This window comes from Streptomyces sp. FXJ1.172 (assembly GCF_001636945.3).
GTDB lineage: Bacteria > Actinomycetota > Actinomycetes > Streptomycetales > Streptomycetaceae > Streptomyces.
On sequence record NZ_CP119133.2, the window covers coordinates 4,409,198 to 4,865,838 of the forward strand.

General features: G+C 71.1%; 392 protein-coding genes, 6 tRNA genes, 3 rRNA genes and 10 pseudogenes (1 of these 411 cut by a window edge). 162 read left to right on the plus strand and 249 right to left on the minus strand.

The annotated features are described in order from the left end of the window. Positions 1 to 3 precede the first annotated feature (3 nt). Positions 4 to 996: a porphobilinogen synthase gene (gene hemB / locus A6P39_RS19595; protein ID WP_067049269.1), complete on the minus strand. Its 993-nt coding sequence runs from the start codon at positions 994 to 996 to the stop codon at positions 4 to 6. A 242-nt stretch (positions 997 to 1,238) separates the two neighbouring features. On the opposite strand from hemB, the gene A6P39_RS19600 reads away from it, so the two are divergent. Beyond that, on the plus strand, positions 1,239 to 2,231 hold the full coding sequence (locus A6P39_RS19600; protein WP_067049266.1) for a phospholipase D-like domain-containing protein: 993 nt from the start codon (positions 1,239 to 1,241) through the stop codon (positions 2,229 to 2,231). Positions 2,232 to 2,426: 195 nt separating this feature from the next. Here A6P39_RS19600 and A6P39_RS19605 read toward each other — a convergent pair whose 3' ends face one another. From A6P39_RS19605 to A6P39_RS19625, 5 genes are all read right to left on the minus strand, one after another. Beyond that, entirely contained in the window at positions 2,427 to 4,136 is a 1,710-nt protein-coding gene (locus tag A6P39_RS19605) for a uroporphyrinogen-III synthase (RefSeq protein ID WP_067049263.1), read from the minus strand. Next, positions 4,133 to 5,104: a hydroxymethylbilane synthase gene (hemC, locus tag A6P39_RS19610; RefSeq protein ID WP_067049260.1), complete on the minus strand. Its 972-nt coding sequence runs from the start codon at positions 5,102 to 5,104 to the stop codon at positions 4,133 to 4,135. Before hemC ends, A6P39_RS19605 begins: the two co-directional genes overlap by 4 nt. Further along, entirely contained in the window at positions 5,101 to 6,780 is a 1,680-nt protein-coding gene (locus A6P39_RS19615; RefSeq protein WP_067049257.1) for a glutamyl-tRNA reductase, read from the minus strand. The genes hemC and A6P39_RS19615 overlap by 4 nt, the downstream gene beginning before the upstream one ends. Next, positions 6,777 to 7,556, minus strand: a complete 780-nt coding sequence (locus A6P39_RS19620) for a redox-sensing transcriptional repressor Rex (protein WP_067049254.1) — start codon at positions 7,554 to 7,556, stop codon at positions 6,777 to 6,779. The genes A6P39_RS19615 and A6P39_RS19620 overlap by 4 nt, the downstream gene beginning before the upstream one ends. Positions 7,557 to 7,836: 280 nt before the next feature. Further along, positions 7,837 to 8,118 (minus strand): glutaredoxin family protein, encoded by a 282-nt coding sequence (locus tag A6P39_RS19625; RefSeq protein WP_107304406.1) that lies wholly within the window; start codon positions 8,116 to 8,118, stop codon positions 7,837 to 7,839. A 95-nt stretch (positions 8,119 to 8,213) separates the two neighbouring features. On the opposite strand from A6P39_RS19625, the gene A6P39_RS19630 reads away from it, so the two are divergent. The 3 genes from A6P39_RS19630 to A6P39_RS19640 all read left to right on the plus strand — a co-directional run bounded on the left by A6P39_RS19630 (position 8,214) and on the right by A6P39_RS19640 (position 11,704). Then, positions 8,214 to 9,143, plus strand: coding sequence for an HAD family hydrolase (locus A6P39_RS19630; RefSeq protein WP_079133523.1), 930 nt, complete (start codon positions 8,214 to 8,216; stop codon positions 9,141 to 9,143). A gap of 314 nt (positions 9,144 to 9,457) precedes the next feature. Continuing rightward, positions 9,458 to 10,237, plus strand: a complete 780-nt coding sequence (locus tag A6P39_RS19635) for an ECF subfamily RNA polymerase sigma factor, BldN family (protein ID WP_067049243.1) — start codon at positions 9,458 to 9,460, stop codon at positions 10,235 to 10,237. 237 nt (positions 10,238 to 10,474) lie between these two features. After that, entirely contained in the window at positions 10,475 to 11,704 is a 1,230-nt protein-coding gene (locus A6P39_RS19640) for a DUF5667 domain-containing protein (RefSeq protein WP_067049240.1), read from the plus strand. Between the two features lie 85 nt (positions 11,705 to 11,789). Here A6P39_RS19640 and A6P39_RS19645 read toward each other — a convergent pair whose 3' ends face one another. The 18 genes from A6P39_RS19645 to A6P39_RS19730 form a co-directional block, all read right to left on the minus strand. Continuing rightward, entirely contained in the window at positions 11,790 to 12,875 is a 1,086-nt protein-coding gene (locus tag A6P39_RS19645; protein WP_067049238.1) for a lysophospholipid acyltransferase family protein, read from the minus strand. Positions 12,876 to 12,889: 14 nt separating this feature from the next. Beyond that, complete coding sequence (locus tag A6P39_RS19650; protein WP_067049236.1) at positions 12,890 to 13,951, minus strand: NAD-dependent epimerase/dehydratase family protein; 1,062 nt, start codon at positions 13,949 to 13,951, stop codon at positions 12,890 to 12,892. A 219-nt stretch (positions 13,952 to 14,170) separates the two neighbouring features. Further along, positions 14,171 to 14,269 (minus strand): 30S ribosomal protein bS22, encoded by a 99-nt coding sequence (locus tag A6P39_RS19655; RefSeq protein ID WP_003948845.1) that lies wholly within the window; start codon positions 14,267 to 14,269, stop codon positions 14,171 to 14,173. 133 nt (positions 14,270 to 14,402) lie between these two features. Beyond that, positions 14,403 to 14,615, minus strand: coding sequence for a helix-turn-helix domain-containing protein (locus tag A6P39_RS19660; RefSeq protein ID WP_121791081.1), 213 nt, complete (start codon positions 14,613 to 14,615; stop codon positions 14,403 to 14,405). 129 nt (positions 14,616 to 14,744) lie between these two features. Further along, complete coding sequence (locus A6P39_RS19665; RefSeq protein ID WP_199840865.1) at positions 14,745 to 15,578, minus strand: phosphatase; 834 nt, start codon at positions 15,576 to 15,578, stop codon at positions 14,745 to 14,747. An 80-nt stretch (positions 15,579 to 15,658) separates the two neighbouring features. Next, complete coding sequence (locus tag A6P39_RS19670) at positions 15,659 to 16,831, minus strand: acetoin utilization protein AcuC (RefSeq protein ID WP_067049349.1); 1,173 nt, start codon at positions 16,829 to 16,831, stop codon at positions 15,659 to 15,661. Then, positions 16,782 to 17,993: an MFS transporter gene (locus tag A6P39_RS19675; RefSeq protein ID WP_067049234.1), complete on the minus strand. Its 1,212-nt coding sequence runs from the start codon at positions 17,991 to 17,993 to the stop codon at positions 16,782 to 16,784. Before A6P39_RS19675 ends, A6P39_RS19670 begins: the two co-directional genes overlap by 50 nt. An 87-nt stretch (positions 17,994 to 18,080) precedes the next feature. Then, the gene (locus tag A6P39_RS19680; RefSeq protein ID WP_067049214.1) at positions 18,081 to 18,782 is read right to left on the minus strand and encodes a VC0807 family protein; all 702 of its coding nucleotides are present in this window, start codon (positions 18,780 to 18,782) and stop codon (positions 18,081 to 18,083) included. A 93-nt stretch (positions 18,783 to 18,875) separates the two neighbouring features. Next, positions 18,876 to 19,520 carry an HAD family hydrolase gene (locus A6P39_RS19685; RefSeq protein ID WP_067049212.1) on the minus strand — a complete coding sequence of 215 codons (645 nt, stop codon included), beginning with the start codon at positions 19,518 to 19,520 and terminating at the stop codon, positions 18,876 to 18,878. Positions 19,521 to 19,580: 60 nt separating this feature from the next. Continuing rightward, positions 19,581 to 19,697, minus strand: a 5S ribosomal RNA gene (gene rrf / locus A6P39_RS19690). Positions 19,698 to 19,782: 85 nt separating this feature from the next. Then, positions 19,783 to 22,901, minus strand: a 23S ribosomal RNA gene (locus tag A6P39_RS19695). A 303-nt stretch (positions 22,902 to 23,204) separates the two neighbouring features. Next, positions 23,205 to 24,726 (minus strand): 16S ribosomal RNA (locus tag A6P39_RS19700). Together the 16S, 23S and 5S rRNA genes form the textbook arrangement of a ribosomal RNA operon. A gap of 635 nt (positions 24,727 to 25,361) precedes the next feature. After that, on the minus strand, positions 25,362 to 26,174 hold the full coding sequence (gene proC / locus A6P39_RS19705) for a pyrroline-5-carboxylate reductase (RefSeq protein ID WP_067038967.1): 813 nt from the start codon (positions 26,172 to 26,174) through the stop codon (positions 25,362 to 25,364). 178 nt (positions 26,175 to 26,352) lie between these two features. Continuing rightward, positions 26,353 to 27,153, minus strand: a complete 801-nt coding sequence (locus tag A6P39_RS19710) for an ABC transporter permease (protein ID WP_067038968.1) — start codon at positions 27,151 to 27,153, stop codon at positions 26,353 to 26,355. Beyond that, positions 27,150 to 27,914, minus strand: coding sequence for an ABC transporter ATP-binding protein (locus A6P39_RS19715; protein ID WP_067038969.1), 765 nt, complete (start codon positions 27,912 to 27,914; stop codon positions 27,150 to 27,152). Before A6P39_RS19715 ends, A6P39_RS19710 begins: the two co-directional genes overlap by 4 nt. A gap of 48 nt (positions 27,915 to 27,962) precedes the next feature. Further along, a complete protein-coding gene (locus A6P39_RS19720) occupies positions 27,963 to 28,763 on the minus strand; it encodes a class I SAM-dependent methyltransferase (protein ID WP_067038970.1) in 801 nt (266 codons plus the stop codon). Positions 28,764 to 28,938: 175 nt separating this feature from the next. Further along, entirely contained in the window at positions 28,939 to 29,466 is a 528-nt protein-coding gene (locus A6P39_RS19725) for a hypothetical protein (protein ID WP_067038971.1), read from the minus strand. 42 nt (positions 29,467 to 29,508) lie between these two features. Further along, a complete protein-coding gene (locus tag A6P39_RS19730) occupies positions 29,509 to 29,823 on the minus strand; it encodes an SH3 domain-containing protein (RefSeq protein ID WP_067038972.1) in 315 nt (104 codons plus the stop codon). Between the two features lie 214 nt (positions 29,824 to 30,037). Between A6P39_RS19730 and A6P39_RS19735 the strand changes: the two genes are divergently transcribed. Beyond that, positions 30,038 to 32,155, plus strand: a complete 2,118-nt coding sequence (locus A6P39_RS19735) for a protein kinase domain-containing protein (protein WP_067038973.1) — start codon at positions 30,038 to 30,040, stop codon at positions 32,153 to 32,155. Between the two features lie 51 nt (positions 32,156 to 32,206). Here the strand turns inward: A6P39_RS19735 and ilvD are convergent, their stop codons facing one another. The 4 genes from ilvD to A6P39_RS19755 all read right to left on the minus strand — a co-directional run bounded on the left by ilvD (position 32,207) and on the right by A6P39_RS19755 (position 36,777). Then, positions 32,207 to 34,060: a dihydroxy-acid dehydratase gene (ilvD, locus tag A6P39_RS19740; RefSeq protein WP_067038974.1), complete on the minus strand. Its 1,854-nt coding sequence runs from the start codon at positions 34,058 to 34,060 to the stop codon at positions 32,207 to 32,209. 144 nt (positions 34,061 to 34,204) lie between these two features. Then, entirely contained in the window at positions 34,205 to 34,912 is a 708-nt protein-coding gene (locus A6P39_RS19745; RefSeq protein ID WP_079133063.1) for a TetR/AcrR family transcriptional regulator, read from the minus strand. Beyond that, positions 34,909 to 35,721 (minus strand): sugar phosphate isomerase/epimerase family protein, encoded by an 813-nt coding sequence (locus A6P39_RS19750; RefSeq protein WP_067038975.1) that lies wholly within the window; start codon positions 35,719 to 35,721, stop codon positions 34,909 to 34,911. Before A6P39_RS19750 ends, A6P39_RS19745 begins: the two co-directional genes overlap by 4 nt. 123 nt (positions 35,722 to 35,844) lie before the next feature. Continuing rightward, a complete protein-coding gene (locus A6P39_RS19755; protein WP_275883878.1) occupies positions 35,845 to 36,777 on the minus strand; it encodes a Ppx/GppA phosphatase family protein in 933 nt (310 codons plus the stop codon). Between the two features lie 71 nt (positions 36,778 to 36,848). Between A6P39_RS19755 and A6P39_RS19760 the strand changes: the two genes are divergently transcribed. Next, positions 36,849 to 37,709, plus strand: a complete 861-nt coding sequence (locus tag A6P39_RS19760) for a hypothetical protein (protein WP_199840948.1) — start codon at positions 36,849 to 36,851, stop codon at positions 37,707 to 37,709. 51 nt (positions 37,710 to 37,760) lie between these two features. Here the strand turns inward: A6P39_RS19760 and A6P39_RS19765 are convergent, their stop codons facing one another. Then, entirely contained in the window at positions 37,761 to 39,473 is a 1,713-nt protein-coding gene (locus A6P39_RS19765; RefSeq protein ID WP_067052710.1) for a BACON domain-containing protein, read from the minus strand. Between the two features lie 218 nt (positions 39,474 to 39,691). On the opposite strand from A6P39_RS19765, the gene radA reads away from it, so the two are divergent. Then, complete coding sequence (gene radA / locus A6P39_RS19770; protein WP_067052712.1) at positions 39,692 to 41,101, plus strand: DNA repair protein RadA; 1,410 nt, start codon at positions 39,692 to 39,694, stop codon at positions 41,099 to 41,101. A gap of 80 nt (positions 41,102 to 41,181) precedes the next feature. After that, the gene (gene disA, locus A6P39_RS19775) at positions 41,182 to 42,306 is read left to right on the plus strand and encodes a DNA integrity scanning diadenylate cyclase DisA (RefSeq protein WP_067052714.1); all 1,125 of its coding nucleotides are present in this window, start codon (positions 41,182 to 41,184) and stop codon (positions 42,304 to 42,306) included. Positions 42,307 to 42,362: 56 nt separating this feature from the next. On the opposite strand, the gene A6P39_RS19780 is transcribed toward disA, so the two are convergent. After that, the gene (locus A6P39_RS19780; protein ID WP_199840949.1) at positions 42,363 to 43,184 is read right to left on the minus strand and encodes a hypothetical protein; all 822 of its coding nucleotides are present in this window, start codon (positions 43,182 to 43,184) and stop codon (positions 42,363 to 42,365) included. Positions 43,185 to 43,363: 179 nt separating this feature from the next. On the opposite strand from A6P39_RS19780, the gene A6P39_RS19785 reads away from it, so the two are divergent. From A6P39_RS19785 to cseC, 5 genes are all read left to right on the plus strand, one after another. Next, on the plus strand, positions 43,364 to 44,239 hold the full coding sequence (locus A6P39_RS19785) for an A/G-specific adenine glycosylase (RefSeq protein ID WP_067052717.1): 876 nt from the start codon (positions 43,364 to 43,366) through the stop codon (positions 44,237 to 44,239). Positions 44,240 to 44,520: 281 nt separating this feature from the next. Further along, positions 44,521 to 45,060: a SigE family RNA polymerase sigma factor gene (locus A6P39_RS19790; RefSeq protein ID WP_067052719.1), complete on the plus strand. Its 540-nt coding sequence runs from the start codon at positions 44,521 to 44,523 to the stop codon at positions 45,058 to 45,060. Further along, on the plus strand, positions 45,048 to 45,692 hold the full coding sequence (locus A6P39_RS19795) for a hypothetical protein (protein ID WP_443052894.1): 645 nt from the start codon (positions 45,048 to 45,050) through the stop codon (positions 45,690 to 45,692). Before A6P39_RS19790 ends, A6P39_RS19795 begins: the two co-directional genes overlap by 13 nt. Before the next feature lie 88 nt (positions 45,693 to 45,780). Next, positions 45,781 to 46,485: a two-component system response regulator CseB gene (gene cseB, locus A6P39_RS19800; protein ID WP_067051464.1), complete on the plus strand. Its 705-nt coding sequence runs from the start codon at positions 45,781 to 45,783 to the stop codon at positions 46,483 to 46,485. A gap of 11 nt (positions 46,486 to 46,496) precedes the next feature. Beyond that, positions 46,497 to 47,855, plus strand: a complete 1,359-nt coding sequence (gene cseC / locus A6P39_RS19805) for a two-component system sensor histidine kinase CseC (protein ID WP_067051466.1) — start codon at positions 46,497 to 46,499, stop codon at positions 47,853 to 47,855. Positions 47,856 to 47,906: 51 nt separating this feature from the next. Here the strand turns inward: cseC and A6P39_RS19810 are convergent, their stop codons facing one another. The 3 genes from A6P39_RS19810 to A6P39_RS19820 form a co-directional block, all read right to left on the minus strand. Next, on the minus strand, positions 47,907 to 48,350 hold the full coding sequence (locus A6P39_RS19810) for a VOC family protein (protein ID WP_067051468.1): 444 nt from the start codon (positions 48,348 to 48,350) through the stop codon (positions 47,907 to 47,909). Further along, positions 48,347 to 48,838, minus strand: coding sequence for a helix-turn-helix domain-containing protein (locus A6P39_RS19815; RefSeq protein ID WP_067051470.1), 492 nt, complete (start codon positions 48,836 to 48,838; stop codon positions 48,347 to 48,349). Before A6P39_RS19815 ends, A6P39_RS19810 begins: the two co-directional genes overlap by 4 nt. A gap of 137 nt (positions 48,839 to 48,975) precedes the next feature. Beyond that, complete coding sequence (locus A6P39_RS19820) at positions 48,976 to 50,550, minus strand: MDR family MFS transporter (protein ID WP_067051472.1); 1,575 nt, start codon at positions 50,548 to 50,550, stop codon at positions 48,976 to 48,978. 125 nt (positions 50,551 to 50,675) lie between these two features. On the opposite strand from A6P39_RS19820, the gene A6P39_RS19825 reads away from it, so the two are divergent. Continuing rightward, positions 50,676 to 51,287, plus strand: coding sequence for a TetR/AcrR family transcriptional regulator (locus A6P39_RS19825; RefSeq protein ID WP_067051474.1), 612 nt, complete (start codon positions 50,676 to 50,678; stop codon positions 51,285 to 51,287). A 164-nt stretch (positions 51,288 to 51,451) separates the two neighbouring features. Beyond that, positions 51,452 to 52,075 (plus strand): HAD family acid phosphatase, encoded by a 624-nt coding sequence (locus tag A6P39_RS19830; protein WP_067051477.1) that lies wholly within the window; start codon positions 51,452 to 51,454, stop codon positions 52,073 to 52,075. A gap of 73 nt (positions 52,076 to 52,148) precedes the next feature. On the opposite strand, the gene A6P39_RS19835 is transcribed toward A6P39_RS19830, so the two are convergent. Further along, positions 52,149 to 54,674, minus strand: coding sequence for an ATP-dependent Clp protease ATP-binding subunit (locus A6P39_RS19835; protein ID WP_067051479.1), 2,526 nt, complete (start codon positions 54,672 to 54,674; stop codon positions 52,149 to 52,151). Positions 54,675 to 55,158: 484 nt separating this feature from the next. Between A6P39_RS19835 and A6P39_RS19840 the strand changes: the two genes are divergently transcribed. Further along, positions 55,159 to 55,836 (plus strand): SCO3374 family protein, encoded by a 678-nt coding sequence (locus A6P39_RS19840; RefSeq protein ID WP_199840912.1) that lies wholly within the window; start codon positions 55,159 to 55,161, stop codon positions 55,834 to 55,836. On the opposite strand, the gene A6P39_RS19845 is transcribed toward A6P39_RS19840, so the two are convergent. The 10 genes from A6P39_RS19845 to A6P39_RS19890 all read right to left on the minus strand — a co-directional run bounded on the left by A6P39_RS19845 (position 55,815) and on the right by A6P39_RS19890 (position 64,110). Further along, positions 55,815 to 56,150: a histone-like nucleoid-structuring protein Lsr2 gene (locus A6P39_RS19845; RefSeq protein WP_067051481.1), complete on the minus strand. Its 336-nt coding sequence runs from the start codon at positions 56,148 to 56,150 to the stop codon at positions 55,815 to 55,817. The two genes, A6P39_RS19840 and A6P39_RS19845, sit on opposite strands and share 22 nt — an antisense overlap. A 204-nt stretch (positions 56,151 to 56,354) precedes the next feature. Further along, on the minus strand, positions 56,355 to 56,888 hold the full coding sequence (locus A6P39_RS19850) for an amino-acid N-acetyltransferase (RefSeq protein ID WP_067051482.1): 534 nt from the start codon (positions 56,886 to 56,888) through the stop codon (positions 56,355 to 56,357). 9 nt (positions 56,889 to 56,897) lie between these two features. Further along, positions 56,898 to 57,332 carry a BlaI/MecI/CopY family transcriptional regulator gene (locus tag A6P39_RS19855; RefSeq protein ID WP_067051484.1) on the minus strand — a complete coding sequence of 145 codons (435 nt, stop codon included), beginning with the start codon at positions 57,330 to 57,332 and terminating at the stop codon, positions 56,898 to 56,900. Positions 57,333 to 57,536: 204 nt separating this feature from the next. Continuing rightward, positions 57,537 to 57,716, minus strand: coding sequence for a hypothetical protein (locus A6P39_RS19860; RefSeq protein WP_067051486.1), 180 nt, complete (start codon positions 57,714 to 57,716; stop codon positions 57,537 to 57,539). Between the two features lie 120 nt (positions 57,717 to 57,836). Further along, positions 57,837 to 58,484 (minus strand): hypothetical protein, encoded by a 648-nt coding sequence (locus A6P39_RS19865; protein WP_067046537.1) that lies wholly within the window; start codon positions 58,482 to 58,484, stop codon positions 57,837 to 57,839. A 167-nt stretch (positions 58,485 to 58,651) separates the two neighbouring features. After that, positions 58,652 to 59,449: a type III pantothenate kinase gene (locus A6P39_RS19870; RefSeq protein WP_067046540.1), complete on the minus strand. Its 798-nt coding sequence runs from the start codon at positions 59,447 to 59,449 to the stop codon at positions 58,652 to 58,654. A 5-nt stretch (positions 59,450 to 59,454) separates the two neighbouring features. Next, entirely contained in the window at positions 59,455 to 60,432 is a 978-nt protein-coding gene (gene nadC / locus A6P39_RS19875; RefSeq protein ID WP_067046542.1) for a carboxylating nicotinate-nucleotide diphosphorylase, read from the minus strand. Positions 60,433 to 60,437: 5 nt separating this feature from the next. Beyond that, a complete protein-coding gene (locus A6P39_RS19880) occupies positions 60,438 to 62,159 on the minus strand; it encodes an L-aspartate oxidase (protein ID WP_067046544.1) in 1,722 nt (573 codons plus the stop codon). After that, on the minus strand, positions 62,156 to 63,157 hold the full coding sequence (gene panC / locus A6P39_RS19885) for a pantoate--beta-alanine ligase (RefSeq protein WP_067046546.1): 1,002 nt from the start codon (positions 63,155 to 63,157) through the stop codon (positions 62,156 to 62,158). Before panC ends, A6P39_RS19880 begins: the two co-directional genes overlap by 4 nt. Beyond that, entirely contained in the window at positions 63,157 to 64,110 is a 954-nt protein-coding gene (locus A6P39_RS19890; RefSeq protein ID WP_067046548.1) for a Rossmann-like and DUF2520 domain-containing protein, read from the minus strand. The genes panC and A6P39_RS19890 overlap by 1 nt, the downstream gene beginning before the upstream one ends. A gap of 196 nt (positions 64,111 to 64,306) precedes the next feature. On the opposite strand from A6P39_RS19890, the gene A6P39_RS19895 reads away from it, so the two are divergent. After that, positions 64,307 to 65,461, plus strand: coding sequence for a threonine aldolase family protein (locus tag A6P39_RS19895; protein ID WP_079133421.1), 1,155 nt, complete (start codon positions 64,307 to 64,309; stop codon positions 65,459 to 65,461). Here A6P39_RS19895 and A6P39_RS19900 read toward each other — a convergent pair whose 3' ends face one another. After that, positions 65,462 to 65,668: a hypothetical protein gene (locus tag A6P39_RS19900; RefSeq protein ID WP_067046553.1), complete on the minus strand. Its 207-nt coding sequence runs from the start codon at positions 65,666 to 65,668 to the stop codon at positions 65,462 to 65,464. Positions 65,669 to 65,830: 162 nt separating this feature from the next. Here A6P39_RS19900 and A6P39_RS19905 point away from each other — a divergent pair, with 162 nt between their 5' ends. Next, positions 65,831 to 66,934: a DUF5937 family protein gene (locus A6P39_RS19905; protein WP_067046554.1), complete on the plus strand. Its 1,104-nt coding sequence runs from the start codon at positions 65,831 to 65,833 to the stop codon at positions 66,932 to 66,934. A 45-nt stretch (positions 66,935 to 66,979) separates the two neighbouring features. Here A6P39_RS19905 and A6P39_RS19910 read toward each other — a convergent pair whose 3' ends face one another. Then, positions 66,980 to 67,651, minus strand: coding sequence for a response regulator (locus A6P39_RS19910; RefSeq protein ID WP_067046555.1), 672 nt, complete (start codon positions 67,649 to 67,651; stop codon positions 66,980 to 66,982). Positions 67,652 to 67,729: 78 nt separating this feature from the next. After that, positions 67,730 to 68,935: a sensor histidine kinase gene (locus tag A6P39_RS19915; RefSeq protein WP_067046556.1), complete on the minus strand. Its 1,206-nt coding sequence runs from the start codon at positions 68,933 to 68,935 to the stop codon at positions 67,730 to 67,732. Between the two features lie 118 nt (positions 68,936 to 69,053). Between A6P39_RS19915 and A6P39_RS19920 the strand changes: the two genes are divergently transcribed. Next, positions 69,054 to 70,343 carry an SAM-dependent methyltransferase gene (locus A6P39_RS19920; protein WP_443052895.1) on the plus strand — a complete coding sequence of 430 codons (1,290 nt, stop codon included), beginning with the start codon at positions 69,054 to 69,056 and terminating at the stop codon, positions 70,341 to 70,343. A gap of 81 nt (positions 70,344 to 70,424) precedes the next feature. On the opposite strand, the gene A6P39_RS19925 is transcribed toward A6P39_RS19920, so the two are convergent. Continuing rightward, complete coding sequence (locus A6P39_RS19925) at positions 70,425 to 71,576, minus strand: NADH-quinone oxidoreductase subunit D (RefSeq protein ID WP_067046563.1); 1,152 nt, start codon at positions 71,574 to 71,576, stop codon at positions 70,425 to 70,427. Between the two features lie 31 nt (positions 71,577 to 71,607). Between A6P39_RS19925 and A6P39_RS19930 the strand changes: the two genes are divergently transcribed. Both A6P39_RS19930 and A6P39_RS19935 read left to right on the plus strand, forming a co-directional pair. Further along, positions 71,608 to 72,129 carry a PH domain-containing protein gene (locus tag A6P39_RS19930; protein ID WP_067046566.1) on the plus strand — a complete coding sequence of 174 codons (522 nt, stop codon included), beginning with the start codon at positions 71,608 to 71,610 and terminating at the stop codon, positions 72,127 to 72,129. Positions 72,130 to 72,236: 107 nt separating this feature from the next. Continuing rightward, complete coding sequence (locus tag A6P39_RS19935) at positions 72,237 to 73,544, plus strand: PH domain-containing protein (protein ID WP_067046568.1); 1,308 nt, start codon at positions 72,237 to 72,239, stop codon at positions 73,542 to 73,544. Positions 73,545 to 73,616: 72 nt separating this feature from the next. On the opposite strand, the gene A6P39_RS19940 is transcribed toward A6P39_RS19935, so the two are convergent. Further along, the gene (locus A6P39_RS19940; RefSeq protein ID WP_199840816.1) at positions 73,617 to 75,041 is read right to left on the minus strand and encodes a hypothetical protein; all 1,425 of its coding nucleotides are present in this window, start codon (positions 75,039 to 75,041) and stop codon (positions 73,617 to 73,619) included. Between the two features lie 96 nt (positions 75,042 to 75,137). Continuing rightward, positions 75,138 to 76,262, minus strand: coding sequence for an alpha/beta hydrolase (locus tag A6P39_RS19945; protein ID WP_067046571.1), 1,125 nt, complete (start codon positions 76,260 to 76,262; stop codon positions 75,138 to 75,140). Positions 76,263 to 76,489: 227 nt separating this feature from the next. On the opposite strand from A6P39_RS19945, the gene A6P39_RS19950 reads away from it, so the two are divergent. From A6P39_RS19950 to A6P39_RS19975, 6 genes are all read left to right on the plus strand, one after another. Beyond that, on the plus strand, positions 76,490 to 78,304 hold the full coding sequence (locus A6P39_RS19950) for a phosphatidylglycerol lysyltransferase domain-containing protein (protein WP_067046574.1): 1,815 nt from the start codon (positions 76,490 to 76,492) through the stop codon (positions 78,302 to 78,304). A 134-nt stretch (positions 78,305 to 78,438) separates the two neighbouring features. Beyond that, positions 78,439 to 79,443 (plus strand): dihydropteroate synthase, encoded by a 1,005-nt coding sequence (gene folP / locus A6P39_RS19955; RefSeq protein WP_234378934.1) that lies wholly within the window; start codon positions 78,439 to 78,441, stop codon positions 79,441 to 79,443. After that, a complete protein-coding gene (locus A6P39_RS19960; protein WP_067046576.1) occupies positions 79,440 to 79,976 on the plus strand; it encodes a nuclear transport factor 2 family protein in 537 nt (178 codons plus the stop codon). The genes folP and A6P39_RS19960 overlap by 4 nt, the downstream gene beginning before the upstream one ends. A 249-nt stretch (positions 79,977 to 80,225) precedes the next feature. Further along, the gene (gene folB, locus A6P39_RS19965) at positions 80,226 to 80,585 is read left to right on the plus strand and encodes a dihydroneopterin aldolase (protein WP_067046581.1); all 360 of its coding nucleotides are present in this window, start codon (positions 80,226 to 80,228) and stop codon (positions 80,583 to 80,585) included. Continuing rightward, positions 80,582 to 81,193, plus strand: a complete 612-nt coding sequence (gene folK / locus A6P39_RS19970; RefSeq protein WP_067046584.1) for a 2-amino-4-hydroxy-6-hydroxymethyldihydropteridine diphosphokinase — start codon at positions 80,582 to 80,584, stop codon at positions 81,191 to 81,193. The genes folB and folK overlap by 4 nt, the downstream gene beginning before the upstream one ends. Positions 81,194 to 81,264: 71 nt before the next feature. After that, positions 81,265 to 81,753, plus strand: coding sequence for a DUF3180 domain-containing protein (locus A6P39_RS19975; protein ID WP_067046586.1), 489 nt, complete (start codon positions 81,265 to 81,267; stop codon positions 81,751 to 81,753). A 22-nt stretch (positions 81,754 to 81,775) separates the two neighbouring features. Here the strand turns inward: A6P39_RS19975 and folE are convergent, their stop codons facing one another. The 6 genes from folE to dacB form a co-directional block, all read right to left on the minus strand. Continuing rightward, entirely contained in the window at positions 81,776 to 82,381 is a 606-nt protein-coding gene (gene folE / locus A6P39_RS19980; protein WP_067046588.1) for a GTP cyclohydrolase I FolE, read from the minus strand. A 131-nt stretch (positions 82,382 to 82,512) separates the two neighbouring features. After that, on the minus strand, positions 82,513 to 84,552 hold the full coding sequence (gene ftsH / locus A6P39_RS19985) for an ATP-dependent zinc metalloprotease FtsH (protein WP_067046589.1): 2,040 nt from the start codon (positions 84,550 to 84,552) through the stop codon (positions 82,513 to 82,515). 218 nt (positions 84,553 to 84,770) lie between these two features. Next, the gene (hpt, locus tag A6P39_RS19990) at positions 84,771 to 85,331 is read right to left on the minus strand and encodes a hypoxanthine phosphoribosyltransferase (RefSeq protein ID WP_037753105.1); all 561 of its coding nucleotides are present in this window, start codon (positions 85,329 to 85,331) and stop codon (positions 84,771 to 84,773) included. 74 nt (positions 85,332 to 85,405) lie between these two features. Continuing rightward, the gene (tilS, locus tag A6P39_RS19995) at positions 85,406 to 86,458 is read right to left on the minus strand and encodes a tRNA lysidine(34) synthetase TilS (RefSeq protein WP_067046590.1); all 1,053 of its coding nucleotides are present in this window, start codon (positions 86,456 to 86,458) and stop codon (positions 85,406 to 85,408) included. A 191-nt stretch (positions 86,459 to 86,649) separates the two neighbouring features. Beyond that, a complete protein-coding gene (locus A6P39_RS20000; RefSeq protein ID WP_079133422.1) occupies positions 86,650 to 87,783 on the minus strand; it encodes a zinc-dependent metalloprotease in 1,134 nt (377 codons plus the stop codon). A 113-nt stretch (positions 87,784 to 87,896) separates the two neighbouring features. Beyond that, positions 87,897 to 89,498, minus strand: a complete 1,602-nt coding sequence (gene dacB / locus A6P39_RS20005) for a D-alanyl-D-alanine carboxypeptidase/D-alanyl-D-alanine endopeptidase (protein ID WP_234378935.1) — start codon at positions 89,496 to 89,498, stop codon at positions 87,897 to 87,899. 79 nt (positions 89,499 to 89,577) lie between these two features. Between dacB and A6P39_RS20010 the strand changes: the two genes are divergently transcribed. Both A6P39_RS20010 and A6P39_RS20015 read left to right on the plus strand, forming a co-directional pair. Continuing rightward, the gene (locus A6P39_RS20010; RefSeq protein ID WP_055708033.1) at positions 89,578 to 90,069 is read left to right on the plus strand and encodes an inorganic diphosphatase; all 492 of its coding nucleotides are present in this window, start codon (positions 89,578 to 89,580) and stop codon (positions 90,067 to 90,069) included. 117 nt (positions 90,070 to 90,186) lie between these two features. Then, complete coding sequence (locus A6P39_RS20015; RefSeq protein ID WP_067046796.1) at positions 90,187 to 91,842, plus strand: threonine/serine ThrE exporter family protein; 1,656 nt, start codon at positions 90,187 to 90,189, stop codon at positions 91,840 to 91,842. Between the two features lie 29 nt (positions 91,843 to 91,871). Here the strand turns inward: A6P39_RS20015 and A6P39_RS20020 are convergent, their stop codons facing one another. After that, positions 91,872 to 92,831, minus strand: coding sequence for a DedA family protein (locus A6P39_RS20020; RefSeq protein WP_443053065.1), 960 nt, complete (start codon positions 92,829 to 92,831; stop codon positions 91,872 to 91,874). Positions 92,832 to 92,990: 159 nt separating this feature from the next. Between A6P39_RS20020 and A6P39_RS20025 the strand changes: the two genes are divergently transcribed. Then, positions 92,991 to 93,356: a YbjQ family protein gene (locus A6P39_RS20025; RefSeq protein ID WP_067046599.1), complete on the plus strand. Its 366-nt coding sequence runs from the start codon at positions 92,991 to 92,993 to the stop codon at positions 93,354 to 93,356. Between the two features lie 79 nt (positions 93,357 to 93,435). Here A6P39_RS20025 and A6P39_RS20030 read toward each other — a convergent pair whose 3' ends face one another. Next, positions 93,436 to 94,197 (minus strand): MerR family transcriptional regulator, encoded by a 762-nt coding sequence (locus A6P39_RS20030; RefSeq protein ID WP_067046601.1) that lies wholly within the window; start codon positions 94,195 to 94,197, stop codon positions 93,436 to 93,438. Between the two features lie 134 nt (positions 94,198 to 94,331). Here A6P39_RS20030 and A6P39_RS20035 point away from each other — a divergent pair. Together A6P39_RS20035 and A6P39_RS20040 are read left to right on the plus strand one after the other, a co-directional pair. Continuing rightward, positions 94,332 to 95,539, plus strand: a pseudogene (locus A6P39_RS20035) (ion channel protein). 26 nt (positions 95,540 to 95,565) lie between these two features. Beyond that, positions 95,566 to 96,972, plus strand: a complete 1,407-nt coding sequence (locus A6P39_RS20040; protein WP_067046605.1) for a glutamate decarboxylase — start codon at positions 95,566 to 95,568, stop codon at positions 96,970 to 96,972. On the opposite strand, the gene A6P39_RS20045 is transcribed toward A6P39_RS20040, so the two are convergent. Beyond that, complete coding sequence (locus A6P39_RS20045; protein WP_067046607.1) at positions 96,969 to 97,193, minus strand: DUF397 domain-containing protein; 225 nt, start codon at positions 97,191 to 97,193, stop codon at positions 96,969 to 96,971. The two genes, A6P39_RS20040 and A6P39_RS20045, sit on opposite strands and share 4 nt — an antisense overlap. Then, entirely contained in the window at positions 97,144 to 97,980 is an 837-nt protein-coding gene (locus A6P39_RS20050; RefSeq protein WP_067046610.1) for a helix-turn-helix domain-containing protein, read from the minus strand. Before A6P39_RS20050 ends, A6P39_RS20045 begins: the two co-directional genes overlap by 50 nt. Before the next feature lie 108 nt (positions 97,981 to 98,088). Here A6P39_RS20050 and A6P39_RS20055 point away from each other — a divergent pair, with 108 nt between their 5' ends. Then, positions 98,089 to 98,403 (plus strand): hypothetical protein, encoded by a 315-nt coding sequence (locus tag A6P39_RS20055; protein WP_067046613.1) that lies wholly within the window; start codon positions 98,089 to 98,091, stop codon positions 98,401 to 98,403. A gap of 9 nt (positions 98,404 to 98,412) precedes the next feature. Here A6P39_RS20055 and A6P39_RS20060 read toward each other — a convergent pair whose 3' ends face one another. The 4 genes from A6P39_RS20060 to A6P39_RS20075 form a co-directional block, all read right to left on the minus strand. Next, positions 98,413 to 99,054, minus strand: a complete 642-nt coding sequence (locus tag A6P39_RS20060) for a PadR family transcriptional regulator (protein ID WP_067046616.1) — start codon at positions 99,052 to 99,054, stop codon at positions 98,413 to 98,415. Positions 99,055 to 99,078: 24 nt separating this feature from the next. After that, the gene (locus A6P39_RS20065) at positions 99,079 to 99,618 is read right to left on the minus strand and encodes a DinB family protein (protein ID WP_067046619.1); all 540 of its coding nucleotides are present in this window, start codon (positions 99,616 to 99,618) and stop codon (positions 99,079 to 99,081) included. 116 nt (positions 99,619 to 99,734) lie between these two features. Beyond that, positions 99,735 to 101,198 carry an aldehyde dehydrogenase family protein gene (locus A6P39_RS20070; protein ID WP_067046622.1) on the minus strand — a complete coding sequence of 488 codons (1,464 nt, stop codon included), beginning with the start codon at positions 101,196 to 101,198 and terminating at the stop codon, positions 99,735 to 99,737. Between the two features lie 109 nt (positions 101,199 to 101,307). After that, positions 101,308 to 102,132 (minus strand): helix-turn-helix domain-containing protein, encoded by an 825-nt coding sequence (locus A6P39_RS20075; RefSeq protein WP_067046799.1) that lies wholly within the window; start codon positions 102,130 to 102,132, stop codon positions 101,308 to 101,310. 367 nt (positions 102,133 to 102,499) lie between these two features. Here A6P39_RS20075 and A6P39_RS20080 point away from each other — a divergent pair, with 367 nt between their 5' ends. Further along, a complete protein-coding gene (locus tag A6P39_RS20080) occupies positions 102,500 to 102,973 on the plus strand; it encodes an ATP-binding protein (RefSeq protein ID WP_067046624.1) in 474 nt (157 codons plus the stop codon). Positions 102,974 to 103,078: 105 nt separating this feature from the next. Here the strand turns inward: A6P39_RS20080 and A6P39_RS20085 are convergent, their stop codons facing one another. From A6P39_RS20085 to A6P39_RS20100, 4 genes are all read right to left on the minus strand, one after another. Further along, entirely contained in the window at positions 103,079 to 103,348 is a 270-nt protein-coding gene (locus tag A6P39_RS20085) for a DUF397 domain-containing protein (protein WP_079133423.1), read from the minus strand. 169 nt (positions 103,349 to 103,517) lie between these two features. Continuing rightward, a complete protein-coding gene (locus A6P39_RS20090; protein ID WP_067046626.1) occupies positions 103,518 to 103,982 on the minus strand; it encodes an SRPBCC family protein in 465 nt (154 codons plus the stop codon). Further along, a complete protein-coding gene (locus A6P39_RS20095; protein ID WP_067046628.1) occupies positions 103,979 to 104,326 on the minus strand; it encodes an ArsR/SmtB family transcription factor in 348 nt (115 codons plus the stop codon). Before A6P39_RS20095 ends, A6P39_RS20090 begins: the two co-directional genes overlap by 4 nt. A 7-nt stretch (positions 104,327 to 104,333) precedes the next feature. Continuing rightward, positions 104,334 to 104,708 (minus strand): VOC family protein, encoded by a 375-nt coding sequence (locus tag A6P39_RS20100; RefSeq protein ID WP_067046630.1) that lies wholly within the window; start codon positions 104,706 to 104,708, stop codon positions 104,334 to 104,336. 63 nt (positions 104,709 to 104,771) lie between these two features. Between A6P39_RS20100 and A6P39_RS20105 the strand changes: the two are divergent. From A6P39_RS20105 to A6P39_RS20115, 3 genes and pseudogenes are all read left to right on the plus strand, one after another. Continuing rightward, positions 104,772 to 104,950: pseudogene (locus A6P39_RS20105) on the plus strand (30S ribosomal protein S14); the annotation flags it as partial. 118 nt (positions 104,951 to 105,068) lie between these two features. Beyond that, a complete protein-coding gene (locus A6P39_RS20110) occupies positions 105,069 to 105,545 on the plus strand; it encodes a hypothetical protein (RefSeq protein WP_067046632.1) in 477 nt (158 codons plus the stop codon). A gap of 119 nt (positions 105,546 to 105,664) precedes the next feature. Next, entirely contained in the window at positions 105,665 to 106,183 is a 519-nt protein-coding gene (locus tag A6P39_RS20115; protein WP_067046634.1) for a DUF4232 domain-containing protein, read from the plus strand. Positions 106,184 to 106,199: 16 nt separating this feature from the next. On the opposite strand, the gene A6P39_RS20120 is transcribed toward A6P39_RS20115, so the two are convergent. After that, positions 106,200 to 107,309, minus strand: a complete 1,110-nt coding sequence (locus A6P39_RS20120; protein WP_199840818.1) for a DUF2786 domain-containing protein — start codon at positions 107,307 to 107,309, stop codon at positions 106,200 to 106,202. A 268-nt stretch (positions 107,310 to 107,577) separates the two neighbouring features. Between A6P39_RS20120 and A6P39_RS20125 the strand changes: the two genes are divergently transcribed. Continuing rightward, positions 107,578 to 108,357: a Clp protease N-terminal domain-containing protein gene (locus A6P39_RS20125; protein WP_067046636.1), complete on the plus strand. Its 780-nt coding sequence runs from the start codon at positions 107,578 to 107,580 to the stop codon at positions 108,355 to 108,357. A gap of 91 nt (positions 108,358 to 108,448) precedes the next feature. Then, positions 108,449 to 110,149 carry a bifunctional 3'-5' exonuclease/DNA polymerase gene (locus A6P39_RS20130; RefSeq protein WP_067046639.1) on the plus strand — a complete coding sequence of 567 codons (1,701 nt, stop codon included), beginning with the start codon at positions 108,449 to 108,451 and terminating at the stop codon, positions 110,147 to 110,149. A gap of 7 nt (positions 110,150 to 110,156) precedes the next feature. Here A6P39_RS20130 and A6P39_RS20135 read toward each other — a convergent pair whose 3' ends face one another. Together A6P39_RS20135 and A6P39_RS20140 are read right to left on the minus strand one after the other, a co-directional pair. After that, on the minus strand, positions 110,157 to 113,483 hold the full coding sequence (locus A6P39_RS20135; protein WP_067046640.1) for an AfsR/SARP family transcriptional regulator: 3,327 nt from the start codon (positions 113,481 to 113,483) through the stop codon (positions 110,157 to 110,159). A gap of 433 nt (positions 113,484 to 113,916) precedes the next feature. Beyond that, the gene (locus tag A6P39_RS20140) at positions 113,917 to 114,810 is read right to left on the minus strand and encodes a glycosyltransferase family 2 protein (protein WP_067046642.1); all 894 of its coding nucleotides are present in this window, start codon (positions 114,808 to 114,810) and stop codon (positions 113,917 to 113,919) included. A gap of 265 nt (positions 114,811 to 115,075) precedes the next feature. Between A6P39_RS20140 and A6P39_RS20145 the strand changes: the two genes are divergently transcribed. Continuing rightward, positions 115,076 to 116,089, plus strand: coding sequence for an ATP-binding cassette domain-containing protein (locus A6P39_RS20145; protein WP_067046644.1), 1,014 nt, complete (start codon positions 115,076 to 115,078; stop codon positions 116,087 to 116,089). Continuing rightward, positions 116,086 to 116,901 (plus strand): ABC transporter permease, encoded by an 816-nt coding sequence (locus A6P39_RS20150; protein WP_067046646.1) that lies wholly within the window; start codon positions 116,086 to 116,088, stop codon positions 116,899 to 116,901. The genes A6P39_RS20145 and A6P39_RS20150 overlap by 4 nt, the downstream gene beginning before the upstream one ends. Here the strand turns inward: A6P39_RS20150 and A6P39_RS20155 are convergent. From A6P39_RS20155 to A6P39_RS20175, 5 genes are all read right to left on the minus strand, one after another. Beyond that, on the minus strand, positions 116,879 to 120,022 hold the full coding sequence (locus A6P39_RS20155; RefSeq protein WP_067046647.1) for an ATP-binding protein: 3,144 nt from the start codon (positions 120,020 to 120,022) through the stop codon (positions 116,879 to 116,881). The genes A6P39_RS20150 and A6P39_RS20155 overlap by 23 nt on opposite strands. Before the next feature lie 104 nt (positions 120,023 to 120,126). Continuing rightward, a complete protein-coding gene (locus tag A6P39_RS20160) occupies positions 120,127 to 120,336 on the minus strand; it encodes a hypothetical protein (RefSeq protein ID WP_067046649.1) in 210 nt (69 codons plus the stop codon). A gap of 760 nt (positions 120,337 to 121,096) precedes the next feature. Next, a complete protein-coding gene (locus tag A6P39_RS20165; RefSeq protein WP_067046650.1) occupies positions 121,097 to 121,519 on the minus strand; it encodes an arsenate reductase ArsC in 423 nt (140 codons plus the stop codon). 30 nt (positions 121,520 to 121,549) lie between these two features. Then, positions 121,550 to 122,284, minus strand: a complete 735-nt coding sequence (locus A6P39_RS20170; RefSeq protein ID WP_067046651.1) for an aquaporin — start codon at positions 122,282 to 122,284, stop codon at positions 121,550 to 121,552. Continuing rightward, complete coding sequence (locus tag A6P39_RS20175; RefSeq protein ID WP_079133425.1) at positions 122,281 to 122,652, minus strand: ArsR/SmtB family transcription factor; 372 nt, start codon at positions 122,650 to 122,652, stop codon at positions 122,281 to 122,283. The genes A6P39_RS20170 and A6P39_RS20175 overlap by 4 nt, the downstream gene beginning before the upstream one ends. Before the next feature lie 104 nt (positions 122,653 to 122,756). On the opposite strand from A6P39_RS20175, the gene arsM reads away from it, so the two are divergent. Further along, positions 122,757 to 123,650, plus strand: coding sequence for an arsenite methyltransferase (gene arsM / locus A6P39_RS20180; RefSeq protein WP_067046654.1), 894 nt, complete (start codon positions 122,757 to 122,759; stop codon positions 123,648 to 123,650). Between the two features lie 72 nt (positions 123,651 to 123,722). Here arsM and A6P39_RS20185 read toward each other — a convergent pair whose 3' ends face one another. After that, positions 123,723 to 124,223: an NUDIX domain-containing protein gene (locus tag A6P39_RS20185; protein ID WP_067046656.1), complete on the minus strand. Its 501-nt coding sequence runs from the start codon at positions 124,221 to 124,223 to the stop codon at positions 123,723 to 123,725. Between the two features lie 36 nt (positions 124,224 to 124,259). After that, positions 124,260 to 125,048 (minus strand): annotated as a pseudogene (locus A6P39_RS20190) (tetratricopeptide repeat protein); the annotation flags it as partial. Positions 125,049 to 125,146: 98 nt separating this feature from the next. On the opposite strand from A6P39_RS20190, the gene A6P39_RS20195 reads away from it, so the two are divergent. Beyond that, the gene (locus A6P39_RS20195; protein WP_067046658.1) at positions 125,147 to 126,736 is read left to right on the plus strand and encodes a tyrosine-type recombinase/integrase; all 1,590 of its coding nucleotides are present in this window, start codon (positions 125,147 to 125,149) and stop codon (positions 126,734 to 126,736) included. Between the two features lie 125 nt (positions 126,737 to 126,861). On the opposite strand, the gene A6P39_RS20200 is transcribed toward A6P39_RS20195, so the two are convergent. From A6P39_RS20200 to A6P39_RS20250, 11 genes are all read right to left on the minus strand, one after another. Continuing rightward, positions 126,862 to 126,938, minus strand: a tRNA-Thr gene (locus tag A6P39_RS20200). A 108-nt stretch (positions 126,939 to 127,046) separates the two neighbouring features. After that, a complete protein-coding gene (locus A6P39_RS20205) occupies positions 127,047 to 128,651 on the minus strand; it encodes an alpha/beta hydrolase (RefSeq protein WP_067046808.1) in 1,605 nt (534 codons plus the stop codon). Between the two features lie 248 nt (positions 128,652 to 128,899). Next, positions 128,900 to 130,105, minus strand: coding sequence for a DNA polymerase III subunit delta' (locus A6P39_RS20210; protein ID WP_067046661.1), 1,206 nt, complete (start codon positions 130,103 to 130,105; stop codon positions 128,900 to 128,902). 210 nt (positions 130,106 to 130,315) lie between these two features. Continuing rightward, positions 130,316 to 133,720 carry a dTMP kinase gene (gene tmk / locus A6P39_RS20215; protein WP_067046664.1) on the minus strand — a complete coding sequence of 1,135 codons (3,405 nt, stop codon included), beginning with the start codon at positions 133,718 to 133,720 and terminating at the stop codon, positions 130,316 to 130,318. Between the two features lie 194 nt (positions 133,721 to 133,914). Continuing rightward, positions 133,915 to 136,773: a type I DNA topoisomerase gene (gene topA, locus A6P39_RS20220; RefSeq protein WP_067046667.1), complete on the minus strand. Its 2,859-nt coding sequence runs from the start codon at positions 136,771 to 136,773 to the stop codon at positions 133,915 to 133,917. Between the two features lie 268 nt (positions 136,774 to 137,041). Next, the gene (locus A6P39_RS20225) at positions 137,042 to 137,239 is read right to left on the minus strand and encodes a hypothetical protein (protein WP_067046670.1); all 198 of its coding nucleotides are present in this window, start codon (positions 137,237 to 137,239) and stop codon (positions 137,042 to 137,044) included. A 596-nt stretch (positions 137,240 to 137,835) separates the two neighbouring features. Then, positions 137,836 to 139,365, minus strand: coding sequence for a N5-glutamine methyltransferase family protein (locus tag A6P39_RS20230; RefSeq protein WP_199840819.1), 1,530 nt, complete (start codon positions 139,363 to 139,365; stop codon positions 137,836 to 137,838). A 203-nt stretch (positions 139,366 to 139,568) separates the two neighbouring features. Beyond that, positions 139,569 to 140,186: a small secreted protein gene (locus tag A6P39_RS20235; protein WP_067046673.1), complete on the minus strand. Its 618-nt coding sequence runs from the start codon at positions 140,184 to 140,186 to the stop codon at positions 139,569 to 139,571. Positions 140,187 to 140,423: 237 nt separating this feature from the next. Continuing rightward, a complete protein-coding gene (locus A6P39_RS20240; protein ID WP_067046677.1) occupies positions 140,424 to 142,826 on the minus strand; it encodes a sodium-translocating pyrophosphatase in 2,403 nt (800 codons plus the stop codon). Between the two features lie 359 nt (positions 142,827 to 143,185). After that, positions 143,186 to 143,614 (minus strand): ATP-binding protein, encoded by a 429-nt coding sequence (locus A6P39_RS20245; RefSeq protein ID WP_067046679.1) that lies wholly within the window; start codon positions 143,612 to 143,614, stop codon positions 143,186 to 143,188. A 157-nt stretch (positions 143,615 to 143,771) separates the two neighbouring features. Next, positions 143,772 to 144,113 carry an STAS domain-containing protein gene (locus A6P39_RS20250; RefSeq protein WP_067046682.1) on the minus strand — a complete coding sequence of 114 codons (342 nt, stop codon included), beginning with the start codon at positions 144,111 to 144,113 and terminating at the stop codon, positions 143,772 to 143,774. Positions 144,114 to 144,194: 81 nt separating this feature from the next. Here A6P39_RS20250 and A6P39_RS20255 point away from each other — a divergent pair, with 81 nt between their 5' ends. Continuing rightward, positions 144,195 to 146,777 carry a DEAD/DEAH box helicase gene (locus A6P39_RS20255; protein WP_079133426.1) on the plus strand — a complete coding sequence of 861 codons (2,583 nt, stop codon included), beginning with the start codon at positions 144,195 to 144,197 and terminating at the stop codon, positions 146,775 to 146,777. 40 nt (positions 146,778 to 146,817) lie between these two features. Here the strand turns inward: A6P39_RS20255 and A6P39_RS45525 are convergent. The 7 genes and pseudogenes from A6P39_RS45525 to ssd all read right to left on the minus strand — a co-directional run. Beyond that, a pseudogene (locus A6P39_RS45525) lies at positions 146,818 to 147,201 on the minus strand (Rv3654c family TadE-like protein); the annotation flags it as partial. Beyond that, entirely contained in the window at positions 147,198 to 147,572 is a 375-nt protein-coding gene (locus A6P39_RS20265) for a TadE family type IV pilus minor pilin (RefSeq protein ID WP_331454138.1), read from the minus strand. The gene A6P39_RS20265 and the pseudogene A6P39_RS45525, both read right to left, overlap by 4 nt. Then, entirely contained in the window at positions 147,559 to 147,759 is a 201-nt protein-coding gene (locus A6P39_RS20270; RefSeq protein ID WP_079133434.1) for a DUF4244 domain-containing protein, read from the minus strand. Before A6P39_RS20270 ends, A6P39_RS20265 begins: the two co-directional genes overlap by 14 nt. 80 nt (positions 147,760 to 147,839) lie before the next feature. Further along, entirely contained in the window at positions 147,840 to 148,619 is a 780-nt protein-coding gene (locus tag A6P39_RS20275) for a type II secretion system F family protein (protein WP_199840820.1), read from the minus strand. A gap of 160 nt (positions 148,620 to 148,779) precedes the next feature. Then, complete coding sequence (locus A6P39_RS20280; protein WP_199840822.1) at positions 148,780 to 149,625, minus strand: type II secretion system F family protein; 846 nt, start codon at positions 149,623 to 149,625, stop codon at positions 148,780 to 148,782. A gap of 23 nt (positions 149,626 to 149,648) precedes the next feature. Further along, on the minus strand, positions 149,649 to 150,848 hold the full coding sequence (locus tag A6P39_RS20285) for a TadA family conjugal transfer-associated ATPase (RefSeq protein ID WP_067046695.1): 1,200 nt from the start codon (positions 150,846 to 150,848) through the stop codon (positions 149,649 to 149,651). Further along, on the minus strand, positions 150,845 to 151,951 hold the full coding sequence (gene ssd, locus A6P39_RS20290) for a septum site-determining protein Ssd (RefSeq protein ID WP_067046698.1): 1,107 nt from the start codon (positions 151,949 to 151,951) through the stop codon (positions 150,845 to 150,847). The genes A6P39_RS20285 and ssd overlap by 4 nt, the downstream gene beginning before the upstream one ends. A 591-nt stretch (positions 151,952 to 152,542) precedes the next feature. Here ssd and A6P39_RS20295 point away from each other — a divergent pair. Continuing rightward, complete coding sequence (locus A6P39_RS20295) at positions 152,543 to 153,373, plus strand: HAD family hydrolase (RefSeq protein WP_067046700.1); 831 nt, start codon at positions 152,543 to 152,545, stop codon at positions 153,371 to 153,373. A 359-nt stretch (positions 153,374 to 153,732) separates the two neighbouring features. Here the strand turns inward: A6P39_RS20295 and A6P39_RS20300 are convergent, their stop codons facing one another. Next, complete coding sequence (locus A6P39_RS20300; protein ID WP_067046703.1) at positions 153,733 to 154,557, minus strand: Fic family protein; 825 nt, start codon at positions 154,555 to 154,557, stop codon at positions 153,733 to 153,735. A gap of 101 nt (positions 154,558 to 154,658) precedes the next feature. On the opposite strand from A6P39_RS20300, the gene A6P39_RS20305 reads away from it, so the two are divergent. Next, positions 154,659 to 155,651, plus strand: coding sequence for an ATP-binding protein (locus A6P39_RS20305; protein ID WP_199840821.1), 993 nt, complete (start codon positions 154,659 to 154,661; stop codon positions 155,649 to 155,651). A gap of 73 nt (positions 155,652 to 155,724) precedes the next feature. Here the strand turns inward: A6P39_RS20305 and A6P39_RS20310 are convergent, their stop codons facing one another. Further along, the gene (locus tag A6P39_RS20310) at positions 155,725 to 156,990 is read right to left on the minus strand and encodes a hypothetical protein (protein WP_067046708.1); all 1,266 of its coding nucleotides are present in this window, start codon (positions 156,988 to 156,990) and stop codon (positions 155,725 to 155,727) included. A 461-nt stretch (positions 156,991 to 157,451) separates the two neighbouring features. Between A6P39_RS20310 and acs the strand changes: the two genes are divergently transcribed. The 4 genes from acs (at position 157,452) to A6P39_RS20330 (ending at position 162,595) form a co-directional block, all read left to right on the plus strand. Beyond that, positions 157,452 to 159,407: an acetate--CoA ligase gene (gene acs / locus A6P39_RS20315; protein ID WP_067046711.1), complete on the plus strand. Its 1,956-nt coding sequence runs from the start codon at positions 157,452 to 157,454 to the stop codon at positions 159,405 to 159,407. 213 nt (positions 159,408 to 159,620) lie between these two features. Next, a complete protein-coding gene (gene nhaA, locus A6P39_RS20320; protein ID WP_067046715.1) occupies positions 159,621 to 161,063 on the plus strand; it encodes a Na+/H+ antiporter NhaA in 1,443 nt (480 codons plus the stop codon). A 126-nt stretch (positions 161,064 to 161,189) separates the two neighbouring features. After that, positions 161,190 to 161,678, plus strand: coding sequence for a phage holin family protein (locus tag A6P39_RS20325; protein ID WP_067046718.1), 489 nt, complete (start codon positions 161,190 to 161,192; stop codon positions 161,676 to 161,678). Beyond that, positions 161,675 to 162,595 carry an alpha/beta fold hydrolase gene (locus A6P39_RS20330; RefSeq protein WP_067046721.1) on the plus strand — a complete coding sequence of 307 codons (921 nt, stop codon included), beginning with the start codon at positions 161,675 to 161,677 and terminating at the stop codon, positions 162,593 to 162,595. The genes A6P39_RS20325 and A6P39_RS20330 overlap by 4 nt, the downstream gene beginning before the upstream one ends. Before the next feature lie 386 nt (positions 162,596 to 162,981). Here the strand turns inward: A6P39_RS20330 and A6P39_RS20335 are convergent, their stop codons facing one another. The 3 genes from A6P39_RS20335 to nth form a co-directional block, all read right to left on the minus strand. Next, entirely contained in the window at positions 162,982 to 164,181 is a 1,200-nt protein-coding gene (locus A6P39_RS20335; RefSeq protein WP_067046725.1) for a MarP family serine protease, read from the minus strand. Between the two features lie 121 nt (positions 164,182 to 164,302). Next, complete coding sequence (locus A6P39_RS20340) at positions 164,303 to 164,998, minus strand: NUDIX hydrolase (protein WP_067046728.1); 696 nt, start codon at positions 164,996 to 164,998, stop codon at positions 164,303 to 164,305. 55 nt (positions 164,999 to 165,053) lie between these two features. After that, positions 165,054 to 165,935, minus strand: coding sequence for an endonuclease III (nth, locus tag A6P39_RS20345; protein ID WP_067046731.1), 882 nt, complete (start codon positions 165,933 to 165,935; stop codon positions 165,054 to 165,056). 275 nt (positions 165,936 to 166,210) lie between these two features. Between nth and A6P39_RS20350 the strand changes: the two genes are divergently transcribed. Then, positions 166,211 to 166,885, plus strand: coding sequence for a Crp/Fnr family transcriptional regulator (locus A6P39_RS20350; protein WP_018547939.1), 675 nt, complete (start codon positions 166,211 to 166,213; stop codon positions 166,883 to 166,885). A gap of 160 nt (positions 166,886 to 167,045) precedes the next feature. Further along, complete coding sequence (locus A6P39_RS20355) at positions 167,046 to 167,900, plus strand: nucleotidyltransferase domain-containing protein (RefSeq protein ID WP_067046735.1); 855 nt, start codon at positions 167,046 to 167,048, stop codon at positions 167,898 to 167,900. On the opposite strand, the gene A6P39_RS20360 is transcribed toward A6P39_RS20355, so the two are convergent. From A6P39_RS20360 to A6P39_RS20375, 4 genes are read right to left on the minus strand one after another with little or no spacing between them, the layout of a single operon-like run. After that, positions 167,893 to 168,723, minus strand: coding sequence for an MBL fold metallo-hydrolase (locus tag A6P39_RS20360; protein ID WP_067046738.1), 831 nt, complete (start codon positions 168,721 to 168,723; stop codon positions 167,893 to 167,895). The two genes, A6P39_RS20355 and A6P39_RS20360, sit on opposite strands and share 8 nt — an antisense overlap. After that, positions 168,720 to 169,604, minus strand: coding sequence for an NUDIX hydrolase (locus tag A6P39_RS20365; RefSeq protein WP_067046741.1), 885 nt, complete (start codon positions 169,602 to 169,604; stop codon positions 168,720 to 168,722). The genes A6P39_RS20360 and A6P39_RS20365 overlap by 4 nt, the downstream gene beginning before the upstream one ends. A gap of 58 nt (positions 169,605 to 169,662) precedes the next feature. Beyond that, a complete protein-coding gene (locus A6P39_RS20370) occupies positions 169,663 to 170,127 on the minus strand; it encodes a RidA family protein (RefSeq protein WP_067046744.1) in 465 nt (154 codons plus the stop codon). After that, a complete protein-coding gene (locus A6P39_RS20375; RefSeq protein WP_003975360.1) occupies positions 170,124 to 170,285 on the minus strand; it encodes a DUF4177 domain-containing protein in 162 nt (53 codons plus the stop codon). The genes A6P39_RS20370 and A6P39_RS20375 overlap by 4 nt, the downstream gene beginning before the upstream one ends. A gap of 164 nt (positions 170,286 to 170,449) precedes the next feature. Here A6P39_RS20375 and A6P39_RS20380 point away from each other — a divergent pair, with 164 nt between their 5' ends. Beyond that, positions 170,450 to 171,427 carry an ArsA family ATPase gene (locus A6P39_RS20380; RefSeq protein WP_067046747.1) on the plus strand — a complete coding sequence of 326 codons (978 nt, stop codon included), beginning with the start codon at positions 170,450 to 170,452 and terminating at the stop codon, positions 171,425 to 171,427. Next, on the plus strand, positions 171,424 to 172,815 hold the full coding sequence (locus tag A6P39_RS20385; RefSeq protein ID WP_067046751.1) for an ArsA family ATPase: 1,392 nt from the start codon (positions 171,424 to 171,426) through the stop codon (positions 172,813 to 172,815). The genes A6P39_RS20380 and A6P39_RS20385 overlap by 4 nt, the downstream gene beginning before the upstream one ends. Positions 172,816 to 173,252: 437 nt before the next feature. On the opposite strand, the gene wblA is transcribed toward A6P39_RS20385, so the two are convergent. Further along, complete coding sequence (gene wblA / locus A6P39_RS20390) at positions 173,253 to 173,591, minus strand: transcriptional regulator WblA (protein WP_067046754.1); 339 nt, start codon at positions 173,589 to 173,591, stop codon at positions 173,253 to 173,255. 494 nt (positions 173,592 to 174,085) lie between these two features. Here wblA and A6P39_RS20395 point away from each other — a divergent pair, with 494 nt between their 5' ends. Continuing rightward, a complete protein-coding gene (locus A6P39_RS20395) occupies positions 174,086 to 176,404 on the plus strand; it encodes a transglycosylase domain-containing protein (RefSeq protein WP_067046757.1) in 2,319 nt (772 codons plus the stop codon). 174 nt (positions 176,405 to 176,578) lie between these two features. On the opposite strand, the gene A6P39_RS20400 is transcribed toward A6P39_RS20395, so the two are convergent. Further along, entirely contained in the window at positions 176,579 to 177,046 is a 468-nt protein-coding gene (locus A6P39_RS20400; protein ID WP_067046760.1) for a GatB/YqeY domain-containing protein, read from the minus strand. A 140-nt stretch (positions 177,047 to 177,186) separates the two neighbouring features. Here A6P39_RS20400 and A6P39_RS20405 point away from each other — a divergent pair, with 140 nt between their 5' ends. The 3 genes from A6P39_RS20405 (at position 177,187) to A6P39_RS20415 (ending at position 179,157) form a co-directional block, all read left to right on the plus strand. Beyond that, on the plus strand, positions 177,187 to 178,110 hold the full coding sequence (locus A6P39_RS20405) for a metallophosphoesterase (protein ID WP_067046763.1): 924 nt from the start codon (positions 177,187 to 177,189) through the stop codon (positions 178,108 to 178,110). 148 nt (positions 178,111 to 178,258) lie between these two features. After that, positions 178,259 to 179,017, plus strand: coding sequence for a Pr6Pr family membrane protein (locus A6P39_RS20410; RefSeq protein WP_067046766.1), 759 nt, complete (start codon positions 178,259 to 178,261; stop codon positions 179,015 to 179,017). A 66-nt stretch (positions 179,018 to 179,083) separates the two neighbouring features. Further along, positions 179,084 to 179,157 (plus strand) — tRNA-Pro (locus A6P39_RS20415). A 97-nt stretch (positions 179,158 to 179,254) separates the two neighbouring features. Here A6P39_RS20415 and A6P39_RS20420 read toward each other — a convergent pair. From A6P39_RS20420 to A6P39_RS20430, 3 genes are read right to left on the minus strand one after another with little or no spacing between them, the layout of a single operon-like run. Then, positions 179,255 to 180,424, minus strand: coding sequence for a site-specific integrase (locus tag A6P39_RS20420; protein WP_067046769.1), 1,170 nt, complete (start codon positions 180,422 to 180,424; stop codon positions 179,255 to 179,257). Next, positions 180,424 to 180,606 (minus strand): helix-turn-helix domain-containing protein, encoded by a 183-nt coding sequence (locus A6P39_RS20425; RefSeq protein WP_067046772.1) that lies wholly within the window; start codon positions 180,604 to 180,606, stop codon positions 180,424 to 180,426. Before A6P39_RS20425 ends, A6P39_RS20420 begins: the two co-directional genes overlap by 1 nt. Beyond that, the gene (locus tag A6P39_RS20430; protein WP_067046775.1) at positions 180,599 to 181,903 is read right to left on the minus strand and encodes a replication initiator; all 1,305 of its coding nucleotides are present in this window, start codon (positions 181,901 to 181,903) and stop codon (positions 180,599 to 180,601) included. Before A6P39_RS20430 ends, A6P39_RS20425 begins: the two co-directional genes overlap by 8 nt. A 179-nt stretch (positions 181,904 to 182,082) precedes the next feature. On the opposite strand from A6P39_RS20430, the gene A6P39_RS20435 reads away from it, so the two are divergent. Both A6P39_RS20435 and A6P39_RS20440 read left to right on the plus strand, forming a co-directional pair. Then, positions 182,083 to 183,168, plus strand: coding sequence for an N-6 DNA methylase (locus tag A6P39_RS20435; RefSeq protein WP_079133429.1), 1,086 nt, complete (start codon positions 182,083 to 182,085; stop codon positions 183,166 to 183,168). Continuing rightward, positions 183,165 to 184,511, plus strand: coding sequence for a restriction endonuclease subunit S (locus tag A6P39_RS20440; RefSeq protein ID WP_159396067.1), 1,347 nt, complete (start codon positions 183,165 to 183,167; stop codon positions 184,509 to 184,511). Before A6P39_RS20435 ends, A6P39_RS20440 begins: the two co-directional genes overlap by 4 nt. A 349-nt stretch (positions 184,512 to 184,860) precedes the next feature. On the opposite strand, the gene A6P39_RS20445 is transcribed toward A6P39_RS20440, so the two are convergent. Then, positions 184,861 to 185,301 carry a hypothetical protein gene (locus A6P39_RS20445; protein WP_067046780.1) on the minus strand — a complete coding sequence of 147 codons (441 nt, stop codon included), beginning with the start codon at positions 185,299 to 185,301 and terminating at the stop codon, positions 184,861 to 184,863. A gap of 116 nt (positions 185,302 to 185,417) precedes the next feature. Beyond that, complete coding sequence (locus A6P39_RS20450; protein ID WP_067046784.1) at positions 185,418 to 186,326, minus strand: hypothetical protein; 909 nt, start codon at positions 186,324 to 186,326, stop codon at positions 185,418 to 185,420. 849 nt (positions 186,327 to 187,175) lie between these two features. Here A6P39_RS20450 and A6P39_RS20455 point away from each other — a divergent pair. Further along, positions 187,176 to 188,420: a PDZ domain-containing protein gene (locus A6P39_RS20455; protein WP_159396068.1), complete on the plus strand. Its 1,245-nt coding sequence runs from the start codon at positions 187,176 to 187,178 to the stop codon at positions 188,418 to 188,420. A 1,583-nt stretch (positions 188,421 to 190,003) separates the two neighbouring features. Beyond that, positions 190,004 to 190,803, plus strand: a protein-coding gene (locus A6P39_RS20460) for an IS5 family transposase (RefSeq protein ID WP_275883977.1) whose coding sequence is annotated in 2 segments (ribosomal slippage) — positions 190,004 to 190,339 and positions 190,342 to 190,803 — 798 coding nt in all. Because the reading frame shifts where the segments join, the coding sequence is not laid out codon by codon here. Positions 190,804 to 191,594: 791 nt separating this feature from the next. Here the strand turns inward: A6P39_RS20460 and A6P39_RS20465 are convergent. Further along, positions 191,595 to 191,978 (minus strand): annotated as a pseudogene (locus A6P39_RS20465) (FAD-dependent oxidoreductase); the annotation flags it as partial. A gap of 302 nt (positions 191,979 to 192,280) precedes the next feature. Between A6P39_RS20465 and A6P39_RS20470 the strand changes: the two are divergent. Next, a complete protein-coding gene (locus A6P39_RS20470) occupies positions 192,281 to 193,138 on the plus strand; it encodes a hypothetical protein (protein ID WP_067051668.1) in 858 nt (285 codons plus the stop codon). Here A6P39_RS20470 and A6P39_RS20475 read toward each other — a convergent pair. From A6P39_RS20475 to A6P39_RS20495, 5 genes are all read right to left on the minus strand, one after another. Next, a complete protein-coding gene (locus A6P39_RS20475) occupies positions 193,126 to 193,983 on the minus strand; it encodes an aldo/keto reductase (protein WP_067051666.1) in 858 nt (285 codons plus the stop codon). The genes A6P39_RS20470 and A6P39_RS20475 overlap by 13 nt on opposite strands. Further along, entirely contained in the window at positions 193,917 to 195,113 is a 1,197-nt protein-coding gene (locus A6P39_RS20480) for a JmjC domain-containing protein (RefSeq protein WP_067051664.1), read from the minus strand. Before A6P39_RS20480 ends, A6P39_RS20475 begins: the two co-directional genes overlap by 67 nt. 93 nt (positions 195,114 to 195,206) lie before the next feature. After that, complete coding sequence (locus A6P39_RS20485; protein ID WP_182790285.1) at positions 195,207 to 195,374, minus strand: hypothetical protein; 168 nt, start codon at positions 195,372 to 195,374, stop codon at positions 195,207 to 195,209. A 132-nt stretch (positions 195,375 to 195,506) separates the two neighbouring features. Next, positions 195,507 to 195,839 carry a hypothetical protein gene (locus tag A6P39_RS20490; protein ID WP_067051662.1) on the minus strand — a complete coding sequence of 111 codons (333 nt, stop codon included), beginning with the start codon at positions 195,837 to 195,839 and terminating at the stop codon, positions 195,507 to 195,509. Further along, positions 195,839 to 196,333 (minus strand): ATP-binding protein, encoded by a 495-nt coding sequence (locus A6P39_RS20495; RefSeq protein ID WP_067051660.1) that lies wholly within the window; start codon positions 196,331 to 196,333, stop codon positions 195,839 to 195,841. Before A6P39_RS20495 ends, A6P39_RS20490 begins: the two co-directional genes overlap by 1 nt. Here A6P39_RS20495 and A6P39_RS20500 point away from each other — a divergent pair. From A6P39_RS20500 to A6P39_RS20515, 4 genes are all read left to right on the plus strand, one after another. After that, entirely contained in the window at positions 196,332 to 196,454 is a 123-nt protein-coding gene (locus tag A6P39_RS20500) for a hypothetical protein (protein WP_275883879.1), read from the plus strand. The genes A6P39_RS20495 and A6P39_RS20500 overlap by 2 nt on opposite strands. 132 nt (positions 196,455 to 196,586) lie before the next feature. Then, entirely contained in the window at positions 196,587 to 197,930 is a 1,344-nt protein-coding gene (locus tag A6P39_RS20505; RefSeq protein WP_067051658.1) for a transcriptional regulator, read from the plus strand. Between the two features lie 72 nt (positions 197,931 to 198,002). Next, a complete protein-coding gene (locus A6P39_RS20510) occupies positions 198,003 to 199,175 on the plus strand; it encodes a serine hydrolase domain-containing protein (protein WP_067051672.1) in 1,173 nt (390 codons plus the stop codon). A gap of 615 nt (positions 199,176 to 199,790) precedes the next feature. Next, a complete protein-coding gene (locus tag A6P39_RS20515) occupies positions 199,791 to 200,396 on the plus strand; it encodes a hypothetical protein (RefSeq protein ID WP_331454140.1) in 606 nt (201 codons plus the stop codon). 191 nt (positions 200,397 to 200,587) lie between these two features. Here the strand turns inward: A6P39_RS20515 and A6P39_RS20520 are convergent, their stop codons facing one another. Together A6P39_RS20520 and A6P39_RS20525 are read right to left on the minus strand one after the other, a co-directional pair. Further along, positions 200,588 to 201,127, minus strand: coding sequence for a hypothetical protein (locus A6P39_RS20520; protein WP_067051655.1), 540 nt, complete (start codon positions 201,125 to 201,127; stop codon positions 200,588 to 200,590). A gap of 10 nt (positions 201,128 to 201,137) precedes the next feature. Beyond that, positions 201,138 to 201,542, minus strand: a pseudogene (locus tag A6P39_RS20525) (IS5 family transposase); the annotation flags it as partial. Between the two features lie 211 nt (positions 201,543 to 201,753). Between A6P39_RS20525 and A6P39_RS20530 the strand changes: the two are divergent. Continuing rightward, positions 201,754 to 202,074, plus strand: coding sequence for a cupin domain-containing protein (locus A6P39_RS20530; RefSeq protein ID WP_107304445.1), 321 nt, complete (start codon positions 201,754 to 201,756; stop codon positions 202,072 to 202,074). Between the two features lie 190 nt (positions 202,075 to 202,264). Here A6P39_RS20530 and A6P39_RS20535 read toward each other — a convergent pair whose 3' ends face one another. The 4 genes from A6P39_RS20535 to A6P39_RS20550 all read right to left on the minus strand — a co-directional run bounded on the left by A6P39_RS20535 (position 202,265) and on the right by A6P39_RS20550 (position 204,971). After that, positions 202,265 to 202,813, minus strand: coding sequence for a DUF4142 domain-containing protein (locus tag A6P39_RS20535; RefSeq protein WP_067051648.1), 549 nt, complete (start codon positions 202,811 to 202,813; stop codon positions 202,265 to 202,267). Between the two features lie 168 nt (positions 202,814 to 202,981). After that, positions 202,982 to 204,310 carry a diaminopimelate decarboxylase gene (lysA, locus tag A6P39_RS20540; RefSeq protein WP_067051646.1) on the minus strand — a complete coding sequence of 443 codons (1,329 nt, stop codon included), beginning with the start codon at positions 204,308 to 204,310 and terminating at the stop codon, positions 202,982 to 202,984. Positions 204,311 to 204,324: 14 nt separating this feature from the next. Then, positions 204,325 to 204,618: an SAV_915 family protein gene (locus A6P39_RS20545; RefSeq protein WP_275883880.1), complete on the minus strand. Its 294-nt coding sequence runs from the start codon at positions 204,616 to 204,618 to the stop codon at positions 204,325 to 204,327. Positions 204,619 to 204,632: 14 nt separating this feature from the next. Continuing rightward, positions 204,633 to 204,971: an SAV_915 family protein gene (locus tag A6P39_RS20550; RefSeq protein WP_067051644.1), complete on the minus strand. Its 339-nt coding sequence runs from the start codon at positions 204,969 to 204,971 to the stop codon at positions 204,633 to 204,635. 280 nt (positions 204,972 to 205,251) lie between these two features. Between A6P39_RS20550 and A6P39_RS20555 the strand changes: the two genes are divergently transcribed. Beyond that, a complete protein-coding gene (locus tag A6P39_RS20555) occupies positions 205,252 to 205,827 on the plus strand; it encodes a universal stress protein (RefSeq protein ID WP_067051642.1) in 576 nt (191 codons plus the stop codon). Between the two features lie 44 nt (positions 205,828 to 205,871). Here the strand turns inward: A6P39_RS20555 and A6P39_RS20560 are convergent, their stop codons facing one another. The 5 genes and pseudogenes from A6P39_RS20560 to A6P39_RS45530 all read right to left on the minus strand — a co-directional run. After that, the gene (locus A6P39_RS20560) at positions 205,872 to 208,418 is read right to left on the minus strand and encodes a sensor histidine kinase (RefSeq protein WP_275883881.1); all 2,547 of its coding nucleotides are present in this window, start codon (positions 208,416 to 208,418) and stop codon (positions 205,872 to 205,874) included. 1 nt (position 208,419) lies between these two features. Then, a pseudogene (locus A6P39_RS20565) lies at positions 208,420 to 209,102 on the minus strand (response regulator). A 91-nt stretch (positions 209,103 to 209,193) separates the two neighbouring features. Then, positions 209,194 to 209,609, minus strand: a pseudogene (locus A6P39_RS20570) (potassium-transporting ATPase subunit C); the annotation flags it as partial. Between the two features lie 21 nt (positions 209,610 to 209,630). Next, positions 209,631 to 211,472 (minus strand): APC family permease, encoded by a 1,842-nt coding sequence (locus A6P39_RS20575; RefSeq protein WP_067051640.1) that lies wholly within the window; start codon positions 211,470 to 211,472, stop codon positions 209,631 to 209,633. 688 nt (positions 211,473 to 212,160) lie between these two features. Then, positions 212,161 to 213,273, minus strand: a pseudogene (locus A6P39_RS45530) (universal stress protein); the annotation flags it as partial. A gap of 263 nt (positions 213,274 to 213,536) precedes the next feature. Here A6P39_RS45530 and A6P39_RS20585 point away from each other — a divergent pair. The 3 genes from A6P39_RS20585 (at position 213,537) to A6P39_RS20595 (ending at position 217,963) form a co-directional block, all read left to right on the plus strand. Then, entirely contained in the window at positions 213,537 to 215,114 is a 1,578-nt protein-coding gene (locus A6P39_RS20585) for a Na+/H+ antiporter (protein WP_067051638.1), read from the plus strand. Between the two features lie 203 nt (positions 215,115 to 215,317). Then, a complete protein-coding gene (locus A6P39_RS20590; RefSeq protein ID WP_067051636.1) occupies positions 215,318 to 215,836 on the plus strand; it encodes a hypothetical protein in 519 nt (172 codons plus the stop codon). Positions 215,837 to 215,911: 75 nt separating this feature from the next. After that, on the plus strand, positions 215,912 to 217,963 hold the full coding sequence (locus A6P39_RS20595) for an NAD(+) synthase (RefSeq protein WP_067051634.1): 2,052 nt from the start codon (positions 215,912 to 215,914) through the stop codon (positions 217,961 to 217,963). 93 nt (positions 217,964 to 218,056) lie between these two features. Here A6P39_RS20595 and A6P39_RS20600 read toward each other — a convergent pair whose 3' ends face one another. Further along, positions 218,057 to 218,851, minus strand: coding sequence for a TIGR03943 family putative permease subunit (locus A6P39_RS20600; protein ID WP_067051632.1), 795 nt, complete (start codon positions 218,849 to 218,851; stop codon positions 218,057 to 218,059). Next, entirely contained in the window at positions 218,848 to 219,858 is a 1,011-nt protein-coding gene (locus A6P39_RS20605) for a permease (protein WP_067051630.1), read from the minus strand. The genes A6P39_RS20600 and A6P39_RS20605 overlap by 4 nt, the downstream gene beginning before the upstream one ends. A 168-nt stretch (positions 219,859 to 220,026) precedes the next feature. Here A6P39_RS20605 and A6P39_RS20610 point away from each other — a divergent pair, with 168 nt between their 5' ends. Further along, positions 220,027 to 221,844 carry an NAD-binding protein gene (locus tag A6P39_RS20610; RefSeq protein WP_067051629.1) on the plus strand — a complete coding sequence of 606 codons (1,818 nt, stop codon included), beginning with the start codon at positions 220,027 to 220,029 and terminating at the stop codon, positions 221,842 to 221,844. Between the two features lie 29 nt (positions 221,845 to 221,873). Here the strand turns inward: A6P39_RS20610 and A6P39_RS20615 are convergent, their stop codons facing one another. Further along, positions 221,874 to 223,673, minus strand: coding sequence for a S9 family peptidase (locus A6P39_RS20615; RefSeq protein ID WP_199840917.1), 1,800 nt, complete (start codon positions 223,671 to 223,673; stop codon positions 221,874 to 221,876). A gap of 83 nt (positions 223,674 to 223,756) precedes the next feature. Between A6P39_RS20615 and A6P39_RS20620 the strand changes: the two genes are divergently transcribed. Both A6P39_RS20620 and A6P39_RS20625 read left to right on the plus strand, forming a co-directional pair. Continuing rightward, a complete protein-coding gene (locus A6P39_RS20620; protein WP_234379092.1) occupies positions 223,757 to 224,608 on the plus strand; it encodes a class I SAM-dependent methyltransferase in 852 nt (283 codons plus the stop codon). Between the two features lie 101 nt (positions 224,609 to 224,709). Beyond that, the gene (locus tag A6P39_RS20625) at positions 224,710 to 225,522 is read left to right on the plus strand and encodes an SURF1 family protein (RefSeq protein ID WP_199840916.1); all 813 of its coding nucleotides are present in this window, start codon (positions 224,710 to 224,712) and stop codon (positions 225,520 to 225,522) included. Positions 225,523 to 225,532: 10 nt separating this feature from the next. Here the strand turns inward: A6P39_RS20625 and A6P39_RS20630 are convergent, their stop codons facing one another. The 4 genes from A6P39_RS20630 to A6P39_RS20645 form a co-directional block, all read right to left on the minus strand. Next, a complete protein-coding gene (locus A6P39_RS20630; RefSeq protein WP_067051623.1) occupies positions 225,533 to 226,606 on the minus strand; it encodes a hypothetical protein in 1,074 nt (357 codons plus the stop codon). 148 nt (positions 226,607 to 226,754) lie between these two features. Beyond that, a complete protein-coding gene (locus tag A6P39_RS20635) occupies positions 226,755 to 227,435 on the minus strand; it encodes a SigE family RNA polymerase sigma factor (protein WP_275883882.1) in 681 nt (226 codons plus the stop codon). A 362-nt stretch (positions 227,436 to 227,797) separates the two neighbouring features. Continuing rightward, positions 227,798 to 228,850 (minus strand): aspartate-semialdehyde dehydrogenase, encoded by a 1,053-nt coding sequence (locus A6P39_RS20640; protein WP_067055366.1) that lies wholly within the window; start codon positions 228,848 to 228,850, stop codon positions 227,798 to 227,800. A gap of 31 nt (positions 228,851 to 228,881) precedes the next feature. Then, positions 228,882 to 230,153, minus strand: a complete 1,272-nt coding sequence (locus tag A6P39_RS20645) for an aspartate kinase (RefSeq protein WP_067055363.1) — start codon at positions 230,151 to 230,153, stop codon at positions 228,882 to 228,884. A gap of 213 nt (positions 230,154 to 230,366) precedes the next feature. Here A6P39_RS20645 and A6P39_RS20650 point away from each other — a divergent pair, with 213 nt between their 5' ends. Genes A6P39_RS20650 through A6P39_RS20660 form a run of 3 tightly spaced genes read left to right on the plus strand, consistent with a single transcriptional unit; the run spans position 230,367 to position 235,442 of the window. Next, the gene (locus A6P39_RS20650) at positions 230,367 to 231,095 is read left to right on the plus strand and encodes a sulfite exporter TauE/SafE family protein (protein ID WP_107304530.1); all 729 of its coding nucleotides are present in this window, start codon (positions 230,367 to 230,369) and stop codon (positions 231,093 to 231,095) included. Between the two features lie 10 nt (positions 231,096 to 231,105). Next, positions 231,106 to 231,240: a hypothetical protein gene (locus A6P39_RS20655; RefSeq protein ID WP_267893395.1), complete on the plus strand. Its 135-nt coding sequence runs from the start codon at positions 231,106 to 231,108 to the stop codon at positions 231,238 to 231,240. Further along, the gene (locus A6P39_RS20660) at positions 231,237 to 235,442 is read left to right on the plus strand and encodes a wHTH domain-containing protein (protein ID WP_067055360.1); all 4,206 of its coding nucleotides are present in this window, start codon (positions 231,237 to 231,239) and stop codon (positions 235,440 to 235,442) included. The genes A6P39_RS20655 and A6P39_RS20660 overlap by 4 nt, the downstream gene beginning before the upstream one ends. A gap of 10 nt (positions 235,443 to 235,452) precedes the next feature. On the opposite strand, the gene A6P39_RS20665 is transcribed toward A6P39_RS20660, so the two are convergent. Genes A6P39_RS20665 through A6P39_RS20675 form a run of 3 tightly spaced genes read right to left on the minus strand, consistent with a single transcriptional unit; the run spans position 235,453 to position 237,103 of the window. Continuing rightward, positions 235,453 to 236,115 carry a DUF5063 domain-containing protein gene (locus A6P39_RS20665; protein ID WP_067055357.1) on the minus strand — a complete coding sequence of 221 codons (663 nt, stop codon included), beginning with the start codon at positions 236,113 to 236,115 and terminating at the stop codon, positions 235,453 to 235,455. Then, positions 236,108 to 236,707, minus strand: a complete 600-nt coding sequence (gene recR / locus A6P39_RS20670; protein WP_031164801.1) for a recombination mediator RecR — start codon at positions 236,705 to 236,707, stop codon at positions 236,108 to 236,110. Before recR ends, A6P39_RS20665 begins: the two co-directional genes overlap by 8 nt. A 51-nt stretch (positions 236,708 to 236,758) precedes the next feature. Continuing rightward, a complete protein-coding gene (locus A6P39_RS20675) occupies positions 236,759 to 237,103 on the minus strand; it encodes a YbaB/EbfC family nucleoid-associated protein (RefSeq protein WP_067055354.1) in 345 nt (114 codons plus the stop codon). A 286-nt stretch (positions 237,104 to 237,389) separates the two neighbouring features. Between A6P39_RS20675 and A6P39_RS20680 the strand changes: the two genes are divergently transcribed. Next, positions 237,390 to 238,139, plus strand: coding sequence for an SLATT domain-containing protein (locus A6P39_RS20680; RefSeq protein ID WP_067055351.1), 750 nt, complete (start codon positions 237,390 to 237,392; stop codon positions 238,137 to 238,139). A 77-nt stretch (positions 238,140 to 238,216) separates the two neighbouring features. Here A6P39_RS20680 and A6P39_RS20685 read toward each other — a convergent pair whose 3' ends face one another. Then, positions 238,217 to 240,163, minus strand: a complete 1,947-nt coding sequence (locus A6P39_RS20685) for a serine/threonine-protein kinase (protein ID WP_067055348.1) — start codon at positions 240,161 to 240,163, stop codon at positions 238,217 to 238,219. A 204-nt stretch (positions 240,164 to 240,367) separates the two neighbouring features. On the opposite strand from A6P39_RS20685, the gene A6P39_RS20690 reads away from it, so the two are divergent. The 4 genes from A6P39_RS20690 to A6P39_RS20705 all read left to right on the plus strand — a co-directional run bounded on the left by A6P39_RS20690 (position 240,368) and on the right by A6P39_RS20705 (position 243,678). Next, positions 240,368 to 241,723, plus strand: a complete 1,356-nt coding sequence (locus A6P39_RS20690) for an aspartate aminotransferase family protein (protein ID WP_067055346.1) — start codon at positions 240,368 to 240,370, stop codon at positions 241,721 to 241,723. 106 nt (positions 241,724 to 241,829) lie between these two features. Further along, on the plus strand, positions 241,830 to 242,525 hold the full coding sequence (locus A6P39_RS20695) for a GntR family transcriptional regulator (protein WP_067055343.1): 696 nt from the start codon (positions 241,830 to 241,832) through the stop codon (positions 242,523 to 242,525). 101 nt (positions 242,526 to 242,626) lie between these two features. Further along, positions 242,627 to 243,277 (plus strand): hypothetical protein, encoded by a 651-nt coding sequence (locus A6P39_RS20700; RefSeq protein ID WP_067055340.1) that lies wholly within the window; start codon positions 242,627 to 242,629, stop codon positions 243,275 to 243,277. A 107-nt stretch (positions 243,278 to 243,384) separates the two neighbouring features. Further along, complete coding sequence (locus tag A6P39_RS20705) at positions 243,385 to 243,678, plus strand: hypothetical protein (RefSeq protein ID WP_159396193.1); 294 nt, start codon at positions 243,385 to 243,387, stop codon at positions 243,676 to 243,678. Between the two features lie 67 nt (positions 243,679 to 243,745). Here the strand turns inward: A6P39_RS20705 and A6P39_RS20710 are convergent, their stop codons facing one another. Then, positions 243,746 to 245,563 (minus strand): bifunctional metallophosphatase/5'-nucleotidase, encoded by a 1,818-nt coding sequence (locus A6P39_RS20710; RefSeq protein WP_067055337.1) that lies wholly within the window; start codon positions 245,561 to 245,563, stop codon positions 243,746 to 243,748. Positions 245,564 to 245,730: 167 nt separating this feature from the next. Next, positions 245,731 to 247,014 carry an adenylosuccinate synthase gene (locus tag A6P39_RS20715; RefSeq protein ID WP_275883883.1) on the minus strand — a complete coding sequence of 428 codons (1,284 nt, stop codon included), beginning with the start codon at positions 247,012 to 247,014 and terminating at the stop codon, positions 245,731 to 245,733. Positions 247,015 to 247,211: 197 nt separating this feature from the next. Between A6P39_RS20715 and A6P39_RS20720 the strand changes: the two genes are divergently transcribed. Both A6P39_RS20720 and A6P39_RS20725 read left to right on the plus strand, forming a co-directional pair. After that, positions 247,212 to 248,033: a diacylglycerol kinase gene (locus A6P39_RS20720; protein WP_067042040.1), complete on the plus strand. Its 822-nt coding sequence runs from the start codon at positions 247,212 to 247,214 to the stop codon at positions 248,031 to 248,033. Positions 248,034 to 248,185: 152 nt separating this feature from the next. Next, positions 248,186 to 249,697, plus strand: coding sequence for an APC family permease (locus A6P39_RS20725; RefSeq protein WP_067042041.1), 1,512 nt, complete (start codon positions 248,186 to 248,188; stop codon positions 249,695 to 249,697). 6 nt (positions 249,698 to 249,703) lie between these two features. Here the strand turns inward: A6P39_RS20725 and A6P39_RS20730 are convergent, their stop codons facing one another. Beyond that, positions 249,704 to 250,195 carry a GbsR/MarR family transcriptional regulator gene (locus A6P39_RS20730; RefSeq protein ID WP_067042043.1) on the minus strand — a complete coding sequence of 164 codons (492 nt, stop codon included), beginning with the start codon at positions 250,193 to 250,195 and terminating at the stop codon, positions 249,704 to 249,706. A gap of 74 nt (positions 250,196 to 250,269) precedes the next feature. On the opposite strand from A6P39_RS20730, the gene A6P39_RS20735 reads away from it, so the two are divergent. Together A6P39_RS20735 and A6P39_RS20740 are read left to right on the plus strand one after the other, a co-directional pair. Beyond that, positions 250,270 to 251,163, plus strand: coding sequence for an ABC transporter ATP-binding protein (locus A6P39_RS20735; RefSeq protein WP_067042045.1), 894 nt, complete (start codon positions 250,270 to 250,272; stop codon positions 251,161 to 251,163). Then, the gene (locus tag A6P39_RS20740) at positions 251,160 to 252,734 is read left to right on the plus strand and encodes an ABC transporter permease (protein WP_067042048.1); all 1,575 of its coding nucleotides are present in this window, start codon (positions 251,160 to 251,162) and stop codon (positions 252,732 to 252,734) included. Before A6P39_RS20735 ends, A6P39_RS20740 begins: the two co-directional genes overlap by 4 nt. Here A6P39_RS20740 and A6P39_RS20745 read toward each other — a convergent pair whose 3' ends face one another. The 11 genes from A6P39_RS20745 to A6P39_RS20795 form a co-directional block, all read right to left on the minus strand. Further along, complete coding sequence (locus A6P39_RS20745; RefSeq protein ID WP_067042049.1) at positions 252,735 to 253,958, minus strand: cytochrome P450; 1,224 nt, start codon at positions 253,956 to 253,958, stop codon at positions 252,735 to 252,737. A 19-nt stretch (positions 253,959 to 253,977) separates the two neighbouring features. Beyond that, positions 253,978 to 254,643 carry a response regulator gene (locus tag A6P39_RS20750; protein ID WP_067042051.1) on the minus strand — a complete coding sequence of 222 codons (666 nt, stop codon included), beginning with the start codon at positions 254,641 to 254,643 and terminating at the stop codon, positions 253,978 to 253,980. Next, positions 254,640 to 255,986 carry a sensor histidine kinase gene (locus A6P39_RS20755; protein WP_067042054.1) on the minus strand — a complete coding sequence of 449 codons (1,347 nt, stop codon included), beginning with the start codon at positions 255,984 to 255,986 and terminating at the stop codon, positions 254,640 to 254,642. Before A6P39_RS20755 ends, A6P39_RS20750 begins: the two co-directional genes overlap by 4 nt. 178 nt (positions 255,987 to 256,164) lie before the next feature. Beyond that, positions 256,165 to 256,851: a response regulator gene (locus A6P39_RS20760; protein WP_067042055.1), complete on the minus strand. Its 687-nt coding sequence runs from the start codon at positions 256,849 to 256,851 to the stop codon at positions 256,165 to 256,167. Next, positions 256,848 to 258,308 carry a sensor histidine kinase gene (locus tag A6P39_RS20765; protein ID WP_067042145.1) on the minus strand — a complete coding sequence of 487 codons (1,461 nt, stop codon included), beginning with the start codon at positions 258,306 to 258,308 and terminating at the stop codon, positions 256,848 to 256,850. The genes A6P39_RS20760 and A6P39_RS20765 overlap by 4 nt, the downstream gene beginning before the upstream one ends. Before the next feature lie 178 nt (positions 258,309 to 258,486). Continuing rightward, positions 258,487 to 259,683: an acyltransferase family protein gene (locus A6P39_RS20770; protein ID WP_067042147.1), complete on the minus strand. Its 1,197-nt coding sequence runs from the start codon at positions 259,681 to 259,683 to the stop codon at positions 258,487 to 258,489. An 82-nt stretch (positions 259,684 to 259,765) separates the two neighbouring features. After that, positions 259,766 to 260,758: an alpha/beta hydrolase gene (locus tag A6P39_RS20775; protein ID WP_067042058.1), complete on the minus strand. Its 993-nt coding sequence runs from the start codon at positions 260,756 to 260,758 to the stop codon at positions 259,766 to 259,768. A gap of 455 nt (positions 260,759 to 261,213) precedes the next feature. After that, positions 261,214 to 262,107 carry an alpha/beta hydrolase gene (locus A6P39_RS20780; protein WP_067042060.1) on the minus strand — a complete coding sequence of 298 codons (894 nt, stop codon included), beginning with the start codon at positions 262,105 to 262,107 and terminating at the stop codon, positions 261,214 to 261,216. A 208-nt stretch (positions 262,108 to 262,315) separates the two neighbouring features. Beyond that, a complete protein-coding gene (gene kynU / locus A6P39_RS20785; RefSeq protein WP_067042062.1) occupies positions 262,316 to 263,527 on the minus strand; it encodes a kynureninase in 1,212 nt (403 codons plus the stop codon). After that, entirely contained in the window at positions 263,520 to 264,368 is an 849-nt protein-coding gene (locus tag A6P39_RS20790) for a tryptophan 2,3-dioxygenase family protein (protein ID WP_067042065.1), read from the minus strand. Before A6P39_RS20790 ends, kynU begins: the two co-directional genes overlap by 8 nt. 169 nt (positions 264,369 to 264,537) lie before the next feature. Then, entirely contained in the window at positions 264,538 to 264,756 is a 219-nt protein-coding gene (locus tag A6P39_RS20795) for a 4-oxalocrotonate tautomerase family protein (RefSeq protein ID WP_067042067.1), read from the minus strand. 148 nt (positions 264,757 to 264,904) lie between these two features. Here A6P39_RS20795 and A6P39_RS20800 point away from each other — a divergent pair, with 148 nt between their 5' ends. Together A6P39_RS20800 and A6P39_RS20805 are read left to right on the plus strand one after the other, a co-directional pair. Continuing rightward, positions 264,905 to 265,744, plus strand: a complete 840-nt coding sequence (locus tag A6P39_RS20800) for a helix-turn-helix transcriptional regulator (protein ID WP_067042070.1) — start codon at positions 264,905 to 264,907, stop codon at positions 265,742 to 265,744. Positions 265,745 to 265,836: 92 nt separating this feature from the next. Beyond that, positions 265,837 to 266,256 (plus strand): DUF3151 domain-containing protein, encoded by a 420-nt coding sequence (locus A6P39_RS20805; protein ID WP_067042073.1) that lies wholly within the window; start codon positions 265,837 to 265,839, stop codon positions 266,254 to 266,256. A 221-nt stretch (positions 266,257 to 266,477) separates the two neighbouring features. On the opposite strand, the gene A6P39_RS20810 is transcribed toward A6P39_RS20805, so the two are convergent. From A6P39_RS20810 to A6P39_RS20845, 8 genes are all read right to left on the minus strand, one after another. Continuing rightward, positions 266,478 to 267,935, minus strand: coding sequence for an MFS transporter (locus tag A6P39_RS20810; RefSeq protein WP_067042075.1), 1,458 nt, complete (start codon positions 267,933 to 267,935; stop codon positions 266,478 to 266,480). Positions 267,936 to 268,018: 83 nt separating this feature from the next. After that, a complete protein-coding gene (fbaA, locus tag A6P39_RS20815; protein WP_067042077.1) occupies positions 268,019 to 269,041 on the minus strand; it encodes a class II fructose-bisphosphate aldolase in 1,023 nt (340 codons plus the stop codon). A 143-nt stretch (positions 269,042 to 269,184) separates the two neighbouring features. Further along, complete coding sequence (gene pyrE / locus A6P39_RS20820) at positions 269,185 to 269,733, minus strand: orotate phosphoribosyltransferase (protein WP_067042079.1); 549 nt, start codon at positions 269,731 to 269,733, stop codon at positions 269,185 to 269,187. A gap of 10 nt (positions 269,734 to 269,743) precedes the next feature. Beyond that, positions 269,744 to 270,532 (minus strand): aldose epimerase family protein, encoded by a 789-nt coding sequence (locus A6P39_RS20825; protein WP_067042082.1) that lies wholly within the window; start codon positions 270,530 to 270,532, stop codon positions 269,744 to 269,746. A gap of 40 nt (positions 270,533 to 270,572) precedes the next feature. After that, on the minus strand, positions 270,573 to 271,388 hold the full coding sequence (locus tag A6P39_RS20830; RefSeq protein ID WP_067042085.1) for an SRPBCC domain-containing protein: 816 nt from the start codon (positions 271,386 to 271,388) through the stop codon (positions 270,573 to 270,575). A gap of 54 nt (positions 271,389 to 271,442) precedes the next feature. After that, positions 271,443 to 273,080, minus strand: a complete 1,638-nt coding sequence (locus A6P39_RS20835; protein WP_067042088.1) for a polyamine aminopropyltransferase — start codon at positions 273,078 to 273,080, stop codon at positions 271,443 to 271,445. Positions 273,081 to 273,170: 90 nt separating this feature from the next. Further along, on the minus strand, positions 273,171 to 273,692 hold the full coding sequence (locus A6P39_RS20840; protein ID WP_067042091.1) for a DUF2617 family protein: 522 nt from the start codon (positions 273,690 to 273,692) through the stop codon (positions 273,171 to 273,173). A 326-nt stretch (positions 273,693 to 274,018) separates the two neighbouring features. Further along, positions 274,019 to 274,381, minus strand: a complete 363-nt coding sequence (locus tag A6P39_RS20845; RefSeq protein WP_067042094.1) for a hypothetical protein — start codon at positions 274,379 to 274,381, stop codon at positions 274,019 to 274,021. 119 nt (positions 274,382 to 274,500) lie between these two features. Between A6P39_RS20845 and A6P39_RS20850 the strand changes: the two genes are divergently transcribed. Then, positions 274,501 to 275,685 carry a pyridoxal phosphate-dependent aminotransferase gene (locus A6P39_RS20850; RefSeq protein WP_067042097.1) on the plus strand — a complete coding sequence of 395 codons (1,185 nt, stop codon included), beginning with the start codon at positions 274,501 to 274,503 and terminating at the stop codon, positions 275,683 to 275,685. Between the two features lie 126 nt (positions 275,686 to 275,811). Beyond that, a complete protein-coding gene (locus tag A6P39_RS20855; RefSeq protein WP_067042100.1) occupies positions 275,812 to 276,990 on the plus strand; it encodes a hypothetical protein in 1,179 nt (392 codons plus the stop codon). Positions 276,991 to 277,043: 53 nt separating this feature from the next. Here A6P39_RS20855 and A6P39_RS20860 read toward each other — a convergent pair whose 3' ends face one another. Continuing rightward, positions 277,044 to 277,583: a YbjN domain-containing protein gene (locus A6P39_RS20860; protein WP_067042103.1), complete on the minus strand. Its 540-nt coding sequence runs from the start codon at positions 277,581 to 277,583 to the stop codon at positions 277,044 to 277,046. Positions 277,584 to 277,708: 125 nt separating this feature from the next. Then, positions 277,709 to 280,306, minus strand: a complete 2,598-nt coding sequence (gene clpB, locus A6P39_RS20865) for an ATP-dependent chaperone ClpB (protein WP_067042105.1) — start codon at positions 280,304 to 280,306, stop codon at positions 277,709 to 277,711. A 116-nt stretch (positions 280,307 to 280,422) separates the two neighbouring features. Between clpB and A6P39_RS20870 the strand changes: the two genes are divergently transcribed. Further along, positions 280,423 to 280,839 carry a pyridoxamine 5'-phosphate oxidase family protein gene (locus A6P39_RS20870; RefSeq protein ID WP_067042107.1) on the plus strand — a complete coding sequence of 139 codons (417 nt, stop codon included), beginning with the start codon at positions 280,423 to 280,425 and terminating at the stop codon, positions 280,837 to 280,839. 171 nt (positions 280,840 to 281,010) lie between these two features. Here the strand turns inward: A6P39_RS20870 and A6P39_RS20875 are convergent, their stop codons facing one another. After that, positions 281,011 to 281,346, minus strand: a complete 336-nt coding sequence (locus A6P39_RS20875) for a hypothetical protein (RefSeq protein WP_067042109.1) — start codon at positions 281,344 to 281,346, stop codon at positions 281,011 to 281,013. Between the two features lie 3 nt (positions 281,347 to 281,349). Next, the gene (locus tag A6P39_RS20880; protein ID WP_275883884.1) at positions 281,350 to 281,532 is read right to left on the minus strand and encodes a hypothetical protein; all 183 of its coding nucleotides are present in this window, start codon (positions 281,530 to 281,532) and stop codon (positions 281,350 to 281,352) included. Between the two features lie 194 nt (positions 281,533 to 281,726). On the opposite strand from A6P39_RS20880, the gene A6P39_RS20885 reads away from it, so the two are divergent. Both A6P39_RS20885 and A6P39_RS20890 read left to right on the plus strand, forming a co-directional pair. Beyond that, the gene (locus A6P39_RS20885; RefSeq protein ID WP_234378792.1) at positions 281,727 to 282,671 is read left to right on the plus strand and encodes a helix-turn-helix transcriptional regulator; all 945 of its coding nucleotides are present in this window, start codon (positions 281,727 to 281,729) and stop codon (positions 282,669 to 282,671) included. Beyond that, positions 282,668 to 283,663 (plus strand): helix-turn-helix transcriptional regulator, encoded by a 996-nt coding sequence (locus tag A6P39_RS20890; RefSeq protein ID WP_067042117.1) that lies wholly within the window; start codon positions 282,668 to 282,670, stop codon positions 283,661 to 283,663. Before A6P39_RS20885 ends, A6P39_RS20890 begins: the two co-directional genes overlap by 4 nt. Here the strand turns inward: A6P39_RS20890 and A6P39_RS20895 are convergent. From A6P39_RS20895 to A6P39_RS20925, 7 genes are all read right to left on the minus strand, one after another. After that, a complete protein-coding gene (locus tag A6P39_RS20895; RefSeq protein WP_067042123.1) occupies positions 283,626 to 284,669 on the minus strand; it encodes a helix-turn-helix transcriptional regulator in 1,044 nt (347 codons plus the stop codon). The two genes, A6P39_RS20890 and A6P39_RS20895, sit on opposite strands and share 38 nt — an antisense overlap. Positions 284,670 to 284,829: 160 nt before the next feature. Next, complete coding sequence (locus A6P39_RS20900; RefSeq protein ID WP_067042125.1) at positions 284,830 to 285,936, minus strand: sugar ABC transporter substrate-binding protein; 1,107 nt, start codon at positions 285,934 to 285,936, stop codon at positions 284,830 to 284,832. A gap of 277 nt (positions 285,937 to 286,213) precedes the next feature. Further along, positions 286,214 to 286,663 carry a heat shock protein transcriptional repressor HspR gene (locus A6P39_RS20905; protein ID WP_067042128.1) on the minus strand — a complete coding sequence of 150 codons (450 nt, stop codon included), beginning with the start codon at positions 286,661 to 286,663 and terminating at the stop codon, positions 286,214 to 286,216. A gap of 5 nt (positions 286,664 to 286,668) precedes the next feature. Further along, positions 286,669 to 287,841, minus strand: a complete 1,173-nt coding sequence (gene dnaJ / locus A6P39_RS20910; protein ID WP_067042131.1) for a molecular chaperone DnaJ — start codon at positions 287,839 to 287,841, stop codon at positions 286,669 to 286,671. Positions 287,842 to 287,877: 36 nt separating this feature from the next. Beyond that, positions 287,878 to 288,549 carry a nucleotide exchange factor GrpE gene (gene grpE, locus A6P39_RS20915; protein ID WP_067042134.1) on the minus strand — a complete coding sequence of 224 codons (672 nt, stop codon included), beginning with the start codon at positions 288,547 to 288,549 and terminating at the stop codon, positions 287,878 to 287,880. Then, positions 288,546 to 290,396, minus strand: coding sequence for a molecular chaperone DnaK (dnaK, locus tag A6P39_RS20920; protein WP_067042137.1), 1,851 nt, complete (start codon positions 290,394 to 290,396; stop codon positions 288,546 to 288,548). Before dnaK ends, grpE begins: the two co-directional genes overlap by 4 nt. A gap of 94 nt (positions 290,397 to 290,490) precedes the next feature. After that, a complete protein-coding gene (locus tag A6P39_RS20925; RefSeq protein ID WP_067042140.1) occupies positions 290,491 to 291,510 on the minus strand; it encodes an MraY family glycosyltransferase in 1,020 nt (339 codons plus the stop codon). 183 nt (positions 291,511 to 291,693) lie between these two features. On the opposite strand from A6P39_RS20925, the gene A6P39_RS20930 reads away from it, so the two are divergent. Continuing rightward, positions 291,694 to 293,961: a (Fe-S)-binding protein gene (locus tag A6P39_RS20930; protein WP_275883885.1), complete on the plus strand. Its 2,268-nt coding sequence runs from the start codon at positions 291,694 to 291,696 to the stop codon at positions 293,959 to 293,961. Between the two features lie 74 nt (positions 293,962 to 294,035). Here the strand turns inward: A6P39_RS20930 and A6P39_RS20935 are convergent, their stop codons facing one another. Next, positions 294,036 to 294,359, minus strand: a complete 324-nt coding sequence (locus A6P39_RS20935; protein ID WP_067041642.1) for an antibiotic biosynthesis monooxygenase family protein — start codon at positions 294,357 to 294,359, stop codon at positions 294,036 to 294,038. Positions 294,360 to 294,513: 154 nt separating this feature from the next. Between A6P39_RS20935 and A6P39_RS20940 the strand changes: the two genes are divergently transcribed. Continuing rightward, positions 294,514 to 295,584 (plus strand): Yip1 family protein, encoded by a 1,071-nt coding sequence (locus A6P39_RS20940; protein ID WP_199840719.1) that lies wholly within the window; start codon positions 294,514 to 294,516, stop codon positions 295,582 to 295,584. A gap of 87 nt (positions 295,585 to 295,671) precedes the next feature. Here the strand turns inward: A6P39_RS20940 and A6P39_RS20945 are convergent, their stop codons facing one another. The 3 genes from A6P39_RS20945 to A6P39_RS20955 all read right to left on the minus strand — a co-directional run bounded on the left by A6P39_RS20945 (position 295,672) and on the right by A6P39_RS20955 (position 297,023). Then, positions 295,672 to 296,178 carry a phosphoribosyltransferase gene (locus A6P39_RS20945; RefSeq protein ID WP_067041648.1) on the minus strand — a complete coding sequence of 169 codons (507 nt, stop codon included), beginning with the start codon at positions 296,176 to 296,178 and terminating at the stop codon, positions 295,672 to 295,674. 13 nt (positions 296,179 to 296,191) lie between these two features. Next, positions 296,192 to 296,767 (minus strand): dCTP deaminase, encoded by a 576-nt coding sequence (gene dcd / locus A6P39_RS20950; RefSeq protein ID WP_067041651.1) that lies wholly within the window; start codon positions 296,765 to 296,767, stop codon positions 296,192 to 296,194. 97 nt (positions 296,768 to 296,864) lie between these two features. Continuing rightward, positions 296,865 to 297,023, minus strand: a complete 159-nt coding sequence (locus A6P39_RS20955) for a hypothetical protein (RefSeq protein ID WP_199840720.1) — start codon at positions 297,021 to 297,023, stop codon at positions 296,865 to 296,867. Between the two features lie 280 nt (positions 297,024 to 297,303). Between A6P39_RS20955 and A6P39_RS20960 the strand changes: the two genes are divergently transcribed. Next, a tRNA-Gly gene (locus A6P39_RS20960) sits at positions 297,304 to 297,377 on the plus strand. Positions 297,378 to 298,242: 865 nt separating this feature from the next. After that, a complete protein-coding gene (locus A6P39_RS20965) occupies positions 298,243 to 299,892 on the plus strand; it encodes an RICIN domain-containing protein (protein WP_443052902.1) in 1,650 nt (549 codons plus the stop codon). Between the two features lie 148 nt (positions 299,893 to 300,040). Here A6P39_RS20965 and A6P39_RS20970 read toward each other — a convergent pair whose 3' ends face one another. The 4 genes from A6P39_RS20970 to A6P39_RS20985 all read right to left on the minus strand — a co-directional run bounded on the left by A6P39_RS20970 (position 300,041) and on the right by A6P39_RS20985 (position 305,066). Next, positions 300,041 to 302,476, minus strand: a complete 2,436-nt coding sequence (locus A6P39_RS20970; RefSeq protein WP_275883886.1) for a non-reducing end alpha-L-arabinofuranosidase family hydrolase — start codon at positions 302,474 to 302,476, stop codon at positions 300,041 to 300,043. Between the two features lie 165 nt (positions 302,477 to 302,641). Further along, positions 302,642 to 303,427, minus strand: a complete 786-nt coding sequence (locus tag A6P39_RS20975) for a hypothetical protein (protein ID WP_067057199.1) — start codon at positions 303,425 to 303,427, stop codon at positions 302,642 to 302,644. Next, a complete protein-coding gene (locus tag A6P39_RS20980) occupies positions 303,424 to 303,954 on the minus strand; it encodes a SigE family RNA polymerase sigma factor (RefSeq protein WP_067057196.1) in 531 nt (176 codons plus the stop codon). Before A6P39_RS20980 ends, A6P39_RS20975 begins: the two co-directional genes overlap by 4 nt. Before the next feature lie 143 nt (positions 303,955 to 304,097). Further along, entirely contained in the window at positions 304,098 to 305,066 is a 969-nt protein-coding gene (locus A6P39_RS20985) for an expansin EXLX1 family cellulose-binding protein (RefSeq protein ID WP_067057193.1), read from the minus strand. A 529-nt stretch (positions 305,067 to 305,595) separates the two neighbouring features. Between A6P39_RS20985 and A6P39_RS20990 the strand changes: the two genes are divergently transcribed. From A6P39_RS20990 to A6P39_RS21005, 4 genes are all read left to right on the plus strand, one after another. Next, entirely contained in the window at positions 305,596 to 306,318 is a 723-nt protein-coding gene (locus tag A6P39_RS20990; protein WP_067057190.1) for a glycoside hydrolase family 16 protein, read from the plus strand. 574 nt (positions 306,319 to 306,892) lie between these two features. Beyond that, positions 306,893 to 307,306 carry a hypothetical protein gene (locus tag A6P39_RS20995; protein ID WP_067057187.1) on the plus strand — a complete coding sequence of 138 codons (414 nt, stop codon included), beginning with the start codon at positions 306,893 to 306,895 and terminating at the stop codon, positions 307,304 to 307,306. Beyond that, complete coding sequence (locus A6P39_RS21000; RefSeq protein WP_159396222.1) at positions 307,296 to 309,341, plus strand: hypothetical protein; 2,046 nt, start codon at positions 307,296 to 307,298, stop codon at positions 309,339 to 309,341. Before A6P39_RS20995 ends, A6P39_RS21000 begins: the two co-directional genes overlap by 11 nt. Before the next feature lie 104 nt (positions 309,342 to 309,445). Further along, positions 309,446 to 310,273 (plus strand): ZIP family metal transporter, encoded by an 828-nt coding sequence (locus tag A6P39_RS21005; protein WP_067057181.1) that lies wholly within the window; start codon positions 309,446 to 309,448, stop codon positions 310,271 to 310,273. 628 nt (positions 310,274 to 310,901) lie between these two features. On the opposite strand, the gene A6P39_RS21010 is transcribed toward A6P39_RS21005, so the two are convergent. After that, entirely contained in the window at positions 310,902 to 311,399 is a 498-nt protein-coding gene (locus A6P39_RS21010) for a DUF1877 family protein (protein WP_067057178.1), read from the minus strand. 278 nt (positions 311,400 to 311,677) lie between these two features. Between A6P39_RS21010 and A6P39_RS21015 the strand changes: the two genes are divergently transcribed. The 5 genes from A6P39_RS21015 to A6P39_RS21035 all read left to right on the plus strand — a co-directional run bounded on the left by A6P39_RS21015 (position 311,678) and on the right by A6P39_RS21035 (position 318,090). Then, complete coding sequence (locus tag A6P39_RS21015; RefSeq protein WP_067057175.1) at positions 311,678 to 312,310, plus strand: RNA polymerase sigma factor; 633 nt, start codon at positions 311,678 to 311,680, stop codon at positions 312,308 to 312,310. 84 nt (positions 312,311 to 312,394) lie between these two features. Then, on the plus strand, positions 312,395 to 313,213 hold the full coding sequence (locus A6P39_RS21020; RefSeq protein ID WP_067057172.1) for a hypothetical protein: 819 nt from the start codon (positions 312,395 to 312,397) through the stop codon (positions 313,211 to 313,213). Between the two features lie 57 nt (positions 313,214 to 313,270). Further along, positions 313,271 to 316,072 (plus strand): SpoIIE family protein phosphatase/ATP-binding protein, encoded by a 2,802-nt coding sequence (locus A6P39_RS21025; RefSeq protein WP_067057169.1) that lies wholly within the window; start codon positions 313,271 to 313,273, stop codon positions 316,070 to 316,072. Positions 316,073 to 316,175: 103 nt separating this feature from the next. Next, positions 316,176 to 317,507 carry a hypothetical protein gene (locus tag A6P39_RS21030; protein WP_067057166.1) on the plus strand — a complete coding sequence of 444 codons (1,332 nt, stop codon included), beginning with the start codon at positions 316,176 to 316,178 and terminating at the stop codon, positions 317,505 to 317,507. A 139-nt stretch (positions 317,508 to 317,646) separates the two neighbouring features. Then, a complete protein-coding gene (locus A6P39_RS21035) occupies positions 317,647 to 318,090 on the plus strand; it encodes a DUF7144 family membrane protein (protein WP_067057163.1) in 444 nt (147 codons plus the stop codon). A 99-nt stretch (positions 318,091 to 318,189) separates the two neighbouring features. On the opposite strand, the gene A6P39_RS21040 is transcribed toward A6P39_RS21035, so the two are convergent. Continuing rightward, complete coding sequence (locus A6P39_RS21040) at positions 318,190 to 318,504, minus strand: hypothetical protein (RefSeq protein WP_331454142.1); 315 nt, start codon at positions 318,502 to 318,504, stop codon at positions 318,190 to 318,192. Between A6P39_RS21040 and A6P39_RS21045 the strand changes: the two genes are divergently transcribed. Together A6P39_RS21045 and A6P39_RS21050 are read left to right on the plus strand one after the other, a co-directional pair. After that, entirely contained in the window at positions 318,491 to 319,285 is a 795-nt protein-coding gene (locus A6P39_RS21045; RefSeq protein WP_331454143.1) for a L,D-transpeptidase, read from the plus strand. The genes A6P39_RS21040 and A6P39_RS21045 overlap by 14 nt on opposite strands. Before the next feature lie 142 nt (positions 319,286 to 319,427). Then, positions 319,428 to 321,734 carry an FdhF/YdeP family oxidoreductase gene (locus A6P39_RS21050; RefSeq protein ID WP_067057157.1) on the plus strand — a complete coding sequence of 769 codons (2,307 nt, stop codon included), beginning with the start codon at positions 319,428 to 319,430 and terminating at the stop codon, positions 321,732 to 321,734. A 12-nt stretch (positions 321,735 to 321,746) separates the two neighbouring features. On the opposite strand, the gene A6P39_RS21055 is transcribed toward A6P39_RS21050, so the two are convergent. Continuing rightward, the gene (locus A6P39_RS21055; protein ID WP_067057154.1) at positions 321,747 to 322,568 is read right to left on the minus strand and encodes a TrmB family transcriptional regulator; all 822 of its coding nucleotides are present in this window, start codon (positions 322,566 to 322,568) and stop codon (positions 321,747 to 321,749) included. Positions 322,569 to 322,839: 271 nt separating this feature from the next. On the opposite strand from A6P39_RS21055, the gene A6P39_RS21060 reads away from it, so the two are divergent. Beyond that, positions 322,840 to 324,111 (plus strand): S53 family peptidase, encoded by a 1,272-nt coding sequence (locus A6P39_RS21060; RefSeq protein WP_067057150.1) that lies wholly within the window; start codon positions 322,840 to 322,842, stop codon positions 324,109 to 324,111. An 87-nt stretch (positions 324,112 to 324,198) separates the two neighbouring features. On the opposite strand, the gene A6P39_RS21065 is transcribed toward A6P39_RS21060, so the two are convergent. After that, entirely contained in the window at positions 324,199 to 324,972 is a 774-nt protein-coding gene (locus A6P39_RS21065) for a VOC family protein (RefSeq protein ID WP_067057147.1), read from the minus strand. Between the two features lie 256 nt (positions 324,973 to 325,228). Here A6P39_RS21065 and A6P39_RS21070 point away from each other — a divergent pair, with 256 nt between their 5' ends. The 3 genes from A6P39_RS21070 (at position 325,229) to A6P39_RS21080 (ending at position 327,641) form a co-directional block, all read left to right on the plus strand. Next, positions 325,229 to 326,149: an SCO2400 family protein gene (locus tag A6P39_RS21070; protein WP_067057144.1), complete on the plus strand. Its 921-nt coding sequence runs from the start codon at positions 325,229 to 325,231 to the stop codon at positions 326,147 to 326,149. Positions 326,150 to 326,248: 99 nt separating this feature from the next. Further along, the gene (locus A6P39_RS21075) at positions 326,249 to 327,121 is read left to right on the plus strand and encodes an NmrA family NAD(P)-binding protein (protein WP_067057141.1); all 873 of its coding nucleotides are present in this window, start codon (positions 326,249 to 326,251) and stop codon (positions 327,119 to 327,121) included. Positions 327,122 to 327,272: 151 nt separating this feature from the next. After that, the gene (locus A6P39_RS21080; protein WP_159396221.1) at positions 327,273 to 327,641 is read left to right on the plus strand and encodes a hypothetical protein; all 369 of its coding nucleotides are present in this window, start codon (positions 327,273 to 327,275) and stop codon (positions 327,639 to 327,641) included. 24 nt (positions 327,642 to 327,665) lie between these two features. Here the strand turns inward: A6P39_RS21080 and A6P39_RS21085 are convergent, their stop codons facing one another. Both A6P39_RS21085 and A6P39_RS21090 read right to left on the minus strand, forming a co-directional pair. Further along, positions 327,666 to 332,498 carry a DNA repair ATPase gene (locus A6P39_RS21085; protein ID WP_067057134.1) on the minus strand — a complete coding sequence of 1,611 codons (4,833 nt, stop codon included), beginning with the start codon at positions 332,496 to 332,498 and terminating at the stop codon, positions 327,666 to 327,668. 144 nt (positions 332,499 to 332,642) lie between these two features. Beyond that, positions 332,643 to 334,919, minus strand: coding sequence for a hypothetical protein (locus A6P39_RS21090; RefSeq protein WP_067057131.1), 2,277 nt, complete (start codon positions 334,917 to 334,919; stop codon positions 332,643 to 332,645). Positions 334,920 to 335,169: 250 nt separating this feature from the next. Between A6P39_RS21090 and A6P39_RS21095 the strand changes: the two genes are divergently transcribed. Next, a complete protein-coding gene (locus tag A6P39_RS21095) occupies positions 335,170 to 336,240 on the plus strand; it encodes a PucR family transcriptional regulator (RefSeq protein ID WP_067057129.1) in 1,071 nt (356 codons plus the stop codon). 31 nt (positions 336,241 to 336,271) lie between these two features. Here the strand turns inward: A6P39_RS21095 and A6P39_RS21100 are convergent, their stop codons facing one another. Together A6P39_RS21100 and A6P39_RS21105 are read right to left on the minus strand one after the other, a co-directional pair. Beyond that, positions 336,272 to 337,219 (minus strand): MIP/aquaporin family protein, encoded by a 948-nt coding sequence (locus A6P39_RS21100; RefSeq protein ID WP_067057126.1) that lies wholly within the window; start codon positions 337,217 to 337,219, stop codon positions 336,272 to 336,274. 83 nt (positions 337,220 to 337,302) lie between these two features. After that, positions 337,303 to 337,968, minus strand: a complete 666-nt coding sequence (locus tag A6P39_RS21105; RefSeq protein ID WP_199841061.1) for an SDR family NAD(P)-dependent oxidoreductase — start codon at positions 337,966 to 337,968, stop codon at positions 337,303 to 337,305. 257 nt (positions 337,969 to 338,225) lie between these two features. Here A6P39_RS21105 and ctaD point away from each other — a divergent pair, with 257 nt between their 5' ends. Continuing rightward, complete coding sequence (ctaD, locus tag A6P39_RS21110) at positions 338,226 to 339,938, plus strand: aa3-type cytochrome oxidase subunit I (protein WP_067057119.1); 1,713 nt, start codon at positions 338,226 to 338,228, stop codon at positions 339,936 to 339,938. Beyond that, positions 339,935 to 340,279: a cytochrome C oxidase subunit I gene (locus tag A6P39_RS21115; RefSeq protein WP_067057116.1), complete on the plus strand. Its 345-nt coding sequence runs from the start codon at positions 339,935 to 339,937 to the stop codon at positions 340,277 to 340,279. Before ctaD ends, A6P39_RS21115 begins: the two co-directional genes overlap by 4 nt. Before the next feature lie 25 nt (positions 340,280 to 340,304). On the opposite strand, the gene A6P39_RS21120 is transcribed toward A6P39_RS21115, so the two are convergent. Further along, positions 340,305 to 340,991, minus strand: coding sequence for a DUF6445 family protein (locus tag A6P39_RS21120; RefSeq protein WP_067057113.1), 687 nt, complete (start codon positions 340,989 to 340,991; stop codon positions 340,305 to 340,307). A 199-nt stretch (positions 340,992 to 341,190) separates the two neighbouring features. Between A6P39_RS21120 and A6P39_RS21125 the strand changes: the two genes are divergently transcribed. Continuing rightward, on the plus strand, positions 341,191 to 341,928 hold the full coding sequence (locus tag A6P39_RS21125; RefSeq protein ID WP_443053067.1) for a DUF4142 domain-containing protein: 738 nt from the start codon (positions 341,191 to 341,193) through the stop codon (positions 341,926 to 341,928). A 19-nt stretch (positions 341,929 to 341,947) separates the two neighbouring features. Here the strand turns inward: A6P39_RS21125 and A6P39_RS21130 are convergent, their stop codons facing one another. Together A6P39_RS21130 and thrS are read right to left on the minus strand one after the other, a co-directional pair. Beyond that, positions 341,948 to 342,916 carry a nucleoside hydrolase gene (locus A6P39_RS21130; RefSeq protein WP_067057106.1) on the minus strand — a complete coding sequence of 323 codons (969 nt, stop codon included), beginning with the start codon at positions 342,914 to 342,916 and terminating at the stop codon, positions 341,948 to 341,950. A gap of 40 nt (positions 342,917 to 342,956) precedes the next feature. Then, entirely contained in the window at positions 342,957 to 344,192 is a 1,236-nt protein-coding gene (gene thrS / locus A6P39_RS21135) for a threonine--tRNA ligase (protein ID WP_067057104.1), read from the minus strand. 365 nt (positions 344,193 to 344,557) lie between these two features. On the opposite strand from thrS, the gene A6P39_RS21140 reads away from it, so the two are divergent. Continuing rightward, complete coding sequence (locus tag A6P39_RS21140; protein ID WP_067057101.1) at positions 344,558 to 345,349, plus strand: hypothetical protein; 792 nt, start codon at positions 344,558 to 344,560, stop codon at positions 345,347 to 345,349. Here A6P39_RS21140 and A6P39_RS21145 read toward each other — a convergent pair whose 3' ends face one another. Continuing rightward, positions 345,350 to 346,693, minus strand: coding sequence for a helix-turn-helix domain-containing protein (locus A6P39_RS21145; RefSeq protein ID WP_067057097.1), 1,344 nt, complete (start codon positions 346,691 to 346,693; stop codon positions 345,350 to 345,352). 129 nt (positions 346,694 to 346,822) lie between these two features. Between A6P39_RS21145 and A6P39_RS21150 the strand changes: the two genes are divergently transcribed. Next, positions 346,823 to 347,041, plus strand: coding sequence for a hypothetical protein (locus A6P39_RS21150; RefSeq protein ID WP_067057094.1), 219 nt, complete (start codon positions 346,823 to 346,825; stop codon positions 347,039 to 347,041). A 139-nt stretch (positions 347,042 to 347,180) separates the two neighbouring features. Then, complete coding sequence (locus A6P39_RS21155; RefSeq protein WP_067057090.1) at positions 347,181 to 348,425, plus strand: amidohydrolase; 1,245 nt, start codon at positions 347,181 to 347,183, stop codon at positions 348,423 to 348,425. Between the two features lie 39 nt (positions 348,426 to 348,464). Here the strand turns inward: A6P39_RS21155 and A6P39_RS21160 are convergent, their stop codons facing one another. Continuing rightward, on the minus strand, positions 348,465 to 349,757 hold the full coding sequence (locus A6P39_RS21160) for a hypothetical protein (RefSeq protein WP_067057087.1): 1,293 nt from the start codon (positions 349,755 to 349,757) through the stop codon (positions 348,465 to 348,467). Between the two features lie 342 nt (positions 349,758 to 350,099). Here A6P39_RS21160 and A6P39_RS21165 point away from each other — a divergent pair, with 342 nt between their 5' ends. The 5 genes from A6P39_RS21165 (at position 350,100) to metG (ending at position 357,224) form a co-directional block, all read left to right on the plus strand. Continuing rightward, the gene (locus A6P39_RS21165; RefSeq protein ID WP_067057084.1) at positions 350,100 to 350,582 is read left to right on the plus strand and encodes a hypothetical protein; all 483 of its coding nucleotides are present in this window, start codon (positions 350,100 to 350,102) and stop codon (positions 350,580 to 350,582) included. Positions 350,583 to 350,853: 271 nt separating this feature from the next. Beyond that, complete coding sequence (locus tag A6P39_RS21170) at positions 350,854 to 351,777, plus strand: hypothetical protein (RefSeq protein ID WP_067057081.1); 924 nt, start codon at positions 350,854 to 350,856, stop codon at positions 351,775 to 351,777. Between the two features lie 89 nt (positions 351,778 to 351,866). Further along, the gene (locus A6P39_RS21175) at positions 351,867 to 353,810 is read left to right on the plus strand and encodes an FUSC family protein (protein WP_067057079.1); all 1,944 of its coding nucleotides are present in this window, start codon (positions 351,867 to 351,869) and stop codon (positions 353,808 to 353,810) included. Between the two features lie 73 nt (positions 353,811 to 353,883). After that, positions 353,884 to 355,515 carry a VWA domain-containing protein gene (locus A6P39_RS21180; protein WP_079133861.1) on the plus strand — a complete coding sequence of 544 codons (1,632 nt, stop codon included), beginning with the start codon at positions 353,884 to 353,886 and terminating at the stop codon, positions 355,513 to 355,515. A 92-nt stretch (positions 355,516 to 355,607) separates the two neighbouring features. Then, positions 355,608 to 357,224, plus strand: coding sequence for a methionine--tRNA ligase (metG, locus tag A6P39_RS21185; protein ID WP_067057076.1), 1,617 nt, complete (start codon positions 355,608 to 355,610; stop codon positions 357,222 to 357,224). 88 nt (positions 357,225 to 357,312) lie between these two features. Here metG and A6P39_RS21190 read toward each other — a convergent pair whose 3' ends face one another. Next, on the minus strand, positions 357,313 to 358,656 hold the full coding sequence (locus A6P39_RS21190; RefSeq protein ID WP_067057074.1) for a pectate lyase family protein: 1,344 nt from the start codon (positions 358,654 to 358,656) through the stop codon (positions 357,313 to 357,315). A 108-nt stretch (positions 358,657 to 358,764) separates the two neighbouring features. Here A6P39_RS21190 and A6P39_RS21195 point away from each other — a divergent pair, with 108 nt between their 5' ends. After that, entirely contained in the window at positions 358,765 to 359,454 is a 690-nt protein-coding gene (locus tag A6P39_RS21195) for a hypothetical protein (protein ID WP_067057071.1), read from the plus strand. 78 nt (positions 359,455 to 359,532) lie between these two features. Here A6P39_RS21195 and aspS read toward each other — a convergent pair whose 3' ends face one another. Further along, the gene (aspS, locus tag A6P39_RS21200; protein ID WP_067057068.1) at positions 359,533 to 361,296 is read right to left on the minus strand and encodes an aspartate--tRNA ligase; all 1,764 of its coding nucleotides are present in this window, start codon (positions 361,294 to 361,296) and stop codon (positions 359,533 to 359,535) included. Between the two features lie 221 nt (positions 361,297 to 361,517). Between aspS and A6P39_RS21205 the strand changes: the two genes are divergently transcribed. Next, positions 361,518 to 363,695: a SpoIIE family protein phosphatase gene (locus A6P39_RS21205; protein ID WP_067057065.1), complete on the plus strand. Its 2,178-nt coding sequence runs from the start codon at positions 361,518 to 361,520 to the stop codon at positions 363,693 to 363,695. On the opposite strand, the gene A6P39_RS21210 is transcribed toward A6P39_RS21205, so the two are convergent. The 3 genes from A6P39_RS21210 to A6P39_RS21220 all read right to left on the minus strand — a co-directional run bounded on the left by A6P39_RS21210 (position 363,611) and on the right by A6P39_RS21220 (position 366,439). Beyond that, positions 363,611 to 364,711, minus strand: coding sequence for an AI-2E family transporter (locus tag A6P39_RS21210; RefSeq protein ID WP_067057062.1), 1,101 nt, complete (start codon positions 364,709 to 364,711; stop codon positions 363,611 to 363,613). The genes A6P39_RS21205 and A6P39_RS21210 overlap by 85 nt on opposite strands. A 163-nt stretch (positions 364,712 to 364,874) precedes the next feature. Then, positions 364,875 to 365,852 carry a pirin family protein gene (locus A6P39_RS21215; RefSeq protein ID WP_067057059.1) on the minus strand — a complete coding sequence of 326 codons (978 nt, stop codon included), beginning with the start codon at positions 365,850 to 365,852 and terminating at the stop codon, positions 364,875 to 364,877. Positions 365,853 to 365,974: 122 nt separating this feature from the next. Beyond that, a complete protein-coding gene (locus tag A6P39_RS21220) occupies positions 365,975 to 366,439 on the minus strand; it encodes an SseB family protein (RefSeq protein WP_067057057.1) in 465 nt (154 codons plus the stop codon). A 236-nt stretch (positions 366,440 to 366,675) separates the two neighbouring features. On the opposite strand from A6P39_RS21220, the gene A6P39_RS21225 reads away from it, so the two are divergent. The 3 genes from A6P39_RS21225 (at position 366,676) to A6P39_RS21235 (ending at position 370,212) form a co-directional block, all read left to right on the plus strand. Next, positions 366,676 to 368,502, plus strand: coding sequence for an acyl-CoA dehydrogenase (locus A6P39_RS21225; RefSeq protein ID WP_067057055.1), 1,827 nt, complete (start codon positions 366,676 to 366,678; stop codon positions 368,500 to 368,502). Between the two features lie 73 nt (positions 368,503 to 368,575). Further along, positions 368,576 to 369,874 (plus strand): M18 family aminopeptidase, encoded by a 1,299-nt coding sequence (locus A6P39_RS21230; protein WP_067057051.1) that lies wholly within the window; start codon positions 368,576 to 368,578, stop codon positions 369,872 to 369,874. 86 nt (positions 369,875 to 369,960) lie between these two features. After that, complete coding sequence (locus A6P39_RS21235; RefSeq protein ID WP_067057048.1) at positions 369,961 to 370,212, plus strand: DUF6458 family protein; 252 nt, start codon at positions 369,961 to 369,963, stop codon at positions 370,210 to 370,212. 19 nt (positions 370,213 to 370,231) lie between these two features. On the opposite strand, the gene A6P39_RS21240 is transcribed toward A6P39_RS21235, so the two are convergent. Together A6P39_RS21240 and A6P39_RS21245 are read right to left on the minus strand one after the other, a co-directional pair. Then, complete coding sequence (locus A6P39_RS21240; RefSeq protein ID WP_067057045.1) at positions 370,232 to 372,055, minus strand: NHL domain-containing thioredoxin family protein; 1,824 nt, start codon at positions 372,053 to 372,055, stop codon at positions 370,232 to 370,234. Positions 372,056 to 372,188: 133 nt separating this feature from the next. Beyond that, positions 372,189 to 372,575, minus strand: a complete 387-nt coding sequence (locus A6P39_RS21245) for a cupin domain-containing protein (RefSeq protein ID WP_067057042.1) — start codon at positions 372,573 to 372,575, stop codon at positions 372,189 to 372,191. A gap of 52 nt (positions 372,576 to 372,627) precedes the next feature. On the opposite strand from A6P39_RS21245, the gene A6P39_RS21250 reads away from it, so the two are divergent. After that, on the plus strand, positions 372,628 to 373,596 hold the full coding sequence (locus A6P39_RS21250) for a helix-turn-helix domain-containing protein (protein ID WP_067057039.1): 969 nt from the start codon (positions 372,628 to 372,630) through the stop codon (positions 373,594 to 373,596). Positions 373,597 to 373,627: 31 nt separating this feature from the next. Beyond that, positions 373,628 to 374,122 carry an LURP-one-related/scramblase family protein gene (locus A6P39_RS21255; protein WP_067057035.1) on the plus strand — a complete coding sequence of 165 codons (495 nt, stop codon included), beginning with the start codon at positions 373,628 to 373,630 and terminating at the stop codon, positions 374,120 to 374,122. A gap of 32 nt (positions 374,123 to 374,154) precedes the next feature. On the opposite strand, the gene A6P39_RS21260 is transcribed toward A6P39_RS21255, so the two are convergent. Beyond that, positions 374,155 to 374,955, minus strand: a complete 801-nt coding sequence (locus A6P39_RS21260) for a carbon-nitrogen family hydrolase (protein WP_067057032.1) — start codon at positions 374,953 to 374,955, stop codon at positions 374,155 to 374,157. A 182-nt stretch (positions 374,956 to 375,137) separates the two neighbouring features. Here A6P39_RS21260 and A6P39_RS21265 point away from each other — a divergent pair, with 182 nt between their 5' ends. Continuing rightward, positions 375,138 to 375,962: a maleylpyruvate isomerase family mycothiol-dependent enzyme gene (locus A6P39_RS21265; RefSeq protein WP_067057029.1), complete on the plus strand. Its 825-nt coding sequence runs from the start codon at positions 375,138 to 375,140 to the stop codon at positions 375,960 to 375,962. 314 nt (positions 375,963 to 376,276) lie between these two features. On the opposite strand, the gene A6P39_RS21270 is transcribed toward A6P39_RS21265, so the two are convergent. Next, a complete protein-coding gene (locus A6P39_RS21270) occupies positions 376,277 to 377,587 on the minus strand; it encodes an MFS transporter (protein WP_067057026.1) in 1,311 nt (436 codons plus the stop codon). Next, positions 377,584 to 378,222: a GntR family transcriptional regulator gene (locus tag A6P39_RS21275; protein WP_107304557.1), complete on the minus strand. Its 639-nt coding sequence runs from the start codon at positions 378,220 to 378,222 to the stop codon at positions 377,584 to 377,586. Before A6P39_RS21275 ends, A6P39_RS21270 begins: the two co-directional genes overlap by 4 nt. Before the next feature lie 258 nt (positions 378,223 to 378,480). Between A6P39_RS21275 and A6P39_RS21280 the strand changes: the two genes are divergently transcribed. The 3 genes from A6P39_RS21280 to A6P39_RS21290 all read left to right on the plus strand — a co-directional run bounded on the left by A6P39_RS21280 (position 378,481) and on the right by A6P39_RS21290 (position 380,900). After that, entirely contained in the window at positions 378,481 to 379,392 is a 912-nt protein-coding gene (locus tag A6P39_RS21280) for a D-alanyl-D-alanine carboxypeptidase family protein (protein WP_067057020.1), read from the plus strand. Positions 379,393 to 379,569: 177 nt separating this feature from the next. Next, positions 379,570 to 379,920, plus strand: a complete 351-nt coding sequence (locus A6P39_RS21285) for a GntR family transcriptional regulator (RefSeq protein WP_067057017.1) — start codon at positions 379,570 to 379,572, stop codon at positions 379,918 to 379,920. After that, positions 379,917 to 380,900 (plus strand): DUF1648 domain-containing protein, encoded by a 984-nt coding sequence (locus A6P39_RS21290; protein WP_067057014.1) that lies wholly within the window; start codon positions 379,917 to 379,919, stop codon positions 380,898 to 380,900. The genes A6P39_RS21285 and A6P39_RS21290 overlap by 4 nt, the downstream gene beginning before the upstream one ends. An 8-nt stretch (positions 380,901 to 380,908) precedes the next feature. Here A6P39_RS21290 and A6P39_RS21295 read toward each other — a convergent pair whose 3' ends face one another. The 4 genes from A6P39_RS21295 to A6P39_RS21310 form a co-directional block, all read right to left on the minus strand. Beyond that, positions 380,909 to 381,682: a hypothetical protein gene (locus A6P39_RS21295; RefSeq protein WP_275883887.1), complete on the minus strand. Its 774-nt coding sequence runs from the start codon at positions 381,680 to 381,682 to the stop codon at positions 380,909 to 380,911. Positions 381,683 to 381,828: 146 nt separating this feature from the next. Then, complete coding sequence (murJ, locus tag A6P39_RS21300; protein WP_067057008.1) at positions 381,829 to 383,475, minus strand: murein biosynthesis integral membrane protein MurJ; 1,647 nt, start codon at positions 383,473 to 383,475, stop codon at positions 381,829 to 381,831. 9 nt (positions 383,476 to 383,484) lie between these two features. Then, entirely contained in the window at positions 383,485 to 383,679 is a 195-nt protein-coding gene (locus A6P39_RS21305) for a DUF397 domain-containing protein (RefSeq protein ID WP_067057005.1), read from the minus strand. A 43-nt stretch (positions 383,680 to 383,722) separates the two neighbouring features. Then, positions 383,723 to 384,028, minus strand: coding sequence for a Scr1 family TA system antitoxin-like transcriptional regulator (locus A6P39_RS21310; protein ID WP_067057002.1), 306 nt, complete (start codon positions 384,026 to 384,028; stop codon positions 383,723 to 383,725). Positions 384,029 to 384,054: 26 nt separating this feature from the next. Between A6P39_RS21310 and A6P39_RS21315 the strand changes: the two are divergent. Continuing rightward, positions 384,055 to 384,192 (plus strand): annotated as a pseudogene (locus A6P39_RS21315) (RNase A-like domain-containing protein); the annotation flags it as partial. A gap of 123 nt (positions 384,193 to 384,315) precedes the next feature. On the opposite strand, the gene A6P39_RS21320 reads toward A6P39_RS21315, so the two are convergent. From A6P39_RS21320 to pdhA (A6P39_RS21330), 3 genes are read right to left on the minus strand one after another with little or no spacing between them, the layout of a single operon-like run. After that, complete coding sequence (locus A6P39_RS21320; protein ID WP_067056999.1) at positions 384,316 to 385,701, minus strand: dihydrolipoamide acetyltransferase family protein; 1,386 nt, start codon at positions 385,699 to 385,701, stop codon at positions 384,316 to 384,318. A gap of 10 nt (positions 385,702 to 385,711) precedes the next feature. Then, on the minus strand, positions 385,712 to 386,689 hold the full coding sequence (locus tag A6P39_RS21325; RefSeq protein ID WP_067056996.1) for an alpha-ketoacid dehydrogenase subunit beta: 978 nt from the start codon (positions 386,687 to 386,689) through the stop codon (positions 385,712 to 385,714). Between the two features lies 1 nt (position 386,690). Beyond that, positions 386,691 to 387,929: a pyruvate dehydrogenase (acetyl-transferring) E1 component subunit alpha gene (pdhA, locus tag A6P39_RS21330; protein ID WP_067056993.1), complete on the minus strand. Its 1,239-nt coding sequence runs from the start codon at positions 387,927 to 387,929 to the stop codon at positions 386,691 to 386,693. A gap of 343 nt (positions 387,930 to 388,272) precedes the next feature. On the opposite strand from pdhA (A6P39_RS21330), the gene A6P39_RS21335 reads away from it, so the two are divergent. After that, positions 388,273 to 388,587: a hypothetical protein gene (locus A6P39_RS21335; protein ID WP_067056990.1), complete on the plus strand. Its 315-nt coding sequence runs from the start codon at positions 388,273 to 388,275 to the stop codon at positions 388,585 to 388,587. Positions 388,588 to 388,730: 143 nt separating this feature from the next. Next, positions 388,731 to 389,747 carry a phosphotransferase gene (locus tag A6P39_RS21340; protein WP_079133860.1) on the plus strand — a complete coding sequence of 339 codons (1,017 nt, stop codon included), beginning with the start codon at positions 388,731 to 388,733 and terminating at the stop codon, positions 389,745 to 389,747. Between the two features lie 84 nt (positions 389,748 to 389,831). Here the strand turns inward: A6P39_RS21340 and A6P39_RS21345 are convergent, their stop codons facing one another. After that, entirely contained in the window at positions 389,832 to 391,511 is a 1,680-nt protein-coding gene (locus A6P39_RS21345) for a protein kinase domain-containing protein (RefSeq protein WP_199841060.1), read from the minus strand. Positions 391,512 to 391,855: 344 nt separating this feature from the next. Here A6P39_RS21345 and A6P39_RS21350 point away from each other — a divergent pair, with 344 nt between their 5' ends. Beyond that, positions 391,856 to 393,484, plus strand: a complete 1,629-nt coding sequence (locus A6P39_RS21350; protein WP_067056984.1) for a protein kinase domain-containing protein — start codon at positions 391,856 to 391,858, stop codon at positions 393,482 to 393,484. Between the two features lie 110 nt (positions 393,485 to 393,594). Here A6P39_RS21350 and A6P39_RS21355 read toward each other — a convergent pair whose 3' ends face one another. Next, positions 393,595 to 394,137, minus strand: coding sequence for a bacterial proteasome activator family protein (locus tag A6P39_RS21355; protein ID WP_067056981.1), 543 nt, complete (start codon positions 394,135 to 394,137; stop codon positions 393,595 to 393,597). Between the two features lie 609 nt (positions 394,138 to 394,746). On the opposite strand from A6P39_RS21355, the gene A6P39_RS21360 reads away from it, so the two are divergent. Continuing rightward, complete coding sequence (locus A6P39_RS21360; protein ID WP_079133859.1) at positions 394,747 to 395,139, plus strand: hypothetical protein; 393 nt, start codon at positions 394,747 to 394,749, stop codon at positions 395,137 to 395,139. Positions 395,140 to 395,217: 78 nt separating this feature from the next. On the opposite strand, the gene A6P39_RS21365 is transcribed toward A6P39_RS21360, so the two are convergent. The 6 genes from A6P39_RS21365 to pdhA (A6P39_RS21390) form a co-directional block, all read right to left on the minus strand. Then, positions 395,218 to 396,198 (minus strand): NAD(P)H-quinone oxidoreductase, encoded by a 981-nt coding sequence (locus A6P39_RS21365; protein ID WP_067056976.1) that lies wholly within the window; start codon positions 396,196 to 396,198, stop codon positions 395,218 to 395,220. A gap of 247 nt (positions 396,199 to 396,445) precedes the next feature. After that, positions 396,446 to 397,804: a molybdopterin molybdotransferase MoeA gene (locus A6P39_RS21370; protein ID WP_067056973.1), complete on the minus strand. Its 1,359-nt coding sequence runs from the start codon at positions 397,802 to 397,804 to the stop codon at positions 396,446 to 396,448. After that, entirely contained in the window at positions 397,801 to 398,709 is a 909-nt protein-coding gene (locus A6P39_RS21375) for an NTP transferase domain-containing protein (RefSeq protein ID WP_067056970.1), read from the minus strand. The genes A6P39_RS21370 and A6P39_RS21375 overlap by 4 nt, the downstream gene beginning before the upstream one ends. A gap of 88 nt (positions 398,710 to 398,797) precedes the next feature. Next, positions 398,798 to 400,246, minus strand: coding sequence for a dihydrolipoamide acetyltransferase family protein (locus A6P39_RS21380; protein WP_067056968.1), 1,449 nt, complete (start codon positions 400,244 to 400,246; stop codon positions 398,798 to 398,800). Next, positions 400,246 to 401,250, minus strand: coding sequence for an alpha-ketoacid dehydrogenase subunit beta (locus A6P39_RS21385; RefSeq protein WP_067056964.1), 1,005 nt, complete (start codon positions 401,248 to 401,250; stop codon positions 400,246 to 400,248). The genes A6P39_RS21380 and A6P39_RS21385 overlap by 1 nt, the downstream gene beginning before the upstream one ends. Beyond that, the gene (gene pdhA / locus A6P39_RS21390; protein WP_067056961.1) at positions 401,247 to 402,401 is read right to left on the minus strand and encodes a pyruvate dehydrogenase (acetyl-transferring) E1 component subunit alpha; all 1,155 of its coding nucleotides are present in this window, start codon (positions 402,399 to 402,401) and stop codon (positions 401,247 to 401,249) included. The genes A6P39_RS21385 and pdhA (A6P39_RS21390) overlap by 4 nt, the downstream gene beginning before the upstream one ends. A gap of 189 nt (positions 402,402 to 402,590) precedes the next feature. Here pdhA (A6P39_RS21390) and A6P39_RS21395 point away from each other — a divergent pair, with 189 nt between their 5' ends. Then, entirely contained in the window at positions 402,591 to 403,076 is a 486-nt protein-coding gene (locus A6P39_RS21395) for an Lrp/AsnC family transcriptional regulator (RefSeq protein WP_067056958.1), read from the plus strand. A gap of 72 nt (positions 403,077 to 403,148) precedes the next feature. On the opposite strand, the gene A6P39_RS21400 is transcribed toward A6P39_RS21395, so the two are convergent. Together A6P39_RS21400 and A6P39_RS21405 are read right to left on the minus strand one after the other, a co-directional pair. Then, a complete protein-coding gene (locus A6P39_RS21400) occupies positions 403,149 to 403,736 on the minus strand; it encodes a TetR/AcrR family transcriptional regulator (RefSeq protein ID WP_067056955.1) in 588 nt (195 codons plus the stop codon). Then, positions 403,733 to 405,247, minus strand: a complete 1,515-nt coding sequence (locus A6P39_RS21405) for a 3-hydroxyacyl-CoA dehydrogenase (protein ID WP_067056952.1) — start codon at positions 405,245 to 405,247, stop codon at positions 403,733 to 403,735. The genes A6P39_RS21400 and A6P39_RS21405 overlap by 4 nt, the downstream gene beginning before the upstream one ends. 159 nt (positions 405,248 to 405,406) lie before the next feature. Between A6P39_RS21405 and paaN the strand changes: the two genes are divergently transcribed. Next, complete coding sequence (gene paaN, locus A6P39_RS21410) at positions 405,407 to 407,098, plus strand: phenylacetic acid degradation protein PaaN (RefSeq protein WP_067056949.1); 1,692 nt, start codon at positions 405,407 to 405,409, stop codon at positions 407,096 to 407,098. Here the strand turns inward: paaN and A6P39_RS21415 are convergent. From A6P39_RS21415 to A6P39_RS21425, 3 genes are read right to left on the minus strand one after another with little or no spacing between them, the layout of a single operon-like run. After that, positions 407,095 to 407,862: a TrmH family RNA methyltransferase gene (locus tag A6P39_RS21415; RefSeq protein ID WP_067056945.1), complete on the minus strand. Its 768-nt coding sequence runs from the start codon at positions 407,860 to 407,862 to the stop codon at positions 407,095 to 407,097. The two genes, paaN and A6P39_RS21415, sit on opposite strands and share 4 nt — an antisense overlap. 10 nt (positions 407,863 to 407,872) lie before the next feature. Continuing rightward, complete coding sequence (locus A6P39_RS21420; RefSeq protein WP_067056943.1) at positions 407,873 to 409,090, minus strand: HTTM domain-containing protein; 1,218 nt, start codon at positions 409,088 to 409,090, stop codon at positions 407,873 to 407,875. Next, positions 409,087 to 410,094, minus strand: coding sequence for a DUF5819 family protein (locus A6P39_RS21425; RefSeq protein WP_067056940.1), 1,008 nt, complete (start codon positions 410,092 to 410,094; stop codon positions 409,087 to 409,089). Before A6P39_RS21425 ends, A6P39_RS21420 begins: the two co-directional genes overlap by 4 nt. A 378-nt stretch (positions 410,095 to 410,472) precedes the next feature. Between A6P39_RS21425 and paaA the strand changes: the two genes are divergently transcribed. The 6 genes from paaA (at position 410,473) to A6P39_RS21455 (ending at position 415,516) form a co-directional block, all read left to right on the plus strand. Beyond that, positions 410,473 to 411,519 carry a 1,2-phenylacetyl-CoA epoxidase subunit PaaA gene (gene paaA / locus A6P39_RS21430; protein WP_067056937.1) on the plus strand — a complete coding sequence of 349 codons (1,047 nt, stop codon included), beginning with the start codon at positions 410,473 to 410,475 and terminating at the stop codon, positions 411,517 to 411,519. Continuing rightward, the gene (gene paaB, locus A6P39_RS21435; RefSeq protein WP_030640248.1) at positions 411,516 to 411,803 is read left to right on the plus strand and encodes a 1,2-phenylacetyl-CoA epoxidase subunit PaaB; all 288 of its coding nucleotides are present in this window, start codon (positions 411,516 to 411,518) and stop codon (positions 411,801 to 411,803) included. Before paaA ends, paaB begins: the two co-directional genes overlap by 4 nt. Beyond that, positions 411,800 to 412,531 carry a 1,2-phenylacetyl-CoA epoxidase subunit PaaC gene (gene paaC, locus A6P39_RS21440; protein ID WP_067056934.1) on the plus strand — a complete coding sequence of 244 codons (732 nt, stop codon included), beginning with the start codon at positions 411,800 to 411,802 and terminating at the stop codon, positions 412,529 to 412,531. Before paaB ends, paaC begins: the two co-directional genes overlap by 4 nt. After that, entirely contained in the window at positions 412,525 to 413,064 is a 540-nt protein-coding gene (gene paaD, locus A6P39_RS21445; protein ID WP_067056932.1) for a 1,2-phenylacetyl-CoA epoxidase subunit PaaD, read from the plus strand. Before paaC ends, paaD begins: the two co-directional genes overlap by 7 nt. Next, the gene (locus A6P39_RS21450) at positions 413,064 to 414,128 is read left to right on the plus strand and encodes a 2Fe-2S iron-sulfur cluster-binding protein (RefSeq protein ID WP_067056929.1); all 1,065 of its coding nucleotides are present in this window, start codon (positions 413,064 to 413,066) and stop codon (positions 414,126 to 414,128) included. Before paaD ends, A6P39_RS21450 begins: the two co-directional genes overlap by 1 nt. Positions 414,129 to 414,373: 245 nt before the next feature. Further along, on the plus strand, positions 414,374 to 415,516 hold the full coding sequence (locus tag A6P39_RS21455) for an acyl-CoA dehydrogenase family protein (RefSeq protein WP_067056926.1): 1,143 nt from the start codon (positions 414,374 to 414,376) through the stop codon (positions 415,514 to 415,516). A 36-nt stretch (positions 415,517 to 415,552) separates the two neighbouring features. Here A6P39_RS21455 and A6P39_RS21460 read toward each other — a convergent pair whose 3' ends face one another. The 4 genes from A6P39_RS21460 to A6P39_RS21475 all read right to left on the minus strand — a co-directional run bounded on the left by A6P39_RS21460 (position 415,553) and on the right by A6P39_RS21475 (position 419,095). Continuing rightward, a complete protein-coding gene (locus A6P39_RS21460) occupies positions 415,553 to 415,882 on the minus strand; it encodes a rhodanese-like domain-containing protein (protein ID WP_067056923.1) in 330 nt (109 codons plus the stop codon). Between the two features lie 71 nt (positions 415,883 to 415,953). Continuing rightward, positions 415,954 to 416,766 carry a hypothetical protein gene (locus A6P39_RS21465; protein ID WP_067056921.1) on the minus strand — a complete coding sequence of 271 codons (813 nt, stop codon included), beginning with the start codon at positions 416,764 to 416,766 and terminating at the stop codon, positions 415,954 to 415,956. Positions 416,767 to 417,159: 393 nt separating this feature from the next. Continuing rightward, positions 417,160 to 418,569: a DUF2252 domain-containing protein gene (locus A6P39_RS21470; RefSeq protein ID WP_067057235.1), complete on the minus strand. Its 1,410-nt coding sequence runs from the start codon at positions 418,567 to 418,569 to the stop codon at positions 417,160 to 417,162. Positions 418,570 to 419,011: 442 nt separating this feature from the next. Next, positions 419,012 to 419,095 (minus strand) — tRNA-Leu (locus A6P39_RS21475). 396 nt (positions 419,096 to 419,491) lie between these two features. On the opposite strand from A6P39_RS21475, the gene A6P39_RS21480 reads away from it, so the two are divergent. The 6 genes from A6P39_RS21480 (at position 419,492) to pknB (ending at position 427,705) form a co-directional block, all read left to right on the plus strand. After that, complete coding sequence (locus A6P39_RS21480; protein WP_067056918.1) at positions 419,492 to 420,328, plus strand: FhaA domain-containing protein; 837 nt, start codon at positions 419,492 to 419,494, stop codon at positions 420,326 to 420,328. A 9-nt stretch (positions 420,329 to 420,337) separates the two neighbouring features. Continuing rightward, positions 420,338 to 420,871 (plus strand): FHA domain-containing protein FhaB/FipA, encoded by a 534-nt coding sequence (locus tag A6P39_RS21485; protein ID WP_067056915.1) that lies wholly within the window; start codon positions 420,338 to 420,340, stop codon positions 420,869 to 420,871. 140 nt (positions 420,872 to 421,011) lie between these two features. Further along, the gene (locus tag A6P39_RS21490; protein ID WP_199841066.1) at positions 421,012 to 422,562 is read left to right on the plus strand and encodes a Stp1/IreP family PP2C-type Ser/Thr phosphatase; all 1,551 of its coding nucleotides are present in this window, start codon (positions 421,012 to 421,014) and stop codon (positions 422,560 to 422,562) included. Positions 422,563 to 422,589: 27 nt separating this feature from the next. Further along, complete coding sequence (locus tag A6P39_RS21495; protein ID WP_067056912.1) at positions 422,590 to 424,029, plus strand: FtsW/RodA/SpoVE family cell cycle protein; 1,440 nt, start codon at positions 422,590 to 422,592, stop codon at positions 424,027 to 424,029. Then, on the plus strand, positions 424,026 to 425,504 hold the full coding sequence (locus A6P39_RS21500) for a peptidoglycan D,D-transpeptidase FtsI family protein (RefSeq protein ID WP_067056909.1): 1,479 nt from the start codon (positions 424,026 to 424,028) through the stop codon (positions 425,502 to 425,504). Before A6P39_RS21495 ends, A6P39_RS21500 begins: the two co-directional genes overlap by 4 nt. A 194-nt stretch (positions 425,505 to 425,698) precedes the next feature. Continuing rightward, positions 425,699 to 427,705, plus strand: coding sequence for a Stk1 family PASTA domain-containing Ser/Thr kinase (gene pknB, locus A6P39_RS21505; protein WP_067056907.1), 2,007 nt, complete (start codon positions 425,699 to 425,701; stop codon positions 427,703 to 427,705). Positions 427,706 to 427,784: 79 nt separating this feature from the next. Here the strand turns inward: pknB and A6P39_RS21510 are convergent, their stop codons facing one another. Genes A6P39_RS21510 through A6P39_RS21535 form a run of 6 tightly spaced genes read right to left on the minus strand, consistent with a single transcriptional unit; the run spans position 427,785 to position 432,040 of the window. After that, positions 427,785 to 428,540, minus strand: a complete 756-nt coding sequence (locus A6P39_RS21510; RefSeq protein WP_067056904.1) for a class E sortase — start codon at positions 428,538 to 428,540, stop codon at positions 427,785 to 427,787. Positions 428,541 to 428,597: 57 nt separating this feature from the next. Then, a complete protein-coding gene (locus A6P39_RS21515) occupies positions 428,598 to 429,698 on the minus strand; it encodes a class E sortase (protein WP_067056901.1) in 1,101 nt (366 codons plus the stop codon). Continuing rightward, positions 429,695 to 430,333 (minus strand): aminodeoxychorismate/anthranilate synthase component II, encoded by a 639-nt coding sequence (locus A6P39_RS21520; protein WP_067056898.1) that lies wholly within the window; start codon positions 430,331 to 430,333, stop codon positions 429,695 to 429,697. The genes A6P39_RS21515 and A6P39_RS21520 overlap by 4 nt, the downstream gene beginning before the upstream one ends. Next, positions 430,330 to 430,491, minus strand: a complete 162-nt coding sequence (locus tag A6P39_RS21525; RefSeq protein ID WP_199841059.1) for a hypothetical protein — start codon at positions 430,489 to 430,491, stop codon at positions 430,330 to 430,332. The genes A6P39_RS21520 and A6P39_RS21525 overlap by 4 nt, the downstream gene beginning before the upstream one ends. A gap of 52 nt (positions 430,492 to 430,543) precedes the next feature. After that, positions 430,544 to 431,236 (minus strand): class E sortase, encoded by a 693-nt coding sequence (locus A6P39_RS21530; RefSeq protein WP_067056895.1) that lies wholly within the window; start codon positions 431,234 to 431,236, stop codon positions 430,544 to 430,546. Between the two features lie 21 nt (positions 431,237 to 431,257). Beyond that, positions 431,258 to 432,040, minus strand: coding sequence for a DUF881 domain-containing protein (locus A6P39_RS21535; protein WP_067056892.1), 783 nt, complete (start codon positions 432,038 to 432,040; stop codon positions 431,258 to 431,260). 154 nt (positions 432,041 to 432,194) lie between these two features. On the opposite strand from A6P39_RS21535, the gene crgA reads away from it, so the two are divergent. Next, positions 432,195 to 432,449 carry a cell division protein CrgA gene (gene crgA, locus A6P39_RS21540; protein WP_067056889.1) on the plus strand — a complete coding sequence of 85 codons (255 nt, stop codon included), beginning with the start codon at positions 432,195 to 432,197 and terminating at the stop codon, positions 432,447 to 432,449. Between the two features lie 247 nt (positions 432,450 to 432,696). Here crgA and A6P39_RS21545 read toward each other — a convergent pair whose 3' ends face one another. Then, positions 432,697 to 433,590 carry a rhomboid family intramembrane serine protease gene (locus A6P39_RS21545; RefSeq protein WP_067056886.1) on the minus strand — a complete coding sequence of 298 codons (894 nt, stop codon included), beginning with the start codon at positions 433,588 to 433,590 and terminating at the stop codon, positions 432,697 to 432,699. Positions 433,591 to 433,715: 125 nt separating this feature from the next. After that, a complete protein-coding gene (locus tag A6P39_RS21550; RefSeq protein WP_067056883.1) occupies positions 433,716 to 434,246 on the minus strand; it encodes a peptidylprolyl isomerase in 531 nt (176 codons plus the stop codon). Positions 434,247 to 434,536: 290 nt separating this feature from the next. On the opposite strand from A6P39_RS21550, the gene A6P39_RS21555 reads away from it, so the two are divergent. Further along, on the plus strand, positions 434,537 to 435,235 hold the full coding sequence (locus A6P39_RS21555) for a DUF5324 family protein (RefSeq protein ID WP_067056879.1): 699 nt from the start codon (positions 434,537 to 434,539) through the stop codon (positions 435,233 to 435,235). A 244-nt stretch (positions 435,236 to 435,479) separates the two neighbouring features. On the opposite strand, the gene A6P39_RS21560 is transcribed toward A6P39_RS21555, so the two are convergent. Then, positions 435,480 to 435,552: transfer RNA gene (locus tag A6P39_RS21560), tRNA-Ala, on the minus strand. A gap of 182 nt (positions 435,553 to 435,734) precedes the next feature. On the opposite strand from A6P39_RS21560, the gene A6P39_RS21565 reads away from it, so the two are divergent. Both A6P39_RS21565 and A6P39_RS21570 read left to right on the plus strand, forming a co-directional pair. Then, complete coding sequence (locus A6P39_RS21565) at positions 435,735 to 436,283, plus strand: helix-turn-helix domain-containing protein (RefSeq protein WP_067056876.1); 549 nt, start codon at positions 435,735 to 435,737, stop codon at positions 436,281 to 436,283. 99 nt (positions 436,284 to 436,382) lie between these two features. Continuing rightward, a complete protein-coding gene (locus A6P39_RS21570) occupies positions 436,383 to 437,960 on the plus strand; it encodes a serine/threonine-protein kinase (protein WP_067056873.1) in 1,578 nt (525 codons plus the stop codon). Here A6P39_RS21570 and A6P39_RS21575 read toward each other — a convergent pair. Continuing rightward, a complete protein-coding gene (locus A6P39_RS21575; protein ID WP_234379309.1) occupies positions 437,921 to 439,261 on the minus strand; it encodes a hypothetical protein in 1,341 nt (446 codons plus the stop codon). The two genes, A6P39_RS21570 and A6P39_RS21575, sit on opposite strands and share 40 nt — an antisense overlap. Positions 439,262 to 439,528: 267 nt before the next feature. Then, positions 439,529 to 439,657, minus strand: a complete 129-nt coding sequence (locus tag A6P39_RS21580) for a DLW-39 family protein (protein ID WP_003999697.1) — start codon at positions 439,655 to 439,657, stop codon at positions 439,529 to 439,531. A gap of 350 nt (positions 439,658 to 440,007) precedes the next feature. On the opposite strand from A6P39_RS21580, the gene A6P39_RS21585 reads away from it, so the two are divergent. Beyond that, positions 440,008 to 440,361, plus strand: a complete 354-nt coding sequence (locus A6P39_RS21585; protein ID WP_067056871.1) for a DUF6344 domain-containing protein — start codon at positions 440,008 to 440,010, stop codon at positions 440,359 to 440,361. A gap of 281 nt (positions 440,362 to 440,642) precedes the next feature. Here A6P39_RS21585 and A6P39_RS21590 read toward each other — a convergent pair whose 3' ends face one another. Together A6P39_RS21590 and A6P39_RS21595 are read right to left on the minus strand one after the other, a co-directional pair. Further along, positions 440,643 to 440,840, minus strand: a complete 198-nt coding sequence (locus A6P39_RS21590; RefSeq protein WP_067056868.1) for a ferredoxin — start codon at positions 440,838 to 440,840, stop codon at positions 440,643 to 440,645. 80 nt (positions 440,841 to 440,920) lie between these two features. Then, positions 440,921 to 441,391 (minus strand): hypothetical protein, encoded by a 471-nt coding sequence (locus tag A6P39_RS21595; protein WP_067056865.1) that lies wholly within the window; start codon positions 441,389 to 441,391, stop codon positions 440,921 to 440,923. A gap of 151 nt (positions 441,392 to 441,542) precedes the next feature. Here A6P39_RS21595 and A6P39_RS21600 point away from each other — a divergent pair, with 151 nt between their 5' ends. Both A6P39_RS21600 and A6P39_RS21605 read left to right on the plus strand, forming a co-directional pair. Beyond that, entirely contained in the window at positions 441,543 to 442,064 is a 522-nt protein-coding gene (locus A6P39_RS21600; RefSeq protein WP_159396220.1) for a hypothetical protein, read from the plus strand. 470 nt (positions 442,065 to 442,534) lie between these two features. Next, positions 442,535 to 446,704 (plus strand): WD40 repeat domain-containing protein, encoded by a 4,170-nt coding sequence (locus A6P39_RS21605; RefSeq protein WP_067056858.1) that lies wholly within the window; start codon positions 442,535 to 442,537, stop codon positions 446,702 to 446,704. Between the two features lie 275 nt (positions 446,705 to 446,979). Here A6P39_RS21605 and A6P39_RS21610 read toward each other — a convergent pair. The 8 genes from A6P39_RS21610 to dnaN form a co-directional block, all read right to left on the minus strand. Continuing rightward, a tRNA-Ile gene (locus A6P39_RS21610) sits at positions 446,980 to 447,056 on the minus strand. A 112-nt stretch (positions 447,057 to 447,168) separates the two neighbouring features. Beyond that, positions 447,169 to 447,900 (minus strand): DUF3566 domain-containing protein, encoded by a 732-nt coding sequence (locus tag A6P39_RS21615; RefSeq protein ID WP_067056856.1) that lies wholly within the window; start codon positions 447,898 to 447,900, stop codon positions 447,169 to 447,171. Between the two features lie 18 nt (positions 447,901 to 447,918). After that, positions 447,919 to 450,513: a DNA gyrase subunit A gene (gene gyrA, locus A6P39_RS21620; protein WP_067056853.1), complete on the minus strand. Its 2,595-nt coding sequence runs from the start codon at positions 450,511 to 450,513 to the stop codon at positions 447,919 to 447,921. Positions 450,514 to 450,555: 42 nt separating this feature from the next. Continuing rightward, positions 450,556 to 452,664: a DNA topoisomerase (ATP-hydrolyzing) subunit B gene (gyrB, locus tag A6P39_RS21625; protein WP_067056850.1), complete on the minus strand. Its 2,109-nt coding sequence runs from the start codon at positions 452,662 to 452,664 to the stop codon at positions 450,556 to 450,558. 374 nt (positions 452,665 to 453,038) lie between these two features. After that, on the minus strand, positions 453,039 to 453,587 hold the full coding sequence (locus A6P39_RS21630) for a DUF721 domain-containing protein (protein ID WP_067056847.1): 549 nt from the start codon (positions 453,585 to 453,587) through the stop codon (positions 453,039 to 453,041). After that, positions 453,584 to 454,705 (minus strand): DNA replication/repair protein RecF, encoded by a 1,122-nt coding sequence (gene recF / locus A6P39_RS21635; protein ID WP_067056844.1) that lies wholly within the window; start codon positions 454,703 to 454,705, stop codon positions 453,584 to 453,586. The genes A6P39_RS21630 and recF overlap by 4 nt, the downstream gene beginning before the upstream one ends. A 52-nt stretch (positions 454,706 to 454,757) precedes the next feature. Beyond that, positions 454,758 to 455,633: a phosphogluconate dehydrogenase (NAD(+)-dependent, decarboxylating) gene (gnd, locus tag A6P39_RS21640; RefSeq protein ID WP_067056841.1), complete on the minus strand. Its 876-nt coding sequence runs from the start codon at positions 455,631 to 455,633 to the stop codon at positions 454,758 to 454,760. A 190-nt stretch (positions 455,634 to 455,823) separates the two neighbouring features. Then, positions 455,824 to 456,641 carry the 3' portion of a DNA polymerase III subunit beta gene (gene dnaN, locus A6P39_RS21645; protein ID WP_067056838.1) on the minus strand. Its footprint extends 313 nt past the window's final position, so 818 of the gene's 1,131 nt are visible here — the last part of the coding sequence; its start codon lies beyond the right edge, outside the window; it ends in the stop codon at positions 455,824 to 455,826.

The following is a 456,641-nucleotide window of genomic DNA, read 5'->3' on the forward strand; positions in this document are numbered from 1 at the left end:
AGGTCAGCGCAGCTTCTGCGCCACCTCGGTCGCCCAGTAGGTGAGGATGTTGGTGGCGCCGGCCCGCTTGATGCCGGTCAGGGTCTCGAGGATCGCCCGGTCCCGGTCGATCCAGCCCTTCTCGGCGGCGGCCTCGACCATCGAGTACTCGCCGGAGATCTGGTAGGCGGCGACCGGCACGTTCGCGCTGTCGGCGACCCGGGCGAGGATGTCGAGGTACGGCCCGGCCGGCTTGACCATGACCATGTCCGCGCCCTCCTCCAGGTCCAGGGCCAACTCCCGCAGGGCCTCACGCCAGTTGGCGGGGTCCTGCTGGTAGGTCTTGCGGTCGCCCTGGAGGGACGAGGCGACGGCCTCACGGAAGGGGCCGTAGAACGCGGAGGAGTACTTGACGGTGTAGGCGAGGATCGCCACGTCCTCGCGCCCGATCTGGTCGAGCGCGTCGCGGACGACGCCGATCTGGCCGTCCATCATCCCGCTCGGGCCCACGACATGGGCTCCGGCGTCGGCCTGCACCTGGGCCATCTCCGCGTACCGCTCCAGGGTCGCGTCGTTGTCGACCCGGCCCTCGGCGTCCAGCACCCCGCAGTGCCCGTGGTCGGTGGTCTCGTCCAGGCACAGGTCGGACATGACGAGCAGGTCGTCGCCGACCTCGGCCCGTACGTCCCGCAGCGCGACCTGGAGGATGCCGTCCGGGTCGGTGCCCGGGGTGCCGAGGGCGTCCTTCTTGTCGTCCTCCGGCACGCCGAACAGCATGATCCCGGAGATTCCGGCCTCGACCGCCTCGGCGGCGGCCTTCTTCAGGCTGTCGCGGGTGTGCTGGACGACACCGGGCATGGCGGCGACCGGCACGGGCTCGCTCACGCCCTCCCGGACGAACGCCGGGAGGATGAAGTCGGCCGGGTGCAGGCGCGTTTCGGCGACCATCCGGCGCATGACGGGCGAGGTCCGCAGCCGCCGGGGACGCGTACCGGGAAAGGATCCGTACTTCGTCATGCCCTCTACGCTACGCCCGCCCGGGCCGCGCCGTTGCCGACTCCCTGTCGGACCCCCCGCCGGCCCGGATTACGGCTCATAAGGAGCCCACAGAGCGCCCATTCACGGACATAGCGGCGCCCGCATACGAAGTCTTTGCGCTCCCCTGGCCATCCCCGGGGGCGCGCGCCTCCCCAGCGTTCTACGCGCGTGGTGTCATGCACGCGCCACCCCCTCCCCGCCCGTGAGCCAAGGAGTCACGCATGCTGCGGAAGGTCCTCACCCGCGCGGCCGTCGCCCTGACCGCCGGTACCGCCGTCGTCGCCATGGCCGTCCCCGCGAACGCCGCGAGCTACTCGGCGTTCGCCTTCTCCCAGACCGGCAGCCAGCCCACGATCTACGACTTCATCAACTCGGCCAACAGCACGCTCGACATGACGATGTACGAGCTGGAGGACACCACGGCCGTCAACGACCTCATAGCCCTGAAGAACAAGGGCGTCACGGTCCGCGTCATACTCGACCGCCAGCACCAGAGCGCCGACAGCTCGGCGTACACGGCCCTGAAGAACGCGGGCATAGGCGTGGTCTGGTCGTCCTCGGCCTTCGTCTACACCCACCAGAAGACGATCACCGTCGACGGCGTCAAGTCCCTGGTCATGACCGGCAATCTGACGTCGCAGTACTACACGACCAGCCGCGACTACGGCGTCTTCACCGACGACACGCGCGATGTCGCCGCCATCGAGAAGGTCTTCAACGCCGACTACACGGCGACCTCGGTCACCCCCACCGACGGCGACCACCTGCTGTGGTCCCCCACCGACTCCCGCAACCGCCTGGTGTCCTTCGTCAACTCCGCGACCAAGACCCTCGACGTGGAGGAGCTGGAGTTCAGCGACAGCACGGTGGTCAACGCGATCGTGGCCCGCGCGAAGGCGGGCGTGAAGGTCCGCGTGGTCCTGGAGAATCCTTCCAGCTACTCCAGCGAGGTCTCCGCCGTCAAGGCCGCCGGCGGCACGGTCGTCGGCTACTCCGACCCCAACGGCTTCTACATCCACGCCAAGGCGATGGTCGCCGACTACGGCCTGACCACCCAGGAGGTCGAGGCCGGCTCCATGAACATCAGCAGCAACTCCCTCAGCAACAACCGGGAGCTGGGCATCATCCTCACCGGCACGGGCGTGGCCCAGCCGGTGACCCAGACGATCGAGACGACGTTCAACAGCGACTACGCGGGGGGTACGGCGGCCTGACCGGGCGTGCGGCAGGCGGGCGCAGGCGGCAAGGCGCAGTCCCGCGTCCTGGGAGCCGGGCAACGCACCAGGAACCCCCAACAGCCCCCGCCGCGCCCTCGCCCCCGCGGCGTGGGCCCGCTTCCTGCCGTACGCCTCGCAGCGCTGACAGCACGAGAAGGCGGAGTGCCCCGGTAAGGAGCACTCCGCCGTACCTCACGTCGTGGACCGGCGCCTGCGCGCCCCCGGTCGCCGCTCGCTCGGTCGCGTCACCGGATCCCCGGCCTCCAGCGCGGCGGCGCGCCGCTTCATGCCGAACTCGGCCAGCGCCTCCGCCAGCTTGTGCACGGACGGCTCCGGAGCCATGACGTCGACCCGCAGCCCGTGCTCCTCGGCGGTCTTGGCGGTCGCCGGGCCGATACAGGCGATCACCGTCACGTTGTGCGGCTTGCCCGCGATGCCCACCAGGTTCCGCACGGTGGACGAGGACGTGAAGAGAACGGCGTCGAAGCCACCGCCCTTGATCGCCTCCCGCGTCTCCGCCGGCGGCGGCGAGGCCCGCACGGTGCGGTAGGCCGTGACGTCGTCGACCTCCCAGCCCAGCTCGATCAGACCGGCGACCAGGGTCTCGGTCGCGATGTCGGCCCGCGGCAGGAAGACACGGTCGATCGGGTCGAAGACCGGGTCGTACGGCGGCCAGTCCTCCAGCAGACCGGCGGCCGACTGCTCACCGCTCGGCACCAGGTCCGGCTTCACGCCGAAGGCGACCAGCGCCTTGGCGGTCTGCTCGCCCACCGCGGCCACCTTGATGCCCGCGAAGGCGCGCGCGTCGAGGCCGTACTCCTCGAACTTCTCCCGGACCGCCTTCACCGCGTTGACCGACGTGAACGCGATCCACTCGTAGCGGCCCGTCACCAGGCCCTTGACCGCCCGCTCCATCTGCTGCGGGGTGCGCGGGGGCTCCACCGCGATCGTCGGGACCTCGTGCGGTACGGCGCCGTAGGACCGCAGTTGGTCGGAGAGCGATTCCGCCTGCTCCTTCGTGCGCGGCACGAGCACCTTCCAGCCGAACAGCGGCTTGGACTCGAACCACGACAACTGGTCGCGCTGGGCGGCGGCGGAGCGCTCACCGACCACGGCTATCACCGGGCGGCCGCCGTCCGGCGACGGCAGCACCTTCGCCTGCTTCAGCGTCTGCGCGATCGTGCCGAGGGTGGCCGTCCACGTGCGCTGGCGGGTCGTCGTACCGGCGACGGTGACCGTCAGCGGGGTGTCCGGCTTGCGCCCCGCGGAGACCAGTTCACCGGCCGCTGCGGCCACCGAGTCGAGGGTCGTGGAGACGACCACCGTGCCGTCGGAGGCACCCACCTCCGTCCAGCAGCGGTCGGAGGCGGTCCGGGCGTCCACGAACCGGACGTCCGCGCCCTGCGCGTCCCGCAGCGGCACACCGGCGTACGCCGGCACACCGACCGCGGCCGCCACACCCGGTACGACCTCGAAGGGCACACCGGCGGCGGCGCAGGCGAGCATTTCCTCGGCCGCGTACGTATCAAGTCCCGGGTCCCCGGACACCGCACGGACGACCCGCCTGCCGGACCGCGCGGCCTCCATGGCAAGATGAGCGGCATCCCGGGCAGGAGACGGGGCAGCGGCGGTTGTTGACGTGCCGTCAACGACCGTGAGCTGCGGCGTGCCCGTGCCCGGCGGCGACACCGAGGAGGGGCTGGCGTCCGTCCGCACGACGGCGACGCCCTGCCGTGCGTGCGTCCGGATCACGTCGAGCACCTCGTGCTCGGCGATCAGGACGTCCGCGTGCGACAGTGCCTCCACGGCGCGCAGAGTCAGCAGCCCCGGATCCCCGGGTCCGGCACCGAGGAAGGTGACGTGCCCGTGTTCAAGGCCGGCGGGAAGGGTGGTGGGGCTCAATGTGCTCGCTCCCCCATCAGACCGGCCGCGCCCTGGGCGAGCATCTCGGTGGCGAGTTCGCGACCGAATACCAACGCCTGGGTCTCCGTCTGGGGCACGGGACCGGTGGTGGACAGCTGCACCGTGCGGGTGCCGTCGGCCGTGCCGACGACGCCGCGCAGGCGCATTTCCTTGACAGTCTGCCCGTCGGCCAGAAGGTCGGCCAGCGCCCCCACAGGTGCGCTGCAACCGGCCTCCAGGGCGGCGAGCAGTGACCGCTCGGCGGTGACGGCGGCCCGCGTGAACGGGTCGTCCAGTGCGCCGAGCGCGGCGATCAGTGCGGTGTCTTCGGCGGTGTTCCCCGCCCTGCACTCGATCGCCAGGGCCCCCTGGCCGGGGGCGGGCAAAACCGTGTCGACCGACAGGAAGTCGGTCACCTCGTCGATCCGGCCGATCCGGTTCAGTCCGGCGGCGGCCAGGATCACGGCGTCCAGTTCGCCGTCGCGGACGTACCGGATCCGGGTGTCGACGTTCCCGCGTATCGGGACCGTCTCTATGTCCAGACCGTGGGCGCGGGCGTACGCGTTCAGCTGCGCCATGCGGCGCGGCGCGCCGGTGCCGATGCGCGCCCCGCGCGGCAGGTCTGTGAACTTCAGCGCGTCCCGGGCGACGATCACGTCCCGCGGGTCCTCGCGCTTCGGCACGGCGGCCAGGACGAGTCCGGCGGGCTGCGCGGTCGGGAGGTCCTTGAGCGAATGAACCGCGAAGTCGACCTCGCCCTTGAGCAGCGCGTCGCGCAGCGCCGTGACGAACACGCCGGTGCCGCCGATCTGCGCGAGGTGCTCGCGGGAGGTGTCGCCGTAGGTGGTGATCTCGACCAGCTCCACGGGCCGCCCGGTCACCTGGCGGACGGCCTCCGCCACCTGTCCGGACTGGGCCATGGCGAGCTTGCTGCGCCTGGTCCCCAGCCTCAGTGCCTTCTCAGTCATGCCGGTCGGTCCTTCTTGTCTGTGCTGTCCCCGGCCCGGGAGACGGAGGCGACCGTCTCGGGGTCGAGGTCGAACAGGGTGCGCAGCGCGTCCGCGTACCCGGCGCCGCCGGGCTCGGCCGCGAGCTGCTTGACCCGTACGGTCGGCGCGTGCAGCAGCTTGTCCACGACCCGGTGCACGGCCTGGCGGATCTCGCCGCGCTCGCGGTCGTCCAGGTCGGGCAGCCGCCCGTCGAGCCGCGCGATCTCACTCGCCATGACGTCGGCGGCCATGGTGCGCAGCGCGACCACGGTCGGCGTGATGTGCGCCGCCCGCTGTGCCGCGCCGAAGGCCGCGACCTCGTCGGAGACGATACGCCTGACCTGGTCCACATCGGCCGCCATCGGAGCGTCGGCCGAGGCTTCCGCGAGCGACTCGATGTCCACCAGGCGCACCCCGGCCAGCCGGTGCACGGCCGCGTCGATGTCGCGGGGCATGGCCAGGTCGAGGAGGAAGAAGAAGGGCTCGGGGCGCTCGGCCGGCGGCTCCGGCCTGCGCCGCTCGGGGATCCGGCCGACCGTGGCGACGGCCGCGGCGAGCGCGGTGATCAGCTCGGCGTCCGCCTCGGGCGTACGGCGCTCCCGGCGGTCGACGGTGCCTCCCGCGACCCAGGCCGCGTGCTGCTCGAGGGTGGCCGCGTCCATGCCGGCCACGGCGGCCTCGCCCATGACGGAGAAGCCGGTCTGCACGGCGGCGAGGTCCAGCGGGCAGTTCTCGTCGTTGCCGACGCCGGCGGGCGCCGCCGGGGCCGCTGCGGCCGCGGGAGCGGCGGGGACGGCGACGGCGGGCTGTCCGGTGCGGCCCTCGACCGCCCGCGTGACCGCCTCGGCCGTGAGCACCAGGCCCGTCGCCCCGGTACAGGAGACGACGACGTCGGCACGTGTCAGCTCGCCGGGCACGGCGGTCATCTCGACCGCGCGCGCGGTCACCGCGTTGTCGTCGGCGTCGGTCAGGATCTGCGCGAGGCGCTCGGCGCGCTCGAAGGTGCGGTTGGCGACGACGACCTCGCGCACCCCGGCCCGCGCGAGCGTGGCGGCGGCCAGCGAGGACATCGATCCGGCGCCGATGACGAGGGCCTTCTTGCCGGCCGCCCAGGCGTCCACGTCCCCGCCTGCGGCCAGCTGCTGCAGGCCGAAGGTGACCAGGGACTGCCCGGCCCGGTCGATCCCGGTCTCGGAGTGCGCCCGCTTGCCGACCCTCAGGGACTGCTGGAACAGGTCGTTCAGCAGCCGGCCGGCGGTGTGCAGCTCCTGCGCCTTGGCCAGGGAGTCCTTGATCTGGCCGAGGATCTGCCCCTCGCCGACGACCATCGAGTCCAGCCCGCAGGCCACCGAGAACAGGTGGTGGACGGCCCGGTCCTCGTAGTGCACGTAGAGGTAGGGGGTCAGTTCCTCCAGGCCGACGCCGCTGTGCTGGGCGAGCAGCGTGGACAGCTCGGCGACACCCGCGTGGAACTTGTCCACGTCGGCGTACAGCTCGATGCGGTTGCAGGTGGCGAGCACCGCGGCCTCGGTGGCGGGCTCGGCGGCGACCGTGTCCTGGAGCAGCTTGATCTGGGCGTCCGCGCTCAGCGCGGCCCGCTCCAGCACGCTCACCGGCGCGCTGCGGTGGCTCAGTCCGACGACGAGGAGACTCATGCCGGCATCACGGCGGGTACGTCCCCGTCGGGCCCCTGGTCGGCGGAATCACCGGCGGTCTCGACACGCGGAGCGGCGGCGGGGAGGGAGCCTATGTCACCGGCCGCGGTCTCCTCGCCGGCCTTGCGCTGCTCGTGGAAGGCGAGGATCTGCAGTTCGATCGAGAGGTCGACCTTGCGCACGTCGACGCCGTCGGGGACGGACAGCACGGTCGGCGCGAAGTTCAGGATGGAGGTGACCCCGGCGGCCACGAGCCGGTCGCAGACCTGCTGGGCGACGCCGGCGGGGGTGGCGATGACGCCGATGGACACCCCGTTGTCCTTGATGATCTTCTCGAGGTGGTCCGTGTGCTGCACGGGGATACCGGCGACGGGCTTCCCGGCCATCGCGGGGTCGGCGTCGATCAGCGCGGCGACCCGGAAGCCACGGGAGGCGAACCCGCCGTAGCCGGCGAGGGCGGCGCCGAGGTTACCGATACCGACGATGACGACGGGCCAGTCCTGGGTCAGGCCGAGTTCACGGGAGATCTGGTAGACGAGATACTCCACGTCGTAGCCGACACCGCGCGTTCCGTAGGAGCCCAGGTAGGAGAAGTCCTTGCGCAGCTTGGCGGAGTTGACCCCCGCCGCGGCCGCCAGCTCCTCGGAGGAGACCGTGGGTACCGAGCGCTCCGACAGCGCGGTCAGGGCTCGGAGGTACAGCGGAAGCCGGGCGACGGTGGCCTCGGGAATCCCTCGGCTGCGGGTCGCCGGTCGGTGTGTTCGGCCAGTTGCCACGGTGCTCCTGCGGGTAGAGCGGGGCTGCAGGCGGTCATACGTCCCCAGACCGCCCCGTCGACAGCAGGCTATGTCTTTGTGAACGCGTGCACAAAGATGGTGTCCGATTTGCCCGGCAGAAGTGACGGGGGTCACGCAACGGCGGCGCCTTTGACGGGAACCGGCGCACGCCCGCGCGCGTTCCTTCGTTACTAGGGCCAAAACCGCACACTCTCCTCACAAATCCCGCCACCGAGACCAAATCGCCGTCGATCCTAAGCGACTTTCGGTCCGGTTTGGACTAGTCGGTCAGTGCTCGGCGCAGCCGCTCCTCGTTCACGCGCCAGAAGGTGTGCTGTTCGCCGTCGACCAGCACGACCGGAATCTGCTCCCAGTACTGATCGTGCAGCGCCCGGTCCTGGGTGATGTCCTTCAGCTCGAAGGGCACCCCCAGATCGCCGCACACCTTCTCGATCACCAGCTGCGCGTCGTCGCACAGGTGGCAGCCGGGCTTGCGGACGAGGGTGACCAGCCGCTCGGTGGGGGCGGCCTTGCGTCGGAAGAGAGGGCTCATGCCGGCCATTCTCCCGCCTCCTTAACGGCCCGGTAGCGGAGTGTTCACACCCTTCCAACCTCTCGACTTCCGGAAGCACCGAACAAACTGGCTATGCTCACGACATGGCCGCTCTCGGATGGCTCACCCCCCGTAGGCGCTCCGCCACGGCGCGGAGCGTGTTGGCAGGCGAGGCCTCGGCCGAGGCCGCCCGCAAGTCCTCGCAGGAGGCACAGGAGGCCGCGCCCCCCGCGCGGGAGGAACCGGAGTTCCCGGTCATCGGCGACACCAGGGCAGCCGCCTTCTTCGATCTCGACAACACCGTGATGCAGGGCGCCGCGCTGTTCCACTTCGGCCGCGGCCTGTACAAGCGGAAGTTCTTCGAGACCCGCGACCTCGCCCGGTTCGCCTGGCAGCAGGCGTGGTTCCGGCTGGCCGGCGTCGAGGACCCGGAACACATGCAGGACGCCCGCGACTCGGCACTGTCGATCGTCAAGGGCCACCGGGTCGCCGAGCTGGAGTCGATCGGCGAGGAGATCTACGACGAGTACATGGCCGACCGCATCTGGCCCGGCACCCGCGCGCTGGCCCAGGCCCACCTGGACGCGGGCCAGAAGGTCTGGCTGGTCACGGCGGCGCCGGTGGAGATCGCCCAGGTCATCGCCCGCCGCCTGGGCCTGACCGGCGCCCTCGGCACGGTCGCGGAGTCGGTCGACGGCGTCTACACCGGCAAGCTGGTCGGCGAGCCGCTGCACGGCCCGGCGAAGGCCGAGGCGGTCCGCGCCCTGGCCGCCGCGGAGGGCCTGGCCCTCTCCCGCTGCGCGGCCTACAGCGACAGCCACAACGACATCCCGATGCTCTCCCTGGTCGGCCACCCCTACGCCATCAACCCGGACGCCAAACTGCGCAAACACGCCCGGGAGAAGGACTGGCGCCTGCGCGACTACCGCACGGGCCGCAAGGCGGCGAAGGTCGGCATCCCCGCGGCGGCGGGCGTGGGAGCCGTCGCCGGCGGCACCGCGGCCGCGATCGCTCTGAGCCGACGGCGCCGATAGGCGCCCGGCCGCACCCCGGACCTCCACCGGCCCACCCTCGGCCGCGCGCGCCCGAATTATGCCGCGGCCATTTCAACACGCCCTGCACCTCGCCGAAACAGGCCTGTTTTCGATCAACAACCGATCAAGATAGGGCACTTGATGGGGCGCCAATCGGTAACAGAAGCGACGCAATCGATGATTTGAGCAACTCGGTGTAGCAGTGCCTGCACGAAGCGTTATTCTCCTCAGACGCAAACCGGTACCCCTCCGTCGCTACGGCGGGTGAAAGGTCCCGCACTGCACGTGATGGAAGCTCTGCCTCTGGGAGTCCCGTGTACCCACACGTCGGGGTTGACGCCTCGGGCCTGGCTACGCTGCGCGCAACACTCGCAACGGTCAAAGAGACGCTGCGCGGCCTCGTCCCCACCGCGTACGCCGTCCCCGCCTTCGCCGCCGCCGCGCCGGCAGGCCCGTGCTACGCACTGGCCGACGGCAGCGCCACGGTGGGCAGACGAGGCCGCGCCACCGGCGCCGCCACCGCCCGCCGCCCGGCCGCCGACAGCGACAGCGCCCGGATGATGGATCTGGTCGAACGCGCCCAGGCCGGCGAGGCCGAGGCCTTCGGCCGGCTGTACGACCAGTACAGCGACACGGTGTACCGCTACATCTACTACCGGGTCGGCGGCCGGGCGACGGCCGAGGACCTCACGAGTGAGACCTTTCTGCGGGCGCTGCGCCGGATCGGCACCTTCACCTGGCAGGGCCGCGACTTCGGCGCCTGGCTGGTGACGATCGCCCGCAACCTCGTCGCCGACCACTTCAAGTCCAGCCGCTTCCGCCTCGAGGTCACCACCGGCGAGATGCTCGACGCCAACGAGGTCGAGCGCTCCCCGGAGGACTCCGTCCTGGAGTCGCTGTCGAACGCCGCGCTGCTCGACGCCGTCCGCCGGCTCAACCCGCAGCAGCAGGAGTGCGTGACCCTCCGTTTCCTCCAGGGCCTCTCGGTCGCCGAGACCGCCCGCGTCATGGGCAAGAACGAGGGCGCCATCAAGACGCTCCAGTACCGCGCCGTGCGCACCCTCGCCCGGCTCCTGCCGGACGACGCGCGCTGAACCGGCCACCACACAGGGCGACCTCCAACTCACGTTCCGTGAAAGCCGGTTGCCTTCCCGACCCGATGCTCCGCCGTCCGTAACCCAAGTGCCGCGCCAGTCGTTGTGCGGGATACAGGCTCCCTGTGGTCACGTCCTGGCCGACCCCGATCACTCGATCGTGTGGATCGGTCACGGGCGTGCAACCCTCAGGACCCCCTGGGGAGTCGACCGTGATGACGAGAGGAGGTGCCGCCAGTGATCGCGAACGTATCGGCGCACCGGCGGGCGAACGCCTTCGCCCAGGCCCTGGACGAGCAGTCCGACCGGGACACGGCGGCCGAGCGGTCAGCACCGGCGGAATCACCGCCGGCCACCGAGGAACAGTCCGGGCAGGGCGAGCTGCTGGCCCTCGCGGAGGGTCTCGGTGCGCTGCCCAAGCCGCAGCTCGACCCTGAGGTCAAGGTCGTCCAGCGCGCCCAGCTGGTGGCTGCGATGGAGGCCATGCTCCAGGAGGGCACCGCAGCGGCGGATGCGTCGGTACCGGAACAGCGCTCTGCCCGGCCGAGAGGCGCACACCGGGCGAGCCCGTTGAGCAAGCTGCGCCCGCGGACGCGGCTCACCAAGGGGCTCGCGGCGGGCGGGCTCAGCGTGGGCGTGGCCGCGGGGGCCTTCGGCGGAGTCGCCGCCGCCAGCTCGGACGCCCTGCCCGGTGACTCGCTCTACGGCCTCAAACGCGGCATCGAGGACTTCAAGCTCAACTACCTGACCGACGGCGACGACGCACGCGGCCAGACCTACCTCGACCAGGCCTCCACCCGGCTCAGCGAGGCCCGCCGGCTGCTGGAGCGCGGCCGCGGCGGCCATCTCGACCACGAGTCCATCGGCGAGATCCGCCGCACGCTCTCCGGCATGCAGCGCGATGTCACCGAGGGCCACCGCCTGCTCCACGAGGCGTACGAGGCCGACCCCGGCTCGCTGGGCCCCATCCAGGCCCTGTCGGCCTTCGCCCGGTCCCACCGCGAGGCCTGGAGCGCACTCAGCCACAAGCTGCCCGTGCAGCTCGGGGACGTCAAAAAGCAGGTGTCGTCGGTCTTCGACGCCATAGACCAGGAGGTCGCCCCGCTGCAGTCCCTGCTCCCGCAGTCGCCGTCGCGCACCGGCGACGGCAAACGGCAGGGCTCCGGCTCGGCATCCACCGGCGCCTCGGGCAGCCACCGCTCGAGCACGCCCAGCTCCTCCGGCAGCTCCCCGTCCACGGGCCGGCACGCCCGCCCGGGCAATCCGAGCGGGTCGGCCACCGGCGACACCGGCGAGGGCCTCCTCGGCGGCAGCACGGGCGGTCTGCTCGACCCGCCGAAGACGGGCACGGGCGGCAGCACCGCACCCGCCACCAAGCCCCCGAGCACCACCCCGGACGTCACCCTCCCGCCGCTCCTCCCGGGCCTCCTGCCCGGGCTGGGCATCGAGGGCGAGGACACGAACTAGAGCAGTACGGCGCGACGACGACGGGGGCGCCCCACCCGAGCGGGACGCCCCCGTCGTCGTACCGGAGGCCAGGACAACACCGGCCTCAGAAGAACACCGACCGCCGCTGCACCAGCAACTTGTACAGCGTGTGCTGGATCTGCTCCCGCACCTGGTCGGTCAGGTTGAACATCAGCATCGGGTCCTCGGCGGCCTCCGGCGGATAGCCGTCCGTCGGGATCGGCTCGCCGAACTGGATCGTCCACTTCGTCGGCAGCGGAATCGCACCGAGCGGCCCCAGCCAGGGAAACGTCGGCGTCAGCGGGAAGTACGGAAAGCCCAGCAGCCGCGCCAGCGTCTTCGCGTTGCCGATCATCGGGTAGATCTCCTCCGCCCCGACGATCGAGCACGGAATGATCGGCGCGCCCTGCCGCAGCGCCGTGGAGACGAAACCACCCCGGCCGAACCGCTGCAGCTTGTACCGCTCGCCGAAAGGCTTCCCGATCCCCTTGAAGCCCTCCGGCATCACCCCGACCAGCTCGCCCTGGGCCAGCAGCCGTTCGGCGTCCTCCGCGCACGCCAGCGTGTGCCCGAGCTTGCGCGCCAGCTCGTTCACCACCGGCAGCACGAAGACCAGGTCGGCCGCGAGCAGCCGCAGATGACGGTCGGCCGGATGATGATCGTGTACGGCGACCTGCATCATCAGCCCGTCCAGCGGCAGCGTCCCGGAGTGGTTGGCGACGATCAGCGCCCCGCCCTCGGCCGGGATGTTCTCGATGCCCTTCACCTCGACCCGGAAGTACTTCTCGTACACCGGCCGCAGCATCGACATCAGGACCTGGTCGGTCAGCTCCTCGTCGAAACCGAAGTCGTCGACGTCGTAGTCCCCGGTCAGCCGGCGCCGCAGGAAGGCCAGCCCGGCCGCCACACGCCGCTCCAGACCGCCGCCCTGCCCGTCGGCACCCGGCTGCCGCACCTCCGGCCTCTCAGCCACCTCCGGCTCCTCCGCGCGGCTCACAGGCCCATCCTCCCGCGCCCTGGCCCGGCCCGGCAGCGGCTGGACCTCGCCCAGCTCACCCCCCTCGCCGAGGGCACCGCGTCGGCTGCCCGCACTCCTGCGCCGCGCCGGGCGCTGCACCGCGCCCCCGCGGGACCGGTCGTCGTCGAACGGAATGACCTTGGCGTCCGCCATCGTTGCCGCTCTCCTCAGTTGGCGCTGTGCGTCGTGGGCCGGCCGCCGCCCTTGGCGGCCAGCGCGGCGATGCGGTCGACGGCCCCCGCGAGGGCCTGTGGCGGCAGCAGCCCGGGGCTCTGGCCGCGCACGAAGTCCGCGAACGTCTCCGCTGTCGTGTACCGGGGCGTGAAGCCGAGCGTCTCGCGCATCTGGACGGTGTCCACCACCCGCCCGTGTGTGAGCAGCCGGATCTGCTCCGGTGAGAAGTCCGTCATACCGAGCGTACGCACCAGGGAGCCGGCCCAGGTGACCGCGGGCAGCAGCAGCGGCACGGTGGGCCGCCCGAGCCGCCGCGAGCACTGCGAGAGCAGCAGCGCCCCGTCCCCGGCGATGTTGAAGGTGCCGCTGTTCAGGGTGCCCCGGCGCGGCTCGTGCGAGGCGATCCTGAGCACCTCGACGACGTCGTCCTCGTGCACGAACTGCAGCCGCGGGTCGTAGCCGAACACGGTCGGCAGGACGGGCAGCGCGAAGTACGAGGCGAGCGGGGTCTCCGCGGCCGGGCCCAGGATGTTGGCGAACCGCAGCACGCACACAGCGACGTCCGGCCGCCGCCGGGCGAACCCGCGCACATACCCCTCGACCTCGACGGTGTCCTTCGCGAAGCCGCCGCTCGGCAGCGACTTCGCCGGGGTCGTCTCGGTGAACACGGCCGGATCGCGCGGTGCGGAGCCGTAGACGTTGGTGCTGGACTTCACCACGAGCCGCTTGACGGCCGGCGACTTCTGGCAGGCGCCGAGCAGCTGCATCGTGCCGATGACGTTGGTCTCCTTGACGGTGGCCCGGTTGCCGCCGCCCAGTGCCGTGCCCGTCACGTCCAGGTGGACGACCGTGTCCGCGCCCGTCTCGGCGAGCACCCTGGCTATCGTCGGCAGCCGGATGTCGGCCTGGATGAAGTCCGCTCCGCCCAGATGGTGCGCCGGTGGCACCGCGTCCACGGCGATCACCCGGTCGACCTCCGGATCCCGCTGGATCCGCCGCACGAACCGGCCGCCCAGCTGCCGGGCCACTCCGGTGACGAGCACGACCTTCCCCAAGATCAGCGCCTTCCCTCGTACGTTGTGCGTGCGGCCAACTTAGCGGGTCGATGTTGCGCTGTGATGACCCCCCGATGCACGAAGTGACGGAATTTCACTGATCGCAACGGCCGGAATGCGCGCGGGCCATGAATGCCCGGGACATGCCCGGGACATGTCTGTGGCCTCCCACCACTGATGGTGGGAGGCCACAGGAACACGCTTCGCGCGCGCCGTCGCTTACTTCTTGTTGCGACGCTGAACGCGCGTGCGCTTGAGCAGCTTGCGGTGCTTCTTCTTGGCCATCCGCTTGCGCCGCTTCTTGATAACAGAGCCCACGACTACCCTCGCTCACTTCTCATCACTCGGTTGTTTGGGCGCCATGGGCCCACACGACCTACGAGGGGCTAGCCTACCCAACCGAGCGCCGAGGTCGTAATCGAGGGTCCTCCGGGTCTTCCCGGAAGCGTTGTCAGGCCGTTTCCACCCCCACATAGCTGTCGCGAAGGTACTCGTGTACCGCTTGCTCCGGGACGCGGAAGGACCGCCCCACACGGATCGCGGGCAGATGACCGCTGTGCACCAGCCGGTACACGGTCATCTTCGACACTCGCATCACCGAGGCGACCTCCGCCACGGTAAGGAACTGAACCTCGTTCAGAGGCCTCTCGCCAGCTGCAGCCATGACACACCTGAACCTTCCGCACTCGACGGCCACCGGCTTCCCCTTCCGGTGACTCTTCGTCGCTGCGTGCTCACTCCCCAATGTAGGGGCGGGTGATGCGAGTGGGGAAGAGGTGCACCCATCGCAGGCCTACTGTGACAGACTCGCTCGATTGAGTACGTAGCGGGTAAGCGGGCGGTAGTACGCGGACCGCACCCCGTCATCAACCGGAACGACGACGGACACGCGCCCCTCAGCCTCCCCCACGAACAGCGCCGGATCATCCGTGTCGGCCAGCCCGATCGTCTCGAACCCCAGCTGACCTGCACCGCAGACCCAGCCGTGGTCCCCGACGACCAGCTCGGGCAGCGGCCCGCCCCGCTCCGCGGCAGCCTCCAGCACGACCCGAACCGGCAGCGGCGAATGACTGTGCAGACCCGGCTCACAACCGGGGCGCCCGTCGGCGGTTTCCCGCACCAACCCGACCCCTCGTACGTAGCCGAGGTGATGGGTGCGTAGACCGAACCGGGTCAATATGTCGACACGGCGACCCTGCGCGGGGGTGAGCACCTCACACCCCGCCGCCGAGAGCGCGTCCGCCAAGCCGGCGTAGAACCCGAGCAGCCGCCCCGGATGTCCGGTCCCGAACAGCACGGGCGCGCCCCGCCGGGCCGCCGTCCGGATCCGCTCGGCGAAGGCATCCAGCGCGGCCAGCGTCAGCTCCGGATCGATCACATCAGGACCGGAAGTGTGCCGAGGATCGTCCGAAACCCCACACTTCTGTGCCATCAGAGCCAGCAACTCCGGCTGCTTCCAGGCCCCTTCGGGATCGATCCCGATCAGCACCCGGGGGTCCCGCGCCGCGAACAACCGGTAGCTGCGCAGGCTGTCCTCCCGGGAGGTGGCCACCTCCCCGGCCAGCCGGGCAGCCAGCAGATGCGCACGCAGAGCACGGGCGTTCACCACCCAGCGATGCTCGCGCATCGGGGGCGGGGGCGGGGCGGGAACGGGATGAATTGCGCACATTTGGCGTAATCGGCGAGCCCGCGGCCGGTGCTCCCCGCCTACGGCAACAGCCCCCGCAGCGGGAACACCGCCCGCCGGGTCGCCAGCACGGCCTGGTCCAGGCGATCGGCGGGGTCGTAACCGGCCTCCCACGACGCCCAACGCACCGGCCACCGCCCATCGGTCATCCGCTGCGGCCCCAGCTGCCTGGTCCGCGCGAACACCTCCTGCCGCCAGCCCTCGGGAATCACCGTCTCCGGAGCCACCGGCTGGCCCGCGGCCACCGCCACCAGATGCGTCCACGAGCGCGGCACGACCTCCACCACCGCGTACCCGCCCCCGCCCAGCGCGACCCACTTCCCCCCGGCGTACTCGTGCGCCAGCTCATGACACGCCACCTGCACGGCCCGCTGCGCATCCAGCGAAACGGCCAGATGGGCCAGCGGATCCTCGAAGTGCGTGTCGGCCCCGTGCTGCGAGACGATGACCTGCGGCCGGAACTCGGCGAGCAGTTCCGGCACCACCGCGTGGAACGCCCGCACCCACCCCGCGTCCCCGGTCCCCGCCGGCAGCGCCACGTTCACGGCGGACCCCTCGCCCGCCCCCGCACCGGTCTCCTGCGGCCACCCGGTCTGCGGGAACAACGTACGGGGATGCTCGTGCAGCGAGATCGTCAGCACCCGCGGATCCTCCCAGAACGCGGCCTGCACCCCGTCCCCGTGATGCACGTCCACATCCACATAGGCGACCCGCTCGGCCCCCAGCTCCAGCAGCCGGGCAACGGCCAGCGCGGCGTCGTTGTAGATGCAGAACCCCGAGGCCCCGCCCGGCATCGCATGATGCAGCCCGCCCGCGAAGTTCACGGCATGCTCGGCATCCCCGTGCCACACCGCCTCCGCGGCCCCCACCGACTGCCCGGCGATCAGCGCGGACACCTCGTGCATCCCGGCGAAGGCGGGATCGTCGAGCGTACCCAGCCCGTACGCCCCGTCCGCCCCCGCCGGATCGGCGGACGCGGCCTTCACCGCATCGATGTAGTCCTCGCGGTGGACCAGCCGCAGCGTCGACTCCCCGGCCGGCTTCGCCGCGACGACCTCCATCTCCCGGTCGAGCCCGAAGGCACCCACCAGTTTCCGGGTCAGTGCCAGCCGGACCGGATCCATCGGATGGTCCGGGCCGAAGTCATAGCCCGTTACTGCCTCGTCCCACATCAGCTGTGCGCGGCCGCTCATGCCCGTCACCGTATCGGTCCGGTTGAGCGGCGAACGACCTGGCGTACACCAACGTCACCAGCACCAACACCATCGGCACAAGCATCGCCCCGCGATAGCTCCACGCATCGCCCAGGGCCCCCACCAACGGAGAACCGACCAGAAAACCGACGTAATTGAAAATGTTCAGGCGCGCCACGGCCGCATCCGAAGCCGAGGGGAACAACCGTCCCGCCGCCGCGAACGTCTGCGGCACCAGCACACACAGCCCCAGCCCCAGCAGCGTGAACCCGAGCATCCCCACCCACGCACCGGGCGCCGAGGCCACCACCGCGAACCCGCCGGCCGCCACCAGCGCCCCGAGGCGTACGACCGCCGCCGCCCCGAACCGCCGCACCCCGAAGTCCCCGATGGCCCGCCCCACCAGCGTGGTCACCATGTACACGTTGTACGGCACGGTCGCCAGCTGCTCGCTGCTGCCCAGCACGTCCTTCAGGTACTTCGCGCTCCAGTTGGAGACGGTCGAGTCCCCGATGTAGGCGAAGGTCATCACCAGGCACAGCGGCAGCAGCAGCTTGAAGACGACACCCGAGCCCTGGCCCTGTTCCTCCCCCGGGGATGCCGGATCCCCGTCGACGTACCACCGGCTCCCCGCGAACGTCGCCGGCAGCAGCACGGCCACCACCGGCAGATACGACACCCACAGCGCGAGATGCCAGTGCGCCCCGGCCCAGGCCAGCGAGGCCCCGAGAATCCCGCCCAGGCTGTACGCGGCATGGAAACTGAGCATGATGCTGCGCCCGTACGACCGCTGCAGACTCACCCCGAGCATGTTCATCGAGGCGTCCAGCGCCCCCACGGCCAGCCCGAACACCCCGAGCGCCACCGCCAGTTCGGTGATCCGCCCGCCCGCCCCCGCGCCGAGCAGGGCCAGCAGCACCACCGGCTGGGAGCACCGCAGCAGCCGACTGGGCCGTATCCGCTTCACCAGCTGCTCGGTGGTCACGCTGCCGACCCCGGCCAGGATCGGCACGGCGGCCAGGAACGCCGGCAGCAGCGCGTCGGAGACGCCGTACCGGTCCTGGATGGCCGGGATGCGCGTCACCAGCAGCGCGAAGGTGGCACCCTGAGCGAAGAAGCTGAACGCCAGCGAGGCCCTACCGCGCCGCAGCACATCAGTCATGGCGGCGAGCGTAGGGCCCCGGGCTACCTGTGGGTAGATCCAGCCAAAGATGAATTTCCTTCAGCTCTCTTCCTGGGTTCCGCCGGATCAGGCGGCGACGACCGCCTCCGGCTGTTGCGCGGCCTCGGCGGCGGCCACCTCGGCGGCGAGCATCCCCTCCATCGGCCCGGCGGCCAGCCCACCGCCGACCACGAATCCGATCACCATCGCGCCGACGAGGAAGACACTGCCGAGCCACACCATGGTGTCGACGGGGATGGTGTACGCACCCACGACCCGGGCGGCACACTCGGCCAGCAGCACCAGCCCCCAGACGACCGAGAACGCCTTCTCCTTGCTCCGGAACGCCGCGGACCGCTCCGACGCCCCGGAAAGGAGCCGCTCCCAGGCGGCCTCCCTGGCCGTGTCGCCCTTCACCAGGAAGGGCTTCATGCCGGCGGTCATCATCGGCTTGCCGAGCCAGACGGAGACGAGGATCCCGAAGGCGATGACGCTACTGACCCCGCTGTCCTTGGCGAGCATCAGCCGAGGGTCGCCGGAGACGAAGCTCAGCAGCAGGGAAACGACGTTGACGACCAGGATGAGTCCGGCCAGGGCGTTGGTCCTGCGCTCCTTCACCACGCCCCACACCGTGCGCAGGGCCGGCACCACACTGCTCCAGGCGAGCGCGGCGAAGGTGCTCATCCCGAAGGCGTCCTTGAAGAGGTAGTACGACCCGAGAGGCACCGCCACGTCCAGGAGCAGCGGCCGGAAGTTGTCGATTGCCGTGTTCCCCGTGTTCTTCGTCATGCCCTCAGCTTCGCCCCATCAAGGGGTCCCCCAGTAGAAACGATCGTCCGGACGTCCGCATGACATTCGTCAGGCCCCGGCCGATGGCTGAGGTCATATCAGCAGGTCAAGCAACTCGCCCATGTCAGCGAAGAGTTGACCGGCCCCGGCCAGCTTCTCGGCCGGCGTCATCGCGGTGAACCCGTAGACGTCCATCCCGGCCGCCACGGCCGCCTGCACGCCCAGCGGAGAGTCCTCCACGACGACGCACCGCTGCGGCGCCACCCCCATCCGCGCGGCCGCGTGGAGGAAGAGATCGGGAGCCGGCTTGCCGCGGCCCACGTCCTCGGAGCTGAAGATCCGCTCCTGAGCGAACCACCGGTCGAGCCCGGTGGTCCGGTGTCCTACCCGGATCCGCGCATGACTCCCGGAGGAGGCCACGCAGTAGGGCACCCCGTCCGCGGCCAGCTTCTCCAGGACACCCGCCACCCCGGCCACGGGCTGCAACTCCCGCTCGAAGGCGGCGAACACGCGCGCGTGGAAGACATCGTCGAAGTCGTCCGGCAGCCGCTGCCCCGTGCGCTCCAGCACCAGCTCGTGGATCCGGTGCATCGCCGAGCCCATGTAGTCCCGGATGGAGTCCTCGTACGAGGTCGGGTGCCCCAACTCGGTCAGATAGGCGGCGAGATACCGATTGGAGATGGGCTCGCTGTCGACGAGTACCCCGTCGTTGTCGAAGATGACCAGGTCATAGCGCATACCTGTGATCCTAAACGCAGAAAGGCCCACGCCAGATGGCGTGGGCCTTTCTCAAAATTTGTTCGGCGGCGTCCTACTCTCCCACAGGGTCCCCCCTGCAGTACCATCGGCGCTGTGAGGCTTAGCTTCCGGGTTCGGAATGTAACCGGGCGTTTCCCTCACGCTATGACCACCGAAACACTATGAAACTGTCCAGCCGCACCATGTGTGGCACATGGGGCTGTTCGTGGTTTCAGAACCAACACAGTGGACGCGAGCAACTGAGGACAAGCCCTCGGCCTATTAGTACCGGTCACCTCCACCAGTTACCTGGCTTCCAGATCCGGCCTATCAACCCAGTCGTCTACTGGGAGCCTTACCCCATCAAGTGGGTGGGAGTCCTCATCTCGAAGCAGGCTTCCCGCTTAGATGCTTTCAGCGGTTATCCCTCCCGAACGTAGCCAACCAGCCATGCCCTTGGCAGAACAACTGGCACACCAGAGGTTCGTCCGTCCCGGTCCTCTCGTACTAGGGACAGCCCTTCTCAAGACTCCTACGCGCACAGCGGATAGGGACCGAACTGTCTCACGACGTTCTAAACCCAGCTCGCGTACCGCTTTAATGGGCGAACAGCCCAACCCTTGGGACCGACTCCAGCCCCAGGATGCGACGAGCCGACATCGAGGTGCCAAACCATCCCGTCGATATGGACTCTTGGGAAGATCAGCCTGTTATCCCCGGGGTACCTTTTATCCGTTGAGCGACGGCGCTTCCACAAGCCACCGCCGGATCACTAGTCCCGACTTTCGTCCCTGCTCGACCCGTCGGTCTCACAGTCAAGCTCCCTTGTGCACTTACACTCAACACCTGATTGCCAACCAGGCTGAGGGAACCTTTGGGCGCCTCCGTTACCCTTTAGGAGGCAACCGCCCCAGTTAAACTACCCATCAGACACTGTCCCTGATCCGGATCACGGACCCAGGTTAGACATCCAGCACGACCAGACTGGTATTTCAACGACGACTCCACAAACACTGGCGTGCCTGCTTCAAAGTCTCCCAGCTATCCTACACAAGCCGAACCGAACACCAATATCAAACTGTAGTAAAGGTCCCGGGGTCTTTCCGTCCTGCTGCGCGAAACGAGCATCTTTACTCGTAGTGCAATTTCACCGGGCCTATGGTTGAGACAGTCGAGAAGTCGTTACGCCATTCGTGCAGGTCGGAACTTACCCGACAAGGAATTTCGCTACCTTAGGATGGTTATAGTTACCACCGCCGTTTACTGGCGCTTAAGTTCTCAGCTTCGCCCCACCGAAATGGAGCTAACCGGTCCCCTTAACGTTCCAGCACCGGGCAGGCGTCAGTCCGTATACATCGCCTTACGGCTTCGCACGGACCTGTGTTTTTAGTAAACAGTCGCTTCTCGCTGGTCTCTGCGGCCACCCCCAGCTCGAGGAGCAAGCCCTCTCACCAGGAATGGCCCCCCTTCTCCCGAAGTTACGGGGGCATTTTGCCGAGTTCCTTAACCATAGTTCACCCGAACGCCTCGGTATTCTCTACCTGACCACCTGAGTCGGTTTAGGGTACGGGCCGCCATGAAACTCGCTAGAGGCTTTTCTCGACAGCATAGGATCATCCACTTCACCACAATCGGCTCGGCATCAGGTCTCACCCTGCATGAGTGGCGGATTTGCCTACCACTCGGGCTACACCCTTACCCCGGGACAACCACCGCCCGGGATGGACTACCTTCCTGCGTCACCCCATCACTCACCTACTAACCGCTTGGTCCGGCGGCTCCACCACTTTCCTTTCCCCGAAGGGTCCGGAACGGCTTCACGGCCTTAGCATCACGATGCTCGATGTTTGACGCTTCACAGCGGGTACCGGAATATCAACCGGTTATCCATCGACTACGCCTGTCGGCCTCGCCTTAGGTCCCGACTTACCCTGGGCAGATCAGCTTGACCCAGGAACCCTTAGTCAATCGGCGCACACGTTTCTCACGTGTGAATCGCTACTCATGCCTGCATTCTCACTCGTCAACCGTCCACGACTACCTTCCAGTGCCGCTTCACCCGGCAGACGACGCTCCCCTACCCATCCATACACCCGTTGGGGCTATATATATGAATGACACGACTTCGGCGGTACGCTTGAGCCCCGCTACATTGTCGGCGCGGAATCACTAGACCAGTGAGCTATTACGCACTCTTTCAAGGGTGGCTGCTTCTAAGCCAACCTCCTGGTTGTCTGTGCGACTCCACATCCTTTCCCACTTAGCGTACGCTTAGGGGCCTTAGTCGATGCTCTGGGCTGTTTCCCTCTCGACCATGGAGCTTATCCCCCACAGTCTCACTGCCGCGCTCTCACTTACCGGCATTCGGAGTTTGGCTAAGGTCAGTAACCCGGTAGGGCCCATCGCCTATCCAGTGCTCTACCTCCGGCAAGAAACACACGACGCTGCACCTAAATGCATTTCGGGGAGAACCAGCTATCACGGAGTTTGATTGGCCTTTCACCCCTAACCACAGGTCATCCCCCAGGTTTTCAACCCTGGTGGGTTCGGTCCTCCACGAAGTCTTACCTCCGCTTCAACCTGCCCATGGCTAGATCACTCCGCTTCGGGTCTTGAGCGTGCTACTAAAACGCCCTGTTCGGACTCGCTTTCGCTACGGCTTCCCCACCCGGGTTAACCTCGCAACACACCGCAAACTCGCAGGCTCATTCTTCAAAAGGCACGCAGTCACGAGATACAGCAAGCTGCATCCGACGCTCCCACGGCTTGTAGGCACACGGTTTCAGGTACTATTTCACTCCCCTCCCGGGGTACTTTTCACCATTCCCTCACGGTACTATCCGCTATCGGTCACCAGGGAATATTTAGGCTTAGCGGGTGGTCCCGCCAGATTCACACGGGATTTCTCGGGCCCCGTGCTACTTGGGTATCTCTCAAACGAGCCGCTGACGTTTCGACTACGGGGGTCTTACCCTCTACGCCGGACCTTTCGCATGTCCTTCGCCTACATCAACGGTTTCTGACTCGTCCTGTCGCCGGCAGACGACAGAAGAAAGAACCCACAACCCCGCATGCGCAACCCCTGCCGGGTCTCACACGCATACGGTTTGGCCTCATCCAGTTTCGCTCGCCACTACTCCCGGAATCACGGTTGTTTTCTCTTCCTGAGGGTACTGAGATGTTTCACTTCCCCTCGTTCCCTCCACACTGCCTATGTGTTCAGCAGCGGGTGACAGCCCATGACGACTGCCGGGTTTCCCCATTCGGAAACCCCCGGATCAAAGCCTGGTTGACGACTCCCCGGGGACTATCGCGGCCTCCCACGTCCTTCATCGGTTCCTGGTGCCAAGGCATCCACCGTGCGCCCTTAAAAACTTGGCCACAGATGCTCGCGTCCACTGTGCAGTTCTCAAACAACGACCAGCCACCCATCACCCCGAGCCAACAGACTCGAGTGCACTGGGGCCGGCAACTGAAGGAAGATCATTCCCTCAGACACCCAACAGCGTGCCCGGCCAGGTCCCGTCCGGCGATCATGCGTTCCACGCTCTTACGAGCAGTACTAGCAGCCACCGACCCGAGGTCCAGACCGAATAGTCAACGTTCCACCCATGAGCTGACCACCGTCGATCATTCGCCGACGTAGTGGCTCTGGCTGTCTTGCGACAGCTAGATGCTCCTTAGAAAGGAGGTGATCCAGCCGCACCTTCCGGTACGGCTACCTTGTTACGACTTCGTCCCAATCGCCAGTCCCACCTTCGACAGCTCCCTCCCACAAGGGGTTGGGCCACCGGCTTCGGGTGTTACCGACTTTCGTGACGTGACGGGCGGTGTGTACAAGGCCCGGGAACGTATTCACCGCAGCAATGCTGATCTGCGATTACTAGCGACTCCGACTTCATGGGGTCGAGTTGCAGACCCCAATCCGAACTGAGACCGGCTTTTTGAGATTCGCTCCACCTCACGGTATCGCAGCTCTTTGTACCGGCCATTGTAGCACGTGTGCAGCCCAAGACATAAGGGGCATGATGACTTGACGTCGTCCCCACCTTCCTCCGAGTTGACCCCGGCGGTCTCCCGTGAGTCCCCAGCACCACAAGGGCCTGCTGGCAACACGGGACAAGGGTTGCGCTCGTTGCGGGACTTAACCCAACATCTCACGACACGAGCTGACGACAGCCATGCACCACCTGTACACCGACCACAAGGGGGACCCTGTCTCCAGGGTTTTCCGGTGTATGTCAAGCCTTGGTAAGGTTCTTCGCGTTGCGTCGAATTAAGCCACATGCTCCGCCGCTTGTGCGGGCCCCCGTCAATTCCTTTGAGTTTTAGCCTTGCGGCCGTACTCCCCAGGCGGGGCACTTAATGCGTTAGCTGCGGCACGGACAACGTGGAATGTTGCCCACACCTAGTGCCCACCGTTTACGGCGTGGACTACCAGGGTATCTAATCCTGTTCGCTCCCCACGCTTTCGCTCCTCAGCGTCAGTATCGGCCCAGAGATCCGCCTTCGCCACCGGTGTTCCTCCTGATATCTGCGCATTTCACCGCTACACCAGGAATTCCGATCTCCCCTACCGAACTCTAGCCTGCCCGTATCGACTGCAGACCCGGGTTAAGCCCGGGCTTTCTAACCGACGCGACAAGCCGCCTACGAGCTCTTTACGCCCAATAATTCCGGACAACGCTTGCGCCCTACGTATTACCGCGGCTGCTGGCACGTAGTTAGCCTGCGCTTCTTCTGCAGGTACCGTCACTCTCGCTTCTTCCCTGCTGAAAGAGGTTTACAACCCGAAGGCCGTCATCCCTCACGCGGCGTCGCTGCATCAGGCTTTCGCCCATTGTGCAATATTCCCCACTGCTGCCTCCCGTAGGAGTCTGGGCCGTGTCTCAGTCCCAGTGTGGCCGGTCGCCCTCTCAGGCCTGCTACCCGTCGTCGCCTTGGTGAGCCGTTACCTCACCAACAAGCTGATAGGCCGCGGGCTCATCCTGCACCGCCGGAGCTTTACAACCAGAACCATGCGGTCCCGGCTCATATCCGGTATTAGACCCCGTTTCCAGGGCTTGTCCCAGAGTGCAGGGCAGATTGCCCACGTGTTACTCACCCGTTCGCCACTAATCCACCCCGAAGGGCTTCATCGTTCGACTTGCATGTGTTAAGCACGCCGCCAGCGTTCGTCCTGAGCCAGGATCAAACTCTCCGTGAATGTTTTCCCGTGATCGGGATGAACACCACGAGAGCGGAACCAAGAGGAGGAATAGTCCCCTCGGTTCACAGCGTCCTCGCTGTGTTTTTTCAAAGGAACCTCGACCATCGGACAGAGTCCGACGGACGGGGTATCAACATATCTGGCGTTGACTTTTGGCACGCTGTTGAGTTCTCAAGGAACGGTCGCTTCCTTTGTACTCACCCTCTCGGGCTTTCCTCCGGGCTTCCCTTCGGTGTTTCCGACTCTATCAGATCTTTTCTCGATCCGATTTCCTCGGTGCTTTCCAGGTTCCCGCTCTCGCGTTTCCCTTTCCGGCGGTTCCGACTCTATCAGATCCTTTCGGCGTCTGACTCCCAGTCAGGGGGGCTTGTCTTCCCGGCCGTTGGGCCGTTCCGACGAGTGAGACTTTAGCGGATTCCGTGCTCCCGAGCTAATCGGGGGCGGCGCCCTTTCGAACGCGGATTCCTCATTTCGCAAATACGCACACCAAAGCAACCGACACCGAAGTGACGATGAGTGGCTGGGACTTGCGAAATGGCTGTCCGGGGACCGACCTAGATCGGCGCTCACGTCGGACAACTCGGAGAACAGTACGGATCGGGGTGGGGTGTGTCAACTCGCCGCAGTGAGGTTCAGTCCTTCTTGCCGGAGGCCAGTTCGCGGCTGCGGTCGCGGGCGGCCTCGAGGGCGGCGATGAGGGCGGCGCGGACGCCGTGGTTCTCCAGCTCGCGGATCGCGTTGATCGTCGTTCCGGCCGGAGAGGTGACGTTCTCGCGGAGCTTGACAGGGTGTTCCCCGCTGTCGCGGAGCATCACGGCGGCGCCGATCGCGGACTGGACGATGAGGTCGTGGGCCTTGTCGCGGGGCAGGCCGAGCAGGATGCCGGCGTCGGTCATGGCCTCGACCAGGTAGAAGAAGTACGCCGGGCCGGAGCCGGACAGGGCGGTGCACGCGTCCTGCTGGGACTCGGGGACGCGGAGCGTCTTGCCGACGGCTCCGAAGATCTCCTCGGCGTGCGCGACATGCGCCTCCGTGGCGTGGGTGCCGGCGGAGATGACCGACATGGCCTCGTCGACGAGGGCCGGGGTGTTGGTCATGACGCGGACGACCGGGGTGCCCGCGGCCAGGCGCTCCTCGAAGAACGAGGTGGGGATGCCGGCGGCGCCGCTGATGATGAGTCGGTCGGCGGGGACGTGCGGGGCCAGTTCGTCCAGGAGGGTGCCCATGTCCTGCGGTTTGACCGTGAGGATCAAGGTGTCGGCGGTCTTGGCGGCCTCGGTGTTGGTGACCGGGGTGACTCCGTAGCGGGCGCGGAGTTCTTCGGCGCGTTCGGGGCGGCGGGCCGTGACCAGGAGGTCGGCGGGGGCCCAGCCGGCGCGGATCACTCCGCTGAGCAGGGCTTCGCCGATCTTGCCGGTGCCGAGGACTGCGACTTTCTGGCTCATGGGAGCCAGTCTGGCACCGGGGTGGGTCGGGCGGACCGGTTGTCCGGTGAGCGGAACGAGGCTTGGCGGATCTGGTCGGGCGGATCTGGTCGGGCGGATCTGGTCGGGCGGATCCGGTCGGGCGGGTCGGCTCGGCGGGCGCATCGGGTCGGGCCGCGGGCGGGGCGGGGCGGCCGGCTCAGACGGTGCGTCGCCGTAGCGTCGCCGCCCCAAGTCCCAGGACCAGTACCGCGCAGCCCGCCACGATCAGCACGTCCCGTACGAAGGTGGCGGTCATGTCGGTGTGGTGCAGGACCTGGTTCATGCCGTCGACGGCGTACGACATGGGGAGGACGTCGGAGATGGCCGTCAGGGCGGGGTGCATGTCGGAGCGGGGCGTGAACAGGCCGCAGAGCAGGAGCTGAGGGAAGATCACCGCCGGCATGAACTGGACCGCCTGGAATTCCGAGGCGGCGAAGGCCGAGACGAACAGGCCGAGTGCCGTGCCGAGCAGGGCGTCGAGGAGGGCGACGAGCAGGAGCAGCCAGGGGGAGCCCGTCACGTCCAGGCCCAGGAACCAGACCGACAGGCCCGTGGCCAGGGCCGACTGGACGATGGCGAGGGCGCCGAAGGCGAGGGCGTATCCGGCGATGAGGTCGGCCTTGCCGAGGGGCATGGCGAGGAGGCGTTCGAGCGTGCCGGAGGTGCGTTCGCGCAGGGTGGCGATGGAGGTGACCAGGAACATCGTGATCAGCGGGAAGATGCCGAGCAGGGAGGCACCGATGGTGTCGAAGGTGCGGGGGCTCGCGTCGAAGACGTAGCGCAGCAGGACCAGCATCAGGCAGGGGACGAGGATCATCAGCGCGATCGTGCGCGGGTCGTGGCGGAGTTGGCGCAGGACCCGGGCCGCGGTGGCGGCGGTGCGGGACGCGTTGAGCGCGCCGATCGGTGTGGTCGGCTTGGCGGGGGTGGTGGGGGTGGTGGAGGTCGTCGTACTCATCGGGTCGGCTCCTGGGTGCGGTGTGCGGCGGCTTCGTCCACGAGGCGGAGGAAGGCGGCTTCGACGGTGTCGGTGCCGGTGCGTGCGCGCAGCGCGTCGGGGGCGCCGTCGGCGAGGATCTCGCCCTCCCGCATGAGCAGGAGGCGGTGGCAGCGCTCGGCCTCGTCCATGACGTGGGAGGAGACGAGGAGGGTGGTGCCGCGGGTGGCGGCGAGGTCGTGGAAGAGGTTCCACAGGTCGCGGCGCAGGACGGGGTCGAGGCCGACCGTCGGTTCGTCGAGGACCAGCAGGTCGGGGGCGCCGAGCAGGGCGACGGCCAGGGAGACCCGGCCGCGCTGGCCGCCGGAGAGGGTCCCGGCGAGGGCGTCGGCGTGGCTGGTGAGGTCGACGTCGGCGATGGCCCGGGTCACGTGTGCATGGCGGCGTTCGGCGGCCGCGCGGCCGGGGTCGAGGATCGCCGCGAAGTACTCGAGGTTCTGCCGGACCGTCAGGTCGTCGTAGACGGAGGGCGCCTGGGTGACGTAGCCGATGCGGCTGCGCAGGGTGGGGTGGCCGGCGGGGTGGCCGAGGACGTCCAGGGTGCCCGTGACCTTGGCCTGGGTACCGACGATGGCGCGCATGAGGGTGGATTTGCCGCAGCCGGAGGGGCCGAGGAGGCCCGTGATCCGGCCGGGCGGGACGGTGAAGCCGAGGTGGTGCAGGACGGTGCGCCGGCCGCGGACGACAGTGAGGTCGTCGGCCCGGACCGCGTTATTCATCATGTGATGAATAATTGGCCCGGGCGGGCCGTGGAGTCAAGGGGCGTGGAGTCAGGAGGTGGGGGTGGGGTTGGGGGTGGGAGCGAGGGCGATGAGGAGGAGGACGTCGTACGTCTCCTCGACGATCCCGTCCGGGAAGGCCTCCAGCAGATGGGCGCGCTCCTCCTCCAGGAAGGCGGCCCTGCGGTCCTCGGGCATCACCAGGAAGTCCGAGTGGCTGCCGACGTTGGCGACGTGCGTGTCGATCGGGACGCGGCGGCTCCAGCGGACCTCTTCGCGGACGAAGTGGAGGCGCCCGCTGGGGTCGGCCAGGTCGGTGCTTCCCTGGGCGCGGCGTTTCTTGGCGGCGAAGTCCACGCCGAGCAGGCGGCCCTTGCGGTCGGCGGCCTCGCCGATCCAGTCGACGTCCAGGGCCTCGGTGTTCCACCACAGCGCCAGCGCGCCACCCGGCCGCAGCACCCGCAGGGCCTCCGGGACCGAGCGGGCGGTGTCGGTCCAGTGCCAGGCCTGGGCGTAGGTGATGAAGTCGGCGTGGGCGTCGGCCACGGGGAGGGCGTTGCCGCTGCCGCGGACGATCGGGATGTGCGGCAGGCCGCGGCGGAACTCGGCGGCCATGCCCTCGCCGGGTTCGACGGCGAGGACGTCGGCGCCGCGGGCGTGCAGGAGCGAGGTGGAGATACCGGTGCCGGCGCCCACGTCCACGACCTTGGCGCCGGACAACGACCGGCCGGCCAGCTCCTCGACGGCGTCGAAGAGGGCCGGCGGATAGGAGGGGCGGTGGGCCGCGTACTGGGCGGCGGCGGCGTTGAAGGAGTGGGCGCGGAGCGAAGGCGACGGTGGGGGCGTGGTCATACGGTGGTGGTCGTCTGCGGTCATACAGCCATGGTGGTCGACCGTGGTGGCCGGCGGGAGAGCAGGCCTCAGGCCACAGTGGGCAGCCGGAGCGGACCGCGGCGATCACGCGCCGGTGCCGATGCCGGTGTCGACGCCGATGCTCGTGCCGGTTCAGGCATCGGCATCGATTACCTCACTTGCGCCGCTTCTTCTTCGACGGGTTGCCGGTGCGGCGGGAGGTGCGGCGTTCGTACGCCTCGAGGGCCTGGGCGTACTCCTCGCGCTGGAGCTTCTCGCCCGGGGCCTCGGTGAGGGAGCGGAAGAAGTAGGCGAGGAGGGAGCCGACGAAGCCGATCGCGAGCAGGCCGCGCAGGGAGGCCTGGCGCTGTGGGTCCTGGCGCGTGCCGAAGCCCTCCCAGGTGTTGCGGAAGGCGAGCGCGCTGCAGATCGCGAACATGGCGATGATCAGCACGGTCACGAAGGAGCCGGTGTCGGCGATCTGGATGCCTTCGTAGGCGAAGCGGAGCACCAGGCAGGAGACGACGGCCGCGGCGAGGGAGCCGGCGGCGACACCGGCACGGCGGGCCGCGTAGCCGTTGTCGTGCTCCACCCAAGAGGTGCCGAAGAAGCGCAGGGGCTCGGGGCGGGGGCCGCCGCCCTGGGCAGCCGCGCCGTCTGAGGAGCCCGCCGGGGTGTCCGGGGTGCCGGTTTCGTCGCTCACGGAACGATTATGGCGCCGGGCGGGGGCGGGCTCCGGGCCGGGTCAGGCGCAGCGCGAGGCCACGTAGCCGTCGGTGCCGGTCTGGACGTACGCGTCCGACACGTATTCGCCGTTGTTGATGTTGTCCCAGATGTTCGTCGTGCCGTACGGGCCCGAGACCGTCGTGCCCGGCGTCTGGCAGAAGATCGGGACGCGGGTGTCCTCGGGCAGGACCCGGGTGATGTTGTAGTTGGTGCCGGGGCCGCTGCGCACGTTCAGGCGGACGCCCGGGGCGACCGCGTAGGTGCGTACGGCCGACTCCGCCGTCAGAGCCTCGTTCTCGCCGCCGCTCGCGGCTTCCGCATGGTCGACAGACATGGCAGTCCTCCCCCGCTCCGCCCCACGACCGTGGTGGGGTCCGGTGATTGCCCCGAACCGATTCTCGGATCGAGTGGTGATGTGCGTCGCGCATCGAGTCGCGGAACACGCGTGCGCGACTCGCACGCGGAGGCTAGCAAGCCGCCTCGGTCTCGTACGAGTCATCGACTAGGCTCCGTGCGTCGCGCGCGGACTGACAGCACGGGGGTGGTCCATGACGCCACAGCGCAGGCCCGGAGCGGGCACGGAAGCGGAACTTCCCGAGTACGCCGGCCAGTACCGCCTGGAGTCATGTCTGGGGTCGGGCGGCATGGGCGTGGTGCATCTGGCCCGGAGCACCTCCGGGCTGAAGCTCGCGGTGAAGGTCGTGCACGCCGAGTTCGCCCGGGATCCCGAGTTCAGGGGCCGTTTCCGGCAGGAGGTGGCCGCCGCCCGGCGGGTGAGCGGTGCCTTCACCGCGCCTGTCGTGGACGCCGATCCGGAGGCCGAACGGCCGTGGATGGCCACGCTGTTCATTCCCGGTCCGACCCTGTCCCAATATGTGAAGCGGAACGGGCCGATGCCGGCGGCGCAGGTGCGCCGGCTCATGGCGGGCCTGGCCGAGGCGTTGCGGGACATCCACCGGGTCGGCGTCGTGCACCGGGATCTGAAGCCGAGCAATGTGCTGCTGGCCGAGGACGGGCCGAAGGTCATCGACTTCGGTATCTCGCGGCCGAAGGACAGTGAACTGCGCACCGAGACCGGCAAGTTGATCGGTACGCCGCCGTTCATGGCGCCCGAGCAGTTCCGGCGGCCGCGCGAGGTGGGACCGGCGGCGGACATCTTCGCGCTCGGGTCGGTGCTGGTGCACGCGGCGACCGGGCGCGGGCCGTTCGACTCCGACAGTCCGTACGTCGTCGCCTATCAGGTGGTGCACGACGAGCCCGATCTGACCGGGGTGCCGGAGACGCTCGCGCCGCTGGTGCTGCGCTGTCTGGCCAAGGAGCCCGAGGACCGGCCGACGCCCGACGAGCTGATGCGGGAGCTGCGGTCGGTGGCGGCCTCGTACGACACGCAGGCGTTCATACCGGCGCAGCGGACCGGGGACGACGCGTCGGCGCGGGAATCCGCCGGCGCCGATCCGGTGGTGGAGCCGGCGTCCCGCAGGCGCTTCGGCAAGCGGGCGGTGCGGGCGGCCCTGGCCGGCGGGGCGCTCGCCCTCGCCCTGGGTGGTGTGCTCACCGGGCTGCTGTGGCCGGGCGGCGACGGTGGTCCCGCGGTGCACCGCGGCAGCGCCCCCGCTGCCGCTGCCCGGTTCTCCGCATGGCGCGCGAAGCCGGCCGGGACGGGCTCCGGGATGCCCCAGTGCGTCTACGGCGCCGGTGCGGTGCTCTGCTTCCGCTCCGGTCTGGCGTACGCCCTCGATCCGGCGAACGGCAGGCTCCGGTGGCGCCGCTCGGTCGCCGGGGAACGGACGAGCGACGCCCCGGCCTTCTCGGGCGGCCTGCTGGTGCTGCCGACGGACGGCGGCCGGCGGGTGGTGGCCCTCGACCCGGCCTCCGGCACACCGCGCTGGCAGCGGGACATGCCCGCGCACACGCGGGGGATGCGGTTCACCCCGGACATGCTGCTGGTCACCGGCGCTGACGGGACGGTCACGGGGGTGTCCGGGGCGTCGGGGCGCACGGCGTGGCATCGGCGGGTGGCCGGGCCGGGCGTCCCCGAGCTGGCCTCCTACGACGGCGACCCGCTGGTGTACGCGGTCGGCACCGACGCGGACGGGACGCACACCCTGATCAACGCCGTGGCCGCGGGCACCGGCGCCGCCCGCTGGAAGGCGCGGCTGGCGGGCATGCTGCAGCCCATCGGCAGCCAGGGCGGTTCGCTGTTCCTGCTGTCCGTCGACCCCGGCTCGGGGGACGCCGACGGTGTCGTCCGGTACACGCCGGCCACGAAGGCCGTACGCCGGATCGCGTTGTCCGTGCCGCTCACGGCGCCCCAGGCCGCCGTGCGGGGCGATGTCGTGCACCTGCTGGCGACCGGCGGTTCACTGGACGCCCTCGACCTCGGCACCGGCAAGCGGCTGTGGCACACCGAGACGTCCGTGAGCCGTGGTTCGGCGCCGGTCGCCTCCGCCGGCGAGGTGTACTTCACCGCACCCGACGGGCGCCTGCTCGCCGTCGACGCGCGCGACGGAAGCCTGGTAGGCCAGACACCGCCGCGCCTCGGCGCGAACGCGGGCGAGGTCGCCGCCGTCCTGCCGGCCCCGCTGCTCGTCGGCAGCCGCGTCTACGCCACCTCGCCCGACGGATCCGTCTTCGCCCTGGACGGATCCGACCCGAAGTCCTGGTGACGTACCAAGGGGCCGCCCCACCGGGGGCGGACCCTTGCGCGATACGCGGGCTCAGCCCAGCTTGGAGACGTCGCGCACCGCGCCCTTGTCCGCGCTGGTCGCCATCGCCGCGTAGGCGCGCAGGGCGGCGGAGACCTTGCGGTCGCGGTTCCTGGGGGCGTGGACGCCGTTCAGGGACTGCTCGCGGCGGGCCAGTTCGGCCTCGTCCACCAGCAGCTCGATCGTGCGGTTCGGGATGTCGATGCGGATGCGGTCGCCGTCCTGGACCAGGGCGATGGTGCCGCCGGAGGCCGCCTCGGGGGAGGCGTGGCCGATGGACAGGCCCGAGGTGCCGCCGGAGAAGCGGCCGTCGGTGATCAGGGCGCAGGTCTTGCCCAGGCCGCGGCCCTTCAGGTACGAGGTCGGGTACAGCATCTCCTGCATGCCGGGGCCGCCCTTGGGGCCCTCGTAGCGGATGACGACGACGTCGCCGTCCTTGACCTCCTGGGTGAGGATGCGCTGGACGGCCTCCTCCTGGGACTCGCAGACGACCGCGGGGCCCTCGAAGGTCCAGATCGACTCGTCCACGCCGGCCGTCTTCACCACACAGCCGTCGACCGCGAGGTTGCCCTTGAGGACCGCGAGGCCGCCGTCCTTGGAGTACGCGTGCTCGACGGAGCGGATGCAGCCGCCCTCGGCGTCCTCGTCCAGGGCCTGCCAGCGCTCGGACTGGGAGAAGGCCTCGGCGGAGCGGACACAGCCGGGGGCCGCGTGCCACAGCTCGACCGCCTCGGGCGAGGGCGAGCCGCCGCGGACGTCCCAGGTCTTCAGCCAGTCGGACAGCGACGGGCTGTGGACCGCGTGCACGTCCTCGTTGAGCAGGCCCGCGCGGTGCAGCTCGCCGAGCAGGGCCGGGATGCCGCCGGCGCGGTGCACGTCCTCCATGTAGTACGTGCGGTTCTTCGCGACGTTCGGGGCCACCTTCGCCAGGCACGGCACCCGGCGCGAGACGGCGTCGATCTGCTCCAGGCCGAAGGGGACGCCCGCCTCCTGGGCGGCGGCCAGCAGGTGCAGGATCGTGTTGGTGGAGCCGCCCATCGCGATGTCCAGGGCCATGGCGTTCTCGAAGGCCTGGAAGGTGGCGATGTTGAGGGGGAGGACCGACTCGTCGTCCTGCTCGTAGTAGCGGCGGGTGAGGTCCATGACCGTGCGGGCCGCGTCGACGTAGAGCTGCCTGCGCGCGGTGTGGGTGGCGAGGACCGAGCCGTTGCCGGGCAGGGACAGGCCGATCGCCTCGGTCAGGCAGTTCATCGAGTTGGCGGTGAACATGCCGGAACAGCTGCCGCAGGTCGGGCAGGCGTTCTCCTCGATCCGGAGGATGTCCTCGTCGGAGATCTTGTCGTTGACGGCGTCGGAGATCGCGTCGACCAGGTCGAGCGTACGGACCGTGCCGTCGACCAGCGTGGCCCGGCCGGACTCCATCGGGCCGCCGGAGACGAAGACCGTCGGGATGTTCAGGCGCAGGGCCGCAAGGAGCATGCCCGGGGTGATCTTGTCGCAGTTGGAGATGCAGACCAGGGCGTCGGCGCAGTGCGCCTCGACCATGTACTCCACGCTGTCCGCGATCAGGTCGCGGGAAGGCAGGGAGTAGAGCATGCCGCCGTGGCCCATGGCGATGCCGTCGTCCACGGCGATCGTGTTGAACTCGCGCGGGATGCCGCCCGCCTCCGTGATCGCCTCGCTGACGATGCGGCCGACCGGCTGGAGGTGGGTGTGGCCCGGCACGAACTCGGTGAAGGAGTTCGCGACCGCGATGATCGGCTTCCGGCCGATGTCCGCACCGGGTACACCGGAGGCGCGCATCAGGGCGCGGGCGCCCGCCATGTTGCGGCCGTGGGTGACTGTGCGGGACCTCAGCTCGGGCATCGTCGCTCGCTCCTTCAATGACCTTCTGGAATGACTTTCTGGAATGACCTTCTGGCTGTGCGTCCAGAGAGTTCCGGGTGTCTACGAGACTACGCCGCCCCTCCAAGGGCTGGACACGGATGTCCGGAATGCGGGACGCGTGTTTCACCTGTCCGTGAGGTGGCGCTGTACGACGGGGGCGACGCGCGCGATGATCTGCTCCAGGTCCGCCGACGCCAGCGGCTCCAGCTTGATCACGTAGCGCACCATCGCCACGCCCACCAGCTGGGCGGCGGCCAGCTCGGCACGCAGCTCCGGGTCCGGCAGGTCCACCTGGACGGCGATCCGGCGCAGCAGCTGGGAGGCGATCAGCCGGCGGAACACGGCGGCCGCGGTGTCGTTGTTGACGGCCGAGCGGACGATGGCCAGCAGCGGGGTACGGGTCGTGGGGTTCTCCCACACGCCGAAGAAGAAGCGGGTCAGCCGCTCGCCCACCCCGTCCAGCCGGCCGTCGGCGATCGCCACCGGCGCGTCGAGCGCGGGCGCGACGGCCACGGCGACGGCCGCCTCGAAGACCTGTTCCTTGGTGCCGAAGTAGTGGTGGACGAGGGCGGAGTCGACGCCGGCCGCCTTGGCGATGCCGCGGACGGACGTCTTCTCGTAGCCGCGCTCGGAGAACTCCTCGCGGGCCGCGGTGAGGATGCGGTCGCGGGTGCCGGCGGACTCCGTGCGCGGGGGTCTGCCCCTTCTGCGGGCGGCCTTCCCGGAGGGAGACGGCGTCTCGCCGGAGGGAGGCGGGGCCTCGCCGGACGGAGGCAGGGCCTCGCCGGACGGAGGCCGGGTCGCGTCGGGGAGCGGCGGGGTCTCGTTCATGGCCGTGGCACCCGTACCGCCGAGGCCAGGTGTTTACGGGTGAAGGCCAGGGCCTCGGCGAGGTCCGCCTCGCGCTCGGCGCTGGACATCGCGCGCCGGGTGTTGACCTCGATGACGACATGGCCGTCGAAGCCGGAGAGGGTCAGGTGTTCCAGCAGCTCGGCGCAGGGCTGGGTGCCGCGGCCGGGCACCAGGTGCTCGTCCTTGGCGGAGCCCTTGCCGTCGGCGAGGTGGACGTGGCCGAGCCGGTCGCCCATGCGGTCGATCATCTCCAGGGCGTCGGTGCGGGCCGTCGCCGTATGGCTGAGGTCGATCGTGAAGTGCCGGTAGTCGTGCTGGGTGACGTCCCAGTCGGGGGCGTACGCGAGCATCTCGCGGTCGCGGTAGCGCCAGGGGTACATGTTCTCGACGGCGAACCGTACGTCCGTCTCGTCCGCCATCCGCCAGATCCCGTCGACGAAGTCGCGCGCGTACTGCCGCTGCCAGCGGAAGGGCGGGTGGACGACGACGGTGGAGGCACCCAGCTTCTCGGCGGCCGCCCGGGCCCGCTGCAGCTTGACCCAGGGGTCGGTCGACCAGACCCGCTGGGTGATCAGCAGACAGGGGGCGTGGACGGCCAGGACCGGGATGCCGTGGTAGTCCGACAGGCGGCGCAGCGCCTCGATGTCCTGGCTGACCGGGTCGGTCCAGACCATGACCTCGACACCGTCGTACCCGAGGCGCGCGGCGATCTCGAAGGCCGTCGCCGTGGACTCCGGGTAGACGGAGGCTGTCGACAGCGCGACGGGCACGTCCCTTGGTTCAGCCACGTCCGTCACCTTACGGGGTGCAGTGGCCCGGGTGTCGGGTGCCTGTTCGCCGTTGTGAGCTTTGCCATTCGGGCGGGCGCGAGCCTCCTTCGCGATTGCTCGCGCCCCTAGGACCTAGGGGAGTCACGCCGAACCCATGTGATCGAGCCGCCGGAGGATCACGCCCTCGCGCAGGGCCCACGGGCACACCTCCAGGCTCTCCACGCCGAAGAGGTCCATCGCGGCCTCCGCCACCAGGGCGCCGGCGAGGAGCTGGCCCGCCCTGCCCTCCGAGACTCCCGGCAGTTCGCCGCGCTGCTCCGCCGTCATGCCGGCCAGGCGGGGAACCCAGGCCTCCAGGGACTCGCGTTTGAGTTCGCGCTGGACGTAGAGGCCCTCGGCGCTGCGCGCGGCGCCGGCGATGCGGGCCAGCTGCTTGAAGGTCTTGGAGGTGGCGACCACGTGGTCGGGGGCGCCTCTGCGGCTGAATTCGCCGACCGTGCGGGCGATCTCCGTGCGCACATGGCGGCGCAGCGCCCGGACGTCCTCGGGGGCGGGCGGGTCGCCGGGCAGCCAGCCCGCGGTGAGCCGGCCGGCGCCGAGCGGCAGGGAGACGGCGGCGTCCGGCTCCTCGTCTATGCCGTACGCGATCTCCAGGGAGCCGCCGCCGATGTCCAGGACCAGCAGCTTTCCGGCGGACCAGCCGAACCAGCGGCGGACGGCGAGGAAGGTCAGACGCGCCTCCTCCGCGCCGGCGAGGACCTGGAGCCGTACGCCGGTCTCGGCCTCCACGCGCGCGAGGACGTCGTCGGCGTTGACCGCCTCGCGGACGGCGGAGGTCGCGAACGGCAGCAGGTCCTCGACGCCCTTGTCCTCGGCGGCCTGGAGCGCGTCCTGTACGACGGCGACCAGCTTGTGGATGCCGTCGTCGCCGATGGCACCGCTGTCGTCGAGGAGTTGGGCGAGCCGAAGATCGGCCTTGTGCGAATGCGCGGGCAGCGGGCGCGCGCCGGGGTGGGCGTCCACCACCAGCAGATGCACCGTGTTCGAACCCACGTCCAGGACACCGAGTCTCATATACGGAACGCTACTGCCAGATCGCCCGTCCACGGTCCCCGGAGCGGGCCCGGGCCACTTACCCTGGACGGGTGCCAAAGACGAAAAAGGCGAAGGGCCACAAATCCTCCAAGGGATTGAAGGATTCTGCGCAGGCGAAGGCGTCGTCCATGTCGAAGAAGTCCCAGCAGGCCGCGAACGCGAGCGACGAGAAGGGGCTCGACTTCGCGCGCGCCTGGGTGGAGTTTCCGGATCCGGCGGACGACGAGCAGGTCTTCCGCTGTGACCTGACATGGCTGACCTCTCGCTGGAACTGCATCTTCGGCAGCGGCTGCCAGGGCATCCAGGCGGGCCGCGCGGACGACGGGTGCTGCTCGCTGGGCGCGCACTTCTCCGACGAGGACGACGAGAAGCGGGTCGCCGAGCATGTGGCGCGGCTCACGCCGGAGATCTGGCAGCACCATGACGAGGGCACGCGGGGCGGCTGGGTGTCGAAGGACGAGGAGGGGTCCCGGCAGACGCGGCCCTTCCAGGGATCCTGCATCTTCCAGAACCGGCCCGGTTTCGCGGGCGGCGCGGGCTGCTCGCTGCACATCCTCGCCCTGAAGGAGGGCCGGGAGCCGCTGGAGACCAAACCGGACGTGTGCTGGCAGCTGCCGATCCGGCGGACGTACGACTGGATCGACCGGCCCGACGACACGCGTGTCCTCCAGGTGTCGATCGGGGAGTACGACCGCCGGGGCTGGGGTCCGGGCGGTCATGATCTGCACTGGTGGTGCACCTCGGCGACCTCGGCGCACGGTGCGGGCGAGCCGGTGTACGTCTCCTACCGGGCCGAACTGACCGAGCTGATGGGCAAGGCCGGCTACGACCGCCTGGCCGAGCTGTGCGAGGCGCGGCTGGCGTCGCAGTTGCCGCTGGTCGCACCCCACCCCGCCGACCCGGCGACGTAGCCGCGCTTCCAGGCCGGGCGGGAAGAGCGGGAGTGCCGATACCCACGTCCCTCAGCTCCCCGAGGGGCTCGGTGTCCCGCTGCCCGGCGGCGGAGTGGGTGTCGGGGATGCGGGCGGTGACGGGGCCGTGGGTGTCGGGCTCGGGTCGGCTGACGACGGGGGCGGGCTCGAAGGGGGGCCTGTGGGGGGAGTGCTGGAGGGCGTCGGGTCCGGGCCGGCGGAGGACTGCGGGGGTGTGGGGTGCGTCGGGCGGGCCGGGGCCGTGCCGTAGCCGTCGATCGTGACCACCGTGCCGGCCGGGGAGATCGCCACCTGCGCGTGCCAGTGGCCGGAGGGCTCACGGAGGTGGTCGACGTACATCTTGATCGTCAACGTTTCGCCGGGCGCGAGGGTTCCCGAGGACTGGCTGAGGTAGAGCCAGCCCGCCGCCGTGGACGCGGACCAGCGGACCGGGGCGGTGCCCGAGGCGGCGAGGGTGATCAGCGTGGTGTCGCCGTCGTTCACGGCACCGACGTCGAGCCGCCCCGCGCCCTTCGCGCCGGCTCCGCCGACGCTGACGACCTGCACGGAGACGTCCGCCTTGCCGTTGTCGCCGGCCCGCGCGCCCGGCTTCGGGCTGGCGTTGCCCGCGTTCTCGTAGCCACCGCCCTGATCGCCGGCGAGGGCGTCGGGGCCCTGTGCCTCGCGCGCGGTGGGTGAGGGGCCGTCCCCGTCCGCCGTGGGAGCGCCCCGGTAGGCGGCCCACAGGGCCAGGACCGGCGCGGCCACCACGGTGGCGACGACCGTCGTCGTCACCGCACGCGCGCGCAGGCGGTCACGGCGGGCCGCGCGGTCCTTGGGGTCCATCGGGAAGCCGCGCCGGTCGAAGCGGGGTACGGCCGCGCCACGCGCGCGCGGGTGGTGGGCCAGGGCGACGTGCAGTGCCGCGCGGGGTGCCTCGAGGACGGGCAGCTCGGCGGGGGTGACCGTGGCGCCGGGCCAGCGGCCGGGGTCGGCGCGCTCGGCGGTGCGGCGGCAGCGCGGGCAGTTGTCCACGTGCCGGACCAGCTCGCGGCGCAGGGCCGCGCTGAGGACCAGCCCGCTGTCACCCGTGAGGTGGGCCACGCCCGGACAGCCGCCGGTCTCGACGACGGCGAGGGCGGCACGCGTGCGCTCGACCTCGCAGGCGGCGGAGGCGAGCAGGTCGCGCGCGGTGCCGGGCGCCATCCCGAGGACGGCGGCGACCTCGTGCGCGGTGAGGTGGTGGCGGACGGCCAGCTCCAGCGCCTCACGCTGCTCGGGGGTCGTGCCGGCCGCCTCCGGCCAGGCCAGCAGGCCGAGTTCGCGGCGCCGCCGCTCCTGGACCTCCGGGGCGAGGGACGGCTCGGGGACCCGGCTCGCGGCTCCGGACCGGCCGGCCGCGTGGTTGGCCTGACGTTTCTGCTTGGCCTCGGCCAGCCCGCGCAGGCACGCCCAGCGGGCCAGCGCGTACAGCCAGGCCCTGCGGTCGGCGGCGGCCTCCGGGACGCGGTGCGCGCGCCGCTCGGCCAGCGCGAGGACGTCGCCGAGGGCGGCGGTGGCCGCGTCGTGGTCGCACAGCACCGACAGGCAGTAGGTGAACAGTCCGTCCAGGTACGGCTCGTAGCGTGCCGGCGGCCGGTGGGCGAGGGTGCGCGCGGCGGCGCGGTCGCGCGCCTCCCGCGCCTCTCGTGCTTCACGCGCCTCGCCGTGCGCTCTGTGCGCGCCGGTGGTGCGGGTCGTGGTCTCCGGACTGCTGCTCATCACCTGTGCGACCGTAGGCGGCGGCAGAGTGTCCCTTCTTGCACCTTGAGCACTTTTAATCCGTACGGGTGAAACGATCCCTCATAAGGGGACAGGAACCCTTTGCTCCTTGGCGCGAACCCGAGGGGTGGTGGCCGATACCGGTTCACCCACAGGCGACCTGGGGGTACCCGTCCCCGGTCCGGGGACCGGTTGTCAGTGCCGGGGGCTACGGTTTCCGCATGGCTGCCCGTACGAAGACCACCAAGGACCGCCCGTCCTACCGCTGCACGGAGTGCGGCTGGCAGACGGCCAAGTGGCTCGGCCGCTGCCCGGAGTGCCAGGCCTGGGGCACGGTCGAGGAGTACGGCACGCCCGCGGTCCGCACGACGGCACCGGGCCGTGTCACCACCTCGGCGCTGCCCATCGGCCAGGTCGACGGCCGGCAGGCCACCGCCCGCACGACCGGCGTGCCCGAGCTGGACCGGGTGCTCGGCGGCGGTCTCGTGCCCGGAGCGGTCGTCCTGCTCGCGGGCGAGCCCGGCGTCGGCAAGTCCACCTTGCTGCTGGACGTGGCCGCCAAGTCCGCGAGCGCCGAGCACCGCACGCTCTATGTCACCGGCGAGGAGTCGGCGAGCCAGGTGCGGCTGCGCGCGGACCGCATCGGCGCGCTGGACGACCATCTGTACCTGGCCGCCGAGACCGACCTGTCCGCCGTGCTCGGCCACTTGGACGAGGTCAAGCCGTCCCTGCTGATCCTGGACTCGGTGCAGACGGTCGCCTCCCCCCAGATCGAGGGCGCGCCCGGCGGCATGGCCCAGGTGCGGGAGGTCGCCGGGGCGCTCATCCGGGCGTCCAAGGACCGGGGCATGTCCACACTGCTGGTGGGCCATGTCACCAAGGACGGCGCGATCGCGGGCCCCCGCCTCCTGGAGCACCTGGTGGACGTCGTCCTGCACTTCGAGGGCGACCGGCACGCGCGCCTGCGCCTGGTGCGCGGCGTGAAGAACCGCTACGGCGCCACGGACGAGGTCGGCTGCTTCGAGCTGCACGACGAGGGCATCACCGGCCTCGCCGACCCCAGCGGCCTGTTCCTGACCCGGCGGGACGAGCCGGTGCCGGGCACCTGCCTGACCGTCACCCTGGAGGGCCGCCGCCCGCTGGTGGCCGAGGTGCAGGCGCTGACCGTCGACTCGCAGATTCCCTCCCCGCGCCGTACGACGTCGGGCCTGGAGACCTCCCGGGTGTCGATGATGCTCGCGGTGCTGGAGCAGCGTGGCCGCATCAGCGCGCTCGGCAAGCGGGACATCTACTCCGCGACGGTGGGCGGGGTGAAGCTGTCCGAGCCGGCCGCCGACCTCGCCGTGGCGCTGGCGCTCGCCTCCGCCGCCAGCGACACCCCGCTGCCGAAGAACCTGGTGGCCATCGGCGAGGTGGGCCTCGCGGGCGAGGTCAGACGGGTCACGGGTGTGCAGCGCCGGCTCGCCGAGGCGCACCGGCTGGGCTTCACGCACGCGCTCGTGCCGACCGATCCGGGCAAGGTGCCGCCCGGTATGAAGGTCCTGGAAGTCGCGGACATGGGGGACGCGCTGCGGGTCCTGCCGCGCTCCCGTCGCCGAGAGGCCCCACGGGAGGCGGAGGACCGCCGGTAGACTTTGCCCAGGTCTCGCCCGTCCGTACGAACCGCGTGCGGGAGCGGGGGCGCGTCAGAACCTGCGACCGGAGGAGTGCAGTGGCAGCCAACGACCGGGCAGCAGCTCCCGGAAAGTCCGGTGGGAGTGCCGGTTCCGATGGCCTGATGCGCGCCTCGCTGAGCGCCGTGGCTCCCGGTACGGCCCTGCGTGACGGCCTCGAGCGCGTGCTGCGCGGCAACACCGGCGGGCTGATCGTCCTCGGCTCGGACAAGACGGTCGAGGCGATGTGCACGGGCGGTTTCGTGCTGGACGTGGAGTTCACCGCGACCCGGCTGCGGGAGCTGTGCAAGCTGGACGGCGGCATCGTCCTGTCGTCGGACCTGTCGAAGATCCTGCGCGCGGGCGTGCAGCTGGTGCCGGACCCGACGATCCCGACGGAGGAGACGGGCACCCGGCACCGTACGGCGGACCGGGTGAGCAAGCAGGTCGGTTTCCCCGTCGTCTCGGTCTCCCAGTCGATGCGCCTGATCGCCCTGTACGTGGACGGTCAGCGCCGCGTCCTGGAGGACTCGGCGGCGATCCTGTCCCGCGCGAACCAGGCACTGGCCACCCTGGAGCGGTACAAGCTCCGGCTGGACGAGGTGGCGGGCACGCTGTCGGCGCTGGAGATCGAGGACCTGGTGACGGTCCGGGACGTCTCCGCCGTCGCCCAGCGGCTGGAGATGGTCCGGCGCATCGCCACCGAAATCGCCGAATACGTGGTCGAACTGGGCACGGACGGCCGCCTTCTGGCCCTCCAGCTGGAGGAGCTGATCGCGGGCGTCGAGCCGGACCGCGAGCTGGTCGTACGGGACTACGTCCCCGAGCCGACGGCGAAGCGCTCCCGCACGGTCGAGGAGGCGCTGTCCGAGCTGGACGCGCTGACCCACGCGGAGCTGCTGGAACTCGGCACGGTGGCGCGTGCGCTCGGCTACACCGGATCTCCTGAGACGCTGGACTCCGCGGTGTCCCCGCGGGGCTTCCGGCTGCTGGCGAAGGTTCCGCGGCTGCCGGGCGCGATCATCGACCGGCTGGTGGAGCATTTCGGCGGCCTGCAGAAGCTGCTCGCCGCGAGCGTCGATGACCTGCAGACCGTGGACGGTGTGGGCGAGGCCCGGGCGCGCAGCGTGCGGGAGGGACTGTCGCGGCTGGCGGAGTCCTCGATTCTCGAGCGGTACGTCTAGCACGCCCGTCGAAGGGGCGCGGGGCACGACGGATCCCCCCCGGGCTGTCGGGCGCCTCAGTCCGCCGACAGCACGAACGAAGCCTGGAGCTTGCCGAAGCCCGGCGTCCTGGCCTCCAGCAGATACGTGTCCGCCTTCGCCGAGCCCGCCGCAGGCGTCGCGCACTGAGCGGCGCTCGGCTTGCGGTCCCACTTCACCGTGTACGTGATGCTCTGGCCGGCCGGCACCCGGAAGACGAGGTGCGCGGCTCCCCGGGGGCAGTCGGACGACGTCCAGTACGCGTCATGGCCGTCCGTCGGCGTGATGGTCAACACCGCGTTCTTCGGGCCGAGATCGATCTTGCAGTCGGTCGAGGCGCCGTTCTTCGCGGTGAGCTGGAAGGCCGGGGTCTGGTCCGGCGAGTAGGAGTTCTGCAGGCTCTTCAGGCTCAACGCCACTGTGGAGGAGGTGCAGTTGGGCAGCGAGGACGACGCCGGGAGCGCATCCCCCGCGACGACACTGCCGCCACCGGCGCCGCCCGAGGACGAGCCGTCACCGGACCCCGAGGAACCGGAGGAGGATCCGGAGGAAGAGGACCCGGAAGAACCGGAACCGCCGTCGTCGCCCGAGGAGGAGCCGCTCCCCCCGCCGCCCGACTCGTCGCGTCCGCCAGGGTGTTGGCTGATCGCGGGCCCGGACGAGGACGGGCCGGGGGTGATCGTGTGCGCGGGATTCTTGCCGCTGGACGTGTCGTTGCGCTTCTTGCCGCCCCCGCCGCCGGCGGTGACGACCCAGGTGATCAGCAGCGCCGACACGACGACCACGGACAGCAGTACGGCCCTCCTTCGCCAGTAGATGGAGGAGGGAAGCGGCCCGACCGGATTGCGCAGAGATCCCACGCGGAAACTGTACGAGAGATCGGCGCGCTTGCTTGCGTCACCCGCCGCGCGTGCGCCAACTTTTCCCGATCATCATCCCGGCAACTGCCGTGACGCCCAAGGTTCTTCGCTCTCCGCCACGCTCGGTGACCGTGCCGTCACCCACCCCGCCCGCCGAGGCGTGGCAGGATCGGAAGGCCATGACTGAGAAGCTTCACACCCCCGTGATCGCCTGGTTCGACACCCATGCCCGCGACCTGCCCTGGCGCCGCCCGGAGGCGGGCCCGTGGGGTGTGATGGTCAGCGAGTTCATGCTCCAGCAGACCCCGGTCAACCGGGTGCTGCCGGTGTACGAGGAGTGGCTGGCCCGCTGGCCGCGCCCCGCCGACCTCGCCAAGGAGGCGCCGGGCGAGGCGGTGCGCGCCTGGGGCAGGCTCGGCTATCCGCGCCGGGCGCTCAGGCTGCACGGCGCCGCGGTCGCCATAACGGAACGGCACGGCGGGGACGTACCGACGGACCACGCACAGCTGCTGGCGCTGCCCGGGATCGGCGAGTACACGGCCGCCGCGGTGGCCTCGTTCGCGTACGGGCAGCGGCATGCGGTGCTGGACACCAATGTGCGCCGGGTCTTCGCGCGGGCGGTGGTGGGGGTGCAGTACCCGCCGAACGCGACCACGGCCGCCGAGCGCAGGCTCGCCCGTGAACTGCTGCCCGAGGACGAGAAGACGGCTGCGCGCTGGGCCGCCGCCTCCATGGAGCTGGGCGCACTGGTGTGCACGGCGAAGAACGAGGGGTGCGCGCAGTGCCCCATCGCCTCGCAGTGCGCCTGGCGGCTGGCCGGCAAGCCGGAGCACGTGGGGCCACCGCGCCGCGGGCAGACGTACGCAGGCACGGACCGCCAGGTGCGCGGCAAGCTGCTGGCCGTGTTGCGGGAGGCGCACGCGCCGGTGCCGCAGGCCGTGCTGGACCGGGTGTGGCACGAGCCGGTGCAGCGCGCCCGCGCGCTCGACGGGCTTGTCACCGACGGTCTGGTGGAGCCACTGCCCGGTGGTCTGTATCGGCTGCCGCTGAGCTGACGCACAGCCAAGTCACAGGGGCGGCGCCTTCGTTACGAAGCATCAAACCCGACAAAGCACTATATAAAGGGACATAACAACCGCCTCCCGTACCCCGGACCCTCTTCCGTTACACAACCGACGGATAGCCGATTGCTAGCCGAAGGCTGGCCCGCACAGCGCCGTGACAACGACTGCCTAACTTCTTTTCCGTGCCCGGCAGACCACCGGACACGGGGAACGCAGGAACGCAGGACTTCAGGCAACGGGCCGGAGTGAACGGGGAACGGAGGCGGTTGATCATGGCGCAGGGCGAGGTGCTCGAATTCGAGGAGTACGTCCGCTCCAGGCAGGACGCGCTGCTGCGCAGCGCCCGCCGGCTGGTCCCGGACCCGGTCGACGCCCAGGACCTGCTGCAGACCGCGCTGGTGCGGACGTACGGCCGCTGGGAGGGCATCGCCGACAAGCGGCTGGCCGACGCCTACCTGCGCCGCGTCATGATCAACACGCGGACCGAGTGGTGGCGGGCCCGCAAGCTGGAGGAGGTCCCGACCGAGCAGCTGCCGGACGCCTCCGTGGACGACTCCACCGAACAGCATGCCGACCGGGCTCTGCTGATGGACATCATGAAGGTACTCGCGCCGAAACAGCGCAGTGTTGTAGTACTGCGACACTGGGAGCAGATGTCCACGGAGGAGACGGCCGCCGCCCTCGGCATGTCGGCCGGTACGGTCAAGAGCACGCTGCACCGGGCGCTCGCCCGGCTCCGCGAGGAGCTGGAGGCCCGCGATCTGGACGCACGCGCGCTGGAGCGTGAGGAGCGGGAGCGTTGCGCGGCCTGACAGGGGCCGGGCCCGACGGGGCCCCAGGCGGTACACAGGCGGTGATCACGGTGGGGGCCGTGCTCGCCGCCCTCGCCCTTTTGGTCGCCGCGTGCGGCACGGGCGGCACGGGCGCCCGGGACGAGGGCCCGGCGCATGCCTCGGCGGTGGCGGGTGCCGTCGCCACGCCCTCGCCGAGCCCCTCCAGGTACAAGCGGGTGGACGCGATCGCGCTGGTCCGGCAGGACCCGTCGGTGTCCGCGGCGGTGAAGCGGGAGCTGAAGCCGTGCAGCGGCGAGTATCCGGTGGACGTCTCCTACGGCGAGCTGACCGGCGGCTCCGTCAACGACGTCGTGGTCAATGTGCTGACCTGCGGCGACTTGGTGGGCGTCGGCTCGTATGTGTACCGGAACGTCGGGGGCACGTACAAGAATGTGTTCAAGGCGGAGGAGTCGCCGGTCTACGCGGAGATCGACGGCGCCGACCTGACCGTGACCAAGCAGGTGTACGACACGGACGACCCGGTGTCGAACCCGTCCCGGGAGACCGTGATCACGTACCGCTGGAAGGCGGGCCGGTTCGCTCAGACGAGCAGCCACGAGACCGACTACAGCAAGGCGGGCGGCGACACGACGATCGCCCCCGACAACTGACCGACCGCTGACCGACCACTGAACGACCGCTGACCGACCACCGACCGACCACGACAAGCGACTGATCACGAGGACTGAGAGCACCGGGATGGCAGAGCAGACCCACGTCCTGTTCGTCGAGGACGACGACGTCATCCGTGAGGCCACCCAGCTCGCCCTGGAGCGGGACGGCTTCGCGGTCACCGCCATGCCCGACGGCCTGTCCGGCCTGGAGGCGTTCCGGGCCGACCGCCCCGACATCGCGCTGCTGGACGTCATGGTCCCCGGCCTGGACGGCGTCAGCCTGTGCCGGCGGATCCGGGACGAGTCGACCGTGCCGGTGATCATGCTGTCGGCGCGCGCCGACTCCATCGACGTCGTCCTCGGCCTGGAGGCGGGCGCCGACGACTATGTGACCAAGCCGTTCGACGGCGCCGTGCTGGTCGCCCGGATCCGGGCGGTGCTGCGCCGCTTCGGGCACGCGGGCGGCGGCGCGCAGGGCGAGCAGGCCGCGGACGAGGTGTCCGGCGGCGTGCTCACCTTCGGCGACCTGGAGATCGACACCGAGGGCATGGAGGTGCGCCGGGCCGAGCGGCCGGTGGCGCTCACTCCCACCGAGATGCGTCTGCTGCTGGAGTTCTCCTCCGCGCCGGGCACCGTGCTCTCCCGCGACAAGCTGCTGGAGCGCGTGTGGGACTACGGCTGGGGCGGGGACACCCGGGTCGTCGACGTCCATGTGCAGCGGCTGCGCCAGAAGATCGGCCAGGACCGGATCGAGACGGTCCGCGGCTTCGGCTACAAGCTGAAGGCCTGAGCGGGGCGCACATGTGGGGGTTCCTTCGGCGGCCGAAGCGCCGCGTGGAGCGCATGGATCTGCGCACCGGGCTCAGATGGAAGCTCAGCGCCGCGATCGCGCTGGTGGCCGGTCTCGTGGCGATCGTGCTGAGCCTGGTCGTGCACAACGCGGCCCGGGTCTCGATGCTGGACAACGCGCGCGAGCTGGCCAACGACCGCGTCCAGATCGCCCAGCGCAACTACGAGCTGAACCGCCACCCCAACTTCCCCAACATCAAGCTCGACGACCCCGAACTGCCTGCCGCGCTGCGCGAGACGCTCGAGCAGGGCCGGATGGTCAGCGACGTCTCCGACCACGGCGGGAGGGCGGACATCTGGGCGGCCGTGCCGGTCAAGGACGGGCACGTACTGTCGTACCACAGCCATCTGCCGGGTCCTTCGGCCAACATGATGAAGGATCTCGACCAGGCACTGGTCATCGGTTCGGTCGCGGTCGTGCTGGGCGGCAGCGCGCTCGGCGTGCTGATCGGCGGGCAGTTGTCCCGTCGGCTGCGCAAGGCGGCCGCGGCCGCGAACCAGGTCGCCAAGGGCGAGACCGACGTGCGGGTACGGGAGGCCATCGGCGGGGTCGTACGGGACGAGACCGACGATCTCGCGCGCGCGGTGGACGCCATGGCGGACGCTCTGCGGCAGCGCCTGGAGGCCGAGCGCCGGGTCACCGCCGACATCGCGCACGAACTGCGCACCCCGGTGACGGGCCTGCTCACGGCGGCCGAACTCCTGCCCCCCGGCCGCCCCACGGAACTGGTCCTGGACCGGGCGAAGGCGATGCGCACGCTGGTGGAGGACGTCCTGGAGGTGGCCCGGCTGGACGGCGCCTCGGAGCGGGCCGAGTTGCAGGACATCATGCTCGGCGAGTTCGTCGCCCGGCGCGTGGCGGCCAAGGACCCGGACGTCGTTGTACGGGTGGTGCACGAGTCGGAGGTCACGACCGACCCGCGCCGCCTGGAGCGGGTGCTGTTCAACCTGCTGGCGAACGCCGCCCGGCACGGCCGGCCCCCGATCGAGGTGACCGTCGAAGGCCGGGTCATCCGGATAAGGGACCACGGCCCCGGCTTTCCCGAGGAACTCCTCGCCGACGGCCCGAGCCGCTTCCGCACCGGCAGCATGGACCGCGCCGGGCAGGGCCACGGCCTCGGCCTGACCATCGCGGCCGGCCAGGCCCGCGTCCTCGGCGCCCGCCTGACCTTCCGCAACGTCCGGCCCGTGGGAGCCCCGCCCCACATCCCCTCGGAGGGCGCGGTGGCGGTGCTGTGGCTCCCGGAACACGCTCCCACCGCGACAGGGAGTTATCCGACGCTGCCGATGTCGGGGGGCAGCGTCTCGTAGCATCAGCTCGGCCGGATGGGCGTCCCGAGGACATCGCCCGCGTCTTCGGGCTTAGGCCCAGTCCCGCTCCAGGTCCAGCCCGCCCTCGCGCCGCTGGGTGAAGGAGAACCAGTTGCCGGAGTCGTCCCGGAAGAGGGCCTCGGTGCCGTAGGGGCGCTCCTGGGGTTCCTGGAGGAACTCGACCCCGCGGTCCTTGAGCTTCTTGTAGTCGCCGTGGATGTCGTCGGTCGCGAGCACGCCGGCGCCGAGGGCTCCCTTGCTGATGAGCTTGCGCATCATCTCGGCGGAGTCGGGGTCCATCGCGGGCGGTCCGGGCACCATGAGCGTCAGCTCGACGTCGGGCTGGCCGGGCGCGCCCACGGTGAGCCAGCGCATGCCGCCCTCCCCCATGGTCATGTCCGTACGGACCTCCAGACCGAGCTTGTGGGTGTAGAACTCCTTGGCCCGGTCCTGGTCGAGGACCCAGACGGTGGTGATGGCCAGTCCCTTGATCATGGTTCTGCTCTCCTGTCGGCGGTGCCGGTGACGTTGTCGGCGCATTCCCCTTCGTCACCGTAGGCAGGGCCAGGCGCGGACCGCTTCTCCGATCTTGCGGTGCTGAAATTGCCGGCCCAGAGCATGACGTAGCAGCCGGGTATCAGGGAGGCTCCGCGGCCCACGTGCCGTGCGCGGTACGCGCTCGGGGTGAGTCCCGTACGAGCCTTGAAGCGGGCGGAGAACGTGCCGAGGCTGCTGAAGCCGACCAGCGTGCAGATCTCGGTCACCGTGAGATCGGCGCAGCGCAGCATCTCCTCGGCCCGCTCGATCCGCCGGTGGGTCAGATACTGGCCCGGCGTCTGGCCGTAGGCCTCCTTGAAGGCGCGCAGGAAGTGATACCGCGAGTACCCGGCGCGGGCGGCGACCGCGTCCAGATCGAGACCGGGGTCGGCCCAGTCCCGGTCCATGGCGTCCTTGGCCAGACGCATGCGGCGCAGCTTGTCCATGAAGCCGATGGTGGCAGAAGGGTCTGACACCGCCTTCCCGGCCGAGCGAGCCGGACGGGCGAGTGACGGCGGGTGAGGGGCAAAAAGAAGAAGACCCCGGGGCGGACACCGACCGGGGTCTTCAGCTCAGGGTGAGGTCAGACGGCCTCGACCATCGGCATCGCGGGAGCGGCGTCCTCGCTCTCGGCCGAGGGCTTGGCACCGGCGCCCCGCAGCGGCACCTCCTTCACGAACAGCGCCGCGATCAGCACGATCACCGCGATGCCCGCGCCCAGCAGGAACGCCGAGTGCGTACCGGCGGAGACGGCGTGCTGGTACGCCTCCCGGATCATCGGCGGCAGCTTCTTCAGGCTCTTGGCGTCCAGCGCCGCGCTCTTCTCGGTCATGTGCTTGCCGGCCGCTCCGGCCCGCTCGGCCATGACGTGCTTGACCCGGTCGTTGAACAGCGCGCCCATGATGGCCACGCCGAAGGAGGAGCCGAGCGTACGGAAGAGCGTCGCGGACGAGGAGGCCACGCCCATGTCCTTCATCTCCACGCTGTTCTGCGCCACCAGCATGGTGATCTGCATCAGGCAGCCCATGCCCAGGCCCAGTACGGCCATGTAGATGCCGGAGGTCAGCCGGGTCGTACCGGTGCCCATGAGGGACAGCAGATACAGTCCGGCGATCATCAGCGCACCGCCGGCGATCGGGAAGATCTTGTAGCGGCCGCTGTTGGTGGTGACCCGGCCCGCGACCATCGAGGTCACGAGCATCGCGCCGAGCATCGGCAGGAGCAGCAGACCGGAGTTGGTCGCGGAGGCGCCCTGCACCGACTGCTGGTACAGCGGCAGGTAGAGCGTGGCGCCGAACATCACGAAGCCGGTGATGAAGCCGATGACCGACATCAGGGTGAAGTTGCGGCTCTTGAACATGTGCAGCGGCAGCACCGGCTCGGCGGCCCTGGTCTGCCACCACACGAACCCGATCAGCGAGACGACGCCGATGGCGATCAGTTCCATGATCCGCGCGGAGGTCCAGGCGTACTCGGTGCCGCCCCAGGTGGTGACCAGCACGATCGAGGTGATGCCCACGGTCAGCAGGGCGACACCCAGGAAGTCGATGCGCGCCCGCGCCCGCTTCTTCGGCAGGTGCAGCACGGCGCTGACCAGCGCCAGGGCCACGGCGCCCAGCGGGAGGTTGATGTAGAACGACCAGCGCCAGCCCCAGTTGTCGGTGATGGTGCCGCCGACCAGCGGACCGCCGATCATCGCCAGCGCCATGACGCCGGCCATCATGCCGGTGTACTTGCCGCGCTCCCGCGGCGGGATCAGATCGCCGATGATCGCCATGACGCCGACCATCAGACCGCCGGCGCCAAGACCCTGCACGGCGCGGAAGCCGATCAGCTGCCCCATGTTCTGGGCCATGCCGCTCAGGGCGGAGCCGATCAGGAAGAGGACGATCGAGCTGAGGAAGGCGCCCTTGCGCCCGTACATGTCACCGACCTTGCCCCAGATCGGGGTCGAGGCCGCGGTGGCCAGGGTGTAGCCGGTGACCACCCAGGACAGGTGCTCGAGGCCGCCCAGATCGCCCACGATCGTCGGCATCGCCGTACCCACGATCATGTTGTCGAGCATCGCGAGCATCATCGCGATCATGAGCGCGAGCAGGACCACCCGCACACTTCTGGGCTGTTTGCCCTCCGGGACGCTTATGACTGTGTCCGCCATCTCTTTCCACTCCCCCTACCGCGGCTACTTACTTGCCGCCCGGCTAGTTCACTACACTGGGGAAGGTAGCCCTTTTACTAGCCGGGCGTCAAGTAAGTTTCCGTGGGAGTGCGAGGAGTACGAGGATGGGCGTCACCATGGACGGCACGAAGCAGCAGCGCCGCGGCAACACCCGCCAGCGCATTCAGGATGTGGCGCTCGAACTCTTCGCGGAGCAGGGCTACGAGAAGACCTCCCTGCGCGAGATCGCCGAGCGTCTCGAGGTCACGAAGGCGGCTCTGTACTACCACTTCAAGACCAAGGAAGAGATCATCGTCAGTCTCTTCGACGATCTGACGAAGCCGATCGAGGACCTGATCGAGTGGGGCCGCAGCCAGCCGCACACCCTTGAGACCAAGCAGGACATCGTCCGGCGCTACAGCGCGGCGCTCGCCGGCGCGGAGCCACTGTTCCGCTTCATGCAGGAGAACCAGGCGACGGTACGGGAACTGCGCATCGGCGACACCTTCAAGGACCGGATGCGCGGCCTCAGGGACATCCTCATCGACCCGGAGGCCGAACTCGTCGACCAGGTGCGCTCCGTCAGCGCGATGTTCACGCTGCACGCCGGGATGTTCGTGATGCAGGACCTCGAGGGCGACCCCGAGAAGAAGCGCGAGGCCGTCCTCGAAGTCGCCCTGGACCTGATCACGCAGGCGCACGAACACGCCCGTGCGCAGGACCGGTTGAGAGAGTGACACCCTTGCCGGCGGCAGTCCGGCACAGGTGCGCGTACGGCAATGTGACGCACACCTCTAGGCACCTACTGTCCAGTAACCCTGCGGTTCCCCTCACGCCACCCTCACCTCAGATCATGCCCCTGACATTCAGGCCGCCCATCCGCGTGAGAGGACCCCCACCGATGACCAGAGGCCCCAGGGCTCGCCGCATCTCCGCCACCGCCGTCTCCGTGGCCGCCCTGGCCGCGCTGGCCGCCCCGGCCCAGGCCGCGACCACGAGCAGCACCATCGCCACCACCGCCACCACCACCAAGGTGGACTACGCAACCTGGCAGAAGGACTGCCAGACGGTGATGGACCAGGCCCTGCCGTACCTGAAGGCACGCATCGCCGCCGCCGAGCCGGGCGAGAAGCAGGCGATCGTCTTCGACATCGACAACACCACGCTGGAGACGGACTTCGGCTTCAGCTACCCCCAGCCGGCCAACAAGCCGGTCCTGAACGTCGCGAAGTACGCCCAGGAGCACGGCGTCTCGCTGTTCTTCGTCACAGCCCGCCCGGGCATCATCTACCTGCCCACCGAGTACAACCTCGAGCACGACGGCTACGACGTCTCCGGCCTCTATGTGCGCGGCCTGTTCGACCTGTTCAAGGATGTCGCCGCCTACAAGACCGCCCAGCGCGTCGACATCGAGAACAAGGGCTACACGATCATCGCGAACATCGGCAACAGCGCCACCGACCTCTCGGGCGGTCACGCCGAGAAGACGTTCAAACTGCCCGACTACAACGGCCAGTTGTCGTAAGGCTGAGCTTTCCCGGGCATGCGAAAGGGGCCGGTGCCCGAAAGCACCGGCCCCTTTCACCCGGATGTGACGCTTACGCGTCCTTGCTCAGGTTCGGCCCGGCACCGCCGGCCGCCTGCTCGATCGGCGGGACGTCGGGCAGCGCCGCCTTCTCCTCACCCCGGAAGGTGAAGGTCTGGGCGTCGCCCTCGCCCTCGGTGTCCACGACCACGATGTGACCGGGGCGCAGCTCGCCGAAGAGGATCTTCTCCGAGAGCGTGTCCTCGACCTCGCGCTGGATCGTGCGACGCAGCGGACGCGCGCCCAGCACCGGGTCGTAACCCTTCTTGGACAGCAGCTCCTTGGCGGACTGGGACAGCTCGATGCCCATGTCCCGGTCCTTGAGGCGCTCGTCCACCTTGCTGATCATCAGGTCGACGATCCTGAGGATGTCCTCCTGCGTCAGCTGCGGGAAGACGACCACGTCGTCGACGCGGTTGAGGAACTCGGGCCGGAAGTGCTGCTTCAGCTCGTCCTGGACCTTGTTCTTCATGCGCTCGTAGTTGGTCTTCGTGTCACCCGAGGCCGCGAAGCCCAGGTTGAAGCCCTTGGAGATGTCCCGGGTGCCGAGGTTGGTCGTCATGATGATGACCGTGTTCTTGAAGTCCACGACCCGGCCCTGGGAGTCGGTCAGGCGACCGTCCTCCAGGATCTGCAGCAGCGAGTTGAAGATGTCCGGGTGGGCCTTCTCGACCTCGTCGAACAGGACGACGGAGAACGGCTTGCGGCGCACCTTCTCGGTCAGCTGGCCGCCCTCTTCGTAGCCCACGTAGCCGGGGGGCGAACCGAAGAGACGCGAGACCGTGTGCTTCTCGCTGAACTCCGACATGTCGAGGGAGATCAGCGCGTCCTCGTCACCGAAGAGGAACTCGGCGAGCGCCTTGGACAGTTCGGTCTTACCGACACCGGACGGGCCGGCGAAGATGAACGAACCACCGGGACGCTTCGGATCCTTCAGGCCCGCGCGCGTACGGCGGATCGCCTTCGACAGCGCCTTGACGGCGTCGTTCTGGCCGATGACCCGCTTGTGCAGTTCCTCTTCCATGCGGAGCAGGCGGGAGGACTCCTCCTCGGTCAGCTTGAAGACCGGGATGCCCGTGGCCGTGGCGAGGACCTCGGCGATCAGCTCGCCGTCGACCTCGGCGACGACGTCCATGTCGCCGGCCTTCCACTCCTTCTCCCGCTTGGCCTTGGCGGCGAGGAGCTGCTTCTCCTTGTCGCGCAGGGAGGCGGCCTTCTCGAAGTCCTGCGAGTCGATCGCGGACTCCTTGTCCCGGCGGACGGCGGCGATCTTCTCGTCGAACTCGCGCAGGTCCGGCGGAGCGGTCATCCGGCGGATGCGCATCCTAGATCCGGCCTCGTCGATCAGGTCGATCGCCTTGTCCGGCAGGAAGCGGTCCGAGATGTAGCGGTCGGCCAGGGTGGCGGCCTGGACCAGGGCCTCGTCCGTGATGGAGACGCGGTGGTGGGCCTCGTAGCGGTCGCGCAGGCCCTTGAGGATCTCGATCGTGTGCGGCAGGGACGGCTCGGCGACCTGGATGGGCTGGAAACGGCGCTCCAGGGCCGCGTCCTTCTCCAGGTGCTTGCGGTACTCGTCCAGGGTGGTCGCACCGATGGTCTGCAGCTCACCGCGGGCCAGCATCGGCTTCAGGATGGAAGCCGCGTCGATGGCGCCCTCGGCGGCACCCGCACCGACCAGCGTGTGCAGCTCGTCGATGAACAGGATGATGTCGCCGCGGGTGCGGATCTCCTTGAGCACCTTCTTCAGGCGCTCCTCGAAGTCACCGCGGTAGCGGGAGCCGGCGACCAGGGCGCCGAGGTCCAGCGTGTAGAGGTGCTTGTCCTTGAGCGTCTCGGGCACCTCGCCCTTGACGATGGCCTGGGCGAGGCCCTCGACGACGGCGGTCTTGCCGACGCCGGGCTCACCGATCAGCACCGGGTTGTTCTTGGTACGGCGGGACAGCACCTGCATGACCCGCTCGATCTCCTTCTCGCGCCCGATGACCGGGTCGAGCTTGGACTCACGAGCGGCCTGGGTGAGGTTCCGGCCGAACTGGTCGAGGACGAGGGAGGTCGAGGGGGTGCCCTCGGCCGGGCCGCCGGCGGCGGCGGTCTCCTTGCCCTGGTAACCGGAGAGCAGCTGGATGACCTGCTGCCGCACCCGGTTGAGGTCTGCACCCAGCTTGACCAGGACCTGGGCGGCGACGCCCTCGCCCTCACGGATCAGGCCGAGCAGGATGTGCTCCGTGCCGATGTAGTTGTGGCCCAGCTGAAGGGCCTCGCGGAGCGACAGCTCCAGGACCTTCTTGGCACGGGGGGTGAAGGGGATGTGACCGGACGGGGCCTGCTGGCCCTGGCCGATGATCTCCTCCACCTGCTGGCGGACCGCCTCAAGCGAAATGCCGAGGCTCTCCAGGGCCTTAGCGGCGACACCTTCGCCCTCGTGGATGAGACCCAGGAGGATGTGCTCGGTGCCGATGTAGTTGTGGTTGAGCATCCGGGCTTCTTCCTGAGCCAGGACGACAACCCGCCGCGCGCGGTCGGTGAACCTCTCGAACATCGTTAATCGCTCCTCAGAGCGGTCAGGCAGTGGGGGGAACTTCCCCTCCCTGTCCTTCCGCAGCTTAGTCCCGCAAGCGGGGACCGCTCATTCCAACTGCCGACACCGTCCTTGGCCTCCTGACCCCGAACGCCGACATCTGCTCCAACCTGATGGTGCGAGACGATGTTCCCGCAGGCCAGGCAGTTACCCCACTCGCCAGTACGCCGATGGCGAACGTGAGACGGCCCGTCCTGCGTGTCGCCCCCTCCCACTAGGCATGTCTTACCCGTCGGCACGGACACTCCATGCCGCGTGCCCCCGTTCCCTCCGCTATGGGCGAACAACCTCACGCCTCCCCGGACCCCCATGCGCCCCCTTTTTCGAAACCATGCGCATTTGAGGCGGCACCCAGCGTAACCTCGCGGCCGTTTCGGCGGTTGCGCCTGGCATGGCTGGCCCGGTCCCCACACACCACACGACTGCCACGGCTCACCTGCCCCCGGTGAGCGGCGATCCCACGGTCCACACCGTCCCCCTTCCCCGCCGGCCCCTCGGTCCGGGCCCGGCGCCCTGCGGTCCGTCGGCCGGCCCTCAGGAGCGGGCCCGCCACTGGTACGAGAACGATCTGGGCTGGGCGACAGTGCCCGGACGGCCGCTGCGGTTGCTCACCGGAGTGCGGTTCGACGTCCTGGACGTGCCGGCCGAGGCGGGCGCGCAGGCGCTCCGGCATCTCGCGCCGGGCTCTCCGGTGGCCCTGCGGGGCGGCCGGATGGAGCTGCTGGTGGCCGCGGGCAGCGCGGAGGAGCTGCCGGGGCTGCTGGACTGGCTGGAGTGGAGCGCCGTTGCCCTCGACCTGCGGGTCCTGGGTGCGGGCGAGTCACTGGAGGCACCGCCGCCGCCCGCGCGGAGGGCCGGTGCGGTGCAGGAGGCCGGCTCAGGGAAGGCAGCCGGTTCCGTACGGGGGGCCGCCGCATGGCTGCGGCCCCCCGGGCCGGGCCGCGGGGTCGAAGCCTCGCTGCCGGCGCTGTCGGCCGTGGGACGCGAGGGGAGCGCCCACGATCTCGTGCGACTGGTGGACACGGTGGCAGCGTGGTGTCACCGAATCCGGCTGCGGCACGCGTGCGCGTGCACCGAGTCGTCCCCCGCCTTGCGGCGAGATCAGCCGTTGGCCTTCTCGTAAGCCTCGCGAATGGACGCGGGAACACGGCCGCGGTCGTTGACCTCGTAACCGTTCTCCTTCGCCCAGGCGCGGATCGCCGCGGTGTCCTGGCTGCCACCGGAAGCGGCACGCGCCTTTCCACGTCCGCCAGAGGCACGGCCTCCGGTACGACGACCGCCCTTCACATAGGGATCGAGAAGGCCACGCAGCTTGTCCGCATTGCCGGTCGTGAGATCGATCTCGTACGTCTTGCCGTCCAGCGCGAACGTCACGGTCTCGTCCGCCTCGCCGCCGTCGAGGTCGTCGACAAGAAGGACCTGAACCTTCTGTGCCACCGGATTTCCTTTCATCGATAACGTTGAGGGCCAGGGGTGTGCGGCGTCCCGCCGTTTCGCCGCCCCTGTTATATGCAGTACTGCAGTACGTCGGAAAGCAAACCGCTTTTGCCGGAAAAACACAAACCCCTGGGAGAGGACCGGCGGACCGCCCCCGTCCGGAAACATGCGCGTTTCGGACATAGGGCACCGGGGCAATGACGATCACAGATGCAGAAGCATCCGGCTGTTGCCCAAGGTGTTCGGTTTCACTCGTTCGAGACCGAGGAACTCCGCGACGCCCTCGTCATAGGAACGCAACAGCTCCGCGTAGACATCGGTGTCGACGGGCGTCTCGCCGATCTCCACGAAGCCGTGCTTCCCGAAGAAGTCGACTTCGAAGGTCAGGCAGAAAACGCGGCGAACGCCGAGCCAGCGTGCCGTCTCGACCAACTTCTCCAGCAACTGATGGCCGACGCCGGCGCCCTTGAGGCCGGGCTTCACCGCCAGAGTGCGGACTTCCGCGAGGTCCTCCCACATGACGTGCAGCGCACCGCAGCCGACCACCTCGGCGTTGTCGTCGCGTTCCGCGACCCAGAACTCCTGGATGTCCTCGTAAAGCGTGACCGTGGCTTTGTCGAGCAGGATGCGGTCACGCACGTAGGCGTCGAGGAGGTGGCGTACGGCCGGGACATCGCTGGTCCGCGCCCGCCGGACGGTGATGGCTTTTGCGGAGACTTCGGGGTGCTCTGCTGACATGAGCGGACGCTATCGCCCGGCCGTGCCCTCTGCCGAGCCGGGGTTCTCCCCTTGCCGGGGTTCGGCGGCTTCCTGTTGCGCGGGTTCCTGTTGCCGGGCTTCGGGGGGTTCCAGGGTTTCCGGGCCCTGGACGATGCGTACCGCGTCCCGGAGTGCCTGACGCTGTTCGTCGCTCATCATCCCGAAGAAGGCGACGAGAGCGGCCGCCGGGTTGTCGCTCTGCGACCATGCGTCGTTCATCAGGGCGGCGGCGTACGCGGCTCGCGTCGAGACGGCCTCATATCGATAGGCCCGCCCTTCCGCCTCACGGCGCACCCAGCCCTTCTGATGGAGATTGTCCAAAACGGTCATCACGGTGGTGTACGCGATCGAGCGTTCCTGCTGGAGGTCTTCAAGGACTTCTCGAACGGTCACCGGGCGGTTCCACTTCCACACCCGCGTCATGACCGCGTCTTCGAGTTCTCCCAATGGGCGAGGCACAGCTCAGAACAATAGTGGGAGAACCCGGCAATGGCGTGCCGGACGTGCACCAACCCTGCGAATACGAACAAAAAGGGCGTACGACTCGAAGTCGCACCGGGATGCGAGAGTCGTACGCCGGGGAAGGCGGAGCCGGGCGAACCGCGCGGGCGCCGGGCGGGGATCAGCTCAGGCGTCGCCGCCGGCGGGGGCCTGCCGTGCACTCTCCGCGCGCGCGAGGGCGGCGTCGACGGCCGCGTCCTCCTTGGCCTTGGCGGCCCCGCCCTGGGTCTTCACGATCACCCTGACCACACCGATGAAGAACACGGCCATCACGACCGGAGGCACGAGCGCGGAGACGTAGTCCATGCCTCCAGAGTAGCCAGGCCGGAACGGGCGAAAGGGGCGGGGTGCGCGAACCGCCCGGCCGGCCTCCCCACCTGCGCAGAGACGCACGCGCGCGGGGCGGGGAGCGGGGGCCGGCGGGGGTCAGCCCGCGGCCAGCTGGCGGGACTCGGCCGAGTCGGCCGGGGGTGCCGGTTTGCGGCGCGGGAAGACCTCGCCCGGCGTCGGGATGGGCCGCTTCGGTGCCGCCGGTTCGGGCGCGGGGCGCTCCGCAGGGGCCGGTCCGGGCTTCTGGGCGGGCTTCTCCGCGGGTTTCGACGGTTCCTCGCCCTCCCCGGCCCCGGACTCGCGCGCGCCCCCGGGGAGGGCCGTCAGGCGCGTCCGCGAGGGCGGCACGGTGGGCGCCGGCACGGCCCTCGCGCCCTGTGCGAACCGGGCCCGCACGTCCTGCTCGGCCAGCGCCTGGCAGCGGTCCAGCAGCGCGGCCGCCGCGGGGTTGCCGCGCAGTGCCCGCAGCGCGGCGAGGTCGTCCGCCGTCGGCCGGTGCCCGGCGGCCAGCACCTCCTCCAGGAGGGTGAGATATCCGGCGGCGGTGCCAGGGAGGGCGGCCCGGTACCGGGCGAGGTCGGCCACCAGGAACGCGCGCAGTCTCGCCCCCTCGCACATCGCCTCGTCGAGCGACTCGGCGAGCCGGAAACAGTCCTGGACGTCTCCGGCGGAGGCGGGACCGGAGTGAAGGGCGAGGGCGAGGGCGCGGCGGAGCACACGCAGCTCCTCCACGCCGAACGCCATGCCGCCGCGGGATCCGTATGGCGTGGGCATGCGGCGACGCTACCGCTAATCGGACAAAAGTGACGGAACGGAACGATGTGTCGCCGCGTGTCGCTCCCGGTTTCCCTCGACCGGGGCCGCCGGCCCGCACGCGCGCGTGAACCGGGAGGACCGGCCGGCCGGTCACCTCACAGACGCGACACGTTCCGCTCGTACACCAGGCGCAGCCCGATCAGCGTCAGCCACGGCTGGTGCTCGTCGATCGCCGAGGACTCCCCCAGCACCATCGGCGCGAGCCCGCCGGTGGCGATCACCGTCACGTCGTCCGGGTCGTCGGCCAGTTCCCGGGCCATCCGCTCCACCACGCCGTCGACCTGCCCGGCGAAGCCGTACACGATGCCCGCCTGCATGGCCTCGACGGTGTTCTTGCCGATCACGCTGCGCGGCCGGGCGACCTCGATCTTGCGCAGCTGTGCGCCCTTGACACCGAGTGCCTCGACCGAGATCTCGATGCCGGGCGCGATGACCCCGCCGACGTACTCCCCGCGCGCGGAGACCGCGTCGAACGTGGTCGCCGTGCCGAAGTCGACGACGATCGCCGGGCCGCCGTAAAGCTCCACGGCCGCGACCGCGTTGATGATCCGGTCCGCACCGACCTCCTTGGGGTTGTCGGTGAGGATCGGCACGCCCGTCTTCACGCCCGGCTCGACCAGCACCGCGGGCACGTCGCCGTAGTACCTGCGGGTGACCTCGCGCAGTTCGTGCAGCACCGAGGGGACGGTCGCGCAGATCGCGATGCCGTCGATGCCGTCGCCCAGCTCGTCGCCGAGCAACGGGTGCATGCCCATCAGGCCCTGGAGCAGCACCGCCAGCTCGTCCGCGGTGCGGCGCGCGTCCGTGGAGATGCGCCAGTGCTCGACGATGTCCTCGCCGTCGAACAGGCCGAGGACGGTGTGCGTGTTGCCGACGTCGATCGTGAGCAGCATGGCCGTTACTCCGCCTCGCGCAGGTCGAGGCCGATGTCCAGGATCGGCGCGGAGTGGGTGAGCGCGCCGACGGCCAGGAAGTCCACGCCCGTGTCGGCGTACATCCGCGCGGTGTCGAGCGTCAGCCGCCCGGAGGCCTCCAGCAGCGCCCGCCCGCGGACGATCCCGACGGCCTCCGCGCACTCGTCGGGCGTGAAGTTGTCCAGCAGGATCAGGTCCGCGCCCGCCTCGACGACCTCGCGCAGCTGGTGCAGCGTGTCGACCTCGACCTCGATCGGCACCTCCGGGAAGGCCTCCCGTACGGCCTTGAAGGCCTGCGCGACGCCGCCGGCGGCGACCACGTGGTTGTCCTTCACCAGGGCCGCGTCGGACAGCGACATGCGGTGGTTGACGCCCCCGCCGCAGCGGACGGCGAACTTCTCCAGCGAGCGCAGCCCGGGCGTCGTCTTGCGGGTGTCGCGCACCTTGGTCCTGGTGCCCTCCAGCGCGTCCGTCCACGCGCGCGTGGCGGTCGCGACGCCCGACAGGCGGCACAGGATGTTCAGCGCGCTGCGCTCGGCGGTGAGCAGGTCACGCGTGCGCGTGGTGACCGACAGCAGCTTCTGCCCGGCCTCGACCCGGTCGCCGTCCTCGACGTGCCGCTCGACCTCGAACTCGTCGGTGCAGACCACGGACAGGACGGCCTCGGCGACCCTGAGGCCCGCCACGACGCCCGCCTCGCGCGCGGTGAAGTCGCCGGTGGCGGTGGCGTCCTCGGCAATGGTCGAGACGGTCGTCACGTCCACGCCGCCGTCCAGGTCCTCCTGGATGGCGACGTTGGCGATGTCCTCGACCTCGATCGGGTCGAGCCCTGCGGCGGCCAGCAGCTCGGCGAGCGCGGGGTCGAGCCCGCACTCCAGGTATTCCTGGTCGCCCTCGGCGCCGCAGGCGCAATCGTCGCCGCAGCCGCCGGCGGAGGCGAGGGGAAGGTCGTCGGTGCTCACGTCTGTCACTGCTCCTGGGGGCGCTGGTCGTTCCGGGTCGTGGGGAAGTCTGCGGTGTCGGTGGTGCGTACGGCCAGCGACCGGTCCGGGCCCAGCCGTACGACGATGTGGCGGCGCCAGGCGGTGTCGTCGCGCTCGGCGCGGTCCTCGCGCCAGTGGCAGCCGCGGGTCTCCTCGCGCAGCCGGGCGGCGGCGACCAGGACGCGGGCGACGCACAGCAGGTTGGTGGCCTCCCAGGTGTCGACCCCGGGCTCGGCGGTCTTGCCGTTCTCCTCGAGGGCACCGCGGGCCTGCGCGTGCAGTCGCTGCAGCTGCTCGGCGGCCTGCGCGAGGGATTCCTCGGAGCGCAGCACGCCGGCGCCCTCGGTCATGATCCGCTGGATGGTGAAGCGGGTCTCGGGGGCGAGCAGCGGGTGCGCGGGCTTGTCGGGGTACGGGACCGGTGCGGGCACGCGCGCGTGGAGGCCGTTCTCCGCGTGGACGGCGGCGATGTCGGCGGCGATGCGCTCCGCGTAGACGAGGCCTTCGAGCAGGGAGTTGGAGGCGAGCCGGTTCGCGCCGTGCACACCGGTGCAGGCGACCTCGCCGCACGCGTACAGGCCGGGCACGGTCGTGCGCCCCTGGGCGTCGGTGCGCACGCCGCCGGAGGCGTAGTGGGCGGCCGGGGCGATCGGGATGGGCTCGGTGAGCGGGTCGATCCCGTTGGCCCGGCACGCGGCCAGGATGGTCGGGAAACGGTGCTCCCACATCTCGGCGCCGAAGTGCCGGGCGTCGAGGTACATGTGCTCGGCGCCCTGCTCCAGCATCCGCCGCAGGATGCCCTTGGCGACGATGTCCCGGGGCGCCAGCTCGGCCAGTTCGTGCTGGCCCACCATGAAGCGCACGCCGTCGGCGTCGACCAGGTGGGCGCCCTCGCCGCGCACCGCCTCGGAGACGAGCGGCTGCTGCCCCTCGGCGTCCGGGCCGAGGAACAGCACGGTCGGGTGGAACTGCACGAACTCCAGGTCGGAGACCTCCGCACCCGCGCGCAGCGCCAGCGCCACGCCGTCGCCGGTGGACACGGACGGGTTGGTGGTCGCCGAGAACACCTGGCCCATGCCGCCGGTCGCGAGGACCACCGCGGGGGCGTGCACGGCGCCCACACCGTCGTGCTGGCCCTCGCCCATCACGTGCAGCGTCACACCGGCCGTACGGCCCTCGGCGTCCGTCAGCAGGTCCAGCACGAGCGCGTTCTCGATCGCGCGCAGCCCGCGCGCGTGCACGGCCTCCACGAGCGCCCGGGACACCTCCGCGCCGGTGGCGTCGCCGCCCGCGTGCGCGATCCGGCGCCGGTGGTGGCCGCCCTCGCGGGTGAGGTGGATGTCGCCCTCGTCGTCGGTGTCGAAGTGCGCGCCGGTGGAGATCAGCCGCCGTACCGCGTCGGGGCCCTCGGTGACGAGGATCCGTACGGCCTCCTCGTCGCACAGGCCCGCGCCGGCCACCAGGGTGTCGTCGAGGTGCTGCTCGGGGGTGTCTCCCTCGCCGAGGGCGGCGGCGATGCCGCCCTGCGCCCAGCGCGTGGAGCCGTCGTCCAGGCGGGCCTTGGTGACGACGACCGTGGTGAGGCCGGCCGCCTCGCAGCGCAGGGCCGCGGTCAGGCCGGCCACCCCCGAGCCGACGACGACCACGTCCGCGGAGATGCTCCACCCGGGTGCGGGCGCGTGCAGTCGTATGCCTGTGCTGGTCACGAGGCGGCTCCGAGGGTTCCGAAGGTGAGGGGCAGGTTGTCGATCAGCCGGGTCGTACCGACCCGGGCGGCGACGGCGAGGACGGCCTCGCCGGTGAAGTCGTCGCCGATCTCGGTGAAGTCGGCGGGGTCGACCAGGGCGAGGTAGTCCAGCCGGAGCGGCGGGACGAAGCGGGCGGCCTCGTCCAGGACCTGGCGGGCCGTCGCGCGGACCGCGGCCGGACCACCGGGCGCGGCGGTGGCGACGGCGTGCGCGTCGGCCGCCGCGCGGGACTCCCCTATGGCGCTCAGTGCCTCGGCACGCGCGTGCGTGGAGGGCACTTCGCGGGCACGCGCGCGCAGCGCCTCCTGGGCGGCGTGCCGGTCACGGCCCGCGAACAGCGCCCGGGACAGCGCGAGCGCGGTGGCGCGCTCCTCGGGCGAGAGGTAGCGGTTGCGGCTGGACAGGGCGAGCCCGTCCGCCTCGCGCACAGTCGGTACGGCGACGATCTCGACACCGAAGTTCAGGTCCCGCACCATGCGCCGGATCAGGGCCAGCTGCTGGGCGTCCTTCTGCCCGAACAGGGCCGCGTCGGGGCGGGTGAGGTGCAGCAGCTTGGCGACGACCGTCAGCATGCCGTCGAAGTGGCCGGGCCGCGAGGCGCCCTCCAGGCGTTCGCCCATGGGGCCGGCGGTGATGCGCACCTGGGGTTCGCCGCCCGGGTAGACCTCGTCCGCGCTGGGCGCGAAGACCGCGTCCGCGCCGCACTGCTCGGCGAGCTTCAGGTCGGCCTCGAGGGTGCGCGGGTAGCGGTCGAGATCCTCACCCGCGCCGAACTGCAGCGGGTTGACGAAGACGGTGACGACCACCTCGCCGTCCGGTCCGGCCAGCTCCCGCGCGGTGCGGATCAAGGTGGCGTGGCCCTCGTGCAGGGCGCCCATGGTCATCACGACGGCACGGCGGCCGCGGCGCACGCGCGCGTGCAGCTCTTCGGCGGTGCTCAGCAGGGCGGTGGTCATCAGGCGTTCCCCTCGGTGCCGTTGGTCCCGGTGGTGCCGGTGGTGCCGGTGGATCCGTCGGCCAGCACGCCGAGCAGGTCCTCGGCGAGTTCCGGCTTCAGCAGGCCGTGGGCGAGGGCCCGGTCGGCGGTGGCGCGGGCCATGGCGAGGTAGCCCGCGACGGTCTGCGGGGCGTGCTTGCGCAGCTCGGTGACGTGCGCGGCGACCGTGCCGGCATCGCCGCGCGCGACGGGCCCGGTGAGCGCCATGTCGCCGGAGCGCAGCGCGTTGTCCAGGGCGGCGCCGAGCAGCGGGCCGAGCATCCGGTCGGGCGCCGCGACGCCGGCCGTGCGCAGCAGCTCCATGGACTGGGCTACCAGCGTCACCAGGTGGTTGGCGCCGAGCGCGAGGGCCGCGTGGTAGAGCGGGCGGTTCTCCTCGCTGATCCACTCCGGCTCGCCGCCCATCTCGATGACCAGGGCCTCGGCGGCCAGCCGCAGCTCCTCGGGCGCGGTGACGCCGAAGGAGCAGCCGGCCAGGCGCTGGACGTCCACCGGGGTGCCGGTGAACGTCATCGCCGGGTGCAGGGCCAGCGGCAGCCCGCCCGCGCGCAGGGCGGGGGCGAGGACACCCACGCCGTACCGGCCGGAGGTGTGCGCGAGCAGCTGTCCCGGCCGTACGGCGCCGGTCTCGGCGAGGCCGGCGACAAGGCCGGGCAGAGCGTCGTCGGGGACGGTGAGCAGCACCAGGTCGGCACGCTCGAGGACCTCCGCGGGCGGCACCAGCGGCACGTCCGGGAGCATGGTCTCGGCGCGCCTGCGGGAGGCGTCGGAGACACCGGACACGGCCACCGGGCGGTGTCCGGCGAGCTGGAGGGACGCGGCCAGCGCCGGGCCCACGCGGCCGGCGCCGACGACGCCGACGGTGAGCCGCGCGGGGCGGTCCTTGAGGTCTGGCTGGTGGACTGTACTCACGCGACGGCGGCCTTCCCGTTCCAGTCCGCTCTGGGTACCGGACGATGTACCGAACGATTTCTCGTCATGTTAACGCTATCCGGTCCGGGGGCGGCCGGTTGTCCACAGGCTGTGGGTTTCGCCACGCCGGCGCGGCGGCCTTGCGGCACGGGGATCCCGGTGCCCGGTGTCCTCGGGGCGCGGCATGATCCCCGGCATGAGCGATACGGCTGAGCAGCAGAGGCGGGCGCGGTACGAACGGCGGGTGGCCGCCGCCAGACAGGCGCGGCGCGTGCTGCGGCGCACCGGCTTCGACGGCACGATCCGGGAACGCCTGGACTGGCTGGCGCGGACGGCACCTGAGGTCTACGACCTCGACGAACGGGCCGACATGTACGGCGACCGGATCGTGGCCGCCCTGGAGGAGCGGGTCGCCGGTCTGCTCGGCGCGGAGGCCGCCGCCTTCTTCCCGACCGGCACGATGGCACAGCAGGTGGCCCTGCGGTGCTGGGCCGCCCGCACCGGCGACCCCACGGTCGCCCTGCACGGCCTCGCCCATCCCGAGGTGCATGAACGCAACGCGTTCAGCCAGGTCAGCGGATTGCGGCCGGTGCGGGTGACCAGCGAACCCCGGCTGCCCACGGCCGCCGAGATACGCGACTTCGAAGAGCCCTTCGGCGCGCTGATGCTGGAACTGCCCCTCAGGGACGCCGGTTACGTGCTGCCCACCTGGGAGGAGCTGAGCGACGTCGTCGAGGCCGCGCGGGAGCGCGACGCCGTGGTGCACTTCGACGGCGCGCGCCTGTGGGAGTCCACCGTGCACTTCGGCCGCCCCCTGGACGAGATCGCCGGACTCGCCGACACCGTCTACGTGTCGTTCTACAAGTCGCTCGGCGGCTTCGGCGGCGCCGCGCTGACCGGCCCGAAGACGCTGATCGAGGAGGCGAAGACCTGGCGGCACCGGTACGGCGGAATGGTCTTCCAGCAGTTCCCGACCGTCCTTGCGGCGCTCGCGGGACTCGGGGCGGAGCTGCCCCGGCTGCCCGGCTATGTGCGGCACGCGCGCGTGGTGGCCGCCGCGCTGCGCGAGGGGTTCGCCGAAGCCGGGGTGCCGTGGGCCCGCGTGCACCCCGGGCAGCCGCACACCCACGAGTTCCAGGTCTGGCTGCCGTACGCCCCCGACGTGGTGGCCGAGGCAGCGGTGCGGCAGGCGGAGGAGACCTCGGTCCTGCTGTTCGCGCAGGCCTGGGACCGCGGCGGACCGGACCTGGCGTTCACGGAGGTCACGGTCGCCGCGGCAGGCCTGGAGTGGACGGCGGACGACGTACGGGCCGCCGTGGCCGACTTCGTGACCCGCCTGCCCGCGCCGTGATCACAGCATGCGCGGGCGCAGCCACCGGCGCAGAGCGTGCTGTACACGCCCCCGCGCCGGGCGCTCGGCGATGACCGCGCTGAAGCGCCGGTACTCGCGCAGCTCGCGCGCCACCTGGAGGTCGTGACGGCCCGGCGCGGGCGGCTCGGGCTCGCCGAGCGCCAGCGCGCGGTGGCTGTCGAGGAGGTACTGCTGGGTGATGCTCATGGCGGATCGCCTTCTCGGGACGTGGCTGATCTGTGGCTGATCGGGCTCCGCGGCTGCCCCGGTGCCCTCAGCCTGGTCGAGTCCGGTGCGGATGTCCCGTGGATTGACGGCAGCCGTCAATCCACGGGGTCACTGTCAGTGGCCGGGTGCACGATGGAGGGCATGAGCGTGACCATCGACATCACCGGACTGCCACTGGAGCGGGTCTGCGTCGTGCCCTCTCCGCTGGCGGAGCTGGGGATGGCCCTGCACGCCCTCAGCGACCCCGGCCACCACCCCGGCCTCCAGGGCTGGGTGACCGCCGTCTCGGCCCGTCTGGACCCCTGCCTGGCCGACCGGCTGTGCGAGGCGGACTTCCTGTGGCGTACGACGTTCTCGGACGTCTTCGCCCCGTTCGCGGGCCTCCCCGGCGGCCGCGCGCTCCCCGGCGCCACGCTCGCCGAGGACCTGGACCAGCTGGACAAGCTGACGGACGAACAGTTCGTCGACGCCGCGCTGGAGTTCACCTGTCAGCTGCGCTACGAGGTCCAGGAGTCCTCCCTGCTGGACGACCCGGAGCTGCGCCGCCGCTCGCTGGAGCTGGCCGCCGCCCGCGGCGCCGTGCAGGAGCGCTTCACACGCCGGCTGCTGGAGGACCCGCCGGTCGTCCGCGCGTGGTTCCGGCAGCTGATGCTCGACTGCGACGAGGCCTTCTTCGCCGACACCTGGGCCCGCATCCAGCCCCAGCTCGCCGCCGACGCCCGGCACAAGACCGACCTGCTGCGCCGCAAGGGCCTCGGGGAAGCACTCGCGGCCCTTTCCGGGGCGATCTCGCTGGACGAGGAGGCCGCGCTCATCACGATCGACAAGCTGACGGTGGGCCGCGCCGCCACGGGCGACGGCGGGCTGGTCCTGGTGCCGACCAGCCTCGGCTGGCCGCACGTCCAGGTCCTGCGCCGGTACGGCTGGCAGCCCTCGATCACCTACCCGGCGAGCGGCTCCCGCCCGCAGGCACCCTCGGTCGAGCAGCTCACGCGCCGCCTGGAGGCGCTGGCCCACCCGGTGCGGATGCGGCTGTGCCGGTATCTCGCGCGGGCCCCGCACACCACAGGCGAACTGGCCGACGCGCACGGCATGTCGGCCCCCGAGATATCCAGGCACCTCGCGGTGCTGAAGAAGGCGGACCTGATCACCGACTGCCGCCGCGGCCGGTACGTCCAGCACCGGCTGGACCTGTCGGCGGTGGCCCGGCTGGGCAGCGACTTCATCGAGGGTGTCCTGCGCTGAACCGGCGATCGTACGGCGCTCGCCACGGCGCCCGTACGGCCCCCGTCAGCCGTGCCCGCCCGCGCGCACCAGGCCGGTCTCGTAGGCCAGCACCACGACCTGCACCCGGTCGCGCAGGCCGAGCTTGGTCAGGATGCGGCCCACGTGGGTCTTCACCGTCGCCTCGCTCAGCACCAGGCGGGCCGCGATCTCGCCGTTGGACATGCCCTGCGCGACCAGGACCATCACCTCCCGCTCCCGGTCGGTGAGCCGCTCCAGCTCCTTGTGCCGCGGCTCCTTGCCGCTGGCGGGCAGCATCGGCGCGAAGCGGTCCAGCAGCCGCCGGGTGGTGGAGGGCGCCACAACGGCGTCACCGCTGTGCACGGACCGGATCGCGGCCAGCAGCTCACCGGGCGGCACGTCCTTGAGCATGAACCCGGAGGCGCCCGCCTTCAGCCCGGAGAAGGCGTACTCGTCCAGGTCGAACGTGGTCAGGATCAGGACCTTCGGCGCGCCCGGCTCCGCGCAGATCCGCCGGGTGGTCTCCACCCCGTCCAGCTTCGGCATGCGGACGTCCATCAGGACGACGTCGACAGGGGTGGTGCGCAGCACCTGCAGGGCCTCGACGCCGTCACCCGCCTCCGCGACGACGTCCATGTCCGGCTGGGCGGCGAGCACCATCCGGAACCCGGTGCGCAGCAGCACCTGGTCGTCGACGAGCATCACGCGGATCGTCATCGGGTCTCTTTCCTTCGGGGCCGGCGGGACGGACGGGCCGGGGGGGCTTACAGGTGTCAATCGGGGCGCGTGAAGTCGTCAGTGCGCCGGTTTGAGCGGGAGCAGGACGCTGATGCGGAATCCTCCGCCCGGGCGCGGACCCGCGTCCAGGGTGCCGCCGACCATGCCGACCCGCTCGCGCATGCCGATGAGTCCGTGCCCCTGGCCGTCGGCGCCGCCCTCCTCGTACAGCTCGTGCGGGGCGCCCTTGCCGTCGTCCTCGACCAGCAGGCCGAGCCCGTCGTCGAAGTACACCAGCCGCACACTCGCGCCCGCGTCGGGCCCGCCGTGCTTACGGGTGTTGGTCAGCGCCTCCTGCACGATGCGGTAGGCGGTCAGCTCCACGCCGCTGGGCAGCGGGCGCGGGGTGCCCTCGACCTTGAAGTCGACCGGGAGCCCGGAGCTGCGGCACTGCTCGATCAGGTCGTCGATCTGCTCGACGTCGGGCTGCGGGACGTACTCCCCGCCCTCCTGGTGCTCCCCGGTGCGCAGGACACCCAGCAGGCGGCGCATCTCGGCGAGGGCCTGCCGGCCGGTGGAGGAGATCGTCTCCAGGGCCTTCTTGGCCTGGTCGGGAGCGGCGTCGAGGACGTAGGCGGCACCGTCGGCCTGCACCACCATCACCGACACGTTGTGCGCGACGACGTCGTGCAGCTCGCGCGCGATACGGGCGCGCTCGGCGGCGACCGCGACCTTCGCCTGCGCCTCGCGCTCCTTCTCCAGGCGGGCCGCGCGCTCCTCCAGCTGGGCGAAGTAGGCGCGCCGCGTGCGCATGGAGTCACCGAGCACCCAGGCGAGCGCGAAGGGCACCGTCTGGAAGATCGCGACGGCGACCTGCCCGATGAAGCTGGAGTGCCCGGCCGGCCAGCGGATCTGCGCGAGGGCCGCCGCGACGAGGCTCACGCTGAGCGCGAGCCGGGAGGCCCAGCGGGCGCCGAGGGCCGCGACCGTGTACGTGATCACCAGCATCGCGAAGTCCGCGACGGTGGTCTCGACGTTTAGGACCAGCTGGGCCAGTCCGGTCGCGCACGCGACCAGCAGCATCGGCTCCGGGAAACGGCGACGCAGCGCGACGACCGCGCACAGGACCGCGGACACGGCCATCCCCGCGGCGACCGACCCGTGGTGCCCCGACGCCCCGCTCAGATTGACCACGCTCACGCTCGACAGCCCGAACAGGACGACGGCCCAGAAGCTGTCGACCCAGGTCGGGTGCCGGCGGAGGAAGTCATAGAGGCGCTGCACGTAACCCAGAGTAGGGAAACGAGATGCGTGCAGGAGTCAACCGGAGGGCCGATCCGGGCCCGGCGCGCATACTCCGCAAGGTGGAGGAAGTGATCATCTGTGCGCCTAGTCTGTTGCGGTGACGGATGAGACGGCGCGGGAAGCGGAACCGGCCCCCGGCGACGGAGACGGCGGCGGCCCTGGCCGCCGGGACCGCCGGCGCGACCGGCACGGCTGGCGTGCGGCGACCGAGGAGGCGCTGTACGGGCCCGGCGGCTTCTACCGGCGCCCGGAAGGCCCGGCCGGCCATTTCCGTACGTCCGTGCACGCCTCCCCGCTGTTCGCGCGGGCCGTGGCCCGGCTGCTGTGCCGGGTGGACGAGGCACTGGGGCGCCCCGCGGTGCTGGACTTCGTCGACATGGGAGCGGGGCGGGGCGAGCTGGTCGCCGGGGTGCTCGCCGCCCTGCCCGCCGAGGTGGCGGCACGCACGCGTGGGTACGCCGTCGAACTGGCCGAGCGCCCGGCCGGCCTGGACGCGCGCATCACCTGGCTGGCCGCGCCCCCGGCCGCCGTCACCGGGCTGCTGTTCGCCAACGAGTGGCTGGACAACGTGCCCGTGGACGTCGCCGAGGTCGACTCCGCGGGCGTCGCCCGGCTGGTGCTCGTCGAGCGGGACGGCACCGAGCGGCTCGGGGAACCCGTGACCGGCGCGGAGGCGGACTGGCTCACCCGCTGGTGGCCGCTGCCCGCCGAGGAGGGACTGCGCGCGGAGATCGGGCTGCCCCGGGATCTGGCCTGGGCCTCCGCGGTGGACCGGGTGGTGCGCGGGCTCGCGGTGGCCGTGGACTACGCGCACACCATCGGCACACGCCCCCCGTTCGGGACACTCACCGGCTTCCGGGAGGGGCGTGAGACGGCGCCCGTGCCGGACGGATCGTGCGACATCACGGCGCACGTCGCGCTGGACGCGTGCGCGGCAGCGGGCACCTCGCACCCGCCCGGCGCCACGGCGCGCACATCCCGGAACACGCCGTGCGAGCCCCCCAGAACGGCGCGCACGCCCACCACAGCGGCGCACGCAGCCCAAAGCACCACACCCACGCCCCCCGACGTACCTTCCGCACCCTCCGCACCCCACACGCTCCCGCTCACGGCGCGTACACCCCATGGAACGGCGCAGGAGCCCTCCAACACGGCGCGTGCGCTACCCACCGCGCGCCTCTTCACGCAGCGAGCCGCCCTACGCGCCCTCGAGATCACCGGCGCACGCCCCCCGCTCGCGCTGGCCTCCACGGACCCCTCCGCCTACGTGCGCGCCCTCGCGAACGCGGGAGAGGCCGGCGAACTCACCGCCCCGGGCGGCCTCGGCGACTTCGGCTGGCTGGTCCAGCCGGTCGGCATCCCGGACCCGCTGGAACCGACCCCTTGAGCCCGCCGCTCGGGCTTCCTGCCGAGCCGCGCGGGCCGCTTGGGTCATGCAGGCCGCTTGGGTCACGCAGGCCGCCCGTCGCTACTTGTCGATGTCGCCGACCACGAAGAACATCGACCCGAGGATCGCCACCATGTCCGCCACCAGCGTGCCCGGCAGCAGCTCGGTCAGCGCCTGGATGTTGTTGTAGGACGCCGAGCGCAGCTTCAGCCGGTACGGCGTCTTCTCGCCCTTGCTGACCAGGTAGTAGCCGTTGATGCCGAGAGGGTTCTCGGTCCACGCGTACGTGTGCCCCTCGGGCGCCTTCAGCACCTTCGGCAGCCGCTGGTTGATCGGCCCGGGCGGCAGTTCGGCGAGCCGGTCCAGACAGGCGTCGGCGAGGTCGAGCGCGTTGTGGGTCTGCTCCAGGAGCACCTCGAAGCGGGCGAGGCAGTCGCCCTCGCTGCGGGTGGCGACCTTCAGCGTGTCCTGCAGATCGCCGTACGCCAGGTACGGCTCGTCGCGGCGCAGGTCGAAGTCGACGCCCGAGGCGCGCGCGATGGGCCCGCTCACTCCATAGGCGTGCACGGTCTCCGGCGTCATCGCGCCCACCGCGCGCGTGCGGCCGCGGAAGATCTCGTTGCCGAGCACCAGGTCGTCGAAGACGTCCATGCGCGAGCGCACGGCGGCGACGGCGGCACGCGCGCGCGTGGCCCAGCCGGCCGGCAGGTCCTCCTTGAGGCCGCCGACGCGGTTGAACATGTAGTGCATGCGCCCGCCGGAGACCTCCTCCATCACGTTCTGGAGCACCTCGCGCTCGCGGAACGCGTAGAACACCGGCGTGATGCCGCCCAGCTCCAGCGGGTAGGAGCCGAGGAACATCAGATGGTTCAGCACCCGGTTCAGCTCGGCGAGCAGCGTGCGCGTCCACACCGCGCGCGCGGGCACCTCCATGCCGAGCATCCGCTCCACGGCGAGGACCACACCCAGCTCGTTCGAGAACGCCGACAGCCAGTCGTGGCGGTTGGCGAGCACGATGATCTGGCGGTAGTCGCGCGCCTCGAAGAGCTTCTCGGCACCGCGGTGCATATAGCCGATCACCGGCTCCGCGTGCACGATGCGCTCCCCGTCCAGCACGAGCCTGAGCCGCAGCACGCCGTGCGTGGACGGGTGCTGGGGGCCGATGTTGAGCACCATGTCGGTGCTCTCCGCGGCGCCGCCGATCCCGACCGTGGTCTGGGTCGTAGGAGTCATGGCCCCAGTTTCCCCTACGTACGCTGGCTCCATGGAAACGGGGAGCCCGCGCGATGCGGGAACGGCGGGGACGGCGGGGATACCAGGGGACGAGCCCGTGTGGCGTGCGCTGCCGCCGGGGCTGCTGCGGATGCGCCGGCTACTGCTCGTGCTGTGGACGGCGGTGCTCGCACTCGCCGCGGGCCTGCTGCCCGGCCTGCTCGCGGGGCCCGCGTGGGCCGCCTTCGCGCTGCTGCCCCTGGCGGCCGCCGCGTGGTGCTGGTGGCTGCTGGGGCGCAACTGGCGCTCGTGGCGGTACGCGGAGCGCGCCGACGACCTGCTGATCAGCCGCGGTGTTCTGTGGCGCGAGGAAACGGTGGTGCCCTACGGGCGGATGCAGCTGGTGGAGGTCACCTCCGGTCCGGTGGAGCGGCGCTTCGGGCTGGCCACCGTGCAGTTGCACACGGCGGCCGCCGCCACCGACGCGACCATCCCCGGCCTCGACCCGGCCGAGGCGGAACGGCTGCGCGACCGGCTCACCGAGCTGGGCGAGGCGCGATCGGCGGGCCTGTGACGACCCCGGACCACGGCGACGGCATAGCGGCCACGAACGCCGCAGACGCCGCCCGCGCCGCAGCAGACGCCACAGAGCCCACAGACCCCGCAGACGCCGATGGGGTCATGGGTGCCGAGGGGCGCGTCCCCGTGACCGAGCGCCGGCTGCACCCGGTCACGCCCTTCCGCCGGGCGTGGGCGCCGGTGGCCGTACTCGTCGGCTGGGCGGCGCACGACCCGAACGGCGCGCAGGAGCAACTGGCGCGGCTGACCGACACCATGCTCCTGCTGGGGCTCGCGGTCCTGGTGCCGACGGCAGGCCTGTACGGCTTCCTGTCCTGGTGGTGCACGCACTTCGCGGTCACCGACTCCGAACTGCGCATCCGTACCGGCCTGTTGTTCCGGCGCACCGCGCACATCCGGCTGGAGCGCATCCAGGCCGTGGACGTCTCCCGTCCCCTCCTCGCGCGCGTGGCGGGCGTCGCCAAGCTGCGGATCGACGTCGTCGGCGCCGACAAGAAGGACGAACTGGCCTTCCTCGGCGAACAGGAGGCGCGCGCCCTGCGCGCGGAGCTGCTCGCGCGCGCGGCGGGCTTCGCACCCGAGACAGCGCATGAAGTCGGCGAGGCACCGGCGCTCGAGCTACTGCGCGTACCCCCTCGCGCGCTCGCGCTGTCCCTGGCGCTGACGGCCGCCCCCTGGGGCTCGCTGTGTGCCGCACTCGTCGTACCGGGCGTGCTGTGGCTCACCACCCACAACCTGTGGACCGTCCTCGCGACCGCCCTGCCGCTGCTGGGCGGGGCCGGCGCGAGCAGCGTGCGCCGGTTCGTCGCCGAGTTCGACTGGAAGGTGGGCGAGTCCCCGGACGGGCTGCGCATCGACCACGGGCTGCTCGACCGTACGCACGAGACGGTGCCGCCCGGCCGGGTGCAGACCGTGCGGATCGTGGAGCCGCTGCTGTGGCGGCGGCTCGGCTGGGTGCGGGTGGAACTGCAGGTGGCCGGGTCCGCCAACTCGGTGCTGATACCCGTCGCCCCGCGCGCGGTCGCCGAGTCGGTCGTCGCGCGCGTGCTGCCGGGTGTGACGGTGCCTCAGGAGTTGTCGCGGGCGCCTCGGCGGGCCCGGTGGTGCGTACCGGTGTGGTGGCGCGGCCACCACCTCGCGGTCACCGGCACGGTGTTCGCCGCCCGGCACGGTCTGCTGCGCCGCAGTCTCTCGCTGGTGCCGCACGCCAAGGTGCAGAGCGTACGGCTCACCCAGGGGCCCTGGCAGCGCCTCTGGCGGCTCGCCGACGTCCATGTGGACAACGGGGCCGGAAAGTCCGTGACGGCCCGCCTGCGGGACGCCGAGGACGCCGTACGGCTCCTGCACGACCAGGCCGAGAGGTCCCGCACCGGCCGCCGGGACGCCCGCCCGGACCGCTGGATGACGTAGAGCCCGGCTGGATGACGCAGGGCCCGGCTCCCCTCGGGGAAACCGGGCCCGCCGTGTTGCGGCAGCAGAGCGTCAGGAAGCCGCGGTGCGCAGCCCCTGGACGTCGATCTGCTCGGTCTCGTCGTGCGCGGTGAGGTCGATGACCTGGCCGCCCCGGGGCGACTGCGCGTCGGCGCGCTTGAACTCGGCCTCGGCCTCGGCCTTGTGCACGGCGAGGGCCTCGGGGCCGACGACATCGGCGAGGTCCTCGTTCTGCACGGAGTCCAGCCCGGCCCTGGTCGCCGCCTTCTGGGTGCCGAAGAAGTCGAAGCTGCCCTCGACCGTCGGGCGCCGCGCGGGCGCGGCGGGTACGACGGCCACCGCGGTCGGCACCGTGAAGTGCCCGGCGCGCGGCTGCACCACCGGCTGGGCGGGCTCGGCGGGTGCGGCCGGGGCGACGGCCTCGCTCCGGGCGGCCCCGGCGTCCTCGGCCGCAGCGGCCGCCGCTTCGCCGGGCACGCCGGCCGTCACACCGTCGGCCACGCCTTCCCCGGCGCCCACTGCGGCCCCGGCGTCGACGGATTGCCCGGCGTGTTCTCCTTTGGCAACAGAACCGGCCTCGCCCTCGACGGCCGTACGGGCATCGGTCTCGTCCTCGACGGCGGAGTCCTCGTCGGAGCCGTCCGCGCCGGTCCGGCCCCGCTCCTCGGCCGCGGAAGCCTCAGCCTCGGCACCCGTGGCCGCCAAAGCCGCCTCGGCCTCCGGAGCCACGTCCCCGGCGGCCTCCACAGCAGACGTCACCGGCTCGGACTCGGACTCGGACTCGGCCGGAGTTTCCTGGACGAACCGGGCCAGAGCCGTCAGAGCGCGCCGGTACAGCCAAGCGCCCTCGGACGAGAACACCGCGTGCGCCGACGGCTCGTCCCCGTCGGCAGCCCCGGCCTCGACCGCTCCGACCGCGCCGACGGCCCCGGCCGCCTCGCCCGCTTCCCCGGCCTCGGCCCGCTCCCGCTCCGGCTCGGCGCTCCGCGCGGGCGGCAGCGCGGGTGCGGAGGAGGGTTCGGCCGCCTCGATCTCCAGCAGCCGGCGGCCCTCCAGAGCGCTGGCGCGCTCGGTCTCCGCCGTGGCGTACCGGCGCAGCAGCGCCGCGTGTTCGTTGCGCAGGCCCGCCAGCTCGGCGCGCTTGGCCCGCAGCCGCTGCTCCAGCTTCGCGCGCAGCTCGCGCGACTCCTCGAGGTCGGTCTCCAGTTCGGCGACCCGCTCCTCGTTGCGCCACTCGTCGCTGGCACGCGCGCGTGTGAGTTCGGCGACCTGCTTGCCCGCCTGGATGTCCCAGCGGCGCATCACCACCGCGCCGACGACTGCCGTCGCCGCCGCGGCCGCGGCCAGGGCGCGCAACACCGTGGCCCCGGAGAACGCCCAGGGACCCAGCGCGCAGGCGATGGACACGCCGGCGATCGCCGAGGGAGGCAACAGCCGGTGCAAGGGTGGGGAATGGCGGTGGCGTCCACGTGGCATGGCCAGAAACTTACCGCGCGTAGGCGAATCGTGGGCCCTCGCCCCGTAAAAACACGGCCACACCGTGGGCTTCACAAGGCATCAGGCACACAGGCCTCAGTGCGAGACGAGCCGTGAGCTGAGCCACTGGAGCGCGCTCGGGATCTCCCGCTTCCACGTGTTGAAGTTGTGTCCGCCGCTCGGCAGGATTATCGAGGAGACCCTGGTCACGTTCGTGTCCTGCACGGCCTGGATGAACTTGAGCGTGTCCTTGTAGTTGTGCTCGCCGACCTTGCTGCTCGTGACCAGCAGCGAGGTCTCCGGCGCCGGCAGGTGCTGGATCGCCCAGAAGAGGTTGGCACGATTCTGCAGGTTCTTGTTGCCGTGGAAGAGGTCGCCGGTGGTGGGGTCGATCGGCGCCTTGTAGTACGGCGACAGGCCGGCGGCGGCCGCGTACGAACCCGGGTGGTGCATGGCGATCTTCAGCGCGCAGTAGCCGCCGGTCGAATCGCCCATGATGCCCCAGCTGGCGGGCGTCTTGTCGACCCGGTAGTGGGCCATCACCGAGTCGCGCAGGTCCTTGCCGAAGAACGTCTCCGTCTGCGGTCCGCCGGGCACGTCCACGCACTCGGTGTCCCGCGGGGGCGCCACGGACGGCCGCAGCATCACCAGGATCATCGGCTGCATCTTGCCGTCCTTGGCCAGCCGCTGCGCCGTGCTCGGGTAGTTCAGCTTGTCCACCAGTGCCTGCGCCGTGCCGGGGTAGCCCGTCAGGACGACGCCCACCGGGAACTTGCGCGTACGGTTCTGCGGCTGGAAGTACTCCGGCGGCAGGTACACGAACGCCGGCGCGGCGATGTGCGTCGTACGGCCGACTATGTCCACCTTCTGGATCTGCCCCGCCACCTGCGGCAGCCCGCTGCTCACGCCCACGACCCGGGACGTGGAGACCACCTGGATCGGGCTGTTGGCGCCCGACGCCGTGTGATCGACCACGACTCCCTGCCCGGTCTCCGTACCGAACAGGTCCGACCAGCTCGCGTAGAAACCGAAAGCCTGGTTGGCGGCGAGGCCGAAGGAGGCGAAGATCGCCAGCTGGGTGGCCAGCAGAATGCCGACACGGCCGCTGACGGCCCGCCAGCTCTGCCGTGCCAGCCGTGGCCAAAGCCACACCGTGGCGCCGAAGAGCACGACGGCGAAGAGAACCGCCAGCACCAGCACTTTATTGCTCGTGAGACCCATGGGCTGTTTCCTGCCTGCGCTTTCCGCCCGATTCCACCCACGCTTCGTTGCGAAGGCTTGCCCGGGGCTTTCCTTTGCCTTTGACCCGACTTTCCGGTGGCGAGTGAACCTCACTCCCCAGGACACCGTCCTAGAGGGCGCAATGTCGCCGGATGCCCTGATCGGGCCCGGGTTCAAGGTCTCTCGCAGAACTACGGGATGCGATGTCTGTCAGGATAGATGGGGAAATGTCGGGCGAGGTTCCGAGCCGATCAAGCCGGGCGCGGCGCATACTGCGCGGTCCGCGCCCCGAGGCCGTTCCCACCCTGGTCAGCAGGGCGGCCGCGATCGTGGGCGCCCTGGACATTGCCGCGGGCGTGTTCCCGCGCTTCCGTCACAGCCGTATGCACGCGATCGCCGAGGTGCTGCCCGGCTCGTTCGGGCCCTTCGCGGCGGCGCTCTCGCTCAGCGTAGGCGTACTGCTGCTACTTCTCGCACACGGGCTCAGGCGGCGCAAGCGCCGGGCGTGGCGGGCCGCGGTCGCGCTGCTGCCGGCGGGTGCCGTGGCGCAGTTCGCCTACCGTCATTCGATCGCCGGCGTACTGATCGCGGTCGCCCTGCTCGTACCGCTGCTGCGGCACAGGAACGAGTTCGCGGCGCTGCCGGACCCGCGCAGCAGGTGGCGAGCTCTTACCAACTTCGTACTCATGAGCGCGGGCTCCCTGGCCCTCGGACTCGTGATCGTCAGCGTTCACCCGCACCGGACGATCGGCGACCCGAGCCTGGCCGACCGGCTGACGCACGTCGTCTACGGCCTGTTCGGCTTCGAGGGCCCCGTCGACTACTCGGGCAACACTTCCTGGACCGTCGCCTTCTCCCTCGGCGCGCTCGGCTGGATCACCGCGGTCACCACGATCTACCTGGCCTTCCGCCCGGAACACCCGGCCGCACGCCTCACCGAGGCCGACGAGGCCCAGCTGCGGGCCCTGCTGGAGAAGCACGGCCGGCGCGACTCCCTCGGCCACTTCGCGCTGCGCCGTGACAAGGCGGTCGTCTTCTCGCCCAGCGGCAAGGCGGCGGTCACTTACCGCGTCGTCTCCGGCGTGATGCTCGCCAGCGGCGACCCCATCGGTGACGTCGAGGCCTGGCCCGGCGCCATCGAGCGCTTCATGGACGAGGCCAAGGCCCACTCGTGGACCCCGGCCGTGGTGGGCTGCTCGGAGACGGGCGGCGAGGTGTGGACCCGCGAGACCGGCCTGGACGCCCTGGAGCTGGGCGACGAGGCGGTGGTGGACGTCGCGGATTTCTCGCTCGCCGGACGCGCGATGCGCAACGTGCGACAAATGGTCAAGCGCATCGAGCGGGCCGGCTACGAAACCCGGGTACGGCGTATCCGTGACCTCAGCGACGGAGAACTGGAACGCATCCGGCGGGCGGCCGACGACTGGCGCGGCACCGACACCGAGCGCGGGTTCTCCATGGCGCTCGGCCGGGTCGGCGACCCGGCCGACGGCGACTGCCTGATCGCCACCGCCCACAAGCAGGACGACACCCCTGGCGAGTACGGCGACCTGAAGGCGATCCTGCACTTCGTGCCCTGGGGCGAGGACGGTGCCTCCCTGGACCTGATGCGCCGCGACCGCTCCGCGGACCCGGGCATGAACGAGCTGCTGATCGTCGCCGCCCTGCAGGCCGCGCCGAAGTTCGGCATCAGCCGGGTCTCGCTGAACTTCGCGATGTTCCGCTCCGCCCTCGCGCGCGGGGAGAAGATCGGCGCCGGTCCGGTGCTGCGCGCCTGGCGCGGGCTGCTGGTGTTCCTCTCGCGCTGGTTCCAGATCGAGTCGCTGTACAAGTTCAACGCCAAGTTCCAGCCGCGCTGGGAACCGCGGTTCATGGTCTACCGCGCCTCCAGCGACCTGCCCCGCATCGGCTTCGCCGTCATGCAGGCGGAGGGGTTCGTCACCCTCGCCCTGCCGCTCCCGCGCTTCCTGCGCCGGCGCAGGGCCACCGCCGAGCGCCCCTGCGCGCACGCGGTGGCGGAACGGGACGTGCGCGCGGCCTGAGCACCGCGTGACGCCACGGGACCGGGCGGCGTGACCCAGGACCGGCCCGGGCGGAAGCCTCACCCCCTCCAGCACGGGTGCTTCCGCCCGGGCCGCCGCGCGTTCGGGCGCCTTCCTGGGCCTACGCTGAACGTATGAACAACCTCAGCGGGCGCGGCCTGGTGGCGGGCCTTCCGGCATGGGACCGGTGCGCGGTCATGGGCGTCGTCAATGTGACCCCCGACTCCTTCTCCGACGGCGGCCGCTGGTTCGACACGACGGTCGCCGTCAAACACGGCCTGGATCTCGTCTCCGAGGGTGCGGACCTGGTCGACGTCGGCGGCGAGTCCACCCGGCCGGGCGCCACGCGCGTGGACGAGGCCGAGGAACTCAGGCGCGTCATCCCGGTCGTGCGCGGTCTCGCCTCCGAAGGCGTCGTCGTCTCCGTCGACACGATGCGTGCCTCCGTCGCCGAACAGTCCCTCGCGGCCGGTGCCGCCCTGGTCAACGACGTCAGCGGCGGCCTCGCCGACCCCGCGATGATCCCGGTGGTCGCCGCCGCGGGCGCCCCGTTCGTCGTCATGCACTGGCGCGGCTTCCTCGAGGGCGGCAACGTCAAGGGCGTCTACGCGGACGTCGTCGCCGAAGTCGTGGACGAGCTGCACGCGCGCGTGGAGGCCGTTCTGGCGGGCGGCGTCGCCCCCGACCGCATCGTCGTCGACCCCGGTCTCGGCTTCTCCAAGGAGGCCGAGCACGACCTCACCCTCCTCGCGCATCTCGACCGTCTGCACGCCCTCGGCCACCCTCTGCTCGTGGCCGCCTCCCGCAAGCGGTTCCTCGGCCGGGTGCTGGCCGGTCCGCAGGGCGCGCCCCCGCCGGCCAGGGAGCGCGACGCCGCCACGGCCGCCGTCTCCGCGATCGCGGCGCACTCCGGCGCGTGGGCGGTGCGCGTGCACGAGGTCCGTGCCACCGCGGACGCGGTGCGGGTCGCACGGGCCGTCGAGGAGGCGCGCGAGGCGGGATCAGGGCCGGGCGCGGGCGGCGAGCGAGGGGCGCAGGGGGCGGGATGCACGCGTGGCGTTGAGGGTGACCGCGGGGCGCGCGATCCCGGGCGTGCGCTCGGTGCCGACGGTGAGCGCGGGGCGGAAGGAGACCGGTGAGCGCCCCCCATACCGACGTCGAGCAGGTGGAGGCCGCCAACACCGCCTTCTACGAGGCGATGGAGCGCGGCGACTTCGAGGAGCTGTCCTCGCTCTGGCTCACCCCGGCCGACCTGGGCGTGGACGAGGAGTACCACGATCCGGCGGACACCGGCGTGGTCTCCTGTGTGCACCCCGGCTGGCCGGTGCTCACCGGCCGCGGCGAGGTCCTCAGGTCGTACGCCCTGATCATGGCCAACACCGACTACATCCAGTTCTTCCTCACCGACGTGCACGTCTCCGTCACCGGCGACACCGCGCTCGTGACCTGCACCGAGAACATCCTCAGCGGCGGCCCGGCGCCGGCGGACGGCGCGGAGCTGGGTCCGCTGGTCGGCCAGCTCGTCGTCGCCACGAACGTGTTCCGGCGCACGCCCTCCGGCTGGAAACTGTGGTCGCACCATGCCTCCCCCGTCATGGCGGAGAGCGAGGACGAGGAGGACGACGAGCCCGGTGCAAACGGCGTGAATCCGGACGACGGTCCCCTCACCTGAATGGGTACTCGCCCCACAAGGACGAAGAAGTGGTTGGAATCACCTACCCCGGGGTATGAGCCGCTTCCACCCCATGGCGCGGCCGGGTTTCCCGGGGGAAACACAAGATGAACCCTCGTGGTAACCGCCGGGGCCCGCGGCCCCGTGACCCGGCTGTGTCGGTGCCCGCAGGTAGATTCGTCTGAAGCCGGTGTGCCGCCCGCACGTGGTACGGGCCGGTCATTCCCGACGATTGCAGGAGTGATTCGCGTGGATCGTGTCGCGCTGCGCGGCCTCAAGGCCCGCGGGCACCACGGTGTCTTCCCCAAGGAGCGCGAGGAGGGCCAGACCTTCATCGTGGACCTCGTCCTCGGGCTGGACACCCGGGCGGCCGCGGCTGACGACGACCTGACGAAGACCGCGCACTACGGCATCGTGGCCGAGGAGGTCGTGGCCGTGGTGGAGGGCGAGCCGGTGAACCTCATCGAGACGCTCGCCGAGCGGATCGCGCAGACCTGCCTGAAGCACGAAGGGGTCCAGCAGGTCGAGGTGTGCGTCCACAAGCCGGACGCGCCGATCACCGTCCCCTTCGACGACGTGACCGTCACCATCACCCGGAGCCGAGTATGACCCGACCTTTCCTTCAGGGTCACAGCGACCCGACCGTCCAGCCGGTGCCCGCCTCGGTCGTCGAGCAGGTCGACGCCGCCGACACGACCCTGCAGAACCCCAAATGGGCCGTGATCTCCATCGGCGCGAACCTGGGCAATCGCCTGGAGACCCTCCAGGGCGCCGTCGACGCGCTGGAGGACACGCCGGGAGTGCGCGTGAAAGCGGTCTCCCCCGTCTACGAGACCGAGCCGTGGGGCGTCGAGCCCGGCAGCCAGCCGGCGTACTTCAACGCCGTCGTGGCCCTGAAGACCACGCTGCCCCCCGACTCCCTGCTGGAGCGCGCGCACGCCATCGAGGAGGCCTTCAACCGGGTCCGCGACGAGCGCTGGGGCCCGCGCACCCTGGACGTCGACATCGTCGCGTACGCCGACGTCACCTCCGACGACCCGCATCTCACACTGCCCCACCCGCGCGCCCACGAGCGTGCCTTCGTGCTCGCGCCCTGGCACGACGTCGATCCGCAGGCCCAGCTGCCCGGCCGCGGCACGGTGGCCGATCTGCTGTCGGCGCTCACCCGTGCGGGCGTGGAACCCCGCAAGGACCTGGAACTCCGACTGCCCGAGTAGTCGTTAAGGTCTAGACGGCAAGGTCGGAACGACCACGGTCCGGGCCGGTCCGGGGGAGCTGAAGGGACACCGTGAGAGAGCTGCGCATCAGGGTGCTGGCCGGCGTGTTCGTCGTGGCCGGAGTCCTGTCCTGGGCGGGTGCCCGCCTCTGGAACTCGATCGGGACCCTGCCCAGCGTCCCCCTGGCCGCCCCCGTCGTGCTGGCCCTGATCGCCGGGGTCCTGCTCTCGACGGCGCTCTCGCTGCGCGCCCGGCTGAAGGCCCAGCGCGAGCGCCGCCCGGGCGCCAAGGGCGTCGACCCGCTGATGGCCGCGCGCGCGGTCGTCTTCGGGCAGGCCAGCGCCCTGGTCGCCGCCCTCGTCGCCGGTATGTACGGCGGCACGGGTGTCTTCCTGCTGGAGCTTCTCGACATCCCGGCCCGCCGCGACCAGGCCCTCTACGCCGGCTTCTCGGTCGTGGCGGGCGTCGCGGTGATAGCGGCCGCCCTGTTCCTGGAGCGCGTGTGCAAGCTCCCGGAGGACGAGGACCAGAACCACCCGGGAGCGGAACCGGCGGGATGAGCGCGGTGCCGCTCCGCCCGGCTCAGCGCGCCATGATCAGGCTCATGGCCTCGTTCCGGGTGGCGACGTCCCGCAGCTGACCGCGGACGGCCGACGTTATGGTCTTCGCCCCCGGCTTGCGGATACCGCGCATGGACATGCACATGTGCTCGCACTCCACGACCACGATCACGCCCCTGGGCTCCAGGATCTCCATCAGGGAGTCCGCGATCTGCGTCGTGAGACGTTCCTGCACCTGCGGTCGGCGGGCGTAGACGTCCACGAGCCGGGCCAGCTTGGACAGTCCCGTGATCTTTCCGGAGGTCGACGGGATGTAGCCGACGTGCGCGACGCCCCGGAACGGCACCAGGTGGTGCTCGCAGGTCGAGTACACCTCGATGTCCTTCACGAGCACCATCTCGTCGTGCCCGATGTCGAACGTCGTCGTCAGGACGTCCTCCGGCTGCTGCCACAGGCCCGCGAAGATCTCCTTGTACGCCCGGGCCACCCGGGCCGGCGTCTCACGCAGGCCCTCGCGGTCCGGGTCCTCACCGACCGCGATCAGCAGTTCCCGTACGGCGTTCTCGGCGCGCTTCTCGTCGAACTCGCCGATGCGCCCCTCACCGTCCAGCGTCACGGGGTCGGTCATATGGTTCCTCGTTCCTGTGCCTTGGCGCATGACGGCGGCCACACGCCCTTCCGCGGACATACGAACGCCGCGCCCCCAGGCTAAACCTGGCGGACGCGGCGTTCATTCCGGCCCTGGTGGCCGAAACGCGGTCAGCTCTCGGGGCGGTCCTCCGGGGCCTGGTCGGTCACCGGGGCGGACTCCGCCGCCGTGGACTTGGCCGTGCTGATCGAGGCCGTGGCGCCGTTCGCACCGTTGGTCAGTGCCAGCTCCTTCGGGGAGAGCACCGGCGGGCGGGTGGACGGGGTGCGGCGCGAGGAGCCGGTCCAGGCGGGCCGCGGCGGACGCTTGACGATCGGGGCGAAGATCTCGGCGATCTCCTCCTTGCCCAGGGTCTCCTTCTCCAGCAGGTGAAGGACGAGCTGGTCGAGCACGTCGCGGTTCTCGACCAGGATCTCCCAGGCCTCGTTGTGCGCGTTCTCGATGAGCTTCTTGACCTCTTCGTCGACCAGCGCGGCGACCTCTTCCGAGTAGTCGCGCTGGTGAGCCATCTCACGTCCGAGGAACGGCTCGCTGTTGTCGCCGCCGAACTTGATGGCGCCGAGCCGCTCGGTCATGCCGTACTGCGTGACCATCGCGCGGGCCAGGTTGGTGGCCTTCTCGATGTCGTTCGCGGCACCGGTGGTCGGGTCGTGGAAGACCAGCTCCTCGGCCGCGCGGCCGCCCAGCATGTAGCCGAGCTGGTCGAGCATCTCGTTGCGCGTGGTCGAGTACTTGTCCTCGTCGGGCAGGACCATCGTGTAACCGAGGGCGCGGCCGCGGGACAGGATCGTGATCTTGTGGACCGGGTCGGAGTTCGGCGAGGCCGCCGCGACCAGGGCGTGACCGCCCTCGTGGTACGCGGTGATCTTCTTCTCCTTGTCCGACATGATCCGGGTCCGCTTCTGCGGGCCCGCGACCACGCGGTCGATCGCCTCGTCCAGCGCCTTGTTGTCGATCAGCTTCTGGTCGCCGCGGGCCGTGAGCAGCGCGGCCTCGTTCAGTACGTTGGCGAGGTCGGCACCGGTCATGCCCGGGGTGCGGCGGGCGACGGCGGACAGGTCGACGTCGGGCGCGACCGGCTTGCCCTTCTGGTGAACCTTGAGGATCTCCAGACGGCCCTGCAGGTCCGGCGGGTCGACCGCGATCTGGCGGTCGAAGCGGCCGGGGCGCAGCAGCGCCGGGTCGAGGATGTCGGGCCGGTTCGTGGCGGCGATGAGGATGACCCCGCCCTTGACGTCGAAGCCGTCCATCTCGACGAGCAGCTGGTTCAGGGTCTGCTCGCGCTCGTCGTGACCACCGCCGAGGCCGGCGCCACGGTGGCGGCCGACCGCGTCGATCTCGTCGACGAAGACGATCGCCGGGGCGTTCGCCTTGGCCTGCTCGAAGAGGTCACGGACACGGGAGGCACCGACACCGACGAACATCTCGACGAAGTCGGAACCGGAGATCGAGTAGAACGGCACGCCCGCCTCACCGGCGACCGCACGCGCGAGCAGCGTCTTGCCCGTACCCGGGCGGCCGTAGAGCAGCACGCCCTTGGGGATCTTGGCGCCGACGGCCTGGAACTTGGCCGGCTCCTGCAGGAACTCCTTGATCTCTTGGAGTTCCTCGACGGCCTCGTCGCAGCCGGCGACGTCGGAGAAGGTCGTCTTCGGGGTGTCCTTGGTGATGAGCTTGGCCTTGGACTTGCCGAAGTTCATGACCCGGGAGCCGCCGCCCTGCATCTGGTTCATCAGGAACAGGAAGACGACCACGATCAGGACGAAGGGCAGCAGGGAGAGCAGGACGCCGACGAACGGGTTCTGCTTGGACGGCGACACCGTGTAGCCGTCCGGGATCTGCTTGCTCTGGTACCTGGTCTGCAGGTTGGTGGCCAGCTGGGAGCCCTGGTCGCCGATGTAGCTCGCCTGGATCTTCGAGCTGCCGTCGACCTTCTGGCCGTCCTTCAGCGTGACCTTGATGCTCTGCTCGTCACCGGTGGTGAGCTTGGCCGACTGGACCTTGTTGCTGTTGATCGCCGCAACGACCTGGCCGGTGTCCACCGTCTTGTAGCCGCCGGACGAGCCGACGACCTGCATCAACACGACCACGGCAAGGACGGCCAGCACGATCCACATGACCGGCCCACGGAAGTATCGCTTCACGTCCATCCATACGGAGCGGTGCCGCCCCGTCCCTCCTGCCATAGTGAGTTTGATAAGACAGTTCTTCTGACGGTACCCCAGCGTGGCAATGTCCGAAGCCGCACGAAGCGTTTCGAACGGCCGGGGTGCCCGTCTCTGCATGCTTCAACGGCGCGGAACCCGCCGGGGTTCCCGATCGTCCTACAAGGACTGAGCCGACTGGCTCACACCTCGTCCCGTGCGGCTCAGCCGCCGTAGACGTGGGGCGCGAGCGTACCGACGAACGGCAGGTTGCGGTACTTCTCGGCGTAGTCGAGGCCGTAGCCGACGACGAACTCGTTCGGGATGTCGAAGCCGACCCACTCGACGTCGATGGCGACCTTCGCGGCGTCCGGCTTGCGCAGCAGCGTGCACACCTTCAGCGAGGCGGGCTCGCGGGAGCCGAGGTTGTTGATCAGCCAGGACAGGGTCAGGCCGGAGTCGATGATGTCCTCGACGATCAGGACGTGCCGGCCCTTGATGTCGGTGTCCAGGTCCTTGAGGATCCGCACGACACCGGAGGACTGGGTGCCCGCGCCGTAGGAGGACACGGCCATCCAGTCCATGGTGACGGGGGTGGACAGCGCCCGGGCGAGGTCCGCCATGACCATCACCGCGCCCTTGAGGACGCCGACGATGAGCAGGTCCTTGCCCGCGTACTCCGCGTCGATCTTCGCGGCCAGCTCGGCCAGCTTCGCGTCGATCTCTTCCTTGGTGATGAGCACCTTCTCGAGGTCGGCACCCATGTCTTTCGCGTCCACCCGCATCACTTTCGGTCGTCCCGCACTTACGGCCCGGCGGCCGCCCGGCCCGGCGGAGCCTTGCTCCGGACGGTCGGGATTCAGCCCTGCCGAATCACCAGTCTGCCACCCTGGCGCTGGGCGACGACTTTGCCCGGGAGATTGATGGCCCCCTGGCCGCGCCAGCCGGTGATCAGGCGGTCGACTTCCTCGATGTGACGGGCGAACAGCGCACCGGCAGGGGCGCCGGCCTCGATGGCGGCGGCGCGCAGGATGCGGCGGCGCACGGCCGGCGGGAGGGCGTACAGCTTGGCGCACTCCAGCAGGCCCGCGCCGTCCCGTACGGAGGCCCCGGCCTGGCGGGCCCAGGTGTCGAGGGCGTCGGCGTCGTCGCGGGAGAGCTGGGCGGTGCGGGCGAGCGCCTCCACGACGCCCTTGCCGAGGGCCTTCTCGAGGGCGGGCAGACCCTCGTGCCGCAGCCGGGAACGGGTGTAGGCGGGGTCGGCATTGTGAGGATCGTCCCAAACGGGGAGGGACTGGACCATGCAGGCCTTGCGGGCGGTCTGCCGGTCGAGCTGGAGGAAGGGGCGCCGGTAACGGCCGCCGGCCCCCGAGACCGCGGCCATGCCGGACAGGGACCGGATGCCCGAGCCGCGGGCGAGGCCGAGCAGGACGGTTTCGGCCTGGTCGTCGCGGGTGTGGCCGAGCAGGATCGCGGCGGCCCGGTGGCGTTCGCCCACGGCGTCCAGGGCGGCGTAACGGGCGTCGCGGGCGGCGGCCTCGGGTCCGCCCTCGCGGCCGACGGTCACGGCGACCGACTCGACCGGGTCGAGGCCGAGTTCACGCAGGCGCAGGACGACCTCGTCGGCGCGGAGGCCGGAGCCGGGCTGGAGGCCGTGGTCGATGGTGACGCCGCCGGCGCGGATGCCCAGTCGGGGCGCTTCGAAGGCGAGGGCGGAGGCGAGGGCCATGGAGTCGGCGCCGCCGGAGCACGCGACGAGAACGAGCGGGGAGGGGGACCGCTCGGCCGTCCGCTGCGGGTACCGGCCGGCTGCCTTGCGGCCCGGCTTGCCCGAGGTGTCGTCATTGAGGATGTCGTGGAGGACGCGGCGGACCGCCAGGCGTATCGCCGCGACCGCAGGATGGGGACCCATGTCCGGTTCCCTTCATGAAGTTGTCGGGGGTGGATCCGAGTTCGGTCACTCAGAGTGTGTAGATGGTGACAGAACCGGGAGGTTCCCCGAGCATTGCACGCCTACGGATGGCCCACGGTCCCTCGGACGGGTGATTGGAGGAGCGTTCGCCTGCCGCAGGCCGGATTCCGTTCACGACTCGTCCGTGCCGTTCACGCCTCGCCCCTGCGGTGCACCCGCGCGACCCAGTCCGCCGGTTTGGCGATCTCGGCCTTGGTGGGAAGGGTGTTGGGCGAGGTCCACACGCGGTTGAAGCCGTCGGTGCCGACCTCGCCGACGACGGCCCGTACGAAGCGTTCGCCGTCCCGGTACTGCCTCAGTTTGGCATCCAGACCCAGCAGCTTGCGCAGGGCGAGGTCGAGCCGGGAGGCACCCTTGGCGCGGCGCTGCTGGAACTTCTCGCGGATCTCGGCGACGGACGGTACGACGCTGGGGCCGACGCCGTCCATGACGAAGTCGGCGTGGCCCTCCAGCAGGGACATCACGGCGGTGAGACGGCCGAGGATCTCGCGCTGGGCGGGGGTCTGCACCAGCTCCACGAAGGAGCGCCCGCCGTCGTCCTCCTCGCCCTCGGGGCGGCCCCCGGCGAGGGACTGGGCGGCTTCCCGGATGCGCTCCAGGAAGGTCATCGGGTCGACGTCGGTCTCGGCCAGGAACGACTGGATTTCGCCCTCGAGGTGGTCGCGCAGCCAGGGCACGGCGGTGAACTGCGTGCGGTGGGTCTCCTCGTGCAGGCACACCCACAGGCGGAAGTCGTGCGGTTCCACGTCGAGTTCGCGCTCGACGTGGACGATGTTGGGCGCGACGAGGAGCAGCCGGCCGGCGCCGTCGGTGCCGGCCGGCAGGTCGCGGGCGGCAGGGGCGAAGGTCTCGTACTGGCCGAGGACGCGGGAGGACAGGAACGACAGCAGCATGCCCAGTTCGACGCCGGTGACCTTGCCGCCGACCGCGCCGAGGACCGCGCTTCCGGGGCTGCCGGCGCGCCGTTCCTGCATCTTCTCCAGGAGCGGTTTGAGGATCTCGCGGAAGCCGGCGACGTTGGCGCGGACCCAGCCGGGGCGGTCGACGACGAGGACGGGGGTGTCGTGGGTCTCGTCGGTGCCCATACGAGTGAAGCCCCGGACGTGCTCCTCCGAGGCTTTCGCGTGCCGGCGCAGCTCCGCGACGACGGCCCGTGCCTCGTCGCGGCTGACGTCGGGGCCCGGCCGTACGAGCCGCGTCGCGGTCGCGACCGCGAGGTTCCAGTCGACCATCCCGGGAGATGTGGTGCCACCGAAGCCAGTCATGCTGTCAACCGTACGGGACCGTTACCCCTTGGGGCAGGGTGTGCGGGTCGCGTGGGCACGGTGGTTCGGCGGGGTCTGTCCTTGACCCGGCCGACCGGGCCGGCCGGGCCGGCCTAGCCGCATCCGCACCCCGCCAGCGCCGAGGCCGCTTTGTCCAGGGCCGCCTGGGCCGCCTGGGGATCGGCGGTGCCGGAGGCCATGAAGGCGAAGGCCAGGAGGCGGCCGTCGGCGTCGACGACCGTGCCGGCCAGGGTGTTGACGCCGGTCAGGGTGCCCGTCTTGGCGCGTACGACGCCTGCCGCGCCGTCGGCGTAGCGGCTGGTCAGGGTGCCGGTGAAGCCGGCCACGGGCAGACCGGTGAGGACGGGGCGCAGGCCGGGGCGGATCGGGTCGCCGGCCGTGGCCAGGAGGCCGGTGAGCAGGTCGGGCGTCAGCCGGTCGTCGCGGTTGAGGCCGCTGCCGTCGTGGAAGGAGGCGCCGGTCATCGGCAGGCCCAGCTTGGTCAGCCGCGCGGAGATCGCCTCGGCGCCGCCGTCGAAGCTGCCCGGCCGGCCGCTGGCGAGCGCCGTCTGCCGGGCCAGGGTCTCGGCGATGTCGTTGTCGCTGTTGGTCAGCATCCGCTCGACGATGTCGGACAGCGGGGGTGAGGAGACCGTGGCGAGGCCCTGCGCGCGCGTGGAGGCCTTCGAGGGGCCGGGGGATGTCGTCGTGATGCCGGCGTCCTTGAGGAAGCCCGCGAACTTGGTGGCCGCGTCCTGCGCCGGGTCGCTCACGCGGGGCGCCGGGCCGCTGGTGGAGTCGTCGGTACGGCCCTCGTCGGCGGTCAGGGCGCTGACCGGGGCGAGGTTGTCGTTGACGCCGATGGGGTGCAGGGCGGGACCGGTGAACAAGGTGGTGTCGTAGGAGAGCGTGATCTTGTGGATGCCGCGCCTCTTCAGGGCCTCGGCGGTGCCGGACGCCAGCTGGCGCAGGCCGGCCCAGCCCCCGGCGTCCTTGCGGGCGGTCAGGGTGGGGTCGCCGCCGCCGACCAGGACGAGTTCGCCGGTGTCGGGCTCGAGGGCGGTGCGGGTGGTGAAGCGGTGGTCGGGGCCGAGGGCGGACAGCGCGGCGACCGCGGTGGCGATCTTGGTGGTGGAGGCCGGGGTGAGGGCCTCCCCGGAGTCCGTGCCGTACAGGCGCTTGCCGGTGGTCATGTCGACGACGGCCGCCGCGTGGCCGTCGCCCAGCGCGGGGGCGTCCAGGAGGGGCCCCAGGACGTCCGGGAGGGGCTTTCCGCCCGGGGCGGCCTTCTTGGTGCCGACGGCGGCCGTCGCGCCGTCCAGGCCCACCAGGACGGGCGCGGCGCTCGGCGCGGGCCGGGGCGCCCCCGCGGTCGTGCCGGCACCGCCGTGATCTGCGCCACCTGAGCGCTCCAGAGCGATCGCGCGGTCCCGCTCGGCCGTACGCTGACCGTTGGCGTCCCAGGGGCCGGCCACGGTCACCACGCCGGCGGCGAGCGCGAGGCCGGCGGTGACGGCGCCCGCGGTGTACTGCCAGGTCCCGACGGCTCGCGGACGGGGGAGGTGCGAGGACCGGGAGGCAAGGGCCCGCCTCAACCGCGCGGCCCGCGGCTTCACGGCCGTCACGGTCCGCGCCAGACGCGGTCGTACGGCGTTCGCGATCCGCTCCACCTGCGGTCTCGCGGCCCGCCAAGGCCTCAGCTCTGGCACGACCACCAGCCCCTTTCGCGATCACACACCTGCGTGAGGGACACTTAACCACCAGAACTATGTGCTGATCATGGAGGAGCCACCGGTGGAGTTCGACGTCACGATCGAGATCCCGAAGGGTTCGCGCAACAAGTACGAGGTGGACCACGAGACCGGTCGGATCCGCCTGGACCGTCGCCTCTTCACCTCGACCGCCTACCCGACCGACTACGGCTTCGTCGAGAACACCCTCGGCGAGGACGGCGACCCGCTGGACGCGCTGGTCATCCTGGACGAGCCGACCTTCCCGGGCTGCCTGATCAAGTGCCGCGCGATCGGCATGTTCCGCATGACGGACGAGGCGGGCGGCGACGACAAGCTGCTGTGCGTTCCGGCCACCGACCCGCGTGTGGAGCACCTGCGCGACATCCACCACGTGTCGGAGTTCGACCGCCTGGAGATCCAGCACTTCTTCGAGGTGTACAAGGACCTCGAGCCCGGCAAGTCGGTCGAGGGTGCCAACTGGGTGGGCCGCACGGACGCCGAGGCGGAGATCGAGCGGTCGTACAAGCGCTTCGAGGAGCAGGGCGGCCACTGAGCCCTGTCCCGCAGAAACGGGCCGCACGCGCGCGCGTGCGGCCCGTTTGTGTGTCCGCCGGGTGCGCATGCGCATACTGAGGCCTACGGAAGGGTGTCGTTCAGGGAGCAGGTCGAGGTGACGCAGGCGGAGGACCGCAAGCCCCAGTCGGACGAGGCGCGGTACGACCCGGAGATCACGTCCGAGTTCGCCATTCCCGAGGGCATCGAGGTCACCGAGGGCGGGGGTGAGCCGGAGAGCACGTCCGAGTTCGCCGTGCCGGACGGCCTGGCGGTGCCGCAGCCGCCGAGTCCGGAGCCGGAGGGGTCGGCCTTCAGCCTGCCGAGCACCTACAGCGCCAAGGGCGCGCCGTCCGCGTTCACCCCGGCGACGGGGATACCGGCGGTCAGCCTGATCAAGGACGCGCCCTGGCAGGACCGGATGCGCACGATGCTGCGGATGCCGGTGGCCGAGCGCCCGGCTCCGGAGCATGTGCAGCGGGCCGAGGAGGAGGGCCCGGCGGTTCCGCGCGTGCTCGACCTGACGCTGCGTATCGGGGAGCTGCTGCTGGCGGGCGGCGAGGGCGCGGAGGACGTGGAGGCCGCGATGTTCGCGGTGTGCCGGTCCTACGGCCTGGACCGCTGCGAGCCGAACGTCACCTTCACCCTGCTGTCGATCTCCCACCAGCCGTCGCTGGTGGAGGACCCGGTGACGGCGTCGCGGACGGTACGGCGCCGGGGCACCGACTACACGCGTCTCGCGGCCGTGTTCCGGCTGGTGGACGACCTGACCGACCCGGAGACGCATGTCTCGCTGGAGGAGGCCTACCGGCGGCTGGTGGAGATCCGCCGCAACCGGCACCCCTACCCCGGCTGGGTGCTGACCCTGGCCGGCGGGCTGCTCGCCGGCGCCGCCTCCATCCTGGTCGGCGGTGACCTGATCGTGTTCGTCGCGGCGGCCGTCGGCGCGATGCTCGGCGACCGGCTGGCCTGGTTGTGCGCGGGGCGCGGGCTGCCGGAGTTCTACCAGTTCACGGTCGCCGCGATGCCGCCCGCCGCGATCGGGGTGGCGTTCGCGCTGGCGCACATCGATGTCAAGGCCTCCGCCGTGGTCACCGGTGGGCTGTTCGCGCTGCTGCCCGGGCGGGCCCTGGTGGCGGGCGTGCAGGACGGCCTGACGGGCTTCTACATCACGGCCTCCGCGCGCCTGCTGGAGGTCATGTACTTCTTCGTCGGCATCGTCGCCGGCGTGCTGGTCGTCCTGTACTTCGGCGTGAAGGTCGGCGGCAAGCTGAACCCGGACGCGTCGCTGATCATCAACGAACGGCCGCTGATCCAGATCGCGGCGTCCATGGTGCTGTCGCTGACCTTCGCGGTGCTGCTCCAGCAGGAACGCTCGACCGTGCTCTGGGTGACGCTCAACGGGGGCGTCGCGTGGTCGGTGTACGGCGCGATGCACTACGTCGGGAACATCTCGCCGGTGGCCTCCACGGCGGTGGCGGCGGGGCTGGTGGGCCTGTTCGGGCAGCTGCTGGCGCGCTACCGGTTCGCCTCGGCCCTGCCGTACACGACGGCGGCGATCGGGCCGCTGCTGCCCGGCTCCGCCACGTATTTCGGGCTGCTCAGCATGGCCCAGAACCAGGTGGACAAGGGGCTGGTGTCGCTGGCCAAGGCGGCGTCACTCGCCATGGCCATCGCCATCGGGGTCAACCTGGGGTCGGAGATCTCGCGGCTGTTCCTGCGGATCGGCTCCGCCGGCAAGCGCCGGGCCGCGAAGCGGACCCGGGGCTTCTAGGACGACAGGGCCCAGGCGCCCCCGGTCGGCTACTCCCGGCCGTAGTCGTAGGGGTACCCGTTCTCGTCGTACTGCTGCTGCGGGTACTGCTGCTGCACGTACTGCTGCTGGTCGTAGTACTGCTGGTTCCAGTCCTGCTGCTGGTACTGCTGCTGCGGCTGCTGCTGATACTGCTGCGGCTGCGGCTGGTACTGCTGCGGCTGCGGCTGGTACTGCTGCTGGGGCTGGTAGCCGTACGGCTCCGGCTCGGCCGGCTCGGCCGGCTCGACGCGGCGCAGGCGCGTCGTCGCGTCGTCCATCGCCGGCCGGTGCTGGTACGCGGGCTGCTGCTGGGGGACGGGCTGCGGGGCGGGCTGGGCGGCCGGGGCCTTCTTCTCCTTGCTGCGGGCCCGGAGCAGCTCGATCGCGACGGGGATCACGGAGACGAGGACGATCAGGATGAGGATCGCCTCGATGTTGTTCTTGACGAAGTCGATCTGGCCGAGCCAGGAGCCGAGCAGGGTGACGCCCGCGCCCCACAGGACGCCGCCGATGACGTTGAAGACCAGGAACGAGCGGTACTTCATGCCGCTGACGCCCGCGATGATCGGCGTGAACGTCCGCACGATGGGCACGAAGCGGGCCAGGACCAGTGACTTCGGGCCGTGCTTCTCGAAAAACTCGTGCGCCTTGGTGACGTTCTCCTGTTTGAACAGGCGGGAGTCGGGGCGGTTGAAGAGCGAGGGGCCGACCTTCCTGCCGAACATGTAGCCGGCCTGGTCGCCGAGTATCGCGGCGAGGCAGATCAGGGCGATGGCGCCCCACAGGGGGAAGTCCATCTGGTGCGAGGTGATCAGCAGGCCGCAGGTGAACAGCAGCGAGTCACCCGGCAGGAAGAAGCCGATGAGCAGGCCGGACTCGGCGAAGACGACGAGCAGCAGACCCCAGATGCCGAAACTGTCGAGCAGCTTGTTGGGATCCAGCCAGCTCGGGCCGAGGGCAAGTGTCATCACGGGTCCGGGCTCCTGAGGGGTGAAGGGCGGTGGCGGCGGCTGAACGGCGTACTTCCCTGTGCGTGCCGCCAAAGCTATCAACGTGAAGTGACCGCCCCAGGTTCCACCGGCGCCTCCAGGATGCGCTGTGGGACCACGGAGAGAAAGCTGTGACTCATGGGACTCGAAGACTACGGCGGCGGGCAGGGACCCCAGCCGGACGTACTGGTCGTGACGACGAACGACGTGCCCGGACACCGGGTGGAGCAGGTGATCGGCGAGGTCTTCGGGCTCACCGTGCGTTCGCGGCACCTCGGCAGCCAGATCGGTGCCGGGCTGAAGTCGATGATCGGCGGCGAGCTGAAGGGTCTCACCAAGACGCTCGTGCAGACCCGCAACCAGGCCATGGAACGGCTGGTGGAGCAGGCACGCGCGCGTGGAGCCAATGCCGTGCTGGCGTTCCGGTTCGATGTGACGGAGGCCGCCGACGTGGGCACCGAGGTCTGCGCGTACGGCACCGCCGTGGTCCTCGCCCGGGAATGACCGCCGTGGTCCTCGCCCGGCAGTGACCACCGCGGTCCCGGCCCGGGAGCGAACCGGTGCGCACCCGGGCCGGGACCGGTCAGGAGGTGTGCCGGTCGGCGTTGGCGAGGATCGCGTCGCGCAGGTGCTCGGCGAGGCCCGGCCCCATGGCGTCGTAGTACGCCTTGAAGCGCTCGTCGGAGACGTACATCCCGGCGAAGCACCGGTGCAGTTCGTACGGCACCTCGAAGTACCACCGGGTCATGTGCTGCCGGTGCTCCTCGGCCAGGTCCATCGCGGCCTCACCGGCCGCGGGCTCGCCGGCGGCCACCAGGGCGGCGTACCGCTCCTGCCAGTCGTCGACCTCGGCCTTGATCCGCTGCCAGTCCTCCTTGGTGTAGGTGGCGGCGCGGCGCTGCGACTCGGCGTACGCCTCCGTGTTGCCCCAGCGCTGCTCCGCCTCGTCGCGGTACTGCTCGGGGTCCTTGTCCCCGAAGACCTCGAACCGTTCCTCGGGCGTGAGTTGGATACCCATCGTGCGTGCCTCCATGGCGTGCTCCACGGCCGCGGCCATCTTCTGGAGCTGCTCGATCCGGGCGGTCAGCAGATCGCGCTGGCGGCGCAGGTGATCGCGCGGGTCCACCGCGGGATCGTCGAGCAGGACCGCGACCTCGTCGAGCGGAAAGCCCAGCTCCCGGTAGAACAGGATCTGCTGGAGCCGGTCGAGGTCGGCGTCGGTGTAACGCCGGTGCCCGGCGTGCGTGCGCTCACCGGGCACGAGCAGGCCGATCTCGTCGTAGTGGTGCAGGGTGCGCACCGTGACCCCGGCGAACCCCGCGACCTGTCCCACGGAGTAGCTCACTTTTCCGCTCCTTCGGTCGGTACGTCCTCCACGCTGAGGCCTCACGTCGCGTGAGGTGCAAGCCGGATTCCGTCCGGACGCCACAACGCACCGTTCGGGATGTTGTGCACGATGTGTCCGCTTATGGTGAGCCCGTGGCCCAGGACACCGCGCGGCAGCCGCCCCCGACCGCTCCCACGGCCCCGGCGCGGGCTCTGCTGCCGTTCATCCTGCCCGCCGCCGCCGTCGGCGTGGGCGCGGCCCTGGTCTTCGTCGGGGTGAGTGCGGCGGCGGAGCAGCTCCTGCACGTGCTGTGGGGGCCGCTGCCGGACGCGCTCGGGGTGGGCCGCTACTCGGTGCTGTGGATGTTCGTCATGCTCGTGGCGACCGGTGTCGCGGTCGGGCTGGTGGTCTGGAAGGCGCCGGGCCACGCCGGCCCCGACCCGGCGACGCTCGGCCTGGACGCCCCGGCCCTGCCGCCCGTGGCGCTGCCGGGACTGGTGCTGGCGGCCGCGCTGATGCTGGCCGGCGGTCCGAGCCTCGGCCCGGACGCCGGCGTGCTGGCCTGGGCACCTGTGGCCCTGGCCGACGTCGGCGAGTGACGATCGCGGCGCTGGTGATCTCCGAGGCGCTGGCCGGGCGGCCGATGCGGGGGCGGCTGTGGGACAACCTCTTCGCGCCACTGACGGCGGGCGCGTGCGGGGCCATGACGACCGCGCTGGTGGCCCGCCCGACCTTCGACCTGGGGCTGCCGCCGATGGGCCACCCGGACGGCAAGGACGTACTGGCCGCCCTGGTGACCGCCTCGGTGGCCGCGCTGCTCGGCATGTGTGCCGTGTACGCCTTCCCTTACGTCCACGGGGGCTTTCAGCGGCTGCGGCACCCGATGCTGATGCTGCCCGCGGGCGGGGCCGTGCTGGGCGCGCTGGGGGCGCTGGGCGGTCACCTGACGCTGTTCAAGGGGCTGTCGGAGGTCGGGGAACTGGCCCGGAACCCGGAGGGCTGGTCGGCGGGGCAGTTCGCCGTGATGACGGTGGTGAAGCTGGCGGCGCTGCTGGTCGCCGCGTCCTGCGGTTTCCGGGGCGGCCGTATCTTCCCCGGGGTCTTCATCGGTACGTCGCTGGGGCTGTGCGCGCATGCGCTCGTTCCGGCCGTGCATCCCTCGCTGGGCGTGGCGTCGGGTGTCCTGGGCATGCTCCTCGCTGTCACGCGGCAGGGCTGGGTGAGCCTGTTCACCGCCGCCGTCCTGGTGGCCTCGCCCGCCATCCTCGCCCTGTTGTGCATCGCCTCGCTGCCCGCCTGGCTGCTGGTGACGGGGCGTCCGCAGATGCAGTTGCGGCCGGACGGTACCCCGGTCCGCTGAACACACCTTCCTGGAGGCACGTTTTCATGGCCCTGCACAAAGGTCCCGAGAGGCACGAGAAGCGGACGGTCTCTGTCAACCCGTTCTTCGGTGAGGCCAATCCGGTCGCCGGCATGACGGAGGCCCCGCCCACGCACCGGCTCCCGGACGGCCCGCTGCCCCCGAACACGGCGTACCAGCTGGTGCACGACGAGCTGATGCTGGACGGCAACTCCCGGCTGAATCTGGCCACCTTCGTCACCACCTGGATGGAGCCGCAGGCCGGGGTGCTGATGAATGAGTGCCGGGACAAGAACATGATCGACAAGGACGAGTACCCGCGCACGGCCGAGCTGGAGCGGCGCTGTGTGGCGATGCTCGCCGACCTGTGGAACGCGCCCGACCCGTCGGCGGCGGTGGGCTGTTCGACCACCGGCTCGAGCGAGGCGTGCATGCTCGCCGGGATGGCCCTGAAGCGGCGGTGGGCCCGGCGCAACGCCGACCGGTATCCGGGCGCACGGCCCAATCTGGTCATGGGCATCAACGTCCAGGTGTGCTGGGAGAAGTTCTGCAACTTCTGGGAGGTGGAGGCCCGGCTGGTCCCGATGGAGGGCGACCGCTTCCATCTGGACCCGCAGGCGGCGGCCGAGCTGTGCGACGAGAACACCATCGGGGTCGTCGGCATCCTCGGCTCGACGTTCGACGGGTCCTACGAGCCGGTCAAGGAGCTGTGCGCGGCCCTGGACGCCCTGCAGGAACGCACCGGCCTCGACGTCCCGGTGCACGTGGACGGGGCGTCCGGCGGGATGGTGGCACCGTTCCTGGACGAGGACCTGGAGTGGGACTTCCGCCTCCCCCGCGTGGCGTCGATCAACACCTCCGGGCACAAGTACGGGCTCGTGTACCCCGGAGTCGGCTGGGCGCTGTGGCGGGACACGGAGGCGCTGCCGGAGGAGCTGGTGTTCCGGGTGAACTACCTGGGCGGCGACATGCCGACCTTCGCACTGAACTTCTCCCGGCCCGGCGCGCAGGTGGTCGCGCAGTACTACACCTTCCTGCGCCTCGGCCGCGACGGCTACCGCGCGGTGCAGCAGTCGACCCGGGACGTGGCGACCTCGCTGGCCCGGCGCATCGGCGAGCTGAGCGACTTCCGGCTGCTCACACAGGGGGACCAGCTGCCGGTGTTCGCGCTGACCACCGCCGACGACATCACGGCGTACGACGTCTTCGACGTCTCACGGCGGCTGCGCGAGAACGGCTGGCTGGTGCCCGCGTACACCTTCCCGGCCAACCGCGAGGACCTGTCCGTCCTGCGGATCGTGTGCCGCAACGGCTTCTCGCACGACCTGGCCGACCTGTTCCTGGACGACCTGTCCCGCCTGCTGCCCCAACTGCGCCGGCAGCCACATCCGTTGACCCGGGACAAGGAGGCGGCGACCGGGTTCCACCACTAGGCGGTGCGCAGGGCTCCGCCCTTGACCGCCGTGACGAACGACGCCCACACGGGCCCCGCGACGACGAGTGCGGGGCCCTCCGGGCGCTTGGAGTCGCGGACGGGGACGCCGGAGGGGTGGTGGTCGAGGACTTCGAGGCAGCTACCGGCCTGGTCGTTACTGTAGGAGGACTTACGCCAGCCCTTCAACGCGGCGGCGTTCGGGAGCGTTCGTACGGTCATGGCGCTCGTAGTCCCTTGCTGTCGTCCTGAGCAGAGCCAGTGAATCCTTGAGCGGCAGTGCGTTGCCCAGCGCAAAATCGTATCGGTGCTGGAGTTCCTGAACCACGGGTGGGGCGTCGTGGATCTTCCCCATGAACAGGCCCTCGCCATAAGCCATGGGCGGCTGGTCCTCGAACCACATGAGCGTGAGCATGTTGCTCAGCAGCGGGTGTACGCCCAGTGCGAACGGCAGCACGTGCACCTGGATACGGCCGGTCTCCGCGAGACGCACGAGGTGGTCGAGTTGCCCGGCCATGACATCCGGTCCGCCGATCTGGCGCCGCAGCACGGCCTCGTCCAGCAGCGCCCAGAATACGGGGGTCTCCGGATCGTCCAGGAGTTTCGCGCGCTCAAGGCGTGTGACGAGGCGCCTGTCACGTTCCTCCTCGCTCACCCGGGGGAACGACGTGATCAGTACCGCACGTGCGTACGCCTTGGTCTGGAGGACGCCGGGAACGAACGACAGGGCGAACTCTCGGATCATCACCGCCTGTTGTTCAAGCACCCGCACAGCCTCGAAGTAGCCGGCGACCGCTACCTCCTCCCGCGGCAGAAAGCTGCTCAGCACATTCCCCGTGTTCAGCGCCGCGTCCAGTCGTCGCGCGTCCTCCTTCGACGGCACCCGGCGGCCCGCCTCGATGTGGGCGATGTGCGAACGCGTCATGATCGCCAGGTCGGCCAGCTGCTGCTGCGTCAGCCCCGCCGCCTCGCGCTGTTCCCGCAGCCAGTCGCCGTAGTTGCTGCCCACCGGTCAACTCCCTTGTGACAAAAGCTCTGTCACCTGCTCCTCTCTGGCGAGGCTAGCCCGCGCGGCAGCACAGTGTGATCAGTTCGCCACAGAAAGCGAGTTCGCGACATGAGTGAGATCCGGCTGCTGCCCTGGACGGGCCATGAGGGGAAGCCCTGTTATCTCGTCACCGACGGATCGGGACAGATGTCCCGGATCGCCGACACCGTCGAGCGCGTGCAGCTCGGCATGGCCCACGACCTGCTCGGGCACGCGAGCGACCTGCTCGACGACGACCGGTCGACACCCGCCCAACTCTGCTTCCTGCTCGCCCGGATGAGCGAGGCGCTGACCGCCGTACTCCGGATCGCGCAGAGCCGTGGTGCCCCTGTGCCGGCGCCGGTGCACGACGACGCCGCTGCCGCCGAGAGCGACGGGCTCTGACCCGCCTGCTCAGCGGTCGTCCCCCGGATGCTGCTCCCCCGTCGCGTACGGGTTCTCCTGGTCCTCGGCGAGGATGCCGACGAACGGTTCTCCCTCGCCCGCGAAGGTGTACGCGCCGTTCTCCAGGCGCTCGACGAGGCCATGGGTCCACGCGGCCTCGGAATCGGCCGTGTGGACCCACATGTGCATGATCTCGCCGATGTGACCGAGCTGCCCCGGCCCCTCCTCGGGCACATAGCGCTCGGTCACCGAGGCCCGCCACGCCTCGATCCGGCGCGTGCGCTCCTTCAGCAGCGCCACCGCCTCGGCCCGGGGCAGGTCGACCATGAAGCCGATGGCCGCCGTCTTGACGTCGCCGCGCTGGTCGTAGGTGACCAGCGCGGCGCGCAGCAGGGCGAAGTACTCCTCGGTGCCCCGCTCGGTCAGCTCGTACTCGGTGCGCGGCGGGCCGCCCGCCGTGGACGGCGCGATCTCGTGCGCGTGCAGCAGCCCTTGCCTGGCCATCTGCTTCAGGGCGTGGTAGATCGAGCCCGGTTTGGCGTGGGACCACTCGTGCGCGCCCCAGTACTCCAGGTCGCCCCGCACCTGGTAGCCGTGGGCCCGCCCGTGCTGGCGGACCGCGCCCAGCACGAGAAGACGGATCGCTGACATGCGGTCCAGGTTATTGCCGTACGGCTACCCCGCCTGTTCCTGGGCCACCAGCTCGAAGGCGGTCCTGCCGTCCAGGGACTCCCGGATGATGTCGGCATGGCCGGCGTGCCGGGCGGTCTCGCGGATCAGGTGCAGGCACACCCAGCGAAGCGAGACCCGGCCCTCCGGCGGGAACCACGGGTCCGGGGGCAGCGGGAAGGTGTCGTCCAGGCTCGGCGCGGAGCGGACGAACTTCTCCGTCTCGGCCGCCACCTGCTCCCAGTACGCCAGTTGCCCCGCAACCGTCTCGTCGCCCGTCAGCTGGAAGCACTCGTGCCAGTTCGACTGGTCGCGGTGCACCGCCGGCGGCTCCTGCTTCGCCCGCGCGATCCAGCTCTGCTCGACCTCGGCGACGTGCTTGAGCAGTCCGCCGAGCGACAGCTCGCTCGCGCTGGGGCGGGTGCGGGCCTGCTCCTCGGTCAGCCCGAGCAGGGCCCGGCGGATGCCGCCGCGCTGCTCCTCGATGAACGCGAGCAGCGCCCCGCGCTCGTCGCCCTGTGCCTCCGCCGGTACGTGCTTGACCATGGCCGGCCGCCTTCCCTGGTGCCGCCGGGGCGCTTCGCCCCCTGACAAGACCGAAGCTACGGGCCATTGAGGTCAGATCCTGACCTCAATGGCCCCGCCGCGTCGAGAAAGGTGCCTCAGAACGGGAAGCCGCTGCGCCCGTGCTGGACCGAGATCCACTTGACGGTCGTGAAGGCCTCCAGCGTCGTCTCGCCGTTCAGGCGGCCGATGCCGGAGTGCTTCTCGCCGCCGAACGGCACGAGCGGCTCGTCGTGGACCGTGCCGTCGTTCACATGGAACATGCCGGTGTCGATCTGCTTGGCGAAGGAGACGCCCCGCTCGATGTCACCGGTGTGGACGGCACCGCTGAGGCCGTACGGCGTGTCGTTGACGATGCGGACGGCCTCCTCCTCGCCGGTGAACGGGATGAGGAAGACGACCGGGCCGAAGATCTCCTGCTGGAGCAGCGCGGAGTCGGCGGGGACGTCGGTGAGCACGCTGGGCGCGACCAGGTTGCCCTCCGTGGTGCCCCGCACCAGGGCCGTGGCGCCCTCGGCGACCGCCTGCTCGACGGCGCCGGAAATGGCGTTCGCCTGCTGGGAGTTGATCACCGGGCCGATCACGGTCTGCGGGTCGCGCGGGTCGCCGGTCTTCAGGGTGCGGACCTTGGCGACGAACTTCTCGGTGAACTCCTCGGCGACGGAGGTGTCCACGAGGACCCGGTTGGCCGCCATGCAGACCTGGCCCTGGTGCACGAACCGGCTGAAGACCGCCGCGTCCACCGCGTAGTCGATGTCGGCGTCGTCCAGCACCACCAGCGCGCTGTTGCCGCCCAGCTCGAGCACCGAGCGCTTGAAGTTCTTGGCGCACACGGTCGCGACGTGCCGGCCGACCTTGTCCGAGCCGGTGAAGGAGATGACCTTCGGGACGGGGTGCTCGATGAAGGCGTCACCGATCTCGGCGATGTCGGTGACGACGACGTTGAGCAGGCCGCCGGGCAGCCCGGCCTCCTCGAAGATCTTCGCGATCAGGGTGCCGCCGGCGATCGGGGTGTTCTGGTGCGGCTTGAGGACCACGCCGTTGCCGAGCGCGAGGGCCGGGGCGACCGACTTCAGCGACAGCAGGAAGGGGAAGTTGAACGGGCTGATCACACCCACGACCCCGACCGGCACCCGGTAGACGCGGTTCTCCTTGCCGTCGGCCGGAGAAGGCAGGATCTTGCCCTCGGGACGCAGCGCGAGGTGGACCGACTCGCGCAGGAACTCCTTGGCCAGGTGCAGCTCGAAACCGGCCTTCACGCGCGTGCCGCCCAGTTCCGCGATGATCAGGTCGGCTATCTCCTGCTCGCGGTCCTCGATCAGCCTCAGCGCCCGCTCGAAGACCGCGCGCCGGGTGTAGGGGTTGGTCTCGGCCCATGCCTTCTGGGCGCGGGCGGCGGCCCGGTAGGCCTGGTCCACCTCGTCGACGGTGGCCACCGTGATCGAGGCCAGCTTCTCGTCGTCGTACGGGTTGAAGTCGATGACGTCCCAGGAGCCCGTGCCCGGACGCCACTCGCCGCCGATGTACTGCTGGGCCAGGTCGCTGAAGTAGGACGACGCCATGTGATCCCTCAATCGCTAGCGGACACCAGATCTACGCCAGGTCTGATCACACGTCATCGTACTTGTGTCTCAAGCGAGTTGAAGGTGACCCGGCAAGACCGGAAACCGCTTACGACAGCTGCAGCAGCCCGCGCAGCAGATCCCGGCTCTCGTCCGGGCCCGGGCTGTCCTGCTGGAGTTCCTTGAGCGCCTGCTCGTACTGGGCGACGTCCTCACGCTTGTCCAGGTAGAGGGCGCTGGTCAGCTGCTCGAGGTAGACGACGTCGGACAGGTCGGCGTCGGGGAAGCTGAGCACGGTGAAGGCGCCGCTCTCGCCGGAGTGCCCGCCGAAGCTGAACGGCATCACCTGCAGGCGTACGTTGGGCCGCTGGGAGACGTCGATGAGGTGCTGGAGCTGGCCGCGCATCACCGCACGGTCGCCGTAGGGGCGGCGCAGCGCGGCCTCGTCGAGGACGATGTGGAACTCGGGGGCGCCCTGGGCGAACAGGTGCTTCTGCCGCTCCAGACGCAGGGCGACGCGGCGCTCGATGTCGTCCGGGCTCGCGCCCTTCATGCCGCGCCGGACCACCGCGCGCGCGTACTCCTCGGTCTGCAGCAGGCCGTGGACGAACTGCACCTCGTAGACACGGATCAGCGAGGCGGCGCCCTCCAGGCCCACGTAGGTGGGAAACCAGCTGGGCAGGACGTCGGTGTAACTGTGCCACCAGCCCGCCACGTTGGCCTCGCGGGCGAGGGAGAGCAGCGACTCGCGCTCCGCCTCGCCGGTGATGCCGTACAGCGTCAGCAGGTCTTCCACGTCTCTGGTCTTGAAGCTCACCCGGCCCAGCTCCATCCGGCTGATCTTCGACTCGGAGGCGCGGATCGAGTAACCCGCCGCCTCGCGCGTGATCCCCCGTGCTTCACGCAGCCGCCTGAGTTGCGAGCCGAGCAGCATCCGCCGCACCACCGATCCGGGCTCTCCCGCGCTCACGTTCGCCAGCCTCCCCAACCGTCTTCAGGGCCCGCAGTCTGCCACTAAAACACTTCGAGCAGTACTCGTCCGGTTACGGAAACGGAAAGAGCCGGGCCGTTTCTGCCTGCACCTGGCCGGGAAGAGGTCAGGACCACTGGCGACAACAGCGGTGAAGATGGCAGAAAAAATGGCCTAGAAGCGGTACGGGCAGTGCCATTTCGGTCGCGTGCACGTGCATCTGCCCTTGCATCTGCTCTGCGCATCCGAAACCATGGTGCCGCGCCACCGCTGCATCGCAACGACCGCGAACTCCCCGGGAGTGCCTCGCATGGGAACGAATGGATCGACCATGCTCAAGCCGTTACGGCAGGGCCTTCCGCCGCTGGATCCCGCTGCCGTGTCCGATGCCGCCTCCTGCGCCCTGCCCGCCCGCTACGAAACGGTGCGCGAGGCGCGGCGCTTCACCCGCGCCACCCTCGGTCAGTGGGACGTCGGCGACCGCTTCGACGACATATGCCTGGTCGTCTCCGAACTCGTCACCAACGCGCTGCGCCACGGCCTGACCGCCGACACGGGATGCTCCGAGCACGCCCCCGCCGTGCGGCTGCACCTGATGCGCTGGACCGAGCGGCTGGTGTGCGCGGTGCGCGACCCGAGCCACGAGACCCCGGCCCCGCGCGACTCGGACGACTTCTCGGCCGAGTCCGGGCGCGGGCTGTTCCTGGTCGACTCCTTCGCCGACAGCTGGGGCTGGCATCCGCTCGCGGGCACCCTCGACGGCAAGGTCGTCTGGGCGCTGTTCCGGCTCCGGCCGGCCGTCTGACGCACCGCGGCACCGAGTGACGCCCTGTTTCTACGCGCGTCACCCCGGCGCCTGGCCTCCCGCCCCGACATCATTGCCACCCGGGGCCCCGCGGGCACGGCCGTGTCAGCCGACGATCAGGTGGTCGAACTCTCCGTCCTTGATGCCGAGGAGCATGGCCTCGATCTCCGCGCGTGTGTAGACGAGCGCCGGCCCGTCCGGGAAGCGCGAGTTGCGCACGGCGACGTCGCCGCCCGGCAGCCGGGCGAACTCGACGCAGGAGCCCTGCGAGTTGCTGTGCCTGCTCTTCTGCCAGGCCACTCCGTCCAGCTGCGCGGCAGCCATGCCGTTGTACACGTCGTACCCCCCGTACACGCCGTCAACGTCGCGGTCCACAGGTCGCTCCCCGGTGGTGCACTGGCTGGTGTGGCCATGGATGCTGTAGTCAACTGATCCGGATCATAACCTCGTTCACGTGCAGATGCATGGGCAAATGCACGTGCACGCGCGGTGGTCCCATGGTTACTGGTTTGACGTTCGTTTTACTCGCCGGGAGACGCCCGCATCAGCCGTGCCGTCCCAGCGTCTGCCCCAGAGCAGGCAGGACATGCCCCCGCCATCCCCCGTCCATGATCTTCCGCGCCATCATCTGAGCCGGGTCGTCCGGATCGAACCCCTCGTGCACTAGGAACAGACGCGTTCCGCGCCCTTCCTGTTCCAGGGTCCAGGTGATCGTCCAGTCCGCCGGGTTGGCCGGATCGGCGTCCGCCCAGCGGAGGGACAGCATCCGCTCGATGTCGTACGCGAGGACCCGTACCTCCACAACGCCCGAGAAGCGGGCGTTGGGACGCGGGACGGAGGTCATCCGGTATCGATGACCGACCTCCAGCCGGAAGCCCCCGGCCCCGGGCATCTGCCACTGGACGAGCAGTTCGGGTTCGGTCAGGGCGCGCCAGACCTTGGCGGGCGGATGCGGGAAGAACTGGTCGACGCGGATGGTGGTCAGGTCCTCGTCCGGCTGGTTGCTCATGACCGGCCATCGTCGGGCATGCGGTCGAGCAGATCACCGAGGCCCTTCAGTTGCTCGCGCCAGAACCGCTCGTACGGATGGAGCCAGTCCTGCACATCGGCGAGCGGGGCTGCCTCGAGCCGGTAGATGCGCCGGCGCCCGGCGCGCTGCTCGGAGACGAGGCCGGCCTCCCGGAGCACCTTGAGGTGTTCCGAGAGGCTCGGGCGGCGCATGTCGAAGTGGTCGGCGAGCGCCTGGACCGGCTGCGGTCCGCGTTCGCGCAGCAGCCGCAGCACCTCGCGGCGGGTGGCATTGGCGAGCGCGGCGAAGACGCGGTCCTCGGCGGCCGTACCGGTCCCGTTCATCGAGTGGTCAGAAGCCTTCCTTCTCCGTCAGCAGCATCAGACCGTTGCCGTCGGGGTCCGTGAAGGAGGCCATACGGCCCCAGGGCAGTTCGTCCGGGCCCTGGACCTCGGCGCCCGCCCCGGCGAGCCGGGCGCAGTCGGCGTCGACATCGGTCGTCACCAACATGATCCCCCGCGCGGAGCCGGGCTCGAAATCGCCCATGCCCGGCCCGGCGAGCGTGAAGACGGTCTGTGCGCCCTCGGGCGCGACCTGGAGCCAGCGGCCCTGGGGCAGGTCCCGGTCGGCGGTGACCGCCAGCCCGAGGACGTCCCGGTAGAAGCGCAGGGCACGGTCCTGGTCGGAGACGGGAAGCGTGACGAATGAGGCGTGCGTGATGGTCATGCCGGGAAGAATAGGTAGGCAATTCCCTACGCGTCAACCGTAGGCGATTTCCTACCTATAGGAGTCTCCGCGCGTCGCCGGTTGCGGGGGCAACCGCGGGACGCGAGCGCCACGCGCGTGCGCAACCGCGACCAGGCGGACACCGGCCGCGCGGCCGCCCGCGCGCCTGCGCCCGTCCCGGTGAACGTGCGCGAGCAGGCTCACAACGGATTCCTGCCTGTATCCGGAAGTCCTCCTGGTAACGGCTGGTAGCTTGCTGCGGGCCGTCCGGCGGAGGGCGGCCGGCCGCTACAGCTTGGGAGCATTCCGGTGACTTCTGCGACTGCAAGGGTTGCGCGTGCGAGGGTTGCACCCGCGAGGGTGCGGACCGCGGCCGTGGCCGCGGGCCTGGTGGGCGCGCTCGCCGCGCTGACCGCGTGCAGCGGGGGCGGTGGCGGCAAGAACACCTCCCCGCACACGTCGAAGGCGGCCGCGACCCCCGCCTCGTCCTCCGGCGCGAAGGCCGTGACCGGCGCTTCCGCCAAGCTCCAGGGCAGCTGGATCACCACGAGCGGCGGCAAGATCGTGGCCCTGGTGATCACCAAGAAGAAGGCCGGACTCTTCGTCACCGGCAGCAAGTCGTGGTGCGCGGGCGCCGCGGGCGACGAGGCGGGGATGCAGATGATCCATCTGACCTGCCCCGGCGGCAGCAAGGACCGGATCACCGGCATGATCGACTCGGTGGACGCCAACTCCATGAAGGTGACCTGGTCGGGCAAGACCGGCCAGGAGACGTACACCAAGGCGGAGGGCGGCACCCTGCCGACGACACCGCCGCACCTCCCGAAGAAGAAGTGACGTTGACCTCGGTGGGGACGGACCACCTGAAGCGGTGATTCCGCAGGGGTGCGCGAACGGGGTCGCGGCGCAGGCGCCATGATGCAGGGGCACCGTCACGACCTCGATGGGACCTGCTCATGCGCGCCATTCCGCTCACCGTCACCGCCCTCGCCGCCGCCCTGCTGCTGACCGCTTGCAACGGCGGCGGGAGCAAGAGCGGCGGCGGCAGCAGCAAAAACAGCTCCGCCTGCGAGATCGGCGGGGTCTCCGTGCAGATCGGGTCGGCGAGCGTGGCCCCGGGCGCCGGTGACACGGGCGAGATCCCCGTCAGCCTCACCAACCAGAGCGCCCCCTGCACCCTGGACCACTTCGCCGGCGTGGTGCTCGGCGCCGCCGGCACCGACGCCAAGGTGCCGGTGCTCAAGGACGCCAAGGCCCAGAAGCTGAAGCTCAACAAGGGCGACTCGGCGACCTTCACCATCACCTACGTACGCGGCAAGGCGGGCGACAAGACCAGCCTGGACGCGAAGACCGTGAAGATCACCCTGCCCGGCACCACCGCCTCGCGGAGCTTCCCCTGGTCCTACGGCCCCGTCGCCGGCCAGGGCAGCGGCCCGAACGCCTCCGTGAGCGCCTTCCAGCAGGTCGGCGACTGACGTCCGCGCCCGCGGCTCACTCCAGCCGTGGACGGGAGCGGACCTGCGCCCGGTCCGCCGCCCGCGCGCCCTCCGTCCACCCGGCCGCGTCGCTCACCCCGCGCAGCCGGGTGGTGGTGGTCGCGGGGAACATCCGCTCCATCCGGCCGGTGACGGCTATCTCCCTGGTGGCCAGGACCGGCAGCAGATCCTGGCCGACCTGGGCCTCGGCGACCGCCGCGAGCCGGTCGCCCACCCGGTGGGCGTAGGCCGCGAGGAACGACTGCCGGAAGGTCTTGGTCCGCTTGCGTCCGCCGGCTCTCTGCGCCGCCTCCGCCCTGGTCATCGCGTGTGTGGCCTGCACCAGCAGCGAGGTGTAGAGCAGCTCCACCGCCTCCAGGTCCGCCTCGAAGCCGACGACCGTGGAGAAGCCCAGCGGTTCATTCCACACCGCGCGGCAGTGGTTCGCGCCCGCCACGGCGTCGAGCAGGACCGCCTTGGCCTGTTCGTACGGCGGCTCGACCCCGATCCGGCAGGCCCCGGGCGCGTCCGGGGCGGGCGCCTCGGCGGCGAGCAGCGCCTCGTCGACACTGTGCCGGGCCATCAGCTCCTGCGCCTTGGCGCTGAGCGCCTCGGCCTCCTCCGGATAGCCGGTCGCCTCGGCCTTGGCGAGCAGCGCGCGGATCCGGGCGAGCATGCGGGAGGCGGCCGGGCCGAAGGCGCGGCGGGGGTCCTCCTCCAGCGGCTCCAGGGCGGGCAGGCGCAGCAGCAGGCGGTACAGCTCCAGTGCGGTGGTGGCCTGCGAGAAGCGGTCGGCCTCGGGCGCGGGGGCCTCGGGCAGCTCCGCCAGCTGGGCCTTCCAGCGGCGCCCGCGCGGGCGGTCCCGCCCGGCCTGCGCCCGGATCAGCGCGGCGGTCAGGCGTACGTGCCCGTCCTCCAGCTCGCGCCGCACCAGCCGTACGACGTCGGCGGGCTGCCAGCCGCGCTGCCAGGCCGCCGCGACGAACTCCTCGCCGCGGCGGGCGAGTTCGGCGTCCGCGGCCGGATCGGCGGCGAGCAGGGAGGCGCCCGTGTCGAGGCCGGTGTCGGTGTCGTCGTACAGCGCGGCCCGGAAGGCCCGCTCGACGGTGCTGGCAGTGCTGGTCACGCCGTCGATCGTGCCATGCCCCACCGACAGCGGGCAGAGCCTTGTCCACAGCCTGTGGACAAGCAATCGGGGACGGGACACCTGCCGGCGGGCCAACTGGCGGGCGGGGCGACTGGCGGGCGGGGCGACTGGCGGGCGGGGCGGCGGGACCACGGTAGCCACGTGCGGCTGCCCGAGGGGCGCACCGCCCGGCCCTCGCGCGGATACACCCCCAGAGGGTGTCAACTATCGGTTGACACCCTCTGGGGGTGCAACCTACGGTTGACACATGGCGACCAACCCGAACATCACGGCATCCGTACGCCTCGACGACCTCATCGAGGCCATCAAGAAGGTTCACCCCGAACCCCTCGTCCAGCTCCAGGACGCGGTGATCGCCGCCGATCACCTCGGTGACGTGGCCGACCATCTGATCGGCCACTTCGTCGACCAGGCCCGCCGCTCCGGCGCGTCCTGGACCGAGATCGGCAAGAGCATGGGCGTGACCCGGCAGGCGGCGCAGAAGCGGTTCGTGCCGAAGGAGTCCAACGACCTCGACCCCAGCCAGGGCTTCAGCCGCTACACCCCGCGCGCGCGGCAGGTGGTCGTGTCCGCGCACAACGAGGCGGTGGCGGCCCGCAACCCCGAGGGCCGGCCCGAGCACCTGGTCCTCGGCCTGCTGGCCGAGCCGGAGGGCCTGGCGGCGAAGGCGATCACCGAGCAGGGCGTCCTGCTCGACTCCGTGCGACAGGCCGCGACCGCCGCGCTCCCGCCCGCCTCGGACGACGTACCCGACCTGGTCCCCTACGGCGCCGAGGCCAAGAAGGCCCTGGAACTCACCTTCCGTGAGGCGCTGCGGCTCGGCCACAACTACATCGGCACCGAGCACATCCTGCTGGCGCTCCTCGAGCAGGAGAACGGCGAGGGCGTCCTCAGCGGCCTCGGCATCACCAAGGCCGGGACCGAGAAGTACATCGCCAAGGTGTTGTCCCTGCTGGTGGAGCAGCAGAAGGCGGCGGAGACGGCAGTCGGGCAGGCGCCGGACGACCCGGCTTCCCCGGCGGACTGACGCTCCTCGCAGGGCTGCGGCCGACGACCCCTGCGGCGCGGTAAGTCGCAGGTCAGGCCCATTGTCAGAGCCACCTGCCACACTCGCACTCATGACCGACCGCTGGGCACTCGCTCCGGCCGAGGACGGTGGCGTGGACGTCGCCCCCCTCGGCCCGGACGGGCTGCCCGCCGGGCCGGTGCGGCGGGAGAGCGATCCCGCCCAGGCGGTGCGGAGCCGCCCGGAGGTGACACGCTGGGTGTGGCGGTCCACCCCCGAGGTCTACCCGCGTCTGCTCGCCACGGGGGTGCGAGTGGAGCGGTGCTACGACATCGAGGACGCCGAGACACTCCTGCTGGGCCACGAGGGCCGGCACGGCGAGCCGCGTTCGGCCGCCGCCGCCCTGGCCCGCCTCCGGGGCGGCCCCGTACCGCCCGACCCGCCGCAGCGCGCGGCCGAACCGGCCGCCCAGTCCCCGCTGTTCGAGCCCACCGGCACCCGCCTGCCCCTGGCCGATCTCCTCGCGGTCTACGCCGAGCAGCTGCGGCGGCACGAGCAAACGGCCCACCCCGACCGGATGCGGCTGCTGACGGCCGCCGAGTCGGCGGGGATGCTGGTGGCCGCCGAGATGAACCACGCGGGCCTGCCCTGGAGCACCGAGGTCCACCGCGAGCTGCTGCACGACCTGCTGGGCGAGCGCTATGCGGGCGGCGGCGAGCCGCGCCGCCTCGCCGAGCTGGCCGACGAGGTGTCCGCCGCCTTCGGCCGCCGGGTGCGCCCCGACCTGCCGGCCGACGTGGTCAAGGCCTTCGCCCAGGCCGGGATCAAGGTGCGCTCGACGCGCCGCTGGGAGATCCAGTCCGTCGACCACCCGGCGGTCGCCCCCCTGCTGGAGTACAAGAAGCTGTACCGCATCTGGGTGGCGCACGGCTGGTCCTGGCTCCAGGACTGGGTGCGCGACGGCCGCTTCCGCCCCGAGTTCCTCGCCGGCGGCACGGTCACCGGGCGCTGGGTGACCAACGGCGGGGGCGGACTGCAGATCCCCAAGGTGATCCGCCGGGCCGTGGTCGCCGACCCCGGCTGGCGGCTGGTGGTGGCCGACGCCGACCAGATGGAGCCGCGCGTGCTCGCCGCCATCTCCCGCGACCCCGGCCTGATGGAGGTCGCCGGCCGCGAGAGCGACCTGTACCAGTCGGTCTCCGACCGCGCCTTCTCCGGCGACCGCGACCAGGCCAAGCTCGCCGTGCTCGGCGCGGTCTACGGCCAGACCTCCGGCGACGGCCTGAAGAACCTGGCCGCGCTGCGCCGCCGCTTCCCGAAGGCCGTCGCCTACGTCGACGAGGCGGCCCGCGCGGGCGAGGAGGGCCGGCTCGTGCGCACCTGGCTGGGCCGGACCTGCCCGCCGGCCGCCGGGTCCGGCGAGGACGCGGCGGAGGAGGCGGGCATCCCCCTCGGCGAGGACGACGGCGAGGCACCGGCGGCCGACGGCCAGGCCTGGGTCCCCGGCTACGCGTCCGCCAACTCCCGCGCGCGGGGCCGCTTCACGCGCAACTTCGTCGTCCAGGGCAGCGCCGCCGACTGGGCCCTGCTGATGCTCGCGGCGCTGCGCCAGGCCTGCGCGGGCCTCAAGGCCGAGCTGGTCTTCTTCCAGCACGACGAGGTGATCGTGCACTGTCCCGCCGAGGAGGCCGACACGGTCGCACGGGCCATCCGCACCTGCGCCGACCTCGCCGGGCGGCTGACCTTCGGCGAGACACCGGTGCGGTTCCCGTTCACGACGGCGGTGGTGGAGTGCTATGCCGACGCCAAGTGAGCGCGGATCAGCGGGCCTTGGGCCGGTCCGGTCGGCCCGGCCGGCCCTCGGCGAGCAGCGCGCGCAGCTCGCTCAGCACCGCCTGCTCGTCCGTGCCGTCCAGCGCCGCGAGGGCCGCGCGCCAGGCGTCGTACGCCTCCGGCCACCGCCCCCTCTCGCGCAGCAGCAGCCCGTGCTGGTGCCGGGCGAGACCGCCGATGTAGCAGTCGGCGCGGGCGTCCGCGCGCCGCAGCAGCTCGGCGCACTCGACGCCCGCCCGGTCGGTGTCCCCCAGCTCCCGCAGCGCGCGGACCAGGCCGAGCCGGGTCTGCGACTCGCCGTGCCAGTCGCCGGCGCCGCCGAGGATGCGCAGACTCTCCTCGAAGTGCTCGGCCGCGGCGGCCGGTTCGCCGAGGCTGAGATGGGCGTAGCCGATGTTGCAGTGCGCGGAGTGCTGCACGATGACAGCGCCGATCGCGTCCCCGATCGCCAGCGAGCGCCGGTGCTGCTCGATCGCGGCCCGCGGATCGGTGTGCTCGTAGAGGTTGCCGAGGTGGCTGTGGGTGACGGCCTCGCCGTAGGGGTCGTTCAACTGCCGGGAGTAGGCGAGGCTCTGCCGCAGCGCCTCCCCGGACTCCGCGAACCGCCCGAGCCCTTCCAGCAGCAGCCCGCGGTTGTTCAGGCAGCGGCGGATCCTGGAGGCCCTGCCGAGCCGCCGCCAGATCTCCAGGGACTGGTCGGTGAGGGCGAGGGCGTCCTTCTGCCGGCCGGTCAGAAAGTGCAGGCCCGAGAGGTCGCCCAGCGCGTATGCCTCGGCCGCCGCGTCCCCGAGTCGCCGCGCCGCCGCGAGCGCGGCCCGCCCCAGCACCTCCATCTCAGCGACGCGGCCACTGCGCTGGACGTAGGGGAAAAGCAGCCGCGCGAGCACGGACAGATACGCGGTCCGGCACGGATCGGCGCTGTCCGCGTTCCGCGCCACCAGGGCGACGATGTTCTCCAGCTCCACCTCACCCCAGCCGAAGGCCACCTCGGCGGATGAGAAGAACGACAGTTCCGCCACATCCGCGGCATGCTCCAGCGGCTGCGCGGAGGTGGGCCGCCGCCGGTCGTCCTGATCGAGCCCGGGCTCCACGACCGCCACCAGCAATCGCTCGGCAACGGCGGCGTACCAACGCAGGGCGGCGAGATCGGGGGCGGACTGGGCAAAAGCCCCCTGGCTGGAGGCAGCCTGGCCGAGGGCATCCCGGGCGGGGGGCTGGGCGTTGGTGGAGTGTGCGGGGCGGGCGGCGGGCGGTTGCGCGCCGCGGTGCGGCCCGGTTTCCGGTGTCTGCGCTGTGCCGTCCCGCTCCATGTCCGCCAGTTCGCGGGCGAAGTCGCGGACCAGATCGTGCGGGGCGTAGCGGCCGTAGGCCGTTTCCTCCAGGAGGGCGACGTCGACCAGGCGGTCGAGGGCGGACTCGGCACGGCGCTCGTCGGTGCCGGTGAGGCGGGCGATCAGCGGGGCGCCGTAGGTCGGCAGGTCGAGCGCGCCGATGCGGCGCAGGGCGAGGGCCGCGTCCCGGTCCGCCTCGCGCTGCGCGGCGGCGAGCGCGTCGTGGGCGACGGCCAGCGAGCGCCGGACGCTCAGGTCGTCGTACTCCAGGTGGTGCAACCGGCCACCGGTCTCGGCCAGTTGGCCCGCCAGCACCTCGGGCGTGAGGGCGTGCCGGGCGGCGAGCCGGGCGGCGACGACACGCAGCGCCAGCGGGAGCCGTCCGGTCAGCTCGACCAGCGCATGACCGGCGTCCAGCCCCTCGCGTCCGCTCACCGCGCGCAGCAGCGCCGCACTGTCCTCGCTGGTCAGCGGGGTGAGCGGGAAGCGCCGGGCGCCATCGAGCGCGGTCAGCGGCGAGCGGCTGGTGACGATCACGGCGCAGCCGGGCCCGGCCGGCAGCAGGGGCCGTACCTGGGCCGCGTTCGCAGCGTCGTCCAGTACCAGCAGGATGCGGGCCGGAGCGAGCAGCGAGCGGAGCAACGCGGCCGCCGCGTCCGGGTGTTCGGGGATGCTGCGGGGCTCGGCGCCCAGGTCCCGGAGCAGCGCGGCAAGGGCCTGCGTGGCGGTGAGCGGGGTCACGCCGGGGGTGGCGCCGTGCAGGTTGACGTAGAGCTGACCGTCGGTGAAACGCTCCCGCAGTTCATGTGCGACATACAGGGCGAGCGCGCTCTTGCCGACGCCCGCCATGCCGCTGATCACCGCGACGGCCGGGGCCGGTGCGGGCGGCTCGGTGAGCGCGTGCCACAGCTCGCGGCGCGTGTCGGCCCGACCGGTGAAATGGGCGGGCGGAGCGGGCAGCTGGGCCGGGCGCGGAGTCTGCCGCGCGGCCGGTTCGCCCTGCTCGTCCCCGTCCCCGCCCTCCTCCGGTTCCGCCGTGACGCCCGGGTGCCCGTCGTCATGCGGCTGTCGGCGGGCCGCTCCCCCGATGCCGTCGCGCTGCCGTTCCTCGCCGCTGCCCCGCAGCACCTCGACATGGGCCTCGCGGACCGCCGGGCCGGGCTCGATGCCGAGTTCCTCGACCAGGTGGGCGCGCAGATCACGGTGGACGGCGAGGGCCTCGGCCTGGCGGCCGGTGCGGTGCAGGGCGAGCATGAGCTGACGGTGATAGGCCTCGCGCAGCGGATGCTCGGCGACGAGCGCCGCAAGCTCCGGCACGAGCGCGGCCAACCGGGCTCCGCCGAGGGCGAGTTCGGCCTCGTAGCGCCACTCCAGCAGTAGCAGCCGGGCCTCCTCCAGGCGCTGCACCAGGGCATAACCGCCCAGGTCGGCGGGGAGCCCGCTCAGCGGGGTGCCGCGCCAGAGCGCGAGCCCGGCCGTACACGCCCGTACGACGCCCGGCCAGTCCCGCCAGGCATGTGCGGCCCGCGCCTCGGCGACCCGCGCGTCGAAGACGTGCACGTCCAGCTCGCCGTGATCGACACGCAGCACATAGCCCGGCGGTACGGCCCTGAGCCGCTCCGGGTCGTCCAGCAGCCGGCGCAGCCGGGCGACGTGGTTGTGCAGGGAGGCCTGCGCGGAGACGGGCGGCGCCCCGCCCCACAGGGCGTCCTTCAACGACTCGACCGACACGACCCGGCCCGCCTCCAGCAGCAACGCCGCGAGCAGGACGCGCACTTTGGGACTGCCGATGGCACGGACGCCGTTGTCGGGGGCGTCGTCGCCGGAGCGGGCATCGTCGCCGGAGCGGGCATCGGTACCGGAGCGGGCATCGGTACCGGAGCGGACATCAGTGCCGGAGGGCTCGTACGACATCCCGTACGGCGGTCGGTCGTACAGGACCGGTGGTCCCAGCAGTCCGAACCGCAGCTCGCACCGCCGCATCACGCCGCTCCACTGCCTTCCCGCGCGGTCGGTGCCGACCGTGCTCCGCGGCGGGTGTGCGCCCGCCGTTCCCTGGCGGAAATCCGCCCTGTCCGTAACGGTTTCCCGCCACCTTCTGCCAGCCGGACCAGCCCCGAATCGGCCTGCCCGACGGGTGGTCTTCGGTACCGTCGGCGCATTCCGGCCAACCGGAACACGACCCGACGACGAACCGTTGGCCACATGTTAGCGATCCGTTGGCGAATCCTGATGTGATCATTCCATCGGATCCGGCCCGACGGCGCGCGCGTGTGTCGCGTAACTCGGGGGAGTGTCGCCGCAGGCTGGATCCGGGGACGCAAGGGGCCCCGGTCGGCGGAGGTGAACGACCGGGGCCCCGTCCCGTCTTCTCCGCGGAGCCGCTGCCCCGTGGGTCTTCGACGGACGCCTGCGCTCAGACCACCGGCGGCCGCCCGAGCCGGCCGAGTCGCCACACCGTCCGCCAGCGCATGGGCCGCCGCTCGCCGGCCGGCTCCCGCAGGCCCTCCACGAACCCGGCGAACCACGCCTTCAGCCCCGCGAGGGAGCGGGTGCGGGCGAGGGTGAGGAGCGTCCACACCCCGAGGTGCACGGGGATCAGCGGCAACGGCAGCCGGCGCCGGACCAGCCAGACGCGGTTGCGGGCGTTGACGCGGTAATAGATGGCGTGCCGGGCCGGCGAGGTCTTCGGGTGCTGGAGCAGCAGCTCGGGGGCGTAAAGGATCTTCCAGCCGGCGTCGGCGGCGCGCCAGGCGAGGTCGGTCTCCTCGTGCGCGAAGAAGAACTCGGCGGGCCAGTCCCCGGTCTCGGCCAGCATCGCCATGCTCAGGGCGTGCCCGCCGCCGAGGAACCCGGTGACATAGCCCCCGCGCATCGGGTCCGACTTCCCCACCCGGGGCACATGCCGCTGCTGGGTCTCGCCGTGCTCGTCGGCGATGCGGAAGCCGACGATGCCCAGGCGCGGGTCGCAGGCGTACAGATCCCGCACGCGGCGCAGCACATCGGCGTCGACGAGCAGCCCGTCGTCGTCCAGTTCCACGACGACGTCGACGTCTTCGAACTCCCGCAGCCGGGCGAGGGCCACGTTCCGCCCGCCCGGGCATCCGAGGTTCTCGTCGACGTCGATGGTGGTGACCTCACCGGGCAGCGAGAGCCGACGGGCGAACTCCGGCAGCCGGCAGCCGTTGCCGACGATCACGATGCGGGCGGGGGCGAGATCCTGCTTGGCCACGGACTCCAGCAGGGCGTCGACTTCGGCGGGCCGGTTGCCCATGGTCACCACGGCGACCGCGATCCTCGGCTCCTGCACATCCCTCACCCCATCCGGCCGTCGGCCGCGCCGCACCCCTTACCGCGCGGCGCCCACCGTTCACCAAGATGTTGCCTCAGCACCGCGGGTTCACCGGATCCGGATTCACTTTGCAGCCCTTTTGCTCCGCATTTGTCGGCGCCTTCCCTCCGCCCTGCGGAGCCGAACACTCCGGGACGCACCGGGCCGTTGAAACCACGGCGCACTGAGCCGTTGAAACCACGCTGAAACCGCGCTGAACCGCCTCGGCCGCAAGCTCTGCGGCATGACGACGGACCACGAACTCGCGATCGCGGCCACCGGGCTGCGCAAGTCCTACGGGGACAAGACCGTCCTCGACGGCATCGACATCCAGGTGCCCGCCGGCACGGTCTTCTCCCTCCTCGGGCCGAACGGCGCCGGCAAGACGACGGCGGTCAACATCCTGTCCACACTGCTCCGCGCCGACGGCGGCGAGGCGCGGGTCGCCGGGCACGACCTCACCGCCGAGGCCCAGGCAGTACGGGCCGCCATCGGGGTCACCGGCCAGTTCTCCGCGGTGGACGGCCTGATCACCGGCGAGGAGAACATGCGCCTGATGGCCGACCTGCACCACCTCTCCCGTGCCGGGGGCCGGCGGGTGACCGCCGAGCTGCTGGAGCGCTTCGACCTGGTCGAGGCCGCGAAGAAGCCCGCCTCCACCTACTCCGGCGGCATGAAGCGCCGCCTCGACATCGCCATGACCCTGGTCGGCAGTCCGCGGATCATCTTCCTCGACGAGCCGACCACCGGCCTCGACCCGCGTTCCCGCCACACCATGTGGCAGATCATCCGCGAGCTGGTCTCCGGCGGCACCACCGTCTTCCTCACCACCCAGTACCTGGACGAGGCCGACCAGCTCGCCGACCGCATCGCGGTGCTCAACGGCGGCAAGATCGTCGCCGAGGGCAGTGCCGAGCAGCTCAAGCGGCTCGTCCCCGGTGGCCACGTACGGCTGCGCTTCTCCGACCCGGTCGTCTACGAACAGGCGGCCGCCGCCCTGCGCGAGACCACCCGTGACGACGCGGCGCTCTCCCTCCAGATTCCCAGCGACGGAACCCAGCGCGAGCTGCGCGCCATCCTCGACTGGCTCGACAGCGCCGGCATCGAGGCCGACGAGCTGTCCGTGCACACCCCGGACCTGGACGACGTGTTCTTCGCGCTGACCGGCAACCCCGTCCCCGCCCAGTCCGCCAAGCCCACCAAGTCCCCCCACTCCGCCGCTTCCGCCGCTTCCACCGACAAGGAGTCCGTCCGATGAGCGCCGCGTCCCCCTCCCCTTCCCTGCGGTCCCGCCCCGTCCGCGACAACCTCACCATGCTGCGGCGCAACCTGCTGCACGCCCGCCGCTACCCCTCCCTCACCCTGAACCTCCTGCTCACCCCGGTCATGCTGTTGCTGCTGTTCGTCTACGTCTTCGGCAACGCGATGAGCGCCGGCATCGCCGGCGGCCACGCGAACCGCGGCGAGTACGTCGACTACCTCGTCCCCGGCATTCTTCTCATGAGCGTGGGCATGACCTCGCTCGGCACCGCGGTGTCCGTGGCCACCGACATGACCGAGGGCATCATCGCCCGGTTCCGCACCATGGCGATCTCCCGCGCCTCCGTGCTGATCGGCCACGTGATCGCCAGCGTGATCCAGACGTTGCTGGCGCTGGCGGTGGTCCTGGGCATCGGAGTGGCCATCGGCTTCCGGTCGAACGCGACACCGCTGGAGTGGCTCGCGGCGGCCGGGCTGATGGCGCTGGTCAGCCTCGCGCTGGCCTGGATCGCGGTCGGCATCGGCCTGGTGAGCCCCAACGCCGAGGGGGCCAGCAACCTCGGCATGCCGCTGACGATGCTGCCGCTCCTGTCCAGCGCGTTCGTGCCGGTGCACGCCATGCCGAGCGGGTTCCGCTGGTTCGCCGAGTACCAGCCCTTCTCACCCGCCATCGAGACCCTGCGCGGGCTGCTGCTGGGCAGCGGGATCGGCACCAAGAACGCGGTGCTGGCCATCGCCTGGTGCCTGGGGCTGACCCTGGTGGGCTACCTGTGGTCCAAGGCGAAGTTCAACCGTGAGCCGCAGCGCTGAGTTCGCGCAGTGCCACGGCCCGCAGCTCCTCCTGCCCCAGGGTGGTGTAAGCCGACCTCGCCTCGGCGTACGCCACCCTGTCGGCGTTCTCGGCCGCCGGCCGGGACCGCGCCGAGGACAGGGTGGGAAAGTCCCGCATCGCCGGCATCAGCTCCGCCAGCGCCATCAGCCGTACCGCCGCCGTATCGCCACGGGCCAGCCCGACGTAGCCGAGCGCCAGCAGCACCGTGCCGTACACCGGCAGGTCCACCAGGTCCCTGGCACCGGGGGAGCCCGACAGCATCCCGAGGAGCCGTTCCCGCAGCCGCTCGGCCAGGTGGGCCACCGGCTCCAGCCGGTCGTGCTGCGCGTGCGCCGCGAGCGCGGCCGCCTGCAGCTGAAGCGACCACGAGTCCATGAAGGGATCAGCGGCCTGCAGCAGGCTCCACTCCTGGATCCCCGCCGCCGCCCGTCGCCACAGGCCGAGTCCGACCTCGGTCAGTCCCCGGGCCAGTGCGATCTCCGCCCGGGCCAGCAGTTCTTCGGGCGTGACCTGCGCGGACTCCGGCTGCCGGCCCAGGGCGGCGAGGCCCAGCCAGTACTCCGCCTCGTCGACCTCCCCGCGCTGCAGACAGGCGGACACCAGGCCGTAGCGGACGCCGATCGAGTCCGACCAGTCTCCGCTCTCATCGAGCACGTCGGCGGCCCTCAAATGGTCGTACGCCTCCGCGCCGCGCTCGGACTTCAGGCACAACTCGCTGATCCGCCCATGGCTGAGCAGCATCATGAACGGATTGCCGAACGGCCCCAGCGCGGCGAGCATCCGGCGAGCGCACTCGAGGGCGCGCTCCGTGTCGTACGCGGATTCCCACACGTAGCTGGCGACGCCCGCCGCGATGCCCGCCAGCAAGGGCTCGTCGGCGTTGCACAGTTCCTGCAGCCGTGCGTACCGCGGCGGGTGCATGTCCGGGACGGCACAGAGCACGACGGCCAGTGCCCGTAGCACGGTGTCCGGCGGGGCGGGCGGCAGGCGGCGCAGTGTGGCGAGCTGGCGCGTGGCGTGCGGGCCGTGGCCCATGAAGAGGGCGACCGTGCACATCACCGCCGCGCTGCGGGCCGCCTCCAGGCACTCGGGGTCCTCCGGCCCCGGGCGGAAATGGGACAGCGGCCCGCCGGTCTCGGCGGCGAGCACGGCGAGCCGGGTGTAGTTGGAGCCGGTGGACCACAAGGCGGCCAGGACGGCGGTGAGGGCGGCGACGGCCGACCCGTCGGCGTGGGCCAGGGCGTGCCGCAGCGCCAGGACGAGGTTGTCCTGCTCGGCACGGATACGGCGGAAGGAGGGCAACGCCTCACCGCCGAACATCACGTCGTGGTGCGCCAGGCCGAAGTCCCGGGCCCAGCAAAGGAACCGGCCGGTCACTGCCGCGCCCTCGCCCGCCTCTTCCCGCCGGGCGGCGCTGAACTCCCGCAGCGTCTCCAGCATGCGAAAGCGCACCCCGCCGGGGCTGTCATCCACCTTGATCAGGGACTGACCGGCCAGCTGCTCCAGCAGATCCAGCGCGTTCCCGGTCTCACCGAGCACGGACTGCGCCGCGTCCTCGGTGAATCCCCCGGGGAAGACCGACAGCGCGCGCAGCGCCGCCTGAGCGTCGCCCTCCAGCAGGTTCCAGCTCCACTCGACCACGGCCTGCAGCGTGCGGTGCCGCTCCGGTGCGTCCCGGGCGCCGCCGCGCAGCAGCGCGAAACGGTCCTGCAGGCGGCGCGCGATATCGGCCACGGAGAGCACCCGCACCCGGGCCGCGGCGAGTTCCACGGCCAGCGGCAGCCCGTCCAGGTGACGGCAGATCTCGGCCACGCGGTCGGCGGGCAGCTCCACGCCAGGCCGGGCCGCGCGCGCCCGCAGCGCGAACAGCTCGCAGGACGTGGCCAGGGACAACTCCGGCAGCGCGTACACGGACTCCGAGGTCAGCCCCAGGGGCGCCCGGCTGGTCGCCAGTACCCGCAGCTCCTTCGACCGCGACACCAGCGCCTGTACGAGACCGGCCGCACCGGCGAGCAGGTGCTCGCAGTTGTCCAGCACCAGCAGGGCGGGACCGGTGCCCAGCGCGGCGACGATCCCGCTCACCGCGTCCCCGCCGCCGGGGAACTGCCGGCCTTCCCCGGCGCCGACGGCGGAGGCCACCTCACCGGCCACGTCCTCGTCGGCGGTGACACCGGCCAGGGCGACGAAGTGCACCAGCGGCTGCTCGGCCGCCCGGCTCACCGCGTGGGAGAGCCGTGTCTTGCCCAGCCCGCCGGGGCCCGTGACGGTGACCACCCGCGCGTCGCGCAGCAGCCCGGCGACGGCGGCGATGTCGGAGTCCCGCCCCAGCAGGGGGTTCGGCTCATGCGGCACGCCGTGGCGCACGGACGGTGCGTCCGCGCGCAGCAACTCCTGGTACGCGGACCTGAGCCGGGGCCCCGGATCCGTGCCCAGCTCGTCACGCAGTCCGCGTCGATAGGCGTCGTACCGGGTCAGCGCCGTGGCCCGGCCCGCCGTGGCCGCCTCGCAGCGCAGCAGCTCCGCCAACACCTCCTCGTCGCGCGGCAGTTCGCGGGCCAGCTCGGCCAGCGGCGCGGCGGCCTCCCGCCTGCGCCCCAGCCGGGCCAGCGCAAGCGCCCGGTACCGGACCAGGGAACGGTACGTCCGGACCCGGTCGGCACGCAGTGCCGTCACCGGATCGTGCCGTTCCTCGCCCTCCCCGGCCCCCAGGCCGCCGTCCCACAGCGCCAGCCCCTGCTCGGCCCGCGCCAGGGCGCCCTCGTGATCTCCCGCCCGCGCGCACTCGGCGCTCGCGGCCTCGTGCGCCAGCAGCGCCGAGCTGTCGACCTGCGCCTCCTCCAGGGCGAGCCGGTATCCCGTCGGCGTGCTCACGATCAACTGGGCACCCAGCTGTGCTCTGAGCCGCGACACCAGTACCTGTAGGGCCTTGCTCGGCCGCTCCGGCAAGGCGTCCGGCCACAGCCCCTCCACCAGCCGGCCCGTGCTGCAGCCGGTGCGCAGGTCCTCGGCGAGCAACGCCAGCAGCCCACGCAGCCGGGGCGCCGTGATCTCCTGTCCGCGGCAGGAGACTCGGGGCAGCAGGGTCAACTCGGTGGTCACGCCTGAAGATTAGCCATCAGCGCGCCAGGTCGTCCTCGCCGCGTGCTGCACCGTGCCGCGGGCAACGACGAACTCCGGGCGCCCCTTCCGCTCCGATGCACCACTCAGATGCAGGGGACGTTGGAGTAGCCCGGGTAGAAATAGCGCCCGGCCGGGCCGGCGCTGTGGACGCAGAGGGCGAGGTCTGGGCTCTGGGGTTTCGGGCTCTCGGTGGCGGCGGTCGCGGTCGGAGCGGCCAGGAGGACCGCCCCGAGGATCATGATTGCCGCCACCGCCGGCTTCTTGCCCGGGACACGCCTCCGGAACGTCTTCATTGCCGCCCTCCTTCGGGCCGGAACGGGAGCGCCGCGCTTTCACAGGGCGACGGTTCGGCGCTCGTGATTCCGCTTATCGTCATATGCCGCAAGCATTACGTCAACACCCCAAATCAGGACAATGTCGCAAAAAGCACACGTCCCGCACGAGACTCGAGCGGCGGCGGCGAGGCCCTGGCCCCCAAGGGTGTAGCGATTACCTGCGGTCTACCTGCGGTCCGAGTCGGACTGATCCCGCCGGCCCAGCTCGGACTGTGTCGATACTGGGTTTCAGCGGAGCCGCCTTCGGGATTCGAACCGGAGACCTACGCGTTACGAGGGCCTGCAAGATCGTGACGGGTGGTGATCCTTGATCACGATCGATCCGGTTTTGCCTGGTCAGAGTAGGTGCGCTGTGATGCGCGGTGCGGCTCGTGACGGCTCGTGCCGCACCATCCGCTCACGCATCGCTCACGCAGACCGTGGGTTTGACCAGTACACATACCCGCCCCAAAGCAGGACCCGACCGTGCACGAATACCGGCGGGGAGTCCGCGACAACAGGAGATGGTGGTTGTCATGGTGGCGAGTCGACCGGGAGTGACGCGGCCGTCGCTTCATGGGATGAACTTCACCTCCGGGAAGGCCGGGCACAGGCCGTCGAGCAGGTGCCCCTGCCCCCGGTGCCGCAGGTGCAGGTCGAAGAACGCAAGCGGGTATCTTGCGAGCAGCGCGACGAGTCAGTGGCGCGGTAGCACTCCCGCCGAGCCGGCTCGTAGTGGTCATATCGCCGCAGGGATGCCGAGCTCGGCCAACAGGTTGCGTACCCGCTGTTCGATGGCGTCCCGGATCGGCCGGACGGCGTCGACACCCTGCCCGGCGGGATCGTCCAGCTGCCAGTCCAGGTACCGCTTGCCGGGGAAGACGGGGCAGGCGTCCCCGCAGCCCATCGTGATCACCACGTCCGAGGACTGCACCGCCTCAGCGGTGAGGACCTTGGGTGTCTCGGCGGAGATGTCGATGCCGACCTCCGCCATTGCCTTGACCACGGCGGGGTTGACCGCGTCGGCGGGGGCGGAACCGGCCGAGCGAACCTCGACCTGGTCACCGCCCAGGTGGGTCAGGAACGCGGCGCCCATCTGGGAGCGGCCGGCGTTGTGGACGCAGACGAACAGGACCGAGGGGCGCGGGGCGGAGGTGCTCATGGCAGGCGTCTTTCGGGAGAGCGGAGTGGATCAGGAGGAGGCGAGTTCGGGTTCGCCGTGTGGGACCACGACCTCGTCCGCGGCGGGGACGGGACGGCCGTACACAGCGATCACGGCGCCCAGCCCGAGCACGGCTCCGACCATTTGGGCAACGATGAACGGGGCGACGGAGGCGGGGGCGATTCCGGCGAAGGTGTCGGTGAAGGCCCGGCCGATGGTCACCGCCGGGTTCGCGAAGGCGGTTGAGGAGGTGAACCAGTAGGCGGCCCCGATGTACGAGGCCACGGCCACCGGTGCGAGGGAGGCATTGCCGATGCGTTCGAGTCCGAAGATCAGCAGGATCAGCCCGGCCGTGGCGACCACCTCCCCCAGCCACAGGTGAGAGGCGGACCGGTCGTGCGTGGACCAATGGACCAGCGGCTTGCCGAACATCGCGTCGGCCAGGATTGCCCCGCCAACAGCACCGGCGATCTGTGCGGGCACATACGCGGCCACGTCCCGCAGGGAGAGGCCGTCGGCCTTGCGGCGGCCGGTGAACCAGGCAGCGAGGGTGACGGCCGGGTTGAAGTGCGCGCCGGAGACCGGCCCGAGCAGGGCGATCAACACGCCCAGACCGAAGACGGTGGCGAGGGAGTTGGCGAGCAGCTGCACGCCCACGTCGTGCGACAGCTCGGTGGCCTGGATGCCGGAGCCGACGACGACCGCAACCAGCAGCCCGGTCCCGATGGCTTCGGCGGCGACACGGCGACCCAGGGACGCGGTCACGCGGTGGCTCCGGCGGTCTGTGGCGTCGTCAGGAACGCGGCGAGCCGGTCCAGCACACCGGGCAGCACCCAGTAGTACACCCAGGTCCCGCGCCGCTCGCAGTCGATGAGCCCGGCCTGCCGGAGCAGCTTGAGGTGGTGGGAGATCGTCGGCTGGGACAGCTCGAAGGCCGGCGTCAGCTCACACACGCAGACCTCGCCGCCCTCACCACGGGAGGCGATCATCGACATCAGCCGGAGACGGACGGGGTCGCCCAGCGCCTTGAACACCTTCGCCAGCTCGGCCGCCTGGTCCTCATCCAGCGGCGAGGACAGGCCGGCCCAACACGCCGCGTCCTGCCCGATCACCTCAAGCTCTTGTTTCGACATGCCTCTATGTTGACGTTTTTCGATTCAAGGCGCAAGGTTGCATCAACGAACGTCAATACAGGCCGTCCGGGGTACCGCCGTGCCCCGTCACCTGGGAGTGAGTCATGAGCGAGCAGTCCACCGACCTGCGTGAAACCGTCCGCCAGCGCTATGCCGCGGCGGCCGTGAAGGTGACCGAGGGCGGTGCCGCCTGTTGCGGGCCGCAGCCGGTCGAGGTCGACGAGAACTTCGGCTCGACCCTGTACGCCGCCGACGAGCGCGATGCCCTCCCCGCTGAGGCAGTGGCCGCGTCCCTCGGCTGCGGCAACCCGACCGCCGTCGCAGAACTGCGTGAGGGCGAACGCGTCCTCGACCTGGGTTCCGGCGGCGGCATCGACGTCCTGCTCTCGGCTCGACGCGTCGGCCCCACCGGCAAGGCGTACGGGGTGGACATGACCGACGAGATGCTGGCCCTGGCCCTTGCCAACGCCGAGAAGGCCGGCGCGACGAACGTCGAGTTCCTGAAGGGCACCATCGAGTCCATCCCGCTGCCCGCGAACACCATCGACGTGGTGATCTCGAACTGCGTGATCAACCTGTCCGTCGACAAGCCCGCCGTGTTCGCGGAGACCTTCCGTGTTCTGAAGCCAGGTGGGCGCATCGGCGTCTCGGACGTCGTTGCCGACGGCTCACTCAGCCCCGACCAGCGTGCCGAGCGCGGTGACTACGTCGGTTGCATCGCCGGCGCGCTGTCCTTCGCCGAATACCGCGCAGGGCTGGAAGCCGCCGGGTTCAAGAACATCGAGATCACCCCGACCCATACGGTCGCGGACGGAATGCACTCGGCGATCGTCCGGGCCACCAAGCCGGTCACGACCGACACGTCCTCCGAGGCTGGGGAGTCGCGCGACGCCTGCTGCGGCGTCAACGCCTGCTGCACTCCGGCCGAGGCAGCGGTCGATCCAGCCCAGACCATCACCGAGGCCAAGGCCGCATCGGGGTGTGGCTGCACCAGCTGAGGCACAAACCCTGGGCCCCGGCCCCTTCCCAGTCGGAGAGGCCGGGCGCAGTAGCGGCTGAGCACCTGCCTGCTACTTCCATCCGTCAAGTGAGACCTGAGGACCGCCACTGAGGTAGCGGTGAAGGGCGCTGGCAGTGGTGTCGACGAACTCCTCAGGGATTGCGTCGGCGTCGACCCAGCGGACCTGGGCATGCTTGCGCGGCTCGCGGTTTTCGGGCTCGCCCGTCCATTCGTGGGCAGCGAAGACGACGGTGAGGAAACCGTTGGGAGCTTCGACGCCCCAGGCACCGTGGATGATGTGGGCCACCTTCAGGGCCTCCGGCTTCACCGTCAGGCCGGTTTCCTCGTAGAGCTCGCGCACCGCGGTCTCGGTAATCGACTCACCGGGCTCACTCTTGCCGACGGGGAGGTCCCACATGCCCTGGGCGAACTTGGCGTTCTGGCTGCGCTGGAGGAGGACGACCTGGTTGGTGGCCTTGTCGTGGACGATGACGGCGGCGACCAGCAGTGTCATGGATTCGAGGGCGGGTGGGAGGGCTTTGGGCTGGTCGTCGGTGTTCGGCTGAGCCACGGTTGGTGTCCCTTCGTCGGCCGGTTGGTGGGCGGCTTAGGCCAGTGCTTCGCGTGCGCGGCGGGCCAGTTCGGCCGCCCCGGGCACTCTGCGGCGCTGGTAGACGGCGAGGGTGGAGCGAAGCGAACTGATCGCTTTGCGGGTGCGATCGGAGGTCATTCCCTCCATGAGGGTCAGGGCCTGGGACCAGGCGGCGACGGCCTCGTCGGCTCGGGCTTGGGCGGCAAGGCTGTCGCCGAGGTCGGCATAGGTGAGGGCATGGACGCGCTTGTACTTCTCCGGATCCCAGCGCACCAGGGCGTCGCGGTGCTGTTGCTCGGTGCCGACGTGGTCGGCGAGGTCGGTCAAGGTGCGGGTGGTGTGGCTGGCCACGGTGCCGGCGGCCGGGCCGCTGACGCGGGAGTAACTCGGCTGTGGGCCGTCATCGCGTAGGAGGGCATCTTCGGCGGCGAGCAGGGCGCGGGCCGCTGCGGGCCTCTCGCCCACAGCGGCGTACGCGCGGGCATGGGTGATGTGGAGCAGCGCCTCGGTCTGGCCGTCGACGCGGCCCAGGCCGCGGGTGAGTGCGCCCTCGACGAGGTCGACGCAGTGGTGGGGTTGCTTGAGACTGAGAGCCTGGTGGGCGAGGGCGCGCATCATCCAGGCGGCGTGGCCGTGCGGGTCGGCTTCGCAGGCGAGTTGGTAGCCGACCTGGTAGTAGCGCTGGGCGGCGCCTTCCTGGCCGAGGTCGTGGTGCTTCCACCCTGCGAGGTAGGCCAGTTCTGCGACGGCCCCGAAGGCTGCCCGGCGTAAGGCTTCGTTCGGGAACCCTCCGCGGAGCATGGGGGTCCGCGAGGACGGAACCACCCCGCCCCATCTGCCCCCGCCCTGGGCGACGTTGACTTGCCCGAACCTGATACCGACACCACCCCGGAGGAACGCCTTTGAAGGGCTCCACCTACCGCCGCTGCTCCTGCCGCGCCCCGAAGACCGGCAAGGAACTCGGCTCTTCCTGCCCGAAGCGCAACAGCAGGAACCACTGCACCTACTCCATACGCCAGGAACTGCCGCCCCGCGAGGACGGCAGCCGACGCTCCTTCGCCCGCGGCGGGTACGCCAGCCTCAAGGCGGCCCAGGCCGACCTCGACCACGTTCGCGCCCTCCTCGGGCTCGCCGAGTCGGACGACCCCGAAGGCACCCAGCTGATCGCCGAGATGCTGTCCGAGGTCAGCCGCGACAAGCTGACCCTCCCCGACGTGGAGGAGACGAGGCGGCGCCTCAACGCCGGCCAGGACCTCGTCGGCAGCCTCACCGTAGGCGAGTGGCTGGACCGTTGGCTCGCGGGCAAGCGCATCCGGAAGTCGGGCATCAGCCGCTACGAGACCGACATCCGCGTGCACCTCAAGCCCCACCTGGGGCACCGGCGGCTCGACCGGTTGCGCGTGAGCCATCTCAGCGAGATGTTCACCGCCATCACCGACGCCAACGCCGAGATCCTGGAGCAGAACGCCCAGCGGCGTGCGGCGGTGGAAGAGTTGGCAGCCGTACCCTGGAAGGGCGTGGAGAACCGGGCTCGCCGCAAGGCCATGAAAGCGGCCATCGACGCCATGCCGCCCTTCCGCCGCATCACGGGACCGTCCACGCGCCAGCACATCAAGGCCACGCTCCGCGCTGCCCTGAACGACGCGATCGGCCAGCGGGTCATCACGTTCAACCCGGCGGCCCACGTCGAGATCGACCCCGTCCGTAAACCGAAGGCCCTGGTGTGGACGGACGAGCGAGTCGCCCGGTGGGAGCAGACCGACGAGAAGCCCTCCCCCGTCATGGTCTGGACGCCGGAGCAGACCGGCGCCTTCCTCGACTTCGTGGCCGATGACCGGCTGTACGCCATGTGGCACCTGATCGCCTTCCGCGGCCTGCGTCGCGGTGAGGCATGCGGGCAGCCCTGGTCGGAGACCAACCTCGACCGGCACTCCCTCACCATCACCGGCCAGCTCGTCCAGGACGGGTGGGAGGTCGAGGCGTCCGAGCCGAAGACGGACAGCGGCTTTCACGTCGTAGCCCTGGACGACGACACCGTCGGCGTGCTGGAGCGGCACCGCAAGCAGCAGGAGGCGGACCGCGCGGAATGGGGACCGGCCTGGGTCGAGACCGGCCTCGTCTTCACGCAGGAAGACGGCTCCTGGCTGCACCCGGGGAAGGTCACCGATCTCTTCGAGCGGCTCGTCGCGGCCTCCGGCCTCCCGCCAATCCGGCTGCACGACCTCCGCCACGGCGCGGCCACGCTCATGCTCGCCGCCGGCATCGAGGTGAAGATCGTGTCGGACACGCTCGGGCACAGCGACACCCGGATCACTCGGGACATCTACCAGAGCGTCCTCCCCCACGTCGGCAAGAGCGCCGCCGAGGCCACCGCCAAGCTGGTCCCGCTCCAGCGGAAGGCGGAGGCGGAGGAAGCCGCGCGCAAGGCGGAGAAGGCCCGGAAGAAGGCCAAGCGCGCTAAGAAGGCCCGGCGGAAGAAGCCCAAAGAGTAGGGCCGAGCCCGCTCCGCTCACGCATCGCTCACGCAAGCCACCCCACAACGCCCCCGCCGTGTGACGCGCCATGCCCCGAGCAACACATAACCCCAAGTCAGCAACTATCTGACCTGGGGTTTCAGTGGAGCCGCCTTCGGGATTCGAACCCGAGACCTACGCATTACGAGTGCGTTGCTCTGGCCATCTGAGCTAAGGCGGCGCGCCGTCCGCACTATGGTGCGATCGGCAACGTCGGTAAGTCTACACAGTTTCTCAGGGTGCTCCGACCACGCCCCGGAAGCATGGGTTCCGGGGCGGGCGGCAGGTGCTATGAGCAGCGCTTTCCGGCGGTCGGCGGGGTGCCGTGGAGCAGGTAGGTGTTGATCGCGGTGTCGATGCAGGTGCTGCCTCGGCCGTAGGCGGTGTGGCCGTCGCCCACGTAGGTCAGCAGGCGGCCGGAGGACAGCTGGCGGGACAGGGACTGGGCCCAGCGGTAGGGGGTCGCCGGGTCGCGGGTGGTGCCTACCACCACGATCGGTGCCGCGCCCTTCGCCTCGATGCGGTGCGGCTTGCCCGTGGCCTTCACCGGCCAGTACGCGCAGCTCAGCGCGGCCCAGGCCAGGGGGGCGCCGAAGACCGGGGACGCCTTCTCGAACGTGGGCAGGGCCTGTCGTACCTGGTCGGGGCCGGTGAAGGCGGGTGGCAGGTCCAGGCAGTTCACGGCGGCGTTGGCCATCATCAGGTCGCTGTAGTGGCCGCCCGCGTCCCGTTCGTAGTAACTGTCGGAGAGTGCGAGCAGGCTCGCGCCGTCGTTCTGCTTCATCGCCGAGGTCAGTGCCTCGCGCAACTGCTCCCACTCCCCCTGGTCGTACATCGCCGCGATCACGCCGGTCGTGGCCAGCGCCTCACCGAGCTTGCGGCCGTTCGCGTCGCCCGCCGGGATCGGGTGTGCGTCCAGTTGCCGGAAGAACGCCTTGAGGTGGTCGCCGACCTGCGCGGGCGTGGTGCCCTTGCCGCCGAGCGGACAGTCGGAGTGCCGTACGCAGTCCTTCGAGAACGCCTGGAACGCCGTCTCGAAGCCCGCCGTCTGGTCCAGGTTCAGCGTGCGGGCGTCGATGGAGGGGTCCATCGCGCCGTCCAGGACCATCCGGCCGACCCGGTCGGGGAACAGGCCCGCGTACGTCGCGCCGAGGAACGTGCCGTACGACGCCCCCACGTAGTTCAGTTTCGGATCACCCAGCACCGCCCGCAGGATGTCCATGTCCCGCGCCGCCTCGACGGTGGAGACGTGCCGCAGCAGGCGCGCGGAGTGCGCCCCGCAGCTCTCGTCGAACTTCTTGTCCGCCGCGACCAGCGCGCCCTGCTCCTGCTGGTCGTCGGGCGTCATGTCCGTCTGCGCGTACGCGTCCATCTGGCGGCCGTCGAGGCACTGCACCGGCTCGCTGCGGGCGACACCCCGCGGGTCCATCCCGACCATGTCGTAGTGGGCACGGACGTCCGCCGGGTAGCCGATGCCCGCGTAGCTCTGGAGGTAGTCGATCGCCGAGCCGCCCGGACCGCCCGGGTTGACCAGCAGCGAACCGATCGGCTTGCCCTTGCCGGTGGCCCTCTTGCGGGCGACGGCGAGCCGGACGTCACCGGCGCCGGGATTGTCGTAGTCCAGGGGGGCCTTCATCGTCGCGCACTGGAAGCCGGTGGCACCGCAGCTGCTCCAGTGCAACTGCTGGGTGTAGTAGGCCGACAGCGCCGACGGCGTCGCCCGTGGCAGCGCGGCCAGCGCCGCCTCCGCCGTGTCACCGGCCGAAGTGGTCGAACTGCCGGGGGAACAGGCGGACACGAGCAGGGCGGCGGTCCCGAGGAGGGCAGCGGCAAGTCGGGCCGTCGCCCGGGTGCGGGTGCCCCGGCTCCGGCCGGGGGTGGGCCTGGTGTGCATCAGGCGAGCGTAACGCTGTGCGACGCCCCGAACGCGATGCGTGCGGGCGATCAGCTCGTACGGGGGACACCGGCGGCTGCGGGCGGTGGTGCGGATGGTGGCGCGGGCCGCCGCGGCAGGAGTACCGGCGGCGGTGCGCGCCGTGGGGCGGGCAGGGGCGTGGAAAGTGGCGCGGGCAGGGGCGCGGGCGCTGTCGGACGGCGCGTCGGGGTGCACGCCGGCCGGCCGCAGAGCCCTGGGCACACCCCTCACCCCGCCCGCAGTGCCATCGTCATCGCCTCCACCGCCAGCAGCGGGGCCACGTTGCGGTCGAGGGCCTGCCGGCAGGCGGCGATGGCCTCGATGCGGCGGAGAGTGGACTCCGCCGTGCTGCCCCGCGCCAGCCGCTCCAGGGCGTCCTCGGCGTCGGCGTTGGCGATCGCCACGCGCGAGCCGAGCTGGAGGGCGAGGACGTCGCGGTAGAAGGCGGTGAGGTCGCCGAGGGCGATGTCGAGGCTGTCGCGCTGCGTGCGGGTTCTGCGGCGCTTCTGCATGTCCTCGAGGTCCTTCATCACGCCCGCCGTGCCGCGCGGCAGCCGGCCGCCCTGGGCCGCGCCCAGCGCGGCCTTCAGCTCCTCCGCCTCCTTGCCGTCCATCTCCTCGGCGAGCTGCTTGGCGTCCTCGGCGGCCGCGTCGACCAGCTCCTGGGCGGCCCTGAGGCAGGCACCGACCTCGTCGAGGCGCAGAGGCAGCTTGAGCACGGCGGCACGGCGCTCGCGGGCCGACGGGTCGGTGGCCAGGCGCCGGGCCCGGTCGACGTGGCCCTGTGTCGCCCGGGCGGCGGCCGCCGCGACCTCCGGCTCGATGCCGTCCCGGCGTACGAGCATGTCGGCGACCGCGTCGACGGACGGCGTACGCAGGTTCAGGTGACGGCAGCGGGAGCGGATCGTCGGCAGGACGTCCTCGATGGAGGGGGCGCAGAGGAGCCAGACGGTACGCGGGGCGGGCTCCTCCACGGCCTTCAGGACGGCGTTGGCCGACTTCTCGTTCAGCCGCTCGGCGTCCTCGACCAGGATGATCTGCCAGCGCCCGGTCGCCGGGGCGGTGAACGACTTGCGGACCGTGTCGCGCATGTCCTTCACCAGGATCTCGGAGCCGACCGCGGCCACCGTCGTGACGTCCGCGTGCGTGCCGAGCAGCGCGGTGTGGCAGCCGTCGCAGAAGCCGCAGCCGGGGGATCCGCCGAGGGCGCGGTCCGGGCTCACACACTGCAGGGCCGCGGCGAACGCCCTGGCCGTCTGGTTACGCCCCGCGCCGGGCGGGCCCGTGAACAGCCAGGCGTGCGTCATCTTCGACGCCTCGGGCAGCGGCTGGTCGGCCGCGGCGGCCGTGACCAGGGCGTCGGCGTCCCGCGCGGCGGCATCCAGCACCGCGCTCACCTTCTCCTGCCCGACGAGGTCGTCCCATACGGTCATGGGTCACGCCGCCTTTCCGTCACACTCCGCGTTCCGAAATCCATTGTGCGGGCGGGCACTGACAATCCCGTCCCATGCCGTCCGGCCCCCGTCCCGTCCCGTGCCGGCCGGCAGCCCTTTGCCGAACCCGGTGCAGCAACACGAAGGCGGCGCCGGTCGCCCTGCGACCCGCGCCGCCCGTGTTCGCCGTACCCGGTGGGGGACCGGCCGTCAGCCTCGCCGGCCCCGGCCCCTGCGGCCCTGCTCCTCGTCGCGGTCGCCGTGCTCCCGCTCGTCGTACGACCCCAGCAGCTCGTCCGCCAGGGTCGGCAGGTCGTCCAGCGGGGTCTCCTCGGCCCAGTCGGGACGCGGCCGGCGCCGAGGCGTACCGTCGGCGTCGAGCTGGGGCATCTCGCGGGTGCGGTCCTCGGAGCCGTCGGGGTTCGCGGCGGGCCGCTCGTCCCGGAAGAAACCGGTCGGCACCCGGTCCGCCGGAGCGTCACCCCGCACGGGCGGCACGTCACTTCGCGCGGACGGCTCATCGCCCGGTACGGACGGCAGCACGGCCGTCTCGTCGGCCGCGCCCGGAGTCACCGGCGGCAGCACCGCCGTCTCGTCCGCCGCACCCGGAGTCACCGGCGGCAGCACCGCCGTCTCGTCCGCCGCACCCGGAGCCGCCGTCGGGGGCTGCGGCAGCTCGGCCGTCACCTCGGCGTCGGAGCCGGACTCCGGCGCGCGCGCGGAGCGGGCCTCCCGGGCGGAGGCATCCCGAGCGGACGGCCCCGCCTGCTCATCGGCCGCTACAGCCGCCTCGTCGGCCCCGGCACGGTCCTCCCGCACCGGACGCAGCACGGCGGTCTCGTCGGCGCCCCGCTCGGCCTTCCCGACCGGCACCACCGGCGTCGGGACCGTCTCCTCGGTGCCGCGCGCGTCCTGCGACACGACCGGCGTGGGAACCGTCACGTCGTCGGGCACGACGCCCGGCGCGGGCGGCAGGGGCGTGCTGGACCTGCGGGCCGCCGTGTCGGCCGCCGCCGCGGCCTCGGCCGCCTGCCTGCGGGCCTCCTCGGCGCGCAGCAGCGCTTCCTCGGCCTTGCGCTGCTTCTCGAGGCGCCGCGCCTCCTCCTCGGCACGCAGCCGGGCTTCCTCCTCGGCCTGCTTGCGGCGGCGCTCCTCCTCGATCCGGCGGCGGGTCTCCTCCTCGGCGCGGGCCTTCTCCTCGGCGAGCAGCCGCTGCCGCTCCTCCTCCGCGCGCCGGGCGGCCTCCTCGGCCCGCTGCCGGGCCTCCTCCGCCTGCCGCTCGGCCTCGCGGCGCTGCGCCTCCTCCAGCTCGCGGCGCTTGCGCTCCTCCTCCTCGGCGCGCAGCTTGGCGAGCTGCTCCTGGCGCTCGCGCTCCAGGCGCTCCTCCTCGGCCTTGCGGGCGGCCTCTTCCTCGGCCTTGCGGCGGGCCTCCTCCTCGGCCTTCTTCCGGGCCTCCTCCTGGGCCTTGATCTCGGCCTCGGACAGCGGCAGCACGGTGTCGAGCCGGTGCCGGATCACCGTGGTGACGGCCTCGGGCTCCTGACCCGCGTCCACCACCAGGTAGCGGCCCGGGTCGGAGGCGGCCAGCGTGAGGAAACCGGCCCGCACGCGCGCGTGGAACTCCGCCGGCTCCGACTCCAGCCGGTCCGGCGCTTCGGTGAACCGCTCGCGGGCCGTCTCCGGGGAGACGTCCAGCAGGACGGTGAGGTGCGGGACGAGCCCGTTGGTCGCCCAGCGGTTGATGCGGGCGATCTCGGTCGGGGACAGGTCACGGCCGGCACCCTGGTAGGCGACGGACGAGTCGATGTAGCGGTCGGAGATGACGACCGCGCCGCGCTCCAGGGCGGGGCGTACGACGGTGTCGACGTGCTCCGCGCGGTCGGCGGCGTACAGCAGCGCCTCCGCGCGGTGCGACAGGCCCGCCGAGGACACGTCCAGCAGGATCGAGCGCAGCCGCTTGCCGACGGGCGTGGCCCCCGGCTCGCGCGTGAGCACGACCTCGTGGCCCTTGGCCCGGATCCACTCGGCGAGGGCCTCGGCCTGGGTGGACTTGCCGGCGCCGTCGCCGCCCTCCAGGGCGATGAAGAAGCCGTTCCCGGCCGGTGCCTCGACCGGGTCGTCGCCGCCGAGCAGGGCGTCCTTGAGGTCCTGGCGCAGCGGGATGCCGGAGCGGTCGTCGACCTTGGCGAGCACCAGCGCGGCCACCGGCAGCAGCAGCGCGCCGACGAGCATCAGCGTGAACGAGGCGCCGCCGTGCGCGAAGACGAACCGGCCGTTCTCCAGGCGGTGCCGGCCGATCAGCCCGGCCACCACGGGCGCGATCAGGACGCCGAGCGCTATGCAGACCCGGACCACCGCGTGCAGGTGCTCGGTGACGCGCGCCCGGCGGAAGTCCTCGGTCTCCTGGTCGAGCAGGGCGTGCCCGGTGTTCGCGGCCACGCCCGCGGTGACGCCGGCGATCGTGACGATCAGCAGCACCGTGGTGACGTCCGGGACCAGGCCGGCGGCCAGCAGGGCGATCCCGGTGAAGGCGATCGCGAGGGCGAGGAGCCTGCGGCGCGAGAGCGAGGGCAGCAGCACGGGGGCCGTACGGATGCCGACGGCGACGCCTCCGGTCAGGCCGAGGACCAGCAGGCCGTACAGGACCGGGCCGCCGCCCAGGTCGGTGGCGTGCAGCACGCACACCGAGACGGCCGCGGCGATGGCGCCCGCGACGGCGGCGCAGGCCGTGACGAGCAGCGGGATCGCGCCCGTACGGCCCTTGTCGACGCCGGTGCCGGTGCGCGGGCGGCGCAGGCCCTCGAGCGGCGACCGCGCGCGGGGGGTGCGCACATCGGGCAGCTCGAGGAAGGCCACCACGGACAGGGATGCGGCGAACAGGCCCGCCGCCACGTACGACCCGAGGGCCGCGTGATGCTGGTCGAACCAGGCCACGCCCGTGCCCAGCAGGTTGTTGAGCAGCCCGGCGGCGAGCAGTGCGGCGGCGGCCAGCGGCACGGCCAGGAAGCCGGTGCGCAGCGACAGGCGGCGCAGGGCGTCCATGTGGTCCGGCAGCGGCCGTACGGTGGCGCCCTCCGGGGGCGGGCCGGGCAGCAGGGCGGGCGCCGCGCTCTCCCGGCACACCGTCCACAGCCGCTCGGCGACGCCGGTGACGAAGGCGGTGACGAGCAGGACGGCCAGTGCGTTGTCCGGCGTCCAGTCGATCCACAGGGGCGCGACGATCAGCAGCAGGGCGCGCACGGTGTCGGCGCCGACCATGGCCCAGCGCCGGTCGAGCGGGCCCTCCTGGCCGGTCAGCGCGGTCAGCGGGCCGAGCAGGACGGCGCCGAAGAGCAGGGTGGCGAAGACGCGCGCGGCGAAGACGGTCGCCACTGCGAACGCCACGCCTCGGTAACCACCGCCGAACGCGCCCTGGGCGATCGCCGCCTGCAGGACGAGGACGACCAGGACGAGGAGGGCGAGGGCGTCGCCGACACCGCTCACCAGATGAGCGCTCCACAGGCGCCGCAGCTCCGGTCGGCGCAGCAGGGAGCGGACGGCGCGCTCGCGGGAGTCCGCGACCAGGGCGTCGTCCGGGGCTGTGGTGGGGGCCGTTGGCTGCTCGGCTCGCGTCATGCGTTCAGCCTATCGGCAGCCACCGACAGCACACGTCTTCTGTCCTGGCATGCGCACGCCCCGACACCAAAGTGATGCCGGGGCGTGCCCAAGTGGTACCGGACGTGCGCTTCGCGAAGCCGAACGGAAACCCGAAGGCGGAACCGGAGGGTGAGACACGAAGGCGGAACCGGAGAGGGAGACCGGAAGCCGGATCAGTCCTCCGTGTCCGAAGCCGTCGTCTTGGCGGTGGTCGCCTTCTTGGCGGTGGTCTTCTTGGCCGCCGTGGTCTTCTTCGCGGCCGCGGTCGTCTTCTTCGCCGCCGTCTTCTTGGCCGCGGTCTTCTTCGCCGGGGCCGTCTTCTTGGCCACCGCCTTCTTCGCGGTCTTCTTGGCGGGCCCCTTGGCGCGCTTCTCGGCGAGCAGCTCGAAGCCGCGCTCCGGGGTGATTTCCTCGACGCTGTCGCCGGAGCGGAGGGTCGCGTTGGTCTCGCCGTCGGTGACGTACGGGCCGAAGCGGCCGTCCTTGACCACGACCGGCTTGCCGGAGACCGGGTCGGCGCCCAGCTCCTTCAGCGGCGGCTTGGCGGCGGCCCGGCCACGCTGCTTGGGCTGGGCGTAGATCGCCAGGGCCTCTTCCAGCGTGATCGTGAAGATCTGGTCCTCGGACTGCAGCGAGCGCGAGTCCGTGCCCTTCTTCAGATACGGGCCGTAGCGACCGTTCTGCGCGGTGATCTCCTGGCCCTCGGCATCGGCGCCGACGACGCGCGGCAGCGACATCAGCTTCAGCGCGTCGTCGAGGGTCACCGTGTCGAGCGACATCGACTTGAACAGCGAGGCCGTGCGCGGCTTGACCGCGTTCTTGCCGGTCTTCGGGGTGCCCTCGGGGAGGATCTCCGTGACGTACGGGCCGTAGCGGCCGTCCTTGGCGACGATCTGGTGGCCCGTCACCGGGTCGGCGCCCAGCTCGAAGTCGCCGCTGGGCTTGGCCAGCAGCTCCTCGGCCAGCTCGACGCTCAGCTCGTCCGGCGCCAGATCGTCGGGGATGTCGGCACGCTGGTGCTGCTCGGTGTCCTTCTCGCCGCGCTCGATGTACGGGCCGTAACGGCCGACGCGGAGCACGATGTCGTTGCCCACCGGGAACGACGACACCTCGCGCGCGTCGATCGCGCCCAGGTCGGTCACCAGCTCCTTGAGACCGCCGAGGTGGTCCCCGTCGCCGTTGCCCGCATCGGCCGCGGTGCCGTGGCCGCCCGCGGCGGAGCCGCTGTCGGACAGGGTCTCGCCGAAGTAGAAGCGCTTCAGCCACGGCACGGCCTTCGCCTGACCGGCGGCGATGCGGTCGAGGTCGTCCTCCATCTTGGCCGTGAAGTCGTAGTCGACGAGCCGCCCGAAGTGCTTCTCCAGGAGGTTGACGACGGCGAAGGACAGGAAGGACGGCACCAGGGCCGTGCCCTTCTTGAAGACATAGCCGCGGTCGAGGATCGTGCCGATGATCGACGCGTACGTCGACGGGCGGCCGATCTCGCGCTCTTCCAGCTCCTTGACCAGGGAGGCCTCGGTGTAGCGGGCCGGGGGCTTGGTGGCGTGGCCGTCGACCGTGATCTCCTCGGCGGACAGCGCGTCGCCCTCGGCGACCTGCGGCAGCCGGCGCTCACGGTCGTCCAGCTCGGCGTTCGGGTCGTCGGCACCCTCGACGTAGGCCTTCAGGAAGCCGTGGAAGGTGATCGTCTTGCCGGAGGCGCTGAACTCGACGTCCCGGCCGTCGGCCGCGGTGCCGCCGATCTTCACGGTCACGCTGTTGCCGGTCGCGTCCTTCATCTGGGAGGCGACGGTCCGCTTCCAGATCAGCTCGTAGAGCTTGAACTGGTCGCCGGTCAGGCCGGTCTCGGCAGGCGTGCGGAAACGATCACCCGAGGGGCGGATCGCCTCGTGGGCCTCCTGCGCGTTCTTGACCTTGGCGGCGTACGTGCGCGGCTGCGGCGGCAGGTAGCCGGCGCCGTAGAGCTGGGTGACCTGCGCGCGGGCCGCCGCGATCGCCGTGTCGCTCAGCGTCGTGGAGTCCGTACGCATGTACGTGATGTAGCCGTTCTCGTACAGCTTCTGGGCGACCTGCATGGTCGCCTTCGCGCCGAAGCCGAGCTTGCGGCTGGCCTCCTGCTGGAGCGTCGTCGTACGGAACGGGGCGTACGGCGAGCGGCGGTACGGCTTGGACTCGACCGAGCGCACGGAGAAGCGGGTGTTCTCCAGGGCGGCGGCGAGGGCGCGGGCGGTCGCCTCGTCGAGGTGGAGGGTGTTCGCGCTCTTGAGCTGTCCCAGGGAGTCGAAGTCGCGGCCCTGCGCGATCCGCCTGCCGTCGACGGTCTGCAGGCGGGCGACCAGCGACGACGGGTCCGACGGGTCTCCCGCGCGGCCGGTCGCGAAGGTGCCCGTCAGGTCCCAGTACTCGGCAGAACGAAAAGCGATGCGCTCGCGTTCCCGCTCGACGACCAGGCGCGTGGCGACGGACTGGACACGGCCGGCCGACAGCCGGGGCATGACCTTCTTCCACAGGACCGGCGAGACCTCGTAGCCGTAGAGGCGGTCGAGGATGCGGCGGGTCTCCTGGGCGTCCACCAGCTTCTGGTTGAGCTGGCGCGGGTTGGCGACGGCCTCGCGGATCGCGTCCTTGGTGATCTCGTGGAAGACCATCCGCTTGACGGGGATCTTCGGCTTGAGGACCTCCTGGAGGTGCCAGGCGATCGCCTCGCCCTCCCGGTCCTCATCGGTGGCGAGGAACAGCTCGTCGGAGTCCTTCAGCAGGTCCTTGAGCTTCTTGACCTGTGCCTTCTTGTCGGCGTTGATGACATAGATCGGCTGGAAGTCATGGTCTACGTCCACACCGAGGCGGCGGACCTCGCCGGTGTACTTCTCGGGCACCTCCGCGGCGCCGTTGGGGAGGTCGCGGATGTGCCCGACACTCGCTTCGACGACGTAGCCGGGGCCGAGGTAGCCCTTGATCGTCTTCGCCTTGGCAGGCGACTCGACGATGACGAGTCGGCGGCCGCCCTGTGCGGTCTCGCTGGTCGGGGACAACTTCGCTCTTCTCTCCGGTCGACGCTGTGGCCTCCCCAGGCCTTCGTCCCGGGGTCGCGGCGTACTGCTGGCACGTGTGACGCTGCGGAGTGTGACGGTACATCCCGCCCCCGTGTCAAACGGGAAAAGCCCACAACGGCCACTCGAACGGTAACCCGACTACCGCCATTCCTGCCGCCCGGAGTGCCCGGCAGCCCCGCGGCCTCTGTCCGGAGCGTGACGCTCCCTTTACTCCCGCGACATGCCCGCCGCGGCGCAGCGGCCGACGTCAGAGGCGGGTCAGGCAGTACACGCCGAGGGCCAGCGCGGCCGTCCCGGCCACGCTGGCGAGGGTGGCCGATGCGACTTGGTTCACACCGTGGGCCACCGGTTCCCGGCGCCGCACGCGGGTGCCGGTCCAGGCCAGCAAAGCGCCCCCGAACAGGGCGAACACCACTCCCGCGAAGATCGCCGGCCCGCTCTCCATCCCCCGCGCACCCCTTCTGTGCCGTCCGGCTCCGCCCAGCGCGGGCAGGGTGGCACGCACGGGAGACGGACGAGCGACATCGGGGTGAACGGAGGGTCGACACGCCATCGAACACTTGATCGAGTGCGGCCGGGAGGGACCCGGCACCCATACTTTTCCGGCCTTTTTGCCGACCGCGGCGCGTCCCGCGTCACACGGCAGCCGCATCCGGTCCCGTGCCACCGGCATACGACGATGATCCCGGCCCGATGACGACACGATCCGACCGCGCCTACGACGGCAGGGGCACGTGGCGTACGACACCTGCCCGGCACAGCGCCGCACGGCAGCGCACGGCACCGTGCGGCGCCCTCGCCGAGCCCCGCCCCCGGCCGAACCCCACGCTCGGTCCGTGCGGCACCCCAGGCACCCCCGGTGCGCGCGGCGCTCCCGGCCACACCACGCCCTCGGCCCGGCCGTCTCCCGGCCCGGACTCCGCTCCCGGCCCGGACTCCGCTCCCGGCCCGGCTTCAGCCCAGGCCGTAGCCCGCTGTCGGCCCCAGCCGTCGTCCAGACCGCGACCCCGACCGCAGCCCCGGACTCCTCCCGCCCCGGGCTCAGCCCGCGGGCTCCAGGAACCCCTGCTCCACCAGCAGCCGGATCTGCGCGGGCGTGCGGTCACGCAGCCGCACCGGGTCCTCGCCCACGAGCTGGGCGATGGCGTCCAGGATGCGGCCCGCGCTCAGCGTGCCGTCGCAGACGCCCGCGAATCCGGCGCCGACCGTGTCCACCTTCGTGGCCCGGCGCATCCCGCGGTGCTGGCGCAGCACGACATGCTCCGGGTCCTCGGCGCCGGGCAGGCCGACCTGCTCCTGGACCACCTCGGCGACCAGCCTGAAGTGACCTTCGAGCAGCGCCGCGTCATCGTGCTCGCGGAGATAGTCGAGGCGCTCGAAGTGCGCGCGGATCGTGTCCCCCAGGGGCTGCTCGACCGGGTGCGGCCACTCCTCCACCGTGACGACGGGCTCGGCGGAACCCGTCCGGCGCAGGGTGATCCAGCCGAAGCCGACCGCCTTGACCTTGCGCGCCTCGAACTCGTCGAGCCAGGCGTCGTAACGGGCCTGGTACTCCGCCGGGTCCCCGCGGTGGTCCCCGGCGTCCCTCAGCCACAGCTCGGCGTACTGCGTGACGTCCTGCACCTCGCGCTGCACGATCCAGGCATCGCACCCGCGCGGCACCCACGACCTGAGTCTGTCCTGCCAGTCCTCCCCCGCTACGTGCTGCCAGTTGGCGAGGAACTGCGCGAACCCGCCCTCGTTCAGCCGTTCCCCCGCCTGCTGAACGAGCGAGCGGCACAGATCGTCCCCGCCCATGCCACCGTCCCGGTACGTCAGCCGGGCGCCGGGCGAGATGACGAACGGCGGGTTGGACACGATCAGGTCGAACGTCTCGTCGTCCCGGACCGGTTCGAAGAGCGAGCCCTCGCGCAGATCGGCCGCCGGTGCGCCGGAGAGCGCGAGCGTGAGCGCGGTGATGTGCAGCGCGCGCGGGTTGAGGTCGGTCGCCGTCACGCGTGTGGCGTGCTGGCCGGCGTGCAGCGCCTGGATGCCGGATCCGGTGCCGAGGTCCAGGGCGGAGGCGACCGGCGTGCGGACGGTGATGCCGGCGAGGGTCGTGGAGGCGCCGCCGACGCCGAGTACGACGCCCTCGTCGCGCTGTCCGATGCCGCCCGCGCCGCCCACCGCGCAGCCCAGGTCGGAGACGATGAACCAGTCCTCGCCGCCGGGGCCGCCGAAGGGCCGTACGTCCACGGTGGCGGCCACTTCGTCGCCGCCCACGCGCGTGAGCCACCCGGCCGCCAGCGCCTCCTCGGCCGGCAGAACGGCCGCCACGCGCGCGTGGGGCACCGGTTGCTGGAGCAGGAAGAGCCGTACGAGCGTCTCCAGCGGTGTGTCGCCGCGGGTCGCCCGCAGGGCGGGCACGGTCTCGCTGCGGGCCAGCGCCGCGTATGCGGGGGCGCCGAGCAGTTCGAGCAGCCCGTCGGCGGTGAAGGAGGCGGCCAGCAGCGCATCCCTGAGGCGCGCTGCGGTGTCGGGCCGGTCGGAAGCGGGCAGGGAAGCGAGTCCGGAGTCAGTCACGCCCTCCATTGTGGCCCGCGGCCCCTGCCGAACGCGGCCTCAGCGCGCCTCACCGCCCCGTCCGCGGCGACCGCGCCGACCCGCACCGGCGAACCGCGTCGACGAACCGCCTGGCGGGACCGTCGGCCCCGCGCCGTCCGCGAGCCACCGGCCGGCCCTGGGCCAGGGGCCGTGGCATCACCGCCCGTCGGCCCCCGAGCCCGGAAACCTCGTCAGCCCGCCGACGGGGACGACGAGGACGACGCCGAAGCCGCGGTCTTCTTGCAGCTGGCCTGCTCGGCCATCGCCGTCTTCACGTCGCCCTGCTCCAGCCGCTTCAGCGCCTCCGTGCCGCTGTCGCTCTGCTTGCCGACCTCCTTGGTCTGCGTGGCGGCGACGTCCTTGAGGCCTTGGGCGAACTTGCCCTGGTCGCTGGTGTCGAGCCCGTCGACCTGCTTCTTCAGAGCGACGTACGACGCGGAGAGGCCGGCGAGGTTCTTGGCGGCCTCCTGCTGCCGTTTGGCGCCGTCCTCGACCCCGGGAGGCGCTCCGGCGCCGTTGAGGGCGTCGGCGAGTGCCTTGTAGCCGTCGGCCATGTCCTGGAAGGCCTGCGAGTAGGTCTTCTGGGCGCTCTTGGGCGGCAGGTTGCTGTCGGTGGCGATGGCCGCGATCGACGCGTTCGCCGCCTTGATCTTCGTGTCCTGCGCGGGCACGGCGTCGCACACGGACTTGGCCCAGGCGGCCAGCTTGGGATCGGGTCCCTTGGTACCGCCGCTGCTGCTGGTGCATCCCGTCAGCGCGACCACGAGTACCGCACCGCCGGACAGTGCGGCCGCGAGCTTCTTGTTCACCGGATCGGTCCCTTCCACGGCTCTCGGCCCACGGACCCTACACGGCGGACACACACCCTCCGCATCCCAGTGCGCCCCCTAAAGCGCCCTTTGTAACTCTTTGCACCATGAGAGAGAAGGCTCACCACGTGAGCGAGCCCACACGGGCGCACGGACGAAAAGCGGGCGGGCGGCGCGTCAGCACGCGCCGCCCGCCCGCCCGTTGAGCAGGGCGCCCAGGGCTCTGCCCGGACAGGGTTACGAAACCACCGCCGTACTCGCCGAGTTGGCGACCCGCTCGGTGCTCTCTTCGTCGCCGACGGCGATGCCACGCCGCTTGGAGATGTAGACGGCGGTGACGATCACGGCGAGGGAGAGGACCGCGATCAGGATCCGTACGCCGAGGTTCTTGTCGCTGCCGTACGAGAACTTGATCACCGCGGGGGCGATGAGCAGCGAGACCAGGTTCATGACCTTCAGCAGCGGGTTGATCGCCGGTCCGGCGGTGTCCTTGAAGGGGTCGCCGACCGTGTCGCCGATCACCGTGGCCGCGTGGGCGTCGCTGCCCTTGCCACCATGGTGGCCGTCCTCCACCAGCTTCTTGGCGTTGTCCCAGGCGCCGCCGGAGTTGGCGAGGAACACGGCCATCAGCGTGCCCGCGCCGATCGCACCGGCGAGATAGGAGCCGAGCGAGCCGACGCCGAGCGTGAAGCCGACGAAGATGGGCGCCATCACGGCGAGCAGACCCGGTGTGGCCAGCTCCCTGAGGGCATCCCTGGTGCAGATGTCGACGACCTTGCCGTACTCGGGCTTCTCGCTGTAGTCCATGATCCCGGGCCGCTCCCGGAACTGCCGCCGCACCTCGAACACCACCGAACCCGCCGACCGCGACACGGCGTTGATGGCCAGTCCGGAGAAGAGGAAGACGACCGCGGCGCCCGCGATGAGGCCGACGAGGTTGTTGGGCTGCGAGATGTCCAGCGACAGGCTCAGCGGCGCGCCCGGCCCGGTGAGCTTCTCGCCGACGTCCTGCACGTTGGTGGTGATCGCGTCGCGGTACGACCCGAACAGCGCCGACGCCGCGAGGACGGCGGTGGCGATGGCGATGCCCTTGGTGATGGCCTTGGTGGTGTTGCCGACCGCGTCCAGGTTGGTGAGCACCTGCGCGCCCGCGCCCTCGACGTCCCCGGACATCTCCGCGATGCCCTGGGCGTTGTCGGAGACCGGACCGAAGGTGTCCATGGCGACGATCACGCCGACCGTGGTGAGCAGGCCGGTGCCGGCCAGCGCGACCGCGAAAAGCGCCAGCATGATCGACGTACCGCCGAGCAGGAACGCGCCGTACACGCCGAGCCCGATGAGCAGCGCGGTGTAGACGGCGGATTCCAGGCCGAGCGAGATGCCGGACAGGACGACGGTTGCCGGGCCCGTGAGGGAGGTCTTGCCGATGTCCCGCACCGGGCGGCGGTTGGTCTCGGTGAAGTAGCCGGTGAGCTGCTGGATGACGGCGGCGAGCAGGATGCCGATGGCGACCGCGACGAGGGCGAGGATCCGTGGGTCGCCGTCCTTGCCCCGGATCGCCGCGTCCGTCACGCCGTGCAGGCCGGAGTACTTCGACGGCAGGTAGACGAAGACCGCGACCGCGACCAGCACGAGGGAGATCACCGCGGAGATGAAGAAGCCGCGGTTGATCGCGCTCATGCCGCTGCGGTCGGCGCGCCGCGGGGCGACCGCGAAGATGCCGATCATCGCGGTGACGACGCCGATGGCGGGCACGAGCAGCGGGAACGCCAGCCCTGAGTTGCCGAAGGCGACCTTGCCCAGGATCAGTGCGGCCACCAGGGTCACGGCGTACGACTCGAACAGGTCGGCCGCCATGCCCGCGCAGTCGCCGACGTTGTCGCCCACGTTGTCGGCGATGGTCGCGGCATTGCGCGGATCGTCCTCCGGAATGCCCTGCTCGACCTTGCCGACCAGGTCGGCGCCGACGTCGGCGGCCTTGGTGAAGATGCCGCCGCCCACCCTCATGAACATGGCGATCAGGGCGGCGCCGAGGCCGAAGCCCTCGAGGACCTTCGGCGCATCAGCGGCATAGACCAGCACCACGCAGGAGGCGCCCAGCAGGCCGAGCCCCACCGTGAACATGCCGACGACGCCGCCCGTGCGAAATGCGATCTTCATCGCGGTGTGCGAGACGGTGGTGAGATCCTTTTGCGGTTCGCCCGGTGCCGGTGTGGCTTCCCGGGCGGCCGCGGCGACCCGCACATTGCTGCGCACGGCGAGCCACATGCCGATATAGCCGGTGGCCGCCGAGAAGGCGGCACCGATCAGGAAGAACACCGAGCGTCCGGCACGCTGATTCCAGTCGTCCGCGGGCAGCAGCATGAGCAGGAAGAAGACGACGACGGCGAATACGCCGAGCGTGCGAAGCTGCCGGGCGAGATACGCCTTCGCGCCTTCCTGGACCGCCTCGGCGATCCGTTTCATGCTGTCGGTGCCCTCGCCCGCCGCCAGCACCTGGCGCACCAGGACCGCCGCGACCGCCAGCGCGGCCAGGGCGACCACCGCGATGACGGCCACGAGGATCCGGTTGTGATCGGTCAGGACCGCGGCTGCGAGGGACAGGGGGTGATCCGGCTGAGAGGTAGAAAGCCCCGCCATTCGTCCTCCTTGACGCTTGGGCTGAGCTCAAGATGTGGACGGATTCTAGGTACCCCGGAGTGATCTCAACAGAGCGCGGTAAACGGAATTAGCCTCCACCGGCCCAGAAACAACCGATCGAGATCACGTCATGCAACCCGAATGGAGTAATGCCCTCGGGCCATTGACCCCCGGATTGCCGCTTGATCGAATCGGCAACGACTTGATCGTGAATTGCTTCACGAATTTGAGAGGGCCCGGGACGAGGGATCCGAGAAGAGTTCCTTAACGGGACCAGGAGGGGGCCGGAAGGGAGCCGGAAAAACACGAAAGCCCTGCTCGGCAGGGCTTTCGGCAGCGTGAACGCGAACGGCGGCGGATCAGAGCAGCGCGGCCGGCGGGGGTGTCGTCGGCCAGGTCATGCGGATCAGGCCGCCGTCCTGTCCGGTGGAGACCTCCACGTCGTCGACGAGGCCGCTGATGACCGCGAGGCCCATCTCGTCCTCCTCGACCTCCGGCTCGACGTCCTGTGCGGCGCCGGGCGTGTCGGGGACGGCGTGCGGGGCCTCGTCGCCGACCTCGATGGAGAACTGTTTCTCCTCTTCGATCAGCGCCACCTTCACCGGCGCCGCGATACCGCTGCTCTGGTGCAGTCCCACGGCACGGGAGCAGGCCTCGCCGACGGCGAGCCGGACCTCGTCGAGGACGGCCTCGTCCACTCCGGCCCTGCGCGCCACCGCGGCCGCCACCAGCCGGGCGGTGCGGACGTGCTCGGGCAGCGCGCTGAAGCGGAGTTCGACGGTGGCCATGCATCCCCCTAGAGACTACGGGCGTGCGGTCGGGGGCCGGGCCGCCGAGCGCCCGCACCCCCTGGTGTACTTCGGTGCCCCGGGCCGCTGCGGGCCCGGGACCGGACCGGCCGGCGCACAGGCCCGCCAGGGCCCGGCGCCGGTGACCCGGTCCGGATCAGTCGGTGGCCTCCACCGCTTCGGCGACCGAGGCGTGGATCGGGAACACCTTGGTGAGGCCGGTGATACGGAAGATCTTGAGAATGCGCTCCTGGTTGCAGACCAGGCGCAGCGAGCCCTCATGGGCGCGCACCCGCTTCAGGCCGCCGACCAGCACGCCGAGACCGGTGGAGTCGAGGAAGTCCACGCCCTCCATGTCGACGACGAGGTGGAAATTGCCGTCGTTCACCAGCTCGACGAGCTGCTCGCGCAGCTTGGGCGCGGTGTATACATCGATTTCGCCACCGACCTTGACGATCGTGCGATCGCCGACGGTCTCGGTCGACAGGGACAGGTCCACGGATCCTCCAGCACCTTGCTATCGAGCGGTCGCCCCTCGGGCACCTCGGCTTGCGGCCCCCGGGGCGCTTCGCCAGCCGCGATGGCATTCAATCACTTACCGGCAGGCGTGCACGACGCCTTGGCCCCATTGTCCGTCACGCCAGTGACACACTCGGTGCCGATGGCCAAGAATCACCGATCCGATCAATCCCCGGCGGACCCGGCGTCCCGCCCGTCTCCGGGCGCGGTCCTGGACCGGCTCGCCTCGGGACCGAGCCGGGCTGCGCGCATCACTCATACGGAGCACTTGCCCCCGCGCGCGGGCCGCCATGCCGTCTGGCCTGACCGGATTCGGTCCGATGTGATCGCGGCCGTGCAGACGGCGGGCATCGAGCACCCCTGGGTGCACCAGGCGCTGGCCGCCGAGCACGCCCTGGACGGCGATTCGGTGGTCGTCGCCACCGGCACCGCCTCCGGCAAGTCACTCGCGTACCTCGTGCCCGTCCTGTCCACCCTCCTGGACGGCTCCGAGGCCCCGAACGGCCGCGGGGCCACCGCCCTGTACCTGGCCCCCACCAAGGCGCTCGCGGCGGATCAGTGCCGGTCGGTGAAGGAACTTTCACAACCCCTCGGCAGCGCCGTACGCCCCGCCGTGTACGACGGCGACACCCCGGTCGAGGAACGGGAGTGGATCCGCCAGTACGCCAACTACGTCCTCACCAACCCCGACATGCTGCACCGCGGGATACTCCCGTCCCACCCGCGCTGGTCCTCCTTCCTGAAGGCGCTCAAGTACGTCGTCATCGACGAGTGCCACACCTACCGGGGTGTCTTCGGCTCGCACGTCGCCCAGGTGCTGCGCCGGCTGCGCCGCCTGTGCGCCCGCTACGGCGCCTCGCCCGTCTTCCTGCTGGCCTCCGCCACCGCCGCCGAACCCGCCGTCGCCGCCCGCCGGCTGACCGGGCTGCCGGTGGTCGAGGTGGCCGACGACGCCTCCCCGCGCGGGGAACTCGTCTTCGCCCTGTGGGAGCCCCCGCTCACCGAGCTGCACGGCGAGAGGGGCGCACCCGTACGGCGTACCGCCACCGCCGAGACCGCCGACCTGCTGACCGACCTCACCGTGCAGGGCGTGCGCTCGGTGGCCTTCGTACGGTCCCGGCGTGGCGCCGAGCTGATCTCGGTGATCGCCCAGGAGCGACTGGCCGAGGTCGACCGCTCCCTGGTCCGGCGGGTCGCGGCCTACCGGGGCGGCTACCTTCCCGAGGAGCGGCGCGCCCTGGAACACGCCCTGCACTCCGGCGACCTCCTCGGCCTCGCCGCCACGACGGCCCTGGAACTGGGCGTGGACGTCTCGGGCCTCGACGCGGTGGTGATCTCCGGCTATCCGGGCACGCGCGCGTCCCTGTGGCAGCAGGCGGGCCGCGCGGGCCGCTCCGGACAGGGCGCACTCGCCGTACTGGTGGCCCGCGACGACCCGCTGGACACCTTCCTCGTCCACCATCCGGAGGCCCTGTTCGACCAACCGGTGGAGTCGACGGTCCTCGACCCCGACAACCCCTACGTCCTCGCCCCCCACCTGTGCGCCGCCGCCGCGGAACTCCCGCTGACCGAGCAGGACCTGGACCTGTTCGGTCCCGCCTGCGCGGACGTGCTGCCCCAGCTGGAGGCCGCGAAGCTGCTCCGCCGGCGCACCAGGGCCTGGCACTGGACGCGCCGGGAGCGGGCCGCCGACCTGACCGACATCCGCGGCGCGGGCGGCCACCCGGTGCAGGTCGTCGAAGCGAGCACCGGCCGCCTGCTGGGCACGGTCGACGCGGGCGCCGCGCACTCCACGGTCCACGAGGGCGCGGTCCACCTCCACCAGGGCCGCACCTATCTGGTGCGCCGGCTGGACCTGGAGGATTCGGTCGCCCTGGTCGAGCAGGCCGACCCGCCGTACTCCACGGTCGCCCGCGACACCACCTCGATCTCCATCCTCGAGACGGACACCGAGATCCCGTGGGGCGCCGGCCGCCTGTGCTACGGCTCGGTCGAAGTCACCAACCAGGTCGTCTCCTACCTCCGCAGACGCCTCATCACCGGTGAAGTGCTCGGCGAGACGAAACTCGACCTCCCTCCCCGTACGCTGCGCACGCGCGCGGTGTGGTGGACGGTCACCGACGACCAGCTGGACGAGGCCCGGATCATCCCGGAGATCCTCGGCGGCTCCCTGCACGCCGCCGAGCACGCCTCCATCGGCATGCTGCCCCTGTTCGCCACCTGCGACCGCTGGGACATCGGCGGCGTCTCCGTCCCCCTGCACCCCGACACCCTCCTTCCGACGGTCTTCGTCTACGACGGCCACCCGGGCGGCGCGGGCTTCGCCGAGCGCGCCTTCCACACCGCACGCGCCTGGCTCGCCGCCACCCGCGAGGCCATCGCCTCCTGCGAGTGCGAGGCCGGCTGCCCGTCCTGCATCCAGTCCCCCAAGTGCGGCAACGGCAACGACCCGTTGCACAAGCGGGGGGCCATACGGCTCCTCACGGTGCTGTTGCGGGGGGCGCCGCAGGAGCAGACCGAGCCGGCGGCCGACCGGGGCGAGAGCCGTCCGGGGACGCCGCAGGAGACGCCCCGGGACGCGCAGGCGGGGAAACCGGCGCAAGGGGAGCCGGCACCGGCCCCGCCGGGCCCGCTCTCGACCTGACCCGCGCCGTGAACGGCCCTCTTCCCGAGGCCGCCGTCACGTCCGAGACCTCGCCCACGAGTGCGCACCGCACCAGCCGTACGTCCTGGGCCGCCGCCACCCGTCCGGCCCGGTCACAGGCCTGCGCGGCGCCCTCGGCCCAGTGGTCCGCCGCCGCGAGCGCGGCCAGATCGGCACCGCCGGCCGCACGGTGCCGGACGACGACGGCGTGCCCCAGCGCGAGCACCGCGCCGAACACCGCGCACAGCAGCGCGATCACCCCGAGGCTCCACACGGTGGCGGACCCCCGGTCCCGACCGGAGCACGCCCGGCCCTCCGAACACCCTTGCCCCCTGCCCTGCTTCTGCTCCTGCCCCTGCTTCTGCTTCTGCAGACGGCCGGCCCCGCACGCGCGGCCGCCGGTCCGCTCCGCCTCCCTTCTCACGGCGCCCCCTCCCGCGCTCCCACCGTCTCCTCGGACAGTGCGACGGCCTGCTCACGGACCTCGAGGGGCAGCCCGCCGAGCACTGCCGGTCTGGCCACCACGGTCACCCGGACCTGGTCTCCCTCGCGCTCCACGCTCACGCGGGCCCCGCGCGGCGCCGCCTCCCGGGTCACCGTCACCACCGCGTCGGCCGGATCCTGCCGGGCGGCGGCCCGGGCGCCCGTGCGGGCCGCGTCCACGCACTGGATCTGTGCCGCCACCACGAGCAGCCCCCCGACCAGCGCCATCGTGAACGCCACCAGCACACAGAGCACCACGGCCGCCTCCGCGGTCACGAACCCCCGGTCCGCGCCCCGCTCACATCCGCGCACTGAGGGCCTTCTTCACGATGGCCTGCAGCTCCGCCCGGACCTCGCCGCTGGTGACGACCTCGTAGAGCAGCAACGCGAATCCGACGGCCGCGATGATCCCCATCGCGTACTCGGACGTCACCATGCCGGCGTCCTTCCGGCACCTCTCCCGCAGCCGCAGCGCCGTTTCCTTGATCTTCCGGTTCATTCCAACCCCCGCGAGGTTCAGGTCATTCGTGGTCGTCTTCGCCTGTTCGGTCATGCTTGGTCCTGCTCGCCCCGCACATCTCACCTCCCTCCCATCGCGCCGCCCGCGAGTCCGATCACGACCGGGAGCACACCGACCGCGATGAACGCCGGCAGGAAGCACAGGCCGACGGGCGCGGAGATCAGCACGGCGGCACGCCGGGCCCGGGCCGTCGCCGTGCGGGACCACCGCGCGCGTGCGTCCGAGGCGAGGCGGGCGGCCGGCCCGGCCGCCGGCAGTCCGGACTCGTCGGCCCGCTCCAGCAGCCGCGCCAGCGCCTGTGCGCCGGGCAGCGCGGCCAACCGGCGCCAGGCACCGGCCGGTTCACCACCCAGCCGTACCTCTGCCGCGCCCCGCGCCAGCGCCTGCCCGACAGGTCCGCCGAGCGCCTCCCCCACCGCCTGGGCGGCGACCACCGGGCCGGCACCGGCCGTGATGCAGGCGGCCAGCAGATCGGCGGCGAGCGGGAGTTGGCGCGCGGCCGCGGCGGTGTCCACCGGCTCCGCCCGCCGCGGCGCCGTCTGCCGGCTGCGCCACCGCCACAGTCCGACGCCGACGGCCAACCCCAGGACCGCGCCGGTCAGGCCGCCGGCCAGCACCCACACCCCGCACACCGCCCCGGCCGGCGGCAGCCACCGCTGCATCACGCCCGCGATCTGGAACGACGGCCTGGCGCGTGCCAAGTCCGCTCCCAGCAGCCCGGCCACCCGCCGTCGCGCCCGGCGCCGTCGCCGAGCCAGGTCCAGCCGCCACACCGCCCAGCCGAGTCCCGGCACCGAGAAGGCGGCCATCCCCAGCCTGTGGACAACTTCCCCGCTCATACCGACCGCCCTCCTTCGTACGCCCTGCACCGCGTGCCACGCCCCAGCCGAGTCCCGGCACCCCTACGTCCGCCCCTTCGCCCGCCCCGAACCCCCGCCGGGCACCGACCGCTTCGCCCGCCGCCCCGACCGCCCCACGGCCCGTACTCCGCTCCCCCGCTCACACCGCCTCCGCTCCCCGTACGATCCGGGCCGCCCATCCCAGCCCGGCCGCCTCGAACGCCGTACCGACCACCAGGCAGGCGAGTCCGGGGCCGGTGTGCAGCAGGACGTGGAGCGGGTGGGCGCCCATGGCCGTGCCGAGAAGCAGGCCGAGGGCGGGCAGGACGGCGAGGAGCACCGCGGTCGCCCGGGCGCCCGCCAACTGCGCCTGCAGATCGGCCCGTTGGTCCCGCTCGGCGCGCAGGGCAGCGTCCAGCCGGTCCAGGCCGGCCGCGAGTCCGGCACCCTGGTCCACGGCCACCCGCCAGCACGCGGCCAGCCCGAGCAGGCCCTCGGCACCCGGCTGCCGGGCCGCCGCGGCGAGCGCACCGGGCACGTCCCCGCCGAACCGTGCCGCCGCGACCACGGCCGCCTGCGCGTCGCCGAGCCCGCCGCAGTCCCGCGCGGCCCGCAGCAGCGCCTCGCCCGGCTGCCGTCCGGCGCGCACCTCCCCGGCCAGGGCCCCGCACAGGGCGATCACCGCGTCGGCGCGCCGCTCCCGGGTCCGCCCGGCCTGGCGGGCCAGCCGCACCCGGCGCAGCACCGGCACCCCGGCCGCCCCCGCGACGACCGGAATCACCGAGGCGCCCAGCAGCGCGAGCAGCAGCCCGGCCGCAAGCGCCCACCACTCGGCCCCGAACCGGCCGCGCAGCCTGCGTAGTTCCACGCTCGCCCGCTCCCATGCGGGCGGTCCGGCCGCCGCGGTTGCGCCGTCCGCGAGCAGCAGCCGTGCCCGCCGCATCCCGTAGTGCCGCCCGCCCATGTGCCAGACCAGCGCGCCGAGACAGATCAGCGCGGCCGTCATGGACGTCCCACCGGTCACTTCCGTCACTTTTCCCAGTCCTCCCCGAACTCGCCCGCGCCATCGAGCAGGTGCCGCAGCCGTTCCCAGCCCCGCTCCCGCACAAAGGCCCGCTCGCCCCGGCGCAGGGCCGGGACCGTCCGCACCAGCCCCGTGGCGTCCCGCTCCAGCACATGCACCTCGGCGATCCGGCGCCGCCCGGACCGGTCCCGTACGACATGCAGGACCACGCAGAGGGCGGCCGCCAACTGGCTGTGCAGTGCGGCCCGGTCGAGCCCCGCGGCCGTGGCCAGCGCCTCCAGCCGGGCCGGGACGTCCGCGGCGGCGTTGGCGTGGACCGTGCAACAGCCCCCTTCGTGGCCGGTGTTGAGGGCCGCGAGCAGATGCACGACCTCGGGTCCGCGCACCTCGCCGACGACCAGCCGGTCGGGCCGCATCCGCAGCGCCTGCCGGACGAGGTCCTCCAGGGTGACCAGGCCCGCACCCTCCTGGTTGGCGGGCCGGGTCTCCAGGCGGACGACGTGCGGGTGGTCGGGCCGCAGCTCGGCCGAGTCCTCGGCGAGCACGATCCGCTCGTCCGCGCCGGCCAGGCCCAGCAGGGCGCTGAGCAGGGTCGTCTTGCCGCTTCCGGTGCCGCCGCTGATCAAGAAGGACAGCCGGGCCGCCAGCAGCGCCCTGAGGATCCGGTCCCCGTCGGGCGGCACCGTGCCGGCCGCGACCAGTTCCTCCAGGGTGAACGCCCGGGGCCGTACGACGCGCAGGGACAGGCAGGTACAGCCGACGGCGACCGGGGGCAGCACGGCGTGCAGCCGGGTGCCGTCGGGCAGCCGGGCGTCCGCCCACGGCCGGGCGTCGTCCAGGCGCCGTCCGGCCACGGCGGCCAGCCGCTGCGCGAGGCGCCGGACCGCCGCGGGGTCGGGGAAGGTCACTCCGGTCAGCTCCAGGCCGCCGCCGCGGTCGACCCACACCCGGTCCGGGGCGGACACCAGGACGTCGGTGACGTCCGGATCGGCGAGCAGCGGCTCCAGGGGGCCACTGCCGACCAGTTCGCTTCTCAGGTGGGCGGCCGCGCCGAGGACTTCGGCGTCGCCGAGCACCCGGCCCTGTTCGCGCAGGGCCTGGGCCACGCGCGCGGGGGTGGGTTCGGCGCCGCTCTCGGCGAGCCGGCGCCGTACACCGTCGAGCAGGGCGGCGCCGTCGGCCCGGTCGAGTCCGGGGAGTGTCATCGGCTGCCTCCGGCCTCGGCCAGCGCACGCTCCCAGAAGGCCGTGCAGAAGCGGGCGAGCGGGCCGCGGCCGGTCGCGCCGGGCGGTTTCGCGCCGCCCTGCGGGCGCAGCAGTGCCGGTTCGACGGGGACCTCACCGGCCAGCGGCAGGCCGAGCAGCCGGGCCGCCTCCCTGCCGTCCAGGCCGGGCGCGTACGGCCCGCGTACGGCAACTCGCACATCGCGTACGACCATGCCGACGGCGGACGCCACCCGCCCGGCGGCGGCGACCGCCCGCAGTTCGGCGGGGACGACGAGCAGGGCCAGGTCGAGCTGGGCGAGGGCTTCGGCGACGCCGTCGTCGAGGCGCCGGGGCAGGTCGACCACGACCGTGCCGCCGCGCCGCCGGGCGGCGGCGAGCACCGCGCGCACCGCCTGGTGCGGGACGGCGACGCAGTCTCCGCGGTCCCAGCTGAGCACGCGCAGCTTGTGCAGCTCCGGCAGCGACTCCTCCAGCGCGCCACCGCCTACCCGCCCGCGGGAGGCGGCGAAGGCGGGCCAGCGCAGCCCTTCGGCGCTCTCTCCGCCGAGGAGTACGTCGAGTCCGCCACCGAGCGGGTCGGCGTCCACCAGGAGGGTGCGCAGGCCCTCGCGCGCGGAGGTGACGGCGAGGGCACACGCGAGCGTGGAGGCACCGGCTCCGCCCCGGCCGCCGATCACCCCGACGGTGAGGGCCGGGCGGCCGGCTCCCTCGGCGACGTCGGCGATGCGGTCGACCAGCCACTGCTCGCCGTCTGGCAGCATCAGGACGTGGTCGGCGCCGATCTGGACGGCTCGCTTCCACACTCCCGAGTCGTCCTGGTCACGGCCGACCAGCACCACTCCGCGCCGGCGCGCGGCCCCGCCGACACGCCGGGCGGCGTCGTCGCCGACCAGCACGAGCGGGGCCGTGTCCCAGCCACCGCCGTGGTCCGGTACGCCGTGGTGGACCTCGGGTGTGGCACCTGCGGCCGCGCACAGGCGCAACAGGTCGTCCAGCAGCTCGGGGTCCTCGGTGACGATGAGCGGCCGGCCCGGCCGGTCCGAGGTGCCGGGCGGCGGGTCGTGAGTGACAGTTCCGGTCACGGGTTTCCCCCTTCGCTGCGTGGGCCGCGCAGCCCCGTCGGCCCCGCGATTCCCGAACGTGCGGAGAACCGGCAAGCGGCCCCCATATGAGCGGCCGACAGAAACCGGCCATACGCGCTGCGGCAATCGGAACCGGCCATGAACTCGCCACGACCGCAGCGCACAGGAATCACGGTGCAGCGATCCGCGAAATAATGTGGATCTTGGTCGATAACTGTGGACAACTCGACCCCTGTGAATATTTCCGTCACCCATACCGGTGACGTCTGCACCGATCCCTGTGCGACTTCCACAGCGCAGCGCCATGATTACCGTGAGTAACAAAACCTGGGCGTGCGGAAGCGGCGCCCGCCGCGGCGCCACACAGGCCGCACGGTCGCGGAAAGAAGGAGGAGAAGGGCGAAAACCCGCCCGGACATGCGACGACCCCCGCCGGGGGGGAGAGCGGGGGTCGTCCCCACGGCCGACTCGGGGGGGGAGGAGTCGGACCGGGTTAGCACGGTCGCGAACGATCCGTGACTTCCATGGTGTACCCGAGAGCCCTCTCAGGCAAACCCACGCGCCCCACCTTACGCCGAATGGTGGGCGCCTATGCTCGGGGACGTGGAAAACCACTCCTTGCCCCGCGCAGCGGCCTTCTTTGACCTGGACAAGACGGTCATTGCGAAGTCGAGCACGCTCACCTTCAGCAAGTCCTTCTACCAAGGCGGGCTGATCAACCGCAGGGCCGCGCTGCGTACCGCATACGCCCAGTTCGTCTTCCTGGCCGGCGGCCTCGATCACGACCAGATGGAGCGCATGCGCGAGTATCTGTCCGCCCTGTGCCGCGGCTGGAACGTACAGCAGGTGCGGGAGATCGTCGCCGAGACCCTGCACGACCTGATCGACCCGATCATCTACGACGAGGCCGCCTCCCTCATCGAGGAGCACCACACGGCCGGGCGGGACGTGGTGATCGTGTCGACCTCGGGCGCCGAGGTGGTCGAGCCGATCGGCGAACTGCTGGGCGCGGACCGGGTGGTGGCCACGCGCATGATCGTCGGCGAGGACGGCTGCTTCACCGGGGAGGTGGAGTACTACGCCTACGGCCCGACCAAGGCCGAGGCGGTCCGCGACCTGGCCGCGTCCGAGGGCTACGACCTCGAGCGCTGCTACGCCTACAGCGACTCGGCGACCGATCTGCCGATGCTCCAGGCGGTCGGGCACCCGCACGCGGTCAATCCGGACCGGGCGCTGCGCCGTGAGGCACTCGCGCGCGCGTGGCCGGTTCTGGAGTTCCGCCGGCCGGTCCCGCTCAAGAAGCGGCTGCCCGCGCTCTCCGTCCCGCCCCGCCCCGCACTGGTCGCGGCGGCGGCCGTAGGGGCGGCGGCGGCCACCGCCGGCCTCGTCTGGTACGCCAGCCGGCGCCGGAGCACGGCCTGAACCGACACCCCACTTCGCCCGTTTCACTCCTGTTTGAACCTGAAAGTAAAGAAGTGCAAGCAGGGGTTCCGCTTCCCCCCGGCTCGCGGTAGAAAGAATTCAGGCCCGCGAGACCAAAGGACATCCGAGAGGATCACCTACCACTACGCAGTTGGCCCACGGACCCCGCATGAACATCGGGCACCCACGCGACGTCGACCCGTCGATTACGGGCCAGCAGCACCAGGTGACGGGCAAAGTCCCCGACCTGATGGGCGCATATCGAGGACGCTTGGTAACCGGGTGAGCATGCCAGCGGCGGTACGAGTACTCGTACCGCCGCAACTCTTGTCCCGGCGCCCTCGCGCCGGATCACCGGCTCAGGCCGCGCCGCGCTGGAGCGCCTCGCACACGGCCGTCGACTCGCGCACGCCCAGCTCGACCGCCCTGCCGCAGTGCGCGATCCAGGCCGCCATACCCTCGGGGGTGCCGGACACGTATCCGTCCAGCGCCGCCAGGTAGGAGGCGCGGCCCAGTTCGGCGTATCCGACCTCGGCCGGACAGATCGCCTTCGGGTCCAGGCCGCTGCCGATCAGGACGATCCGTTCGGCCGCGCGCGCGACCAGGCCGTTGTGGGACACGAAGGGCCGCAGCGCGAGCAGTTCGCCGTGCACCACGGCGGCCGTCACCAGCGCGGGCGCGGCCGTTCCCGCGATGATCAGGTCCGCGAGTCCCTCCAGCCGGCCGGAGACCTCCGCGGCGTCCGGCAGGGGCAGCTCGATCAGCGGCTCGTCCACGGACTCGCCCGCCCGGCGCGGCCTGCCGACCTCGTCGCCGCCGCTCGCCGCGGCCACCATGTGCAGCCGGGCCAGCACCCGCAGCGGCGACTGCCGCCAGATGGACAGCAGCTGCCCCGCCTCGGCCGACAGGCGCAGGGCGGCGCCCACCACCCGGGCCTCGGCATCGCCGCTGAAATCGGTGCGCCGCCGCACCTCCTCCAGGGCCCAGTCGGCACCGGACAGTGCCGCGGAGCCGCGCGAGCCGCGCAGGGCGGCCTCGGCGGTGATCGCGGTGCTGCGGCGCCGCATGATCCGGTGTCCGTAGACCCGGTCCACGGCCTTGCGCACGGACTCCACGGACTCGGCCACACCGGGCAGCGAGCCCAGGGCCGCAAGCGGATCGGCGGTCGCGCCTGTCGTACTCATGAGTAAGACACTACGCACCTCATCGGCCCGCCCCTCGATGGAGTGGTCTTCTTCACTTCCTCCTGACACACACAGCCATCACCCGACTACCGTTGGTGAACATGAAAATTGCTTTCGTCGGGAAGGGCGGCAGTGGCAAGACCACGCTCTCCTCCCTCTTCATCCGTCATCTCGTGGCCGCCGGCGCCCCGGTGGTCGCCATCGACGCGGACATCAACCAGCACCTCGGCCCGGCGCTCGGGCTCGACGAGGCGGAGGCCACCGCGCTGCCCGCCATGGGCGAGCGGCTGCCGCTGATCAAGGACCACCTGCGCGGCAGCAACCCGCGCATCCACTCCGCCGCGACAATGATCAAGACCACCCCGCCCGGTGAGGGCTCGCGCCTGGTCCGGGTCCGGGAGCCGAACCCGGTCTACGACGCCTGCGCCCGCCCGGTGGAACTCGACGGCGGCGCCGTCCGTTTGATGGTCACCGGCCCCTTCACGGACGCCGACCTGGGGGTCGCCTGCTACCACTCCAAGACGGGAGCGGTGGAGCTGTTTCTGAACCACCTCGTCGACGGCCCCGACGAGTACGTCGTGGTCGACATGACGGCGGGTTCGGACTCCTTCGCCTCCGGCATGTTCACCCGCTTCGACATGACGTTCCTCGTCGCCGAACCGACCCTGAAGGGGGTATCCGTCTACCGCCAGTACAAGGAGTACGCCCGCGACTTCGGCGTCGCCCTGAAGGTCGTCGGCAACAAGATCCAGGAACAGGACGACATCGACTTCCTGCGCGCGGAGGTCGGGGACGACCTGCTCGTGACGGTCGGACGCTCGGACTGGGTGCGCGCCATGGAGAAGGGCCGCCCACCCCGCTTCGATCTCCTGGAGGAGGCCAACGCCCGCGCCCTGCACACCCTTCGGGCCGCCGCGGACGCCACGTACGAGCTGCGGGACTGGGAGCGCTACACCCGCCAGATGGTGCACTTCCACCTGAGGAACGCCGAGGCCTGGGGCAACGAACGCACCGGGGCCGACCTGGCCGCGCAGGTCGACCCCTCCTTCGTGCTCGGCGAGGGCGTCGGCGCGGGCATGACCACTCCTGTCTGACCACTCCCGTCCGGCCTCTCGCGGCCGGCCGCACCCGTACGACAACTCCCGCCCGGTTCCTTCCGCTTGCCCCCTACTGTCTGACCGCCGGCGCCCCGGGCACGCCCTTGGGCGCCGGAGCCGGACGGCCGGAGAGGAAGGACGCCCAGCCCTGCCGGGGCGCCTCGCCCACCCGCAGGCTGCGCAGCTTCTCCAGGGTCTGCGGGTCCTGTGCGTCCAGCCAGTCGACCAGCTGGTGGAAGGACACACAGCGCACGTCAGGCTTGCCGCACACCTCCTTCACCGTGTCCTCGACGGCGCGCATGTACGTGCCGCCGTTCCAGGACTCGAAGTGGTTGCCGATGATCAGCGGCGCTCGATTGCCGTCGTAGGCCCGGTAGAAGCCCTTGACGAGGCCGTCACGCATCTGGTCGCCCCAGTAGTCGAACTTGTCGGGGTCACCCTGGGTCTTGGTGCCCGACTGGTTGACCATGAAGTTGTAGTCCATGGTCAACTGCTCATAGGTGTGCCCGGGGAAGGGGACCAGCTGCATGGACACGTCCCACAGCCCCTCCTTCTTCTTCGGCCACACCTGGTTGTTGACTCCGCTGGAGTCGTAGCGGAAGCCCAACTCCCGGGCCGCCTTCGTAAAGTTCCGCTGTCCTTCCAGGCAGGGGGTGCGGGCGCCGATCAGCTCCTTGTCGTAGTCGAAGGGCAGCGGAGCCGCCGTGTTCATGCCGGTGTTGGTCTTCCAGGTCTTCACGAACTGCTTGGCCTGGGCGATCTCGCTCTTCCACTCGTCCACCGACCAGGTGCCGACCCCGCCGTCGGGCCCGCAGAAGTGGCCGTTGAAGTGGGTGCCGATCTCATTGCCCTCCAGCCAGGCCAGTCTCGCCTGCTTGACGGTGTTGGCGATTCCCTGCTCGTCGTTGAAGCCGATGTCGGAGCGGCCCGGCGAGTGCTGAGGGGGCCTGTAGAGGTCGCGCTTGCTCTCCGGCAGCAGGTAGACACCGCTGAGGAAGAACGTCATGGTCGCGTGGTTCTCCTTGGCGACCTTACGGAAGTGCGAGAACAGCTTCTGGCTGTCCTCGCCCGAACCGTCCCAGGAGAAGACGACGAACTGGGGTGGCTTCCGGCCGGGCTTGAGCCGCTCCGGCCGGGGCAGATACGGCTGCGCGCCGGTGTACGCGGTGGATCCGTCACCGATCAGCCGGACCACGTTCTGCGGTGCCGGCGCACCCTTCTGCGGACCGGGCGCCCCTTCCTTCGGACGGTTCGAGCCGGTCACGCAACCGGCGAGCGCCGAGGCGCAGGTCGCGGTGACCACAATGCCGACGGCGATCCTCTGGGTGGCGGTCATTGTTCCGCCCACCTTCTTCCTTCTCTCGGGCAAACGCTGACGAGGGCCGTTTTCTGGTGATCTGCCGGGCTTGCACCGACAGCGCGGCCAAGGTCGCACGGAAGCGAGAAGGAATTAGTACGACAAGCCGATCAAATGATTACTTCACCCATGCGTGGGATCGGCTGCGTCATTTGCCCCGAAAAATAATGCTCTGCCTTTACTCCTCATTGCGGGTCGCTTACCGATCATGCTCCATTTCGCCCAGTCCCCGACCACCCCGGCCCCACGGGCGGTGCGCTGCGCGCTCACGGCCGGCACCGCCCCCGCCAACCCCGGACACTTCCTGTCCAGTTGGCCCGGCCGCATCCATGGACCCAACAGGTCTAAACCAATTTGTCCGACAACTCTTGTCATCGGACCCTCCGGTCTGATGAGCTGTGGCCTGGGACACAACGGACACCCTTCGAAAGGGAGATGTCGTGAGCAACGAAAGCCTGGCCAACCTGCTCAAGGAAGAACGCAGGTTCGCGCCGCCCGCCGACCTGGCCGCGCATGCCAACGTCACCGCGGAGGCGTATGCACAGGCCAAGGCTGACAGGCTCGGCTTCTGGGCCGAGCAGGCCCGTCGGCTGACCTGGGCCAAGGAACCGACCGAGACACTGGACTGGTCGAACCCGCCGTTCGCGAAGTGGTTCAAGGACGGCGAACTGAACGTCGCCTACAACTGCGTGGACCGCCACGTCGAGGCCGGGCACGGCGACCGCGTCGCCATCCACTTCGAGGGCGAGCCCGGCGACAGCCGATCGATCACCTACGCGGAGCTGAAGGACGAGGTCTCCAAGGCGGCCAACGCCCTGCTGGAGCTGGGCGTTCGCAAGGGCGACCGGGTCGCCGTCTACATGCCGATGATCCCGGAGACCGCGATCGCGATGCTGGCCTCGGCCCGCATCGGCGCCGCGCACTCGGTCGTCTTCGGCGGCTTCTCCGCGGACGCGCTCGCGACCCGGATCCAGGACGCGGACGCCAAGGTCGTCATCACCGCCGACGGCGGCTACCGGCGCGGCAAGCCGTCCGCGCTGAAGCCGGCAGTGGACGAGGCGATCAGCAAGGTCGACAACGTCGAACACGTGCTGGTGGTGCGCCGTACCGGGCAGGACGTCGCCTGGCAGGACGGGCGGGACCACTGGTGGCACGACCTGGTCGAGCGCCAGTCCGCCGAGCACACCCCCGAGGCGTTCGAGGCCGAGCACCCCCTGTTCATCCTCTACACCTCCGGTACGACGGGTAAGCCGAAGGGCATCCTGCACACCTCCGGCGGCTACCTCACCCAGACGGCGTACACCCACTGGGCGGTCTTCGACCTCAAGCCGGAGACGGACGTGTTCTGGTGCACGGCCGACGTCGGCTGGGTCACCGGGCACTCGTACATCGTCTACGGCCCGCTGGCCAACGGCGCGACGCAGGTCATGTACGAGGGCACCCCGGACACCCCGCACCAGGGCCGGTTCTGGGAGATCGTGCAGAAGTACAAGGTCACGATCCTCTACACGGCGCCGACGGCGATCCGGACGTTCATGAAGTGGGGCGACGACATCCCCGCGAAGTTCGACCTGTCCTCCCTGCGCATCCTCGGCTCGGTGGGCGAGCCCATCAACCCCGAGGCATGGGTCTGGTACCGCAAGCACATCGGCGCGGACAGGACGCCCGTCGTGGACACCTGGTGGCAGACCGAGACCGGCGCGATGATGATCTCGCCGCTGCCCGGCGTCACCACCGCCAAGCCCGGCTCCGCGCAGACCCCGCTGCCCGGCATCAGCGCGACCGTCGTGGACGACGAGGCGAACGAGGTGCCGAACGGCGGCGGTGGCTATCTGGTGCTGACCGAGCCGTGGCCGTCGATGCTGCGCACCATCTGGGGCGACGACCAGCGGTTCCTCGACACCTACTGGTCCCGTTTCGAGGGCAAGTACTTCGCCGGTGACGGCGCGAAGAAGGACGACGACGGGGACGTCTGGCTCCTCGGCCGTGTCGACGACGTGATGCTCGTGTCGGGTCACAACATCTCCACCACCGAGGTGGAGTCGGCGCTCGTCTCGCATCCGTCGGTCGCCGAGGCCGCCGTCGTCGGCGCCGCCGACGAGACCACGGGCCAGGCGATCGTCGCCTTCGTGATCCTGCGCGGTACGGCATCGGAGGACGACACGCTCATCGGCGCGCTGCGTGACCACGTGGGCGCCACGCTCGGCCCCATCGCCAAGCCCAAGCGGATCCTGCCGGTGGCCGAGCTGCCCAAGACCCGCTCCGGCAAGATCATGCGCCGCCTGCTGCGCGATGTCGCCGAGAACCGGCAGCTCGGTGACGTCACGACACTGACGGACTCCTCGGTCATGGACCTCATCCAGTCCAAGCTGCCGGCCGCGCCGAGCGAGGACTGAGCGGCACCCTGAGCCCCGCGGGGCACCCGGCCGACGAAACGCGCCGGGTGCCCCGCGTGCGTCCACCGAGCACACCACCGGTCCCGGACCACACCCTTTGAGCAACCAGCCAACTTAGGTAAGCTAAGTAAAGCGTCAGGAACGTGACAAGGGTGCGCCGGGAAGTCTGGTCGGCATGTGAGCCGTCCTGCCCACCCACCGGAGGTCCCCGCCGTGGCCACGCCCCGCACCCGAACCGCCCCCCGCAAGGTCCTCGGCCGGCTGTCCCTGCCCGAGCGGGCCTTCGTCGCGGACGCGCTGCGGACCGAGACCGTCGGCGGCGTCCTGCTGCTCCTCGCCGCCGTGGCGGCGCTGATCTGGGCGAACGTCCCCTCCCTCCACCACAGCTACGAGACGGTCAGCCACTTCCGCCTGGGCCCCGGCGCACTCGGCCTGAACCTCTCCCTGGCCCACTGGGCCGCCGACGGCCTGCTCGCGGTGTTCTTCTTCGTGGCCGGCATCGAGCTGAAGCGCGAGCTGGTCGCCGGGGACCTGCGGGACCCGAGAGCAGCGGTGCTGCCCGTGATCGCCGCGCTGTGCGGCATGGCCGTACCGGCGCTCGTCTACACCCTCACCGCCCTCACCGGACACGGCTCGACGCAGGGCTGGGCGGTGCCCACCGCCACCGACATCGCCTTCGCGCTGGCCGTCCTCGCGGTGATCGGCACCTCCCTGCCCAGCGCACTGCGCGCCTTCCTGCTCACCCTCGCGGTCGTCGACGACCTCTTCGCGATCCTGATCATCGCGGTCTTCTTCACCGACCGGCTGAACTTCGCCGCCCTCGGCGGGGCCGTCGCCGCCCTGGCGGTCTTCTGGCTGCTGCTGCGCAAGGGCGTGCGCGGCTGGTACGTGTACGTCCCGCTCGCGCTCGTGACCTGGGCGCTGATGTACAACAGCGGCGTGCACGCCACCATCGCCGGCGTGGCGATGGGCCTGATGCTGCGCTGCACCACCCGGGAGGGCGAGGAGCACTCGCCGGGCGAGCACCTGGAGCATCTGGTGCGGCCCCTGTCGGCCGGGCTCGCGGTGCCGGTGTTCGCGCTGCTCAGCGCCGGGGTGAAGATCTCCGGCGGGGCGCTCGGGGACGTGTTCACCAAGCCGGAGACGCTCGGCGTGGTGCTCGGGCTCGTCCTCGGCAAGACGCTCGGCATATTCGGCGGCACCTGGCTCACCGTCCGCTTCACCCGCGCCTCCCTCAGCGAGGAGCTGGCCTGGGCCGACGTCTTCGCAGTGGCCTCGCTCGCCGGACTAGGCTTCACCGTCTCCCTGCTCATCGGCGAACTGGCCTTCGCCGGTGACAGCGTCCTCACCGACGAGGCGAAGGCCGCCGTCCTCACCGGATCGCTGATCGCGGCGGTGTGTGCGACGGTTCTGCTGAAGATGCGCAACGCCGGATACCGCAGGCTGTGCGCGGAGGAGGAGCGCGACGACGACCTCGACGGCATTCCGGACATGTACGAGCAGGACGACCCCGCCCATCACCTGCGCATGGCGGCGCTCCACGAGCGCAAGGCCGCCGAGCACCGGCGCATCGCCGCCGAGCGGGCTGCCGCGGCGCGCCACGGGCTTGCGGAAGTGGCGGGCGGGGCAGGCGAGGAGAACGAACGTCCGGCATGATCTGACGAGACGGTACAAAACAAGACGGCCACACGAGCAGGACGGCCGGACCGGACGGCCCGACGAGCGGGGTGGCCGTACCGGACCGGACACCTGCGGCACGAGAGACCTTTGAGGGAGAACGCGATGAGCGCACCCGACGGCAGCCCGGTCGGCGCCGAACGCAGCATCGGCCAGCTGTTCGCCTCGGCGACGACCGAGATGTCGGCGCTGGTGCACGACGAGATCGCGCTGGCCAAGGCGCAGCTGAAGCAGGACGTGAAGCGCGGCGCGGTCAGCGGCGGTGCCTTCTCGATGGCGGGCATGGTGCTGCTGTTCTCCCTGCCGATGCTGAACTTCGCCCTCGCGTACGGCATCCGGACCTGGAGCCACTGGAACCTCGCGATCTGCTTCGTGCTGTCCTTCGCGGCCAACGTGCTCGTCGCCGTCCTGCTCGGGCTCATCGGCCTGGCCTCCGCGAAGAAGGCCAAGAAGAGCAAGGGCCCGCAGAAGGTGGCCGCGTCGGTGAAGGAGACGGCGAGCGTCCTGCAGAACGCCAAGCCGCACCCGCGCGCGGAGCTGCCCGAGGACCGCACCCCCGCGGCCATCGAAGCTGTGGCACGCTCGTCGTCATGAGCGACCCCGCCCCCTCGGCCGTACGGATCGAAGGTCCCTGGAGCCACAGGGACGTCGCCGCCAACGGCGCACGCTTCCACATCGCCGAACTCGGCGACGGCCCGCTGGTGCTGCTGCTGCACGGCTTCCCGCAGTTCTGGTGGACGTGGCGGCACCAGCTGGTGGCGCTCGCGGACGCGGGCTACCGGGCGGTGGCGATGGACCTGCGCGGCGTCGGCGGCAGCGACCGCACGCCCCGCGGGTACGACCCCGCGAACCTCGCGCTGGACGTCACCGGCGTGATCCGCTCGCTCGGCGAGCCGGACGCGGCGCTGGTCGGTCACGACCTGGGCGGCTACCTGGCGTGGACGGCGGCTGCGATGCGGCCCAAGCTCGTACGACGGCTCGCCGTGGTGTCGATGCCGCATCCGCGGCGCTGGCGGGCGGCGATGCTGCGCGACGCCCGGCAGACGGCCGCCGGCTCCTACGTCTGGGGTTTCCAGCGGCCGTGGCTTCCGGAGCGTCAACTCACCGCGGATGGCGGTGCGCTGGTGGGCCGGCTGATCCGGGACTGGTCCGGCCCGCGGTCCCCGGAGGACGAGGCGGTGGAGACGTACCAGCGGGCCATGTGCATCCCGTCGACCGCGCACTGCTCGATCGAGCCGTACCGCTGGCTGGTCCGCTCGCTGGCCCGCCCGGACGGCATCCAGTTCAACCGCCGTATGAAACGCCCCGTTCGGGTGCCCACGCTCCATCTGCACGGCTCACTGGATCCGGTGACACGCACACGCAGCGCGGCCGGCTCGGGCGAGTACGTCGAAGCCCCGTACCGCTGGCGGCTGTTCGACGGCCTGGGCCACTTCCCGCACGAGGAGGACCCGGTGGCGTTCTCCACGGAACTCGTCAACTGGCTGAAGGATCCCGAGCCCGATCGGTGACGGCCGGCGGTGACCGAATGGTGACGGGCCGGATGCGCGGAGTATCCGGTTCCTGAACAGTTGTCCCCCGAGCGGCCACATGCCTGCCGCATAGGCCAATTGGGGGGCGCGCAGGCGGTTATCGACCTTCGAGCGGGGCACACGTCGGGGTATGGGCTGGACGCACGACAGTGACGCACCCCGCAACCGCCGCTCGACCGCCGGTCCGGGCACGCCTCAGCGAGGCGCCCCGCAGCTCGCGGAAGCGGATCTGCGGGTAGGGATTCCGCACATCCTGCGCCGCCGGGCCCGCTGGGTCTCGGTACGCCTGCGCCACCCGCGCGGCTGAGCGCGCGCAGCGGCTCACGAGGCGCGAGCGGACGACGCCCCGCCCGGGGGCCCGGGGTTCACAGGGCGCAGCTGTCCGTACCCACTTCCTCGGTCGCCGTGCGGCCCCGGTCGATGTCGGGACGGATCTCGTCCGCCGTGAGGGCGTAGCCGGTCTCGGCGTCGTCGAGGGACTTGGCGAACACCACGCCGTACACCCTGCCCGCGGGGGTGAGCAGCGGGCCGCCCGAGTTGCCCTGGCGCACGGTCGTGTACAGGGAGTAGACGTCGCGGCTGACCGTGCCGCGGTGGTAGATGTCCGGGCCGTTGGCCGTGATGCGCCCGCGCACGCGCGCGGCGCGCACGTCGTACGAGCCGTTCTCCGGGAAGCCCGCCACGATCGCGTCGTCGCCTCCTGCCGCGTCCGGGCCGGAGAACCGCAGCGAACTCGCCCTCAGGTCCGGCACGTCGAGGACGGCGATGTCGCGCTTCCAGTCGTACAGGACGACCTTGGCGTCGTACTTGCGGCCCTCTCCGCCTATCTGCACCGTCGGCGCGTCGACCCCGCCGACCACGTGCGCGTTGGTCATGACGCGGCGGTCGGCGAAGACGAAACCGGTGCCTTCCAGGACCTTGCCGCAGCTCTGGGCGGTGCCGGTGACCTTCACGATGGAGCGCTGGGCGCGGACGGCGACCTGGCTGCCGGCGAGCGCCGGGTCGGGCGGCCGGACGTCCTTGATCGGCTCGTTGGCGAAGGGGCTGAAGACCTGCGGGAAGCCGTTCTGCGCGAGGACGGTGGAGAAGTCCGCGAACCAGGTGTCGGCCTGCGCGGGCAGGGCCCGGGAGACCCCGAGGAGCACCTTGGAGCCGCGCACCTCCTTGCCGAGCGTCGGCAGCGTGGTGCCGGCCAGGGCGGAACCGATCAGCCAGGCGACCAGCAGCATCGCGACGACGTTGACGAGCGCGCCGCCGGTGGCGTCCAGGGCGCGGGCCGGGGACCAGGTGATGTACCGGCGCAGTTTGTTGCCGAGGTGGGTGGTCAGGGCCTGGCCGACGGAGGCGCAGACGATGACGACGACCACGGCGACCACGGCGGCGGTCGTGCCGACGGTCGCCTTGTCGGTCACGGCGTCCCAGAGGACGGGCAGCGTGTACACGGCGACGAGGCCGCCGCCGAGGAAGCCGATCACCGACAGGATGCCGACGACGAAGCCCTGGCGGTAGCCGACGACCGCGAACCACACGGCCGCGACCAGCAACAGGATGTCCAGCACGTTCACTGCTTCAGGCCTCGCCTACTCCACTCCGCTCCCCCGCGGCTCGGACGGGGGTCCGGCCCGCCACGCAGTGGCAAGGGGACACGGCGTCCCCCGGGGATGACACAGCACGGGGGACACCCTGTCATGACCGCCAGTCGAGCGGGACCCGCTTCTCCCTGTCCCAGGGGCGCTCCCAGCCCGCGAAGTGCAGCAGGCGGTCGATCACTCCGGCCGTGAAACCCCACACCAGGGCCGATTCGACCAGGAATGCCGGACCTCGGTGGCCGCTGGGGTGGACGGTGGTGGCGCGGTTGGCGGGGTCCGTGAGATCCGCCACGGGGACCGTGAAGACCCGCGCGGTCTCGTTCGGATCCACGACGCCGACCGGGCTGGGCTTGCGCCACCAGCCGAGCACGGGGGTGACGACGAAGCCGCTGACCGGGATGTAGAGCGCGGGCAGCACGCCGAAGAGCTGGACTCCGGACGGGTCGAGGCCCGTCTCCTCCTCGGCCTCGCGCAGCGCGGCTCTGAGCGGGCCGTCGGCGTGCGGATCGCCGTCCTCGGGGTCGAGCGCGCCGCCCGGGAAGGACGGCTGCCCCGCGTGCGAGCGCAGGGAGCCGGCGCGCTCCATGAGCAGCAGCTCGGGGCCGCGCGCGCCCTCGCCGAAAAGGATCAGCACCGCCGACTGCCGGCCCGAGCCGTTCTCCGGCGGCAGGAAGCTGCTCAGCTGGATCGGCTGGACCGTCTCCACCGCCCGCACCACCGGCGCCAGCCAGTCCGGCAGCCCTTCCTTGCTGAGCGTCACCGCACCGCCCTGAGCCTCGTCGGCCCTCGTCATCGCCGCCCCCCTCGCCTCTGCCTGTCCAACGCCCGAGGGCCCCGAGATCGTTCCGTCACGCGGCCCCCAGCGGCGGGGCCGGCTTGCCGCCCGCGTCGAGGTACGCCTGCGGGGGCTTCAGGCGCTGGCCGGGGAAGCCGCCCTTCTCGTACTTCAGCAGCTTCTTCGCCTTGTCCGGATCGGTCTCGCCCTCGCCGTAGGCCGGGCAGAGCGGGGCGATCGGGCAGGCGCCGCAGGCGGGCTTGCGGGCGTGGCAGATCCGGCGGCCGTGCCAGATCACGTGGTGGGACAGATCGGTCCACTCGCTCTTCGGGAACAGCGCGCCGACGGCGGCCTCGATCTTGTCCTGGTCGGTCTCCTCCGTCCATTTCCAGCGCCGGACCAGCCGCTGGAAGTGGGTGTCCACGGTGATCCCGGGCCGCCCGAAGGCGTTGCCGAGGACGACGAAGGCGGTCTTGCGGCCGACGCCGGGCAGCTTGACGAGGTCCTCCAGCCGTCCGGGCACCTCGCCGCCGTAGTCCTGCACGAGGGCCTTGGAGAGCCCTATGACGGACTTGGTCTTCATCCGGAAGAAGCCGCAGGGGCGCAGGATCTCCTCGACCTCCTCCGGGTTGGCGGCGGCGAGGTCCTCCGGAGCCGGGTACCTGGCGAAGAGCGCCGGGGTCGTCTGGTTGACGCGCAGGTCCGTGGTCTGGGCCGACAGCACGGTGGCGATGAGCAGCTGGAAGGGGTTCTCGAAGTCCAGCTCGGGATGGGCGTACGGGTACACCTCGGCCAGCTCGCGGTTGATGCGGCGGGCGCGGCGCACCAGGGCGGTGCGGGACTCCTCCGCCGGAGGCTTCACCTCGACCCTCCTGACGGGCGCCGCCTTCTTGACGGCGACCTTTTTGGCCGTTTTTACGGTTTTCTTACTGCCGCCGGAGGCCTGTTCGCCCACAGCGGAATCACGACGTACAACCACCCGCTAAGCCCCCTTGGCCTGTGCTCTCACCGGTGATTTGGACACCCGGCCAGCCTAGAGCCCGGCACCGACATCCGCCCCGGACCCGAAGGATCGGCCCCCGATTGGACCCCTGACGCTTACCTCGGCACACCTGTACGGCATCCTTGTGACAGATCACACTGTTTGGACCGTCCGGCAAAATGGGGAACACGGTCCCCTGGTACCACGGGGAGCAAGATCCCCTGAGCAGGTCGACAAGGAGAGAACTCGTGGACGATGTTCTGCGGCGCAACCCGCTCTTCGCGGCTCTCGACGACGAGCAGTCCGCGGAGCTTCGCGCCTCCATGAGTGAGGTGACTCTCGCACGTGGCGACTCCCTGTTCCACGAGGGCGACCCGGGCGACCGGCTCTACGTCGTCACCGAGGGCAAGGTCAAGCTCCACCGCACCTCACCCGACGGCCGCGAGAACATGCTGGCCGTGGTCGGCCCCGGCGAGCTGATCGGCGAGCTGTCGCTCTTCGACCCGGGCCCGCGCACGGCGACCGCCACCGCGCTGACCGAGGTCAAGCTGCTGGGCCTGGGCCACGGCGACCTCCAGCCCTGGCTGAACGCCCGCCCCGAGGTGGCCACCGCGCTGCTGCGCGCCGTCGCCCGCCGCCTGCGCAAGACCAACGACGCCATGTCCGACCTGGTCTTCTCCGACGTCCCCGGCCGCGTGGCGCGCGCTCTGCTGGACCTCTCGCGCCGCTTCGGCGTGCAGTCCGAGGAGGGCATCCACGTCGTCCACGACCTCACGCAGGAGGAGCTGGCCCAGCTGGTCGGCGCCTCGCGCGAGACCGTGAACAAGGCGCTGGCGGACTTCGCCCAGCGCGGGTGGCTCCGCCTGGAGGCGCGGGCCGTGATCCTGCTGGACGTGGAGAGGCTCGCCAAGCGCTCCCGCTAGTCCGCACGGCCCTCGGGCGCCGGACGGGCGGTGTGCACCGCCCGGACGCTCGAGAAGAAGTGCCCGGAGGCTCGGGGACACGTGCCGGACGCTCGGGGACACGTGCCCGGGAGTTCGAAATCCAGGTGCCCGGGGCGGGTCCGCACGGGACAGTTGCCCCATGGCTGAAACGATCCGCCGTCCCGGCCTCGACCCGCAGGGCTTCATCGCGCGCGAAGGCTCCCTCGCGCGCGTGCCCGACGCCTTCCGCCCGGCCGTGGCCGCCGCACGCGACCAGCTCTCGGCCGCCTTCGGGGCGCGGCTGCACAGCGCCTACCTCTACGGGTCGATCCCGCGCGGCACCGCGCGCGTGGGGCGCAGCGACCTGGACCTGTTCGTCGCGCTGCGCGAGGAGCCAGCCGAGGCCGACCGGGAGGCCGTACGGGCGCTCGGTGCGGCCGTCGACAAGGAGTTCCCGCAGATCGACGGCGTCGGCACGCTGCTGTACGGCCGGGACCGGCTGCTGAGCGACCTGGAGCGCTACGACCTGGGCTGGTTCGTCGCCTGTCTGTGCACCCCGCTGCTCGGTGACGACCTGGCCGAGTATCTGCCGCGCTACCGGCCCGACTCCCTGCTCGCCCGTGAGACCAACGGCGACCTGGCCCTGTGGCTGCCCCGCTGGCGGGAGCGGATCGCGGCCGCCGAGGACACCGAGGAGGCCCGGCGCCCCCTCGTCCGCTTCATGTCCCGGCACCTCGTCCGCACGGGCTTCACGCTGGTCATGCCCCGCTGGAACGGCTGGACCAGCGACCTGCGGGAGATGGCCGAGGTGTGCGGACGCTACTATCCCGAGCGCGCCGCACAGCTGCGCACAGCGGCCGAGCACGGCCACGAGCCCGTCGGCGACGCCCAGGTGCTGCGCTCGCACGTGGACGACCTCGGCCCCTGGCTCGCCGCCGAATACACGCGCGTGCACGGCGTCAAGGCCCCCAGACCGGAGTGGGCCGGGGCTAGTACTCCAGCAGGCACTAGATGAGGCCGTGCTCGCTCAGGTAGTCCAGCTGGGCCCGCACCGACAGTTCCGCCGCCGGCCACAGTGAGCGGTCCACGTCGGCGTAGACATGGGCGACGACCTCGGCCGGGGTCCGGTAGCCGTCCTCGACCGCCGTCTCCACCTGGGCGAGCCGGTGCGCACGGTGGGCGAGGTAGAACTCGACGGCGCCCTGGGCGTCCTCCAGGACCGGCCCGTGGCCCGGCAGGACGGTGTGGACGCCGTCGTCGACCGTCAGCGAGCGCAGCCGGCGCAGGGAGTCCAGATAGTCGCCCAGACGGCCGTCGGGGTGCGCCACGACCGTCGTACCGCGCCCGAGGATGGTGTCGCCGGTCAGCACCGCCCGGTCGGCCGGGAGGTGGAAGCTCAGCGAGTCCGCGGTGTGCCCGGGGGTCGGGACGACCCGCAGCTCCAGGCCGCCGACGGTGATCACGTCCCCGGCGGCCAGGCCCTCCTCACCGAGGCGCAGTGCCGGATCGAGGGCACGCACGCGCGTGCCGGTCAGTTCCGCGAAGCGGGCGGCGCCCTCGGCGTGGTCGGGGTGGCCATGGGTGAGCAAGGTCAGGGCTATGCGCTTGCCGGCCTTCTCGGCGGTGTCCATGACCGCTCGCAGATGGCCGTCGTCCTGCGGGCCTGGGTCGATGACCACGGCCAGGCCGGAGCCGGGCTCGGCCACGATCCAGGTGTTGGTGCCGTCCAGGGTCATCGCGGAGGCGTTCGGCGCGAGGACGTTGACGGCCCGGTCGGTCGCGGGCCCGGAGAGGACCTGACCGCGGGGCTGGCCCGGCAGCGTGCTTGCGTCGGTCATGCGGGGCCTCCACCGGTCGGGCCGGGAGTCGTCGGGACGTGCTTGGTGAACTCCTCGTGCCCCGGCCAGGACAGGACGATCTCACCGTCCACCAGGCGGGCACCGGCCATCACCGGGGTCATGTCGCGCGCGGGTGCCGCGGCGAGCACCTCGGCGGCATGCGCGTACGGGAGCAGCTGGCGCAGGGTGGCGACGGTGGGCGGCATCATCAGCAGCTCGCCCTTGTCGTAGCCCGCCGCTGCCTCCCCGGGGCGGATCCACACCGTGCGGTCGGCCTCCGTGGAGGCGTTGCGGGTGCGCTGGCCCTCGGGGAGGACGGCCACGAAGAACCAGGTGTCGTAGCGGCGGGCCTCGAACTCCGGGGTGATCCAGCGGGTCCAGGCACCCAGCAGGTCCGAGCGGAGCACCAGAGCGCGCCGGTCGAGGAACTCTGCGAAGGACAGCTCGCGCGCGACCAGCGCGGCCCGGTCCGCCTCCCAGTCCGCCCCGGTGGTGTCGCCGACGACCGAGTCCGCGTCGGGCCCGGCGAGCAGGACGCCCGCCTCCTCGTACGTCTCGCGGACGGCCGCGCACACGATCGCCTGGGCACCCGCCTCGTCGACGCCGAGCCGCTGCGCCCACCACGCGCGCGTGGGGCCCGCCCAGCGCACCAGACGGTCGTCGTCGCGCGGGTCGACGCCGCCCCCCGGATACGCGTACGCGCCTCCGGCAAAAACCATGGAGGCGCGTCTGCGCAGCATGTGGACGACCGGTCCGGACGCGGTGTCCTTCAGGAGCAGCACCGTGGCCGCGCGCCGGGGGGACACCGGGGTGAGGGTGCCGTCCGCGAGCGCGCGGATGCGGTCCGGCCACTCCGGGGGGTACCACTGACCGTTCGCCATGGCCGGAGGCTATCCCGTGTAGGGCGAATGTTCGAGAGGTACCGAAGGCCGGCGGGGCTTACGGGACCAGCTCGACCTGCATCTCGACCTCGACCGGCGCGTCCAGCGGCAGCACCGTGACACCGACCGCGCTGCGGGCGTGCACGCCCTTGTCGCCGAAGACCTCGCCGAGGAGTTCGCTGGCGCCGTTGAGGACACCGGGCTGCCCGGTGAAGTCGGACGCCGAGGCGACGAACCCGACGACCTTCACCACGCGCGCGATGCGGTCCAGGTCGCCGACGACGGACTTCACGGCGGCGAGCGCGTTCAGCGCGCACACGCGGGCGAGGTCCTTGGCCTCCTCCGGCGTCACCTCGGCGCCCACCTTGCCGGTGACCGGCAGCTTGCCCTCGATCATCGGCAGCTGGCCGGCGGTGTACACGTACACGCCGGACTGCACGGCCGGCTGGTACGCGGCCAGCGGCGGCACGACCTGTGGCAGGGTCAGACCCAGTTCGGCCAGCTTCGCCTCGACCGCGCTCATGCCTGCTTCTCCCGCTTCAGGTAGGCCACGAGCTGCTCGGGGTTGTTGGGCCCGGGCACGACCTGGACGAGTTCCCAGCCGTCCTCGCCCCAGGTGTCCAGAATCTGCTTCGTGGCATGGACGAGCAGCGGCACGGTTGCGTATTCCCACTTGGTCATGGGGCCGACTGTAGCCGCTGTGGCCTGCGGGGCAGGCGGCCGACGGCGACGGGAGTTGTCCACAGGCTGTGCGGCCGCGCTCCACATGCCCGGGGCCGGAGTGTGACGGCCGTTATCCACAGCCTCCCGCGTGGTCGTCGGCCGGACTGGTTAGTCTCGAAGGTGTGAGCAGGCTCCAGGTCGTCAGCGGCAAGGGCGGGACCGGAAAGACGACGGTCGCCGCCGCACTCGCGCTGGCCCTCGCGACCGAGGGGAAGCGGACGCTTCTCGTGGAGGTCGAGGGCCGGCAGGGCATCGCCCAGCTCTTCGAGACGGAGGCGTTGCCGTACGAGGAGCGGAAAATCGCGGTCGCGCCGGGGGGCGGCGAGGTGTACGCCCTCGCCATCGATCCGGAACTGGCCCTTCTGGACTACCTCCAGATGTTCTACAAACTGGGCGGAGCCGGCCGGGCGCTGAAGAAGCTCGGCGCCATCGACTTCGCCACCACCATCGCGCCCGGCATCAGGGACGTGCTCCTGACCGGCAAGGCCTGCGAGGCGGTGCGCCGCAAGGACAAGAGCGGCCGGTTCGCGTACGACTACGTCGTCATGGACGCCCCGCCGACGGGCCGCGTGACCCGTTTCCTGAACGTCAACGACGAGGTGGCGGGCCTGGCCAAGATCGGCCCGATACACAATCAGGCGCAGGCCGTGATGCGCGTGCTGAAGTCACCGGAGACGGCCGTGCACCTGGTGACACTGCTGGAGGAAATGCCGGTCCAGGAGACCGCCGACGGCATCGCCGAACTCCGCGCGGCCCGGCTCCCGGTGGGCCGCGTCATCGTGAACATGGTCCGGCCCGAGGTGTTGGACGCGACCGATCTGGAACTCGTACGGGCGGTGGAGCGTTCCTCTGTCGCACAGGCGCTCTCGGCCGCCGGACTCGGCGGCGCCCGGCGGGGCGGACACGCGGAGAGGCTGGTGGACCCGCTGCTGCGGCAGGCGGCGGAGTACGCCGAGCGGTACGCGCTGGAGCAGGAGCAGCGCGCGGTCCTCGGCGAGCTGGACCTTCCGCTGGGCGAACTGCCGCTGTTCGCCGAGGGCATGGACCTGGCGGGGCTGTACGAACTCGCCACCGAGTTGCGGAAGCAGGGGTTGTCATGAGTCCGGACCCGGCCGAGGCACACGAGGCGGCACACAAGACGGCATCCGAGACGGCATCCGAGGCGTTCGAGACCGCCGAGGGGCGCGAGAAGGCCCGCCCCCTCTCCTCCGCGCGCGTGCTGGACGTCGACCCGCTGCTGGACGACCCGAAGACCCGGATCGTGGTGTGCTGCGGCTCGGGCGGGGTCGGCAAGACGACGACGGCCGCGGCACTCGGCCTGAGGGCCGCCGAGCGGGGCCGCAAGGTGGTCGTGCTGACCATCGACCCGGCCCGGCGGCTGGCCCAGTCGATGGGCATCGACTCGCTCGACAACGTCCCGCGCCGAGTGAAGGGCACCGAGGGCGACGGCGAGTTGCACGCCATGATGCTCGACATGAAGCGCACCTTCGACGAGGTCGTGGAGGCGCACGCGGATCCCGAGCGGGCGGCCGCGATCCTGGCGAACCCCTTCTACCAGTCGCTCTCTGCGGGCTTCGCGGGCACGCAGGAGTACATGGCGATGGAGAAGCTGGGCCAGCTGCGCGCGAGGGACGAGTGGGACCTGATCGTGGTCGACACCCCGCCGTCCCGCTCGGCGCTGGACTTCCTGGACGCGCCGAAGCGGCTGGGCTCCTTCCTGGACGGCCGGCTCATCCGCCTGCTGACGGCCCCGGCCAAGCTGGGCGGGCGTGCGGGCATGGCCTTCCTCAACGTCGGCATGTCGATGATGACGGGCACGCTGGGCAAACTGCTGGGCGGTCAACTGCTCAAGGACGTGCAGACGTTCGTGGCCGCGATGGACACGACCTTCGGCGGGTTCCGTACGCGCGCGGACGCCACGTACAAGCTACTCCAGGCGCCCGGCACGGCGTTCCTGGTGGTCGCGGCACCCGAGCGGGACGCGCTGCGCGAGGCGGCGTACTTCGTGGAGCGGCTGGCCGCGGAAAAGATGCCGCTGGTCGGCCTGGTGCTCAACCGGGTGCACGGCAGTGGCGCCGCCGGTCTGTCGGCCGAGCGGGCGCTCGCCGCCGCGGAAAATCTTGCGGACCTCCGCATTGTCGATCAGGGTGACGGGAAAGCTGGACTTCGTAACTCTCCCGACACGTACGGCAGTTCACGACCTCCCGTATCCGACGCCGCAACCGACGCCACTGCTTCCGAGGATGGCTCCCCCGCCGACGCGGAACGCCCCGTGGACCGGCTCACCGCGGGACTGCTGAGACTGCACGCCGATCGCATGCAGCTGCTCGCGCGCGAGCAGCGCACGCGTGACCGTTTCACCGCCCGTCACCCCGAGGTGGCGGTCGTCGAAGTACCCGCTCTTCCGGGCGATGTGCACGACCTGACGGGCCTGCGCGACATCGGCACCCTGCTGGCCGCGGGCGCGCAGGCGGCGAGTGGTGAGTGAGCGCCCCGTCAAGCGGCGCGCCATGGGGTGAGCGTCGCGCGGCCGGCCGGCCGCGCGGTCGAGCGAGCATGTGGGTGAGCATGCGGTCGAGTGAGCGTGCGGCGTGTGCTCGTACGCGCGCAGGCACATGCACACGTACTACGGGCGCGGGACGCCTCTGCAAGCGCGGTGCGGGGTGCTTCTGCCAGATCCAAGCCGTCGAGCACCCCACAACCCAGGCGCGCGAGGCGTGTCCCCGGACGGCGGGACAACCCCGCAGGCGCGCAGGACGTCTCTCCGGGCGGGGCCGCGGGCCGGTCCCGGCCGATGCTTGCCGAGCCGTGCCGAACCACGCCGTACCGAGCCGAGCCGCATGACGTCCGGGCGGTGTCCGAGCGGCGTCCAGGCGGCGGCGTCCCGGCGTCGTTCCCCCGGGCGGTTGCCGGCGGGAAATGCCCTCAGCTCACCGCCGCGTAGTGCTCGTACACCTCGTCGCTGTCGAGGGGCACGATTCCCGTGCCGCGCTCGTACTCCGAGCGGGCCGTCTCCAGCAGCCTGCGCCAAGAGGTCACGGTGGGCCGCCTGCGCAGCAGTGCGCGGCGTTCCCGCTCTGTCATGCCTCCCCACACGCCGAATTCGACGCGGTTGTCCAGCGCATCGGCCAGGCACTCGGTGCGTACCGGACATCCGGTGCACACCGCCTTGGCCCTGTTCTGCGCTGCTCCTTGAACGAACAGTTCATCCGGATCGGTAGTGCGGCAGGCAGCCTGCGCACTCCAGTCGGTAACCCAGCCCATACCGGCGCCGTCCTCTCCCGAATCGAGGCTCCCCCACGGCGGCAGCGGCATATTCACCGCAGCCAGTTGAGGACGTTACGGAAGGTGGGGACAGCGCAACACCCCCTTCGGGCCCAATCTTGAATGGCCCGAACGGACTATGGGTAAGCGGCAGATCACCCGCGGGAGTGAGCTGACGACATAAGCGACTCTCCCGGCAAACCGGGACAGCTGTGGTGCGCTACATCGGGCACCGGATGACACACGAGGCGGATTCGGACACGTGCCTCTCAGGAACCGGACACGCCCCCGTGCGAAAAACCGGGATACGACCGGAACGATTCGGGGTCGCCGGACGTATTGATACGTGACCGCACTGCTGTGACAGTTGAGAGCAGCTTAGGCCAAGGCCTGCGCGCGTGTCCGGCGATTGAGAAGGTAGGCGCCCCCGCTTTGCCGTGCCGTGACGCGGTCACTCCTTCGGAACGCTCAGAAGGACGGATTAGGCTGCCCCCATGCCAAAGAAGCGCTCGGGCGGTGGTCTGTCGCCAACGCAGCAGGCCGCCAAGTTCCTCGGTGTCAGTGTGCTCGCCGGAGCTGTGATGGCGGGCATCGCACTGCCCGCGGCCGGTGCGCTCGGCCTCGCGGCCAAGGGGTCGGTCCAGAGCTTCGACGAGATCCCGGCCAACCTCAAGAGTCCCCAGCTGAGCCAGCGCACGACGATACTGGACAACCAGGGCAACCAGATCGCGGCGGTCTACTCCCGCGACCGTACGGTGGTCGACCTCAAGGACATCTCGCCGTACATGCAGAAGTCGATCGTCGCGATCGAGGACTCGCGCTTCTACAAGCACGGCGCGATCGACCTCAAGGGCGTGCTGCGCGCGCTGAACAAGAACGCGCAGCAGGGCGGGGTCGCGCAGGGCGCCTCCACGCTCACCCAGCAGCTGGTGAAGAACTACTTCATCGAGGAGGCCGGCGACGACCCGACCAAGGTCGCCGAGGCCACCCAGCAGACCATCGGCCGCAAGATCCGCGAGCTGAAGTACGCGATCCAGATCGAGGAGAAGCTCGGCAAGAAGAAGATCCTCGAGAACTACCTGAACATCACCTTCTTCGGCGAACAGGCCTACGGCGTCGAGGCGGCCGCCCAGCGCTACTTCTCCAAGCACGCCAAGGACCTGAACCTCCAGGAGTCGGCGCTGCTCGCGGGCATCGTGCAGTCCCCGAGCCGCTACGACCCGGTCAATGACGAGGCGGAGGCCACCAAGCGGCGCAACGTCGTCCTCCAGCGCATGGCCGAGGTCGGCGACATCTCCCAGCAGGAGGCCGACCAGGCCAAGGAGAAGCCGCTCGGGCTGAACCCGAGCCAGCCCAAGAACGGCTGCATCACCGCGGTCCGCGGCGCCGGCTTCTTCTGCGACTACGTGCGCAACGTCGTCCTGACCGACCCGGTCTTCGGCAAGACCAAGGAGGACCGGGCGCACCTGTGGAACCGCGGCGGTCTGACGATCCGTACGACGCTCGACCCACAGGCCCAGAACTCCGTGGAGGCGTCCGTCAAGGACCACGTCTACAAGTCCGACCCGGTGGCCACGGCCGCGACCATCGTCGAGCCCGGAACCGGCAAGATCCTGGCGATGGGCCAGTCCCGCCCGTACGGCTTCGGCAAGAACGAGACGCAGATCAACCTCTCCGTCAACTCGGACATGGGCGGCGGCGCCGGCTACCAGCCCGGTTCGACGTTCAAGCCGATCGTCGCGGCGGCCGCGATCGAGGGCGGCAAGCCCGCGACGCAGAAGTACTCGTCGCCGTACCAGATGACGTACCCGAGCCCGGTGCAGGCGTGTGACGGCAAGGTCTGGCGCAACGACCCGAACAACCCCGCCAAGCTGGCCAACGAGAACGAGTCCGAGCACGGCCCGTACGGTATGAAGGAAGCGACCGCCAAGTCGGTCAACACCTACTACGTGCAGCTGATCAGCGACATCGGCATCTGCCCCGTCACGCAGATGGCACAGCGGATGGGCGTGCAGCGCGCGGACGGCCGCAAGATCGACCAGGCCCCCTCCATCGCGCTCGGCACCCAGGAGATGTCCCCGCTGACGATGGCGAACGCCTACGCCACCTTCGCCTCGCGCGGGACGTACTGCACCCCGGTGGCCATAACGTCGATCACCCAGCGGGACGGCAGCGAGGAGAAGTCCCTTCCGGTGCCGAAGTCGACCTGCTCGCGCGCGATGTCGCAGAAGACCGCCGACACCGTGAGCACGATCCTCAAGGGCGTCGTCGAGGACGGCACGGGCAAGGAGGCCGGCCTCGGCGACCGCCCGAGTGCGGGCAAGACGGGTACGACGGACCAGCGCTACGCCGCCTGGTTCGTCGGCTACACCCCGAACATGGCGGGCGCGGTCTGGGTCGGCGACCCGGCCCACAGGCGCCAGATGATCAACATCACCATCGGCGGCGTCCCGCACGACAAGGTCTACGGCGGCGAGGTCCCCGGACCGATCTGGCGCGACATGATGACCGGCGCGCTGGAGGGCAAGCCCGCACCCGACTTCAACCTGGTCGACATCCCCGACGACAACGCCAAGGCGAAGGGGAACGACCAGGGAAAAGGACGAGGGGGGGCGAACGGCGGCAAGAACGGGGGCAGCCCGGGGGTAATCGGCGGACTGATCGGCGGTCCGACCAGCGGGGGAACAACCGGAAACACGGGTGACATCGGCGGCGCCGTCCCGACTCCGACCTTCTCCCTCCCCGGCAATTTCATCCAGGGCCAGGGCAACGGCGGAAACAACGGCGCGGGAAACGGAGGCTGGGCGGGCTAGGCGCTCGTCCCGGTGCCGGGTGACATGAGTACGGCGGCGGGTGTCACGCATACGGCGGCGGGGCCGCACCCTGAAGCAGGGGTGCGGCCCCGCCGCCGTACTTCTCCGTACCGGCAGGTGGCCGGCCCGGGCTCAGCCCTGGCCCCGGAACGGCCTCCAGCCCTGAACGGGCCTCTAGCCCTGGAGCAGCTTCTTCACCGCGGCGGCGACGCGGCCGCCCTCGGCCTGACCGGCCACCTTCGGGTTCACGATCTTCATGACGGCGCCCATGGCCTTCGGGCCCTCGGCACCGGCCGCCCTGGCCTCCGCCACGGCCTCGGCGACGATCGCGTCCAGCTCCTCGTCGGACAGCTGCTTCGGCAGGTACTCGGCGAGCACCTCGCCCTCCGCCTTCTCCCGCTCCGCCGACTCGGCACGACCACCCTGCGTGAAGGCCTCGGCGGCCTCCCGGCGCTTCTTCGCCTCGCGGATGATCACCTTGAGGACCTCGTCGTCGGACAGCTCCCGCTTCTCCTTGCCCGCGACCTCCTCGTTGGTGATCGCGGCGAGCGTCATCCGGAGGGTCGAGGAGCGCAGCTCGTCGCGCCCCTTGATCGCGGCGTTGAGGTCTTCCTGCAGCTTCGACTTGAGCATGGTGGTCATGGGACCGATTGTCGCAGGTGTGCCACCGCGAACGCCCGCTGATTTAGGGGCTGCTTCGGGGGCCGCTTCAGGGCTGTTTCAGGGCTCTTTCAGGGGCGGCCGATCTCTTCGGGCGGAGCGGGGTCTGACACGATGGACGTATGCGTGCGCGATACGGAGTACCCCTGGGAATCATGGCGGCAGGCGCCGCCGGAGTGGCCTACGCAGCAGGTTTCGAGGTCCGCTCCTTCCGCCTGCGACGAGTGACGGTCCCCGTCCTCCCCCCGGGCATGCGCCCGCTGCGCGTGCTCCAGGTCTCCGACATCCACATGGTCAGCGGCCAGCGCAAGAAGCAGCGCTGGCTGCAGTCGCTGGCGGGCCTGCGCCCGGACTTCGTGATCAACACGGGAGACAACCTGTCCGACCCCGAGGGCGTCCCCGAGACCCTGGACGCGCTGGGCCCGCTGATGGAGTTCCCGGGCGCGTACGTCTTCGGCTCCAACGACTACTACGGCCCCAAACTCCGCAACCCCGCCCGTTACTTGATGGAGAAGACGAGCGGCCGGCACGGCCTGAACGGCAACCCCCCGGCGGTCGGCGCCATCCACAACCCCTGGGAAGACCTGCGCGACGCCTTCGACGAGGCAGGCTGGCTGAACCTGACGAACACCCGGGGCGTGCTGAAGGTCGAGGGCGTGTCGATCGAGCTGACCGGCCTGGACGACCCGCACATCAAGCGCGACCGCTACGCCCAGGTGGCGGGCGGCCCGTCGGGGACGTACGACTTCTCCCTGGGCGTGGTCCACGCCCCCTACCTGCGCGTCCTCGACTCCTTCACGGCGGACGGCTACCCCCTGGTCCTGGCCGGCCACACCCACGGCGGCCAGTTGTGCATCCCCTTCTACGGCGCGCTGGTCACCAACTGCGACCTGGACACGGACCGGGTGAAGGGCCTCTCCAGGCACGCCTCCGGCGGCCACACGTCCTACCTCCACGTCTCGGCAGGCTGCGGCACCAACCGCTACACCCCGATCCGCTTCGCCTGCCCGCCGGAGGCGACGCTGCTGACGCTGGTGGAGCGGTGACAGCAGGAAACCGCGGAATCTGAGCGGGCCGCGGATGACGGCCACGGGACCCCGGGCAACGGCCACGGCCACACCTCGAGCCCCACGCCGTAACCCGCCCGGACTACGCCAAATAGCCTCATACCTCCCGCGCTCCTAGCGTGAGGGCATGACCGCCCCGATACCCAGGGACATCCCGGACCTGCCCGCGGTCCCGGGCCCGCCCCTGCTGCTGCCCGCTCCGGTCCCGGCCACGGCGGTGGTGGCCCCGGTCCGCCGCCCCCTGGTCGCCCTGTTCCGCCTGCTGACCGCCCTGGCCGCGGCCGGCGGCGTGGCTCTGGAGCTGCTGCTGGGCAGCCCGGCCCGCATCCTGAGCTACTTCAGCATCCAGACGAACATCCTGCTCGCCGTCGTCATGTTCCTGTCGGCGGCGAGGGCCTGGCGCCCGCGCCGCCCGCTGCCGTCGGGCGTGACAGGCGCCACACTCCTCTACGCCCTGATCACGGCGCTCGTCTATCGCCTGCTCCTGGCCCACACCACGCCCCCGTTCTCCATGACCGGCGCGACGACGGCCCCCCTGCGCTGGCACGGCTCGTGGGCGACCCTCCAGATCCTCCACACGGTGACCCCGGCCGCGGCCCTGCTGGACTGGCTGCTGCTCACCCCCGCGGCCCGCCTGCACCTGCGCCAGGCCGTGGCCTGGCTCCTCTACCCCCTCGCCTACCTGGCCTTTTCCCTGACGCGAGCGGCTCTCCTCACGCCCTCGAACCCCGCCCGCTACCTCTACCCCTTCCTCGACGCAGGCACCCACGGCTACCGCAGCACCCTGGCCAACGCCCTCCTCCTGGGCCTCGGGATCTACGGTCTCGCCGTACTCCTGGTCGCCCTGGACCACACCCGACCGACCCCGGTCCGCCGCCGCGTCTAAACCGGATTTCGCCTACAGCCACCGGTGGGCTAAAGTAAACGTCGTCGCCGCGAGAAGCAGCGACATCGGGGTGTAGCGCAGCTTGGCAGCGCGCTTCGTTCGGGACGAAGAGGTCGTGGGTTCAAATCCCGCCACCCCGACAGCCATAACAGCAGGTGAGGCACCTACTAGTCGCTAGTAGGTGCCTCACCTGTTTGGTCTGCGTGTCTAACTGCGTGACTGCCGCTTTTCGCGTGTCTACGGGCGCCGTTCCTGAGCCCCGAAGATCCCGTCCATGACCACGGCGCCGGTCTGAATCACCGGCCGGATCTGCTTCCGGTACACCTCCTCGGTCACGGCCGTCCCGGAGTGCCCGACAAGCCGGGAGATCTCTTCCAGCGGGACGCCCCGGTCGGACAGCAGGGACACGAAGCTGTGCCGCAGCTCCCTGGGAGTCCACTCGTCGGCGTTGATCCCGTCGATGCCCTTGAGCGCCTGGCGGAAGGCACGCCGGACGTTGGCAGCGTCGAGCGGCTTTCCCACGGCCGAGGAGAAGACCAGCCCGTGTTCCTCCCACTTGTCCTCGGCGGCGAGCCGATCCCATCCCTGATCTTCGAACTGCTGCCAAAGGGCCTCGACGCAGCGCGCCGGCAGAGCGAGCGTGCGCCGGGACTTCTTGGTCTTGGTGTCCCCGCTCCGCCGGACCGACCGCCAGACGGCGATGTGCGGAGGCTGCGGCGGATCGAGGTCCGGCCGGCCTTTCAGGAAGACGTGGTCCCAGGTGAGGGCCCGCAGTTCTTCCGTGCGGGCCCCCGTCAGCAGCGCCACGACGATGTACGCGTACATCGAGGTTCCCTCGGCGCCCTTGAGCACGGCCTCAGCCTGGGCGAAGGTGAGCGCCTTGGACGGGCGCCCGGTCTGCCCCTGGGGCATTGAGCACAGCTCGACGACATTCCGCTTCACCTCGTCCCGCGCCATGGCCCGCTTGACCGCGCGGTTGAGGCAGGAGTGGATTCCCTGGAGCGTGCGCGTGCTGAGCGACTTCGCTTTGGCGGCCAGCCAGCGATCTACGTCCTCCGCGCTCAGGTCGCGAAGCTTCCGCGCGCCGAGCGATGGAATCACGTGCTTCTGGCTCAGGAGCGTCACGGTCTCAACGGTGCTGGGGTCGAGGCCCGCCAAGCCGTACGTCAGCCAGTCCGTCACGGCGTCCTTGACCGTGTAGTTGGTGGGCGCAATGGCGAGGCCGTCTTCGTGGTCCCGCAACACCTCCTTGAGCTTGTTCTTGGCTTCCGTCTTGGTCTTGCCACTCCCCCGCTTCACGATCCGCTTGCCGCTCGGATCGAACCCGAGGTTGGCCGTGGCGATCCACCGTTGTCTCTTCTCGTCCCAGTGCAGGCCGCCGTCGCCACGACTCCGACGCTTGGTCATCAGGCCGCACGCTCCATCTGTCCAGCGATGAAGTCACCCAGGGCGGATGCGGGGATGCGCCGGCACCGACCGATGGTGACCGAGGGCAGACGCCGGGTGCGGATCAGGTCGTAGACCGTCGACCGGCCGACCTTCAGGCGAGCCATGACATCGGCCACGGTAAGCAGCTCGTCGTCACGCATGCGTCGGTTCTCCTTCCGTTCCGGGTGCGGGTTCGAGTGAGGCGGCGAGCCAGGATTCGACGGTGCTTAGGCCTGTGCCGGCGAAGACCCAGTGGGCGAGGACGAGCGTGGTTTCGCCGTCCTGCGGGACAGCCGGTGCGGCTTGGGCCCGGCGCCATTCGGCGCGGGCGTCGCGGAGAGCGCCGAGGGTGGTGGAGTAGCGGCGGGACTTGGTGGAGAAGTGGCCGCGGAAGCCGAGCATGTGCGCCCAGGCACGGAGTCGGAGTTCTGCCAGCTCAGGGCGGGCACCGAGGGTCCAGGCGGTACGGATCATGCGCCGGGCGTGCTCGGAGATTCGGGCCTGTGCCAGCTCGGCGAGGAACCTGATCGGACGGTCCAGGGTGCCGGTCGCCGTCTCGGCGCCCTTGGTGGCGTACTTGGCGATGTACGCCGCTACGGCACGCTCAGTCAGCTCCTGGCCGCCGTCGAAGTCGGCGGAACGGATTGGGCGGACGTCCAACTGTCGGCCGAAGACGAAGCGGTGCGCCCGGCCGTCGACCTCCGGCCCGTCCACGCGCGCAGCCGTGGCAGCAGCCAGGATGGCTTCGGTGAGCAGTTCGACCGAGGCCCACGCCGGGGGCGCGGTGTTGCCACCCTCGGGGCCGTCGAGGCGGATGACCGCGTGGAAGTGGACAGCACCGCGCTTTTGGTACTCGGCCACCTTTGCGAAGGAAACCCGGGCGTAGTGCCGGAGCGCCCGCTGTGTGAAGCCGGCGCGCTTGGCAACCTCCCGGCGTAGGTAGATCGAGAAGCGCCGCCACAGGACACCGGCGTGCGCGTTCCAGAGAACGGCCGCTTCATAGTCGTACGTGTCCGGATCGAGCGGAGTACCCAGGGCGGGGTCCTGCTCGTCATGACGGATGCCGCATCGGCACTCCCGGCCGCTTGAGGGACGGTTGTGGACCGGGCCGAAGCTCGGGGCGGTGAACGTGGCGAAGACACGCGGGTGCGTCGCCACCTGTTCCGAAGTGCCCTTGCCGCCGCGTAGTCCGGCGGTGATCAGGTGGTAGGTGTCGCGCCGGTACGTCTCGGCGCAAGCTGCACACCGGGTGGCGCGGCGGTTGTTGCAGCGGACGAGGAGCTGTCCGGCGGGGAGGCTGGCGGAGTCCAGGTGACGCAGGACGTTGCCGATCTCGCCGGTCGTCGTGTTGACCGCGTACTCGGTGCGGTGGCCGTCGAGGCGGACCGGGTGGGTGCAGCCGCCCAGGCCGGAGAGTTGGTGGGCCAGCTCGGGCAGGTTCCCGAGGGAGGCCAGCATGGAGAGTTCCGCCAGCGGCGGCGGAGTCTGCCGGGTGATGATGGGTGCTCCTTTCTGCTGTTTCGACGGTTGGAGGGGCGGCCCCGGGGCGGCGGGATGCTTGGCGGCTTGCTACCGCCCCGGCGGCCGGTCAGCGCTTGTTCGCGCCGTTGAGCAGGGAGCGCAGGACGACGGCGGCGATGGCCACGGACACGGCCGATACGGCTCTCTTGGACGTCGCAGGGGTCTTCAAGGGGCGTTTTAACGTCATCATCACCAATCCACCTTTCGGTGCGACGGTGGGGCGTGATCAGCTGGTAGGTGCTACCGAACAGACGCAAGTGGAGCGCGACCCGGCAATCATCAGCCGCTACCGCAAGGCATACGGAGCCCCCTGGGTTGATTCGCACAACGAGATGAAAGCCGCCGCAGAGGCGCATCTACCCATTCTGTCCCTCTTTGATATCGGCCGACTGCCTATCGGTGCGCCTCTGCCGGGGAGCAAGGTGCGTCCAAGTCGGGAGACAGAGACTCTTTTTATTGAGCGCTCTCTAGACCTCTTGCAACCCGGCGGGCGACTCGGCATCGTCCTCCCGGATGGCCTGCTGAACAACCCATCGAAGTCTTGGCTCCGGGAATACGTCGAGGGACGCGCCAAGATCCAAGCAATCGTGTCCATCCCGCAGGAAGTTTTCGCCTCCTCCAACGCCACAGTAAAGACGTCTCTCGTCTTTCTGCAGAAGTTCACCTCGGCAGACGAAGAGGAATGGATCAATGCTCGGGAACAAGGGCGCCGGGAAGCCGAACTCAACTTCGCGGATGAATTGCATGACCTAGAAGAACTCGCTGCACGAATCCGATGGTACGGTCGCGAGGGTCTTCGGCCTCTTGTAGAGAAGATCGAAAGTCTGCAAGACGGCGAACAAGATAGCGAAAGCAAGAAGCTTTTGCAGGAGCTGCGCAGTGACTTGCGCGCAGCGGTAACGCCGGCAGACAAGGAAAACGCCAAGCAGCTTCGGAAGGAGCACACAGCTCGCCTCGCGGAGTTGAACAAGAAGATCGACGCCTTTGCGCGTCAGAGGGCACGCGAGATCTTCTCCTACCCCGTCTTCATGGCCGAAGCTGAAGCAGCCGGTATCACAGCTACGGGCGAAACGGGGGCTCGCGTACCTAACGACCTCCCGGGCATCTTGGCGGATTATCGAGAATTTGAGCGCGATCCTGACGGCTTCGCGCGCACCGTTGCAGCCCGCTTGCATGTCGCTTCATCCGAGGATGGTGAGTGATCGTGCCGCATGTTCGCATTGTTCCGTCGAGTGCGTTGGCACGATGGGACGCCAAACATGTTCTGGGGGCTCAATGGCTACAGCCAACAGATCGACAAATGAAGATTGGTCAGGTCCTGCGGCGGAGACGGGATGTAGCGCCCAAGAAGGTTCGTCTCGGCACGATCCATTTCGACGGGTCCCTTTCTTTGCGCCCAGAGTCGAGTGAACTGAAGGGCACAACATATCTCGCGAGCCCCGGTAATGTCGTCTTCTCCAAGATTGACGTGCGGAACGGCGCCATCACCGTCGTCCCTGAGGGCATGCAAAAAATCGGATTCAGCGCCGAGTACCCGATCTACGAAGTTGTCGACGCAGAGACGCTGCTCCCTGAATTCGTTGCATTGGTATGCCGGACGTCAGTCTTTAAGGCTCAGGTCCAAGCCCTAGTCGTCGGGCATTCTGGCCGTAAGAGGGTATCTCCTGAAGAGTTCGAGGAGCTCTACATCCCTGTCCTTCCTGCGGCGGACCAACGTAAGATTGTGGAGAATCACAGGGACCGCCTAACCGAGGCAAGGGAGTTCGACCGCTCCGCTAAAGAGCGTGTGCGAGCGGGTATTGACGAGCTCACTGAGGCCCTTGCCCTCGAGTCACCCGACATGCATCCAATAAAGGGCGCCTTTATCGCGCCATCTCATGCGCTCGATCAGTGGTCCATCTTCGCTGGGACAGCCGGCGCTCTGGGCATCAGTCTTGACTTGCAGAGCAAGTTCAAGGTTCGCCACTTGGGTGATCCTTCGCTGGCGACCATCGGACACGGGATCCAAAAGAGTCCACGTAATCGGCCAGATCGCAACTCTCGACCTTATCTTAGCGTGAAGAATGTACAGGACGGCTTTCTCGACCTTAGCGAAATCAAATATATTGACGTCCCTGAGAGTCGACTCAGTCAATACCAGTTGGAGCCTGGCGATGTTCTTCTCTGCGAAGGCAACAGTGCCGAGCTGGTAGGTCGGCCAGCTATCTGGTCGGGCGAGATTGAAGGATGCGTACATCAAAATCACGTGATGCGCATCAGGTGCAACCGAGACGAACTGCTGCCGGAATACTTGCTTTCCTTTATGCAGACCAGGGTGAGCCGTGGACACTTTCGCAGAAGGGCCAAGAAAACAACCAACTTGGCTACCATCAACAGTGCAGATGTAAAAGAGTTGCAGGTGCCTGTCCCGCCTCTGCCCGAGCAGCGCAGGATCGCCAGGATTTGGGTCAAAGCTCAGGCTGACGGTGCAGAACTTCGAAAAAAGGCACATGCAGCTCGAAAAGCCGCTTACAGCGATTCTGAAGCAGCGATCGTAGGTGGGTGACAGCGGCGACGCTTGGCCTCCAGGACCACGGTGACGCCGCGGTACCAACTCCCGTGTCTTCCTTGGCAAGCGCGCCATCCTGGCGCGCCGCCTCCTGCTCCACCACCCCACTGAGTAGAAGACCAGTGTCATCGGGATGCACCAGCTTGCCGGCCGCCGATAGGTTCTGCGCCATGGGCACTATCTCAGCCTTCACCCGGGAAAGCGGGCCCTCTCGCAGTCGAAGCCGGTGCTGCCGAAGTCGCGCGCGCTGGGAGGGGCAGCCCAGCGAGCGAAGCCAAGCCGCTACACGCCACCCCCGGCTAATACCCCCTGCCGGCCCGTGGGCGCACCGTGCTTAGCGGGTCACTCATTTGACCTTTGGCGGCAGTAGGGCGATCTTCGAATGAGCCAGCCAGAGTCGTTTGAGGCTCATAAGGACCGTGAGGACGAGATGAAAGAAGACTGCGACCAGTAGACCGGTCCATATCCAGTCCACCGGCTTCTTGGGATCGCTCACTGAACTGCATGTCACCAGCAGAACAATCAAGCACAGCCCGACGACGACAGCCCAACTCACGTTGTTGAAAAGCTCCTTGACGTACTTTGTGGTTTCTTGCTCCCCTAGCTCGTCATCTCGCTGCAAACGCAAGCTGAGGGTGAAGACGTTCGTCAGCAGGCCAAACAGCAGCCCGGTAAAGATGCCTACGCCGCCAATGAATTTGGAAACATCATAAAGGCCAAAATGGCCATAATGTCGCAATAGGGCCGTGGCGCAGCCAACCGCCAGCGGAAAGAAGACGAACGCCACGAAGTCCGCTCGACGCCGCTTACGCGTTCTCGCATCAACGTACGTTCTAAAGTGGGCTCTCGCTATATCGCGGACATCCCACTTTTCGCTCACAACGCCCCCTCAGACTACGGACCTCACCCCTGCCACGTCCTCCGGCTGACGTGCATGTAGTCAAGTGAAGCACCCACCTCTGACAGTACCGCTGACCTGAAGGTTTCGTCTGTCGGGGTGCCACTAGAGGCGTCACCCAACTCGTACATGAAGCGGGGCAGCTCGTGGTCCACCACGATGGTCCGGGACCGCCCCTCCGACTCAATCTGCATGCGTACTTCGTCAGCCTCAGGCACTCTTACTGAGAAAACGGTGTCTGAGGGTAGACGCTTCTCCATAGCCTGCTTAATCCAAGCCGACGGCAAACGTCGTCTGCGGACGGCCTTCACGCGATGTTCTTGAATACGGCTCCCAACAGCCCCATCGGCATCTTGCTGGTGAACAACGTACGTTATTTCCTTAAGGCTGGATCGATCGATGAACTCGTTCCAGGCATTCGTATCCTGAAAATGATTGAACTCAACCACATAGCGCTCTGTGTCGAACTTTTCACGAAGCCACTCTTTGAAAGAGGCGCACAGGCCCCCGAATGCCGAGGTGTGGCCGACGGACTCCGTAGCCCACAGAGCGCAGTCACCTACCATGGGAACTACCAGCGCCTGTCGCACTGGATACGAGGCCGCATCAGTTGTCTGTATGTCGTACGAGTCAGTTCCGGTGTTGGTCGCTACCACCTTTCCAGTTACGCCATAACTCCCTGTTTCCACCGTGAACCACATGGTGCGGAAGTCGACTTCCGAATCCTTCAGTCGGAGGTATTTTTCGCTTTTGTCAATGCGCTTACCTCTACCCTTTAGCTCGGAGTCAAGGAAGTCAGAGTACAAAGAAAGAAAGTCTCGACGATTCGACCCAAATGCCGCGATAGGGAGGTACTCGTCCGAGCGGACCTTACGGATCTTGACTTCATACAGCGAGAAGGCGTGCAGCGCCATGCGACGAGCTTCTTCCTGTTAATGCGTGGTGTCGTTGACAGGGTACTGTCAGCAACGTTTTGTGCAAGCTATGGCCAAAGCGTGAAGCAAGTGCACTTCTTGGTCACTGATCGTGCACGGACATGTCTGCCTACAGGTGTGAGCAGCGGTCGGCACGTCCACTGGCGCTCCGGGTTTCAGTTGCCGCTGTGGACTGTCTGTGGACGGGTACAGCGCTCCAACATGCATACAACGCTTTGACCAGCGGCGATCGCTGACAGTGCGACGGCCTCCGGAGCCGTGTACGCATCGCGCATTGGTGGGTGCGGGCGGTCATGACGCAGTCAACGCCTCGCTGCCATTCTCCAGCAGCGGGGCGTCCGACGGTGCCGGTCTGCCGCCGACGGCCGATGCAGGAGGCGCTGGCCGCCCGGATACATGGACAGGCGACACCAGAACGCTGATCAGACTGCCGCCAGACGGCGGGATTCAGCCGCCTCACAGCGTGCTGGTGCCAGGGTCTTGAGCGCTCCGTACAACGGCCGGCCGCCGGAGGGGAACTGACGGCCGGGTTCCTTCTGGGTCATCTTTCTCACGACGGCCAACGCCCCCCACATGTCGTCGTCGGCACTGACGACCTTGAAGTCAAGGGGGAGCAGCTCAGGGCGGTACACGAGGAAGGAATAGCGGGCTCATCATTGATTAAAGTGAGAATGTTTGACTTTCCGCCTCACCTCGGCATATGGCATGATCCCGCATCAGGCCTGGGGAGGGGTTATGAAGTTGGGGCGGGCTGTCGGACTGACGATGGCGATGCTGACGGCTGCGGCATGTAGCGGATCGCACGCAGCTACGGGGCCACAACCCCCGATGTTCAAAGCACCCGATCCGGATCTTCGCGGTGTGCTGCACGCGAACTATCACGTACTGTCCACCAGCCGCGCAGATCTCAGCGGCGGCAAGGCGTTGGATGCGGTCGTTCTGTCGGCAGGTCCGGGCATCGACCCGACGAATCCGGTCAACGATGGCACCGAAGACGTGCAAGTTCTGAGCTATGACACGATCGCCAAGCGCTGGAATGTCACCTTTGACGCGGCAAGTAACGTTGTTCCCGCCGACTACACGCAGACAGACTCCAAACCTTCCCCGTTGTTGTCGCAGTCCAGCTCCATCACAGACCTGGCCGCAACGCCGGTCCGGATGACGAAGGATGCGACCTCACAACTCGCGATCTTCGCCACCCAGCAAGGGGGGAATCGTCCGTTCGGCATCACCGCAGTCGTCACCTTCGATGCGGCCGGTCCGCACATCTTCTGGAATGACTCGAGCGTGGGCGGCTCGACCCACGTGATCACCGGTAAGCCCGGCGCGCAAGTGCTGTCAGTCAGCGCGCAGTGGCGGACCAGCGCCGACGCAGCGTGCTGTCCCGTCCGGGATTTCCACCGACGGGTCGGCGCTCAGGACCACGGAATCGGCGTACTGAGCGACGACCGCACATGGCTGGGAGCATGGATCGCCACGGACACCGGTTCGAGTGCTCCCGACGCCGGGACCGTCGTCGGCACCGTCCCCAACTCGCCCGCCGACTCCGTCCTCAAGGTCGGCGACCGGTTGGTCGGACGAACGGGAACGCCCACGCAGCCCGGCACGATCGCAGGACCGGCCGTGGTTGACGAGCTGGCCAAGGCACATCCTGGAGATCACGTCACGCTCTCGGTGCGCCGAGCGGGTCGGATCATTGAGATTCCGGTCACGCTCGGGTCCCTTGCCGACCCAAGCGCACAGGGCCTGACGGCACCATCGTCCGGATACATAGGGGCCAGCGTGAGCGATGCCGCTGTGGGTACGCCTCAGGGTGCCGTCATCGGCAACGTGGCCTATGGAGGACCCGCCTCGCAGGCCGGGCTGACCCCCGGCGAGGTGATTCAAGCGGTCGGCGACGTGCCGGTCAGCAGCTCGATCGATCTCGCTGCCGCGCTATTTGGCACCGTCGGACAGACGACGTCCTTCGCCGTGCTGGACCCGTCAACAGGGCTGAAGACGTCGATCTCCGTGACGCCCTCTGCCAGACCCAACAACATGGCGAAATCCCTCACAGCACCTGACGCTATCTGATCAACTGCGCTATGGGTGGATCTTGACCATCAGGTTCCGGCCAGGTCGGGCCTTGTCGGACGATCGGTCGGGGCTTTTCGCGGTAGGCCCCCGAGAACGGGGCAGTTAGAGGGGGACTGATGTCGGACGAGAGATCACGAAGACCGAGGGAGTCTCCGCAGGCCCCACCGATGCCGCCTCCGTACCCTCCGTATGGGAGCGGGCTACCAACGGGCTTCAGGGGGAAGCCGAACAACTGGCGTGTTGCCTACGTTATTGCAACCATGGCGTTCGCCATCGGATTCCTCGTGTACGTGGCCACCATCAACAACTACAACCTGTGCAACAGCACCGTGGGCTCCCTCGCCCAAGCCTTCAGTGTCCAGGCGCAAAAGAACTGACAGGTAGTCAGCGCCGCCCATGCCGTCTCGCTGATCTTGATGGGCGGTGGAATCGTCTCCGCGATCGTCGGCGTCGTACTCCAATCGAGTCGCCGGACATGAATACGGGTTGAGCGCGACTATTGGGCCCAAGGGCCTGGTCGCTGTCTGACACGGAACCGCTCAGTGGCAGGGGTTTATGCACCGCACCTGACGGCAACTGCTGACGGCAACAGGGACGTATGGCGGGGGACGAGAGCAGTAGTCAGCGGACTGGGCTCGGCCATGGGAGGGGCCCGGGCCCTACTGCTGGGCCTACACCTGCGGGGCTGAACTCCTAAAGCGGTGCCTCCGCAGGAGCGACCTCGGAAACAAGCGATCAACAGGAGCTGCGCATTTCAAAGGGACCCAATGGTGGGGGGACGAGAGGAAACATTTACTGTATTACGCTGATAGCCTCGCCCAGCTATCCCGAGGTCGCGGCGGACGGCAGCATGAAATCCGTCACGCGAGATCCTGTACCGCTTGTAGGATTCTTCCCACTCCGCTGCATCTACGTCGACCAATCCGCGGGCGTAGTCACTCAGTTGCCACATAGCCGAACGAAACGCATGTGCAGCCCTACCAACTTGCTCATCGGCGAGCATCTGCACCGTTTCGTATGCGAGCGCCAATCGCCTATCGGATTCAGCGATCTCTTTCATTCCTTCTTCAAAGGAAACGGGAGGAGGGCCTTCTAGGAGATTTCTTGTTGTAGCAAGCGAACGCGCAGCCCCAACCTGAACATGTGCTACATGGATTAGCTCTCGGTACGCGTCGAATCGGCGCTGACTCCACTCCCGTTGTACATCACGCTTCCACCGAAATCGCTCAGATAGCGCGCTGCCGGCGAAGGAGAGAATTCCACCAATAACTACGCCGATTAGGGCCGAAAGTTGAACCACCAAGCTCACGTGTCCCCCAAAAAAATGAAGCGTCTAGCCCTCGTTCGAACTGCCCAGTGACTCTTCTGTCTGTGTCGCCAGTAGTCTGCCCCGCGGTGTGCTTGTCCAGCCTTGCCAGAGGTTCTCCCGGGCACTGAAACACCCACCGGGCCGGCCGGCGCAGGCAGGATGCCCGCAGGCGCCACTCAGACTCTCACCAGGTTCCCCTGCAAGAGATGCACTGGGTGAGTGTCTAAGAGGTCATCTCATTTGGCGCATTCGATAGGCTCCGGGTGTGGGGATCGTTGAGCGGCTGGTGCCGGATGAGCTGTGGGAGTTGTTCCAGCGAGTGGTGCCGGAGGCGCCGAGTCGGCCTCAGGGAGGCGGCCGGCGCCGGCACGGTGACAGGGAGGTGCTGGCTGCGATCGTGTTCGTGGCCACGTCGGGCTGTACGTGGCAGCAGCTGCCGGCCGCCTCGTTCGGACCGTCGGGACCCACGGCTCACCGGCGTTTCACCGAGTGGTCGAAAGCCCGGGTGTGGGCGAAGCTCCATCGCCTGGTCCTCGACGAACTCGGCTCCCGGGGTGAACTGGACTGGTCTCGCTGTGCGATCGACTCGGTGAACGTGCGGGCCCTGAAAAGGGGGGCCTGACAGGTCCGAATCCAGTAGATCGAGGCAAGTACGGTTCGAAGATCCACTTGATCACCGAACGGACCGGATTGCCCATCTCCATCGGCATCTCCGGCGCCAACCTGCACGACAGCCAGGCCCTCGAACCGCTCGTTCGCGGCATCCCGCCCATCCGCTCCCGTCGCGGTCCGCGCCGACGACGGCCGGCCAAGCTCCACGGCGACAAGGGCTACGACTACGACCACCTGCGCCGATGGTTACGCCAGCGCGGCATCCGGCACCGCATCGCCCGTAAAGGCATCGAGTCCTCCCAGCGCCTGGGACGCCACCGCTGGACCATCGAACGCACCATGGCCTGGCTCGCCGGATGCCGCCGCCTGCACCGCCGCTATGAACGCAAGGCCGTCCACTTCTTGGCCTTCACCAGCATCGCCTGCACCCTGATCTGCTACCGCAGACTCACCAAATGAGATGACCTCTAACTGAGTGACAACGCCAGCGGACGGCGGCGGACGAGCGCGGACGCCTACGGACCGACCACGCAGGTGAGAAGCACACCGGCTCAAGGCGGAGCCCCCACCCAAGTTGCTTCGGGACGAAGAGGTCGTGGGTTCAAATCCCGCCACCCCGACGCCGTAGTACCAGGTCAGGGGCCTGATCCGCTTAGCGGGTCGGGCCCCTGGGTGGTTCCAGGAGCCGTTTGGGGAGCCACTTGGGAGCCGAACTCAGGACACGGCTCCCCGTGGCACGGATACCGCCGCGCTTTGGGACGAGGCTTGGCAGCTGATCCGGCGGACTGGGGTACCCCGTGCACATCCGAGGGCACCGCGAGCCGACCACTTCACGATTTCGCACGTCCCGGACGACGTGTCGCCAGAGCTCACGCCGAGCACGATGCCTCGGACGTCACCGTCACCCTCGCGCGGCTCGGCGGTCGAGATGACGGTGTGGCCGGACCTGTCGCTGTCGCCAGGGCACATGTCACCACGCGCTAGGAGTCGCCAGGACCCCGAACGAGAGGCCCACGCGCTCCTCCCTCACCGATCGGAAGACAGCCCCTATATAGGCGAGTTCACCAGGTGCTTCCCGAACGCCCCATCCATTTCTGCCGTTTCGGCTGAGTCGAGTGCCACACTGGTAGTGGCTTTGCTTCGGGGGTCACTCCGCAGGCCGTGCGAGCGCTGAACGGCGCAGGCACGCGACGGGACTTGGGAATCGCCCAGTACTGATCGTCTCGCACGTCCAGAGACTCGAACGGCGGTGGCACGGTGAACCGGTAACCCGCTGTGAACCCGGCCGGAAGTTCGGCCCGCTCGCACGGTCGGAAACCCGGCAAAGTGGTGGCCCAGTCCGGCGCGGCTTCGGCCGTGCGGGACGCCTCCATGCCACTGGTGAGCCGGACGCCTGTCGCCGGGTCCTGGGCCAGCTCCCGGAAGATCTCCAAGGACCGTTGCCCCCACTGGTCGACCTTGTCCTTCGGCTCGACCAGGTAAGGCCCCCACATCGCCCCGGCCGCCAGCGACGTGACACCAGGCACCTGCTCGGCGATCGCATGCACCGGAGCCCCGGCCTCGGCGAGAACGACGGCTGTGGTGAGCCCAGCCACCCCAGCCCCGACAACGACAACGCGCTCCCCTGCGGTCATGAACCTGACCCTAAGCGCGGAGTGGCTTCGATAAGGCATGCCGTGCAAGGCCATGATCGACCCTGTTCCAAAACACCTCTCGTGCTGTCGCACTCACCTCCCGCTCCGCCGCTCGAACCGGATCAGAAACTCGTTCTCCTCCGGGAAGGCGTCGTCCTCGAGTAGAGGTAGCCGAGGACGCTTTGGCGTTCCAGCGAACAGGCTCATGTGATCTCCCCCCGTGAGGTACTGGGTGTAACCACGTAGCGGTTGGTTTCTCGTGTTTGACTACCTCTCGCTGCCCCGCTGCTACGGTCGCCTGTATGACGCTCTCGGTCTCCGCGAGTCAGACTGTTGACCTACGCGCGCAGCCAGTTGACGAGGTTCTGGATCGCGTGGCCCGGTCTCTGCAGGTGCGTTTCCTACCGGAAACGGTGGTGCGCAAGCGTCGGTCCGTAGGAGCACGGACCGACCGCGAGACCTGGGTCCGCATCGAGCGACGCTTGCTCGACAAGATCACCGATCAAGGGTGGAACGGCGCGGAGTGCGCCGCCCGCTTGGACGGCGTCGCCCAGCCGGCCTGGCGGGGGTGCCTGGTCTGGCGGGACACGAACGAACAGGTCATGTGGCGGGCCGACGAAACTGACCTTCTGCCCGCCGCTCCAGTCGGAAACGCCATTCTGAGTGAGGCCCCGGAACTCTCGGACGAGTGGTGGGACGGGTTGAACGCCTCTCTGGACGCGCTGGCAGCGCACCAGACAAGGCGGATCGCCACACCCGACACCGAGACCATCACCCAGACGTCGGTCACCGAGGCCATTCGGGCTGTCTTTCCCGGCGATTTCGATACGACCGTCCAGCGTTGGGTGCCCGCCCACGCCGACCTGAACTGGGCCAACGTCACGGCGCCGGTGTTCAGCCTCTTCGACTGGGAGGACTGGGGGAACGCCCCACAGGGACTGGACTCGGCCTCGCTGTGGGCGAACTCGCTTGCCGTCCCGTCTCTGGCCGATCGTGTACGGCAGGAGCGTCGGCGGGACTTCGAGAGCCGGGACGGCAAGCTGATGACGCTGTTCGTCTGCTCGAAGATCCTTGGGCCGTACACGCACCCTGAGGATCCTCGGTTGGAGCTTGCACAGCGCATGGCCGAGCAGGTCATTGATGAGCTTCAGGCGGAGTGATCACGCGAGCGGTCGCGGAGGAGCTTCCGGTACTCCTGGACGGTCCGCTCCTCCACCTCGGCTGCCAGGGCTCCGACGAGTTCCTCCAGGTGGGTCGGTTCGTCGGTGCCCACGGCGATGGAGCCGACCCGCGGGAGATGGTAGGCGACTCTGAATGCTCCCTGGACGCTGGAGAGTCGACCGCCGTCCTGGAGGAAAAGGCGCGGGTCCAACCTGTCCCACACCGAGGCACTGGTGCTGCCCCCAAAGGGACTCATCCCCCAGACCTCGCCATAACCCAGCTTCCACGCGTTGATGAGGGTCTCCGCCGCATCTAGCGTTCTGGCGCCGACCAGCAAGCCGGCGCGCACCATGAGAACCGATGGCCTCGGCACGGTCAGGTCGACCAGGCTCAGTACCGGTGACGGATCCCACGACGCGACCCCCCAGGCGCCGCACAGTCCCTTCTCTTTGGCGTCATCCAAGGCGGCGCACGCCGCTGCAAGCACATCCTTCTGGTGCGGGGCAGCTTTCCGGAGCGAGTGTTCCGGGTTGTGCAGGAACACCAGGTCCGGCTCCCGCCCCAGGTTCTTGGCCGCCTCCTCCACGGCCGAGTTCAGCCGCGTGGGATCGAGGGAGTGCTCCACCCCGTCGGGCCCCGGGAAGTAGCCGACCTTCGTGGAGACCGTGAACTTCGGCAGCAGGTCGCCGGCTGTCCGAGCCAGGACCTGGTGCGAGCGGAAGTCGAGGTAGTTGGTGCTGGTGTCGAGCGCGGTGACGCCCAGGTCCAGCGCTCCGGTCAGGAGCCGGCGTTCGTGACGAGACCGGTGTAGCCCGAGGACAACTCGGGGGTCAGGACCGCGCACAGCTCCTCCTTCACCAGGATCTCGGCGACCTCCACCACTTCGGCCCCTGCGACGGCCGTGGCCTGTTCCAGCACAACCGGCCTGCCGCTCAACAGCAGACGCAGCGCCGGCAGGGCCTTGGCCGCGAGGGTCAGCCTCTTCCCCGAGGCCAGGACATCGACGGTCTCCCCGCTCTCCCGTATCCGGGGAGGGAAGTGGGTGGTGCACACGACGGCGTCGAGCGGCCCGAGGATGTCGAGGAACGGCACATGCCTGGGCAGGGTCGTCTCCTGCTCGTACGCGGCCAGATAGTCGGCCGGGGAGCGCTCGCCGAGCAATGCCGTGGCGGCCTCGGTCAGAGCCGCGCTGTCGGGGACGTGCCAGCGGTCCAGATCGTGCCTGAAGATCTCGTGCTCGCGGCTCCAGTCGGCAAGCCAGGCGAGCCAGGCGGCGCCGGTACGTTTGGTGATGCCGAACGTGACATGGAGGCTCTTCCCCGAGCCGCTGCCGGTCCTGGTCGCCTGGTGCCAATGGCCTCGGGGGATGTGCATGACGTCACCGGTCCGCATCACTCCGGACCAGATGATCTCGTCGCTCGGGATGGTGTTGGGGTCGGAGTCCCGGTACATGGGGACCTTGCGGGAAGCCGCGCGCACCTCCCACTCCTTCTCGCCAGCCAGCTGCACGATCACGACGTCGTGGTCGTCCCAGTGCAGGGGGAAGCCGGCGGCGTCGTTCGTCGTCAGGTACGCGTTGACCTGCACACGCTCATGGGACCACCACTGCAACGCCCGGCACGCGGCCTCCATCGTCGGGTCGAAGACGTTGGCCTGGTCGAGGATGAGCGTCGCGCCTTCTCGCAGGAGGTTTCCGAGGCTTCCCATGTTGACCATGGGGATGCTCTGGCCCCGGGGGCTGACGCTGTCTGTGTAGTAGACAGCCGGGTGTACCTCCACACCCTTCTGGAAGCACCGGAACTGCGGGCGGTTCAGGCTCCTGCGCATGACGATGTCGAGCAGCCGGTTGGGGGTCAGGAGGCGGGAGAGGAGCGCGGGGTCGTCCAGACCGCCCCGCGCGAAACCCTTGCCCAGCTCCTCGGCCCCGCTCCATCCGAGTGCTGTCTCGATCGCGTTGATCAACCGATGTTCCATCGCTGTCCTTCCAGGATGTGGTCGCCTGATGTGGACACGGCTGGGGCCGGCACGGCCAGTCGTGCCGGCCCCAGCCGCTTGGTGCGCGCGTGCCTACTCGCTGTCGTGCAGGTTGCCGTCGCCGCCCGGCCACGGCGCGTCGCCGGAGCTTCCGGCGTTGTCGGACCGGAGGCTGTCGTACCGGTCGTGGACGGCGGTCAGCTCCTCGACCGCCATCAGCAGGCCGCTACGGGCCGAAGGCGGTGCCGTGCGCTCTTCCACCTCGTGCTCCTTCCTCTTCGGGTCTCCTGCCGGGGCTCCGGCGGGAGGTCAGGGCCGCCTCACGGCCGTGGGAGAGATTGATTTCCGTGAGGCGGCGGTCATTGGGCGGCCCAGTGAGCCGCAGCTCTGCGCCTACGGCCGCATGGACTGACCGCTCATCGGCAGAACGGCCGCGTCCTGACGCATGTTGGCCTCCAGGACGCGTTGATCCAGTTCGTACAGGCACGCGCGGCACGCGAAGAGAGCCGCGTGCATGCCGCTCGACCGGACGGGCCCGATCCACGTCACCTCGACGTCGTCACGGCCACACCACAGCCAGCACTCGCCATGCGTCTGCCACTCATGCCTGTCCCACAGCGCATAGGCCGTCGGCTCGCCGGTGACGGGGTCGATGTCGCGGCGGGTGGGGCGGAAGACCACATCGCGCTCCGGAGACAGAGCCGCCTGTACTGCGTGCCTCCCCATCAGGCGACCCTCATTGTCAGCGACTTGGGCTCGGCCCCATCCCGGTGCTTGGCCCACATCGCGAATAAGCCACGCGGTCCAGCGGCAGCCGTGCTCGTCTCCACCGCCATGGGCAGCGCCATCTCGGCCCATACCCGCTTACCGGCGCCGGCGGGCTCCCAGGCACAGCGCGCCGAGAGCAGTCGGACCAACGCCAAGCCGCGCCCGTTCTCGTCATCCGGTTGGGCACGCCCTGTCCGCGGAACCGACGGGTCGCCGTCCAGGACATCGATCAGCAAGCAACCGGGCCGGTTGAACAGGGTGACGGTGATCGGCCCTGCCCCGTGGACAACGGCGTTGGTGATGAGCTCCGAGGCGACGAGTCGGATGGCGTCGGCGATCTCCTCGTCCAGTGGCACACCCCATGCGCGTACCTTGTCGACGATCTCGCGCCGAGCCGGGGACACCTCGGATTCGATACCCGAGAGGACGAACCGATGGACGAGCGTGGGCATGGCGGACGCCTCCGAAGAGCTGGAGAGCGGCTCCATCCCCGACGGGGGGCACAGGAATGGAGCCGCCGATCTGAGGAACCGCTCCGCGAGCGTTCAACTGAACTCGCTCGCCGGCGGCTGATACTCAGTCAACGGCGCTACCCCTGCCCACCGGAACGTTTCTAGGGGGTTTCTCCTGGGGACGCCCTCCCCGTACTCGGACACGCGAAGTAGCCTTCCAACTACGTCTTGAGCGGACGACAGGAGTGATGACGTGCCTACCGAGCCGTTAGCAGTCCACCCGCTGGCCTTCCTCCTCCAGACGCGTGGATGGGGCAAGGGCGAGTTCGCCCGGCTCATGCAAGACCACGGGAGGAAGCTCGGGATCCCGCTCGCGACCAACCGGACGACTGTATGGAAGTGGGCACAGGGCCAGGAGCCGGACGCGGACGCCCAGCGCGTCCTCGCCGACCTGCTGGGCGTCCCGTACGAGCAGGCGCGTGCGGAGGGATGGCCCCGCTGGCTCCCCGTCTGGGAGGTGACCGGACTCACCGCTCCGTGGACAGAGGCCGGTACCGTCGAGGCATTGTCCGATCTTGTGGGGAGTGGACGGATGGACCGCAGAGGCTTCCTCACCATCACAGGAGCAGCCCTGACCGGTCTCGCGGCGAGTTGGGTGGACGCACCCTCCGCCATGGCTGCGGCACTCAACGGTGACCGGGTCACGGACACGATGGTCTCGACGATCGAGCAGCGCATCAGCACCCTCCGCACACTCGACGACCAGCTTGGCGGTGCTCGACTACTGGAACAGGCCCGAGGCGACCTGGCTCTGGTCACCGGTCTCCTCAGCGGTGGCCGCTACACCGACAAGGTCAGGCTCCGGCTGTACGCGCTGGCGGCCCGGGTGTCGCACCTGACCGGATGGATGGCCTACGACGCCGGCCTACGGTCCGCAGGGCAGCGCTACTACGTCGGAGCCCTGCGCAGCGCCCGCACCGCCGATGACGACGCGTTCGGCGCGTTCATCCTCGCGGAGATGGGCGTGCACGTCTCCGAGGCCGGGCGCACCGCTGAGCGTGTCGACCTCATCTCGACCGCCATCGACAACGCGCCACGCTCTCTGTCGCCCCGCACCCAGTCGTTCCTCTACCTGCACAAGGCAGAGGCGCTCTCACGCGACGGCGACCACCGCGAGGCAGGCACGGCACTCAACCGTGCCACCTCCCTCTGGGAGGGCCACGTGACGGACGAGAACCCTGACTGGCTCGACTGGTTCGGCGAGGCACAACTGAGATCGACCGAGGGGAAGGTCCTGTTGCGCTCGGGGCAGGTGGAACGCGCGACCAGTTCCCTGGAGACTTCCGTGACGCGAGCCGCCCCCCGGGACAAGGCGGTACGGTCCAGCCGTCTGGCTGAGGCGCGGCTCGCCGGCGGTGACCTGGAGGGTGCGTTGGACGCCGCGAACTACGGCGCCGAACTGCTGGAGGACAGTGTCAGCTCCATTCGGGCCCTGGACCGCCTCAAGGAGTTCTCCACACGGCTGGAGCCGCACAAGTCCGTACCTCCCGTTCGCGAGTTCCGCGAGCGCCTGCAGGAACTGTCCGTCGTCGTTTGATGCCGACCGTCCGACCGCCGGGGACGAGCCCGTCTCGGTGAAGAGGGCTGCAAGACTGCCAGGATGGCCGACATGACGACGATCTACGGTGAGGTGGCCCCCGGGTTCGAGCCGGTGCGGGCGGCGTTCATGGAGAACTTCACCCGGTACGGGGACCTCGGGGCGGCGGTGTGCGTGTACCGGAACGGCCGGCCGGTGGTGGACCTGTGGGGTGGCGTGGCCGACGCCGAAAGCGGTCGTCCCTGGACGCGGGACACGCTGCAACTGGTCTACTCGGCGACCAAGGGCGCAACCGCGACCGCAGCGCACATGCTGGTCGAGCGCGGAGCACTCGACCTGGACGCGCCTGTCGCGAAGTACTGGCCGGAGTTCGCCGCGAACGGCAAGGCGGACATCCCTGTGCGCTGGCTCCTGGCCCACCAGGCCGGCCTGGTCGCGCTGGATCAGCCGGTGCCGTTGGAGGAGGCGCTGGCCTGGCACCCGATGGCGGCGGCACTGGCCGCTCAACGCCCCCTCTGGACTCCGGGCACAGCGCACGGATACCACGGCCGGACCTGGGGATGGCTGGTCGGCGAGGTGATCCAACGGGTGTCCGGCCGCTCACCGGGCCGCTTCTTCGCCGACGAGATCGCGGCCCCACTGGGATTGGACTTCTTCATCGGCCTGCCCGCCGACGAACGCGACCGAGTCAGCCGCATGGTGTACCAAGGGCCGAACGTCGACCTCACCACCCTGCCCACCGAGTCGGTCCCCGAGGAACTCCGCGAGCAGGTCGCCGCTTGGCGGGACCCGAACTCATTCAGCAACAGGGCATACGCCGTCACCGACCCGCCCGAGATCGACTTCGACTCACCGGAGGTGCAGGCCGCGGAGCTCCCGGCCTCCAACGGCATCGGCACCGCACGCGCTCTTGCCCGCATGTACGCCGCGCTGATCGGCGAGGTGGACGGCGTGCGCCTGCTCTCCCCGGACGCCCTGGCGTCAGCGACCGAGGAGCAGGCCAGCGGGAAGGACCAGGTCATGCTGATCCCCAGCCGCTTCAGCGCCGGGTACATGCTGCCCACCGAGAGCAACCCGATGATCGGGCCAAGCTCTTTCGGCCACACCGGCCGAGGAGGGTCGCTCGCCTTCGCCGATCCGGAGCACGGTGTTGCCTTTGGGTACGCGATGAACAACATCATTGGGGGCACGGACGACGCCCGCGCGGCATCTCTGGTCGACGCGGTGCGAAGGTCGCTCGTGTGAGGGCAAGATCCGGGATGGCTCCGCCGGAGAGCATGAGCGCCCGGAGCACGGTCGCGGCGGCTACGCCGCCAACCGCCGGTGCCCAGTCGAGGTGGAAACCGCTGGAGCGGAGGTGATGCCATCTGTCGAAGTCGCATCGGCGGGGACTTCTCGGCTTTCCCCACGTAGACGAAATCGTCGTGCAGGTAGGGCTGGTAGACACCGGGGCGCTGCAACAGCTGCTTGATGCTCACGTCACTTCAAGGGGCTCTGGTCAGCTTGGCGAGATCCGCCGCGAGCTGAACGTCGAGTGCCTTCGACTTTGCGGCTGCCGGAGTACCGGACGAAGTCCCCTTGCTAGATCTGCTCGGACATCCGGATAGCCCTCTGGTGCCTGGCTTCGGGGGAACTTGGCTGCGCCGTCGCGCCCGCGGAAGGGACGCGGCCTACCTCTTCCTCCTGGCGAATGGCGAACCCTGCCGCGCGGAGGAGTTGCTGGCGCCGACTGGGATCAGGCGGAAGTCCGCCGTCGCCGAGGCGCTCAGGCGGGACGAGAGGTTCGTGCAGCTCCGTCTGGAGGGTAAGTGGGCGCTGGCCGAATGGCCTCACCTGAATGTCACTCCGTACCCGAACGCCATGGAGGCCCTCGTCGCTGTGCTGACCGAACTGGGGCCGCTGCCCAAGGACGCTCTCTTCGTGAAGGTCGGCGAGCGCTACCCGGTGACCCTGTGGCGCCTGCACCAATGCCTGCTGGACGACAGGGTGGGCATCACGGAGGACGGCTTGATCGAGTTGGTCGCGCGAGGTGCTACCCCGATCGAGGAGAGCGAGCCAGCACGGCCGGCGAGGATGGCCGTCGATCCTGCGGGAAACGTCTTTGGCGTCCGGCTCACGGTGGACAAGGACATCCTTCGGGGTAGCGGCGTCGTGGTCAGCAGCTGGCTCACATGGCAGCTCGGAATGCGACAGGCCCCTATGGTCAGGACCTTCTCCATCGCCGGTCACCCCACACCGATCGTCCTCAAGCGGGCGACGAGTGCGGCCCAGATCTCCAGTCTGCGGGTGCTGGTGAAGGAGAACGGAATGGTGGGCGGCTGCGAATTCGTCCTCTTCCTCCGCACGGACGACTCGACGGCCCGCATCGAGCACGCCTGCACCCCACACATCTGCCCTGCGGCGATCGAGTCTGCCAGGACAGATGTGAGACCGCCGGGCGCCTCCGCTCTTGAGCTGTCGCCGTAGGAGTTCGGTGAACCCCTTACGAGGGGCCGCATGGGGCAACGGGAGAAACGATGATGGCGGCCGTGCGGGTTAGGCTCTTCCTCTCGGGAGCCCGGACGGTCGGGCTCTGCTGCAACAGGCTGTCAAACGTCCAGCGCGTTAGCGGACAGGATGGCACGGACCAGGTCTGGCTGGCACTTGGACGTCGTTTCTTATGGTGCGTATGAACACACACGCTGTAGAGCAGCGAAGGCCGCGCTGGCGGAGTCGGCAGGGAACAGCCGCAGGACGGTGACTCGGTTCGGCGTCGTGATGACGTAGTGCCGCGCCAGGTAGGAGAGATCTCCCCAGCTTTCTCGGGCATGGGCGCGCATCAGGACCTGGCCGCATCTCGTGCAGGCGATCCAGGGAACGAGGACGAGACCGGCCAGGTCCTGTTCGGCCCCACCTATTGCCTCGGGGACGGTGCTTCCGTCGCCTTCGATCAGCTTCAGGTGGCCCGATGTGCCTTCAACACGGCACTGAAGGATCCGTGGTGTGAGCATCTCCCGCTCGCCCCAGCTCTCTGCGAGCACGGAGATCTGGGCCCTGACCGTCGCGCTGATCGGCACTCGGTGGCCGAGGATGCCGGAGACGAGCAGGCCAAGTCCCGCCTCCTGCTCTCCGATGTCCCAGCAGTCTTTGACTTCCTGGGCTTCGGCCTCCGGCAGCAAGGCGGCAAGCCGGTTCCAGATGACGGCATCGTCGGTCACCTGGCAGACGCTACCGGCCGGCGCTGACACCCAGACGCCGCAGGCAGATGAGCATGACCGCGATCGCAGTGAAGCCAAGGAAGTGTTCGGGCTTCCGCTCGTAGCGCCGGTGCAGCCGACGGCATCCGGACAGCCACGACATGGTCCGCTCGACCACCCAGCGGTGACGGCCGAGGCGGGCTGAGCTCTCGACCCCGCGGCGCGCGATTCGCGGGACGATGCCGCGTTCCCGCAGCCATTTCCGCAGGTGGTCGTAGTCATAGCCCTTGTCGCCGTGCAGCTTGGCAGGCCGCCGACGACGCGGTCCCCGGCGGGATCGAATGGGCGGGATGCCCCTCACCAAGGGTTCCAGGGCCTGGCTGTCGTGCAGGTTGGCGCCCGAGACGGCGACCGAGATCGGCAGGCCCTTGCGGTCGCACCCGCCCCGTCATGCCCGGGACAACGAGCCTGCCGGGGCCGATACGGGGGCGGCACGTGATTCACAGCTTCGTACGGTCACCCTTTGCCATTCGGTCGACCAAGCATCAGCGCAGGTCAGATAGCGTCCAGGCATCCACTGTTGAAGACGGCCCGGGGCTTTGCGCCGGGCCGGTGGGGAGAAGTGTGTCGTGAGCCTGATCAATCTGATGAACACCGCAGTAGACATCTCAGAAGGGTGGCGCTCCCGGGTGCTGGGGCACGTGGGCACCGCCTGCGTGAAGGTGCTGAGGATGGACGAGATGCCCGTCGAGGCGGAGAGCCACGATGCCCCCGAGGCTCTTCTGGTTCTCGACGGGCAGCTCCAGCTTGAAGTCAGCGGTCAGCCTGTCCCGGTCGGTGCGGGCGGGTTCTACATGATTCCGGCAGGCACAACCCACGCGGTTCGTCCCGGCAGCCGGGGCACACTCGTGATCGTGGAACTCCGAGAAGACGCCGAGATTTTGCATGAACAAGGCCCGATTTCATGATCTCAGTGAACAGCCTCGTTGCAGCGAGGCACGAACTCCCCGCTCTCGTCGAGGCGGCCGACCCTGATCCCCTCAGGGAGGCCGACACCCTGCAAGAAGCCCAAAGAGCCGACGAGCGTGGGACGTCTCTCGGTGTGTTCCGGCCCACGAATGTCAGCTGCCGGGACGGTGAGTTCCCCGCCCGGTCGGCCTAGGCGTTGCACACACCCTGGTTGACCATCCGGGTGTGGCGTGCGACCACCGGGCGGGCGCTCTTGGCCAGGGACTTCACGTGCGGGTTGGTGCCCGAGGCGATCTCCTTGTCGATGAGCGCGAGGGTCTGCACGTGGGCGGTGTACTGGGCCTTGAGCCACGCGGGATCGTACGCGGGTGTCCCGGCGAGGGACTTGAGGGCGGCGGTCTGCCTCAGTTGCGCGGCCGTTTGCCCGGAGGGCAGTGTTACGCCGAGTTGCGCCGCTGTCTTGACGACACCGGCATCAAGGGCGCGGTGGTCGCGGATGAAGTCGGCGCCGACACGCTTGACGCAGGCGGTGGTCGCGGCACTCTGAGCCTGCTGACTGGTCGCGATCTCCCACAGGTTGCCCTGGTGGGCTGCGGTCAGGAGCTGTTTGTCCAGGGCGGAGGCAGCTGACGGCGAGGGCGACGACGAAGCGAGGGCCGGGAGCGACGTGGCACCCATGACGCACAGGGTCGCGGCGCAGACGGCGGCGGAACGGGCACGGGATCGAGTCGTGTACATGAGTCCTCCACAGGTCGCACATGCAAGGCCCGACGAAAACCCCACCCTGAAAACCCCATCCTCATTGCTCAAAAGGTAACAAAACACACCTATGTCATGGTTCACCCGGTTGAGCTGCCCGGCAACCCGGGACTCCAGCGCGAGCGGGTGCGGCACCTGCCGGTGCGGTCACAGGCCCACGTCCCGGCCGCGGATGTCCTCCAGCGACTCGCGGCGGACCAGCAGGCGGGCCGTGCCGTCGCGTACGGCGGTCACCGGCGGGCGGCCGACCAGGTTGTAGCCGGAGGCCATCGAGAGGTGATAGGCGCCCGCCACGGGGACGGCGAGCAGGTCGCCGGGGCGTACGTCGGCGGGCAAGCCGGCCCGGGCGGCCAGCACGTCGCCCGCCTCGCAGTGCCGGCCCACCACGGTCACCCGGGCCGGGGGCGCGGTGCTGCGCCTGCCCACCAGCCGCGGCGCGTAGCGGACGCCGTACAGCGCGGGGCGCGGGTTGTCGCTCATGCCGCCATCGACCGCCACGAAGACGCGGTCACCGGTGTGTTTGACCGACAGGACGCGGTAGAGCGCGATGCCCGCGGGGCCCACGATCGCCCGGCCCGGCTCGATGATCAGGCGTGGGACGGGGAGCCCGGCCGTGGCGCAGGCGTCGGCCAGTTCGACGCGCACCCTGCGGGCCAGTGCGGTCAGGTCCAGGGCGTCCTCGCCGGGGCGGTAGGCGATGCCGTGGCCGCCGCCGAGGTCGAGTTCGGGCAGGACCAGTCCGTGCTGCTCGTACAGCCGGCTCATCAGGCCGACGAGGCGCCGTACGGCGACCAGGTACGGCTTGACGCTGGTGATCTGGGAGCCCAAGTGGCAGTGCAGGCCGGTGAGTTCGAGCTGCGGCTGGTCGAGGATGCGGGCTATGGCGTGCTGGGCGTAGCCGTCGGCGATGGACAGCCCGAACTTCTGGTCCTCGGTGCCGGTGCGGATCTTCTCGTGGCCGCCCGCGCTGATCCCGGGGACGACCCGGACCATCACCTTCTGGTGCCCGTCGGGGCCGACGGCGGCGGCCAGCCGGGCGATCTCGGAGGGGCTGTCGATGACGATTCGTCCGACGCCCAGGCGCAGGGCGGTCTCCAGGTCGCGGGGGGACTTGGCGTTGCCGTGCAGCACGATCCGCTCGGCGGGGAAGCCGGTGGTGACGGCGAGTTCGAGTTCGCCGGCAGAGCAGACGTCGAGGCCGAGCCCCTCCTCGGCCATCCAGTGGGCCATGGCCCGGCACAGGAACGCCTTGGCGGCGTAGAGGACTTGGGCGTCGGGAAAGGCGTTCCGGTAGGTGCGGCAGCGGTCGCGGACCTCCGCCTCGTCGAGGACGTAGACCGGGGTGCCGAAGCGGTCGGCGATCTCGGCGAGCGGTACGCCGCCCACGCTGAGGTCGCCGTGCGGGGACTCGGTGGTGGAGGCGGGCCACACCGACAACTCGGCGGTCGTGGCGGTGGGTTCGTGGACCGTGGTCATGGTGGCTGCCCCTCTCAGGCGGACCGCAGGGCGGGGATCTCGGCACCGGCGGGGGTGAGCGGTGCGGGGGCCGGGGCGGTGAACTGCGGGTCCACCGTGAGGGAAGTGACGCCGAGCGGGGCGGTCAGCGCGCGCAGCGCGGGCTCGGCGAGGCGGATCCACGGCCGGCCGGGGCCGAGCGTGGCGGTCAGCCGGAGCAGAGAGGTGAAGCCGCCCACGCTGAGGTCGCCGTGCGGGGACTCGGTGGTGGAGGCGGGCCACACCGACAACTCGGCCGTCGTGGCGGTGGGTTCGTGGACCGTGGTCATGGTGGCTGCCCCTCTCAGGCGGACCGCAGGGCGGGGATCTCGGCACCGGCGGGGGTGAGCGGTGCGGGGGCCGGGGCGGTGAACTGCGGGTCCACCGTGAGGGAAGTGACGCCGAGCGGGGCGGTCAGCGCGCGCAGCGCGGGCTCGGCGAGGCGGATCCACGGCCGGCCGGAGCCGAGCGTGGCGGTCAGCCGGAGCAGGGACGTGAAGCCGACGGCGGTGCGGTCGCCGAGCGGGGTGCGGAAGAGCTGGGCCGTGCACCCCCAGGGACCCGGCCGGACAGGTACGTACAGGGGTCCGGCCGGGACGGGATCGGAGGGCTCGGGGTCGTCGCCGTAGAGAAGTCGTGCCATGGGGTGCCTCCCACGAAGGGCAGGGAGTTGGGTGATCCGGAGTGCCCCGGACGCGGGGAGGCGGTCCGGGGCTCGCCGTCGACGTTATGCCCGTTCTCCCGTGGGTTCCGGCGGGCCCTGACGAGACGCTGACGGGGGCGCCCATGACCTTGACGGGGCGCTGACGCACGCGCTCGCAGGGGGTGCGGACAGCCGTCAGAAGAGTGTCAGGAAGTGGTGCCCGGGCTTTTCGGACCGCCCCGGCGGCGGTGTGATGGAAGGGATTTCCGAGGAGGAACCGATGTCCGATTACCGCCCGCCCTCGGCCGCCCGGGTCGTGGTGGGAGTGAGCGGCTCGCTGGGCAGTACGACCGCACTGGCCCGGGCCGCCGTGGAGGCCAGGCGCCGGGGGGCCGAACTCTGGCCGGTGCTGGCGTGGGAGCCCCCGGAGGGCGATCTCGCCGGCCGCAGGTTCCCGGCCTCGAGGGCCATGGTCCCGCAGTGGGAACAGCTCGCGCGCGAGCGGCTCGTCGAGGCGCTGCGGGAGGTGTTCGGCGGCACCGGCACCGGGCTGCCCGGCCAGGCACTGGTCGTCCGGGGCGCTCCCGGACGGGCGCTGGTGCGGATCGCCGACCGGGAGGACGACGTCCTCGTCATCGGTGCCGGACGGCGGGGTCGGCTGCACCGGGCGCTGTGGCCGTCGGTCGGCCGCTACTGCCTCGCGCATGCCGTCTGTCCTGTCCTGGCGGTGCCGCCGTCCCCGCTCGAGTCCACGCTGGCGTCCGTCCACCGCCGCAACACCTGGCGGCTGCGGCTGGACGCCGGGCGGCTGGAGCGGGAGTCAGCGGCGCTGCCGCCCGGCGGCGCACGAACATGATGCTGCGTCACATGCGGTGCTCCCGGCGCCGTTCAGGCACTCGGTCAGGACGTCATCACCGCCTCCGACCCCGGCTGTCCCGGACGTCCCCGTTGCGGTGCCGTCGGTACGGCCAGCACCATCGTGAGTCCGCCGCCCGGTGTGTCCTCGGCGTGCAGTGTCCCCCCGACGGCCTCCGCGAAGCCCCGGGCGACCGCCAGGCCGAGGCCGACGCCGACACCACGTGGGGCGTCGCCGTAGCGCTGGAAGGGTTCGAAGATGCGGTCCTTGGCCTCGTCCGGGACACCGGGTCCGCGGTCGACCACCCGCAGCTCCACCCGGTCGGCGAGAGCGCTGGCGAAGCCCAGGACCGGCTCCCCGGGTGGGCTGTACTTGACGGCGTTCTCGACGACGTTGGCGACGGCCCGCTCCAGCAGCCCCCGGTCGATGTGCACCATGGGCAGCGTCTCGGGGATGTCCAGCTCCACGCTGTCCTCGGGCACCCCGCCGAGCGCCATCGGGACCACCTCGTCGAGGCCGGTCTCGCGGATGATCGGGGTGACCGTGCCGGTATGGAGGCGGGACATGTCGAGCAGGTTGCCGACGAGGTGGTCGAGGCGATCGGCGCCCTCCTCGATGGCCGCGAGCAGCTCGGCCCGGTCCTGCGCGGACCACTCGACGTCGTCGGAACGCAGCGACGTCACTGCGGCCTTGATGCCGGCGAGCGGGGTGCGCAGGTCGTGGCTCACGGCGGCGAGCAGCGCGGTCCGCATGCGGTTGCCCTCGGCCAGCTCCTTGGCCCGGTCGGCCTCGTGCTGCAGGCGCTGGCGGTCCAGCACGACGGCGGCCTGCGCGGCGAACGCGGCCAGGGCCCGGCGGACGGCGGCGGGCAGCACCCGGCCGCTCAGGGACAGGGCCAGGTGGTCGCCCACGGGCACGTCGACGTCGGCGTCCTCGGGGATCCCGGCGGGCCGGGGGCCCACGCTGCCGGCGCAGGTCCACGGGGCCGTCTCGCCCGACCGCTCCAGCAGCGCGACCGACTCCATCCCGAAGGTCTCGCGCACCCGCTCCAGCAGCGCCTCCAGCGTGGTCTCGCCGCGCAGCACGTTCCCGGCGAGGAAGGACAGGATCTCCGACTCGGCGCGCAACCGGGCCGCCTGCTGGGTGCGCCGGGCCGCGAGGTCCACGACCGACGCCACGGACACCGCGACCCCGACGAAGATCGCTATGGCGACGATGTTCTTCGGGTCGGCGATCGTCAGGGTGTGGACGGGCGGGGTGAAGTACCAGTTCAGCAGCAGGGAACCGATCACCGCCGAGGCCAGCGCCGGGAACAGGCCGCCGAGCAGGGCCGCCGCCACCGTCAGCGCCAGGTACAGCAGCATGTCGTTGGTGAGGCCGACGTCCGCGGTGGTGCTGGTGAGCAGCCAGGTCAGCACCACCGGCCCGAACACGCCGACGAGCCGGCCCTGGATGACCCGGGAGCGGCCGAGGCGCGCGCCGCGGGCGACCGGGAGTCCGCGGCCCTTGCCCGCCTCGTCGTGGGTGATGAGGTGGACGTCGAGGTCGGGCCCGGACTCGACGGCGACCGTGGCGCCGACACCCGGCCCGAAGACGTACTGCCAGCTTCTGCGCCGCGAGACGCCGAGGACGATCTGGGTGGCGTTGACGCCCCGGGCGAAGTCGAGGAGCGCGGCCGGTATGTCGTCGCCGACCACGTGGTGGAAGGTGCCGCCGAGGTCCTCGACCAGGGTGCGCTGGTCGGTGAGTTCCTTCGGTGAGGCCGAAGTGAGGCCGTCGCTGCGGGAGATGTAGACGGCGAGCACCTCGCCGCCGGCGCCCTTCTCGGCGAGCCGGGCCGCACGCCGTATCAGGGTGCGCCCCTCGGGGCCGCCGGTCAGCCCGACCACGATCCGCTCGCGCGAGCCCCAGATGGCCGACACCCGGTGCTCGCGGCGGTACTCGTTCAGGTACTCGTCGACCCGGTCGGCCACCCACAGCAGCGCCAACTCCCGTAGTGCGGTGAGGTTTCCGGGCCGGAAGTAGTTGGCGAGGGCCGCGTCGACCTTGTCCGGCCGGTAGATGTTGCCGTGCGCCATGCGGCGCCGCAGCGCCTCCGGGGACATGTCGACCAGCTCTATCTGGTCGGCCCGCCGTACGACCTCGTCCGGCACGGTCTCCTGCTGCCGCACGCCGGTGATCGACTCGACCACGTCGCCCAGCGACTCCAGGTGCTGGATGTTGACGGTCGAGATGACGTCGATCCCGGCGGCGAGCAGTTCCTCGACGTCCTGCCAGCGCTTGGTGCCCCGCGAGCCGGGGATGTTGGTGTGCGGCAGCTCGTCCACGAGCGTCACCTGGGGACGGCGGGCGAGGACGGCGTCCACGTCCATCTCGGTGAAGACGGCGCCCCGGTACTCGATCTCCTTGCGCGGGATCTGTTCCAGGCCGTGCAGCATCACCTCGGTGCGCGGCCGGTGGTGGTGTTCCACATGGGCGACCACGCAGTCGGTGCCCCGCTCGACACGGCGGTGGGCCTCCGACAGCATCGCGTACGTCTTGCCGACGCCGGGTGCCGCGCCGAGGTAGACCCGGAGCTTGCCGCGCGACATGTCATTCCTCGAAGCGGTAGCCCATACCGGGCTCGGTGATCAGATAGCGGGGGTGCGAGGGGTCCGTCTCCAGCTTGCGGCGCAACTGGGCCATGTAGACCCGCAGATAGTTGGTCTTGCTGCTCCGCGAGACGCCCCAGACCTCCTGCAGGAGGTGCCTTTGGGTGATCAGCCGGCCGGGGCTGGTCACCAGGATCTCCAGCAGGTGCCACTCGGTCGGTGTGAGCCGGACGTCCCGCCCGCCGCGTACGGCCTTCTTGGCGAGCAGGTCGAGGGTGAAGTCCGCCGTCTCGACCACGGTCGTCTCGGGGACGAGCGGGGTGTCCTCGGTGCGGCGGACGGCGGCCCGCAGCCGGGCGAGCAGCTCGTCCATGCTGAACGGCTTGGTGACGTAGTCGTCCGCGCCGGCGTCGAGCGCACCCACCTTCTCGTCGGAGGCCTGGCGGGCGGACAGCACCATGATCGGTACCCGGCTGCGGCCGCGCAGCGCCTTGATGACGTTGACGCCGTCCATGTCGGGCAGGCCGAGGTCCAGCAGCACCACGTCGGCTGGCGCGCGGCGGCCAGCCGGAGGGCGGTGGCCCCGTCCGGGGCGGCGTCCACGCCGTAGTGGCGTGCCTGCAAGTTGATGACGAGGGCCCGTACGAGCTGCGGGTCGTCCTCCACCACGAGCACCCGGGTCATGGGTGTGTGCCTCTCCCGTCATGCCTGCGGGAGCCGGTGTCCCGGGATGCCTCCCGGGGCGCCGGCTCCCGTCGCGAATCGCGTAAGGGCGTCACTTCTTGGCCACGAGGTCCTTGAGCGCGATGTTGAGTTCGAGGACGTTCACCTGCGGCTCACCGATGAAGCCGAGGGTGCGTCCCTGGGTGTGGTCCTTGACGAGCTTGTCCACCGCGGCGACGGACAGTCCGTTCTTCGCGGCGACCCGGTGGACCTGGAGTTCGGCGTACTCCGGGGAGATGGCCGGGTCCAGTCCGGAGCCGGACGAGGTGACGGCGTCGGCGGGGACGTCGGCCGGCCTGACGGTGTAGCCGGGGACCGAGTTGTCCTTGACGACCGCATCCTTGGCGGCGAGCACCTGGGCGCAGAGTAGAACCACTTCAGGTCCGGATCCGGCGTCTGCTGCCCCTTCTTCAGCGGCAGGTTGTACGACTGCCCGATCAGGGACGACCCGACGACCCTGCCGTCCGCCACCGGTGGGTAGCCCTGTGATCACAGCCGGAACCGCAGTCGGCAGATCACCGCGTCCGTCTCCCGGCGCACGGTGTGGGCGACCACGGCACCCCGCTGGTTCTGCAGCAGCCGCTGCCACAACCGTTCCGGCTCGGCCTCCGGGATCAGCACCGTGACCCGGGTGCCCGGCTCGGCGGCGGCCACGTCACGCACGTAGGCGGCGATGGGCTTGCCGAGGGTACGCCGGGCGCAGGACAGCCGTACCAGCTCCACCCCGGGGTCCCAGTCGGCCCAGGCGCGCTCCAGGGCGTGCAGCTGGGCCCGGTCCTCGGGGTCCGGGTAGCACACGGTCACCGCACGGACCTCGTCACCGAGGGAGGCGGCCGCGGTCAGCGCCTCGGATGTCAGCCGGGACAGCGTGGACACCGGCACGACCACCAGCGAGCGGTCGCGGTGCGGGGCCCTCGGGATCCGGCCGAGGCCGAGCCGCTCGCCGATCCGGCCGTAGGCGCGGTGCACGGTCTCGAAGGCGGCAACCAGCAGCGGCAGGGCGATCACGATCAGCCAGGCACCTTCGGTGAACTTGCTCGCCGTGACGACGACGGTAGCGATGCCGGTGAGCACGGCCCCGAAGCCGTTCAGCAGCGCCTTCCCGCGCCAGCCGGGGCTCCGCTCGAGCCGCCAGTGCCGGACCATGCCCACCTGGGCGACCGTGAAGCCGACGAAGACGCCGATCGCGAACATCGGCACCAGGGTGTTGGTGTCGCCGCCGGAGAACACCAGCAGCGCGGCCGAGACGACGGCGAGCGCGAGGACACCGTGCCGGTGCACCTGCCGGTCGGCCTTCAGGGCGAAGACGTGCGGGGCGTAGTTGTCCCGGGCGAGCAGCTTCAGCAGCACCGGGAGCCCGCCGAAGGAGGTGTTCGCCGACAGGGCCAGCAGGATCATCGTCGCGAACTGGATGACGTAGAACGCCCAGTTGTGGCCGAGGGAGGCGTCCGCGAGCTGGGCCAGGACCGTGACCCCCGCCACCGGCTGGAGGTGGAAGCGGCCGATGAGCACCGACAGGCCGACCAGCATGAGCCCGAGTACGGCGCCGAGCGCGACCTCGGCCCGCTGCGCCCGCCGGACGCGCGGCACCCGGAAGGAGGGCACGGCGTTGGCGATGGCCTCCACGCCGGTCAGCGCGGCACACCCGGAAGCGAAGGCTTTCAGCAGAAGCAGCGCGCCCACGGAGGAGGCGTTGTCGGCGAGGACCGAGGCGTGCCCGGCCGCCGTCGCCGTGCTCACCGGGTGGGAGCGGAACAGACCCACGGCGATGAGGACGAAGATCGAGCCGACGAAGACGACGGTCGGCACGATGAACGCCTTCGCGGACTCCACGATCCCGCGCAGATTGACGCCCGTGATCAGGACGAGCACGGCCAGGCACAGCCACAGCCGGTCGGCGTACAGGGACGGGAAGGCGGAGGTCAGCGCGGCCACACCGGCGGTGACGGCGACGGCGACGTTGAGGACGTAGTCGAGGACGAGCGAGGCGGCGGCGACCAGACTGGTTCGCGCCCCCAGGTGCGTCTTCGCGACGGCATACGACCCGCCGCCGTCCGGGAAGGCCGCGATGACCTGCCGGTAGGAGGCCACGAGCACGGCGAGCAGGGCGGCGATGGCCAGCGTGACGGGCATGGTGAAGCCCAGCCCGTGCGCGCCGGCGGCGGCGAGGACGAGCACGATCGCCTCGGGGCCGTAGGCCACCGACGCCATGGCGTCCAGCGAGAGCGCGGCGAGCCCGGTGACGGTGGTGAGCCGGTGCCGCTCCCCGGTATCGGGCGGCTCCTCACCGGCGGGAACGGCATCCGGCTGCTCGGTGGTCAGGACGGACATGGGCGTGCTCCTTACATCCTTACTGCGCGGGCGCACCCAGGTTCTGTCCGTTTCCGTTCGCGGCCGACCGGTCCTTGCGGGATCTTCGCGCCCAACCGGTCCGTCTTGACGCGACCTTGACGCGTGTCCGCGTCAGGGCCGTGTCAACGAACGGCGGTCCGTAGCCGCAGGTCGGTACGGTCAGCGGTATGGCACGCCCTGAGACGTCGGGTGAGACGGCGAACGACCGGAACTGGGCACGGGAGTGGTGGAGCGCCGTCCGCTGCGCCGCCGTGCCCCTCGTCCTGCTGATCCTGCTCGACTGGGCCACCGGCCGTGCCGCCCTGTGGCGTACGGCGCTGTGGCTGGCGCTCTGCGCCCTGCTGTTCGCCGTGCTGTGTCCCGCCCGCGTCTCCGCCGGCCCGAACTGGCTGGCGTCGCGCCGGCTGGGCCGCGAACACCGGGTCCGCACCGACCTGTTGATCTCGGTCCGCGTCCTGGACGGCGTCTCCCAACGACTGCTGCTGCGGGACGCGCTGGGCGGCCGGGTCGAGATCGACCCCGAGGTCCTGCTCCGCGAGCCGCGGCTGTGGCACCGCCTCGCCGAGGGGGCCCGACAGGCCGCGTCCGACGGGCTGCTGCTGTGCGGCGAGACCGCGCTGCACCGCCTGTCGTCCCGGGTGGAGAGGGAGACGGCGTGGAGAGTGTTCAGGGTGTCGGGGCCGGAGCGTTCGTGGGTGACGCGGTGGACGTCGATGTCTCCGGACAGCTCGGTGACCGTCTCGCCGGTGCCGGGGCCGGTCAGGAAGCGGGCCAGCCGGCCGCGTCTGCTGGTGCCGAGCACGAGCTGGGTGGCGTTCTCGGCGCGGGCGAACTCCACCAGGGCGGTGGCCACGTCGTCGCCGACGACCGAGTGGTAGCTGCCGCCCAGGTCCTCCACCAGCCGGCGCTGCCGGGCCAGAAAGGCGTGCGAGACCCCGCCGGCCGCGAGCCCGTCGCTGCGGGCCACGTGCACGGCGAGCAGGTCACCGCCCGCGGACCGGTCGGCGATGCGTGCGGCCCGCCGGACGAGGGTGTCGCCCTCCGGGCCGCCGGTCAGCGCGACCACCACCCGCTCCCGGGTCTCCCAGACCCGCCCGATGCCGTGCCGCGTGCGGTACTCCTGCAACGCCTCGTCGACCCGGTCGGCCGTCCACAGCAGCGCCAGCTGCCGCAACGCGGTCAGATTGCCGGGCCGGAAGTAGTTGGCGAGCGCGGCGTCGATCTTCTCCGGGGCGTAGATGTTGCCGTGCGCCATGCGGCGGCGCAGCCCTTCCGGGGGCATGTCGACCAGCTCGATCTGCCAGGCGCGCCGGACGACCTCGTCCGGCACGGTCTCGTGCTGCGGCACCCCGGTGATCTTCTCGACCACGTCGTTCAGGGACTCCAGATGCTGGATGTTCAGCGCGGTGATCACGTCGATCCCGGAGTCGAGCAGGGTCTCGATGTCCTGCCAGCGCTTGGGGTTGCGGCCGGCGCCGGGGATGTTGCTGTGCGCGAACTCGTCCACGATCGCCACCTGCGGACGCCGCTGGAGCACCGCGGCCAGGTCCATCTCCTCGAACTGCCCGCCCCGGTAGGAGCAGGCCGCCCGGGCCACCGTCTCCAGGCCGTCGAGCATCGCCTCGGTGTGCGGCCGCCCGTGGCACTCCGCGAACCCGATCACCACGTCCGCCCCACGCGCGGCGCGGCGCCGCCCCTCGTCGAGCATCCGGTAGGTCTTGCCGACGCCCGGGGCCGCCCCGAGGTAGACCTTCAGCCGCCCGGGCCGTACGTCACTCAGCGCCGTACGTCATTCATCGCCGCTGACGCGCTCCGCTCACTGATCCGGCGGTTCGACCGATTCGAAGGTTCTCCCACCAAGGAAGCCGCGTCGCCGGGCGGCCCGCGTGCTCGTCAGCGCCTCCTTGGCGGGCACCCCGGGGACCTTGACACTGTCTTGACGGGGCCTGCCCGGATAAGGTGAGGCCAGGTGTGCCGGGAAGTCTGGTCGGCCGGGGGCCGGAGCGGCTTCCGCAATCCCCTTCCGCATCCCCGGGGGACGGCATGCGCAGCGTCGGTACGGTTCTCGCCCTCGTGGTCCTCGCCACACTGGTCGCCACCTTCGCCCGCCGGTGGCGCATTCCGGCGCCCTCGCTGCTGGTGGTCGCCGGTCTCGCCGTGGCCCTGCTGCCCGGCACCCCGCAGATCACGGTCAGCCCCCAGATCATCGGCCTCGTCGTGCTGCCCCCGCTGCTGTACGCGAGCGCCGAGGAAATGCCCTGGCGGGAGCTGCGCGCGGTGTGGAAACCGGTCGGGATCCTCGCGATCGGGCTGGTGCTCGCCTCGGCGGCGGCCGTCGGCGCGGTGGCGGCGTTCGTGAGCCCGCTGTCCTGGCAGATGGCGTTCGTGCTGGGCGCGGTGCTGGCGAGCACCGACCCGGTGGCCGTCACCGCGCTCGGCCGCCGGCTCGCGCTGCCGCCCCGGGTGCAGGTCCTCGTGCAGGCGGAGAGCCTGTTCAACGACGCGACCTCACTGGTGCTGGTCCGGGTGGCGGCGGGCATCGCGGTGGCCTCGGCCGCCGCCCACTGGGACTCCGCGGGCGGTGAGTTCTTCCTGCTCGCGGGCGGCGGCACGGTGATCGGCGCGGCGGTCGCGGGGGTGATCACCCTGATCCGGCGCCGCACCGAGGACCCGGTCCTGGAGACGGTGACCGCGCTGGTCACCCCGTACGCCGCCTACCTCCTGGCGGAGGTCGCGCACACCTCCGGCGTGACCTCGTGCGTGGTCGCCGGGGTGATCCTCGGCGGCCGGGGCGACCGCCTCACCAACGCCCGCATAAGGCTCCAGCTGCACGCCGTCTACGGCACGGTCGTGTTCCTGCTGGAGAGCGTGGTGTTCAGCCTCATAGGGCTGGCCCTGCCCTCGCAGGTACGGGCGCTGGCCCACGGCGACCGGGCCTGGCCGCTGTACGCCCTCGCCGTCGCCGCCACACTGATCGCCGTACGGCTGCTGTGGCTCGCACCGCTGTCGGCGGTCGTGCAGCGCAAGGGCGGGATCAGCCGGCTGAACTGGCGGATCCCGGTGGTGCTGACCTGGGCCGGCACCCGGGGGGTGATGCCGCTGGCCGCCGCGCTGTCCATCCCCGAGGTCATGAAGGACGGCACGGCGCTCGAGGGCCGGCCACTGGTGCTCGTCCTGACCACCTCGGTCGTGGTCGTCACGCTGGTCGTGCAGGGCTTCACCCTGGCCCCGGTCGTCCGCGCCTCCGGCATCGCCCTGGAGCCCGCCCACACCGCCCGCGAGGAGGCCCGGGCCCGCGCCCGCCTGGCCCACGCCGGCCTCGCCCGCCTCGAAGAGCTGGCCGAGCTGGAGGCCGTGTCCGACGTCGTCCTGGACCGGCTCCGCCGGGGCCTGAACGCCCGCCTGGAGGACGCCCGCGACCGGCTCGCCGAGGGCGGCGGAGCGGACGGTACGGCGCACGAGTCGGCCGACCTCGTCTACCGGCAGCTGCGGCGGGACCTGATAGCGGTGGAGACGACGGAACTGCAGCGGCTGTACGACGAGCACCGGATCAGCGACACCACGCGGCGGCGGCTCCAGCGGTCACTGGATCTGGAGGAGGCACGGCTGACGGACGTCTGACGCACGGCTGACGCACGTCTGCCGGACCTCTGACGCACGTCTGCCGGACCTCCGCCGACCTCGCGGGGAGCCGCCGTACGCCGCAACCGGCTCGGCGCCCGGCGGGCGGGCGCGTAAGGATTCCGTCAGGATCGGGCCGCGCCGCGTCAGGGCTGCGTCAGCAGCGCTCGCCGGGCTCCCCGGACGCGCCTAGCGTCGATGGCATGCGACGGAGCGGAACGCCTGGCACCGCCGGCGACCGCCACTGGTACGGCAGCGTCCGGCTCGCGGTGGGCTGCGCCGCGCTGTTCGGCACGCTGGCCTTCCTGGTCGACTGGGACGCCGGCACCCTGACCGCGCCGCGCGCCCTGCTCTGGACCGCCCTGTCGGCCGCGGTGTGCGTCGTGCTGCTGCCGCAGCGGGTGAGCGCGGGCCCCGGCTGGCTCGCGGTGCGCACCCCCTGGCGCCGGCGCCTCGTCCACACGGACGCGCTGACGGCCGTACGGCAGTACGACGGCGTCTCCTCCCACCTGGTCCTGCGGGACGTCCACGGCCACCGGCTGGAACTCGACCCCCGGGTGCTCGCCGCCAACCCGCTGCTCTGGCACGAACTCGACACGGGCGTACGCCGCTCCCTGGCACGCGGCACGCTCCGCCACGGCGCGGACGTCCTGGACCGCCTGGGCCACCGCATCGACGGCGAGGCGGCCCGGGCGGTGCTCCGCGCGTCGGGCCTTTCCTGACCCTCTCAGCCCTGCGCGCCCGGCCCCCGTAGGCTTCCCTTGTAGGAACGTCGTGGAGCCGTGAGAGAGGTCCCGTTGAGCTTCTGGTCGATCTATCAGCACGGCTTCGCGCGTGTCGCCGCCTGCACCGGCCACACCGTCATCGCCGACCCGCCCGCCAACGCCGCCTCCGTCCTGCGTCATGCGCGCCGGTGCGCCGAGGAGGGCGTGGCCGTCGCCGTGTTCCCGGAGCTGTGCCTGTCCGGATACGCGATCGACGACCTGCTGCTCCAGGACGCCATGCTGGACGAGGTCGAGTCGGCGCTCGCCACCGTGGTCGCCGGGTCCGCCGGCCTGCTGCCGGTGCTGGCCGTCGGCGCCCCGCTGCGCCACCGCGGCCGGATCTACAACTGCGCGGTGCTGGTGCACCGCGGCCGGATCCTGGGCGTCGTACCGAAGTCGTACCCGCCGAACTACCGCGAGTTCTACGAGCGCCGCCAGATCGCGGGCGGCGACGACGAGCGCGGCGGAACGATTCGGCTCGGCGGCGCCGAGGTCCCCTTCGGCGTGGACCTGCTCTTCGCCGCGCAGGACGTCCCCGGGCTCGTGCTGCACACCGAGATCTGCGAGGACATGTGGGTCCCGGTGCCGCCCAGCGCGGAGGCCGCCCTGGCCGGCGCGACCGTCCTGCTCAACCTCTCCGGCAGCCCGATCACGGTCGGCCGCGCCGAGGACCGCAAGCTGCTGTGCCGCTCGGCGTCCGAGCGCTGCCACGCCGCCTACGTCTACGCGGCGGCCGGTCTCGGCGAGTCGACCACCGACCTGTCCTGGGACGGGCAGACCCTGATCTACGAGAACGGGGTGCTGCTGGCCGAGACCGAGCGCTTCCCGCTCGGCGAGCAGTACGCGGTCGCCGACGTCGACCTCGACCTGCTGCGCCAGGAGCGGCAGCGGATGGGCACCTTCGACGACAACCGCCGCACCCACGCCGCCCGCACCGGCGACTTCCGCACGGTCTCCTTCGAGCTGGCCCCGCCGGCCACCGCCGACCTGGGCCTGCGCCGCCGCGTGGAGCGCTTCCCGTTCGTGCCCGCCGACGCCGACCGGCTCGCCCTGGACTGCTACGAGGCGTACAACATCCAGGTCGCCGGGCTCCAGCAGCGCCTCGCGTCGATCGGTGGCCCCAAGGTCGTCATCGGCGTCTCCGGCGGGCTCGACTCCACCCACGCGCTGATCGTCGCCGCCCGCGCGATGGACCGCGCCGGCCGCCCGCGCAGCGACATCCTGGCCTTCACCCTGCCCGGCTTCGCCACCAGCGACCACACCAAGGACAACGCCCACAAGCTGATGCGCGCCCTCGGCGTCACCGCGGCCGAGCTGGACATCACGCCGACCGCGCGGCTGATGCTGAAGGAGATGGGCCACCCCTTCGCCTCCGGCGAGCCGGTGTACGACGTCACCTTCGAGAACGTCCAGGCGGGCCTGCGCACCGACTACCTGTTCCGGCTGGCCAACCAGCGCGGCGGCATCGTGCTCGGCACCGGCGACCTCTCCGAACTGGCACTGGGCTGGTGCACCTACGGCGTCGGCGACCAGATGAGCCACTACAACGTCAACTCCGGCGTGCCCAAGACCCTGATCCAGCACCTGATCCGGTGGGTCGTCAGCAGCGGCCAGTTCGACGACGAGACCGGCAAGGTCCTCGCCGCGATCCTCGACACGGAGATCAGCCCCGAGCTGGTGCCGGGCGAGGAGATGCAGTCCACCGAGTCGAAGATCGGCCCGTACGCGCTGCACGACTTCACCCTCTACCACGTGCTGCGCTACGGCTTCCGCCCGTCGAAGATCGCCTTCCTCGCCTGGCACGCCTGGCACGACGAGGAGGCCGGTGCCTGGCCGCCCGGCTTCCCGGAGGCCGAGCGCGGCTCGTACGACCTGCCCCAGATCCGCCGCTGGCTGGAGGTCTTCGTCCGCCGGTTCTTCGGCTTCTCCCAGTTCAAGCGGTCCGCGATGCCGAACGGCCCGAAGGTCTCGGCGGGCGGCGCGCTCTCGCCCCGCGGCGACTGGCGGGCCCCGTCGGACGGCACGGCCCAGGCATGGCTGCGGGAGCTGGACCGCTTCGACCTGACGGAGCCCACGGGGCGGTAGGTCCTGTCGTCGAACTCCCGCCGGGGCCACATGTGCGGGATCCGGCAAAGTGCCGGGGCTCTTGGCTGCCGTGTGCCGAAAAGGGGGGCGCGCTCAGTTGTTCCAGGTCTCGTCGTACGGGTCGTGCGGCACCGGGACCGGCCGTGCCGAGGTGACCTTCAGATAGGGGATCGGTCCGTTGTTGACCGGGTCGCGGGACAGCCGGGGGGTGTAGGTGCCGGTGACCTCGAGCCAGGCGTCCGGCCGCAGCACCGGCGGCAGCTGCCCGGTCAGCGCGATCTTGACCGGCTGGGCGTCCGCGGCACAGCAGTTGAGGGCCATGCGCACCAGGTAGGGCGCGCCCGAGCCGTCCAGCGCGAGGAAGCCGGTGACGCGGACCGGCCGTGCGCCGAGGGAGCGGCCCTGGCCGTAGGCCGCACGGGAGGCGTAGTCGACCACGGACAGCGGGACCGGACCGCTGCCGCCGGGCAACGCCCTGAGGCCGTACGGCTTCTGCAGCGCCGTACCCGAGCGCAGGGCGCTGTAGGAGCCGAGGGCGGGCGGGGCGATGAGGATGAGCGCGAGGAGGGGGAGCAGCAGGAGCCAGGAGATACGGGGCTCGGGGTGGGCGTGGGCCTCGGAGTGATCCTCGGAGTGTCCCCCGGGGTGACCCTCGGAGTGGCTGTCGGGGTGACCCTCGGGGTGTGCGTGGGTGTGTGTCCGGGAGCGGTGGCGCTTGCGCTCGTACCACACGGTCGCCAGCGCAGCCGCGATCAGCACCACGCCCGAGGCCAGCAGCAGGGGCTGCAGCCCCGCCTTGACGTAGCGCAGGTACAGGTCGGTGCCGCCCGCGTGCAGCAGGGCGGCACCGAGCAGGAACATCACCGCCGCCTGGGCCTGCCGGTTCACAGCAGCACCGCCCCGGTCACGACCGCGCCCGCGACGGCCATCACGAAGGTGGCGGGGGCGAAACGGAGGGCGAAGCCGCGGCCGAAGGTGCCGGCCTGCATCGCGAACAGCTTGAGGTCGATCATCGGACCCACCACCAGGAACACCAGCTTGGCCGTCAGGGAGAACTGGGTGAGGGAGGCCGCGACGAACGCGTCCGCCTCCGAGCAGATGGACAGCAGCACGGCCAGCACGGCGAGGGCCAGGACGGAGACCAGCGGGTTTCCGGCCGCCGTACGCAGCCACTCCGCCGGGGTCGCCGCCTTCAGCGTGGCCGCCGCCATCGCGCCGAGCACCAGGAAGCCGCCGGCGTGCACGGTGTCGTGCCGCACCGAGTTCCAGAACGCCTCCCCCTTCGTCGCGCCCTCGTGCGCGCCGTGGACCGGCGGGCGCAGCCAGTCGGTGCGGCCCAGCCGCTGCCACAGCCAGCCCATCGCGCACGCCACCAGCAGGCTCCCGGCGAACCGGCCGAGGACCATCTCCGGGTCCCGGGGGAAGGCGACGGCGGTGGCGGTCAGCACGATCGGGTTGATCGCGGGGGCGGAGAGCAGGAAGGCGAGGGCCGCGGCCGGGGTGACGCCCCTGCGCACCAGCGCGCCCGCCACCGGCACCGACGCGCACTCGCAGCCCGGCAGGATCGCCCCCGCGACCCCGGCCACGGGAACGGCGAGGGCGGGGCGGCGCGGCAGGGCGCGGGCGAAGAAGGACGGCGGCACGAACACCGCGATCGCCGCCGACAGCAGCACCCCGAGCACCAGGAAGGGCAGCGCCTGCACGGTCACCGCGACGAACACCGTCATCCAGCTCTGCATCAGCGGGGTGCCGAGCAGCCCGCGGATGGGGGACTGGGCGAGCACCGCGAGCAGCAGCGTCAGCGTGAGCACGAGCGGGGAGCTGAGCCGCCGGCCCTCCGCACCGGGCTCGGTGCCGACCTCCGCGCCGGGCGGTGCGTCTTCGGTGATGGCCACGGGCGGTTACCTCCGGCTGGCTGTCCTGGCTCGCTCCCTCCCCGTCGATACGCGGGGCGGGGCACGGGTGTTCAGTCCGTTCCTGGAACCACCCGCCTTCTTGGGGCACTCTTTTCCCTCGTGGCGAGCGTTCCGTATCAAGGGGGGCCGGGTGCCCCGCCGGCGCACATGGTGGTGTGCGGTGACGACGGACTCGCGCACCGGCTGGCCGCCGAGTTGCGCGGAGTCTACGGCGAGCAGGTCACCCTCGTGGTACCGCCGAACGGGCGCACCGCCCGGCCCCCGGTGGTCGGCCGGGCCCGGGCCGCGTCGGCGGCACTGTTCGACCGGGTGGACCGGGTGGTCAGCGCGGCGGTCGGCCGGTCGGGCACCGGCACCGGCACCGGCGCGGCGACGCCGGCCGCGACCGCCTCCGGCGGCGCCAACGGGACCGACGGCCCACGGGTGTTGGAGGCCGCCGACCTCTCCGAGGCCGTGCTCGCCGAGGCCGGGGTGGAACGGGCCACCGCGCTCGCCCTCGTCTTCGACGACGACGAGACCAACATCCGGGCCGCCCTGACCGCCCGTCGCCTCAACCCGCGGCTCCGCCTCGTCCTCAGGCTCTACAACCGCCGGTTGGGCCAGCACATCGAGGAACTCCTCGACCAGGCGGCCGCGTTGGCGGCGGGCGACGACGACGGCGGCACGGACGCGTCCACGACGGTGCTGTCCGACGCCGACACCGCCGCGCCCGCGCTCGCCGCCACCGCCGTCGCCGGCACCAGCAAGGTCGTCCAGACCGAGGAGCTGCTGCTGCGGGCCGTGGAACGGCAGGCGGGCGGCGGCGGGCTGTGCACACTCGCCCTGCTCTCCCCGTCCGGCGCGGATCCCGAGGGCGGCGGGGAGCAGGAGCCGCGGCTGCTGCCGGACGACGACGAGGTACGGCAGGCCGCGGGGCGGCCGGCCGTGGTGCTGGAGCAGGTCTCGTCGGCGGGCGGCGGGGAGTCGGCGGCGTCCCGCCGTGGCGGGGTGCCGTCGTTCGCCTCGCTGTTCTCCCGGCGGCTGCGGTGGTCGCTGGCGGGCGTGGTGGTCTGCGTGATCGCGCTCGCCGTCGCCCTGTGGCTGGTCACCCCCGGGCTCCATCCGCTGCGTGCCTTCTACTACACCCTCCTCGATCTGTTCGCGATCGACGATCCCGCCAAGTCGGCGCCCCTGGGCCGGCAGATCCTGCAGCTCCTGTCCGCGCTCGTCGGTCTGCTGCTGCTGCCGGTACTGCTGGCGGCCGTGCTCGAGGCGCTCGGCACCTTCCGCACCACCTCCGCCCTGCGCAAACCGCCGCGCGGCCTCGGCGGACATGTGGTGCTGCTCGGTCTCGGCAAGATCGGCACCCGGGTGCTGACCCGGCTGCGTGAGCTGAACGTCCCCGTGGTGTGCGTGGAGTCCGACCCGGAGGCGCGGGGCCTGGCGACCGCGCGGCGGCTGCGGGTGCCGGTGGTGCTCGGCGACGTCACCCAGGAAGGCGTGCTGGAGGCCGCCAAGATCCACCGGGCGTACGCGCTGCTCGCGGTGACCAGCGGCGACACCACCAACCTGGAGGCGGTGCTGTACGCGCGCACCGTACGGCCCGATCTGCGGGTGGTGCTGCGGCTGTACGACGACGACTTCGCCACCGCCGTGTACCGGACCCTGCGGGCCGCCTACCCGCAGGCGCTGACCCGCAGCCGCAGCGTCACCCATCTGGCCGCGCCCTCCTTCGCCGGGGCGATGCTCGGCCGGCAGGTGCTGGGCGCGATCCCGGTCGGCCGCAGGGTCCTGCTCTTCGCCGCCGTGGACGTGGCCGGGCACCCCCAGCTGGAGGGCCGCACGGTGCGGGAGGCCTTCCGCGCCGGCTCCTGGCGCGTCCTGGCCCTGGAGGGCCGCACCGACACGGCACCCGACCACGTACTGGAGAAGGGCGACCGGGTGGTGGTGGCCGTCACCCGCAGGGGCCTCGCGCAACTGCGCTGACCCCAGCCCCGCCCGCCGGCCCGGCAGGGCTACGCCCGCGGCAGGTGCCGTGCCGCGAAGTCCATCTCCAGGCGGACCTGTTTGATGCGTTCGTCCACCACCAGGGAGCCGTGGCCCGCGTCGTAGCGGTAGACCTCGTGGGTCGCGCCGCGGGCCTCCAGGCGCTTGACGTAGGTGTCGATCTGGCGGATCGGGCAGCGGGGGTCGTTGACACCCGCCGAGATGTAGACCGGCGCCTTGACCTGGTCGACGTAGGTCAGCGGGGAGGACGCCTCGAAGCGCTCGGGGACCTCCTCCGGGGTGCCGCCCAGCAGGGTGCGGTCCATGGCCTTCAGGGCCTCCATCTCGTCGTGGTACGCGGTGACGTAGTCCGCGACGGGCACGACCGCGATGCCCACCGCCCACGCGTCGGGCTGGGTGCCGATGCCGAGCAGGGTGAGATAGCCGCCCCAGGAAGCGCCGGTGAGGACCAGGCGGCCGGGGTCGGCGAGGCCGGACGACACCGCCCAGTCGCGGACCGCCGCCACATCCTCCAGCTCGATCAGGCCCACACGGTGCTTCAGGGCGTCCGTCCAGGCGCGGCCGTACCCCGTCGAGCCCCGGTAGTTGACGCGGACCACCGCGTACCCCTGGTCGACCCAGGCGGCCGGGCCCGCGGCGAAGGAGTCGCTGTCGTGCCAGGTGGGACCGCCGTGCAGGTCGAAGACCGTGGGGAGGGGGCCCCTCGCGCCCGCCGGCTTCTGGACCAGGGCGTGGATCCGGCCGCCGGGGCCCTCCACCCAGGCGTCCTCCACCGCCACCGACGGCGGGCTCGCCAGACCCGGCGGGTCCAGGACGACCCCGCCGGACGTGGAGCGCACGGCCGGCGGCTCCTCGGCCGAGGACCACAGGTACTCCACGCTGCCGTCGGGACGGGCCGTGGCACCGGAGACCGTGCCGGGCGGGGTGGGGATACGGGTCAGCTCGTGGTTCGCCAGGTCGAAGCGGAACAGCTCGCTGCGGGCCTCGAAGCTGTGCGCCACGAGGAGGGCCGAGCCGTCCGGATACCACTCGGCGCCGACGTCGCCCGGCAGGTCCAGGGCGAGGTCGGTCTCCTCGCCCGAGGCCACGTCCCACACCAGCGGCTCCCAGCGGCCGCGGCGCTGGTGGCCGATGAGCAGGCGGGTGTCGCCCTCGACGGGGGCGAAGCCGAGCACCTCCAGGCCCAGCTCCTCGGTGCCGTCCTTGGTGTCGTCCAGCTCGGCGACCGTCGTGCCGTCCGGGCGCAGCACGCGCAGCGCCGCGTGCATGGCGTCGCCGTGCTCGGTGTGCTCGACGGCGATCAGGGTGCCGTCGTGCGAGAGGTCGCCGACGCCCGCGGACTCGCGGTGCCGGTAGATCTCGACCGGGTCCTCTCCCTGCCGGGCGAGGTGGATCGTCGTGCCGTCCTCGTCCGTGGAGCGGCCGACGACCGCCGTGCGCCCGTCGCGGGCCAGGGCCAGGCCGGCCGGGTAGGAGGGCTCGAGGCCGGGGACCGCGGGCTCCGCCTCGCCGCCCGCGAAGGACTGGCGGCGCCAGATGCCGAACTCGTCGCCGTCCTTGTCGTCGAACCACCAGATCCAGGCGCCGTCCGGGGAGAGCACGCCGTCCGTCGTGCCGTTCGGCCGGTCCGTCGCCTGGCGCTGCTCGCCCGTCGCGCGGTCCCAGACGTACAGCTCGTACGTCCCCGTCGCGTTCGACACGAACAGGGAGCGGTGCGGTGCGTCCTCCGCCCAGTCGGGCAGCGACACCCGCGGCGCCCTGAACCGCTTCTCCCAGTCCGGCATGTCCTGCGTGCTGTTCTCGCTCATGGCCCCAGTCATGCGCCCATACTGCCTGGCCGCGCCGTCAATTGGGTGGCCGCTGCCCGCAGCCTGTGGATAACTTTAGGATCATGACCGTGCAACGACCGCCGACGTCCGTCCCCTCGAACTGGCGCGAGGACAACCGGGCCATGTGGGACGAAAGGGTCCCCATCCATGTCGCGGGTGATTTCTACGACCTCGACGGCTTCCGCGCCCGCCGGGACGTCCTGCGGGACTTCGAGACGGCCGAGGTCGGCGACGTCACCGGCAAGACCCTGCTGCACCTGCAGTGCCACCTCGGCACCGACACCCTCTCCTGGGTCCACCGCGGCGCCGCCCGCGTCGTCGGCCTGGACTTCTCCGCCCCGGCCGTGGAAGCAGCCCGCGCCCTCGCGGCCGGCCTCGGCCACGGCCCGGAGCGCGCCGCCTTCGTCACCGGCGACGTGTACGACGCGGCGCGGGCGGTGCCCGAGGCGTCGTACGACATCGTCTACACCGGGCTCGGCGCGCTGTGCTGGCTGCCCGACATCCGCCGGTGGGCCGAGACGGCCGCCTCCCTCGTGGCTCCCGGCGGCTTCCTCTACCTCGCCGAGTTCCACCCGTTCACCGACTGCCTGGACGACGCGACCGGCACCCGGATCGTGCGCGACTACTTCGCGCGCGACGCCCAGGTGTGGGACGAGCCCGGCACCTACGCCGACCTGGGCGCCGCGACGGTCCACAACCGCAGCGTGCAGTGGCAGCACACCCTCGGGGACGTGGTCTCCGCGCTCGCCGCGGCCGGGCTGCGCATCGAGTTCCTGCACGAGCACGACGTGTCGCTCTTCCCCCGCTTCGAGAACTTCGAAGTGCGCGACGGCCACCACCGGTTCCCGGCCGGTCACCCGCGTATCCCGCTGATCTACTCGCTGAAGGCCGCCAAGGGCCAGGGCGGGGGCTGAGACACCAGGGGCCGGGGCAAGGGGCCAGGGTCCAAGGGCCCATGGGTCCAAGGGCCGACCCGCGGGCGGGCGCCGGGCGGTGGCGCCGTACCGTGGAGGGCGTGTACCGGTTTCTGCTGACACCCCGCTGGTGGGGCATCAACGTCTTCGTGCTGCTCGCCATCCCGTTCTGCATCTTCATGGGATCGTGGCAGCTGAGCCGGTTCGAGGGGCGGGTGCACGACAGCCGCGCCGCGACCAAGCAGGCCGCCTCCGACCAGCGGGAGACCGCGAGGCCGCTGGACTCGATGCTGCCCGTCGACAAGGCCACCTCGGGACGCCGGGTCACCGCGCGCGGCCGCTACGGCACGCAGCTGCTGGTGCCCGGCCGGCAGGTGGGCGAGAAGAACGGCTTCTACGTCCTCACCCTGCTGCGCACCGGCTCCGGCAAGGCGCTGCCGGTGGTGCGGGGCTGGCTGCCGGGCAAGGCGGACGCGGCGAAGGCCTCGGCCCCGCCCGCCGGTGAGGTCACCGTCACCGGCGCGCTCCAGGCCTCCGAGACGCCCGGCGACAACGGCGTCAGCGCGGCCGGCGGACTCCCCGCCGGGCAGACGGCGGCGATCAGCTCGGCGTCGCTGGTGAACCTGGTGCCGTACAGGCTGTACGACGCCTGGGTCACCCTCGACAAGGCCGACTCCGGGATGAAGGCCGTGCCCGCGAGCGCCCCGGCGGGCACCGGCCTGGACCTGAAGGCCTTCCAGAACCTCGGCTACACCGGCGAGTGGTTCGTCTTCGCCGGCTTCGTGGTCTTCATGTGGTTCCGCCTGATCCGGCGCGAGGCGGAGGCGGTACGGGACGCGGAGCTGGGGCTTGTGCCCGAGGAGCCGGGAGAGCCGGAGGAGTCGCAGACCCCGGCGCCGGTGAGCGCCCCGTAGCCGGGCAGGTCTACGACCCCGCCAGCACCCCGGTGTAGTACACGGTCCCGGCGCACTCCGCCGGCACCGTCGCCGATGCCGAGGGCGAGCCGCCCTGTGCCGTGTGGGTGACCACGACGCTGCCGTCCGCCGTGCCCCCGGTGGCCGGCTGGGCGGTCGTGCCCGCCGTCGTGGCCCCCGTGGCCGAGCCGCCCGTGGCACCCGCGTTCTGGCTGGGCGTCGGGTCCGGTGTGGCGCCGCCGGTGGCCGAGCCGCCGGTCGTGGTGGTGCCGCCGGTGGTGGGACAGGTCTGCGAGGGCACGAAGGCGAACTTCTCGTCGTAGGCCGCGCCGGGCTGCAGCACCAGCCCGGAGACCTCCAGCGAGGGATCGGGCAGTCCGGTGGCCGCGTCCCCGGCCGTGTGGCGGGCGGTGGTGATCTTGGCCTGGTCGGCCGCGCCCCGGGCGGTGGGGGTGACGGTGCCGGCGCCGGCGACGCTGCAGGCGGCGGCGGAGACGTTGGCGACCTTGAAGGTGCCGTAGACGATGCCCGCGGAGTCGGGGGCGTCGGTGCTTCCGGTGGCGGAGCCGAGCTGGGCCGCCGTGCACGGCGGGACACCGCCGGCCGCCAGGGTGGGGGTCGGGCCCGCGCCGCCGGTGGAGCCGGTGGCACCGCCGCCGCTCCTGCCCTTCTCGCCGGGCCTGCCGGACTGCCTGCCCGGCTTGGTGCTCGCGGCGCCGGAGTCCTGCGTGCCGCCCGCGTCGCCGCTCCTGTCCTTGTCGTGCCCGGTGCCGCCCTGGGCCTGGGAGGACTGGCCGGCCATGGCGGTGTTGGGGTCGGCGCCGCCGGAGTCCGACACATGCACGAGGGCGGGGATCGCGGTGCCGAAGAACAGGGCCGCGGCGGCCGTCCCGACGACGGCCCGGCGCTTGCGGGCCCGCCGGGCGGGCACGGCCCGGCGCAGATGCTCCAGCGTGCCGGTGCGCGGCTCGAGGCCGTCGACGGCGGAGTGCAGCAGGCGCCGCAGGCCCAGTTCGTCCGGGCCGAGCCCCTCGAGGTCCGGGCCGAGCCCCTCGGGGTCCTTCTCGTCGGGGCCGTGGTTCACAGTTCCGTTCCCAGCGTGCGATTGCGTGTGCTCTTGCTCATGCCGCTTCGTCGGTTCGTGCCAGGCGAAGGGCTCGTGCCGTTCGTGGGAGTGACGTGCATCGGAATCGCCCCCTGCCTCTCGCTCGCTCATGCTGTCTCTCGCCCGCTCACGCCGGCGCCTCCATGGCCACCCGCAGCGCGGCGATGCCACGCGAGCCGTACGCCTTCACCGAGCCCAGGGAGATCCCGAGGGTCTCGGCGACCTGGGCCTCGGTCATGTCGGCGAAGTAGCGCAGCACGAGGACCTCGCGCTGGCGGCGCTGGAGCCCCTTCATCGCCTTGATCAGGTCCCGGCGCTCCAGCTGGTCGTAGGCGCCCTCCTCCGCGCTCGCCATGTCGGGCATCGGCTTGGAGAGAAGCTTCAGGCCGAGGATGCGCCGGCGCAGCGCGGACCGGGAGAGGTTGACGACCGTCTGGCGGAGGTAGGCGAGGGTCTTCTCGGGGTCGCGGACGCGTGCGCGCGCGGAGTGCACGCGGATGAAGGCCTCCTGGACGACGTCCTCGCAGGAGGCGGTGTCGTCGAGGAGCAGTGCGGCGAGGCCGAGCAGCGAGCGGTAGTGCGCGCGGTAGGTCTCGGTGAGGTGGTCGACGGTGGTCCCGGCGACCGCGGGCGCCGCCGCCGAGGTCTCGTCGGACCCGTCTCGCTGACCTGGGATGCGGGCGGGCCGCGCGGCGGGCATGGGCGCGATCACCGGCATGCCGCCGGGCGTGCGGGGCCGGAGCACCGCACGGGGCGGCCGGAGAGCCGCGGTGCCGCGGGCCGCGCTGAGTTCGAGTACCTCTGCCACGCCTGTTGGACGCGTCCGACCCCGCCAGGGTTGTACGCGCCGGGCGTCACATGTGCGACAACCGGCGGTGCCTCAAGTGCCGTCATGCGTCCCGCTCTTCCCTTATGTCCCATGCGACCGAAGCCTCCCCACGCCTCGGTCACGACGTCCCCGCGCCAGGATCGTTCGCCCCCCGGGCCCCGCAAGGATGACCGCAAAGACGCTCCCCGCCCTGCAAGCGGTTGCGGAGGGCGGGGAGAAGAATCCTTCGATGATCCTCTGTTGCCGTACGGCTTGGATCAAGTGGTCCGGACCATGCTCCTGGACACACTTCTTACGCAGATCCTACGAATCCTGCGAACGGCACCGGAGGCGAGTGGGTCTCAGCTGAACTCGGCGGCGACCAGCTCCGCGATCTGCGCGGTGTTCAGCGCGGCCCCCTTGCGGAGGTTGTCGCCGCACACGAACAGCTCGAGCGCGGTCGGGTCGTCCAGGGCCCGCCGCACCCGGCCCACCCAGGTCGGATCGGTGCCCACGACGTCCGCCGGGGTGGGGAACTCACCGGCGGCCGGGTCGTCGTACAGCACCACACCGGGCGCCGTCGCGAGGATCTCCCGGGCGCCGTCCACGCTCACCTCGCCCTGGAAGCGGGCATGGACGGTCAGCGAGTGCGTGGTGACCACGGGCACCCGGACACACGTCACGGCGACCGGCAGCTGGGGCAGCCCGAGGATCTTGCGGGACTCGTCGCGGACCTTCATCTCCTCCGACGACCAGCCGTCCTCCCTGAGCGATCCGGCCCACGGGACGACGTTCAGCGCGACCGGCTCCGGGAAGGGCCCGGTGTTGTCCCCGACCGCCCGCCGTACGTCACCGGGGCTGGTGCCCAGCTCGGTGCCGGCCACCAGGGACAGCTGGGCGCGCAGCGCCTCCACGCCGGCCCGCCCGGCCCCGCTCACCGCCTGGTACGACGACACCACCAGCTCGCGCAGCCCGAACTCGGCGTGCAGCGCGCCCAGGGCGACGATCATCGTCAGGGTCGTGCAGTTGGGGTTGGCCACGATCCCGCGCGGGCGGACCCGTACGGCGTGCGGGTTGACCTCGGGCACCACGAGCGGCACCTCGGGATCCAGCCGGAAGGCGGCCGAGTTGTCGACGACGACCGCACCGCGCGCGGCGGCGATCGGCGCCCACTGCGCGGCGACCTCGTCGGGGACGTCGAACACGGCGATGTCGACCCCGTCGAAGGCGTCCTCAGTCAGGGCGGCCACCTCGACCTCCTCCCCGCGCACGGCCAGCTTGCGGCCGGCCGAGCGCGGCGAGGCGATCAGGCGGATCTCGCCCCAGACGTCCGCGCGCTGGGACAGGATCTGGAGCATGACCACGCCGACGGCCCCGGTCGCTCCCACGACCGCGAGCGTCGGCTTGCCGGTCATCGTCGTACGCCTCCGTACGTCGTGGAGACGGTCATCGGCCGGTGCCGCCGTAGACGACGGCCTCGTCGGTGTCGGAGTCGAGCCCGAAGGCGGTGTGCACGGCACGGACGGCCTCGGCCACGTCGTCCTTGCGGGTGACGACCGAGATGCGGATCTCGGAGGTCGAGATCAGCTCGATGTTCACGCCGGCGTCGGACAGCGCCTCGAAGAACGAGGCCGTGACGCCCGGGTTGGTCTTCATACCCGCGCCGACCAGCGAGATCTTCCCGATCTGGTCGTCGTAGCGCAGGGAGTCGAAGCCGATGCCCGGCCGGTTCCTCTCCAGCGCGTCGATGGCCTTGCGGCCCTCGGTCTTCGGCAGCGTGAAGGAGATGTCCGTCAGGCCCGTGGAGGCGGCGGACACGTTCTGCACGACCATGTCGATGTTGATCGCCGCATCGGCGATGGTCCGGAAGATCGCCGCGGCCTCACCCGGCTTGTCCGGCACGCCGACGACCGTGATCTTGGCCTCGGAGGTGTCGTGCGCGACACCGGAGATGATGGCCTGCTCCACCTTGTGGTCCCCAATCGGCTCACTGCTGACCCACGTGCCCTGCAGCCCGCTGAAGCTGGACCGGACGTGGATCGGGATGTTGTAGCGGCGGGCGTACTCCACGCACCGGTGGAGCAGCACCTTGGACCCGGACGCGGCCAGCTCCAGCATGTCCTCGAAGGAGATCCAGTCGATCTTCTTCGCCTTCTTCACCACACGCGGGTCGGCGGTGAACACGCCGTCGACGTCCGTGTAGATCTCGCAGACCTCGGCGTCGAGCGCGGCGGCCAGCGCCACGGCGGTGGTGTCGGAACCGCCCCGCCCCAGCGTGGTGATGTCCTTCTTGTCGGCACTCACGCCCTGGAACCCGGCGACGATCGCGATGTTGCCCTTGTCGAGCGACTCGCGGATCCGGCCCGGCGTGACGTCGATGATCCGGGCTTTGTTGTGGACCGAGTCGGTGATGACGCCGGCCTGGCTGCCGGTGAAGGACTGGGCCTCGTGGCCCAGGTTTTTGATCGCCATCGCCAGCAGGGCCATGGAGATCCGCTCTCCGGCGGTCAGCAGCATGTCGAATTCACGCCCGGCAGGCATCGGAGAAACCTGCTCGGCGAGATCGATCAGCTCGTCCGTCGTGTCGCCCATCGCGGAAACGACGACGACAACCTGGTTGCCGTTCTTCTTCGCTTCCACGATCCGCTTGGCGACGCGCTTGATGCCTTCGGCATCGGCTACGGAGGAGCCTCCGTACTTCTGCACGACAAGGCCCACGTGCGCTCCTCGCTCGGTTCGTTTGTGTCGGCTCAGTCTAACGAGCGCCCGAATTCCACCACCCTGCTCCCGCATGGTGAGACATCCGCCGCCCGCGTCGGTCCTCTGCCCAGCCTCTGGCGCACCACGCGGAAAAGTGCCCCGTGTCACAGCCGCAACCGCATTAAATTTCAACGATCAAGAGCACGACATGAATGCTCATGGGGGTGCGGCATGACGGAGACACTGCTCGCGGCGACCGTCCTGCTCGGCGCGAGCGTGCAGTGGCTGACCGGGATGGGTTTCGCCCTGGTCGCCGTACCGGCCCTGGTGCTGCTGCTCGGTCCCGCCCAGGGGGTGATCCTCGCGAACTGCGCCGCGGGCGCGATCAGCGTCGTCGGCCTGGCGCGCGGCTGGCGCCGGGTCCGCCCGGCGGCGATGGTCCCGCTGTGCCTGGCGGCGGCCTGCACGGTCCCGGCGGGCGCCTGGACGACCCGTCAGCTCCCCCGCCCGGTCCTGCTGTTGACGATGGGCGCGCTGGTGACGGCGGCCGTCCTCCTGGTGCTGCGCGGCACCCGGGTCCCGGCCCTGCGAGGCGGCACGGGCGCGGTGACAGCGGGCGCGCTGGGCGGCTTCATGAACGCGGCGGCGGGGGTGGGCGGACCACCGGTGTCCCTGTACGCCCTCAACGCGGGCTGGACGGTGCGGGAGTTCGTCCCCAACGCCCAGTTCTACGGCGTGGCCGTCAACGCCTTCTCGATCGCCGCGAACGGCGCGCCCCGCCTGACGGCACCCCAGTGGGCGGTCACCGCCGCGGCCATGACGGCGGGCGCGCTCATCGGCAACGCAATCTCCACCCGCGTCCCCGAACGCCGCGCCCGCCACCTGGTCCTCCTCCTGGCCCTGGCGGGCGGTGCCACGACGATGACGAAGGGCCTGTGGGGGATGTGGCTCGGCCGCTAGGGTGCGAGTCGTGCGCGTACTTCTGGTGGGTCCGGTGGGGGACGACGAGACGGTGGCCGGGCCCCCGAGGCGCGCCCTGCGGGCGCACGGACATGACGTGACCATCGCGGACGACCGCGTACGCGGCGGGAGCGGCGCGGCATGACCGACCACAGCGTTCAGGACGCATGGCGGCAGGACGTCGAGGACTGCCTGGCCTGGAAGTCGGCGCGGCCCGAGGGCCGGGAGCGGGCGGAGGCCCTCAAGGGCGAGGCCTGGAAGGTCACGGGCCGGCTGGCCGAGCTGTACGTGTCCGCCCGGGACTCGCTCCTCGACGACCCCTGGCACGACCCGGATCTCGCCCGGCGCACAGCCCGCAGGACCAACCAGCTGATCCACTGGCTCCGGCAGGACACGCACGAGGCGGAAGGCTTCCTCGCCCCGGGCGAAGCGGCGCTGCTCGCCCTGCTCCCCTTCCTCCACCAGGTGCACCGTGCCCGCACCTCGGCCGGTCTGTCCCACGTCGACCCGACGGACCTCGGACGGCAGGCCTCGGGCGGTCCGGAGCGCCAGATGTACGAGGTGCTGCTGCGCGGACACGAACGCCTGGTCCGCCGGACCGAACTCGGCCACCTGAAGGACCGCAGGAACGGGCGGCCGGAGATCGGCTGGTGGCTGTTCGGGCAGTGGGCAGGACGCCAGCCGGGACGGCTGGGCGACCTGCTGGCGGACCTGGACGCCGATCCGGCCGGCCTCGGGGTCGTCCTCGATCCGGAACTCCTCTCCCGCCTCCTCGCCTCGGTCCACGCGCGCCCGAAGGAACTGTTCGACCCCGCCCGGCCGGAGCATCTGCGTGCCGACGCCTTCCAACTCGACTTCTACGGCCGCGACTTCCAGAGCATGCGGGAGCGGCTCGTGGGCCCGCTGTTCGCCGTGGCCCACGGCATGGCGATCGAGGTCACGCAGCTGCCGTCGGTGATCGTCCGGCACGTGGGCATCCCCGACCCCCTGGACACCGCCCGGCTCCTCACCACCGTCCGGTCCGCGTCCTGGCAGCCCAGGGGCGAGGGGCTCGGCCTGAAGGCGGGCTGCGGCCACCCGGCCGTCGCGGCGGCGCTCACCGAACACACGCACCAGCTGGAGTCGCTGCTGCGGACCGTACGGCGCGCCGGGGACCCGGCCCTGTCCGCGCTGCCGGTCTACACGGCGGCGGACGAGGTGCGGGAACTGGACGAGCAGGGCCGCGCGGTCCCGGTGGACGGGGTGATCCGCTTCCGCCTCGACGAGGAACGCGTCCAGGAACTCCTCATGGGCGAGAACCTCTACCGCGACCGCTCCCTCGCCATCCGCGAGCTGTACCAGAACGCGCTGGACGCCTGCCGCTACCGCAGGGCCCGCACCCAGGCCCGCGAGTCCTTCAGCAGCTACGAGGGCCGGATCGACTTCGTCCAGGGCTACGACCGGCAGGAGGGCCGGCACTACCTCGAGTGCCGCGACAACGGCGTGGGCATGGACGAGGTCACGCTGTCGGAGGTCTTCGCCCAGGCCGGGGTCCGCTTCACGGACCTCCCCCGCTACCAGGAGGAACACCGGGAGTGGCACTCCCGGGGCATCACCATCCATCCCAACAGCCGTTTCGGCATCGGCGTGCTGAGCTACTTCATGCTCGCCGACGAGGTGCGGGTGACGACCTGTCACATGGATGCCCGAGGCGGCAGCCCGCGCGAACTCACCGTCCTGATCAGCGGCCCGGGTCACTACTTCCGCGTACGTTCCACCGGCCGCCCGGGGACGATCGGCACGACGGTCCGGCTCTATCTGCGCGACGCGGACCAGGCGCCGTCGTGCGTGGCCGTGCTGCGGCGGCTGCTGGGCATCTCGGAGTTCCGGACGACGGCGGTGCAGGGGACGCAGTCGGCGCAGTGGACGCCCGGGGTGCTGCTGCCCCGCAGGGGCGGCGGGCGCTCCAGCAGCCTGGAGGCCCACGGCGAGTTGCTCGCGGCCCCCGAGACGGCGGACGGCCAGGTCGTCTGGTGCGAGCGTGGCGGAGCTGTCCTGGTCGACGGGATCTTCACCGAGCCGCGGGTGCGCCGGGGGGTGCTGGCCGACCCGAAGGAACACCGCGGACTGCGTGGTGTGGTCGTGAACCTGATGGGGGAAAGCAGGCCCAAGCGGCTGTCCGTCGACCGTACGGAGATCCTGGACGAGGACGTGTGCGCGACGGTGGAGCGGCTCGTCATAGCCGCCCTGCCGGTCCTCCTCGAGTCCGGCAGCGGTCTGCTGAACGCGCGCTGGCTGGCCGAGATCGCCGACCAGAACCCCCGGCTCGCCGACATCGTGACCGAGGCGGCCGGAGCGGCCGGCTGCGAACTGGAACTGCACGGCCGGCCGGCGCCGGTCGCGGTTGCCGGGTTCTACCCTCCGGATGCCGAGATCGTCCGTGATCCGTCCGACGACTGGCCCCGCCCGGACCGGGCCGCGGACAACGAGGATCCCGACGACAGCACAGTGCTGTGGCGGCTGCTGGCCCACCGTCCCCACGCCGACCTGGCCGCGCTGACCCGGCTCGTGCCGGAACTCGACGAGGTGGCGAGCGTACTGCCCGCCCTGCCGTCGGATGTTCTCCTGCGCAACCGGTCCATCAGGAGTCTGAGCACACAGCACATCCCGCCAGGACACGTGCTCTCCATCGCGGAGTCCCTGGGGAAGCCCTACGCCGACGTACGGACGCGGATGAAAGAGCTGCGCCTGGAGCCACCGCAGCCACGCGACAGCCGGTCCCCGGGTGACGAGACCGACCTGGCCCTGCTCAGCGAGTCCCTGCGAGCCTCGTCGGGCGTGTGGCTCCACCCCCGGTGGCCGGTCCCGCCGGGCCACCTCGTCGCCGCCCACTTCGAACTGGACATCAGTGTGCGCGAGGCCGCGCGGCGACTGCGGGCGTTCGGCTTCACCGTCCCGGAACCGGAGCCGTCGGCGGACAACCCGGACGACCGGATGCCACGACTGCTCAGCAGAGATCTGGACGGCAAGAACTGGCTCGTCGCCGGTGACACCGTGCCGCCCGCCCATCTGGTCCAGGCCCACTTCGAACTCGGCCTGAGTGTTGAGGAAGCCGCCAGGTGGCTTCGCGCGTACGGCCTCTGCGTCCCCGAAACGGGTCCGAAGGCGAACGCCCCTGGCCCTCATACCCTGCGGCTGCTCAGCAGCAGACTGGCCGGGTCATCGGGGCTGGACCCGAGGAGTCCGGTACCGGTCCGCCATGTGTTCCATGCCGCCGCGGCCCTGGGCCGTTCCGTCCCCGAGGTGATCGGGGAACTGCAGGACTACGGATTCCAGCTCACCCCCGGATTCACGTTCGACCGCAGGATCGGCGATCTGCTCGGGAAGGCGGAGGAGTTCGGGTGGGAGGCACACCACTGGGAAACGGTGGAGGGCGACGGCTCCGTACCCCCGGGCCTCTTGGCGAGCGTCGCGGCCGCCCGGGGTACGTCCCTGCGTGAACTCGGCTCATGGATCGCCGACTTGGGTTTGAGACCTCCCGACTCACTGCCCGAGCGAGCGGATGCCGCGGACGGCGTGATCCTCGACCACCAGCACGTCGGCAGGGGAACGCCTCTCTGGATCAGGCCGGGCAGCCGGATCAGCCCGCTTCACGTGGCCTTGGCCGCACTCAGCACCAGGATGTCCCCGCGGGACGTGGTGTCCCGGCTCCGGTCCTACGGTATCGCCACCCCGACGGCGCCATTCCCCGAGGAGGCCGAGCCGTACGACCCGAAGATTCTCCGCCCCCTACGGGGTGGCCCGGCCCTGTCTCCGCAACGGCCCGTGCCGGTCGGCCACGTGGTCAACGCTTCGGCCAGGCTCCGCATATCGCCTCGCCACGTGGTGGGCCGGCTCGCCCAGTACGGCCTGGCCACACCGCTCGACCACGCTCCGCAGGAGCCGGGACGGTACGACACGGAGCTGGTCCGCGTGGGCGACGGCTTCGGAAACGGCAACGGCTACCTGTCCTGGGACGAGCCAGTACCTCTGCACCACCTCGTCGCCGTCACGTCATACGTGAGCATGGACGTGGCCGAAGCCCGCGCACGACTCACGGCATTCGGCTTCCGGGTCCCCGAGTTCGACCCGGACAGCATCGACGACATCGACCGCGCCCTGTGCACGGGCAGGTCGGGAACACCCGTCCTGCTCAGAAAGCCGGTCCCGGACTTCCTCGCCCTCGCCCGCGCCACACCGCTGCCGACCGACGAACTCCTCGACCGCCTCACCCGCCTCGGCGCGAACCTCCAGCGCGTCACCGACGCCGTCCGCGCCGCCCTCCCCCACGTCCCCGGCCTCGTCATGAAGCCCGGAGCCGGGGAGTGATCCGGAGCCGCTACTTGCCCTGCCGCATCCCCAGCGGGCCGCCGATCTCCTCCGCCATGACCCGGCCCGCCTCGAACTCCAGCGTCTCGTCGCCCATCGTGGCCTGGTCGGTGTCGAGGCCGTCCAGTTCCTCCAGGGGCTGGTTGAGGCGGACGTGGATGAGGACCGACTGGAGGGCGCGCAGGACGGCGGAGGCCGTGGGGCCCCAGTTGGAGAAGTAGGAGAACTGCCACCACCACAGGGCCTCCGTGGTGCGGCCGGCGCGGTAGTGGGCCATGCCGTGGCGCAGGTCGGTGATCACGTCGGCCAGATCGTCGGAGACACGGGCCGGGACCGGGGCCTTGCGGGGCTCGTAGGGGTCGAAGACCTCCGAGTACACGTCCACCGGCTCCAGGAGGCGGGCCAGGTTTTCGCGGAGTCCGTCGACGTCCGGCTCCGGGCCCGGGTCGGGCTCGTAGCGCTCGTCGGGGACGATGTCCTCGTGCGCGCCCAGGCGGCCGCCGGCCAGCAGGAGCTGGGAGACCTCCAGGAGGAGGAAGGGCACGGTCGAGCCGGGCTCGTCGCCCCTCGCCACCTCCGTGACGGCCACCAGGAAGCTCTCGATCTGGTCCGCGATCTGGACCACGAAATCGTCCGGGTTCTGAGCGGTCGCGTGCAGTGTGGCGTCAGACATCTAGAAGTCGTCTCCCCTCGAAGGCGCGGCCGAGGGTCACCTCGTCCGCGTATTCCAGGTCGCCGCCCACCGGGAGGCCGCTGGCCAGGCGGGTGACCTTCAGGCCCATGGGTTTGATCATCCGGGCGAGGTAGGTCGCGGTGGCCTCGCCCTCCAGGTTCGGGTCCGTCGCCAGGATCAGTTCCGTGACCGTCCCGTCGGCCAACCGCGCGAGAAGTTCTCGTATACGCAGGTCGTCGGGACCGACACCCTCGATCGGGCTGATGGCGCCGCCCAGGACGTGGTAGCGGCCGCGGAATTCGCGGGTGCGCTCGATCGCCACCACGTCCTTCGGCTCCTCCACCACGCAGATGACCGACGGGTCGCGGCGCGGGTCACGGCAGATGTTGCACAGCTCCTCCTGTGCCACGTTGCCGCAGGTCGCGCAGAAGCGGACCTTCGCCTTCACCTCCAGCAGGGCCTGGGCGAGGCGCTTCACGTCCGTCGGTTCCGCCTGCAGGATGTGGAAGGCGATCCGCTGCGCGCTCTTGGGACCGACGCCGGGCAGCCGCCCCAGCTCGTCGATGAGGTCCTGGACCACGCCTTCGTACACCGGACTGCCCTTCCTTAAGACCTTTCGGTACGTACCGTAGTTGGCCCGGGCTCAGAACGGCAGACCGGGGATGCCCGTGCCGCCGCCGAGACCCTGGGCGAGCGGGCCGAGCTTTTGCTGCTGGAGCGTCTGCGCGTTCTCGTTGGCCGCCTGTACGGCCGCCACGATCAGGTCGGCGAGGGTCTCGGTGTCCTCCGGGTCGACCGCCTTCGGGTCGATCTTCAGTGCGCGCAGCTCACCGGAGCCGGTCACCGTGGCCCTCACCAGACCGCCGCCCGCCTGCCCGTCGACCTCCGTGTTCGCCAGTTCCTCCTGCGCCCGCTGCAGGTCCTGCTGCATCTTCTGGGCCTGCTGGAGCAACTGCTGCATGTTGGGCTGGCCACCACCGGGAAACACGATCAGCTCCTCTGTGTCCTTCTCGGATTTCTCCGCTGTGCATGAGCCTACGTGGTCCACGCGCCCGTCGCCGCGCCACTCTTTCGAGTGAGAAGTGCAGCAGGCCTATACCTGATCAAGGCCCTCTTCCGAGCGGAAAAGCCGGGAAAGGTACCTCTCGGCCACCCATTGGGCGGTAGGAAGGGTCCCGCGCGTCGGCAGGGCAGCGGCGGGAAATGTCACGCAACGTGACCGGCCGGAATCAGCGGGATCAGCGGGATCATTCGGGATCAGTAGGGAGTGCCGGGTGGGTCAGCCGGAGATGCAGCCCGAGGGTCCGCCTCAGGACGGGCGGGGCGAGGGCGCGGCCGGGCTGCGGCCGGGCGATCTGACCGGGCGGTCCTTCCCGCTCGGGGACTGGGGGGAGCCGGCCGAACGGCTGGACGAGCTGTACCGGTGGGTGGAGCGCGGAGCGCTGCAGACGGCGTCCTGGTACCTGCGTGACCGGGTGTGGAAGCGGCGCGGGGCGCGGGTGCTGCGGACCGGCGCCGCGGCGGGCGCGGCGGCCGGCGCGGCACTGCCGCTGCTGGACCTGACCGGCGCGGCGCACGGGGTGGCACCCTGGGGCTGCCTGGCATTGCTCCTCGCCGTCGCCTGCATCGGCGTCGACCGGTTCTTCGGCGTGACCTCCGGGTGGATGAGGGACGTGGCCACCGCGCAGGCGGTCGCGCGCCGGCTCCAGGCGCTGCAGTTCGACTGGGCCTCCGAGAGCATCCGGGAGGTGCTCGGCCCGGCGGAGGGTACGGCGAGCGAGGCGGCCGAGCGGTGCCTGGGCGTGCTGCGGCGCTTCTCGGAGGACATCACGGAACTGGTACGCACCGAGACGACCGACTGGATGGTCGAGTTCCGCACCGGCGCGGCCCCCCTCGGCATCCAGACCGCGGTCGCCTCCGTGCCGAGGCAGGAGGGCGGCGGCGTTGGAGGCCGCTTCCCGCTCCCCCCGGCGAACGGCACCCGCCCGAACATGCCCAGGCAGCGTCCGCCGGAACCCCGATAGGCTGGGAATCGGCAGGCGGCCGGCCCACCCCGTTGTTCGCCGAAGGTTCAACCACCGCAGCGGCAACGGACGTTACGTCACTGCTTGGTGTACGTCAGGCTCCCCCCGCCGCTCTTCTCCTGCCGCTTGAGCGCGTCGCCCGGCAGCAACGTGATCTCGGTGGCCCCGCCCGGGGTGCAGGAGGAGGCGGGTTCGCCGGAGGTGACGGTGGACGGCCCGATCTCCAGCAGGCCGCCGGAACCCGGCTGCCCGGCCAGCCTGGCCTCGAAGACACAGTGGTACGACCCGCCGTTGTCGGTCGGCCCGTCCGCGACCAGCGTCAGCACGGTGTCGCCCACCTTGCCCTGCCGGATGGTCAGCCGGCGGGTGCTGGTCCCGTCCGTGCTGTCGATCGTGGTCTCCCAGGTGCCCAGATAGCCGTCCGGGACCGCCCCGTCCGCGGGATCGGCGGAGGAGGCCGGCGCGGACGTGCCCGGCGCCGGCCCGCCGGAGTCCCCGCCGCTCGCCGCGGGCGCGGAGGTGGCGACCGCCGGGTGGCTGCCCTGCCCGCCGCCCGGGGTGTGCCCGCCGCCGTTCATCAGCGCGTACACCGACCCGCCCGCCCCCAGCGCCACGACCACCGCGATCACGACGAGCAGCGCGGTCGACCGTCCGCTGCGCCGCTCCACCCCCTCCGGCCCGCCACCCGCCAAGGGCCCGTACGGCGGCGTGGGCCCGAGCCCACCGCCGGCGGGCTGCGGATAGCCGTAGTCACCGGGGACCGTCTGATACTGCGGATACGCCGGGGACGGCGGGTTCGGCGGTGCCACCTGGGTCGGCTGGGTCACCTGGGGATACGGCGGCGCCGGCTGCGGATGCTGCTGCGCCTGCCCGAACGCCGGGGACACCGGAGGCGCCCCGGACACCGGCCCCGGCCCCGGCCCCGGCACAACGGTGGGCAGCCGGTCGGCACCCCCGCCCCCGGGCTCGGCCCCGCCCCCGTCGTCGGACACGGCGGCGTGCTCGGGAGACCCGCTCGGAGAGTTCTGCGGACCGGCGGCGCCCGCCGGCGGCGGAGGCGGAGGCGGAGCGGCACCCGGCGGGTCACCCCGGACGCCCTCCGGCTCCTCGGCCTCCAGCAACTGCACGGCGTGACGGCCGAGTTGAGCGACCAGCACCCCCGGCAGCCAGGGATCCCTGGACCGCCCCCCGGACACGGTGTCCTCCGCCCCGGTCCGCTCCAGCAGCGCGTCCAGCGAGGGCCGGGCGGCGGGATCCTTGCGCAGGCACTGCCGCACCAGGTCGGCGATCCCCTCCGGCACCCCCGTGAGGTCCGGCTCCTCCTGGGCGATCCGGAACATCAGCGCGTGCACACCGCTGCCGGCCGCGCCGAACGGCAGCGCCCCGCTCGCCGCGAACGCCAGCACGGAGCCGAGACAGAAGACGTCGCACGCCGGCGTGATCCGGTCCCCCCGCACCTGCTCCGGCGCCATGAACCCGGGCGACCCGACCAGCCCCCCGGTCCGGGTCAGCTCGTCCCCGCCCGGCGAGGTCGTCTCCAGCGCCCGCGCGATCCCGAAGTCGATCACACGGGGGCCGTCGATCGTCACCAGCACGTTCGACGGCTTCAGATCCCGGTGCACGATCCCCGCCGCGTGGATGTCCTTCAGCGCGTGCGCGAGCCCCGCCGCCAGGATCCGTACCGACCGCTCGGGCAGCGCCCCGTGATCGCGGCCGACGACCTGCTGCAGGCTGGGCCCGGCCACGTACCCGGTCGCCACCCACGGCACGGCGGCCTCGGTGTCCGCGTCGAGCACGGGCGCGGTCCAGTACCCGCCGACCCGCCGCGCGGCCTGCACCTCCTGCCGGAAGCGGGCCCGGAACTCCTCCTGCCGGGCCAGTTCCTCGCGGACGAGTTTCACCGCGACGGTACGGCCCCGCTCCGAGCGGGCCAGATAGACGTGCCCCATGCCGCCGGCGCCCAGCCGTGCCAGCAGCCGGTAGCCCCCGATCCGGTGCGGATCCCCCGGTCCCAGCCTGTCCATGTCTCGCGCCGCCTCCCCCTCTACGTGAGCACGGACTCTACTGAGCAACGGACCCGGGCTGGCGTCCACGGTTCCTAACCGGCCTGCCCAGCCGGAACACGCGGTCGGATGGCCGGTACGTGGACAACCTGTCGTGGAAACCCCCCGTCCACGGAACAAGACGCCGATAGGCCTTCCGCATCGCGGACATCTACGCTCGGCCGCATGACCCCTCAGCCCCATCCCGAAGCCGGTGCCGCGGTGAAGGCCGCGGACCGCGCGCACGTCTTCCACTCCTGGTCGGCCCAGGACCTCATCGACCCGCTCGCCGTCGCCGGCGCCGAGGGGTCGTACTTCTGGGACTACGACGGCAGGCGGTACCTGGACTTCACCAGCGGGCTCGTCTTCACCAACATCGGCTACCAGCACCCGAAGGTCGTCGCGGCGATCCAGGAGCAGGCGGCGAAGATGACGACCTTCGCCCCGGCGTTCGCCGTCGAGGCGCGCTCGGAGGCGGCCCGGCTGATCGCCGAGCGGACCCCCGGCGACCTGGACAAGATCTTCTTCACCAACGGCGGCGCCGACGCCGTCGAGCACGCGGTGCGCATGGCCCGGCTGCACACGGGCCGCCCGAAGGTGCTCTCGGCGTACCGCTCGTACCACGGCGGCACCGAGCAGGCGATCAACATCACGGGCGACCCGCGCCGCTGGGCGAGCGACGGCGCCGCGGCCGGTGTCGTCCACTTCTGGGCGCCGTTCCTGTACCGCTCCCGCTTCTACGCCGAGAACGAGGAGCAGGAGACCGCACGGGCCCTGGAGCACCTGGAGACCACGATCGCCTTCGAGGGGCCCGGCACGGTCGCCGCGATCATCCTCGAGACGATCCCGGGCACGGCCGGGATCATGGTCCCGCCGCCCGGCTACCTGGCCGGCGTCCGCGAGATCTGTGACCGCCACGGCATCGTCTTCATCCTGGACGAGGTCATGGCGGGCTTCGGCCGCACGGGCGAGTGGTTCGCCGCCGGCCTCTTCGGCGTCGTGCCCGACCTGATGACCTTCGCCAAGGGTGTGAACTCCGGTTACGTCCCCCTCGGCGGCGTCGCCGTCTCACAGGAGATCGCCGCCACCTTCGGCAAGCGGCCGTACCCCGGCGGCCTGACCTACTCCGGGCACCCGCTCGCCTGCGCCGCCGCCGTCGCCACGATCAACGTGATGGCCGAGGAGGGGGTCGTGGAGAACGCCAGGAACCTCGGGGCCGCCCTCCTCGGTCCCGCGCTCGCCGAGCTGGCCGAACGCCACCCGAGCGTCGGCGAGGTCCGCGGCACCGGCATGTTCTGGGCGCTGGACCTGGTCAGGAACCGGGAGACCCGCGAGCCGCTGGTGCCCTACAACGCGGCCGGAGAAGCGGCCGCCCCCATGGCCGCCTTCACGGCCGCCGCCAAGCAGCACGGCCTGTGGCCCTTCGTGAACATGAACCGCACCCACGTGGTCCCGCCCTGCAACATCACCGAGGCCGAGCTGAAGGAGGGCCTCGCCGCCCTGGACGCCGCGCTGAGCGTCGCCGACGAGTACACGGCGTAACCGGGCCGTGCCTGCCGCCAGGCAGACCTAACGCGTAAGGTGACGTCTCGTAAGTACTACGAAAGCTACGCGAGCACGTCATCCACGCGCGAGGAGAGACCCGAGCATGCCCGGCAACGGCGCCGTGACGCGCAGCACCCTGCGCCAGCAGATCGCGGACGCGCTCCGCGACGAGGTGCTGGCCGGGCGGCTGCGACCGGGCCGGGCGTTCACCGTCAAGGAGATCGCCGAGCAGTACGGCGTCTCCGCCACCCCCGTCCGCGAGGCGCTGGTCGATCTGTCCGCTCAGGGCATACTCGAGGCCGACCAGCACCGCGGCTTCCGCGTGCCGGAGTACTCCGTCACCGATTACCGGAACATGATCGAGGCGCGCAGCCTGGTCACCGACGGCATGTTCCAGTCCCTCACCGCCGGCCACCCCGCCTTCCGCACCCCGCCGGACGACCCCCGCACGGCCGCCGCCCTGGCCACCGTCCGCCGCCGCGGCGAGGAGGCCCAGCGCGCCGCCGCGGCCGGCGACCTCACCATTCTCATCGGCTACGACCTGCGCTTCTGGCGTGAGCTGAGTGCCCTGTTCGGCAACCCCTACCTCGCCGACTTCCTCAACCGCCTGCGGGTGCAGTCCTGGGTCTGCGCGGTCCAGCACCTCCTGCGCCTGCCCGACCTGCGCGGCCGCCTGTGGGCCGGGCACACGGACCTGGTCGACGCGCTCGCCCGCCGCGAGGCCGACGCCGCCCGCGAGATCGTCGCCGCCTCCAACGCCCACTCCCTGGCGCTGCTGGAACACCTGACCACCGGGTAAGTGACCGGTACCGTGCGCACACGGGGAGCAACCCGGTGCGACAGCGACTACCCTTCCCAGACCACCCCCCTGTGGACCCTTCTGTGTGCGAGGAGCCCTCTTTGGCCTGCGACCTGTGGCTGGTACCGCTCGTGGACGTGTTGTGCCACACCCCCGACAACCCGTTCGCCGAAGAACTCGCCCAGTACAACGACGCGCTGGCGGCGGCCGGCCTCCCGCCGGTGCCCGTGTACCAGTACATGCCGGGCCTGTCCGGCGAGGTCGCCCCCGTGGCCGGCTTCGACTACGACGCCCTCCACTTCCTGCGCCGCGCCTACCTCCTCCAGGTCTGCGGCCTGCCGGTGACGCCGGTCGGCGAACTGGGCGGCGACTACGAGCAGTTGTTGGAGATGTTCGAGTCCACGGCCCAGCAGTCCCATCTCGTCTGGCACTACGACCACGCGGGCGCGTACGTCCCGGTCGACTTCCCGAACCCGCTCTCCAGCGACGAACTCCTCGCGGGCGGCGGCCCGTTGGGCAGCTCTCAGACCCTGTTGAGGGAACTGGAGTACGTGGCCCCGTCGATCGGCATCGACCCGGCGAACCCCCCGGCGGCCCCGGCGGCCCCCACGGCCCCCACGGAGCTGGAGGAACCGGCGCTCCCGGGCCCGTACGACCCGAGCCCCTTCGCCCGCGAACGGCACGTGTGGCTCGGCCTGCACGCGGCGGCGACCCGGTCCCTGGCCCAGGGCTCGATGATCGTCTTCAGCTGAACCGTCACCTCGTACGCCCTGAAGTGACCGTCGGGGCACTCACTGTGCCCTCGCGTCACCTGGCGGGGCGCGGCCGGCGCTGCGAGACTCGGGTGACATGCACGCGCATGAGAGACAAGAGGACCGGGCCACCGCCCGCGCACGGTGACGCCGCGAGCCCGGACGCAGTCCACGCCCGCGCAGCACGCCCTGCCGCGCGGTGCGGGCAACGCGGCGGTGACGCAGGCGCTGCGGCGGGACGAGGACACCGGATCGAGCCGACCAACGCGGCCCTGGCCGGCCGGCTCAAGGGGATGTCCCCGCAGGAGCTGATGAAGTACCTGCTCAAGGATCTGGTGCGCCCGCAGGCGATGCTCCCGAGGCAGCTGAAGATCACCCCGCGGAACATCGAGGTCCCGTAGACGTGATCCGTGGCGGACCGGGAACCGGCGGGAACCGGTCCGCCACGGAAGCGACCCGTACGCCGGCTCAGAAGACCGGCGTACCGTTCTGCGTCAGCTTCCAGTTGACCTTCGCGAAGTCCGCCGGGTCCAGCGTCTTCTTCGCGGTCACGTAGTCGATCATCAGCTGGCGGATCTCGTTCGTCGAGCTGTACGCGATCGGCGCCGAGGCGATGTGCGGGTAGCCGGAGCCGCCGTTGGCCCGGTAGTTGTTGACGGCGACGACGAAGACCTGGTCGTCGGCGACCGGGGAGCCGTTGTAGGAGAGGTTCTTGATGCGGGACCCCTCCGCCTGGGCGATGTCGATCTCGTAGTCGACGCCGTCCGCCACGTCGTACATGTAGTCCCAGAAGCTGTTGGCGTTGGTCAGCGTCGCGGTGTCGACCTTCGTGCCGGCCGGGACCTGGTGGTAGTACTTCGCCGCGTACTCCAGGTAGTCCTTCAGCTGGGCGCCCGTCAGCTTCTTGCCGTACAGGGTGTTGTCGTAGATGTAGAGCCCGGCGATGTCCTTGATGGTGACGTTGCCCTTGGGGATGTCGGCCGTGCGGCTGAAGGGCGCGGCGACCGAGATCAGCGGGAGGGCGGCGTCGGCGGCCGACAGGCCCGCCTTGACCGTGTCCGCCTGGACCTTCTGGATGAAGTCCATGATCGGCACGTCCTTCCAGCAGGACTCCGCCGCCGAGAGGTCCTCGGTGCAGGTGCCGACCGCCGTGTTGACGTACTTCACGACCAGCTCGTGGTCGGCCTGGAGGAGCTTCTTGATCTCCGGGTCCTCGTCCACCGTGTTGGGGTTGAGGGTCTGCGCGGTCTTGCTGACGACCTTCCAGCGGCCGTGCTCCAGCTCGACCTCGAAGTCGAAGACGCTCAGCCGGTAGCCCCAGCAGTACGGCTCGGAGAGGAGGACCTCCTCGCCGGTCTCCTCGTTCTTGACGGTGTACGAGGGGACCTCGACGTGGGTGTGGCCGACGAGGATCGCGTCGATGCCCGGCACCTGCTCGGCGACGAGGTTGGAGGCGTTCTCGACGTAGGGCAGCTCGTCGCCGTACGAGGACGAGCCGTCGAGACCGGAGTGGTCGGTCAGGAAGACCACGTCACAGCCGAGCGCCCGCAGCCGGGGCACGTACTTCTTCGCCTGCTCGACCAGCCCGGGGAAGACCATCTTCCCGCTGACGTTGTCCTTGTCCCACAGGGCGATACCGGGGTTGGTGAGCCCGAGGATGCCGACCTTGATGTCGGGGGCGCCGGGCACGCAGATACGCTTGACGGTGTAGGGGTGGAAGGCGGGCTTCAGCGTCTTCGCGTCGAGCGCGTTCGCGCCGAGCAGCGGGAAGTGGCACTGCCGCTCGAACTTGCGCAGCGTCTCGATGCCGTAGTTGAACTCGTGGTTGCCGAGGGCGGCGGCGTCGTAGCGCATGTGGTTCATGGCCACGGCCATCGGGTGCCTGGGGCCCTTCTTGCCGTCGGTCCCGGTGATCGGGTCGACGCGCGCGAAGTAGTAGGCGAGCGAGGTGCCCTGGATGATGTCACCGGCGTCGACGAGGAGGACGTGGTCCTCGCCCTTGGCCTCCCGCTGCTGCTTGATGAGCGTGGCGACGCGGGCGACACCGACCGAGTTGCCCGCCTTGTCGCTGTAGGCCGCGTCCTTGTAGTAGTCCCAGTCGAAGACGTGGCTGTGCAGGTCGGTCGTGCCGAGGATGGAGAACTTCCAGGTGCGCGGGTGGTGTTCGCGCTTCTGCTCGGCCGCCTGGGCGGGGGCCGCGGCAACCGTCCCGGCCGCGGCGACGGCCGCTCCGGTGACGGCCGACTTCTTCACGAACTCCCGGCGGTTCATGGGACTGACGGGCATTCAGGGCTCCTGGAGCGAGGAAGAGGGAGGAGTGGGCGGAACGCGGGCAACTACCCGCGTAGATGCTTGCCTTCTGATCTTCCCCTGAGAACCACGAACAGCCCAAGGGCCGGTCAAGGAACTTCATGTCCATGACCGGCCCGTGAAGCGGAGTTGAACGACAGGGACTACAGGAAGGAGTTGACCTCGATCGTCTCGTCCCGGCCCGGGCCCACGCCGATCGCGGAGATCGGGGCGCCGGACATCTCCTCGAGCGCCTTGACGTAGTTCTGGGCGTTCTTCGGCAGGTCCGAGAAGGACTTCGCCTTGGTGATGTCCTCGGACCAGCCCGGCAGGGTCTCGTAGACCGGCTTCGCGTGGTGGAAGTCGCTCTGCGAGTACGGCAGTTCCTCGACGCGCTTGCCGTCGATCTCGTACGCCACGCAGACCGGGATCTCCTCCCAGCCGGTCAGCACGTCCAGCTTGGTGAGGAAGAAGTCGGTCAGGCCGTTCACGCGGGTCGCGTAGCGGGCGATGACCGCGTCGAACCAGCCGCAGCGGCGGTCACGGCCGGTGGTCACACCGCGCTCGCCGCCGATGCGGCGCAGCGCCTCGCCGTCCTCGTCGAACAGCTCGGTCGGGAACGGACCGGCGCCGACGCGGGTCGTGTACGCCTTCAGGATGCCGATGACCCGGCTGATCTTCGTCGGGCCGACGCCGGCGCCGGTGCAGGCACCGCCGGCGGTCGGGTTGGAGGAGGTGACGAAGGGGTACGTGCCGTGGTCGATGTCGAGGAGGGTGCCCTGACCGCCCTCGAACAGGACGACCTTGTCCTCCTCCAGCGCCTGGTTGAGGACCAGCACGGTGTCGGCGACGTACGGCTCAATCTTCTCGGCGTAGCCCAGCAGCTCCTCGACCACCTGGCCGACGGCGATCGCGCGCCGGTTGTAGAGCTTGGTGAGGATCTGGTTCTTGACGTCGAGGGCCGCCTCGACCTTCTGGGTCAGGATCGACTCGTCGTACAGGTCCTGGACCCGGATGCCCACACGGTTGATCTTGTCGGCGTAGGTGGGACCGATACCGCGCCCGGTCGTACCGATCTTCCGCTTTCCGAGGAAGCGTTCCGTCACCTTGTCGACGGTCACGTTGTACGGCGTGATGATGTGCGCGTTACCACTGATCAGGAGCTTGGACGTGTCGACGCCACGCTCGTTCAGACCGCTCAGCTCGGAGAGCAGGACCGACGGGTCGACGACGACGCCGTTGCCGATGACCGGGACACAAGTAGGCGAGAGGATTCCGGAAGGGAGGAGGTGGAGCGCGTACTTCTGGTCGCCCACGACGACCGTGTGGCCGGCGTTGTTGCCGCCCTGGTAGCGCACTACATAGTCCACCGAGCCACCGAGCAGGTCGGTCGCCTTTCCCTTGCCTTCGTCACCCCACTGAGCACCGAGCAGCACAAGTGCGGGCACGCGCGTACACCCCTTCCGGGCGGGGCATGTCCAAGGTCGGGGGCGTGGGCGTAAGGTTCACCGCCGCGTGCCACAGCGACCGCCGTTGGTCGCACAACCGTCGGACCGGATGCCCCGGAATAGACGAAGCCCCTGGCGCAATAGCGCAAGGGGCTCTTGCACAAAGATGCTACCCGAGGAAGCGAGGCAGGACCGAGGTGGCGACTTTCGCGACGTCCGAGCAGCTGCTGGTGATCATCGATCCGGCGGCACGGCAGACGGACGGCGAGTCCGTCCGAATCGCGAAAGACGTGCTCAGCGCGGGTGCGGCGGCGAAAATGTGCCTCCCGGACGGTCCCGAGGAGTTCGCCCGGGCGCTGGGCCGAAGGGGTTCCAGGAGGCCGGTGGTGATCGGCGACGACCGCGCCCTGATCCGCGCGGTCACCCAGCTGCACCGGGAGCGGGAGCTTGCCGAGTGCGGTCTGTCGGTGGTCCCGGTCGGCGAGACGTCCCTGGCGGAGTCCCTGGGCGTGCCCTGCGGCGCGGTGGCCGCGGCCCGCACGGTCCTGGACGGCACGGAACGCCGCCTGGATCTGCTGGTGGACGACAGCGACGGCGTCGTCCTGACGGAGCTGGCCATCCCCCCGGCCCGCCGGTCCGCCTCCGGGCGGCTGCCCGCCGCCCCCTGGTACCGCGCCCTGGTCCGCACCCTGAACCCCCGCCCGGCCCGCCTCGCGGCCGTCCCCTCCCCGGGCCCGGCCCGGCTCAGGGTGGAGGTCGACGGCGAGACCCTCGTGGACCTGTCCCACCCGGTGGAGGCGGTGACGGTGATACCCACCGCCTCCGGCACGGCGGCGGTGGAGGTACGGCCGCTGTCGGTGGGCGCGGAGGCGACCCCGCTGCGGGCCTCGGGCCGCACGGTGACGGTCACGGGCCCGGACTTCCGCTACCGGGCGGACGCGGCCGTCTCGGGGCCGGTGCGCAGGCGGACGTGGCGGGTGGCGGAGGGCGCGTGGGGACTGGTGCTGCCCTCGGTCTGAGCCGGGCGACATCTCGCACGAACCGCCCACCCAATGGTCTGGTGACAAATATTTAACCCAGCCGACCCCTTCCCGCGCCCCCGCCTCGTCCACCATCCTGCTCCATCAGGACCCACCAGGACACATGGACCGGACAGCGAGGGGGCCACCCGATGGCAGTGGACGAGGGCGTCGCCCCGGCGGCGGGCACGGACGGCGGCGAAGTGGTTCACCGGCTGAAACCCAACGCCGTAGGACTGCTGGGCGTCGTGTTCATGGCCGTGGCGACCGCCGCGCCGATCACCGCGATGACCGGGAACGTGCCCTTCATGGTGTCGTCCGGCAATGGCGTCGGGGCACCCGCGAGCTATCTCGTCGCAATGGTCGTCCTGGCAATCTTTTCCATCGGTTTCACCTCGATGGCGAAGCACATCACGTCCACGGGCGCCTTCTACGGCTTCATCTCCTACGGCCTCGGCCGCACGGTCGGCCTCGCCTCCGGACTGCTCGCGACCTTCGCGTACGTCGTCTTCGAGCCGGCCCTGATCGGGATCTTCTCCACCTTCGCGACGACGACCCTGAAGGACCAGACCGGTGTGCACGTGCCCTGGTGGGCCTTCGCCGTGCTGATGCTCGCGATCAACGCGACCGGCACCTGGTTCGGGGTCAGCGTCGCCGAGAAACTGCTGGTGGCGCTGCTGGCGACCGAGGTCACCGTGCTCGCCGCCATGGCGGTGTCGGTCGCGCTGCACGGGGGCGGGCCGCACGGGTTCACCTTCGCGCCCGTCGACCCGGTCAACGCCTTCAAGGGCACGTCCGCCGGGCTCGGGCTCTTCTTCGCCTTCTGGTCCTGGGTCGGCTTCGAGTCGACCGCGATGTACGGCGAGGAGTCCCGCGACCCGAAGAAGATCATCCCCAAGGCCACGATGATCAGCGTCCTGGGCGTCGGCGTCTTCTACGTCTTCGTCTCCTGGATGGCCATCACCGGCAACGGCGAGGCCGAGGCCGTGAAGGCGGCCTCCTCCGCCAACCCGCTCTCGATGTTCTTCAACCCCACCGAGCGCTATGTCGGGCACTGGGCGGTCGACGTCATGCAGTGGCTGATGATCACCGGCTCGCTGGCCTGCGGCATGGCCTTCCACAACTGCGCCGCCCGCTATCTGTACGCCCTGGGCCGCGAGGGCGTCCTCCCCTCGCTCCAGCGCACCATCGGCCGCACCCACGCCCGGCACGGCTCCCCGCACATCGCCGGGCTGGTGCAGACGGCGGTCACCGCGGTGCTGCTCGGCGCGTTCTGGGCCGCCGGCAAGGACCCTTACACCGGCACCTACGTCCTGCTCGCCATCCTCGGCACCATGGCGATCCTCGTCGTCCAGGCCGTGTGCTCCTTCGCGGTGCTCGCCTACTTCCGCTCCCACCACCCCGAGAGCCGCCACTGGTTCCGCACCTTCACCGCACCGCTGATCGGCGGCATCGCGATGCTCGGCGTCGTCGTCCTGCTGGTGTCCAACATGGGCGCGGCGGCCGGTCCCGAGTCCGGCTCGCTGGTCCTGAAGGCGACGCCCTGGCTGGTGGCCCTGGTCGCGACGGCGGGCATCGGCTGCGCCCAGTACCTCAAGCGGCGCTCGCCCGAGCGGTACGCGCTGCTGGGGCGGACGGTGCTGGAAGAGACGAAGGAACGCTGAGCAGGCTCAGCGCTCGTCCTTCTGCTCCCGGTAGGCGCGCCAGCGCTCCATCATCTCGGCCACGTCCTTCTCGATGAACTCGAAGAACTCCAGCGTCTCGGCCAGCCGGCGCCCCGCGGGGGTGTCGGCCCCGAGGCTGGTGACGCCCTCCCGCAGGGCCTCCTCCCAGCGCTTGATGACGGTCTCGCGGCTGGTCAGGGCCTCGTACCACTGGTTGCTGTGCACCCGGTAGCGCTCCCGGCGCGAACCGGGCTCGCGCTCCCTCGAGACCATGTGGACCTGGGCGAGGTAGCGCACGGCGCCGGAGACGGCCGCGGGGCTGATCCGGAGCTGTTCGCCCAGCTCGGCGGAGGTCAGGCTGCCGGCGTCGGAGGCGAGCAGCGCGCCGAAGACCCGGGACGGCATCCGCGGCATGCCCGCCTCGGTCAGCTGGGCGGCGAAGTGTTCCACGAACCGCGAGACCGACACCGGGTCCCGCTGTGCACTCGGCTCCGTCATGCGACTCACCCTAACCGGCATTCATCCGCTTCCTTAACTTCACAACTTTCTGAAAGAAGCGTACGTTCGGAAGCATGACCAAGGCAATCACGGTCTCCGGGCTGCACAAGTCCTTCGGCCGTACCCGCGCGCTGGACGGCCTCGACCTGGACGTCGAGGCCGGCGAGGTGCACGGCTTCCTCGGCCCCAACGGCGCCGGCAAGTCGACCACCATCCGCGTCCTGCTCGGACTGCTGCGCGCCGACACGGGTGCCGCACAGGTGCTGGGCCGTGACCCGTGGCGGGACGCGGTCGAGGTGCACCGCCGCATCGCCTACGTCCCCGGTGACGTCACCCTGTGGCGCAACCTCTCCGGCGGCGAGATCATCGACCTCTACGGCCGGCTGCGCGGGGGCCTGGACCGGGCACGGCGCGCCGCGCTGATCAACCGCTTCGAACTGGACCCCACCAAGAAGGGCCGCACCTACTCCAAGGGCAACCGGCAAAAAGTCGCCCTCGTCGCCGCCTTCGCCTCCGACGTCGACCTGCTCATCCTGGACGAACCGACCTCGGGCCTGGACCCGCTGATGGAGGAGGTCTTCCAGGCCTGCGTCGCGGAGGAGCGCGACCGGGGACGCACGGTCCTGCTGTCCTCGCACATCCTCAGCGAGGTCGAGGAACTCTGCGACCGGGTCAGCATCATCCGCAAGGGCCGGACCGTGGAGAGCGGCTCGCTCGCCGGCCTGCGCCACCTCACCCGCACCAGCGTGAGCGCCGAACTCGCCGGGCCACCCGACGGGTTGGCCCGCCTGCCGGGCGTGCACGACCTCGACGTACAGGGCCGCCGGGTCCGGCTCCAGGTGGACACCGACCAACTCGACGCCGTACTACGCTCGTTGACCGCCTCCGGGGTGCGCTCGCTGACCTCGAAGCCGCCGACGCTGGAGGAGCTGTTCCTGCGGCACTACCAGGACGAGGTGCCCGCATGAACTCCCCACTCGCCGGTACCGGAACCCTGCTGAGGTTCGCACTGCGCCGCGACCGCGTCATGATCCCGGTCTGGGTCACGGTCAACGCGCTGATGGTCCTCTCCATGCCGAACACCCTGAAGACCCTGTACGGCACCCCGGCCGCCCGCGCCGACCTGATGCACCAGATGGCCGGCAACACCTCCCTGCGCGCCATGGTCGGCCCCGTCTTCGACGACTCGCTCGGCGCGCTGACGGCCTGGCGGGCCGGGGTGTACGCGGGCGCCCTCGCCGCCGTGACGAGCCTGCTCCTCGTCGTACGGCACACCCGGGACGAGGAGGAGAGCGGGCGGCAGGAACTGGTCTCCTCCGGCAAGGTCGGGCGCCGGGCCCCGCTCACCGCGGCCCTGCTGACGGCGGCGGTCGCGAACACGGCCCTGGGCGTCCTGATCGTGGCGGGGCTGGCCGGGCAGGGCGCGGCCGGCGCGCTGGCCTTCGGGCTCGGGGTGGCGGGCGCGGGCATGGTCTTCGCCACGATGGCGGCGATCGCCGCCCAGCTGACCGAGAGCGCCCGGCTGGCCCGGGGGCTCACGGCGGCCGTGCTGGGCGCGGCCTTCGTGCTGCGCGCGGCCGGCGACTCGGCCTCCTCGGACGGCTCGTCCGTCCTGACCTGGCTGTCCCCGCTGGGCTGGCTGGAGAACCTGCGCGCCTTCGCGGCCGAACGCTGGTGGGTCCTGCTGCTGTTCACGGCCGCCGTCGCCCTCCAGGCCTGCTGCGCCTACGAGTTGGCCGGGCGCCGGGACATCGGCACGAGCTTCCTGCCGACCCGGCCGGGACCGGCCGCGGGGCGCCTGGGCACCGCGGGCGCGCTGGCCTGGCGGCTGCAACGCGGCAGCGTGCTCGGCTGGGGCCTCGGCTTCTTCCTCGCCGGGGTCGTCTACGGCGGCCTGACAAACGGCGCGGCGAGGCTCGTCGGCGACAACGCCCAGGCACGCGAGATCTTCCAACGCATGGGCGGCCAGTCGGGACTGACCAATGCCTTCCTCGCCGCGATGGTCGGCATGCTCGGCCTGATCGCCGCGCTCCACGTCGTCTCGTCCGTGCTGCGCCTGAACGCCGAGGAGACCTCCGGGCGCGCCGAGCCGGTGCTCGCCGGTGCCGTGGGCCGGCTGCGCTGGGCCGCCGGACACCTGCTGATCGCCTTCGGCGGCTCGGCGCTGATCATGCTGCTGGCCGGGCTGGGCTTCGCCGTCGGCTACGGCAAGCAGACCGGACCCGTCCTCGGCGCCTGTCTGCTCCAGGTCGCCGCCGTCTGGGTGATCGGCGGTGTCGCCGTGCTGCTGTTCGGCGTCCTGCCGCAGGGTGCGGTCGCGGCCTGGGGTGTGGCCGGCGCGGCCCTGCTGATCGGCTGGATCGGCCCTGCGCTGAACGTCCCCCGCGCCGTGCTGGACCTCTCCCCCTTCGGCCACCTGCCCAAGCTGCCCGGCGGCCACCTCGACTGGACCCCGGTGGGCGTCCTGCTCGCCCTCGCCGCACTGCTGGTCGCCGGCGGCCTCGCGGGCCTGCGCCGCCGGGACCTGGCCGGGGGCTGATCAGGCCACCCGCACGCGCAGCCCGTCCAGCCCCCGCATCACGAAGTTCGGCTTCCGCTCCGGCTCCGCCGCCAGAGTCAGGGTGGGGGCCTGCTCCAGCAGGGCCCGCATCGAGGCCGCCAGCTCGATCCGGGCCAGGGGCGCGCCGATGCAGTAGTGGATCCCCGCGCTGAAGGAGATGTGCGGATTGTCCGGCCGCCCGAGATCGAGGCGCCCGGGCCGGTCGAAGACCTCGGGATCGTGGTTGGCGGACCCGAAGAGCATCGCGATCTCCGCGCCCCTCGGGATCGTCGTACCGTCGATCTCGATGTCGTCCAGCACCCAGCGCTCGAAGAGCTGCAGCGGGGTGTCGTAGCGCAACAGTTCCTCCACGGCGGTGGGCACCAGCGCGTGATCGGCACGCAGCCGGGCGAGCTGCTCCGGGTTCCGGAACAGCGCGAACCAGCCGTTCACGGTGGCGTTGACCGTCGCCTCATGCCCCGCGTTGAGCAGCAGCACCACCGTGGAGATCAGCTCCTGCTCGGTCAGCCGGTCGTCGTCCTCGTCATGCGCCGCGATCAGCCCGGAGATCAGGTCCTCCCCCGGCTCCTTGCGCCGGGCGGCGATCAGCTCCCGCAGAAACTCGGAGAACTCCACGGAAGCCCGCACCGCCCGGTCCGCCGCCTCCTGCGACGGATTCAGCTCGTACATCCCGCAGATGTCCGCCGACCACGGCCGCAACTGCCCCCGGTCCGCCTCCGGAATGCCCAGCATCTCGGCGATCACCGCGACCGGCAGCGGCTCCGCCACGTCCGCCAGCAGATCCCCGCCGCCCTCCCGGACCAGCCCCGCCACCAGCTCGTCCGCGAGGCCCCGCACATACGGCCCGAGCCGCTCCACGGTCCGCGGCGTGAACGCCTTGGACACCAGGCGCCGGATCCGCGTGTGATCCGGCGGCTCCAGATCGAGCATCCCGTGGTCGTTGAGGGTGTGGAACGGCTCGTGCTCGGCCGGGGGCGCCGTCCGCCCGAAGTCCTCGTGCGAGAACCGGTGCTGGTAGGTACGGCCCAGCCGCCGGTCCCGCAACAACGCCGAGACATCCGCGTGGTGCGGCACCAGCCACTGATCGGTCGGCTCGTACCGGATCACCCGGCCGCGGGCCCGCAACTCGGCATAGGCCGGGTACGGGTCGGCGAGGAACCCGGGGTCCCAGGGGTCGAAAGCGAGGTCCGCAGCAGCTGCCATGCACGGACGCTAGCCCGGCTCACCCCGGTGTGACCAGCCTCGCCTCGTACGCGAACACCGCCGCCTGGGTGCGGTCTCTCAGGCCCAGCTTCACCAGGATCCGGCTCACATGCGTCTTGATCGTCGACTCGGCCACCACCAGGCGCTCGGCGATCTCCGCGTTCGACAGGCCCTGCGCGATCAGGATCAGCACCTCCGTCTCCCGTTCCGTCAGCTCGCCGTAGGCCGTCTGGGCCGCCGGCATCAGGCGCGCAGGCTCCGCCAGGCGGGAGAACTCCGTGATCAGCCGCCTGGTGACCGAGGGCGCCAGCAGCGCCTCGCCGGAGGCCACCACCCGGACACCGTCCGCCAGTTGGCGAGCCGAGGCGTCCTTCAGCAGGAAGCCGGAGGCACCCGCCCGCAACGCCTGGTACACGTACTCGTCCAGGTCGAACGTGGTCAGCACCAGCACCTTCGCCGCCGCGTCCGCCGCGACGATCTCCCGGGTCGCCTCGATGCCGTTCAGCTCCGGCATCCGGATGTCCATCAGGACGACGTCCGGGGCCAGCTCCCGGACCCGCTCCACCGCCTCCCTCCCGTTGACGGCCTCGCCGACGACCTCGATGTCCGGCATCGCGTTCAGCAGGACCGAGAAGCCCTCGCGGACCATCATCTGGTCGTCCGCGATCAGTACGCGGATGGTCATGCGTCCCCTTCGCTCGCGGCGGCCGGCACCGGCAGGAACACCGCCACCTCGTAACCCCCGTCGTCCGTCGGGCCCGCCGTCATCTCGCCGTTCAGCATCGAGACCCGCTCCCGCATGCCCGTGATGCCGTGCCCGGCGCCGGGAGAGGGTTTGATGAGGTGCGGGGCCGGCGGCGGGCCGTTGACTATACGCAGGCCCAGGCCGCCGAGCACATAGCCGATCTCCACCCGGGCACCCGCCGCCGGCGCGTGCCGCAGGCTGTTGCTGAGGGCCTCCTGGACTATTCGGTATGCCGACAGCTCGATGCCCTGCGGCAGTTCGCGGACCGCGCCGGTCACCGCCTTCTCCACCGCCAGGCCGGCCTCCCGCACATTGGCGAGCAGCGCGTCCAGGTCGGCGAGAGTGGGCTGCGGGGCCTCCGGGGCCTCGTAGTCCTCCGCGCGGACGACGCCCAGCACCCGGCGCAGCTCGGTCAGGGCCGCCACCGCGTTCTCCCGGATGGTGACGAACGCCTTCTCCAGCTCCGGCGGCGGATTCTCCACCCGGTACGGCGCGGCTTCCGCCTGGATGGCGACCACCGACATGTGATGCGCGACCACGTCGTGCAGCTCACGGGCGATCGTCGTGCGCTCCTCCAGCAGCGTGCGCCGCGAGCGCTCGTGGGCCGTCACCGTCTGCTGCGCGGTCACCTCCTGCTGAGCCTCCCGCCGTATGTGCCGGACCGTGACGATCAGCAGGATCAGCGCCGACAGGAACAGCATCGGGGCGGTGTCGGTGCCGTAGTCTCCCCAGCCGAAGGCCGTCTCGGCGAAGAAGCCGAACAACGCGGTCAGCAGCCACATCCAGGCCGCCGTGCGCGGGCGGGTGCGTATCGCGACGACCGTGAGGACCAGCAGGTGGGCGATGAAACTGCCCGGCAGCCACGGCCAGCTGCCGTCGGCGCGGTCGATCACGGACGTGACGACCGTGGCCGCCAGCGACACCCAGAACGCGCCCACCGGACGCGCCAGGGTCAGCAGCACCGGAACCACCGCGAGCAGCCCGCACAGCAGCGTCACCGGAGGCGCCTGCACATGCGACACGGCGGCGAGCATGGCCACCACAGCGCCGGCGGCCACCAGCAGATGCGGGGACCAGGCCGCGTACTCCCGCGCCCGGCCCGACAGCCGCCGGGTGACCGGCCCCGCATCGGCCATGCGGGGCAGCGGGTCGTAGGCGAAGGCGTCCTGGAACAGGTCCTGCCGCAGACCCCGCAGGGCGCCCGCGGCGAGCCGGAACTCCGGGCTGCGCGGCCGGCCGGCCGGGCCCGGCGGTGTCGTCTGCGTGTGCGTCGTCTCGGTCACGCACAAAACGGTAGGGCGGGCCGGTGGTCGCGGTCGTCCCCTTGGAGAGGGGTCCTTGGGGGTCCCTCTCAGGTACTACGAGGTCCTCGGGGATCGGGGATGGGGTCAGGGACGGGATCGGGGTCGGGGGCCGGGTCGGAGGTCATGGCCCCGGCGGGTGCCGCCGGGGCCGTGCCGGTCAGCGGGCGCCTCCCGGGCGTACCAGGCCGGAGTCGAAGGCGAAGATCGCCGCCTGGGTGCGGTCCCTGAGGCCCAGTTTCACCAGGATCCGGCTCACATGCGTCTTCACGGTCTGCTCGGCCACGACCAGCCGCTCGGCGATCTCCGCGTTCGACAGACCCTGCGCGATCAGCGCCAGCACCTCCGTCTCCCGTTCCGTGAGATCCCCGACGCGCTGTTTGAGGGGGGCCTGGCCGCCTTTGCCGTCCAGCCGGGAGAACTCGGCGATGAGCCGCCGGGTGATGCCGGGGGCGAGCAGCGCGTCGCCCGCGGCCACCACCCGCACCGCCTCGGCCAGTTTGTCCGCGGAGGCGTCCTTGAGCAGGAAGCCGGAGGCCCCGGCCCGCAGCGCCTCGTACACGTACTCGTCCAGGTCGAACGTGGTCAGCACGAGCACCTTGACGGCGGGATGCTCGACCGTGATCCGCTGGGTCGCCTCAAGGCCGCTCATCTCGGGCATCCGGATGTCCATCAGCACCACGTCCGGGGCCAGCTCGGCGGTCCGGGTGATCGCGTCGCGCCCGTCCACCGCCTGCCCGATCACCTCGATGTCGGGCTGGGTGTTGAGCAGCACGGTGAAACCCTGCCGGACCATCTCCTGGTCGTCGGCGATGAGTACACGGATGGTGCCGGCACCGCTCGTCATGGGGCCTGTTCTCCTGTCGGTGGCTCGGGGCTGTGCGGGTCGGATGCGGGGGGTGCCGGCGGGAGCGGGGGCAGCGTCCGGGGCGGACGCAACGGCCGGGGCGGGGCCGGCGGCCGGGGCGGGGAAGTGGGCCGAGGCGGGGACGTGGGCCTGGCGGGCCCGCCGGTGCCGGCCGGCGCCGGGGTGCCCTCGCGCGGCAGGAACGCCGTGACCCGGAAGCCGCCGTGCCGGTCGCCCGTCGCGACGACGTGCCCGCCCAGCATCGCCGCGCGCTCCCGCATGCCGAGCAGACCGTGGCCGCTGCCGGGGGACGGCGGGGCCGGGCGGCGGGGGCGGGAGTTGATGATGTCCAGGCATATGCCGTCGGGGTAGTGGAGGACCTCCACGCTGACCGACGCGCCCGGGGCGTGCCGCAGGACGTTGCTGAGGGCCTCCTGGACGATCCGGTACGCCGACAGCTCCACCCCGGGCGGATAGCCGCGGGACTCGCCCTCCACCTGCATGACGACGTCCACACCGGCCGCGCGCGTGTTCTCGATCAGGGCGTCCAGCCGGGCCAGATTCGGCTGCGGGGCGTCGGGGGCCGGGCCGGTGCCCGGGGCGGGCAGCCGGTGGGTGTCGTCCCCGGCCGCCGGGTCGTCCGGGCCCTCGGAACGCAGCACGCCGAGGACACGGCGCAGCTCGGTCAGGGCCTCAAGGGCGTTGTTGCGGATGCCGGTGAGGTTCTCCTTCAGCTCCTCGGAGGGGTTCTCCACCAGGTGGGGCGCCACCTGGGCCTGGATCGAGATCACCGACATGTGGTGGGCGACCACGTCGTGCAGCTCGCGCGCGATACGGCTGCGCTCCTCCAGCAGCGCCCGGCGGGCCCGCTCCTCCGCGGTGATCGTCGTCTGCCGGGCCAGCTGCGTACGCGCCTCGCTGCGGCTGCGCAGCACCGTGCCGATGAGGACACCGATGGCGAAGAGGGCGACGGCCATGACTCCGGTCGGGGAGTACTTCTGGGCGCCGGTCAGGGCCTGTACCGCCCAGGTCACCGCCGCGGTGGTGCCCAGCGCGGCGAGTGTGCCGCGCAGGCGGGTGCGCAGGGCGAGGAGCGTCAGCACGATCATGTGCGCCAGCAGGGCGGGCGCCGACCAGGGCCAGTTGGCGCTGCCGTGCGTTTCCGGTCCCAGGTGCGGGCGGGCCAGCAGGGCGGTGAGGACGGCAGCGGCCAGGGAGGCGGCCCAGGCGGGGACGGGACGCCAGATCGCCACGACGACGGCGGTGCCCTGGGTGAGCCCGAGGAGAAGACCGACGGCGGTGGTGAACCGGTACTCCTCGGACAGCTGTGCCCCGCCGCCGAGGCCGATGGCCAGGGCGGTGTAGGCGACGAGCAGATAGGTGAGCAGGCGCAGCCAGCGGTGGCGGGCGAAGGGAGGTGACTGCGGGGAGGGGTGCTCGCCCAGCCAGGCGCGCAGGCGACGGCGGCGGGGGGCGGCGCCGGTGACGGGACCGGGGGTGACGGGACCGGGACCGGGTTCGGGTGCGGCGTTCTCGAGTGCCGGTGCGGTGCCGGATGCGGGTGTGCTGTCGGGCGGGGGCGGTCCCGGCCGGTCGTTCTCGTCGTCGGCGGCCGCGGGTTTCACGGAGTCAACACTAGGCATTGTGCGGGGACTTTGCTGGCGGCAGGTGGCGGCGGACCACGTGGGACGTGCGGCCTCGGGGGCGGCGCGGGCCCTGTTCGTGGTGGCGGAAGGCCGCCAGGCACAGGGCCAGGACGAGGGCGAAGGCGGGGAGCCAGGCGAGGCGGTACGTCACCCAGACCAGCGAGTCGGGTGCGGTGTGCAGACCGGGCAGGCGGCCGGCCGTCAGGCCCGTCGCCGTCGTCGCCATCATGGCCGTCTGGTGCCACAGGTAGACCGTCATCGCGGAGAGGTTGACGAGGGCCACCGCCGTCCAGAGCAGCGGACGGGCCATCGCGCGGCGCAGCCGGTCGCGCAGCAGGAGGGCCAGGCCGCACTGGGCCAGTCCGAAGGTGACGGCCGCGAGCGTCGGGGGGTCGAGGTTGGAGATCTTCGCGCCGGGGACACCGACCATGGACGCCGGGTAGCCCGCGAAGCCGATGAGCACGGCCGTGGCCGTCGTACCGCCGAGGAACAGGACCCAGGCCGCGCGGCGGCCGTCCAGTTCGCCCCGGGTCCAGGCCGCGCCCAGGGTGTACGGCACCAGCCAGCCCGCCGGGAGGTTCAGCCAGGCGAGCCAGGACGGGCCGGTGTGCAGGCCGAAGCGGAGGAGGTCCACGTGCAGGACGACGGCCAGCGGCCACAGGGGGTTGAGGCGGGTGAGCAGCGGGGTGGCGGCCGTCAGGGCGGCGAAGACGAGCAGGAACCACAGGGGGGACAGGGCCAGTTTGGCCAGCGTCTCGATCGTGGCCGGCGGGGTGCCGGTCAGCAGGAGTGCCGTGGCGGCCACCGCCCACAGGCCCAGCAGCGCGGCCACCGGGCGCAGCAGGCGGGTCAGGCGGGCGCGCAGCCAGGAGCCGTAGGCCTCGCCTCTGGCGCGGGCGGTGGCCAGACTGCGGGTCGCCACATGGCCGCCGACCAGGAAGAACACGGCCAGGGTCTGGAACAGCCAGGAGATCGGGGCCAGCCAGGGCATGTGCTGCAGCGGGCTGGTGGTGTGCAGGCCGCCGTCCCTCGCCACCAGCGCGGTCACCAGCCAGTGGCCGAGGACGACACCGAGGATCGCCCAGGCCCGCAGGGCGTCGACCGCCCGGTCCCGGGTGGCGGGGGTGGCGGAGTCGACGTGGCGGGCGGTGCGGCGCAGAGCGTGCAGGGGGTGAAGGAAAGGCAGGGCAGGGAGGACAGGGAGGGAAGGGAGGACGTGGCGTCGAGGGGCTTGCACGGGGTCCTGCGAGGGGTGGAGTACGGCGGGCTCAGGCACGGGTCACCTCCGAGGTCTCGCCGAGGGTGATCCGGGCCAGGTTGGCGAGTGAGGCCGAGCCCGGGGTGAAGTAGCCGCTGTGCTGGGCGTCGGCCGCGTCGAAGACCCGGGCGCCGAAGGCGTGGGAGACCGGGTCGGTGCCGAAGCCGATCGTGGTGCCGAAGAGGTGTGCGCTGACGTGCGGGACGTGGGCGATCCAGTCGTCGCCGCCGCGGGCGGCCCAGATCCGGGCGCGGGTGTGCAGGCCCGCGACGGAGCCGGCGCCGGTGCCGGGGCTGCCGACCAGGGCGATGTCGTCGGCGTCCAGGCCCGGGGCGGCCCGGCCGCAGACGACCGTGCCGTAGGAGTGGCAGAGCAGGGCTGTGCGGGCCTGCGGCTTGGTCGCGGCGCGCAGGTCGCGTACGAAGGCGCGCAGGTGGGGGGCGGCTTCGTCGGCGCGGGCGGTCGTGGTGACGGTGGTGCTGACCGTGGCCGGGGTCTCGTAGCCGAGCCAGGCGATGACGGCGACGCGGGTGCCCCGGGCGGCGCGGTGGGTGAGGTCCGTGTACAGGGCAGCGGCGGCCTTGTGGAAGCGGGCGTAGGTGTCCAGCGAGGTGTCCGAGCCCGGGACCAGGATGGCGATGCGGTCGGCGTGGGCGAGGTCGCCGAGGACTTCCGTGGCGCGGCCCGTGCCCCGGCCGTCGAAGGTGAGGAGGTGCCGGCTGGGTGCGGCGAGGGCGCGGTCGGCGGCGGCGCGGTGGCTGTCGCCGTGGGCCGCGGCCATGCGGGCGGCCTCGGTGGCGTCGGCGCGGTTGGCTTCGTAGGTGGTGGGGAGGGTTGCCGCCGTGAGCGCGGGGAGGGCCGCGGGGCGTGGGGACGGGATCCGGGGGTGGGTGGTGGCGGCGGAGAGGGGGGCGGCGATCGCGGTGGTGAGGAGGGCGGCGAGGAAGGCGCGACGCCAGGAGCGTCCGCGGGTCCGGCTGGATGGTTCTCCCGCCCGCGTCACCCGTGACGGTCTCGTCGCCGGGTGCGGGTGTCCCGCGTGGGGCGCATTCGCCGCCGGCGACCGCGGCCGCGTGGAGGGCGAGGGCGAGGGAGAAGGTGAAGGGGAAGGCGAGGGGGAGGGCGAGTGAGGGAACACGCAAGCCGTGTCCTGCGGCAGCCGCACACGGACCCCGCCGAAGACGGCCTCCGTCGGCCCCTGCAGGCGGGAGAAGGCGCAAGCCGTGCCCGGCGACTGCCGCACACGGGGACCGGAGTCCGTCGGCGGGTGTGCGTGGTTCTCCTGGGGGCGCCCCATGGTCGGCTTCCTTTCAGATGCCCGGCCATCGGGCTCATCCGGCAAGGAAGTTATGGATCGGGGCGTGTCGTCGGCGTCCCGCCTGAGAGCTGTCCTGCGGGGTAGCTCTCAGGTATTACGGGTATGACCGGGTCCGACCCCGAAGGGCCGGACCACCGTTGTCACCAGGCCAGTTGGGCGATCTCCTCCGCCACCACCGCGCACGCGTCCGCCGCCGGGTCGATCAGCGGGAAGTGACCCACGTCCTCCAGCAGGGTCAGACCCGCCACCTCCCCCGCCTTCGCCGCCGCGTCCGCGTACGACTCGGCCACCGCCTGCGGCACCACCAGGTCCGCACGGCCCTGGACCAGCGTGGTCGCGATGCCCGTCGGAAGGAGGAGGGCGGGGTCGGCGTACGGGCGGCGCGCGGCGAACGTGTCGTGTCCGCCGAGGAGTTGCAGGCTCGCGTTGCCGCAGACGTCCAGTTTCTCCGCCACGTCGAAGTCCGCGATCGGAGCGAGGGCGACGACCCCGCGGAGGCCGGCCGGGCCCGTCGTACGCCAGGGGGCGTCCGGCGGCAGGACGTGCCGGGCCGCCGCCCACAGGGCCAGATGGCCGCCCGCCGAGTGGCCCGTCAGCACCGTACGGCGGGGGTCCGCCTGGGGAAGTGCCGCACGGACGAGGTCCGGCAGGGCGTCCAGGGCGGCCGCCACGTCGTCGAACGTGTCGGGCCAGCGGCCGGCCGGAGGGGTCGCGTCACCCGCGTTCTGCTCCGGGATCAGGGAGGACTCGCCGCCGCGCCGGTACTCGACGTTGGCCACCGCGAAACCCCTGCGGGCCAGGTAGCCGGCGAAGGGCGTGATGTGCCGGCGGTCGTAACGGGCGCGCCAGGCGCCGCCGTGCAGGACCACCACCAAAGGAGCGGGGGAGTCGCGGTCGGACCGCGGTGCGTAGAAGTCGATCACCTGGTCAACGTGGTCGCCGTACGCGGAGGTGGCATCGGGGTCGACCGGGGGGTGCGAGAAGGCCGACTCCTCTTCGGCGGCGGCGCGGGCAGCTGCGGCGTCGTCCGGCATGCTCCAACCTCTCAGCGATGGAACGTGTTTGACGTGTGGCGGACCAGATGGGGAACTTTGCGTTCACCGTTGGCGGGGACGGTATCAGGCCAGTGACGTGCGCGGACATGCGGAGGTGACGGAGGGTGAGGGTAAACGGTTCTGTGCCGGAGGCGGGGGCGGGCCGGGGTGCCCGTGACGGGACGGGTACCCCGGCCCCTGCCGCTGCCTACGCCAGTTCCTCCGCCAGGATCCGGGCCGCACGCTCCGTGTCGGCGAAGCCGACGTACAGCGGGGTGAAGCCGAAGCGGAGGACGTCGGGGTGCCGGAAATCGCCTACGACACCCCGGGTGATCAGGCGCCTCATCACCTCGCCGGCGTCCGGGCAGCGCAGGGCGACCTGGCTGCCGCGTTCCTCGTGCCGCTCGGGAGTCACGGACTCGACGCGGCCCGGCTCGGTGTACTCCCGCACGCAGCGCAGGAAGAAGTCCGTCAGGGCGAGGGACTTCGCGCGGACCGCGGCGACCGAGACGCCGTCCCAGACCTCCAGGGCCGCCTCCAGCGCCAGCATGGAGAGGATGTCCGGCGTACCGACGCGGCCGCGCAGCGCGCCCGGCGCCGGAGCGTAGGACGGGCTCATGCCGAAGGGGTCGGTGTGGGAGTTCCAGCCGGGCAGCGGGGAGTCGAAGAGGGGCTGCAGCTCCTCGCGCACGTACAGGTACGCCGGTGAACCCGGGCCGCCGTTCAGGTACTTGTACGTACAGCCGACCGCCAGGTCGACCCCGTGCTCGTCCAGGCCCACCGGCAGCGCGCCCGCGCTGTGGCACAGGTCCCAGACCGCGAGAGCGCCCGCCGCGTGGATCGCCGCGGTCAGCCCCGGCAGGTCGTGCAGGCGGCCCGTGCGGTAGTCGACGTGGTTCAGGAGCACCGCCGCCGTCCGGTCGCTCAGCGCCCCCGGTACCTGTGCCGGTGTCACCGCGCGCAGGGTGCGGCCGGTCAGGCGGGCCGCCGAGGAGGCGATGTAGCCGTCCGTGGGGAAGGTGGTGGCGTCGACCAGGATCTCGGTCCGGTCCTCGCCCGCCATCCGTACGGCGGCGACAAGTGCCTTGAACACGTTGATACTTGTGGAGTCACCGACGACGATCTGGCCGGCCGCCGCGCCCACCAGCGGAGCGATCCGGTCGCCGATCCGCTCGGGCGCGGTCCACCAGCCGCTCTCGTCCCAGGAGCGGATGCGCAGCTCGCCCCACTGGCGGCGGACCACGTCCGCGACTCGGTCGGGCACGTGGGCGGGCAGGGCGCCGAGCGAGTTGCCGTCCAGGTAGACGCCCGCGGTGCCGGGCGCGTGATCAGGCACGGCGTCGAGGACGAAGCGCGTGCGCAGGGCGGCCAGCTCGTCCTCCGCGTCCAGCTTCGCCGCCTGCAGAGCCAGCTCAGACATGGGACCTCGCCGTCCACAGCTCCGGGAACACGTTCTTGCGGGCGCGCTTCTCCAGCCAGGCCACGCCGGCCGAGCCGCCCGTGCCGGGCTTGGCGCCCATCGCGCGACGGGTGGCGACCAGGTGGTCGTTACGCCAGCGCCAGACCAGTTCGGCCACGTCGGTCAACGCCTCGCCCAGGCGGGCGAGTTCGGAGTCCTGGTCGCCGGAGTAGATCGCCGCCCAGGCTTGTTCGACCTGGTCGCAGGGCTCGTGGCGCTGGGAGACGTCGCGGTGCAGGACCGAGGCGGGGACGGTGTGGCCGCGGCGGGCCAGCAGCCGCAGCACCTCGTCGTACAGGCTGGGCTCGTGCAGCGCCTTCTCCAGTTCCGCGTGGGCGCGGGGGGTGCCGCGGTGCGGTACGAGCATGGACGCGGACTTCTCGCCGAGCAGGAACTCCAGGCGGCGGTACATCGCCGACTGGAAGCCGGAGCCCTCGCCGAGGGCGGAGCGGTAGGCGTTGAACTGCGCGGGGGTCAGCTGGCCGAGCGGCTTCCAGGAGGCGTTCAGGGCCTCCAGTTCGCGGGTGGAGCGCTTCAGCGCGGCGATCGCGGTCGGCACGTCGTCCGAGCGCAGGGCGTTCGCCGCGGTCTCCCACTCGTGCACGAGGACCGTGAACCACAGCTCCATGACCTGGGTCGTGACCAGGAAGACCATCTCTCCGGGATCGTCGGAGAGGGTGTGCTGGAGGTGGGTGAGCACGTCGGCCCTGACGTAGTCCTCGTACGGCGTGGTGCCGGCGAAGTCGAGATGCGGGGTCTCGGGCTCCTGAGTCTCGATCGACAGATGAGCCTGTTGGGACATCGCTGTCTCCTGTTGTACTCCGGGTAGCGGTCCGCCCCTGCCGATTCCGGCACGGGGGCCCCGGTCCCCACCGGCATCCTCTGTAATCGACTCCCGTACGGCAAGGCCCGTCCGCTGCCGAACGGGCCACACCGATGCCCCCTGAGGGGGCCGCTTTCCGCTGAGACCGCTATGCGGACGACGCCATGGCGTTGACGGCGTCACGGGTCAGGACCCGGCCGCCGATGCCCCAGCCGCCGTCGGTGACCTCATCGATGATCACCAGGGTGCTGGAGCGGGCGTGCTCGCCGTAGATCTCGGCGTACAAGTCGGTGGTACGGGTGATGATCTTCTCCTTCTGCTCCTCGCTGAGGGTTCCTGCGGGGACCTTGAAGTTCGCGAACGGCATGATGTGGTCCTTCTGTTGTGTCCGGCGCCGGTACGGCACGGCGCGTCGCGGCAACTCTCGTGCCCTGCACGGCCGTTGGCCACGGCTGCGGTTACCCGGGGGTTGCCGGCCCCTGGCTGCGCGCGGCCGGGTCGGGGAGCATGGGGGTGTGGATCTCCCAGAACTCGCCGCGTTCCTCAAGTCCCGCCGTGACCGCATCCGCCCGGCCGACGTGGGCCTGCCCATGGGACCGAGGCGGCGGGTGCCGGGCCTGCGGCGCGACGAGGTGGCCCACCTGGCAGGGGCATCGGTGGACTACTACACCGAACTGGAACGAGGCCGGGGCGCGCAGCCCTCGCCCCAGATGCTCACCGCGCTCGCCCGGGCGCTGCGGCTGACCGGCGACGAGCGCGACCACCTCTTCCATCTGGCGGGCCGCCCGGCCCCGCCCGCGCACGGGCCGCTCGGCCACGTCCAGCCGGCCCTGCAGGGGCTGCTGGACCGCCTCACCACCACACCCGCGCGGGTGATCAGCGACCTGCACGAGACGCTCGTGCAGAACCGGCTCGCCCTTGCCCTGCTCGGACCGGCCCCGGCCGAGCGCGGACCGGCCGCGAGCTTCGCCTACCGCTGGTTCACCGATCCCGAGGCCCGCCGGATCCATCCCGCCGAGGACGCCGAACACCACTCCCGTGTCTTCGCCGCCGACCTGCGCGCCGTGGCCGCCCGCCGTGCGGGTGATGCCGACGTCACCAGCCTGGTGACCACACTGCGTCGCCGCAGTGCGGAGTTCGACGAGCTGTGGCAGCGGCGGGACGTGGCGCTGCGCCGCGACGAGCGCAAGCGCATCGTCCATCCCAGCCTGGGCGTCATCGAACTCGACTGCCACAACCTGTTCAGCGAGGACGGCCGGCAGCGCCTGCTGTGGTTCGCGGCCCCGCCCGGCAGCCCCGGCGCCGAGCAGCTCGAACTGCTCTCGGTCATCGGATCCCAGGACCTCGTCGGCTGAACCTGCGGAGGTTCTCCGCCTCGTCCCGGGCCGGCGTCCGGCGGTCCTCGTCGGCTCCCCGGAGCCCAGGCCGTAGGTGGCAGACTGCATCCATGACGACTCACAAGAACCTGCTCGGCGGCCCGGAGCCGACGTACCTCCCGGAGAACGAAGAGGCGTACCGCCTCCTGGGCGAAGAGTCCCGGCCTCCGGCCGAGGTCGCGGCGAAGCACCCCACGTTCTCGCTCGCATGGGCCTTGCTCGCCGACGACGCCTTCGAGGCGGGGCGAGTGGTCGAGTCGTACGCGTACGCGCGCACCGGCTATCACCGCGGTCTGGACGCGCTGCGCCGGGCCGGGTGGAAGGGGCACGGCCCCATCCCCTGGGACCACCGGGCCAATCGCGGGTTCTTGCGCTGCCTCGCCGCCCTCGCTCGTGCCGCCGGCGAGATCGACGAGAAGGACGAGACGGAGCGTTGCTGGCAGTTCCTCAAGGACAGCAGCGCCGAGGCGTACGCCGAGCTGAAGCGCTAGTGCTGCGACCGGAAAGGTTCACCGGCTCGCGACGCCCGGCACGGCACCTCGCCGCGTTGTCGCATCACCCGAGTACATCCAGTACACGGGCGATGCTCCGCCTTGCGATGCACCGCACCGGACGCCGCGAGCTTTCCGGCAAACCTTTCCGGCCACAGCACTAGTCACCACGGGGGCGGACGGCGGGAGTTCGGGCGACGACGGGAATGTGACGACAGGGCCTAGCCGCCCCGCCGCCCGCCCTCCAGTGGGGGCGTCGTCACGTTCCCGTGCCTCCGGCATTCCGGGCGCCGGCAGTCCGGGGCCGGCCGGCGGATCAGGGCGAAGGCCAGCGCCGAGGCCAGCACCAGCGTGCCCGCGCAGATCGGCATCGCCCGCCGGAACGCCGCGTCGAACGCGGACGGCACCCGGTACGCCTGCGGCCCCATCCCCGCGAGCAGCGGCAGTGCCGCCACCGCGACCAGGCCCGCCGCCCTGGCCGCGGCGTTGTTGATGCCGCTGGCCAGGCCCGCGCGGGCGGTGTCCACCGAGGCGAGGACCGTCGCCGTCAGGGGCGCCACCAGGGTGACCATGCCGACGCCCATCACCAGCACAGCGGGCAGGACGTCCGTGAGGTAGACCGCGTGCGGGCCCACCCGCAGCATCAGCAGCAGCGCCGCCGCGCACAGCAGCGGGCCCACCGTCAGGGGCAGGCGCGGGCCCGTGCGATCGGCGAGGGCGCCGGAGCGGGCCGAGAACAGCAGCATCAGGGCCGTCGTCGGCAGCAGTGCCGTACCGGCCTGCAGCGGTGAGTAGCCCGCCACCACCTGCAGTTGCAGCGCCACCAGGAAGAAGAAGCCCCCGAAGGCCGCGTACACGCACAGGGTGACCAGGTTGACCGCCGTGAACTGGCGCGAGGCGAAGATGCCGGGCGGGAGCATCGGGTCCGGGTGGTGCCGTTCGACGTACACGAAGGCCACCGCCGCGGCCAGCCCGGCCGCCGCGCTCAGCCCGACCACCACCGAGCCCGCCCTGGCCTCGATCAGCGCGTACGTCAGCAGGGCGAGAGCCAGGGCGCCCAGTGCCGCGCCCAGGGCGTCGAAGCGGCCGTGCCTGCCGCCGTCCCTCGACTCCGGGACGTGCCGCAGGGCGACCGGTACGCACAGCAGCGCCAGCGGGACGTTCAGCAGGAACACCCAGCGCCAGCCGGGGCCGCCCACCAGCCAGCCGCCGAGGAACGGGCCGACGGCCGCGCCGATCCCGCCGAAGCCGGACCACAGGCCGACCGCCTGGCTCCGGTCGTCGGGATGGAAGGAGGCCTGGATCAGCGCCAGGGAGCCGGGCGTCAGGAGGGCACCTCCGATGCCCTGCAGCGCCCGCGCGGCGATCAGCATGGCCGGGTTCGGGGCCAGGCCGCACAGCAAGGACGCCGCCGCGAACCAGACGACACCCAGCACGAAGATCTTCCGGCGGCCGTAGCGGTCGCCGAGCGAGCCGCCCAGCAGGATCAGGCCGGCCAGCGTGACCAGATACGCGTTGACCGTCCACTGCAGCGCGGACAGGCTCGCGCCCAGGTCACGGCCGATGCGTGGCAGCGCCACATTGACGACGGTCGAGTCCAGCAGGGCCATGCTGGAGCCGAGGACCGTGGTGAGCAGGATCCACTTGCCCTGGGGCGAGGCCAGCCGGACATCGGGCATGCCCCCAGGTATACAGCGGGCCCGGCGCTGTAGACAGCCGCCGGGCCCGCCGAAGAGGAAGCCGCCGGAAGCGGCCGTACCGCTTACTTGATCTTGTTGCCCGCGGAGCGCAGGTTCTTCGTCGCCTCGAGGACGCGCGCGGCCATGGACGCCTCGGCCAGCTTGCCCCAGGTGCGCGGGTCGTAGGCCTTCTTGTTGCCGACCTCGCCGTCGACCTTCAGGACGCCGTCGTAGTTCTCGAACATGTGGGCGGCGACCGGGCGGGTGAAGGCGTACTGGGTGTCCGTGTCCAGGTTCATCTTCACGACGCCGTTGTCCAGCGCGGTCAGGATCTCCTGCTCCGTGGAGCCGGAGCCGCCGTGGAAGACGAAGTCGAACGGGGACTGCTTGCCGAACTTGGCGGCGACGCCGTCGTTCAGCTCCTTCAGCAGCTCGGGGCGGAGCACGACGTTGCCCGGCTTGTACACGCCGTGCACGTTGCCGAAGGAGGCGGCCAGCAGGTAGCGGCCCTTCTCGCCGAGACCGAGGGCCTCCGCCGTCCGGATGGCGTCCTCGACCGTCGTGTACAGGGAGTCGTTGATCTCGTGCGAGACGCCGTCTTCCTCGCCACCGGTCGGGGTGATCTCCACCTCGAGGATGATCTTGGCGGCGCTGGTGCGCTCCAGCAGCTCCTGGGCGATGGCCAGGTTGTCGGCGAGGGTCTCGGCGGAGCCGTCCCACATGTGGGACTGGAACAGCGGGTTCTTGCCGGCCTTCACGCGCTCCTCGGAGACCGCGATCAGCGGACGTACGTACCCGTCGAGCTTGTCCTTCGGGCAGTGGTCCGTGTGCAGGGCGATGTTGACCGGGTACTTCTCGGCGATGATGTGCGCGTACTCCGCGAGGGCGACCGCGCCCGTCACCATGTCCTTGCTGTACTGGCCGCCGAGGAACTCGGCACCACCGGTCGAGATCTGGACGATGCCGTCGCTCTCCGCCTCCGCGAAGCCGCGCAGTGCCGCGTTCAGGGTCTGGCTCGAGGTGACGTTGATGGCCGGGTAGGCGAACTTGCCTGCCTTCGCCCGGTCGAGCATCTCGTTGTAGACCTCGGGGGTTGCGATGGGCATCTGTCCGCTCCTTGTGTTGCGGGTGAGAGGTTCTGCGTTACGGCCCTGACCTAGACCTGGGGGGTGACGTCATCGTCGCGCCCATCTTTCCAGACGTGGCGGCCCGGTCGGCGCACCGCCCAAGTCCAGGTCAAACCGCGCGGTCAGTCCAGACCCAGTTCATCCTTCGAGAAGGCGAAGACGTACGGCACCCCGGCCTGCTCGGCGATCGCCTCGGCCGCGCCCGTGGCCCGGTCCACGATCGTGGCGACGGCGACGACCTCGGCGCCGGCCTCGCGCAGCGCCTCCACGGCCGTCAGCACGGAGCCGCCGGTGGTGGAGGTGTCCTCGACGGCGAGGACGCGGCGGCCCTTGACCTCGGCGCCCTCGATACGGCGCTGCAGGCCGTGCGCCTTGCCCTGCTTGCGGACGACGAACGCGTCGAGGACCTTCCCGCGCGCGGCCGAGGCGTGCAGCATCGCGGTGGCCACCGGGTCGGCGCCCAGGGTGAGCCCGCCGACGGCCTCGAAGTCCAGCTCGGCGGTCAGGTCGAGCATGACCTGACCGACCAGCGGCGCGGCCTCGCCGTCCAGGGTGATCCGGCGGAGGTCGATGTAGTAGTCGGCTTCCTTGCCCGACGACAGGGTCACCTTGCCGTGCACCACGGCCTTGTCCTTGATCTGCTGCAGCAGCGCGCCGCGTACGTCCGTCATGCCGACCAGCTTAGAGGCGCCGCCAGCTCCAGGTCGTCGTCGCCTCCAGCGGTTCCAGCGGGGTGACCAGGCGCGGAGCGGTGTTCAGGCCGTTGGGCGGGCCGGTCTGCGGCTCCACGCACACGGCCTCGGCCTGCTCGTCGTAGACGACCACCCACTCCTCGCGGCTGGTCACCCTCAGCTCCAGCTGCTCCGGCCAGGTGAGGGTGACGTCGACTCCGCCGGGCATGCCGAAGCAGTCGTCCCAGGGGCCGGGCCTCGGGTCGATCCGCTTGCCGGTCGGCAGATGGTCGTCCCCGCGCTCCTCCTGCCAGGCGGGCTCGAAGCCGAGCGTCACGTCCGCGCCGCCGAGGTTGCGGTTGAACCAGGGGTGCCAGCCGATCTGCGCGGGGAAGGAGTCGTCCTTCGCCTCGACGGACATCGTCAGCGTCAGGCTGTCCTCGGCGAGCGTGATCACATGGGTGACACGGCCGGGGTGCGGCCAGGGGTCGACCAGGTCGTACGTGATCACGGCCTCGTTCTCCGTGCGGCGGGCGACGCGCCAGGCGCCGTCGCGGGCGGTGCCGTGGATGGCGTGCGGCGGGGAGTTGAGCGGCATCTGACGGACGATGCCGCCGTCCAGGAAACGGCCCTCCTTGGTCCGGCCGCACCAGGGGACCATCGGGAAGCAGCCGAAGCGGTCCCCTTGGCGCAGCAGTTCAAGGGAGCCCACCTCGAGGCCACTGATACGGCCACCGTCGGCAGGGCTGACGTGTACCTCGGCGTTGCCCGCTGTCAGCGTGATGTCTTCGTTACTCACGGGATGACAGTACTGGGCGCCGCCCCGGGCTCTGCCGGGTTCACCGGCGTTTGCGCAGTGCCCTCGTCACGACGATCGCCGACGCCAGTGCCAGCGCGGCCGCCGGGGCCGCCCAGCGCAGGGCCGGGTTTCCCGCGACGGTCTGGGGGGCCGGGACCGGGGCGTAGCGGCCTCGCGGCGGGGCGTGGTCGACCTCCTCGGCGCTGCGGCCGATCATCGTGCGGCGGGCGTGCGCGGCCTCGGCGGGGGGTTCGCCGGTGTCGGCGAAGTCCTCGGCGAGGCGCTCGGCGGCGGCCTCGTCCTCCGACTTGGCCTCCGGCTCCAGCGAGGGCGGGGGCACCTCGGTGTCGAAGACCGAGGTGTGCCCCCCGGCCTCGGCCCCGGCTTCCGCCTCGGCCCCCTGTTCCCGCTCCTGCTTCTGTTCCTGTTCCCGCTCCGGCTCCTCCGCCAGGTTCTCCACGAAACGGTTCAGCAGGCGGGTCGCCGCCGAACTCACCGTGTCCGCCGGGAGTTCCGCGATCCGGCCGTCCGCGTCCGCCGAGCCCTCGGCCGTCACCGTCGTACCCCCTTCGGTGTCCGTCAGGCGCAGGGTGAGGGCGAGTTTCACGCTGCCGGTGCCGCGGGCCTCGGTCGCGTCCCCCTCCACGGCGTACCCACCGTCCTCGCGGGGCGTGATCCGTACCGTTCCCCGGTAGGTGACGGAGTGGCCGCCGACGCGCAGCTTCAGCCGTCCGGCGACGGGTTCGGCACCCGCGTCCTGCTGGAGGCCGGGGACCGCCCGGGCGACACGCGCGGGGTCGGCCAGCGCGGCCCGGAGCTTGTCGGCGGGGACCGGAACGAAGACCTGGTGCTCCATGTCGGCTGAGCCTACCCATCGGTGGCCGGAACGTACCCTCCCCCACCGGACCGGTCAGTACCGCGGATGCACCAGCGTCGACGCGGGCAGCCCGGTGATCCGGGTCCGCTCCGCCGCTTCCGCGTCCGCCGTCAGCCCGGCCTGGGTCAGCGTGCGCAGGTGGCCGGGGTCCAGCCGCAGGGGCGGCGGGGCGGGGGCCGGGGCGGCCAGCAGGAAGCCCCAGTCGGGCGGGGCGCGGGAGGCGTCGGCCGAGCGGTCGGGGCCGGCCGCGAAGCCGGAGTCGCGGCCGAGGACCCGGTAGGCGGAGGTGGAGAAGCCCGCCGCGCGGAGGGTCGCGGCGACCGTCCAGAAGACGCGGGGGCGGGTGGTGACCGGTCCGGCGTGGACGACGAGCCGGCCGCCGGGGGCCAGCACGCGGCGGGCCAGGCCGTAGAACTCCTGGGAGTACAGCTTGGTGCTGGCGGTGATGCCGGGGTCGGGCAGGTCGGCGATCACGACGTCGTACGCCGCCCGCGGCGCGCCGCGCAGCCGGCCGAAGGCGTCGGCGGTGCGGACGTGGACGCGGGGGTCGTCGTAGGCGTGGCCGTTGGCGGCGGCGAGGCCGGGGTCGCGGCGGGCCAGCCGGACCAGGCCGGGGTCGAGTTCGACGAGGTCGACCCGGCGCACCCCGCGTTCGTCCAGCACCTCGCGGGCGGCCATGCCGTCGCCGCCGCCGAGGATGAGCACGCGCGCGTGGGGGCCGCCGGACAGGGCCGGGTGGACGAGCGCCTCGTGGTAGCGGCGTTCGTCCCGGCCGCCGACGCGGAGCCGGCCGTCGAGGAAGAGGTCGAGGGGCTTGCCGTCGGTGCCGCCGGTCAGGACGACCTCCTGCACGCCGGTCTGCACGGCGACCCGGACGTCCTTGCCGTAGACGGCGTGCCGGGCGGCCCGTTCGAAGTCTCCGGCGAGGGCGGCGGCGGAGGCGAGGACGGCGAGCACGACGAGGCCGACGAGGAGCAGGGTCCGGCGGGCACGGCGGGTCAGGTCGCGGCGGAAGAGGCCGAGGACCAGGGCGCCGCCCGCGACGACGTTGACCGTGCCGGTGAGCAGCGCGCCCGTCAACTGGCCCAGGAACGGCAGGAGAAGGAAGGGGAAGGCGAGGCCGCCGACCAGCGCGCCCACGTAGTCGGCGGCGAACAGGTCGGCCACCGCGCCGCCCGCGTCCTGGGTCCGGATGCGCTGGATCAGCTCCATCAGCAGCGGGACCTCGGCGCCGATGAGCAGGCCGATGGCGAGCGAGAAGGCGACCAGCAGACAGCGCGGGCCCTCGGCCCAGAGACCGCCCCAGCCGCCGGTCCAGGCGAAGACGGCGTACAGCGCCATCGCGCTGCATCCGCCGATGAGCGCGAGGGCGGTCTCGATCGCGCCGAAACCGGCGGCCGCGTGCCAGCGCAGCCGCTTGGCGCCGAGCGAGCCGATGCCCATCGCGAACACCATGACGGACAGCACGACCGAGGCCTGGGTGACCGAGTCGCCCATCAAGTACGAGGCGAACGCGACGAGTTCGAGTTCGTACACGAGTCCGCAGGCCGCGCAGACGAAGACGCACACGAGGACCAGGAACCGCCCGGTGCCGGGCCGGACGGGCAGCCGGGCGGGGCCTGTCCAGTGGGGCGGGGCGCCCGGAGGCGCGGGGGCGTGCGGTTCGATCACCCGTCGACGTTACGTCACGCGCTCGGCACGCTTCGTCACCCACACGTGTGGATCTGAGGCCAGTTGACCCCCAGTTGACCCCGCACGGGTTTATGCCTCGGACGTCGGCACCCGGGCGCCCACGCGGGTGCGGGTGGCGACCAGTTGCCCGTCCTGCGGATAGGCGTGCCAGGTACGCCAGTGGACTTGGCCCTCATGGCGCTGGGCCAGCATCGCGGTGAAGGCGTGCGGGCTGCCCGGGAAGACACCCGCGAGCCCGTGCGGATGGTCGGAGACCAGGTCCAGCAACTCCTGGGCGCGGCCCGCGAAGGAGCCGGGCGTGAGGAGTTCGACGCGGGCGGCGAACTCGTACTCCCAGTCGCCGACGCGCTTGGCGACGCCGAGCGGCAGCGGGGTACTGGAGCCGGGGATGCACGCCACCGTCTCCGAGCAGGTGCCGCGCTCCTCCTCCAGCAGCACCTGGTGGGACGCGCCGAGCAGTCTCAACTGCAGCTTCGTGCCGGTGAGTTCGAGGTCGAGGGCGGCCAGTGCGGGCAGCGGCTCGCGTCCCAGGGCCCAGGCGAGGTCGGCGGCGCGCGTATCGGTGTAGGAGGTGTTCAGGGTCGTGAGCATGGATCGGCTCCGCTAACACACGAAGAGGGGGAGATCGGCCATGTCAGCCCAGCCGGCCCGGCCGGAGGAGGGGGTCTGCGGGACGTCCGAGAGCTGCGTTGGCGATTTAGAGGGAATCATGAACAGAGGGGCCGCCACAGCGTTTTTACCCAACTTCGTGGGCTTTCCATCCCTCAGAGGGCTCCACAGTTCAACTGTTCAACCATGGCGTGCGCCTGGCGCGCGGATGAGACGGCGAGCGCCCGCCGGTCGCCTTCGCCGGCGGGCACCCGTGTCGCGGCCCGGATGCGGTCTCCCCGCACCCCTGGAAGCTCAGCTGCCCCGTGTCAGCTGCCTCCCCCGCATCCGCCCCCGCCGCAGGAGGAGTGCCCTCCGCAGGAGTGGCCGCCACCGCACGAGTGGTGTCCGCCGCCGTGGTGACCGCCGCCGCCGTGGTGACCGCCGCCGTGGTGGTGACCGCCGGACGAGCCCGGGTCGCCGCTGCCCGCCCACCAGCTGCTCGCGCCGTCGGTGTACGCGCCGCCCCTCGAGGAGGACGACGAGGACCGGGAGGACGACGAGCGGTGCGGCCGGGACCGGCCGCCCTTGCCGGTCGACACCCGTGCCCGCCGGCTCCTGGCCTGGCTCCTCAGCACCGCGACGGTCACGAACAGAGCCACCGCCAGCACGACGAGGATGACGTTGTCCATCGACGTCACCTGCTTTCCGTTCCCCCGAAACGGCCCCCCGTGGACCGTGGTGAACGGGGGATGCCCGGCCGCCTCAGGGCTCAAAGCAGAGTTGAGGAACTCCAGAGCTTGGGCGCAGGATGACCGGCATGACCTCCAGCGCACGCCCCCGCCTCAACCGCCGGCTCGCCGAGTTCGGGACGACGATCTTCGCCGAGATGTCCGCCCTGGCGACCGCGACCGGGTCGATCAACCTGGGGCAGGGCTTTCCCGACACCGACGGCCCGGAGGCGGTCCGGGAGGCCGCCGTACGGGCGCTGCGCGAGGGCCGCGGCAACCAGTACCCGCCGGGTCCGGGCATCCCCGAGCTGCGCACCGCGATCGCCGCGCACCAGCTGCGCCGCTACGGCCTGGACCACGACCCCGACACCGGGGTGCTGGTGACCGCGGGCGCGACGGAGGCGATCGCGGCGAGCCTGCTGGCGCTGCTGGAGCCGGGCGACGAGGTCGTGGCCCTGGAGCCGTACTACGACTCGTACGCGGCGTGCATCGCGATGGCGGGCGGCCGGCGCGTGCCGGTCACCCTGCGCCCCGCCGACGGCGGCTTCCGCCTCGACCTGGACGAACTGCGCGCGGCGGTCACCGACCGGACCCGGCTGCTGCTGATCAACACCCCGCACAACCCGACGGGTACGGTCCTCACGCGCGCGGAGCTGGCCGCGATCGCCGAGCTGGCGGTGGAGCGGGACCTGCTGGTGGTGACGGACGAGGTCTACGAGCACCTGGTGTTCGGCGACGCCGAGCACCTGCCGCTCGCGACGTTCCCGGGCATGCGCGAGCGCACGGTCACGATCGGCTCGGCCGGCAAGACGTTCTCGTTCACCGGCTGGAAGGTCGGCTGGGTGACGGGCACGCCGGAACTGGTCACCGCGGTCCGCTCGGTCAAGCAGTTCCTGACGTACGTCTCCTCCGGCCCCTTCCAGTACGCGGTCGCCGAGGCCCTCGCCCTGCCCGATGCCTACTTCGAGGACTTCCGCCGCTCCATGCTGGCCCGCCGCGACATCCTCGCCGAGGGCCTGACGGCGGCCGGCTTCCAGGTCTTCGAACCGGCCGGCACCTACTTCATCACCACCGACATCCGCCCCCTGGGCGAGAAGGACGGCTTCGCCTTCTGCCGTGCCCTGCCCGAGCGGGCCGGCGTGGTGGCCATCCCGAACGCCGTCTTCTACGACGACCGGGAGGCGGGGGCGCCGTTCGTGCGGTTCGCCTTCTGCAAGAGGGAGGAAGTGCTGCGGGAGGCCACGCAGCGGCTCCGGGCGCTGTAGGCGCCCCCAAGGGGCGCACGGAACTGCGCGGGCGCCCCCGGCGGGACCCGCAGACGGGCGATGGCGGACGGCACAACGGCGCGTCACCGCCCGGCCGAACCATCCCGTCACGCAAGGTGCTCAGATGTGACTCACGCCAGCACCGCCAGCACCGCTCTCGCCGCCCAGCCCGTAGCCGCGCGAAAGCCGGTCCAGCGCGCCGGCGGGGTCGCCGTGGGTCTGTTCCTCGGTGCCCGGCTCGCCGGCGCGGCCGTGATCGTCCTCGTCGCCCAGCTCACCGGACAGCGGCCGCTCGCGCTGCTCGGCCGGTCCTGGGACTCGGTCTGGTACCTGGGCATCGCCGCGCACGGCTACGGCCACGACCTGCCCTCCCACGAGCCGGGCGTCCACAGCGACCGCGCGTTCTTCCCGCTGTACCCGGCGCTGGTGCGGGCGCTGACGGCGCTGCTCCCGCTCGGCGGTGGCGCCGCCGGGCTGCTGGTCTCGTGGACCGCGGCCACGGCGGCGGCCGGCGGGGTCTACGCGGTCGGCTCCCGGCTGCACGGACGGGCCACCGGGATCGCGCTGGTGCTGCTGTGGGGACTGCTGCCGCACTCGGTGGTGCTGTCGATGGCGTACACCGAGCCGCTGCTGACCGCGCTCGCGGCCTGGTCGCTGTACGCGGTGCTGGCCGGGAACTGGCTGTGGGCGGGCGCTCTGGCGGCGCTCGCGGGGCTCGCCCGGCCGAACGGGTTCGCGGTCGCCGCCGCCGTGCTGGCGGCGGCCGGCTGCGAGGCGTGGCGGCGGCGCGGAAAAGTTTCCCACAGGCTGTGGACGGGGGCGGCGCTCGCCCCGCTGGGCTGGACGGCGTACGTGCTGTGGGTCGGCCGGTGCGAGGGCGATCTGCTGGGCGGCTATTTCGAGGTGCAGCGGCAGTGGGGGTCGAGGTTCGACTTCGGGCGGGGCTCGCTGCACTTCGTGCACCTGATGCTGGCGCACGGCAGCCGGTTCGTGTTCCCCGTGGCGCTGCTGATCGTGGCGGCGGGCACGGTGCTGTACCTGCTGCTCGTGCTGGACCGCGCCCCGCTGCCGCTGCTCGTGCACAGCGGCGTGCTGCTGCTGATCGCGCTCGGCGGGTCGGGCTTCTTCGAGTCCAAGCCGCGGTTCCTGCTGCCGGCGTTCCCGCTGCTGCTGCCGCTCGCGCACATGCTGGTGCGAACGGCGAGAACCCGGCCCTGGCACGCGACCGTGCTGGTCGCGACCCTGGCCGGGTTCAGCTATCTCTACGGCGCGTATCTGCTGCTGTACGCGGACGCACCGCTCTAAGGCGCCCTCGGAACCGGACGTGCCTCCGGGGGCGCCCACAGGGGTCCGGGGGACTACTCCCCGTCGCCCTCGGGCTCGTCGCCCTGGTCGCCCTGGTCGACCTCCTGCTCCAGGCCGAGCTGCTCGACCAGCCACTTGTCGAACTCGATCGCGGCCCGCACCCAGCTGACCGTCGAGGAGACGAAGTGGTTGATGTCGACGCCCGTGCCGATCAGCATCTGGGCCTCGCCGATGAGGCGGACGGTGCCGTCGTCGTGGGTGTGGGTGTAGACCTTCGGCCACAGCGTGCGGCGGTTCCAGTCGTCGATCGACTCGAGCAGCTGCGCCTTCTCGTCGATCTTGTGGGGGCGGTCGTAGAAGGTCCGCACCGAGAAGACCGCCTGTTCGGCCTCCCCGCGGAACATGAAGTAGGTGCGGAACTGCTCCCACGGAGCCGCGAGGTCGCCCTCCTCGTCCACGACGTACTTCAGCTCCATCTGGTCGAGGAGCTGCTTCACGAGGTCCTGATCCGGGAGGACGGGGCCGGCCGGTCCCTGGGGCTCAGGTTCGGGCTGGCCCCCGAAGTTCGGAATCGAGGACGGGTCGATGCTCACCGTGTTTTTCCCTTCATGCGGATTCCGCCATCCTCCCCCATGCGGGGAGGGGGGAGGCAAGCCCCGACGCCGCCTGTCTGCCGAGGGCTGACAAGATCCGGCTCCGCGCGCTCACCGTGCGGGGGTCACAGCGTCTTCCCGGTCGCCGGGCCCACCAGCAGGCCCGCACCGAAGCGGTCCACGCGGACCGTGTCGCCGTCCTTGATCTCGCCGGAGAGGATCTCCCGGGCGAGCCGGTCGCCGATGGCGCTCTGGACCAGGCGGCGCAGCGGACGGGCGCCGTAGGCCGGGTCCAGGCCCTCCTCGGCGAGCCAGGCCAGCGCCTCGGGCGTGATCTCCAGGGTGAGCCGGCGCTCGGCGAGCCGCCTGCCGAGCCGCTCGATCTGGATCTGCGCGATCCGCTCCAGCTCGGGCTTGGTCAGCGCCGAGAAGACCACCAGGTCGTCCAGCCGGTTGAGGAACTCGGGCTTGAAGGAGGCCCGGACGACCTCCAGGACCTGCTCCTTCTTCTCCGCCTCGCCGGCGATCGGGTCGACCAGGAACTGGCTGCCCAGGTTGGAGGTGAGCACCAGGATGGTGTTGCGGAAGTCGACCGTACGGCCCTGACCGTCCGTCAGGCGGCCGTCGTCCAGGACCTGGAGCAGGATGTCGAAGACCTCGGGGTGGGCCTTCTCCACCTCGTCCAGCAGGACGACGCTGTACGGGCGCCTGCGCACGGCCTCGGTCAGCTGGCCGCCCTCCTCGTAGCCGACGTAGCCGGGGGGCGCGCCGACCAGGCGGGCCACGCTGTGCTTCTCGCCGTACTCCGACATGTCGATGCGGACCATGGCCCGCTCGTCGTCGAAGAGGAAGTCGGCGAGCGCCTTGGCCAGTTCGGTCTTGCCGACACCGGTCGGACCGAGGAAGAGGAAGGAGCCGGTGGGGCGGTCGGGGTCGGCGATCCCGGCGCGCGAGCGTCGCACGGCGTCCGAGACGGCCCGTACGGCCTCGCTCTGGCCGATGAGGCGCTTGCCCAGCTCGTCCTCCATGCGCAGCAGCTTCTGCGTCTCGCCCTCCATCAGGCGCCCGGCGGGGATGCCGGTCCAGGCAGCGACGACGTCGGCGATGTCGTCGGAGCCGACCTCCTCCTTGACCATCGTGTCCCTGGCGGCCTCCTCCTCGGCCTCGGAGGCGGCCTCCAGCTCCTTCTCGAGCTGCGGGATCTCGCCGTAGAGCAGCTTGGCGGCGCGGTCGAAGTCGCCGTCACGCTGGGCGCGTTCGGCCTGCCCGCGCAGATCGTCCAGGCGCTCCTTCAGCTCACCGACCCGGTTGAGGGACTGCTTCTCCTTCTCCCAGCGGGCGGTCAGGCCCCGCAGTTCCTCCTCCTTGTCGGCGAGGTCGCGACGCAGCTTCTCCAGGCGGGCCACGGAGGCCGGGTCGGTCTCCTTGCTGATCGCCAGCTCCTCCATCTTCAACCGGTCGACCGCGCGCTGGAGTTCGTCGATCTCGACGGGGGACGAGTCGATCTCCATGCGGAGCCGGGAGGCCGCCTCGTCGACCAGGTCGATGGCCTTGTCGGGAAGGAAGCGGGAGGTGATGTAGCGGTCGGAGAGGGTGGCGGCGGCCACCAGCGCGCTGTCGGCGATCTGCACCTTGTGGTGGGCCTCGTAGCGGCCCTTGAGTCCGCGCAGGATCGCGACGGTGTCCTCGACGGTCGGCTCGGCGACCAGCACCTGCTGGAAGCGCCGCTCCAGGGCGGGGTCCTTCTCGATCCGCTCCCGGTACTCGTCGAGGGTGGTGGCGCCCACCATGCGCAGCTCACCGCGGGCGAGCATGGGCTTGAGCATGTTGCCCGCGTCCATGGCCGAATCGCCGCCGGCGCCCGCGCCCACGACGGTGTGCAGCTCGTCGATGAAGGTGATGATCTGCCCGTCGGAGTCCTTGATCTCGCCGAGCACGGCCTTCAGCCGCTCCTCGAACTCGCCGCGGTACTTGGCGCCCGCCACCATCGCGCCCAGGTCGAGGGAGACGAGCCGCTTGTCCTTGAGGGACTCGGGCACATCGCCCTTGACGATCCGCTGCGCGAGCCCTTCCACCACGGCGGTCTTGCCGACGCCGGGCTCGCCGATGAGGACGGGGTTGTTCTTCGTACGACGGCTCAGCACCTGCACGACCCGCCGGATCTCCTGGTCCCGGCCGATGACCGGATCCAGCCGGCCCTCGCGGGCGGCGGCGGTGAAGTCGGTGCCGAACTTCTCCAGGGCCTTGTACTGGCCCTCGGGGTCGGCGGTGGTCACGCGGCGTCCTCCCCTGGCCTTCTTGAAGGCCTCCAGCAGCTTCTTGGCGTCGGCGCCCTGCGCCTGGAGCACCTCGGCGACCCGGCCGCCCTTGGCGGCGATGCCGATCAGCAGGTGCTCCGTGGACAGATACTCGTCGCCCAGCTCCTTCGCCCGCTCGCCGGCGTCGGCGAGCACGGCCAGCAGATCACGGCCCGGCTGCGGCGGCGCGACGGTGGATCCGGTCACGCTGGGCAGCGCGGCCAGGATCTTCTCCGTCTGCGAGCGTACGACGGCCTGGTCGGCGTCGACGGCCGCGAGCAGGTCGGTGATGTTCTCGTTGTCCTGCCCCTGGAGCAGAGCCAGCAGCAGATGGGCGGGGACGAGGTCCGCGTGCCCCTCCGTCACGGCCCGGTTGCCGGCCGCGTTGATCGCGTCCCGGCTCCTGTTGGTCAGCTCGGCGTCCACGTGTCCGTTCTCCTCCTCGGCGACTTCTCTCCACTGCTGACGCAACCAGCGTACACAAAGTTGAGTCTATTCCGCTCAAGGTGGGCGGAGAGCCCCGGGAGGGCTAGGTTGCGGGCATGGCGATGACGCACCCGGTGGATCCGGCGGCCCCGGACGAGCACTACCTCGCGTTCTGGCGCGAACGGCATCTGTGCACGCTGACCACGCTCCGGCCCGACGGCAGCCCCCATGTGGTACCGGTCGGGGTGACCTACGACGTGCCGGCCGGGCTGGCCCGGGTGATCACCAACGTCACCAGCGCGAAGGTACGGCATGTGCGCGCGGCCGGAACCAGGGGCGCGCGCGTGGCGGTGTGCCAGGTGGACGGCCGGCGCTGGGCCACCCTGGAAGGGCGCGCACGGGTGCGGACGGAACCGGAACGGGTCGCGGAGGCGGTCCGGCGCTACGCCGAGCGCTACGAGCGGATGCCGGGACCGAATCCCGCGCGCGTGGTGATCGAGATCGAGGTCGAGCGGGCGCTGGGCCATGGCTGACACCGCGGGTGACGCCCTGGGCGGCCCGGACGAATATTTTCAGCCACCCTCGAAGTGCACCCATACCGCGAAATGTCCCCACAAACTACAGCGGCGTCACCGTGTTCAGGTCACGGTGACGCCGCTGCGGGGGGAAGCACCTGAGCGATCTTTTACGACGGGGGAATCGCGTCAGGCACTGCGGGGGGTGGCCGAGATGGTTCGCAGGTCGGAATCCGTCGGCTCGGCAAGCCGGTGATCCCGCTGGTCCAGGTTCACAAAGATCATTCCGTACCGGATGGCGCAGCGCACCGGCTGGGGCGCGCCACGCGGCTTGCGCAGGCACCGGTACGCCCGCACGTCCCCGTCCTCGTCCCGTGTCACGACGACCGGTTCACCGAAGACGGTCACCATCAGCGAATCACCGCTGTGGGGGATGGCGGTGACCAGGTCGATGAAGTGCCAGCCGGAGCGGTAGGCGGTGGCCATCTCGCGCCGGAAGGAACGGTCGTCGGGTGGAGTAGTCATCAGTCAGCCCCAGGTGGTGTCGTCGGCACCAGCGGCATGGGCCGACCCGGCGCCGTCGGCACTCACGGCAACAGACCGAGGAGCCACTCCCCAGGTCGTGTCCTGCGCCTGCGCGTCGCTCCTCGCACCGAAGAGGCCACTCAGCGCGCCGATGGCCACAACGGTGGAGAAGGCGACGGCAAGCATCGACCGAAGCATTCTGTTGCACATAGTCGGCTTCGTCCTCACTTGAAGGTCCCCTCTTCCCCCGTCGAACAAGACGATGTCTTATTTGGCCACGTCATGGCCACACAATCGGTGCATCATGTTCCTGCATGTTCAGGACCCTGGGGGGTGGAGATTTGACATCGAATCGGACCAAAGTGTCACATCCCCATACGATGTCCGAGCTGTGCGAGGAGGGTGGCCGTCTCTACGCGAAGGCACTGCGGACCGGACGCATAGCCCGCACGGATGTGGAACCCGCTCCCTGCCTCATGGAGTTCGCCCTCCTGCACCCGGACCCCGACGACGCGAACTGGCTGCGTCCCACCCCTCCCTCGGTGGCCCTGGCCCAGCGACTCAACCCGCTCGAACGCGAGATCTCCGAACGCAGACGGCAGTCCATCGAACTGGCCGAAGCCTTCGAACCGTTCATGACGCTCAGCGCCCAGAGCACGACGCCCACGCACGCCATCTCGGTACTGGAAGGCCTGGACCGCATCAACGCGGCACTCGACGTGGCGACGGCCGAGTGCCGCTCCGAGGTGCTCACGGTGCAGCCGACCAGCCGCCGCCTCGAACACACCCTGCTGCAGGGCCTGGAACGCGACCGTCCGCTCCTCGAACGCGGCGTGCGGATCAGGACCCTCTACCAGCACACGGCCCGCTACAGCCCCGAGACGCTCGGATACGTGTCCCAGTTCTCCGAGGGCAAGGTGGAGTACCGCACCATCGACGAGCTGGTGGAGCGGCTCATCATCTGCGACGAGACCGTGGCCTTCATCCCCATCCGCGACGACCGTCAGGTCGCCCTGGAACTGCGGCACCCGGGCCTGGTGCAGTACCTGACCAAAGTGTTCGAGTTCATGTGGGCGCGCGCGGTGCCGATGAGCACCGGCGCCCCCTACGAGACGGCCCCCGACGGCATCACGGACATCCAGCACTCCATCGCCAAGCTCCTGGTGGAGGGCCACGTCGACGAGGCCATAGCCCGCCGCCTGGGCATGAACGTGCGCACCTGCCGGGCCCACATCGCCAAGCTCGCCCAGGCCCTCGGCAGCGGCAGCCGCGCCCAGCTCGGCTACCTCATCGCCCAGTCCGGCATGCTCGACCGGGGCCGGTGAAGGGCCCGGCGCCCCACCCGGGGCACGGGGCCGAGGAGTTGTGTCCCACCGGCCGGGAGCTGTACGAACGCGCCCTGCGGGAGGGCCGGATCAGCGCCGCGGACGCCGCCGACGTCCCCTGCCTGGTCGACTTCGGCCTGCTGAAACCCTCGCTCTCGAACCCCGCGCTCCTGGAGCCCGTACCGCCCGCCGTGGTCCTGCCCCGCCTGCTGCGCTCGGCCGAGGAGCGGATCGCCGGCGAGCGGCGCCGGGTCGAACTGCTCGCCGAGGCGTTCGAGCCGCTGATGCGGATCGACGGCCGGCGCACCGAGAGCACCGCGGACGTCCCGGCGCTCCAACTGCTCAGCGGCACCGACCGGATCAACCGGGCCATCACCGAGGCGGTGGACGGGGCGAGCCATGAAGTGCTCTGCGTCCAGCCGCACACCTCCCGGGTCCGCGAGCACGGCGAGGAGGCCCACCGGATCGCACGCCGGCGCGACCAGGCGCTGCTGGACCGGGGCGGCCGGATCCGCACCCTCTACCAGCACACCCGGCGCAACGCCCCCGACATCCTCGCCTACCAGGAGCTGCTGAACGGCGACACACAGGTCCGCACGCTCCACGAGGTCACCGACCGGCTGATCGTGGTCGACGGGAGCGTCGCCTTCCTCCCGGCCAACGACGACGGCACGCTCGCCCTGGAAGCCCGCCACCCCGCCCTGCTCCAGTACTTCACGACGACCTTCGACCGCCTCTGGCGCCTGGCCACCCCCCTGTATCCCCAGGCGGTACAGCCGCCCGCGGTGAACGGCTTCCCGTCCCGGCAGCGCGCCATAGCCGCGCTCCTCGTCGAAGGGCACACCGACGCCGCCATAGCCGACCGGCTCGGGATGAACATCCGTACCGCGCGCCTGCACATCGCGAAGCTCGCCGCCACCCTCGGCAGTGACAGCCGGGCGCAGCTCGGCTATCTCATCGCACGCTCGGGGATTCTTGATCAGCAGGCGTGACCGGGGCCGCCGTCAGAAAGGACCGGTTGCCGTCCAGGCCCACCTGGGCGATCCGGACGCCCAGTTGGGTACGGCTGGCCGCGCCGAGCGTCTCCGACAGGCGGGCGATGTGGGCGCGGCAGGTGCGCACGCTGATGCCGAGCCGCTCGGCGATCACCGCGTCCTGGTGGCCCTCGGCCAGCAGCGCGGCGATGGACTGCTCACGGTGCGAGATGCCCTCGATGCCGGTGTCGGGCAGCGGCGCGGTGAGCGGGATCGCAAGGCGCCAGAGGCGCTCGAAGACCGTCACGAGGTAGGCCACGAGGGCCGGGTGGCGCAGTTCCAGCGCCATCGTGCAGTCGGAGTTGGCGGGGATGAACGCCACCGTGCGGTCGAAGAGGATCAGCCGGTCGATGACCTCGTCCAGGCTGCGGGCCTCGACCGTGCCGCCCATCAGCTCCAGGTAGTTGAGCAGGCCCTGGCCATGGCGGGCGACATGGGTGTACAGGTCGCGCATGCGCACCCCCCGGCCGCGCAGGGCCAGCGCCCGGTGCAGGCCCTCGGTCAGCTCGGCCTCCCGGCGGATGCCTCCGGGCTGCACGGTGAGCACCTCGCTGGTGCACGCCTCGGTCGCCTCGTCCATGGCCGCCTGGATCCGGGACAGCCCGTCCAGCACCCGGATGGCGCTGCCTTCGGCCGGTGCCGTGAGCGCGTGCAGGTGCCGGCCGAGTCCGGCGTACCACTCGAAGGCGGCCACCGCCGAGCCCATCCGCCGCTGGCTCGCGCTGACCTCGTCGTAGACCCCGCGCAGCAGCCGTGTCATGACCTCCTGCGGGGAGGTGGGCACCAGCCAGTCCATGTCGTCCGGGTCCGGGTGCAGCAGGGCCAGCTCCAGCAGGCAGGGCACCGCCTCGATGTCGGTGCGTGGCACCCGCCCGCGGCGTACGGCCCGGGAGTACAGCCGGTCGCCGGCCGCGCACAGTCGGTCGGCCCCGTGTGGATGCTCCTCCGTCCCGCGCCCGGCCATCGCCCATTCCACCCCCGGTGTGCTGCCACTTCCGCAGCGCAACTATGCGCGGCGCCGACCGGGTCCGCAACACGGCTCTCCCCGAAGGAGCGGCCACGGAGGCCTGTTGTGCCCGGGTATGACCCAGGCTCCGCCTCTCCCCTTTGCAGGAAGCTGCGGTCTACTTCAAGCCAATCGCCGCGCACGCGATCTTGTACTTGGCGGTGCAGATGTCACCCACCGTGTAGATGCCGTCGGCGATGACCGTGGCCTTGATGTTGCCCTTGGTCAGCGCGGTCGGCTGGATCAGCTTGGCCGGGATGCTCTTGGTGGTGGGGCTGTCGACCTTGTCCTGGGTGAGGGCGTCGAACTGGATGTCCTTGCCCTGGATCCTGGCGACGGCCATCTGGGCCGCGGCCTGGGCCTCGTCCGGGTAGGCCTTGTAGACGCTCATGTACTGCTCGCCGGCCACGACCCGCTGGACACCCTCCAGCGAGGCGTCCTGGCCGGTGATCGGGGGCAGCGTGGTGACGCCTGCCGCCTTCAGGGCCTTGATGACGCCCCCGGCCATGTCGTCGTTGGCGGAGTAGACGCCCGCGATGTTGTTCTTGCCGATCTGGGCGATCGCCTTGGCCATGTTGGCCTCGGCGTTCTCCGGCTTCCAGTCGGTGGTGTCGTACGACGCGGCGATCGTCACCTTGCCGTTCAGCTCGGAGAGCGCGCCCTCCTTGAACTGCTTGGCGTTCGGGTCGGTGGGCGAGCCGTTCATCATGACGATCTTGTTCGAGGTGTCGGCGTTCGAGCCGAGGGCCTCCAGCAGGGTGCGGCCCTGCACCTCGCCGACCAGCTCGTTGTCGAAGGAGACATAGGCATCGATCGGGCCCTCGGCGAGCCGGTCGTAGGCGATGACCGGAATGCCCGCGTCCTTGGCCTTCTTCACCGCGTCGGCGATCGCGTGCGAGTCGACCGCGTCGAGCAGGATGACGTCGACCTTGTCGTCGATCATCTTCTGCAGCTGCTCGGCCTGTCTGGAGGCGTCCGCGTCGGCGTTGGCGTACTCGACCTTGCCGTGCTTCTTGGTGAGGTCGGCGACCTGGGACTTGATGATGGGGTAGTCGAACCTGTCGTAGCGGGTGTTCGTCTTCTCCGGCAGCAGCAGGCCCACGGTGACGTCGTCGCCCTTGCTCGGGCTCGCGCTCGCGCCGTCCCCCGTCGCGTTCAGCACGCCGCAGCCGGCGAGCGAGAGGGTCATCGTGGACGCGGCCACGGATATGGCGATACGGCGCATGCGAGAGCTCACTTCAAGTGCGTTCCGGACGTGGGGGCTGCTATACGACCCAGGTGTCTGAAAAGACAACGCTCAGGCCACACCCGGCGTCAAGCGGAACTACTTAACGAGTGCGCAACAGCACGCTCCGCTGTACCTGTGAAGAAGGAACGGAATCACCTTCAAACGCTCTTTACGGACCCTCCATTCAAGGGGAGTTCACGGAACGGCATGAGCCGGCAAAGAAAAGGGGCCCGGAAACCGGGCCCCTTTTGCGGTACTTGAGTACGGCTGCGCGTCAGTCGCGCTGCTGCCTCTTCGGCCGCCACACCACCAGCGCGCTGGTCTGCTGGACCTCCTGGTACGGGACCAGGTCGCGGCGGTAGGAGGCGTGGACGGCGGCCTCGCGCTGCTGCATCGCGGCCGCCGCGCCGTCCAGGGCCGCCTCCAGCTCCGCGACGCGGGACTGGAGCGCGGCGACCTGGTTCTCCAGTTCGATGATGCGCTTGATGCCCGCCAGGTTGATGCCCTCGTCCTGCGACAACTGCTGGACGGTGCGCAGCAGTTCGATGTCGCGGGCCGAGTAGCGGCGGCCCCGCCCGGCGGTCCGGTCCGGGGAGACCAGACCCAGGCGGTCGTACTGGCGCAGCGTCTGCGGGTGGAGTCCGGAGAGCTGGGCCGCCACCGAGATGACGTAGACCGGGGTCTCCTCGGTCAGTTCATACGGGTTACGTCGACGGCCGTCCATCTCTCTCAGTCTCCCTTCGCCGCCTCGAACAGCTCCGCCCGCGGGTCCTCGTCCGCGGTCGCCTCGCGATACGCCTCCAATGCGTCACGAGCCTTCCCCGACAGGTCCTTGGGAACACGCACCTCGACGGTGACCAGCAGATCGCCGCGGGTGCCGTCCTTGCGGACCGCGCCCTTGCCCCGGGCGCGCATGGTGCGCCCGTTGGGCGTGCCGGGCGGCAGCTTCAGGGTGACGGGCGGGCCGCCGAGTGTCGGCACCCGCACCTCGCCGCCGAGGGCGGCCTCGGGATACGTGACCGGCACGGTGACCGTGAGGTTGTCGCCCTTGCGCCCGAACACCGGGTGCTCGCCGACGTGCACGACCACGTACAGGTCGCCCGCCGGTCCGCCCCGCTCGCCGGGCGCGCCCTTGCCGCGCAGCCGGATCCGCTGCCCGTCGGTCACCCCGGCCGGGATGCGGACCTGCATCGTCCGCGAGGACTTCGCACGGCCGCTGCCCTTGCACTCCATGCAGGGGTGCTCGGCGATCAGGCCGCGGCCCTTGCAGTCGGGGCAGGGGTCGGTCAGCGAGAAACCGCCGCCCGAGCCCCGCGCCACCTGGCCGGTGCCGACGCAGGTCGGGCACACGCGCGGTGTGCCGTTCTTGTCGCCGGTGCCCGAGCAGGCCTTACAGGGCGCCTGGGAGGACATCCGCAGCGGCACCGTGGCGCCCTCGATGGCCTCCGTGAAGCTCAGCGTGACCTCGGACTCGATGTCCTGGCCGCGCCGGGGCTGGGTCCGCGTGCCCGTGGCACCGCCACGGTTGAACAGGCCCCCGAAGACGTCACCTATCCCGCCGCCGAAGCCCCCTCCGGCCTGGGTGTTCCCGCCGCCTCCGAAGAGGTCGCCCAGGTCGAAGTTGAAGGAGCCGCCGGCGCCCGGCCCGGGGCGGAAGCCGCCGTTGCCGAACAGGGCACGCGCTTCGTCGTACTCCTTGCGCTTCTTGGGGTCGCCGAGGACGTCGTTCGCCTCGGAGATCTCCTTGAAGCGCTCCTCGGCCTTGGTGTTGCCCTTGTTGGCGTCCGGGTGGAACTCGCGGGCGAGCTTCCGGTACGCCTTCTTGATCTCGGCCTCGGTGGCGTCCTTGGGGACGCCGAGGACCTTGTAGTAGTCCTTCTCGATGAAGTCCTTGGTGCTCATCCCCGACGTCCCTCCTTCCTGGCTCCGGTGATCAGGTCAGCCCTCCTCCGGGCCACCGTTCTCCTTGTTGTCGGCGGCACCGGCCTGCTTCGCCTCGGTCTTGTCCTCGGCGCCCTCGGCCTTGACGGTCTGCGCGCCGGGCTGCGGCTCGGCGACGGCCACCCGCGCGGGGCGGATGGTGCGCTCGCCGATGCGGTAGCCGGGCTGCAGGATCGCCACGCAGGTCGTCTCGGTGACGTCCGGCGCGTAGCTGTGCATCAGGGCCTCGTGGATCGTCGGGTCGAAGGGCTCGCCCTCCTTGCCGAACTGCTGCAGGCCCATCTTGGCCGCGACGGTCTCCAGCGACTCGCCCACCGACTTGAAGCCGCCGACCAGTTCGCCGTGTTCCCGCGCGCGGCCGATGTCGTCGAGCACGGGCAGGAGTTCGGTCAGGAGGTTCGCGACGGCGATCTCCTTGACCGCGATCCGGTCCCGCTCGACGCGGCGGCGGTAGTTCTGGTACTCGGCCTGGAGTCGCTGGAGGTCCAGCGTGCGCTCGTTGAGCGCCGTGCGCACCTGGTCCAGCTGGGCCACCAGGCCCACGTCTGCGTTTCCGTCCCCGGCCGGGGCCGCCCCCTCCTCGGGGGCGGCCTTCGGCTCGGCGTCGTCGGGGGTCGCGCCGGAGGGGACGTCGGGCTTCTCCTCGAAGCCCGGGGTCTCCTCCGTCACGCGGCACCGTCCTTGCGCTCGTCGTCCACGATCTCGGCGTCGACGACATCGTCATCGGCCTTGGCACCGCCCGCGGCGGCGCCCTCCGGACCGCCGGCCTGCGCCTGCGCGGCCTGGGCGTCGGCGTACATGGCCTGGCCCAGCTTCTGCGAGACGGCCGCGACCTTCTCGGTGGCGGTGCGGATCTCGGCGGTGTCCTCGCCCTTGAGCTTCTCCTTCAGCTCGGCGACGGACTCCTCGACCTCGGTCTTGATCTCGCCCGGGACCTTGTCCTCGTTGTCCTTGAGGAACTTCTCCGTCTGGTAGACGAGCTGCTCGCCCTGGTTGCGGGTCTCGGCGGCCTCGCGGCGGCGGTGGTCCTCCTCCGCGTACTGCTCGGCCTCCTGGCGCATCCGGTCGACCTCGTCCTTCGGCAGCGAGGAGCCGCCGGTGACGGTCATCTTCTGCTCCTTGCCCGTGCCCAGGTCCTTGGCGGTCACGTGCATGATGCCGTTGGCGTCGATGTCGAAGGACACCTCGATCTGCGGGACACCGCGCGGGGCCGGCGGCAGACCGGTCAGCTCGAACATGCCGAGCTTCTTGTTGTACGCCGCGATCTCGCGCTCGCCCTGGTAGACCTGGATCTGCACGGAGGGCTGGTTGTCCTCGGCGGTGGTGAAGATCTCGGACCGCTTGGTCGGGATCGTCGTGTTCCGCTCGATGAGCTTGGTCATGATGCCGCCCTTGGTCTCGATGCCGAGGGACAGCGGGGTGACGTCGAGCAGCAGGACGTCCTTGACCTCACCCTTGAGGACACCGGCCTGGAGCGAGGCGCCGATGGCGACGACCTCGTCCGGGTTCACACCCTTGTTGGCCTCCTTGCCGCCGGTCAGCTCCTTGACGAGCTCGGCGACGGCGGGCATACGGGTGGAGCCACCGACGAGGACGACGTGGTCGATCTCGTTGATGGAGATGCCGGCGTCCTTGATGACGTTGTGGAACGGCGTCTTGCAGCGCTCCAGCAGGTCCGCTGTCAGCTGCTGGAACTGGGCCCGGGTGAGCTTCTCGTCCAGGTGCAGCGGGCCCTCGGCGGACGCGGTGATGTAGGGCAGGTTGATCGAGGTCTCGGTGGACGAGGACAGCTCGATCTTGGCCTTCTCGGCGGCCTCACGGAGGCGCTGCAGGGCCATCTTGTCCTTGGACAGGTCCACGCCGTGACCGGACTGGAACTGCTTGACCAGGTAGTCGACGACGCGCTGGTCCCAGTCGTCACCACCGAGGTGGTTGTCACCGTTGGTGGCCTTCACCTCGACGACGCCGTCGCCGATCTCCAGCAGGGACACGTCGAAGGTGCCGCCACCGAGGTCGAAGACGAGGATCGTCTGGTCGTCCTTGTCGAGGCCGTAGGCCAGCGCGGCGGCGGTCGGCTCGTTGACGATGCGCAGGACGTTCAGACCGGCGATCTCACCGGCCTCCTTGGTCGCCTGACGCTCGGAGTCGTTGAAGTAGGCCGGGACGGTGATGACCGCGTCGGTGACCTTCTCGCCCAGGTAGGCCTCGGCGTCGCGCTTCAGCTTCTGCAGGATGAAGGCGGAGATCTGCTGCGGGTTGAAGTCCTTGCCGTCGAGCTGGATCTTCCAGTCGGTGCCCATGTGGCGCTTCACCGAGCGGATGGTCCGGTCCACGTTCGTGACCGCCTGGCGCTTGGCGACCTCTCCGACGAGCACCTCGCCGTTCTTTGCGAAGGCGACGACGGACGGCGTGGTCCTGGCACCCTCGGCGTTGGTGATGACGGTGGGCTCGCCGCCCTCCAGAACGCTGACGACGGAGTTAGTCGTGCCCAGGTCGATGCCGACCGCACGTGCCATGGTTGATTCCTCCAGCTGACTTGAGTGGAACGGACTCAAGTGTGCACGACTCCCCGTGCCGGGTCAACAGACCTGAGTCGTAGGGGCTCAAGTCTTATCCGTTCCTTACACGCAACTGGCTGCTGACCTGCACGGACGTCACCCGCCGGGGCCGCTGGACAGGGATTCGAAGGAGTATGCCGACCGCCACCAGCGCCCCTCCGCCCACCCACAGCACCGCCTCCTCGCCGGTCCACCCGGTGTGCACGAGCACCCCCACGAGCACCGCGGAGAAGGAGCCGGCGCCCAGCAGCACCACGGAGCCCGGCGGGGTGAGCCCGAGCCTGCGCAGCCGGTGCGCGAGATGGTCGGGGCCGCGCCGCAGCAGCGGACGCCGGGCCAGCCACCGGGCGAGGACCACGAGGACGGCGTCGGCGAGGGCGACCGCGCCGAAGCAGCACACGACGGCCGCGCTCGGCCCGAGCCCGTACCCCGCGCGCGTGAGGACGAGCGACGACGACAGCAGGAACCCGGTGAACAGCGAGCCGCAGGCGCCGAGCCCGATCCGCGCGGGATGCCAGTTGTGCATCAGAAAGCCGGTGAGGGCGGCGGCGAAGACGCTCAGCAGAACGGCGAGTCCGTCCAGCACCTCGGCGGCGGCGCAGGCCCCGGCCCCGAACGCAGTGACCACCCCGACCGTCCCCGCCAGCCCGTCCACGTGATCGAGCCCCTTGAAGGCGAGCGAGGCGACGACGATCCAGCCGATGGCGAGAAGCCCGCCCGGCACACCCGTCTCGTCGTACGGCACCACGCAGGCCGCCGCCACGGCCGTACCCGTGACGAGCACGCGCGCGCGAAGCCGCCACACATCGGCGACCAGGCCCAGCCCGGCGAGCACGGCGGCGGCGACCAGCAGCCGGCCGACCCCGTCCCCGAGCGGGGCGATCCGGGTCCACTCGCCCACCCAGGCGACGAAACAGGTGACGATCACCACGGCGAGCCCGCCGAGCAGCGGCACGCGGCGCTGCATACGCCGGTCGACGATGCCCGCCCGCAGCGCGGGCCCCCTGAGCAGCGCCGCGAGGAGTGCGGCGAGCAGAAGGGCGGCGGTGGCGGCGGCGATCCCGTAGAGCACGGCTCTAAGGTAGGGGCGAATGTAGCAATTCGGTACGAATAACACGATCTGATGAGCCTCGGGATGACACGCATCACCCCGAGGCCTGCTGCGACCCGAAGGATGATGGGGGTAGTCTCAGACGGACTGCATAAGTTACCGCTTAGTAATATTGCTCAGTTCAAGGCCGCCTCAGGAGCCCCAATGCAACTCGCCGCGATCATCGTGTCGCTGGTCCTGATCGTGGTCGGCGTGGCTCTGTTCGGCCGCGCCCTCCTGCAGATCTTCAACTTCATGCGGTTGGGCCAGCCGGTTCCGGCCGGGACCAGGACCAACGACCCCGCACAGCGCACCGTCACCGTGGCCAAGGAGTTCCTCGGCCACACCCGCATGAACCGCTGGGGCGTCGTCGGGGTGGCGCACTGGTTCGTGGCGGTGGGCTTCTACACGCTGCTGCTGACGATCGTCAACGCCATCGGCCAGCTGTTCAAGGCCGACTGGATCCTGCCGGTCATCGGCGACTGGATGCCGTACAACGTCTTCGTCGAGTTCATCGGCACGACGACGGTCCTCGGCATCGCGGTCCTGGTCGTGATCCGCCAGCTGAGCAAGCCGAACAGGCCGGGCCGCAAGTCCCGCTTCGCAGGCTCCAGTTTCGGTCAGGCGTACTTCGTCGAGACCGTCATCCTCATCGTCGGCATCTGCATCTTCATGCTGCACGCGCTGGAGGGCGCCCAGCACCACGTCGACGGCTACGAGGCCTCCTTCTTCATCTCGTACCCGGTCGTGGCGTGGCTGAAGGGCATGGACGTCTCCACGCTCCAGAACCTCACCTACTTCTTCGCGGGTCTGAAGATCGCGACCTCCTTCATCTGGATGATCGTGGTCTCGCTGAAGACCGACATGGGCGTGGCCTGGCACCGCTTCCTGGCGTTCCCGAACATCTGGTTCAAGCGCAACGCGACCGGGGAGACCTCGCTGGGCGCGCTGCAGCCGATGACCTCGGGCGGCAAGCCGATCAACTTCGAGGACCCGGGCGAGGACGACGTCTTCGGCGTCTCCCAGGTCGAGCAGTTCTCCTGGAAGGGCCTGCTGGATTTCTCCACCTGCACCGAGTGCGGCCGCTGCCAGTCCCAGTGCCCCGCCTGGAACACCGGCAAGCCGCTGTCCCCGAAGCTGCTGATCATGTCCCTGCGGGACAACGCGCACGCCAAGGCGCCCTACCTGCTGGCCGGCGGCGGCAAGACCGCGGAAGGCGCGGAGAAGGCCTCCGAGGAGCAGCTGGCCGGCGTCCCCGCCGCCGCGCTGGCCGAGGCCGAGCGGCCGCTGATCGGCACCGCCGAGGAGAACGGCGTCATCGACCCCGACGTCCTGTGGTCCTGCACCACCTGCGGCGCCTGCGTCGAGCAGTGCCCCGTCGACATCGAGCACGTCGACCACATCGTCGACATGCGCCGCTACCAGGTCATGATCGAGTCCGCGTTCCCCTCCGAGGCGGGCACGATGCTCAAGAACCTGGAGAAGAAGGGCAACCCCTGGGGCCTGGCCAAGAAGCAGCGCCTGGAGTGGACCAAGGAGGTCGACTTCGAGGTCCCGGTCGTCGGCAAGGACATCGAGGACCTCACCGAGGTCGAGTACCTGTACTGGGTCGGCTGCGCCGGCGCCCTGGAGGACCGCGCCAAGAAGACCACCAAGGCCTTCGCCGAACTCCTGCACATCGCCGGCGTGAAGTTCGCCATCATGGGCGGCGACGAGAAGTGCACCGGCGACTCCGCCCGCCGCCTGGGCAACGAGCCCCTCTTCCAGGAACTCGGCATGGAGAACGTGGCGGCCCTGAACATGGCGTTCGGCGAGGACGACGAGGACGAGTCGACCAAGAAGCCGAAGTCCGCCAAGAAGATCGTCGCCACCTGCCCGCACTGCCTCAACACCCTCGGCAACGAATACCCCCAGCTCGGCGGCGACTACGAGGTCATCCACCACACCCAGCTGCTCCAGCACCTGGTCGACGAGGGCAAACTCGTCCCCGTCACCCCGGTCGAGGGCATCATCACCTACCACGACCCCTGCTACCTGGGCCGCCACAACAAGATCTACACGCCCCCGCGCGAGATCATCGGCAAGGTCCCGGGCCTCAGGAACGAGGAGATGCACCGCCACAAGGAACGCGGCTTCTGCTGCGGCGCCGGCGGCGCCCGCATGTGGATGGAAGAGCGCATCGGCAAGCGCATCAACAACGAACGCGTCGATGAAGCCCTGTCGTTGAACCCCGACATCGTGTCGACGGCCTGCCCGTTCTGCCTCGTCATGCTCACCGACTCCGTCAACGGCAAGAAGAACGAGGGAACGGCCAAGGAATCCATCCAGGTCGTCGACGTCGCCCAGCTCCTCCTCGACTCCGTCAGGACCCCCGTCGACCCCGCCGGCGAGCCCGAGACCGAGAACGCACCGGAGCCCGAACCCGTCAAGTAGACCGGGCCGTCACGTCGGACGCCCCCCATGTCCGCCACGGACACGGGGGGCGTCGTCGTGTGCGAGGCAGTGGCCTACTCGGACTTGGGCCCCGCCTGCTGCACCACCTCGAAGGACCACAGGGTGGAGCCGGAGGCCGCCGGCTTCGGACGCTCGCCCTCCGCCCCGCCCTGGTGCGCGGCCTTCATCGGCCCCTCCAGCCAGGCCTGGAAGGACGCCTCGTCCCGCCAGCGCGTGTACACGAGGTAGGTGTCGGTCCCCTCGACGGGACGCAGCAGCTCGAACCACTCGAAGCCGTCGGAGTTCTCCACCGCGTGGGCACGCGAGGCGAACCGCTTCTCCAGCACCTCCCGCTGCTCGGCGGGCACGGTCAGCACGTTGATCTTCACTACGCTCATGCCACCATCCTGGCGCAGTCCGGTTCGGCAGGCCGTATCGGCACCGGCAGTCACACCGGTCCCGCGCATTCACCGTGGCGGGCGACTTCCTGGGACGGCCTTACCGGCAAACCCTGGAAATCCCCGGGTCCGCCGCCTGACGGCCCCTTAGGGGATGTCACAGGTCGGCCGCAAAGCCGGGCCCGGAAGCCCGGGCCCGGCACGTCACTCTCCGGGACCAGGTACGTTCGATGACGTGGCTGGATTCAGGATCGGACGCGGGGGCCGGGACAACCGCACCCCCCAAGGACAGCAGGCACCGCAGGCCCCGTCGAACGGCCGGCCGGGACCGCGGTACGGGCAGCCCGCGGGGCCCTCGTACGGACGCCCGTCGGGCCCGTCGTACGGCTACCCGCCGGCGCCGCAGCCGCCGTACCCGCACCAGGGACAGCAGTCGTACCCGCCGCGGGGACAGCAGCAGCCGTACCCCCGGCAGGGACAGCCGTACGGCTACCCGGGCCCGGGCGAGGACGGCCCGGAGTATTTCGGCGACGGCGGCCATCCGGGCGGGCAGGGCGCGCCGGACCCGTACGCGGCCAACAACCCGGGCCACACCCAGGCGTTCTCGGTCGACGAGGCCGCCGGCTACACCCAGGGCGCGACCTACCAGGCCGGCTCGGCCGCCGCGCCCGCGGCCCCGACCGGCCCGCCGCTGCACTGGAAGGAGCTGCTGAAGGGGATCGTCTTCTCCCCCGACCAGACGTTCCTGCGCATGCGGGACTACACGATGTGGGCCCCTGCGCTCATCACCACGTTCCTCTACGGCCTGCTCGCCGTCTTCGGCTTCGACGGCGCCCGCAAGGACGCGATCGGCGCCACGCTGTCCAACGCGGTCCCGATCGTGCTGATCACGGCGGTCGTGATGGTGCTGGGCCTGTTCGTCCTCGGCGTGGTCACCCACACCCTGGCCCGCCAGCTCGGCGGCGACGGCGCCTGGCAGCCGACGGTCGGCCTGTCCATGCTGATCACGGCCCTGACGGACGCGCCCCGCCTTGTGGTCGCCATGTTCGCCGGCGGCAACGCGAGCTTCGTGCAGCTGCTCGGCTGGGCCACCTGGATCGGCGCGGGCGCGCTGCTGACCCTGATGGTCTCCCGCTCCCACGACCTGCCCTGGCCGAAGGCGCTGGGCGCGTCGGCGATCCAGCTGATCGCCCTGCTGTCGATAGTGAAGCTGGGCACGTTCTAGTACGCGCGACCGGTCCGTGCGACGGCGCGGGAAAGGGCCTCCGGCAGGCAGCCGGAGGCCCTTTCCCGTACCCGGAGTCCTCGGGGTTCAGGCGTCGAGAACCTGCCCGGCCCGCTTCACGACGGGGGGCAGGACACTCCACGGGAAGTTGATCCAGTCGTCCGTGCGCTTCCACACGTACTCGCACTTCACCAGCGAGTGGGACTTCTCATAGATGACCGCGGAGCGCACCTCGGCGACGGTGTCGAGGCAGAAGTCGCGTACGAGCTTCAGGGTCTTGCCGGTGTCCGCGACGTCGTCGGTGATCAGTACCTTCTTGTCGGAGAAGTCGATCACGTTGGGGACGGGCGCGAGCATGACGGGCATCTCGAGCGTCGTCCCCACACCGGTGTAGAACTCGACGTTCACGAGGTGGATGTTCTTGCAGTCGAGGGCGTAGGCGAGCCCACCCGCGACGAACACCCCGCCCCGGGCGATGCTGAGCACGATGTCGGGCTCGTACCCGTCGTCGGCGATGGTCTGCGCCAGCTCGCGGACGGCGCCACCGAACCGCTCGTAGGTCAGGTTCTCCCGCACGCCCTGCGTGTCACTCATGCCGCTGTCGCCCTCATACCTGGGTCCGATGGAAATTGACGTAGGACCGCGAAGCGGTCGGCCCGCGCTGCCCCTGGTACCGGGAGCCGTAGCGCTCACTGCCGTACGGGAACTCGGCGGGCGAGGTCAGCCGGAACATGCACAGCTGGCCGATCTTCATCCCGGGCCAGAGCTTGATGGGCAGCGTGGCGAGGTTGGACAGCTCGAGGGTCACATGCCCGCTGAAGCCGGGGTCGATGAACCCGGCGGTGGAGTGGGTGACCAGCCCCAGCCGCCCGAGCGAGGACTTCCCCTCGAGCCGCGAGGCGAGATCGTCGGGGAGCGTGATGACCTCGTACGTGGAGGCGAGCACGAACTCCCCGGGATGAAGAATGAACGGCTCGTCCCCCTCGGGCTCCACGAGCCGCGTCAGGTCGGGCTGCTCGATCGAGGGGTCGATGTGCGGGTACCGGTGGTTCTCGAACACCCGGAAGTACCGGTCCAGCCGTACGTCGATGCTCGACGGCTGCACCATGGAATGGTCATAGGGATCGATCCGTACCCGCCCGGCGTCGATCTCGGCCCGGATGTCCTTGTCTGAGAGAAGCACGTAGCGAGGATACGCAAGGCGCGCGGAGCCGTGACAATCGTGACGGCCCTGCGCGCCCGGTAACTGTCGGTGCAATATCCGCTACTGCCCCACGCTTCTAGCGCTTCTCCAGGGCGACCGGCACCACACTGCGGAGCCGGGCGCACCCGGGACACCTCATGAGCCGGCCGGGGCCGAGCCGCTCGGCCTGCTGCATCGGGAACGAAGCGGTGCTGAAGACGTGCCCGTCCGCACAGCGGACGACGGTGCGTTCCATCAAGTCCCTTAAGTCCCTTCCCCAAGAGCCCCGTCGGGCGTACCGCCCTGACGACAAAAGCCACATTACGGGATCAAAGAGACGACTCTCCAGGCGGCACTCCGCCCCGCCCGACCCTCCCCAAGGCCTCCACCGTACGCCCCAACTCCGCCCGCCCGCAGCCGGATCCCACCCCTGAAACAACCTCAGACCCCCGGGACCCGGACACCAGGGGTCCGCGATGATGTAAAGTGAGCAGCGTCCGGACATCGACTCGTCGGAGCCGGTGGTCTGTACTTACGCGGGTGTAGTTTAATGGTAGAACATCAGCTTCCCAAGCTGAGAGCGCGAGTTCGATTCTCGTCACCCGCTCCATGTGAAACCCCCAGGTCGGAGACCCGGGGGTTCTTCGTTGTCTAGACCATTTTTCTGTGACCTGTGCCACCTAAAGGCGTCGAGGTGGCGAAGTCGCATACGCCAAGCGCCAGTTCGCGCTGGCGTCGGCTGCGGATGAGAGTGACTACCCGGCCTGGTCCTTGAGGCGCGCCGGGGCCGGCCAGCCCTGCAGCCCGCCGACGGCAGCGGACCACCCGTTCAGAATCTGGCGTTTCCTGAGTGAACAGCGGGGCCCCAGTGGTCGCAGCGCCCAGGACGCCGGTGGTGCTGTAGTCACCGACGTCGGCCAGGAGGCTCGCGGTGCCGATCACTGTGCCACCGGCGCCCGGGCAGCAGCAGCGTTCCCAGCAGCACCATCGTGATCAGGTCAGCGGCAGGCCACCAGCAGTGCCCGCGCGGCGGAGCCGGCGTCGTTGCCGAACAGCCGCCCGCCCGGCAGCTCGGTGGCGTCGACGAACAGCAGGACGGCCAGGATGACCTCGGCCACATGCTGAGCGACCTCTGCGCGGCGACATTCCCTACGCCCCTGCCCCCGCTCCTTCCGCGGTGCCGACCGAGCCCGGTCCGAAGGAGACGTCCGCACCAAGTCCGGCGGACGGGAATCGGTCAAGGCGGAAAATCTGTGGCTCTTCGCGGCAACCTTTTCGGCCTCCCGGACCACTCAGTGTCGTCCGGCCAGGTGGTCCGGTCAGATGCACAGCTGAAAGAGAGCACAGACATGCCCCTTGAACGAGAGCACAGACATGTCCCCAGCCCGCCCACGTCAGCGGTGGCGTCCCAAGCCGGCGGCCGCCATGCCGACGGCCACGCCCGCGGTGGTCGCCCGAAGCATCGTGGCCGTCGGTTGCTCGCGCGTCGGGGTTTCTGGGCGGGCCTCGTCATGGTGGTCGTGGCCGGCTCCGCCGTTGTGGTCAACCAGGCTTCGGCGCAGCAAACCCTGGATCTGAAGAAGTGGTACGTGCTGGTCAACCGCAACAGCGGCAAGGTGCTGGACGACCGCACCTTCGCCACGAACGACGGCGCGGCGGTGGTGCAGTGGAGCCGTCACGGCGGGGCCAACCAGCAGTGGCGGCTCATCGACGCGGGTGACGGGTACTACCGGCTGCAGAACCGGAACTCCGGCAAGGTGCTGGACGACCTCGGCTGGTCGAAGACCGCCGGCTCCGCCGTCGTGCAGTGGAAAGACCTGAACGGCACCAACCAGCAGTTCAAACTGGCGAAGTCGCCGGACGGCTACGTGCGTTTGATCAATCGCTTCAGTGGCATGGCCGTCGAGGTCCACAACGCCGCCAAGGCTGATGGGGGCGACGTCGTCCAGGATCGCGACCGGGGCCGCGCCGATCAGCAATGGCAACTCGTCCCGGCCGGGAGTCTCGGTACACAGCCGTCCTCTCCCACCCCCAGTGACGGCAGCTCGACGACACGTTTCATGGGCAGTAGCACGGTGCTCATCGGCGGCTCGATGTCCGACGCCTCGGCGACCGCCGCGCCGTTCGACGTGCGGTACGCCTATGTGCACAGCCAGCCCGCGCCCTCGTCGGCCTACTACTCGGCATCGCTCTGCCAGGCCGCGTGGTCGAGCTGGTGGGGCTGCTGGAACGGCAGCACCACGGCGCCCGGCACTTACGTGACCTGGCGGGACACCGTGGCGGCCCACGCGACGTACAAGGGCAGCCCGCGCCCGCAGAAGATGCTCTGGACGTGGTACTCGTTGCGCGACCTCGGGGACGCGGCAGGCCAGGGTGATGGTCCGGGCGAGGTCGTGGCCATCAACCGGCTTGACCTGCTCACCCGGTACATGAACGACTACCGTTTCTTCCTCCAGAAGATCGGCAACTCGAACGACATGATCGACCTCGAACCCGACTTCTGGGGCTACGTCCGGTCGCTCGGCGATCCGCACAAGGTTGCCGCCCAGGTCTCGGCCGCGAACCCGACCGATTGCGGATCGCAGGAGAACAGCGCCGCCGGACTCTCCCGCTGCCTGATCTCGATGGCGCACAAGTACGCGCCGAACACCGCCGTGGGCCTCCACCTCACCTGCTGGGACTGGCAGAACAACGCCCAGGGATGCGTCAAGGACTACGCGAGCCTCGGGGCACAGAATGCCGACTTCCTGGTCACCGACGTGTCGGACCGCGACGCAGGCTGGTACGCACAGCCGGCCCACGGCGGCAGTGACCACTTCTGGACCGACCAGAAGGCCGCCGCCGCGCTGCAGTTCTACAAGACGATGGCCGAGTCCGTGGGCAAGCCGGTGGTCCTGTGGCAGATCCCCGTGGGCAACATGACGCAGAACAACACCCTCAACCATTACAAGGACGACAAGGTGGACTGGTTCTTCGCGCACATGGACCAGGTCGCGAACGCCCATGTCGCCGGCCTGCTCTTCGGTCCAGGGCAGCAGGAACAGACCACGGTCGAGTCCGACGGCGGAAACCTGATCAGCAAGACCATCGCCTACCACAACTCAGGTGGCACAGCACTCAAGTAGGCGAAGGCACGAATGCGCCCCCATCTCTCCGATGGGGGCGCATTCGTCATCTTCGTCGGGCTCAGCGGGTGGAGGTGCTCACGCCGTAGACCGCTCGTCTACGCGCCGGCGCACTGCACCCGATCGCGATCACCGTTGATCAGGCGGGTCAGCGCTGCAGGGTGAGGACACCCGGCCGCCACGGCAGCCGGTCGTAGGGGCCGGTCGCCGTGGGGGACTTGCCCTGGTAGAGGAACTGCAGGTGGCAGGGGTCGATGGTCATGGTCTGGTCGGGGTTGTTGCGGACCAGGTCACCGTGGCTGATGTCGTTGGTCCAGGTGGCGCCGCTGTTGGCCTTGCCCGCGAAGGGGTTGCTCTCGCCGGCGGCCTGCGGGGTCCACGAGCCGTTCAGGCTGGAGGCCGTGAACGAGCGGAAGTAGCGCTGCTCGTTCGCCCCCCGCGCCTCGACGATCATGAGGTACTGGTTCTGGCCCTGGACCTTGTAGACCTGCGGCGCCTCGAACAGGTTCTTCACCGTGTCGCTCATGACCGTCGTGTACGACGAGCCGAAGTTGCCCGGGAAGTTACCGATCGGCATGCTCGCCCGGTAGATGCTGCCGTTGTCGCCGGCGAAGAACAGGTAGATGTTCTGGTCGTCGGCGATCAGGGTCTGGTCGATCGGGGCGGCGCCGCCGGGGAGGCTGCCGGTGAACAGCGCCTGCGGCGCGGACCAGCCGCCCGGGTTGGTGGGGTCGCTGGAGGTGCGGTAGACGAAGGGCGACGCGCCCCACTGGGACGCCAGCACCCAGATCTTCTTGGGCGCGAAGTAGAACAGCGTGGGCGCCACCGCGGACTGGCTCATCCCGGTCTGACCGGCCGACGCCATGTCCGACCAGTTCGTGAAGGGCCTGAACATCATCGAGCCGTACGACGATCCCGACACGTTCGACGCGTAGACCAGGTGCTTGCCTTTGTACGTCACGTCGGTGAAGTCCTTCACCGCGTCCCACCCGTTCGCGGGCTGCGCCAGCGCACCCGTCGATGTCCACCGGTACGTCGACGGAAGAGCACACGCGCCGCTCGTCGGCCTGGGCGTCGCGGTCCTGAGGCTCCAGTGCTGGTTGGCGCCGCCGGCCGAGTCCCAGACCTGGACGGGAGTGCCGTTGGCGGTCCGGCCGCCGGGGATCCCCAGCGCCCGGCCGCTGGCGACGTCGGTCAGTGTGTAGGAGCCGTCGTCGTTCTGGCGGGCTCGCCAGTGCTGGTTGGCGCCACCGTTGGAGTCCCAGACCTGCGTCCTCGTCCCGTTGCCGGTCTGGTTGCCCGGCTCGTCCAGTACCCGGCCGCTGGCGACGTTGGTGAACGTGTAGGAGCCGTCGCTGTTCCGGCCGGCCCGCCACTGCTGGTTGGAGGCACCGCTGGCGTCCCACACCTGGAGCGGGGTGCCGTTGCCCTTGTATCCCGCGGGCTCGTCGAGAACGCGTCCGGCGGCCACGTCGGAGAGCGTGTAGACCGCCCCGGAGGTGATGCCGCCCCCGTCCGGCGTGCCGCCGCCGCTGCTGCCGCCCAGGGCGGTGAGTACCGCGCCGTAGGCGGGCTTCCTGTTGCCGCCCGCGTCGAACAGCAGCGGGTTCTCACCGGTGCGCCAGGAGTCACTGTCCCTGATCCCCCACACCGTGATGCCCGTGCAGCGGGCGACGTTCATGCACGCCTGGACGGCGCCTGCGTACGCCGTCGGTGACGCCTGGGCGATGTCGAGTTCGGTGATCTGGACGTCCACGCCGAGCGCGGCGAACTTGGACAGTGTGGTCTGGTAGCTGGCCGGCGGGCCGCCTGCGCCGAAGTGGCTCTGGAAGCCGACGCAGTCGATGGGCACACCGCGGGACTTGAAGTCCTTGACCATCGCGTAGACGCCCTGCGTCTTGGCGTCGGTCCAGTTCTCGATGTTGTAGTCGTTGTAGCAGAGCTTGGCCGAGGGGTCGGCGGCCCGGGCCGTGCGGAACGCCTCCTCGATGAAGCCGTTGCCCAGCACGTCCTGGAAGACCGAGCTTCGGTGCTGGCCGCTGCCGCCGTCGGCGAAGGCTTCGTTGACCACGTCCCAGGCGTAGATCTTGCCCTTGTAGTGGGTCATCTCGGTGGTGATGTGGTTGTCCATCACGCTGCGCAGGGTGCCTGCGTCGGTGATGGACTTGACCCAGCCGGGCAGTTGGGAGTGCCAGACCAGGGTGTGGCCGCGCATTCGCTGGCCGTGCGCGGCGGCGTGGCCGACGATCGAGTCGGCCGGGCCGAAGTTGAAGGTGCCGCGGGACGGTTCGGTGGTGTCCCACTTCATCTCGTTCTCCGGGGTGATCATGTTGAACTCCCGGTCGAGGATCGTGGAGTACGTCGAGTCGCCGAGCCTGCCCGAGGACACTGCCGTACCGACGTAGCGGCCGCTGCCGGCCGCCGCGGCGGCCAGGGTGGCCGGCGTGCGGGCATTCGGCGTGCGGGCGGCCTGGGCGACCAGCGGTACGGCAGCACCAGCGGCGGCGAGGACCACGGCGGCGGCGAGCACGCGGCGGGTTGCCGGACGGCGGCGATGAGAGCGGTTCTGATCTGACAACGGCATGTCCTTCTGGCACAACGGGCCTTGATCCGGCCCCGGTTACCCGCCAGTTGCCGCCACGCACACAAAGGTTGCCGCGATCGAGGGAAGGATTTTCACGGCCGCCGTCACCATCCCCACCCAGTGCCACGACGACCCGCCGGCCGCCATGGAGGCCGCCTACGGCCTTCACCGGGTCGGGACGAACCCTCCCCGGACCGACGCGGAGCCGCCCGAACCCTGCGCGTCGACGCGGTAGCCGTCGCCCGCGGCACTGCGCACGCCGGTGCCGTTGTTGAACTGGGCGGCGAACTCATAGCTCCCGGCCGGCACGGTCAGGCCCGGCTTGAGGACCCAGCGGTAGACCAGGGTGCCGCCGGCCTCCTGGGCGGTGACGGTGAAATCAGCACTCGGCAGGGTCTGCCAGGTACCGGTGATCTTCACCCCGCCGCTCTGCACGATCCGCATCTCGATCGTGAGCGAGGTGAGCGGCTGGGTCGTCTTGAGGGCGAGGTTGCTCTGCGTCCAGTAGACGGTGCTGTGCGGGTCCACCGAGCCGGCCGACCACAGCGGCCCGTTCTGGCTCTCGCCGGCGGTCGGCGATGGACTGGTGGCCGACGGAGTCGGGCGCGCGCTGCCCGGGTTGGTGACCGGGGCCGGCGCGGCAGGGGTGGGGCGAGCCGATGTCGGGCGCGGGGAGCCGGCGGTCGGGGACGGGGTGGCAGGCGTGGTCACGGTGGCCGGCGGCGACGAGTGCGCGACGATGGCGGCGACGGCGAGGCCGCCGGTCGCCAGGATGCCGGTGGCGGCGAGCCCGGCGAGCGCGACCCTGGTCCCGGACCTCGCGAACGGCCTGGCGCGGTGACGGACGGCGGGGCCGGCCATGCCGCGTTGCACCCGGGCCAGCATCCTCGCACGGTCGGGCCGGTGGGCCTCGGCGGCCTCGCGCAGCCGACGGGCGATCTCCTCGTTCACCGGTTCCTCCTCCCTGCCACCAGGTCCCCGACCGCTCGCGCGCCCAGTATCCTTTCCAGCTCGGCCATTCCCTTCGAGGTCTGGCTCTTCACCGTACCGACCGATACGCCCAGCGCTGCCGCCGTGTCCTTCTCCGACAGGTCGAAGGCGTGCCGCAGCACCACACAGGCGCGCTTGCGGAACGGCAGCCGGGCGAGCGCCGCGCGGACGTCCAGCACGGCCGCCATGTCCGGCCCCTCCACCTTCTCGGGGCTGCGGGACCAGAACAGTGTGATCCGGAGTCGCTCGCGCACCGCGCTGCGGATGCGTCCCCGTGCCAGGTTGGCCACCACACCGCGGGCGTAGGCGAGCGGGTGGTCGGCCTGCCGCAACCGGTCCCAGCGCTGCCACAGGGCGACGAGGGCATCCGCCGCGAGGTCGTCCGCCGCGTCACTCTCGCCGGTCAGCAGGTGTGCTAGACGGGCGAGTTCGGCATAGTGGCGTTCGAAGAATTCGTGGAACTCCGCGGACGCGTCATCGAGGACCATCCCCCGGTCGCCCTCTCCTGGCAATGACGTGCGCGTTGGTTGCGCGTTTAACAATAGGGGCGGCAGCCTAACAGTGCCCAGCCCGGGATTCGAACAGCGGCCGTGCTCGGTTGCGGGCCGGTGAAGGCTGACCGGCAGGCTGGTCAATGCCGGGCGAACTGGACGCCGGTCGGCTGCGCGACGTCCGGCCGCACGGCGATGCCGTCGACGGTCAGCCGCTCCCCGTAGATGTCGGTGATCCTGAGCGCCCCGCCGCAGCCGGTGCCATCGGCGGACAGGAAGTAGTTGTAGTCGGTGCGGGGCAGCTGCCGCCAGCCGCCGGCGGCCCGCACCTCCAGCGCGGCCACCGGGTTCCGGTGGCCGATCACCTGGATCCCGCACCACCACTTGGTGGACCCGGTCTTGTACCGGATGGCGATCGTGCCCGGCAGGTCCGGGCTCAGCAGCGACCAGGTGATCGGGAGCCGGCCCACCGACAGGTCGGCGAGCTTGGCGAACGCCTGTCGGCTGAGGTCGAGTTGCCCCGGCGCGCAGGGCCACGGGCATTCGTTGACGATCCGTACCGTGATGGAGGCCCCGCTTGCCGCGCGGACCAGCACGTAGGCCCCGCACGCCTTGGCCGACTCGTAGTCGGTGACGTTCATTGCCGCGATCATCAGGTCGCCGGAAGGCCCGTACAGGCAGGAGCCGCTGCCGTCGCCAGCGGCGTAGGCGGTGGCGATTCCCTGGTAGCTGACGGCCGGTTTGATCCGTCCGGCCAGGGCCGCCGCCCTGGAGTTCGCGGTCGCTGTGCTCCTGGCCGAGGCCGTCGCAGTGGCCGAGATCGAAGGCGACGGCGTGGCCGAGGCCGGGATCGTGGGACTGGCCGAGGCCGTGGGCTGCACCGTCGCACCCGCACCGCCGCCCGCCGCAGCCCCGGCATCGGGCGGGGCGGCCGCCCGCGCGCCTGCGGCAGACGCGTCGGCTGCCCTTCCGGCACCGGTTCCGCTCCCGGGGAGGACGGTCAGGGCCAGGCACGCCAGCACACCGACGACCAGCAGCCCCAAGGGAATACCCGTGCCCAGTCCGCGCCTGCGCCACGACTGCGGCGCGGCATGCTTCGTTGCCCTCATGCCCGTCCATCCGGTAGTTCGACTCGGCCTTCCGGCTCCCAGTTGCCGCAAGAGACGAGAAGGTTGCCGCCCCGACACTGATTTCCCGGCGACCGGTGCACCGCACGAAAGGGATCCGAAGAACATCGGACACGGCGGCAACCTTCCATCCCGAGCGGCCACCTAGGGGTGCACCAACCACGGCGAGCCGCAGTCAGCGGCGCCACGCCACCCTGGCGCTCAGCGCGGGCGCCGCGCCGGCCGTCGACATCACGGTGGATGCCGGTACCCCCGTGGGTACCGCGTCCAGCAGCGGTGTCGGCCTCAACACGGCCGTCTACGACGCCTACATGAATGACACCGAGGCGGCGTCGCCTGCATCCAGTTGCTTTCAAGCGGGGGCGCGACACCTGGTGGCTTCAACTCCGGAAGCCATGAAGCGATCGATGCCGCGCATCTTGTCAAACATTAAACGGACTTCTAGAGTCCGGCGCTGGAGGGAGCATGGGACCACTCCCCCGCCTCATGTCATCCGAGCAAGGGAACCGCGATGTCATCTGCACTTCCCAGGCCGGGACGCCTGATAGTTGCCGCCCTGGCGGCGCTGTCACTGCTTCTCCTGGGACAGCAAGCCCACGCGGCGTCCTGGGGAGCCCCCCAGACCATCAACTCGTGGAACACCATCAACGGACGGTGGACCGCCAACAACGAGCTGGAGACCTACACCCCCGACTGCGTCTGGTACGAGGGGAACACCCTTGTCGTCAAGACCTACAGGTCGGGCAGCACGTACTACTCGGGCCGCGTGGAGTCCAAGGCTCTCTATGGCTACGGCACTTACAGCTTCACCGCGAACATGCCGGGCGGCCAGGGCCTCCTTCCTGCGGTATGGGCGGCCTACCTGAATCCGTGGCTGCCCGAGTTCGACGCCGCCGAAATCGTCGGCCAGAACCCGAACACCGTCTACCAGACCTCCCACGACACCAACAACGCCCAGACCCAGTTCTCGAGGACGAATTCTGCGGGCTGGACCAACGCGTACCACACGTACTCGTTCACCTGGTGGCCCGATCACATCGACTTCGCCGTGGACGGCACCATCACCGGCACCAAGTGGTACACCACCGCCCCGGGTGTCGGGATGCACTTCATCGTCGACACCGCCGTCGGCGGCGACTGGCCGGGCAACCCCAACGACTCGACATGGGCCACAGCGGACGGCGCGAGGTACCTGAAGGTCTCCTCGATCACGTACACCCCGTACCAACCGTGAGGGCTCCGCCTCAGGACCCGAACCGGAGGATTGCCGAGACCGTGCCCGCCGGCTTGGCCGGGCGCCGTCCACGGAAACGTGGCGTGAGCGCGAGTTCGATTCTCGTCACCCGCTCCAGAGAGAAACCCCAGGTCAGTGGCCTGGGGTTTGTTTGTTGTCCAGTCCAATTTGAGATGACCCCCATCCTTTGAGGACAGGGTCTACTTCTGCGACAAGAGGAAAATTCTTGCACGCACGGTGATGACGCGGATACATTCTGCATCTTGAGCGACTTGCTCGATGTCCTCGCGTTGTGTGGAACGGCTCCTCGGCCGGAGGCAGTTGGCCGAGTCGAGCAGCCGGGCCGCTTCCCGTGCAGGAGGCACGACGGTCACGTCCTGCCTGCCTTCAGACGGTCGGCGTGTGGCTCGAACGGCACCAGACGTCCCGGAGCAATCACGCCGCGGATCGACACGGGTGGAGGTCGGCGGCTCGCATGTCCGCGCTCTCGCTCGGTCGGGCCCTCGCGTCCGGCAGACAGACGCAGATGTGCCGATGCCCCGCATCGGCCCCGGCTCACCTGGAGTGCCGTTCCATGCCCCCGCGCCAACCAGACGCAGTCCCGATCACTCTCGCAGGGGACGAGGTCTTCCTGATCACGAATGTCCTTCGACAGGCCGCCGCGGAATGCTCAGCCGACACGACACCCGACGCGCGACTCGACGACGGGGTCACCCTCGGCCGGCTGGCCGCCCACTGGGCCGGCATCGTGGAACGGCAACCCGGCCGCGAAGCCGCCTGCCTCGACGCCGGCGGTACCAGCCTGGTGACGGTGCCGCAGAACCGAGAAGCCTGGTACCAAGTCCGCGCGGCGCTCAGCGACCACGCCGCGCAGGTCTCCCGCTCCGCGGAACTCGACGGACTCACGCAGCATGAGGTGCTCCGAGAACAGGCGCACAGCGCACTGCTCCTGGCGGACAGGATCGCGGAGGCGACACATGGCTGGTGACTCCTTGACCGCCAGTGCCCCCGTGGCCTCGTCCGACTCGGCATCGGCCGGCGTCTCCGCCGTCGACATGGAGGGCGGCTGGCAGCCCGCGAAGTGGCCCCTGCCCCGCGTCGCCGCAGTCGACAACCTGGCCGCCGCGCTCTCCAGCCGAGGATTCACCGACGGGGTCGTCCGCGTCCTCTCCCACGCGGCCGTACGACCGGACGAGCTGCGACGAAAGCTGGCCGACCCGGCCGAACTGCGGGTCCAGGGCGGCACTTTGCTCATCGTCGAGACTCGTCTGTGGTCCGCTGCCGTGGTGCCGCACCCGGCCAATCCCCGGGAGTACGGCCGCCGGAGCTACGCGTTGGGCGGGGCAGCCGCGAACCTGCGCGTGCTGCCCGAGCCGACCACGAGCCGGGAGGGACTCGCGGAACTGGAGATCCTGGTGGACAGCCCCAGCACCCTCGCACAGCGCCTGGAGGACGCCCAGGGCCGGCTGGCCAAGGAGAATCCGCTCGGCGAGGACGTCGCAGTCGATGGCGTGCTGCAGCCTCTCACCGTCGTCCCCATGACGGTGCGCCACCGGGACGGATACCGTTCGGCTCCCTTGCTGATCGCGGCCGACGGCTCGAGCCGTATCAGCGCGGTGCACGATCTCCTCGGCTACGCACCCTCGAAGGTCGCGTACGAGTGGAGCAGAGACAGCCGACTGTTCCGGAGAGAGGTCAACCGGTGGATCCGGCTGGTCCAGAAGCTGGGCTGGGAGAATCTCAGCGACTCGGAGCAGCAGAGGGTCCGCGTCCTCACCGTGCCCACCCGTGTGGTGATCGGGTTCCGGCCCAACGAGCGGACGAACCTCCCCTTCCACACCGCCGTCCGGAACTTCATCGGCCTGACCCACATCCGCCCTCCGAAGCCCTACGGCTCGGCGGTGGAGAACGAAGCCAAGGCCGATGCCGTGCTCGACACCCTCGCCCAGCCCACGCGTACCCGGCCCGCCCGCATCACCGAACTCGAGAAGCAGTGGTTCGCCGGGGTGGTGACCCATGAGGAGGCCATCGACGAAGGCTTCAGCCCGCACCGCGACGTCCGGGCGGCGGAGGTCCTCCGCGCCGTGCTGGGCAGCAGCGCCAGACGGCGCGTCAACGACGGCATCCGCTCCCTGACCGCCAAGCAGAAGCCCACGCGGGAGGACCGGGTCGACATCGCCGTCGAGTTGATCATCCGCCCGTACCGCACCGAGATGAACGATCTCGTCCAGTTTGTCCGACCGCGCCGCGCCGTCCTCCAACGCGCCTACCGGCTGAAGGAGATCGACCAGCACATGACGGCCGATCTGCGGCTGGAGGGGGCGGCCGACGGTGATGCGTCGCTGGAGCGTCTGCGCGACGACGCCCTGGAGGAGGTGGAGTACGGACTCGGTGACAACGGAGAACTCGGGCCGGCGCAGACCGAACTGGCGGTGAAGGCTTGCTACTACATGGCGGTCGCGGATCCCATGGCGTTGCAGCGTGAAGTGTTCGGGGGGGCCGGCCACGAGGACGACCGCAGCCCGGCGACCGTCCTGCGCGCCATGCTGTCCCGTAGCCGCGGCGTTCACCAGGCGTACGAGGTCGTACGGGCCGGCCGACGCGGTGAGAGGCTTTACGAGGTCGATGAAAAGGGGGCGCGGGTCTTCTCGTCCGGGGGCGAGCCGCGCGAACTGACCGACGCCCTGGTGCGTCACGCCTACAACGGCGAGTCGGCCACGGGCTTTCCCGCAGCCGCCGGCTTCACAGCGGCGAGTCGCCACTGGGCGGACGTGCGGGCGAAGGTCGACGAGTTGACGAGAGCGGTGGACGCCATGGCAGCCGTCCCCGTCGACGAAGGCGGACGCAGCCTCGTCGAGAGGGACGGCTGGGACGACGTACAGATCGCGGAGCTGCGGCGGAGACTCGACCGGAGCGATCGCAAGCTGGCCACCTGGGCGGACACGTACGACTCCAACAGACAGGCCGCTCAGGAGCAGGCGGACGAGGACCAGACATCCTCTCTCCCCGGTGCACTCCAGTAATGACTTCGCCAAGCTTTCCCGAAGACGACTCCGCGCGGTTGTTAGGTAAGGCTTCCCTGTCTTACGGTCTGTGGGCTTTCCGTGCACGTCAGACCGGAGTCCCCATGTCCAGCGGCAACATCGTCCTGCTCGGCGCCATCGCAGGCTTCACCATCTACCTCGGCCTGCCCGTCGGCCGTCTGCGCAGGCCCACCCCCCGTCTCAGGGCCGCCCTCAACGCCGTGGCCATCGGCATCCTGATCTTCCTCGTGTGGGACGTGCTGGCCCACGCCTGGGAGCCGGTCGACGAGGCACTGGGCAAGCACGCGTGGGCCACGGTCGCCTCTGGAGGTGCCACTCTGGCCGCCGGCCTGGCCATCGGGCTGGCCGGACTCGTGCACTACGACGCCTGGATCGCCCGCCGCCGGGCGGCCGCCGCACGGCCGGCGGGACCCGGTGCCGCCGCCTCCACCGAGCTGGCGCCGAAGACCCGCAGCCAGGCCGCCTCGCTCGCCCTGATGATCGCCACCGGCATCGGCCTGCACAACTTCGCCGAGGGGCTCGCCATCGGCAACTCCGCCGCCCAGGGCGAACTCTCCCTCGCCGTCCTGCTGATCATCGGCTTCGGCCTGCACAACGCCACCGAAGGCTTCGGGATCGTCGCCCCGCTGGCCGCCGAGGGCGAGCGCCCCTCCTGGCCGACCCTGCTGTGGCTCGGCCTGATCGGCGGCGGCCCCACGTTCCTCGGCACGCTCGTCGGCCAGCACCTCGTCGACGACACCCTGTCGATCGCGTTCCTCGGCCTCGCCGCGGGCTCGATCCTCTACGTCGTCATCGAACTGCTGGCCGTCGCCCGCAGGACCGGTCTGAAGACCCTCACCACCTGGTGCATCCTCCTCGGCCTCCTGCTCGGCTTCGCCACGGACGCCGTCGTCACGGCCGCGGGTGCCTGAACCGGGGCGCACCGGCTCCCCGGGGCGTGAGAGTCGGGGGCGGTCGCGGAGGGCGCGGCCGGGTGCGCGGCGTCCGGCTGCGGGACGAACGGGGCGCTGATGCCGGGGCCGCCCAGCATGGTGCTGATCAGCAGGGCGACATAGCCGCCGGCGGGGACCACCAGCAGCCGGGCGGCGCGCAGCACACGGCGCTGGCGGCGCCCCGAGGCATCCACGAAGACCGGCCGCACCGGCTCGCTCTCCGGCGCCTGCGGCCCCGGACCCGGACCCGGCCAGGGTTCCAGTGCCGGTTCCGGCACGAACGCGAAGGGGAGGGGCTGGGTGTCGGCCTGCGGGTACGGCACGGTGAGGGTGTCACCGTGGGCGGCGCCCCACGCCGTCGGGTACGGCTGCGGCCACTGCGCGTGCCGCACCGGGTCCTGGCTCAGCGTGGCCGTGTCCGTGCGGGTGCCGCCGCCCTCGTGGCCGAAGGCACAGCCGTACCCGGCGCCGCCGTACGGATCCTCCCCGTACGCCGCGCCGCCTGTGTTCGTCCACTGCACGAGTCGCGTCCCCTGTCCTGGACCGCCGATGGCCGTCCGCATGAAGAGAGCGCGACGGGCCGGAACTGTTACGCCTCGCCCACAACTCACGCCTCGCACAGCCACTTCACCACCGCGTCTCCGCACTTGGCCGTCGTCTCGTAGAACGCCCTCAGTTCCTGGTGCGCCGCCGCGAACGCGCCCCACGTCTCCGGCTCCGCCGCCACGCCGCCGTAGCGCGGCAGCAGTCCGTCGCGGGCGAGGTCCCACAGCGCGTCGAAGTCGGCCGTCGTCAGGAAGCCGGCCACCCGGCGGGCCTGGGCCGCCGTCAGCACCAGCAGCGGCGGACCCGCCCGGCCGGTACGGAACACGGGCCGGCCGCCCAGCACCACGTGGGTCTGGGGCCGGTCCCCCGGGCCCTGCGGCAAAGCGCCGGCGTAGATGCGCTCCTGGTCCAGGCAACGCCTGTCGAGCACCTCCTCACGGTGCCGGCCGGCCTGCTGCCGGACGGACTCCACATCGCTGTCGAAAAGCCGTTCCAACCACGTCGCGCTGTTGCGCAGTGCCGGGGGCGGCACCGCTCGCAGGCGGAGGTACGCACTCATGCCAGAGCCAGCGCACGGGTGCGTCCAGGCATCACGCGCCCGGCGGCAGCGGGGGCCGGACCGGTCGCGCCGCGTCGTGCGCCCGGTCGGTCCGGCGGCGGGGCGCCAGGAGACCGGTCCAGCGGCCGAAGGCCAGGGGACCAGCGAGAACGTGAAGGGCGCCCGGTGCGTTGTGACATTTCCGTGACGGCGGACGCTGGTCATCATGAACCGTCGATGCGACCGCGACGCGGCGGGCGGCGAGGACTCGCAAGGAACCGGTGCGAACGAGGACGATCTTGGGCCAGGTACGGCAGCCCCGGCGCGTGCAGGCGCGTGACGGGGAACTGGGCGCGGCGGTCGCGCGGGCCCAGGACGGCGACGAGGCCGCCTTCGCGGTCGCCTACCGGATCGTCCAGCCGGGACTGCTCGGCTACCTGCGCGGCATCGTCGGCGACGACGCGGAGGACGTGGCGTCCGACGCCTGGCTGGAGATAGCCCGCGACTTCGGCCGCTTCAAGGGCGACGGCGCGGGCTTTCGCGGCTGGACCGCGACCATCGCCCGGCACCGGGCACTGGACCACCTGCGCCGTCAGCGCGTGCGGCCCCGGGCGGGAGGGACCGAACAGGACGTACTCGACCTGCCCGGTCCGCACAGCACCCATGAACAGGCACTGGAGTCCCTCTCCACCGAGCGGGCACTGGAGCTGGTCCGCGGGCTGCCCCGGGACCAGGCCGAGGCCGTTCTCCTGCGGGTCGTGGTCGGCCTGGACGGCCCCGCCGCCGCACGCGTCCTGGACAAGCGCCCGGGAGCGGTGCGCACGGCCGCCCACCGGGGCCTCAAACGCCTCGCCCGCCAGCTCGGCATCGGCGGCGAGGCGGACGAAGGAGTGACGGATGGCGGCTCCCGCACGCTGGGGCAGACGAGATGAACGACGACAGCGGTCCGGCGGACGGGGCACCGGCGCACGCCCCGCCGGACGAATCGAGCCTGTCGGACGAGAACGGAAGCGGATATGCGTGAACGGCTGAGCGGCGACGGAGTAGCGGGCCGTCAACATGCGCAGCCCGGCGGCGCCCTGTCCGGCCCCGGGGACGTGCGTGACACCGCCACGGTGGAAACGCTCCTGGCCGCCGCCGTACGCCGAGGCGATCTCGATCCCCGGGCCGAGCAGCGGGCCGTGGCCGCCTTCCGGGCCGCGCGCGCCACGGGCCCGCACCGGGCGCGCACCCGGCGCCGGGACGACTGGCGGGTGCCCGGGGAGCGGCGTGCCCGGCGCCCCCTGAAGATGACCTTCGGCGTGGCGTTCGCCAGCCTCGCCCTCGGCGGTGTCGCGGTCGCGGCCATCGGTTCCGTCGCCTCGTCCTCGCACGGCGCCGGTCACGGCCGGGGCAGCGCGCGGGCGTCGGCACTCGCTCCGGGCCGGCCGGGCGGCACGGCCTCGCCGGCGTCCGGCCGTGGCCCCCGGCCGACGGGCCGGCCGGCGTCCGCCAAGGACACCGAAGCCCACTGCCGCGCCTACGAGCACGTCCAGGGCCACGGCAAGGCACTCGACGCGACGGCGTGGCAGCGGCTCGTGGCGGCGGCCGGCGGCGAGTCCAAGGTCGCCGATTACTGCTCCGGACAGCTGAAGCGGGCGACGGCCGCGCCGAGCAGGCCGGCCGGCACGGGCAAGTCCGGCAAGTCCGGCAAGGGCGCCGCGGGCGCCGGCCACGGCGCGTCGGGCAAGGCCGGTTCCTCCGGCAACGGAGCTTCCGGCAACGGCACCGGCGGCACGGACAAGGCGGCCGGGAACGGCCGGGCGGGCGGCCAGGGCGGCGGGAAGCACAAGTAGCCCCCGCCGTTCCCCTGATCAGCTTCGGCTTCCCCGCAGCGGTGCTATCAAGGGTGTATGGAGGTATTTTCCGGGCGGCCTCGGAGCCCGGAACGTCATCCGCCTGCCGGACGCCCGCGCCGGCGCCGGACTCCCCTGCCGGACCGGCACAGCGTGGCCGGTCAGGTGTTCCTCGTGCAGGTCGCCATCGTGGTCCTGCTGGTCCTGGCCGCCGTCGCGGCCATGGTGGTCCAGACGGCGCGTGACGCGGTGCAGCGGGGGCGCCGTGAGTCGGTCGTCGCGGCCCAGTCGTTCGCCAGTGCGCCCGGCACGGCTGCGGCGCTGCAGAGCCGTGATCCGACGGCGGTGCTCCAGCCCCGGGCCGAACAGGCGCGCAAGCGCGCGGGCGTGGACTTCGTCGTCGTCACGAACACGCAGGGCATCCGGTACACGTACCCCTACCCGCAGGAGATCGGGAAGAAGTTCGTCGGCACCATCGCACCGGCGCTGCAGGGCCGTACCGTCGTCGAGCAGGCCGGTGGTCCGCCGCTGCCCGCGGGCAGGGGGACGGCCGTGCAGGCGGTGGTGCCGGTGACCGACTCGCACGGCAAGGTGGTCGGCCTGGTCTCCGCCGGCATCACGGTCAGGAACGTGGCGGGGCTGTGGATGCCGCAGCTGCCGATCATCCTGGGCAGCGGCGCGGCCGCGCTGGCACTGGCCATGACGGGGACGACACTGCTGTCCCGGCGGCTGCGCCGGCAGACGCACGGCCTGGCCCCGGCGGAGCTGGCGCAGCAGTACGAGCACCATGAGGCGGTCCTGCACGCGGTGCGGGAGGGAGTGCTGATCACCCGTGCCGACGGGCGGCTGCTGCTGGCCAACGACGAGGCGAGGCGGCTGCTCGGACTGCCGGCGGACGTGCGGGGGCGCCCGGTGCGGGAGCTGGGGCTGCCGGAGCCGATCACGCGTCTGCTGACGTCGCCGGGGGTGGTCACCGACGAAGTGCATCGAGCCGGGGACCGGTTGCTGGCGGTGAACAAGCGGCCGACCTACCCGGACGCCGACCGGGGCGGCTCCGTGGTGACCCTGCGCGACACCACGGAGCTGGCGACGGTCTCGGGGCGGGCCGAGGTCGCGCGGGAGCGGCTGAAGGTGCTGTACGAGGCCGGGGTGGGCATCGGCACGACGCTGGACGTGGGGCGTACGGCCCAGGAGCTGGCCGACGTGGCGGCGCCGCAGTTCGCCGACCTGGTGACGGTGGACCTGCTCGACGCGGTGCTGCGGGGATGGGAACCGACGGCGGAGGGCTGGCGGCATCTGCGCCGGGCGGCGATCGGCGGCGAACAGCGGATGGTGCCGGTGTATCCGCTGGGCGAAGTGATCGCGTTCTCGGCCCGCACCCCGCAGATGCGGACGCTGCAGGAGGGCCGGGCCCTGCTGGAGCCGGATCTGCGGCAGGCACACGGCTGGCGGGAACAGGATCCGGAGCGCGCCCGCAAGGCGCTGGAGAGCGGGTTGTGTTCGCTGGTGAGCGCGCCGCTGCGGGCACGCGACGTGCCGCTGGGCGTGGCGAACTTCTACCGGACGGCCGCCTCCCCGGCGTTCGGTCCGGAGGACCTCGTCTTCGCCGAGGAACTGGCCGCGCGGGCGGCGGTGGCCCTCGACAACGCCCGGAGGTTCACCCGGGAGCACGCGATGGCGGTGACACTGCAGCGCAGCCTGCTGCCGCGGTCGCAGCCGGAGCAGGACGCGCTGGAGGTGGCCTGGCGGTACCTGCCCGCGGAGGCGGGGGTGGGCGGGGACTGGTTCGACGTCATCCCGCTTCCCGGCGCTCGAGTGGCCCTGGTGATGGGTGACGTCGTCGGTCACGGGCTGCACGCGGCGGCGACGATGGGCCGGCTGCGCACCGCGGTGCACAACTTCTCCACCCTGGACCTGCCGGTGGACGAGGTGCTCGGGAACCTGGACGACCTGGTGGTCCGCATGGACGACGAGGAGAACGCCGACGATGCCGGGGCGGGCCACGAGGGGGAGGGGGTGACCGGAGCGACCTGTCTGTACGCGGTCTACGACCCGGTGGCGGGGCTCTGCACGATGGCCCGTGCGGGGCACCCGGAACCGGTGGTGGTGCGCCCGGACGGGACGGTCACCTGTCCTGGTGTGCCGGCTTCGGCGCCGCTGGGCCTGGGCGGCTACCCGTTCGAGACCGCCGAGCTGTCCCTGCCGGAGGGCTCACAGCTGGTGCTGTACACCGACGGCCTGGTGGAGGACCGCGCCCACGGCATCGACGCCGGGATGGCGAGGCTGCACCGGGCGCTGACCGGGTCCGGGGGCCGCAGTCCGGAGGAGACCTGCCAGGCGGTGATCGACACGCTGAAGCCGTCGCACTCCAGCGACGACATCGCGCTGCTGGCGGCGCGTACCCGGATGTTCCCGCCCTCCCGCATGGCCGAGTGGGACGTGCCCTCGGACCCGGCGGTGGTTCCCTCGGCCCGTGCGCGGTGCCGGAAGACGGTGCGGGAGTGGGGGTTGGAGGAGGCCGGATTCGCCACGGAACTGATCGTCAGCGAGCTGGTCACCAACGCGATCCGGTACGGCTCGCCGCCGGTCCGTGTGCGCCTGCTGCACGCACGCTCCCTGATCTGCGAGGTGTCGGACGGCAGCGGCACCTCGCCGCGCCTGCGGCGGGCCGCGACCACGGACGAAGGGGGACGGGGGCTGTTCCTGGTGGCGCAGTTCGCCCAGCGCTGGGGCACGCGGTACACGGCCCGCGGCAAGGTCATCTGGACGGAACAGCTCCTCGACGAGGGCACGTCCGCCGCCACGGGCCCCACACCGGTCGACTTCCTCCTCGACCAGTTCGACGATCCCGGCACCTGAGCCGGGCCGCCCGTTGACCTGAACGGCCCAGCCCTGCTCGCGTCCGCACGCCGATCACGGTGCGCTGGCAGACGGGGGTGGACTGACCGGACGGGAGGCACGGATGGCGGACGGCGAAGCACGCCCGGACGAGGGCGCCGCGGGGTCCGGGCGCTCCGAACTCGAGGAACTGCGCGCACGGGTGAGCGCGCTCGAGAGCGCGCGGGTCCGGTCCCCGCGCCACCGCGGCAGATCGCTGCTCGCCGCCGTCCTGATCACCCTCGGCTGTCTTCTCGCCCCGCTCGCGATCGTCGCGGCCTGGGCGGCCGACGAGGTCGCGGACACCGACCGCTATGTGGCCACGACGGCGCCCCTGGCCGCGAATCCCGCCGTCCAGGACGCCGTCGCCAACCGGGCGACCGACGCGCTCATGTCGCACCTGGACCTGTCCGCCCTGCTCTCCGACATCGCCCCCGCGGACCGGCCGCGCCTGGAGAAGGCGCTGGGGCGGCTCGGGAACTCCCTCGAAGGGGCCGTGCGCAGCTTCGTCCACGACAAGGCCCGCGCCGTCGCGGCCTCCGACGCGTTCCGGACGGTGTGGACCGACGCCAACCGGCGGGCGCACAGCGCCGTCGACAAGGCCCTGACCGGCAAGGGCGGCGGAGCGGTGCAACTGAGCAACGACACCGTCACCCTCGACCTCGCGCCCGTCATCGCGCACGTCAAGCAGCACCTGGTCGACGCCGGCATGAAGGTCGCCGGGCGGCTCCCCGACATCCACACCGACATCACCCTCGTCAGGTCCGACGAGATCGGCAGGGTCAGGACGTATGTGCGGCTGCTGCAGATCGCGGGCAACTGGCTGCCGGTGCTGGGCGTCGTCCTGATCGCCGCCGGCGTGCTGCTCTCCGTACGCAGGCGGCGGGCGCTGGTCGCGGGGTGTCTGGGCGCCGCCGTCGCCGCGGGGGTGCTCGGCATCGGGCTGCGCGTCTTCCGGGTGATCTATCTGGACGCCCTGCCGGCGTCCGTGTCCCAGGACGCGGCGGGCGCGGTGTACGACACGCTGACCCAATTCCTGCACATCATGGTGCGGATGGTCGTCGCCCTCGGCGTCGTCATCGCCCTCGCGGCCTGGCTCAGCGGCCCCGGCCCGCGCGCCGGGCTGGTACGACGTCTGTGGGCCACCGGCATCGGGGCCGTACGCGGCACGGCGGACCACGCCGGGCTGCGTACGGGTCCGGTCGGCCCCTTCGTGCGCCGCTACCGCACCTGGATCACCTGGACGCTGGTGGCCGTCGCGCTGGTGGTCTACCTGCTGTGGTCCTACCCGACCGGCTGGGTGGTCGTCGGTCTCGCCCTGTGCCTGCTGTTCCTGCTGGCCGTGCTGGAGTTCCTGGCGGCCGGAGGGGCCCCGGACGAGCCCCGGCCCCCGGCGACGACCGCGACACCCTCCTGACCGGCAGGCGCCGGCGCCTCGCGCGGCATCACCCGTTCGGTCCAGCGCCTGTGGCCGGATCACCGGCTCGGCCCGAGGGTCGAAGCAGCCGGGCAGAGGCCTCGAACGCCCTGCGCCACACCAGGAACGGAGTGTCACCATGACCGCACAGCCCCACTCCGGAACGTCCTCCGGCGGCAGCGGCCCGGGCCGCACCCCGAACAGCCCGTGGGCCACCGGCGGCGCCACCTTCGCCGGCGTGCTGATGCTGATGAACGGTGTCCTCGCCGTCTTCCAGGGCATCTCCGCCCTCGCCCGGGACGACATCTACGCCCGCGTCCACGACTACGTCTACAAGATCAACCTCACCGGCTGGGGCTGGATCCTCGTGGTCCTCGGTGTCATCGCCGCCTTCGCCGGCTGGGGCATCCTCTCCGGGGCCGCGTGGGCACGCCTGGTCGGCATCGCGCTGGCGTCCCTGAGCCTGCTGGCCCAGTTCCTGTTCCTGCCGTACGCGCCGCTGTGGTCGATGTTCATGATGGCCATCGACGTGTTCGTGATCTGGGCCCTGGCGGTCTACCAGCCCGAGGCCCCCACCCGGTGACACACGGGCGGCACGGGTCCGCACCGGCAGGAAACCCCGTGCGACGCCGGCCGCCCGCAGAAGTGCCCGCCCTCCAACCCGCCCACCGCCCCGGGAACTTCATGTTCCGGTCCGCCGCCGGTCCATGACCTGAATTTTGCCCGCCGAGCATGCAACCAATTGCACCGAATCCGGTGTCTGTCGGTGCTGAACACATGCGGTGGGAATGACCGGAGGGGACGGGGCGATGGGGCGGGCAAGGCGCGGTATCGGAATCGCACTGCTGGCGGGGGCCGTACTGGCGGGCGTCAGCGGGTGCGGTGGGCAGGCGACGGCATCGGACGCGAAGCCGTCGCCGAAGGCCACGGCCGGCAGCAGCGCGAGCGCGAAGCCGACTCCGACGCACCCTGCCGGGCCGCCGATGCTGCTGAACACGATCACCCCCAAGGACGGCACCACCGTCGGGGTGGCCATGCCGGTCTCGGTCGAGTTCAGCAAGCCGGTGGCCGCCTCGGCACGGGCCACGGTCGAGCGGCACCTGAAGGTGACCACCTCCACGCCGGTCACCGGTGCCTGGCACTGGTTCGGTGACACCCGGGTCGACTGGCGGCCGAAGGACTACTGGCCGGCGGGCACCAAGGTGACCGTCGACGCCGACCTCACGGACGTCGCCGACGGCAACGGCCGCTACGGCACCCGCAGTTACCGGCACACCTTCACCATCGGCGACGACTTCCGCGTCGCGGTGTCGGTACCGGGCCACACGATGAAGATCACCCGCGACGGGAAGCTGATACGCACCCTGCCCATCGACGCGGGCAGCCCCGTCTTCCCCTCCTGGGACGGCACCATGGCGGTGATGGACAAGCAGCGCTGGGTGCGGATGACGTCCTGCAGCGTCGGCATCAGCTGCGACAAGAACGACAAGGCCAACTACTACGACCTGACCCTGCCCTGGGACGTCCAGCTCACCGGCTCGGGCACCTACGTCCACTACTCCGACGCCGACCCCTACCCCGGCCACGCCAACGGCTCCCACGGCTGCGTCCACCTGTCGCTGGCCGACGCCGAGTGGTTCTACGACCACGTCGAACAGGGCGACCCCGTCACCATCAAGGGCTCCCCGCGCGGGGACACCGCCGCGGACAACGGCTATGCGGCCTTCACCCTCACCTGGTCCCAGTGGCTGGCAGGCAGCGCGACCGGACCACGGTGACGGGGAGTCCGGCGTCCGAGTCCTCCACCGGCGTCCGGGCCACGGCGCTCTGCGTCAGGGGTTCACCGGCCGGGCGGCGACCCCCTTCCCATACCATTGCCCCACAGAGGAAGAAGGGACCAAACCGGCAAAAGAGGCGGTCATGGCTGAGCGACCGGCCGATCCGAGCGGCACAGGCACCTCGGGTCCCAGGAAATCCAGCGCCGGAATTCACGGCATCACCGAGTCCGCGCGCTATTCCCTCTCGGAAATGGGGCCGAGGCGGAGCCTGCAGACCCTGCTGGCGGTGAACCAGGCCGACGGCTTCGACTGCCCGAGCTGCGCCTGGGGCGAGCCCGGCCCGGAGCACCGCAAGACCGCGGAGTTCTGCGAGAACGGCGTGAAGGCCGTCGCCTGGGAGGCGACCCGCAAGCGGGTCGACGCCACCTTCTTCGCCGAGCACTCCGTCGCCGGCCTGCGCGAGCGCGACGGTCACTGGCTGGAGTCACAGGGCCGCCTCGCCCAGCCGATGCACCTCGCCCCCGGCGCCACCCACTACACGCCCATCACCTGGGACGACGCCCTCGCCCTCGTCGCCGGCCGGCTGCGCCGCCTGCCCGATCCGAACCGCGCCGTCTTCTACACCAGCGGCCGCACCAGCAACGAGGCGGCCTTCCTCTACCAGCTGCTGGCCCGCCGGTACGGCACCAACAACCTGCCGGACTGCTCGAACATGTGCCACGAGTCCAGCGGCACGGCCCTGAGCGAGACGATCGGCGTCGGCAAGGGCCTGATCGCCTACGACGACATCACCGAGCACGCCGACCTGATCATCATCGCGGGGCAGAACCCCGGCACCAGCCACCCCCGTATGCTCACCGCGCTGGAACAGGCCAAGCGGCGCGGCGCCCGCATCATCGCCGCCAACCCGCTGCCCGAGGCCGGCTTCGGCCGCTTCCGCAACCCCCAGACCCCGCGCGGCCTCATCGGTCCGGGCACCCGGCTCGCCGACCGCTGCCTCCCGGTCCGCGTCAACGGCGACCTGGCCCTGTTCGCGGGACTCAACCGCGCCCTGATCGACGCCGAGGACGCGGCGCCGGGCTCCGTGCTCGACCACGACTTCATCGACCGGTACTGCGACGGCTTCGAGGAGGCGGCCGCCGCCTGGCGGGCCCTGGACTGGCCGCTGATCGAGACCCTCAGCGGCCTGTCCCGCCGGCACATCAGGGACTGCGCCGCCGACGTGCGCGCCGCCCGCAGCGTGATCGTGTGCTGGGCGATGGGGCTCACCCAGCACCGCAACTCGGTGGCCACCATCCGCGAGATCGTCGACTTCCTGCTGCTGCGCGGGAACATCGGCCGCCCCGGCGCGGGCCCCGCCCCGATCCGCGGGCACAGCAACGTCCAGGGCGACCGCACGATGGGCATCGGGGAGCAGATGCCGGACACCTTCCTCGACGCGCTCCGTGACGAATTCGGCTTCGACCCGCCGCGCGCCCCCGGTCTGGACACCGTCGACGCGATCCGGGCCATGCGCGACGGCAGGATCGACGTCTTCGTCGGCCTCGGCGGCAACTTCGCCGCCGCCGCACCCGACACGACAGTCACCGAGGCCGCACTGGCCCGGTGCGCCCTCACCGTCCACATCGCGACCAAACTGAACCGGTCCCACCTGTGCCACGGCACCGAGGCGCTGCTCCTGCCCTGCCTCGGCCGCACCGAGCGGGACCGGCAGGCGGGCGGCGAGCAGTTCGTCACCGTCGAGGACACGATGGCGATGGTGCACGCCTCACGCGGACGCATCCTGCCCGGCTCCCCGCACCTGCGCAGCGAGGTCGCCATCGTCGCCGACCTCGGCCGCGCGTTGTTCGGCGACGGCCTCGGCTGGCGGGCCATGCGCGACGACTACACCCTGATCCGCCGCCACATCGAGCATGTCGTCCCCGGATTCCACGCCTTCGAAGAGCGCATCCGCCGGCCCGGCGGCTTCATGCTCCCCCGCCCGCCGCGCGACTCCCGCACCTTCCCCACCGACACCGGCAAGGCCCACTTCACCGTCAACCCGCCCACCGCGGCCGAGGTCCCGCCCGGACACCTGCTGCTCACGACGGTCCGCTCGCACGACCAGTTCAACACCACCGTCTACGGCCTCGACGACCGCTACCGCGGCATCACCGGCGGCCGTCGGGTGGTCTTCCTCAACCGGGACGACCTGCGCGACCTCCATCTGCACGACGGCGACCTGGTCGACCTGGTCAGCGTCAACCCCGACGGCGAACGCCGCGCGGCCGGCTTCCGCGCCGTCCGCTACCCCACCCCTCGCGGCTGCGCCGCCGCCTACTACCCCGAGGCCAACACGCTGGCCGCACTCGACTCCACGGCCGAGGCCAGCAACACACCGGCCACGAAATCCATCGTCATCCGCGTCGAGCCCGCCGCCGCGGGACCCGGGCCGCGGCCGCACCCGTGACGTGCGCGGCGCTCACGGCGCCGGGTCGGTCCGCGGCCCGGGCGCCGCGTCCTGCCACACCGTGTGGAAGGCCAGCCGCAGGCAGGCCGCGAGGGCCGGGTGCTCGATGAAGAGGGTGGTGGTGGAGTCGGCGCCGGCCACTGGGTCGGGCATGTCGCACAGGACGAGGGAGGCGTCGGCGATGACGAGCTTCAGCGGCAGTTCGGCGGCGAAGCGGGCGTCCTCCCCCGCGGTGGCGAAGCGCCGTACGTGTTCCACCGTCTCGGGGTCGTCCAGGGCGTCGTCGAGGTAGATCGCCCGTACGGTGCCGCCCGCCCGGTGGAGCCGGCGGACCACCTCGATGCCCTCCGCGTTCTCGGCGGGGGCGACGAACGGCGGCTTGCAGAAGGTGAGAAGCTCGTGGCGGGCCTGCCGCTGGATGTCGGCGAAGCGCTCGGCGATCGCCTTCGGGTCCCGCAGGATCTCGATGTAGTCCAGCGGATCGGTGTGCTCCCGGCCCTGGGACCACAGCGGCTGCAGGACACCGGCCAGCCCCTGCGAGACCCGCTCCAGCCGGTCCATGGACTCCCGTTGGACGGCCATCAGCCGCGCGACGGCCAGCTCGGGGGTGACGGCGGAGTAGGTGGCCACCCGCCCGCGGTGGGCGGTGACCAGTTGCCGCCGTACGAGCGCGTCCAGCACGTCGTACACGCGCTGGCGCGGCACGTCGGCCTCCCGGGCCGCCTCGGCCGCCGTGTAGGAACCACGCCTGATGAGCGCCAGGTAGACCCGTGCCTCGTACCGGGGCAGGCCCAGCGACATCAGGTCGTTGATGGTTCCTTCTTCAAGCTCCATGGCTGCACAAGGTACCCGTCAAAGCTGAGGAGTTGAGGGCAAGGTTTTACCAACTGGCTCTGTTCTCTTCGGCAAATGGTCAATAACCTCTTGCCCAGCCACCACTGACCGGGGTGGCACGACCAACAGCATGCCCGGAAATCGGCTCCAGTCGGCCACCCCCAACGGAAAGCGCTTGTCATGCACTCGCCATACCGGCGGGTGCGGCACCCGGCAACGTCTTCCGGCCGCCGTCGCGGAGCCCACCCATCCCCCCACGGAGGGCAGTTCATTGCATTCGCATCGCAGAAGGAATCCGATACGCCGCGGCGCGCCCGCCCTGCTGTCCGCAGCGGCCCTGATCACCGGCGGCCTGGCCGTCGCCTCGCAGTCGGCAGCCTTCGCGACCACGACCACCACCACGTCCGCCACGGCCTCCACCGCCGCCTCCACCGCCACGGTGCCCACCCACCGGCTCTGCTCGGAGCCGAGCAAGCCCGGCTACATGGCGTGCGAGGCGGTCGTGCGCACCGACCTGAAGGCGCAGAAGTCGCTCACCCGGCACGACACCCCCAAGGGCTTCGGACCGGCCGACCTGCAGGCCGCCTACAACCTTCCCAAGGACGGCGGCAAGGGCGCCACCGTCGCGATCGTCGACGCGAACGACGACCCGAACGCCGAGAAGGACCTGGCGGCCTACCGCTCCCAGTACGGCCTGCCGGAGTGCAGCACCAGCAACGGCTGCTTCAAGAAGCTCGACCAGGACGGCGGCTCCAACTACCCGGCGCCCGACGCGGGTTGGGCCGGTGAGATCTCCCTCGACGTCGACATGGTCAGCGCCGCCTGCCCGCAGTGCCACATCATGCTCGTCGAGGCCAAGTCCGCCAACATGGACGACCTCGGCGCGGCCGTGAACCAGGCCGTCAAGCAGGGCGCCAAGTACGTCTCCAACAGCTACGGCGGCGGCGAGGACGCCAGCAGCGCGTCCGCGGACGAGAAGTACTTCAAGCACCCCGGCGTCGCCATCACCGTCAGCTCCGGCGACAGCGGCTACGGCGTCGAGTACCCGGCCTCCTCGCAGTACGTGACGGCCGTCGGCGGCACCTCGCTGAAGAAGGACAGCAGCACCCGCGGCTGGTCCGAGTCCGTCTGGGGCACCTCCGCCGGCGGTGACGGGGCGGGCTCCGGCTGCTCGCAGAGCGAGGCCAAGCCGTCCTGGCAGAAGGACACCGGCTGCGGCAAGCGCGCCGTCGCCGACGTCGCGGCCGTCGCCGACCCGGCCACCGGTCTCGCCGTCTACGACACCTACCAGGCCAGCGGCTGGAACGTGTACGGCGGCACCAGCGCCTCCTCGCCGTTCATCGCCGGTGTCTACGCCCTCGCCGGCGCCCCGGGCAGCGGTGACACCCCGGCCGCGTACCCCTACGCCCACCCGGACAAGCTGAACGACGTCACCAGCGGCTCCAACGGCTCCTGCGGCAACTACCTGTGCCAGGCGGGCAAGGGCTACGACGGCCCGACGGGCCTCGGCACCCCGAACGGCGTCTCGGCGTTCACCAAGTAACACAAGTAACACACGAGAGCTGGACATCAGCGAGAAGGGCCCGGCACACCACGTGCCGGGCCCTTCCCATGCGTTCGGCTCACTTCACTAGGCCGTCTGGCGCGGATTCGGCTTCAGCACCGCGAAGACCGCCTGCGCCGGGTCGGTCAGCCAGGCGATGCGGCCGACGTCGGGGACGTCCGACGGCGCCATCAGGACCGTGCCGCCGTTGTTCCCGGCCGCGGTGGCGGTCGCGTCCGTGTCCTCCACGGCGAAGTACGGCACCCAGCGGGGCTCCTGGCCCTCCTGGAGCGGGGCCACGCCGCCGAAGGAGCCCTCCTGCTGGTCGCCCTCGGCGATGCTCAGCACCCGGTACGTCATGCCCGGCGCCGTCATCTCGGCACAGCGCCAGCCGAACAGCCGGCGGTAGAAGCCGACGGCCGCCTCCGGGTCGCCGGTGTGCAGTTCCACCCACACCAGCGAGTCGTCCTGCGACGTGCGCTGCAGGCCCTGGCCGGAGCGGAGCACGGCGAACTGCGCGCCCTGGGGGTCGGTGAACTGGGCCATGGAGGCCTCGCCCATGGTCATGGGCTCGACGCGCACCGTGCCGCCGGCCGAGGTGACGGTGCCGGCCGCGGCCTGGACGTCGTCGGCGCGGAAGTACGTCATCCAGGCGGGCCGCGCGCCCTGCTCGGTGAGCCGGCCGGCGGCGGCCACGGTCGCGCCGTCCTTCTGGAAGTAGCCGTAGCCGCCCGCGTCGGGGCCGGCGGAGGTGAACCGCCAGCCGAAGACGGCCTCGTAGAAGGGGGCGGTCCGGTCGATGTCGGGACTGCCGAGGTCGAGCCAGACGGGTGAGCCGGTGCGGAAGTCTGTGCCGAGCATGGGTTTCCTCCTGCCGATCCGGTGCGGAGCCGCCCGCCACTATGCCGAGGCGGGGAGCCGGACGGGGCGGGACACGGCTGGGCACCCGGCGGGTGGCATATGCCATCGGCGGAGAATCTGCGCAGGAGTGCCACAGGGACTGCACACAGCCTTTCGAAAGGCTCGTTAGCGTGACTGGTCGCTCGATCTCCCCCATGAGCGTGACCAGGCCGTGGTCCCGGTGACCGACGGCGCAGTCAACCCAGGAAGACCGCAGATGGACTACTGCTCCTCGTGCCGTAGGCACCTCAATGGCGCCCTGGTCTGCCCCGGGTGCGGCGCCTACGCCCCGGACATAGCCCCGCCCGGCACCGACGGGCACGCCACCACGACGGCCCGTTCCGCGCACCTGCCGGCCGCCGTTCCCCCCGCCGGCGCGGACACCTGGTTCGACGACACGCCGCGCACCGGCACGGCCGGGCACGACACCGAGGCCGCCCTCGCCGCCCCGGCGGAGTACGGCACCGCGGCGGCCGGTGCCGCGGACGTCACGGACGCGCCGCGGGCCCCGCAGGGGCGGGCGGCCCGGCGGCGGCAGCTGGCGCGCTGGAAGAAGAGCCAGCGCCGGGCCGTGGTCGCGACCGCCGTCGCGCTCGTCGGGGGCGGTCTGACCCTCGCCTCCCTGGACCGCGGCTCCGGCGACCGCGCCCAGGCGGCCACCGCGCCGGACAACCGCAGCATGGGCCTCGGCGAGGAGCAGCCGGCCTCCCCCGACGCCCCGGCCACGCCGGCCCCGTCGGCCACGCCCCGCCACGCGTCCACCGCACCCGGCACGTCCACGGCCCGCACGCCGGCCGGCCACGTCGCCGCCAACGCCCCGCGGCAGCAGTCCCTCACCGCCACGCCCCGGACCGCGGCACCGGCCGCCCGTCCGGACAGCATCCCCACGACACCGCGCCCGACGGGGTCGGCGGCCACCTCCACGCCGGCCCGCTCGGCCCCGTCGACCTCCACGTCCGCCTCCGGCACGGGCACGACGGCGAACCCGGCCTCCGGCACGGGCACCGGCGGCGGGACCGGGACCAGCGGCTCCACCGGCTCCGGCCAGTCCTCGTCGTCGTCCTCGTCGTCGTCCTCGTCGCCGTCGTCCTCGTCGTCGTCCAACCAGCTCTGCCTGGTCCTGGTCTGCCTCGGCTGAACCGGCCTCCGCGAAAGCGCCGCATTCCCCCTTGATCGGCCAACTTCCCGCTGACATCGTCTGGTTGGTACAGGAAGTCACGAGACACGGGGGAATGACATGATCGTTGTGACCGGAGCGACAGGAACCGTCGGAGCCCAGGTCGTCGGCGGCCTGCGGGCGCGCGGGGAGAAGGTGCGGGCGCTGGTGCGGACCGGCTCGGTGGTGCCGGACGCCTGGGACGCGGACGTCGAGCTGGTGGCCGCCGACTTCACGGATCCGGCGTCGCTGGACCTGGCACTGGCCGGGGCCGACGCGGTGTACCTGCTCGTGGCGGTCCATCCGGAGATGGCCGCCCACGAGGGGAACGTGATCGACGCGGCCGTACGCACCGGCCGCCGGCCGCACGTCGTGCTGCACGCCGCCGCCGGGGTCGCGGAGCACGGCGAGGACGTACGGTTCCTCGCCGCGCACACCGCCGGGTTCGGGCAGCTCGGCGCGTCCGGGCTGCCGTGGACGGTGCTGGCGCCGAACGGCTTCTTCCAGAACTTCCTCGGCATGGCCGCCGCGCTGCGCGCCGGCCGGCTGTCCCTGCCGGGCGGCACGGGCGCGGTGTCGTACGTCGACACGCGTGACGTCGCCGAGGCCGCCGTGGCGGTGCTGACCGGCGGGGGACACGAGAACGCCGTCTACACGCTGACCGGCCCGGCCGCCCTGACCCACGCCCAGATCGCCGAGGCGCTCGGCGAGGTGGCCGGGCACCCGGTGACGTACCAGGCGCTGGACCCCGAGGCGGCGCTCGCCGGGATGCTCGCGGCCGGGTGGGAGCCCTGGCGGGCGGAGGGGATGGTCGAGCTGTACGGGCTCTACGCGGCCGGCGGTGCCGCCGCCGTCACGAGCGACGTGGAGAAGCTGACCGGGCATCCGGCCCGGCCGTTCGCCGCCTTCGCCGCCGAGCACGCGGCCGTACTGCGCGGCGAGACGGAACGCTGACCCCTTGCCGGTACGGCACTTCCGCCGGCCGCGCTCACCGCGTGCGGCGGCCACGGCACCACCGAGCACCACCAGGACTGCCGCAAGGTGCCCCCGCACCTGAGTACGACAGCGGATGTGCCGTGGCCCGGCAGGCGGCCACGATGCCGAGGTGACCTCTGCCTCCTCGCCCGGCACGGACCGCGGCCCGGTCGTCGCCCTGCTGGTGCTGACCGCGTTCCTGCTGCTGCCCCTGCTGTACGGGCTGTACTACGTCAGCCAGGACACGCTCGCCTGCTTCTCCCGGCCGGCCGGCTGCCGGGGGAACCGGGCGGCCGTGACGTCGGTGGTGCACGCGGGCCTGGCGCTCGTCGGCGGGCCGGCCTGCGGCGCGGCGGTGCTCGGCCTCACCGGCGCACTGCTGCGGCGCCGGGCCGGGCTGTGGGCGGCGGCCGGCGCGGTCCTGGGCACCCTGGTGATGTGGGCCGTCACCCTCCACGCACTGGCCGAAGGGTTCCAGCACTCGGACATCGACTTCTGACCGCGCGGCCGCCGGCGTACCGGGTCAGCGGTCCCCGGTGCCGCCGCGGGCGCGGGTGATGGCCGACTCCACCGCCGCCACCCGGTCCGCCAGCAGCCCCAGGGCCGCCACCGCGCGGGTCACGGGGTCGTCGTCGGGGCCGCCGAGGGTGCGGGCGCGGACATGGGCCGTCTTCACCTCGGCCCAGCGCGCGGCCCCGGCCTCGTCGAGGGTGCCGCGCAGTTCGGCCAGCTTCAGCAGGCCGGCCTCGGCCCCCGTGGTGAGGGTCTGGGCCTCGGCGGTGTAGTGGTCCTGGACGACGGCCTCGCGCTCGGCGTCGTTCATGACCGGGCGCAGCCGCTGGGCGATCTTGTTCATGTCGCGGTAGGAGCCCTGGAGGCGGAAGGGGGGCTCGGTGCGGGCCTCCGGCGACTGGGCGGCGGAGGCGATGTAGGCCGCGTTGACCTTCATCACCGTCTCCCGGACGGCGATCGCGTGGGCCAGCACGGCGACGACCCGGTCGAGTTCGGCGGCCGGGAGCGGATGGGTCAGGCGGTCGCTGTGCGCCGTCGGGTCGGCGGCGGCCAGCCGGACCAGCAGGTCCAGGTCGGCGCGGTCGCGGGCGGCGAGCGGGGCGAGGACCGGATTGGCGGTGAGGGCGTTCTCGAGGAAGCTGAGCGCGAAGACGTCCTCCTTGCCGGTGAGGACGTCGCCGAGATTGTGCACGTCGGCCCGGCTGGCGAGCATGTCGGGGATGCGGAAGCGCTCCCCGGACTCGGTGTAGGGGTTGCCGGCCATGCACACCGCGAACCGCTTGCCGCGCAGGTCGTAGGTGCGCGGCTCGCCGTCCCGCACGCCGTCCATCCGGCGCGTCGCGTCGCACAGCGGAATGAACTTCTGCAGCAGCTCGGGCGAGGTGTGCTGGATGTCGTCCAGGTACAGGAGCGTGTTGTTGCCCGCCGCCAGCGCGAAGTTGATCTTCTCGATCTCGTGCCGGGCGGTGGCGTTGGGCGCGTCGGCCGGGTCCAGCGAGGTGACGCCGTGGCCGAGCGCCGGGCCGCTGACCTTGACCAGCATCAGGCCGAGCCGGTCGGCGACGTACTCCATGAGCGTCGTCTTGCCGTAGCCGGGCGGGGAGATCAGCAGGAGCAGCCCGCCGGTGTCGGTGCGCTTGGACGCGCCGGTGGTGCCCAGCTGGCGGGCCAGGCTGTCGCCGACCAGCGGCAGGTACACCTCGTCCACCAGCCGGTTGCGGACGAACGCCGACATCACCCGGGGGCGGTGGTCGTCCAGCCGGAGCCGGTCGCGTTCGGCGGCCATCAGGGCCGTGCGGCGACGCTGGTAGGCGCGGAAGGCGGGCACGTCCTTGGCCGCGAACAGGCAGGTGCGTGACAGGAACTCGTCCAGCCGCAGGGCCAGCCGGCCACCGGTCACCCGGGGGTGCGTGCCGAGCAGCCCCTCCGCCGTCGCGGTGAGCGGGGCGTCGCCGTCGTAGCGGGCGAGGCCGGGGCACAGCTCGGCGGCCACCGCCTCGGCCAGTTCGCCGGGGGCGGCCTCGGTGCCGGTGGCGGCGGCGTACGCGCCGAGCCAGGCCCCGGCCACCTGCCGGCGCGCGGCGAGCGAGGCGAGGCCCTGCAGGTCGTCGCCGTAACTCCCGCCCGCGTGCCGGAACTTCTCCAGCAGGGTGCGCGCCACGGCCCCGAGCACGAAGCCCTCGGGGCCGCAGGTCAGCTCCTCGAAGAGGTACGCGGCGGCCGGGCCGCCCGGCGCCGAGGGGTCCCACTCCCCGATCGCGGCGGCCAGCTCCCGCTCCAGCTCGCCGACGGCGGGTACGGCACCGAAGGCGTCCCGGGCGCGGGCCAGCGACACCGCCCGCCGGGTCCAGTCGGCGCGGGCCTCCTCCGTCGTGCCGTACGCCCAGAACAGCTGGGCGGCGGCGCGGGCGGCGGGCTCGTGGCGCAGGGTCCCGGCGCCCTCGTACAGCGGCAGCAGGGCCTGGAGCAGCACCGTCGCGTCGTGGTCGTGGACGCCGCGCTCGTAGCCCTCGTCGTACGACTCCTGCGCCGCCCGGCGCACCAGGTCCGGCAGGTCGTCGGCGGCGGCCAGGGCGGCGGGGCCGTGCTCGGCGAGCAGGCGGGCCGCCAGGTGCTCGGCGCGGTACACCTCGGGCGACTCGGACGGCAGCCGGCGCTCCCAGTAGGGGCGGTACGCCGCGAAGCCGGGGTCGGTGACCGGGGAGCGGTAGTCCGTCCCGGTCACCGCGAAGGCGAGGGCGTCGCCGTGCGGGACGAGGGTGAGGTCGAGCGGCTGGGTGTTGACGGCGAAGCGGTGACCGCCGAGCAGCAGGGTGCGGCCGTCGTCGGCGTACAGGTCGGTGCGGTCGCGCAGGGCGCGGACGGCCTCCTGGCGGGCGGACTTCAGGCGCCCGTCGAGTTCCTCGGCGCGCACGCTGTCGCCGAGGGCGCGCAGTTCGCCCGCGGTGCGGCGGACCTTGGCGACCAGCGGGTCGGAGGCGAAGTAGGTGGTGACCTCGTCGGTGTCCGCGAGCGTGGCCGCCCGGCGGCCGATCGTCTCCAGCATGCGCCCGGCCGAGAGCGCGAGCTGTTCGGCGCGGCGGGCACGGGCGTCGGCGAGGGACTGCTTGCGGGCGGCGAAGGCCTCGTAGATCTCGGTGCGCCGGTCGGCGAGTTCGGCGAGGAAGTCGTCGAACTCGGCGAACCTGCCGTCCAGGTCCTCCAGCCGGCCGAGGACGGAGGCGAGTTGGTCGTCGCACTCCTCGGGGGTGCCGGAGACGGCGAGCGCGGCGGTGACGGCCTGGGCGAGCAGGGCGGTCTCGGCGGCGAACTCGGCGCGCCCCTCGTGGTCCTGGAGGCCGCGGCGGCGGGCGTCCAGCGTCGCGCGGGCCCGGTTGACGCCGGCCAGCACGTCGGCGATCCGCTCCAGGACGGCCGTACGGACGGTGGCGTCGGCGATGTCGAGGCCGGTGACGACCTCGGTGACCGTGCGCAGCCCGTCGGCGAGGTCGTCCAGCCGGGCGGCGACGGGCACGGCACCGGCCGCCGTCTCGATCGCCCCCGCCTCGGCGGCCAGCCGCTCGACCTCCGCCCGCTGCCCGCTGAAGGCGTCCTCGCGGGCCAGGAACGAGACGGCGCGCCGCCCGAACGCGGCCAGCTCGGCCTCGGCGCCCGCGGCCACCTCCTCGAGCCGGGCGGCATCGACGTACCGCAGCTCCTTCAGCGTCAGCACGTGGCCGTGCGCGCGCCGCAGTTCGGTCAGTCCGCGCACCCAGGCGGCGGCCTCGCGGGGGGCCTCGCCGCGCAGCCGGCGCACGACGGCGGTGATCCGTTCGGCGGCCTCCTCCAGCGCCTCGGCCGCCTGCCGGGTCAGCTCCCGTACGGTCTCGAACTCGGCCAGCACCTGCCCCGCGGCGACCCGGACCTCGCCCAACGGGCCCGCCAGATCGCCCAGTTCGGGTTCAGCGAGCCAATGGTGGGTGTCGGCGGCACGCACACAGGCGGCGGCCAGCGTCCGGTACCCCTCGCCGCTCTCGATGCCGTCGGCGACCAGCCGGGCGACGGACAGGCAGTCGGCGAGCCCGCGCACGAGGTCGGCGTTGCCGACCCGGGCGAGCGCGCCGGTGCCGGTGCGCAGGGCGGCCGCGTGGGTGTCGGAGACGTACGGCGAGGTCCACCACTGGAGCGGATGGGTGTGCGCGGGCTCGTCGCCGCCCTCGCGCAGCACGGCGAGCGCGCCGTCCTCGAACAGCGCCCAGCCCCGGCACGGCAGCGGGGTCGCCACCTCCTTGCGCAGGGTGTTGTACGACAGCAGCAGCGTGCGGCCCGCGGTGCGGGAGCGGAACGCGTACAGCACGTCCTCGCCGTTCGGCGCGCGCAGCTCCCGCTCGAACTCCAGCCCCCGCACGTCGAGTTCGTACGTCTTGTGGCCGCCGCCGGCCAGGCAGTAGCCGCCCGGGAAGACGATGCCCTGCTCCTCGGGCAGCAGCCGGCAGGCCTGCCCGATGCCGTCGAGCCGGACCACCGTACGGGCCAGGGTGTCGAAGACCAGGTGGCGGTCGGTGTCCTCCTTGTACGGCCGGATCCGCAGCAGTACCAGCGGGCCGGTCCGGGCGTGCGCGACGGCCGCGTCGGCGAGCGACTGCAGCGGCTCCTGCACCGGCTCGGTGTACAGCGTCTCCCCGTCCGGGGTGCGCACGGTCAGCGAACCGCCGACGGTCGTCACGCCCAGCCCGGCGGGCACGGCCACATACGGGTCCCGGCCAAGGACGTGGTCCTCGCGGGTGGTCTCGGTCCAGGTGACCTCCTGGCCGGGGGGGAAGACGTCGTCGCGGTCGCCGCGCGCGTCCAGGAACGCCACCCGGCCGTCGTCGGCGACGCTCCAGCGCAGCACGCGCACGTCGTCGGCCTTCTCGCCGGTGCGGAACACCGCGAGCAGCCGGCCGTCGGCCCGGCGCAGCCGCAGCAGGCGGGCCTGCCGGTAGTAGCGGTGCAGGGCGGTGAACTCCCGGACGAACGCCGGGTCGTCGAGCAGGCCGGGCACGGCGTCCTCGGGCAGCCGCGCGCCGTCGCGGCCGTACAGCGCGAGGGCGTCCGTGGCTTGGCCGGTCACACCGAGGAGGAGCGCGTCCCCTACGGCCACGATGTCGCCCGGCCTGCACGCATGCTCGGTGTGGAGGCGGGCGGTGCGCGCGAGGTCCAGCCGCGCCGAGCCGAACTCCTCGGCCCGGCGCGCGTTGAGGTCCTCGGCCCGCCGGGCGAGCTCGGCGGCATGCCCGGCGAGCCGGTCGCGCAGCACCTCGTAGGTACCGGCATCGGCGCTTGCCTGCGGCGCGCTTGCCTGCGGCGCCTCAGCGGTGGCCATTGCGTGTGCTTCCCTTCGTGGGCTGTGCGGCTACGAGCTCGGGACTGCGGGTCGTATGCCGGGTACGGGTGCATGGTGGGCTGATCGCGCAGTTCCCCGCGCCCCTTCGGGGCGCCGGTAGCAGCGCCAGCCCCCCGCCCGGCCTCAGTTCAGCGCACCGCTCCCGTTCAGGGCGGTCACGGGTGTGTCCGCAAGGCCCAGTTCGCTCGCGCGGTCGAGGAGCTTCTGGAGCTGGCCCGCCTCCGGGCCGCCGCCCTTGATCTGCTTCATCAGCAGCGCCGACACCGTCAGGTTCCGCACGTCCGCCGTGCCGACGGTGCCGAGGATCCTGCCCAGGTCCTCCGTGAAGCTGCCCGTGCCGTCCAGCCAGGGGCGGGCGAGGGCCTGTGCGGTGCGGGAGTTCTCGACGAAGCCGTCCACGCCCTTGCCGAGCGAGACGGAGGACACCAGCCGGTCGAAGAAGACGGACTCCCCGCCGACGATGTCGATGTCGGCGTTCTCCAGCCCGGTCGCGAGGACCGTCGCCTGCGCCTCGGCCACGTGCCGCTGGGTCTCCAGTCCGGCCAGCCGGATCTCCTTCTCCGCCTGGAGACGGAGCCGGTACTCCTCGTGTCCGCGCGAGGCGTCGTCGAGGGCGGCCATCGCGGCGGCCTTCACGGTGAGACCCTCGGCCTCGGCCTTCAGCTTCTCGCCGATGGCGGTGGCTTCCGCGAGCGCCTTCGCCCTGGCGCCCTCCGCCTCGGCCTTCAGCCGCGCCTCGGTGGCCTCCGCCGCCGCCCGCGCACCCTCGGCCTCCGCGAGACCCTTGGCCCGTACGCCCTCGGCCTCGGCGAGCCCCCTGGCCTTGGCACCCTCCGCCTCGGCCTTCAGCCGGGCCGTGGTGGCCTCCGCCGCCGCCCGCGCACCCTCGGCTTCCGCGAGCCCCTTGGCCCGCGTGCCCTCGGCCTCGGCGAGGGCCTTGGCCTGGGTGCCCTCGGCCTCCGCGCGCAGCCGGGCCTCGGTGGCCTCCGCCTCCGCGCGCCCCGCCTTGACGGTGACCTCGGCCTCCTTGTCGCGGACCTGTATGGCGGCCAGCCCCTCGGCGGCGGCCTCGGCCTGGACGCCCTCGGCGAGCCGCAGCTTGGCGCGGGCGTCGAGGTCGGCGGTCTTCAACCGGGCCTCGGCGAGGGTGAGTTCCTCGGCGGCGCGGTGCGTGGCGGCCTGCTCGGCGGCCTCGGCGGCCTTGATGTCCTTGACCAGCTTCTCCTGCGCCTCCGCCTCGGCGGCGATGACGAGGGCCTGCCGCTCGCGCTCGGCCTCCTCGACCACGCGGAGCTTCTTGATGGACTCCTCCTGCTCGGCGACCGTACGGTCCACCGCGACCCGCTCCCGGATGACCTCGGCGATGTCCCGCTTCTCCGCCTCGACCTCCTTCTCGGCCGAGATCCGGGTCAGCTGGGTCTCCCGCTCCCGGGCGATGACCTCGAGCAGGCGGTCCTTCTCGATGCGCTCGTTCTCGACGGCGATGACCCGCTCGCGGTTCTTCGCGGCGACGGCGATCTCGCGGGCCTGGTTCTCGCGCTGCACGCCGAGCTGCTCCTCGGTGCGCAGGAAGGCTCCCTGCGCGCGCAGCCGCTCCTCCTCCACCACGCGGGCGGTCTCGGCCTCCTCGCGGGCCCGGGAGGTCTCGATCTCCCGCTTCTTCTTGATCTCGGCGTCCGCCTGCCGGCGCTCCAGCTCCAGGATGGCCTCCCGGGCGTCGACGTCCTGGCGGGTGATCTCCATCTGCTCGCTGCGCTTGGCCTCGTTGGTGCGCACGTGCTCGACGGCCGTCAGCTCGGTGATCTTGCGGATGCCCTGGGCGTCGAGGACGTTGGCCGGGTCGAGCTGGGTGAGCGGGGTCTGCTCCAGGTAGTCGATCGCCGCGTCCTCGAGGTGGTAGCCGTTGAGGTCGATGCCGATCAACTCGATGATGTGGTACCGCAGTTCCTCGCGCTTGGTGTAGAGGTCGGTGAAGTCCATCTGCTTGCCGACGGTCTTCAGGGCCTCGGAGAACTTCGCGTGGAACAGCTCCTGCAGCGTGTCCTGGTGGCTGGCGCGCTCGGTGCCCACGGTCTGGGCGACCTTGATGACGTCCGGGACGGTCTTGTTGACCTTCACGAAGAACAGGATCCGGATGTCGGCGCGGATGTTGTCCCGGCAGATCAGCCCGTCCCGCCCCGAGCGGCTGATCTCGATGGTCTTCACCGAGATGTCCATGACCTCGGCCTTGTGCAGGATCGGCAGGACGACCTGGCCGGTGAAGGACACGTCCACCCGGCGGGTCTTCGACACGATCAGGGCCTGGCTCTGGTCCACCTTGCGGTAGAGCCGGGAGAAGGAGAGCAGCGCGAGCAGCACCACGACGAGACAGACGGCGACCAGCACGCCGAGGACTTCCATGACACACGTCCTTGCGTCAGACGAATGAATACGGAAGCCCCCCGTGGCCGTGGGTGCCGGGCACCTGCGTCTGCAGATGCCCGGCACCCGTGACCCCCCGTAGTGCTCCCCGCGGAAGATGGTGCGAGAAGGGCGCACACCAGCGCATTGCCGGTTTCCGGCAGTGTTGACTAGGGTCTGGATGCCGGATCGGCGCCAAGAAAACGTCACCGGCGCGTCAAGATCCACGGGGGACGGGGGCGGGGGAGGCGTGCGCGAGCACCAGGGGATACCCGAGCACTATCTGGACGGCTTCTCCCACACCCTCGCCGAGGTCGCGGCGAGCGGCCGCCGGCTGACCCGGGAGGAGCTGAAGACCCGCCGCACCCTGGGCGAACAGGCCGCCGAGGCCGGGCACGGCCTGCGCGCCCTGATCGTCGCCCACCTCGCCGCCACCCGCGCCGCCTGGCCGGCCGGCCCCGGCTCGACCGAGAGCACCCTGGCCACCCTGGCCGCCCTGGAGCAGGCCGTCGACGCGTTCGCCGAGGGCTACGAGCGCGCCCAGCGGCTCACCGTACGCCGGGAGGAGGCGGCCCGCAGGGAGTTCATCGACGACCTGCTCTACGGCCGCAGCGACCTGGGCCGGCTCGTCGAGCGCGCCGAACGCTTCGGCCTGCGCCTGTCCCGCGCGCACGCGGTCGCCGTCGCCGAGGGCACGACCGCGTACGCCGAGGGCGGCCCGGTCGCCCGGCAGACGGAGGCCGCCGTCCTGTCCCGCTTCGACTCCCACAACATCCTGATCACCACCAAGAACGGCCGGCTGCTGTGCATCGCGCCCGGTGACGAGGACGAGGTCCTCACCCACTTCGCCCGGCAGGCGCACGCGGCCGCGGAGGGCTGCCGGGTGGCCATCGGCCGCCCGCAGCACGGACCGGGCGGGGTGGTGCAGTCGTACGAAGAGGCCCTCGCCGCGCTGGAGATGGCGGTCCGGCTGAACCTGGCCGATCCGGTGCTGCACGCCGCGGACCTGCTCGTCTACCCGGTGCTCACCCGGGACCGGCAGGCGATGGCCGACCTGGTCTCGCACACCCTGGGCCCGCTGACCGAGGCCCGCGGCGGAGCCGGCCCGCTGCTTCAGACGCTGACGGCGTACTTCGACTCCGGCTGCGTGGCCGCGGAGGCCGCCCGCCGCCTGTCCCTGAGCGTCCGCGCCCTCACCTACCGCCTGGAGCGCATCCACCAGCTCACCGGCGCCGATCCGGCCGCCCCGGCGCACCGTTACATGCTCCAGACGGCCGTCATCGGAGCCCGGCTGCTGGACTGGCCGAACCGCCCGCTCTGACCCGGCTGACGGTCCGCCACCAGGCGCGCGCCTACTCCTCGTCCGTGGTCCGCACCGGAGTCGCCCGCCCCGGCTCCGGCAGCGCGGCCAGCTCCGAGCGCAGGAGCAGAACGTCGCCGACGAACAGGTCGTACACCACGATCCCGACCACGCCGCCGATCAGCGGCCCGACGATCGGGATCCACCAGTAGGAGCTGAACGTGCCGGACACACTGCCCGGGAAGGCCAGGCTGTTCCAGCCGGCCGCGTAGGTGAACAGGCGCGGCCCGAAGTCACGGGCCGGGTTGATGGCGTACCCGGCATTGGCGCCGTAGGAGATGCCGATGGCGGCGACGACGAATCCCACGACCAGCGGCCTGAGGTTGGCCTGCACGGCCTGGTTGCGCACGTCGAGGACGGCGGCGATCAGCATGAGCAGGAAAGCCGTACCCGCGATCTGGTCCACCAGCGGGCCCCAGTAACCGCCGTGGAAGTACGCCGCCGGGAAGGTCGCGAAGATGGAGAACGTGGCGTTCGTGTGCCCGTTCACCTTCGGCCCCGGCGCCACGCTGTCGTAGGCGTGGATCGCGTCGTGGTAGACGAGGTAGACGAGTGCCGCGCCGGTGAGCGCGCCGACGACCTGCGCGAACCAGTACGGCAGGACCTTGGCCCAGCTGAAGCCGCGGCGCACCGCCATGGCCAGCGTCACCGCCGGGTTCAGGTGGGCACCGCTGACGCCGCCGGCGACGTAGACGCCGAAGGCGACGGCGAAGGCCCAGCCCCAGGCGATCAGCAGCCAGTCCCCGGCCGCGAGGAAGATCGTGACGGGTGTGGCCGCGCGGCCCGAACCGGGCAGCGCGGCGACCGCCATCGCGACCACACCGCAGCCGAAGGAGATGAGGACGAAGGTCCCGAGGAACTCGGCGAGGCACTCGCCCAGCAGTCCTCCCCGGCCTCTGAGCCGGGTCGGCTTGATGATCGCCGGGATGTCGACAGCCATGGAGGCCCCCTTGAAGAGAGCAATACGGCCAATGTGACCATATTGGCCTACAAACCCTCACCCCGCAGGCTGACGGTGCCCAGTCAGCTGTCGAGATCGTCGGCGAAGTGCCGGAACCCGTGCCGCTCCCGGTGCAGGCCCCACAGCACCTCCGCGAGGACGTCCGGGTCCTTGCGCGCGTGCCCGGGAGTGATCGCCCCCGGGATCACCAGCTGTGCGACGTGGATCCCCTCCCCGGCGAGCCGTTCGTGCAGCAGATGCCCGTACGCGCTCTCCGCCGCGAACGCGATCGAGGTCCCGGCCCGCTCGGTGTGCGGCACGGCGGCGGTCCCGCCGTTGACGAGCAGGATCGTCCCGCGCCCGAGCCGACGCATCCCCGGCAGCACCGCCTGCACGGCGGCGACGGGCCCGTACACGGAGAACTCGACGGGCCCGACCAGGTCCCGCGGGCCCGTCTCCAGCACGGGCCGCATGAAGTCCCGGTGCGGCACCGGGCTGTACTGCAGCACCTCCACGGTGCCCAGTTCGTCGGCGGCCCGCTCGAGCGCCCCGGCCAGCTCCTGCGGTCTGCGCACGTCCGCGACGAAGGCGCCGGCCCGCACCCCGCTCCCGTCGAGGCCCTCCACGAGCCGGTCGAGCCGCGACCGGTCCCGCGCGAAGAGGGCGACCGCGAAGCCCTCACGCCCGAACCGCCGGGCGACGGCGGCCCCGAGCCCGGGCCCGGCACCCACGATGGCGATACTGCTCATGCCGGCCATCCGTACCGCACCCGGCACCGCTCCACACCGCACCGCACACATCCTTTTCCGGCGGTGCTCCCTCCCGCGTGCTCCCCGGCCCCGCCTCCCGGCCGGCGACGGCGCCGGTGCGCCATCCGGGTGTATCCGTCATGCGATCGGCCGCGCCTTTGCCGCTCAGCGCCTCGCGGGCGCCGCGGCACGGCAAGGATGTCGAGGAGCGGACGCACGGCGTGCGCGGACCGCGAGCACCGGGAGACAGACGACTTGTGAGCATTCTCAACGGACCCCATGGGGCCGCCGCGGCCGCGGACTCGTACGAGAGCGAGGTGCCGGTCAGGGGCAGGCGGCCCGGCAGTGTCGTCGTCAAGTGGCTGACCACCACCGACCACAAGACGATCGGCACCCTGTATCTGGCGACGTCGTTCGCGTTCTTCCTGGTCGGCGGCGTGATGGCGCTGCTCATGCGCGCCGAGCTGGCCCGGCCCGGCCTGCAGATCATGTCGAACGAGCAGTTCAACCAGCTGTTCACGATGCACGGCACCGTGATGCTCCTGATGTTCGCGACACCGCTGTTCGCCGGCTTCACCAACTGGATCATGCCGCTGCAGATCGGCGCGCCCGACGTGGCGTTCCCACGGCTGAACATGTTCGCCTACTGGCTCTACCTGTTCGGCTCGCTCATCGCGGTGGCGGGCTTCCTCACCCCGCAGGGTGCGGCCGACTTCGGCTGGTTCGCCTACTCCCCGCTGACGGACGCGATCCGCTCCCCCGAGGTGGGCGGCGACCTGTGGATCATGGGCCTCGCGTTCTCCGGCTTCGGCACCATCCTCGGCTCGGTCAACTTCATCACCACCATCATCTGCATGCGGGCCCCCGGTCTGACCATGTTCCGCATGCCGATCTTCTGCTGGAACGTGCTGCTGACCGGTGTCCTGGTCCTGCTCGCCTTCCCGGTGCTGGCCGCCGCGCTGTTCGCCCTGGAGGCGGACCGCAAGTTCGGCGCCCACGTCTTCGAGGCGGCCAACGGCGGCGCCCTGCTGTGGCAACACCTCTTCTGGTTCTTCGGCCATCCCGAGGTGTACATCATCGCGTTGCCGTTCTTCGGCATCGTCTCGGAGATCATCCCGGTGTTCTCCCGCAAGCCGATGTTCGGCTACATGGGCCTGATCGCCGCGACCATCTCCATCGCCGGTCTGTCCGTCACCGTCTGGGCGCACCACATGTACGTCACCGGTGGTGTTCTGCTGCCGTTCTTCTCCTTCATGACCTTCCTGATCGCCGTGCCGACCGGTGTGAAGTTCTTCAACTGGATCGGCACGATGTGGAAGGGCTCGCTGTCCTTCGAGACACCGATGCTGTGGTCCGCGGGCTTCCTCGTGACATTCCTCTTCGGCGGGCTGACCGGGGTCATCCTGGCCTCGCCGCCGATGGACTTCCACGTCTCCGACTCGTACTTCGTGGTGGCCCACTTCCACTACGTGGTGTTCGGCACGGTCGTCTTCGCGATGTTCGCCGGCTTCCACTTCTGGTGGCCGAAGTGGACCGGCAGGATGCTGGACGAGCGGCTCGGCAAGATGACCTTCTGGATGCTCTTCGTCGGCTTCCACGGCACCTTCCTGATCCAGCACTGGCTGGGCGCCGAGGGCATGCCGCGCCGGTACGCCGACTACCTGGCGGCCGACGGCTTCACCGCCCTGAACACGGTCTCGACCATCAGCTCCTTCCTGCTCGGCCTGTCGATGCTGCCGTTCCTCTACAACGTGTGGAAGACCGCCAGGTACGGCGAGCAGGTCGGCGTCGACGACCCGTGGGGCTACGGCCGTTCGCTGGAGTGGGCGACCTCCTGCCCGCCGCCGCGGCACAACTTCGTCACCCTGCCGCGGATCCGCAGCGAGTCCCCGGCGTTCGACCTGCACCACCCCGACATCGCGCTGGCGGAACACGAGGTCCCGGAGCGGCTCGGCCGAGGGCAGGCGTGAGCAGCCCGGCCGGGCACGGAGCCGAGGGCGCGCTCGCCAACCAGGTGGAGGGCTACCTCCTGTGGCGGGCCCGGATCGCCGAGGCGGAACAGCGCGCGCGGGACTTCACCCGCCCCATGGACTGGCTGACGACCGCGCAGCGCGAGGAGATCGAGCGCCGTCACATCGCCGACGGCCTCAGCCGCGCCCGCGCCGACCTGGAACGCGTCGCGGCCCGCTGCACCTCCCTGCGCGCCGAGTACGAACACCGCTACGCGGAACTGAAGCGCCGCTGCCTGGCCGTGACCCTCGCGGTGTGCGCGGGCTGCACGGCCGTGGCGACGCTGCTGGTGCTCCTGTGAGCGTCCCCCGCGCGGGGCGCCGGGCTCACGCCATCCAGAAGAAGACCGCCGTCATGCGCTTCTCCTCCAGCGCCTTGCCGTGGTAACCGGTCGCGCTGTGCACGAGGTTGGCGTTGTAGAGGAGCAGACGGTTGTACCGGTGCGGGACGCGGACGTCCTCCTCGAAGTGGTCGCCGGGAACGAACCTGGTGCCGAGCGCCTCGACGAGGTTGTTGTGCGGGGCCTGGACGATGTTGCCGCCGAGCCGCCCGCCCGGCAGTGACTGGCGGTAGAAGGCGGTGCCGCAGTCCTTGGGCACGTTCGGGTTGAGGTAGAGCACGGCCGCGTACCGGCACAGGGCGCGGGAATCGGTGTGCGGGCGGGGCTCGCTCTCGCCCTCGCCGACCACCTGCACGCAGTTGTGGTTCAGCGTGCCGCCGCCGGGCGCCTGCTGCACCCACAGCTCCTTGGCACCGGTGGCCTGCTTCACCAGCCGTTCGATGACGGCGAGTTCACCGGGCTCCAGGCCGGGCATGGCCCGCAGCCCGGGCCAGGTCTCGGAGGTGTACGGGTACCCCTCGACCCAGTCGTCCTTGGCCAGACACCGCTCCCGTACGGCGTCGGCGCCGGGCAGGACGTCGTCGAAGACCCAGTAGTCACGGCCCTTGGTGGGCTTGCGGTACGGCAGCACGGGCAGTGCGGCGGGCATCCTGGGGGGCGGCTGTGGGGGCATGCGGCGAATCTATGCCAGCGTTTGGTCTCGCCTCTCCCGAGGAAAGGTCAACTCTTCTTTACCTGTTCGACAGAGACGGACGGCTTCCGCATCCGTACTGCTGTGTGTCCGAACCGCCTCATGGCGGCTAACCGACCGGGCAGGAGGCACGGTGCGCTTTTCGCGGAACGCGACGGGAACAGTCTTCGTGGGCGGTGCGATGGCCGTGACCCTCGTGGCACTGGCCTACCCGAGCATGCTCGGTCTGAGCAAGGTCGCCACCGCCCAGGACCGGGTCATCTCCAACACCCAGTGGGGGCCGCTCACCGAGCAGGACCGTGACTTCGTGGTCAAGGTGCGGGCGGCCGGTCTGTGGGAGTACCCGGTGGGGCAGTTGGGGCTCCAGAAGAGCACCACCCCGGCCGTCGTCACGGCCAGCAAGCACCTGGTCGACGGGCACGCTGCGCTGGACACCACCTGCCGCAAGATCGCCCCGATGCTCAACATCACCCTTCCCAACCTGCCGAGCCCCCAACAGCAAGGCTTCGTCAGCCAGTTGAAGGCGGACAGCGGGAAGAAGTTCGACAGCGACTTCGCCAACATCCTGCGGATGACGCACGGCGCGATCTTCAACACGATCTCGAAGATCCGGTCCACCACCAAGAACTCGCTGGTGCGCGCCCTCGCCGACCAGGCCAACAACACCGTGCTGGACCACATGACGGTGATGGAGAAGACCGGTCTGGTCGACTTCGACCAGACGATCTTCCAGCAGACGACCCCGCCGAAGCTGCCCAACTCCGACCTGACCCCGCCGCCGCCGGCGGCCGGCCAGCCGGAGGTGGTCCTGACTCCGCCGCCGAACGCGACGTCCACACCTGTGGACATCAACGGGATCGCGGGCGGCGGCGCGGCGGCGGCCTCGCCGGGGGCGAGCCCCGCGCCGACGGCGGGCTAGTGCCCCAACAGGCGCGGCCCTACGGCCGCGCCACCGTCTCCAGGTACAGCTTCACGTACCGCTCGACGTCCACCCCCAACGCCACGTCCACCAGGGCCTGTTCACGGCCGCCCTCATGGATCTCGGACTCGCCGGGGCGGGGGCGGCGGTCGACGATCGTCTGACCCCGGGACGGGCCGGGGGCCAGGGAGACCTCGACGGGCAGCAGACGGGTGGTGAGCCCGGCCGGGTCGGCCACCGCGCACACCGCGCCCGCGTCGCCGAGGCCGCCCGCCTCCTCCGCGTCCGGCTCCTGGCCCATCGCGGTCGGCCGGTGGGCGAGGAGGTCACCGGCCAGCCGGGTGCCGGGATCACCGCTCGTGCGCAGCCGGTGGACGTCCGGGGCGGCCACGACGACCTGCATGAAGACGTCGAGGCCGTACATCGTGATCGGCACCCCGGCGGTGAGCAGGATCGCCGCGGCCTCCGGGTCGTGCCAGACGTTGAACTCGGCGACCGGCGTGGCGTTCCCGGTGGCCACGGCACCGCCCATGAAGACGATCCGCTCGATGTTGCGGGTCACCTCCGGATGGGTGCGCAGGAGCAGGGCGATGTTGGTCAGGGGTGCGGTGGGGACGAGCGTGACCGGGCGCGGCGAGGCGAGGATCTCGCGGCGCAGCAGGGACACGGCGTCCAGCTCGGACGCGGTCCGGGCCGGCGCGGGCAGGCCGAGGTCGCCCATGCCGTCGGCGCCGTGCACGTGCTGCGCCGAGCGGGCCGGTTCGATCAGCGGGCGGGCGGCGCCCCGGCCCACCGGGATCCCGGGGGCGCCGGCCAGCTCCAGCACGGTGAGGGTGTTGCGGACCACGCCGTCGACGTCCGTGTTCCCGGCGACGCAGGTCACCGCCCTGAGGTCGATCCCCGGGTGGCGTACGGCGAACAGCAGGGCGAGGGCGTCGTCGACACCCGTGTCGCAGTCGATGATCACAGGGATGGGCTGACCGGGCACAGCGGACTCCTTCCGTCGAGCCGACCTTAGATCAGGACGCTCACTCCCACAGGGCGGTGCCGCGCGCCGCGACCCGGTCGGCGATCTTGCGCAGCAGCTCCGGCACCGGCAGCTCCCCGGGCCGCCGGCCGTCCCGCAGCCGCACGGCCGCCCGCCCGGCCCCGGCCTCCCGGGCGCCGATCACCGCCCGGTACGGCACCAGGCGCGCGGCCCGGATCCGGGCGCTGAGGCTGCCCTCGGCGGGATCGGCGAGTTCCGCCCGCAAGCCCGCCTCCAGGGCCTCCCGCACGACCGCCGCCGCCTGGTCCGCCTGCTCCTGCGCGACCGGCAGCACCACCAGCTGCACCGGCGCCAGCCAGGCCGGGAAGGCGCCCCGGTGGGTCTCGATGAGGTGGGCGACGGCCCGCTCCACGCTGCCGATGATGCTGCGGTGCACCATCACGGGGCGGTGCTTCGCGCCGTCGGCGCCGATGTAGTGCAGGTCGAAGCGGGCCGGCTGGTGGAAGTCGATCTGCACGGTGGACAGGGTGGACTCGCGGCCGGCCGGGTCAGCGATCTGCACGTCGATCTTCGGCCCGTAGAAGGCGGCCTCGCCCGCCGCCTCCTCGTACGCCACGCCGGACGCGTCCAGGACCTCCCGCAGCAGCTCGGTGGCCCGGCGCCACAGCTCCGGATCGGCGACGTACTTGCCGCCCTCGCCGGGCAGCGACAGGCGGTGGCGTACGGCCTCGATGCCGAGGTCGGCGTAGGCGCGGGCGATCAGCTCCAGCGCGCCGCGGGCCTCGTCCACCGCCTGCTCCAGGGTGCAGAAGATGTGGGCGTCGTTGAGCTGGATGGCGCGCACCCGGGTCAGTCCGCCGAGGACGCCCGACCGCTCGGCGCGGTGCATGCTGCCCAACTCGGCGAGCCGCAACGGCAGTTCGCGGTAGCTGTGGGAGCGGGAGCGGTAGATGAGCGCGTGGTGGGGGCAGAGGCTGGGGCGCAGGACGACCTCCTCGGACTCGTCGGCGCCCGGCCTCATGGGCGGGTACATGTCGTCGCGGTAGTGGTCCCAGTGCCCGGAGATCTCGTACAGCTCGCGTTTGCCGAGCGCGGGCGAGTACACATGGCGGTACCCGGCCCGGCGTTCGGCGTCGCGGATGTACTCCTCCAGGGTGTGCCGGACGACCGCGCCGTCCGGCAGCCAGTACGGCAGGCCGGCGCCCATCAGCGGGTCGGTGCCGAACAGGCCGAGTTCACGGCCGAGGCGGCGGTGGTCCGGGAGCGCGTCGTTCACGGTGGGTCTCCTCACGGCAGGAGGCGAACACCCCGCAGGACGCCGAAAGCCCCGGGGCGCTCGCCCCGGGGCTTCGATGCTGTCAGGTGTCAGCGCGCCGGGACGGTGTCCGGCGTCGTCGTGTTCGACTGGCACTGCTGGGCGCGCTGCATGCGGCGACCGTAGCAGGGCGCGAAGCCGCGGGCGAGGCGTTTTCCCCGCACCGGCTCCCCCGTCCGCGGGGCTCCTCACCCGTACGGCCCGGAGCGCTGGTGGGGCGGGCGGAGCGGTGGTGCCGTGAGAGCAGGCACACCCGAAGGCACCTCACAGGCACACCCGAAGGCACACCCGCAGGCACGCCCGCGGGCACCCCAGGAGGCACCGCGATGACCTGGCTGACCGACGCGATACGCCCCCGCGGCCTCCACCTCGCCCTCATAGCCGCCGGTCTCATCGCCGTAGGCGGCTGCGCGGCCCTCGGTCTGCGCCATCCGGCGACCGCACCCCAGCCCCTGCCCACGATCGACCGGCCGACCCCGATACCCCGGGCGCCCGGACGGCCGGACGGCGCCGCACTCACCGACGAGCAGGCGCGGTCCGCGCTCATCACCCAGACCGATCTCGGGGCCCCCTGGACGGCGACCGGCGGGGCGGCCACCTGGCGGGACGGGCTGCTGAAGGCGACCAGCTCGGCCGGGCAGTGCTCACGGCTGATGGACGTGCTCTACACCGACGAACTCCTCGGCGGCCCGCCCCGCGCCGCGACCGGCCTGGACGACGCCGACACCGGCGCCCAGCTGCGCTACCAGATCGGCGCCCGCCGGCCCGCCGACGTCGACGCGGCGCTCGCCTGGCTGAAGACGCTGCCGGAGCAGTGCGCGCGGTTCACGGCCACCACCGGCAACGGCCTGGTGGAGGACGTGCGGGTCGACCCGGCCGCGCTGCCCGAGGTCGGGGACGCCCGCCAGGGCCTGCGCGTCAGCATCGCCACCACGACCTCCGACGACCGGGACGTCCGGCTCACGCTGGAGGTGGCCGCCGTCCGGGTCGGCCAGGACTCCTTCGCGCTCACCAACGGCAGCCTGGGCGACGTACCGGACAACGCGACGCAGGCCGCCGTCCAGGTCGGCGCGCTGCGCCTCGCCGACGTCCACAAGCGGGGCCGGGCCCAGGTGTGATCACAGCGGCGGCTGGGCCGGGGCCGGTCCGAGGGTGGTGGTGCCGGGGGCCGTGCGGTGGCCGAGGCCGGTGCGGTAGGCGTCCAGGGCGGCCTCGGTACGGCCCGTACGGCGCAGCAGGTCGCCGAGCAGCCGGCACAGGTCGGCCAGGTCACCGGCGGCGCCCGCACGTTCCAGCAGGCTGAGCGCGCGGACGTAGTGCTCCTCGGCGGCCTCGGTGTCCCGGGCGTCCTCGGCGATGATGCCGAGCAGCCGGTGGGCCGCGGCCGCGTGCACCGCGCCGCGCTCGGAGGAGAAGTCCCCGAGGACGCCCTGCAGCAGCCGGGCGGCTTCGGCGGACTTGCCGCGCCGGTGCAGCACGTCGGCCAGCTCCACGGCGGCCTGGCTGCGGTAGAGGCAGGCCCGGGTCTCCGAGAGCATGGCGTGGGCCTGCCGCAACTCGCCCTCGGCCCGCTCCAGTTCGCCGTTCTGGGCGCAGACGTAGCCGCGCATCCAGTGGCAGTTGGCCAGCTCGGTGCGCAGGCAGAGCCGGCGGTACAGCTCGGCGGCCTTGGCGAGTGAGGCGTCGGCCTCGGCGAGACGGCCCTCGGCGAGCAGGGTGCGGGCCACCGAGCGGTGCATCCGGGCGACCAGCGCCTGGTCACCGGAGCGCGGGGCGAGGGCCAGGGCGAACTCGGCGGCCTGCGCGGCGCGGGCGTGCGCGCCCATGTCCATGTACGGGCCGATGATGCTGGCGTAGAGCAGCAGCAGGGCGTCGGGATCGTGCAGTCCGCCGCGGTTCAGCTCGTCGAGGGCGGACTCCAGCAGATAGACGGCGTACCGGAGTTCACCGGCGAGGTAGTGCGCGACCGCGCGCCCCCGCACGGCGGGCACGCGCCCGGGCAGCGGCTCGTCCGCGACACGGGCCTCGGCCTGCTCGAAGAACTCCCGCGCCCGGACCAGCTCCCCGGTCTCCAGCGCGCATTCACCGAGCCCCAGCAGCGCGGACGCCTGTTCGCACCCCAGCCCGTGGCTCTCCGCCTCCGTGAGCAGCGACGCGTACTCCACGGCGGCCTCCTCGGCCCGCCCGTCGGCGAGCACCCGCTGCGCCTCGGTGAGCCGCAGCCTGAGATCGGTCGCGAGGCGGGCGGGCCGCCCGACGGCCAGCTCCTCGAAGGCCACCCCGAGCCGCCCGGCGATGTGCCTGAGCGCCTCGTCGGAGGGCCGCACCCGGCCGGCCTCCACGGTGGAGATGTAGGCGGGTGTGTAGGCGGGCTCCGCCAACTGTCGCTGTGTCAGGCCGCGTTGGGTACGCAAGTGCTGTACACGCCGTCCGATGACCGCCGGATCGTCCCGTTCCCGCATTCGTCGAATCCCCCCAACCGCCCTGATGCCCCTTGCCGTTCGACCCTGGCAGCCCTAGGTTAAACGGCGGATTAAGCGTGCTTAATACGTCGCTGTTGTATTACGTCGCTGCTGTGTTGCGAGGTCGCCGTGCAAGGACGTACGCCCGCCCCCTACGGACGCCCCACCCCCGCACCCCTGATCCCTTCCCGGATTCGCCTGACCGCAGGCACCCCGACCGCACGCGGTGTGGCGGCAGCGGTGATCGCGGCGGCGGCCCTCATCCTCGCGGCCAACGCCGGCCCGGCCCACGCGACCACCCCGGCCCCGGCCCCGCAGACACACCGGACGGCCCCGGCGCACCCCTGAACGGCCGCCGCACGTGCGGCACCCCTCCGGGGACACCGCACCCGGCACGGCAGGCACGCACGTCCGCCCCTGCTCCCGCGCCGGCCGGCCCGACGGCGGCCCCTCCCCCCGCCCCCGCCGGACGCCTAGGCTTGCGCGCGTGACCTCCGCAGCCGCGCGTGCCGCCCTGGATCTGACCTCCGACCTCCCGGTCCCGGACCTGGAGGATCTCTACCGGGACCTGCACCGCCATCCCGAGCTGTCCCTGCGCGAGCACCGCACCGCCGGCACGCTGGCCGGGCGGCTGGCGGACGCCGGGTTCGAGACCACCGAGGCGGTCGGCGGCACCGGCGTCGTGGGCCGGCTGCGCAACGGGGACGGGCCGGTCGTGCTGCTGCGCGCCGACATGGACGCACTGCCGGTGCGCGAGGAGACCGGGCTGCCGTACGCCTCCGAGGCGGACGGCGTGATGCACGCCTGCGGGCACGATCTGCACGTCACCTGGCTGGCCGGGGCCGCCCGGGCGCTGGCCGCCGGGCGGGACGTCTGGCGCGGCACCCTGCTGGTGGTGGGCCAGCCCGCGGAGGAGACCGGACAGGGCGCGGCCCGGCTGGTCGCGGACGGGCTCTACGAGCGCTTCGGGCGCCCGGACGTCCTGCTCGGCCAGCACGCGGCCCCCGGCCCGGCGGGCCTGTACCCGCACGCGCCCGGCCTGATCATGTCGGCGGCGACGGACGTGGACATCGTCGTGCACGGCCGGGGCGGGCACGGCTCGCGCCCGGAAGCCACCGTGGACCCGGTGGTGACGGCCGCCTACCTGGTCACCCGGCTCCAGACGGTCGTCTCGCGGGAACTGGCCGCCGGGGAGTCGGCCGTGCTGACCGTGGGCCGGATCGAGGCGGGCACCCGGCACAACATCATCCCGTCGACGGCCCGTGTCTCCCTCAACCTGCGCAGCCAGTCGGAGGAGGTCCGGCAGCGGATGCTGGCCGCGATCGAGCGCATCGCGCGCGGCGAGTGCCTGGCCGCCGGCTGCCCGCGCGAGCCCGAGATCATCCTCGGCAGCACGTTCCCGGTGACCGTGAACGACGCGGCCACCGACACCGCCGTGGCGGCCGTGCACGGCGAGGTGTTCGGCGCGGGCACGGTCTTCGACCCGGGCCCGGCGATGGGCAGCGAGGACTTCCCGCAACTGGCGCTCGACGGCACGATCCCGTACTCGTACTGGTTCGTGACGACCACCCCCGCCGAGGTGTGGGACAAGGCCCCGGGCGACACCCTCCCGGAGAAGTTCGCGGCCGTGCCGAGCAACCACAGCCCGCACTTCGCACCCGACCTGTCCGTGATCGCCCCGGGTGTCCGCACCCTGGTCTCCGCGTCCCTGGCGCTGTTGTCAGCGGCATGACCCGGCCTTGACCCGCCCGCCGGCCAGCCGGCCCGTCAACTACTGTGCCGCCGCCTGGAGTTGGCGCAACTGCCGCTGGATGCTCTCCAGCGCGCCCTGCCGGCGACCGGGCACCCGTAGCCGCAACTGAGCGAGCGCGGGCCCGAGTTCGCGGGCCCGCGCCGTGTCCTCGATCCGGCCCCACTGGTGATGCGCCCGGTCCACGGCAGCCTCCACGGCAGGCGCGTCCACGGCCTGTCCGGCAGCCAGCCGCACCCCCGCGACCGCCAGCCACGCCCGGCAACTGCCCACCGCGTCCCCCGCGAACATCGCCAGATCGGCCCGGACCTCGGCCCAGTGCAGCGCCACATCGCCGGCGGGCCCGCCGGCACGCACGGCATCGGCCTCGAGCCGGGCGGCCAACGCATCCGCCTCCCCGTGCCGCCCACCCTGAACAGCAGCGCTGATGAGGGTGTGGGGGTCCTGGGGGAGGGGGGTGGGCAGTGGCGGAGTGGTGACAGGAGGTGCGGTGGGGGCAGGTGCGGTGAGGGGAGGTGCGGTGGGGGAGACGGGCGCGGCGGCGTGCGGGGCTCGGGTGAGGGGGGCGGGGCCCTGTGCGAAGGCGTGGGGGGTCTGCCCGGGGGCGGGGGGCGTCGCGGCCCGGGCCGCCGGCCGGCCGGGACGGACCGCCGGGTGGGCGAACGGGAGTCCGGGGGCGGCTCCCCCGGCGACGGCGAGCACCAGATCCCGGCCCGCACCGGACTCGGCGATCCGGGCCAGCGCCTGCTCGTGCAACACGGGAAGCGCGGGCCGGTGCCCACTGCGCAGCAACGTGGCCACCGCCTTCATGTACGCCGGCTCGGCCACCCCCCGCCGCCCCGGCGCCGGCGCGACCCGGCCGTACACCGCCGCGCCCGGTCCGCAGTCCAGCCCGCGCCCGGCGACGTACCCCCAGGCCTCCGCGTCCGCGTGCAGGTCCACGATCAGCCCCGTGTCCGCGGCGGAGCGCAACCGCAGCTCCTCGCGGATCCAGTGCCACGGCAACGCGGTGTAGCGCACGGTCGCCGTGGTGGTGCGCGCCAGCGCCAGATGCGGCAGATGCTGCTTGCGGTCCAGGTGCAGCTGACCGGCGATGTACACGGTCAACGGCCCCGGCGCGGCCGCCGCGGCCCGCAGCCGGGTCAGCACGGCCTGCGGCTCCAGCGGATCGGCGAGTTCGACCACGTTGGCGGTGTCTGCCCCGGACAGCACGGGGGGAGCGACCGCGGCCAGCACGGGCAGCACACCGGCCGCGTCCACCAGACGCCCCCGGCCCAGCGGCGAGGCCGCGAGCAGCAGCACGGTTCCGGGCATCGTCCCTCCCCCTGTCGACCTGTGCGGCCGATGGACCCCGCTTCGGCTGTGACCCCCGCGCGGCCCGTGGTTACGCCTTCCAGCCAGCACCGTAACCGCTGCGCCTGCAAACGCGCGCCTCAGGTCCGCAAACGTCCCTGTTCGGGGCCTTCGCCCTCGCTCCGGGCCGGCCGCCGGGGCCGCATCCGGGCCCCTCCCGCTGATTCCCGCTGATTCCCGCTGGTTCCCCTCTGTTTCCCCCATCCGTTTGCCTCATCCGCTTCCCCCGTCCGGCCGACTTGCCGGGCCGCGGCGCCAGGTGTGCTCTGGAAGGCGGGGGCGAGGAGAGAGAGGAGCGCTCTCATGGCTCAAGCGGCACCCGTGCCCGGCGGCATGTCCCGGCCCGGGCGGACACCGGAGGTGGAGGGCCGGGCAGCCGGCGTACGCGCTCGCCCGCCCGACGTCTTCGACGCGCGCACCCACCGCGTCGCCCACATCGCCGTCCCGGTCGTCCTCGGCCTGGTCTACGGCTACTGGGCCGCGGCCAACAACCGCGCCGGTGGCGCCATCACCGGCTGGAACCTGCTGCTCGGGTTCGTCAGCGCGCTGGTGTTCGCGGTGGCGTCCATGGCCCTGCTGACGCTGGCCCCGCGGATGCCACGGGAGGTGCACGCGCTGCTGTGGACGGCGTTCGTCGGCTGCGCGTTCGGCTTCATCTACAGCCAGACCGGTACGTCGGTCTGGCGGGCGGCGCTGATGTCGCTGCTGATCGCGGCGGTGACCTTCGCCGTCTTCTTCTACCGCTACTACACGCACGAGGACGCGTCCGGCCGCCGCATCCGCTGAGCGGTGGCCCCGGTCCGTGGCCCCGGCGCACGGAATGTGCGTGGGCCCCGGCCACTGCCGGCCGGGGCCCACGCACTCCCCTGTATCCCCACTTCATTCCCTCTTCCACACCGCTCCCTCGAGCCGGTTCCCGTCTCCCCAGCACCAGGAAACACCCGTTCGGCCGAACCCTCCACCGCAGGCTCCCGAACTGCTCCTCCGCCCCTGCGTCCCCTCGCCCGAATGCCTCACCCGGCTCGCGCCCGCGCCCTGCGGGCCGTTGCCTGGAAACGTGCCCCCACGTCTCAGGAGCGCCCTGTCGGCCGTGCTGATCGCCCTGTCCTGCCTCATCGTGCCCTTCGGCGCGCTGGCGGCCTGGGCGGCGTACGGGCTCGTCGACACGGGCCGGTACGTCACCACGATGGCTCCGCTGGCCGGCGACCCGGACGTCCGGGAAGCCGTCGCGGACACGGTCGGCGAGGGCATCCTGCGCGCGGTGGACCAGCACCTGGACGTCCGCCTGGCCGGCGGCTCCGTCCGCCCGTTCGTCCTCGACGCGGTGCGCTCCTTCACCCAGACCGAGGCCTTCCGGCTGGCCTGGGACACCGGCAACCGGGTCACCCACGACGCGGTCCTGCGCGCACTGCGCGACGAGCAGGACGAGCCGGCCGGGCAGCCGGTCACCGTGGACCTCGCCTCCCTCACCGCCCCGGTCAAGCTCCGGCTCACCCACGACCACGTACCGCTCGCCACGCGCATCCCGGTGGAACACACCCCGGTCGCCGTGCTCCCGGCCGGTGAACTGGCCGCGTTCCGGAAGGGATTCCACGTGCTCGAGGTCGCCGGCTTCTGGCTGCCGGTGGCCGCCGTCGCCTTCGCCACCACCGGGATCGCCCTCGCCGTCCACCGCCGCCGCGCCGTCACCGCGACTGCGCTGGGCATCGCACTGGGCGGCGCCCTCCTCGCCCTCGCCCTCGCCATCGGCCGCACCCTCACCCTCGCCGACCTGCCCGCCGACGTCCCCCACCCCGCCGCGGGCGCGGTCTACGACGCCCTCACCGCCACCCTGCGCTGGGCGGCCTGGCTCCTGCTGGGCCTCGGCCTGACGGCAGCGGCCACGACCTGGCTGACCCGCCGCGTCCGCCCGTCCCGCCGCCGCCCGCCGGCGAACCCGGCCGCACCGACGGAGTCGACACGGACACGCGCGCGCATCTGACGCCGTAGGCGCCGGCGCTGGTGCCGATGCCGGTGCCGGTGCGAAACAGCGCCGCGGGTGAGGCCGGGGCGGAACTGGATAATGACGGCATGTCCCGAGAGTTCCCCATCGGCCTCACCCCTCCCGACTGGCTGGTGCGGAACCTCCAACCCCAGCAGGCCCCCGTCAACCGGCCCGCCATGGCCCGCGCCGCCATCGCCCTGGCCCTCCCCCTGGCGACCGGCCTCGCCACCGGCCGCCCGGCCTACGGCGCCCTCGCCTCCATGGGCGCCCTGTCCGGCGTCATCGGCGACACCGCGGACGCCTATCGCATGCGCATCCTCAACATCGCCGTACCGCAGCTCTTCGGCGCGGTCGGCGTCACGCTGGGCGCGCTGGTGTACGGCCACGGCTGGTACGCGGTGGCGGCCGTCACGGGCGTGGCCCTGCTGTCCGGCATGATCTCCACGATCGGCGCGGTGGCATCGGTCTCCGGCCTGCTGCTCCTGCTGAACTGCGTGGTGGGAGCCGGCCTGCCGCTGCCCCACCCCTGGTGGCTGGCCCCGGCCCTGATGACCGGGGGCGGCCTGCTGGTCCTCCTGCTGGCCCTGGCGGCCTGGCCGCTGCGCTCGGGCGTCCCGGAACGCGCGGCGGTGGCGGCCACCTACCGCACGGTCGCCGCGCTCCTCGCCGTCTCCGGCACGGACCGCGCGGAGGAGTACGAGGACGCCCGCCGGAACGTCACCCAGTCCCTGAACCAGTCCTACGACCTGATCCTGGCCCGGCGCGCCCGCCACCACGGCCGCAGCCCCGAACTCACCCGCCTGCTGGCCCAGTTGAACGCCGTCACGCCCGTGGTGGAGGCGGCCCCCGCGGCCCACTGGGCCGGCCGTCCCCTGCCCGCGCAGATCCCGGAGGCGGTCCGGCACCTGGCCCACGCCGTCGAGACGGGCTACACGGGTCCGACGGCCCTCGACCTGCCCGTCCCGGTGACCGAGACGGCCCGCGCGGTGGACCACGCCCTGCGTCACATGGCCGAGGTGGTCGCCTCCCCCGACATCGACCCCCGGGGCATCGACGACCGTCTGGGCCGCCCGGCGACGCTGGGCATCCGCACGGCACGAGCGGCCCGCAACGTCATGCTGTCCGCCAACTCCTGGCGCTACGGCCTGCGCCTGGCGGTCTGCATCGGCATGGCCCAGGCCCTCGTCTCGCTGATCCCGGTCCCGCGCTCGTACTGGGTGGCCCTGACGATCACCTTCGTCCTGAAGCCCGACTTCGGCTCGGTCTTCTCCCGCGCCCTGCTGCGCGCGCTCGGCACGGTTGTGGGCCTGGTGATCGCGGCGGTGGTCCTCGCGGAGGTCCCGCTGGGCTGGTGGGACGTCCCCGCGATGCTGGTCCTGGCCCCCCTGATCCCGGCCCTGACCCCGAGGGGCTACGGCTACCAGACGGCAGCGATCACCCCGGTGATCCTCCTCCTGTCGGACATCCTGAACCACCAGGGCACGGCCCTGCTCCTCCCCCGCCTGACGGACTCGTTGCTCGGCTGCGCGATCGCCCTGACCGCCGGCTACCTCCTGTGGCCGGAGAGCTGGCGCACGAGGGTCGGCGACCGCCTGGCCGACGCGGTGTCGGACACCGCGGCCTACGTGGAAGCGGCCTTCGGCCCGGCCACCGGCCCCGCCGCCCGGGCCCGTATGCGCCGCCGCCTCTACCGCGACCTGTCGATCATCCGTACGGAATTCCAGCGGGCCCTGACCGAACCGCCGCCGACCGGCCGCCGCGCCGCCGCCTGGTGGCCGCTGGTGGTCGCCGTGGAGCGGATCGTCGACGCCACGACGGCGGCCCGCGTCCGTGTGAAGCACGGGGCGCCGCCGCCGTCCCCGGCCGAGATCACCCAGATCGTGCGGCAACTGGGGGAACTGTCGGAGGGGGTACGCAACGCGGAAACCCTGATCCCGGTACGCACTGACCTCACCGGCCCCGACGGCAGCGTCCTCGAGCCTCTCCGCCAGGAGGTCGCCGCGGCCCGGTCGATCGCCTCGCCGCACTGACTGCTTCGCTAACCTTACGTGTCCGTCCTGGCCAGGGATCTACGGGCATCAACTCACGCGAAGGGTTGCGCATATGGGCATTCTCACTCTCCTGCGGAACGCATTCGGCCGCTCACGCAAGGGACGAGCCGCCGAGGCAGAGGGTGCGGACCGCCAGCCGGCACAACCGTCCACCCCGGCTCCCGCCCCCACCGAGGAGCCGACCCCCACGGTCCCCGAGCCCCGCCACTCGTCCCCCGACGAACACGAACTCGTGGCAGCGGCCTTCGACCACGTGAAGGTCCCCCGCCAGCCGGAAGAGGGCGACCCCCGCACCCGCCCCGAGCCGACGCCCGAGGCCGAGACGGCCAAGGCCGAGCAGCAGCCCGAGGCGGAAACGCCCACGGAAGCGACAGCCGAAACGCCGGAAGAGCAGAAGCAGCCCGAGGCCGAGACGCCAGCGGAGCCAACAGCCGAAACGGAAACGCAGCCCGAGGCCGAGACGCCCGCGGAAGCCACGGCCGGAACCGACACGCAGCCCGAGACCGAAGCACCCGCGCAAGCCACACCCGAGCCGGAGAAGCAGCCCGAGGCAGAAACGCCCGAGGCGGAGCAGCAGCCCGAGCCTGAGGCCGTGGAGACGGGCGAGGACGACGGGCCCTCGCAGTCCGCGCCGGAGGCCGCGGAGGAGCCCGGGGCAGAGGGAGCCGCGGAAGCGGCCGCAGCCACCGCCGCGCCGGAGGCCGAGGAGAGGACCGAGCGCGAGGAGCCTGCGGAAGCAACGGCTGAGACCGAGCCCGAGACCGAGCCCGAGCCCGAGAAGCGGACCGGCCCGGAAGCCGCTGACACGGCTGAACACGAGGAGTCCGCGGAAACGACGGCCGAGGCGGCTCCCGCGCCGGAGGCGATCACCGCCGACGGCGAGGACGCCCCGCAGGGGCCACCGGCACCCGACGACGAGACCCGCACCGGTGGTGCGGGCGGGAACACGGACGCCGAAGGCGAAGCCGAGGCAGAGCCGGAGCCGGAGCCGGAGGCGGACCCGGCCAAGGCGGCGGCCCCCGCCACGTCTCTCGCCAAGGTCAAGTCCCGCGCCCCCTCCCTCGCCACCGCCTACAAGGCCGCCGCAGCCACCCTGAGGAAGACCGGCCTGACCGGCGCCCGGGCCAAGGTCTACCTGGTCCTCGACCGCTCCGCGAGCATGCGCCCGTACTACAAGGACGGCTCCGCCCAGGCCCTCGCCGACCAGACCCTCGCCCTCGCCGCCCACCTGGACCCCGAGGCCACGGTCCACGTCGTCTTCTTCTCCACGGAGGTCGACGGCACCACCGACCTCACCCTCGCCCCGGACCACGAGACGAAGATCGACGACGCCCACGCCGGCCTCGGCCGCATGGGCCGCACCAGCTACCACGCCGCCGTGGAAGCCGTACTCGCCCATCACGGCAAGACCAGCGCCCCCGGCACTGCCGTCCTCGTCGTCTTCCAGACCGACGGCGCCCCGGACGCGAAGACCCCGGCGACCCAGGCCCTCACCGCGGCCGCGGACGCCCACCCGGCCGTCTTCTTCTCCTTCGTCGCCTTCGGAGAGCACGACAACAAGGCCTTCGACTACCTCCGCAAGCTGAAGACCGCCAACACGTCCTTCTTCCACGCGGGCCCCGCCCCCCGCGAGCTGACGGACACCGAGCTGTACGAGGGCGTACTCGCCGCCTGGCGCCCGTAGGCCCACGGCATGCACCCGGGGGGTGGACCACCCCGTCCACCCCCCGAAACGCGTGTGAGCCGATCACCGCCAGCCCAGTAGGATTCCGCTTTATGGCGGCCACTGGATCCGAGAAGCAGGCGGGTAAGGCGTTCTACGTCTCCACGCCCATCTATTACGTCAACGACGCTCCTCACCTGGGCCACGCCTATACGACCGTCGCAGGCGACGTGCTCACCCGCTGGCACCGCCAGCGCGGTGAGAAGGTGTGGTACCTCACCGGCACGGACGAGCACGGTCAGAAGATCATGCGCACGGCCGAGGCGAACGGGGTGACGCCCCAGGAGTGGGCGGACAAGCTCGTCACCGAGGCCTGGAAGCCTCTCTGGGAGCACCTGGAGATCGCGAACGACGACTTCATCCGCACCACGCAGAAGCGCCACACCGACCGCGTCCAGGAGTTCGTGCAGGACCTGCACGACAAGGGCGAGATCTACAAGGGCGGCTACGAGGGCCCGTACTGCGTCGGCTGCGAGGAGTACAAGCTCCCGGGCGAGCTGCTCGACGGCGAGGGCGAGTACGCGGGCCAGAAGCTGTGCCCGATCCACAAGAAGCCGGTGGAGATCCTCAGCGAGGAGAACTACTTCTTCCGCCTGAGCGAGTACGGCGACAAGCTCCTCGCCCACTACGAGGCCAACCCCGGCTTCATCCAGCCCGAGTCCGCGCGCAACGAGGTCGTGAACTTCGTCCGCCAGGGCCTGCAGGACCTGTCCATCTCCCGTTCCACGTTCGACTGGGGCATCCCGATCCCCTGGGACGACAAGCACGTGATCTACGTGTGGGTCGACGCGCTGCTGAACTACGCCACGGCGGTCGGCTACAACGAGAACCAGGAGAAGTTCGAGGCCACCTTCCCGGCCGACGTCCACCTGGTCGGCAAGGACATCCTCCGCTTCCACGCGGTGATCTGGCCGGCCATGCTGATGGCCCAGGGCCTGCCGCTGCCCGGCAAGGTCGCCGCGAACGGCTGGCTCATGGTCGGCGGCGAGAAGATGTCGAAGTCGAACCTGACCGGCATCAAGCCGCAGGACCTCACCTCGCACTTCGGCGTGGACGCCTACCGCTGGTACTTCCTGCGCGCCATCGCGTTCGGCCAGGACGGCTCCTTCTCCTGGGAGGACTTCTCCGCCCGCTACACGAGCGAGCTGGCGAACGACTACGGCAACCTCGCCTCCCGCGTGGCCGCCATGGTCGGCAAGTACTTCGGCGGCACGCTGCCCGCGGCGACCGCGGACGGCGAGGCCGAGCAGGCGGTCCACGACGGTCTCGCGAAGGCGGTCGCCGAGGCCGACCGGCGCATCGGCGAGGAGCTGGACTTCCAGGGCGGCATCCTGGCCGTCTTCGACTTCGTCAAGCAGGTCAACGGCTACATCACGGAGCAGGAGCCGTGGAAGGTGGCCAAGGACGAGTCGCAGGAGGGCAAGGCCCGCCTCGCGACCATCCTCTACACCGCCGCCGAGTCGCTGCGTGCCATCGCCGTGCTCCTGAACCCGGTCATGCCGGAGACCTCGCAGAAGCTGTGGGACTCCCTCGGCGCCGAGGCGTCGCTGGGCGCCCTGGCCGAGCAGCGGATCCAGGACGCGGGCGAGTGGGGCAGGCTGCCGGAGGGCACCACGGTCACCAAGGGCGCGGTCCTCTTCCCGCGCCTGGAGGAGAAGCCGAGCGCGTAGGACGCCGTCACGGCGAACGCGCCGTGCATGACGCCGGGCCCGGGAAGCGTACGGTCGCTTCCCGGGCCCGCTCACGTGTGCGCCGGGGTTACTTCAGCACACCTGCGCCGGTCGTGCCCGCCAGCTCCGTCGGCAGGTTCTTCGCGGACGTCTCCAGGCCCGCGGTGAGCGTCGGCGTCCAGTTCACGGTCGTCTTGATCTTCTTGGAGTTCGACGCGTTGTACGCGGCGACCAGGTCGGTGAGCGTGCCGTTGACGAGGTTGCCGCTGCCCGCGACGGAGCCGGTGCCGTCGCCGCTGAGCAGCCCCGCCACCTTCCCGCCGGCCGGCACCTTCCAGAAGTTGTCCTGGGCCACGACCTGGGCCTTCGCGCGGGAGTTGATGCTGTACAGGGGCGCGTAGCCGTCGACGGTCGTCGTGTCGTAGAAGTTGTTGTAGACGTGGATCTGGCCGATCCGGGCGAGCGGGGCGCGCTGCACGATGCCCTGCCACACGTTGTGGTGGACGGAGACGCGCAGCTTGCCGGTGCTGTCCTTGTCGCTGCTGCCGATCAGCATCGTCTTGTCGTGGTCGGTGAACCGGTTGCACTCGACGGTGACGAGGTCCGAGCCGTTGGTGATGTCGAGGTCGCCGTCGTGGATCTGGTACTGGCGGCCGTAGTACGTCGCGTCGTTCCGGTCGAGGCCCGGCGCGTCGGTGAACGTGTTGTGGTCCGCCCAGACGTGGGTCGCGCCACGCAGGGTGACCGCGTCGTACTGCGAGTTCCAGTTGCCCTTGTCGCCGTCCGTCGGGTCCCACTGCGGGAAGCAGTCCTGGGTGGCGGAGAAGGCCAGGTTCCGGATGATGACGTTGTCGACGCTCTTGACCTGGAGGTTGCCGCCGGTGATGCCGGCGTTCGTGCCGGGCACGCCCACGACGGTGGTGTTGGCCGGCACCTTGAACTCGACCTGCTTCGCCTGCCTCTGCTGGGCGGCGGCGCGGGCCTTCTCCTGGGTGCCGGAGGGCAGCTTGGAGCGGCCGTAGGTGGCGGGGTCGTACGCCTTCAGGTACGCGGACAGCGAGTAGCCGGTCCCGGCCGCGTAGTCGGCGCAGGTGAGCTTCTTGCCGCTGTCGTCGGTGTTGGCGTCGATCGTGCCCTTGATCTTGATGATCCGGGGGGTGGTGTCGGAGGCCGAGCCCAGCGCCTTCACCAGCTGGGCGCGGGTGGAGACGGTGAAGGTGTGCGCGGAGCCGGCCTTCGCGCCGCCGGTGGTCCCGGTGCCGGAGGCGGCCCAGCCGTCCTTGGCGGCCAGTGTCTGGTGGTACAGGTCGACGGCGTCGGCGTTCGCGTTCATCACGAACACCCCGGCGCCGACGCCCGCGGCCACGACAGCGGCGGACACGGCGAGGGAGCGCCGCTTGCGGAGGGACCGGCGGTGGGAGGGAACTGCCACGGGGAGTCCTCACGAGGTTGCTTGACTTGCCTTACGCCCCCTCAGTGGCCGCCGCGCCGGGAAGAGTTGCCGTCGGTCCGGGAAATTTCTCTGGCAGAGTCCGATGTCGTGAACCTCCCCGAACCCCACCACCGGCTCCTCGCCGATGTCGTCACCGCGGGCGGCCCCTACGGGCTGGTCCTCGCCGGTGGATACGCCCTCCAGGCGCACGGTCTGCTGCGCCGGCCGCACGCGAATCTCGACTTCGCCACGGAGAGCGCCGAGCAGATGGGGGTGATCGCCGGTGCCGTCGGTGCGGTACTGGAGGCGCGGGGCCGGCAGGTGAGCGCCGAGGCCGTCAGCGCGCTCACCGCGCAGCTGACGGTCACCGATCCGGCAAGCGGCGGGCGGTGCGCCCTCGCGCTGCACAAGGAGGTGTTCTGGCAGCCGCCGGGACTGACCGAGTACGGCCCCACGCTGTCCCTGGAGGACGCCGTCGGCACGAAGATCCGCGCCCTGTACGACCGGGGAGCGGCCGTCGACCTGATCGACGCGCGGGCCGCCGCCGCCCGGTTCTCCCTGCCCGGCCTGGAGGAGCTGGGCCGCCGGCACGCCCACGACCCCTTCGACCTGCCCACCCTCCAGTCCCGGCTGACCGGCACGGACTTCTACGCCGACCGGGACTTCCTGCGCTACGGCCTTAAGGAGGACGAGGTCGTCGCCCTGCGCGCCTGGGCCCAGCACTGGTCCGACGACATCGCCGAGCGGCTGCTGGAGGACGGCGCGTCCCCCGACGCCGAGGACGAGCAGGGCGAGTGAAGCGGGGCAGGCAGGCGAAAGGGCCCAAAACCGGTGCCGGTTCCGGGCCCTTGCCGCCAGGACTGTCCTTGCCGTGCCCTACTTCGGCTGCGGCTTCCTGATGTTCAGGTGCAGCTCGCGCAGGCGGGCCTCCTCCAGCTCGGTCGGGGCGCCCATCATCAGGTCCTGGGCGTTGCCGTTGAGCGGGAAGGCGATCGTCTCGCGGATGTTGGGCTCGTCCGCGAGGAGCATGACGATGCGGTCCACGCCGGGGGCGATGCCGCCGTGCGGCGGGGCGCCGAAGCGGAACGCGCGCAGCATGCCGGCGAACTTCTCCTCGACGGTCTCCCGGTCGTAGCCGGCGATCTCGAAGGCCTTGAGCATGATGTCCGGCTCGTGGTTCCGGATCGCGCCGGAGGACAGCTCGACGCCGTTGCAGACGATGTCGTACTGCCAGCCCAGGATGTCCAGCGGGTCCTGGGTCTGAAGGGCCTCGAGGCCGCCCTGCGGCATGGAGAAGGGGTTGTGCGAGAAGTCGATGGCGCCCGTGTCCTCGTCCTTCTCGTACATCGGGAAGTCGACGATCCAGCAGAAGCGGAAGACGTTCTCCTCGAAGTGCCCGGCGCGCTTGGCGGCCTCGACGCGCACCGCGCCCATGATCTTCGAGACCTCGTCGAACTCGCCCGCGCCGAAGAAGATCGCGTGTCCGGGGGCCAGCGAGAGGCGCTTGGTCAGCTCGGCGACGTTCTCCTCGGTGAGGAACTTCGCGATCGGGCCGGACAGCGCGCCGTCCTCGCCGACGCGGACCCAGGCCAGGCCCTTGGCGCCGAGGGAGACGGCGAAATCGCCGAGCTGGTCGAAGAACTTGCGCGGCTGGTCCTGGACCGCCGGCACCGGCAGCGCGCGCACGTGCTTGCCGGCGAACGCCTTGAACTCCGAGCCTTCGAAGACGTCGGTGATGTCCACCAGCTCCAGCTGGGCGCGCAGGTCCGGCTTGTCGGAGCCGTACTTCAGCATCGCCTCGCGGAACGGGATCCGCGGGAAGGGGGAGGTGACGTGGCGGCCGCCGCCGAACTCCTCGAACAGCTCGGTCATGAGCTTCTCGACCGGCTGGAAGACGTCCTCCTGCTCGACGAAGCTCATCTCGATGTCGAGCTGGTAGAACTCGCCCGGCGAGCGGTCGGCGCGCGCGTCCTCGTCGCGGAAGCAGGGCGCGATCTGGAAGTAGCGGTCGAAGCCGGAGATCATCAGCAGCTGCTTGAACTGCTGCGGGGCCTGCGGCAGGGCGTAGAACTTGCCCGGGTTCAGGCGCGAGGGCACGACGAAGTCGCGGGCGCCCTCGGGGGAGGTGGCGGACAGGATCGGCGTCGCCATCTCGTTGAAGCCCAGCGCCGTCATCTTGTGGCGGATCGCCGAGATGACCGCCGTACGCAGCATGATGTTGCGGTGCATGCGCTCACGGCGCAGGTCCAGGAAGCGGTACTCCAGGCGCCGCTCCTCGTTGACCCCGTCCTCGGCGTTGATCGTGAAGGGCAGCGGGGCGGCCGCGCCCAGCAGTTCGACCTCGGCGACCTCGACCTCGACCTCACCGGTGGGCAGGTCGGGGTTGATGTTCTCGGTTCCACGTGAAACAACGCGGCCGTCGACGCGGACCGTGGACTCCTTGGAGATCTTGTCCAGGGCCTCGTACGCGGGCGTGCCGGGGCGGGCGACCAGCTGCGTGATGCCGTAGTGGTCGCGCAGATCGATGAAGAGGATGCCGCCCAGGTCGCGCCGATTGTGCAGCCAGCCGCTCAGCCGGACGTCGGTGCCGACGTCAGAGGCGCGGAGCTGGCCGCAGGTGTGGGACCTGTACCGATGCATCGTCGTTCATCGTCCTTCGTGGTGGGGTTCCTCCCGCCGGGCCTGCCGGCCGGCGGGAACGGGCACGGGGCCCGGACCCATCAAGGGTACCGGGCACCCCAAGCTCGGCTCCCCACCCTTTTCCGCGCCCTTTTCTGGAGGATCCTCCGTACGGACGGGCGGGCGGGATCCTCTGCTTTCTACGGTGGCACCCTTCGGACGCATCTTCCTAAAGTGGGGCAATGCGCACAGGCGAGCCTCTCCCGCCCGTCGGGGACGTCCTCGCCGCCCTCGCGACGGGGCTGTGGCACTGGGACACGGCCACCAAACTGGTCACCGTCGATGCGGAGGCGGCGCGGCTGCTCGGGCTGCCCGCACAGCCGGTGACCCTCACCGAGGCCCAGACCCGGGCCCGGCTGCACCCGGTCGACTGGAACGAGATCACCGGGGTGGTCCAGCTGGCGGTCGCCGAGGGCACACTCGCCGAGGTACGCATCCGGATCATGGACGAGCACGGGAACATCCTGCGGGTCGTACGCAGCCGGTCCAAGCCGTCCTACGACCCCGAGCGGCGGGCGTACCGGCTGATCGGCACCCTGCAGGAGGTCACCGAACCGGCCCCGGGCACGCCGGCCGGGCGCAGCGCCGTCACCGGCGACTGGCGCCGCTCGCGGGAGGCGTTCCTGCTGGACGCGGGCCGGGCGCTGGCGGAGGCGCGGTCGACCGCGGAGGTGCTGCGGGTGGCGGGCGCCCTGTCGATGCCGGGGTTCTCGCCGGACGGGCTCGTGGTCTTCAGGGTGGAGGGCGACCGGCTGACGATCATCGGCCAGCACGGGCACGAGCCCGGCGACATGAACCCCTTCTCGAACATGCCGCTGGACACGGACTACCCGGCGGCCGAGGTCTCCCGCACCGGACGCGCCGTCTACCTCTCCTCACCGGCGGAGTACAAGGAGCGCTACCCCGTCACCTGGCCGCTCGCCCAGCCCTTCGGCCGTCAGTCCTGGGCGTTCCTGCCGCTGATCGTGGCCGGGCGCACGATGGGCGCCTGGATGGCGGCCTTCACCCATCCGGTGGCGTTCACACCCGACGAGCGCGCGGTCCTGACGACCGTCGCGAGGATGCTCGCCCAGGCGCTGTCCCGGGCCGGTGCCGCCGAGACCGAGCGGGAGCTGACGGACGGCCTGCAGCGCTCCATGCTGCCCTCGCTGGGGCCACGGATCCCGGGGATGCAGGTGTCCGCCCGGTACATTCCGACCGGCGGCGGACTCCAGGTCGGCGGCGACTGGTACGACCTGATCCCGCTGCCCTCCGGCCGCTTCGCGCTGGTCGTCGGGGACGTCCAGGGCCATGACGTACGGGCCGCGGGCCTCATGGGCCAGCTGCGCATCGCCCTGCGCGCCTACGCCTCCGAGGGCCACCGCCCCGACGCCGTGCTCTCCCGCGCCTCCCGCTTCCTGCACGGCGTCACGCACGACGCCCATGACGACGAGACGGCCGGTCCGCGCTTCGCGACCTGCGTGTACGCGGAGGCCTGCCCGGCGACCGGAAAGCTGGAGATCGCCCGGGCCGGACACCCGGACCCGGCGATCCGGATGGCCGACGGCACGGTGATGATGCGCCCGACGGCGGGCGGACTGCCGCTGGGCATCGACCCCGACGCGGACTATCCGACGACCCGGTTCACCCTCGAACCCGGCGAGACGATGATGCTGTGCACCGACGGGCTGATCGAGACCGGCGGGCACGACCTGGACAGCGGCTGGCGGCGGCTGCGCGGGATCCTCGAGGCCCACCGCGGGGATGACGGGGTCGATGTCGAGTCGCTGGCGGACGCGCTGGTGCAGGGTGTGCACGGGCCGTCCTCGCACCACACCACCGGCCCGCTGGCCGACCGCCGCGAGGACGACATCGCGCTGATGCTGCTGAGCCGGCCGCACGAGGGCACCGCACGGCCCGCGATCCGGCGCACCCTGCTGTCGGTGGCGCAGGACGAGCCGGACCGGATCGCCGACGCCCGCCGGCACCTGAGCGAGCTGCTGCACGACTGGGCCTCTCCCGAGCAGGTCGACTCGGCGGTGCTGCTGGTCTCGGAGATGGTCACCAACGTCCTCGTCCACACCGACGCCGACGCCCTGCTGCTGGCCGAGGTGACCGGCGAGCCGGTCACGCGACGGCTCCGGGTGCAGGTCACCGACACGGGCGACGACCTGCCACACCGGCGCCGGCCCGGCGAGCTGGCCTCCTCCGGGCGCGGTCTGATGCTGATCGAGCTGCTCGCGGACGCCTGGGGCGTGGACCCGCGGGGCGAGGGCAAGAGCATCTGGTTCGAACTCTACGAGTCGGAGGGCGTGTCCGAAGGGGCCGGGGACGCCGGCGCGGACGGGGAGGCCGGGGAGGACGGGGAAGCCGCCGCGTAACACGTCCGCAGCTCCTGTACGACCCCGAAGGCGGCCGCGGTCAGCGGTACGGCGAGCAGCATCCCGAGGATCCCCGCGACGGACGCCCCGGCGGTGATGGCGAGCATGACGACCGCCGGGTGCATCTGCACGGTCCGGCTCTGGATGACGGGCTGGAGCACATGCCCCTCCAGCACCTGCACGGCGAGCACGACCCCGAGCGACCACAGCGCGATGACGAAGCCGCGGTCGGCGAGGGCGACCAGGACGGCGACGGCACCGGAGATGAAGGCGCCGAGGTAGGGGATGTAGGCGCCGACGAAGACGAGCGCGCCGAGCCCGATCGCGCCGGGCACCCGCAGGATCAGCAGGCCGATGGTGATGCACAGGGCGTCGATGAGCGCGATGAGGGTCGTCCCGCGCATGAACCCCTCCACCGCCTCGAAGGCCCGGCGGGCGACGGCCTCCAGGGTGTCGGCGGCGCCCCCGGGCGCCACGGTCCGCAGGGTCTCGACGGCCCGGTGGGAGTCGCGCAGGAAGAAGAAGACGAGCAGCAGCGCGAGCACGGCCATGGCGATGCTCTCGCCGACGACGCTGACCCCGCTGATGACGTTGGACGCGGCCGTACCGCCGAACCTGCTCAGCAGCTGCCGTGAGTTGGCCGCGAGGTCGTCGAGCCCGGTCCCGGCGGCCCCGAAGTGCGCCGCGACCCCCTTGGCGGCGTTCCGCAGCGAGGCGATGATCTGGTCCCCGGTGTCGATGAGCGCGGCCACGACGATGTACACGGCGCCGCCGACGACGGCCACGACCGCGGCACAGGTGAGCCCGGCCGCCACCGACGCCTGCACCCCGGCCCGCACCAGCTGCCGGTTCAACGGCCCGAGCAGCGCGGTACCGAGCAGCGCGAGCAGCACCGGGGTGACGGCCGTACGGAACTCCCCGCACAACCGCACCCCCACCCACCCCACCCCCGCGACGAGCAGCAGCACCACGCACCAGGCGGCGAGGCGTCGAACGGCATCGGGGAGCAGCTGCACGCGTCCAGCCGATCATGGACGCCGACGGGTGTCCTGCCGCGCTCGGCCGGCCGGGTGATCCGTGCCCACGCCGCAAGACCTGCAGAAACCCGGCCGGGCGGGCGGGAAAGCGCCGCACCCGGCCCGCCGGAGCGGACCGGGTGCGGCGGGCCGTGCGGGTACGTCAGCCCTGCGGGCCCTCGGCGGTCATCCCGTGCACCGCCGGGACGGTCCCCAGCCGGCCCTTCTGGAAGTCCTCGAAGGCCTGCTGCAGCTCCGCGCGGGTGTTCATGACGAACGGACCGTAATGGGCCATCGGCTCACGGATCGGCTGTCCGCCGAGCAGGACGACCTCCAGGTCCGGGGTGTGGCTGTCCTGCCGCTCATCCGCGCGGACGGTCAGCGAGGACCCGGCGCCGAAGACGGCCGTCTGGCCGAGGCGGACCGGCCGGCGCTCCGCACCGACGCTGCCGCGGCCGGCGAGGACGTAGGCCAGGCCGTTGAAGTCCTCGCGCCAGGGCAGGGTGATCTCCGCGCCCGGGGCGAGGGTCGCATGGATCATCGTGATCGGCGTGTGCGTGATGCCGGGACCCTGGTACCCGTCCAGCTCACCCGCGATCACCCGCAGCAGCGCGCCGCCGTCGGGGGAGGTGAGCAGCTGGACGTTGCCGCCGCGGATGTCCTGGTAGCGCGGGGCCATCATCTTGTCCTTGGCGGGGAGGTTCACCCACAGCTGCAGGCCGTGGAAGAGCCCGCCGGACACGACGAGGGACTCCGGCGGCGCCTCGATGTGCAGCAGGCCCGAGCCCGCGGTCATCCACTGGGTGTCACCGTTGGTGATGGTGCCGCCACCGCCGTTGCTGTCCTGGTGGTCGAAGACGCCGTCGATGATGTACGTCACCGTCTCGAAGCCGCGGTGCGGGTGCCAGGGCGTGCCCTTGGGCTCGCCCGGCGCGTACTCCACCTCGCCCATCTGGTCCATCATGATGAACGGGTCGAGGTGGCGGTAGTTGATGCCGGCGAATGCCCGGCGCACCGGGAAGCCCTCGCCCTCGAAACCGCTCGGAGCGGTGGTGACGGTCAGCACCGGACGCGCGACGGCGTCTGCGGGTGCGGTCACGCGGGGCAGCGTCAACGGGTTCTCGACGGTTACTGCAGGCATGGTCGGTACCTCCTTGTGCGCCCACTTTAGTTGAGCGTTGAACTTTCCGCCACTCCCAACAGAGAGAGCCCGGAGGGAATTCCCTCCGGGCTCACGACCGGGTGCGCGATCGGATGTGCGGGTCAGCCGTACATGCGCCGCATCGCGAACTCCACCATCTGCTCGACCGCCTTCGCGTCGAACACCATCCGGTGCTCGCCCTCCATGTCCAGGACGAAGCCGTAGCCGGTCGGCAGCAGGTCGATGACCTCGGCGCCGGTGATCACGAAGTACTTGGACTCCTTGCCCGCGTACCGGCGCAGCTCCTTCAGCGAGGTGAACATGGGGATCACCGGCTGCTGGGTGTTGTGCAGGGCGAGGAAGCCGGGGGTGTCGCCACGCGGGCAGTACACCTTCGACGTGGCGAAGATCTGCTGGAAGTCCTCGGCGGACATCTGCCCGGTGGTGAAGGCGCGCACCGCATCCGCGAGGGAGGGCGGGGACGGCTCGGGATACAGCGGCGGCTGCTGCCCGTAGCCGCCGGCCATCGGCTGCTGGGGTGCGGCGTACTGCTGCTGAGCACCGGCGTTCTGGTCGTAGCCGTACATGGGCGCAAGCGTACCGAGCGGGAGCGGCACGGTGGCGCCCCAAGAATTATGTAGCGATCGATAGACAATGTGGACGGCACTGCTGGCGGGCGGGGTGGAGTAGACCCTGCTCACACTTGAACCGATAGGGGTTGCGTCTTATTACCGACGGGTAGCATCATCGTAGCTACTTGTTGGTACGTGAACTTAGCTGCGAGGAGTCAGTGCCTCGCCGATCCCTCTACGGAGCCGTCGCCATGGGGCACTACAAGTCGAATCTCCGCGACATCGAGTTCAACCTCTTCGAAGTACTGGGGCGCGACAAGGTGTACGGCACCGGCCCGTTCGAGGAGATGGACGTCGAGACCGCCAAGAGCATCCTCGAGGAGATGACCCGCCTCTCGGAGAACGAGCTGGCCGAGTCCTTCGCCGACGCCGACCGCAACCCCCCGGTCTTCGACCCCGAGACCAACACCGCACCCGTCCCGGCGTCCTTCAAGAAGAGCTACCAGGCCTTCATGGACTCCGAGTACTGGCGGCTCGGCCTGCCCGAGGAGATCGGCGGCACCACCTCGCCCCGCTCCCTGATCTGGGCCTACGCCGAGCTGATCCTGGGCGCCAACCCGGCCGTGTGGATGTACTCCTCGGGCCCGGCGTTCGCCGGCATCCTCTTCGAGGAGGGCAACGAGGTCCAGAAGCACATCGCCAAGATCGCCACCGAGAAGCAGTGGGGCTCCACCATGGTGCTCACCGAGCCCGACGCGGGCTCGGACGTCGGCGCCGGCCGCACCAAGGCGGTCCAGCAGGAGGACGGCTCCTGGCACATCGAGGGCGTGAAGCGCTTCATCACCTCCGGTGAGCACGACATGTCGGAGAACATCCTCCACTACGTGCTCGCGCGCCCCGAGGGCGCCGGCCCCGGCACCAAGGGCCTGTCCCTCTTCCTCGTGCCGAAGTACAACTTCGACTTCGAGACCGGCGAGCTGGGCGAGCGCAACGGCGTCTACGCCACCAACGTCGAGCACAAGATGGGCCTGAAGGCCTCCAACACGTGCGAGATGACCTTCGGCGACCAGCACCCCGCCAAGGGCTGGCTCATCGGTGACAAGCACGAGGGCATCCGCCAGATGTTCCGCATCATCGAGTTCGCCCGCATGATGGTCGGCACGAAGGCGATCTCCACCCTGTCCACGGGCTACCTGAACGCGCTGGAGTACGCCAAGGAGCGCGTCCAGGGTCCGGACCTCGCGAACTTCATGGACAAGGCCGCGCCCAAGGTCACCATCACCCACCACCCGGACGTGCGCCGCTCGCTGATGACGCAGAAGGCGTACGCGGAGGGCATGCGCGCCCTGGTGCTGTACACCGCCTCGATCCAGGACGCGATCCAGGTCAAGGAGGCGAACGGCGAGGACGCCTCCGCCGAGCACGCGCTGAACGACCTGCTCCTGCCCATCGTCAAGGGCTACGGCTCCGAGAAGGGCTACGAGCAGCTCGCCCAGTCGCTGCAGACCTTCGGCGGCTCCGGCTTCCTGCAGGAGTACCCGATCGAGCAGTACATCCGGGACTCCAAGATCGACACCCTGTACGAGGGCACCACGGCGATCCAGGGCCAGGACTTCTTCTTCCGGAAGATCGTCCGCAACCAGGGCGCCGCGCTGAACGGCCTCGCCGAGGACATCAAGAAGTTCCTGGCGCTCGGCACCGGCGGCGAGGAACTGGCCGGCGCCCGTGAGCACCTGGCCAAGGCGGCCGTGGAGCTGGAGGCGATCGTCGGCGTGATGCTGACCGACCTCGCCGCCACCGAGCAGGACACCAAGAACATCTACAAGGTGGGCCTGAACACCACCCGCCTGCTGCTGGCCTCCGGTGACGTCGTCGTCGGCTACCTGCTGCTCAAGGGCGCCGCGATCGCCGCCGAGAAGCTGGCCACCGCCTCGGCGAAGGACAAGGCCTTCTACACCGGCAAGATCGCCGCGGCGAAGTTCTTCGCGGCGAACGTCCTGCCGGGCGTCACCCTGGCCCGCAAGGTCGCCGGGAACGTCGAGCTGGACCTGATGGAGCTGGACGAGGCCGCGTTCTAGTCCGTCGATTTCGGTCCCACGGGCTCGCTCCCGCACAGGGAGCGAGCCCGTGCACGTCGTTAAGGTGAATCCCATGAGCGCACCAGCCCGCTTCGACCGCGGCCACACCGACGACCTGATGTCCTTCCTGGCGGCCGGACCGTCGCCGTACCACGCGGTGGCCGGCGCCGCGGAACGACTGGAGAAGGCGGGCTTCCGGCAGGTCGCGGAGACGGACGCCTGGGACGGTGCGACCGGCGGCCGGTACGTACTGCGCGGTGGCGCGCTCGTCGCCTGGTACGTCCCCGAGGGCGCCGAGCCGCACACCCCGTTCCACATCATCGGCGCGCACACCGACTCCCCGAACCTGCGGATCAAGCCGCAGCCGGACAGCGGCGCGCACGGCTGGCGCCAGGTCGCCGTCGAGATCTACGGCGGCCCGCTGATGAACTCCTGGCTGGACCGGGACCTCGGGCTGGCCGGCCGGCTGACCCTGCGCGACGGCTCCTCGGTCCTCGTGAACGTGGACCGCCCGCTGCTGCGCGTCCCCCAGCTGGCGATCCACCTGGACCGTTCGGTCAGCACCGAAGGCCTCAAGCTCGACAAGCAGCGCCACCTCCAGCCGGTGTGGGGCCTCGGCGGCGACGTGCGCGAGGGCGACCTCATCGCCTTCCTGGAGCAGGAGGCCGGCCTCACGGCCGCCTCGGTGGCGGGCTGGGACCTGATGGTGCACCCGGTGGAGCCACCCGCCTACCTCGGCCGGGACCGGGAGCTGGTCGCCGGGCCGCGCATGGACAACCTGCTCTCGGTGCACGCGGGCACGGCGGCCCTGGCAGCCGTCGCGACCTCCGGCGCCCCGCTCACCCACATCCCCGTGCTGGCCGCCTTCGACCACGAGGAGAACGGCTCCCAGTCGGACACCGGCGCCGACGGCCCGCTGCTCGGATCGGTCCTGGAGCGCTCGGTGTTCGCCCGCGGCGGCTCATGGGAGGACCGGGCCCGCGCCTTCGCCGGCACGGTGTGCCTCTCCTCCGACACCGGCCACGCCGTCCACCCCAACTACGCCGAGCGCCACGACCCCACCCACCACCCCCGGGTCAACGGCGGCCCGATCCTCAAGGTCAACGTCAACAACCGCTACGCCACGGACGGTTCGGGCCGCGCGGTGTTCGCCGCGGCCTGCGAGAAGGCGAACGTCCCCTTCCAGACCTTCGTCTCCAACAACTCCATGCCGTGCGGCACCACGATCGGCCCGATCACCGCGGCCCGCCACGGCATCCGCACGGTGGACATCGGCGTCGCGATCCTCTCGATGCACAGCGCCCGCGAACTGTGCGGCGCCGACGACCCGTTCCTGCTGGCGAACGCGCTGGTGGCGTTCCTGGAGGGCTAGATCCTGTCGTCGAGCACTAGCCCGGACCGCGCCGGGTACCCGGACGGGACCGGAGATTCCGGAACCGCAAGGGGAGGCGAATTCTCATGGGACTCGGCGGATGCATCATCCTCATCGCCGTGGGCGCCATCCTGACGTTCGCGACCGACTGGCACATGCAAGGCGTCAACATCCCTGTAGTCGGGCTGATATTGATGGCCGTGGGCCTGATCGGCGTGACGACTTTCAGCGGCATCGCGCGCCGCCGCCGGGTCGTCGTCCCGCCGACGCCGGTGGTGGAGGAGGAGAAAACTCACCACCACCGCGTCGACGGCTACAGCGACGGCTACGGCGTCTGAGCGCCACCACGCCCGAGGGCTACTCCTCGTCGTCCATCCCCGCCAGCACCAGGGGCAGCCGGTCCGCCCCGCCCTCGGTGAGGCGGACCGGGACGCCCCAGTCCTGCTGGTGGACGTGGCAGGCGGGGTACTCGTTGGCAGGATCGTCGTCGCAGCTCGCAGCCATTGCGGAGACGTGCAGGACGCCCTCGGTGATGGCCGGGTTCAACTCCAGTTCGCGGCTCAGGTCCGCGTCCGCGCCCTCGCCCTTGAGCAGCAGCTCGGGCGGGGTCGAGGAGACCAGAAGGCGGGTGGAGGGGCCGTATCTGGTGTCCAGCTTCTGGCCCGCCGGGGCCTGGAAGATCACGTCCAGGCGGAGGCGGCCGGGGGCCACCTCGGTCGCCGCGCGCTGGGTACGGTGGGCGACCGACTCCACCCGCACCGCCTCCTCGGGCAGCCGCAGCCGGGTCAGCCGGTGCCGGGCCGACTCCACGACCACGATGTCCTCGCCGACGAGAACGGCGTCGCTCGGCTCGCGCAGATCGGTGGCCAGCGTCGTGACCTCGTCCGTCGCCGGGTCGTAGCGGCGCAGGGCGTGGTTGTAGGTGTCGGCGACCGCGACCGAGCCGTCCGGCAGGGCGGTGACGCCCAGGGGGTGCTGCAACAGCGCCTGTCCGGCAGGGCCGTCCCGGTGGCCGAAGTCGAACAGGCCGGTGCCGACCGCCGTGTGGACGTGACCGTCCAGGTCGACCCAGCGCAGGGCGGAGGTCTCGGAGTCGGCCAGCCACAGCCGCTCGGCGGTGGCCGCGAGACCGGAGGGCTGGGCGAACCAGGCCTCGGCGCCGGGGCCGTCCACCAGGCCCTCGTTGGTGGTGCCCGCCGCCACGGCGACCGTGCCCGCCGCGGGGTCGTACGTCCACAGCTGGTGCACGCCGGCCATGGCGATCCACACCTTGCCGCCGAAAACCGCCACGTCCCACGGGGAGGACAGGTCCACCTCGCGGGCCGGGCCGAAGGCCGGCGACCCCTGCCGCCACTGCCTGCCGGTGCCGGCCAGGGTGGTCACCGCGCCCGTGCCGGGATCCAGCCGGCGCAGGGCGTGGTTGACGGTGTCGGCCACGACCACCGAGCCGTCGTCGAGGAGGGCGAGGCCCTGGGGTTCGTTGAAGGACGCCGCCTCGGGGCCGCCGTCGGTGAAGCCGCGCTCACCGGAGCCGATGCGCCGTACGACGGTCTCCGCGTCCTCGGCCAGCTCCACCAGCTGGTGCCGGGTGGTGTCGCTGACCAGGAAGTTCCCGGACGGAAGAAGCAGGACCTTGCCCGGGAAGCGCAAGGTCGTCGGCTCCGGCTCCGGCGGCACGTAGGGGCCGTCGCCGCGGCGCAGGGTGCCCTTCGCCTCGTGCTCGGCCTCCAGCTCCGCCACCAGCCGCTCGATGGCGTGCGCATGGCCCTCGCCCGCGTGCTGGGCGACGACGTACCCCTCGGGGTCGATGACGACCAGCGTCGGCCACGCGCGCACCGCGTACTGCTTCCAGGTGGCCAGCTCCGGGTCGTCCAGCACCGGGTGCTCCACGCCGTACCGCTCGACCGCGTCCACGACCGCCTGGTGCTCCGCCTCGTGCACGAACTTCGGAGAGTGCACGCCGATGACCACCACCGTGTCTCGGTGTCTCTCCTCCAACTCGCGCAGCTCGTCCAGGACATGCAGGCAGTTCACGCAACAAAATGTCCAAAAATCAACAATTACGATGCGTCCTCGAAGCTCGGCGAGACCGAGCTCCTTGTCACCCGTGTTGATCCATCCGCCCTTGCCGGTCAGCTCGGGGGCACGGACACGGACGCGTCGGGGTGCGGAGTCGGTCATGGCTCAAGGGTGCCACCCGGCTCCGACACCCCAGGAAGCGCCTGTGGAAAACTCCGCACCCACGGTCACGGTGCCGTTGCCCGGCGGGACCGGGGCGGATTGCGAGGTCCCGTCAGGACAGCGCGAGGTCCGGTCAGGACAGCGTGTGGCCGCTGGTCGCATCCACGTGGTCGGGCACCTCCTCGTGCCGGTCGCCGACCGACAGGGTGCCGCTGGGTTCGAGGACGAGGATCTCGGTGGGCACGCGCGCGTACGGCTTGTGCTCGATCCCGCGCGGGACGGTGAAGACCGAGCCCCTGGGCAGGACGACGGTGCGCTCTCCGCCCGGCTCGCGCAGGCCGATATGCAGTTCGCCGTCGAGGACCAGGAAGAACTCGTCGGTGTGGTCGTGGGCGTGCCAGAGATGCTCGCCCTCCACCTTGGCCACGCGCACGTCGTAGTCGTTGACAGTGGTGACGATGCGGGGACTCCACCGCTCGGTGAAGGAGGCGAGGGCGGCTTCGAGGGAGATCGGTTCCATGGGCTCATCGTGCGGGTGGCCGGGACTCTCGTGCGAGTGCTAGGAATCGCATATGCCGCAAGGATCCTCTCACCGTGTCGTGCTGGTGGTCGACGAGAACTCCAACCCCTTCGAGATGAGCTGCGCCATCGAGATCTTCGGGCTGCCGCGGCCCGAACTGGGCCGGGACCTCTACGACTTCCGGCTGTGCGCGGCCGAGCCGCTGACCCGGATGCGGGACGGCTTCTTCACGCTCACCGGGGTCGCCGGGCTGGAGGCCGCCGAGGACGCCGACACGCTGATCGTGCCGAACCGGCCCGACACCGAGGTCCCGCGCACACAGCGCGTTCTGGACGTCGTACGCCGGGCACACGCGCGTGGCGCCCGGCTCGTCGGGTTCTGCTCCGGCGCGTTCACGATCGCGGAGGCCGGGCTGCTGGACGGGCGCCGGGTGGCCTGCCACTGGATGTGGGAACGGGCCTTCCGCAGCCGCTTTCCCGAGGCCCGGCTGGAGCCGGACGTGCTCTTCGTGGACGACGGCGACATCCTCACCGCCTCCGGCAGCGCCTCGGCGCTCGACCTGGGCCTGCACATCGTGCGCCGGGACCACGGCGCGGAGATCGCCAACCACGTCTCCCGGCGTCTCGTCTTCGCCGCCCACCGGGACGGCGGCCAGCGGCAGTTCGTGGAACGTCCCGTGCCGCACGTGCCCGACGCGTCGCTCGGCCCGCTGCTGGCCTGGGCGCAGGAGCGGCTGGGCGAGCCGCTGACGGTGGCGGACCTCGCCGCCCGCGCGGCCGTCAGCCCCGCCACGCTGCACCGCCGCTTCCGGGCCCAGTTGGGCACGACCCCGCTGGCCTGGCTCACCGGGGAGCGCGTGGCGCTGGCCTGCCGGATGATCGAGCGGGGCGAGGAGCGCCTGGACGTCGTCGCGGCCGGCTGCGGCCTGGGTACGGCGGCGAACCTGCGGGACCGGCTGCGCCGGGAGACGGGGCTGAGCCCGTCGGCCTACCGCAGGCGTTTCGGTCCGGCGGGCCGGTGACGGCCGGCGTGCGGCGGGGAACCGTACCCGCATGAGATTCCACGTACGCGACCGGCTCCTCGGTATCGGTGAGGACTACTGGATCGAGGACGAGCACGGCCGCAAGGTGTTCCTCGTCGACGGCAAGGCGATGCGGCTGCGGGACACCTTCGAGCTGAAGGACGCCCACGGACGCGTCCTGATCGACATCCACCAGAAGATGTTCGCCCTGCGCGACACGATGGTGATCGAGCGGGACGGCGAGGGCCTGGCCAGGATCCGGCGCAAGCGGCTGTCCCTGCTGCGCAACCACTACCGGGTCGGCCTGGCGGACGGCACCGAGCTGGACGTCAGCGGAAAGATCCTGGACCGCGAGTTCGCCGTCGAGTACGACGGCGAACTCCTCGCCGTGATCTCCCGGCGCTGGCTGCACCTGCGGGAGACCTACGGCGTCGACGTCGTACGGGAGGACGCGGACCCGGCGCTGCTGATCGCGGTGGCGGTGTGCGTGATCCACCTGGCCGAGAAGGAGCGCGAGGAGGGCTAGCCCGGTCCTGGCGGTGGCCTGACGGGGCGGGGTCAGCCCCGGTGGCGGGGCTGTTGCAGGCCGAGCACCCGGTCCTTCAGGGCCGGGAACTGCTCGCGGGTGGCCGCCACCTTCGCCGGGTCGAAGTCGACTGTGAGGATCTCCTCGTCCGGGCCCGCCTCGGCGAGCACCTCACCCCACGGATCCACCACGATCGAGTGACCCGCCTGTGGAACTCCCGCATGGGTCCCGGCCGTTCCACAGGCAAGCACGAACGCCTGGTTCTCCACCGCCCTTGCCTGAGCCAGCAGCGTCCAGTGCGCGCGTCGCCGCTCGGGCCAGCCCGCCGGGAGGACGAGAGTCTCGGCGCCGGCGTCGACGAGCCCGCGGAAGAGTTCGGGGAAACGGAGGTCGTAGCAGGTGGCCACGCCCAGCGTGGTCTCGGGCAGCCGGACCGTCACCAGCTCCTGCCCCGCGCCCATGAGCACGGCCTCGCCCTGGTCGAAGCCGAAGCGGTGGATCTTGCGGTAGACGGCGGCCGGCTCGCCGGAGGGGGAGAAGAGGAGGGAGGTGTTGTAGAGGGGCCCGTCCGGGTCCCGTTCCGGGATGGAGCCCGCGTGCAGCCACACGCCCGCGTCGCTCGCGGCCTTGGCCATCGTCTCGTACGTCGGCCCTTCGAGCGGCTCGGCCTCGCGGCCGAACTCCTCGTAGGCGAAGGCGCCGGTGGTCCACAGTTCGGGCAGGACGACGAGATCGGCGCCCGCCTGTTCACGGACCAGCGCGGCCACCCGCTGCCGCCGGGAGTCGACCGATTCGTCCTCGTTCACGGCGATCTGGATCAGCGAGGCGCGCACACTACCACCGTCCTGGCATTCGAGTCGTCCACACAGGCCTACGATCGTCACACGAAAGCACTGCCGGGGTGCCTGAAGGCAGCGTAACTTAGCCACTCAGACACCCGCCGCCGTGCCGCCACCGCCCGCTGGCAACGCCGCCACAACCTGCCCGTGTACCGACCGCCGAGGGGTCCCGTTCCGTGAGTCTGCATCCCACCCTCCAGCCCTACGCCGACGCCTGGACGCACTCCATCGAAGCGATATCCGAGATGGTGCAGCCGCTTGTCGAGGGCGAGTGGAACCGGCGGACCCCCTGCCCCGGCTGGTCGGTCCGGGACATCGTGTCGCACGTCATCGGCATGGACTGCGAGATGCTCGGCGACCCGCGCCCCATCCACTCCCTGCCCCGCGACCTCTTCCACGTCAAGACCGAGCACCAGCGGTACATGGAGATGCAGGTCGACAGCCGCCGCCACCACACGGCGCCGGAGATGACGGCCGAGCTGGAGTACACGGTCATCCGTCGCAGCCGGCAGCTGCGCAACGAGTCCCGTGACCCGGACACCATGGTGCGCGGCCCGCTGGGCACGGAGATCACCCTGGAACAGGCCTATCGCACCCGGGCGTTCGACGTGTGGGTGCACGAGCAGGACCTGCGCACGGCCCTGGGCCGTCCCGGCAACCTCGACTCGCCCGGTGCGTACGTCGTCCGGGACGTCCTGCTGGCGGCGCTGCCCAAGGTGGTCGCCAAGGACGCGGACGCGCCGCGCAGCTCGGCGATCGTCTTCGACGTGCACGGTCCGGTGGAGTTCCTGCGCACGATCCGCGTCGACATCCAGGGCCGGGGCTCCCTGGAGACGGCCCCGGCCCTCGGCCCCGCCGCCACCCTCACCCTCGACTGGGAGACCTACGTCCGCCTGGCGTGCGGCCGCGTGGCCCCCGAGGCGGTGGCCGACCGTCTGAAGACCGAGGGCGACCCGGACCTGACGGCAGCGATCCTGCGCAACTTCACGGTGACGCCGTAGCGGCCGGACGCCTGACGGCGACGGAACACCTCGCACCGGGACCGGAGCCGACGGCCTGCCCGGCAGACCGAGGACGCCGCCCTGCCTGACGGACGGAGAGCCGACGGCTTGCCCGGCGGTGACGCGGGGCGGGCGCCGTACCTCGGGGTGACGGCGGGGCGGATGCCCGGGCGGGAAGCCGCGGGCGGCGGGCGCCCGGGCAGGTGGTCCGGCCTCCCGGGCGACCGGAGACCGAAGAGGGGAGACCGGGGGGCGCGGGTGGGAGGGCGGGGCTAGGCCGCAGGAGGGCGGGGCTAGGCCGCAGGAGGGCGGGGCTAGGCCGCAGGCACGTGCACCGTCTCCACCCGGCTGGCGACCAGCCGTTCGCGTTCACGCCGGGCAGCACGTCCACGAAGCCGCAGGATCTGCGACACCCCGAGCGCCTGCAGCACGAACACCGCCGAGAACGCCACGGAGTAGTCGTCACCGGTGGCGTCCAGCAGCACCCCGACAGCGAGCAGTGTCGTCATCGAGGCGACGAAGCCACCCATGTTGGTGATCCCCGACGCCGTCCCCTGTCGCTCGGGCGGGTTGGCCGGCCGGGCGAAGTCGAAGCCGAGCATCGAGGCCGGCCCGCACGCTCCGAGCACCGTGCACAGCACCACCAGCAGCCACATCGGCGCGTGCGCCCCCGGATACACCAGCGTCACCGCCCACAGCAGCGCCGTCGCCCCCACCGTCCCGAGCGCGAGCGGCAGCCGCGCCGCATGGTGCCGGGCGACGATCTGGCCGTAGACGAGTCCGATCATCATGTTGGACAGCACCACCAGGGTGAGCAGCTCACCGGCCGTGGCCCGGCTGAGCCCCTGCGCCTGGACCAGGAACGGCATGCCCCACAGCAGCAGGAACACCATCGCCGGGAACTGGGTGGTGAAGTGCACCCACAACCCCAGCCGCGTCCCCGGCTCCCGCCAGGCCGCCGCGATCTGCCGGCGGACATAGGCCGCGCCCTGGTGCGGTGACGGCTCCGGCTCGTACCCCTCGGGGTGGTCCTTCAGGAACAGCAGGGTCAGCACCAGGACGACGGCACCGGCGAGCGCGCTGCCCGCGAACGCCGGGGTCCAGCCGATGCTGTGCAGCAGCCGGGCGATGACCAGGGTGGAGACCAGATTGCCCGCCATGCCGGCCAGCCCCGCGAGCTGCGCCACCATCGGCCCGCGCCGGACGGGGAACCAGCGGGTGCCGAGCCGCAGCACGCTGATGAAGGTCATGGCGTCACCACAGCCCAGCAGCGCGCGGGAGGCGAGGGCGGTGCCGTACGACGGCGAGAAGGCGAAGCCGAGCTGCCCGGCCGTGAACAGCACGGCGCCGATGCTCAGCACCTTCTTCGTGCCGAGCCGGTCGACCAGCAGGCCGACGGGTATCTGCATGCCGGCGTAGACCAGCAGCTGGAGGATCGAGAACGTGGACAGCGCGGAGGCGTTGACGTGGAAGCGGTCCGCCGCGTCCAGCCCCGCCACACCGAGTGAGGTACGGAAGATGACGGCGACGAAGTAGACGGCGACGCCTATGGACCACACGGCGACGGCGCGCCGGCCGCCCGGCGGGTCACCCGGAAGGGTGACCTTGCTGGCCGCGACACTCATCGCACCTCACCCCGGGCGAGGTGCTCGAACCAGGTCACGTGCCGGTGCACGACCTCGACGGCCGCCTCCGCGTCCCCGGCGCGCAGCGCGTCGAGGATCTCCTCGTGCTCGGCGAGGGTCTTGGCGATCCGGTCCGGGTGCGAGTGCATGACGGCGACACCCATCCGCAGCTGGCGGTCACGCAGTTGGTCGTAGAGCCGGGACAGGATCTCGTTGCCACCGCTGCGCACGATCTCGGCGTGGAAGCAGCGGTCGGTCACCGCGGCCGCGGCCAGATCCCCGGCGGCGGCCTGCGCCTTCTGCTGCTCCAGCAGCTCGGACAGCCGCTCGAGCAGTCCGGGCGGGGCGGGTACGGCCTTGCGCGCGGCGTGCTCCTCGACCAGCTGGCGGGTCTCCACGACGTCGGCGATCTCCTGCGCGGAGACGGGCAGGACCAGGGCACCCTTCTTCGGGTAGAGCCGGATCAGGCCCTCGGCCTCCAGCCGCAGCAGCGCTTCGCGCACGGGCGTGCGCGACACGCCGACGGCCTCGGCCAGCTCGCCCTCGGTGAGCAGCGTCCCGCCCTCGTACCGGCGGTCGAGCACGCCCTGTTTGACATGCGTGTAGACACGGTCGGCGGCGGGCGGCTGCTTCATCGACTGGTTCGCCGGCTGAACGGCCTGCTGATTCGTCGGAGGGGTGGACTTCTGGACGGCCGTCATCATGCCCACAGGATAGATACAATACGTACCCATGTGCCGCCGACGTCCATCATGCGGACATGGCCGAAATCCCCGGCAGCAGCCGCACAACCTTCTGTGCTACTTACGTGTCTCACACGTGCGGCCCGCTGCTCCTGCCACCTCAACTCGGCCGCACTCCAGGGGCATTCAATACAATCGGGGTACTTCACTTTGATTACCGGCATTCACGGCACCCGCAGGACCCGTATCCGCAGAGCCGCCGCCGTCGCCGTCACCTCCGGCGCGCTGCTCGCCACCGGCGCCCTCACCGCGGTGCCCGCTCAGGCCGTCACGGCGCCCTCGATCGTGGCCAAGGGCGGCTACGTGATGAACAACGCGAACGGCTCCTCGCTCTACAACAAGACTGCGGACACCAAGCGGTCCACGGGCTCCACCACCAAGATCATGACGGCCAAGGTCGTGCTCGCCCAGTCGAACCTCAACCTCGACAAGAAGGTGACGATCCAGAAGGCGTACAGCGACTACGTCGTCAAGAACAACGCCTCCCAGGCGCACCTGATCGTCGGCGACCAGGTCACCGTCCGCCAGCTGCTGTACGGCCTGATGCTGCCGTCCGGCTGCGACGCCGCCTACGCGCTCGCCGACACCTACGGCTCCGGCTCCACCCGTGACGCGCGCGTGAAGAACTTCATCGGCAAGATGAACGCCGCCGCCTCCGGCCTGGGACTGAAGAACACGCACTTCGACTCGTTCGACGGCATCGGCAACGGCAACAACTACTCGACGCCGCGCGACCTGACGAAGATCGCCAGCAGCGCGATGAAGAACGCCACGTTCCGCGCGATCGTCAAGACCCAGGCCTACACGGCCAGGACGGTCACCCGGACGGGCAGCATCCGCACCATGCAGACGTGGACCAACACCAACACGCTGCTCTCCAGCTACAGGGGCGCCATCGGCGTGAAGACCGGCTCCGGCCCCGAGGCCGGCGCCTGCCTCGTCTTCGCCGCCACTCGCAACGGCAAGACCGTCATCGGCACGGTCCTGGCCTCCACCACGTACGCGCAGCGCTCGACGGACGCCACGAAGCTCCTCAACTACGGCTTCGCCCGCCTCGGCTGACATCCAGCCGGCCGCCTGACCCGGGCACCACGGGACCCAGGCACCACGGGACCCGGACACCACGGGCCCGTCGCACACAGCGGCGGGCCCGTTCTGCTGCCCGGACGAGGGCAGGGCGCCGGCCCGGGAGCCCGGATGACCCGAGATGAAGTTAATGGTGCTAGTGTCATTAGCACCATGCTGCTACGTCTGGACAAGACCGACACCCGCCCCCTGCACGAGCAGGTCGCGGCGGCGATCCGGCGTGCCGTCGCCGAGGGCGAGTGCCGCGCCGGCGACCGGCTGCCCTCCGCCCGCGATCTCTCCGAAGCCCTGGACATCAACGTCAACACCGTGCTGCGCGGCCTGCGCGAACTGCGGGACGAGGGCCTGCTGGAGTTCCGCCGGGGCCGCGGGATCACCGTCGCCGAGGGGGCCGCCGGGCGCTCCGGACTGCAGATCAGGGTGCGGGAGCTGCTCGCGGAGGCATCCCGTCTGGGCTACAGCCGCACCGACCTCATCGACATGATCCGGGGGATGACGACATGAAGGACGGGGACGACCTCGAAGGCGGCCGGAGGCATGCCGCGCGCTGGGGGACCGCAGGCTGCGTCGCGGCCGTCGCCGCACTGCTCGCGGGCCTGCCCTGGGCCGCGCAGGGCAGGCTTCCGGACCGGCTGGCCACGCACTGGAGCAGCGGTGCTGCCCCCGACGGCTCGATGCCGCTGTGGGCCGCCGCCCTGTTCCCGGCCGGGATGTGGCTGCTGATCTCCATCGTGCTGTCCGTGCGCTGGCGCCGGTCCTGGACGGGCCCCCTCCCCTGGCGCGCCATCGCGCTGGCCCCCACGGGCGTGGTCCTCGTCGGTGCACAGGCCAGCATCGTCCGGGCGAACCTCGACCACGCGGACTGGCACCAGGCCCGCCAGCCTGCCTGGGGCATCGTGCTGATCCTGGCCCTGGCGGCGGTCGCGGGGGCCGTCGCCTGGCGGCTGAGCATCCGCTCCACCGCCACCGCGCCCACCGCCGCACCCCCCGAACTGGACCTGCCCGAGGGCGAGCGACTGGTGTGGTTCTCCCACGCGGCCAACCCCTGGCTGCAACTGCTGGCGGCGGCCGGCGCCCTGATCGCCGCCGGCGCGCTCGTGGTCCTCGCCGTCGGCCTGGCCGGCCCCGGTGTGGTGTGGCCGCTGTGCACGGTCTGCGGCGTTGTCGCACTCGCCGGCGCCGTCTTCTCCTCGGTGCGGGCCAAGGTGTCGGAGGCGGGTCTGGAGGTGGCGTTCGGCCCGCTCGGCTGGCCCGCCCGCCGCTGGCCGACGGCCGCCATCGAGTCCGCCCGCGCCGAGCACCGGCTGCCCTCCCAGGTCGGCGGCTGGGGCTATCGCCTCAGCGGCCTCGGTACGACGGTCATGCTCCGCGCCGGCGACTGCCTGGTCATACGCCCCCTCGGCCGCCGCAGCGACTTCGCGGTCAGCCTGGACGACGCCGAGCGCGGCGCGGCCCTGCTGAACGCCCTGCGCCGACGGGGCTGAGAACGCAGTCAGCGGGACAGCCTGCCCTCCTTCGCCGGTAGCCGGTCGTAGGTCTTGAAGGTGTACGTGGCGTCGTAGGTCATCACGTTCCCCTCGGCCGCCGGCAGGCCGAGGCGGCGGTTGAGGGGAGCGGTGAGCGGGCCGCAGTGTTCGGCGCCAGGGGCGGTGAAGGCGTCGTCGTAGGCGGAGAACTTGATCACCGGCGGGTCCTGGGACACCCATGTGGAGGGGCCGGAGCGCTTCAGCTGGAAGTCCACGGGTGTGCTCGCACCGATGGTGCAGCCGTGCGCCAGCAGCGGGCTCAGGAGCCGGAAGCGGAGGCTGAACCGCCCGGTGTAGAAGTCGGACCGGCCCCCGTACTCCGGCTGTATCGCCAGCCCCAGGACGGCGGCACGATCGCCCGCGGGGGTTCCGGTCAGCCCTCCCGGTATGGCGGTCGAAGAGCTGTGCATCGCGCCCCACACCTGCCCGTCGCTGCCGTCCGGCATGGGACCTTCGGCGTGCGTCATGGTGATCGGGGCGAGGGCCACGGTCATCTTGCCCATCGTCAACCGCGGGGCCACACTGTGTACTTCGCATCTCCATCGCGCCGGGTCGACGCCGTCGGGAAGGGATGGGCAGTCGCTGAAGCCGGTCACGGAAGCGGCGGCGGCACGGGGCGCGGCGTACGCGGCAGCCGGCGCGCACACCGCCGCCGTACCGGCGAGGACGGCGGCGCCCGCGACGGCGGCGACACGGCGGACGGAAGAGGAACCGGGACGGGCGGCAGTCGACTTCTTCATGGCACCAGCGTCCCGCCGGCGACCGCTCCACCACCATCCGTGACACCCCCCACACCACCCTGAGCGGCCCCTGAGGCAACGTCAGGGCCCGGCGCGAAACGCCTGGCAGCAGCGCCTGCCGGCAGCGCCTGTTGAGAGGGACGAGGTCAGTGGAATCCCGGTAGCCGCCGCAGTTCGCCGACCTTCAGCACCCGCGCCAGCAGAAGGAAGACCAGCACGAGGGCGAGCGTGCCCGAAAGGGTCGTCAGGACCGCCCCCGCCGTGCCGCTGCCCAGCAGACCGGCGCAGCCCCGCGCCGCCGCCCAGCCCGCGACCGCGCCGCCGGCACCGGCGCACAGCAGCTTGGCGTACGTACCCCGCAGGGTGCCGTCGTCGAGGCGGCCACCCGTGCGGCGGGCCAGCAGACGAGCGGTGAGGGCGAGACCGGCGAAGTAGGAAACGGTGTAGGCGCCGGCCATGCCGGTGACCGCCCAGCGCGCGGGCAGCAGCAGATGGCAGGCGGTGGCGAGCGCGACGTTGACGACCCCGATCCACACGGCCATGAAGAACGGTGTGCGAGTGTCCTCGAAGGCGTAGAAGCCGCGCAGCAGCAGGTACTGCGCCGAGAACGGGATCAGCCCGAGCCCGAAGGCCTGGAGCATGTGACCGAGGGGCTGGACGGTGGCGGCGTCGGAGGCGCCGTGGGCGAACAGGAGGGTGGCGATGTCCGGGCCGAGCGCGGTGAACAGGAAGGCGGCCGGGACGATCACGACCCCGCTGACCCGCAGCGCCCGGGACAGGTCGCCGCGCAGATCGGCGATCCGCCCCTCGGCCGCGGCCTTGCTCATCCGCGGCAACAGGGCGGTGACGAGCGAGACGGTGGCGACGGACTGGGGCAGCATCCAGATGGTCTGCGCATAGCTGTAGGCGGTGTAGCCGACGCCCGCGCTCTGCAGCTGTGTGTCGGCGGCGTTGGCGTAGTTGGTGACGACGGTGAGGGCGACCAGGTTGGTCAGCACGAACAGCAGCGTCCACTTGGCCGCGTGGAACCCGGAACCGAGCCCCGCGCCGCGCCAGTCGAAGCGCGGCCGGAAACGAAAGCCGGCCGCGCGGGCGAAGGGGACGAGGGCGAGGGCCTGTACGGCGATCCCGAGAGTCGTACCGACACCGAGCCAGCGGACCTGCGCGTCGGTGACGTCCGCGACGGAGCGGGAGCCGGTCATCATCCCGAGATAAATGCCGAACATCGCCACGAGCACGACGTTGTTGAGCACCGGCGTCCACATCATCGCACCGAACTTCTCGCGCGCGTTGAGGACTTGGCCGTAGATGGCGAACAGCCCGTAGAAGAAGATCTGCGGCAGCAGGAAGCGCGCGAAGACGACGGTGAGCCGGAACGCGTCGTGCGCCTTGGGTGTGTCCCTTATATACAGGGACGCGATCTCCGGCGCCGCCCATACGGCGAGCACGGTCCCGACGGCCAGCACGCTGACGACGAGGGTCACGAGCCGCTGCTCGTACGCCCGCCCGCCGTCGGCGTGGGTGGCCCGGGCCCGCACCAGCTGCGGCACCAGCACGGCGTTGAGCGCACCGCCGATCAGCAGGGTGTACAGGCTGGTCGGCACGGTGTTGGCCGTGTTGTACGTGCTGGCGAGCAGCCCCGGGCCGAGCGCGGCCCCTTGCAGCACCTGCCGGATCAGTCCACTGGCCCGCGAGACGACGGTCCCGCCGGCCATCAGCGCGGACGACCGCGCGACCCCCGCTTCAGCTTTGGGTTTCGCATGCCTGGCGCTGGTTTTCTCCCCCGTAACCATGCCGTCAACTTACGGCAGTTGAGATCCCTTCCGGGCAAGGTGCCCGGCGAAGGGGGCCCAGGCAGCCGGGCTCAGGGTGAGTATCGGCCCGGCGGCGTTCTTGGAGTCACGGACAGCGATGGTGTGGGGGATGTTGCGGGCGCCTTCGACGCACTCACCATTGCCGCTGCTGTAACTGGACTTGGCGAACTCGAAGGGCGGCACGGCTCACAGCTCCTTACGGATACGTTCGATCAGGGCAGTGGAATCACGAAGGGCGAGCCCGCACCGAGCGATTCGCTCGAACCTGGCGTTGTGGCGGTCCCTCGTCCTCCTCGCTCTCCAGCCACAGCGTAGACGAGGCCGTGTCCATGTAGACCACGTCCATCGCGCCGGATTCGGCGAAGGAGACGATACTGAAGGCGCTGGTCGTCCCCGGATGAGAGCCCGCGATGAACGGCACCACCTGGAGCTTGACGTTGGGCAGCCTGGAGGCCTCCACGACAAACCGCTCGAACCTCGGGCCCGTTGTCGTCTCGACGGCAGGAGTCGGCGTCTTCTGGCGATTCAACACCTACTGATCTCACGGATCTCAGGCCTTTGCGTACCCGAAGTTCCACCTACCCCGACCGCGAAACCGCCCAATGGGCCACCCAGCACGTCGTCACCGCCAACGAGCAGCTCATCCACCGCTGGCTCGCCCAGTCCACCCGCCCCCGTCTGACCGTCGAGGCCGCCTGCGCCCCCTTCACACGGTGGGTCGCGGAGGTGGCTGAGAACCGGAGCGGCAAAGGGGAGGGGCGGTCGCAATCCGTAGTTGCGGCCGCCCCTCACCACTCGGAGGTTACTCACCCGGCGCCGTCACGCCCAGGTGATCAATCGCTTCGGCTGCTCCAGGATCGCCGCCACGTCCGCCAGGACCTTGGAGCCCAGCTCGCCGTCGACCAGACGGTGGTCGAAGCTCAGCGCCAGGGTGGTCACCTGACGCGGCTTGACCTTGCCCTTGTGGACCCATGGCTGGAGCTTGATCGCGCCGATCGCGAGGATCGCCGACTCGCCGGGGTTGAGGATCGGCGTGCCGGTGTCCACGCCGAAGACGCCGACGTTGGTGATCGTCACCGTGCCGCCCTGCATGGCGGCGGGCGACGTCTTGCCCTCTCGTGCCGTCGCCACCAGCTCGCCGAGGGCCTCGGCCAGCTGCGGGAGCGTCTTGTCGTGCGCGTCCTTGATGTTCGGCACGATCAGCCCGCGCGGAGTGGCCGCCGCGATGCCCAGGTTGACGTAGTGCTTCTGCACGATCTCCTGGCCGGCCTCGTCCCAGGACGCGTTGATGTCCGGGTTGCGCTTGATGGCCACCAGCAGGGCCTTGGCGATCAGCAGCAGCGGGTTGACCCGCAGGCCCTGCATCTCCCTGTCCTGCTTCAGCTCCTCGACGAGCTTCATCGTGCGGGTCACGTCGACCGTCACGAACTCCGTGACGTGCGGAGCCGTGAAGGCGGAGCCGACCATCGCCGCCGCCGTTGCCTTGCGCACGCCCTTGACCGGGATGCGGGTCTCCCGGGCCGTGTCGTACGACGCCACCGGTGCGGGCACGGCGGCGGGGGCCGCGGCGGCCGGGGCCGCCACCGGTTCGGCCGCCCGCGGTGCGGCCGCCGCGTGGACGTCCTCGCGCGTGATGATGCCGTCGGGACCGGACGGGGTGACCGAGTGCAGGTCGACGCCGAGATCCTTGGCCAGCTTGCGCACCGGCGGCTTGGCCAGCGGGCGGGGCTTGTCCACGACCGGGGCGTGGCCGTTCAGCTCCGGCTGGATCGCCTGGGCCGGCGCCGGGACCGGGACCTCGGGGCCCTTGCGGGGGCGCCGCTTGGTGGAGGACGTCGCCACGCCGTAGCCGACCAGGACCGGCTGGCGGCCCTGCGGCTTCGGCTCCTCGGCCGGGGCCTCGGCGGGCACCACAGGCTCCACCTGCACCGGCTCCGGCGCGCCGCCCGCCACGTCCACCGCGATGATGGCCGTGCCCACGTCCACCGTGGTGCCCTCGGCGAAGTGCAGCGCGCGGACCACACCGTCGTAGGGGATGGGCAGTTCGACGGCCGCCTTGGCGGTCTCGACCTCGCACACCACCTGGCCGTCGGTGACCGTGTCGCCGGGCTGGACGTACCACTTGAGGATCTCGGCCTCGGTGAGTCCCTCGCCGACGTCCGGCATCTTGAACTCGCGTACGGACGCTTCCGTCATCGTCGTCACGACCCTCTCCTCAGTACGCCAGCGAGCGGTCGACGGCGTCGAGCACGCGGTCCAGGTTCGGCAGGTACTCCTCCTCCAGGCGGGCCGGCGGGTACGGGGCGTGGTAGCCGCCGACCCTCAGGACGGGCGCCTCCAGGTGGTAGAAGCAGCGCTCGGTGATCCGGGCGGCGATCTCCGCGCCGGAGCCGAAGAACACCGGCGCCTCGTGGACGACGACCAGCCGGCGGGTCTTCTCGACCGACGCCTGGACCGCGTCGAAGTCCAGCGGGGAGACCGAACGCAGGTCCAGGACCTCCAGGGACTTGCCCTCCTCGGCCGCCGCGGCCGCGGCCTCCTGGCACAGCTTCACCATCGGGCCGTAGGCGGCCAGGGTCAGGTCCGTGCCCTCGCGCACGACCTGCGCCTTGTGCAGCGGCGCGGGGATCGCCTCGAGGTCCACCTCGGCCTTGTCCCAGTAGCGGCGCTTGGGCTCGAAGTAGATCACCGGGTCGTCGCTCTGGATGGCCTGCTGCATCATCCAGTACGCGTCCGACGCGTTGGAGGGGCTGACGATCTTCAGGCCCGCCACGTGCGCGAAGAGCGCCTCGGGGGACTCGGAGTGGTGCTCGACCGCGCCGATGCCGCCGCCGTAGGGGATGCGGACGACGACCGGCATCTTGACCTTGCCCAGCGAGCGCGCGTGCATCTTCGCGAGCTGGGTGACGATCTGGTCGTAGGCAGGGAAGACGAAGCCGTCGAACTGGATCTCCACCACCGGGCGGTAACCGCGCAGCGCGAGGCCGATCGCCGTGCCCACGATGCCGGACTCCGCCAGCGGGGTGTCGATGACCCGGCTCTCGCCGAAGTCCTTCTGCAGGCCGTCCGTCACGCGGAACACGCCGCCGAGCTTGCCGACGTCCTCGCCCATGACCAGGACCTTGGGGTCCTCGTCCAGAGCACGGCGCAGCGACTCGTTGATGGCCTTCGCCATCGCCATCTTCTCGGCCATCTCAGCGACCCCCTTCAGCTGCGTCCGCGAACGACGCCTGGTAGGCGGCGAACTGCGCTCGCTCCTCGTCGACGAGCGCGTGCCCGTCCGCGTACACGTTCTCGAAGATGGCGAAGTGGTCCGGGTCCGGCATGGCACGGACCGCTTCGCGCACTCGTTTGCCCAACGCCTCGGACTCGTCCTCGAGTTCCGCGAAGAATCCCTCGTCCGCGTGGTTTGAGGCCTCGAGATACCGGCGAAGGCGCAGGATCGGGTCCTTCGCCTCCCAGGCGGCACGCTCGTCGTCGGCCCGGTAGCGGGTGGGGTCGTCGGAGGTGGTGTGAGCACCCATGCGGTAGGTGTACGCCTCGACCAGGGTCGGGCCCTCACCGCTGCGGGCGCGCTCCAGCGCCCACTTGGTGACCGCGAGGCAGGCGAGGACGTCGTTGCCGTCGACGCGGACGCCGGGGAAGCCGAAGCCCTGCGCGCGCTGGTAGAGCGGCACGCGGGTCTGCTTCTCGGTGGGCTCGGAGATCGCCCACTGGTTGTTCTGGCAGAAGAACACCACCGGGGCGTTGTAGACCGCGGAGAACGTGAACGACTCGGCCACGTCGCCCTGGCTGGACGCGCCGTCGCCGAAGTAGGCGATCACCGCGCTGTCCGCGCCGTCCTTGGCGATGCCCATCGCGTAGCCGGTGGCGTGCAGCGCCTGGGAGCCGATGACGATCGTGTACAGGTGGAAGTTGTTGCTGTTCGGGTCCCAGCCGCCGTTGTTCACGCCGCGGAACATGCCGAGCAGGTTGGTCGGGTCGACCCCGCGGCACCAGGCGACGCCGTGCTCGCGGTAGGTCGGGAAGACGTAGTCGTCCTCGCGGGTGGCCCGGCCGGAGCCGATCTGCGCGGCCTCCTGGCCCAGCAGGGAGGCCCACAGGCCCAGCTCGCCCTGGCGCTGCAGGGCGGTGGCCTCGGCGTCGAAGCGGCGGGTGAGCACCATGTCGCGGTACAGGCCGCGCAGGTCTTCGGGGGTGAGGCCGGCGACGTAGGAGTCGTACTCGGCGTTCTTGACCCGCTTGCCCTCGGGCGTCAGGAGCTGTACGAGCTGGGGCTCGGTGCTCTTGGTGGTGCGCCTGGTGCCGGTGGCTCCGGACGCGGTCCCGGCCTTGCCGGACTTCGTCCCGGTGCCGGTCTTGCTGCCGGTGGTGCCGGCCTTGCCTGCGGCGCTGCGTCGCGGCTGGCGCGCGGCACTGCTGTCCACGGTCACGTGTGCTCCTCCGTCGTTCCGGCCCCCGGGGTTGCCGGTAGGCCAGTGCGGCTCACCTGTTTCGACCACCGGGCACGGGGTGGGTGCCACTCGGCCGGGAACAGGCGTGACAGGTGCCCCGGCGAGCGCCCTGCAACCATCACGTTACCCAGTGGTCCACATTTCTGGGAAACCCCACCTGACCTGCGATTTTGCTTGGATTTCCAAGTAAATCGAGAAGGTGTGGAAGCGTGCTGGTCACAGCCTTGCGAAAGGCCGGAGCAACCGCACGTTATCCCGCTCACCCGGGTCACGGGAAGAGTTTCCGTGTGAGAGTGACTCCGGGCCCGAAGACGGAAAAATCATGGTTTTTCGCCTCGCTGGCCACGAGGCCGTCCGTCGTGGCGTGTACGAATGCCGTCCGTCGAGGCCGATGGGGAGTGGGGAGGAGGTCGGCGAGGCCGGCACGGCGGCCCGCGCGCCGGTGCGCATTCCGGCCACCCGGCCCGGCCACCCGGCCCGATGCGTCGGTCCGGTGCCTGAGCTGATGTCGTTCGCGGACGACGAGGCCCTCTCCGAGAAGACGATCAAGAATTGCGTTTCGCGCCCGTTTTCCAGACCCGGTATGCAGCGCCGTTCCCAAGCCGCCGCTTATGTTGCCCGTATGCAGGCGGAATAGAGCGGAAGCAAAGGAACTCTCTGATAAAGCCTACCTGGTGACCGAAAGCGATCGTCGCCGACTGTCTGTGACAACCCCCAGCTCACAGGAACTTTTTGTGCCCTAGCATCTGCGCCGTGCCGCGCTCTTGTGTACCACCCGTAGTGCCCCTCGCGCCCCCTCTTGGCGCCTTGCTCCGCCTGTACGCCGCCGGTACCGCGCTCACCTGTGAACCGGTCGACCAAGGCCTGCTCAATCGCGGCTACCGGCTGTGCACCACGCGCGGCCGCTATTTCCTCAAGCACCACTTCGACCCCGACACCGCCGACCCGGCCGCCATCGAGCGCCGCCACCGGGCCACCCAGCGCCTGGCCGACCTCGGCGTCCCCGTGTCCGTACCCCTCGCGCACCGCGGGGGCCGTACGGTCGCCGTCGTCGGCGGTCATGCCTACGCCCTGCACCCCTGGATCGACGGCAGGCACCGCCACGGCGGCCAGCTCACGCGCACGGAGAGCGCACGCCTGGGGGCGCTCCTGGGCGCCGTGCACGCCTGCCTGGAGCGCGTGATGCCACCCAAGGGGCGCACCCGCCCGGCCACCAGCCCCCATCCCGTGGAGAGCGCCGACCCGGCCGACACCTTCGCCCTCATCGACGACCTGCTCGGCCAGGTCCGGCGTCACCGGCCCGCCGACGCCTTCGACGAGCTGGCCCGGCACCGGCTCCTGGAACGCCGTGCGCTGCTGGAGCAGCACGCCGACCGGCGCCCCCCGCGCGGTGGCCCGGTGGGCTGGGTGCACGGGGACTTCCACCCGTTCAACCTGCTCTACAAGGACGACACCCCCGCGGCCATCGTCGACTGGGACCGGCTCGGCGTGCAGCCCCGCGCGGAAGAGGCCGTACGCGCCGCCGTGATCTTCTTCGTACGCCCCGCGGGCGCCCTGGACCTGCCGAAAGTGCGCGCCTACGCGCGCGCGTACCGGCGCGCGGCCGGCGCCACGCCCTCGGAGCTGGCGGCGGCCGTGCACCGGGTGTGGTGGGAGCGGCTGAACGACTTCTGGATGCTGCGCTGGCACTACGAACGCGGTGACACGCGCGCGGACTGCCAGTTCCCGGCCGCGTCGGCGCTCGCGGTGTGGTGGACGCGCGAGTACGACGCGGTGTGCGACGCGTTCACCAACTGAGGGCACCGGGCCCTGGGGAGCAGGACCTCCGGGAGCGGGCCTGCGGACTCATGGGGAGGCCGTCACGGGCGCCGGGGGTGTCCTTCAACCGGTGGGGGCGCCAGCGCCGCCGACGGTGGTGTTCCCGACGGTGGTGCCGGCGTCGGTACCGGCGTTGGTCGTGCCGCCGTTGGTGGTACCGGCGTCGGTGCCCCCGTTGGTGGTGCCGGCGTTGGTCGTACCGCCGTTGGTGGTGCCGCCGTTGGTCGTACCGCCGTTGGTCGTACCGGTGTTCGTGCCGCCGTTGGTGGTGCTGGTGCCCGTGGACTGCGACGGCGAGGTCTGCGGGTTCGTCGGGCTCGTGCTCTGCGACTGCGAGGTCTGCGGGTCCGTCGGGGTGTAGCCGGAGCCTCCCGACGTGGTGTCCGAGCCGTTCTCCGTGCTGGGGTCCGTGGGCTGGTCGGTGTTGGTGTCCGACGGGGTCGGCGAACTCGAGTCGTCCTTCGTGGACGTCGAGTGCGACGTCGTCGGCTTGGTGTCGCTGCCGCCGGTGCTGCCACTGCCTCCCGTGCTCTTCAGCGCCAGCGCGACGCCCGCCGCGATCGCGATCACCGCGAGGACGGCGACGATCCAGAGCTTGCCGCGCCCGCTGCCCCTGTTGCCGTGCCCCTCGAAGCCGCCGTCGTCGCCGTTGCCGTAGCGGGAGGGCAGGATCGGCTGCGGGATCTGCGCGGTCCCGGCACCGAAGTCACCCGGGTGCTGCATCGCGGTCGTGCCCGTGAAACCGCCCGCCGGGGTGTGCCGGCCGTCGTGCGACTCGACCGGGCCGGTGTTCCAGGTGCCGGTGTGGCCGCCCGCCTCGTAGAGCATCTGCAGGCCGTACTGGACGAGCCCGCGCATCTCCTCGGCCGTCTGGAACCGGTCGTCCGGTTCCTTGGCGAGGGAGCGCATGACCAGGCCGTCCAGCTCCGGCGGGCAGCCCTCCGCCACCTGCGACGGCGGGGTCGGCATGTCCTGGACATGCTGGTAGACCACCGACAGCGGGGTCTCGCCGGTGAACGGGGGCCTGAGAGAGAGGAGTTCGTACAGCAGGCAGCCGGTCGCGTACAGGTCGGAGCGGTGGTCGACGGCCTTGCCGAGCGCCTGCTCCGGGGAGAGGTACTGAGGCGTGCCCATGACCATGCCGGTCTGCGTCATCGTCGTGGACGCGCCGTGCAGGGCGCGCGCGATGCCGAAGTCCATCACCTTGACGGCGCCGCTGTTCGTGATGATCACGTTGGCCGGCTTGATGTCGCGGTGCACGATGCCGTGCTGGTGCGAGTAGGCAAGCGCTTCCAGCACGCCCGAGACGATGATCAGGGCCTGCTCGGGGCCGGGCGCCTCGGCGTTCATCAGCAGATCGCGGATGGTGCGGCCCTCGACCAGCTCCATCACGATGTACGGCACGGACTGGCCGCCGACGAAGTCCTCGCCGGAGTCGTACACGGCGACGATCGCGTGGTGGTTGAGGCCGGCGACCGACTGTGCCTCGCGGGTGAAGCGGGCCTTGGAGACCGGGTCCTCGGCCAGGTCCGCCCGGAGCAGCTTGACCGCGACGGTCCGGCCCAGCCGGACGTCCTCGGCCGCGAAGACCTCCGCCATGCCACCCCGGCCGAGCCGGTGGGTCAGCCGGTACCGGCCGTCGCCGACGAGCCCTCCGTTACCCCACATCTCGGGCGCGTCCGACATGCCGCCGCCAGTCGCCTCGGGGTCGGACGGGCCCTGGGCGCGCTGCGTCTGTGCCATCAGTCCTCGCCGTCGTTTCTGCCCGCGGTGCGCGCGGTGTTGTCACGGTCTCCGTCGGCCACGCTACAGCCTCCGTGGGGGCCGCCGGTCCGGAACGGGAACCGGGACCGGCCACGAGCGTGACCGGCCATGAAACCCGTAGCACGCGCTGTCGTGCAAATTCTGTGTGCTGGTCGTACGCCCCCTGTAACGCTTGCGCGACGCTTCTTGCGCGTACGGTCACGGAACGGGCACCGAGCTTGACGTGTCAGTGCCCTGGGGCAGACTTGGCCGGGAATGACACATTCGATCAAGGCCCATGGGATGAGTGCAGGCGCCGGACGGCCGGTGGGGGACGGGGAGAGATGAGCCAGGACGGCGCACACGGCCGGTACGCGGGGCAGGCCCTCGCGGGCGGCCGTTACCAGCTGCGGGACCTGCTCGGCGAGGGCGGCATGGCCTCGGTGCACCTGGCGTACGACGCCGTGCTCGACCGCCAGGTCGCGATCAAGACACTCCACACCGAACTGGGCCGGGAACAGGCCTTCCGCGAGCGCTTCCGCCGCGAGGCCCAGGCCGTGGCCAAGCTCACGCACACCAACATCGTCTCGGTCTTCGACACCGGCGAGGACGATCTGGGCGGCCTGGCCACGCCGTACATCGTCATGGAGTACGTCGAGGGCCGCCCGCTGGGCTCGGTCCTCGACGAGAACATCCGGCAGTACGGCGCGATGCCCGCCGACAAGGCGCTGAAGGTCACCGCGGATGTGCTGGCGGCGCTGGAGATCAGCCACGAGATGGGGCTGGTCCACCGCGACATCAAGCCCGGCAACGTGATGATGACCAAGCGCGGTGTGGTCAAGGTCATGGACTTCGGCATCGCCCGCGCCATGCAGTCCGGGGTCACCTCGATGACCCAGACCGGCATGGTCGTCGGTACCCCGCAGTACCTCTCGCCGGAGCAGGCCCTCGGCCGCGGCGTGGACGCCCGCTCCGATCTGTACTCGGTCGGCATCATGCTGTTCCAGCTGGTCACCGGGCGGCTGCCGTTCGACGCGGACTCGCCGCTGGCGATCGCGTACGCGCATGTGCAGGAGGAGCCGGTCGCGCCCTCCTCGATCAACCGTTCCCTGCCGCCCGCGGTGGACGCGCTGGTCGCCCGCGCCCTGAAGAAGAACCCGAACGAGCGCTTCCCGACCGCCGAGGCCATGCGCGACGAGTGCCTGCGCGTCGCCGCCTCCTTCCAGGCGGCCGCCCCGAGCATCGTGCCGGGCGCCGCGCCGACCCAGAGCGGCTCGGGCGTCGGCTCCGCGGTGTTCCCGCCGGTCGACCAGGCCACTCCGGCGCCGCACGGCCCGGTGCAGACGCCGTACCAGCCCGGCCCGTACGGCCCCCAGACGCCCGCCCCGGCCTACGGTTACCCGCAGCAGGGCGGCTACCAGATGCCGTCTCCGGTGGGCTACGGCCCGCAGGCCGCGCAGACCCCGCCGCCGTACACGATCTCGCCGCAGACGGCCACACAGGCTTCCGGCGCCCGCGGCGGCGGCAAGAGCAACAAGCCGGTGATCATCGGCTCGGTCGCGGTGTCGCTGATCGCGGTCGTCGGCCTGATCGTCGCTTACGCCATGCACAGCGGCAGCAACGACAACGCCACAGGCGGCGGCGCGAGCCCCTCGGCGTCCTCCTCCCACCGGTCGGGCTACCGCGGCCCGGACACCACCCGCCGCATCGACAAGACCAAGTGCACCCAGCCGCAGGAGTCCTACGACGACGCGAGCAAGGTCAGCCTGCCGGACTTCCGGTACAAGGACATCAACTCGGTGAAGGCGTGCTTCCAGGCCGCGGGCTGGCAGTACAAGGTCAAGACCGAGGACGACAACACCTGGGGCGACGGCACGGTCCTGGACCAGTTCCCCTCCGCGGACACGGGTGTCGACAAGAAGGACCCCGGAACGATCGAACTGACCGTCTCGACGGGCAATCCTCCGCAGTGAGGGTCACGCGCGTACGCGTACACGCGTGACGAGTGACGTGACGGGAAGGGCCCGGCGGTCGTCCGCCGGGCCCTTCCCCTTCGCTGACAGGTAAGGCCCGCCCGTTCGCCTTACAGGTAAGGCCCGCCCGAGCGGCCGCCGGTACGGGGATCGTCGCCCTCGTGGCCAGTCACGCCGGGCGGCAGCGCGCGGCGCATCTGCTCCAACTGGGCCCGCGCGGCCATCTGCTGGGCGAACAGCGTCGTCTGGATCCCGTGGAAGAGGCCTTCCAGCCAGCCCACCAACTGCGCCTGCGCGATCCGCAGTTCCGCGTCGCTCGGGGTCACGTCGTCGGTGAACGGCAGGGAGAGCCGCTCGAGTTCCTCGACCAGCTCCGGCGCCAGGCCGTCCTCCAGCTCCTTCACCGAGCTGGCGTGGATCTCCTTCAGCCGCACCCGGCTCGCCTCGTCCAGAGGAGCCGCACGCACCTCCTCCAGGAGTTGCTTGATCATGCTGCCGATCCGCATGACCTTGGCCGGCTGTTCCACCTGCTCCGTCACCGGGATCTCGCGGGAGTCATCGTCCCCGTTGCCGCCGCCGAGCGCCATCCCGTCCTGGCCCACGACGAGGATCTGGGGATTCTCCGGCGACCGTTCGTTCCTCGGCATCTCCATGCCGCCATTCTCTCGCACCCGTACACCTCATCACCGTGGTGCCCCCTCCAGGGAGTGATCCACCGTTTAGACCCGACGGCGTATCTCGAAATGCCCTGTTTATCAATGAATGTGAGGGTTGTAATCGTCGGTCATCCAACGATCACCCCATCCGGGTTACGGGAGGCCACCGACGTGACTCCATGGCTGCGACTCAGACTCCGCTCCGTACGCCTGCTGCTCGTCCTCGAGCTGGCGGCCCTGCCGGCGTACGGCACCGCCGCCGCGTACGCCGCCCCGCCCACGCCCACGCCCACGCCCACCGCCGAGCCCGGCCACGGAACCTCCGCCGGCCCGCACCACTCGGGCCCCGGTCCTGCCCCCGCCCGCACGACCGGGCCGGACGGCGCAGACCGGCCGAGCCACACGGACCGGCCGGGCGACGCACGCCGCCCGGATCACCCGCACCACTCCGGCGGTACAGGCACCTCGGACAGCTCAGGCGGCTCAGACAGTCCGAGAATTACGGACGGTACGGACAGTGCAGATGACGGGGATGGTCCGGACGGCACAAGCCGGGGCGACGGGGACTCCCCCACCGCCGACGCCGCCGATACCCCACCCGCCCCTATGCCCTCCGACTCCGCCTCCGCCTCGTGGCGTCCCCCGGCCACGGAACCGACCCGCGCGGGCAGCCTGGCCGGCGAGGGGCGGCTGCGGCCGGGCCGGCCGGACGGGCCCGCGGCCGAGGTGGAAGGCGGCGACAGACCCGTACCCACCGGATCCCCCAGCACCGGCCAGGCGGAGGAGCCGGAGACCGCGAACCTCCCGACCGGGACGCCGACGGCCTCGGCCCCTGCCCGCAAGCCCGGTCTCGACCAGCCTCCGGCCCACGACGCCGCCCGCCGGGGCGCAACCACCACCGAACCGGTCCTGCAGATCCTCCCCCTGGGCAGCGGCCTGGTCCTCATCGGCCTGGGCCTGGGCCTGGCGTTCCTGGGCCTGAGACTCCGCAGGAGCTGAGGCTCCGCAGGGAACTGACGGAAACGGCGGTCGTGCCGCCGGGGGCGGCGGCGCAGGGGGTCGTTCCGGCGCGCGGTGCTACGGCGCCACCAGGAGCACCTTGCCGACGTGGCCGCTGGCCTCGATCACCCGGTGTGCCTCGGCCGCCTCGGGCATCGGCAGCTCGCGGTCCACGACCGGACGGACATGCCCGGCGGCGAGCAGCGGCCACACATGCTCGCGTACGGCGGCCACGATGGAGGCCTTCTCGCTCAGCGGACGGGCGCGCAGCGAGGTCGCGCTGATCGCGGCCCGCTTGTTGAGAAGGGCGCTGATGTTCAGCTCGCCCTTCGCCCCGCCCTGCATACCGATGATCGCGAGGCGGCCGCTCACGGCGAGCGCCTGGACGTTGCGGTCCAGATACTTGGCACCCATGTTGTCGAGGATGACATCGGCACCGGCACTGCCCGTGGCCTGCTTGATCTCGGCGACGAAGTCCTGCTCGCGGTAGTTGACGAGGATGTCCGCGCCCAGCTCGGCGCAGCGCTCCAGCTTCTCCTTCGTGCCGGCCGTCACCGCGACCTTGGCGCCGACGGCCTTGGCGAGCTGGATCGCCATGGTGCCGATGCCGCTGGAGCCGCCGTGCACGAGCAGCGTCTCGCCGGGCCGCAGGTGGGCGATCATGAACACGTTGGACCAGACCGTGCACACCACCTCGGGCAGCGCGGCCGCCTGCTTCAGGTCGACCCCCTCGGGCACGGGCAGCAGCTGCCCGGCCGGTACGACGACCTTCTCGGCGTATCCGCCGCCCGCGAGCAGGGCGCACACCGCGTCGCCGACGGCCCAGCCGGAGACTCCGGGGCCGAGCGCGGCGATCCTGCCGGAGCACTCCAGGCCGAGGTAGGGGGAGGAGCCGGGCGGCGGGTTGTAGAAGCCCTGCCGTTGCAGGACGTCGGCGCGGTTGACGGCGCTGGCCACCACCTCGACCAGCACTTCTCCCTCGCCGGGCACCGGGTCGGGGACCTCCGCCCACACCAGCGCCTCGGGACCACCGGGTTCGGAAATCGTGATCGCATGCATGCCGGTGACGCTACTCCCCGCGAGTGCCCGTTCCCGGGCAGCCCCACCCCCTGCGGGCCGCGTCCGGGCTCAGTCCCGCGGCAGCGGCCGGCTGCCGGGGGTGACCCGGTTGCCGGGGGTGACCGGTTGCCAGGGGGCACGCGGACGATGGCGGACCGGGCGCTCCACCGCTTTCCTCGGGTATCTCACCGATGGGTCACCAGATGGTCGCCCGCCTGGCGGGCGATGGCGTCATGGCCCGGACGTTTCACGTGAAACACACCCCGATCCCGGCTGCCGCCCACGGCAGATCCAGCAGCTCCGTCTCGGCGCCCTGCCGGGCCCCGCCCGGCGGTACGACCGCCAGGGCGTCCGCGGCCGCGATGCCCCGGAGCATGGCCGGGCCGTTGTAGTGCAGCGGTACGGCGCAGTCGCCGCGCAGCACCACGGGAATGAGCCGGGTGTCGTACGGATGCCCCTGGACCGCTTCCTTGAGGGGGAGGGCGTACGGCTCGGGGGCCGGGTGGGCGGCGAGGGTGCGCAGCAGCGGTTCGGCGAGCGTAAGCAGGCCTGAGACGGCCGCGAGGGGGTTGCCGGGCAGGCCAACGAGGTGCTGGTCGTCCTTGGTGCGGGCCAGCAGCATGGGGTGGCCGGGGCGCACCTTGACGCCGTCGACGAGGAGTTCGGCGCCGATGCGGTCCAGGGTGGGGTGGACATGGTCGCGGGGTCCGGCGGCGGTGCCTCCGGTGGTGACGATCAGGTCGGCCTCGGAGCCGGTGACGGCCCGGTGCAGGGCCTTGGCGTCGTCGCCGATCCGGCGCACCGCGACGACCTCGGCGCCGAGCGCGCGCAGCCACGGCGGCAGCATGGGGCCGAGCGCGTCGCGGATCAGCCCGTCGTGCGGCAGGCCCTCGGTCAGCAACTCGTCGCCGAGGACGAAGACTTCGACCCGTGGGCGGGGCACGGCGGTGACGGTGTCGTATCCGGCCGCGGCGGCGAGACCGAGGACGGCGGGGGTGACCAGGGTGCCGATGGGCAGCAACTGGTCGCCGTTGCGGCTCTCCTGACCGCGGGGGCGGATGTCCTGGCCGTGTGCCAGGTCCCAGGCGGAGTGCAACCGGCCCTGCGCGTCGATACGACCGTGCTCGCTGCGCAGGACGGCGGTGGTGTCGGCGGGGATGCGGGCGCCGGTCGCGATGGGAACCGCCTCGCCGTCACTGAGCGGCTCGGGCTGGGCGTGCCCGGCGAGGACGCCCTCGTCCCGGACCTGCCAGGGCCCGGGTCCGGCGACCGCCCAGCCGTCCATCGCGGACGTGTCGAAGGAGGGCAGGTCGGTGAGGGCGTCGAGGGGCGCGGCCAGGACCAGGCCGAGGGCGTCGCCGAGCGGCAGGCGGACGGGGGCGGGGCGGGGCTGGGAGCGGGCGGCGCGGGCGGCGATCTCGCGCGCCTGGGGCCAGGGGGTGGCCCGGTGCCGTTCGGCGGGCTGCCGCGGGTCCTGGGGCGCTGGGGCGGACGCCTGGCCGGTGGGGTCGTCCTTGGCTTCCCTCACGAGGGCCAGGGCCTCCTCGAGGTCGAGGTCGTCGCTGTCCTGCGCGGGCGCCCCGGCACGGGTTCCGGGGGCGGTCATCCGGCGTCCGGGGCGCTCGGGAGGCCGTTCCCGGTTCCGCCCCCGTTGTTCTCTTCCTCCCAGCGCAGCGCCAGCGCGGCCGCCTTGCGGGCGGCCTCGGCGACGGCCTCGGGGCCTCCCTTGCCCTGGGCGGCGGCGTAGCCGACGAGGAAGGTGGTCAGCGGGGCGGCGGGCCGGGCCACGCCGTGCGCGGCGTCCCGGGCCAGATCGAGCAGGACGCCGGTGTCGACGTCCAGGTCGATGCCCAGCTCGTCCTTGACTGCGGAGATCCATTCATCCAACACGTGCCCATGCTCCCTGATGCGTGCCCTGGCGTTGACGATGTCGTCCCAGGTGTCGCAGTCGAAGGACGCGAGCGGGTCCGGGACGCGGGTGAGGCTGAGGGTGCCGGTGAGCCGGCGCAGGGGCAGCCCGGTCAGGCCGCCGGGTGCGGCCGCGAGGGCGGCCAGTTCGCGGCGCAGCGCACCGGTGCGGTAGGCGGCCACGAGCGGCTGGTCCCGGCCGTCGGCGTCGGTGAGCAGCGCGCCGTCGGCGCCGCTGTCGCGCAGGGTGGTCAACAGGCGCTGGAGCGTGGCCGGTGCGAGGAAGGGCAGGTCGGCCGAGAGCACCACAGTGTGCTCGGCGGTGGTGAGGCGCAGGCCGGCCTCGAGTGCGGCGACCGGTCCGGCGCCGGGCGGCTCCTCGCGCGCCCACAGCACCGGCCGCGCGGTGGGCCGCGGGCCGGCCACGACGACCGTCGTACGGGCGCCCGCGCAGGCCGTGAGCACCCGGTCGAGCAGGGCCCGGCCGCCGACCCGCACCCCGGGCTTGTCGGCCCCGCCGAGCCGCCGGGCGGCGCCGCCGGCCAGCACGACGGCGTCGTACGGCTCGGGTGTCCCGGGGGCGGCGGGGGCGTTGTCGGTCATCCCCCGAGTATGTCCTGCGGGGCCTGTTCGTATGTGCTGTGCAGGTGTCCCGCGGGCCGCGGGGCCCTTCTCGCGGACCCCGCGGGCGTCACAGTGTGCGCAGGAGCACCGCCGGCTGTTCCACGCAGTCCGCCACGTGGCGCAGGAAGCCGCCCGCCGTGCCGCCGTCGCACACCCGGTGGTCGAAGGTGAGCGAGAGCTGGACGACCTGGCGCACCGCCAGCTCGCCCTCGTGCACCCAGGGTTTGGGGACGATGCGGCCTACGCCGAGCATGGCCGCCTCGGGGTGGTTGATGATCGGGGTGGAGCCGTCGACTCCGAAGACCCCGTAATTGTTCAACGTGAAGGTACCGCCGGTGAGTTCCCCGGGCGTCAGCTTCCCGGTGCGGGCGGCCTCGGTGAGCCGGGCGAACTCGGTGGTCAGCGACTCGGCGTCGCGCGCGTGGGCGTCCCGGACGACGGGCACGACCAGCCCGCGTTCGGTCTGCGCGGCGAATCCGAGGTGGACGTGGTCGAGCTGGACAATGTCGCGGGACTCGGTGTCGACGTAGGAGTTCAGCTCGGGGAAGCGGGCGAGGGCTGCGGTGCAGATACGGGCGAGCAGCGCGAGCAGGGAGATCTTCGGTCCCCCGGCCGCGTTGACGGCGGCACGCGCACGCATGAGTTCGGTCGCGTCGGCGTCGACCCAGCAGGTGGCGTCCGGGATCTCCCGGCGGCTGCGGGAGAGCTTGTCGGCGACGGCTCCGCGGACGCCCTTGAGGGGGATGCGGACGCCTGCGCCGGGCGAGGCCGAAGAGGTCGGGGCGGGCGCGGTCGTGACGGCGCGGGCCGCCTCGGCGGGCGCCTCGGTGCAACGGCCGTCCTGGGCGGCCTTGCCCCGCAGTACGCCCTCGACGTCCGCGCGCAGGATCAGTCCGTCCGGGCCCGAGCCCGCCAGCTGCCGCAGGTCCACGCCGCCCTCACGGGCGAGCTTGCGCACCAGCGGGGAGATCACGGGCACGGGGCCTTCGGTGCGCAGTGCGGTCACGGGCGCGTGGGCCGCTGCGGGGGAGCCCGGGGTCCCGTTCCGCCGCGCTGCCGCGGCGGGAGCCATGGCCGCGCCCTGCTGCCCGGCCCGCCGGGCCCCGGACGGCGCACTCGCGGCGGGGGTGCCGTCCCGACCGGTCCCGGCGCTCGCGCCACCGGGCGCCACCGGCGTCGGCCGCACCCTTCGGCGCCGCGCGGGCGCTTGCGAAGTGCCGTATCCGACCAGGACGTTGCCGGAGCCCTCCGGCTCGGCGTGCGGCGCCGGCCCGCCGACCGCCACCGTCAACAGCGGTGCCCCGACGGGCAGTTCGCTGCCCTCCTCGCCGAAGCGGGCGGTGACCACGCCGCCGTAGGGGCAGGGCACCTCGACCATGGCCTTGGCCGTCTCGACCTCGACGACCGGCTGGTCCACGGCGACGACGTCGCCGACCTGGACCAGCCAGCGGACGATCTCCGCCTCGGTGAGCCCTTCACCGAGGTCGGGAAGCTTGAACTCCAGCACCTGTGCCATCAGCCCTCGGCCTCCCACTGCAGGCGCGCGACGGCGTCCAGGATGCGGTCGACGCCGGGCAGGTGGTGCCGCTCCAGCATGGGCGGCGGGTAAGGGAGGTCGAAACCGGCCACGCGCAGCACCGGCGCCTCCAGGTGGTGGAAGCAGCGCTCGGTGATCCGGGCCGCGATCTCGCCGCCCGGTCCGCCGAACCCGGTGGACTCGTGGACGACGACCGCGCGCCCGGTGCGCCGCACGGCCGCGCAGACCGTCTCGTCGTCGAACGGCACCAGCGAGCGCAGGTCGATCACTTCCAGGTCCCAGCCCTCGGCCCGGGCCGCCTCGGCGGCCTCCAGGCAGACCGGCACGGAGGGGCCGTAGGTGATCAGGGTGGCGCTGCGGCCCGGGCGGCGGACGACCGCCCGGCCGATCGGCTCGACCTCCGTCGGATGCTCGGGGTTCCAGGAGTCCTTCGCCCAGTACAGCCGCTTGGGTTCCAGGAAGACGACCGGGTCGTCGGAGGCGATGGCCTGGCGCAGCAGGCCGTACGCGTCGGCGACGGTCGCGGGTGTGACCACGTGCAGCCCCGGGGTGGCCATGTAGTAGGCCTCGGAGGAGTCGCTGTGGTGCTCGACGCCGCCGATGCCGCCGCCGTAGGGGACGCGGACGGTGATCGGCAGCGGCATCCGCCCGCGCGTGCGGTTGCGCATCCGGGAGACATGGCTGATCAGCTGCTCGAACGCCGGGTAGGCGAAGGCGTCGAACTGCATCTCCACCACCGGGCGCAGGCCGTACATGGCCATGCCGACGGCGGTGCCGAGGATGCCGGCCTCGGCGAGCGGGGTGTCCGTGCAGCGGTCCTCGCCGAATTCCTTGGCGAGGCCGTCGGTGACCCGGAAGACACCGCCGAGTGCGCCGACGTCCTCGCCCATGACGTGCACGGTGGGGTCGGCGGCCATCGCGTCGCGCAGCGCGCGCGTGAGGGCCTGCGCCATGGTGGCCGGCTTGACGGCGACGGTGGTCATCGGGCGCCGCCTTCCTGCTCGCCGTGGTACTCCTGCTCGGCGTCCAGTTCGGCCTGCAACAGGGCGCGCTGCTCGCGCAGTTGGGCGGTGGTCTCGGCGTAGACGTGGTCGAAGAGGGCCATGGGGTCGAGTTCGGGATCGCGGTTCATGCGTTCACGCAGGTCGGCGGCCATCTCCTCGGCGTCCTGCCGGGCGGCCTCGACAGCCGCAGCGTCGATCAGTGCGCGTGTGGTCAGCTCCGCCTCCAGCAGCTCGATCGGATCGTGCGCGCGCCAGGCCGCGATCTCGGCGTCGCCGCGGTAGCGGGTGGCGTCGTCGGCGTTGGTGTGGGCGTCGATGCGGTACGTCACCGCCTCGACCAGGGTCGGGCCACCGCCCGCGCGGGCGTGCCGTACGGCGTCGCTGAGGACCTCGTGCACGGCTGCCGCGTCGTTGCCGTCGACCAGTCGGCCCGGCATGCCGTATCCGACGGCCTTGTGGGCCAGGGAGGGCGCGGCGGTCTGCTTGGCGAGCGGGACGGAGATGGCGAAGCCGTTGTTCTGCACGAGGAAGACCACCGGTGCCTGCCAGACGGCGGCGAAGTTCAGCGCCTCGTGGAAGTCGCCCTCGCTGGTGCCGCCGTCGCCGACCAGGGCGAGCGCGACCACGTCGTCGCCCTTGAGGCGTGCGGCGTGTGCGAGGCCGACGGCGTGCGGCAGCTGGGTCGCGAGCGGGGTGGACAGGGGGGCGACGCGGTGGGTGTGGGGGTCGTAGCCGCTGTGCCAGTCACCGCGCAGCAGCGTGAGCGCCTCGACGGGGTCCACGCCGCGGGCGACGACTGCGAGCGTGTCGCGGTAGCTGGGAAAGAGCCAGTCACGCTCCTGAAGGGCCAGGGCGGCGGCGACCTGGCAGGCCTCCTGGCCGGTGCTGGACGGGTAGACGGCGAGGCGGCCCTGCTTGGTGAGCGCGGTGGCCTGGGTGTTGTAGCGGCGGCCGCGGACCAGCTGGGCGTAGAGCCGGCGCAGCAGGTCCGGGTCGGCCTTGGCGGCCGCCTCGGTGCCAAGGACGCGGTACGGCTCGGCGTCGGGCAGCAGCGGCGCGGGGTCCGTACGGGGCTGCCAGGCGGGCGGCGGGGATGGCCGGTAGGCACCCCGCTGCTCCATGACCGTCATGACGGCACCTCCTCGTGGGAGCGGCTACGAAGTCGGGTCGGCAGTGACCCGTCTCACCTACCGATTGTTCGGTCGTCGGCACATTTTGGCTACAGGCACCTCCGGCCTGTGGACAAACGGTTCTCCACAGCCTGGAATGAACGCAGGACGTCCACGGCGAGGGAGCGGGGGGACATGGCAGCTGAACAATTGGCCGAAGGACCGCGCGAGGGCGCGCCGCTGCCGCCGCCGCGGGCGCTGGACGCGATCGATCAGGACATCCTGAAAATCCTGCAGGGGGACGGCCGCGCCTCGATACGGTCCGTCGCCGAACGTGTCCACGTCTCGCGCGCCAACGCCTACGCGCGCATCAACCGGCTCGTCGAGGACGGGGTGATCCGCGGGTTCGGCGCGCGTGTGGACCATGAGCGGGCGGGGCACGGCACCTCGGCGTACGTGACACTGAAGATCGTCCAGAACACCTGGCGCACGGTCCGCGAGCAGCTCAGGCAGCTGCCCGGCGCCTCTCACATCGCCCTCGTGGGCGGCGACTTCGATGTCCTGCTGCTGGTGCACACGCCCGACAACCGGGCGCTGCGCGAGCTGGTGCTCACCCGGCTCCAGGCGATCCCCGAGGTGCTCAGCACGCGCACGCTGCTGGTGTTCGAGGAGGAGGACCTGGAGCCGGAGGCGTAAACGGGGTGCCGGAGGCGTAAACGGGGTGCCGGAGGCGTGATCAGGAGCGCGCCGGAGGCCTGCCCTCAGCCGTCAGTCGCTGCGCAAACCCGAGAAGACGAGCCGGACGACCGCGTCGGCCACCTCACGCTCTCCGGTGCCGTGCGGGTCGGGCCGGTACCACTCCACGATCGAGTTGATCATGCCGAAGACCAGCCGGGTGGCCAGGCGGACCTCGACGTCCCCGCGTACGTGTCCGTCGGCCGCCGCGGCCTTCAGCAGGTCGGCGACCCGGTGGTCGAAGTCGCGCCGCCGCTCCAGCGCCCACCGCTCGGTCTCGGTGTTGCCGCGCACGCGCAGCAGCAGTGTCACGTACGGCAGCTCGCCCATGAGCACCTCGACCATGCGGCGCACGACGTGCTCCAGCCGGTCGACGGGCCGCCCCACGCGCGCGTGCTCCTCGTCCAGGATGGCGAACAGGCCGTCCAGGGCACGGCTGACGGCCCGGCTCAGCAGTTCCTCCTTGCCGCTGACGTGATGGTAGATCGACGACTTGGAGATACCGGCCGCCTTGGAGAGGTGCTCCATGGAGGTGCCGTCGTAGCCGCGCTCGTTGAAGACCTGCACGGCGACGGACAGCAGCGTCTCCGGGGTGTACGTGTCACGTCTGGCCGTGGTCATGAGGCGCCCTCCCGCTTGTCGATGGCGTACGCGTGGCGGTAGAGCGCGAGAGAGGGCGCGTAGCGTCCGGACGGGTCGCGCTCGTGCATCTCGTCCAGGACGTCGATGGCGAAGTCGCGGCCGAGCCTGCGGTCCCATTCGAACGGGCCGAGGGGGTAGTTGACCCCGAGGCGCATGGCCGTGTCGATGTCCTCCTCGGTGGCGACGCCCTTGGCGACGGCGTCATGGGCGAGGTCGATGATCCGGGCGACCGTACGCGCGACGATCATGCCGGGGACGTCCCCGATGACGCTGACGTCCTTGCCGAGCGCCTGGAAGAGTCCGGTGGCCTCGGCGAGGGTCTGCGGCGAGGTGTCGTGAACGGCGGACAGGGCGATACGGGTGGCCGTGCGGTAGTCGAGGGCGAGGTCGAAGTAGACGACGTCCCGGAACTCCACGGAGGTCTGCCCGTCGGCGAGGACCAGCTGGCCGCCGCCGGGCAGCACCAGACGGGTGCCGTTGTCCTCGTCCTCCTCGCGGACCTGGATGCCCGCCTCGCGGATCAGCGCGAGCAGGTCGGCCGCGGGGCCGAGATCGCCCTCGGCGACGACGTACGCGGGCGGCCGCTCCTTGTCGGCGGTGTGCGGCTCGGCCCGCTCGGCGTCCTCGGCGTAGTCGTACCAGCCGTGCCCGCTCTTGCGGCCGAGGCGGCCGGACTCCACCAGCCGGCGCTGCGCCAGCGAGGGCGTGAAGCGCACGTCCTGGAAGAAGGACTGCCACACCGAGTGCGTCACGGACTCGTTGACGTCCTGTCCGATCAGGTCGGTCAGCTCGAAGGCGCCCATCTTGAAGCCGCCGGAGCCGCGCAGTACCGCGTCGATGGTGGCCGGGTCGGCCGCCTGGGCCTCGTAGACGGCGAACGCCTCGGCGTAGAACGGCCGGGCGATGCGGTTGACGATGAAGCCCGGGGTGTCCGCGCAGGCCACCGGCGTCTTGCCCCAGGCGCGTGCGGTCTCGTACGCGCGCGTGGCCGACGTGACGTCGGTGGCGAACCCGGAGACGACCTCGACGAGCGGCAGCAGCGGGGCCGGGTTGAAGAAGTGCAGGCCGACGAAGCGGCCGGGATGGCGCAGGGCGCCGCCGACAGCCGTCACCGACAGCGAGGAGGTGTTGGTGGCGAGCAGGCAGTCCTCGGCGACGATGTCCTCCAGCTCGCCGAAGAGCTGCTGTTTGACGTCCAGCCGCTCCAGGACGGCCTCGACGACCAGTGCGCAGTCCGCCAGCTCCGCGAGGCTGTCCACGGGCTTGAGGCGGGCGCGGGCGGTGTCCCGGTCGGCGGGGTCCAGCCTGCCCTTCTCCACGAGCCGGTCCAGGCGGGCGCCGATCGCTTCGGCCGCGTCCCGGGCCCGCCCGGCGACGGCGTCGTAGAGCCGCACGGGGTGGCCGGCGACCAGCGCGACCTGGGCGATGCCCTGGCCCATGGTGCCGGTCCCGACGACGGCCACGGGGCTGCTGAGGTCGAGTGCTGTCATGTGCGCGATCCTCCCGCACGGGGTTTTCCACAGATGCGGCGGTCCCCCTTGTCCCGACCGATCGTTCGGTTACTCTAGCTCTGACCGTCTCATCCCGCTGCTCTTTCTGCCAGGTCGTGAACTCGACGAAGAGTTCCCCAGACGAGGAGTTGGTCCCGCATGGCCGCCGAACTGACCGTGTCCGAGCTGATCGCGAAGCACCGGCCCACTCTCGACCAGACGCTGGAAGCGATCCGCACGCGCGCGTACTGGTCCCCGCATCCGGAGCACCCGAAGGCCTACGGCGAGAACGGCAGCCTGGACGCGGCAGCGGGCAAGGCCGCCTTCGACACCGTGCTGGGCACCCGTCTGGACCTCGGCCAGCCCGGTACGGACGACTGGGTGGGCGGCGAGGTCTCGCCGTACGGTATTGAGCTGGGCGTCACGTATCCGCACGCGGACACGGACGTGCTGCTGCCCGCGATGAAGGCCGGACAGCGCGCCTGGCGGGACGCCGGTGCGGAGACGCGCGCGGTGGTCTGCCTGGAGATCCTCAAGCGCATCAGCGACCGGACGCACGAGTTCGCGCACGCCGTCATGCACACCAGCGGCCAGGCCTTCATGATGGCGTTCCAGGCGGGCGGCCCGCACGCCCAGGACCGAGGCCTGGAGGCGGTGGCGTACGCGTACGCGGAGCAGGTCCGCACGCCCCAGACGGCCGAGTGGACCAAGCCCCAGGGCAAGCGGGACCCGCTGGCCCTCACCAAGCAGTTCACGCCGGTGCCGCGCGGCGTCGCCCTGGTCATCGGCTGCAACACCTTCCCGACCTGGAACGGCTACCCGGGCCTGTTCGCCTCCCTCGCCACCGGCAACGCGGTCCTGGTCAAGCCCCACCCGCGCGCGGTGCTGCCGCTCGCGCTGACCGTGCAGGCCGCCCGGCAGGTGCTGGCCGATGCGGGCTTCGACCCGAACCTGGTGGCACTGGCCGCCGAGCGGCCCGGCGAGGGCATCGCCAAGACCCTCGCCACCCGCCCCGAGATCCGGATCATCGACTACACCGGATCGACGTCCTTCGGCGACTGGCTGGAGGCCAACGCCCGCCAGGCGCAGGTCTACACCGAGAAGGCCGGCGTCAACACGGTGATCGTCGACTCCACCCACAGCTACAAGGCCATGCTGTCCAACCTGGCCTTCTCGCTGTCCCTGTACAGCGGCCAGATGTGCACCACCCCGCAGAACCTGCTCATCCCCCGCGACGGCATCCGTACCGACGAGGGCCCCAAGACCTTCGACGAGGTCACCGCCGACCTCGCCCGCGCGGTCGACGGCCTGCTCGGCGACGACGCGCGCGCGAACGCCCTGCTGGGCGCGATCGTCAACCCGGATGTCAAGGCCCGCCTGGAAGCGGCGGCCGGCCTCGGCGAAGTCGCCCTCGCCTCCCGGGAGATCACCAACCCGGACTTCCCGGACGCGGTCGTACGCACCCCCGTCATCGTCAAGCTGGACGGCGCCAAGCCGGACGACCAGGCCTCCTACATGAGCGAGTGCTTCGGCCCCGTCTCCTTCGCCGTCGCGGTCGACTCGGCGGCCGACGCGGTGGAGCTGCTGCGCCGCACGGTCCGCGAGAAAGGCGCGATGACGGTCGGCGCCTACACCACCGACCCCGAGGTCGAGCGGGCCGTCGAGGAGGCCTGCCTGGAGGAGGCGGCCCAGCTGTCGCTCAACCTGACCGGCGGGGTGTACGTGAACCAGACGGCCGCCTTCTCCGACTTCCACGGCTCGGGCGGCAACCCGGCGGCGAACGCCGCGCTCACCGACGGCGCCTTCGTGGCCAACCGGTTCCGGGTCGTCGAGGTGCGCCGGGAGGCCTAGGCGAGGGCGCGGGAAGCCGAGGGTGCGCCCCCGGTGATGCTCCAGTGGTACAGCGTCATCGCCACGCTGGTGGCGAGGTTGTAGCTGGAGACCTGGGGGCGCATCGGCAGCGCCAGCAGATGGTCGGCACGCGCGCGCAGTTCGGCCGACAGACCGCTGCGCTCCGAGCCGAACGCCAGCACGGCGTCGTCGGGCAGCTTGGTGCCCCGGATGTCCTCGCCCTGCGGGTCGAGGGCGAACAGCGGCCCTGCGGGCAGTTCGTCGACGCCGAGGCGCTCCACGGCGGTCGCGAAGTGCAGCCCGGCCCCACCGCGCACCACGGTGGGGTGCCACGGGTCGAGCGTGCCCGTGGTGACCACCCCGGTCGCCCCGAAACCGGCGGCGAGCCGGATCACGGCACCGGCGTTGCCCAGGTTGCGGGGGTTGTCCAGGACCACGACCGGCGCGGTGCGCGGTGTCCGGCCGAGCGCGCGCAGGCCGGCCTCGCGGGAGGGCCGTACGGCGAGCGCGGCGACACCGGTCGGGTGGGGCCGCTGCACCAGCGAGGCGTAGGTCCGGCCCGGCACCTGGACCAGCAGGGCGTCCAGCGCGTCCCGTACGTCCCCGGCCAGTTCCTCGGCCAGGGCGAGCGCGGCCGGCCGGTCGGTGGTGACCGCCACCGGCACCTCGGCCCCGAAGCGCAGCGCGTGCTTCAGGGCATGGAAGCCGTCGAGCAGCACGGCACTTTCGGCGTGCTCGCGCCAGCGGATCAGCGGGTCGGTCATGCCGTGAACCCTACGCGGCCCCCACGGAGCCCGGCGCGCTCTCCTGCGCCGCCTCCGCGGAGCGCGGCGACGGCACCGTACGCTCCCCGCCCCGGACGATCCGGCCACGCGCGCGTACCGCCAGGGCGCCCAGCCGGCGCAGGAAGGACGTCGGCAGGAAGACCGCGTCAGCGGTGATCATCGCCAGCGAGAAGAACGGCAGCCCGAGGACGACCGCGATCACCGCGTGCTCGAGCATCATCGCCACCAGCAGGACGTTCTTGACCCGCCGGTTGAACAGGGTGAACGGGAAGGCGACCTGCACCATCACCGTGCCGTAGGCCACGACCATCATGATCGTCCCGCTGGAGGACATCAGATCGGCGAGACCGGGCCAGGGCGAGAAGTAGTCCAGGTGGAGCGGGTAGTAGACGGCGGTGCCGTCCTGCCAGCGCGAGCCCTGGATCTTGTACCAGCCGGCCGTCGCGTAGATCAGGCACGCCTCCGCCATGATCACGACCAGGGCGCCGTTGTGCAGGATGTTGGTGACGACGTCCAGCAGGATCTTCGGGTCGCGCGCCTTCGCCCAGCGGCCGACGGCCCACCACAGGCCGAGCGACACCAGAGCCGTCCACAGCAGCGCGGGGATCAGCCAGCCGTTGTCGAACCTGCCGGTGACCGTCACAAGGACGAGCGCCGACCCGAGCACCGCCCACAGCACGGGGCCCACCCGGTCGGCGGGGACCCGCTCCCCACGCGCGCGTGCCTCCTCGGCGCGTGCCGCCCGCCGCTCGTCCAGCGACCACACCTGGCCGCAGCGCGTGAACACGAGGTAGACGGACATCAGGTGCAGGACGTTGTCGCCGCCGTCACCGATGAAGACGCTGCGGTTCTGCAGCGAGAGCACACCCACCATGAACAGCACGGACGCCGTCCGGGTGCGCCAGCCGAGCAGCAGCGCGACGCTGGCGAGGACCGCCAGCGCGTAGAAGCACTCGAACCAGAGCTGCCCGTCGGACCACATCAGCGCCGTGAAGGCGTGGTTGTCGGCGGTCAGCTCCCTGGCGAGGCTCCAGTTCCACGGTCCGGCCGGGCCGTACAGTTCCTGGCGGTGCGGGAACTCCCGCAGCAGGAACAGCAGCCAGGTCGCGGCGAACCCGATCCGGACCATGGCGCTCTGGTACGGCCCGAGCGCGGCCCCGGTGACCCGGGCGATCCCGCGCGAGAGGGTCAGGGAGAGACGGTTCACGACCGCACACCCCCCGCGGCCTCGTCGGCGGTCACGGTCCACCAGGGCAGCTGGCGGTAGACGGGCTGGTCGGACACGCGTTCAGGACTCCACTTCGGCGGCTGCACATTGGTGGTGCTGGAACGGACCTGCACCTGCTGGATGACCCCCAGCCGGTCGGCCGGCTCGTCCCGGTACAGGCGCATCACCACGATCCGGCGCAGGTACTGCTCGGAGAGCGAGCCGCGCGTGCCCACGGGCCGGTTGTCGGTGCCGTGCGTTGCGACGAAGAAGTCCCAGGCCCGGCGCAGCTCGTTCTGCTGGGTGTGGCTGGGTGCCAGGTTGCCGTCTATCGCGGCGCCGTCCTCGGCGGACAGATCGGTCCAGCCGGTGGTGCGCAGCCCGCCGTCCTTCGTCCGCACCTCGGCGCGCACCTGGACGGCGATGTTCTGCTGCAGCGGGTTCGGGGCGAACAGCTTCCAGTTCTGCTCGAACTCGGGGTACACCCACTCCTCGACGGCCTTGCCGTGCTGCTTCGTCACCGTGTTCGCGGGGGCGAGGCTGAGGAACACCATCAGCAGATGCACGCAGGCGGCGACGGAGACCACCGCGAGGGCCAGCGCCGCGCCGACCTGGTAGCGGCGGGAGAGAGCGGCGACACCGGTACGGGACTCGCAGGGCGCCGACGCCGAGGCATCCGGCTGGGCCTGCGCACCCGGCTGAGCGGACGCATCCGGCCGGGCGGAGGCATCCGGCCGAGCCGGCTGGCCAGACTCCGGGGCCCGGGCCGAGCGAGGCTCCGGAGCCGGCCCGGACGTGCGGCCCGGCCCGGACGCCCGGTCTCGCCGGCCGGCCCAGGCCGGCCGGCGGCCGGTGCCGGACCCGCTGCTTCCCGGCCCACCGCTGCCCAGGTCACCGGCGCCGGAGTCGGCGCCGGCCGCAGACTCCTCCGGGAGACGCGCCCCGGTCGACCCGTCGGGGCCGGGTCGGGCCCCGGCCCCCGAGTCCTCGTCGTACGCGTCCATTCCGTCCCGTCCCCCGTTTCGTTCGGTTCAGTCGTTCGGCCCAGTGATGCGCTCAGTGGCCCGGTACCGGTGATGCGGCGCCCGTCCCGGGCACCCCACGTTTCGCACACGCCACGGTGCGGCGTCCGCACGGAACGGTACTCAGCCCCGGCCGCCGGGCGCAGCCCCGGGTACGGGCCGAACCCCGTGGTCCTCGCCACGCCATCGGCGCCGGAATCCTGCCGTGCCCGCCTCCGCCCGCGCTGTCACGGGCCGTCCGCAGGAGTTTTCCACAGCGGTTGACACCCCACCGCGGCCCGGCACACCATTGATATCGCACGGACCGAACGATCGGTCGGGACAATGTTCACCGCAGAGCCCGAGGTCAGGGGGACCGCAATGGCCACAGCAGCCGCGCAGCGCACGGCCCGTACGGAGCCGGACGGCGCGCCGGACACCGTCGACACGACGGCCTACCAGAACGCCTTCGACACAGCCGTGGCTGCCGACGAGCGCATCGAGCCCCGCGACTGGATGCCCGACGCCTACCGCGCGACCCTGGTCCGGCAGATCGCCCAGCACGCGCACTCCGAGATCATCGGCATGCAGCCGGAGGCCAACTGGATCACCCGCGCCCCCAGCCTGCGCCGCAAGGCGATCCTGATCGCCAAGGTCCAGGACGAGGCCGGCCACGGCCTGTATCTGTACAGCGCGGCCGAGACCCTCGGCACCAGCCGCGAGGAGCTGCTCGACAAGCTGCACAGCGGCCGCCAGAAGTACTCCTCGATCTTCAACTACCCGACCCTGACCTGGGCCGACGTCGGCGCGATCGGCTGGCTGGTGGACGGCGCCGCGATCACCAACCAGGTCCCGCTGTGCCGCTGCTCCTACGGCCCCTACGCCCGCGCCATGGTGCGGATCTGCAAGGAGGAGTCCTTCCACCAGCGCCAGGGCTACGAGCTGCTGCTGGCCCTCAGCAAGGGCACCACGGAGCAGCACGCGATGGCGCAGGACGCGGTGAACCGCTGGTGGTGGCCCTCACTGATGATGTTCGGCCCGCCCGACGACGAGTCCCAGCATTCCGCGCAGTCCATGCAGTGGAAGATCAAACGCCACTCCAACGACGAGCTGCGCCAGCGCTTCGTCGACATCTGCGTCCCCCAGGCCGAGTCCCTGGACCTCACCCTCCCCGACCCGGACCTGCGGTGGAACGAGCAGCGCGGACACCACGACTTCGGCCCGATCGACTGGACGGAGTTCTGGGACGTCCTCAAGGGCAACGGCCCGTGCAACGAACAGCGCATCACCCAGCGCAGGCGCGCCCACGACGAGGGGGCGTGGGTCAGAGAAGCGGCGGCGGCCCACGCAGCCAAGCGCAACCCCGGTACCGGCAGCATCCCCGGCACCGGTGAGACGGCACACCAGACAGGAGCGGAGCGAGCATGAGCACCACCGACTGGCCTCTGTGGGAGGTCTTCGTGCGCTCCCGGCGCGGCCTCTCCCACACCCACGCCGGCAGCCTGCACGCCCCCGACGCCGAGCTGGCCCTGCGCAACGCCCGCGACCTCTACACCCGGCGTGGCGAGGGCGTCTCGATCTGGGTCGTCCCGGCCGCCGCGATCACCGCCTCCTCCCCGGACGAGAAGGACCCGTTCTTCGAACCGGCCGCCGACAAGCCCTACCGGCACCCGACCTTCTACGACATCCCGGAAGGGGTGAAGCACCTGTGACCGCCACCGGCCCCGCCACCGTCCCGGTGACCGCCGCACTCGCCCTCGGCGACGACGCCCTGGTGCTCTCCCACCGGCTGGGGGAGTGGGCCGGCCACGCCCCCGTCCTGGAGGAGGAGGTCGCCCTCGCCAACATCGCCCTCGATCTGCTCGGCCAGGCCCGGGTGCTGCTGTCGATGGCAGGCGACGAGGACGAACTGGCCTATCTGCGCGAGGAGCGCTCCTTCCGCAACCTCCAGCTGGTCGAGCAGCCCAACCGCGACTTCGCCCACACCATCGCCCGCCAGCTGTACTTCTCCACCTACCAGCAGCTTCTCTACGCCGAACTGGCAGCCGGCGACGGCCCGTTCGCGCCCCTGGCCGCAAAAGCGGTGAAGGAGGTCGCCTACCACCGCGACCACGCCGAGCAGTGGACCCTGCGCCTCGGCGACGGCACGGAGCTGAGCCACGAGCGGATGCACCGCGCCTGCGAGGCACTGTGGAAGTTCACCGGTGAGATGTTCCAGCCGGTGGAGGGCCTGGACGCCGACTGGTCGCTCCTGGAGGAGCGCTGGCAGCAGTCCGTCGAAGACGTCCTCCGCCGTGCCACCCTGCCTCTCCCCGAAGGACCGCGTACCGGCGCCTGGTCGGCGGGCGCCGGCCGCCAGGGCCTGCACACCGAGCCCTTCGGCCGAATGCTCGCCGAGATGCAGCATCTGCACCGCAGCCACCCGGGGGCGACATGGTGACCGCCACCACCCTGGAGGCGGAGCTGCTGGAGCTGGCCGGCGCGGTGCCCGATCCCGAACTGCCCGTGCTCACCCTGCGGGAGCTGGGCGTGCTGCGTGCGGTGCACGTCCAGGGCACCGACACGGTCGAGGTCGACCTGACCCCCACCTACACCGGCTGCCCCGCCATCGAGGCGATGTCCCTCGACATCGAACGGGTCCTGCGCGCCCACGGCATGCGCGAGGTCACGGTCCGCACGGTCCTCGCACCCGCCTGGTCGACCGACGACATCACTCCCGAAGGCCGCCGCAAGCTCCAGGAGTTCGGCATAGCTCCCCCGCGCGTGCACGACGGCTCCGGACCCGTTCCACTGCCCCTCGGCCCGACCCGCACGCTCACGACGGACAACGCCGCTGACCAGGACCCCGTCCACTGCCCGCACTGCGGATCCGCCGACACCGAGCTGCTGAGCAGATTCTCCTCCACAGCCTGCAAGGCGCTGCGCCGCTGCCTGGCCTGCCGTGAACCGTTCGACCACTTCAAGGAGCTGTGATGGCACGCTTCCACCCGCTCCAGGTGGCCTCGGTCGACCGGGTCACCGACGACTCCGTCTCCCTCACCTTCACCGTCCCGCCCGCACTGCGCGAGGAGTACCGGCACTCACCCGGCCAGCACCTGGCGCTGCGCCGCAGAGTCGACGGCAGGGAGATCCGGCGCACGTACTCGATCTGCTCCCCGGCCCCCGATCCGGCCGGCCCGGGCCCGAGCGCCCTGCGGGTCGGCGTACGGATGGTGGAGGGCGGCGCCTTCTCCGCCTACGCGCTGAAGGAGATCAACGTCGGCGACGTGCTGGAGGTGATGACCCCGGCCGGCCGCTTCACCCTGGACCCGGCGCCGGGGCTGTACGCGGCGATCGTCGGCGGCAGCGGCATCACCCCCGTGCTGTCCATCGTCTCCACGCTGCTGGCCCGCGAACCGGCTGCCCGGTTCTGCCTGATACGCGGTGACCGTACGGCCGCCTCGACGATGTTCCTGGAGGAGGTCGCCGACCTGAAGGACCGCTACCCGCAGCGGCTTCAGCTGGTGACCGTGCTCTCACGGGAGGAACAGCAGGCGGGCCTGCCGTCCGGTCGGCTCGACCGTGAGCGGCTGACCGGACTGCTTCCCGCGCTGCTGCCGGTCGACCGGGTCGCGGGGTGGTTCCTGTGCGGGCCCTACGGGCTGGTGCAGGGCGCGGAGCAGGCGCTGCGCAAGCTGTCCGTGGAACGGTCCCGCATCCACCAGGAGATCTTCCACGTGGACGCGGGTTCGCCCCCGGCCTCCACCGCCCAGGCCCCCGCGCACAGCGCGGTCACCGCCCGGCTCGACGGACGCGGCGGCACCTGGCCGGTGCGCGACGGCGAGACGCTGCTGGAGACGGTCCTGCGCAACCGCCCCGACGCGCCCTACGCCTGCAAGGGCGGAGTGTGCGGCACGTGCCGGGCCTTCCTGGTCTCCGGCGAGGTCCGCATGGACCGCAACTTCGCGCTGGAGACGGAGGAGACGGAGGCCGGGTACGTGCTGGCCTGCCAGTCGCATCCGCTGACGGAGCAGGTGGAGCTGGACTTCGACCGCTGAGGGCTGCACGGGGGTCGAATCAAGGGTGGGGAGGGAGGGGGAGGGGGGAGGGGGAGGGCCCCCAAGAACACCGATGCTTCATCCCTCTGCCTCTCCGCCCCTCCACCTCGACACCTCTCCACCGCTTCGCCCCTCCGGCACTCCGCCCCTCCGGCACTCCACCACTCCACGCCATTCCCTTCTCCTAGAACATGTTCTATCTTGACGGTCCGTCAGATCACTGTGACCCGCCGGAAGGACAGGCCGTGGACTTCACCTTCACTGAGGAGCAGCGGGCGGCGGCCGAGGCGGCGCGCGGGGTGTTCGCGGGCGTCGCTCCGGACGCGGTGCCCAGCCCGGCGCTCACCACCGGCGCCGTCGCCGAGGGCTTCGACCGGGAGCTGTGGGCCCGGCTGGCCGAGGCGGACCTGCTGAGTCTGCTGCTCGACGAGGCGCACGGCGGCTCCGGCCTGGACGCGATCGCGCTGTGTCTGGTGCTGCGCGAGTCCGCCCAGGTGCTCGCCCGGGTGCCGTTGCTGGAGCACAGCGCGGCGGCAGCGGCCGTGCAGGCTTACGGCGGGCCGGAGTTGACGGGCCGTGTGCTGGCGCGGGCGGGGCAGGGCGAGCTGGTGCTGACCGTCGCGGCGAACGGCCGCAGTGGCCACGACCCGGCCGAACTGGCCGTCGGCGCACGGCTGGACGGCTCTGCGTGGGTGCTGGACGGGGTGCAGACGGCGGTGCCGTGGGCGTATGACGCGGACCTCGTCGTCGTGCCGGCGCATCTGGAGGGGACGGCCGACGAACGGAGCATGCTCGCACTGGTGCCGCGCGAGCGGGACGGGGTGGTCCTCGCCGAGCAGGTGTCCACCAGCGGCGAGCGGCTGGCCGAGCTGCGGCTGACGTCCGTACGGGTCGACGCGGGCGAGGTCATCGAGGCCGAGGGTGCCTGGGGGTGGCTGCACGCGCTGCTCGCCACCGGCACCTGTGCGCTGGCGCTCGGACTGGGCGAGCGGGTGCTGAGGATGACCGCCGACTACACCGGCAAGCGGGAGCAGTTCGGGTATCCGCTCGCGACCTTCCAGTCGGTGGCCGTGCAGGCCGCGGACCGGTACATCGACCTGCGCGCCATGGAGGCCACCCTCTGGCAGGCGGCCTGGCGGATCGCCTCGGGGGCACCGGGGCCGCTGCCCGCCGCGGGGGATGTCGCGGTGGCGAAGATCTGGGCGTCCGAGGGGGTGCGCCGCGTGGTGCAGACGGCACAGCATCTGCACGGCGGGTTCGGTGCCGACACGGACTATCCGCTGCACCGCTATCACGCCTGGGCCAAGCACCTGGAGCTGGCGCTCGGTCCGGCGGCTGCGTACGAGGAGCGGCTGGGGGATCTGCTGGCCGCCCATCCGCTGGGCTGAGCGGCGTGCCCCGGCGAGGGAGCTAGTGCCCCGGCACTAGAGGACGAAGCCGGGCTGGCCGTCGTCCGTGATCACCGGGCGGCCCGCGGCCTGCCAGATCTGCATGCCGCCGTCGACGTTCACGGCGTCGATGCCCTGCTGGACCAGATACATGGTGACCTGCGCCGAGCGGCCGCCGGAGCGGCAGATGACGTGGACGCGGCCGTCCTGCGGGGCGGCCTCGGTCAGCTCGCCGTAGCGGGCCACGAACTCGCTGATGGGGATGTGCAGTGCTCCCTCGGCGTGGCCGGCCTGCCACTCGTCGTCCTCGCGGACGTCCAGCAGGAAGTCGCTGTCCTTGAGGTCCGTGACCTCGACCGTGGGCACACCAGCTCCAGAACTCATGTCCCCGACGCTACCCGAAAGGCCGGCGGAAGCCCGCGCCTGGGAGGCGGGGCTCAGCCCTGTCCCAGCAGGGCGGCCAGCTCCGCCTCGCGCTGGGCGATGTCGGCGCGCAGCCTGCCGGCGATCTCCTCGAGGAGCCCGTCCGGGTCGTCCGGGGCGAGCCGGAGCATGCCGGCGATCGCGCCGTCCTCCAGTTCCCGGGCGACGAGGCTGAGCAGTTCCTTGCGCTGGGCGAGCCATTCGAGGCGGGCGTACAGCTCCTCGGCGGGGCTCGGCTGCCGCTCGGGCGGTACGGGGCCGGCCGCCCACTCCTCGGCCAGTTCCCTGAGCAGGGTCTCGTCGCCGCGGGCGTAGGCGGCGTTGACGCGGGTGAGGAATTCCTCACGCCGCTTCTGCTCCTCTTCTTCCTGAGCGAGGTCGGGGTGGGCCTTGCGGGCCAGCTCGCGGTAGAGCCTGCGGGCCTCCTCGCTGGGCCGGACCCGCTCCGGGGGCCGTACGGCCTGTTCGGTGAGCATGGCGGTGGCTTCCGGGAACAGGCCGTGGCCGTCCATCCAGCCGTGCAGCAGTTCCTCCACGCCGGGAATCGGCAGAACCCGGGCGCGGGCCTCCTCGGCGCGCCGGATGTCCTCCGGGTCGCCGGTGCGGGCGGCCTTGGCCTCGGCGATCTCGGCGTCCAGCTCCTCGATGCGGGCGTAGAGCGGGCCGAGTCTCTGCTCGTGCAGGCGGGAGAAGTTCTCGACCTCGACGCGGAAGGTCTCCACGGCGATCTCGTACTCGATCAAGGCCTGCTCGGCGGTCCGTACGGCCTGCTCGAGCCGCTCCTCGGGCCGCGGCGCCTGGGACTCATCGGCTTCCGGGGTCGTCACGCCGACCAGGGTAGGCGATGGGGAATTCCGCTGTAGGGCTACCGGTCGTCTTCCGGGCGCGGGTCCGTTGTGGCCCGCCGCGTCCATTGTGGCTGGTCACTTCCATTGCGGCTGGCCGCACCCGCGCGGCGGAGCCGCAGGCCGACGGCCGGGACGCACGCCCACGGCGGAGCCACACACCGACGGCCGGGACGCAGGCCGATGGTGGAGCCGCACGCCGATTGGCTGGGACGCAGGCCGATAGCCGGGACGCACGCCCACGGCGAAGCCACACGCCGACAGCCGGGACGCACGCCGACGGCGGAACCGCACGCCGACAGCCGGGACGCAGGCCGGCGTGTGGCCCGGCCTGCGTCCCGGCCGTCGGTACCGCTATGCGCCCCCTGCGGGGCGCTACACCCCCGACTCGGCCGGGATCCGGCCCGCCCGCACAGCCGTCACCAGCTCCGCGTGGTCCGCCTCCGTGCGGTCGGCGTAGGCGATGGCGAACGCGGCTATCGCCTCGTCCAGTTCCGTGTTCTTGCCGCAGTAGCCGGCGATCAGCCGTGGGTCGGCGCTGTGGGAGTGGGCGCGGGCCAGCAGGGCGCCGGTCATGCGGCCGTAGTCGTCGATCTGGTCGGCGGCGAGCGCGGCGGGGTCGACGCTGCCCTTGCGGTTGCGGAACTGGCGCACCTGGAAGGGGCGCCCGTCGACGGTCGTCCAGCCGAGCAGGATGTCGCTGACGACCTGCATGTGTTTCTGTCCGAGGACGACCCGGCGTCCCTCGTGCTCCACGGCCGGTGTCTCGAAGCCGGCTGTGGCCAGGTGCGGGACGAGTGCGGAGGGGCGGGCCTCCTTCACCTGGAGCACGAGCGGCTGATCGCGGTGGTCGAGGAGCAGCACGACGTAGGACCGGGTGCCGACGCTGCCGGTGCCGACCACCCGGAAGGCCACGTCGTGCACGGCGTGCCGGGCGAGCAGTGGGTGCCGGTCCTCGCTGAGGGTGTGGACGTAGGTCGCCAGGGAGGCGGCGACCGCCGCGGCCTCCGCGTCGGGGATCCGGCGCAGCACGGGGGCCGCGTCCATGAACCGCCGTCCGCCGTCCTCGGCCGCCTCGGTCGACTTGGCCGCGAACCGGCCGCTCGTGTTGGCCCGGGCCTTTTCCGAGACTCGTTGCAGGGTGCCGAGCAGATCGTGGGCGTCGGTGTGGGAGACCAGTTCCTCGTCGGCGATGGCGTTCCATGCCTCGAGCACCGGCAGTCTGGCCAGCAGTCGCATGGTGCGCCGGTAGGCGCCGACGGCGTCCTGTGCCGCGGCCCGGCAGGTTTTCTCGTCGGCGCCGGCCTCACGTCCGGCGAGGACCAGGGAGGCGGCGAGTCGCTTCAGGTCCCATTCCCAGGGGCCGTGGACGGTCTCGTCGAAGTCGTTGAGGTCGATGACGAGGTCGCCGCGGGGGTCGCCGTAGAGGCCGAAGTTGGCCGCGTGCGCGTCTCCGCATATCTGGGTACCGATCCTGGTCATGGGTGTGCGAGCCAGGTCGTAAGCCATGAGTCCGGCGGAGCCGCGCAGGAAGGCGAACGGGGTGGCCGCCATCCGTCCCACGCGGATGGGGGTCAGCTCCGGGATCCGGCCGGCGTTGGAGGCAATGACCGCGCTGACGGCGTCGGGGCGGGCGGCGTCCACGTCGAGGGTGCGATGCACGTCACGTGGCACGCTCGTCCGCAGCGCCTTGCCTTCCGCCTTGGGCGAGCCCTGTCGCGGCCACTCGGCGAATCCGCGTACCCGGGGCAGTCGGCCGCTCCCCCGCTCCGCCGCGGCCGCCATCGCGGCCGGCACCGCGGCCGGCACCGCCTGTGCCGCCACGCCTGCCGCCATTTCCGCACCGGTTCCGGTCACCGCGACCGCCTCCCCCGAACAACGAGCACCGAGCAACGAACGATCAACGATCAACGAACATTGGACGCCGAGCACCGAACATCGAACGCCGAGCACGAAGCACCGCTCACCACGCACCGTGCGCCGTGCGCCGAACTGGCGTCCGCACGAACATCAACTCGTGCAGACCGTACAGCCGGTGGCCGTCACGCGTCAGACCCTGTGGATAACTCCCTGTGGGCAGGCACACCCTGCAGTGGGCGCCGGGACGAGAGCTTGGCGAGAGCTTCCTCACACGAGAATCACGGGAGGAGCACGGGAGTACTGCGAAAGGCAGTCGTACATACGACTACGGGCCCATCGTTTTCACGATGGGCCCGTAGCCTCTGTGTGCGCGAGGGGGGAGTTGAACCCCCACGCCCTTGCGGGCACTGGAACCTGAATCCAGCGCGTCTGCCTATTCCGCCACCCGCGCATTGGGTGTGTCTTCCGGTCCTTCCCTTTCGGGCTGGCCCCTTCCGACACCCAGAACATTAGCACGTCGTACGGGGTGGGTTCACATCCCTTCCCGGCGCCCCGGCCCGCACCCGGCCGCCTCACCTGCCGGTGTCCGTGCCCGCGTTGCGGGCGTCGGCGCACGTATCGAGGAGACACGGTTCACGTATCAACCTCGTACCGGTCCCGGCCGTCTGCCCAGGAGGCGGACCGGGTCCACAGCCGGGTGCGGGACACTGGTCTTCACTCGCCTCTACGATCCATGGCAGGAACCGGCTGATCGCCCGACGCGTAGATACGATCAGTGAGCAGAGCGAGCAGTACGCGGTAGGACAGAGCAAGGCAACGCAAACGGCAGGGACGGAGGAGGTGCCCCATGGGAGTCCTGAAGAAGTTCGAGCAGCGTCTCGAAGGTCTGGTGAACGGCACCTTCGCCAAGGTCTTCAAGTCCGAGGTCCAGCCCGTGGAGATCGCCGGCGCACTCCAGCGCGAGTGCGACAACAACGCGACGATCTGGAACCGCGACCGGACCGTCGTACCCAACGACTTCATCGTGGAGCTGAGCGCGCCCGACTACGAGCGCCTGAGCCCCTACTCCGGGCAGCTGGGCGACGAGCTGGCCGGCATGGTGCGCGACTACGCGAAGCAGCAGCGCTACACGTTCATGGGCCCGATCAAGGTCAACCTGGAGAAGGCCGACGACCTCGATACCGGTCTGTACCGGGTGCGCAGCCGCACCCTCGCCTCCTCCAGCAGCCAGCAGGCGCCTCAGGCGCCGCAGGCTGCCGGCGGCTACGGCGGTGGCCAGCCGGCCATGCCGGCCGGTGCGCCGCCGATGCCGTCCGCGCCGCCGCCCGGCGCCCGCGAAGGCGGATACGGCTACCCGCAGCCCGCCGGCCAGCGGCCGGCGGCCGCTCCCGCGAGCGGCGGGCGCACCCGCTACTGGATCGAGATCAACGGCACCCGCCACCAGATCTCCCGCGCGACGCTGGTGCTGGGCCGCAGCACCGATGCCGACGTGCGGATCGACGACCCCGGCGTCTCGCGCCGGCACTGTGAGATCCGGACCGGAACGCCCTCGACGATCCAGGACCTCGGCTCCACCAACGGCATCGTGGTGGACGGGCAGCACACCACCCGCGCTACGCTCCGCGACGGCTCGCGGATCGTCGTGGGCAGCACCACCGTTATCTATAGGCAAGCCGAAGGGTGAAGCGGGGGCATGTCAGAGCTGACCCTCACGGTCATGCGGCTGGGTTTCCTGGCCGTACTGTGGCTGTTCGTGATCGTGGCCGTGCAGGTCATCCGGAGCGACCTGTTCGGTACGCGCGTCACCCAGCGCGGATCGCGTAGGGAGGCCGGGCGCCAGCAGCAGGCCTCCCGGCAGCAGGCCGCCGCCGCGCCCCCGCCGCAGCGCGCTCAGCAGCGTGCGCAGCAGAGCGGCGGCCGGCGCGGGCGCAACGCCCCTTCCAAGCTGGTGGTGACGGAAGGCACACTGACCGGCACCACGGTCGCCCTGCAGGGCCAGACGATCACGCTGGGCAGGGCGCACGACTCCACGATCGTGCTGGACGACGACTACGCCTCCAGCCGCCATGCCAGGATCTACCCGGACCGCGACGGCCAGTGGATCGTCGAGGACCTGGGCTCCACCAACGGCACCTACCTGGACCGGTCCCGGCTGACGACCCCCACACCGATCTCGCTGGGCGCGCCGATCCGCATCGGCAAGACCGTCATCGAGCTGCGGAAGTAGTGCTACATCATGAGTGAGCGCGAGCGGAGCGAGCACGCAGCGGCAGGCCGCCACCCGGCCGCCGGCGCGCTCCCGACCGGAGGGTGGGCAGTGTGGCTCGACACGACCGGCTGTACCCGGAACCGACGGGCGAGGTGGGCATGACTCTGTCCCTGCGCTTTGCCGCCGGATCGCACAAAGGCATGATCCGGGAGGGCAACGAGGACTCCGGTTACGCCGGTCCGCGGCTGCTCGCGATCGCCGACGGCATGGGCGGTCAGGCAGCCGGCGAGGTCGCGTCCTCGGAGGTCATCTCCACCCTGGTCACGCTCGACGACGACGTGCCCGGCTCCGACATCCTCACTTCCCTCGGCGTCGCCGTGCAGCGCGCCAACGACCAGCTGCGCGCCATGGTCGAGGAGGACCCCCAGCTCGAGGGCATGGGCACCACGCTGACCGCGCTGCTGTGGACCGGGCAGCGGCTCGGGCTGGTGCACGTCGGCGACTCACGCGCCTATCTGCTGCGTGACGGAGTTCTCACGCAGATCACCCAGGACCACACGTGGGTGCAGCGGCTCGTGGACGAGGGCCGGATCACCGAGGAGGAGGCCACCACGCATCCGCAGCGCTCGCTGCTGATGCGCGCCCTCGGCAGCAGCGAGCACGTCGAGCCCGACCTGTCGATCCGCGAGGTGCGGGCCGGTGACCGCTATCTGATCTGCTCCGACGGCCTGTCCGCCGTCGTCTCCCATCAGACGATCGAGGAGACCCTCGCCAGCTATCAGGGCCCGCAGGAGACCGTGCAGGAGCTGATCCAGCTCGCGTTGCGCGGCGGCGGCCCCGACAACATCACGGTGATCGTCGCGGACGTGCTCGACCTGGACACCGGTGACACCATGGCCGGGCAGCTGTCCGACCAGCCGGTCGTGGTCGGTGCCGTCGCCGAGAACCAGCACCACCTGCACGACAACGGCATCATGCAGACCCCGGCCGGCCGCGCCTCCCACCTGGGCCGTCAGGGCCGTGGGCACGGCGGCGGCGGCGAGTTCGGCCCGCCCGGTTCCGGCGACACCACCGGATACGTCCCGGCCGGCAGCTTCGACGACTACGCCGACGGCGACTTCACCAAGCCGGGCGGCGGCCGCAAGTGGCTGAAGAGGTCCCTCTACAGCGCCCTCGCCCTCGCCGTGGTCGGCGGCGGCCTGTACGGCGGCTACCAGTGGACGCAGACGCAGTACTACGTCGGCGCCCAGGGCGAGCACGTGGCGCTGTACCGCGGCATCAGCCAGGACCTGGCCTGGGTGTCGCTGTCGAAGGTGGAGAAGGACCACCCCGAGATCGAACTCAAGTACCTGCCGCCGTACCAGCAGAAGCAGGTCAAGAACACGATCGCGGCGGGCGGTCTGGCACAGGCCCAGGAGAAGATCCAGACGCTGTCGGTGCAGGCCTCCGCCTGCAGGAAGCAGGCGGAGCGCGCGGCCGCGCAGAGCGCGGACGAGAAGAACACCAAGGACCGGATCAAGGCCTCGGGCGCCACGGGAACCACTCCCAGCGCCTTCACGTCCAAGGCATCACCGACGCCGAACCCATCGGCGTCCCGGACGTCCCCGAACTCGCCCTCGAAGTCTCCGTCCGCGACCGCCACTCCCAACCCCGGCCCGAGCCTCTCCGAGGATGAGCAGAAGGTCGTCGATCAGTGCGGCAAGCAGTAGCCCAGCCGCGAGAGGCCCTGTCACACGATGAGCAGTACGACTAACTCGCCGACGCATCACACGTCCACGATCGGCGCGATCGGCGCGCCGAGCCGCCGCAACACCGAGCTGGCCCTGCTGGTCTTCGCCGTGGCCATCCCGGTGTTCGCCTACGCCAACGTGGGCCTGGCCATCGACGACCGGGTCCCCGCCGGCCTGCTGAGCTATGGCCTCGGCCTGGGTCTGCTGGCCGGGGTCGCCCATCTCGCCGTACGGAAGTTCGCGCCGTACGCCGACCCGCTGCTGCTGCCGCTGGCCACCCTGCTCAACGGGCTCGGCCTGGTCTGCATCTGGCGCCTGGACCAGTCGAAGCTGCTCCAGCAGATCCATGTCGCGGGCGGCAAGGCGACCAACCAGCTGCTCTACACGGCGATGGGCATCGCGCTGTTCGTCGTGGTGCTGGTCCTCCTCAAGGACCACCGCACGCTCCAGCGCTACACCTACATCTCCATGGTCGGCGCGCTGGTGCTGCTGCTCCTGCCGCTCGTCCCGGGCCTCGGCCTGAACGTGTACGGCGCGAAGATCTGGATCCACGTCGGCAGCTTCTCCATCCAGCCCGGTGAGTTCGCCAAGATCGTCCTCGCGATCTTCTTCGCCGGTTATCTGATGGTGAAGCGGGACGCGCTCGCGCTCGCCAGCCGCCGCTTCATGGGGCTCTACCTGCCGCGCGGCCGTGACCTCGGGCCGATCCTCGTCGTCTGGGCGATGTCGGTCCTCATCCTGGTCTTCGAGACCGACCTCGGTACGTCGCTGCTGTTCTTCGGCATGTTCGTGATCATGCTGTACGTCGCCACCGAGCGGACCAGCTGGATCGTCTTCGGTCTGCTGATGTCGGCGGTCGGCGCCGTCGGTGTGGCGAGCGTCGAGCCGCACGTGCAGCAGCGTGTCCAGGCCTGGCTCGACCCGATGAAGGAGTTCAAGCTCAGCCGCCAGGGCGTGGCGGGCCACTCCGAGCAGGCGATGCAGGCCCTGTGGGCGTTCGGTTCCGGCGGCACCCTGGGCACCGGCTGGGGCCAGGGCCACTCCGAGCTGATCCGGTTCGCGGCCAACTCCGACTTCATCCTCGCCACCTTCGGCGAGGAGCTGGGCCTGGCCGGCATCATGGCGGTCCTGCTGATCTACGGCCTGATCGCGGAGCGCGGTGTGCGCACCGCGCTCGCCGCCCGCGACCCGTTCGGCAAGCTGCTGGCCATCGGCCTGTCCGGCGCCTTCGCGCTGCAGGTGTTCGTCGTGGCCGGCGGTGTGATGGGTCTCATCCCGCTGACGGGTATGACCATGCCGTTCCTCGCGTACGGCGGTTCCTCCGTGATCGCGAACTGGGCGCTCATCGGCATCCTGATCCGGATCAGTGACACCGCACGCCGCCCGGCGCCCGCCCCCGCCGCCAACCCCGACGCCGAGATGACCCAGGTGGTCCGCCCGTCATGAACAAACCCCTGCGCCGGATCGCGATCTTCTGCGGCCTCCTCGTGCTGGCCCTGCTGCTCCGCGACAACTGGCTCCAGTACGTCAAGGCCGACTCCCTGCGCACCGCGCCGGACAACCGCCGGGTCGCCATCGAGCGCTACGCCTCCCCGCGTGGCGACATCATCGTCGACGGCAACCCGATAACCGGCTCCGTCGAGGCCAAGAGCGGCGACTTCAAGTACAAGCGCACCTACAAGGACGGGCCCATGTGGGCCCCGGTGACCGGTTACTCCTCGCAGGCCTTCGACAGCAGCCAGCTGGAGAAGATCGACGACGGCATCCTCAGCGGCACCGACGACCGGCTCTTCTTCCGCAACACCCTCGACATGATCACGGGCAAGCAGAAGCAGGGCGGCAACGTCGTCACCACGCTGAACGCGGCCGCGCAGAAGGCGGCGTTCAACGGTCTGAAGGCGCAAGGGGGCAAGGGCGCTGTCGTGGCCCTGGAGCCGTCCACCGGCAAGATCCTGGCGCTGGCCTCGTACCCGTCGTACGACCCGTCGTCCTTCGCGGGCAGCTCCATCGACGTGGACTCCAAGAACTGGACCAAGCTCCAGAAGAACAACGACCCGGCCGACCCGATGCTGAACCGGGCGCTGCGCGAGACCTACCCGCCCGGCTCCACGTTCAAGGTGGTCACCGCGGCGGCCGCGCTGGAGAACGGGCTGTACACCTCGGCCGACACCGCGACGAACTCGCCGCTGCCGTGGATCATGCCGGGCACGACCACCCCGCTGAAGAACGAGGGCAACATCCCCTGCAAGAACGCCACGTTGCGGGCCGCCCTGCAGTACTCCTGCAACTCGGTCTTCGGCAAGATCGGTTCCGATCTGGGCAACGCCAAGATGCTGGCGGAGGCAAAGAAGTTCGGCTTCGACTCCCCGCAGGACACGCCGGTCCGCGCCTACCCCTCGGTGTTCTCCGACGGCATGAACCAGTCGCAGACCGCGCTGTCCTCCATCGGCCAGTACAACACCGCCGCCACCCCGCTGCAGATGGCCATGATCGCCTCCGCGGTCGCCAACGACGGCAAGCTGATGAAGCCGTACATGGTGGACAAGCTCCAGTCGTCCAACCTGGACACGCTCACGCAGACCCAGCCGGAGGAGCTGAGCCGCCCGCTGTCCTCGCAGAACGCGCAGATCCTGCAGTCGATGATGCAGACGGTGGTCGAGAAGGGCACCGGTACGAACGCGAAGATCGACGGCGTCACCGTCGGCGGCAAGACCGGTACCGCGCAGCACGGCGTGGCGAACAGCGCGAACCCCTACGCCTGGTTCATCTCCTTCGCCAAGATGCCCGACGGCAGCTCGCCGGTGGCGGTGGCCGTGGTCATCGAGGACGGCAGCGCCAACCGCGACGACATCTCCGGTGGCGGTCTGGCCGCACCGATCGCCAAGAGCGTCATGCAGGCGGTCATCAACTCCAAGAAGTGACCACACCTGCCCCAGAGGGTGAGGCCCGTCACATCACCTTCACATCGTTGCACGTTGCGATACCGGTCCTGTATCGGGTTACGGGCTTGGCCAGGTCACACAAAGCGAGCCGGGTACGGTAGGCCCGGACGGCAGCCTCCGGCCGCGCACGAGCGTGTGCGGCCGAGACCGACGGAGAGGGCTGGTAGGTAGCTATGGAAGAGCCGCGTCGCCTCGGCGGCCGGTACGAACTGGGCCAGGTGCTCGGTCGTGGTGGCATGGCGGAGGTCTACCTCGCGCATGACACCCGCCTGGGCCGCACCGTGGCAGTGAAGACCCTGCGCGCCGACCTGGCACGCGACCCTTCCTTCCAGGCCCGGTTCCGCCGGGAGGCCCAGTCGGCCGCCTCGCTCAACCATCCCGCGATCGTCGCGGTCTACGACACGGGCGAGGACTACATCGACGGGGTCTCGATCCCGTACATCGTGATGGAGTACGTCGACGGCTCCACCCTCCGTGAGCTTCTTCACTCCGGCCGCAAGCTGCTGCCCGAGCGCGCCATGGAGATGACCATCGGCATCCTCCAGGGCCTGGAGTACGCCCACCGCAACGGCATCGTCCACCGCGACATCAAGCCGGCCAACGTCATGCTGACGCGCAACGGCCAGGTCAAGGTCATGGACTTCGGCATCGCCCGCGCCATGGGCGACTCCGGCATGACCATGACCCAGACGGCGGCGGTCATCGGCACGGCCCAGTACCTCTCGCCGGAGCAGGCGAAGGGCGAGCAGGTCGACGCCCGTTCGGACCTGTACTCGACCGGTTGCCTCCTCTACGAGCTGCTGACGGTACGGCCGCCCTTCGTGGGCGACTCCCCGGTGGCCGTGGCCTACCAGCACGTACGGGAGGAGCCGCAGTCCCCGTCGGTGTTCGACCCCGAGATCACGCCGGAGATGGACGCCATCGTCCTGAAGGCACTGGTCAAGGACCCGAACTACCGCTACCAGTCGGCCGACGAGATGCGCGCCGACATCGAGGCCTGCCTGGACGGCCAGCCGGTCGGGGCGACGGCCGCCCTGGGCGCGGTCGGCTACGGCGGCTACCCCGACGACCAGCCGACGACCGCGCTGCGGCCGGAGCAGGGCGGCGCCGCGGCGACCACCATGCTCCCGCCGATGAACCCCGACGACGGCGGCTACGGCTACGACGAGCGCCCCGACCGCCGCAGCCGGCAGCAGAAGAAGTCCAGCACCTCCACGATCCTCCTGGTGGTCGCGGGCGTGCTGATCCTGATCGGCGCGATCCTGATCGGCAAGTGGGCGTTCAGCGGGAGCAGCGGGAACCAGTCCTTCGACGCCCCGAACTTCGTCGACCACACCTACGCCGAAGCCCAGAAGATGGCGGTGAACTCCGACCTGAAACTGGCCGCGCCCACCCGCAAGCCCTGTGACAACGAGCCGAAGGGCTCGGTCTGCTCCCAGGACCCGGCGGCGGGCTCGCAGGTGAAGAAGGGCGACACGATCACGCTGGTGGTCTCCACGGGGGCACCGAAGGTGGCGGTTCCCAGCGTCCTCGGCAAGACCTTCGACGACGCCAAGGCACTGCTGGAGGGCGACCAGTACAAGTTCAACGTCGTGCGGAAGGACCAGGTCTCCTCCGAGCAGGCGGGCACGGTCCTGGACCAGGACCCGAAGCTGGGCCAGGAGGTCCAGAAGGGCTCCACGATCACCCTCACCGTCGCCAAGGCGGAGGAGAAGGTGACCATCCCCGGTGACCTCGTCGGCAAGTCCTGTGACGACGCGAAGAACGAGCTGACGCAGCTGGGCCTGTCGCCGAGCTGCAACGACTCCCCGACCACCGACCAGACCCAGGACGGCAAGGTCATCTCGACCAACCCGGGGGCGAACGAGCAGGTCGTCAAGAACACCAACGTGGTGATCAACGTCGGCAAGTTCCAGGGCGGCCAGCAGCAGGGCCAGGTGCCGAACGTCGTCACCCAGACCCTGAAGCAGGCCCAGCAGACCCTGCAGCAGAGCGGGTTCACGCAGATCCAGGTCAGCGGCCCGACCGACGACAAGGCACGGGTCATCAGCCAGACCCCGCCGCAGGGCACCCAGGCCGACCCGCGCAACACCCAGATCGTCCTGACCACCCTGGACGTCGGCGGTGGCGGCAACAACGGCGGTAACAACGGCGGCATCTTCGGCGGCAACAACGGCTGACGCCGGCCACGGCCCCGACGGAAAAGGGCCCCGGAGCAAAGCGCTCCGGGGCCTTTTCCCTGCCTCTTTCCGTGCCTCTTCAGCCCCGCAGCTCCGCCGGCAGCGTCCGCTCGCTGTCCACCTTCTCCACCCGCACCAGCTCGCCCCACACCACGTACCGGTACTCCGAGGTGAACACCGGCGTGCAGGTCGTCAGCGTGATGTAGTGGCCCGGCTTGTTCCTGCCGGACTCCTCCGGGACCTGGGAGATGACCTTGACGTTGTACTTCGAGGTCTCGGGGAGGATCGAGTAGACCTTGTAGACGTACCAGTCGTCCCGCGTCTCGAAGACGATCGGGTCGCCCTTCTTCAGCTTGTCGATGTTGTGGAACTTCGCGCCGTGGCCGTCGCGGTGGGCGGCGAGGGTGAAGTTGCCGTCCTTGCCGGTCATCGGCAACGCGGCCTTGACCGGATCGGTGTAGTAGCCGGCCACGCCGTCGTTGAGGACGTCCGTGCCCGTGCCCTTCTCGACCAGCACTTCGAGGTGCTTCATCGCCGGCACGTGCAGGAAGCCGATGCCGTCCTTGGTGTCCAGGGCGCCGGGACCGGAGTCCTTCTCCTGCGCCCAGTGCTGGCGGACCTTGTCGGCCTCCTTGTTCGCCTTGCGGTCCGCTATCACGTTCGTCCACCACAGCGAGTAGACGACGAACAGGGCGAGCAACAGACCCGCCGTGATGAGGAGTTCACCGAAGACGCTGACCGCCTTCGCGATCCGCCCGGGTCGCCGGCCGCGCCCCGCGGGCTGCGGCTCGGACGCGTCCGTGAGTTCATCGGTGCCGTCGGCGGTCGCTGCCACTGTTGTCCTCTGCCCCTACTCGCTGAGCCCTGTTCGATATGCGCTGCTCGCTGAGCCCTACTCGATGAGCGCGTCCGGCTTGCCCTCGCTGCGCGGGCGTTCCTGGACCATCTTGCCCCAGACGATCAACCGGTACTTGCTGGTGAACTCCGGCGTGCAGGTGGTGAGGGTGATGTAGCGGCCGGGCTGCGTGAACCCGGAACCCTTCGGGATCGGGTCCAGCACGCTGGTGTTGGACGGCTTGGTCACCGGAAGCGTCGACGTCACCTTGTACACGTAGTAGGTGTCCTGCGTCTCGACCACGACCGCGTCGCCGGGCTTGAGCTTGTTGATGTACCGGAACGGTTCGCCATGGGTGTTGCGGTGCGCCGCCAGACCGAAGTTGCCGGTCTTGGCGTCGGGCATCGCCGTCTTCAGCGGCGCCTCGCCGTAGTGCCCGACCATGCCCTTGTCGAGCACCTTCGCGTTGCTGACGCCCTCCGCGATCGGCGCCACCACGTCCAGCGCGGGGATGTGCAGGATGGCGAAGCCCTGCCCCGGCGCGAAGACGCCCGGGTTGCGCTTGCCGCTGGCCCAGTCGTCCTGGAGCTGATGCGTCTCGCTGCCCGCCTGCGCGTGGGCGCGGACGTTGGTCCACCACAGCTGGTAGGTGACGAACAGCAGCATCAGGACGCCGGTGGTGATGAACACCTCGCCGATGGCCCGGCTCGCGACGACGGACGGGGACGGCTTGCGCAGCCGCGCCTGCCGCCGGGCCTCCACCCGGGACAGCGGCCGGCCGGATTCCGGTGCCGTGGCGGGCGCGGTCTCCCGGCTCCCGCTGTGCCGTCCGCCGCCACGGCGCTTGGCGGCCTTTCTGCGGGCCGCACGGCCGCCGAGCGCGGGTTGGGGCGAGGAGGAGGCCGAAGAGCCCGCAGAGGCGCGTACGGGCTCGCTCTGCGGTCCCTGTGCCGGATCGGGGACCCGCAGCGCCATCGTCTCGTCGTCCGACGACGGCCGGTACGACCCCTCGTACGGCTCTTCGTATGGCGTTTCGTACGGCGTTTCGTAGGCGGGCTGGGTGCTCGCCGTGTCCCACTGCCCGAGCGCACCGGAGGCCTCGTACGACTGATCCCCGTACGAGGCATCGGTCTTGCGCTCCGGGCGCAGCGCGGTCACGCCGTGGCCCTGCCCACCACCGGGGCAAGCCCCGCCGACCTCGCCACGGCACCCTGGTCGCCGCACTCCACCAGCCAGTTGGCCAGCATCCGGTGCCCGTGCTCGGTCAGCACCGACTCGGGGTGGAACTGCACGCCCTCGACCCGCAGTTCACGGTGGCGCAGGCCCATGATGATGCCGTCGTGGGTGCGGGCGGTCACCTCCAGCTCGGCCGGGACCGTGGCCGGCTCGGCGGCCAGCGAGTGGTAGCGGGTCGCGGTGAAGGGCGAGGGCAGGCCCGCGAAGACGCCCTTGCCCCCGTGCTCGACCAGCGAGGTCTTGCCGTGCAGCAGCTCGGGCGCCCGGTCCACCACACCGCCGTACGCCACCTGCATCGACTGCATGCCGAGGCAGACGCCGAAGACGGGGACGCCGGTGGCCGCGCAGTGGCGGACCATCTCCACGCAGACCCCGGCCTGCTCGGGCGTCCCCGGGCCCGGCGAGAGCAGGACGCCGTCGAAACCGTCCTGGGCGTGCGAGGTCGACACCTCGTCGTTGCGCAGCACCTCGCACTCGGCACCGAGCTGGTACAGGTACTGGACGAGGTTGAAGACGAAGCTGTCGTAGTTGTCGACGACGAGAATCCGCGCGCTCACTGGTTGTTCACCGTCACATCGTTGAAGGGCAGCAGCGGTTCGGCCCAGGGGAAGACGTACTGGAAGAGGATGTAGATCACGGCCAGGATCAGGACGAGGGAGATCAGCGCCCTCACCCACGCGTTTCCCGGCAGATGCCGCCAGATCCAGCCGTACATGCCGTTCCTTCCGTATCCCCACGGCACCTGACTCACGCCGTACGCCACCAGACTAACGGCGCAGAGCCTCCGGTTCGCCTGCCTCCACAGGCTGGGTGGAATCCAGGTGCGCCCAGACGATCAGCCGGTGGCTGTGCCCCCATTCCGGATCGCACGTGGTCAGCGTCAGATACCTGCCCGGGCGCGGGTACCCCGACTTACGTGGCACAGGGTCGATCACCTCGACGTCCGTCGGCACGGTTTTGTAGGGCCCTTTGTCGATCCGATACGTGAACCAGGTCGTCCCGTCCGTGAGCACCACCGCGTCACCCGGCCGCAGCTGCGGGAAGTCCAGGAAGGGGTCGCCGTAGGTGCGCCGGTGACCGGCCACCGCGAAGTTGCCCTCCTGGCCGAGCCGGGCGGTGCCCTGGTAGTGGGCGAGCCCCTTGGCCAGCACGTCCCGGCCGGTGCCCTCCAGGACGGGCTTGTTCCACGTGAAACCGAACCGCGGGATGTACATGATCGCGAAGGCCTTGCCGTAGTGGTACGGCGCCGGTTCCGTCACGGTCACCGTCTTCTCGCCCGGGGTGGCGGCGGCCGGCTGCACACTCCCCTTCGACCACTGCCGGTGCAGCTGGTCGATCTGGTCGCTCATGGCGCCGTCGGCCCGTACTCCCGTCCAGAACAGCACGTAGACGACGAAGAGGACGATCAGGCCGCCGACGGTGATGCACAGTTCGCTGAAGGTCCTGACGATCACACGCACCGGCGCCTCCGGGACGGATGGCTACTGCACGGGCTTGGCGTAGTGCAGATCCACTGTGCCCGAGTAGCCGGGAAGAGTCACCGTCCCGTCGTCGGTGACTTTCCAGCCGAGGCCGTACACGTTGACGTACACCATGTAGGTCTGGATCGCCTTGCTCGCCGCGAGCGCCTGCTGGAGCTTTCCGGCGTCCCCGATCGCCGTGATCTTGTACGGCGGGGAGTAGACGCGGCCCTGGAGGATCAGGGTGTTGCCGACGCAGCGCACGGCGCTGGTGGAGATCAGCCGCTGGTCCATGACCTTGATGCCCTGGGCACCGCCCTGCCACAGGGCGTTCACCACGGCCTGCAGGTCCTGCTGGTGGATGACCAGGTAGTCGGGCTGGGGCTCGGGATAGCCGGGGAGCTTGGCGGTGGCATTGGGCGGGGCGTCGTTGAGGGTGACGGTGAGGCCGTGGCCGGTCAGCGGCTGGGTGCCGGCGCTGTGCTCCAGCCCGCTGAGCTTGCGGTCCTGCGCCTTGCTGCTGCCGCCGTCGCTCTTGGCGAGGGACTCCACGCCCGCACGCAGGGCCGCGTTGGACTCGTCCAGGTCCTTGTTCTTGCGGCTGCGCTGCTGGATCAGGTCGGACAGCTTCAGCAGGGAGCCGTCCTGCCGGATGTCGGTGCCCTTGGCCGTGTTGAAGCTGGTGAAGAAGATCAGCCCGGCGAGGGCGAAGACGGCGGCGGTGAGCACCCGCACCGGGCGCAGGCGGGCGCGCGGGCCGGAGCCCGTTGATTGCGTCCCGGGGGAGTCGGCAGAATTGCTCAACGGACCCTTATCTCCTTCAGCGCCTCGGAAGCACTACGCTAACGGACGCCCGGGGGAGCACACAGAGTCGTCATGTTGGCCCCTTGTACGCTGCCCCGAGCCCCGAACCGGTTTACCTGCGCGGCCACGCAGCGCATCGACAGGAGAGACCCTCGTGCCGAAGTCACGTATCCGCAAGAAGGCCGACTTCACGCCGCCGCCGGCGAAGCAGGCGCAGGCGATCAAGCTGACCAGCCACGGCTGGGTCGCGCCCGTCATGCTGGCCATGTTCGTCATCGGCCTGGCCTGGATCGTGGTCTTCTATGTGACCGACGGCTCCCTGCCCATCCATGCGCTGAAGAACTGGAACATCGTGGTCGGCTTCGGCTTCATCGCCGCCGGCTTCGGCGTCTCCACGCAGTGGAAGTAGCTCTCCCCAGGGCTATCCACTGAGTTATCCACAGCTGTTTTCCACAGTGGGGAAAAAGAAAGACGATCTGTGGATAACTCATCGAGTGTTGACGCCGGTGTGACTGCTCCACCGACCCTCATACATCTGTTCGCCCCCTGTCCGACCTGGGAAAACACATCCGAGTGACAGGGGGCACAGCTGTGCCCGCACGCGGTGCACAAGATCCGGCACACGCTGTGGACAACGGTTCGGTATCGGCTCCGGATCAGGTGAGCTGAGTGGTCCTGACCACGGTGAGCACCACCACGACGGCGAGGACGACCGCACAGGCGCCGTACTGGACCAGCGTCCGCTTCTCGCGCGGGGCGTGGACCATGGCGTAGCCGACGGCGACACCGGCGACCAGGCCGCCGATATGGGCCTGCCAGGCGATGTTGAAGCCCGGGGTGAAGGTGATGATCAGGTTGATCACCAGCAGGGCGACGAGCGGCCGCAGGTCGTAGTTGAGCCGGCGCATCAGCACGCCGGTCGCGCCGAAGAGGCCGAAGATCGCTCCGGAGGCGCCCAGCGAGGGCTGGTTGGGCGCGGCGAGCAGATAGGTGAGCGCGCTGCCGGCCAGACCCGAGACGAAGTACAGGCACAGATAGCGGGCCCGGCCCAGGGCCGCCTCGAGGGGGCCGCCGATCCACCACAGGCTGAGCATGTTGAACATGATGTGGGTGATGCCGCCGTGCAGGAACATCGCGGTCAGCAGGCGGTAGTACTGGCCCTCGGCAATGCCTTCGACGGGGCCGAACAGGGAGTACTGGGCCCGGCCGATCAACTCGAAGTGCTCGGTGATGCTGTCGCCCACGGCCTGCTGCACCAGGAAGACGGCGATGTTGACACCGATCAGCAGCTTGGTGAGCAGCCGGGGGTCGGCCGTCATGGTGCCGCCGGCGATCGTGCGCGGGCGGGACGCCTGCGGGGCGTGCCCCGTGCCGGAGCCTCCGCGCACGCACTCGGGGCACTGGAAGCCGACCGAGGCACTGATCATGCACTCGGGGCAGATGGGGCGGTCGCAGCGGGTGCAGCGCACGCCGGTCTCGCGGTCCGGGTGGCGGTAGCACACGGGCACGCTGTGGGAGGCGTCCTGGGTGCTGCCTTCGGCCTGGTCCATCGGTTCCCCTTGCTCGTCGTGGGCGTGCCCCCGGCAATGCCCCGCCCCGCTCATCCTTGGTACGGACGAGCGGGGCGTTTGGTTCCCCACGCTGGTTTCCCAGGAGGGGGCTGGGGCTGTGGTGATCAGCCTTCGCGCTTCTCGACGACGACCGACTCGATGACGACGTCGTCGACCGGACGGTCGTTGCGGCCCGTCTTCACGCCGGCGATGGCCTGGACGACGGCCTGGCTGGCCTTGTCGGTGACCTCGCCGAAGATGGTGTGCTTGCGGTTCAGCCACGTCGTCGGGGCGACGGTGATGAAGAACTGCGAGCCGTTGGTGCCCGGGCCGGCGTTGGCCATGGCCAGCAGGAACGGCCTGTCGAAGGACTTCTCCGGGTGGAACTCGTCCCCGAACTTGTAGCCGGGGCCGCCTATGCCGGTGCCCAGCGGGTCGCCGCCCTGGATCATGAAGCCGCTTATGACGCGGTGGAAGACGGTGCCGTCGTAGAGCGGCTTCTTCGCCTTCTCACCCGTGCCGGGGTGCGTCCACTCGCGCTCGCCCTGGGCCAGCTCGACGAAGTTGCGGACCGTCTCGGGCGCGTGGTTCGGGAAAAGCTCGACCACGATGTCGCCGTGGTTGGTCTTCAGGGTGGCGTACAGCTGCTCAGCCACGATCTGCCTTCCGTTGTCTTCGGGTGACTCCCCGATCCTCGCACGGGCGGGCTGGTACGCCGCCGAGCGGCCATGATTTCCGCGACTTCGGCCGGGAAGGCAGCGCTCGGCCCCGATTCGTGGCAGTGTCGATGGCAGGCTCATCTTGCCCGGCATTCACCCGGAATCGAGCTGAAAGAGCAATAGGCACCCATATGCCCGCCCGCACATGCCGCGCAGGCCGCCGGCAGGCATGATCCGTAAAAGGGTGGAAAGTCGAAATACCGTACGCCACCGAGGAGGAGGAACCCGTGACCCGCATCGACAGCGTGCGCGCCGCGACCGGCTCGGCGAAGGACAGCGTGCTGCACGCCGCGGAAGTGGTGGCGCCTTACGCCGACACGGCCAAGGAGCGTGCCGCGCTCTACGCGCAGGAGGCACGCGTACGGCTGGCGCCCGTGATGTCGCAGGCCGCCGAACAGGCCCGCGTGCAGTACGACGCCCGGCTCGCCCCGCGGCTGGAGCAGGCCCGTGCGCATGTGCCCCCGAAGATGGACCTGGCGGCGCAGGAAGCCGCCGTCCGCACCCGTAAGGCTGCCCGGCAGGCCGCCGAGTACTCGCGCCCGAAGATCGAGCACGCCGTGGCCGCGGCCGCCCCGGTACGCGACGAGGCCGCCGCCCGCGGCGCCGCCGCCCTGGCCGCACTGCGCGGTCAGGTCTCGGCCGAGGACATCCACAAGCTGGTCCGCAGGAACCAGCGCCGGTGCCGGGGCGCCCGTGCCGTCAAGGCGCTCGCGGTGCTGGCCGTGCTGGCCGGCGGCGCCTTCGCGGCCTGGAAGTGGTGGGACAAGCAGGCCAACCCCGACTGGCTGGTCGAGCCCCCCGCGGCGACGGAGGTCCCCGAATCGAACCGCCTCAGCTCGGTGGACGGCACCGGCACCTCCCCCCTGGACCCCGAGGTCCAGGCCAAACAGGCCGAGGAGGATGCCACGGACGAGGACCAGGACTGATCCCTCACCGCCCCGGGCCTTGTTTCCGCTGCCCCATGCCGCGTTTCACGTGAAACCACGCGGCAGACCGCCACGCCGCATGCCGCATGCCGCATGCTGTGAAAATGCCCTCCCACGCTGCGTTCCCGCAGGTGGGAGGGCATTTCGTTGGGGCCGGGCACCCGCCGGAAGCCGCTCGTGCGGGACTGCTGCAAAAAATCCCCTCTGCCCTGCATTTTCGCAGGTCAGAGGGGATCTGAAGAAGTGGAGCCTAGGGGAGTCGAACCCCTGACATCCGCCATGCAAAGACGGCGCTCTACCAACTGAGCTAAGGCCCCGGAAAGGAGCGACCGGCCGGAGGAATCGCGTCCCGGCTGGTGCCGCAGACCAGAGTACCGGGTCACCCCCGGTATCCCGCAAAAAGATTGGGGGTCCCCGCGGATGACCACTCTCCGTAAGATGCTCGGCGTGGTTCGCTACAGCGAACCGCGGTTTTCTGGGGAAGCGATGGGGAGACGCAATGGACGCCGCACAGCAGGAAGCCACCGCCAGAGCGCGGGAGCTGCAGCGGAACTGGTACGGGGAGCCGTTGGGGGCGCTCTTCCGTAAGCTCATCGAAGATCTCGGCCTCAACCAGGCCCGTCTCGCGGCGGTCCTCGGGCTGTCCGCTCCGATGCTCTCGCAGCTGATGAGCGGTCAGCGGGCCAAGATCGGCAATCCCGCCGTGGTCCAGCGGGTGCAGCTGCTGCAGGAGTTGGCGGCCCAGGCGGCGGACGGCAGCGTCAGCGCCGCCGAGGCGACCGAGCGCATGGAAGAGATCAAGAAGTCACAGGGGGGCTCCGTGCTCAGCAACACCACCCAGACCACGAGCGGTTCGGGCGCGCCGACGGTCAAGCGGGTGGTCCGGGAGATCCAGTCGCTGCTGCGCTCGGTGGCCGCCGCCGGCGACATCATCGACGCCGCGGACAGCCTCGCCCCGACCCACCCCGAACTGGCGGAGTTCCTCCGTGTCTACGGCGCCGGCCGGACCTCCGACGCCGTCGCCCACTACCAGTCCCACCAGAACTGACCCATCGGAAACAGGGGGTAGCGAGAGCAGCGGTGGGGGTAGTGGGGGCTTAGCGGTCAGGGGGATGCGCGGGGCGAGGGGGAGGAGTTACGGGCTGCCATGGGTGAGGTCTTCGCCGGCCGGTACGAGCTGGCCGACCCGATCGGACGCGGTGGCGTGGGCGCCGTATGGCGTGCCTGGGACCACCGCCGACGGCGCTATGTGGCCGCCAAGGTGCTCCAGCAGCGCGACGCCCACTCCCTGCTGCGCTTCGTGCGCGAGCAGGCCCTGCGGATCGACCACCCCCACGTTCTCGCCCCGGCCAGCTGGGCCGCCGACGACGACAAGGTGCTGTTCACCATGGACCTGGTCGCCGGCGGCTCCCTGGTCCATCTCGTCGGCGACTACGGCCCCCTGCCGCCGGCGTATGTGTGCACCCTGCTCGACCAGCTTCTGTCCGGTCTCGCCGCCGTCCACGAGGAAGGCGTCGTCCACCGGGACATCAAGCCCGCGAACCTCCTCCTCGAAGCCACCGGAACCGGCCGGCCCCGGCTGCGGCTGTCCGACTTCGGGATCGCCATGCGGCTGGGTGAACCCCGCCTGACGGAGACCAACCTCGTGGTGGGCACGCCCGGTTACCTCGCCCCCGAGCAGATGCTCGGGGCCGAACCCGACTTCCCGGCCGACCTGTTCGCCGTGGGCCTGGTCGCCCTGTATCTCCTCGAAGGCGCCAAGCCCGACGCCAAGGTGCTCGTGCAGTACTTCGCCGAGCACGGCACGCCGCCCGCGCCCAAGGGCATCCCCGAACCGCTCTGGCAGATCGTCGCCGGCCTGCTCCAGCCCGACCCGGCCGCCCGTTTCCGCACCGCCACGGGCGCGCGCAAGGCGCTCGCCGCGGCCGCGGAACTCCTTCCGGAACCCGACCTGGACGACGAGTTGATCGAGGTCTTCGACCAACTCGGCCCGCTTCCCCCCGGGTTCGGCCCCGCCGGTCCCCTCAAGCAGGCCCCCGCGGTGGCCAAGGAGCTGATCCGAGGGGCGGACAGGGACGACCCGGACGGATACGCCCCGGACGGGAACACGGACAAGGACGCGGACAGAGACAGAGCCAGGGACAGGGACGCGGACAGGGGCACGGGCGCGGGTGCCGATTCCGGCCGTACAGGTACAGGTGGCACGGAACCGACCGGCACCGGTTCCCTGTCGGACACCGGAAGCTTCCGGCTGCCGCCGCCCCAGGACCTGCCGACCCCGGCTCCCGACCCGCACGTCTTCCCCCATGGCTCCACCCGCGACGGCCCCCGCAACTCCCCCCGCCCGCACGCGGATCCGCCGCCTTCCCCGGCTGCGCCGCCGCCGTTCCTGCCGCCGCACCCGCAGCCCCAGTCCCCCACTCCCTATCCCCTCGCCCCCTGGGCCACCGATCCGTTCACAGCCGATCCGTCGGCCGGCGACCCGTCCGTCACCGCGTCGTACACCGCCCGGGAACCACAACTCCCGCCCGTGCCCCAGCAGGTGCCCCAGGCGATGGCCGGGCAGATGGCTCGGACGAGGCCTCCCGGTCACGGTCGGCGCGGCCGCCGGGCGCGCCGGGACCGGCGGCGACCCGGGCCCCCGGCCAAGGCCGCGGTACCGATCCTGCTGCTGGCGCTGGTCTGTTACGCGGTGGGCTTCTGGGCGCTGACCCGGGTGGTCTGAGTCCGCCGGGCCGCCACCGTCCACCCGCCGAGCACCAGCAGCAGGAGCGTGCCCACGCCGATCCCGCCGGCCGCGACCAGCTTCATCACGAGGCCGCCCCCGCCCCCGGTGCTCCCGCCGGTCCCACCGGTCCCGTCGCTCCCGTCGCTCCCGGTGAGCGCGGCCGCCCGGTCCTCGGCCGTGACCGTGAAGACGTCCCCCGGCACGGGCCGGCCGGCGTACTGCGGCCCCGCGTGCGCCCGCCCGGTCACCCGGACCCGCAGGGTCACGCCGAACGGCCCCCGCCCGAACGGGCCGGCCAGCTGGTCGCTGAGGTGCAGGACCAGGTAGTAGTCGCCGGCGAAGCGCACGGAGGTCACCGCGGCGGGGACGGCGAAGCGGTTGGCGTACTCCACCGGCGGGACCGGGGCGAGCACGGCGGACTTCGGGGAGCCCGTGTAGCCGGGGGCGACGTCTTCCACGTAGCCACGGACGGGGTTGTAGAGGGAGAGGTTCACAGCACCGCCGACCAGGGCGTGGCCCTGGGCGCCGCCCAGCTCGGCGGAGGCGTGCAGCTGCCGGCCCCAGTCGAGGGGCACCTTGTAGAACCGCGTCTCGCCCGGCACCAGCTCGGTACGCCACACCCCCTGGCCCAGCGTCCGGGCCGAGGCGAAGCCCGCGCCGCCCGGCCGGTCCTTCGGTGCCCCGGCGAGCGGCTCGGGCGTGGCTGAGTCCCAGGTCTGCGGCGCGGTGGGGGCACCGGCGCGCGCCGGGCGCGGTTCCGTGGCGGGCGCGATCTCCAGGTCCCAGCGCCGGGCCGGGGGCGACGCGCCGGAGCCCGCGGCCTCGAGGCGCTGGACGACCACGTAGTACGTCCCGCCGCCCTGGCACAGCGTCCGGCCGGTCTCGCGCTGCCCCAGCGCGGTGACCGGGCGCGGGCTGAGACCGGCGCCGAAGCGGGCCGAGGCGAAGGAGCAGGCTGTGCCGCTCGCGCTGCGGACCGAGACGCTGATGCCGTCGGTGGCGGAGACGGTGGCGTTCGCCGGGGGCACGGCGGTGACGGGGACGTACGCCGTGTCGGCGGCCGTGAGCCGCAGCCGGTAGTAGAGGCCGGCATCGCCTGTCAGGGAGCTGCGATAGACGTGGCCGGGCTCCAGTCGCCCGGCGTCCGTGGTGCCTTTCCCGCCCGCGACCATGCCCTCGCCGGGCGCGAAGCCGTACGACACGTCGCCGGCGGCAGCGGCAGCGGCGGCGGCCGTGGATGTGGCGCAGGGCAGCGCGACCAGGGCGCAGAGCACCGGCAGCAGGGCCAACCACCACACCGTCAGTCGCCGAAGCCCCCGCACGTGCCGGCCTCCCCAGTCGTCGCTCCGCAAGCCGTCCCGGACCGTGGCCCATCCTGCCCCGCGCACCCCCGCGTCATCCGGGGAACGCGTACGGCCGTCCGAAAAGGCGGCACCGCCCGGCAGAGGCCGTACGACGGCCTGTCGCCCCGCCCCGAACGCCTACCGCACCCCGCACGCCCCCGCAAACGCAGAACCCCGGCCGCTCGGGCGGCCGGGGTCTGTTCAGATTCTGGCGTCAGGCACTCACGAACCCGTGGGTACGGAGTCAGTCGCCTCCGTCCACAGATCCTGCTCGGCGCGATCCGCCTGGATCTGGCGGTACACGAGGAGCCCGCCGATGGCGGCCAGTGCGACCAGGAGCAGCTTCTTCACCGCGCGACCTCGTCTTTCCTTGACGTAGGGGACCTCTGGCGCCCGACTATACACACCGGCCGATATCGATCGGTGACCTGAGCCGGAGCCCAACTCCCGCCTCCGTCAGCGCAATAGGCCAGGTCGGGGCGCCGTTCCGATCGGAGGGTGATCACACCTCCACGGACGGTTACTTTGCTCCCTCTTCGCTCGCTCTCACTGCGTTTTGGGAGTTTTCCGACCCGCTTGCGGCCATCCGGGTGGTGTTCATCGGAACATCGACGCGCCACGGGCGTCGGTCCACCACTTCGCGACCCACATACACATCATGAGGAAAGTACGCAAATCGCCCAACCCGAAAGTGAGGGGTCATGGCCCAGAACAAGGTCATGCAGCTGTGGACCACCATCGTCACCGCCTTCCTCGCGCTGTGCACGGCGCTCGGACTCGTCACCACCACGACCGCCACGACCGCGGCGGCCGCACCCGGCAACGAGAGCCCCCGCACCGGCACCCCGGAACGGACGGCCCCGGCGGTCCCCACGATCCCGGCGCAAAGCCGCTGGGCCTGGTCCCACGCAAGGGCACTGCCCCCCACGATGAAGCAGCGGATCCGGGCCGAGGCCCACGGAAAGTCCCCAAGCTGCCGGCACCGGCCCCTCGACACGACGGAAGCGGAGAGCACGGCCCCTGACCACGCCTCGGCGGCACTGCTCGACTGCTGACCCGCAGCCGGCAGCACCGGAACCGCAGCCGTCTCGACGCAAAAAGGCGACTTGCGTACCTCACGAGTCGACACGGAAACAGACCCCCGGCCGGGGCCCCGGCCGGGGGTCTCGCGTTGCCGCCCCCAGTGCCCCCGTGCCCCCCGTGCTTCCCATGCCCCCCGGTCACCCGTTGCCCGTCACCTGCGGCGCGTCACCTGCGGCCCGTCATCTGCGAGCGTCACCGTCGCCACGGCCGCCCACGGCCCTCCGTACGCCTTCTGGATCCCGGCTTGCGAGCCCTATGCGGTCCCGGCCGTGAGTCTGATCGCCTGCGAGGGGCACTTCTCGGCCGCTTCCTGCACCTCCGGCCGGTCGCCCGATTCCGCGCGGCCGGGCCGTACGACGCCGTACCCGTCCTCGAACGCGAACACGGCCGGCACCCGGTGCGCGCACTCGGCGGAGCCGTAGCACACGGAGCGGTCGACGGAGACCTTCATGCGTCCTCCAGCCGTAGGCGATGCGGCTTCCAGGGACGTCACTGCCCCGCGGACCGGGCGCCGAACCGGGCTCCGCCGTCCTACCGCTGCCCACCCGCGATCGTGAGCCAGTGGGCCACCCGGCGGACCGTGGGCTCGTCGAGCAGATCGGCCATCGCCCGCACCGCCTCCGCGTCCTCGGGGCCGAGGTCGTACAGGCCTGCCTTGCCGAGGCCCGCGATCAGCACCTGGTGACGGCGGTCCGTCATGCGTTCCGCGAGCCTGGCCGGTTCGGCGGCGCGGGGCGCGGGCCCGTCGGCCGGCACTGCGGGCGACTTGGCGGCCGGGGTGTCGAAGAGGCGCCAGGCGCCGTCCTCGGGCCCCCACAGCGCGACCGTCACCTCCTCGCCGCGCGCCCGCACGGTCCGGGTCATGTCCGCGACGGCGTAGAGCACGGGAGTCCGGTCCGGTGCCTCGGCACCCACCGTCCAGGAGTCCTGCGCGGGCCCGTGGAACATCGCGACCCAGCGCGGAGCACCGGGCGGCTGCGGGCACGGGGGACGCTTCTCCATGACACTCACCCCTTCGGGAACGGCCGGCGAGGCGCACCATATCTGACGGCCCATCAGATCTCCAGAGCCCTCGAGCCCCGGACCACCGCACGCTTCTGGTCTCTTCACGACCGCCGTGGCACCCTGCCGCCCGCACCGAGGGAGGCCAAGGATGAACGAACCGAACAAACAGAAAGAAAAGGAAGAACCGGGAGAGCGGGGAGAACCGGGAGAGGGTGCGGGCGCGGGCGCGGCGTTGCGCGGGGTGCACCGCTTCCGCGCCCGCAGCGCCTACGACCGGGCGTTCGCCGCGTGCCGCTACGCGGGTGTCGGCGAGGACGCGGCCGAGGCCGTACCGAGGGACCCCGTCGGCCGGGCCGCCAATGCACTGCGGCTGTCGGCCGGCTCGCTCGCCGCTCTGGCCGCGTCCGCCCCGGACCCCGCGGCGGACGCCCGCTGCGCCCGCAACACCGCCGCCGCGGCGGCGCTGGCCGCCCAGCTGGCCGCGGCGCACGACAGCAGCGCGGCCTCCGCCTCGGCGCTGCGCGCGGCACTGGCGGCGTCCCGGGCCGCCGCGGGCGCGGCCGGCGGGAGCGCACGGGGGCAGGACCCGTCCCTGAACACCTCCGCCGAGGAGGCCGAGCGGCACGCCGTGGCCATGGCACGGGCGGCGGGCTGGATCCGGACGACCTGAACGAACACCACGACGAACACCTGGACGAACGCCTGAACGAAGAGGGAGGCCGCCGCCCGCTCGGCACCGGTCCCTCCCCTCGTGGGGACCGGTGCCGAACGGCGCGGGCCGCTCGACCCGTGGCGCGTCGGCTCGTCACGGGTCGACGATGGGAGCCGGTTCCTGCACTGGTCGCGGAATCACGCGACGGCCTCTGCAGCCGCTCCCTGTCTGTGGCGGACCCGCTCACCGGCCCTCGACGGAAGTTGGCCGAGATCCTTCGCCGCCGGGGACCGTCTTTCCACGCACGAGCCCGGTGGCCTGTCCGGACGGTGTGTGATGGCTCCGCTACCAGGCACGGATCCTGCCATCTGCCGTCGCCCACGAGGAGGTTCCGGTCTCCGGTCCACTGCTTATTCGCAGGTCAGCCGTATAGGGTGGGTTTTCCGGTCCGGACATCCAGATACGGGGGAAAGTAAAGGGGTGGGACCTTGAGTTCCGACTCAGGGGCACGCACAGCTTTCGCCGAGCGCCTCGCGCTGCTGTACAAGGAGGCCGGAAACCCTCCCCTCAAGAGCGTCGCCGAGGCGGTCGTCCGGCTGCAGCGGGTCGACGAGCGCGGGCGGCCCGTGCGGGTTTCCGCGCAGCGGATCAGTGACTGGCGCCGCGCCAGGAACGTACCGGCGCAGTTCACCGCGCTCGCCGCGGTGCTGCACATCCTGATCCCGGAGGCGCGCCGGCTGCGGCCGGGACCGGTCTCCACCGGCCTGTACGACCTCGCGCACTGGCAGCGGCTGTGGGAGCGCGCGCTGGCCGACCCGGTCGGCGACCGGCCCGCGCCGGCCGCCGAAGAGGACCGGCGGCCACCGGCCCAGGCCCCGCCCGTCGCCGGAGGCGTGTGCCCCTACCGAGGGCTCGCCCCCTACCGGCAGGAGGACGCCCGCTGGTTCTTCGGCCGGGAGCGCAGCACGAGCGCGCTCGTCGGCCAGCTTCGGGCCACGGAGCGCGCCGGCGGTCTGGTGATGCTGGTCGGTGCCTCGGGAGCGGGCAAGTCGTCCCTGCTCAACGCCGGTCTGGTGCCCGCGGTCCGGGGCGGTGCCCTCGGGGAGGGCCGGCCCGGCACGCCGGGTCCCGTGCTCCAGCTGGTCCCGGGTCCCGATCCGCTGGGTGAGCTGGTCCGCCGTATCCCGGAGCTGGGTCCGGTCGCCGCCGAGGCGCGCGAGGCCGAACAGGAGGCGACGCGGAACCCGGCGGTGCCCGGCTCCGACACGCCCCGGCTCGCCCGGGCGGCCCGCGAGGCGGTCTCGGCGTGGGCGCGCCGCGAGGCGCCCACCGGGACCGGGCCGGCACAGACCAGGCCTTCCGACAGCCGCCCCACCGACAGCCGCCCCTCCGACAGCAGGCCGTCCGACAGCCGCACCACCGACAGGCGCCCGTCCGACAGCAGGCCGTCCGGCGGCGAGCCACTCCTCGGCACCCGCCCCGTCGTCATCGTCGACCAGTTCGAGGAAGCCTTCACCCTCTGCCCCGACGAGGCGGACCGCCGTACCTTCATCCAACTGCTGCACGCCGCCTGCACCCCGCCCGCCGGCTCGGACGACCCGGCCCCGGTCGTCGTCGTGCTCGGTATCCGCGCCGACTTCTACGAACAGTGCCTCGGCTACCCGGAACTCGCCGACGCCCTCCAGCACCGGCACATGGTGCTCGGCCCGCTGACCAGCGCCGAGCTGCGCGAGGCGGTGACCGGGCCGGCCAAGGCGGTCGGGCTCGAGCTGGAGCCGGGGCTCGCCGAGCTGATCGTGCGCGAGGTGAGCGCCGACGGCCCGCGCGGGGCGCACGACGCGGGCGTGCTGCCGCTGCTCTCCCACGCCCTGCTCGCCACCTGGCAGCGCAGGAAGGGCGGGCGGCTGACGCTGGCCGGCTACCGCGCGGCGGGCGGGATCCAGGGCGCGGTCGCGGCGACCGCCGAACGCGCCTGGTCGGATCTCGACCCCGCGGCCCGCATGGCGGCCCGGCTGCTCCTGCTGCGCCTGGTCCGCCTCGGCGAGGACACCCAGGCCACACGCCGGCGCGGCACCAGGCGCCAGCTCGCGGAGGAGTCGGCGGACCCCGGCAAGACGGAGGAGTCCCTCGAGGCCCTCGTACGGGCCCGGCTGGTCACGCTGGACGCGGACACCGTGGAGATCACCCACGAGGCGCTGCTGCACGCCTGGCCGCGGCTGCGGCACTGGATCGACGACAACCGCAACGACCACCTGCTGCGCCAGCGGCTGGAGGAGGACGGCCGGGCCTGGGAGGACTCGGAGCGGGACAGCTCGCTGCTGTACCGGGGCTCCCGCCTGGAGCAGGCCCGCAGCTGGGCCAGGTCCGCCGGTGACACCTTCCTCACCCGCAGTGCGGTGGAGTTCCTGGCCGCCTCGGTCCGGCTGCGCCGGCGCTCGGTGTGGCTGAGCCGGGCCGCGGTGGCCGCGCTGGTCGTGCTGGCCCTGGTGGCGGGCGGCTCCGCGGTGATCGCCCGGCAGCAGCGGGACGACGCCGTCTTCCAGCAGGTGCTCGCCGAGGCCGACCGGGTCCAGCACACCGATCCCTCGCTGGCCGCCCAGCTGGACCTGGTCGCGCACCACCTGCGCCCGGACGACGAGGGGACGTACAGCAGGCTGATCTCGATCGTGAACGCGCCGCTGGCCACCTCGCTGCCCGGCCACACCGGCGCCGTCTACCTCACCTCCTTCAGCCCCGACGGCAAGACCCTGGCCACGGCCAGTTACGACCGGACGGTCCGGCTGTGGAACGTGACCGACCCGAGCCGCCCGAAGCCCCTCGGCAAGCCGCTGACCGGGCACACCAGCTGGGTGAGCAGCGCGGTGTTCAGCCCGGACGGCAAGACGCTGGCCAGCGCCGGCGACGACGGCACGATCCGGCTGTGGAACGTCACCGACCCCGCCCGCCCGGTGTCCCTCGGCGCACCCCTGACCGGGCACCGGGGCACCATCTACCTGGTCGCCTTCAGTCCGGACGGCCGTACGCTGGCCTCCGCCGGCGAGGACCGCACCGTACGGCTGTGGGACGTGGCCGACCCGAGCCGGCCGCGGCAGATCGATGCCCTGCGCGGCCACACCGCCGCCGTGCGCTGCGTGGCCTTCAGCCCCGACGGGCGCACCCTCGCGGCGAGCGGTGACGACGCCACGATCATGCTGTGGAACGTGGCCGATCCGCGCCACGCGAAGCGGTACGACACCGCGCTGAAGGGCCACACCGACCTCGTGCACTCGGTGGCGTTCAGCCCCGACGGGCACACCCTCGCCTCCGGCAGCGCGGACGACACCGTCCGCCTGTGGAACGTCAGCGACCCCGCCCACGCCTCCGGGCTCGGCTCACCGCTGGCCGGGCACACCGGCCCGATCTGGTCGGTGGCCTTCAGCCCGGACGGCGGCAGACTCGCCGCCGCGAGCGCGGACAGCACCGCCATGCTGTGGAACGTGACCGATCCGATGTCTCCTTCGCAGGTCGGCGAGCCGCTCGCGGGCGCCAGCGGGGAGATGTACGCCCTGGGGTTCAGCCCCGACGGGCGGACCCTCGCCACCGGCAGCGGGGACAGCAAGGTGCGGCTGTGGTCGCTGCCGACCTCGGACATCGTCGGCCGCACCGGCGCGTTCCGGCCGGACGGGCGGGTGCTGGCCACGGCGGCGCGGGACGGCACGGTCCGGCTGTGGAACGTGACGCGGCCCGGGCGGCCCGTGCCGCTGGGCGAGCCGTTCATGCGCAAGGACGACGGCCATCGTTCACCGCTGTTCTCCCCCGACGGCCGCACCCTCGCCGTTCTCACCAACAACAGCACGGTGTACCTGTGGAACGTCAGCGATCCGTCCCACGTGGTCAACGCCGGAACCATCCGCCTGCGGACGCGCTTCGCGGGGGTCGCGCTCGCCTTCAGCCCGGACGGCCGCAGGCTGGCCACCGCGTACGACGACCGCACCGTTCAGCTGTGGGACGTCGCCGCCCCCGCGCACCCCGTCGCGCTCGGCCGGCCGCTCACCGGCCACCGGGGATTCATCCAAGCGCTCGCGTTCAGCGCCGACGGGCACACCCTGGCCAGCGGCAGCGCGGACAGCACCATCCGGCTGTGGAACGTCACCGACCCCGCCCACCCGACCGCGCTCGGCCGGCTCACGGGGCACTCCGGTCCGATCAACGCGCTCGCCTTCAGCCCGGCCGGGCACGTTCTGGCCAGCGGCAGCGACGACGACACGGTCCGGCTGTGGAACGTCACCGACGACCCCGCCTCGGCGACCGCGCTGGGCACGCCGCTCACCGGCCACACCGAGGCGGTCAAGTCGCTGACGTTCAGCCCGGACGGGCACGTTCTGGCCAGCGGCGGCAACGACAACACGGTGCGGCTGTGGAACGTCAGCCACCCGTCCTCGGCGACCCCCATCGGCCAGTCGATGAGCCCCAACGCCCAGTCGGGGACGTTCCTTTCCTTCAGCTCCCGGAACAACGTCCTCGGCGTCTCCAGCGGCACTGACACGGCCCGGCTGTGGAGCCTGGACGCCGACGCGGCGATCCAGCACATCTGCTCGGTGACCCAGGGCGTCCTCACCCCGCAGAAGTGGCACGAGTACCTCCCCCGCCTCTCCTACGACCCTCCGTGCGGTCGCTGATCGGCCAACCTGCCTGCTTCCCGGCCGACTTGGCCCCGCAAGCAGCCCAATCTTGTTACCCTTGGCCATAGCCCGATCGCTGGTGCATCCCCCGTCGCCAGCGGTCGGGCCTTTTGCTTCCCGCCGAGCCCGCAGCCACGGCCAGGACGGGGCCGCCGGCCGTGCTCACCACGGCAGCCGATCCGGCGGGGAGACCGGCAGGTCCGTCAACAGCTCTTGATGTCAGCCATAGACGTCAAAGACCCCCAACCATGATCGGTTGGGGGTCTTTGCACTGGTGGGGCTAACAGGATTTGAACCTGTGGCCTCATCCTTATCAGGGATGCGCTCTAACCAACTGAGCTATAGCCCCGCCGCGCTTTGCGGTGTGTGTCCCGCGCGCTGACTCCTGAAGATTAGCGCACGACCACGTCAGTCCCAAAATCGATTGTCCGGGGACCGTCAGGAACGCCCTGGAAGGCCGGTCACTCGTCCTCCGCCAGGGTCAGCTCGATGCCCCCCACGAAGCCCGCGGAGAGGTTGTAGATGAAGGCGCCGAGCGTCGCGAGCGCCGTGGCCAGGACCACGTCGATGACCGCGATGATCGTCGTGAACGTCAGGACGTGGGGGAGGGACAGGAACGACTGGAGGTCGAAGCCGTTCGCCTCGTTCGCCCCGGTCGCCTCCGAGATCGTGCCGCCCACGGTCGAGAAGACGCCCATCGCGTCCAGGACCATCCACAGCACCGCCGCGGCGACGATGGTGCAGATGCCGAGCGCGATGGAGAGCAGGAAGCTGACCTTCATCACCGACCACGGGTCGGCCTTGGCCACCCGCAGCCGCGCCTTGCGGGTGCGCGGCGTCGTCCGCACCCCGGTGCGCGGCCTGCGTACGGCGCCGGCGGGCGCCTGTGCCGGGTAGGCCTGCGGCGGGTGGTACGGGCCTGCGGGCTGCTCGGGGCTCCGCTCATGGGGGAGCGGCGACGACGCCTGCGCCTCGTCGGCCGGGACCGGGCCTCGGGTGTCCGTCACAGTTCCCCCCTGGGGCGACGTGCCGGAGGAGGCCTTGCCCGGGTTCCCGGAGTCCTTCACCGGCTTCAGGTTGGTCGTGTGCGGGTCGGTGACGCTGCCCGCACGCGCGGCGGAGCCACGGCCGCCGCCGTCCGTTTCCGTACCCGTGGAGGTACCGGCCGATCCGGCGCCCGTGGCTCCGCTCACGATGACTCACTCCTCGTGCTACTCGGCCGAGGGCGACTCACCCTCGTCCGTACCGACGGCCTGGGCGCCCTCGGCGGTCTCGTCGCCGGCGTCCTCACCGTCGACCTCCTCCGCCTCGCGCCCCGCCTCGGCGTTACGTGCGATGCCGACCACGGCATCGCGCTTGCCCAGGTTGATCAGTTGGACGCCCATGGTGTCACGGCCCGTCTCCCTGACCTCGTTGACTCGCGTACGAATCACGCCGCCGGAGAGCGTGATCGCGAGGATCTCATCGGTCTCCTCGACGACCAGCGCACCGACGAGTGAGCCGCGGTCCTCCACGATCTTGGCGGCCTTGATACCGAGGCCGCCGCGGCCCTGGACGCGGTACTCGTCGACGGCCGTCCGCTTCGCGTACCCGCCGTCGGTGGCAGTGAACACGAACGTACCGGGTCGCACCACATTCATCGACAGAAGTTCATCGCCCTCACGGAAACTCATGCCCTTGACGCCGGAGGTGGCGCGGCCCATTGGGCGCAGGGAGTCGTCCGTGGCCGTGAACCGGATCGACTGGGCCTTCTTGCTGATCAGAAGGAGATCGTCGTCGGCCGAGACCAGCTCGGCACCGATCAGTTCGTCGTCCGAACCGTCCTCGCGCTCACGCAGGTTGATCGCGATCACGCCGCCGGAGCGGGGCGAATCGTAATCCTTCAGAGGCGTCTTCTTGACCAGACCGGACTTGGTGGCCAGCACCAGGTACGGCACCGCCTCGTAGTCGCGGATCGCGAGGATCTCGGCGATCGCCTCGTCCGGCTGGAAGGCGAGCAGGTTCGCCACGTGCTGCCCGCGCGCGTCCCGGCCGGCCTCGGGCAGTTCGTACGCCTTCGCCCGGTACACCCGGCCCTTGTTGGTGAAGAACAGCAGCCAGTGATGGGTGGTGGAGACGAAGAAGTGGTCGACGATGTCGTCTTCCTTCAGCTTCGTGCCGCGCACGCCCTTGCCGCCGCGCTTCTGCGCCCGGTAGTCGTCCGTCTTGGTCCGCTTGACGTAGCCGCCGCGCGAGACGGTGACGACGATGTCCTCCTCGGCGATCAGGTCCTCGATGGACATGTCGCCGTCGTAGGGCACCAGCATGGTCTTGCGGTCGTCGCCGTACTTCTCGACGATCGCGGCCAGTTCCTCGCTGACGATCCCGCGCTGGCGGACCGGGGAGGCGAGGATCTCGTTGTACTCGTTGATCTTCGCCTGGAGTTCGTCGTGCTCCTGGACGATCTTCTGCCGCTCCAGGGCTGCCAGGCGCCGCAGCTGCATCTCGAGGATCGCGTTGGCCTGGATCTCGTCGATCTCCAGGAGGCCCATCAGGCCGCTGCGCGCGATCTCGACGGTGTCGCTGCGCCGGATCAGCGCGATGACCTCGTCGATGGCGTCCAGGGCCTTCAGCAGACCGCGCAGGATGTGCGCGCGCTCCTCGGCCTTGCGCAGCCGGAAGCGGGTCCGGCGCACGATGACCTCGATCTGGTGCGTCACCCAGTGGCGGATGAACGCGTCCAGGGACAGCGTGCGCGGCACGCCGTCGACCAGCGCCAGCATGTTGGCGCCGAAGTTCGTCTGCAGGTCCGTGTGCTTGTACAGGTTGTTCAGCACGACCTTGGCGACCGCGTCCCGCTTGAGGACGATGACGAGCCGCTGGCCCGTACGCGACGACGTCTCGTCACGGACGTCCGCGATGCCGCCGATCTTGCCGTCCTTGACCAGGTCGGCAATCTTCTGCGCAAGGTTGTCCGGGTTGACCTGGTACGGCAGTTCGGTGACGACCAGGCACTGGCGGCCCTGGATCTCCTCGACCTCGACCACCGCGCGCATCGTGATGGAGCCGCGCCCGGTGCGGTACGCCTCCTCGATGCCCTTGCGGCCCACCACCAGGGCGCCGGTCGGGAAGTCCGGGCCCTTGATGCGCTCGATGAGGGCGTCGAGCAGCTCCTCGTGCGAGGCCTCCGGGTTCTCCAGGTACCACTGGGCGCCGGCCGCGACCTCGCGCAGGTTGTGCGGCGGGATGTTGGTCGCCATGCCGACCGCGATACCGGCCGAGCCGTTGATCAGCAGGTTCGGGAATCGGGAGGGCAGGACGGTCGGCTCCTGGGAGCGGCCGTCGTAGTTGTCCGTGAAGTCGACGGTCTCCTCGTCGATGTCGCGGACCATCTCCATCGACAGCGGCGCCATCTTGCACTCGGTGTAGCGCATGGCGGCCGCCGGGTCGTTGCCCGGGGAGCCGAAGTTGCCGTTGGAGTCCACCAGCGGCATCCGCATCGACCACGGCTGGGCGAGGCGCACCAGGGCGTCGTAGATCGAACTGTCGCCGTGGGGGTGGTAGTTGCCCATGACGTCGCCGACCACGCGCGCGCACTTGTAGAAGCCGCGCTCGGGGCGGTAACCGCCGTCGTACATCGCGTACAGCACGCGCCGGTGGACGGGCTTGAGGCCGTCCCGGACGTCGGGCAGCGCGCGGGACACGATGACGGACATCGCGTAGTCCAGGTACGAGCGCTGCATCTCCGTCTCGAGCCCGACGGGCTCGACGCGCATCACGAGTTCGCCCTCGGTCTCAGGGGTTTGCGGAGTGTTCTCGTCGGCCATTGCTGGTGAAGATCCTTCCTGGTGCGGTCAGCTGAGACCGACTCAGATGTCGAGGAAGCGGACGTCCTTGGCGTTGCGCTGGATGAACTGGCGGCGTGCCTCCACGTCCTCGCCCATCAGGACCGAGAACAGGTCGTCGGCCTGGGCGGCGTCGTCGAGGGTGACCTGGCCGAGGACCCGGTGCTCCTGGTCCATCGTGGTCACGCGCAGCTCCTCGGCGTTCATCTCGCCGAGACCCTTGAAGCGCTGGATCGAGTCCTCCTTGACGCGCTTGCCGCGCTGGCGGCCCATCTCCAGCAGCGCGTCGCGCTCGCGGTCGGAGTAGGCGTACTCGACCTCGTCGCGACCCCACTTGATCTTGTACAGCGGGGGACGGGACAGGAACACGTGCCCGGCCTCGACCAGGGGCCGCATGAAGCGGAACAGGAAGGTCAGCAGCAGGGTGTTGATGTGCTGGCCGTCGACGTCGGCGTCCGCCATCAGGATGATCTTGTGGTAGCGGAGCTTCTCGATGTCGAAGTCCTCGTGCACACCCGTGCCGAAGGCCGAGATCAGCGCCTGGATCTCCTGGTTCTGCAGGATCTTGTCGATCCTGGCCTTCTCCACGTTGAGGATCTTGCCGCGGATCGGGAGGATCGCCTGGTACTGCGGGTTGCGGCCGGACTTGGCCGAGCCGCCGGCGGAGTCACCCTCGACGATGAAGATCTCGCACTTGGTGGGGTCGTTCGACTGGCAGTCGGAGAGCTTGCCCGGCAGGGACGCCGACTCCAGCAGGCCCTTGCGGCGGGTGAGGTCCCGCGCCTTGCGGGCCGCCACGCGCGCGGTGGCCGCCTGGATGCCCTTGCGGACGATGTCCGCGGCCTCGACCGGGTTGCGGTCCAGCCAGTCGTTGAGGTGCTCGTAGACCGCCTTCTGCACGAAGGTCTTGGCCTCCGTGTTGCCCAGCTTGGTCTTCGTCTGGCCCTCGAACTGCGGCTCGCTCAGCTTGACCGAGATGATCGCGGTCAGGCCCTCGCGGATGTCGTCACCGGTGAGGTTGTCGTCCTTCTCGCGCAGCAGCTTCTTGTCGCGCGCGTACTTGTTGATCAGCGAGGTGAGCGCCGCGCGGAAGCCTTCCTCGTGCGTACCGCCCTCGTGGGTGTGGATGATGTTGGCGAACGAGTACACGCCCTCGCTGTAGCCGCTGTTCCACTGCATCGCGACCTCGAGGGACAGGCTCTTGTCCTTGTCCTCGGCGTCCAGGTCGATGACGGTGTTGTGGACCACCTCTCCCTTGCGGGAGTTGAGGTACTTCACGAAGTCGACGATGCCGCCCTCGTAGTGGTACGCGACCGACTTGACCTCGGCCTTCTCGTCGGCGCCCGCCTCGTCCGCGCCGCTGGTGGCCTTCGCCGACTCGCGCTCGTCGGTGAGCCGGATCGTCAGGCCCTTGTTGAGGAAGGCCATCTCCTGGAAGCGCCGGGACAGCGTCTCGAAGGAGTACTCGGTGGTCTCGAAGATGTCCGGGTCGGCCCAGAAGGTGACCGAGGTGCCGGTCTCGTCCGTGGCCTCGTGCTGGCTGAGGGGGGCCGTCGGGACGCCGAGCTTGTAGTCCTGCGTCCAGCGGTGGCCGTCCGTCCTGATCTCGACGGACACCTTGGTCGACAGGGCGTTCACGACGGAGACGCCGACGCCGTGCAGACCGCCGGAGACCGCGTAACCGCCGCCGCCGAACTTGCCGCCCGCGTGCAGCACGGTCAGCACGACCTCGACGGCCGGCTTGCCCTCGGACGGCACGATGCCCACCGGGATGCCACGGCCGTTGTCGACGACACGGACCCCGCCGTCGGCGAGGATCGTCACGTCGATGGTGTCCGCGTAGCCGGCCAGCGCCTCGTCGACCGAGTTGTCGACGACCTCGTACACCAGGTGGTGCAGACCGCGCTCGCCCGTGGAGCCGATGTACATGCCGGGCCGCTTGCGGACCGCGTCCAGCCCTTCGAGCACGGTGATGGCGCTGGCGTCGTAGGAGGCGGAGGCCGCGCCGGAGTCGGCGGCCGCGCCGTTCACGGGGGCCTCGGCGGCCTCGCCGTGCACGCCGGCGTCGGTGGACGGGATGTTCTCGTTGGGGTTGCCGGAATCGGCCACGAAGCGCCCTTTCTGGCACAGCACGAGCCGGGCTCGTCGGCGGGTTGCCGGAGCGGCTGCGGCATGTTGCGTTGGTAAGCCTTGATCAGCGTTGCTCAGCTTTTCCCGGGCGGTCCCCACGTTGGGGCGGGATTGGCTTCCAGTCTACCGGTAGCGCTGACATCGATGGGGGTTTGCCGGTACCTGAGTCCCCATGTGCCGCCCTCAACCGTCCTCGGCCGGGTCCCGATATACGGATGGGGTCTCCAAGCGGCTCACAGCGGCACTCAGCGCTTCGGGCCGTCAACCCTTGGCTACCGGGGGGTCAGAAGGCACGACACGCGCGTGTGGAGAGGTCGGACGCAGGCGTGACAGGGGGACGCCGGCACGGCGCGGCCCTGCCCACGAAGTGAGGTACGTCACCCGTAGGTATCGCCGGGTCCGGTGCTCCCCGGGGCCCGCAGCGGCCCGTAGCGGCGGGCCGGACCGCCCGGATTGAGCACTTTGATCATCCGCACCGTGCCGTGCCCCAGGTCGTCGTTGAGGCGGGCGACCAGCGCGGGCGCGAGGTGGCGCAGCTGCGTCGCCCAGGCAGTCGAGTCGCAGCTCACCGTCAGCACGCGCTCGTCCTCGTCGTACCGCTGCGGCACACAGTGCTTGGCCAGGTCCTCGCCGACGATCTGCGGCCAGCGGCCCATGACGCCGCCCACCGCCGCGGGTGTCTCCCAGCCGCGCTCGGTCAGCAGCCGGTTGATCGCGGCGCCCAGCGCCATGGGGTCACGGCCGTCGGCGCGCGCCCCGGAGCGCAGCCCGCCGCCGCGCCGGGCCTGCTTCTTCTGCCGTGCCGCGTCCCCACGCGCGCGTGCCTGCTCCTTCGCCGCGCGCAACGCCACGCGCGCGAGGTCGACACCGGAGGGTTCCTGCTTGTCCGTCCCCGGGGTGGGCTCGTCGGTGCTGCCGGTGCTCATTCGCGCTCCACCGTCCCGCCGGACACCGTGTACCGGGCGCCGGCCAGCACATGCGGTACGTCGTCGTCCACAGCCGCGGTGACCAGCACCTGCTCGCCGGGCGCCACCAGCTCGGCCAGCCGCTCCCGGCGGCGCGCGTCCAGCTCGGCGAAGACGTCGTCGAGGATCAGCACCGGCTCGTTGCCCTCGGCCCGCAGCAGGTCGTACGAGGCCAGCCGCAGGGCCAGCGCGTACGACCAGGACTCGCCGTGCGAGGCGTACCCCTTGGCGGGCAGCTGACCGAGCCTGAGGACGAGGTCGTCCCGGTGCGGCCCGACCAGGGTCACCCCGCGTTCGATCTCCTGCTTGCGGGCATCGGTCAGGGCCGCCATGAGCTGGCCGTAGAGGTCCTCGCGCGTGTGCGCGTCACCGGGCGCGGACGGCTTGTAGTCGAGGGCGACCGGACCGCCGCCGGGGGCCAGCTGCTCGTACGCCTTGTCGGCGAGTGGCTGCAGCGTGGCGATCAGATCGAGCCGCTGGGCGAGCAGCTCGGCACCCGCGCGCGCGAGGTGCTGGTCCCACACGTCGAGCGTGGACAGGTCCATGGACCGCCCGCCGTGCCGCCGCGCGAGGGCGGCGGTCTTCAGCAGCGTGTTGCGCTGCTTGAGCACCCGCTCGTAGTCGGACCGCACGCCCGCCATCCGCGGTGAGCGCGCTGTGATCAACTCGTCGAGGAACCGCCGCCGTTCACCCGGATCCCCCTTCACCAGGGCGAGATCCTCGGGCGCGAACAGGACCGTGCGGACGATGCCGAGGACGTCGCGGGGCCTGACCTGTGAGGACCGGTTGATACGGGCGCGATTCGCCTTGCCCGGGTTCAGCTCCAGCTCGACCAGCTGCTGCCGCTCGCCCTGCCGGACCTGCGCCCGCACGACCGCCCGCTCGGCGCCCGTGCGGACCAGGGGGGCATCGGAGGCGACCCGGTGGCTGCCCAGGGTCGCCAGATACCCGACCGCCTCGACCAGATTGGTCTTGCCCTGCCCATTGGGGCCGACGAAGGCCGTGACGCCCGGGTCCAGCGGAACCTCGGCCCGGGCGTACGAGCGGAAGTCGGCCAGCGAAAGATGCGTGACGTGCATGTCGTCCCGCCGACCTCCCTTTTTCTCCACGGCCTGGTGAAGGGCCTGCTGCCTACTTCTTCTCTACGGCGTGACCGCCGAACTGGTTGCGCAGCGCGGCGATCATCTTCATCTGCGGCGAGTCCTCCTGCCGGGAGGCGAACCGCGCGAACAGCGACGCGGTGATCGCGGGCAGCGGCACCGCGTTGTCGATCGCGGCCTCCACAGTCCAGCGTCCCTCACCGGAGTCCTGTGCATAACCGCGCAGGCCCTCCAGGTGCTCGTCCTCGTCGAGCGCGTTGACCGCGAGGTCGAGCAGCCAGGACCGGATGACGGTGCCCTCCTGCCAGGAGCGGAAGACCTCACGGACGTCCGTGACCGAGTCGGCCTTCTCCAGCAGTTCCCAGCCCTCGGCGTAGGCCTGCATCATCGCGTACTCGATGCCGTTGTGGACCATCTTCGCGAAGTGGCCCGCGCCGACCTTGCCGGCGTGCACCGAACCGAAGTCGCCCTCCGGCTTGAGCGCGTCGAAGACCGGCTGGACCTTGGCGACGTTCTCGGCGGCGCCGCCGTACATCAGCGCGTAGCCGTTCTCCAGCCCCCAGACACCGCCGGACACGCCGCAGTCGACGAACCCTATGCCCTTGGCCGCGAGTTCCTCGGCGTGCTTCTCGTCGTCGGTCCAGCGGGAGTTGCCGCCGTCCACGACCACGTCGCCGGGCTCCAGCAGCTCGGCGAGCTGGTCGATGGTCGACTGGGTGGGCTCGCCGGCCGGGACCATCACCCAGACCACGCGCGGCCCGCTGAGCTTGCCCACAAGCTCTTCCAGGCTGTGGACATCCGCGAGGTCGGCGTTGCGGTCGTATCCGATGACGGTGTGGCCCGCGCGGCGGATCCGCTCGCGCATGTTGCCGCCCATCTTGCCGAGGCCGACGAGACCGAGCTCCATCAGTTGTGTTCCTTAAGTCGCTGTGTGTGACAGGCACCTTCGTGCCGAGCCGAGCCTAAACCCGCCCCGTCACGCACAGCTGTGGGCATACGCGCTCATGCGTTACCCCACTGACCTGCGGCTTTCCCGCTTGGACAGTGCCGGGCACCCACAAGGGCAGCCGACACTGTGCACAGCTGTGGACAACCGGTCAGCCGCTGAGCCGCACCGGCATGATCAGGTACTTGTACGCGTCGTCGGCCTCGGCGTCCACCGCCGGCTTCCCGCTGAGCAGCGCCGGCTTCGTGGACGTCGTGAACGACAGCTGGGCCACCGGGGAGTCGATCGCGCTCAGGCCGTCCAGCAGGAAGGTCGGGTTGAAGGCGATGGAGATGTCGTCGCCGTCCAGCTGGGCGTCGACCCTTTCCACAGCCTGTGCGTCGTCGCTGGACCCGGCCTCGAGGATCAGCACGCCCTTCTCGAAGCTCAGCCGCACCGGCGTGTTCCGCTCGGCCACCAGCGCCACACGCTTCACGGCCTCCACGAACGGAGCCGTCTCGATCACGGCGACGGAGTTGAACTCGGTCGGGAACAGCGTGCGGTACTTCGGCAGGTCGCCCTCGAGCAGCCGTGTCGTCGTACGGCGCCCCGCGCCCTCGAAACCGATCAGGCCCTCGCCCGCGCCCGAACCGGACAGCGCCAGCGTGACGCTGTCACCGGCGCCGAGCGACTTGGCGGTGTCCAGGAGCGTCTTGGCCGGGACCAGGGCGACCGCGGAGGCGTCCGGGTTCTCCGGCTTCCACAGGAACTCGCGGACCGCAAAGCGGTAGCGGTCGGTGGAGGCCAGGGTGACCGTGTCGCCCTCGATCTCGATGCGTACACCGGTGAGGACGGGCAGCGTGTCGTCACGGCCGGCGGCGATGGCCACCTGGGAGACGGCGGCCGCGAAGACCTCGCCGGGGACGGTGCCGGTCGCGTTCGGCATCTGCGGCAGCGCCGGGTACTCCTCCACAGGCAGGGTGTGCAGGG

Bases quoted from the DNA above. Each gene is read 5' to 3' on its own strand.
- A6P39_RS20300 (WP_067046703.1), bottom strand. From the start codon at position 154,557: ATGAGTACGACAGGCGCGACCGCCGATCCGCTTGCGGCCCTGGGCTCG.
- A6P39_RS19815 (WP_067051470.1), bottom strand. From the start codon at position 48,838: ATGGACAAGCTGCGCCGCATGCGTCTGGCCAAGGACGCCATGGACCGG.
- ftsH (WP_067046589.1), bottom strand. From the start codon at position 84,552: ATGGACGTGAAGCGATACTTCCGTGGGCCGGTCATGTGGATCGTGCTG.
- A6P39_RS20695 (WP_067055343.1), top strand. From the start codon at position 241,830: ATGCCCGGCAACGGCGCCGTGACGCGCAGCACCCTGCGCCAGCAGATC.
- dnaJ (WP_067042131.1), bottom strand. From the start codon at position 287,841: ATGAGCACCAAGGACTTCATCGAGAAGGACTACTACAAGGTCCTCGGC.
- A6P39_RS19905 (WP_067046554.1), top strand. From the start codon at position 65,831: ATGAGCGTGACCATCGACATCACCGGACTGCCACTGGAGCGGGTCTGC.
- A6P39_RS21285 (WP_067057017.1), top strand. From the start codon at position 379,570: ATGCTGCTACGTCTGGACAAGACCGACACCCGCCCCCTGCACGAGCAG.
- A6P39_RS20530 (WP_107304445.1), top strand. From the start codon at position 201,754: ATGAACACCGCAGTAGACATCTCAGAAGGGTGGCGCTCCCGGGTGCTG.
- A6P39_RS20945 (WP_067041648.1), bottom strand. From the start codon at position 296,178: ATGAGTGACACGCAGGGCGTGCGGGAGAACCTGACCTACGAGCGGTTC.
- A6P39_RS20125 (WP_067046636.1), top strand. From the start codon at position 107,578: ATGGCGACCAACCCGAACATCACGGCATCCGTACGCCTCGACGACCTC.
- A6P39_RS20665 (WP_067055357.1), bottom strand. From the start codon at position 236,115: ATGTCTGACGCCACACTGCACGCGACCGCTCAGAACCCGGACGATTTC.
- A6P39_RS20590 (WP_067051636.1), top strand. From the start codon at position 215,318: ATGCGACGGAGCGGAACGCCTGGCACCGCCGGCGACCGCCACTGGTAC.
- A6P39_RS19895 (WP_079133421.1), top strand. From the start codon at position 64,307: ATGAGCGATACGGCTGAGCAGCAGAGGCGGGCGCGGTACGAACGGCGG.
- A6P39_RS20370 (WP_067046744.1), bottom strand. From the start codon at position 170,127: ATGAGCGCGGTCGAGGCGAAGCTGGCCGAACTGGGTCTGACCCTGCCA.
- A6P39_RS20145 (WP_067046644.1), top strand. From the start codon at position 115,076: ATGACGACGGACCACGAACTCGCGATCGCGGCCACCGGGCTGCGCAAG.
- A6P39_RS19945 (WP_067046571.1), bottom strand. From the start codon at position 76,262: ATGGGTCTCACGAGCAATAAAGTGCTGGTGCTGGCGGTTCTCTTCGCC.
- A6P39_RS19830 (WP_067051477.1), top strand. From the start codon at position 51,452: ATGACCAGAGGCCCCAGGGCTCGCCGCATCTCCGCCACCGCCGTCTCC.
- A6P39_RS20495 (WP_067051660.1), bottom strand. From the start codon at position 196,333: ATGCCCACGCTCGTCCATCGGTTCGTCCTCTCGGGTATCGAATCCGAG.
- A6P39_RS20325 (WP_067046718.1), top strand. From the start codon at position 161,190: ATGAGCGCACCCGACGGCAGCCCGGTCGGCGCCGAACGCAGCATCGGC.
- A6P39_RS20435 (WP_079133429.1), top strand. From the start codon at position 182,083: ATGGCCACGGACACGGCCGATACGGCTCTCTTGGACGTCGCAGGGGTC.
- pyrE (WP_067042079.1), bottom strand. From the start codon at position 269,733: ATGACGGACGTACGCGGCGCGCTGCTGCAGCAGATCAAGGACAAGGCC.
- A6P39_RS20955 (WP_199840720.1), bottom strand. From the start codon at position 297,023: ATGGAACGCACCGTCGTCCGCTGTGCGGACGGGCACGTCTTCAGCACC.
- A6P39_RS20205 (WP_067046808.1), bottom strand. From the start codon at position 128,651: ATGCACACCAGGCCCACCCCCGGCCGGAGCCGGGGCACCCGCACCCGG.
- A6P39_RS20310 (WP_067046708.1), bottom strand. From the start codon at position 156,990: ATGACCGCCACCCAGAGGATCGCCGTCGGCATTGTGGTCACCGCGACC.
- A6P39_RS20760 (WP_067042055.1), bottom strand. From the start codon at position 256,851: ATGACGAGCGGTGCCGGCACCATCCGTGTACTCATCGCCGACGACCAG.
- A6P39_RS20870 (WP_067042107.1), top strand. From the start codon at position 280,423: ATGGCGATGACGCACCCGGTGGATCCGGCGGCCCCGGACGAGCACTAC.
- A6P39_RS20690 (WP_067055346.1), top strand. From the start codon at position 240,368: ATGACCCCTCAGCCCCATCCCGAAGCCGGTGCCGCGGTGAAGGCCGCG.
- A6P39_RS21545 (WP_067056886.1), bottom strand. From the start codon at position 433,590: ATGGACCAGGCCGAAGGCAGCACCCAGGACGCCTCCCACAGCGTGCCC.
- A6P39_RS20280 (WP_199840822.1), bottom strand. From the start codon at position 149,625: ATGACGGCCGCGCTGATCTGTCTCGGCGCGCTGGTCTGGCACATGGGC.
- A6P39_RS19855 (WP_067051484.1), bottom strand. From the start codon at position 57,332: ATGACGCGGGTGTGGAAGTGGAACCGCCCGGTGACCGTTCGAGAAGTC.
- A6P39_RS21565 (WP_067056876.1), top strand. From the start codon at position 435,735: ATGGACGCCGCACAGCAGGAAGCCACCGCCAGAGCGCGGGAGCTGCAG.
- A6P39_RS19670 (WP_067049349.1), bottom strand. From the start codon at position 16,831: ATGAGCGGCCGCGCACAGCTGATGTGGGACGAGGCAGTAACGGGCTAT.
- A6P39_RS20735 (WP_067042045.1), top strand. From the start codon at position 250,270: ATGACCAAGGCAATCACGGTCTCCGGGCTGCACAAGTCCTTCGGCCGT.
- A6P39_RS20480 (WP_067051664.1), bottom strand. From the start codon at position 195,113: ATGGAACATCGGTTGATCAACGCGATCGAGACAGCACTCGGATGGAGC.
- A6P39_RS21355 (WP_067056981.1), bottom strand. From the start codon at position 394,137: ATGGAGATGCCGAGGAACGAACGGTCGCCGGAGAATCCCCAGATCCTC.
- A6P39_RS20360 (WP_067046738.1), bottom strand. From the start codon at position 168,723: ATGACCGACGCAAGCACGCTGCCGGGCCAGCCCCGCGGTCAGGTCCTC.
- A6P39_RS20025 (WP_067046599.1), top strand. From the start codon at position 92,991: ATGGGACTCGAAGACTACGGCGGCGGGCAGGGACCCCAGCCGGACGTA.
- A6P39_RS20660 (WP_067055360.1), top strand. From the start codon at position 231,237: ATGACCGACCACAGCGTTCAGGACGCATGGCGGCAGGACGTCGAGGAC.
- A6P39_RS20830 (WP_067042085.1), bottom strand. From the start codon at position 271,388: ATGGAGCACCAGGTCTTCGTTCCGGTCCCCGCCGACAAGCTCCGGGCC.
- A6P39_RS20990 (WP_067057190.1), top strand. From the start codon at position 305,596: ATGTCATCTGCACTTCCCAGGCCGGGACGCCTGATAGTTGCCGCCCTG.
- A6P39_RS20070 (WP_067046622.1), bottom strand. From the start codon at position 101,198: ATGGCGTCGTCCTACTTCAGCGACCTGGCCCAGCAGTACATCGGCGGC.
- A6P39_RS21105 (WP_199841061.1), bottom strand. From the start codon at position 337,968: ATGAGCAGTATCGCCATCGTGGGTGCCGGGCCCGGGCTCGGGGCCGCC.
- A6P39_RS20850 (WP_067042097.1), top strand. From the start codon at position 274,501: ATGACCGGCATGACCTCCAGCGCACGCCCCCGCCTCAACCGCCGGCTC.
- A6P39_RS21270 (WP_067057026.1), bottom strand. From the start codon at position 377,587: ATGAGTGTCGCGGCCAGCAAGGTCACCCTTCCGGGTGACCCGCCGGGC.
- A6P39_RS20060 (WP_067046616.1), bottom strand. From the start codon at position 99,054: ATGTCAGCGATCCGTCTTCTCGTGCTGGGCGCGGTCCGCCAGCACGGG.
- A6P39_RS20550 (WP_067051644.1), bottom strand. From the start codon at position 204,971: ATGGCACGACTTCTCTACGGCGACGACCCCGAGCCCTCCGATCCCGTC.
- A6P39_RS21225 (WP_067057055.1), top strand. From the start codon at position 366,676: ATGGGGCACTACAAGTCGAATCTCCGCGACATCGAGTTCAACCTCTTC.
- A6P39_RS19730 (WP_067038972.1), bottom strand. From the start codon at position 29,823: ATGTCTGTCGACCATGCGGAAGCCGCGAGCGGCGGCGAGAACGAGGCT.
- A6P39_RS20000 (WP_079133422.1), bottom strand. From the start codon at position 87,783: ATGACTGGCTTCGGTGGCACCACATCTCCCGGGATGGTCGACTGGAAC.
- A6P39_RS21100 (WP_067057126.1), bottom strand. From the start codon at position 337,219: ATGGCTGTCGACATCCCGGCGATCATCAAGCCGACCCGGCTCAGAGGC.
- A6P39_RS21020 (WP_067057172.1), top strand. From the start codon at position 312,395: ATGCGTGAACGGCTGAGCGGCGACGGAGTAGCGGGCCGTCAACATGCG.
- A6P39_RS20425 (WP_067046772.1), bottom strand. From the start codon at position 180,606: ATGCGTGACGACGAGCTGCTTACCGTGGCCGATGTCATGGCTCGCCTG.
- A6P39_RS20400 (WP_067046760.1), bottom strand. From the start codon at position 177,046: ATGACCACCATGCTCAAGTCGAAGCTGCAGGAAGACCTCAACGCCGCG.
- A6P39_RS19755 (WP_275883878.1), bottom strand. From the start codon at position 36,777: ATGAGACTCGGTGTCCTGGACGTGGGTTCGAACACGGTGCATCTGCTG.
- folK (WP_067046584.1), top strand. From the start codon at position 80,582: ATGACCCGACCTTTCCTTCAGGGTCACAGCGACCCGACCGTCCAGCCG.
- A6P39_RS21240 (WP_067057045.1), bottom strand. From the start codon at position 372,055: ATGACCGACTCCGCACCCCGACGCGTCCGTGTCCGTGCCCCCGAGCTG.
- A6P39_RS20130 (WP_067046639.1), top strand. From the start codon at position 108,449: ATGACCGACCGCTGGGCACTCGCTCCGGCCGAGGACGGTGGCGTGGAC.
- A6P39_RS19835 (WP_067051479.1), bottom strand. From the start codon at position 54,674: ATGTTCGAGAGGTTCACCGACCGCGCGCGGCGGGTTGTCGTCCTGGCT.
- A6P39_RS20940 (WP_199840719.1), top strand. From the start codon at position 294,514: ATGTCACAGGTCGGCCGCAAAGCCGGGCCCGGAAGCCCGGGCCCGGCA.
- A6P39_RS20555 (WP_067051642.1), top strand. From the start codon at position 205,252: ATGTCCGATTACCGCCCGCCCTCGGCCGCCCGGGTCGTGGTGGGAGTG.
- recF (WP_067056844.1), bottom strand. From the start codon at position 454,705: ATGCACGTCACGCATCTTTCGCTGGCCGACTTCCGCTCGTACGCCCGG.
- A6P39_RS20780 (WP_067042060.1), bottom strand. From the start codon at position 262,107: ATGCCGGACGACGCCGCAGCTGCCCGCGCCGCCGCCGAAGAGGAGTCG.
- A6P39_RS20840 (WP_067042091.1), bottom strand. From the start codon at position 273,692: ATGCTCACGACCCTGAACACCTCCTACACCGATACGCGCGCCGCCGAC.
- A6P39_RS20795 (WP_067042067.1), bottom strand. From the start codon at position 264,756: ATGCCGTTCGCGAACTTCAAGGTCCCCGCAGGAACCCTCAGCGAGGAG.
- A6P39_RS20040 (WP_067046605.1), top strand. From the start codon at position 95,566: ATGGCCCTGCACAAAGGTCCCGAGAGGCACGAGAAGCGGACGGTCTCT.
- A6P39_RS19710 (WP_067038968.1), bottom strand. From the start codon at position 27,153: ATGAGTACGACGACCTCCACCACCCCCACCACCCCCGCCAAGCCGACC.
- proC (WP_067038967.1), bottom strand. From the start codon at position 26,174: ATGAGCCAGAAAGTCGCAGTCCTCGGCACCGGCAAGATCGGCGAAGCC.
- A6P39_RS20410 (WP_067046766.1), top strand. From the start codon at position 178,259: ATGACCGCCCCGATACCCAGGGACATCCCGGACCTGCCCGCGGTCCCG.
- A6P39_RS21180 (WP_079133861.1), top strand. From the start codon at position 353,884: ATGGGCATTCTCACTCTCCTGCGGAACGCATTCGGCCGCTCACGCAAG.
- A6P39_RS20895 (WP_067042123.1), bottom strand. From the start codon at position 284,669: ATGGCCGGGCGCGGGACGGAGGAGCATCCACACGGGGCCGACCGACTG.
- A6P39_RS21125 (WP_443053067.1), top strand. From the start codon at position 341,191: ATGGCCGTGACCCTCGTGGCACTGGCCTACCCGAGCATGCTCGGTCTG.
- A6P39_RS19930 (WP_067046566.1), top strand. From the start codon at position 71,608: ATGGAAACGGGGAGCCCGCGCGATGCGGGAACGGCGGGGACGGCGGGG.
- cseB (WP_067051464.1), top strand. From the start codon at position 45,781: ATGGCAGAGCAGACCCACGTCCTGTTCGTCGAGGACGACGACGTCATC.
- A6P39_RS21250 (WP_067057039.1), top strand. From the start codon at position 372,628: ATGCCGCAAGGATCCTCTCACCGTGTCGTGCTGGTGGTCGACGAGAAC.
- A6P39_RS19940 (WP_199840816.1), bottom strand. From the start codon at position 75,041: ATGCCACGTGGACGCCACCGCCATTCCCCACCCTTGCACCGGCTGTTG.
- A6P39_RS20455 (WP_159396068.1), top strand. From the start codon at position 187,176: ATGTTCAAAGCACCCGATCCGGATCTTCGCGGTGTGCTGCACGCGAAC.
- A6P39_RS20885 (WP_234378792.1), top strand. From the start codon at position 281,727: ATGTCCGAGCTGTGCGAGGAGGGTGGCCGTCTCTACGCGAAGGCACTG.
- A6P39_RS20620 (WP_234379092.1), top strand. From the start codon at position 223,757: ATGACCGTGCAACGACCGCCGACGTCCGTCCCCTCGAACTGGCGCGAG.
- A6P39_RS20685 (WP_067055348.1), bottom strand. From the start codon at position 240,163: ATGGACAGGCTGGGACCGGGGGATCCGCACCGGATCGGGGGCTACCGG.
- pdhA (WP_067056961.1), bottom strand. From the start codon at position 402,401: ATGACGGTCATGGAGCAGCGGGGTGCCTACCGGCCATCCCCGCCGCCC.
- A6P39_RS21055 (WP_067057154.1), bottom strand. From the start codon at position 322,568: ATGGAGCTTGAAGAAGGAACCATCAACGACCTGATGTCGCTGGGCCTG.
- A6P39_RS21005 (WP_067057181.1), top strand. From the start codon at position 309,446: ATGTCCAGCGGCAACATCGTCCTGCTCGGCGCCATCGCAGGCTTCACC.
- cseC (WP_067051466.1), top strand. From the start codon at position 46,497: ATGTGGGGGTTCCTTCGGCGGCCGAAGCGCCGCGTGGAGCGCATGGAT.
- A6P39_RS20115 (WP_067046634.1), top strand. From the start codon at position 105,665: ATGCGCGCCATTCCGCTCACCGTCACCGCCCTCGCCGCCGCCCTGCTG.
- A6P39_RS20730 (WP_067042043.1), bottom strand. From the start codon at position 250,195: ATGACGGAGCCGAGTGCACAGCGGGACCCGGTGTCGGTCTCGCGGTTC.
- gyrA (WP_067056853.1), bottom strand. From the start codon at position 450,513: ATGGCCGACGAGAACACTCCGCAAACCCCTGAGACCGAGGGCGAACTC.
- A6P39_RS21220 (WP_067057057.1), bottom strand. From the start codon at position 366,439: ATGTACGGCTACGACCAGAACGCCGGTGCTCAGCAGCAGTACGCCGCA.
- A6P39_RS20065 (WP_067046619.1), bottom strand. From the start codon at position 99,618: ATGGTCAAGCACGTACCGGCGGAGGCACAGGGCGACGAGCGCGGGGCG.
- A6P39_RS21415 (WP_067056945.1), bottom strand. From the start codon at position 407,862: ATGACCGACCCGCTGATCCGCTGGCGCGAGCACGCCGAAAGTGCCGTG.
- A6P39_RS20725 (WP_067042041.1), top strand. From the start codon at position 248,186: ATGGCAGTGGACGAGGGCGTCGCCCCGGCGGCGGGCACGGACGGCGGC.
- A6P39_RS20905 (WP_067042128.1), bottom strand. From the start codon at position 286,663: ATGGACGGCCGTCGACGTAACCCGTATGAACTGACCGAGGAGACCCCG.
- A6P39_RS21140 (WP_067057101.1), top strand. From the start codon at position 344,558: ATGACCTGGCTGACCGACGCGATACGCCCCCGCGGCCTCCACCTCGCC.
- A6P39_RS19925 (WP_067046563.1), bottom strand. From the start codon at position 71,576: ATGACTCCTACGACCCAGACCACGGTCGGGATCGGCGGCGCCGCGGAG.
- A6P39_RS19810 (WP_067051468.1), bottom strand. From the start codon at position 48,350: ATGATCAAGGGACTGGCCATCACCACCGTCTGGGTCCTCGACCAGGAC.
- A6P39_RS20225 (WP_067046670.1), bottom strand. From the start codon at position 137,239: ATGGAGAGCGGGCCGGCGATCTTCGCGGGAGTGGTGTTCGCCCTGTTC.
- tmk (WP_067046664.1), bottom strand. From the start codon at position 133,720: ATGACGCGAGCCGAGCAGCCAACGGCCCCCACCACAGCCCCGGACGAC.
- A6P39_RS21485 (WP_067056915.1), top strand. From the start codon at position 420,338: ATGTCAGAGCTGACCCTCACGGTCATGCGGCTGGGTTTCCTGGCCGTA.
- A6P39_RS21350 (WP_067056984.1), top strand. From the start codon at position 391,856: ATGAGCCAGGACGGCGCACACGGCCGGTACGCGGGGCAGGCCCTCGCG.
- A6P39_RS19685 (WP_067049212.1), bottom strand. From the start codon at position 19,520: ATGCGCTATGACCTGGTCATCTTCGACAACGACGGGGTACTCGTCGAC.
- A6P39_RS20880 (WP_275883884.1), bottom strand. From the start codon at position 281,532: ATGCTTGCCGTCGCCTTCTCCACCGTTGTGGCCATCGGCGCGCTGAGT.
- A6P39_RS19715 (WP_067038969.1), bottom strand. From the start codon at position 27,914: ATGATGAATAACGCGGTCCGGGCCGACGACCTCACTGTCGTCCGCGGC.
- A6P39_RS21035 (WP_067057163.1), top strand. From the start codon at position 317,647: ATGACCGCACAGCCCCACTCCGGAACGTCCTCCGGCGGCAGCGGCCCG.
- A6P39_RS20500 (WP_275883879.1), top strand. From the start codon at position 196,332: ATGGCGGACGCCTCCGAAGAGCTGGAGAGCGGCTCCATCCCCGACGGG.
- A6P39_RS20365 (WP_067046741.1), bottom strand. From the start codon at position 169,604: ATGGCGAACGGTCAGTGGTACCCCCCGGAGTGGCCGGACCGCATCCGC.
- A6P39_RS20560 (WP_275883881.1), bottom strand. From the start codon at position 208,418: ATGTCGCGCGGCAAGCTCCGGGTCTACCTCGGCGCGGCACCCGGCGTC.
- A6P39_RS21335 (WP_067056990.1), top strand. From the start codon at position 388,273: ATGGTTTTTCGCCTCGCTGGCCACGAGGCCGTCCGTCGTGGCGTGTAC.
- A6P39_RS20135 (WP_067046640.1), bottom strand. From the start codon at position 113,483: ATGCGGCGGTGCGAGCTGCGGTTCGGACTGCTGGGACCACCGGTCCTG.
- A6P39_RS21495 (WP_067056912.1), top strand. From the start codon at position 422,590: ATGAGCAGTACGACTAACTCGCCGACGCATCACACGTCCACGATCGGC.
- A6P39_RS21275 (WP_107304557.1), bottom strand. From the start codon at position 378,222: ATGAAGCAGCCGCCCGCCGCCGACCGTGTCTACACGCATGTCAAACAG.
- A6P39_RS21470 (WP_067057235.1), bottom strand. From the start codon at position 418,569: ATGGCGGCCGCGGCGGAGCGGGGGAGCGGCCGACTGCCCCGGGTACGC.
- paaD (WP_067056932.1), top strand. From the start codon at position 412,525: ATGGTGACCGCCACCACCCTGGAGGCGGAGCTGCTGGAGCTGGCCGGC.
- A6P39_RS19645 (WP_067049238.1), bottom strand. From the start codon at position 12,875: ATGGCGGACGCCAAGGTCATTCCGTTCGACGACGACCGGTCCCGCGGG.
- A6P39_RS21075 (WP_067057141.1), top strand. From the start codon at position 326,249: ATGATCGTTGTGACCGGAGCGACAGGAACCGTCGGAGCCCAGGTCGTC.
- A6P39_RS21500 (WP_067056909.1), top strand. From the start codon at position 424,026: ATGAACAAACCCCTGCGCCGGATCGCGATCTTCTGCGGCCTCCTCGTG.
- A6P39_RS20275 (WP_199840820.1), bottom strand. From the start codon at position 148,619: ATGAGCGGGGAAGTTGTCCACAGGCTGGGGATGGCCGCCTTCTCGGTG.
- A6P39_RS21325 (WP_067056996.1), bottom strand. From the start codon at position 386,689: ATGGCCGAGAAGATGGCGATGGCGAAGGCCATCAACGAGTCGCTGCGC.
- A6P39_RS19675 (WP_067049234.1), bottom strand. From the start codon at position 17,993: ATGACTGATGTGCTGCGGCGCGGTAGGGCCTCGCTGGCGTTCAGCTTC.
- A6P39_RS21000 (WP_159396222.1), top strand. From the start codon at position 307,296: ATGGCTGGTGACTCCTTGACCGCCAGTGCCCCCGTGGCCTCGTCCGAC.
- A6P39_RS19680 (WP_067049214.1), bottom strand. From the start codon at position 18,782: ATGACGAAGAACACGGGGAACACGGCAATCGACAACTTCCGGCCGCTG.
- A6P39_RS21590 (WP_067056868.1), bottom strand. From the start codon at position 440,840: ATGAAGGTCTCCGTCGACCGCTCCGTGTGCTACGGCTCCGCCGAGTGC.
- A6P39_RS21345 (WP_199841060.1), bottom strand. From the start codon at position 391,511: ATGGCACAGACGCAGCGCGCCCAGGGCCCGTCCGACCCCGAGGCGACT.
- metG (WP_067057076.1), top strand. From the start codon at position 355,608: ATGGCGGCCACTGGATCCGAGAAGCAGGCGGGTAAGGCGTTCTACGTC.
- hpt (WP_037753105.1), bottom strand. From the start codon at position 85,331: ATGCGGGTGGACGCGAAAGACATGGGTGCCGACCTCGAGAAGGTGCTC.
- paaB (WP_030640248.1), top strand. From the start codon at position 411,516: ATGAGCACCACCGACTGGCCTCTGTGGGAGGTCTTCGTGCGCTCCCGG.
- A6P39_RS21065 (WP_067057147.1), bottom strand. From the start codon at position 324,972: ATGCTCGGCACAGACTTCCGCACCGGCTCACCCGTCTGGCTCGACCTC.
- A6P39_RS20545 (WP_275883880.1), bottom strand. From the start codon at position 204,618: ATGACCACGGTCCACGAACCCACCGCCACGACGGCCGAGTTGTCGGTG.
- paaN (WP_067056949.1), top strand. From the start codon at position 405,407: ATGGCCGCCGAACTGACCGTGTCCGAGCTGATCGCGAAGCACCGGCCC.
- A6P39_RS21365 (WP_067056976.1), bottom strand. From the start codon at position 396,198: ATGCATGCGATCACGATTTCCGAACCCGGTGGTCCCGAGGCGCTGGTG.
- A6P39_RS20430 (WP_067046775.1), bottom strand. From the start codon at position 181,903: ATGCTGGCCTCCCTCGGGAACCTGCCCGAGCTGGCCCACCAACTCTCC.
- A6P39_RS20490 (WP_067051662.1), bottom strand. From the start codon at position 195,839: ATGGGGAGGCACGCAGTACAGGCGGCTCTGTCTCCGGAGCGCGATGTG.
- A6P39_RS20305 (WP_199840821.1), top strand. From the start codon at position 154,659: ATGAAAATTGCTTTCGTCGGGAAGGGCGGCAGTGGCAAGACCACGCTC.
- A6P39_RS21235 (WP_067057048.1), top strand. From the start codon at position 369,961: ATGGGACTCGGCGGATGCATCATCCTCATCGCCGTGGGCGCCATCCTG.
- A6P39_RS21370 (WP_067056973.1), bottom strand. From the start codon at position 397,804: ATGACCGCCCCCGGAACCCGTGCCGGGGCGCCCGCGCAGGACAGCGAC.
- A6P39_RS21230 (WP_067057051.1), top strand. From the start codon at position 368,576: ATGAGCGCACCAGCCCGCTTCGACCGCGGCCACACCGACGACCTGATG.
- A6P39_RS20045 (WP_067046607.1), bottom strand. From the start codon at position 97,193: ATGACCGTACGAACGCTCCCGAACGCCGCCGCGTTGAAGGGCTGGCGT.
- arsM (WP_067046654.1), top strand. From the start codon at position 122,757: ATGAGCGAGCAGTCCACCGACCTGCGTGAAACCGTCCGCCAGCGCTAT.
- A6P39_RS20995 (WP_067057187.1), top strand. From the start codon at position 306,893: ATGCCCCCGCGCCAACCAGACGCAGTCCCGATCACTCTCGCAGGGGAC.
- A6P39_RS20395 (WP_067046757.1), top strand. From the start codon at position 174,086: ATGCCAAAGAAGCGCTCGGGCGGTGGTCTGTCGCCAACGCAGCAGGCC.
- A6P39_RS20640 (WP_067055366.1), bottom strand. From the start codon at position 228,850: ATGACCGGCAAGCCGACGCTCGCGGTCGTGGGAGCGACCGGGGCCGTC.
- paaA (WP_067056937.1), top strand. From the start codon at position 410,473: ATGGCCACAGCAGCCGCGCAGCGCACGGCCCGTACGGAGCCGGACGGC.
- A6P39_RS21480 (WP_067056918.1), top strand. From the start codon at position 419,492: ATGGGAGTCCTGAAGAAGTTCGAGCAGCGTCTCGAAGGTCTGGTGAAC.
- A6P39_RS20075 (WP_067046799.1), bottom strand. From the start codon at position 102,132: ATGCTGCTCGGCTCGCAACTCAGGCGGCTGCGTGAAGCACGGGGGATC.
- A6P39_RS19625 (WP_107304406.1), bottom strand. From the start codon at position 8,118: ATGGCCGGCATGAGCCCTCTCTTCCGACGCAAGGCCGCCCCCACCGAG.
- gnd (WP_067056841.1), bottom strand. From the start codon at position 455,633: ATGGAGCTCGGTCTCGTCGGCCTCGGCAAGATGGGCGGCAACATGCGC.
- A6P39_RS21175 (WP_067057079.1), top strand. From the start codon at position 351,867: ATGTCCCGAGAGTTCCCCATCGGCCTCACCCCTCCCGACTGGCTGGTG.
- radA (WP_067052712.1), top strand. From the start codon at position 39,692: ATGGCTGCCCGTACGAAGACCACCAAGGACCGCCCGTCCTACCGCTGC.
- A6P39_RS20710 (WP_067055337.1), bottom strand. From the start codon at position 245,563: ATGCCCGTCAGTCCCATGAACCGCCGGGAGTTCGTGAAGAAGTCGGCC.
- A6P39_RS20020 (WP_443053065.1), bottom strand. From the start codon at position 92,831: ATGACACTTGCCCTCGGCCCGAGCTGGCTGGATCCCAACAAGCTGCTC.
- A6P39_RS20355 (WP_067046735.1), top strand. From the start codon at position 167,046: ATGGCTGAAACGATCCGCCGTCCCGGCCTCGACCCGCAGGGCTTCATC.
- A6P39_RS20585 (WP_067051638.1), top strand. From the start codon at position 213,537: ATGCGCAGCGTCGGTACGGTTCTCGCCCTCGTGGTCCTCGCCACACTG.
- A6P39_RS21160 (WP_067057087.1), bottom strand. From the start codon at position 349,757: ATGCCCGGAACCGTGCTGCTGCTCGCGGCCTCGCCGCTGGGCCGGGGG.
- A6P39_RS21400 (WP_067056955.1), bottom strand. From the start codon at position 403,736: ATGACCACGGCCAGACGTGACACGTACACCCCGGAGACGCTGCTGTCC.
- A6P39_RS21010 (WP_067057178.1), bottom strand. From the start codon at position 311,399: ATGAGTGCGTACCTCCGCCTGCGAGCGGTGCCGCCCCCGGCACTGCGC.
- A6P39_RS19825 (WP_067051474.1), top strand. From the start codon at position 50,676: ATGGGCGTCACCATGGACGGCACGAAGCAGCAGCGCCGCGGCAACACC.
- A6P39_RS20510 (WP_067051672.1), top strand. From the start codon at position 198,003: ATGACGACGATCTACGGTGAGGTGGCCCCCGGGTTCGAGCCGGTGCGG.
- A6P39_RS20980 (WP_067057196.1), bottom strand. From the start codon at position 303,954: ATGGTCCTCGATGACGCGTCCGCGGAGTTCCACGAATTCTTCGAACGC.
- A6P39_RS21295 (WP_275883887.1), bottom strand. From the start codon at position 381,682: ATGAAGAAGTCGACTGCCGCCCGTCCCGGTTCCTCTTCCGTCCGCCGT.
- A6P39_RS20340 (WP_067046728.1), bottom strand. From the start codon at position 164,998: ATGACGAGGGCCGACGAGGCTCAGGGCGGTGCGGTGACGCTCAGCAAG.
- A6P39_RS19745 (WP_079133063.1), bottom strand. From the start codon at position 34,912: ATGAACGAGACCCCGCCGCTCCCCGACGCGACCCGGCCTCCGTCCGGC.
- lysA (WP_067051646.1), bottom strand. From the start codon at position 204,310: ATGACCACGGTCCACGAACCCACCGCCACGACCGCCGAGTTGTCGGTG.
- A6P39_RS21215 (WP_067057059.1), bottom strand. From the start codon at position 365,852: ATGCCTGCAGTAACCGTCGAGAACCCGTTGACGCTGCCCCGCGTGACC.
- A6P39_RS19665 (WP_199840865.1), bottom strand. From the start codon at position 15,578: ATGCGCGAGCATCGCTGGGTGGTGAACGCCCGTGCTCTGCGTGCGCAT.
- A6P39_RS20610 (WP_067051629.1), top strand. From the start codon at position 220,027: ATGGTGGTGTGCGGTGACGACGGACTCGCGCACCGGCTGGCCGCCGAG.
- A6P39_RS21385 (WP_067056964.1), bottom strand. From the start codon at position 401,250: ATGACCACCGTCGCCGTCAAGCCGGCCACCATGGCGCAGGCCCTCACG.
- A6P39_RS20405 (WP_067046763.1), top strand. From the start codon at position 177,187: ATGCGTGCGCGATACGGAGTACCCCTGGGAATCATGGCGGCAGGCGCC.
- A6P39_RS20255 (WP_079133426.1), top strand. From the start codon at position 144,195: ATGGCATTCAATCACTTACCGGCAGGCGTGCACGACGCCTTGGCCCCA.
- A6P39_RS21090 (WP_067057131.1), bottom strand. From the start codon at position 334,919: ATGGAAGTCCTCGGCGTGCTGGTCGCCGTCTGTCTCGTCGTGGTGCTG.
- A6P39_RS21245 (WP_067057042.1), bottom strand. From the start codon at position 372,575: ATGGAACCGATCTCCCTCGAAGCCGCCCTCGCCTCCTTCACCGAGCGG.
- kynU (WP_067042062.1), bottom strand. From the start codon at position 263,527: ATGTCTGAGCTGGCTCTGCAGGCGGCGAAGCTGGACGCGGAGGACGAG.
- A6P39_RS20970 (WP_275883886.1), bottom strand. From the start codon at position 302,476: ATGCCGTTGTCAGATCAGAACCGCTCTCATCGCCGCCGTCCGGCAACC.
- A6P39_RS19860 (WP_067051486.1), bottom strand. From the start codon at position 57,716: ATGGACTACGTCTCCGCGCTCGTGCCTCCGGTCGTGATGGCCGTGTTC.
- A6P39_RS20985 (WP_067057193.1), bottom strand. From the start codon at position 305,066: ATGAGGGCAACGAAGCATGCCGCGCCGCAGTCGTGGCGCAGGCGCGGA.
- A6P39_RS21595 (WP_067056865.1), bottom strand. From the start codon at position 441,391: ATGGAGAAGCGTCCCCCGTGCCCGCAGCCGCCCGGTGCTCCGCGCTGG.
- A6P39_RS21600 (WP_159396220.1), top strand. From the start codon at position 441,543: ATGAACGAACCGAACAAACAGAAAGAAAAGGAAGAACCGGGAGAGCGG.
- A6P39_RS21375 (WP_067056970.1), bottom strand. From the start codon at position 398,709: ATGACCGACAACGCCCCCGCCGCCCCCGGGACACCCGAGCCGTACGAC.
- A6P39_RS19870 (WP_067046540.1), bottom strand. From the start codon at position 59,449: ATGCTGCTCACGATCGACGTCGGCAACACGCACACCGTCCTCGGCCTG.
- A6P39_RS20375 (WP_003975360.1), bottom strand. From the start codon at position 170,285: ATGACCAAGTGGGAATACGCAACCGTGCCGCTGCTCGTCCATGCCACG.
- A6P39_RS21255 (WP_067057035.1), top strand. From the start codon at position 373,628: ATGAGATTCCACGTACGCGACCGGCTCCTCGGTATCGGTGAGGACTAC.
- A6P39_RS19850 (WP_067051482.1), bottom strand. From the start codon at position 56,888: ATGTCAGCAGAGCACCCCGAAGTCTCCGCAAAAGCCATCACCGTCCGG.
- A6P39_RS20285 (WP_067046695.1), bottom strand. From the start codon at position 150,848: ATGACACTCCCCGGACTCGACCGGGCCGACGGCGCCGCCCTGCTCGAC.
- A6P39_RS20705 (WP_159396193.1), top strand. From the start codon at position 243,385: ATGAGAGACAAGAGGACCGGGCCACCGCCCGCGCACGGTGACGCCGCG.
- A6P39_RS19630 (WP_079133523.1), top strand. From the start codon at position 8,214: ATGGCCGCTCTCGGATGGCTCACCCCCCGTAGGCGCTCCGCCACGGCG.
- hemC (WP_067049260.1), bottom strand. From the start codon at position 5,104: ATGACTGAGAAGGCACTGAGGCTGGGGACCAGGCGCAGCAAGCTCGCC.
- tilS (WP_067046590.1), bottom strand. From the start codon at position 86,458: ATGGGTCCCCATCCTGCGGTCGCGGCGATACGCCTGGCGGTCCGCCGC.
- pknB (WP_067056907.1), top strand. From the start codon at position 425,699: ATGGAAGAGCCGCGTCGCCTCGGCGGCCGGTACGAACTGGGCCAGGTG.
- A6P39_RS21490 (WP_199841066.1), top strand. From the start codon at position 421,012: ATGACTCTGTCCCTGCGCTTTGCCGCCGGATCGCACAAAGGCATGATC.
- A6P39_RS19660 (WP_121791081.1), bottom strand. From the start codon at position 14,615: ATGGCTGCAGCTGGCGAGAGGCCTCTGAACGAGGTTCAGTTCCTTACC.
- A6P39_RS20450 (WP_067046784.1), bottom strand. From the start codon at position 186,326: ATGGCGCTGCACGCCTTCTCGCTGTATGAAGTCAAGATCCGTAAGGTC.
- A6P39_RS21030 (WP_067057166.1), top strand. From the start codon at position 316,176: ATGGCGGACGGCGAAGCACGCCCGGACGAGGGCGCCGCGGGGTCCGGG.
- A6P39_RS20100 (WP_067046630.1), bottom strand. From the start codon at position 104,708: ATGACCATCACGCACGCCTCATTCGTCACGCTTCCCGTCTCCGACCAG.
- A6P39_RS21380 (WP_067056968.1), bottom strand. From the start codon at position 400,246: ATGGCACAGGTGCTGGAGTTCAAGCTTCCCGACCTCGGTGAAGGGCTC.
- A6P39_RS21425 (WP_067056940.1), bottom strand. From the start codon at position 410,094: ATGGACGCGTACGACGAGGACTCGGGGGCCGGGGCCCGACCCGGCCCC.
- A6P39_RS21585 (WP_067056871.1), top strand. From the start codon at position 440,008: ATGGCCCAGAACAAGGTCATGCAGCTGTGGACCACCATCGTCACCGCC.
- A6P39_RS19950 (WP_067046574.1), top strand. From the start codon at position 76,490: ATGTCGGGCGAGGTTCCGAGCCGATCAAGCCGGGCGCGGCGCATACTG.
- A6P39_RS19820 (WP_067051472.1), bottom strand. From the start codon at position 50,550: ATGGCGGACACAGTCATAAGCGTCCCGGAGGGCAAACAGCCCAGAAGT.
- A6P39_RS20615 (WP_199840917.1), bottom strand. From the start codon at position 223,673: ATGAGCGAGAACAGCACGCAGGACATGCCGGACTGGGAGAAGCGGTTC.
- A6P39_RS20805 (WP_067042073.1), top strand. From the start codon at position 265,837: ATGACGACTCACAAGAACCTGCTCGGCGGCCCGGAGCCGACGTACCTC.
- A6P39_RS20210 (WP_067046661.1), bottom strand. From the start codon at position 130,105: ATGACCGTATGGGACGACCTCGTCGGGCAGGAGAAGGTGAGCGCGGTG.
- A6P39_RS20270 (WP_079133434.1), bottom strand. From the start codon at position 147,759: ATGAACCGGAAGATCAAGGAAACGGCGCTGCGGCTGCGGGAGAGGTGC.
- A6P39_RS21085 (WP_067057134.1), bottom strand. From the start codon at position 332,498: ATGGCCACCGCTGAGGCGCCGCAGGCAAGCGCGCCGCAGGCAAGCGCC.
- A6P39_RS20055 (WP_067046613.1), top strand. From the start codon at position 98,089: ATGAGTGAGATCCGGCTGCTGCCCTGGACGGGCCATGAGGGGAAGCCC.
- A6P39_RS20080 (WP_067046624.1), top strand. From the start codon at position 102,500: ATGCTCAAGCCGTTACGGCAGGGCCTTCCGCCGCTGGATCCCGCTGCC.
- A6P39_RS21405 (WP_067056952.1), bottom strand. From the start codon at position 405,247: ATGACAGCACTCGACCTCAGCAGCCCCGTGGCCGTCGTCGGGACCGGC.
- A6P39_RS19720 (WP_067038970.1), bottom strand. From the start codon at position 28,763: ATGACCACGCCCCCACCGTCGCCTTCGCTCCGCGCCCACTCCTTCAAC.
- hemB (WP_067049269.1), bottom strand. From the start codon at position 996: ATGACGAAGTACGGATCCTTTCCCGGTACGCGTCCCCGGCGGCTGCGG.
- A6P39_RS21070 (WP_067057144.1), top strand. From the start codon at position 325,229: ATGGACTACTGCTCCTCGTGCCGTAGGCACCTCAATGGCGCCCTGGTC.
- A6P39_RS21045 (WP_331454143.1), top strand. From the start codon at position 318,491: ATGCTGCTGAACACGATCACCCCCAAGGACGGCACCACCGTCGGGGTG.
- A6P39_RS20175 (WP_079133425.1), bottom strand. From the start codon at position 122,652: ATGTCGAAACAAGAGCTTGAGGTGATCGGGCAGGACGCGGCGTGTTGG.
- A6P39_RS20745 (WP_067042049.1), bottom strand. From the start codon at position 253,958: ATGGCAGCTGCTGCGGACCTCGCTTTCGACCCCTGGGACCCCGGGTTC.
- ilvD (WP_067038974.1), bottom strand. From the start codon at position 34,060: ATGCCCGAGCTGAGGTCCCGCACAGTCACCCACGGCCGCAACATGGCG.
- A6P39_RS20535 (WP_067051648.1), bottom strand. From the start codon at position 202,813: ATGTACACGACTCGATCCCGTGCCCGTTCCGCCGCCGTCTGCGCCGCG.
- A6P39_RS20245 (WP_067046679.1), bottom strand. From the start codon at position 143,614: ATGGCCACCGTCGAACTCCGCTTCAGCGCGCTGCCCGAGCACGTCCGC.
- A6P39_RS19910 (WP_067046555.1), bottom strand. From the start codon at position 67,651: ATGACGATCCGCGTGATGCTCGTCGACGACCAGGTGCTGCTGCGCACC.
- A6P39_RS21570 (WP_067056873.1), top strand. From the start codon at position 436,383: ATGGGTGAGGTCTTCGCCGGCCGGTACGAGCTGGCCGACCCGATCGGA.
- A6P39_RS19935 (WP_067046568.1), top strand. From the start codon at position 72,237: ATGGGTGCCGAGGGGCGCGTCCCCGTGACCGAGCGCCGGCTGCACCCG.
- A6P39_RS20295 (WP_067046700.1), top strand. From the start codon at position 152,543: ATGCTCGGGGACGTGGAAAACCACTCCTTGCCCCGCGCAGCGGCCTTC.
- A6P39_RS20790 (WP_067042065.1), bottom strand. From the start codon at position 264,368: ATGTCCCAACAGGCTCATCTGTCGATCGAGACTCAGGAGCCCGAGACC.
- A6P39_RS20810 (WP_067042075.1), bottom strand. From the start codon at position 267,935: ATGCCCGATGTCCGGCTGGCCTCGCCCCAGGGCAAGTGGATCCTGCTC.
- A6P39_RS21450 (WP_067056929.1), top strand. From the start codon at position 413,064: ATGGCACGCTTCCACCCGCTCCAGGTGGCCTCGGTCGACCGGGTCACC.
- A6P39_RS20740 (WP_067042048.1), top strand. From the start codon at position 251,160: ATGAACTCCCCACTCGCCGGTACCGGAACCCTGCTGAGGTTCGCACTG.
- A6P39_RS20935 (WP_067041642.1), bottom strand. From the start codon at position 294,359: ATGAGCGTAGTGAAGATCAACGTGCTGACCGTGCCCGCCGAGCAGCGG.
- A6P39_RS19785 (WP_067052717.1), top strand. From the start codon at position 43,364: ATGACTGAGAAGCTTCACACCCCCGTGATCGCCTGGTTCGACACCCAT.
- A6P39_RS21165 (WP_067057084.1), top strand. From the start codon at position 350,100: ATGGCTCAAGCGGCACCCGTGCCCGGCGGCATGTCCCGGCCCGGGCGG.
- A6P39_RS21525 (WP_199841059.1), bottom strand. From the start codon at position 430,491: ATGTACGGCTGGATCTGGCGGCATCTGCCGGGAAACGCGTGGGTGAGG.
- A6P39_RS20240 (WP_067046677.1), bottom strand. From the start codon at position 142,826: ATGGCGGGGCTTTCTACCTCTCAGCCGGATCACCCCCTGTCCCTCGCA.
- A6P39_RS20385 (WP_067046751.1), top strand. From the start codon at position 171,424: ATGAGTCCGGACCCGGCCGAGGCACACGAGGCGGCACACAAGACGGCA.
- A6P39_RS20330 (WP_067046721.1), top strand. From the start codon at position 161,675: ATGAGCGACCCCGCCCCCTCGGCCGTACGGATCGAAGGTCCCTGGAGC.
- dnaK (WP_067042137.1), bottom strand. From the start codon at position 290,396: ATGGCACGTGCGGTCGGCATCGACCTGGGCACGACTAACTCCGTCGTC.
- A6P39_RS21050 (WP_067057157.1), top strand. From the start codon at position 319,428: ATGGCTGAGCGACCGGCCGATCCGAGCGGCACAGGCACCTCGGGTCCC.
- A6P39_RS21120 (WP_067057113.1), bottom strand. From the start codon at position 340,991: ATGCCCCCACAGCCGCCCCCCAGGATGCCCGCCGCACTGCCCGTGCTG.
- A6P39_RS20470 (WP_067051668.1), top strand. From the start codon at position 192,281: ATGACGCTCTCGGTCTCCGCGAGTCAGACTGTTGACCTACGCGCGCAG.
- A6P39_RS20650 (WP_107304530.1), top strand. From the start codon at position 230,367: ATGACGGAGACACTGCTCGCGGCGACCGTCCTGCTCGGCGCGAGCGTG.
- A6P39_RS20930 (WP_275883885.1), top strand. From the start codon at position 291,694: ATGCAACTCGCCGCGATCATCGTGTCGCTGGTCCTGATCGTGGTCGGC.
- A6P39_RS20230 (WP_199840819.1), bottom strand. From the start codon at position 139,365: ATGGAGGGCGTGACTGACTCCGGACTCGCTTCCCTGCCCGCTTCCGAC.
- A6P39_RS19600 (WP_067049266.1), top strand. From the start codon at position 1,239: ATGCTGCGGAAGGTCCTCACCCGCGCGGCCGTCGCCCTGACCGCCGGT.
- folP (WP_234378934.1), top strand. From the start codon at position 78,439: ATGAACAACCTCAGCGGGCGCGGCCTGGTGGCGGGCCTTCCGGCATGG.
- panC (WP_067046546.1), bottom strand. From the start codon at position 63,157: ATGACCACCGCCCTGCTGAGCACCGCCGAAGAGCTGCACGCGCGCGTG.
- folE (WP_067046588.1), bottom strand. From the start codon at position 82,381: ATGACCGACCCCGTGACGCTGGACGGTGAGGGGCGCATCGGCGAGTTC.
- aspS (WP_067057068.1), bottom strand. From the start codon at position 361,296: ATGCATCGGTACAGGTCCCACACCTGCGGCCAGCTCCGCGCCTCTGAC.
- A6P39_RS20160 (WP_067046649.1), bottom strand. From the start codon at position 120,336: ATGAAGACGTTCCGGAGGCGTGTCCCGGGCAAGAAGCCGGCGGTGGCG.
- A6P39_RS20750 (WP_067042051.1), bottom strand. From the start codon at position 254,643: ATGACCATCCGCGTACTGATCGCGGACGACCAGATGATGGTCCGCGAG.
- A6P39_RS20875 (WP_067042109.1), bottom strand. From the start codon at position 281,346: ATGACTACTCCACCCGACGACCGTTCCTTCCGGCGCGAGATGGCCACC.
- A6P39_RS19615 (WP_067049257.1), bottom strand. From the start codon at position 6,780: ATGAGTCTCCTCGTCGTCGGACTGAGCCACCGCAGCGCGCCGGTGAGC.
- A6P39_RS20420 (WP_067046769.1), bottom strand. From the start codon at position 180,424: ATGACCAAGCGTCGGAGTCGTGGCGACGGCGGCCTGCACTGGGACGAG.
- A6P39_RS20095 (WP_067046628.1), bottom strand. From the start codon at position 104,326: ATGAACGGGACCGGTACGGCCGCCGAGGACCGCGTCTTCGCCGCGCTC.
- A6P39_RS20165 (WP_067046650.1), bottom strand. From the start codon at position 121,519: ATGAGCACCTCCGCCCCGCGCCCCTCGGTCCTGTTCGTCTGCGTCCAC.
- A6P39_RS21145 (WP_067057097.1), bottom strand. From the start codon at position 346,693: ATGCGGGAACGGGACGATCCGGCGGTCATCGGACGGCGTGTACAGCAC.
- A6P39_RS21025 (WP_067057169.1), top strand. From the start codon at position 313,271: ATGGAGGTATTTTCCGGGCGGCCTCGGAGCCCGGAACGTCATCCGCCT.
- A6P39_RS19735 (WP_067038973.1), top strand. From the start codon at position 30,038: ATGACGCCACAGCGCAGGCCCGGAGCGGGCACGGAAGCGGAACTTCCC.
- A6P39_RS20900 (WP_067042125.1), bottom strand. From the start codon at position 285,936: ATGCGCCGTATCGCCATATCCGTGGCCGCGTCCACGATGACCCTCTCG.
- wblA (WP_067046754.1), bottom strand. From the start codon at position 173,591: ATGGGCTGGGTTACCGACTGGAGTGCGCAGGCTGCCTGCCGCACTACC.
- A6P39_RS20845 (WP_067042094.1), bottom strand. From the start codon at position 274,381: ATGGACAACGTCATCCTCGTCGTGCTGGCGGTGGCTCTGTTCGTGACC.
- A6P39_RS21360 (WP_079133859.1), top strand. From the start codon at position 394,747: ATGCCCTCCGACTCCGCCTCCGCCTCGTGGCGTCCCCCGGCCACGGAA.
- A6P39_RS21290 (WP_067057014.1), top strand. From the start codon at position 379,917: ATGAAGGACGGGGACGACCTCGAAGGCGGCCGGAGGCATGCCGCGCGC.
- A6P39_RS19790 (WP_067052719.1), top strand. From the start codon at position 44,521: ATGGCGCAGGGCGAGGTGCTCGAATTCGAGGAGTACGTCCGCTCCAGG.
- A6P39_RS19900 (WP_067046553.1), bottom strand. From the start codon at position 65,668: ATGAGCATCACCCAGCAGTACCTCCTCGACAGCCACCGCGCGCTGGCG.
- A6P39_RS20575 (WP_067051640.1), bottom strand. From the start codon at position 211,472: ATGTCCGTCCTGACCACCGAGCAGCCGGATGCCGTTCCCGCCGGTGAG.
- fbaA (WP_067042077.1), bottom strand. From the start codon at position 269,041: ATGCCCATCGCAACCCCCGAGGTCTACAACGAGATGCTCGACCGGGCG.
- A6P39_RS20150 (WP_067046646.1), top strand. From the start codon at position 116,086: ATGAGCGCCGCGTCCCCCTCCCCTTCCCTGCGGTCCCGCCCCGTCCGC.
- A6P39_RS20090 (WP_067046626.1), bottom strand. From the start codon at position 103,982: ATGAGCAACCAGCCGGACGAGGACCTGACCACCATCCGCGTCGACCAG.
- A6P39_RS19865 (WP_067046537.1), bottom strand. From the start codon at position 58,484: ATGGCGTTCGGCGTGGAGGAGCTGCGTGTGCTCCGCCGCGCCCTCGCC.
- A6P39_RS20515 (WP_331454140.1), top strand. From the start codon at position 199,791: ATGGAGGCCCTCGTCGCTGTGCTGACCGAACTGGGGCCGCTGCCCAAG.
- A6P39_RS21205 (WP_067057065.1), top strand. From the start codon at position 361,518: ATGCGCACAGGCGAGCCTCTCCCGCCCGTCGGGGACGTCCTCGCCGCC.
- A6P39_RS21630 (WP_067056847.1), bottom strand. From the start codon at position 453,587: ATGAGCACCGGCAGCACCGACGAGCCCACCCCGGGGACGGACAAGCAG.
- murJ (WP_067057008.1), bottom strand. From the start codon at position 383,475: ATGGTTACGGGGGAGAAAACCAGCGCCAGGCATGCGAAACCCAAAGCT.